This is a genomic window from Maribacter sp. IgM3_T14_3 (genome assembly GCF_049603095.1).
In the GTDB taxonomy this organism is placed as follows: Bacteria; Bacteroidota; Bacteroidia; order Flavobacteriales; family Flavobacteriaceae; genus Maribacter.
The window spans coordinates 1,295,344-1,756,716 of sequence record NZ_CP187138.1; the positions used below are offsets into that span (position 1 = coordinate 1,295,344).

At 35.4% G+C, this 461,373-nt stretch carries 389 protein-coding genes, 2 tRNA genes and 1 pseudogene (2 of these 392 cut by a window edge); 204 read left to right on the plus strand and 188 right to left on the minus strand.

Annotation, left to right across the window (positions count from 1 at the left end; genetic code table 11):
* The 7 genes from ACPF9A_RS05945 to ACPF9A_RS05975 all read right to left on the minus strand — a co-directional run.
* Positions 1-901, minus strand: partial view of a sensor histidine kinase gene (locus ACPF9A_RS05945; RefSeq protein ID WP_424002546.1) — the 5' portion only. Its footprint begins 281 nt before the window's first position; 901 of the gene's 1,182 nt are visible here — the first part of the coding sequence; it begins with the start codon at positions 899-901; its stop codon lies beyond the left edge, outside the window.
* 10 nt (positions 902-911) lie between these two features.
* Positions 912-1,712, minus strand: a complete 801-nt coding sequence (locus tag ACPF9A_RS05950) for an alpha/beta fold hydrolase (protein WP_424002548.1) — start codon at positions 1,710-1,712, stop codon at positions 912-914.
* A gap of 345 nt (positions 1,713-2,057) precedes the next feature.
* Positions 2,058-2,579, minus strand: a complete 522-nt coding sequence (locus tag ACPF9A_RS05955; protein ID WP_424002550.1) for a hypothetical protein — start codon at positions 2,577-2,579, stop codon at positions 2,058-2,060.
* 36 nt (positions 2,580-2,615) lie between these two features.
* On the minus strand, positions 2,616-3,857 hold the full coding sequence (locus ACPF9A_RS05960; protein ID WP_424002552.1) for an FAD/NAD(P)-binding protein: 1,242 nt from the start codon (positions 3,855-3,857) through the stop codon (positions 2,616-2,618).
* A 177-nt stretch (positions 3,858-4,034) separates the two neighbouring features.
* The gene (locus tag ACPF9A_RS05965) at positions 4,035-6,344 is read right to left on the minus strand and encodes a DNA topoisomerase 3 (RefSeq protein ID WP_424002554.1); all 2,310 of its coding nucleotides are present in this window, start codon (positions 6,342-6,344) and stop codon (positions 4,035-4,037) included.
* 293 nt (positions 6,345-6,637) lie between these two features.
* Positions 6,638-7,078: a DsrE family protein gene (locus tag ACPF9A_RS05970; protein ID WP_424002556.1), complete on the minus strand. Its 441-nt coding sequence runs from the start codon at positions 7,076-7,078 to the stop codon at positions 6,638-6,640.
* Between the two features lie 148 nt (positions 7,079-7,226).
* Complete coding sequence (locus tag ACPF9A_RS05975; protein WP_424002558.1) at positions 7,227-7,664, minus strand: response regulator; 438 nt, start codon at positions 7,662-7,664, stop codon at positions 7,227-7,229.
* 199 nt (positions 7,665-7,863) lie between these two features.
* On the opposite strand from ACPF9A_RS05975, the gene ACPF9A_RS05980 reads away from it, so the two are divergent.
* Positions 7,864-8,151 (plus strand): hypothetical protein, encoded by a 288-nt coding sequence (locus ACPF9A_RS05980; protein WP_424002560.1) that lies wholly within the window; start codon positions 7,864-7,866, stop codon positions 8,149-8,151.
* A 116-nt stretch (positions 8,152-8,267) separates the two neighbouring features.
* Here the strand turns inward: ACPF9A_RS05980 and ACPF9A_RS05985 are convergent, their stop codons facing one another.
* Complete coding sequence (locus tag ACPF9A_RS05985) at positions 8,268-8,717, minus strand: BLUF domain-containing protein (RefSeq protein WP_424002562.1); 450 nt, start codon at positions 8,715-8,717, stop codon at positions 8,268-8,270.
* A gap of 231 nt (positions 8,718-8,948) precedes the next feature.
* Here ACPF9A_RS05985 and ACPF9A_RS05990 point away from each other — a divergent pair, with 231 nt between their 5' ends.
* Both ACPF9A_RS05990 and ACPF9A_RS05995 read left to right on the plus strand, forming a co-directional pair.
* On the plus strand, positions 8,949-9,371 hold the full coding sequence (locus ACPF9A_RS05990; RefSeq protein ID WP_424002564.1) for a hypothetical protein: 423 nt from the start codon (positions 8,949-8,951) through the stop codon (positions 9,369-9,371).
* 110 nt (positions 9,372-9,481) lie between these two features.
* Positions 9,482-9,991, plus strand: coding sequence for a peroxiredoxin-like family protein (locus ACPF9A_RS05995; RefSeq protein WP_424002566.1), 510 nt, complete (start codon positions 9,482-9,484; stop codon positions 9,989-9,991).
* A 92-nt stretch (positions 9,992-10,083) separates the two neighbouring features.
* Here ACPF9A_RS05995 and ACPF9A_RS06000 read toward each other — a convergent pair whose 3' ends face one another.
* Both ACPF9A_RS06000 and ACPF9A_RS06005 read right to left on the minus strand, forming a co-directional pair.
* A complete protein-coding gene (locus tag ACPF9A_RS06000; protein ID WP_424002568.1) occupies positions 10,084-10,800 on the minus strand; it encodes a ribonuclease activity regulator RraA in 717 nt (238 codons plus the stop codon).
* A gap of 22 nt (positions 10,801-10,822) precedes the next feature.
* Positions 10,823-11,791, minus strand: a complete 969-nt coding sequence (locus ACPF9A_RS06005) for a sugar phosphate isomerase/epimerase family protein (RefSeq protein WP_424002570.1) — start codon at positions 11,789-11,791, stop codon at positions 10,823-10,825.
* Between the two features lie 170 nt (positions 11,792-11,961).
* Here ACPF9A_RS06005 and ACPF9A_RS06010 point away from each other — a divergent pair, with 170 nt between their 5' ends.
* The 10 genes from ACPF9A_RS06010 (at position 11,962) to ACPF9A_RS06055 (ending at position 26,991) form a co-directional block, all read left to right on the plus strand.
* Entirely contained in the window at positions 11,962-14,271 is a 2,310-nt protein-coding gene (locus ACPF9A_RS06010) for a chondroitinase-B domain-containing protein (protein ID WP_424002572.1), read from the plus strand.
* Between the two features lie 26 nt (positions 14,272-14,297).
* Positions 14,298-15,350, plus strand: coding sequence for a polysaccharide lyase family 7 protein (locus ACPF9A_RS06015; protein WP_424002574.1), 1,053 nt, complete (start codon positions 14,298-14,300; stop codon positions 15,348-15,350).
* Between the two features lie 76 nt (positions 15,351-15,426).
* Positions 15,427-16,644: a D-mannonate dehydratase ManD gene (gene manD, locus ACPF9A_RS06020; protein ID WP_424002576.1), complete on the plus strand. Its 1,218-nt coding sequence runs from the start codon at positions 15,427-15,429 to the stop codon at positions 16,642-16,644.
* A gap of 41 nt (positions 16,645-16,685) precedes the next feature.
* Entirely contained in the window at positions 16,686-17,825 is a 1,140-nt protein-coding gene (locus ACPF9A_RS06025) for a Gfo/Idh/MocA family protein (RefSeq protein WP_424002578.1), read from the plus strand.
* Between the two features lie 128 nt (positions 17,826-17,953).
* Positions 17,954-19,708 carry a sodium:solute symporter family transporter gene (locus tag ACPF9A_RS06030; protein WP_424002580.1) on the plus strand — a complete coding sequence of 585 codons (1,755 nt, stop codon included), beginning with the start codon at positions 17,954-17,956 and terminating at the stop codon, positions 19,706-19,708.
* A gap of 13 nt (positions 19,709-19,721) precedes the next feature.
* Positions 19,722-20,543: a hypothetical protein gene (locus tag ACPF9A_RS06035; RefSeq protein WP_424002582.1), complete on the plus strand. Its 822-nt coding sequence runs from the start codon at positions 19,722-19,724 to the stop codon at positions 20,541-20,543.
* Between the two features lie 150 nt (positions 20,544-20,693).
* Entirely contained in the window at positions 20,694-23,030 is a 2,337-nt protein-coding gene (locus ACPF9A_RS06040; protein ID WP_424002584.1) for a chondroitinase-B domain-containing protein, read from the plus strand.
* A 5-nt stretch (positions 23,031-23,035) separates the two neighbouring features.
* Positions 23,036-25,264 (plus strand): alginate lyase family protein, encoded by a 2,229-nt coding sequence (locus ACPF9A_RS06045; protein WP_424002586.1) that lies wholly within the window; start codon positions 23,036-23,038, stop codon positions 25,262-25,264.
* A 20-nt stretch (positions 25,265-25,284) separates the two neighbouring features.
* Positions 25,285-25,659, plus strand: coding sequence for a cupin domain-containing protein (locus ACPF9A_RS06050; RefSeq protein WP_424002588.1), 375 nt, complete (start codon positions 25,285-25,287; stop codon positions 25,657-25,659).
* An 81-nt stretch (positions 25,660-25,740) separates the two neighbouring features.
* Entirely contained in the window at positions 25,741-26,991 is a 1,251-nt protein-coding gene (locus tag ACPF9A_RS06055; RefSeq protein ID WP_424002590.1) for an Nramp family divalent metal transporter, read from the plus strand.
* A gap of 105 nt (positions 26,992-27,096) precedes the next feature.
* Here ACPF9A_RS06055 and ACPF9A_RS06060 read toward each other — a convergent pair whose 3' ends face one another.
* Positions 27,097-28,191 carry a type I phosphomannose isomerase catalytic subunit gene (locus ACPF9A_RS06060; protein WP_424002592.1) on the minus strand — a complete coding sequence of 365 codons (1,095 nt, stop codon included), beginning with the start codon at positions 28,189-28,191 and terminating at the stop codon, positions 27,097-27,099.
* 632 nt (positions 28,192-28,823) lie between these two features.
* Here ACPF9A_RS06060 and ACPF9A_RS06065 point away from each other — a divergent pair.
* The 5 genes from ACPF9A_RS06065 to ACPF9A_RS06085 all read left to right on the plus strand — a co-directional run bounded on the left by ACPF9A_RS06065 (position 28,824) and on the right by ACPF9A_RS06085 (position 36,454).
* Positions 28,824-32,027 carry a SusC/RagA family TonB-linked outer membrane protein gene (locus ACPF9A_RS06065; protein WP_424002594.1) on the plus strand — a complete coding sequence of 1,068 codons (3,204 nt, stop codon included), beginning with the start codon at positions 28,824-28,826 and terminating at the stop codon, positions 32,025-32,027.
* A 7-nt stretch (positions 32,028-32,034) separates the two neighbouring features.
* Positions 32,035-33,372 (plus strand): RagB/SusD family nutrient uptake outer membrane protein, encoded by a 1,338-nt coding sequence (locus ACPF9A_RS06070; protein ID WP_424002596.1) that lies wholly within the window; start codon positions 32,035-32,037, stop codon positions 33,370-33,372.
* Positions 33,373-33,643: 271 nt separating this feature from the next.
* Positions 33,644-34,345: a FadR/GntR family transcriptional regulator gene (locus ACPF9A_RS06075; RefSeq protein ID WP_424002598.1), complete on the plus strand. Its 702-nt coding sequence runs from the start codon at positions 33,644-33,646 to the stop codon at positions 34,343-34,345.
* A 56-nt stretch (positions 34,346-34,401) separates the two neighbouring features.
* Positions 34,402-35,679 carry an MFS transporter gene (locus tag ACPF9A_RS06080; protein ID WP_424002600.1) on the plus strand — a complete coding sequence of 426 codons (1,278 nt, stop codon included), beginning with the start codon at positions 34,402-34,404 and terminating at the stop codon, positions 35,677-35,679.
* Positions 35,680-35,692: 13 nt separating this feature from the next.
* Positions 35,693-36,454 (plus strand): SDR family NAD(P)-dependent oxidoreductase, encoded by a 762-nt coding sequence (locus tag ACPF9A_RS06085; RefSeq protein WP_424002602.1) that lies wholly within the window; start codon positions 35,693-35,695, stop codon positions 36,452-36,454.
* 62 nt (positions 36,455-36,516) lie between these two features.
* On the opposite strand, the gene ACPF9A_RS06090 is transcribed toward ACPF9A_RS06085, so the two are convergent.
* Positions 36,517-37,533 (minus strand): LacI family DNA-binding transcriptional regulator, encoded by a 1,017-nt coding sequence (locus ACPF9A_RS06090; RefSeq protein WP_424002604.1) that lies wholly within the window; start codon positions 37,531-37,533, stop codon positions 36,517-36,519.
* A gap of 149 nt (positions 37,534-37,682) precedes the next feature.
* Here ACPF9A_RS06090 and ACPF9A_RS06095 point away from each other — a divergent pair, with 149 nt between their 5' ends.
* The 5 genes from ACPF9A_RS06095 to ACPF9A_RS06115 all read left to right on the plus strand — a co-directional run bounded on the left by ACPF9A_RS06095 (position 37,683) and on the right by ACPF9A_RS06115 (position 43,245).
* On the plus strand, positions 37,683-38,729 hold the full coding sequence (locus ACPF9A_RS06095) for a PfkB family carbohydrate kinase (RefSeq protein ID WP_424002606.1): 1,047 nt from the start codon (positions 37,683-37,685) through the stop codon (positions 38,727-38,729).
* A gap of 35 nt (positions 38,730-38,764) precedes the next feature.
* Positions 38,765-39,985: a 6-phosphofructokinase gene (locus ACPF9A_RS06100; RefSeq protein WP_424002608.1), complete on the plus strand. Its 1,221-nt coding sequence runs from the start codon at positions 38,765-38,767 to the stop codon at positions 39,983-39,985.
* Positions 39,986-39,990: 5 nt separating this feature from the next.
* Positions 39,991-40,659, plus strand: coding sequence for a bifunctional 4-hydroxy-2-oxoglutarate aldolase/2-dehydro-3-deoxy-phosphogluconate aldolase (locus tag ACPF9A_RS06105; RefSeq protein WP_324025321.1), 669 nt, complete (start codon positions 39,991-39,993; stop codon positions 40,657-40,659).
* 255 nt (positions 40,660-40,914) lie between these two features.
* Entirely contained in the window at positions 40,915-42,576 is a 1,662-nt protein-coding gene (locus ACPF9A_RS06110) for a tetratricopeptide repeat-containing sensor histidine kinase (protein WP_424002611.1), read from the plus strand.
* Between the two features lie 3 nt (positions 42,577-42,579).
* Positions 42,580-43,245 carry a response regulator gene (locus ACPF9A_RS06115; protein WP_424002613.1) on the plus strand — a complete coding sequence of 222 codons (666 nt, stop codon included), beginning with the start codon at positions 42,580-42,582 and terminating at the stop codon, positions 43,243-43,245.
* A gap of 197 nt (positions 43,246-43,442) precedes the next feature.
* On the opposite strand, the gene ACPF9A_RS06120 is transcribed toward ACPF9A_RS06115, so the two are convergent.
* Genes ACPF9A_RS06120 through ACPF9A_RS06130 form a run of 3 tightly spaced genes read right to left on the minus strand, consistent with a single transcriptional unit; the run spans position 43,443 to position 50,220 of the window.
* Positions 43,443-44,333 carry a transglutaminase family protein gene (locus ACPF9A_RS06120; RefSeq protein ID WP_424002615.1) on the minus strand — a complete coding sequence of 297 codons (891 nt, stop codon included), beginning with the start codon at positions 44,331-44,333 and terminating at the stop codon, positions 43,443-43,445.
* A 2-nt stretch (positions 44,334-44,335) separates the two neighbouring features.
* Positions 44,336-46,897: a circularly permuted type 2 ATP-grasp protein gene (locus ACPF9A_RS06125; RefSeq protein ID WP_424002617.1), complete on the minus strand. Its 2,562-nt coding sequence runs from the start codon at positions 46,895-46,897 to the stop codon at positions 44,336-44,338.
* Positions 46,897-50,220 carry a DUF2126 domain-containing protein gene (locus ACPF9A_RS06130; RefSeq protein ID WP_424002619.1) on the minus strand — a complete coding sequence of 1,108 codons (3,324 nt, stop codon included), beginning with the start codon at positions 50,218-50,220 and terminating at the stop codon, positions 46,897-46,899. Before ACPF9A_RS06130 ends, ACPF9A_RS06125 begins: the two co-directional genes overlap by 1 nt.
* Before the next feature lie 251 nt (positions 50,221-50,471).
* On the opposite strand from ACPF9A_RS06130, the gene ACPF9A_RS06135 reads away from it, so the two are divergent.
* Genes ACPF9A_RS06135 through ACPF9A_RS06145 form a run of 3 tightly spaced genes read left to right on the plus strand, consistent with a single transcriptional unit; the run spans position 50,472 to position 54,401 of the window.
* A complete protein-coding gene (locus ACPF9A_RS06135) occupies positions 50,472-51,014 on the plus strand; it encodes a DUF4287 domain-containing protein (RefSeq protein WP_424002621.1) in 543 nt (180 codons plus the stop codon).
* Between the two features lie 26 nt (positions 51,015-51,040).
* Entirely contained in the window at positions 51,041-53,476 is a 2,436-nt protein-coding gene (locus tag ACPF9A_RS06140) for a carboxypeptidase-like regulatory domain-containing protein (RefSeq protein WP_424002623.1), read from the plus strand.
* A gap of 52 nt (positions 53,477-53,528) precedes the next feature.
* On the plus strand, positions 53,529-54,401 hold the full coding sequence (locus tag ACPF9A_RS06145; protein WP_424002625.1) for a cation diffusion facilitator family transporter: 873 nt from the start codon (positions 53,529-53,531) through the stop codon (positions 54,399-54,401).
* A 30-nt stretch (positions 54,402-54,431) separates the two neighbouring features.
* Here ACPF9A_RS06145 and ACPF9A_RS06150 read toward each other — a convergent pair whose 3' ends face one another.
* The 5 genes from ACPF9A_RS06150 to ACPF9A_RS06170 all read right to left on the minus strand — a co-directional run bounded on the left by ACPF9A_RS06150 (position 54,432) and on the right by ACPF9A_RS06170 (position 60,212).
* Positions 54,432-55,322, minus strand: coding sequence for a flavin reductase family protein (locus ACPF9A_RS06150; protein ID WP_424002627.1), 891 nt, complete (start codon positions 55,320-55,322; stop codon positions 54,432-54,434).
* Between the two features lie 30 nt (positions 55,323-55,352).
* Positions 55,353-56,588: a fumarylacetoacetase gene (gene fahA, locus ACPF9A_RS06155; protein ID WP_424002629.1), complete on the minus strand. Its 1,236-nt coding sequence runs from the start codon at positions 56,586-56,588 to the stop codon at positions 55,353-55,355.
* A gap of 12 nt (positions 56,589-56,600) precedes the next feature.
* Positions 56,601-57,761 (minus strand): homogentisate 1,2-dioxygenase, encoded by a 1,161-nt coding sequence (locus tag ACPF9A_RS06160; RefSeq protein WP_424002631.1) that lies wholly within the window; start codon positions 57,759-57,761, stop codon positions 56,601-56,603.
* Positions 57,762-57,913: 152 nt separating this feature from the next.
* A complete protein-coding gene (hppD, locus tag ACPF9A_RS06165) occupies positions 57,914-59,044 on the minus strand; it encodes a 4-hydroxyphenylpyruvate dioxygenase (protein ID WP_424002633.1) in 1,131 nt (376 codons plus the stop codon).
* A gap of 61 nt (positions 59,045-59,105) precedes the next feature.
* On the minus strand, positions 59,106-60,212 hold the full coding sequence (locus ACPF9A_RS06170; protein ID WP_424002635.1) for a pyridoxal phosphate-dependent aminotransferase: 1,107 nt from the start codon (positions 60,210-60,212) through the stop codon (positions 59,106-59,108).
* 120 nt (positions 60,213-60,332) lie between these two features.
* Between ACPF9A_RS06170 and ACPF9A_RS06175 the strand changes: the two genes are divergently transcribed.
* The 3 genes from ACPF9A_RS06175 (at position 60,333) to ACPF9A_RS06185 (ending at position 66,098) form a co-directional block, all read left to right on the plus strand.
* Positions 60,333-60,779 (plus strand): MarR family winged helix-turn-helix transcriptional regulator, encoded by a 447-nt coding sequence (locus tag ACPF9A_RS06175; RefSeq protein ID WP_133688103.1) that lies wholly within the window; start codon positions 60,333-60,335, stop codon positions 60,777-60,779.
* 104 nt (positions 60,780-60,883) lie between these two features.
* A tRNA-Arg gene (locus tag ACPF9A_RS06180) sits at positions 60,884-60,957 on the plus strand.
* 212 nt (positions 60,958-61,169) lie between these two features.
* Entirely contained in the window at positions 61,170-66,098 is a 4,929-nt protein-coding gene (locus ACPF9A_RS06185) for a hypothetical protein (protein WP_424002637.1), read from the plus strand.
* A 24-nt stretch (positions 66,099-66,122) separates the two neighbouring features.
* Here the strand turns inward: ACPF9A_RS06185 and ACPF9A_RS06190 are convergent, their stop codons facing one another.
* From ACPF9A_RS06190 to ACPF9A_RS06200, 3 genes are all read right to left on the minus strand, one after another.
* Positions 66,123-67,319 (minus strand): IS256 family transposase, encoded by a 1,197-nt coding sequence (locus ACPF9A_RS06190; protein WP_423997793.1) that lies wholly within the window; start codon positions 67,317-67,319, stop codon positions 66,123-66,125.
* Positions 67,320-67,702: 383 nt separating this feature from the next.
* On the minus strand, positions 67,703-67,849 hold the full coding sequence (locus tag ACPF9A_RS06195) for a hypothetical protein (RefSeq protein ID WP_424002639.1): 147 nt from the start codon (positions 67,847-67,849) through the stop codon (positions 67,703-67,705).
* A gap of 4 nt (positions 67,850-67,853) precedes the next feature.
* A complete protein-coding gene (locus ACPF9A_RS06200; RefSeq protein WP_424002641.1) occupies positions 67,854-68,039 on the minus strand; it encodes a hypothetical protein in 186 nt (61 codons plus the stop codon).
* 297 nt (positions 68,040-68,336) lie between these two features.
* Between ACPF9A_RS06200 and ACPF9A_RS06205 the strand changes: the two genes are divergently transcribed.
* From ACPF9A_RS06205 to ACPF9A_RS06215, 3 genes are all read left to right on the plus strand, one after another.
* Positions 68,337-69,983: a hypothetical protein gene (locus ACPF9A_RS06205; protein ID WP_424002643.1), complete on the plus strand. Its 1,647-nt coding sequence runs from the start codon at positions 68,337-68,339 to the stop codon at positions 69,981-69,983.
* A 61-nt stretch (positions 69,984-70,044) separates the two neighbouring features.
* Positions 70,045-71,496, plus strand: a complete 1,452-nt coding sequence (locus ACPF9A_RS06210) for an APC family permease (RefSeq protein ID WP_424002645.1) — start codon at positions 70,045-70,047, stop codon at positions 71,494-71,496.
* Between the two features lie 3 nt (positions 71,497-71,499).
* A complete protein-coding gene (locus ACPF9A_RS06215) occupies positions 71,500-72,948 on the plus strand; it encodes an aldo/keto reductase (protein WP_424002647.1) in 1,449 nt (482 codons plus the stop codon).
* 19 nt (positions 72,949-72,967) lie between these two features.
* On the opposite strand, the gene ACPF9A_RS06220 is transcribed toward ACPF9A_RS06215, so the two are convergent.
* Positions 72,968-76,087, minus strand: a complete 3,120-nt coding sequence (locus ACPF9A_RS06220; protein WP_424002649.1) for a WD40/YVTN/BNR-like repeat-containing protein — start codon at positions 76,085-76,087, stop codon at positions 72,968-72,970.
* A gap of 340 nt (positions 76,088-76,427) precedes the next feature.
* Between ACPF9A_RS06220 and ACPF9A_RS06225 the strand changes: the two genes are divergently transcribed.
* From ACPF9A_RS06225 to ACPF9A_RS06280, 12 genes are all read left to right on the plus strand, one after another.
* Entirely contained in the window at positions 76,428-77,288 is an 861-nt protein-coding gene (locus ACPF9A_RS06225) for a sigma-70 family RNA polymerase sigma factor (protein WP_424002651.1), read from the plus strand.
* Between the two features lie 144 nt (positions 77,289-77,432).
* Entirely contained in the window at positions 77,433-77,624 is a 192-nt protein-coding gene (locus ACPF9A_RS06230; protein ID WP_424002653.1) for a hypothetical protein, read from the plus strand.
* Between the two features lie 44 nt (positions 77,625-77,668).
* Entirely contained in the window at positions 77,669-78,484 is an 816-nt protein-coding gene (gene proC / locus ACPF9A_RS06235) for a pyrroline-5-carboxylate reductase (RefSeq protein WP_424002655.1), read from the plus strand.
* Between the two features lie 212 nt (positions 78,485-78,696).
* The gene (locus tag ACPF9A_RS06240; RefSeq protein WP_424002657.1) at positions 78,697-79,395 is read left to right on the plus strand and encodes an NUDIX hydrolase; all 699 of its coding nucleotides are present in this window, start codon (positions 78,697-78,699) and stop codon (positions 79,393-79,395) included.
* Positions 79,396-79,423: 28 nt separating this feature from the next.
* Positions 79,424-80,302, plus strand: coding sequence for a sugar phosphate isomerase/epimerase family protein (locus tag ACPF9A_RS06245; RefSeq protein WP_424002659.1), 879 nt, complete (start codon positions 79,424-79,426; stop codon positions 80,300-80,302).
* Positions 80,303-80,467: 165 nt separating this feature from the next.
* The gene (locus ACPF9A_RS06250; protein ID WP_424002661.1) at positions 80,468-80,980 is read left to right on the plus strand and encodes a hypothetical protein; all 513 of its coding nucleotides are present in this window, start codon (positions 80,468-80,470) and stop codon (positions 80,978-80,980) included.
* 342 nt (positions 80,981-81,322) lie between these two features.
* On the plus strand, positions 81,323-81,547 hold the full coding sequence (locus ACPF9A_RS06255; RefSeq protein ID WP_424002663.1) for a hypothetical protein: 225 nt from the start codon (positions 81,323-81,325) through the stop codon (positions 81,545-81,547).
* Positions 81,548-82,293: 746 nt separating this feature from the next.
* Positions 82,294-83,025 (plus strand): phospholipase D family protein, encoded by a 732-nt coding sequence (locus ACPF9A_RS06260; protein ID WP_424002665.1) that lies wholly within the window; start codon positions 82,294-82,296, stop codon positions 83,023-83,025.
* A 319-nt stretch (positions 83,026-83,344) separates the two neighbouring features.
* The gene (locus ACPF9A_RS06265) at positions 83,345-84,109 is read left to right on the plus strand and encodes a hypothetical protein (protein ID WP_424002667.1); all 765 of its coding nucleotides are present in this window, start codon (positions 83,345-83,347) and stop codon (positions 84,107-84,109) included.
* 2 nt (positions 84,110-84,111) lie between these two features.
* Positions 84,112-86,547, plus strand: coding sequence for a DEAD/DEAH box helicase (locus ACPF9A_RS06270; RefSeq protein WP_424002669.1), 2,436 nt, complete (start codon positions 84,112-84,114; stop codon positions 86,545-86,547).
* Positions 86,548-86,617: 70 nt separating this feature from the next.
* Positions 86,618-87,112 (plus strand): hypothetical protein, encoded by a 495-nt coding sequence (locus tag ACPF9A_RS06275; protein ID WP_424002671.1) that lies wholly within the window; start codon positions 86,618-86,620, stop codon positions 87,110-87,112.
* 45 nt (positions 87,113-87,157) lie between these two features.
* Positions 87,158-87,694 (plus strand): DinB family protein, encoded by a 537-nt coding sequence (locus tag ACPF9A_RS06280; protein WP_424002673.1) that lies wholly within the window; start codon positions 87,158-87,160, stop codon positions 87,692-87,694.
* A gap of 5 nt (positions 87,695-87,699) precedes the next feature.
* On the opposite strand, the gene ACPF9A_RS06285 is transcribed toward ACPF9A_RS06280, so the two are convergent.
* Entirely contained in the window at positions 87,700-87,834 is a 135-nt protein-coding gene (locus ACPF9A_RS06285) for a hypothetical protein (RefSeq protein WP_299800670.1), read from the minus strand.
* A gap of 176 nt (positions 87,835-88,010) precedes the next feature.
* Here ACPF9A_RS06285 and ACPF9A_RS06290 point away from each other — a divergent pair, with 176 nt between their 5' ends.
* From ACPF9A_RS06290 to ACPF9A_RS06305, 4 genes are all read left to right on the plus strand, one after another.
* A complete protein-coding gene (locus tag ACPF9A_RS06290) occupies positions 88,011-89,252 on the plus strand; it encodes a DUF2130 domain-containing protein (protein ID WP_424002675.1) in 1,242 nt (413 codons plus the stop codon).
* A 151-nt stretch (positions 89,253-89,403) separates the two neighbouring features.
* Positions 89,404-89,709, plus strand: a complete 306-nt coding sequence (locus ACPF9A_RS06295; protein ID WP_424002677.1) for an immunity 53 family protein — start codon at positions 89,404-89,406, stop codon at positions 89,707-89,709.
* A 279-nt stretch (positions 89,710-89,988) separates the two neighbouring features.
* Positions 89,989-91,836: a cation:proton antiporter gene (locus tag ACPF9A_RS06300; RefSeq protein WP_424002679.1), complete on the plus strand. Its 1,848-nt coding sequence runs from the start codon at positions 89,989-89,991 to the stop codon at positions 91,834-91,836.
* A gap of 30 nt (positions 91,837-91,866) precedes the next feature.
* Positions 91,867-92,148, plus strand: a complete 282-nt coding sequence (locus tag ACPF9A_RS06305) for a hypothetical protein (RefSeq protein WP_424002681.1) — start codon at positions 91,867-91,869, stop codon at positions 92,146-92,148.
* Between the two features lie 7 nt (positions 92,149-92,155).
* Here ACPF9A_RS06305 and ACPF9A_RS06310 read toward each other — a convergent pair whose 3' ends face one another.
* The 3 genes from ACPF9A_RS06310 to ACPF9A_RS06320 all read right to left on the minus strand — a co-directional run bounded on the left by ACPF9A_RS06310 (position 92,156) and on the right by ACPF9A_RS06320 (position 94,452).
* Complete coding sequence (locus tag ACPF9A_RS06310; RefSeq protein ID WP_424002683.1) at positions 92,156-92,917, minus strand: LytR/AlgR family response regulator transcription factor; 762 nt, start codon at positions 92,915-92,917, stop codon at positions 92,156-92,158.
* Positions 92,914-93,948: a sensor histidine kinase gene (locus tag ACPF9A_RS06315; protein ID WP_424002685.1), complete on the minus strand. Its 1,035-nt coding sequence runs from the start codon at positions 93,946-93,948 to the stop codon at positions 92,914-92,916. Before ACPF9A_RS06315 ends, ACPF9A_RS06310 begins: the two co-directional genes overlap by 4 nt.
* Before the next feature lie 120 nt (positions 93,949-94,068).
* On the minus strand, positions 94,069-94,452 hold the full coding sequence (locus ACPF9A_RS06320) for a hypothetical protein (protein WP_424002687.1): 384 nt from the start codon (positions 94,450-94,452) through the stop codon (positions 94,069-94,071).
* A 215-nt stretch (positions 94,453-94,667) separates the two neighbouring features.
* Between ACPF9A_RS06320 and ACPF9A_RS06325 the strand changes: the two genes are divergently transcribed.
* Positions 94,668-95,162: a heme-binding domain-containing protein gene (locus tag ACPF9A_RS06325; protein WP_424002689.1), complete on the plus strand. Its 495-nt coding sequence runs from the start codon at positions 94,668-94,670 to the stop codon at positions 95,160-95,162.
* Between the two features lie 43 nt (positions 95,163-95,205).
* Here the strand turns inward: ACPF9A_RS06325 and ACPF9A_RS06330 are convergent, their stop codons facing one another.
* Complete coding sequence (locus tag ACPF9A_RS06330) at positions 95,206-97,521, minus strand: glycoside hydrolase family 113 (RefSeq protein WP_424002691.1); 2,316 nt, start codon at positions 97,519-97,521, stop codon at positions 95,206-95,208.
* Positions 97,522-97,958: 437 nt separating this feature from the next.
* Between ACPF9A_RS06330 and ACPF9A_RS06335 the strand changes: the two genes are divergently transcribed.
* Positions 97,959-98,639, plus strand: coding sequence for a head GIN domain-containing protein (locus ACPF9A_RS06335; protein WP_424002693.1), 681 nt, complete (start codon positions 97,959-97,961; stop codon positions 98,637-98,639).
* Here the strand turns inward: ACPF9A_RS06335 and ACPF9A_RS06340 are convergent, their stop codons facing one another.
* The 8 genes from ACPF9A_RS06340 to ACPF9A_RS06375 all read right to left on the minus strand — a co-directional run bounded on the left by ACPF9A_RS06340 (position 98,640) and on the right by ACPF9A_RS06375 (position 109,811).
* Positions 98,640-98,822 carry a CPXCG motif-containing cysteine-rich protein gene (locus tag ACPF9A_RS06340; RefSeq protein ID WP_036156737.1) on the minus strand — a complete coding sequence of 61 codons (183 nt, stop codon included), beginning with the start codon at positions 98,820-98,822 and terminating at the stop codon, positions 98,640-98,642.
* A gap of 6 nt (positions 98,823-98,828) precedes the next feature.
* Positions 98,829-99,497, minus strand: a complete 669-nt coding sequence (locus tag ACPF9A_RS06345; RefSeq protein ID WP_424002695.1) for a hypothetical protein — start codon at positions 99,495-99,497, stop codon at positions 98,829-98,831.
* A 57-nt stretch (positions 99,498-99,554) separates the two neighbouring features.
* Complete coding sequence (locus ACPF9A_RS06350) at positions 99,555-100,919, minus strand: TolC family protein (protein ID WP_424002697.1); 1,365 nt, start codon at positions 100,917-100,919, stop codon at positions 99,555-99,557.
* On the minus strand, positions 100,919-104,206 hold the full coding sequence (locus tag ACPF9A_RS06355) for an efflux RND transporter permease subunit (protein ID WP_424002699.1): 3,288 nt from the start codon (positions 104,204-104,206) through the stop codon (positions 100,919-100,921). Before ACPF9A_RS06355 ends, ACPF9A_RS06350 begins: the two co-directional genes overlap by 1 nt.
* Positions 104,206-105,336: an efflux RND transporter periplasmic adaptor subunit gene (locus tag ACPF9A_RS06360; RefSeq protein WP_424002701.1), complete on the minus strand. Its 1,131-nt coding sequence runs from the start codon at positions 105,334-105,336 to the stop codon at positions 104,206-104,208. The genes ACPF9A_RS06355 and ACPF9A_RS06360 overlap by 1 nt, the downstream gene beginning before the upstream one ends.
* 429 nt (positions 105,337-105,765) lie before the next feature.
* On the minus strand, positions 105,766-106,650 hold the full coding sequence (locus ACPF9A_RS06365) for a leucine-rich repeat domain-containing protein (RefSeq protein ID WP_424002703.1): 885 nt from the start codon (positions 106,648-106,650) through the stop codon (positions 105,766-105,768).
* A 212-nt stretch (positions 106,651-106,862) separates the two neighbouring features.
* Positions 106,863-107,738: a leucine-rich repeat domain-containing protein gene (locus tag ACPF9A_RS06370; RefSeq protein WP_424002705.1), complete on the minus strand. Its 876-nt coding sequence runs from the start codon at positions 107,736-107,738 to the stop codon at positions 106,863-106,865.
* A 162-nt stretch (positions 107,739-107,900) separates the two neighbouring features.
* The gene (locus ACPF9A_RS06375) at positions 107,901-109,811 is read right to left on the minus strand and encodes an ABC-F family ATP-binding cassette domain-containing protein (protein ID WP_424002707.1); all 1,911 of its coding nucleotides are present in this window, start codon (positions 109,809-109,811) and stop codon (positions 107,901-107,903) included.
* Positions 109,812-109,951: 140 nt separating this feature from the next.
* Here ACPF9A_RS06375 and ACPF9A_RS06380 point away from each other — a divergent pair, with 140 nt between their 5' ends.
* Positions 109,952-110,347, plus strand: a complete 396-nt coding sequence (locus ACPF9A_RS06380; RefSeq protein ID WP_424002709.1) for a DUF983 domain-containing protein — start codon at positions 109,952-109,954, stop codon at positions 110,345-110,347.
* Here ACPF9A_RS06380 and ACPF9A_RS06385 read toward each other — a convergent pair.
* The 9 genes from ACPF9A_RS06385 to ACPF9A_RS06425 all read right to left on the minus strand — a co-directional run bounded on the left by ACPF9A_RS06385 (position 110,337) and on the right by ACPF9A_RS06425 (position 122,265).
* Positions 110,337-111,380, minus strand: coding sequence for an NAD(P)/FAD-dependent oxidoreductase (locus ACPF9A_RS06385; RefSeq protein ID WP_424002711.1), 1,044 nt, complete (start codon positions 111,378-111,380; stop codon positions 110,337-110,339). The two genes, ACPF9A_RS06380 and ACPF9A_RS06385, sit on opposite strands and share 11 nt — an antisense overlap.
* A gap of 99 nt (positions 111,381-111,479) precedes the next feature.
* A complete protein-coding gene (gene gldN, locus ACPF9A_RS06390) occupies positions 111,480-112,367 on the minus strand; it encodes a gliding motility protein GldN (RefSeq protein ID WP_424002713.1) in 888 nt (295 codons plus the stop codon).
* A gap of 64 nt (positions 112,368-112,431) precedes the next feature.
* Entirely contained in the window at positions 112,432-113,991 is a 1,560-nt protein-coding gene (gene gldM, locus ACPF9A_RS06395; RefSeq protein ID WP_424002715.1) for a gliding motility protein GldM, read from the minus strand.
* Positions 113,992-114,048: 57 nt separating this feature from the next.
* On the minus strand, positions 114,049-114,708 hold the full coding sequence (gldL, locus tag ACPF9A_RS06400) for a gliding motility protein GldL (RefSeq protein WP_424002717.1): 660 nt from the start codon (positions 114,706-114,708) through the stop codon (positions 114,049-114,051).
* Positions 114,709-114,791: 83 nt separating this feature from the next.
* Positions 114,792-116,156 carry a gliding motility lipoprotein GldK gene (gldK, locus tag ACPF9A_RS06405; RefSeq protein WP_424002719.1) on the minus strand — a complete coding sequence of 455 codons (1,365 nt, stop codon included), beginning with the start codon at positions 116,154-116,156 and terminating at the stop codon, positions 114,792-114,794.
* 121 nt (positions 116,157-116,277) lie between these two features.
* A complete protein-coding gene (locus ACPF9A_RS06410) occupies positions 116,278-117,435 on the minus strand; it encodes a formimidoylglutamase (protein ID WP_424002721.1) in 1,158 nt (385 codons plus the stop codon).
* A gap of 59 nt (positions 117,436-117,494) precedes the next feature.
* Positions 117,495-119,999 carry a type I DNA topoisomerase gene (gene topA, locus ACPF9A_RS06415; RefSeq protein WP_424002723.1) on the minus strand — a complete coding sequence of 835 codons (2,505 nt, stop codon included), beginning with the start codon at positions 119,997-119,999 and terminating at the stop codon, positions 117,495-117,497.
* Positions 120,000-120,212: 213 nt separating this feature from the next.
* Positions 120,213-121,478, minus strand: a complete 1,266-nt coding sequence (locus tag ACPF9A_RS06420; protein WP_424002725.1) for an LVIVD repeat-containing protein — start codon at positions 121,476-121,478, stop codon at positions 120,213-120,215.
* A 58-nt stretch (positions 121,479-121,536) separates the two neighbouring features.
* Positions 121,537-122,265 (minus strand): hypothetical protein, encoded by a 729-nt coding sequence (locus ACPF9A_RS06425; protein WP_424002727.1) that lies wholly within the window; start codon positions 122,263-122,265, stop codon positions 121,537-121,539.
* A 150-nt stretch (positions 122,266-122,415) separates the two neighbouring features.
* Between ACPF9A_RS06425 and miaB the strand changes: the two genes are divergently transcribed.
* From miaB to groL, 7 genes are all read left to right on the plus strand, one after another.
* Positions 122,416-123,861, plus strand: a complete 1,446-nt coding sequence (gene miaB, locus ACPF9A_RS06430; RefSeq protein ID WP_424002729.1) for a tRNA (N6-isopentenyl adenosine(37)-C2)-methylthiotransferase MiaB — start codon at positions 122,416-122,418, stop codon at positions 123,859-123,861.
* An 18-nt stretch (positions 123,862-123,879) separates the two neighbouring features.
* Positions 123,880-125,166: a sigma-54 interaction domain-containing protein gene (locus tag ACPF9A_RS06435; RefSeq protein WP_424002731.1), complete on the plus strand. Its 1,287-nt coding sequence runs from the start codon at positions 123,880-123,882 to the stop codon at positions 125,164-125,166.
* A 20-nt stretch (positions 125,167-125,186) separates the two neighbouring features.
* A complete protein-coding gene (locus ACPF9A_RS06440) occupies positions 125,187-125,708 on the plus strand; it encodes an LptE family protein (RefSeq protein ID WP_424002733.1) in 522 nt (173 codons plus the stop codon).
* Between the two features lie 5 nt (positions 125,709-125,713).
* Positions 125,714-126,850, plus strand: a complete 1,137-nt coding sequence (locus ACPF9A_RS06445) for a hypothetical protein (protein WP_424002735.1) — start codon at positions 125,714-125,716, stop codon at positions 126,848-126,850.
* A 6-nt stretch (positions 126,851-126,856) separates the two neighbouring features.
* Complete coding sequence (gene secG / locus ACPF9A_RS06450; RefSeq protein WP_424002737.1) at positions 126,857-127,216, plus strand: preprotein translocase subunit SecG; 360 nt, start codon at positions 126,857-126,859, stop codon at positions 127,214-127,216.
* A 142-nt stretch (positions 127,217-127,358) separates the two neighbouring features.
* Positions 127,359-127,637, plus strand: coding sequence for a co-chaperone GroES (locus ACPF9A_RS06455; RefSeq protein WP_424002739.1), 279 nt, complete (start codon positions 127,359-127,361; stop codon positions 127,635-127,637).
* Positions 127,638-127,751: 114 nt separating this feature from the next.
* Positions 127,752-129,380: a chaperonin GroEL gene (groL, locus tag ACPF9A_RS06460; protein ID WP_424002741.1), complete on the plus strand. Its 1,629-nt coding sequence runs from the start codon at positions 127,752-127,754 to the stop codon at positions 129,378-129,380.
* Between the two features lie 99 nt (positions 129,381-129,479).
* On the opposite strand, the gene ACPF9A_RS06465 is transcribed toward groL, so the two are convergent.
* The 3 genes from ACPF9A_RS06465 to ACPF9A_RS06475 are packed head-to-tail and all read right to left on the minus strand — an operon-like array spanning position 129,480 to position 134,535.
* A complete protein-coding gene (locus tag ACPF9A_RS06465) occupies positions 129,480-131,075 on the minus strand; it encodes a vitamin K epoxide reductase family protein (RefSeq protein WP_424002743.1) in 1,596 nt (531 codons plus the stop codon).
* Between the two features lie 2 nt (positions 131,076-131,077).
* The gene (locus ACPF9A_RS06470; protein WP_424002745.1) at positions 131,078-133,234 is read right to left on the minus strand and encodes a peptidase domain-containing ABC transporter; all 2,157 of its coding nucleotides are present in this window, start codon (positions 133,232-133,234) and stop codon (positions 131,078-131,080) included.
* A gap of 14 nt (positions 133,235-133,248) precedes the next feature.
* The gene (locus ACPF9A_RS06475) at positions 133,249-134,535 is read right to left on the minus strand and encodes an HlyD family secretion protein (protein ID WP_424002747.1); all 1,287 of its coding nucleotides are present in this window, start codon (positions 134,533-134,535) and stop codon (positions 133,249-133,251) included.
* A gap of 80 nt (positions 134,536-134,615) precedes the next feature.
* Between ACPF9A_RS06475 and ACPF9A_RS06480 the strand changes: the two genes are divergently transcribed.
* Positions 134,616-135,038, plus strand: a complete 423-nt coding sequence (locus tag ACPF9A_RS06480) for a hypothetical protein (protein WP_424002749.1) — start codon at positions 134,616-134,618, stop codon at positions 135,036-135,038.
* A 31-nt stretch (positions 135,039-135,069) separates the two neighbouring features.
* Positions 135,070-135,771, plus strand: a complete 702-nt coding sequence (locus tag ACPF9A_RS06485; RefSeq protein WP_424002751.1) for a CPBP family intramembrane glutamic endopeptidase — start codon at positions 135,070-135,072, stop codon at positions 135,769-135,771.
* A gap of 426 nt (positions 135,772-136,197) precedes the next feature.
* Here ACPF9A_RS06485 and ACPF9A_RS06490 read toward each other — a convergent pair whose 3' ends face one another.
* The 7 genes from ACPF9A_RS06490 to ACPF9A_RS06520 all read right to left on the minus strand — a co-directional run bounded on the left by ACPF9A_RS06490 (position 136,198) and on the right by ACPF9A_RS06520 (position 144,189).
* A complete protein-coding gene (locus ACPF9A_RS06490; RefSeq protein ID WP_424002753.1) occupies positions 136,198-136,566 on the minus strand; it encodes a heavy-metal-associated domain-containing protein in 369 nt (122 codons plus the stop codon).
* A 20-nt stretch (positions 136,567-136,586) separates the two neighbouring features.
* Positions 136,587-138,872, minus strand: a complete 2,286-nt coding sequence (locus ACPF9A_RS06495) for a TonB-dependent receptor (RefSeq protein WP_424002755.1) — start codon at positions 138,870-138,872, stop codon at positions 136,587-136,589.
* Between the two features lie 20 nt (positions 138,873-138,892).
* Positions 138,893-141,385 carry a heavy metal translocating P-type ATPase gene (locus ACPF9A_RS06500; protein ID WP_424002757.1) on the minus strand — a complete coding sequence of 831 codons (2,493 nt, stop codon included), beginning with the start codon at positions 141,383-141,385 and terminating at the stop codon, positions 138,893-138,895.
* Between the two features lie 72 nt (positions 141,386-141,457).
* Positions 141,458-142,291 carry an NHL repeat-containing protein gene (locus ACPF9A_RS06505; RefSeq protein ID WP_424002759.1) on the minus strand — a complete coding sequence of 278 codons (834 nt, stop codon included), beginning with the start codon at positions 142,289-142,291 and terminating at the stop codon, positions 141,458-141,460.
* Positions 142,292-142,293: 2 nt separating this feature from the next.
* Entirely contained in the window at positions 142,294-142,920 is a 627-nt protein-coding gene (locus tag ACPF9A_RS06510; RefSeq protein ID WP_424002761.1) for a heavy-metal-associated domain-containing protein, read from the minus strand.
* Positions 142,921-142,937: 17 nt separating this feature from the next.
* Entirely contained in the window at positions 142,938-143,708 is a 771-nt protein-coding gene (locus tag ACPF9A_RS06515) for a hypothetical protein (protein WP_424002763.1), read from the minus strand.
* A gap of 64 nt (positions 143,709-143,772) precedes the next feature.
* Positions 143,773-144,189, minus strand: coding sequence for an HYC_CC_PP family protein (locus ACPF9A_RS06520; RefSeq protein ID WP_424002765.1), 417 nt, complete (start codon positions 144,187-144,189; stop codon positions 143,773-143,775).
* A gap of 205 nt (positions 144,190-144,394) precedes the next feature.
* Between ACPF9A_RS06520 and ACPF9A_RS06525 the strand changes: the two genes are divergently transcribed.
* From ACPF9A_RS06525 to rodA, 8 genes are all read left to right on the plus strand, one after another.
* Positions 144,395-145,492 (plus strand): hypothetical protein, encoded by a 1,098-nt coding sequence (locus ACPF9A_RS06525; protein ID WP_424002767.1) that lies wholly within the window; start codon positions 144,395-144,397, stop codon positions 145,490-145,492.
* A 121-nt stretch (positions 145,493-145,613) separates the two neighbouring features.
* On the plus strand, positions 145,614-146,063 hold the full coding sequence (locus ACPF9A_RS06530) for a GAF domain-containing protein (protein WP_424002769.1): 450 nt from the start codon (positions 145,614-145,616) through the stop codon (positions 146,061-146,063).
* Between the two features lie 92 nt (positions 146,064-146,155).
* Complete coding sequence (gene purH / locus ACPF9A_RS06535) at positions 146,156-147,688, plus strand: bifunctional phosphoribosylaminoimidazolecarboxamide formyltransferase/IMP cyclohydrolase (protein WP_424002771.1); 1,533 nt, start codon at positions 146,156-146,158, stop codon at positions 147,686-147,688.
* A 56-nt stretch (positions 147,689-147,744) separates the two neighbouring features.
* Positions 147,745-148,773 carry a rod shape-determining protein gene (locus tag ACPF9A_RS06540; RefSeq protein ID WP_133688172.1) on the plus strand — a complete coding sequence of 343 codons (1,029 nt, stop codon included), beginning with the start codon at positions 147,745-147,747 and terminating at the stop codon, positions 148,771-148,773.
* Between the two features lie 167 nt (positions 148,774-148,940).
* The gene (mreC, locus tag ACPF9A_RS06545; RefSeq protein ID WP_424002773.1) at positions 148,941-149,765 is read left to right on the plus strand and encodes a rod shape-determining protein MreC; all 825 of its coding nucleotides are present in this window, start codon (positions 148,941-148,943) and stop codon (positions 149,763-149,765) included.
* On the plus strand, positions 149,755-150,264 hold the full coding sequence (mreD, locus tag ACPF9A_RS06550; RefSeq protein WP_424002775.1) for a rod shape-determining protein MreD: 510 nt from the start codon (positions 149,755-149,757) through the stop codon (positions 150,262-150,264). Before mreC ends, mreD begins: the two co-directional genes overlap by 11 nt.
* On the plus strand, positions 150,261-152,129 hold the full coding sequence (mrdA, locus tag ACPF9A_RS06555) for a penicillin-binding protein 2 (protein ID WP_424002777.1): 1,869 nt from the start codon (positions 150,261-150,263) through the stop codon (positions 152,127-152,129). The genes mreD and mrdA overlap by 4 nt, the downstream gene beginning before the upstream one ends.
* On the plus strand, positions 152,119-153,402 hold the full coding sequence (rodA, locus tag ACPF9A_RS06560) for a rod shape-determining protein RodA (protein ID WP_424002779.1): 1,284 nt from the start codon (positions 152,119-152,121) through the stop codon (positions 153,400-153,402). The genes mrdA and rodA overlap by 11 nt, the downstream gene beginning before the upstream one ends.
* Here rodA and ACPF9A_RS06565 read toward each other — a convergent pair.
* Entirely contained in the window at positions 153,399-154,211 is an 813-nt protein-coding gene (locus tag ACPF9A_RS06565) for a DNA/RNA non-specific endonuclease (RefSeq protein ID WP_424002781.1), read from the minus strand. The genes rodA and ACPF9A_RS06565 overlap by 4 nt on opposite strands.
* 89 nt (positions 154,212-154,300) lie before the next feature.
* Between ACPF9A_RS06565 and msrB the strand changes: the two genes are divergently transcribed.
* From msrB to ACPF9A_RS06580, 3 genes are all read left to right on the plus strand, one after another.
* The gene (gene msrB / locus ACPF9A_RS06570; RefSeq protein ID WP_424004435.1) at positions 154,301-154,759 is read left to right on the plus strand and encodes a peptide-methionine (R)-S-oxide reductase MsrB; all 459 of its coding nucleotides are present in this window, start codon (positions 154,301-154,303) and stop codon (positions 154,757-154,759) included.
* Positions 154,752-155,294: a peptide-methionine (S)-S-oxide reductase MsrA gene (msrA, locus tag ACPF9A_RS06575; protein ID WP_424002783.1), complete on the plus strand. Its 543-nt coding sequence runs from the start codon at positions 154,752-154,754 to the stop codon at positions 155,292-155,294. The genes msrB and msrA overlap by 8 nt, the downstream gene beginning before the upstream one ends.
* 129 nt (positions 155,295-155,423) lie before the next feature.
* Complete coding sequence (locus ACPF9A_RS06580; protein ID WP_424002785.1) at positions 155,424-155,828, plus strand: DoxX family protein; 405 nt, start codon at positions 155,424-155,426, stop codon at positions 155,826-155,828.
* A 70-nt stretch (positions 155,829-155,898) separates the two neighbouring features.
* Here the strand turns inward: ACPF9A_RS06580 and ACPF9A_RS06585 are convergent, their stop codons facing one another.
* Positions 155,899-158,088 (minus strand): carboxy terminal-processing peptidase, encoded by a 2,190-nt coding sequence (locus ACPF9A_RS06585; protein WP_424002787.1) that lies wholly within the window; start codon positions 158,086-158,088, stop codon positions 155,899-155,901.
* A gap of 191 nt (positions 158,089-158,279) precedes the next feature.
* Between ACPF9A_RS06585 and surE the strand changes: the two genes are divergently transcribed.
* The 5 genes from surE (at position 158,280) to ACPF9A_RS06610 (ending at position 163,155) form a co-directional block, all read left to right on the plus strand.
* Positions 158,280-159,053: a 5'/3'-nucleotidase SurE gene (gene surE / locus ACPF9A_RS06590; RefSeq protein WP_424002789.1), complete on the plus strand. Its 774-nt coding sequence runs from the start codon at positions 158,280-158,282 to the stop codon at positions 159,051-159,053.
* A 45-nt stretch (positions 159,054-159,098) separates the two neighbouring features.
* On the plus strand, positions 159,099-159,383 hold the full coding sequence (locus ACPF9A_RS06595; protein ID WP_424002791.1) for a hypothetical protein: 285 nt from the start codon (positions 159,099-159,101) through the stop codon (positions 159,381-159,383).
* A gap of 1 nt (position 159,384) precedes the next feature.
* Positions 159,385-160,506, plus strand: coding sequence for a lipid-A-disaccharide synthase (lpxB, locus tag ACPF9A_RS06600; RefSeq protein ID WP_424002793.1), 1,122 nt, complete (start codon positions 159,385-159,387; stop codon positions 160,504-160,506).
* 68 nt (positions 160,507-160,574) lie between these two features.
* Positions 160,575-161,141, plus strand: a complete 567-nt coding sequence (locus ACPF9A_RS06605) for a C40 family peptidase (RefSeq protein ID WP_424002795.1) — start codon at positions 160,575-160,577, stop codon at positions 161,139-161,141.
* A gap of 1 nt (position 161,142) precedes the next feature.
* Entirely contained in the window at positions 161,143-163,155 is a 2,013-nt protein-coding gene (locus ACPF9A_RS06610; RefSeq protein WP_424002797.1) for a ComEC/Rec2 family competence protein, read from the plus strand.
* A gap of 6 nt (positions 163,156-163,161) precedes the next feature.
* On the opposite strand, the gene ACPF9A_RS06615 is transcribed toward ACPF9A_RS06610, so the two are convergent.
* Positions 163,162-164,553 carry a peptide MFS transporter gene (locus tag ACPF9A_RS06615; RefSeq protein WP_424002799.1) on the minus strand — a complete coding sequence of 464 codons (1,392 nt, stop codon included), beginning with the start codon at positions 164,551-164,553 and terminating at the stop codon, positions 163,162-163,164.
* Between the two features lie 13 nt (positions 164,554-164,566).
* A complete protein-coding gene (locus ACPF9A_RS06620) occupies positions 164,567-166,732 on the minus strand; it encodes a S9 family peptidase (RefSeq protein WP_424002801.1) in 2,166 nt (721 codons plus the stop codon).
* Between the two features lie 210 nt (positions 166,733-166,942).
* On the opposite strand from ACPF9A_RS06620, the gene ACPF9A_RS06625 reads away from it, so the two are divergent.
* Positions 166,943-168,259, plus strand: a complete 1,317-nt coding sequence (locus ACPF9A_RS06625) for a hydroxymethylglutaryl-CoA reductase, degradative (RefSeq protein ID WP_424002803.1) — start codon at positions 166,943-166,945, stop codon at positions 168,257-168,259.
* 11 nt (positions 168,260-168,270) lie between these two features.
* Positions 168,271-169,182 carry a GYDIA family GHMP kinase gene (locus ACPF9A_RS06630; protein WP_424002805.1) on the plus strand — a complete coding sequence of 304 codons (912 nt, stop codon included), beginning with the start codon at positions 168,271-168,273 and terminating at the stop codon, positions 169,180-169,182.
* 54 nt (positions 169,183-169,236) lie between these two features.
* Here ACPF9A_RS06630 and ACPF9A_RS06635 read toward each other — a convergent pair whose 3' ends face one another.
* The 7 genes from ACPF9A_RS06635 to ACPF9A_RS06665 form a co-directional block, all read right to left on the minus strand.
* A complete protein-coding gene (locus tag ACPF9A_RS06635) occupies positions 169,237-171,354 on the minus strand; it encodes a peptidylprolyl isomerase (RefSeq protein ID WP_424002807.1) in 2,118 nt (705 codons plus the stop codon).
* 110 nt (positions 171,355-171,464) lie between these two features.
* A complete protein-coding gene (locus ACPF9A_RS06640) occupies positions 171,465-172,751 on the minus strand; it encodes a hemolysin family protein (RefSeq protein ID WP_424002809.1) in 1,287 nt (428 codons plus the stop codon).
* A complete protein-coding gene (locus ACPF9A_RS06645) occupies positions 172,751-172,957 on the minus strand; it encodes a hypothetical protein (RefSeq protein WP_424002811.1) in 207 nt (68 codons plus the stop codon). Before ACPF9A_RS06645 ends, ACPF9A_RS06640 begins: the two co-directional genes overlap by 1 nt.
* A complete protein-coding gene (gene lptC / locus ACPF9A_RS06650) occupies positions 172,950-173,561 on the minus strand; it encodes an LPS export ABC transporter periplasmic protein LptC (RefSeq protein ID WP_424002812.1) in 612 nt (203 codons plus the stop codon). Before lptC ends, ACPF9A_RS06645 begins: the two co-directional genes overlap by 8 nt.
* 5 nt (positions 173,562-173,566) lie before the next feature.
* The gene (locus ACPF9A_RS06655) at positions 173,567-174,940 is read right to left on the minus strand and encodes a tetratricopeptide repeat protein (RefSeq protein ID WP_424002814.1); all 1,374 of its coding nucleotides are present in this window, start codon (positions 174,938-174,940) and stop codon (positions 173,567-173,569) included.
* Positions 174,941-174,979: 39 nt separating this feature from the next.
* Complete coding sequence (locus ACPF9A_RS06660; RefSeq protein ID WP_424002816.1) at positions 174,980-176,266, minus strand: hypothetical protein; 1,287 nt, start codon at positions 176,264-176,266, stop codon at positions 174,980-174,982.
* Positions 176,267-176,995 (minus strand): type III pantothenate kinase, encoded by a 729-nt coding sequence (locus ACPF9A_RS06665; RefSeq protein WP_424002818.1) that lies wholly within the window; start codon positions 176,993-176,995, stop codon positions 176,267-176,269.
* A gap of 100 nt (positions 176,996-177,095) precedes the next feature.
* Here ACPF9A_RS06665 and ACPF9A_RS06670 point away from each other — a divergent pair.
* The 3 genes from ACPF9A_RS06670 to ACPF9A_RS06680 all read left to right on the plus strand — a co-directional run bounded on the left by ACPF9A_RS06670 (position 177,096) and on the right by ACPF9A_RS06680 (position 179,482).
* Positions 177,096-177,168: transfer RNA gene (locus tag ACPF9A_RS06670), tRNA-Phe, on the plus strand.
* A gap of 74 nt (positions 177,169-177,242) precedes the next feature.
* Positions 177,243-178,214, plus strand: coding sequence for a phosphotransferase (locus tag ACPF9A_RS06675; protein WP_424002820.1), 972 nt, complete (start codon positions 177,243-177,245; stop codon positions 178,212-178,214).
* Entirely contained in the window at positions 178,211-179,482 is a 1,272-nt protein-coding gene (locus tag ACPF9A_RS06680; protein ID WP_424002822.1) for an ADP-ribosylglycohydrolase family protein, read from the plus strand. Before ACPF9A_RS06675 ends, ACPF9A_RS06680 begins: the two co-directional genes overlap by 4 nt.
* Before the next feature lie 4 nt (positions 179,483-179,486).
* On the opposite strand, the gene ACPF9A_RS06685 is transcribed toward ACPF9A_RS06680, so the two are convergent.
* The gene (locus ACPF9A_RS06685) at positions 179,487-181,082 is read right to left on the minus strand and encodes a glycoside hydrolase family 32 protein (RefSeq protein WP_424002824.1); all 1,596 of its coding nucleotides are present in this window, start codon (positions 181,080-181,082) and stop codon (positions 179,487-179,489) included.
* A gap of 55 nt (positions 181,083-181,137) precedes the next feature.
* On the opposite strand from ACPF9A_RS06685, the gene ACPF9A_RS06690 reads away from it, so the two are divergent.
* The 5 genes from ACPF9A_RS06690 (at position 181,138) to ACPF9A_RS06710 (ending at position 185,707) form a co-directional block, all read left to right on the plus strand.
* Positions 181,138-181,644 (plus strand): rhodanese-like domain-containing protein, encoded by a 507-nt coding sequence (locus tag ACPF9A_RS06690; protein WP_424002826.1) that lies wholly within the window; start codon positions 181,138-181,140, stop codon positions 181,642-181,644.
* A gap of 71 nt (positions 181,645-181,715) precedes the next feature.
* On the plus strand, positions 181,716-182,387 hold the full coding sequence (locus tag ACPF9A_RS06695; protein ID WP_424004437.1) for a TIGR04282 family arsenosugar biosynthesis glycosyltransferase: 672 nt from the start codon (positions 181,716-181,718) through the stop codon (positions 182,385-182,387).
* Positions 182,384-183,199 (plus strand): purine-nucleoside phosphorylase, encoded by an 816-nt coding sequence (locus ACPF9A_RS06700; protein WP_324025224.1) that lies wholly within the window; start codon positions 182,384-182,386, stop codon positions 183,197-183,199. The genes ACPF9A_RS06695 and ACPF9A_RS06700 overlap by 4 nt, the downstream gene beginning before the upstream one ends.
* A gap of 44 nt (positions 183,200-183,243) precedes the next feature.
* Complete coding sequence (locus ACPF9A_RS06705) at positions 183,244-183,948, plus strand: TIGR04283 family arsenosugar biosynthesis glycosyltransferase (RefSeq protein WP_424002828.1); 705 nt, start codon at positions 183,244-183,246, stop codon at positions 183,946-183,948.
* A gap of 196 nt (positions 183,949-184,144) precedes the next feature.
* Positions 184,145-185,707 carry a Kelch repeat-containing protein gene (locus tag ACPF9A_RS06710; RefSeq protein ID WP_424002830.1) on the plus strand — a complete coding sequence of 521 codons (1,563 nt, stop codon included), beginning with the start codon at positions 184,145-184,147 and terminating at the stop codon, positions 185,705-185,707.
* 87 nt (positions 185,708-185,794) lie between these two features.
* Here ACPF9A_RS06710 and ACPF9A_RS06715 read toward each other — a convergent pair whose 3' ends face one another.
* The 4 genes from ACPF9A_RS06715 to ACPF9A_RS06730 all read right to left on the minus strand — a co-directional run bounded on the left by ACPF9A_RS06715 (position 185,795) and on the right by ACPF9A_RS06730 (position 189,948).
* Positions 185,795-186,829 carry an N-acetylmuramoyl-L-alanine amidase family protein gene (locus tag ACPF9A_RS06715; protein ID WP_424002832.1) on the minus strand — a complete coding sequence of 345 codons (1,035 nt, stop codon included), beginning with the start codon at positions 186,827-186,829 and terminating at the stop codon, positions 185,795-185,797.
* A 66-nt stretch (positions 186,830-186,895) separates the two neighbouring features.
* A complete protein-coding gene (locus ACPF9A_RS06720; protein WP_424002834.1) occupies positions 186,896-188,161 on the minus strand; it encodes an outer membrane protein assembly factor in 1,266 nt (421 codons plus the stop codon).
* Positions 188,162-188,331: 170 nt separating this feature from the next.
* Positions 188,332-189,207 (minus strand): hypothetical protein, encoded by an 876-nt coding sequence (locus ACPF9A_RS06725; protein WP_424002836.1) that lies wholly within the window; start codon positions 189,205-189,207, stop codon positions 188,332-188,334.
* 24 nt (positions 189,208-189,231) lie between these two features.
* Positions 189,232-189,948 carry a DUF547 domain-containing protein gene (locus ACPF9A_RS06730; RefSeq protein ID WP_424002838.1) on the minus strand — a complete coding sequence of 239 codons (717 nt, stop codon included), beginning with the start codon at positions 189,946-189,948 and terminating at the stop codon, positions 189,232-189,234.
* A 275-nt stretch (positions 189,949-190,223) separates the two neighbouring features.
* On the opposite strand from ACPF9A_RS06730, the gene ACPF9A_RS06735 reads away from it, so the two are divergent.
* From ACPF9A_RS06735 to ACPF9A_RS06780, 10 genes are all read left to right on the plus strand, one after another.
* A complete protein-coding gene (locus tag ACPF9A_RS06735; RefSeq protein ID WP_424002840.1) occupies positions 190,224-191,570 on the plus strand; it encodes an NAD(P)/FAD-dependent oxidoreductase in 1,347 nt (448 codons plus the stop codon).
* Positions 191,571-191,599: 29 nt separating this feature from the next.
* Positions 191,600-193,183, plus strand: coding sequence for a 4Fe-4S binding protein (locus ACPF9A_RS06740; RefSeq protein WP_424002842.1), 1,584 nt, complete (start codon positions 191,600-191,602; stop codon positions 193,181-193,183).
* 157 nt (positions 193,184-193,340) lie between these two features.
* Positions 193,341-195,746 carry a hypothetical protein gene (locus ACPF9A_RS06745; RefSeq protein WP_424002844.1) on the plus strand — a complete coding sequence of 802 codons (2,406 nt, stop codon included), beginning with the start codon at positions 193,341-193,343 and terminating at the stop codon, positions 195,744-195,746.
* Positions 195,747-195,801: 55 nt separating this feature from the next.
* Positions 195,802-196,293 carry a toxin-antitoxin system YwqK family antitoxin gene (locus ACPF9A_RS06750; RefSeq protein WP_424002846.1) on the plus strand — a complete coding sequence of 164 codons (492 nt, stop codon included), beginning with the start codon at positions 195,802-195,804 and terminating at the stop codon, positions 196,291-196,293.
* The gene (locus ACPF9A_RS06755) at positions 196,293-196,982 is read left to right on the plus strand and encodes a glycosyltransferase family 2 protein (RefSeq protein WP_424002848.1); all 690 of its coding nucleotides are present in this window, start codon (positions 196,293-196,295) and stop codon (positions 196,980-196,982) included. The genes ACPF9A_RS06750 and ACPF9A_RS06755 overlap by 1 nt, the downstream gene beginning before the upstream one ends.
* A gap of 1 nt (position 196,983) precedes the next feature.
* Positions 196,984-198,468 (plus strand): cellulose synthase family protein, encoded by a 1,485-nt coding sequence (locus ACPF9A_RS06760; protein WP_424002850.1) that lies wholly within the window; start codon positions 196,984-196,986, stop codon positions 198,466-198,468.
* Positions 198,469-198,662: 194 nt separating this feature from the next.
* Complete coding sequence (locus tag ACPF9A_RS06765) at positions 198,663-199,370, plus strand: aspartate/glutamate racemase family protein (protein WP_424002852.1); 708 nt, start codon at positions 198,663-198,665, stop codon at positions 199,368-199,370.
* 272 nt (positions 199,371-199,642) lie between these two features.
* Entirely contained in the window at positions 199,643-201,160 is a 1,518-nt protein-coding gene (locus tag ACPF9A_RS06770; protein ID WP_423997090.1) for an IS1182 family transposase, read from the plus strand.
* Positions 201,161-201,280: 120 nt separating this feature from the next.
* A complete protein-coding gene (locus ACPF9A_RS06775; protein ID WP_424002854.1) occupies positions 201,281-201,757 on the plus strand; it encodes a cupin domain-containing protein in 477 nt (158 codons plus the stop codon).
* A gap of 198 nt (positions 201,758-201,955) precedes the next feature.
* Positions 201,956-202,855 (plus strand): hypothetical protein, encoded by a 900-nt coding sequence (locus ACPF9A_RS06780; RefSeq protein WP_424002856.1) that lies wholly within the window; start codon positions 201,956-201,958, stop codon positions 202,853-202,855.
* A 285-nt stretch (positions 202,856-203,140) separates the two neighbouring features.
* Here the strand turns inward: ACPF9A_RS06780 and ACPF9A_RS06785 are convergent.
* Both ACPF9A_RS06785 and ACPF9A_RS06790 read right to left on the minus strand, forming a co-directional pair.
* Positions 203,141-204,289: pseudogene (locus ACPF9A_RS06785) on the minus strand (IS91 family transposase).
* Positions 204,289-204,894 carry a tyrosine-type recombinase/integrase gene (locus tag ACPF9A_RS06790; RefSeq protein ID WP_423997595.1) on the minus strand — a complete coding sequence of 202 codons (606 nt, stop codon included), beginning with the start codon at positions 204,892-204,894 and terminating at the stop codon, positions 204,289-204,291. Before ACPF9A_RS06790 ends, ACPF9A_RS06785 begins: the two are co-directional and overlap by 1 nt.
* A 599-nt stretch (positions 204,895-205,493) precedes the next feature.
* Here ACPF9A_RS06790 and ACPF9A_RS06795 point away from each other — a divergent pair.
* From ACPF9A_RS06795 to ACPF9A_RS06825, 7 genes are all read left to right on the plus strand, one after another.
* Positions 205,494-206,540 (plus strand): DUF4365 domain-containing protein, encoded by a 1,047-nt coding sequence (locus ACPF9A_RS06795; RefSeq protein WP_424002858.1) that lies wholly within the window; start codon positions 205,494-205,496, stop codon positions 206,538-206,540.
* A 166-nt stretch (positions 206,541-206,706) separates the two neighbouring features.
* Positions 206,707-207,039 (plus strand): hypothetical protein, encoded by a 333-nt coding sequence (locus ACPF9A_RS06800; RefSeq protein WP_424002860.1) that lies wholly within the window; start codon positions 206,707-206,709, stop codon positions 207,037-207,039.
* 248 nt (positions 207,040-207,287) lie between these two features.
* Positions 207,288-207,683, plus strand: coding sequence for an RDD family protein (locus ACPF9A_RS06805; RefSeq protein WP_424002862.1), 396 nt, complete (start codon positions 207,288-207,290; stop codon positions 207,681-207,683).
* Positions 207,684-207,693: 10 nt separating this feature from the next.
* Complete coding sequence (locus ACPF9A_RS06810) at positions 207,694-207,942, plus strand: hypothetical protein (RefSeq protein ID WP_424002864.1); 249 nt, start codon at positions 207,694-207,696, stop codon at positions 207,940-207,942.
* 161 nt (positions 207,943-208,103) lie between these two features.
* Complete coding sequence (locus tag ACPF9A_RS06815; protein WP_424002866.1) at positions 208,104-209,162, plus strand: YHYH protein; 1,059 nt, start codon at positions 208,104-208,106, stop codon at positions 209,160-209,162.
* On the plus strand, positions 209,152-209,781 hold the full coding sequence (locus ACPF9A_RS06820) for a hypothetical protein (protein WP_424002868.1): 630 nt from the start codon (positions 209,152-209,154) through the stop codon (positions 209,779-209,781). Before ACPF9A_RS06815 ends, ACPF9A_RS06820 begins: the two co-directional genes overlap by 11 nt.
* Positions 209,778-209,993 carry a hypothetical protein gene (locus tag ACPF9A_RS06825; RefSeq protein WP_424002870.1) on the plus strand — a complete coding sequence of 72 codons (216 nt, stop codon included), beginning with the start codon at positions 209,778-209,780 and terminating at the stop codon, positions 209,991-209,993. Before ACPF9A_RS06820 ends, ACPF9A_RS06825 begins: the two co-directional genes overlap by 4 nt.
* Before the next feature lie 94 nt (positions 209,994-210,087).
* Here ACPF9A_RS06825 and ACPF9A_RS06830 read toward each other — a convergent pair whose 3' ends face one another.
* The 3 genes from ACPF9A_RS06830 to ACPF9A_RS06840 all read right to left on the minus strand — a co-directional run bounded on the left by ACPF9A_RS06830 (position 210,088) and on the right by ACPF9A_RS06840 (position 213,156).
* Positions 210,088-210,504, minus strand: a complete 417-nt coding sequence (locus ACPF9A_RS06830; RefSeq protein WP_424002872.1) for a hypothetical protein — start codon at positions 210,502-210,504, stop codon at positions 210,088-210,090.
* 99 nt (positions 210,505-210,603) lie between these two features.
* Positions 210,604-211,275 carry a class I SAM-dependent methyltransferase gene (locus ACPF9A_RS06835; RefSeq protein WP_424002874.1) on the minus strand — a complete coding sequence of 224 codons (672 nt, stop codon included), beginning with the start codon at positions 211,273-211,275 and terminating at the stop codon, positions 210,604-210,606.
* Between the two features lie 78 nt (positions 211,276-211,353).
* Positions 211,354-213,156, minus strand: a complete 1,803-nt coding sequence (locus ACPF9A_RS06840) for a DUF885 domain-containing protein (RefSeq protein WP_424002876.1) — start codon at positions 213,154-213,156, stop codon at positions 211,354-211,356.
* 272 nt (positions 213,157-213,428) lie between these two features.
* Between ACPF9A_RS06840 and ACPF9A_RS06845 the strand changes: the two genes are divergently transcribed.
* From ACPF9A_RS06845 to argH, 16 genes are all read left to right on the plus strand, one after another.
* Positions 213,429-213,875 carry a hypothetical protein gene (locus tag ACPF9A_RS06845; RefSeq protein WP_424002878.1) on the plus strand — a complete coding sequence of 149 codons (447 nt, stop codon included), beginning with the start codon at positions 213,429-213,431 and terminating at the stop codon, positions 213,873-213,875.
* A 110-nt stretch (positions 213,876-213,985) separates the two neighbouring features.
* Positions 213,986-214,363: a nuclear transport factor 2 family protein gene (locus tag ACPF9A_RS06850; protein WP_424002879.1), complete on the plus strand. Its 378-nt coding sequence runs from the start codon at positions 213,986-213,988 to the stop codon at positions 214,361-214,363.
* A gap of 29 nt (positions 214,364-214,392) precedes the next feature.
* Positions 214,393-215,175, plus strand: a complete 783-nt coding sequence (gene speB, locus ACPF9A_RS06855; RefSeq protein WP_424002881.1) for an agmatinase — start codon at positions 214,393-214,395, stop codon at positions 215,173-215,175.
* Positions 215,176-215,228: 53 nt separating this feature from the next.
* On the plus strand, positions 215,229-216,572 hold the full coding sequence (locus ACPF9A_RS06860; RefSeq protein WP_424002883.1) for a mannosyltransferase: 1,344 nt from the start codon (positions 215,229-215,231) through the stop codon (positions 216,570-216,572).
* Positions 216,573-216,808: 236 nt separating this feature from the next.
* A complete protein-coding gene (locus tag ACPF9A_RS06865; RefSeq protein ID WP_424002885.1) occupies positions 216,809-217,438 on the plus strand; it encodes a GNAT family N-acetyltransferase in 630 nt (209 codons plus the stop codon).
* Positions 217,439-217,603: 165 nt separating this feature from the next.
* Positions 217,604-218,791, plus strand: coding sequence for an argininosuccinate synthase (argG, locus tag ACPF9A_RS06870; protein WP_424002887.1), 1,188 nt, complete (start codon positions 217,604-217,606; stop codon positions 218,789-218,791).
* Between the two features lie 131 nt (positions 218,792-218,922).
* On the plus strand, positions 218,923-219,897 hold the full coding sequence (argC, locus tag ACPF9A_RS06875; protein ID WP_424002889.1) for an N-acetyl-gamma-glutamyl-phosphate reductase: 975 nt from the start codon (positions 218,923-218,925) through the stop codon (positions 219,895-219,897).
* A gap of 48 nt (positions 219,898-219,945) precedes the next feature.
* Entirely contained in the window at positions 219,946-220,740 is a 795-nt protein-coding gene (gene proC, locus ACPF9A_RS06880) for a pyrroline-5-carboxylate reductase (RefSeq protein WP_424002891.1), read from the plus strand.
* Between the two features lie 46 nt (positions 220,741-220,786).
* Positions 220,787-221,911 carry an aspartate aminotransferase family protein gene (locus ACPF9A_RS06885; RefSeq protein WP_424002893.1) on the plus strand — a complete coding sequence of 375 codons (1,125 nt, stop codon included), beginning with the start codon at positions 220,787-220,789 and terminating at the stop codon, positions 221,909-221,911.
* The gene (locus tag ACPF9A_RS06890) at positions 221,908-223,104 is read left to right on the plus strand and encodes a glutamate-5-semialdehyde dehydrogenase (RefSeq protein ID WP_424002895.1); all 1,197 of its coding nucleotides are present in this window, start codon (positions 221,908-221,910) and stop codon (positions 223,102-223,104) included. Before ACPF9A_RS06885 ends, ACPF9A_RS06890 begins: the two co-directional genes overlap by 4 nt.
* 175 nt (positions 223,105-223,279) lie before the next feature.
* Complete coding sequence (gene proB, locus ACPF9A_RS06895; protein ID WP_424002897.1) at positions 223,280-224,047, plus strand: glutamate 5-kinase; 768 nt, start codon at positions 223,280-223,282, stop codon at positions 224,045-224,047.
* Positions 224,044-224,985, plus strand: coding sequence for an acetylornithine carbamoyltransferase (locus ACPF9A_RS06900; RefSeq protein WP_424002899.1), 942 nt, complete (start codon positions 224,044-224,046; stop codon positions 224,983-224,985). Before proB ends, ACPF9A_RS06900 begins: the two co-directional genes overlap by 4 nt.
* Complete coding sequence (locus ACPF9A_RS06905; RefSeq protein ID WP_424002901.1) at positions 224,975-225,157, plus strand: hypothetical protein; 183 nt, start codon at positions 224,975-224,977, stop codon at positions 225,155-225,157. Before ACPF9A_RS06900 ends, ACPF9A_RS06905 begins: the two co-directional genes overlap by 11 nt.
* Entirely contained in the window at positions 225,147-225,926 is a 780-nt protein-coding gene (argB, locus tag ACPF9A_RS06910) for an acetylglutamate kinase (protein ID WP_424002903.1), read from the plus strand. The genes ACPF9A_RS06905 and argB overlap by 11 nt, the downstream gene beginning before the upstream one ends.
* Before the next feature lies 1 nt (position 225,927).
* Positions 225,928-226,992 carry a M20 family metallo-hydrolase gene (locus ACPF9A_RS06915; protein WP_424002905.1) on the plus strand — a complete coding sequence of 355 codons (1,065 nt, stop codon included), beginning with the start codon at positions 225,928-225,930 and terminating at the stop codon, positions 226,990-226,992.
* A gap of 63 nt (positions 226,993-227,055) precedes the next feature.
* The gene (gene argH, locus ACPF9A_RS06920) at positions 227,056-228,333 is read left to right on the plus strand and encodes an argininosuccinate lyase (protein ID WP_424002907.1); all 1,278 of its coding nucleotides are present in this window, start codon (positions 227,056-227,058) and stop codon (positions 228,331-228,333) included.
* Here argH and ACPF9A_RS06925 read toward each other — a convergent pair.
* On the minus strand, positions 228,330-229,211 hold the full coding sequence (locus ACPF9A_RS06925; RefSeq protein WP_424002909.1) for a YihY/virulence factor BrkB family protein: 882 nt from the start codon (positions 229,209-229,211) through the stop codon (positions 228,330-228,332). The two genes, argH and ACPF9A_RS06925, sit on opposite strands and share 4 nt — an antisense overlap.
* A gap of 236 nt (positions 229,212-229,447) precedes the next feature.
* Between ACPF9A_RS06925 and ACPF9A_RS06930 the strand changes: the two genes are divergently transcribed.
* Both ACPF9A_RS06930 and ACPF9A_RS06935 read left to right on the plus strand, forming a co-directional pair.
* Positions 229,448-237,022, plus strand: a complete 7,575-nt coding sequence (locus ACPF9A_RS06930) for a BspA family leucine-rich repeat surface protein (RefSeq protein ID WP_424002911.1) — start codon at positions 229,448-229,450, stop codon at positions 237,020-237,022.
* Between the two features lie 4 nt (positions 237,023-237,026).
* Positions 237,027-237,956: a PorP/SprF family type IX secretion system membrane protein gene (locus ACPF9A_RS06935; RefSeq protein WP_424002913.1), complete on the plus strand. Its 930-nt coding sequence runs from the start codon at positions 237,027-237,029 to the stop codon at positions 237,954-237,956.
* Here the strand turns inward: ACPF9A_RS06935 and ACPF9A_RS06940 are convergent.
* From ACPF9A_RS06940 to ACPF9A_RS06960, 5 genes are all read right to left on the minus strand, one after another.
* Positions 237,953-239,014, minus strand: a complete 1,062-nt coding sequence (locus ACPF9A_RS06940; protein WP_424002915.1) for a zinc-binding metallopeptidase family protein — start codon at positions 239,012-239,014, stop codon at positions 237,953-237,955. The genes ACPF9A_RS06935 and ACPF9A_RS06940 overlap by 4 nt on opposite strands.
* Positions 239,015-239,049: 35 nt before the next feature.
* A complete protein-coding gene (locus tag ACPF9A_RS06945; protein WP_424002917.1) occupies positions 239,050-239,892 on the minus strand; it encodes a pseudouridine synthase in 843 nt (280 codons plus the stop codon).
* 75 nt (positions 239,893-239,967) lie between these two features.
* Positions 239,968-240,873: a geranylgeranylglycerol-phosphate geranylgeranyltransferase gene (locus ACPF9A_RS06950; protein ID WP_424002918.1), complete on the minus strand. Its 906-nt coding sequence runs from the start codon at positions 240,871-240,873 to the stop codon at positions 239,968-239,970.
* A gap of 13 nt (positions 240,874-240,886) precedes the next feature.
* On the minus strand, positions 240,887-241,825 hold the full coding sequence (locus ACPF9A_RS06955) for a mevalonate kinase family protein (RefSeq protein ID WP_424002920.1): 939 nt from the start codon (positions 241,823-241,825) through the stop codon (positions 240,887-240,889).
* A gap of 146 nt (positions 241,826-241,971) precedes the next feature.
* The gene (locus ACPF9A_RS06960) at positions 241,972-243,054 is read right to left on the minus strand and encodes a diphosphomevalonate/mevalonate 3,5-bisphosphate decarboxylase family protein (protein WP_424002922.1); all 1,083 of its coding nucleotides are present in this window, start codon (positions 243,052-243,054) and stop codon (positions 241,972-241,974) included.
* An 81-nt stretch (positions 243,055-243,135) separates the two neighbouring features.
* Between ACPF9A_RS06960 and ACPF9A_RS06965 the strand changes: the two genes are divergently transcribed.
* Positions 243,136-243,609, plus strand: a complete 474-nt coding sequence (locus ACPF9A_RS06965; RefSeq protein ID WP_424002924.1) for a TspO/MBR family protein — start codon at positions 243,136-243,138, stop codon at positions 243,607-243,609.
* A 1-nt stretch (position 243,610) separates the two neighbouring features.
* On the opposite strand, the gene ACPF9A_RS06970 is transcribed toward ACPF9A_RS06965, so the two are convergent.
* From ACPF9A_RS06970 to ACPF9A_RS07000, 7 genes are read right to left on the minus strand one after another with little or no spacing between them, the layout of a single operon-like run.
* Positions 243,611-244,150: a DUF1697 domain-containing protein gene (locus tag ACPF9A_RS06970; protein WP_424002926.1), complete on the minus strand. Its 540-nt coding sequence runs from the start codon at positions 244,148-244,150 to the stop codon at positions 243,611-243,613.
* A 1-nt stretch (position 244,151) separates the two neighbouring features.
* Complete coding sequence (locus ACPF9A_RS06975; RefSeq protein ID WP_424002928.1) at positions 244,152-245,432, minus strand: NAD(P)/FAD-dependent oxidoreductase; 1,281 nt, start codon at positions 245,430-245,432, stop codon at positions 244,152-244,154.
* A complete protein-coding gene (locus tag ACPF9A_RS06980) occupies positions 245,432-246,121 on the minus strand; it encodes a glycerophosphodiester phosphodiesterase (protein ID WP_424002930.1) in 690 nt (229 codons plus the stop codon). The genes ACPF9A_RS06975 and ACPF9A_RS06980 overlap by 1 nt, the downstream gene beginning before the upstream one ends.
* Before the next feature lie 57 nt (positions 246,122-246,178).
* A complete protein-coding gene (locus tag ACPF9A_RS06985) occupies positions 246,179-247,954 on the minus strand; it encodes an alpha-amylase family glycosyl hydrolase (protein WP_424002932.1) in 1,776 nt (591 codons plus the stop codon).
* Positions 247,955-247,999: 45 nt separating this feature from the next.
* Positions 248,000-250,303, minus strand: coding sequence for a glycoside hydrolase family 65 protein (locus ACPF9A_RS06990; RefSeq protein WP_424002934.1), 2,304 nt, complete (start codon positions 250,301-250,303; stop codon positions 248,000-248,002).
* Between the two features lie 36 nt (positions 250,304-250,339).
* Positions 250,340-251,008, minus strand: coding sequence for a beta-phosphoglucomutase (gene pgmB / locus ACPF9A_RS06995; RefSeq protein WP_424002936.1), 669 nt, complete (start codon positions 251,006-251,008; stop codon positions 250,340-250,342).
* Positions 251,009-251,021: 13 nt separating this feature from the next.
* Complete coding sequence (locus ACPF9A_RS07000) at positions 251,022-252,044, minus strand: LacI family DNA-binding transcriptional regulator (RefSeq protein WP_424002938.1); 1,023 nt, start codon at positions 252,042-252,044, stop codon at positions 251,022-251,024.
* A 322-nt stretch (positions 252,045-252,366) separates the two neighbouring features.
* Here ACPF9A_RS07000 and ACPF9A_RS07005 point away from each other — a divergent pair, with 322 nt between their 5' ends.
* Together ACPF9A_RS07005 and ACPF9A_RS07010 are read left to right on the plus strand one after the other, a co-directional pair.
* Positions 252,367-255,432 carry a SusC/RagA family TonB-linked outer membrane protein gene (locus ACPF9A_RS07005; RefSeq protein WP_424002940.1) on the plus strand — a complete coding sequence of 1,022 codons (3,066 nt, stop codon included), beginning with the start codon at positions 252,367-252,369 and terminating at the stop codon, positions 255,430-255,432.
* A gap of 18 nt (positions 255,433-255,450) precedes the next feature.
* Positions 255,451-257,043, plus strand: coding sequence for a RagB/SusD family nutrient uptake outer membrane protein (locus ACPF9A_RS07010; RefSeq protein WP_424002942.1), 1,593 nt, complete (start codon positions 255,451-255,453; stop codon positions 257,041-257,043).
* 742 nt (positions 257,044-257,785) lie between these two features.
* Here ACPF9A_RS07010 and ACPF9A_RS07015 read toward each other — a convergent pair.
* Positions 257,786-259,372: a solute:sodium symporter family transporter gene (locus tag ACPF9A_RS07015; RefSeq protein ID WP_424002944.1), complete on the minus strand. Its 1,587-nt coding sequence runs from the start codon at positions 259,370-259,372 to the stop codon at positions 257,786-257,788.
* Positions 259,373-259,647: 275 nt separating this feature from the next.
* On the opposite strand from ACPF9A_RS07015, the gene ACPF9A_RS07020 reads away from it, so the two are divergent.
* From ACPF9A_RS07020 to ACPF9A_RS07040, 5 genes are read left to right on the plus strand one after another with little or no spacing between them, the layout of a single operon-like run.
* Positions 259,648-263,004 carry a VCBS repeat-containing protein gene (locus ACPF9A_RS07020; protein WP_424002946.1) on the plus strand — a complete coding sequence of 1,119 codons (3,357 nt, stop codon included), beginning with the start codon at positions 259,648-259,650 and terminating at the stop codon, positions 263,002-263,004.
* On the plus strand, positions 262,994-266,245 hold the full coding sequence (locus ACPF9A_RS07025) for a VCBS repeat-containing protein (protein ID WP_424002948.1): 3,252 nt from the start codon (positions 262,994-262,996) through the stop codon (positions 266,243-266,245). The genes ACPF9A_RS07020 and ACPF9A_RS07025 overlap by 11 nt, the downstream gene beginning before the upstream one ends.
* 4 nt (positions 266,246-266,249) lie before the next feature.
* Positions 266,250-267,581 carry a vanadium-dependent haloperoxidase gene (locus ACPF9A_RS07030; protein ID WP_424002950.1) on the plus strand — a complete coding sequence of 444 codons (1,332 nt, stop codon included), beginning with the start codon at positions 266,250-266,252 and terminating at the stop codon, positions 267,579-267,581.
* A 23-nt stretch (positions 267,582-267,604) separates the two neighbouring features.
* Positions 267,605-268,495: an AraC family transcriptional regulator gene (locus tag ACPF9A_RS07035; protein WP_424002952.1), complete on the plus strand. Its 891-nt coding sequence runs from the start codon at positions 267,605-267,607 to the stop codon at positions 268,493-268,495.
* A 1-nt stretch (position 268,496) separates the two neighbouring features.
* The gene (locus tag ACPF9A_RS07040; RefSeq protein WP_424002954.1) at positions 268,497-269,354 is read left to right on the plus strand and encodes a hypothetical protein; all 858 of its coding nucleotides are present in this window, start codon (positions 268,497-268,499) and stop codon (positions 269,352-269,354) included.
* A 9-nt stretch (positions 269,355-269,363) separates the two neighbouring features.
* On the opposite strand, the gene ACPF9A_RS07045 is transcribed toward ACPF9A_RS07040, so the two are convergent.
* A complete protein-coding gene (locus ACPF9A_RS07045; protein WP_424002956.1) occupies positions 269,364-273,086 on the minus strand; it encodes a metallophosphoesterase in 3,723 nt (1,240 codons plus the stop codon).
* A gap of 57 nt (positions 273,087-273,143) precedes the next feature.
* Between ACPF9A_RS07045 and ACPF9A_RS07050 the strand changes: the two genes are divergently transcribed.
* A complete protein-coding gene (locus tag ACPF9A_RS07050; protein ID WP_424002958.1) occupies positions 273,144-274,361 on the plus strand; it encodes a Pycsar system effector family protein in 1,218 nt (405 codons plus the stop codon).
* Here ACPF9A_RS07050 and ACPF9A_RS07055 read toward each other — a convergent pair.
* Complete coding sequence (locus ACPF9A_RS07055) at positions 274,350-276,722, minus strand: GAF domain-containing protein (RefSeq protein ID WP_424002960.1); 2,373 nt, start codon at positions 276,720-276,722, stop codon at positions 274,350-274,352. The genes ACPF9A_RS07050 and ACPF9A_RS07055 overlap by 12 nt on opposite strands.
* A 110-nt stretch (positions 276,723-276,832) precedes the next feature.
* Here ACPF9A_RS07055 and ACPF9A_RS07060 point away from each other — a divergent pair, with 110 nt between their 5' ends.
* The gene (locus tag ACPF9A_RS07060) at positions 276,833-277,729 is read left to right on the plus strand and encodes a serine/threonine protein phosphatase (protein ID WP_424002962.1); all 897 of its coding nucleotides are present in this window, start codon (positions 276,833-276,835) and stop codon (positions 277,727-277,729) included.
* A gap of 1 nt (position 277,730) precedes the next feature.
* Here ACPF9A_RS07060 and ACPF9A_RS07065 read toward each other — a convergent pair whose 3' ends face one another.
* Entirely contained in the window at positions 277,731-278,996 is a 1,266-nt protein-coding gene (locus tag ACPF9A_RS07065; protein ID WP_424002964.1) for an aminotransferase class V-fold PLP-dependent enzyme, read from the minus strand.
* Positions 278,997-279,360: 364 nt separating this feature from the next.
* Here ACPF9A_RS07065 and aqpZ point away from each other — a divergent pair, with 364 nt between their 5' ends.
* From aqpZ to ACPF9A_RS07105, 8 genes are all read left to right on the plus strand, one after another.
* Positions 279,361-280,053 carry an aquaporin Z gene (aqpZ, locus tag ACPF9A_RS07070; protein ID WP_424002966.1) on the plus strand — a complete coding sequence of 231 codons (693 nt, stop codon included), beginning with the start codon at positions 279,361-279,363 and terminating at the stop codon, positions 280,051-280,053.
* 98 nt (positions 280,054-280,151) lie between these two features.
* Positions 280,152-281,468 (plus strand): gluconate:H+ symporter, encoded by a 1,317-nt coding sequence (locus ACPF9A_RS07075; RefSeq protein WP_424002968.1) that lies wholly within the window; start codon positions 280,152-280,154, stop codon positions 281,466-281,468.
* An 11-nt stretch (positions 281,469-281,479) separates the two neighbouring features.
* A complete protein-coding gene (locus tag ACPF9A_RS07080) occupies positions 281,480-281,947 on the plus strand; it encodes a RidA family protein (protein WP_424002970.1) in 468 nt (155 codons plus the stop codon).
* 5 nt (positions 281,948-281,952) lie between these two features.
* Positions 281,953-283,065: a D-TA family PLP-dependent enzyme gene (locus ACPF9A_RS07085; RefSeq protein WP_424002972.1), complete on the plus strand. Its 1,113-nt coding sequence runs from the start codon at positions 281,953-281,955 to the stop codon at positions 283,063-283,065.
* Positions 283,066-283,067: 2 nt separating this feature from the next.
* Positions 283,068-284,135 (plus strand): dipeptidase, encoded by a 1,068-nt coding sequence (locus ACPF9A_RS07090; RefSeq protein WP_424002974.1) that lies wholly within the window; start codon positions 283,068-283,070, stop codon positions 284,133-284,135.
* Between the two features lie 104 nt (positions 284,136-284,239).
* Positions 284,240-284,887 carry a hypothetical protein gene (locus ACPF9A_RS07095; RefSeq protein ID WP_424002976.1) on the plus strand — a complete coding sequence of 216 codons (648 nt, stop codon included), beginning with the start codon at positions 284,240-284,242 and terminating at the stop codon, positions 284,885-284,887.
* A gap of 81 nt (positions 284,888-284,968) precedes the next feature.
* Positions 284,969-285,853 (plus strand): carbon-nitrogen hydrolase, encoded by an 885-nt coding sequence (locus ACPF9A_RS07100; protein ID WP_424002978.1) that lies wholly within the window; start codon positions 284,969-284,971, stop codon positions 285,851-285,853.
* A gap of 5 nt (positions 285,854-285,858) precedes the next feature.
* Positions 285,859-286,893: an agmatine deiminase family protein gene (locus ACPF9A_RS07105; RefSeq protein WP_424002980.1), complete on the plus strand. Its 1,035-nt coding sequence runs from the start codon at positions 285,859-285,861 to the stop codon at positions 286,891-286,893.
* A gap of 16 nt (positions 286,894-286,909) precedes the next feature.
* Here ACPF9A_RS07105 and ACPF9A_RS07110 read toward each other — a convergent pair whose 3' ends face one another.
* On the minus strand, positions 286,910-289,090 hold the full coding sequence (locus ACPF9A_RS07110; protein ID WP_424002982.1) for an acylase: 2,181 nt from the start codon (positions 289,088-289,090) through the stop codon (positions 286,910-286,912).
* Between the two features lie 47 nt (positions 289,091-289,137).
* Entirely contained in the window at positions 289,138-290,184 is a 1,047-nt protein-coding gene (locus tag ACPF9A_RS07115) for a TPM domain-containing protein (RefSeq protein WP_424002984.1), read from the minus strand.
* A 154-nt stretch (positions 290,185-290,338) separates the two neighbouring features.
* On the opposite strand from ACPF9A_RS07115, the gene ACPF9A_RS07120 reads away from it, so the two are divergent.
* A complete protein-coding gene (locus ACPF9A_RS07120; protein ID WP_424002986.1) occupies positions 290,339-290,656 on the plus strand; it encodes a GIY-YIG nuclease family protein in 318 nt (105 codons plus the stop codon).
* Positions 290,657-290,725: 69 nt separating this feature from the next.
* Positions 290,726-292,462: an ABC transporter ATP-binding protein gene (locus ACPF9A_RS07125; RefSeq protein ID WP_424002988.1), complete on the plus strand. Its 1,737-nt coding sequence runs from the start codon at positions 290,726-290,728 to the stop codon at positions 292,460-292,462.
* 215 nt (positions 292,463-292,677) lie between these two features.
* On the opposite strand, the gene ACPF9A_RS07130 is transcribed toward ACPF9A_RS07125, so the two are convergent.
* The 5 genes from ACPF9A_RS07130 to ACPF9A_RS07150 all read right to left on the minus strand — a co-directional run bounded on the left by ACPF9A_RS07130 (position 292,678) and on the right by ACPF9A_RS07150 (position 295,954).
* Positions 292,678-293,010 (minus strand): ferredoxin, encoded by a 333-nt coding sequence (locus ACPF9A_RS07130; RefSeq protein ID WP_424002990.1) that lies wholly within the window; start codon positions 293,008-293,010, stop codon positions 292,678-292,680.
* A 36-nt stretch (positions 293,011-293,046) separates the two neighbouring features.
* Positions 293,047-293,394, minus strand: coding sequence for a four helix bundle protein (locus tag ACPF9A_RS07135; protein WP_027065920.1), 348 nt, complete (start codon positions 293,392-293,394; stop codon positions 293,047-293,049).
* A 41-nt stretch (positions 293,395-293,435) separates the two neighbouring features.
* Positions 293,436-294,494: an NAD(P)/FAD-dependent oxidoreductase gene (locus ACPF9A_RS07140; protein ID WP_424002992.1), complete on the minus strand. Its 1,059-nt coding sequence runs from the start codon at positions 294,492-294,494 to the stop codon at positions 293,436-293,438.
* A gap of 72 nt (positions 294,495-294,566) precedes the next feature.
* Positions 294,567-294,809, minus strand: coding sequence for a NifU family protein (locus ACPF9A_RS07145; RefSeq protein WP_424002994.1), 243 nt, complete (start codon positions 294,807-294,809; stop codon positions 294,567-294,569).
* Between the two features lie 2 nt (positions 294,810-294,811).
* On the minus strand, positions 294,812-295,954 hold the full coding sequence (locus ACPF9A_RS07150; RefSeq protein WP_424002996.1) for a P-loop NTPase: 1,143 nt from the start codon (positions 295,952-295,954) through the stop codon (positions 294,812-294,814).
* A 213-nt stretch (positions 295,955-296,167) separates the two neighbouring features.
* Between ACPF9A_RS07150 and ACPF9A_RS07155 the strand changes: the two genes are divergently transcribed.
* On the plus strand, positions 296,168-297,844 hold the full coding sequence (locus tag ACPF9A_RS07155) for an amidase (RefSeq protein ID WP_424002998.1): 1,677 nt from the start codon (positions 296,168-296,170) through the stop codon (positions 297,842-297,844).
* Positions 297,845-297,986: 142 nt separating this feature from the next.
* Here ACPF9A_RS07155 and ACPF9A_RS07160 read toward each other — a convergent pair whose 3' ends face one another.
* From ACPF9A_RS07160 to ACPF9A_RS07210, 11 genes are all read right to left on the minus strand, one after another.
* Positions 297,987-298,652, minus strand: a complete 666-nt coding sequence (locus ACPF9A_RS07160) for an ABC transporter ATP-binding protein (protein WP_424003000.1) — start codon at positions 298,650-298,652, stop codon at positions 297,987-297,989.
* Positions 298,653-298,751: 99 nt separating this feature from the next.
* Positions 298,752-301,178: an ABC transporter permease gene (locus tag ACPF9A_RS07165; RefSeq protein WP_424003002.1), complete on the minus strand. Its 2,427-nt coding sequence runs from the start codon at positions 301,176-301,178 to the stop codon at positions 298,752-298,754.
* A gap of 13 nt (positions 301,179-301,191) precedes the next feature.
* A complete protein-coding gene (locus tag ACPF9A_RS07170) occupies positions 301,192-303,600 on the minus strand; it encodes an FtsX-like permease family protein (protein WP_424003004.1) in 2,409 nt (802 codons plus the stop codon).
* A 36-nt stretch (positions 303,601-303,636) separates the two neighbouring features.
* The gene (locus ACPF9A_RS07175) at positions 303,637-306,018 is read right to left on the minus strand and encodes an ABC transporter permease (RefSeq protein ID WP_424003006.1); all 2,382 of its coding nucleotides are present in this window, start codon (positions 306,016-306,018) and stop codon (positions 303,637-303,639) included.
* A 31-nt stretch (positions 306,019-306,049) separates the two neighbouring features.
* Entirely contained in the window at positions 306,050-308,503 is a 2,454-nt protein-coding gene (locus tag ACPF9A_RS07180; RefSeq protein ID WP_424003008.1) for an ABC transporter permease, read from the minus strand.
* Between the two features lie 12 nt (positions 308,504-308,515).
* On the minus strand, positions 308,516-310,915 hold the full coding sequence (locus tag ACPF9A_RS07185) for an ABC transporter permease (RefSeq protein ID WP_424003010.1): 2,400 nt from the start codon (positions 310,913-310,915) through the stop codon (positions 308,516-308,518).
* Positions 310,916-311,170: 255 nt separating this feature from the next.
* Positions 311,171-313,603 (minus strand): ABC transporter permease, encoded by a 2,433-nt coding sequence (locus ACPF9A_RS07190; protein WP_424003012.1) that lies wholly within the window; start codon positions 313,601-313,603, stop codon positions 311,171-311,173.
* 222 nt (positions 313,604-313,825) lie between these two features.
* Positions 313,826-316,174, minus strand: a complete 2,349-nt coding sequence (locus tag ACPF9A_RS07195) for an ABC transporter permease (RefSeq protein ID WP_424003014.1) — start codon at positions 316,172-316,174, stop codon at positions 313,826-313,828.
* A 217-nt stretch (positions 316,175-316,391) separates the two neighbouring features.
* A complete protein-coding gene (locus ACPF9A_RS07200; RefSeq protein ID WP_424003016.1) occupies positions 316,392-317,087 on the minus strand; it encodes an ABC transporter ATP-binding protein in 696 nt (231 codons plus the stop codon).
* A gap of 64 nt (positions 317,088-317,151) precedes the next feature.
* A complete protein-coding gene (locus ACPF9A_RS07205; RefSeq protein WP_424003018.1) occupies positions 317,152-318,402 on the minus strand; it encodes an efflux RND transporter periplasmic adaptor subunit in 1,251 nt (416 codons plus the stop codon).
* 56 nt (positions 318,403-318,458) lie between these two features.
* Positions 318,459-319,805, minus strand: coding sequence for a TolC family protein (locus tag ACPF9A_RS07210; RefSeq protein ID WP_424003020.1), 1,347 nt, complete (start codon positions 319,803-319,805; stop codon positions 318,459-318,461).
* A gap of 200 nt (positions 319,806-320,005) precedes the next feature.
* Here ACPF9A_RS07210 and ACPF9A_RS07215 point away from each other — a divergent pair, with 200 nt between their 5' ends.
* Together ACPF9A_RS07215 and ACPF9A_RS07220 are read left to right on the plus strand one after the other, a co-directional pair.
* A complete protein-coding gene (locus tag ACPF9A_RS07215; protein ID WP_424003022.1) occupies positions 320,006-321,370 on the plus strand; it encodes a sigma-54-dependent transcriptional regulator in 1,365 nt (454 codons plus the stop codon).
* The gene (locus tag ACPF9A_RS07220; protein ID WP_424003024.1) at positions 321,370-322,716 is read left to right on the plus strand and encodes a sensor histidine kinase; all 1,347 of its coding nucleotides are present in this window, start codon (positions 321,370-321,372) and stop codon (positions 322,714-322,716) included. The genes ACPF9A_RS07215 and ACPF9A_RS07220 overlap by 1 nt, the downstream gene beginning before the upstream one ends.
* A 2-nt stretch (positions 322,717-322,718) precedes the next feature.
* On the opposite strand, the gene ACPF9A_RS07225 is transcribed toward ACPF9A_RS07220, so the two are convergent.
* Genes ACPF9A_RS07225 through ACPF9A_RS07245 form a run of 5 tightly spaced genes read right to left on the minus strand, consistent with a single transcriptional unit; the run spans position 322,719 to position 326,186 of the window.
* Entirely contained in the window at positions 322,719-323,063 is a 345-nt protein-coding gene (locus ACPF9A_RS07225) for an MGMT family protein (protein WP_027065899.1), read from the minus strand.
* A 13-nt stretch (positions 323,064-323,076) separates the two neighbouring features.
* Positions 323,077-323,703 carry a LysE family transporter gene (locus ACPF9A_RS07230; RefSeq protein WP_424003026.1) on the minus strand — a complete coding sequence of 209 codons (627 nt, stop codon included), beginning with the start codon at positions 323,701-323,703 and terminating at the stop codon, positions 323,077-323,079.
* Positions 323,704-323,707: 4 nt separating this feature from the next.
* Entirely contained in the window at positions 323,708-324,376 is a 669-nt protein-coding gene (trmB, locus tag ACPF9A_RS07235) for a tRNA (guanosine(46)-N7)-methyltransferase TrmB (RefSeq protein WP_424003028.1), read from the minus strand.
* 52 nt (positions 324,377-324,428) lie between these two features.
* A complete protein-coding gene (locus ACPF9A_RS07240) occupies positions 324,429-325,499 on the minus strand; it encodes a sensor histidine kinase (RefSeq protein ID WP_424003030.1) in 1,071 nt (356 codons plus the stop codon).
* Complete coding sequence (locus tag ACPF9A_RS07245; protein ID WP_424003032.1) at positions 325,500-326,186, minus strand: response regulator transcription factor; 687 nt, start codon at positions 326,184-326,186, stop codon at positions 325,500-325,502.
* A 232-nt stretch (positions 326,187-326,418) separates the two neighbouring features.
* Here ACPF9A_RS07245 and ACPF9A_RS07250 point away from each other — a divergent pair, with 232 nt between their 5' ends.
* From ACPF9A_RS07250 to ACPF9A_RS07275, 6 genes are all read left to right on the plus strand, one after another.
* Complete coding sequence (locus ACPF9A_RS07250) at positions 326,419-327,708, plus strand: hypothetical protein (protein WP_424003034.1); 1,290 nt, start codon at positions 326,419-326,421, stop codon at positions 327,706-327,708.
* 100 nt (positions 327,709-327,808) lie between these two features.
* Positions 327,809-330,646: a TonB-dependent receptor domain-containing protein gene (locus ACPF9A_RS07255; protein ID WP_424003036.1), complete on the plus strand. Its 2,838-nt coding sequence runs from the start codon at positions 327,809-327,811 to the stop codon at positions 330,644-330,646.
* Between the two features lie 243 nt (positions 330,647-330,889).
* Positions 330,890-331,198, plus strand: coding sequence for a T9SS type A sorting domain-containing protein (locus ACPF9A_RS07260; protein WP_424003038.1), 309 nt, complete (start codon positions 330,890-330,892; stop codon positions 331,196-331,198).
* A 175-nt stretch (positions 331,199-331,373) separates the two neighbouring features.
* Positions 331,374-331,697 (plus strand): T9SS type A sorting domain-containing protein, encoded by a 324-nt coding sequence (locus tag ACPF9A_RS07265; RefSeq protein WP_424003040.1) that lies wholly within the window; start codon positions 331,374-331,376, stop codon positions 331,695-331,697.
* 74 nt (positions 331,698-331,771) lie between these two features.
* On the plus strand, positions 331,772-332,749 hold the full coding sequence (locus ACPF9A_RS07270) for an acyl transferase (RefSeq protein ID WP_424003042.1): 978 nt from the start codon (positions 331,772-331,774) through the stop codon (positions 332,747-332,749).
* A 131-nt stretch (positions 332,750-332,880) separates the two neighbouring features.
* Positions 332,881-335,370, plus strand: a complete 2,490-nt coding sequence (locus ACPF9A_RS07275; RefSeq protein WP_424003044.1) for a DUF3857 domain-containing protein — start codon at positions 332,881-332,883, stop codon at positions 335,368-335,370.
* A gap of 8 nt (positions 335,371-335,378) precedes the next feature.
* Here ACPF9A_RS07275 and ACPF9A_RS07280 read toward each other — a convergent pair whose 3' ends face one another.
* The 4 genes from ACPF9A_RS07280 to tyrS all read right to left on the minus strand — a co-directional run bounded on the left by ACPF9A_RS07280 (position 335,379) and on the right by tyrS (position 338,215).
* Entirely contained in the window at positions 335,379-335,825 is a 447-nt protein-coding gene (locus ACPF9A_RS07280; protein ID WP_424003046.1) for a hypothetical protein, read from the minus strand.
* 69 nt (positions 335,826-335,894) lie between these two features.
* A complete protein-coding gene (locus ACPF9A_RS07285; protein WP_424003048.1) occupies positions 335,895-336,428 on the minus strand; it encodes a hypothetical protein in 534 nt (177 codons plus the stop codon).
* A 78-nt stretch (positions 336,429-336,506) separates the two neighbouring features.
* Positions 336,507-336,890, minus strand: a complete 384-nt coding sequence (locus ACPF9A_RS07290) for a hypothetical protein (protein WP_424003050.1) — start codon at positions 336,888-336,890, stop codon at positions 336,507-336,509.
* Positions 336,891-336,922: 32 nt separating this feature from the next.
* The gene (tyrS, locus tag ACPF9A_RS07295) at positions 336,923-338,215 is read right to left on the minus strand and encodes a tyrosine--tRNA ligase (protein ID WP_424003052.1); all 1,293 of its coding nucleotides are present in this window, start codon (positions 338,213-338,215) and stop codon (positions 336,923-336,925) included.
* A 104-nt stretch (positions 338,216-338,319) separates the two neighbouring features.
* On the opposite strand from tyrS, the gene ACPF9A_RS07300 reads away from it, so the two are divergent.
* Complete coding sequence (locus ACPF9A_RS07300) at positions 338,320-339,327, plus strand: SDR family oxidoreductase (protein ID WP_424003054.1); 1,008 nt, start codon at positions 338,320-338,322, stop codon at positions 339,325-339,327.
* Here ACPF9A_RS07300 and ACPF9A_RS07305 read toward each other — a convergent pair.
* Genes ACPF9A_RS07305 through ACPF9A_RS07315 form a run of 3 tightly spaced genes read right to left on the minus strand, consistent with a single transcriptional unit; the run spans position 339,308 to position 341,807 of the window.
* The gene (locus ACPF9A_RS07305; RefSeq protein WP_424003056.1) at positions 339,308-339,742 is read right to left on the minus strand and encodes a DUF4296 domain-containing protein; all 435 of its coding nucleotides are present in this window, start codon (positions 339,740-339,742) and stop codon (positions 339,308-339,310) included. The genes ACPF9A_RS07300 and ACPF9A_RS07305 overlap by 20 nt on opposite strands.
* Positions 339,739-341,076: a dihydroorotase gene (locus ACPF9A_RS07310; protein ID WP_424003058.1), complete on the minus strand. Its 1,338-nt coding sequence runs from the start codon at positions 341,074-341,076 to the stop codon at positions 339,739-339,741. Before ACPF9A_RS07310 ends, ACPF9A_RS07305 begins: the two co-directional genes overlap by 4 nt.
* A 2-nt stretch (positions 341,077-341,078) precedes the next feature.
* Complete coding sequence (locus ACPF9A_RS07315; protein WP_424003060.1) at positions 341,079-341,807, minus strand: polyprenol monophosphomannose synthase; 729 nt, start codon at positions 341,805-341,807, stop codon at positions 341,079-341,081.
* 135 nt (positions 341,808-341,942) lie between these two features.
* On the opposite strand from ACPF9A_RS07315, the gene ACPF9A_RS07320 reads away from it, so the two are divergent.
* The 3 genes from ACPF9A_RS07320 to ACPF9A_RS07330 are packed head-to-tail and all read left to right on the plus strand — an operon-like array spanning position 341,943 to position 345,021.
* Entirely contained in the window at positions 341,943-343,616 is a 1,674-nt protein-coding gene (locus tag ACPF9A_RS07320; protein ID WP_424003062.1) for an ArnT family glycosyltransferase, read from the plus strand.
* Positions 343,616-344,269 carry a DUF4271 domain-containing protein gene (locus tag ACPF9A_RS07325; protein WP_424003064.1) on the plus strand — a complete coding sequence of 218 codons (654 nt, stop codon included), beginning with the start codon at positions 343,616-343,618 and terminating at the stop codon, positions 344,267-344,269. Before ACPF9A_RS07320 ends, ACPF9A_RS07325 begins: the two co-directional genes overlap by 1 nt.
* Before the next feature lie 8 nt (positions 344,270-344,277).
* On the plus strand, positions 344,278-345,021 hold the full coding sequence (locus ACPF9A_RS07330; protein ID WP_424003066.1) for a uroporphyrinogen-III synthase: 744 nt from the start codon (positions 344,278-344,280) through the stop codon (positions 345,019-345,021).
* A 56-nt stretch (positions 345,022-345,077) separates the two neighbouring features.
* Here the strand turns inward: ACPF9A_RS07330 and pckA are convergent, their stop codons facing one another.
* From pckA to ACPF9A_RS07350, 4 genes are all read right to left on the minus strand, one after another.
* Positions 345,078-346,694, minus strand: a complete 1,617-nt coding sequence (gene pckA / locus ACPF9A_RS07335; RefSeq protein WP_424003068.1) for a phosphoenolpyruvate carboxykinase (ATP) — start codon at positions 346,692-346,694, stop codon at positions 345,078-345,080.
* 257 nt (positions 346,695-346,951) lie between these two features.
* Entirely contained in the window at positions 346,952-348,079 is a 1,128-nt protein-coding gene (locus tag ACPF9A_RS07340; protein WP_424003070.1) for a glycerate kinase, read from the minus strand.
* On the minus strand, positions 348,080-349,546 hold the full coding sequence (locus ACPF9A_RS07345; RefSeq protein WP_424003072.1) for an SLC13 family permease: 1,467 nt from the start codon (positions 349,544-349,546) through the stop codon (positions 348,080-348,082).
* A 61-nt stretch (positions 349,547-349,607) separates the two neighbouring features.
* Positions 349,608-350,000: a DUF423 domain-containing protein gene (locus tag ACPF9A_RS07350; protein WP_424003074.1), complete on the minus strand. Its 393-nt coding sequence runs from the start codon at positions 349,998-350,000 to the stop codon at positions 349,608-349,610.
* Positions 350,001-350,081: 81 nt separating this feature from the next.
* Between ACPF9A_RS07350 and ACPF9A_RS07355 the strand changes: the two genes are divergently transcribed.
* Together ACPF9A_RS07355 and ACPF9A_RS07360 are read left to right on the plus strand one after the other, a co-directional pair.
* Complete coding sequence (locus ACPF9A_RS07355) at positions 350,082-351,455, plus strand: saccharopine dehydrogenase family protein (RefSeq protein ID WP_424003076.1); 1,374 nt, start codon at positions 350,082-350,084, stop codon at positions 351,453-351,455.
* Positions 351,456-351,605: 150 nt separating this feature from the next.
* Positions 351,606-352,076, plus strand: coding sequence for an Lrp/AsnC ligand binding domain-containing protein (locus tag ACPF9A_RS07360; protein ID WP_027065872.1), 471 nt, complete (start codon positions 351,606-351,608; stop codon positions 352,074-352,076).
* Here ACPF9A_RS07360 and ACPF9A_RS07365 read toward each other — a convergent pair.
* From ACPF9A_RS07365 to ACPF9A_RS07385, 5 genes are all read right to left on the minus strand, one after another.
* Complete coding sequence (locus ACPF9A_RS07365) at positions 352,073-352,573, minus strand: GNAT family N-acetyltransferase (protein WP_424003078.1); 501 nt, start codon at positions 352,571-352,573, stop codon at positions 352,073-352,075. The two genes, ACPF9A_RS07360 and ACPF9A_RS07365, sit on opposite strands and share 4 nt — an antisense overlap.
* Positions 352,574-352,645: 72 nt before the next feature.
* Positions 352,646-353,341: a zinc metallopeptidase gene (locus ACPF9A_RS07370; RefSeq protein WP_424003080.1), complete on the minus strand. Its 696-nt coding sequence runs from the start codon at positions 353,339-353,341 to the stop codon at positions 352,646-352,648.
* 135 nt (positions 353,342-353,476) lie between these two features.
* Entirely contained in the window at positions 353,477-354,577 is a 1,101-nt protein-coding gene (gene ald, locus ACPF9A_RS07375; protein WP_424003082.1) for an alanine dehydrogenase, read from the minus strand.
* A gap of 140 nt (positions 354,578-354,717) precedes the next feature.
* Complete coding sequence (locus ACPF9A_RS07380; RefSeq protein WP_073240765.1) at positions 354,718-354,972, minus strand: SemiSWEET family sugar transporter; 255 nt, start codon at positions 354,970-354,972, stop codon at positions 354,718-354,720.
* 88 nt (positions 354,973-355,060) lie between these two features.
* The gene (locus ACPF9A_RS07385; protein ID WP_424003084.1) at positions 355,061-358,126 is read right to left on the minus strand and encodes a leucine--tRNA ligase; all 3,066 of its coding nucleotides are present in this window, start codon (positions 358,124-358,126) and stop codon (positions 355,061-355,063) included.
* Between the two features lie 200 nt (positions 358,127-358,326).
* Here ACPF9A_RS07385 and ACPF9A_RS07390 point away from each other — a divergent pair, with 200 nt between their 5' ends.
* From ACPF9A_RS07390 to ACPF9A_RS07415, 6 genes are all read left to right on the plus strand, one after another.
* Positions 358,327-360,141: a T9SS type B sorting domain-containing protein gene (locus tag ACPF9A_RS07390; RefSeq protein WP_424003086.1), complete on the plus strand. Its 1,815-nt coding sequence runs from the start codon at positions 358,327-358,329 to the stop codon at positions 360,139-360,141.
* A gap of 63 nt (positions 360,142-360,204) precedes the next feature.
* On the plus strand, positions 360,205-361,083 hold the full coding sequence (locus ACPF9A_RS07395) for a cell division protein FtsX (protein WP_324025091.1): 879 nt from the start codon (positions 360,205-360,207) through the stop codon (positions 361,081-361,083).
* A 9-nt stretch (positions 361,084-361,092) separates the two neighbouring features.
* A complete protein-coding gene (locus tag ACPF9A_RS07400; RefSeq protein ID WP_424003088.1) occupies positions 361,093-361,356 on the plus strand; it encodes a DUF3098 domain-containing protein in 264 nt (87 codons plus the stop codon).
* Positions 361,357-362,154, plus strand: a complete 798-nt coding sequence (locus ACPF9A_RS07405) for an undecaprenyl-diphosphate phosphatase (RefSeq protein ID WP_424003090.1) — start codon at positions 361,357-361,359, stop codon at positions 362,152-362,154.
* 23 nt (positions 362,155-362,177) lie between these two features.
* Positions 362,178-362,891: a tRNA pseudouridine(55) synthase TruB gene (gene truB, locus ACPF9A_RS07410; protein ID WP_424003092.1), complete on the plus strand. Its 714-nt coding sequence runs from the start codon at positions 362,178-362,180 to the stop codon at positions 362,889-362,891.
* 64 nt (positions 362,892-362,955) lie between these two features.
* Entirely contained in the window at positions 362,956-363,684 is a 729-nt protein-coding gene (locus tag ACPF9A_RS07415; protein ID WP_424003094.1) for a hypothetical protein, read from the plus strand.
* 60 nt (positions 363,685-363,744) lie between these two features.
* Here ACPF9A_RS07415 and ACPF9A_RS07420 read toward each other — a convergent pair whose 3' ends face one another.
* The 5 genes from ACPF9A_RS07420 to ACPF9A_RS07440 all read right to left on the minus strand — a co-directional run bounded on the left by ACPF9A_RS07420 (position 363,745) and on the right by ACPF9A_RS07440 (position 369,543).
* The gene (locus ACPF9A_RS07420) at positions 363,745-364,368 is read right to left on the minus strand and encodes a thioredoxin family protein (RefSeq protein ID WP_424003096.1); all 624 of its coding nucleotides are present in this window, start codon (positions 364,366-364,368) and stop codon (positions 363,745-363,747) included.
* A gap of 62 nt (positions 364,369-364,430) precedes the next feature.
* The gene (locus ACPF9A_RS07425) at positions 364,431-365,834 is read right to left on the minus strand and encodes a TolC family protein (RefSeq protein ID WP_424003097.1); all 1,404 of its coding nucleotides are present in this window, start codon (positions 365,832-365,834) and stop codon (positions 364,431-364,433) included.
* Between the two features lie 2 nt (positions 365,835-365,836).
* Positions 365,837-367,189: an HlyD family secretion protein gene (locus ACPF9A_RS07430; RefSeq protein WP_424003099.1), complete on the minus strand. Its 1,353-nt coding sequence runs from the start codon at positions 367,187-367,189 to the stop codon at positions 365,837-365,839.
* Positions 367,182-368,864, minus strand: coding sequence for a peptidase domain-containing ABC transporter (locus ACPF9A_RS07435; protein WP_424003101.1), 1,683 nt, complete (start codon positions 368,862-368,864; stop codon positions 367,182-367,184). The genes ACPF9A_RS07430 and ACPF9A_RS07435 overlap by 8 nt, the downstream gene beginning before the upstream one ends.
* Positions 368,857-369,543 (minus strand): TetR/AcrR family transcriptional regulator, encoded by a 687-nt coding sequence (locus ACPF9A_RS07440; protein WP_424003103.1) that lies wholly within the window; start codon positions 369,541-369,543, stop codon positions 368,857-368,859. Before ACPF9A_RS07440 ends, ACPF9A_RS07435 begins: the two co-directional genes overlap by 8 nt.
* Positions 369,544-369,730: 187 nt before the next feature.
* Here ACPF9A_RS07440 and cutA point away from each other — a divergent pair, with 187 nt between their 5' ends.
* Positions 369,731-370,048 (plus strand): divalent cation tolerance protein CutA, encoded by a 318-nt coding sequence (gene cutA / locus ACPF9A_RS07445; protein WP_424003105.1) that lies wholly within the window; start codon positions 369,731-369,733, stop codon positions 370,046-370,048.
* Here cutA and ACPF9A_RS07450 read toward each other — a convergent pair.
* Positions 370,045-370,968, minus strand: coding sequence for a LysR family transcriptional regulator (locus tag ACPF9A_RS07450; RefSeq protein ID WP_424003107.1), 924 nt, complete (start codon positions 370,966-370,968; stop codon positions 370,045-370,047). The two genes, cutA and ACPF9A_RS07450, sit on opposite strands and share 4 nt — an antisense overlap.
* Positions 370,969-371,064: 96 nt before the next feature.
* Between ACPF9A_RS07450 and ACPF9A_RS07455 the strand changes: the two genes are divergently transcribed.
* The 5 genes from ACPF9A_RS07455 (at position 371,065) to ACPF9A_RS07475 (ending at position 374,521) form a co-directional block, all read left to right on the plus strand.
* Positions 371,065-371,379 carry a hypothetical protein gene (locus ACPF9A_RS07455; protein ID WP_424003109.1) on the plus strand — a complete coding sequence of 105 codons (315 nt, stop codon included), beginning with the start codon at positions 371,065-371,067 and terminating at the stop codon, positions 371,377-371,379.
* 297 nt (positions 371,380-371,676) lie between these two features.
* Positions 371,677-372,639 carry a sodium-dependent bicarbonate transport family permease gene (locus tag ACPF9A_RS07460; RefSeq protein WP_424003111.1) on the plus strand — a complete coding sequence of 321 codons (963 nt, stop codon included), beginning with the start codon at positions 371,677-371,679 and terminating at the stop codon, positions 372,637-372,639.
* 35 nt (positions 372,640-372,674) lie between these two features.
* Complete coding sequence (locus tag ACPF9A_RS07465) at positions 372,675-373,238, plus strand: DNA-3-methyladenine glycosylase I (RefSeq protein ID WP_424003113.1); 564 nt, start codon at positions 372,675-372,677, stop codon at positions 373,236-373,238.
* 115 nt (positions 373,239-373,353) lie between these two features.
* Positions 373,354-373,845, plus strand: a complete 492-nt coding sequence (locus ACPF9A_RS07470) for a hypothetical protein (RefSeq protein WP_424003115.1) — start codon at positions 373,354-373,356, stop codon at positions 373,843-373,845.
* Positions 373,826-374,521 (plus strand): DUF2490 domain-containing protein, encoded by a 696-nt coding sequence (locus ACPF9A_RS07475; protein ID WP_424003117.1) that lies wholly within the window; start codon positions 373,826-373,828, stop codon positions 374,519-374,521. Before ACPF9A_RS07470 ends, ACPF9A_RS07475 begins: the two co-directional genes overlap by 20 nt.
* On the opposite strand, the gene aat is transcribed toward ACPF9A_RS07475, so the two are convergent.
* Positions 374,513-375,145: a leucyl/phenylalanyl-tRNA--protein transferase gene (gene aat / locus ACPF9A_RS07480; RefSeq protein WP_424003119.1), complete on the minus strand. Its 633-nt coding sequence runs from the start codon at positions 375,143-375,145 to the stop codon at positions 374,513-374,515. The genes ACPF9A_RS07475 and aat overlap by 9 nt on opposite strands.
* Positions 375,146-375,277: 132 nt before the next feature.
* Complete coding sequence (locus ACPF9A_RS07485; protein ID WP_424003121.1) at positions 375,278-375,655, minus strand: DUF3127 domain-containing protein; 378 nt, start codon at positions 375,653-375,655, stop codon at positions 375,278-375,280.
* A gap of 126 nt (positions 375,656-375,781) precedes the next feature.
* Here ACPF9A_RS07485 and ACPF9A_RS07490 point away from each other — a divergent pair, with 126 nt between their 5' ends.
* The gene (locus ACPF9A_RS07490; RefSeq protein ID WP_424003123.1) at positions 375,782-376,930 is read left to right on the plus strand and encodes a sensor histidine kinase; all 1,149 of its coding nucleotides are present in this window, start codon (positions 375,782-375,784) and stop codon (positions 376,928-376,930) included.
* A gap of 2 nt (positions 376,931-376,932) precedes the next feature.
* Positions 376,933-377,289, plus strand: a complete 357-nt coding sequence (locus ACPF9A_RS07495; protein WP_424003125.1) for a hypothetical protein — start codon at positions 376,933-376,935, stop codon at positions 377,287-377,289.
* On the opposite strand, the gene ACPF9A_RS07500 is transcribed toward ACPF9A_RS07495, so the two are convergent.
* Positions 377,276-377,668 (minus strand): HIT family protein, encoded by a 393-nt coding sequence (locus tag ACPF9A_RS07500; RefSeq protein ID WP_424003126.1) that lies wholly within the window; start codon positions 377,666-377,668, stop codon positions 377,276-377,278. The two genes, ACPF9A_RS07495 and ACPF9A_RS07500, sit on opposite strands and share 14 nt — an antisense overlap.
* Positions 377,669-377,744: 76 nt before the next feature.
* Positions 377,745-378,221 carry a transcription elongation factor GreA gene (greA, locus tag ACPF9A_RS07505; protein ID WP_424003128.1) on the minus strand — a complete coding sequence of 159 codons (477 nt, stop codon included), beginning with the start codon at positions 378,219-378,221 and terminating at the stop codon, positions 377,745-377,747.
* Positions 378,222-378,356: 135 nt separating this feature from the next.
* Here greA and ACPF9A_RS07510 point away from each other — a divergent pair, with 135 nt between their 5' ends.
* Positions 378,357-378,791, plus strand: a complete 435-nt coding sequence (locus tag ACPF9A_RS07510; protein ID WP_424003130.1) for a Rieske (2Fe-2S) protein — start codon at positions 378,357-378,359, stop codon at positions 378,789-378,791.
* A 3-nt stretch (positions 378,792-378,794) separates the two neighbouring features.
* Here the strand turns inward: ACPF9A_RS07510 and ACPF9A_RS07515 are convergent, their stop codons facing one another.
* Positions 378,795-379,460: a hydrolase gene (locus tag ACPF9A_RS07515; RefSeq protein ID WP_424003132.1), complete on the minus strand. Its 666-nt coding sequence runs from the start codon at positions 379,458-379,460 to the stop codon at positions 378,795-378,797.
* A 105-nt stretch (positions 379,461-379,565) separates the two neighbouring features.
* Positions 379,566-381,740 carry a TonB-dependent receptor gene (locus ACPF9A_RS07520; protein ID WP_424003134.1) on the minus strand — a complete coding sequence of 725 codons (2,175 nt, stop codon included), beginning with the start codon at positions 381,738-381,740 and terminating at the stop codon, positions 379,566-379,568.
* 362 nt (positions 381,741-382,102) lie between these two features.
* On the opposite strand from ACPF9A_RS07520, the gene ACPF9A_RS07525 reads away from it, so the two are divergent.
* Positions 382,103-384,541 carry an ATP-binding protein gene (locus tag ACPF9A_RS07525; RefSeq protein WP_424003136.1) on the plus strand — a complete coding sequence of 813 codons (2,439 nt, stop codon included), beginning with the start codon at positions 382,103-382,105 and terminating at the stop codon, positions 384,539-384,541.
* Here ACPF9A_RS07525 and ACPF9A_RS07530 read toward each other — a convergent pair.
* The 9 genes from ACPF9A_RS07530 to ACPF9A_RS07570 form a co-directional block, all read right to left on the minus strand.
* Positions 384,516-385,874, minus strand: coding sequence for a sigma-54-dependent transcriptional regulator (locus tag ACPF9A_RS07530; protein WP_424003138.1), 1,359 nt, complete (start codon positions 385,872-385,874; stop codon positions 384,516-384,518). The genes ACPF9A_RS07525 and ACPF9A_RS07530 overlap by 26 nt on opposite strands.
* Before the next feature lie 177 nt (positions 385,875-386,051).
* On the minus strand, positions 386,052-386,369 hold the full coding sequence (locus ACPF9A_RS07535; RefSeq protein ID WP_424003140.1) for a hypothetical protein: 318 nt from the start codon (positions 386,367-386,369) through the stop codon (positions 386,052-386,054).
* A gap of 617 nt (positions 386,370-386,986) precedes the next feature.
* The gene (locus ACPF9A_RS07540) at positions 386,987-387,292 is read right to left on the minus strand and encodes a hypothetical protein (protein ID WP_424003142.1); all 306 of its coding nucleotides are present in this window, start codon (positions 387,290-387,292) and stop codon (positions 386,987-386,989) included.
* 152 nt (positions 387,293-387,444) lie between these two features.
* Positions 387,445-387,747 (minus strand): hypothetical protein, encoded by a 303-nt coding sequence (locus ACPF9A_RS07545; RefSeq protein ID WP_424003144.1) that lies wholly within the window; start codon positions 387,745-387,747, stop codon positions 387,445-387,447.
* Between the two features lie 206 nt (positions 387,748-387,953).
* Positions 387,954-389,492, minus strand: coding sequence for a DUF4301 family protein (locus ACPF9A_RS07550; RefSeq protein ID WP_424003146.1), 1,539 nt, complete (start codon positions 389,490-389,492; stop codon positions 387,954-387,956).
* Positions 389,489-390,052, minus strand: a complete 564-nt coding sequence (locus ACPF9A_RS07555; protein ID WP_424003148.1) for an AAA family ATPase — start codon at positions 390,050-390,052, stop codon at positions 389,489-389,491. Before ACPF9A_RS07555 ends, ACPF9A_RS07550 begins: the two co-directional genes overlap by 4 nt.
* Complete coding sequence (gene pnuC / locus ACPF9A_RS07560; RefSeq protein WP_424003150.1) at positions 390,013-390,645, minus strand: nicotinamide riboside transporter PnuC; 633 nt, start codon at positions 390,643-390,645, stop codon at positions 390,013-390,015. The genes ACPF9A_RS07555 and pnuC overlap by 40 nt, the downstream gene beginning before the upstream one ends.
* Positions 390,629-390,889, minus strand: coding sequence for a thiamine-binding protein (locus ACPF9A_RS07565; RefSeq protein WP_424003152.1), 261 nt, complete (start codon positions 390,887-390,889; stop codon positions 390,629-390,631). The genes pnuC and ACPF9A_RS07565 overlap by 17 nt, the downstream gene beginning before the upstream one ends.
* A 26-nt stretch (positions 390,890-390,915) precedes the next feature.
* Positions 390,916-391,554 carry a 4'-phosphopantetheinyl transferase family protein gene (locus ACPF9A_RS07570; RefSeq protein WP_424003154.1) on the minus strand — a complete coding sequence of 213 codons (639 nt, stop codon included), beginning with the start codon at positions 391,552-391,554 and terminating at the stop codon, positions 390,916-390,918.
* An 82-nt stretch (positions 391,555-391,636) separates the two neighbouring features.
* On the opposite strand from ACPF9A_RS07570, the gene ahcY reads away from it, so the two are divergent.
* Complete coding sequence (gene ahcY / locus ACPF9A_RS07575; RefSeq protein WP_424003156.1) at positions 391,637-392,953, plus strand: adenosylhomocysteinase; 1,317 nt, start codon at positions 391,637-391,639, stop codon at positions 392,951-392,953.
* A gap of 72 nt (positions 392,954-393,025) precedes the next feature.
* Here the strand turns inward: ahcY and ACPF9A_RS07580 are convergent, their stop codons facing one another.
* Positions 393,026-393,610, minus strand: a complete 585-nt coding sequence (locus ACPF9A_RS07580) for a DUF3332 domain-containing protein (RefSeq protein ID WP_424003158.1) — start codon at positions 393,608-393,610, stop codon at positions 393,026-393,028.
* 219 nt (positions 393,611-393,829) lie between these two features.
* Here ACPF9A_RS07580 and ACPF9A_RS07585 point away from each other — a divergent pair, with 219 nt between their 5' ends.
* Positions 393,830-394,351, plus strand: coding sequence for a 5' nucleotidase, NT5C type (locus ACPF9A_RS07585; protein WP_424003160.1), 522 nt, complete (start codon positions 393,830-393,832; stop codon positions 394,349-394,351).
* Here ACPF9A_RS07585 and ACPF9A_RS07590 read toward each other — a convergent pair.
* The 5 genes from ACPF9A_RS07590 to ACPF9A_RS07610 all read right to left on the minus strand — a co-directional run bounded on the left by ACPF9A_RS07590 (position 394,343) and on the right by ACPF9A_RS07610 (position 399,967).
* Entirely contained in the window at positions 394,343-395,356 is a 1,014-nt protein-coding gene (locus tag ACPF9A_RS07590; protein ID WP_424003162.1) for a phytase, read from the minus strand. The genes ACPF9A_RS07585 and ACPF9A_RS07590 overlap by 9 nt on opposite strands.
* Positions 395,357-395,382: 26 nt before the next feature.
* Complete coding sequence (locus tag ACPF9A_RS07595; protein WP_424003164.1) at positions 395,383-398,265, minus strand: TonB-dependent receptor; 2,883 nt, start codon at positions 398,263-398,265, stop codon at positions 395,383-395,385.
* Positions 398,266-398,448: 183 nt separating this feature from the next.
* A complete protein-coding gene (gene rpmA / locus ACPF9A_RS07600) occupies positions 398,449-398,709 on the minus strand; it encodes a 50S ribosomal protein L27 (RefSeq protein ID WP_339836436.1) in 261 nt (86 codons plus the stop codon).
* Between the two features lie 40 nt (positions 398,710-398,749).
* The gene (gene rplU, locus ACPF9A_RS07605; protein WP_424003166.1) at positions 398,750-399,415 is read right to left on the minus strand and encodes a 50S ribosomal protein L21; all 666 of its coding nucleotides are present in this window, start codon (positions 399,413-399,415) and stop codon (positions 398,750-398,752) included.
* 96 nt (positions 399,416-399,511) lie between these two features.
* Entirely contained in the window at positions 399,512-399,967 is a 456-nt protein-coding gene (locus ACPF9A_RS07610; protein WP_424003168.1) for a DUF4199 domain-containing protein, read from the minus strand.
* Between the two features lie 189 nt (positions 399,968-400,156).
* Between ACPF9A_RS07610 and ACPF9A_RS07615 the strand changes: the two genes are divergently transcribed.
* On the plus strand, positions 400,157-401,479 hold the full coding sequence (locus ACPF9A_RS07615) for a M16 family metallopeptidase (protein ID WP_424003170.1): 1,323 nt from the start codon (positions 400,157-400,159) through the stop codon (positions 401,477-401,479).
* An 8-nt stretch (positions 401,480-401,487) separates the two neighbouring features.
* Positions 401,488-403,560, plus strand: coding sequence for an insulinase family protein (locus ACPF9A_RS07620; RefSeq protein WP_424003172.1), 2,073 nt, complete (start codon positions 401,488-401,490; stop codon positions 403,558-403,560).
* A gap of 72 nt (positions 403,561-403,632) precedes the next feature.
* Here the strand turns inward: ACPF9A_RS07620 and ACPF9A_RS07625 are convergent, their stop codons facing one another.
* Positions 403,633-404,376 (minus strand): head GIN domain-containing protein, encoded by a 744-nt coding sequence (locus tag ACPF9A_RS07625; RefSeq protein ID WP_424003174.1) that lies wholly within the window; start codon positions 404,374-404,376, stop codon positions 403,633-403,635.
* A 68-nt stretch (positions 404,377-404,444) separates the two neighbouring features.
* Positions 404,445-405,335: a DMT family transporter gene (locus ACPF9A_RS07630; RefSeq protein WP_424003176.1), complete on the minus strand. Its 891-nt coding sequence runs from the start codon at positions 405,333-405,335 to the stop codon at positions 404,445-404,447.
* Between the two features lie 155 nt (positions 405,336-405,490).
* Here ACPF9A_RS07630 and ACPF9A_RS07635 point away from each other — a divergent pair, with 155 nt between their 5' ends.
* The gene (locus tag ACPF9A_RS07635) at positions 405,491-405,862 is read left to right on the plus strand and encodes a heavy-metal-associated domain-containing protein (protein WP_424003178.1); all 372 of its coding nucleotides are present in this window, start codon (positions 405,491-405,493) and stop codon (positions 405,860-405,862) included.
* A 1-nt stretch (position 405,863) separates the two neighbouring features.
* Positions 405,864-406,286, plus strand: a complete 423-nt coding sequence (locus ACPF9A_RS07640) for a hypothetical protein (RefSeq protein ID WP_424003180.1) — start codon at positions 405,864-405,866, stop codon at positions 406,284-406,286.
* Positions 406,287-406,298: 12 nt separating this feature from the next.
* Here the strand turns inward: ACPF9A_RS07640 and ACPF9A_RS07645 are convergent, their stop codons facing one another.
* The 5 genes from ACPF9A_RS07645 to mutY are packed head-to-tail and all read right to left on the minus strand — an operon-like array spanning position 406,299 to position 410,695.
* On the minus strand, positions 406,299-407,246 hold the full coding sequence (locus ACPF9A_RS07645; protein ID WP_424004439.1) for a pyridoxal-phosphate dependent enzyme: 948 nt from the start codon (positions 407,244-407,246) through the stop codon (positions 406,299-406,301).
* Between the two features lie 9 nt (positions 407,247-407,255).
* Entirely contained in the window at positions 407,256-407,816 is a 561-nt protein-coding gene (gene gldD / locus ACPF9A_RS07650) for a gliding motility lipoprotein GldD (protein WP_424003182.1), read from the minus strand.
* On the minus strand, positions 407,806-409,134 hold the full coding sequence (locus ACPF9A_RS07655) for a gliding motility-associated protein GldE (protein WP_424003184.1): 1,329 nt from the start codon (positions 409,132-409,134) through the stop codon (positions 407,806-407,808). Before ACPF9A_RS07655 ends, gldD begins: the two co-directional genes overlap by 11 nt.
* A gap of 19 nt (positions 409,135-409,153) precedes the next feature.
* Entirely contained in the window at positions 409,154-409,618 is a 465-nt protein-coding gene (gene ssb / locus ACPF9A_RS07660; RefSeq protein ID WP_424003186.1) for a single-stranded DNA-binding protein, read from the minus strand.
* 27 nt (positions 409,619-409,645) lie between these two features.
* Complete coding sequence (gene mutY / locus ACPF9A_RS07665) at positions 409,646-410,695, minus strand: A/G-specific adenine glycosylase (RefSeq protein WP_424003188.1); 1,050 nt, start codon at positions 410,693-410,695, stop codon at positions 409,646-409,648.
* Positions 410,696-410,822: 127 nt separating this feature from the next.
* On the opposite strand from mutY, the gene ACPF9A_RS07670 reads away from it, so the two are divergent.
* Positions 410,823-411,113, plus strand: a complete 291-nt coding sequence (locus ACPF9A_RS07670; protein ID WP_027065813.1) for an HU family DNA-binding protein — start codon at positions 410,823-410,825, stop codon at positions 411,111-411,113.
* Between the two features lie 262 nt (positions 411,114-411,375).
* A complete protein-coding gene (locus ACPF9A_RS07675) occupies positions 411,376-412,926 on the plus strand; it encodes an Rne/Rng family ribonuclease (RefSeq protein WP_424003190.1) in 1,551 nt (516 codons plus the stop codon).
* 47 nt (positions 412,927-412,973) lie between these two features.
* Here ACPF9A_RS07675 and ACPF9A_RS07680 read toward each other — a convergent pair whose 3' ends face one another.
* Positions 412,974-414,458: a PLP-dependent aminotransferase family protein gene (locus tag ACPF9A_RS07680; RefSeq protein ID WP_424003192.1), complete on the minus strand. Its 1,485-nt coding sequence runs from the start codon at positions 414,456-414,458 to the stop codon at positions 412,974-412,976.
* 86 nt (positions 414,459-414,544) lie between these two features.
* Between ACPF9A_RS07680 and ACPF9A_RS07685 the strand changes: the two genes are divergently transcribed.
* From ACPF9A_RS07685 to ACPF9A_RS07695, 3 genes are read left to right on the plus strand one after another with little or no spacing between them, the layout of a single operon-like run.
* Positions 414,545-415,207, plus strand: coding sequence for a pyridoxamine 5'-phosphate oxidase family protein (locus ACPF9A_RS07685; protein ID WP_424003194.1), 663 nt, complete (start codon positions 414,545-414,547; stop codon positions 415,205-415,207).
* Positions 415,208-415,243: 36 nt separating this feature from the next.
* Positions 415,244-415,525, plus strand: a complete 282-nt coding sequence (locus ACPF9A_RS07690; RefSeq protein ID WP_424003196.1) for a DUF1272 domain-containing protein — start codon at positions 415,244-415,246, stop codon at positions 415,523-415,525.
* Between the two features lie 34 nt (positions 415,526-415,559).
* Complete coding sequence (locus tag ACPF9A_RS07695) at positions 415,560-416,033, plus strand: regulatory protein RecX (RefSeq protein ID WP_424003198.1); 474 nt, start codon at positions 415,560-415,562, stop codon at positions 416,031-416,033.
* An 18-nt stretch (positions 416,034-416,051) separates the two neighbouring features.
* Here ACPF9A_RS07695 and ACPF9A_RS07700 read toward each other — a convergent pair whose 3' ends face one another.
* From ACPF9A_RS07700 to bioA, 4 genes are all read right to left on the minus strand, one after another.
* Complete coding sequence (locus tag ACPF9A_RS07700; RefSeq protein WP_424003200.1) at positions 416,052-416,912, minus strand: cupin-like domain-containing protein; 861 nt, start codon at positions 416,910-416,912, stop codon at positions 416,052-416,054.
* Positions 416,913-416,988: 76 nt separating this feature from the next.
* Positions 416,989-418,083: a biotin synthase BioB gene (gene bioB, locus ACPF9A_RS07705; RefSeq protein ID WP_424003202.1), complete on the minus strand. Its 1,095-nt coding sequence runs from the start codon at positions 418,081-418,083 to the stop codon at positions 416,989-416,991.
* 113 nt (positions 418,084-418,196) lie between these two features.
* On the minus strand, positions 418,197-419,408 hold the full coding sequence (locus tag ACPF9A_RS07710; protein WP_424003204.1) for a beta-ketoacyl synthase N-terminal-like domain-containing protein: 1,212 nt from the start codon (positions 419,406-419,408) through the stop codon (positions 418,197-418,199).
* 8 nt (positions 419,409-419,416) lie between these two features.
* A complete protein-coding gene (gene bioA / locus ACPF9A_RS07715) occupies positions 419,417-420,691 on the minus strand; it encodes an adenosylmethionine--8-amino-7-oxononanoate transaminase (RefSeq protein ID WP_424003206.1) in 1,275 nt (424 codons plus the stop codon).
* A gap of 108 nt (positions 420,692-420,799) precedes the next feature.
* Between bioA and ACPF9A_RS07720 the strand changes: the two genes are divergently transcribed.
* Entirely contained in the window at positions 420,800-422,236 is a 1,437-nt protein-coding gene (locus tag ACPF9A_RS07720; protein WP_424003208.1) for an ArnT family glycosyltransferase, read from the plus strand.
* On the opposite strand, the gene bioD is transcribed toward ACPF9A_RS07720, so the two are convergent.
* The 3 genes from bioD to ACPF9A_RS07735 are packed head-to-tail and all read right to left on the minus strand — an operon-like array spanning position 422,231 to position 424,399.
* The gene (gene bioD / locus ACPF9A_RS07725) at positions 422,231-422,848 is read right to left on the minus strand and encodes a dethiobiotin synthase (protein ID WP_424003210.1); all 618 of its coding nucleotides are present in this window, start codon (positions 422,846-422,848) and stop codon (positions 422,231-422,233) included. The two genes, ACPF9A_RS07720 and bioD, sit on opposite strands and share 6 nt — an antisense overlap.
* 6 nt (positions 422,849-422,854) lie before the next feature.
* Positions 422,855-423,238, minus strand: a complete 384-nt coding sequence (locus ACPF9A_RS07730) for a DUF2007 domain-containing protein (RefSeq protein WP_133688402.1) — start codon at positions 423,236-423,238, stop codon at positions 422,855-422,857.
* Between the two features lie 3 nt (positions 423,239-423,241).
* Positions 423,242-424,399 (minus strand): aminotransferase class I/II-fold pyridoxal phosphate-dependent enzyme, encoded by a 1,158-nt coding sequence (locus tag ACPF9A_RS07735; RefSeq protein WP_424003212.1) that lies wholly within the window; start codon positions 424,397-424,399, stop codon positions 423,242-423,244.
* 304 nt (positions 424,400-424,703) lie between these two features.
* Between ACPF9A_RS07735 and ACPF9A_RS07740 the strand changes: the two genes are divergently transcribed.
* The 9 genes from ACPF9A_RS07740 to ACPF9A_RS07780 all read left to right on the plus strand — a co-directional run bounded on the left by ACPF9A_RS07740 (position 424,704) and on the right by ACPF9A_RS07780 (position 433,528).
* Entirely contained in the window at positions 424,704-427,349 is a 2,646-nt protein-coding gene (locus ACPF9A_RS07740; protein ID WP_424003214.1) for a PAS domain S-box protein, read from the plus strand.
* A complete protein-coding gene (locus tag ACPF9A_RS07745; RefSeq protein WP_424003216.1) occupies positions 427,350-427,760 on the plus strand; it encodes a response regulator in 411 nt (136 codons plus the stop codon).
* Between the two features lie 74 nt (positions 427,761-427,834).
* Entirely contained in the window at positions 427,835-429,634 is a 1,800-nt protein-coding gene (locus ACPF9A_RS07750) for a M61 family metallopeptidase (RefSeq protein ID WP_424003218.1), read from the plus strand.
* 1 nt (position 429,635) lies between these two features.
* Complete coding sequence (locus ACPF9A_RS07755) at positions 429,636-430,169, plus strand: GNAT family N-acetyltransferase (protein ID WP_424003220.1); 534 nt, start codon at positions 429,636-429,638, stop codon at positions 430,167-430,169.
* 166 nt (positions 430,170-430,335) lie between these two features.
* Positions 430,336-431,049 (plus strand): hypothetical protein, encoded by a 714-nt coding sequence (locus ACPF9A_RS07760; protein WP_424003222.1) that lies wholly within the window; start codon positions 430,336-430,338, stop codon positions 431,047-431,049.
* Between the two features lie 349 nt (positions 431,050-431,398).
* Positions 431,399-432,088, plus strand: coding sequence for a hypothetical protein (locus ACPF9A_RS07765; protein WP_424003224.1), 690 nt, complete (start codon positions 431,399-431,401; stop codon positions 432,086-432,088).
* Between the two features lie 208 nt (positions 432,089-432,296).
* Positions 432,297-432,797 carry a hypothetical protein gene (locus ACPF9A_RS07770; RefSeq protein ID WP_424003226.1) on the plus strand — a complete coding sequence of 167 codons (501 nt, stop codon included), beginning with the start codon at positions 432,297-432,299 and terminating at the stop codon, positions 432,795-432,797.
* A 9-nt stretch (positions 432,798-432,806) separates the two neighbouring features.
* Positions 432,807-433,319 carry a DUF2975 domain-containing protein gene (locus ACPF9A_RS07775; RefSeq protein ID WP_424003228.1) on the plus strand — a complete coding sequence of 171 codons (513 nt, stop codon included), beginning with the start codon at positions 432,807-432,809 and terminating at the stop codon, positions 433,317-433,319.
* A 2-nt stretch (positions 433,320-433,321) separates the two neighbouring features.
* On the plus strand, positions 433,322-433,528 hold the full coding sequence (locus ACPF9A_RS07780; RefSeq protein WP_299321623.1) for a helix-turn-helix domain-containing protein: 207 nt from the start codon (positions 433,322-433,324) through the stop codon (positions 433,526-433,528).
* Positions 433,529-433,582: 54 nt separating this feature from the next.
* On the opposite strand, the gene ACPF9A_RS07785 is transcribed toward ACPF9A_RS07780, so the two are convergent.
* The 7 genes from ACPF9A_RS07785 to ACPF9A_RS07815 form a co-directional block, all read right to left on the minus strand.
* Positions 433,583-433,861: a F0F1 ATP synthase subunit epsilon gene (locus ACPF9A_RS07785; RefSeq protein ID WP_424003230.1), complete on the minus strand. Its 279-nt coding sequence runs from the start codon at positions 433,859-433,861 to the stop codon at positions 433,583-433,585.
* 78 nt (positions 433,862-433,939) lie between these two features.
* On the minus strand, positions 433,940-435,448 hold the full coding sequence (gene atpD / locus ACPF9A_RS07790) for a F0F1 ATP synthase subunit beta (RefSeq protein WP_424003232.1): 1,509 nt from the start codon (positions 435,446-435,448) through the stop codon (positions 433,940-433,942).
* 167 nt (positions 435,449-435,615) lie between these two features.
* Complete coding sequence (locus ACPF9A_RS07795) at positions 435,616-437,250, minus strand: G-D-S-L family lipolytic protein (protein ID WP_424003234.1); 1,635 nt, start codon at positions 437,248-437,250, stop codon at positions 435,616-435,618.
* An 18-nt stretch (positions 437,251-437,268) separates the two neighbouring features.
* Positions 437,269-440,073, minus strand: coding sequence for a TonB-dependent receptor (locus ACPF9A_RS07800; protein ID WP_424003236.1), 2,805 nt, complete (start codon positions 440,071-440,073; stop codon positions 437,269-437,271).
* 266 nt (positions 440,074-440,339) lie between these two features.
* Complete coding sequence (glmS, locus tag ACPF9A_RS07805; RefSeq protein ID WP_424003238.1) at positions 440,340-442,184, minus strand: glutamine--fructose-6-phosphate transaminase (isomerizing); 1,845 nt, start codon at positions 442,182-442,184, stop codon at positions 440,340-440,342.
* Positions 442,185-442,334: 150 nt separating this feature from the next.
* Positions 442,335-444,245, minus strand: a complete 1,911-nt coding sequence (locus ACPF9A_RS07810; protein ID WP_424003240.1) for a DUF4270 domain-containing protein — start codon at positions 444,243-444,245, stop codon at positions 442,335-442,337.
* A gap of 5 nt (positions 444,246-444,250) precedes the next feature.
* Positions 444,251-445,060, minus strand: a complete 810-nt coding sequence (locus ACPF9A_RS07815) for a glycogen/starch synthase (protein ID WP_424003242.1) — start codon at positions 445,058-445,060, stop codon at positions 444,251-444,253.
* A 102-nt stretch (positions 445,061-445,162) separates the two neighbouring features.
* Here ACPF9A_RS07815 and panC point away from each other — a divergent pair, with 102 nt between their 5' ends.
* The 6 genes from panC (at position 445,163) to radA (ending at position 450,159) form a co-directional block, all read left to right on the plus strand.
* Complete coding sequence (panC, locus tag ACPF9A_RS07820; protein WP_424003244.1) at positions 445,163-446,008, plus strand: pantoate--beta-alanine ligase; 846 nt, start codon at positions 445,163-445,165, stop codon at positions 446,006-446,008.
* 8 nt (positions 446,009-446,016) lie between these two features.
* Positions 446,017-446,367 (plus strand): aspartate 1-decarboxylase, encoded by a 351-nt coding sequence (gene panD / locus ACPF9A_RS07825; protein ID WP_424003246.1) that lies wholly within the window; start codon positions 446,017-446,019, stop codon positions 446,365-446,367.
* 3 nt (positions 446,368-446,370) lie between these two features.
* Complete coding sequence (locus ACPF9A_RS07830; protein WP_424003248.1) at positions 446,371-447,336, plus strand: lysylphosphatidylglycerol synthase transmembrane domain-containing protein; 966 nt, start codon at positions 446,371-446,373, stop codon at positions 447,334-447,336.
* A 26-nt stretch (positions 447,337-447,362) separates the two neighbouring features.
* Positions 447,363-448,505 carry an alpha/beta hydrolase gene (locus ACPF9A_RS07835; protein WP_424003250.1) on the plus strand — a complete coding sequence of 381 codons (1,143 nt, stop codon included), beginning with the start codon at positions 447,363-447,365 and terminating at the stop codon, positions 448,503-448,505.
* Positions 448,506-448,553: 48 nt separating this feature from the next.
* Complete coding sequence (locus ACPF9A_RS07840; RefSeq protein ID WP_424003252.1) at positions 448,554-448,724, plus strand: hypothetical protein; 171 nt, start codon at positions 448,554-448,556, stop codon at positions 448,722-448,724.
* Positions 448,725-448,797: 73 nt separating this feature from the next.
* On the plus strand, positions 448,798-450,159 hold the full coding sequence (gene radA / locus ACPF9A_RS07845; protein ID WP_424003254.1) for a DNA repair protein RadA: 1,362 nt from the start codon (positions 448,798-448,800) through the stop codon (positions 450,157-450,159).
* A 105-nt stretch (positions 450,160-450,264) separates the two neighbouring features.
* Here the strand turns inward: radA and ACPF9A_RS07850 are convergent, their stop codons facing one another.
* Together ACPF9A_RS07850 and ACPF9A_RS07855 are read right to left on the minus strand one after the other, a co-directional pair.
* Positions 450,265-451,305 carry an aldo/keto reductase gene (locus ACPF9A_RS07850; RefSeq protein ID WP_424003256.1) on the minus strand — a complete coding sequence of 347 codons (1,041 nt, stop codon included), beginning with the start codon at positions 451,303-451,305 and terminating at the stop codon, positions 450,265-450,267.
* A 70-nt stretch (positions 451,306-451,375) separates the two neighbouring features.
* Positions 451,376-452,140, minus strand: coding sequence for an exodeoxyribonuclease III (locus ACPF9A_RS07855; RefSeq protein ID WP_424003258.1), 765 nt, complete (start codon positions 452,138-452,140; stop codon positions 451,376-451,378).
* 115 nt (positions 452,141-452,255) lie between these two features.
* On the opposite strand from ACPF9A_RS07855, the gene ACPF9A_RS07860 reads away from it, so the two are divergent.
* Both ACPF9A_RS07860 and ACPF9A_RS07865 read left to right on the plus strand, forming a co-directional pair.
* A complete protein-coding gene (locus tag ACPF9A_RS07860) occupies positions 452,256-452,777 on the plus strand; it encodes a hypothetical protein (protein ID WP_424003260.1) in 522 nt (173 codons plus the stop codon).
* Between the two features lie 26 nt (positions 452,778-452,803).
* Positions 452,804-454,891 carry a TonB-dependent receptor domain-containing protein gene (locus ACPF9A_RS07865; RefSeq protein ID WP_424003262.1) on the plus strand — a complete coding sequence of 696 codons (2,088 nt, stop codon included), beginning with the start codon at positions 452,804-452,806 and terminating at the stop codon, positions 454,889-454,891.
* Between the two features lies 1 nt (position 454,892).
* Here the strand turns inward: ACPF9A_RS07865 and ACPF9A_RS07870 are convergent, their stop codons facing one another.
* Both ACPF9A_RS07870 and ACPF9A_RS07875 read right to left on the minus strand, forming a co-directional pair.
* The gene (locus ACPF9A_RS07870) at positions 454,893-456,437 is read right to left on the minus strand and encodes a glycine--tRNA ligase (protein ID WP_424003264.1); all 1,545 of its coding nucleotides are present in this window, start codon (positions 456,435-456,437) and stop codon (positions 454,893-454,895) included.
* Between the two features lie 37 nt (positions 456,438-456,474).
* The gene (locus tag ACPF9A_RS07875; protein WP_424003266.1) at positions 456,475-457,374 is read right to left on the minus strand and encodes a hypothetical protein; all 900 of its coding nucleotides are present in this window, start codon (positions 457,372-457,374) and stop codon (positions 456,475-456,477) included.
* Between the two features lie 40 nt (positions 457,375-457,414).
* On the opposite strand from ACPF9A_RS07875, the gene ACPF9A_RS07880 reads away from it, so the two are divergent.
* Positions 457,415-458,122 carry a ComF family protein gene (locus ACPF9A_RS07880; protein ID WP_424003268.1) on the plus strand — a complete coding sequence of 236 codons (708 nt, stop codon included), beginning with the start codon at positions 457,415-457,417 and terminating at the stop codon, positions 458,120-458,122.
* A gap of 45 nt (positions 458,123-458,167) precedes the next feature.
* Entirely contained in the window at positions 458,168-459,784 is a 1,617-nt protein-coding gene (locus ACPF9A_RS07885; RefSeq protein WP_424003270.1) for an Ig-like domain-containing protein, read from the plus strand.
* Here ACPF9A_RS07885 and ACPF9A_RS07890 read toward each other — a convergent pair.
* A complete protein-coding gene (locus ACPF9A_RS07890) occupies positions 459,768-460,553 on the minus strand; it encodes a nitrilase family protein (protein ID WP_424003272.1) in 786 nt (261 codons plus the stop codon). The two genes, ACPF9A_RS07885 and ACPF9A_RS07890, sit on opposite strands and share 17 nt — an antisense overlap.
* A 5-nt stretch (positions 460,554-460,558) precedes the next feature.
* Entirely contained in the window at positions 460,559-461,023 is a 465-nt protein-coding gene (locus ACPF9A_RS07895; RefSeq protein ID WP_424003274.1) for an ankyrin repeat domain-containing protein, read from the minus strand.
* A 132-nt stretch (positions 461,024-461,155) separates the two neighbouring features.
* On the opposite strand from ACPF9A_RS07895, the gene ACPF9A_RS07900 reads away from it, so the two are divergent.
* Positions 461,156-461,373 carry the beginning of a PAS domain-containing sensor histidine kinase gene (locus ACPF9A_RS07900; RefSeq protein WP_424003276.1) on the plus strand. It continues 1,978 nt past the right edge of the window, so 218 of the gene's 2,196 nt are visible here — the first part of the coding sequence; the start codon lies at positions 461,156-461,158; its stop codon lies off the right edge, out of view.

Sequence of the window (461,373 nt, forward strand, 5' to 3'; positions counted from 1 at the left end):
CCGAAATCTTCAATGGCACATCGGGTCTTTGAAATTTCAAAGAATTGTCGACCAATTCAATGAACAAGCTTTCTAGATAGATAGCATCTGCAGGAAAATTAAAAAATTCTCCTTCCATGGTAATCATTTCATTATTCGATATCGAAAACCTTTTTCTAACGTTTTCAATAACAAGATTCAAATCAACATTCGAGATTTTGAAATTTTCGCTATCGATGGCATGTAACCGTTGAATACTAATTAAAAGATTTCGGAGCCGTTCTGAAGATTTTAAAATTTTAGAGAGGTTTAATTTAACTTCTGCATCTAAATTTTGCATTAAGCTACCAAATAGTCCGATTTTTCTAAGAGGTTCTTGTAAATCATGCGAAAGAACCTTGGCCATTTGCTTATGCTGCTCATTGAATTCTACAATTTGCTGAAGCTGACGTTCAATCAATTCATCGCTCGCATTAAGTGCCTTTTTTAACTTTACATTTTCAGTATTTTCTAATAGCTCTTTTAGTGCCTTATCTCTTGATTTTATAATTTCTGATTCATATTCATTTCTATTCGGTATGCTTACTCCTGTAAAATGAATTTTGACAATATCGTTTTCACAAACCCGAACTGCATCTAAAACTACAGGCAATGATTTGCCCTCTTTTGTTTTAAATGACAAAAATACCTCACTTGCTTTTTCTTGTAATTCTATTAAAGGTTTTAGATGTACGCGAAAATAAATCATACTCCCAGAATCAAGAATATCATTGATTTTTGCATGCTGCGAATTATTAAACCCTAAAGAATCTTTGAAATGATTATTCGATAAAAGTAGTTCTCCACTATCTGATAATGTAAAATTAAAGCCTGGAGAGTTGCTGTACATACTCTTCCATTCATTTTCAGAAGTTTCGTTCATGCTTTTAATTTTATCCGGCTTTGGTTAAATATTTTTTAATGGCAGCAACAGTTTCCTTGGGATGGCTCATATGCGGACAATGTCCGGTTGCATTCATCCTAACAATTGTACTTCCACTAATTTTCTTATGAATAAATTCGCCAACAGTATCTGGTGCAATATCATCTTCTGCACATTGCAGAATTAAGGTCGGCAACTTTACTCTTACGATATCATCACGATTATCAGAAAAAAATGTCACCCTCGCGAAATTTCTATTTATTGCAGGATCAGCTGCGCAAAAACTATTTTCTAACTCTTCGGTTAGTTCAGGTCTCTCAGCATTCTTCATAACCATTGGTGCTAGAAATTTTGCCCATCCGGTGTAATTATTGTCCATCACATCTAGTAAACCTTCTAAATCTTCTTTCGAGAAGCCGCCAACATAATCTGTATCATTAATATATTTCGAGGAAGGAGATACCAGTATTAAGTTCTTAAATACTTTAGGAGCCTGTAAACTTGCCAATACCCCGATCATAGAGCTTACAGAGTGACCAATAAAAATAACATTCTGCAGATTTAATGCATCACAGATATCTAAAACATCTTGAGCATACCCATATAAAGAACCATATTTACCTTCGTTATATGCGCTGGGGTCAGACTTACCACAACCCACATAATCAAATTGGACTATTTTATAATCATCCACGAAGGCCGGTGAGATAAAACGCCACATATTCTGATCACAGCCAAAACCATGAGCAAACATGATCACTTGGGTACCATTGCCAAAAACCTTTACGTTATTTCTTTTTAAAATATCCATCCGTGAGATTAACATGCAAAAATAATAAAATATGAAATAATAGACCACAGTGAATTATAGACCTAATTAGGGACTTTTATTGTCGATATTAACAGACATTACTAACAAATTGTTCCACATTTTAAGAACAATACACACAAAAAGACTTCTAAAATATATTCATACCAGAATTGATATTTTTAAGTGGTACCCTTTTATAAAATGATAATTAGAACACTGTGATGAATAAAACGCACTTTGGTTTTAATCTAGTAACAGGTATGTATAGTAACAAAAAATGTTACCATTACTTAATAACGATAACTCGGTTAATTAAGGGTGTAATTATATCTAGAAAAAGCCTGATTAAAGGTGTGTATTTTCACTATACACTTTAGAAACTTGTTCAATAGAACCTTGATTAAGACCTTCTCGATTACTGAAATTAACCCAATTTGTCACCATTATTTCGGTTGTGGCACTGCAAGCCTGTAACCCGTATGAATACGGTCTTAAACCAGAGGCATGAGTAAAAGAAACATCATAAATAGTATCGTTAGGTATACCATCTGTATTTCGAATTCGGTAAGATGCATCTATAGCTATACCCCCAATTTCTATAAATGATTTAGAACCTTCGGTGATGATATTATAGTTGTCTTTATCTAATTTATCTGGCTCTGCTAAAATAGCTTTTGCCGAACTTATATAGTTTTCGCTGACTAATGTTTTAAATGGATAATCGCTAAGTTCTAAATCTTTTTGACCACCACAACTAATGAACATTTTGTATTCAAATTGCTCGTAAGAATCGTTCTGTGAAAGCTTAATTTTTGTAACCTCATCGGTAGGCAATGGTTCTTCAATTTCTACTAGCCCGCTTTGCAATGTTAATTTACCAGCCTCATAAAGGGCAAGTAGAATTTAGCCAGATTGAAGTGGCAAGGCGGCAATAACATTCATTAAAAACGGCTTCACTTCTTTGCGAAAAAATACATGGTCTTCTGCCGGCATAAGCTCTGCATGATAGTTTAAAGTATACATTAAATCATCTATAACCTCTTTCCAATGAATAGGTTTGTCGTTTAGTACAGAATTTTTAGCCTCTACCATCTCTTTTTTCATGCCTTCAAAAGCATTTTCATACTCATGCCTTTCAGACATACGGGTAACGAACTCTTTAAATCCGAAATTGGGATCTTTTAATTTAATAGCGAGCGCAGAAAGATTGTCTTTTAAAAACGCCTTTTGAAGCGCAGGTTTGCAAATTTCATCAAAATACGTATGTATTCTTAAATGTTTTTGGTCATCTAAAATCTGAAAGATATCTTCTCTTGAAGCATGCCGATAAATTTCGCGCATGGGCTCATCTTGTTCGTATTGCAAATTTGGCAACCAACCATTCGCATCATGCAACACCAGTTTAAACTCAGTGGTGTTTTCAGAAGGATGATATACCAATTTTTGTCCGTTTTTAGAGAAAGTACCATGGCGATTTGCAATAGAGGCAACAACATCAAAAGCGCTTAAAGAGGCACCCAGAATACCAATTGGAAAATTATAGATTTCACCATCGGAAGGGAGAATTTTTGATATAGGCCAAGGTGAACTATAAAAATTGGTTTTTAAATTATCTTGCTCTGACCAAGAATGACCGGTAGCTATGATCACCTTATCAGTTATAAAAGATGACATGTTTTTAGTGATAAGCTCATACGTGTCATTTTTAGGATTGATATCAATTATTTCTACCGACGGATGTTCTACTATACGAATACCACTATTTTGTAAACTCGCAATACAACGCTCATATTGAGACCGAAAATACAAGCCTAAAGCTAAACGGCTATACACCTTAGCATCGCTTATTTCTGATTTCTGAATATGAAATCGTTGCAATATATCTTCTGGCTGCTCTCTTAACCAATCAGCAAAACTTATAAATAGCTCTGGTATTTCTTCTGAAGAAATGTTGGCCATGTTATAAATATCTGTGGTATTGGGGCTATATGGCATTCCCATACCTGTAATATCCGCCTTTTCAAAAATGGAAATCTGCGTAATTTCTGATTTTAAAACAGCTATGTTTTTAAAAATATGTCTAAGCAAATATATAGTCGTTGCACCACTACCTATTATAGCCACTTTTGCAGGTTTGAATGTCATACAGATTTAAATTACAATACGTAAAATTAGCTGCAGTACCATTCAAAATTTAATTCAATCAAGTGAAATTTTAACCATAATTACCATGAAGTTATACTCAATTTTCAATGTGTAAGAAACAGTGCGATGAGAGAACAATTGAAATTAGAATTGACCGTAATTAACTAATGAAGCATTTTAGACCTCCCCAAATATTTTAAAAACCAACTCTTTGGTCAATGGTCGACCTTTTGCTTTTTCACGAATGGTATCGAAACTACACCTAAAGTCGCAACCAGCTTTGTATTCGCTACAACCATAAGCCGATTTTCCTTTTAAAATAATTCCCTTGTTGCATTTCGGGCAACTATTTTCTTCGGATGTTGGCTTTGCTTGAACTTTACCCTTTTTAGGTTCTAACTTCAACTTAAAGCCATCATCAAATCTAACCAAACCTTCAACCGAAGTATTATTGACTTTAAAGCCTTTTAAGTTTACTGTTGACCCTTTTTGAAACAACCTGATAAATTGCTTTTCTGAAATAGTTTTCCCTTCAAATTTAAAAGGAATAACAAAATCGCAAGTCTTATTAAACTCAGAGCAACCGTAAGCTGATTTCCCTTTTCGAATGGTTCCTTTTTTACATTTAGGGCAAAACTCTGATGTAATTCCTTTAGCCTTTTCAACTGCTTTTTTCTTAGCCGCTGTTGCTGGCTTATTATTTACAGCCGAGATATTTGCCTTTCTAGTTTCACTACGCACATCATAAACCAATCGGTCTACCATTTGCTTCATCTGTTTAATAAAACTACCAGCGCTAAATGTACCTTTTTCAATATCCTTTAATTGCTTTTCCCATTTACCGGTAAGCTCGGCAGATTTCAGCATTTCATTTTGAATGGTATCTATTAACTGAATACCAGTGACGGTAGGTAATACCAGTTTTTTATCTCTCTTTATATATTTTCTACGAAACAAGGTCTCAATTATATTAGCACGCGTAGAAGGTCGACCAATACCATTTTCTTTCATTAGCTCACGAAGTTCATCGTCATCTACTTTTTTACCAGCGGTTTCCATGGCACGTAAGAGCGAAGCTTCGGTATATTGCTTTGGTGGCTTGGTTTGTTTCTCAAGAAAAGATGGTTCATGCGGTCCTTTTTCGCCTTTCTTAAACGTTGGTAATAGTCCCGATTCTTTACTTTTTTGGTTACTGAGCGTAGTCGAAGTATCGAAAACAACTCGCCATCCTTTTTCTAAAATCTCTTTTCCGGTGGTTTTAAAATTTACTGTGTCCGCCTTTCCTATTACCGTTGTATTCGAGACTTTACAATCTGGATAAAATACGGCTATAAAACGACGTACAATAATATCATAAACTTGCTGCTGATTATATTGCAAGTTCATTTGCTGACCTGTGGGAATAATGGCATGGTGATCTGTCACCTTACTATCATCAAAAACCTTTTTGGTTTTCTTTATTTTTTTGCCGTCAAGAGGTTTGGTTAGCGTATCGTACTTGGTAAGATTCTTAAGTATACCTGGTACTTTAGGGTATACATCATTTGGCAAAAATGTAGTATCTACTCTAGGGTAGGTTACTACTTTTTGCTCATATAATTTCTGAACGATTTTTAACGTTTCGTCTGCACTGAATCCGAATTTGGTGTTACAATACACTTGCAAACCTGTTAGATCGAAAAGCTTTGGTGCATATTCATTGCCCGCTTTTTTTGTCGTGGAAACAATTTCGAAATCGTGTTCTTTAACAATATTAGCAAGTTTCTCACCATCTTCTACTTTTAAAAAACGACCTTCTTCATAGCTGAACAAGGTATCGCGATATAATGTTTGTAGCTCCCAATAGGGTTGCGGCTTAAAATTCTCTATCTCTTTAAACCGATCTACTAACATTGCCAAGGTTGGGGTTTGCACACGCCCCACAGATAACACTTGTTTGTAGCCACCATGTTTTAAGGTATACAAACGGGTTGCGTTCATACCCAAAAGCCAATCGCCTATAGCACGAGAAAAACCTGCATAATATAAATTATCGTAGTCTGTAGATGGTTTTAAGTTATTAAAACCTTCTTTTATAGCTTCGGTGGTCAATGACGAAATCCAAAGTCGCTCAACCTTACCTTTATAGTTCGCTTGGTTCAATACCCAGCGTTGAATTAATTCTCCTTCTTGCCCAGCATCACCACAGTTTATGACGACTTCTGCTTTATCGAATAATTGTTTTATGATTTTAAACTGTTTTTGAATACCAGCATCTTTAGTCACTTTGGTTTCAAAATGTTCGGGTAACATTGGTAGGTTATTTAAATCCCAACTTTTCCAATGAGGTTTGTAATCGTTTGGCTCTTTAAGTGTACATAGATGCCCAAATGTATACGTTACCGCATAGCCGTTGCCTTCATAATAGCCATCATGTTTGGAATTTGCCCCAAGAACGGAAGCAATTTCTCGAGCTACAGATGGTTTTTCGGCAATACAGACTTTCATTTTATGTGTTGTAAATTAAAGATTTAGGCATGGTTTTCGCCGAAATGAATACTATATAATAATATAAACCGTAGTGGTAATTATGAATTAAAAATACACCTTCGGTCTAACACTATAATTAGACAAATATAGAAATTGTTTATAGAAGCGAATATGATATAAAAAGCCGCTAAAACTCTGTTTTAGCGGCTTTTTCTTTTCAATTATTTAGCTATAGGTATAATAAGAGCTAACACCTTAGCTTATAAACCGATAACAAATCTAGAAACTAGCTATCGATTCGTATTTATTTCTTAGTAGGTCAACGTATTGTAACCATTCGCTTGTAATTGTAACATTCGTACAGAAGCAGTCGGGGTAACATCCAGACCATCAAAAAGAGTTTCTTCTGCTACGCCAAGTTTTTCCATGGCAACACTGCACACACTTACTTTTACCTTACCCTTATATTTTTGAAAAAACTCTTCAAGTTCAGAGTCTTTGGTCAATAACGTTACCACTTTGCCTTTTACAACAATTTCGTATTCCTCTATTTCTACTCCGTTTTCAACCAGAAGGTCATACATACTTAACACGCCCCTAAAATGCCTTTCTGAGGTAAGTATAAAACCATATTTAGGTGTTTTCTGTAAATCGGTAACAGCTTGTTGGTCTAATTTTTTTTGACCATACATTTCTGTAACACTTGTAGTCATGAACATAATGACTAAAGCAATTTGAAAAAAAGTTTTCATAATGGTTATTTTGATAGCTATTTTGGTGAATTAAAAATACAGATTATAATTTCCAATAGCGATTTAAAGAGCTAAAAAATGATTCTTTAATTCCCCCTAAAATCTCATTATCAATCAATTGATTTGCAATAAGCGAAGTACACCTCAATTAGATCAGCACTACAAATTCATCTTTTAACACCACCTGTTCATTTTCTATCGGTACCTGTTTTAAAGATTTATACAATAATTGTTTTAGCTCTTTTAAAGAAGATGATTTTTTTAAGAATTGATTAGCGCCATCTTCTTTTAGCTGATTTACTTCCCTATCCCTATATATTGAAGAATAGGCGATAATGTAAATGTTATTGAACTTCTTGAAGTTTCTAATATCGATAAGGCATTCAAAACCATCCATAATAGGCATATATAAATCTAAAAATATTACTTGTGGTAATTTATCATCAGAGAATAATCTATCCATTAAATCGACTCCATTATTAAATTGAGATACTTCTGTTTCTATAGGAATATCATTCAACGCCTCCATAAAAAAATCACGATCATCGAAATCGTCATCCGCAATATATATATTTAATTTTTCCATTATTTCTATATAAGAACAGTATGTCCTCCAAAATTAAGAGGAAATCGCATTTAAAATTCTACCAATAAAATCGAAAAATAACTCAATAGCATAATAATTGTAATTACCATCTAAAAAAAATAATATATGTAGTAAAATACTTACATTTATTTTGCGTTAGTAAACAAATGCTCCCCCATTTAATTTATAAAAATAAATTATGGCATTTAAAACCAGTAATGAACTCTCATTGCATCTGCAACAGTATCAGCTCGACTATTACACCAAGGGTAATGCCTTAAAAGTGCACACAGTACTAACAGAAGCAATGCCCATAATCGAATTTGAAAATGAGAAATGTGCTTTAGATTTTAGCAAGAGATGCGAAGATTTAAAAAGTGTCGAGAGTCTAACTGACATACATGACTATTCTGAGAAATTTGCTGAAAATCTACTTAAAATAATCCTATTGTTAAATAGCTCTACATTGTCAACAAACCCCGGCTAATTCAGCTTATATAACATGCCAGAAAACCAATATAATTTTGAAATTCGGTTATCTTGAATCTTAGTATGAAATGAATTATTAATTACACTAGATAGCGCGATTACGTAATAGGTATATCACCGGTCTTTATTGAAATTCTCATGCCCTATTTTATTCAATAACAGCTTGGCCGCCAACCAAAATCGTTTTGAAGTCGGATTTGGTACAACGGACATATTAGGAATATAGAATTCGGGATTAACCATTAGTTTTATATACTGAAAAGCTTCATTCGGAAGATTATTTGATAGATATGCCATGCTCCAAGTATCAAACTCTCTAGTATAAATACTGCCTTTAGAAAGCAGGATAACTTCATAGTGACGAGCATCTACCCTAATTTTTTCAAAGAGCTCCGAAACAATATCCACATTGCCTTCTAAGTATTGGATAAAAAATCCATCATGATAGATAAGACATCCGGTAATATCAAGCTTATCATTGAAGTTTCTAGACTCAACCAGAATTTCATCAATTTGTGCCGGTGAAAGGGAATTTGCTACAGATTTATATACAAGATTGAACATATATCGCTTTGAAGAATGAACTGCCAAATAAAATATAAGATACCAACTTTCACCGAATAATAAGAATTAAAAGGTATTCTTTTTCTTACAAAAAATACTCAATAATCACATCTATTAATTTGAATATTAATCTAGTACTGCTATTAGTTGCGTCAATTATTAATTTGATTGCGACTAATGGCCCGTGTTTTAAGATATAATTTCACCAAAGAATCTTTAAATAAATACGTTATGAAAATTAAAATGATATCGATGTTAGCATTAACCATAGTATTAACATCATGCTATAGCACTAAGAAAACAAGTACAAAAAACTCGAAAGATAGTATGGCTGCTCAAGAAACTTCTAATACCACTTCAAACACTGCGGTTATAACTAATAATAGCACTACGCTAAATAATGAAACATCGACAGCGATAAAATCATCAAATTCTTCAAAAGAATACGCACCAATGTATTCATCTTTAGAAATGACCGACGAGCAAATACGCAAATTTAGTACTGCAATGGACCAATTTAAAAGCAAACAAGCTAATATGGCAAGTGGCGAAATGTTAGGAACGATTGAAAGTGAGCGTACTCGTCAATTAGAAACTATATTATCTAGCTCGCAATTGGCTAAGTACGAGAAATGGTTAATAGATAATCAATAAATAGCTGTTTACATATTTATGTATTGCATCAATTCTAAAAGGTATGCAACTAAGCTTTTGTAAAAGTCTACTATACCTTTATTATATACTAATAAAAAGATAATATTATCATGATAAAACCCACAGCTCAAGTACCTGAACTAAAACTACCTTTAATTAATGATACGCAATGGAATTTATATGATCAGACTAGTAAATCGTTTACTATGCTGGTCTTTTACCGAGGTCTTCATTGCCCCGTTTGTAAGAGTTACCTAGAAGCTTTGACCAAAAGACTAAAAGATTTTAGTGACCGAGGAGTGCACTTAATTGCCATTAGTAGCGATAGTGAAGAACGTGCAAAAAAAGCTGGAAAGGAATGGAAAATTGCAGAACTGCCGGTAGGGTATAATTTACCTATTGAAACTGCTCGTGAATGGGGATTATTTATTTCTAAAAAAACTTCTGAAAAAGAACCCGATGCATTTTCTGAACCTGGTCTATTTTTAATCAGACCTGATAATACCCTCTATGCAAGTGCCGTACAAACGATGCCTTTTGCTAGACCAAATTGGGACGATATATTAAATGCCATCGATTATGTCAACAAGAACGATTATCCTGCTAGAGGGGGTGAATAGAATAAACTTCTAAAATTTTTTACATAAAAAAAAAGTGATAAGTTCTATTATAGCGCTAATCACCTTTTTTATTTTTTACTTAAATAAGTGAATTACATCTTACCTAACTTCCATTTCTCGAACTTTACTTTTGCATCTTCACTTACCATGGGGTAGAGTCCTATCACAGGTTCCCCTCCTTGTACCATTTCCAATACGAAATCTTCATACAAGGTCATCTGAATACATTCATCGGCAACCTCATCGGCAAGATGTGCCGGTATCACCATTACTCCGTCATCATCTCCTAATATAATATCCCCAGGAAAAACGGCTACATCACCACAACCAATAGGATCATTTATAGCAATAGCTTGGTGTAAAGTTAGATTTGTAGGTGCTGTTGGTCTATTGTGATATGATGAAAAATCTAAATCTGCGATCTCGGCAGAATCTCGAAAACCACCATCGGTAATGATACCCGCAGCTTTTCTTACCATTAATCTTGTCACCAAAATAGAACCTGCAGAGGCCGCTCTTGCATTTTGCCTACTATCTATAACCATTACACTACCTTCTGGACATTCTTCAACGGCTACTCTCTGTAAATGCTTAGGATCCCTAAAAATAGTGATAGGATTTAAATCTTCTCGTGCTGGTATATACCGCAATGTATATGCCTCGCCCACCATGGTTGGTCTACCTAATTTTAATGGTCTTACACTTTGTATAAACTGATTTTTAAGTCCTTTTTTAAAGAGGCAAGTGGCAACGGTTGCCGTGCTTACCTTTCTTAATTTCTCTCTTGTTGCGGTTGATAGTTTGGTCATTATAAGTGTGTATACGTTTTTATTATTCAGCGCTTTGCCAAGCATTCTTGATGAAAAGCAAATCTCTTTTCATGTTTGCAAAGACTACTTTTTTATCTATTGTAATATGGGAAGCTCCATGTTCGGCTCCTCCTAAATCATATTCTAAATGTAGCGATATTGGCACATTGATCTTATACTTTTTAAGTAATGAAAAATAACTTTTAAAATCTACCATACCCTCCCCTAACGGAGTATTGATCGGTTGCCATTTTCCGTCTTTGTATCCCCATTTAAAATCTTTTATAACTATTGATTTTATTAAAGATTCTATACGACGTAGGTCTAATTGCCAACTGGTACCGCCTTCGACTACCGCGTGTCTAATATCATATTGACATCCTAAATAATCAGTATTAGATTTTGATAAAATGGGTGGTAGATCCCAAATTGGTGCCCCTACATGATTGCCTGCATGATTTTGATAACATCCTATCAAGCCCAAATTTTTATTAACCTCTGACAGATTAATTGCCTCGCCTGCATATTTCGCCTGACTTTCTTCTATTGATATATCTTCGGGATACATCAGCCACCCGGTTCGGTAATGACTAAAACCAGTTGAGCTCGCTGTTGATAACACCTTCATTTCTGTATCATCGACTAATCCCCAAACATTTGTGGTCAGCATTTGCGGATTCAAACCATACTTTTTCATTGCTTCTACCGCTTTAGGTAAATCATCGACAACTCTCTCTGGTAATACATGCCCTTTTGGGCGTACGGTCAAATCTAGTCCGTTAAAACCGATTTCTGCCGCAGCAGCCGACATTTCATTATAATCTAAAAATTGTAAATGCTTAGAGAATACATTCACCTGAATATCTTCATTAAAGGTCTTTTTCGGATTAAAAAGCTCATTAGGTAGCCCTATAAATGGTACACTTGCAAGAGCTGCAGTAGATAACTTCGTAAAATTTCTTCTTGATAATACTTTTTTATCTTCTATCATTTTTAATTACCTTTTTATAATCGGATAATTGGTTTTATGTTAAATAGTTGCGATTCTTACAAATATATGTATTTTTGGTAAACCAAACTGGTTTACCAGTTTATTGCTATTACACTTAAAAACCCCTCTTTTTAAGCCTTTTAAAGTTCAACCAATCTAACAATTCTATAATGAAAAAGTGCTTCATACTATTAGCTACCCTTCTTTTACTGGTCTCATGCGGTGAAAATTCTAATGACCGTGCGATAACCGTAAAAGATATTAATGCGTTGAACACTGCCATATCTAAAGCAGAACCCGGCGATGAAATTATTATGGCGAATGGGGATTGGAAAGATGTTACGATAAAATTTATTGCCTATGGTAATGAGCAAAAACCAATTACACTGCGAGCTGAAACACCTGGAAAAGTTTTAATAACGGGCACCTCTAATTTAAAACTTGCGGGTGAGTATTTAGTAGTTGACGGACTCCAATTTACCAATGGATCATCGCCTTCTGAAGCGGTTATCGATTTTGGAATTAGTGAAGATTCGGTCGCTAATCATTCTAAGGTTATCAATAGTACAATTATAGATTTCAATAAATCTCAACGAAATGATACCGATTTATGGGTGCTTTTTAAAGGACGACACAATGAGCTAGACCATTGCTACATTGCCGGAAAATCTAATAGAGGACCAACAGTAAGAGTTGACCTTGCAGGAAATAACAGTATAAAGAACTATCATAAAATTACCAATAACTATTTCGGACCTCGACCACCAAAAGGGGGCCCAAGTGCAGAGACCATACAAATCGGCAATAGTTTTACCTCAATGGCACCAAGCTACACTCTTGTTGCCAATAATTATTTTGACCACTGTAATGGTGAAGTAGAAGTCATCTCTAGTAAGACAAATTTCAATGAATTTAGAAACAATGTATTTTTCAAAAGCGAAGGTTCTTTAGTTACCAGGCATGGTAATTACTGCATTATCGATGGTAATATGTTTATTGGGGATGAAAATTCTGAACAAATTGGTGGTGTACGTTTAATTGGAACGGGACACTGGGTCACTAATAACTATTTCTACAATTTAAACGGGAAAACTTTTAGGAGTCCGCTTGCAGTAATGAACGGTATTCCGAAATCGCCATTGAATAGATATTTACAGGTTACCGATGTTGTTATCGCTAACAATTCATGGGTGAATTGTGTATCGCCATGGCAATTTGGCGTAGGATCCAATACTGACCAAATAGATATTCTGCCTAAATCTGAGATTCGATCTGCCACACCAATACGAACTATTGTAGCAAATAATCTTATTTACAATGATAACGGTGACAAACAACCTATCGTTGCACACGACTCTATAAATGGTATTGATTTTAAAAGCAATGTTATCAATAATCAAGGTCTAATGTTTGATGTTGTTGACGGACTCACACAACAAGATTTTGGGACTACCGTAGTTGATGAATCTATTTTAATGCCTGATAATTCACTAGATGATTTCAAACTTTATAACGGATTTGAATTTGACCAAATCACCGATGATTTATTCGGTAACTCTAGAGCTGACAGTAATAAGGTCGGTGCTGTGGTCGGCAAGCCTTTAAATAAAAAGAATATGATGGATGTATCTCAATACGGTCCTGACTGGTATGCTAACACAACTTCAAAGAACACTGAAAACAAAACTCATTCAGCAAGTACCGTTGCCGAACTTACCAGTGCTCTTACCAATGCAAGTAGTGGAGATACTATTCTTTTATCATCTGCTCGCTATGATGTAGGTTCACCTATAAAAATTGATAAAATAGTTACCATTCAAGCTGCGCAAAAAACTACTATCCAATACAACGGAGCTGCTGAAACCGCAGCATTTGAAATGAACCCAAAAGGTCAACTTACCCTTAAAAATGTTCATCTAATTGGCAACAATGAACAATATGCTTTTGCCAGTTTAAAGAACAATATGTCTAGCCTTTACAACCTTACCGTAATTGATTGTGAAATATCGAATTTCGATTATGTTTTAAAAGCCTACAAATTGTCATTCTCTGAATATATTACTTTTAAATCTACACAAATTAAAGATTGTGCGAATGGTTTAGAACTATCTGAAGAAACTGATGACAAAGGTGAATACAATGCCGAGAACATTACCATTGAGGATTGCCTATTCGATGGCGTTGCAAGTAATGTGATCGATTATTACAGAGGTGGCTACGACGAATCTACCGTTGGTGGTAATTTGATAGTGAACAATAGCACATTTACTAATTGTGGATCGAAAGCAGAAGAAGGTCTACTTCTTAACACCTATGGTATTATCAATGTAAATCTTGCCAACAATAAATTCATTGACAACCCTGTACAAATAGTAGCTCGCCTTTGGGGCGCTAAAAACAACAGGTATTCAGATAACGAAATAAAAAACTCTGGTAAAATTCTAGTTGAAGAAAATTTGCCTCTTAAACTGATGTATTAAACTCACTCTCGTAAGAACATTATAAAATGAAAAAATCACTATTTACCATCATTGTAGTATTTGTATTATTCGCCTGCAAAGACAATTCAAAGAAAGCTTCAGATACTAACGAAGAAGCAACAACCGAAATTGAAACGGCTGTAAAATATCCTAGCGATATTATTCCGTTTATGAACGAATGGAAAATTCTATTAGGTGATGGCACCTATGAAGATAATCTTAAAGATTACGCCAAAGATGATTTCTTTTATGTTGCCAATGATGGAAAAACGGATTGGGTAGTTTACAAAACACCTAACAGTGGTATTACTTCAAAAACATCTAGTAATACCAGAACAGAGTTAGGTCAAAAAGCACATTGGATCCCTGAGACTGGGGGGAAATTAACCGGGACTTTAAAAGTGCAACATGTATCTACTTCTGGCGATGCAAGAGTTGCCGCTTCTTATGCTGTTGTGGTAGGACAAATACATAGTGATGAAGGACATGAGAATGAACCGATAAAAATATTCTACAAGAAATTTCCGGGGCATACAAAAGGTTCTGTTTTCTGGAATTATGAGATTAATACAGAAGGTGATAATTCAAAAAGATGGGATTACTCTTCGGCTGTTTGGGGCAATGATATGTCCGTTGTTGGGGCTGATGCTACAACACCTCCTGCAGAACCCGAAAATGGTATCGAATTAGGTGAAGAGTTTAGCTATGAAATCAATGTCTATAAAGGCATCATGTACCTGACTTTTAAGAGTGACGGACATGAAACAGTAAAATTCACTAAGAACCTATTAGCGTCTGAATTTACTAAAGTAATTCCAGAACAAATCAAAACCTTATATGCTTCAATTGGTCGAGATGGTCTAGAACGTGAAAATGCATACGCAGGCGAAATTCAGTATTTCAAACAAGGTGCATACAATCAAACCAATGGCAAATCTCCTGAAGATAATATTGTTTGGAGCACAGGTGCCGATGTATATGACGGTGATATTGATCAGCAATATGCAAACGGTAGCTATACCGAAGTTTGGTTTAGAGAAGCAACAGTTGGCCCTGGTACTTTACCTACCCAAGAGTAATATTTAACTGTTACTAATCTCTTGAATAGCTATGTTTTAAATTGAAATCCAAATAGCAATCAAATTAGATTCTCGTATGAAAATAACCGACATAAAAGTTTTTGTTTGCTGTCCTGGTCGCAATTTTGTTACTGTTAAGATCATAACAGAAGATGGCACTTACGGACTAGGTGATGCTACACTTAACGGCAGGGAAATGGCCGTTGTAACCTATATAGAAGAACATATTACACCATGCCTTTTAGGTAAGGATGCCCATCAAATTGAAGATATTTGGAATTATTTATATAAAGGCGCCTACTGGCAAAATGGGGCTGTAAGTATTGCTGCTATTGCTGCAATAGATATGGCTCTTTGGGACATTAAAGGAAAACTTGCTAATATGCCAGTTTACCAATTACTTGGAGGAAAAAGTAGAAAAGGTGTTACCATTTACGGTCATGCTAATGGCGAAAGCATTGAAGAGGTTCTTCAAAACCTAGGGGCCATGATAAAAGATGGCTACAAAGCGGTTCGTTTGCAATGCACCATACCTAAAACAAAAGGTACTTACGGCACTATGGAAGGCAAAAAAAACTATTACGAATTGCAAGGTAATAGACCCTTACCGCCAGAACAAGAATGGTCTACTAGTAAGTACATGAACTTTATTCCTGAACTTTTTAAACAGGCTAGAGATAAATTTGGTTTTGACATAGCACTTTGCCATGATGTACACAGTAGACTTACGCCAATTGAAGCTGCAAGACTATGTAAACTCTTAGAACCGTATAATCTTCTTTTTATTGAAGATGCAGTGACCACAGAAAATGCCGAAGGTTATAAAGTTATAAGAGAACATACTAATACTCCTCTGGCTACGGGCGAAAAATTTAACACCATTTGGGATGCTAAAGAGATGATACAAAATCAGTGGATTGATTATGTACGAACTGCAGTAACTCATGGTGGCGGATTGACCCCGTTAAAAAAATTGGCCGACTTCGCTTCACTATATCATGTTCGTATGGCTCCTCATGGAGCTCCTGATCTATCCCCTATTTGTTTAATGGCTCATATGCATTTTAATCTATGGGCACCTAATTTTGGTATTCAAGAATTTATTGGTTTTGGCACTCCAGAACTTAATGAAGTTTTTAAATATGAAATTGAGTTGAAGCAAGGCTTACTTTACATGGATGACAAACCTGGCTGGGGAGTTGATTTTGATGAAGAAGCTGCTAAAAAATATCCTTACAAACGCTCTTATCTCCCCGTTAGTCGTTTGGAAGATGGAACTTTATGGAACTGGTAAAATACATCTTACAGAACTAATATTTATTGAAAGAGCTACACATGGATAGAAAATTAAAAGTCCTGATTTCAGGAACCGGATTTGCTGGACAAGGACATGCCGATACATTTAGGGCAGTAGGTGCAGAGGTTGTAGGTATAGTTGGTAGAACACCAAATGTGGTTAAAGAGGTCGCTAAAAAAATGGCTATTTCATATTACGGTACCGATTGGCAAAAAGCATTGGTAGATTGTAAGCCCGATATCGTATCTATAGCCACCCCAGGTGGTGCACATTTCGAAACCATAAAGCAAGCCATTGAGTTTGGTTGTCATGTATACAGCGACAAGCCATTGACCGATACTGGAGAATCTGCATTAGAGTTATTTGACCTTGCAAAAAAGAAAAATGTAAAAACTGCATTTGCATCTAGCTTTCGTTATATGCCCTGTGTTATACATGCAAAACAATTAGTAGCAGAGGGCGTAATTGGGGAACCAGTAGAGGCAGAGTTTATATCTCACTTTAATCTAGAGCGTGATATTCCTTTTGGTTGGTCTCATCGCAAAGAAGATGGTGGTGGTCGTTTAAACAACAACTTTACCCATATGATGTCTATTGCAACATCGGTTATTGGTGAAAATATTTTATCGATACTTGGAGAAGTTCGTGATGATTTAGGAAGGGCTCCTATTGTTAAAGGTGTTCATAATTTTAAAAATAGACGAGATCATATCCCAGAAGACCTTAATGACCCTTCGCTTAAATGGGGAGAAAGTAATGTAGAATGGTCATATACCGTAATGGCTCAACTAGAAAGTAAAATTGCGAACAAACCTGTTTCTATCCTATTTAAACATGGCGGTCTTAACCCACGGTTCAACGAAGACCATATCGTATTCTATGGCACAAAAGGAGCTATTTATATTAAAGGGCATTACGGCATGGGTCCTTTATACATTTGGGATGAAAATAAAACATGGAGAGAGCTGCCATTACCTAAAGAAATAGTTGACAACCAGCCAAAAGTTAAAGGCGATACCGAAAGAAATTGGCAGTTTTTGGCTCGAGAATTTGTTAAAGATATTAACGGTGAATCGTTTACTTATTACCAATCATTTAAGGAAGGAAGTCTATACCAACAACTTATTGATTTAATTAGAACGAATAGTAACTGGACCGATGTTCGGCATTTGCAGTAAATTATCTTAGGGGAAATTTCGAGGAATTTAAAAGAACCTAATACTTGTTATTTTGAGGCAAACCTACTTGTTCTGCAGGCAGCCTTATAAAATTTTTAATCCCGATTATCGAGTAAAAACAAAAAACTATGTTTTACGACTATCTAGTAATAGCACTCTACTTTGTTCTAATACTCGCTATCGGCGTAGTATTTTCACGAATGGCAAGTAACTCCACCAGCGATTATTTTCGAGGAGGAGGTAAAATGTTATGGTGGATGGTCGGCTCTAGCGCATTTATGGCGCAATTTTCGGCAGTAACTTTTACAGGCGCAGCAGGTAAGGCATTCGCTGATGGTTTTGCAATTTGCGCAGTGTATCTAGGCAATACATTCGCCTACTTTTGCGGATGGGCGTACTTCACCTATCGTTTCAGACAAATGAGGGTAGATACGCCCACTCAAGCAATAGGGAGACGATTTGGACCTGACAATGAACTATTTTTTTCTTTTTCATTAATAGTATTCTCCTTTCTCAACGCTGGTGTTTGGTTAAACGCTTTAGGGGTTTTTAGTAGCGCTGTTTTTGGAACAGACATTAGCATAACGATTGTTGTGATAGGGCTTACGGTACTTTTTGTATCGGTGCTTTCAGGTGCATGGGGTGTTGTGGCATCGGACTTTGTTCAAACCTTGGTAGTGGCAGTTGTTTCTGTAGCATGTGCGGTAGTGGCATTGGTTAAGGTTGGTGGTCCCGTTAAAATGATAGAGAATTTTCCAGGCGGTTTTCTTATTGGCCCAGATATGAACTACCCCCTAATATTGTTCGGTACTTTTGTATTCTTTTTACCAAAGCAGATTATAACCATGATGAATCTTCACGATTCGTTTCGATGGCTTAATGCAAAAGACTCATTCAATGCCAAGAAAGCGGCCTTATTGGCTATGACTTTAATGGGTTTTGGAACAATTATCTGGTTTATTCCGCCATGGGCAGCTGCCAGCTTAATACCAGATGCTGTCGAAGGCTATACGCAACTTGGCAGTAAAGCGGGAGATGCCATATACTACGAGTTTGCCCGAAATATGATGCCTATGGGTACTGCAGGATTGCTCATGGCAGGTCTTTTTGCTGCGACAATGTCTTCAATGGACTCGGCCTTGAATAAAAATGCTGGAATCTTTGTAAGAAGCATGTATCAACCCTTTCTTGCTAAAAGAAACAAAGAGGCCACGGACAAGAAATTGCTGAAAATTAGTAGAATTGTCAGTACTATAACCGGTATCGGGGTAATTATTACCGCATGGTATTTTGCATCGCTAAAGGAGCTAAGTCTGTTTGAACTTATGATTTCAGTTTCAACTATGGTGCAAGTACCTATGATGGTGCCTCTTTTGTTCGGAATTTTCATTAAGAAAACGCCCCAATGGGCTCCTTGGGTCACCATTGTCTTAGGGTTGTTCGTTTCATGGTTGGTAGTAAATGTGTTTACAGCAGATGTTGCTGCCGGTATGTTCGGTATCGAATCGCTAACTAATCGTGAAAGCGTTGACATGAACATTATTCTAACAATTGCCGGTCATGTGTTCATAACTGGAGGATTTTTCTGTTTGACTTCATTTTTCTACAACGAAGCTAAAGACAAAAACAAAGCCGAGACTAATCGCTTTTTCGAGGATTTTGAAAGACCTGTTATTACAGATGGCGAACAAGACGATATTGACCGCCAGCAAAGAAATAAATTGGGCAGTATGGTATTCGTCATGAGCGGAGGTATTTTGCTGATGGCCCTTATTCCCAACCCCCTATGGGGACGTATACTCTTTGTAATCTGTGCGCTGATTATTGCCGGTATAGGCTATTTGTTGAGACGTAGCGCTAAGATTAAAGTTATATCGACCTAACTCAACCCTTATCATGTATAGAAATTTATTATTACTTCTCTTACTATTAGTATTAGGTTCCTGTACCGAAATCAAAGTTCAATTGGCACATGGTATAGATGAATCAGCAGGAGGAGGTTCTGCGTATATTGTCACTACACCATCGGCAACCTACTATCTCGAAAAGGAAGGTGGAGGCTTATCGAGTATGATTGATAAAGATGGTGCAGATTGGATTGGATTTCACAATAAGAAAGGTTCAGCTCATAAAGGGGAATATCGAGGCTTCCCCAATGCTATTCATCGACAAGATGGTAACTACTTTCACCCTATGAATGCCGGTACAGAACTATCAACCTCTGAGGTGGAAATTAAGCTTAAAAACCATGTTCGCATCACTTATTTTTCAGAGAACAAACAGTGGCAAGGTCAATGGGATTTTTACCCAGATCGTTGCGACTTTACAATGACTCAAATTAGCCCTGGTTATAAATATTGGGTGCAGTATGAAGGAGTACCGGGCGGAGAAATGAATACGACAGATTTTTGGTATGCCTCTATTGACAATGTAAAACACCAAATTACGGAACCTTTCACTGGAGATTTACCATCACCTGAATGGATGGCTTTTGGAGATAAAAATTCTCCTCGAGTATTGTATATGTTGCATCATGAGGATGACGAATATCCGGACAATTATGTCAGTAGGTCAGATATGACAGTATTTGGTTTTGGTCGACAAAACGGAGAGAAAACAACCAAGCATCTTACAAATGTTCAATCCTTTTCAATTGGTTTTATAAATTCTACATCGTATTTAGCCATAGATGAAGCTATCAGAGAATCACTCAATTGACTAATTTCTATATAATTTTTCAAATCCTTAATTTTAGCTTTATTGAATCAACAATAATGGAATAAACAGACCTATTAACTGTTAATTATTTGGTAGTCTTGCAAATATCTGTATTTTTGGTAAACCAAACTGGTTTACCAATTTTAACATATGAAACATTTACAACGCCTCTTTTTATTCTCTTTTTTATCACTTACTTGCTCATTTGCCATAGCACAAAAAACAGAACGGGTAAAAAACATAGCTGAATTTGAAGAGATGCTGACCAAGGTTCAACCAGGTGATAGCATTGTTCTTGCCAATGGTGTTTGGATGGATTCTGAACTTCTGTTTGAAGCAAACGGTACCGCAGAAAAACCAATTACACTTATCGCAGAAGAAAAAGGAAAAGTGATTTTATCTGGCTCATCTAATTTACAAATCGCTGGCAATCATTTAATCGTTAAAGGTCTCGTATTCAAAAATGGCTATACGCCTACCAACGCTGTTATATCTTTCAGAAAAAGTAGAGAGCAAATGGCTAATAATTCTCGCCTTACCGAATGTGTAATCGATAACTTTAATAACCCTGAGCGCCAAGTACAAGATTATTGGATAACCATCTACGGAAAAAATAATCGTATTGATCACAATCATATTGCAGGTAAAAAGAATTTAGGAGTTACAATGATCGTTGGTTTAGATACTGAAGATAGTAGAGCGAACAACCACCAAATAGACCACAATTATTTTGGACCACGACCTACCTACGGAAACAACGGAGGTGAAACTTTAAGAATAGGCACGAGCCACAATGCTTTAGAAAAATCGAACACCTTGGTTGAATCTAACTATTTTGATAGAACTAATGGTGAGCATGAAATTATCTCTAACAAGGCATGCAATAACACTTTTAAATACAATACATTTTTTGAATGCACCGGAACCTTGACTATGCGCCATGGCAACGAAACATTGGTAGATGGTAATGTGTTTATTGGCAATAATAAACCTAGTACTGGCGGGGTTCGGGTCATTAATGAAACACAAACAGTTATTAACAACTATCATGTTGGCTTGACAGGATATCGTTTTAGAGGTGCCTTCGTGATGATGAACGGCGTGCCAGATTCACCACCAAATAGGTATGTACCCGTTATCGATTCTAAAGTAAACAACAACACTTTTGTAAACTGCGAAAACATACTTTTTGGTGCAGGTAGCGATGCCGAAAGAAGTCAGGCACCACGTACTTCTGAGTTTTCTGAGAATATCATTTACAACGATACCAAAAAAGATGTTTTTACTATTGATGATGATATTAGCGGTATCACTTTCAAAAACAATATTCTTGGTGAAAATTTAGAAACTACTATTGCAGAAGGATTTAAGAATGCCAAAATTAAACTGGTAAAAGACAAAAACGGATTCCCGATTCCTACTTCAAATAAGATTAAAACAAAAGTTGTTATTAGTCCGAATATTGCAACTAAAGAAAATACTGGAGCATCGTGGTATTCAAAAGCAGATAATACTGTCGCGTTAAACTCTGGTAATACTATCAATGTAGCCGCAGGTATTAATACGCTGTACGATAAAGTAAAGGAAACGAAAGCAGGTGATATTATCATTCTTGAAGATGGCGGCACCTACCTATTGACTAAAGCCGTTCAAATTAACCATCCACTTACCTTTAAAACAATCGGTAAAGAAAAAGCTACGATCTTATTTGAAAGAATGATGGCTTTTGAAATTGAAAATGGCGGTAGTCTATCTCTAGAAAACATCACTTTTGATGGTACCAAATCACCAGATTACGCAGGTAACTCTGTTATCAGTACCAGCAAAAAATCTATGATCGATAATTATAAGTTATTCATTGATAGATGTGAGTTTAAAGATATGGTCGTAAACCACTCTTTTGATGTATTACGTGTTGCTAAAGGAACTTTTGCCGACACTATTAGCATTCAAAACTCTACCTTCAAAAATATCTCTGGTAGCATTGCAGCTTTAGATAAGGAAAGTGATGACATCGGTGCTTACAACGTAGAGTATTTCTTAATGAAGAATAATGCAATTACCGACTTACAAGGTGCAGCTTTACGTTTGTATAGAGGTGGCAAAGACGAAAGTACTTTTGGGCCGTTTTTAGAAATGGAGCATAATGTATTTGACCATGTCGGTTATGGTTCTAAAAATAAATATGATGCTACCGTTTCTTTATACGGCGTTCAAGAAACAGCCATTAAAAACAACATTTTTAAAGATAGTAAGGCCATAAACATGCACCTGGTAGTCGGTGAACCAATGGTCAAAGTTCTTAATAATGCTTTGAGCAATTCAGAAAAACTTATGGTTACCGGCGATCAAAAATACCAAGTAGAAAACCAATGGGAACTTGCCCCCGAATTTTCTGAGGACAGCAATTACTCATTACCTTCAAATTCTCCATTAAAAGGTAAAGGTACTGATGGCAAAGACTTAGGGCTACTAAAAATCGAATAACAAGCATGATTAAATACTTAACAACAATATCCATTTTTATTTGCGCTATTTTAATAACGTTCAGCGTAACTGCACAAGAACACCCTAGCCTTATTCTTACCAAAGAGGGAGTTGAAAAAATAAGAGCAGAATTAGGTTCTGTACCTCTATTTGATGCCTCGTTACAACAGTTAATAGAAGAAATCGATGCCGAAATCGCTTTAGGTATCGATACACCTATACCAAAAGATTATTCTGGCGGCTATACTCATGTTCGTCATAAACGAAACATGATCGTAATGCAACAGGCTGGTGTTTTATATCAAATATTAGACGATGAAAAATATGCGAAGTATGTAAAAGACATGCTTATGCAATATGAAGTCATGTATAAAACATTACCACTACACCCAAAAACAAGATCTTATGCTCGAGGTAAATTATTTTGGCAATGTTTAAATGATTCTAACTGGTTAGTTTACGTTAGCCAGGCATATGATTGTGTATATAATTACTTAAGTGCAGCTGAAAGAAAAAAGCTAGAAAAAAACCTTTTTAGACCATTCGCAGATCACATTTCAGTTGATAGTCCGCAATTCTACCAAAGAGTACACAACCACAGTACGTGGGGTAATGCAGCTGTTGGTATGATTGGTTTAGTAATGAACGATAAAGAATTAATTGATCGCGCTTTATACGGCATTCCTGATTTAGAGATGGACAAAACTGCTAAAGACGATGATGGCGGATTTATTAATAAGGAAGGTAAAGCCGGATTTCTAGCAAACATAGAGGAACCTTTTTCACCTGATGGGTATTATAACGAAGGTCCATATTATCAACGTTATGCAATGTATCCGTTTTTGATTTTTGCGGAAGGATTACATAATGTAAAACCAGAATTAAAAATTTTTGAATACAAGGACGGAGTACTTTTAAAATCAATCAACGCCCTTTTAAATTTATCTGATGCAGATGGAGATTTCTTTCCCCTAAACGATGGTCAAAAAGGAATGTCTTATTACAATGACGCCTTAGTTACTGCTGTAGATATTTCTTATTATTTCGGAAACCAAGACCTCGGATTATTAAGCATCGCCGAAAAGCAAAATAAAGTATTGTTAGACGACTCTGGATTGGCAGTTGCACTGGGAGTAAAAAATGGAAAAGCAAAACCTTTCGATAAAAAATCAATTAATTTATCTGATGGACCTAACGGAAAACAAGGTGGTGTAGCTATTTTGCGAAGTGATGACTTAGAACTTGTTTTTAAATATGCCGCTCAAGGCTCAAGCCATGGGCACTATGATAAATTATCATACTCCTTCTACGAAAATGGCAATGAAGTACTGCAAGATTACGGATTAGCTCGTTTTGTAAATATTGAACAGAAAGGTGGCGGTAATTATCTGAAAGAAAATAAAACTTGGGCGAAGCAAACCATTGCCCATAACACCCTTGTGCAGAATGAAAAATCTCACTACCAAGGTAAATATGATATTGGCAGCAAGCACAACCCTACTTTGTATGTTTTTGATGATTCTAATGCCGACATACAAATTGTTAGTGCTATAGAAACTAATGCGTATCCTGGTACAGAGATGCACAGAACAATGGCTATTATTAAAGACGACGAATTCGAAAAACCATTCATGCTTGATATTCTTCGAGTTAAATCTGATAGTACCAACCAATATGATCTGCCATTTTATTTTATGGGTCAAGTATTGAAAACAAATTTTGAATACGAAGTTCCGAAAACTCTTGAACCTTTAGGTTCTGATAACGGGTATCAACATTTATGGTCAGAAGGCTGTGGAAGTACAACAGAAGAAAACACTAAATTAAGTTGGCTAGAAAAAGGGAAGTTCTATACTCTAACATCTACAACTTCAAATGATGACGAGTTAAGATTTGTACGAATAGGCGCCAATGACCCTGAATTTAATTTGAGGAGAGAGGCTGGTTTTATTATCCGCAGAAAAGATACTCAAAACACACTTTTTGTTTCAGCGATCGAAGCACATGGTAGCTATAGTCCGGTTTCAGAATCTGCCGTTAATTCTAATAGTTCTATTTCGGCTTTAAAAGTGGTTTTAGATACTATAGATTACACCGCCATTTCAATTACTACCGTAAAAGATAAAACCAAACTATTTATTTTAGCAAACACAAACGCTTCTAAAGAAGCAAAACATACTGTAAGAATTGACGATAAGAATTATGAGTGGTCTGGTTCTTATTATTTTAAATAGAATATAGAAAAATTAATATTATGAAAAGATTTAGCGAAAAATATGTTATCACTAAAGACATGGAATGGGAAGTACTTGGTGGCGGAGTATCAAGAAAATTTTTAGGGTATGACAACCAAATCATGATGGTACGGGTAAAATTCGACAAGGGTGCTTTAGGTGCACCTCACCAACATTTTCATACACAAGCTACCTATTGTGTTTCAGGTAAATTTGAATTTGTAATCGATGGCGAAAAGCAAATTGTAGAAGCAGGTGATGGCGTTTATATTGAACCAAATTTATTACATAGTGCAGTTTGCTTAGAAGAAGGCGAACTTATTGACACTTTTAGCCCTGTAAGAGAAGATTTCTTAAGTGGTGTGGGTCCATCTTATTTTAGCGATAAAGAGTAAGATATAAGCTATTTACAGTGACTTTAAATAGATTTTTTGAAGTACTATTTTTATAACATATGAAATGCTGAACCAATAATCATGACAACTGAAAATAATTCCCTGACAGGAAAATTTAAGAAACGTCTCAAAGATTTTGGTCCAGCATTTTTTATTATCGGTTATGTTGTAGGTACTGGTAGCGTTACCTCAATGGTTGTCTCAGGTGCTAAATATGGTCTTAGTCTTTCATGGGCCCTATTACTCTCTTGTTTTTTCACCTACTTCTTATTGGTGTCTATTAGTAAATTGACCATCGTTTCTGGAAATACTCTAATGTTCAATTTCAAAAAGGCATTCGGTAAACCACTCACAATTTTTATTATTACTGCATTACTTGTCTCTATAGTTTCATCTTGTATTGGTGTTATGGGCGTAGTTGCAGAAGTAACCATGGAGTGGATTTCAGTAAAAACTTCCATTTCATTTCTTAACAAACCTGTAGTTTCCATCTTTTTTATCTCATTGCTTATTGGGCTTTTTTGGACCGGTAAACATGAAAATTTTATAAAAGCCATGAGTATTATGGTTGGCTTTATGGCTCTGGCTTTTATTATTACCAGCTTTATGGTGGTCAAAGAAGCAGGTACTTCAATTACTGAATTTTTTCCAGAATTACCTAAAGGCGATAATAACGGATTGGTAATTGCCGGTATAGTTGGTACTACAATGGCAGGTGTTTGTTTAGCGTCGAGAAGTATTCTCGTTCAAGAACAAAATTGGGGCTTAAAAGATTTAAAAACTGAAAACAAAGATGCAATGTCTTCAATGGTAATGACCTTTTTTATAAGTCTTGCCATAATGGTCAGCGCAACGGGAACCCTATACTTTAAAGGTGTTCCTGTAGATGATGCTACAGACATGATGAACGCGTTAGGACCTTGGGCCGGAGATTTCGCCCTTACCCTATTTACCCTAGGGATTATTGGAGCAGGTCTGTCATCCATTTTTCCAAACCTACTACTCTTCCCCTGGTTAATTGCAGACTATTCTGGTACAGAACGCGACATGAAAAAACCGCTGTACAAACTAATTGTTGTATTGGTGGCGCTGTCTGGTTTAATTGTTCCAATACTAGGAGGAAAACCAGTTTGGATATTAATTGCATCTCAAGCTTTGAGTCCGTTTGTAATGCCATTGATTACTCTCTTTCTTATTATCCTCTTAAACAAAGAGAGTATCATGAAAGAGTACAAAGTAGGTATAGGGATGAATTTAGCCTTAGGCGCCACTTTTATTTTCAATTGTTATATGCTTTACGTTGCATTAATCGGATTTATTGATTTCCTTTAGGATCACATATAAAGAAATAAATTAGATTGCAATAAAAAAGGGCAAACAAATAACTTAATATTTGTTTGCCCTTTTTTTATCATGTTTGGATTGAAAATTAATCTCTTAACTTGGAGGATAACATAACAAAATCTTGGATGCTACGGTAGATGTAAATTTCACTTCGTCTATGGCTGCAGAAAAGAATATTTCATCACCTTGGGTAAAGCTGTATTCTTTACCACCACATAAAATAGTTCCTTCACCAAAATAAATAACAGCTACAAAAAAGCTTCCGTTTGCTTTAATGGTATATGATCCATTTAAATCTAACTCGCTTAAACCAAAGCAATCTGTGTGAGTTTTATTAAATATGGAATTTAATGTATAAGAATCAGATGAACCTATAGTTTTAGGTGAAACCTTCCATCTTTTTACTGCCTCTTCATAAGAACACCCATCATAATGAAAACAATCTAGCATATTTTGCTCCCCTACCCCTTGGTGTATCAATTCATCAGAAATTGTTAACCCTGCAGGAGTAACTTTTTCTACACGCATAGTATAATCCGTAGGTTCTTGAACTTCCATTAAAAAGCACCCACTACCAATTGCATGTGGTACACCGCCATATATCATATATGCATCACCAGGGTTCACTTCTATCTTGTGAAGACTGTTCAACATACCTTCTATATCTTGAGCGACAAATAATGTTTCCCATTGTGCTCTAGTAACCCCTTCTTTGAAGCCCATATAAATGACACTTTTCTCGCCATTTATTTCACGCTTATTTAAAACGTACCATGATTCAGTTTTCCCGAAAGCGGAATTCAACATGGTCTTGGCATACTCTTTATCTGGGTGAACTTGTATGGTTAACCTTTCTTTAGAATCGAGCATTTTAATCAAGACCCCAGTAGTTCCAAATTTATCAGCTAACGCTTTACCTAAATACAGCTCTTTGTTCGAGGCCACTAATTCTTTTAGGGAATATGTACCTGACGGAATTTCTACAAGTGAGAGTCCTTCGTTTTCTGGTCTGCCATTACCCCTTGCAGTTACGGTAGACATAATCCACTCTTCTGGCATGCTACCATCTACTTCTGGCGTGTCTTTTTTCCATCTATCGATTAGTGCCCCACCTTCATAAGTTCGCCAAACTCTGTTCGAAAATTGTTTAAGAGGCATATAAGCGTAGTGTTCAAAATCTTTATTCATAAATGCTGTGTGTATTGTTTTATTAAAATCGACAGAAAACAATGAAAATCAAAATATTATAATCATTTAATGTGATAAAAAAGCAAATAAATAATTGATTATAGCGCGAAAAACACGTCAAACCTAACGAATAAACAGCAAAATCTTACTGAAAAATCAGCTTGAAATTGTATAAGATGAAATAAAACAAATAACAATTAAAATGTTAACCAAATACCATATCCTCAATATAATGGGGTTTTAAAGAGATTTTCAAAAATTAAAACCAACCAAATCTTGTTAAAATGTAAAATTCTATTTTTTTAACGAATAAATAACATATATTTGGTAAACCAATTTGGAAAACCAATTTGGAAAACCAAAATTAAATGAATATTACTCAAATTGAATTCGAACTTAAAAAACTTTAAAATAGCTATGATAAAAAACTAAGAAATACACCTTCAACACATCACAGCTTATTTAAGTGATAGAATTTATTACAACATGTACTATTTAACAGAATATGTTTCTCAAAAAAATTTGAAAAAAACATAACAGTAGTAAAAAATGAATCTAAACTCAATATTCATTTTAAATGCTTTAATCAGACTTTATCAAGTCGAACTTAAATTAACATAACAAGACAACAAATGAATTTAAAAACGAAATTAGTATTAATGATGATTATGTTATTCAACATATCATTATTCGCACAAGACGGGTACAACGTGACCGGTACTGTTAATGACAACACCGGCATACCGGTACCAGGTGCCAATGTTGTTATTAAAAATACAACGACTGGTACTTCTACCGATTTTGATGGTAATTTTTCTATTACTGTTAAAAATGGTGATGTACTAGAATTTTCTTCTATTGGTTATGCCAAAAAAGAAGTTGCAATAACTGGTCAACAAACCTTAGATGTTGTGCTTGTAGAAGACGCTAGCCAACTTGAAGAGGTTGTTGTTGTTGGTTACGGTACTATTAAAAAATCTCATCTTACAGGTGCAGTGGCAAAAATTGGTGGAGCTGAGGTTGCTGCCGTTCAAGTTGCGCGTGTTGATGATGCATTAGCAGGTAAGTTACCTGGGGTACGTATTCAAAACCAAAGTGGTGAACCAGGTTCTGCTCCAAAAATTCAAATTAGAGCTGCTTCATCTGTTTCTGGAGATTCTGACCCACTTATTGTGGTTGATGGTTTTCCTATTTCAGGTAATTTGGCTACCGTTAACCCAAATGACATTGAGAGTTTAGAGGTGCTAAAAGATGCTGCCTCTGCTGCTATTTATGGTTCTTTAGGTGCTAATGGGGTTATTTTAGTAACTACTAAAAAAGGGAAAAAAGGAAAAGTTAATTTTAGCTATAACACCTATACCAGCACTTCTAGCAAATATGTTAAAGACATTGAAATGCTTAAAACTGCAGGTGAATGGGCACAAGATCTACAATCGGGTGACTATGATTTATCTAATACTGACCCAGCTTTATTACAATATAGATTAGATGCATATACTAATGCACCTGATGTAATTAGCATGGAAGATTGGCTTTTTAGAAATGGTAGTTCAACTAGCCATGACGTTAGCGTAAGCGGTGGTTCTGAAAATTTAAAAGCATTTGCCTCTTTGGGTTATCTAAATACCGATGGTATCGTAAGAGGTCAAGGTTATGAAAGATATAATGGTCGTGTAAACATTGATGCTAATTTAAGTGAAAAGTTAAAAGCTGGTATCAGCATGAACGGATTTGTTGGTGATCAAGAAATTGTACCATGGGAAATGAGAGATCTTTTAAGAGCCTATAGTATTAGCCCTATTTACCATACGCAAGAGTCTATTGACTTCATTCAACAATTAGATCAAACTAGACAATCGGTTTACGATGCTAGTGTTGCACGTGGAGAGCCGATATCGCAGCTTAGTAGTTCATTTGACAGTAACTATAGAGGTATAGGTTTAGACCCTACAAGTATTTATGATTTGCAACCTGGTGATGTTGTTCACGATTGGCAATATGGTAGAAACCAAAATGGTATCGGTGGTACTGGTGATGCTGGTGTAGGTGCTAAATTTAACGAATCAAGAAGATTTCAAAAGACATACTTCGCCAACGCAAGCTCTTACTTACAATATGAACTTCTAGACGGTTTAAATTTAAAAACGATTTTTGGTGCTGATATTCAAGACACACAAAATTATGAGTACCATGGTCAAGTAACTGATGGTCAACAACGGTCTGATCGTTCTCAATTGTCTAATTCTAGTATCAAAAAATCTACGGTTTTAAGCACAACTACTTTAAGTTATGCGAAAACATTTGCTGAGAAGCATGATTTATCTGCAGTAGTAGGTATGGAATTTGTAAATACGTATTTTAAGGGTACTTCATCAGATGGAACTAATTTACCATTTGGCCTACCTCTTAATTACTCTTTTATAAATCCTGAAGATGTAAATACAACTACTATAGATGAGAAGCAGTCTAGAAGAGGTTATTTTGGTAGAGTTGCCTACGCATACGACGATCGTTATTTAGTATCTGCTTCGATTAGAACAGATGGTGATTCGCGTTTTGGTGCAAATGAAAAGTACGCTGTTTTTCCAGCGCTTTCTTTAGGGTGGAATGTAAGTAATGAGTCTTTTTTAGAAAACAATGAAAACTTAAGTCTTTTAAAGTTACGTTTTAGTACTGGTTCTTTAGGTACTGCCGCTTTCTTAGGTTCTTATCAATCACTAAGTATTTTAGGTACTTCACCAACTGCTTTCGGTACAGGTTTCCTTATTCCAACAGATGTAGCCAATCCTAACTTAACATGGCAGACTAATACAGAAACCAACTATGGTGTTGATTTAGGTTTCATAAACAACCGTTTCAGATTTAGCGCAGATTATTATACTTCTGATGTTAACGATATGTTAATCAACCAAAGTATTTCTGAAGTTAACGGTACACCTTCTATTGCACTTAACCGTGGCGATGTTACAAGTTCTGGTTTAGAACTTGAATTAACTACGAAACTTGTATCAAATGAAAATTTCTCTTGGAATGTTAGTGCTAATTACTCAACAGTTAATTCTGAAATTACAAGCTTAGGTGATTTAGATGAATTACCTAGACAAGTATATGGTGGTCCAAGTGGTAGAGGTGCTGAGTTCAGAAACTATGTAGGTGGTGAAGTTGGTGAAATGTGGGGCTACGCTGTAACTAGCGAGGTTGAAACACAATTCATTAACGATCCTTCTAGAAATATCGGTTTTGGTAGCTCAGAATGGTACGTTGTTGATCAAAACGGAGATGGTGAAATTACGTATGAAGGTGACTATGTGAAACTAGGATCTGCAACTCCTGATTTTTTCTGGGGACTTTCAAGTGATATGACCTATAAGAATTTTGATCTTGCATTTCAATTTCAAGGTTCTCAAGGAGCAGAAGTTTATAACATAGACCCAATCTACTGGAAATCTCAATTTGGTGGTAGATTAACAGATGCTTTTGATCCTGAAGGAGATGGTATTGCTAACATAGGGCCTAATGCAGGTAAGCATTATGTAGAAACTAGAGATGCACATGGTGCCATGGTTCAAGATGCCTCTTTTATCGCATTAAGAAACCTAACCTTAGGTTATTCTCTTAATTCAGATTTAACAGATAGAATAGGTCTTAGTTCTTTAAGAGTATATGCTGCAGCAACTAACTTGTTGTACATCTTTGCAGATGATTACACTTCTTTTAACCCAGAAGGTGTAGAAATCGAAAATTCAGGATATGCAGGACCAACAACTTACGGTTACCAAGAAGGTGCAAGCCCAATTGTAAGAAGCTTCACGATTGGTCTAAATGTTAATTTTTAATAAAGAAATGATGATAAAAATAAAAACTATATCTATAGTAGCAATTTCTATGTTGTTGATAACAGCATGCGAAAATGAACTAGATCAAACACCCCCTGTAGAACTTGAATCTAGTGCTTTAACCAATTTTGATGGTGTTTTAAATGCCGCTTACTATTACCATACAGGTGTTGTTACACCGCAAGCGGTAATGGGTGAATTTAGAGCAGACAACATAACATTTGATGATGAACCACCTTACCCAGATTTTCATAAATATAATTCAGATTTAGGTGGGTTAGCGATATCAGAAATATTCTTTCGTCCGTTTTACAGTAATTTATACAAGTCGATTCTAAGTGCGAACAATGTAATTGACAATTCTGATGATGCAACTCAAGTAGCAGAAGCTCAGTTTTTAAGAGCCTTATCTTATTTTAAGTTAGTTCTAGCATTTGGTGATGTAACTTTAAACTTATCCCCTTCACCAGATTCATCTGATTTGACTCTTTTAACGAGACAGCCAGCAGCTGACATTTATACAGATGTTATCATTCCAGATTTAACGAATGCAATTGCAGGTTTAGACAATTCTGGTTTAGGTAGTGGTCGTGCTTCTAAAATTGCAGCACAAAGTTTATTAGGTAAAGTGTATATGTTCGTTAATGATTATCCTAATGCAAAAATAGCACTTGAAAATGCTGTAAATGCAGCATCCGGTGCTGGGGTATCTTTAGAACCTGACTTCGCTAATGTTGTTATCGATGAAAGTTCAGAAATTATTTTTGCAACTCAGATATCTAGCTCTATTACTAATTCGGCCGGTGGTACTATTTTTTCTGGTTGGTTTCAAGGTGGAGATACTAAAGCAGATGAGCAAAATATTACTTTAAGCTTAATAGAAGCTTTTGATGCAAGTAGCACCGCTGGTGGTGGTACAGATTTAAGAGAAGCTTTAACCATTGATGTAGAAGCTAGAAAAGGCGTGAAATATTTAGGAGGACTTGATCAAGATTTTATAGAATTAAGGTTATCTGATGTGATTTTAATGTACGCAGAAGCCCTAAACGAAACGAGCTCACCTGCTTCAACTGTTTTACCATTATTAGACCCTATTAGAACAAGAGCTGGTTTAACTAGTTTAACTGGTACTGCAACTTCACAAGCTGAAGTAAGAGCAGCAATCGCACAAGAAAGAAGATTAGAATTAGCCTTAGAAGGCCATAGATGGTTCGATTTGGTTAGAACGGGTACTGTTGATGCTACCATGGGACAAACCATTGATAGCAACTATTATGTATTTCCAATTCCACCTTCAGAAGTACTTGCTAGTGGTGGTGTTATTACACAAAACCCAGGGTATTAAATTATAAGCTTTAATTTTTACTATTTGTAAATGCATGAATTAGCTAATCGAATTTATCAATATTAAAAATTAAAGCATTGTTTAAAGAAAGTTGTTTGAGTTAGTTTTTTAAGATTGCTGGCTTGTTAAGCGGGCCAGCAAATCTTTAATTAGTAGTTATTTTAAGGGAATTCGCAAGATTAAGGTCTTGAAAAATTTGTTTGCACAGTTAATTTCTTAAATTTGAAAAACCAATCTGGTTAACCAATTATTTTTAGATAAAATGTGATATATGAAGTTAGAAATCCTCACTAAAAATGACAACCAAGAACTGCAACACGAGATTATATCAAAAATACGTGATCTAATAAATCACAAAAACCTGGAACCAGGTGACAAGTTACCTTCAGAACGAATGTTATCAGAACGTTTTGAAGTTAGTAGAAGTAATGTTCGCGAAGCAATTCAAAAACTTGAATTCTACGGCATATTAAAATCAAAACCACAAAGTGGAACTTTCGTAGCAGATATTGGGCAAGTAGCTATGAACGGTATGATGGATGACATTCTTGGCTTAGAAGACCCCGATTTTAAATCTTTGGTCGAGACAAGAATTCTTCTTGAACTTAAAACCGTAAGATTAGCGGCTCAAAGAAGAACTGACGACGATTTAGAAAAAATGCAAGCCGCCTTAGAGGCTTATAAAGAAAAAGTATCGAACAACGAAGACGCTGTTCAAGAAGATTTACTTTTCCATTTGGCAATCGCCCAGGCATGTAGAAATAGTACCATCAATAGAATGATGCTAATTATTACACCAGAAATTATTAACAACTTTGAAAAATATCATGTTTGTGATAAGGATCAAGGAGCAATTAGAGTAATAGAGCATCAAAATATATTTGAAGCTATAAAAGAACAAGATACGCAGAAAGCGAAAGATATGATGAAGGTTCATTTCAAAGAGCTTTACAGATATTGCTATAATATATAAGAAGCTTTCTTTCTAAAAATTTATAACCAAGCACTAACCAAAAAGAATAAAGTATTATGAAAGTTAAAGGTTTAAGATGGTGGATTATTACATTGATTTGCTTGGCTACGGTAATCAATTATATCGATAGAACAGCTTTCGGTGTCATGTGGCCAGAAATGGGCAAAGATCTGGGCATGGACGAATCTGACTATGGAATAATGCTTAGCATTTTTATGGGCACCTATGCCATTGGTAAGTTCCTTTCAGGTAAACTTTACGACATTATCGGTACAAGAATGGGTTTCGTAGTATCAATTGTAGTTTGGTCGATAGCATCTGTATTCCATGCTTTTGCAAGAGGGCTTATTTCACTTACGCTCTTTAGAGCACTTTTAGGTTTAGGTGAGGCAGGTAACTGGCCTGGAGCAGTAAAAAGTAACGGCGAATGGTTTCCTGTAAAACAACGTGCAATAGCACAAGGAATATTTAATGCCGGAGCATCTCTGGGTAGTGTAATAGCTCCATTATTAATTGCCTTTCTTTATGGACATTTTGGATGGCGAATGACCTTTATCATCATAGGACTAGTTGGTTTAGTATGGGTAATTCCATGGTTGTTCATCAATAAGTCTAAACCAGGTAAACATCCTTGGATTACAGAGGAAGAGCTAAAATTTATAAATAGTGACAGAATCGTTGATTTAGATAAAGAAGACAGCGAAAAGGGACTTTCCGTCGGTCAAATATTAAGTTATAAAGAATCGTGGGGCGTATTGGCAGCTAGATTTTTTATCGAACCTATATGGTGGTTATTTGTAGGTTGGATGCCACTCTACCTAAATTCCGAATTCGGGTTTAGTGTAGAAGATATAGGATCGACTATTTGGATTTCCTATTTAGGTGGTATGGCGGGTAGTATTACCGGTGGTTGGTACAGTGGTAAGTTAATGGAAACAAGATCAGTAGATGCTGCTAGAAAAATTACCATAAGCATTGGCGGTGCCTTAATTTTCTTAGGCTTAATTGGTATCATCTTCCTAGTAAACGAAAATAATCCAATGACATTTATTTATATAGTTGGTATTGTTCTTTTTGGCTTTCAATTCGCCATTGGTAACATACAAACTATATCAAGTGACCTATTTAGAGGTCCATCTGTTGGAACCCTGGCAGGTTTAGCAGGTACGGTTGCCGCTGTATCGGTAATTATAATGAATTCTTTAATTCCAATGATTGCGCAGGTATCTTACACTCCGGCATTTATTGTAATAGCAGTATTAGCTCCAATGGCTGTACTGTCCATTTATATATTGATTAAAAAAATTAGACCAGTAGAAGTTGAATCAGAATAACAATTAAATAATTATGAGTACAGAAGGAAAAGTAGCAGTAATTACAGGAGCAACTGGAGGAATCGGATTTGAAGTTGCTAAAAGATTAGGACAAGACGGTTTTACCGTTATATTAAACGGTATAGACGACGCAGCAGGTGCTGAAAGAATTAAAGAACTTGCCGCAGAAGGTATTACTGCCGAGTACGTAGGGTTTGATGTTACCAATGAAGAAGCGGTAATTAAAAACATAAAAGCTATTGGTGATAAATACGGTAAAATAGATACGCTTGTAAATAATGCAGGTGGTTTAGGCGGTAGATCTCGTTTCGAAGAAATGACTACTGAATTTTACAGATCGGTAATGGCATTGAATCTTGATTCAACTTTCTTCGCTTCAAGAGCAGCTATACCTTACCTTAAAAAAGGTGTTCACCCATCAATCATTAACTATACGTCTAACGCAGCTTGGACAGCTGGTGGACCAGGTGCTGGTATCTACGGTACTTCTAAAGCTGGTGTTAATGCAATAACTAGAGCTTTAGCTAAAGATCTTGCTGAATACGGTATTAGAGTAAATGCAGTATCTCCTGGTACTATCGATACTCCTTTCCACGCACAGATCAAAGCTACTAAACCAGAAGTTTTTGCTTCATGGGCAAATAACATTATGTTAGGTAGATTAGGTCAACCTAGTGATGTTGCTGGTGTAGTTTCTTTCCTTGCTGGTAAAGATGCAGCTTTCATTACTGCAGAAACTATCCAAATTGGTGGTGGTCAAGCTTTAGGTATCTAATAAGTAGAAATTATTTTTACTTTATAAAAAAGCGTTATTGTAATCTTACAATAACGCTTTTTCTATTTCGAAGAATCACGTATGATCAGTTCTGAATCTAAAATGATTTTATTCAAAGATTGTTTCACTACATCTTTATCGACATAGCTTAAAAAAGTCTCTGCAGCAAGTTTACCTATTTGTTTGCTATGCTGACTTACACTTGTAATCGAAGGGGTTACCAAAGAAGTAAAAGGTTCATTTCCAAAACCTACTAGTTTAATTTCTTCCGGTACTTTAATATTTTTCTCCTTTAATACTTGTAGCGCACCTAAAGCTGCATAATCACTGGCTACGTAAATTGCATCAGGCCTGTTCTTCAATAACAATAACTTTTCTATTTGTTGCCTTCCATCTTCCAATGTTAAGCTGCTTTCTATCAATAATTCATCATCATGTGGTAAATCGTGCTTTTTTATCGCGTCTATATATCCTCTAATTCTGTTATTGAAAATTCGAGTTCTGCGATATCCGCCAATATGTGCAATTCTCTTACACCCTTGGGCTATTAAATGCTCAACGATCATATGACTGCTATCATAATCATTAATACCTACATAGTCAACATTCAAATCATTCTCTCCCCTATCGAAAAGAATTAATGGAATTCCGTTAGATTTTATTTTTTCGTAATATGATAGATCAACCGTTTCATTTGCCATCGATGCAATGATACCATCTACCTGTAAATAAAGTAACGTATCTATGTTGTTGCACTCTTTTTGAAAAGACTCGTTAGACTGTGTTATTATAATATTGTAACCGGCTTTATTAAGAACCCCCTCCATGCTCTCGACCACCGAAGAAAAGAAATGACTATTAGTTCTAGGTACTATAACGCCAACCAATTTGCTTTTCCCTTTTCGAAGTGCACTTGCTAAATGGTTAGGTTGATAGTTTAACTCTTTCGCAACTTGCTTTACAGCTTTTTTTGTTTTTACGCTTATACGCGCATCATCATTTAAAGCTTTGGAAACAGCTGCAGCTGAAATACCTAAAACATTTGCAATGTCTTTTAAAGTTGTTCTTTTTTTATTCAATTACTTTGTATATATTTGTTTAATCGATTAACCAAAAGTAAGACTTTAATTAACTTAAACAAAGAATGTCTGTTTTGGTTATTTTTTACCCAAATTGGTTAATCGATTAAACAGACGATAAATCAGTATATATTAAACTTAATATTCACATGAAAAAAGTAGTAACATTCGGCGAAATAATGCTTCGCTTAGCTCCTGAAGGATTTTTGAGATTTTCACAAGCAAATAGATTTGATGCTATTTACGGTGGTGGCGAATCTAACGTAGCGGTTTCTTTAGCTAATTATGGCGTTCCTGTAGATTTCGTAACACGTTTACCAAAGAATGATATTGGTGAATGTGCCATGATGGAAATGCGTAAAAGAGGTGTTGGCGTAGATAAAATTGTTTACGGTGGTGATCGTTTAGGTATCTATTTCTTAGAAACTGGTGCAGTATCGAGAGGTAGCAAAGTAGTTTACGATAGAGCACATTCTTCTATTGCAGAAATTAAATCTGGAATGATAGATTGGGATGCTGTTTTTGAAGGTGTAGAATGGTTTCATTGGACGGGTATTACACCTGCTATTTCTCAAGGAGCTGCAGATGTTTGTCTAGAAGCTGTAAAAGCAGCTAGTGCAAAAGGTATTACTATTTCTACCGATTTAAATTATAGAGCTAAACTTTGGACATTCTGTGACGATGCTCATAGAGAAAAAATCATGTCTGGTTTAACTGAATACTGTGATGTTATTTTAGGTAACGAAGAAGATGCTGAAAAGCATTTCAATATTAAACCAGAAGGTTTAGATATTACTACCCAAGGTCATGATGTTAAAGCGGAAGCATTCTTATCTGTATGTAAGCAGATGATGAAAAAATTCCCGAAAGCTAAAAAGGTAATTACAACCTTAAGAGGTTCTATTTCGGCATCTCACAACACATGGGCCGGTGTTTTATGGGATGGTACCAAAATGTACGAAACTCGTCAATACCAAATTACAGATATCGTTGACCGTGTTGGTGGTGGAGATTCTTTCATGGGTGGTTTGATCTACGGATTATTAAAATACCCAGAAGATGATCAAAATGCACTTGACTTTGCAGTAGCTGCATCATGTTTAAAGCATACAATTAAGGGTGATGCCAACCTTGTAACAGTTTCTGAAGTAGAGAAACTAATGGGTGGTGATGCTTCTGGTAGAGTTGCTAGATAATTAGAAAATAGCTTTAGAACTTCTAAAAACCAACAATGTCGAAAAAATCTGTTTTAATTCTTTGTGGTGGTGGACCTGCACCTGGTATAAATACCGTAATCAGTACCGTGGCAAAGGCTTTCTTAAAAGATAATTATCGCGTTCTAGGTTTACATGAAGGATTCAAAGGAATATTTGATGAAAATCCTAAAATCAAGGAGTTTGATTTTTTCCATGCCGATAGGATTTTCAGTAGAGGTGGCTCCACACTAATAATGAGCCGTTTTAAACCTAAAAACGAAAAACTAAACACTAGCCTGTTTATTGATAATAATGTAAAGCTGTTGGTAAGTATTGGTGGTGATGACACTGCTTCTACTGCCAACAGAATTACAGGATTTTTAAAGAAAGAAGGTATTTCAATTGCTAACATTCACGTACCAAAAACCATTGATAACGATTTACCGTTACCAGATAGAAACCCAACATTTGGTTTTCATTCTGCGAAAGATGAAGGTGTACGTATTGGTACTACTACCTATGAAGATGCGAGAACCAGCCAAAATTGGTTTGTAATGTCTACCATGGGTCGTTCTGCAGGGCATTTGGCGTTCGGTATTGCAGCGAGCTGCCACTACCCTATGATGATTATACCTGAAATGTTTGATCGTACTGCTATCACTTTTGATAAAGTGGTAAGAATGGTCATCTCTTCAATGATCAAACGTAAAATTGAAGATATTCATTATGGTGTCGCATTAATTAGTGAAGGGGTTTTTCATAATATGCCAGACTCTGAATTAAATAAGTGTGATATTAAATTCACCTATGACGATCATGGGCACCCAGAATTAGGTAATGTTAGTAAAGCGCATATTTTTAATATGCTCGTTCAAAAAAAATTAAAAGAGTTAGGTATTGATATTAAAAGTAGACCTGTTGAACTAGGCTACGAATTACGCTGTTGTAGACCTATTGGGTTTGACCTTACCTTATGTACGGTTCTAGGTCTTGGCGTAAAAAAATTATTTGACGAAGGTAAAAGTGGCTGTATGGTTACTGCGAATTCTAGAGGTGAAATTACTCCGCTATTCTTATCAGAAATTCAAGATGAGAACGGTAAAATTGCACCTCGATTGGTAGATATCAATTCAGAATTGGCAGAATTATGCTTTCAAAACTTATTCTATATAAGTGAAGAAGATTATGAGGATGCAAAAAAATATGTGGACAATCCTTCGGAGTACGATTTCAACAAAATTTTAACTGAGAAATAAAAAAAATGGCACAATATTCAAGAATTGAAGTAGCAAACGTAATGAAGGAATCTGGTATGGTTCCATTATTTTATCACCCAGACATCGAGTTAGGTAAAAAGGTTTTACAAGCTTGTTACGACGGTGGCGCACGTTTAATGGAATTTACGGCTCGTGGCGATTTCGCTTTCGAAGTATTTTCAGAATTGAACAAATACGCTATCAAAAACTTACCAGGTATGATTATGGGTGTAGGGTCTATTACAGATGCTGCAGCTGCTTCATACTACATGCAAATTGGTGCAAATTTTATTGTAACACCTTCTTTAAGAGAAGATATTGCAATTGTTTGTAATCGTAGAAAAGTATTATGGTCTCCTGGTTGTGGTTCTTTGACCGAAATCAACAAAGCCGAAGAAATGGGCTGTGAGATTGTAAAATTATTCCCTGGTGACCTTTACGGACCTGGTTTCGTTAAAGGAATCAAAGGACCTCAACCTTGGACAAGCATTATGCCGACAGGTGGTGTTAGTACCGATGAAGCTAACCTTAAAGGTTGGTTCGATGCAGGTGTTACTTGTGTTGGTATGGGATCAAAACTTATTAGTAAAGAAATTTTAGCAAATAAAGATTATGCTGGTTTAGAAGCTTTGGTAAAAAACACCTTGGCTACCATCAAAAAGCTGCGTTCATAAAGTATAGAGGCAACACCACGTGAATTCGACATTCACAAAGTGCGCCTTTTAAAAGTGCATATTTAAGTTGTTAGTTGGAAAAGGGCATTTAAACTTTGGCATTACGCTGAAGTTTGGTGCTCTTTTTGTTTGTCCTAATATCAAGACCCTTACCTTATTAATTAACTCATTCATATTCAGAGCTATAATTTTATAGGAGTAATAACTACGCCCTAATTCAAAAAATAATACCTAAAAAGTTTCTACATTAGAGGAATGAAATACAACAAAGTTTCATTTATTCTACCTACTCTAATTCTTTATGTTTTTGCATTTTGCTTTTCTTTAAGCTCTGCTGCACAAATGCCATCTGATAGTTCACTTTTTTTTCGAAATGCGATTGTAAATCCGGTTGAACCTCAAGACCTTCAATCAGGTATTAACTTTTTTACAAAGCAAAAAGAGAATCATTTAGAATTGCAAGACACTCTAAAAGTTATTTACGATTTAAGGCTTTTATCTATTGCTGAATTTAAAATAGGAAACAATTTCAATAGCGAAAACCATGTTGTAGAAGCCTTGAACCTCATTAATTCAATGGCTACCAAAGACACGTTGATTAATGCCAGAGTAGGCTTATACAATCAATTAGGTAGAATTTATAGAACCTCGAATAATTTTAATGAAGCTATTAATTCATTTGATAAGGCTTTACAAATAGCCACAAAATTAAAGGACAGTGTCATTATACTGAATAATAAAGGCAATATATACACCGACGAATTATCCTATTCCAAAGCCCTCGAAATATACAGATTACTTCACCAAAAACAATCGCAATTAAACAATTACGAACTAGGTTTAGTAGTCGATAACTTAGGGCACGTGCAGGCCAAACTAAACCAACCAGATGCTTTAAAGAATTTAAAAAGGGCTTTTGATATTCGTGAAAAAAACAATGATATTATTGGGTTACACTCTAGCACTACACATTTATCTCAATATTATTTAGACAGAAAAGACACGACCAATGCATTAGTATTTGCTGAAAAAACATTGGCACTATCAAATAAAATAAATAGTAGCTCATTTAAGATCGAAGCTATTAATTTACTTATGAATTTAAATAGGAATCCGCTTGTTCATGAATATATAAGATTAAACGATAGTATTACCAATGCCAAACAAATAGCAGAAAACAAAAATGCTTTTCTAAAATATAATGTTGCCGAAGAACAAAAGAAAACCCAAGCCAGTATATTACTTCAAGAAATTGAATCTCGCAAGCGATTGGCTTACCAAGCTCTGGCATTTATCATTTTTTTAATCTTAGTTGGTTCTTACTTTATCTATCGTAACAGATACCGCAAAGCTAAAATTGAAGAAATCTATAAAACAGAAACCAGAATTGCCAAAAAAGTACATGACGAGGTAGCTAATGATATGTATAAAGTTATGACCTCACTTGAAAATAATTCGGGTATTGACAGCAAGGTTATTGATGAAATGGAGAAGATTTATACCAAAACAAGAGATATTTCAAGAGAAAATAGTGCAATTGACTTAAGAAATGATTTTGATCTTCAATTAAATGATTTATTGCTTGGCTACAAAAACAACAAGGTAAATGTGATTACCCGTAACCTGTCTAAAATACCATGGAATACTGTATCAGAACATAAGAAAACCGCTATTTATAGGGTGTTACAAGAACTTATGACCAATATGCGCAAGCATAGCCAGGCATCATTTGTTACCCTAATTTTCAAAAAAGAAGGGTCTAAAATTCAAATAATTTACCGCGATAATGGGGTGGGTTGTGATCTTTTTAAAAAAAATGGGCTACAACATACGGAATCCCGTATCGCTTCTTTAAATGGAACTATTAATTTTGAATCTAAGCAAGGTGATGGCTTTAAGGCATCAATAATAATTTAATGCATGTTCAAAAAAGTTTTAATCGCGGAAGATATGGAAGACATCAACAAAGGTGTATTTTCATTACTGACCGAATTAGGGGTTTCTCAAATAGACCAAGTACAGTATTGCGATGATGCGTACTTAAAAGTTAAAAGAGCCAATTTAGATGGCGAGTCTTTTGATTTAGTGATATCTGACCTCTCTTTTAAAGTAGATCATAGATCACAAACCTACACTTCTGGGCACTCGTTGGTCGAAAAACTGAAAACGGAATTTCCTGAACTAAAAGTAATTGTGTATTCCGTTGAAGACAGACTACAAGCCGTACGAACGCTATTTAATCAACATCATGTTGATGCTTATGTATGTAAAAGCAGAAACGGTCTCAAAAACCTCACCGTTGCCATTAATGAAATAGCTGAAGGAAACACCTATCTATCTCCTGAAGTGGCAAATGCCTTTAGCAGTGAAAATGAACTAGAAATAGATGATTACGATATTTCTTTGCTAGATCATCTAAGCAAAGGATTATCGCAAGATGAAATCAGTGCTTTATATAGAAAAGAAAATATAGCACCTGCCAGTCTTAGCTCTATTGAAAAGCGGTTAAATAAACTCCGTATTCAATTTAATGCCAACAATGCCATACACCTAGTGGCTATTGTAAAAGATTTAGGGCTGATTTAAAAACTGGAATTTCATCACATTACGGAAAACCGTAAAGCTATTTTGTAGAATGTTAGTAGGTTTGCCGTACTTAAAAACAAGAATAAACACTAATCAATATCTATAACATTAATGCTATGGCCATCCTACCGAAAAGGTATTTCGGGGGAACTAACCGATTTGGTGGGTATGGCCTATTTATAAACCAATACCCCAAACTACACTACCGCAGCAATATCTACTGCTACATCTAATTTACTTTGACCACTACCATATACCACCCCTTTTAAAGGAGGTACATCATAGTAATCTCTACCCCAACCTACTACAATATGTTGGTCTTTTGGTATTTGATTGTTCGTCGGGTCAAAATCTACCCAACCAAAACCTGGTATAAAAATAGCGAACCACGCATGTGATGCATCGGCACCTACCAACTTCTTTTTCCCCGGGGCAGGCAATGTTTCTATATAACCGCTTATATATCTTGCAGGCAAACCAACAGAACGAATACAGGCTATTGCAATTTGTGCAAAATCTTGACAAACACCTTTCTTCTCTTTCATAACCTCTTCTATCGGGGTAGATATGGTAGAAAATTCAGAATCAAAGTCAAAATCGGTATAAATACGCTGCATCAATTCGAATGCTGCATCAAAAACAGAACGGTTGCCTTTAAAAGAAAGCTCGGCATATTCACGAATAGCCTTATCAGTTCTTCTTATAAAAATAGATTCTAATATATATTGTTTGGCCTCTAGAACTTCTGGTTCCATACCTTGTAATGCCGCTAGTGCATCATTCATTGTAATACTTTTGCAAGCTTCGCTATTGAACGATTCATGAAACTTGGCATATTCGCGCTTAATTTTACTCTTAGTAGTCACCTTTAAGGTTCTATGCTCTGTCTGTATTGAAAAACGTGTAATATAATTACCAAAAAAATCTACTCGCTCACTTATTTCTGCAGGCTCTGGCGTAATTTCGATTTTATATAATAATAGCTCTTGACCTTTAGATTCTCTTGGTCTAAGGGTTGCTATATTATGACAATAGCTAACAGGAGCATTATAATCGTACTTGGTAATATGTGTTACGTTGAATATCATAATCAAATAGGAAAAGACTGTGTAAACAATTGGGTCTGCTTGGCTGTATGATTGAAATAGGTATTTGTTATAGCTTGCGAAGCTTTATACAATAAATCTGAAAGCTCTTTTAATAGTACCTCTAAATCTTCTCGCGTAAAATCTTTTTCTGATTTGGTCATTGCCAATTTCGAAGACTCTGCCAATCGTAACTTCGAAAATGCCTCGAATACATATTTCTGATAATTACTTAATTGATGATCATGTTTAGAATGTGGCAGCCGCGCTATATCTTTTTGAATACGGTTGATCATAAAAGTCAATGATCGTGCATAATCTAAATCTAGCACTAACAAATCTAACACATGCGCCAACTCTATATGAGAACGGTAACTGTATCTATAAATATTTAAACTTTCGTGACTGGTCAATAAATATTCTAACACATCATATTCTACCTGTTCTTCATATTTTATAGTCAACAGAGCTCTACATTTGGTGATAGTTAAAGTACTCTGCTCTAATTGCAGACCGATAAAGTATAACAACAAACCTTGTTGCACCATAATGCTTTCTTCAATTAACCCCATAAATGCTATTAAGCGGGTAATTAACTGATTTAGTACTTTTAATATTTTATTGATGGAATGATCATCCCCATCTACTAAAGAATTCCACAATTTTTGAATATTTTCAAATACTCGCCACATATCTGAAGACCAAAGATTACGAATGGAATAATAGGAATTACTGAACATGCCTATGGTATGTGCCAAACTACCTATTCTATTTTTATCAAGAATTACAGATAGCATTTCTTCATACGGATTGTCCATTGCCAATTTTCCGTTTTTGTCCTTTTCTATAAACCCGGGGTAGGTACCTGTTAATTGTGTTACAGCTTTAAACAATACTTTAAGCTTTTCAGAATCTGGCTTTTCATCCCTATTCTGAACTATGGCCATTTGGCGCATTACGGTTCTTAAAAATCGCGCATTGACTAATGTGCGGCCTACATAGCGACCCGCCCAATATAAATTCTCGGCCGTTAAACTTGGTAGGTCATTTAGTCCAGAGATAGCTACTGAGGATTTCTGTTGCCAATGTCTATTTTTTTCTTCTTTGACTTGGTTTTCATCTAAAATCCAGAAATCTTTGCTGGTACCGCCTCTTTGGTTTGAAACACGTACAGTTTCGCCATCGGGCGCCACTCGTACTAAACCACCAGGCATTACAGAATACTGGTCTTTTGATGCAATACAAAAAGCTCTAGCAACCACATTTCTAGGTTCTAATTTTTCACCTGAAAGATTGGGTGCCGTAGAAAAATTAATGCGCTCTTGGGCGACAAAACGGTATGGGCGTTCTAAAATAACTTTTTTGAGTTCTTCTAGTTCTTTAGTGCTCATCTGCTCGCCAAAATAAATACTTTCTCTATTGGTACGGTCTATTCTTTTGATCACTAATTCAGAAATATGCTCAAGCACATAGTTTCTTTCTTTCTCTTGCCCACACCACCATGACGCTATTTGCGGCAATTCTAATTCTTCATCTAAGAAGAATTTTGCAATGGCAGGCATAAACGGAATCAAACCCGGATTTTCAATTACTCCGCTTCCAATTGGATTAATAACCGATACATTTTTTCTTCTTATGACATCTAATAATCCGGCAACGCCTAAATGTGAATCTTCCCGCAATTCTAAGGGGTCGGTAAAAGCATCGTCTACTCGACGCAAAACGACATCTATCTGTTTTAATCCTTGTAATGATTTCATCCAAAGAAAACCATCTCGAACTACCAGATCATTACCTTGTACCAACGGATATCCTAAGAAAGAAGCCATGTAGGCATGTTCAAAATAGGTTTCGTTATGTGAACCGGGAGTAAGTATTACTATATTCGGATTCTCTTTTTTACCCGGTGCGGCATCAACGAGCATTTGGTTGAATTCTTGAAAGAACCCAGACAAACGCTTTACTTTCATTTGCGCATACATATCGGGTAATATTCTACTGGTCGTAGATCTATTTTCTAATGCATAGCCCATACCTGAAGGTGCTTCTGTACGATCATTTACGACCCACAAACGCCCATCTGTACCACGGCAAAGATCCGCTGCATATATAGAAAGAAACTTTTCTAACTTTAGCTCCATACCAGAGCATTGCCTTAGAAAACCACGGTGACCATAGATAACCTCAAAAGGCACAATGCCATTTTTTATCAGTTTTCGCTCGCCATAGACATCTTTTAAAACCAAATTGAGCAATTCTGCCCTTTGCTTTAAACCTGCTTCTACCTTTGTCCACTCCTCTTGGTGCAACATAAACGGAACCACATTCAGGTTCCATGGTCTGTGCATACCCTTGGGGTCATTATAAACATTATAGGTGACACCGTTTTCTGATAATAACCAGTCAATATCTCTTTGACGTGCGGTCAAACCGTTTATTCCTATTTTATCAAATCTGGTCAATAATTTATTCCAATAGGGCTTCATACCATTGTTCAATGAATACATTTCATCATTGCCCTGTTGGGTATCATAATTATTAAACCAGGTAGTCTTTGTTGTTGGCATTACTTCTTACGTAAATCTGTTACATGCGGATACTCGGGGTTAACCGGCATCTTCTTATATACAAATGTATTTGAACCTGACTTAGGTTCTACCATTCTACCCGTAAAATTTGTTGAAGCGACCAATTCTGTAGGTGTTACCTCTTCTTGCGTTACCCCAATATCCCAAAAACGATTAATTCTTCTCGATTCTGCCTCTAAACTATTTACTGGGTACGTATCGTAAGAACGCCCGCCTGGGTGTGCTACAAAATAGGTGCAACCTCCAATAGACTTTTGATTCCAATCATCTACAATATCAAATACTAACGGGGTATCTACACCTATGGTCGGGTGCAATGCCGACCATGGCTCCCATGCTTTAAAACGTACGCCCGCTACATACTCGCCTTTTGTACCTGTTGAACTCAATTCTATTTTTACCCCGTTACAGGTCAATGAATAGCGCTTACTATTAAAATTATTCACTTTTACCTGTACACGCTCTAATGACGAATCTACATAACGCGATGTGCCGCCACCGGTCATTTCTTCACCAAGAACATTCCACGGTTCTATGGCCATTCGCAATTCCATTTGAATCGAATTTATTTCTACCATACCATATAGCGGAAAGCGGAATTCGAAAAATGGATCGAACCAATCTAACTTGAACGGATAGCCCGCCTCGTTCAATTGTTCGACAATATCTTTGATATCTTCTTTTACATAATGCTCTAACAAAAACTTATCATGCAACTCGGTACCCCAACGCACCAAATCATGCTTATACGGCTTTTTCCAAAACCATGACACCAATGTACGTACCAGTAACATTTGCATTAAACTCATTTGTGCATGCGGCGGCATATCAAAAGCTCGTAACTCTAAAATACCTAAACGACCCGAAGACGAATCGGGCGAATATAATTTATCGATACAGAATTCTGCCCTGTGGGTGTTACCCGTGATATCTGTTAATAGGTGACGGAATAATCGATCTGTTAACCAAAACGGCACTTCTTTATCTTCTGGAATTTGAGAAAAGGCGATTTCAAGTTCATACAAATTCTCTAATCTTGCTTCGTCTACTCTTGGCGCCTGACTGGTAGGTCCTATAAATGCACCAGAAAACAAATAAGACAACCCTGGGTGATGCTGCCAAAAGGTCAATAGACTTCGTAGCAATTGCGGATTTCGTAATAGCGGACTATCGGCCGGCGTTACACCGCCCAAGGTTACATGATTACCACCACCTGTACCGGTGTGCTTGCCATCTAACATAAATTTTTCTGTACCTAAACGGGCTTGTTTGGCTTCGGCATAAAGTGTCAACGTATTATCGGTTAATTCTTGCCAGTTTTTTGCCGGATGCACATTTACCTCGATCACCCCTGGATCAGGTGTCACCTTTAATACCTCTAACCTATTATCTCTTGGTGGCTCGTAGCCTTCTAAAATTACTGGTACATTTAGTTCTTTTGCAGTAGCTTCAATACATGCTACCAAATCTAAAAAGTCTTCGGCGCTGTCTAATGGCGGCAGATATAAGAACAATTTATTCTCACGAACTTCGGCACAAATTGCCGTACGTACATATGGGTGCTTTCTTGGGTGCGAAGTTGATTTTAACTTCATTCGCTTTTGTAAAGCGTCGCCAGGCATTGGCAAATCTGGTGTTTTTTCAAACAACTCTACCTCTGCTGTTGGTTCTGAAGGTATTGGCGGATCCTTTGGTAATGCCGCTAAAGGCAAACGTAACCCAATTGCCGAATTACCGGGAGTAAGTAATAAATTCTTATTTCTAAATTCCCATTTATTGGTAATCCATTTATTCTCTTTTTTAATCAACGGATACACATGACCTACCGTTTTACCTAAACCTTGTTCTAAAATCTCGCCAAGTTTTCTACGTAGGTGGGTATCGTCTTTATTATATTTTTTCGGGTTTACATCTACAGGTAATTTTCCCTCTTCCCACAAGAAGTAAAAAGCATCTTCAAAGGCAGGCACTATACTATTGGTCTTACAACCTAAGTAACCACCTAATGTCTTTAAAAATCGTTTGGTGATATTTCTTGGCATCTTATATTCCTCAGAAAATGATGCCAATAGGCTCGGGTCTTTCCAAATTGGTTTACCGTCTTTTCTCCAATGTATGCCGATCAACCAACGAGGCAATGCTTCACCTGGGTACCACTTACCTTGTGCGTGATGCAACAAGCCGCCTTTACCAAAAACCTCTAATAAACGAATAGATAATTTACTTGCCAATTCTCGTTTATGCTTACCGTCGGCTGCGGTATTCCACTCTTCAGACTCCATATCATCTATAGAAACAAACGTAGGTTCACCACCCATTGTCAAACGAACATCGTTTGCCTGTAATTCTTCTTCTACCTTAAAACCAAGATTATAAATAGCATTCCACTGCTCTTCTGTGTATGGTTTTGTTACCCTGGGAGACTCGAATATTCTAGTAACCGAGTTTTCAAATTCAAACGTGGTTTCTGCAAAATCGCTAAATCCGCTAACCGGCGCTGCACTTTCATAAGATGGCGTGCAAGCCAACGGTATATGACCTTCACCGGTAAAAAGTCCTGATGTGGCATCTAAACCTATCCACCCGGCACCCGGTAAATATACTTCTGCCCACGCATGTAAATCTGTAAAATCTTCTTCAGGACCTGACGGACCGTCTAATGATTCTTCATCTGATTTTAATTGTACCAAATATCCAGATACAAATCGTGCCGCCAAACCTAAATGACGAAGTACCTGTACCAATAACCATGCAAAATCTCTACATGAACCCAATTTGCCTTCTAAGGTTTCTTCGCATGTCTGCACACCTGGTTCCATACGTAAGGTATAGTTCAGATAATTATACAAGTTGCTATTAAGGTTAATTAAGAAATCGATACTTCGAAGCGGAGTCATATCAATTTTTGACAGATATTCTTTTAGTAAAGGACCACTTTCCACTTTTTCTAAATAAGGCAAAAGCTCCTTTTTAGCTTCTTCAGAATACTTAAAAGGAAATTCTTCACACGCTTCTTCTACGAAAAAATCGAACGGATTAATGGTTTTTAAATCTGCTATAATTTCTACATCTACAGAAAGTTCGGTCGTTTTATCTGGAAAAACAATACGCGCCAAATAATTACCAAATGGATCTTGTTGCCAATTAAAAAAATGGTTTTCTGGTTTTATCTTTATAGAGTACGCCTCTATAGGTGTTCTACTATGCGGCGCAGGTCGTAACCTGAATATATGAGGCGATAGATTTATACTTCTATCATAGATATATTTCGTTTTGTGTTTAATTGCAACTTTTAATGCCATAATGCGATGAGATTTCAGTACTACCTAATATAAGCACTATTATTAGCAATTGATAAACACATTGGCTTAATCGGTAAATTTTTATTCATAATAGCTTCGCAGCGCTATTTATTGATAGATTCTTAATGTGAAGACAGTATTGTTATTTTTTCTTTGGATGAGATAATGGAGCTAGGGTGATGATTTAAGAGAAGTACATATAAAAACTTTTAATTTTTGTACTTTGATATCTTCAACCAAACTTTGAGAAAATGGATAAGGCACTGCAGACCATGATTGATAATATGCCCGAGAAAACAGGCAAATCTTTAAACGAATGGAAATCTGTTTTAAAAACGAAATCGTTTACCAAACATTCTGAAGGCGTCAATTTTCTAAAAAAGGAACATGGTGTTACACACGGATTTGCAAATACCATAGTAACATTATCAAAAGAAGAAGACAACGACCCAGCTGAATTAGTTGCGCAACAGTATAAAGGAAAAGAAAGTTTAATACCTATTTACGTAGCCCTTCTAAAAGTGGTAAAAACTTTTGGTGATGATATTACAATCACCCCTAAAAAAACCACCGTAAGTATTATTCGAAAAACGCAATTTGCACTAATAAAACCGGCAACCAAAACAAGAGTAGATTTGGGACTCAAAATAAAAGACAAACCTACCACTGATCGACTTGAATCTTCAGGACCATTTGGTTCGATGTGTACCCATAGAGTTCAACTTACCGAAGCTAACCAAGTGGATGATGAATTAATTGATTGGTTGAAGGAGGCTTATGAAAAAGCGGAGTAAGTTTGTTTAGTTCTTGAAAATATACCATGAAAAGCATATCCATAGTAATTTCGATTCTGTTTCTAAGTCTCATATCTACAAGTACTCTTTTTAGTCAAGATTCACTTTTTAAAGGAATATCACCTGCCGAATTTGAAATAATTTTACTAGGAGAGCAAACTCATGGAGATGGTGCCGTTTTTGACAAAAAGCTAGAAATGATAAAAGACCTGCATGAGAACTATGGGTATAATCTATTAGTTTTTGAGAGCGGTATGTATGATAATTTTAAAGCAAATGAGCTTTACAAAAATCAAAAAGAGGAGATCGATATTTTCAAGCAAAGTGTTGGTTGGCTGTATACTACCACCGAAGTTTTTCAACAACTTTTAAATTATTTAGAAACACACCCTGAATTAAAAATTCTCGGATTCGATTCTCAAGAATCAACTCTTTTTGAAGAATACTTTCTCAACGACTTTAAATCACTTTGCTCTAAAAACAACATTGTAATTTCTGATGAAGTCTATATAGAAATTGAAAAGACAATGATTGTTAGAGACTTCGAAAATTATGCTTTTAACAAAAAAGACGCTACCAACCTTTACAACACTATTAATGCTGTCATTGAAAAAATTGACCAAATCCCTAAAAATGATATTGAAACAGCAGTGATAGTTCAAACATTTAAGAGTGTATTTTCTGACTTGGATTTCGGATTAAAAAGTTTACAAAAAGAAAAAATAGCCATTCAAAACCCTAGGGATAAACAAATGGCTGAAAACCTTATTTTCATTAAAGACCTTTACCCTAATGAAAAAATAATTGGATGGGGCGCTAGTTATCATTTTGCGAATAAATTGAATGAATTCGAGTACACCTTAGAAACTGAAAATTACATTAAAAAACAAATTGCAATCACAGACAGTATTCACGGTGATAGCCATACCACCACTAAAGAAGAAATTTCGCAAATAAAAGATTTGAAATATGCCGTACCAATGGGTCAAATTCTTAAAGAAAAATACGGCTCAAAGTTGTTTAGTTTAGCTTTCACCTCTTATGAAGGTTTCTATTTTGATTTTTCAGTTGAACAGATTTCTCCAATTTTACAACCGCCAGCTAATAGTATTGAATCCGATTTTAAAAATCAGAACATTAAAACAGCGCTATATGTTTTAAATGATATTCCGCATCAATTTTATTCTTCTGCTCTAGGCTACATTCCACTATCCGCCAATTGGAAGAATATTTTTGATGGTATTTATTACATTGAAAAAATGTACCCTCCAAAGTATGTAATATATGGTAATGAAAAAACTAAGACAGTTACATTTAAAGGCACTAGCATAACGGGCTCCATTATTGACGACGATACTTCTGAACCCATTAATTATGCCGATGTATATTATTCTGATTTGAATTCAAGTACAGTTTCAAACGCAAAAGGACAGTTTAACATCCCGAATAAAAAAAGTGCAAATAGCTATTTAATATTTTCTTCAATTGGTTATGAAAGCGATTCTATTTCTACCAATTCACTTACAAAACCAATTAACATCCGTCTTAAAAAATCTAAAGATGATATTGTTTTAAATGAGGTCGTTGTTTCGGCTGCCAGGGTAGAATTAAGCGCTGAAGAAATCATTAAAAAAGCTCGGGAAAATATTGAAATTAATTATGTGCAAACTCCCTACAACCAAAGCTTCTTATTTAAAATTAGTCAACTCAACAGCACAGATTCGTTAGCCATTGGTGAAGAAGCTATTATTAAAACCTATAACAAAAAAGGAATTAACGGAAGTAATAAACCTGAGAATAACTTTTTTGCGGAAATTGTTCATTTAAGAGCTAATACAGATGCTTATGAGAAAAGTAAATGGAATAATGGAATAGGCGCATTATGGGCAGTTTTAAATAGGGATATCATTTTAAGCAAGACCAATGTTTTATACAGAAACAGTTCTTATGACCTAAAAAAGGAAAAATCATTAAACTATGAAGGACAGAAAGTATATCAGATAAATTTCACTAATAATTCTCCTGGCTCCTATTCTACTGGGTATGGTTACCCTGCGCCAATAGCATCATCTGGCAGTATTTATATTGGTACAGAAAACTATGCTATTTTAAAATATGAGCATAATATAGAGCGTGCAGAATACCAAAGTAAAAAATCTAAAAAATGGATAAAACAAGTGCACAACATTGTACAGACCTACAAAAACGTACAAGGAAAATACTTTTTTAATCTATTAGAAGTCTCAACAAACACTGATATATTCTCAAGTGACCATCAATTTTTACAAAGCACATATGCTATGAACAAACTTGTCTCTAATGATATTGAGACCTCATCGGTAGAAATTTTAAAAAGACCACTTACAGAATTAAAACAAGGGTATAAAAAACAATTAAATGATCCCTATTGGGAAGACAAACCAATGGATTTTATGATTGAAATACCGACAAGAACTTTTTAATATTAACTACTAAAAGATATCCTTTCATATTCAAGACTACTACCTTTGCATTATGAGCATTGAACAGACGGCAATCAAGACCACATATTTCAGCATCATAGGTAACATATGCCTGGCTTTGATTAAAGGTCTTGCAGGTTTTTTCGGTAATTCTTATGCCCTAATTGCCGATGCTATTGAATCTACCACAGATATTTTTTCTTCTATTCTGGTTCTTTTAGGTTTTAAATATGCAGAAAGACCGGCAGATGAAAACCACCCTTACGGACACGGAAAAATAGAACCTATAATTACATTCTTAGTTGTAGCTTTTTTGGTGATTTCTGCTACCGTTATCGCTTATGAAAGTATTGAGAACATACAGACTCCGCATAAAGTCCCAAAAGCATGGACATTAATTGTTCTAGGGTTAATAATTGTATGGAAAGAAATATCGTACCGCATTGTTATTAAAAAGAGTGAAGAGACCCAAAGCACCTCTTTAAAAGCAGATGCTTGGCACCACAGAAGTGATGCTATTACTTCTATAATGGCATTTATTGGTATTTCTATTGCCGTAATAATGGGCAAAGGTTATGAAACGGCAGATGATTGGGCAGCACTTATGGCATCGGGCTTTATTCTTTATAACAGCTACTTAATTCTAAGACCTGCTTTAGGAGAAATAATGGACGAGCAACGTTATGACGACCTCTTAGAAGACATACGGATTAAGTCATTAGAAGTGCCAGGTATTACTGGTACCGAAAAATGTTTTATTCGTAAAGCGGGAATGAAGTTTCATGTGGACTTACATGCCATGGTCGATGGTAATATTTCTGTCACTGAAGGGCATGATATTGCCCACCTATTACAAGATCATCTTAACAAGGAAATTCCGAATCTAGAACATGTGCTGATTCATATTGAACCTGATCATCTTTAATTTGGAATAAATTTATGCTCTGGTTAGTTATTACAAATGTAACAATGCCAATGCATCTTCAGTTCTACCATCTACTAACCATTGTTGAGCTAGTTTGTGCAATTCTGTATTATCCTCATTTCCATTAATAATAGATTTCACCTCAGCGTGTTCTGCAATCTTTTCGATAGCTTCTTTAGTTGGCAATTCTTCTAAATTACCTAGTCTCCCTAAATTATTACCTGTTAAAACCGAGCTATTTCGAACAGCTTCGGGTAGCATATCTACTCCTATGCCTTGGGTGCGTATTGGTTTCGGTATTTCGAATAAAGCATCGCCGTTGGCTCTGCAATACCAATTACCACCCATACGGGCGACTAAATCTAACTTCGGTGTATCGAGATTTCCATCGGCATCCAAAAACGCTTTCTTTACATGTATCTGCACCACTTTTGCTAGCACCAAGTTTCCTGCTCCCGGTCCGTCACCCAATGCTATTACTTGATCTACCACACACTCAAATGCTACAGGCGCCTCTCCAACTCTTGGCGGTTTTACCTTATCACTTGGCACTTCAGTCAATCCGGCTTTTACAAATTCGTTTACACCATCGCCATATTCGGTACTTGACAATGACATTTGCTCTACCATATCATAATTCACGATATTGATAACCGTTTCTTTTACCTCCAACACATTCTCTAATGTATGCTTCGTAGTATTGTCACGACCTCGTCTAGAAGGTGAAAAAATCATGATTGGCGGATTTATACTGAATAGATTAAAGTAACTGAACGGGCTCAAATTTACATTCCCATCCTTATCAATTGTACTTGCAAAACAGATAGGTCTTGGTGCTACGGCAGATAATAAATACCCATGCAGTTCTTGTTGAGAAATACTGTTTGGATCTATAGAATTGATTTCTTCGTTCTTTGACATTGTGCTACTATTAAGCTATTTAAAATATTTTTATTTACTTGGTAAAATGGTTCCGGTTACTTCACCGAATCCTACTCTCTTACCTTCTTTTTCTGCAAAACCTCTTATGGTTACCGTATCGTTATCTTCTATAAAAGTACGTTTGCTACCATCATTTAATTCAAATGGTTTTTTACCGCCCCAAGAAATTTCTAACAATGATCCATATGAACTTTCGTCTTTGCCAGATATCGTTCCAGATGCCATTACATCACCTACATTAATATTACATCCGTTTACGGTATGGTGCGCCAATTGCTGCATCATATTCCAATACATGTATTTGAAGTTGGATTTACTAATAGTTGTTTCTTCAGATGTTGGCGAAGACATGCCGACCTCTAACTGAATATCATAATTTCTTTCTCCCTCGTACGCTAAATACGACAGGACTTCTGGTTTCTGTTCAGGACCTTGAACTTTGAATGGTTCTAAGGCTTCTAAAGTTACGATCCATGGTGACATGGATGATGCAAAGCTTTTTCCTAAAAACGGACCTAAAGGCACATACTCCCATTTCTGAATATCGCGGGCAGACCAGTCATTGAACAGCACTAATCCGAAAATATGCTCAGTAGCTTGTTTTGTAGAAACGCGTTCGCCTAGTTCGGTACTTTTACCCACTACAAAACCCATTTCCAATTCAAAATCTAAATTGCCTGATGCTTTAAAAACCGGCACTTCCATATTATTGGTTTTCACTTGACCCATGGGTCTGTGAATATTAGTACCACTCACTACTATTGATGATGCACGACCATGATACCCAACCGGAATATGCTTCCAATTTGGCAACAAGGCGTTTTCTGGATCACGAAACATTTTACCCACATTGGTAGCATGCTCTATACTTGAATAGAAATCGGTATAATCACCAACGTGCACAGGCAAATGCATTTTAGCATCTTGCTGCGAGACAAAAACTTCTTGATGATTTTTCAGCGGAGAATTCTCAGATATCAATAGATTTTGAATATCTAAACGGACTTTATTAGTGATTTTCTTTCCTAATGCGATAAATTCATTTAAGGTTTTCTTCCGAAAATAAGAAGCACTGACTTCTAATAAGCCTAATTCTGAAACAGCTGCCAAATCAACTATCTGCTCCCCAATAGCTATTCCTGTTTTTGGTGCTTCATCATTTACAGAGAAGATGCCGAAAGGAAGATTATAGATTGAAAAATCAGATTTTTCGGGCACAGAGACCCATGTATGTAGTGTTGTCAAGTTTGTATTTCTTTATTTATCCAACCAAGATTTGTAATAATCGCCATCATCTAATTTCATGGCATTTTCGGTGACCATTAAAGGTTTAAAGGTATCTATCATAACCGCTAGTTCTTCTGAACCTTTTTGACCTATACTTCGTTCTGCTGCACCTGGGTGCGGACCATGTGGTATACCTGCAGGATGCAGAGAAATATTACCTGGCTTCACGCCGTTTCTACTCATAAAATCTCCATCAACATAATACAGCATTTCATCAGAATCTATATTCGAATGATTGTATGGTGCTGGTATCGACAGTGGATGATAGTCGTACAACCTTGGTACAAAAGAGCAAATTACAAAGGCATTTGTCTCAAATGTTTGGTGTACTGGTGGCGGTTGATGAACTCTACCTGTAATAGGTTCAAAATTATGAATAGAGAATCCGTAAGGGAAATTATAGCCATCCCAACCTACAACATCAAAAGGATGCCCTATGTAGACCATTTCATGCATTACCCCTTGCTTCTTCACTTTTATCAAGTGCTCATCGGTATCGGTAAACGTTTCTAAATTCTGTGGTAATTTATAATCGCGCTCACAAAACGGAGAATGCTCTAATAATTGTCCGAACCAATTACGGTATCTCTTAGGAGTATAAATAGGAGAAAATGATTCTGCATACAGAATGCGATTGTCTTCTGTATCAAAATCTATCTGATAAATAGTACCTCTCGGAATTATTAAATAGTCTCCGTATTCAAAGGGAATTTGTCCGAAAATAGTTCTTAATACACCAGTACCTTTATGAATGAACAACATTTCATCGGCATCGGTATTCTTATAGAAATACTCGCGTAACGATTTTCTAGGTGCAGCTACGCCAATAATGATATCGCTATTCACCAAAAGTGGTTCTCTAGCTTCTAAAAAATCATCTTTTGCCGGAGCATTAAAACTGACCAACTTCAATGATCGTATATTTTTCTCTAAAGCAATTTTCGGAGAAACATCGGTACTCTTTAATATCTCTTTGACCATTGTTGGTCTATTGTGATGATATAATAAAGAGGACATACCGTCAAACCCAATAGTACCGAACAATTGTTCTGAATACAATTCACCATTTGGTTTTCTAAACTGCGTGTGCCTTTTAGGTGGCATCGCTCCTTGTTTATGATATATAGGCATATGAGTTCGTTTTAGTTGATGATCAAGATTATATACTTCGAGGTTTGCATCGAAATATTAGAAATAAATACCTCAAGAACTAGCCTCGAGGTATTTATAGTTACTTCCTTTAAAAATAATCTATTTTAAGATTGTCAAGAAATTTGTTGAACCTATAAAGTTCCTCTTAATTCTTGCTCACGCTCAATTGCCTCAAATAATGCCTTGAAATTTCCTTTTCCGAAAGAAGTAGCTCCTTTACGTTGAATAATTTCAAAAAACATTGTTGGTCTTGCTTGAACAGTTTTAGTAAAAATTTGCAATAAATACCCTTCATCATCACGATCTACCAAAATACCTAGTTTTCTAAGTGATTCGATATCTTCATCAATTTCACCAACTCTTTCCGTCAATACATCATAATACGTAGTTGGTATGTTTAGGAACTCTACTCCTCTACTTTTAAGATCTGAAACCGTCTTTACAATATCGTCTGTTGCAACGGCAATATGCTGAACACCTTCACCTTCGTAGAATTCTAAATACTCATCTACTTGAGATTTTTTCATACCTGGTGCCGGTTCATTGATCGGGAACTTAATACGACCGTTACCATTACTCATTACCTTACTCATTAATGCCGTGAAATCTGTAGAGATATCTTTATCATCGAACGACATAATTTGCTTAAAGCCCATAACATTAGCATAGAAATCTACCCAATAGTTCATTTGACCTTCATGTACATTACCTACCATATGATCTACAAATTTTAAACCTGTAGATGTTGGCTGGTACTCGCATTCCCATTTTTGGTAGCCTGGTAAAAATGTACCATTGTAATCTTTACGTTCTACAAAAACGTGAACGACCTCACCGTAAGAATAGATACCAGAAGTAACTACTTTACCGTGTTCATCTTTTTCAGTTTTAGGCTCCATATAACTTTTGGCTCCTCTTTTCATCGCTTCATTGTAAGCATAAGTAGCATCATCTACCCATAGCGCAGTAACTTTTACTCCGTCACCATGTTTATCAATATGTCTACCCACATCAGTACCACTCTTTAGAGGAGATGTCAATACCAATCTTATCTTATCTTGCTCTAATACATAAGATTCAAATTCTCTACTACCAGTCTCTAAACCTTTATAGGCTAAAGATTTGAAGCCAAATGCAGTTTTGTAATAATGTGCTGCTTGTTTAGAATTACTTACGTACAGCTCTAAATAATCTGTACCGTTAATAGGCATAAAATCTTGTGCCTCTTTGTGTTTGTTTTCTGCTTTTGTTGCTGTTGACATATTGTTGAGTTTTATTTTTGTTTTATTAATCGTTGCTTCTGCAACATATAGTATAAAAAAATTATGCTGTGGTCGTTTGTGTTTTCATGAGTACTTCTAAAGCTGACAAGAGGGCTTTGTTCGCCTCTCTTACTCCGAACGAAATTCTCACTTTTCCTGGAGCCCCAAAAACACCTACGGATCTCACCATAATACCACGTTGTTCTAAAAACGTAGTAAATTCCATATCATTAATTGGCGGGTCTATTAATACAAAATTACCTTGTGTTGGCCAGTACTTTATGTGTAAAGCATCAAGTCCGTTCAAAACAAACCTTCTTTCCTCTTTCACCAATGCCACAGTTTTATGAACAAAATCTACATCTTCAAGTGCTGCAATTGCACCTTCTAATGCTAAAGAGGATAATAAGAATGGCTTACATATTTTACGCATGTAATTACTGATTTCTACAGGTGCATAGCAATACCCTACGCGCAGACCTGCCAAACCATACGTCTTAGAAAAACTATTAATGGCAATTACATTTTTACCTTCTATTACAAATGGAACTCCTGATGTATAATCTTCAGCTTCCGCAAAATGCCTGTAAACTTCATCTAATACCAAAACTACATGCCCTGGCAACTTATCTATGAAATTTCTCAAGTCTGCCATAGGAATATAATTTCCTGACGGATTGTTTGGCGATGCTAGAAACACCAACTTCGTTCTATCGGTAATTGCTTCTAAAATGCCTTCTAAATTGTAATCGTAATTCTCGGTCATGGGTACATTGATCGCCTTTGCTCCCATCCAACGTGTAAATGCCGTGTACGGAAGAAAACATGGCTGACTCACAATTACCTCATCGTTTTCGCTTAAAAATGCCTTAGAAATCATATCTATAATTTCAGAACCACTATTTGCAGTAATAAAATTATCTGCAGTTAAGACTCCGTCAAAATCCTTCACCAAGGCATCACGTAATCTACTATCTGTATTATCTGGATAGTAACTTAAATCATCAAGAGTTTTTACTAAAGCTTCTTTCACTTTTGGTGAATACCCTAACGGATTTTCGTTCGACGAAAGCTTGTGCACCGTTACACCATCGGGCATAACAATTTTCTTACCTCCACCTTTATAGGTGCTATCTTCTAAAATATAGTTCTTGAAACCTAGTTGCATATATCTTCTTCTTTAGAGCATTTTGTCAGTAGTAAAAATACACTTTTTTTTGAATATTGTTGCACTAACAACAATATTAACGATAAACTCCGTTACTTTTGGAGGAATAACATTTGGATTATGGACAGGACGGAAGGATTCGGAGTATATATTGATCGCACCCTTAAAAAGGTTCAAAGTACTTTTTTACAGGTATTTGCAGAGAATAATATTGATTTGACGATTGAGCAATGGGTAATATTACAACGCGTACATTTAGAAGGTAAAGATGCTTCTCAAGCAGATATTGCCAAATCTAACTTCAGAAATAGGGCGACAACTTCTCGAGTTATTAGCGGACTTTGTAAAAAAGGGCTGTTAAGAAAGTCTAGATTCAGAGATGATCAAAAAAGATACAAATTGGTGATTACAGATGAAGGATCAGCATTGATCACCCAGGTAATGCCATTTATAAAAGATTTGCGAAAAGTTAGTACACTGGGTATCACCGAAGAAGAGTTCGAAATTTTCTATAAAGTTCTTGATCAACTATGGGAAAATTTCGATCAATATGAGGGTCGTTCATAGCGGGATTATAATGCAAAAAAGAAATAATGAAAATTTTGTTGATTTTGGTTTTACCAGTCTATAAAAATCACTAAGTTTGCACCCACATTTGAAAAAATGGTGTCGGTCGCATAGCTCAGCTGGATAGAGCATCTGCCTTCTAAGCAGACGGTCGGAGGTTCGAATCCTCCTGCGATCACTTAAAAAAGACTTAATTAGCTGAAATAGTGCTTTTTAAGTCTTTTTTGTTTTTTCATCTGTACTGTATTTGTACGGTCATTCTTTTTTTCTATAATTCTATAAATATTTTGCATCATTTCTCTTTTTATATGTAGATTTAGAACTCCCCCTTTTGTTAACAATGAGAATTGGTGTTCTCAATTTTTATTACCACTAAAAACCACAAAATAAATGGCTGACATAATTGATATTAATTATCTGTCAACAGGTTTTCCAGTAAAACAGTGGAAAGATTTGATTGAAAGAGAAAATTTTATTGATTCGATTTCCTCAAAATTCGAGAATGACAATAGAATTGTTTATTTATCAGGTGAAGAAGGTACAGGAAAGACTACATTATTGGGGCAGTTTTGTAAAAAGTATTTTAAGAACTCCTTTTCACTTTTTTTCAATCCATATCATAGTATTGATTTAGATATAAATTTTTTAAGGTCAAACCTACATGACCAGATTCAATGTTATCTTGGAAAACCTGAATTGATTAATGAAGATGAGTCTTTTGTCACTAAGGAAAAATATAGATTAGCCTGGTTTAATCTCAAAAAAAAGCAAAAAAATTCGAGACAAAAGATTTACCTAATTATAGATGGGCTGGAATCAAGGGGGGCAAGTAATGAAAAAACCATTAAAGAGCTTTTAAAGGTAATACCATTTGGGGAGGACTATTTAAATGTAATTATCAGCGGGTCCCCAGATTACTTTAAGGGTGTTCACTCGGATTTATTAAGTGTAAAAGCAGAGGAAATCAGTATGATTGGATTCACCAATCATCAAAGCAGGGAGTTTTTGGGTTCTGAAACATTATCTGTTATTGGCGATAGGGATGATTTGATAAAGGCGACCAAAGGTTACCCAAATAGATTGGAAGTATTGAAACGCTTAATTAGTGATGGAACAGAAATAGAAGAAATTTCAAATACTAATAATTTTCAAAGTTGGATTGATTTAGATACAAATAAAATAGATTTAGAGGAACCTATTGTGAGCCTTTTACTGTCATTGCTGGCATTAAGCGATAAAAGGTTGTCAATACTAGAATTATCGAAAATTAGCGAAACTTCTGAAGAAGAAATATCCATAAAAATTAATGGTACTCATGTCCTAGAAAAGGTTGGGGAAACTATTCAATTTATATCACTTGCTCACGCAAAATATTTCAAATCATTACTAAGAGGTAAGCAACGACAAGTGGATAATTTGTTTATAAGATATTATGGATCTTCAGATGCCTTGAGGGACAAGTTTGAATTAACAAAAATATATGCCTCCCAAAAAAATTGGTCAAAAATTCCAAGTATTATTAATGAAAAATTCCTTGAAGAAACTATAAAGGATAGCGGATCAATTGAAAAGGTTAATGAATCAATTGATTTAGGATTTCAGTCTTCTCAAGAAATGAAAAAGTATTCCCAGGTATATAAGTATTGTGTTCAGGGTAGCATAGTAAATGAATTGGATAATTACCTTTTTTGGGAATCCGAAATCCAAGCAAGAATAGCTCTAAATGATTTTGTAGGTGCAATTAATTTGGCAGAAAGAGCCGTATTGAAGTCGGACAGATTAAGACTATTGTCACTTGTAGCACGTAAGCAAAAGGAGCTAAATAGTAAAGTTGATGATGAACTGATTACATTAATAAAAGATCTTTATAACACGACAAATCTTGCTGGAATCGGAAATTCCATATATGACATAGTAGCAAACTTGATTTATTCTATTCCAAATTTAGCAATTGAAATTTTGGATAAAACCACAGGTAGTTCCTCAGAATCCAATATTAATGATTGGGTTGTTGCAAAACTATCATTGGCCGCTATTAATTCTGAAGAAAAGGAAGAAAGTGAAAAGGAGGTTAAACTAAAGGCATTAGAGAAATTAAATAATCCATCGGTTAAAAAGATACATAGAGCTATTTCTATGATGGTCGGAGATTATAGCTCTAAAAGAGTGTTAGAGGAAGTTAGCAAGTTAAATGATTCAGGAGAAAGATTGAAGCTTTTGAGGTTGTGGCTAAAAAATAATAGAAGTCACAATATGAATATCAAAAAAGTTATGCTTGTCACCTTAGACGAATTAGTTTCATCAAGTGGTCAATCGGATTCAATTTTAGATACTCTAATTGACCTTTCATCTCAGATGTATAGATTAAAAAATTATTCTGATAAGTCCCAGTTATTGGAAAGATTTAAAGATTTTGAAAAAAATATCAAGCAAGTAGGCTTGAAGAAAGACTTGTACAATTATAGACTAAATGTTTTTCAAGCTCAGTATTCATTACGAAAAGATAAGGCGGAAAAATCTCTTTTAGATATCATTAATGATGTTGAAAAAATCCAAGATAAATTAATACAAATAGAATGTTTTTGTGAGGTATTTTATAGACTTTCTTTAGTAAAGGATTTTAATCTAACCAATTATTATAATAAAGTATACGGGCGGATAAAAACAGGCGTTACAAAACTCCTGCAAGAGTCAGCCAATCATGTAAAGATTACGGAAAATATCTTAGAAATTATTGGGAAAGTCAACCCTAAATTTGCCATTGAGATTTGTGAAAAAATAAATACTCAATATGCAAGAGATACAGGTCGTTTAAAAATGATTGATTCATATCTTGACAATAGTTTGAAAAAAATTAAGGCTAATGATTTAAAGGCAATTGTCACCTCTTTTGAAACAGAAATTTGTAAAGAAATTTCAATTCAGGCTATTTTGGAAAGGTTTTCGAATAGTAAAAGTTTGCCTGAAGGAGTCTTAAGGAGTATTCTTCCTTATGTAATGCAGGTAAAATCTATTAAAAGAAATTCAATTAGATTAAGTTGTGCTATTCTTTCTTTTAAAGTTATTTCTAAAAATTCTAATTGGAAAAATAAGCTATTCGATGGTCAAAAACGGAACTTATTAAGTATTTGGAATGATGTAGAAGCGGAGTGGGACAAAATCAATGCGGGATATAAAATAGCTTCAGAAATAAGTGCAATAGATTCAATCTTTGCAAAAGAGATATTTGATAAAACTACTGAAATTAAGAATCAGAGTTGGCTTGATTCAAAATCAGTTGCAAATACATACCTGCAATGTCTGCGTTTAATTATTAAGGCATATAGTGCATTATTGAAGAATAAGTTGGATAAGACTAAGGATTTTGAAGGCATAAAAGGTCTCATTGACAGAGTTCCTTCAGAAAATGAAAAACTGCTTCTTTGGTCTGAAATAGCCATATCTTCCATTATTTGCGATAACTACAATATTTCCAAAAGAATTTACGAAAATCACATTATGCCTTTGGTTACAGAGGTCATCAGAAATAACACAGGAATTTATAGAGTATTAGAGTGTTTTGTAGTTATACACAATTTCAATTCTGACTTAGCTTTTGAATACTTGAATAAATTATCAGAGGATTACAAAGAAAAGGCATGTGTTATAATATCGGATTTTTACATCACTAGAAAAAGCCCTTTCGAGGTTTACGATGGAGAAATTTATAACTTCAAAACATCATACGATAATATTTTAAAAGCTGTGCGTATTCTAAGTGAAATGAATACCGACCAAGGTATTTATTATCAGATTATGGATATTGCTAAGGCAATAAAGGAAAATGCTGATATTACAAATGTTCAGAAGACCGAAATACGAGGTAAAATAGAAAAAATTATATATAATAAGTTACCTGATCAAAACAATATTAAGCATGAAGGTTATAAAATACTCTCAATTGTGCAGCTGGAGATTATTTCTAAATCCAATCTAGATTATGAAGCCATCGTTAAAGACTCTCAAAAAATTCCAAATTTATCTGATAGAATCTTTGTGAAAGGTGTTTTGTTGTCAGAAATTTTCTTTGACAAGTTTCCTGATTTAAAAAAGCAATTGGTTGATGAGGTATATGATGAATTATCAAAATTATCTAGCCATTATGAATTTATGGAGCGTGTGACTGAGCTTTCCAAGACAATGTATAGTTTGTCAAGATCTAGATGGCAAGAAATAGTTAACCAAGCGTTTGACAACTCAAGAAATTTTGACGAAGGACACGAAATGTATTCTTATCAAAAGAATATTTTAGACTCAATATACCGTATTGATGAAAAATTTGCTAAAACTCTGGTTAATCGGTCGAAGAAAAATATGGCTGAAATAAATAAAGAATTGCTTCAAAACTATTATGAAACGTTGGAGTTAAGTAAAAAGATAAGAAACAATCAATCACTTGAAGAAAATCAAAAATTAAATTACCGTAAAATTATATCAGCGGTTATGAGAGCTCAAGGTTCACTAAATTCAGGGAAAATAACTACAAAAAAAATATCGGATGTCGCACAATATTTAAAAATTGGTAAAACGATTGGTTTGAGTGAATCTTTCCCTGTCTTCATTTATTATTTGTCAAACTCGGCAAATCTTAGGTTAGGTGGTGCAGGAAATACACAAATACATGAATCTCAAAGAGAGGTTTTTGAAACAATGTTCAACTCTATAAAATTAGTAGAGTTGTTGTCTCAAAATAGAAAAATTGAACATTCTATTAACACAAAGGTTTTTATTGATAGTGATTTTCAGGAAAATCTTTTGGTTAGACCAAATAGTAGGGAAGAAGCATTAAATTATATTCGAAAATGGATTGTTGAAGAGGCAGAAAGTTTTTTAATAGTTACTGACCCCTATTTCAGAAAAGAAGATGTTGATATTTTAAAATTTGTTAAAGAAATGGACTCTGAAATTGAAACTATATTTATTGGTTGTAATGATGGGTCTGCTTCAAATTTAGAAGTGGAATTTGAAAGTGAATGGAAGAGGATTTCTGATCAAGAGCCTCCAGAAGCCAAAGTGATATTTTGTTGGGTTCCTGAGACTCCTGATTTTAAACTAATTCATGACAGATGGATTATTTCAAAAAATGGTGGTTTACGCTTAGGGACATCGTATAGAAGTTTAGGCAAAGGAAAGGATTCTGAAATATCAATTATAAAACCAAACGCAGCATTTAACATTCTTGAAGGTACTTTAAGAAACTACATGGAAAATAAAACAAGATATTCTGAAGGTAAGCGAATTAAATATAAGAGACACTATCCCATTAACTGTGTAAGTTAAAAATAACAGGGGTTGGACTTTTATCTAAAGTCTGACCCTTTTTTCATAGATCGTCAGGAACTGATTTAGGATTATGCCCCAGTTCCTTACAGGCATCGACCACTTTTTGGTGGCCTCCCTTACCGCCAAATATACGGATTTCATCACGGCATCGTCCGTCGGGAAGGACAGCTTGTTCTTGGTGTACTTCCTGATCTTGCCGTTCAGGTTCTCGATAAGGTTGGTGGTATAGATTATTTTCCTGATCTCGATGGGGAACTCGAAGAACACGGTAAGCTCGTCCCAGTTGTCCCTCCAGCTTTTGACGGCATAGGAGTACTTCCCTTCCCATTTGTCCGCAAAGTCCTTTAGGGCGGCCTTCGCCGCAGCTTGTGTAGGTGCGTTGTAGATAAGTTTCATATCTGTTGTAAAGGCTTTTTTGTCCTTCCAGACAACGTACCTACAGGCATTCCTTATTTGATGCACCACACATATCTGGGTCTTGGATTCGGGGAACACGTTCTTGATGGTCTGGGTGAACCCGTTCAGATTATCGGTTGCGGTTATCAGGATGTCCTCGGTGCCACGGGCGCGTATATCGGTCAGTACGCTCATCCAAAAAGCGGCGGACTCGTTCTTGCCCAACCAAAGCCCAAGGACCTCTTTCTTACCGTCCCTGCGCAATCCTACCGCGATATAGACCGTTTTGTTGATGACCTTCGAGTTCTCGCGTACCTTGAACACGATCCCGTCCATCCAGACGATAAGGTATATCGGTTCCAATGGCCTGTTCTGCCAAGCGACGATGTCCCCGGAGATCTTGTCGGTTATCCTCGATATGGTGGATGTGGAGATATCGAAGTTGTAGACCTCCCGTATCTGCTCTTCGATATCGCTGTTGCTCATTCCCTTGGCATAGAGCGATACGATCACGTTCTCGATACCGTCGACCATATTACCGCGCTTGGGCACGATCATGGGGTTGAAACTGGCATCCCTGTCCCTTGGCACCGCGATCCTTGATTCCCCGAAGGAGGTACGGACTTTTTTGGTCGAATGGCCGTTACGTGTGTTCCCGTTCCTGGCCTTTCCATGTTTGTCATAATCGAGGTGGCCGTCAAGCTCGCCTTCCAGCATCTTCTCGATACCACGTTTTTGGAGTTCTTTCAGAAAACCGTTCAGCTCGTCACCGGTCTTGAACTGTTTTAAGAACTCATCGTTGAATAATTCCTCTTTCTTCATAATGGTGTGAAAATTTAAAGTTAAAAAAATAGCGGGGGCATGCCCCCGCTATTTTTTTATTTACACACTTTATGAGATAGTCCTATATAAGAGTTTTACATTGTAATACTGCCTTAAAATATTAAGTTACTTTCCCAATATACTTTTATTACCGCAGAATGTTGTGAACTGCGATTTAAACTCATTCCACATGGATTTCGTCCTTGTTACGCTTGTCGTTATGCAACTTTAATGTTATGCCGTAACAAATACATCATCTAACTGAAAAATTCAATGGAGACGGCTCCTTTTGACTTGTAGAAAGATTCCGAAACACGTATTTAAAAAAGAAAAGGTGGTACAATGACTAAAGACCACCCTTTCTCAGCACAAAAAATAATTATTTATTTGGTTTCCATCATTACCACCAAGCAATTTACCCCTTTGATAATGCTCCCCCTAAGCTTCCAACCTTCTTTTAATAGCTTATTGATTGTTTCCTCAAGTTGTGGGGTATAATCGCTTTCTATGATTTTTATTTTTTTACTCATCTTATTAGAATGTTAGGATTTTGCAATAATCGAAGTTCACTTCATTTAAATCTTGGCTTAGACCCAATCTATTGACTCCAGCCCATGTATTCATTTTATGGTCCAAGAACTTTTCAATAGGTTTTAAAACATCATTATACTCGATGTTCAATTCCTTTGACAGCTGCACATAGGACTTTACCTTTTCCATTATGTTCAATTGGGCATCATTTGTTGAATAGAGACTAAAAAGCTCCTTAGGCACGCTTATTTGACACCTATCACCCTTAATAGTTAAGAAGTCGAAAACCTTATAAGATTTTTTCTTAGGGGCGTCATTCAAAAAAGTTTTTAGGTTGCTATGATACCCCTGCAAGGTTTCGCAGTGGTAATAAAACTCATGATTGAAAGTGTAGAAAGAATATTCGGCATTAACTATTTTGAATAAACATATGGCGCATTGCTACACTATTCTTATTTTGCATACACATACCAATCACCACTAATAATGACCAAAACTGCAAATTCAAGATTACTAACCAACATTTTTATTCTACTTTTTGTCAGCACACCTTTAATAGCATTAGCGCAAGACACAAGTTCCAATCAAAATTTAGTTGAGCTTTTTAAAAAATGGCGCTCCTTTGAAAACCCACCATTATTAGATGGTGCCCCTGATTACACTTCAGAAACTTTCAAAAAGAGGACTCCTGAATTCAAATCTTTGCAGCAACAACTATATGCTATAGATACTACTGGGTGGTCAATACCTGATAAGGTTGATTGGCATATTGTAAATGCCGAGATGAACGGCTACGATTTTAACCAACGGATTTTGAAACCTTGGGTTAGAGACCCTGCTTTCTACAAGACAATTTGGACAGACCGTAGCGATGTACCTGCGCATGAAGGTCCGGCGCACCATGCCATAATAGATGTATGGAAATACAATTTTCCACTAGACAAAACAGCCCAAAGCAAATTCATTGCCGCCTTAAAAGTGATACCTGTTCTTAACAATCAAGCAAAAAAGAATTTAACAGGTAACGCTAAAGATTTATGGATAGCAGGTATTCGCGATATCGAAACTCAAAGCCAAGACTTAGCGCAGCTAAAAAATCGTGAAGGAGTTCAAAAAAATAAAAAATTAGTTACGGCTATTGATGCTGCAATAACCTCAACAAATAATTTAGCTGATTGGTTAAAAACCGAAGCACTAACCAAAACGGGACCTTCAGGTATTGGTAAAGAAAATTATACGTGGTATTTACAAAATGTTCATTTGGTGCCTTTAACTTGGGAAGATGAAGTAATGCTCTTAAAACGAGAGCTTACACGAGCATGGTCAGCACTGAAATTAGAGGAGCATAGAAATCGGAATTTAACTGAATTAGATGATGCCAGTAGTGTTGAAGAATATGATACCATGGCAAAAGCTTCTGCCAAAAGCCTTCTAGAATTTTTAGACAAAAATGAAATTGTTACTGTAAAAGATTATTTTGAGACTGCACTAAATGACCATTTAGGCGCATATGTACCAAAAGAGAAAAGAAACTTCTTTTGGATTACCGCACATTTAGATCAGCGCCCGCTATACTCTCATTTTTACCATTGGTTCGAATTGGCTAGAATGGACAATGAACCTAATCCACGTGAGATTAGAAAAGAGGCCTTGCTTTACAATATATTCGATTCAAGAAACGAGGGTACGGCTACAGCTGTTGAAGAAATGTTTATGGATGCAGGTTTATATGATGATCAGACTCGCTCTAGAGAAATCGTTTATATTATGATTGCCCAACGTGCCGCTAGAGGTTTAGGCTCGTTATACGCTCATGCAAACCTTATGACTTCTGAAGAAGCTGGTAGTATTCACTCTAACTACACCCCAAGAGGATGGATGAAGACAGAAAAAGATCTATTGCTTTTTGAACAACATCTTTACCTTAGACAACCAGGTTATGGCACCAGCTATATAACAGGAAAATATCTTTTAGAGAATACCATGGCCGAATATGCCAGAATGAAAGAGTCTAAAAACGAACCTTTTGAAATGAAAGCCTTTTTTGACGAATTAAATGTAATTGGTAGCATTCCGATTACTTTGGGTAGATGGCAAATGACAGGTGTACAATCTTTTCTAGGTCAAGAATAGCCTAAGCAGCTGCAACTCTTTTTAAATGTCAAAAACTACCTCAAAAAAACTAACTCGGCAAATGGGGCTATTAGCCCTTACCGCTACCGGCGTGTGCTCTATGTTAGGGGCTTCTATAAATGTTGTTCCTTTCATGATACAGCGCAATGTACCCGGTATAGGTCCGTACGTATTACCTGCGTTTGCTTTTGCCGCTATACCTGCATTATTTGCCGCTTTGGCATATGGTATTTTGGCATCGGCTATGCCACGTGCGGGCGGTAGTTATATTTATGCTAGTAGAGGATTAAATCCGTATTTGGGATTTGTCGCGAGCTTCTCCCAATGGTTCGGACTCTCCATTGTTATCGGAGTTATTGCTTACGTAACTGTACCTTTTATTCGTGATGTTACATTGAGCTTAGGATGGGAAAATATCTCGAACGGATTAGAAATAGGATGGATACGCGTAACCATAGCCCTGGTCTTAATTTGGTCTTTTATAGTTATTAATATTCGTGGGATAAAAAGTTATGAACGCATTTTATTACCGATGATGTTTTTAATGTTTGCCCTCGGCGGAATTGTAATCGTATCGGCGCTTATTTACGACTCAACAGATTTCTTAATAGGGTTACAAGAAAAGACCGGACGCACTTTTGAGCCCATTAAAAATATAGATTTCGACTGGCGCATATTTTTATCGGCAGCCGCACTTTTATTTTCAAGTTTTATCGGTTTTGATTCTATAGCACAAGCAGGTGGCGAAGCTAAAAATCCGACTAAATCATTACCACGAGCAATTCTACTAGCCATATTAGGGGTAGGTTTATTCTACTTTCTCTTTGCTTCGGCGGTATATCATATTGTTCCATGGAGTTTTGTTGCCGAAGAAGCAATGACTAAAGATATATCTGCCCCCGGTTTGTTAAGCTACGTGCTACCCTCTGGTTTAGGCATCGCAATATTGGCAGGTGCTGCAATTGCCCTGATCAATGACCTGCCAGCCATGCTATTATCGGTTTCACGGTTAATGTTCGCATGGGCTAAAGATGGTATTTTTCCTAAGTCTATCTCTAAAATCCATCCAAAAAATCATACACCGCATATAGCATTAGTAGTAGCTGGTGTAATGGCAAGTATTGGTGTTTTAGGTTCTCATTTTGCGGGCGACTTCTTTTTAGGTATCGATATTATGGTTACTTCAATGATGGTCAATTTTCTTTTAATGTGTATTACCCTAGTCACTATTACCAAAGTAAATCCAGCTTTGGCGAAACAAATTTCAGTACTTAAGAATAGAACATTGCAATTATGGATTGCCTGGTCAGGGATTATCACCCTTTCTGCCTTTTTAGGTATTCACACCTATAAAGATTTAACCTCAGACACTGCTGCGTGGTATTTTCACTCCACACCTATATGGCTAATTGTTATGGGCTTGGCAAGTTTGTTATTTACCTACTATTGGAAAAAATTAAAAAAACAACACAACAACATAAACGAACTATTTTTAGAACTCCCTGAAGAATAAAAGATGCAGACAACAATTAAATTAGCAAAAGATTTAGAGATTTCTAGAGTGGTTACCGGCTTATGGCAAATTGCTGACATGGAACGTAACGGCAACACACTAGACCCTGTTGAAACCGCCAAGTTTATGAAACCATATCTTGATGCAGGACTCACATCTTTTGACATGGCAGATCACTATGGATCTAGTGAAATCATAACCGGTACTTTTAAGAATAGTCTTGTCGATAAAGATAGCGTGCAACTATTTACAAAATGGGTTCCAAAACCAGGTAAAATTACTCGCGAAGATGTTAGAGCTGCCATACAAACAGCTTTAGACAGAATGCAACAATCTAGCATTGACCTCTTACAGTTTCATGCGTGGTACTACCCCGATGCTAGTTGGCTAGACAGACTTTTCTATTTAAAAGAATTACAAGAAGAAGGATTAATAAAACACATTGGGGTAACTAATTTTGACGCCGCGCATTTACGAATTGCTTTGGCAAGTGGTATACCTATTGTCAGTAATCAAATTTGCCATTCATTGATCGACCAGCGTGCGAATGGAAACATGGCTGCAGTTTGCCGCGAGTACGATGTAAAACTATTGGCATTCGGGACACTAGCTGGCGGATTCTTAACCGATAAATGGCTAAACAAAACCGAACCTACGTATGAGGAATTGACCACGTGGTCACAAATGAAATACAAACGTTTTATTGACGCCGCTGGCGGATGGATACCCTACCAGAACCTATTACAAACAGTAAAAAAAATAGCCGATAAACATAATGCTTCGATTGCAAATATTGCAAGTAGATTTATTCTAGAAGGTGATGCGGTGGCTTCTGTTATCGTTGGCGCTAGACTGGGAGAAAGTGAGCATATCGAGGACAATAGAAAAATGCTGGATATTACGCTAGATTCAGATGATATCAACGCCATTAAAAAAGCACAACTTCAACTAATATTAATACCTGGCGATTGTGGTGACGAATATAGAAAACCTCCTTTTTTAACAGCATCTGGTGATCTTAGTGATCACTTAGAAACGATACCAAAAGCATTCACCCCATTACCAACCGGAGAAAACAGAGAACAGATTTTTAGCGGTACCGAATGGGAAGATTATGCGGGGTACTCTAGAGCAGTAAAAATTGGCAATACCATTCATGTTTCAGGCACCACGGCAACTCACGGAAGTGACATGATCGGTGGCACCGACCCAGCTGCCCAAGCCCATTTTATCATTGATAAAATCGAAGGCGTTATCACTTCATTTGGCGGCACTTTAGCCGATGTGGTGAGAACACGAATTTTCGTCAACGAACTAAAAGACTGGGAACCTGTAGCACGCGCACATGGCGAACGTTTTAAAGGCATTAACCCTGCAAATACATTGGTAGAAGCTAAATTGGTAGGTGATGGTTATATGGTAGAAATTGAAGCAGAGGCAATTCTATCTTAATTACCTCAGCTTCATTATATTACTCATCCCAAGTGATGTTGCTATTTTTGACCATAGTTTCAAAGGGCGCCCATTCATTTTTCATAAAATTGGTTACTATTTCTGAAAAGTCAGTAACCAATGTTTTTCCTTGCTCAAGAATTTCTTGATGCTGGGCTGAAGGCTCATTAGTTTGTGCAGCAGCTATACTTAAAGCTTCTCGCATTTTAGAATACGGCGATGTCTCAAAAGACTGCCACGCCCCTACTTGTCTTTCTGGCTTAGGGGTTTGACCTTTTGCCTTCAGAACCTTTAGCGCCTGTTTCATATCTTCAAGTTTGGATACTAAAATTTGATCAGTCATATTCTCAGACTTACTTATTTTGCTTAACAACCCATCTATTTTTTTGCTTTTAGCATCAATATCCGTTAAGTATTTCAACAAGATTTCGACTTGACTATCTACTGCTTTTTTATAATCATAAAGTGCTTTATCTACATTTGATTTTAATTCAAATCTAGGATCTGCAATTACTGTTACTTTAGTACTATCGGTTTGTACACCATACTTTAAAACAATAGTATACTCTCCAGGCAAAACAGGAATATCTCTTGAAAAATCATCAGTCCATGAACCAGGTAAAGATGCTGCTGACTCATCTAATTTCCAAATCATGTAATTCAACCCTTTAGTGAGTTCTTTAGTTTCAACCGTATTTACCAATCTATTTTTTTGATCATAAATCATTGCTGAAACATTGAATTCAGCAGTTGGCTCCTCCGATAAATAAAACGGAATTTGAGTTTTCTGAAATACTTTATTTTCACCCTCGAAAGTGGTATGAAAACCTGTCCAGATATTACCTGGCGGATTTATAAATAAGCCTTTCACCTGAACAGCATCGTTCATTGGTAATGCAGTTATACCCGTTTTTATTCGGTTTGATGCAATTTCTCTTAAGGTCAATAAGTCATCTAACACCCAAATTGCCCGACCAAAAGTACCGACAATCAATGCCGATTCTCTTTCTTGAATTTTCAAATCCATTGTTGATACTGATGGGAATCCGTTTTTAAATTGAGACCATGTTTCACCTTCATCAATACTTATCCACAAACCATTCTCAGTGCCTAAAAACACTAAATTTGGTGCTACTGGGTCTTGAATAATACTTAAAGCATATCCGTTTACCATATTTTTATCCGCAACTTGCTTCCATGTTTTTCCTAGGTCATCGGTTTTAAAAACATACGGATCATAATCGCCTTTTCTATAATTATTTACCACCATCCATGCAGATTTAGCATCGTAGCGAGAAGCTTCTATTTGGGCAACCCAACTTTCGTTAGGCATGCCTTTTATCCTACTGGTAAGATTTTTCCAATTTTGACCACCGTCTGTTGTTAGCTGTACTTGACCGTCATCGGTGCCTACCCATATAATTTCATTATTTAATGAGCTCGGCGCTATAGTCAAAATAGCGTTGTAACGTTCCGCACCAGAAACATCCAATGTTAATCCGCCATAATCAGGTTTTTGATGCTCAGGATTGTTAGTGGTTAAATCAGGAGAAATTATATTCCACGTTGCTCCCTTATCCTTCGTCACATGTACAAATTGTGATCCGTAATACGCTGCATTATCATCCGTAGGATTTCTAGCAAAAGCTGCATTCCAGTTAAAACGCAAAGACGTTTTCAAATCTGGTGCAGGTGGTTTTATACTTACATAATATCCGGTTAATTTATCATATCTATATAAATCTCCATTTTGAGATGATCCATATCCAAATCTAGAATTATCTAAATCAGGAGAGATATCGAAACCATCGCCCCCAACTAAATACTGCCAATACAACGTTCGAATTCCGCCTCTTTTCCAAGTATACGCAGGTCCTGACCAATTACCGTTATCTTGCATACCGCCATAAACACTATATGGTGTATCATTATCTACACCGACATGGTAAAATTGTGCAACAGGTATGGTTTCCGGAAAATACCAACTTTTACCATGATCCTGAGTAATTCCCAATCCGCCATCGCCACCAATAATAAAGTGTTTTGCATCTTTCGGATTTACCCAAAAGGCATGAAAATCGGCATGAATACCTTTCGTCTCATCGGCAGGTATCATAGGTATGGTATCAAAAGTGGTAGCACCATCATAGCTTACCGACAAAGGCTGATAAATATTATAAACTCTATCTGGGTCTTCTGAATCTACAGCAAGGTCTTGAAAATAAAAGGGTCTATTATTTGCGAACTTGGGATTGTCATTGATCATTTTCCAACTTTCACCACCATCGTCACTTCGATAAATCGCATTCTTCTTCGCTTCTATTTTAGCATAGATTCTGTTTGGTTCAGACGGTGCAATAGCAAAACCTATTCTACCCAAATCGCCAGATGGCAATCCGTTTTTCTCTCCTAGTTTATTCCAGTTTTCACCTGCATCATTAGAAACATAAAATCCGGATCCTTCACCGCCTGAGGTAAAGTAATACGGAGTTCGTTTATGTTCGTATAGCGCTGCAAATAGTTTTTTAGGATTTGTCGGATGCATTACCAAATCTGCAATACCAGATTTCTTATTAGCGTATAAAATCTTTGTCCAATGTAAACCACCGTCAATCGTTTTATATAACCCTCTATGCTCATTTTCGGTAAACGGATCTCCCATCGCACCCACATAAACCACGTTTGGATCATTTGGGTCAATACTGATTCTATGTATGGTTTTGGTAGCCTCCAATCCCAAATGTTTCCATGTTTCCCCTCCATCGGTACTTTTAAAAATACCCATTCCTAAATTCATAGAATTACGAGGATTACCTTCGCCTGTACCTACCCAAATAACATCTGGATTGTCCTGTTGAATAGCAAGTGCGCCAATATTTTGTGTGGGTTGGTCGTCAAAAACGGGTCGCCATGCAGAACCACCATTGTCAGACCGCCAAACTCCGCCAGAAGCCGCACCAACAAACATTATTTTAGGATTCTCGGTAACCACATCTATTGCCGTTATACGCCCGCTCATATTTGCAGGACCCACATTACGTATGTTGAGATTTTCGAGAGTAGAGAAGTCAATTTTTTGTCCGATTGCAAACTGAGTAACAATAGCAAAGACGAAGAAGATACTAAAGCGAATTTTCATGGTATGAGTGGTAGTTTACTCAAAAATAAAAATCGACGCGTAAACAATGGCATTTTAGCTAATGAAATTCTTTATTTTAAATAATAATTAATTAAAAAATAAAGGCGGAAGATTGCCTTGACCAGACCTTAGCTATCATATTACTTTCAAAACGTCATGTAACTCATTTATATTCAAAATTTGAGAAAATTACCAGAATTCAAATATTTCAAAAACAAGCCTTTTTTACTCAAAATCAAGCAAAAAACCCTTTAAATTAACCAAACATATCATAAAATATGTCTTTTTCTTGCATTTTAACGAAATTATAGTATGTTACATACGAACTTAAAAATAATCTATGCGACAATTAAAGATCACCAAACAAATTACGAACAGAGATGCCAAATCATTAGAAAAATATTTTCAAGAAATCAGTAAAATAGATTTAATTACTGCAAACGAAGAAGTAGAACTGGCTCAGAAAATTCGTGACGGTGATCAAAAAGCGCTAGACAAATTGGTAAGTGCCAATTTAAGGTTCGTAGTATCTGCGGCTAAACAGTACCAAGGTAGAGGTCTGCGCCTAACCGACCTTATCAACGAAGGTAATTTAGGATTGGTAAAGGCTGCAAAGCGATTTGATGAAACCAGAGGTTTTAAGTTTATTTCTTATGCCGTTTGGTGGATCCGCCAGTCTATTCTTCAAGCGCTATCCAATAAATCACGAATAATTCGTCTACCACATAATAAAATAGCGGTAAGCAGTAAAATTTACCAAGTATATTCCACTTTAGAGCAAACAAACGAAAGACCGCCAAGTGCCGCTGAAATTGCTACAGAATTAGACCTAAGCGTATCTAAGGTCAAAAGCTCTATGAAAAATTCTGGTAAATCAATTTCATTAGATGCCCCTTTTAAAGAAGGGGAATCTTCTTCTTTATATAATGTGCTGGAGTCTACAAACAAGAACAGTCCAGATAAAAAGGTAATGGCCGAATCATTAGAAATCGATATCGATCAAGTACTCCATAAAATTCCGGAAAGAAAGGGAGATGTACTTCGTTTGTACTTTGGTCTGGGTAATCAACCAGCAATGAGCTTGGTTGAAATTGGTGAAATCTTTGATGTTACCAGAGAACGTGTACGCCAAATTAAAGATAAAGGGCTTAGATCCTTACGCCGCACCTCTAATACCGAAATTTTACGCGCCTATTTATAAACATCACATCAGCATATACCATTATTCGGAAAAGCCTTTTCCAACCTTTATTCTATTCACTTTAAAATAGTATAACATAAGCTTAACAACTCTAATTAGGAGTTGGTAATGCATTTGTTATGTTACTATTTGAAATACCATTACATGAAATTTATTTATATCAAAAGAGAAAGCAATACCCAAGAATTATACAGAACACGCAACGGACTCAAAAAGTCGAAGGTGACCTCCATTACAAAATACTTTATGGGCATCCCCGTAAAAACCCTGCACACTTACATACAAATTTATTACAAGCGTAAAAACAACGCTATCGAGAAAATGTTATTTATCTAAGTACACAATCACATATAAATTATCCAATAAATTAAATTGAATTTATGAAAATACTAGTAATAGGAGCAGGAAACATGGGATTGACGTATGCAGAAGGCATGTCCAAATCAAAATTACTGAAGAAAAGAAATATAATGGTACTCGATACTTCTGAAGATAAACTGGAAGAATTAAGAAAGAACCCACAATTCGATGCTTTTGATGATCTTAAAAATTGTGCACCACAGGCAGATATCATTTTTATAGCCGTAAAACCCTATCATGCAGAGGGTGTTTTTAAAAAATTAAATCCGTTAGTAAAACCGGGTCAAATCATTATTTCGATTATGGCGGGTGTTACCATCGATACTATAAAAAACTTAACCGGACTCACAAAAATAGTGCGTGCCATGCCTAATCTACCCGCTTCGATTGGTAGAGGACTTACATCATTCGTTGCTTCTGAAGAGGTTACTAGAATTGAACTGCTGACCATTGAAAGTTTACTGGACACAACAGGTAAGTCCATTCAAGTAAGTAACGAAAATTTCATTGATGCCTCTACTGGTATATCAGGTAGTGGTCCGGCTTATGTATTCTATTTTATGCAAAGCATGATGGAAGCTGCATTAAAAATGGGCTTTACACCAAATGTTTCTAAAGTACTGGTAGCGCAAACATTTACCGGGGCAATTGAGCTTTTCAACCAAAATGAACTTTCACCAAATTCTTGGATGGATAAGGTTGCCAGCAAAGGTGGTACCACACGTGCAGCCCTCGATTCTATGGAGAACAATAACGTAGGTGGTTTAATTAAAGAAGCCGCATTCGCCGCTTTTGAACGCGCCGTTGAACTTGGAAAAGAAAAGGTGCATGCATAAACAAAAATAAGTATAGATGCCGTAATGACCAATAAAATTTCTAACGGCTATTTTATGTAAACCCATAAAATTCATCTGTTAAACATATGCTGATTTCAAGTACCAAAATTCTATAAAACACCTATTGTCTCATTTTACAACAATAATCCTTTGATGTCATTTAATTTTGTGGTTTATTTGATAAACACAAGCAAATTTTATCAAATTCACGCATGAAAGGTTCAGAAAATACGAAATTCATTCCCAACCTTTCTTATGATTGTGTAATCTTTGGGTTCAACGGTGTAAAATTAAAAATTCTCATTTTAGAATATCATAATACTGGTTTATTTGCCCTTCCCGGAGGATATATAAAACAAAACCAAAGTCTGCAAGATGCAGTAAATAAAGGAGTAGAAGAACGTACAGGAATAAAAAATGTATTCTTAGATCAGTTTCAAGTTTTCGGAGACCCAAATAGAGCAGATCCTGCAGCCACGCGTCGCATTTTAGAAGCAAACAATAAAAATTTAACCGATAATGAATGGATGACGGAGCGTTTTGTAACCGTAGGTCATTATGCGCTTATTAATTACGAAAATGTAAATCCGAAACCGGATCACTTATCAGATAGTATTGAATGGTACGACATCGATAATGTTCCTAAATTAATGATGGATCATAATGAAATCGTAAACAAAGCTCTTGAAGTACTTCGTAATAATATAAGTGAGAAGATAATAGGAATGAACCTGTTGCCTCCGAAATTTACCATGAAACTCTTACAACAAGTTTTTGAAGCAATCTTAGACCAAACACTTAGACGCACCAGTTTTCAGCGTAAAATGTTGTCTCTAGACATACTGCAACGGCACGAAAAGCTTTTTGAAGGCAAAGCTCACAAAGCTCCATACCTATACAGTTTTAAATAAAAATTAGATACTTAAAATAACAACAACAATGAACAAATTAACACTCAACAACTTTTTTAAATGTACCGTTCTCGCTGCTTTTATGTTCGGATCATTAACGACCTACGCCCAAAAGAAATTTGGCGGTCTTGCTCTTTATACGGTAAGGGATGATATGGGTACAAACGCGAAGGCAACTTTGCAAGCAGTATCTGATGCAGGTTATAAAAATATAGAAGCTGCCGGTTATGAAGACGGCAAGTATTATGGTATGACCCCGGCAGATTTTAAAAGTTTATTAAAATCTTTGAAATTAAAGCCAATTAGTACACACCAAAGTGCCGTAACTCTTGACAATGCCGACCAAATGATGGCAGATGCCAAGGCTGCAGGTTTCAAGTATTTTGTCGTTCCGATTCCACCAATGGGTATGTTTACCTACGACCAAGAGACCAGTACTATGGGTATGACCGGTACAGTTGAAGACTTAGCTAAAATATTAACTACACTTGGCGAAAAGGCTAATAAAGCAGGCTTGAAATTACTATATCATAATCACGATTTTGAATTCAAGAAAAATGCTGACGGCATTACACCAATTGTTTACTTGTTAGAGAATGTAGACTCTAAATTATTAAATTTTCAGATGGATTTATATTGGGTAACTAAAGCAGGTGCCAACCCTATCGCCTATTTCAATAAATACCCAGGTCGTTTTAAAATCTGGCATGTTAAAGATATGGACGAGCAAGGTAGATTTGCGCCAGTAGGTAAAGGATCCATCGGATTTAAAAATATATTGGACAACAAAGCATTGTCGGGCATGAAATATTACATGGTTGAACAGGATATGACTTTCGACGGATTAAAGCCGTTAGATGCTATTAAAATCAGTCATGAAGGCATTGAGGAAATAGGATTCAAATAATTACAATTACCAAACAACGGAGATAGCCCCGAAGAGATTTTTCTCTTTGGGGTTTTCTTTTTAAATACTATTTCATTAAACCTTTCATCTTTAACACTGTCTTAATGACTTATAAGAATATGTGCTTATTTTTGCACTCTTAACCCAACTATTAAAAATGACCATATGAAAATGACTACAAGTTTGCGCATGAGAATTATTCACCGTTATTTAGGCTTCTTTTTAGCCGGTATTATGGCGATGTATTCTATAAGCGGAATCATTATGATCTATAGAAATACCGATTTTCTTAAAAGTGAAAAAATCACTGAACAACAATTAAAACCTAACTTAAAAGTCGGTGAACTTAGCGATGCACTACGAATAAAAGGCGGAATAAAACCTGAAAAGACCGAAGGCGATGTTGTTTACTTTAAGCAAGGTGAATATAATGCCGCAACAGGTATGGCTACCATAAAGAAAATGGAGCTTCCCTTTATTCTAGATAAGATGGAACATCTGCATAAGGCAACCACAAACAGCCCCGTGTATTTTCTGAACATCTTTTTCGGACTCTCACTACTATTTTTCGTGGTGTCTTCTTTTTGGATGTTTATGCCAAAAACTACTGTATTTAAAAAAGGACTGTACTTTTCACTTGGTGGTATCGTATTGACTATTATTTTGCTGTTCGTGTAAAAAGGTAGAATGAATTGATATCAAATCCGTTTTAAAGACATTTCTTTAAAACGGATTTTTGTTTTTGATAAACACCGTTACCATTAAAAACCCACCCCTAGCCCCTCCCAAGAGGGGAACAGTTTCTGACTTATTATTCATCTTTTTAGATTATTACCATACTTCATCACCAAACTACGCGTGGACACCCTTTAAGGTTGGGGCGAGCGCTGGCATTATAACACCGACACTCCACAACACCCCACAAACCCGCAATAAAAAACGCAACTCTCCCCCTCTTGGGAGGGGAATAAATACAGGCTTTAATTAAACTCTAGTATCTTGCAGTAATAAACTATAACTATGAAACTAAACTTATTGTCTTGTGATGCTCAAAGACCCGACAGAAGAGCAATAGCCCAATGCATTGCAGAGTTATCATCTAATGTTAGCGATTCGCTTGCCAATGAACTTACAGATATTCTTTTAGAAGGTGATGCAGTAGATATTGAAGTAAGCGATAAAAATTCTGGTTCAGCTTTAAGAGCTTTGCGAAAGTTGAATATCGACTATGAAATTATAGAATAAGGCGTTCTACATTCAGCTCTTGTTAGCTTGTTCGTTATAAGTACTCTTGTCACTTCGAGTGAACTACGAGGTACGAGGAGTTTGTATCGAGAAACATTCGTGTACCAAAGGGTTCTCGATACAATTTTAAGTTTCCATTGCATTACAACTTAAAACCACTCGAACTGACAATGCGTATTCAATTCAATAAATGTTAGCCCTTTCGTTCTAAGTAACATTGTCACTTCGAGAAAATTTTCGAAGAATGAGAAAATTTGTATCGAGAACTCGCTTGTCACCATCTCCCAACTTGCCAAAACGCGAAATACCCACCCTAGCCCCTCCAAGGAGGGGAACAGTTTCTGACTTGAAACATACTTTTTAAATAAAACAGACGAAGTAACCCTCATAAAAACGCAATTCACCGACAACCAAAAAACCCGCAACCAAAAACGAAAACCTCCCCTCTCGGGAGGGGATTAAGGGGTGGGTGCTACGGTGCACTAATTTCAATTACAAACGCAGCTCACTATATTCTCTTTACACCCCTTTTATTTTTTTCTGACAGTTTTACGGAAACCCGTAAGAAAATATACCGTAAACTTCTTTATATTGCAGTAGCAAGCAAAGTACATTCCCCCTACCACTTTCTCAGAAATTTTTATAAATCAGCTATAAGCATTAGTAATTTTACACACTGAAATAACAGGACCAACTCACTTATTAATTCATATAATTGTTATAAATAATTATATAAAAACAAACAAATGGCAAAATTTTTAGACACTACGGGTGTTTCATATCATTTAGAACAATTAATAAAAAACACACAAGAGCAACTGATTTTAATTAGTCCTTATCTTCAGTTTCATAAAAGAATAAAAGACAATTTAGAACACCTACATATTCAAAAAAAAGACATTAGAATTATCTATCGCGAAAATAAACTTCAAGTTGAAGAAAGTAATTGGTTGGAAAGCCAAATAGGAATTAGAACAAGTCTTTGTAATTCACTCCACGCAAAATGTTATTTAAACAAAAAAGAAGCCATTGTTACTTCTATGAATTTATATTCTTTTTCCCAACAAAATAATGACGAGATGGGAATTTATGTAACCAAAGAAGAAGACGAGGAATTGTATAATGAAATCAGCAAGGAAGTTCAAAGACTTTTAACTATAAGTGAGGAAATACGAGTTTCTGTAAAAAAAGTAGATAAAGACATTGAAAAACAATCCGAAAAAACAATTTCAGAGATTGTTCAAACTAAAGATAATTCAAAATCAAAACTTTTAACAACAAAGGAATTATCCCAATTAACTGGTTTAAGTAGTCGAAAAGTAAATAGTTGGTTTTCCGATAAAAAACTGATGTACAAAAAAGAAGACGATTGGATTACAACTAAACAGGGAAAAGAAGTAGGCGGTATTGAAAAAAGTGGGCAATATGGAAAATTCGTTGTTTGGCCAGAAGATATTGCAAAACACATTGTGGAATAAAACCCACAACCAAAAAACGCAACTCTCCCCTCTTGGGAGGGGATTAAGGGGTGGGTGCTACGGTGTACTAACTTCAACTACAAAAGCAGCTCTTTATATTCTCTTTACTCCCCTCTAATTTTTCTTACAGTTTTACGGAAACCCGTAAGAAAATATACCGCGAAATTTTTATATTGCAGTACCAAGCAAAGTACTCTCCCCCACTCACTTTTGCAGCAAAATTTTACAAAATAGCTAAAATTACTAATGTCTATATTACTTAATATAAATACTAGTTTCTTTATACAATTGTTAGAAACAAACTAAGTACAATATATAATTGACTAAAATATTTAAAATACCACCAATCAGTTTAGGGAATAATAATTTCATTCATATAATTGAAATTGAAACTATTGATCAGGACTTTGGCAACTTTATAAATGAAAAAATAGGACTAATTACTGAAGGATCTACAGATACCGAAATCCCAAAGATTAAAACAAGGTTATATGAATTTCTTCAACGTAAAAAGGGCACTACTATTGAAATGGGTGCAGTAGCTGAATTCATGGTTCACTTGTATATGAATGAAAATGGTTTCAAGCAGGAATTCGTTTTTTTTAATTTGGAAGAAAGATCAATCAAGAAAGGATTTGATGGTTATTACACAATTAATAATGAAGAATGGATTCTTGAAAGTAAGTCCGGCAGTATTTCCACATCAGGTATAAGCCATAAATCTAAATTCCTTGAAGCCTATTCAGATTTAGAAAAGAAAGTGAAAGATTCTGAAGGAAATAATCCATGGAGAAACGCATACAATCATGCTTGCCATCGACCGGTTGAAAGTGCCGAAGATATTATCAAGAATTTAAAAACGCTTGCAGAAGATTTTGATAGTGGTGTTTATAAAAAAATTGAAAATTTAAACTTGTTGCCTGCAACAACAATATTTCTTGAGGGGAATTGGAATTATATAGACCAAATAACTTTGATAACTGATATTAAAACAGCACTCACCAAAAAAAAATTTAAGGGTATAAATATTTTATGTATTCATAATAAGTCTCTCGAACTTTTAGAAAATTTTTTGACCACTTAATCATGAATAAGCAAGTAAAAGCAAAACTGACAAGAATCGGGAAAACAGAGAAATTTCAATCAGTTTTTCAAAAACTTACAACTAATAATGAGCTTACCTATGATGAGAAATCTTATGCCTTAGCTACCGCAATATTGTTTATTCGTCATTACGAAAAAAACAGGAGCTATAAAACCTATGCAGATATTGCATACTATATTATTCTCAAATATTCTCATAAATATAAAGACTACGAGCCACTCTACGATTTTTCCATAAACTTTGGATTCTTCCCTATTGTTCAAGCTCTTTTAAATGAAGAGTTGCATGAAGAAAGTAAATTGCTAGAACTTATTGTTAATTATAGATTAAGTGAATTCAAAAATTCCAATAATTATATAGAAACTCTCGAGCAAAATATACAGAGTAACAACTTTTTAGAGGATAATGCAAATGAAAAAGCATACTTGGCACCTACCTCTTTTGGTAAAAGTTCAATAATAATTGATTATATAAAGAATAATCTCAGTAAGGATTCCAACGTGGTCATTGTTGTCCCTACAAAGTCACTCTTAATGCAGACTTATCAAATGATAAGAAATGCAAATTTGAATAGAAGAATTATCATACATGATGAAATGTATAATTCAGAAAAAAACTTTGTAGCAATTTTCACACAAGAAAGAGCTTTAAGACTTTCGAATAGAAGGAATGTAATTTTCGATACTTTAATAATAGATGAAGCTCATAATATTTTGAAAGGTGGTAATGATAATAGACAAATTTTACTTTCAAGACTTATTGCTCGCAACTTAAATAATAATCCAACTCAAAAAGTCGCATACCTGTCTCCATTAATTAATGACATTTCAAACCTTCGTATATCCAAAAATCAAAACATAACTCCGCATCAAATACATTTCAATATAAAAGAACCAGAGATTTTTGAGCTAACAGTAAACTTTGACAAATTTCAATATAATCGCTTTGTAAATCAATTTTATCACTTAGAGTCTAATGTTCCGAACAAGTACAATTATATCTTGAGTAATTCTTTATTTAAGAACTTCATTTATGAAAATTCCCCTAGGAATATTGAATCAGAAGCTAAATCACTTGCTGAACACCTGCCGATTATAGAAAATGACAATGCAATAAACAATTTATTAGATGTACTAAAACAAGAAGTTCATAAAGATTTTTTCGGAATCAAATATTTGAAAAACGGTATTATTTATTTGCATGGAAAACTTCCTGATATAATTAAGGAATATTTAGAAAGTAAGTTCAAGGAAATATCTTCTATCAAATTTTTGGTTGCTAATTCTGTAATTCTTGAAGGGATTAACTTACCAATTGACTCCCTATTTATATTAAATACTTACCGTCTTTCAGGTAAAGAACTAATTAATCTAATTGGCAGAATAAACAGGCTTAACGAAATTTTTAATTCTGAATATTTAGAACTGAGCAAATTACTGCCTAAAGTACATTTTATAAACAAGAAAGAATATGCTGATGGTCACAACAGTAAAATACAATTATTAAGAAGTAGAATTTTTGAAGACAAAGTTGATAATCCAACACTTGAAGCATTTGATGATTCTAATTTAAGCCCTTCAGAAAAGGAGAAAATAGATAGTCTTTTAGAAAATGAATCTATGCTATTAGAAATACAATCTACAACTCAGGAGAAACTAAGGCAATACCTAATTGAATCTGGAATCATTAATTATTATATAGATATAGATTCGTTTATAAATACTTTTTTAACCATTTCTGGGACAATTAAGAATGGAGAGAATACAGCATGGGACTCTTTAAACACAATTGAAAAAGTCAGTATGGTTTTCATAGAACCCCATGAGGTTTCTGATTATGAATTTAATAGATTAAGAAATCAAGCAGCTAGGAATTATTACCATAACTACATTACGTATTCTAGAAAAGAAGCTTTCAATCAACGTGTGATATCTCATATTAAGTATTTTAAGGAGCTAGCAAATTATGAAAATGCTCAGCAAAGACTACTTTATGTAGGGAAATCCTATGGAGAAACTTCTTATGAAAATGACGTTAATAGTCCTTACAAAAATTATATAGATCTAACTTCCAAATCACATGAAGAAGTAGTTAATCTGGCTATTGTTAAATTAAAGATGGAAGATGATTTTCTAAGTTTTAAATTTAATCGATTTGTTGTAATGCTTTTTGATTATGAGCTAATATCTTCAGATGAGTATCATAGTTTCATTTACGGAACAACAGATCAAAAGAAAATTGCATTAACGCGAAGTGGTTTAACGATGAGTCTAATTGGTAAATTAGAAGGTGATAATCAAATGTCTAATATTGAGTTTGATTCATATAACAACCTTACAGCTAATGATGCTTTCCGAGAATACCTTACAACTTTAAATGATTTGAATAGATATGAAATGGAAAAATACATATTATAATACTGCAAGCAAATTGCATAGCACCCTTAGTGATGCTAAGACACCACACAAAAAATATTTAAAAATCTAAATGAAAACGACCCTCACAACACTACTTTTCATCCTTCTCCACTTCAACAGCTTCTCCCAAGATAGGTTCATCAAATTACCACAGGCAGCAAAAATCAATTGCCCAATGCTATTGGTAGATGATACTATTATTGCCAATAATCATATCATAGCTTCAAAAGAAGATATTACCGAGGTACGTGTGCTAAAAGGGAAACCCACACGAGCAACACATGACTTTTACAATCTGAGTGAAAACGGTATTGCATTAGTGACTTTAAAGAAAAAAACAGCCTCTAAAACTCAAGCTGAGCTCAATACCTTTTTTAATTTAAATGCGAACAATAGCGTTTATGTAAATGGGTATTTAATAGAATCCCCTATATACAAATTCGCAACCGAAAGTATGGTTGAGGTAGAGTTGGTAACACCTACTACCGAAAATAGACTAGAACAAAAAGTCATCAATATTTGGACATTAACACAAGATGAAAGGGTTAATGGATGTAAACAGTAATAAAAGAATTAAATTTAATTGCTAATCATCTCATCATCAATCATCATGAAAAAAACAATCACAGTTATTACCTTCATCCTATTTACAACAACTTGTCTTTTTGCCCAACAAGACAAATTCATTGACGACTCAATAGAGCGAATAGAAAACTCCCGCAAATACTTATTACTGGTAGCCGATATGATGCCAGAGGAAAAGTATGGGTTTAAAGCAACAGATGAATCCTTAAGTTTTTCAGAGAATTTAATGCATATTGGGTATGCCTTAGATTGGCACAGCCAGTCGCTCATAGGCGATAGAGAAGCACGCGTGTACCAAACGGACACCATTTTTAAACCTGCCAACAAAACTAAGGCTGAAATGATGGCACGTATAGACCAAACGTTTAACGAAGCCATTGCGCTTTTACAAGATGTTGAAGCCGCAGAATTAGATATTGAACTAGACTATTTTGGATCTACCAGAAGTAAGCGACAAATTTATATGCTATTGGCAGACCATATTACACACCACAGAGCACAAATGCTGGTATCTATGCGATTAAATGGGCTGGTGCCGCCTAGGTATGTGTTGTATCAATAAGAAACTTACTCTTGCTTTTTCTTATCGTTCTTCATTAAATTTAGAACAATAAGTACAAGGCCTAAACATACGGCTGCAAAAATGGCGATTAGAATTACGCCATAGCTCCAATTAACAAGAGGTATCATCTGTGATATCATAGGTCGGGTATTTTAGAGCAACAAAAATAGAATGAAGTTGCAAGGCATCATATGACAATTGTCAGGAAATCAAAATACTACACAACTATTCAATTTTCATTTCATTTGAGTATGCCTAAACGTTGTAGGCTTGGTACGGGTTATGTATTTTTATAGTTGAATTTGGTATGTTATAAATGATGGTAGATAAAATTAAGTGTCCCAATTGCGCACATGAGTTTGATGTTGAAGAGGCGTTGTCCGGTAAAATGCAGGCGCATTTTAAGGCTGAATATGAGCGTAAAGTAGCAGAGCAGGCAGAAATATTCAATAAAGAGCGTGATAAGCTCGCTATTGAAGTAGAAGAATTCGAAAAGAAAAAAGAGAAAGAAAACGAGCTTTTTAAAGAGAAGCTTGCACAACGACTTGCCAAAGAGTCAGAAAAAATACAACAGCAGACTAACGAATCTTTTGAGCAAAAGTTAAAAGCGCTACAAGAAGAGAACGAGAAAAAGAAAGAGGAAAATAGGGCTTTACGTTCGCAAGAAATAGATTTACTGAAACGGGAGAATGAGCTTAAAGAAAAAGCGGAGGACCTAAAGCTGAACGTGCAAAAAGAATTGCTAGAAAAGCAGACCGAAATCGAAGAGAAAGCCAAGGCCAAAGAGCGCGAGTCTATGGCGATGAAAGAAAAAGAATACCAAAAGCAGCTTGACGACCAAAGAAAGCTTATTGATGAAATGAAGCGCAAAGCCGAACAAGGTTCTATGCAAATGCAGGGCGAGGTGCAAGAATTGGCTTTAGAAGAGCTGTTACGTGCCACCTACCCTTTTGATGATATAGATGAAATAGGCAAGGGCGTACGTGGTGCAGATTGTGTGCAAACGGTTATTAACTCATTACAGCAGACCTGTGGTTCTATAGTTTATGAGAGTAAGCGTACCAAGAACTTTAGTAACGACTGGATCAATAAATTAAAGCAGGATCAGATTAATTGTAAGGCTGATATTGCGGTGATCGTAACCGAAACTTTTCCGCCAGATATGGATCGCTTTGGAGAGAAAAACGGAGTTTGGATCTGCGGATTTAACGAGGTAAAAAGTGTATCGCTTGTACTACGTGAATTGCTGCTTAAAACACAATCTATTAAATCTTCGGATGAAAATAAAGGTGATAAGATGGAGCTGCTATATTCTTACCTTACCAGTAATGAGTTTGTACAGAATATTAATAGAATTATAGAGAACTACGATTCTATGATCAAGCAACTGAACTACGAGAAGAAAGCAGCATTCAAGAATTTTGCAGTTCGTGAGAAACAAATTTGGGGCGTTCAAGAAAATATCAACGTGCTATTCGGTTCTATTAAAGGGATTGCGGGTAATGCGTTATCTACTTCTACCATTTTAGAATTACCGGATGCGGAGATAGACGATTAGTGTTTAGTTGTTGGTTGTTGGTTGTTGGTTGTTGGAAATTAGAATTTCCATGTACACAGCCAAATTTCAGCTGGAAATCATTTATAAAGTTCCTGAAGACCTATATTAGCACATTACAAAAACACGACCTAGGTACACTTACGCATACACTATGGATATTTTAGATTGGATACAAGATTGGTTTACAGATAATTGCGATGGCGATTGGGAAAGTAGTGATGCTATTCAAATAAACACATTGGATAGACCGGGATGGGAAGTTGAGATTAATATTTCGAACACATCTATAGCCACTATGAACCTCGAATGGATCTTGAACGAAACGAGTAAAGAGGATTGGTACGGAGTTAAAATAGCAGATCAAAAATTTACTGCTGCAGGTGACCCTCACAAACTAAAATTTTTGCTAGGTCTTTTTAAAGAGATGATCGATAAGATAGAAAATCAACAAGAGTAACCCTTCGATTTTACCTTTCCTCATATACCAGTAAAAAAAAATTCCGTTGAATCCCACTGTCCTTTTTACAGTGCCGCTACACTTCATCAACAGGTAACCTAAGTGAGAAATATATTTCATCTTGGCGTATATATTACAGTAGATTTATAGTTGCTTATTCACTAAGTTTAATACATGGTTTTGACATCTTTTTAGACCGCAAAACCGTATATAACAATCAACTAAGGGTGAACGGCAAATCGGTTGCATTTTACCAGAGCGTTGCAAAATGCACACGATATGATTTCATTGCTTACCATTGAAACCAGCTTGCCCTTTACCAATCCGGTATTGAAATTTCTATTGATACTATTTATTATTCTGTTCACTCCCATTCTATTAAATAAAATAAAAATACCTGCCTTGCTAGGGCTTATCATTGCTGGTGCAGTTATTGGTCCGAACGGATTTAATTTAATGGAGCGCGATAGTGGAATTATACTTTCGGGTACTGCAGGGCTACTCTATATTATGTTCCTTGCCGGATTGGAAATAGACCTGGCAGATTTTAAAAAAAACAGTAAAAAAAGTATCGTTTTTGGTCTTTATACCTTCATTATCCCCATGGTATTGGGCATCTTCGCAGGACTATATCTGTTAGAGTTTTCTATGGCGACTTCGGTACTTTTGGCGAGTATGTTCGCTTCGCATACCTTAATCGCATATCCGCTCATTAGTAAATTGGGGGTAGCTAAAAATAGGGCGGTGAATATTACTGTCGGTGGCACCTTAATAACCGATACGCTAGCGCTTTTGGTACTTGCCGTTATCGTAGGTATGAATACGGGCGAAGTAAACTTAGCTTTCTGGCTGAAATTATCGATATCTATTCTAATTTTTGGTGCCACGGTTATGCTGATTTTTCCCATTATTGGTCGATGGTTTTTTAAAAGATTCGATGATAATATCTCGCATTACATTTTTGTACTGATGATGGTATTCTTAGGTGCCTTCTTAGCAGAAATTGCAGGTATAGAAGCTATAATAGGGGCATTTTTAACGGGTTTGGCACTCAACAGACTTATACCGCATACTTCGCCCCTTATGAATAGAATTGAGTTTGTGGGCAATGCTATTTTTATTCCCTTCTTTTTAATCGGTGTAGGTATGTTGGTCGATTACAGGGCGTTCTTTAAAGATTTTGAAACTATCAAAGTCGCTATCATTATGATTATTATTGCCACGACAGCAAAATTTTTAGCGGCATGGCTTACCCAAAAAACATTTCACTTTTCGGCCGATGAGCGTAGATTGATCTTTGGTCTAAGTAACGCCCAAGCCGCTGCTACACTTGCTGCAGTTTTAATCGGTTATAATTTAATCATTGGCACAACAGCTGCCGGCGAACCTATTCGATTGCTGAACGAGAGTATTTTGAACGGCACTATTTTAATGATTCTATTTACCTGTACCATCGCTTCTTTCGTAGCACAAAAAGGTGCTAAGAACATTGCCTTATTAGAGCATTCTGATACCACTACCGACGAGGAAGACTACTTAGAGAAAATATTGATTCCCATAAATAATAGCGACACCATTGATGACCTATTGAATTTAGGCATTACCGCAAAATCGAAACAGAACAAAGAAGGTCTTTTTGCCCTTAGTATCGTTGATGATTATGAAACGGGGAGCTCTGCCGAAAAGCATGCGCGTAAAATTCTTGGGCATGCCGCTGTTACCGCTTCTGCAACCGATAACACCTTGCACCAATTACTGCGCTACGATATTAATATTGTCAACGGCATTTCGAATGTTACCAAAGAACATAAAATTACCGACCTTATATTGGGGCTGCATGTAAAGAGAAATCTGTCCGATTCTTTTCTGGGGAATTTGACCGAAGGTATTCTGTCGAGATGTAACCCCACTACCCTAATCTACAAACCTACACAGCCTTTTAGCACCCTAAAAAGACACGTAATTATTGTACCTGAGCATGCCGAAAAAGAAATCGGATTCTCATTATGGCTGAAAAAACTGTGGAACATTGCCCAAAATTCAAGTGCTAAACTGGTCTTTTTTGCCTCGGATGAAACTAAAATTGCCATCGATACCTTGCAGTTAAAACATCCGGTAGTTTATTAATACCACCATTTTAAAAACTGGAACGATTTTTTGGTACTTAAAAATGAAATTCTAAAAGATGACAACCTGGTAATTGTGCTCAGCCGTAAAAATATGCCTTCGTACGACCCCAATATGAGTAAAATACCAACCTACCTAAATACGTATTTCAACAAGAAGAGCTACCTTTTAATTTATCCTAAGCAAGCGGGCGTTAAAGATACATCACCCATTAATTTGACTAACCCAACATTATTAGAGCCTTTCGATAAAATGGATGAAATAGGGCAAACGATATCAAATATCTTTAGAAAAAAGAAACCGAAAAAATAAGAAAACCCTAAGAGTTCATCCAATTTTTAAACTCCGTCGCTTTTGCCTTGCTCACCACAATTCGCTCGCTACAAACCGGGTGTACGTCGACCAATAACTTGCTATTGAAATGTAATTTTATGGTAACAATAGCTTCCCGGCGGACTATAAACTGTCGGTTTGCCCTGAAGAACACCGAAGGATCTAAAGCTTCTTCGATATCTTCTAACTTCACATCTAGTACAAACGAACGCTCTTGCACGGTTACCGCTTTTACAACACCGGTATCAATAAAGAAATATGCGATATCGGCAGTTTTAACCGGCACTAATTGGTCGCCCACACTTACTAAAAAAGTCTTTTTAAAATTCTCTGCCTTGGTCTGTATGAGTTGTAAAAGGCTGTTCATTTGTACCTCATCGAAACCCTTTTTAAGGTTCAATGCATCAAAACGATCTAAAGCATCTGATAATTCTTCTTTATCGATTGGTTTTAATAAATAGTCTATGCTGTTCACCTTAAATGCTTTTAAGGCATATTGGTCATAAGCGGTAGTGAATATAATAGGAATATCGATTTCGACTTGTTCAAAAATTTCGAACGAGATGCCATCTGCCAAATGAATATCCATAAACACCAAAACACCCTCATGCGGATTAGCGAAATAATCTACTGTAGCTTTTACGGTATCTAAAACCTGAATAACCTCAATATCTGCATTGATCCTCGTTAGTAAATACGAAAGGTTATCGCTTGCAGCTAGCTCGTCTTCAACAATAATTACTTTCATGCCAAGGGTTTTAAAGGTAATTCTACTTTAAAAACATCATTATCGGTACTGACCAACACTTCTTTCTTCAATAAAAGCAAATACCGCTTTTTAAGATTATAGAGTCCCGTGCCCATGCCTTCTGCCATCGTACTTCGCGTACGAATTGGGTTTTCTACGAACAACGAACCTCCGCTAGAATACACCTTGACCGTTAATGGGTTGGTCGATGATATTTCGTTATGCTTTACCGAGTTTTCTACTAATGACTGCAAAGCCAATGGCGGCACTTCACAATCCATTAAATTGGCATCGATATTCACCTCTATTTGTATACGATCACGATATCGGGTCTGCATTAAAAAAGAATAGCTATCTAAAAATTTCAATTCGTCTTTTATCGGTACCAAATTAGTCTCCCCACTCTGTAAAATATAGCGATACATATATGACAGTTTGTTTACAAACTGGGTCGCCTGGTCATTTTCACGTACTAGCGACGATAACGAATTTAGCGAATTGAACAAAAAGTGCGGATCGATCTGGTTTTTTAAAGCCGATAGTTCGTTCTCTAAATTTTGCTGCTTTAATTGCTCGTTCTCTATTCTACTTTCTTGCTTATCGGTACTTACACGAAGTAACCTGGCAATAAAATAAAGAACGATAGAAAGATTAATAATCGTAAATCTGACAAAACCAGTCTCTCGAGGATCTAATGGTCTCCCGTTAAAAATAGGATATAGGGCATGTATTAAGTAGATCCCTATTAAAAGTACCACAACATTCATGATAAAAATAACACCCAACTTCACAAAAGTGGGCCATTTGTAGGCATCAAAATCTATATTGGCATTTAATTGTAAAACGGAATAAGAGAAACAAATGAAGAAGATATAACGATATAGAAAATCTGTAACCCAAGTAAAGGAAAAATCTAAATTGCCCTCCATAATACCATTATATAAATAAATGGTTTTTGGCAATGATACCAGTATACCTAATAATAGGGCAGTTTTAATAACTTCCCCTTGTTTCACCTTTGTTATGGCCATGTAACTACTTTGTAATGGTACTTCTCAAATGTACCTAATAAAATTTTTATATCTAAAACACGTAAAAAGCCGGTCTTCACCGAAGCGAGGACCAACTTTAATTTAAACTACACAAACTTTTTAAAGTGCATATACATCAAAATCTGATGGCAAATATGCCGCTGTATCAAACCCTAAATCCACTTCTTCTTCGCTCTCGAATACTTTAAAATCTTGCTCGGTCAATTCTGCACTTGCATACGCATCGAATACTATTGGTAAATATTCAAAGGCATCAAAACCTAAGTTTACTTCCTCATCAATTTCTACTACCCTAATATCGTTTGGGTTTAATTTATCGTTCTCTAAAGACGTTTGTAATTGCGCTTCTAAATCGATTATACAATCATCAAAAAAAGCGGTGATTTCAGCTTTCTCAGCTGTTTTATTTTTTTGTACTCCTTTAAACGAAATAAATGTAACGGCTAAAATTGCTACTGCAGTTACTACTCTAATATTCTTCATTATATATGTTTTTAAGTTTCTAGAATTGTTTTCTATACCCCAAAGATATTCTAGAATATAGCTGACGGATGGTATTAGTGACCCAAACGACTATTTTGACATCTAAAACAGCCTTAGACTATTATGAATTTTTAATAGATTGAAAATGAAGCTTATATACCCATTAAATTGTTTAATTTTAATTGTAATAAATGGAACCTTAAATCAATATCATCATGTTAAAAAAAATAGGAATTGCCGTCGTCATTATTCTAATTGTTATTCAATTTATACGACCGGATAAAAATATTTCTGGTGATGATACTTTTGCCATTGCAACAAAATACAGCATACCAAATGATGTAGAGAATATTTTACAGGTATCTTGTTATGACTGTCATAGCAACACTACAACATACCCTTGGTATTCTAATGTACAGCCTATTGCTTGGTTTTTAGCAGAACATGTAACGGATGGTAAAAAGCACTTGAATTTTTCTGAATTTACCAACAAACCACTATTTGTTCAAAACCATAAACTAGAGGAAACCATAGAAATGGTAGAAGAAAAAGAAATGCCGTTACCATCCTATACTTATTTTGGGCTTCACCAAGATGCTAACCTGACCGATTTACAACGCGATAAAATTATGGTTTGGGCAAATGCACAAATGGACTACTTAAAACAAACGTACCCTGCAGATAGTTTGGCATTCCCGAAAAGAAATTAATGAGCTTTACTTTTAGACGAATGTGAATTGAAAAAGTACTTAATTATTTTGTAAACCATTCGCGAACAGTTTCTTCCGCTAATTTATTATTAGGTGTAAAGGCACTGTTGTGCTCGCCACGGTATTCGATGAAGCTTGGGAATTTCCACCACAGTATACCTTGGCACCAAGGTTCGTTTTGTATGCCCTCAAAGATAATTTCGTAAGCTCTGCGTTGTGCTTCTTCATTTATGGTATCGTCTGCCTCTGCATGCGGATTCTTCCATGGGGTGTCTACACTTCTAAATCCGATTTCTGTAAATACGATAGGCTTTTGAAAACGGTCGTATACTTTTTTAATCTTAGTCTTTATAGTATCAAACTGCAGACGCATCTCTTCATTGGTTGGATTGTCTTTTTTACTTAACGGATAATAGGAATTTAATCCGATAAAATCTAAATCGTTCCAGAACTCTATTTCCTCAAATTCAGCTCCCCAATTGGCAGCATAGGTCAGTTGACCAGAATACAGAGCCCTTGTTTTTTTTATCATTGCTCGCCAGGCATCGGGCTGCGATAAGGTTGCTTTGGTGAATTCGACACCAATACACAAAGCATCCATTTCATGAATTTCAGCCAAAAAGGCGTAGTGGCGTATCCATCGGTAATAGTAATCATGAAACTTGTTCCATTGCGCATCTGTGGGCATATCTATACCACCTGGCCAGCTGCCACCTACATATATTTGAGGTTTTAATAGCGTATACATACCCATGTCGCTTGCCGTAGCAACTGCATGAACTATGGCGTCATCATTTTCACTACCGGCATTATCGCTAAAATGTAGCGGTGTTGGGGTATTTATATCGTTAATACCTGTATAGGGTACAATCGCCATGGCATTACTGCCCATATTCTTTTGCTTTAACAGCGATTCTGTAGCCTTTTTAGAACCATAACCGTTATATATACTGTAGCCTTCATGTGCAAAATTGAAACCTTTGAGATAGGGTAATTTTTTAGATTCTGTTTTTTTCTTCGGATGTTCTTTTGGCAATCCCCTTAAATAATTCTGCCACTTTATCTCTAAACTTTTAATTTCTCGCTCAGAGAGTGATGCATTTTTGTAGCGTTTTAGGTAGTTATCTTTTCCCCAAGTTTTTATTAGAAAATCTGTAAAAGCACCCGCCATACAATCTCTAATAAGTGATGATTCCATCTCCATAAAAGAATTGTCTAACAGTTCTGCAACGGTATACATATTTTCCGATTCTACCAACCTTGCCGACCAATATTTATAACCCTTCATTTGCCAGGTATCGGTGAAATAAATTGGCAATCCTGATGTGATTATATTCTTATAACTCTCACCAATAAGGTTGTGCAGCAACAAAGCATTATCTCTACCGATATTATTATTTTCATAAATTTTATTGACGATAGTATGCACAGCGTTTGTAACCGTATCGAAAGTGGAATGATCGGTATTGCCTGTCATTAAGCCTTTTTCTTCTGTACAGGTATAAAAATTATATGTGATTTTAGGCACATTGTCTTTGCCTACAAAATCAAAAACCCTAATTCTAGAAGCATTTACCTCAATCTGTTTTTCTGATACCTCTGATGTTCGAATTGCATTTTGATGGTCTATAAACTGGTACTCATCGGTATCTAAAACTACTTTAGTACCTGTTGAAAAATTGAAGTATGTAGACCCCTCAATACCCCAATTGGCATTGAAATCGCCCATAACCATTCGCTCTTTATCTTCGTATATTTCGTACTCTAGATTCTGGCGGTAAAAAGATTGCCCCTGTTCTAAAACTTTTTCTGCAAAAAAACTAAACACCTGTTCTGCATCGGTACCTGTTAAAAAGCTGAGCGGTATTTTTGAATCTGCGGGACTTGGATAAAAACTTACCCCTAATACCGAATTGTTATTTTGAACTTCTTTAGTCCCGATTCTAATAGCAGTTTTTGAGACCTGAAAAGGGGTATCGGTTATGTACTTTTTAATCAACCTGTTTTCATCAACAGCGCCCACCAAATACACAATGTTTTTTTTCAATGATTCTTCGCTGACCTCATCTACATTTTGATAGTTCACCTTTACACTTCGCCACGATTTGCTTACTTCTAATACCGATAGATCATGAAGAATATCTTTATACTGCTGTTGTAAGACGGTATCTTTTGCACCGTAAACAACTAGAATCTCTCGTTTATCAAAGAAGCTTCTTCGTAAATCTCTACGGGTAGCAACGGAATCTAAAGTTTCAGAAATTATCTCATTTTCTGCCGTAGGTAAGTATTGCACACCCGCAAAACCGACGATACCTACTACAACAAATAAGGCAACTAACAGATATTTCTTTTTCATAGACCCAATTATCTTCAAAGACTTGTTTAAGATAACAAAACTGCAAACCCTAAATCTACTTATGGCGTTATTTAACTTTTAAAAAGAGGTTTGTGTGGTAGCGTGCTCCAAAATTGTTCTCGATACCTGCCCAACGGCAGGCAGGCATTTTTTTTTGAAAATACCCTATGCTCCTTTCAAAAAACACTTGAACTGAGATTGCGCTTCCGATTCATATATTCTTCTTTGTCTATCTCAAATGTCACTTCGAGTGAGTTTTATGGCACGAAGTAATTTGCCTACCCGCCGTAGAGGAAGGTAACGAGAAGCTAGCGTGTTCAAAGGGTTTTCGACTGCGCTCAAACTGACATTTTAAGCAAAAAGAGTTTCAAATAATAGCTGTTGTGGTACATACCCATTTGTACCTTAACTTTGTATTACCTAATAGCCAACACTACATGAAATCTATTCTTTTATTTGTTTTAATTTTCTGTTCTACCTTGAGCAGTTTTGCTCAAAACAACGCGACTATTCCGTTAGCTAAATTTTCTGAACTTAGAGTCTACGATAGGATCAGTGTTACCCTGGTTAAAGGTGATGAGAACAAAATTGAAATTCTGGCGGTTGATAAGAAAGATTTAAGTATCACTGAAAATGATGGGCGATTGCGTCTAAAAATGTGCTCGGGAGAGTCTGTTTTGAACACTATTTTACATCTAAAATTATACTACACCGAAGCTCTGACCGTTATCGACGCCAATAAAAACTCTAGAATCATCTCAACAAATTTGGTTAAAGGCAACACCTTAACTATTGATGCTCAAGATGCAAGTACCATTACCCTAAATATTGCTTACAACGACATTACCGCTAAATGCTTGAGTGGTAGTGAAATTAAACTTTCTGGTACGACTACCGATCAAGATGTAACCATTAACACGGGTGGTAAATTATTGAATAAAGGATTGAAATCTAAAAACAGTACCGTAATTGTATTATCTGGCGGTAGTGCCGAGGTATATGCGAGCGAGTCGGTCGTGGCAAAGGTAAAAGCTGGCGGATTTATTACGGTATACGGTAATCCGAAATCGGTAGATAAAGATGATACTTTTGGTGGTAAAATTGCAATACCGGAGTAACTACTGCTCTATACTCTGAACATCAAAACCGATCAGTTCATTATCTTGAAACTGCGGAGTAACCTCTATAGGGTTACAACACACTTCGCAATCTTCTACATAGGTCTGTTGTGAAATCGATGGGTCGAGAAGCATAGATACTTCTTCCCAGCAATACGGACATTGAAAATAATGCTCGAACATATTAATTTATGCTTTCAATTCTTTTGCAAGCTCTTGTAATGTAAGAGACTGTATTAAATTACCTCCATTAGACGTAAAAATGGTTTCATGACCCAATTTTAAGGAAAGAATATCTTCATCTGTATCTAAATGGATATCATCGGCATTGACATTAATTTCTTCAAGCTTTACATCGAAACGCTTCTTTAATGTAATTAAATTGCTGTGTTTGCTTAATTCGAATCCGTAGAAATCGAATAGTCGTTTTAATCCGCTGAAAAAACTGATTCCTATAAAAACTAAGCCTGCCAATGCAAATTTATATGCCAAAGTGAATACATCTAACTCATCACCATTTATAAAAGTATATACCAAGTTTATGCAGCCATAAATACCCAAAAAGAATACCAATAGACCCACTAGAACAGCAAGAACATCAGTAAGCAATGCTTTTGTAGTTCTGGTTATCGTTAGCCCATCTGCAGTTGTATTTGCTTGAAACCCGAAGTCTTTTAAATATACTAGATTATTTATTTGAGCTAATTTATTGGCAATTGTAGTTTCTAAACCGCTTAGATCTACAACAACAGCACGTTTCTGCAACTCGTCTTGTAAACTTAACTGCGCTTCGAAAGTGAGTAATGAATGTTGATCCAGAATCTCTATAAGCTCGCTATTTGTTTTATCGCTATACATGTTATTCTCTAATTAATTTAATCGATTATCGAGATTAAAAACTACAAGACTTATTTCTTACAATTCTATATTCAATAACTGCCCCGTAAGCTGCAATAATTGAAGTTCTGCCAACTTTGCATCGTACTTCGCCAAATTCTTATTGGTCTGTGCATTCAACAGATTTATTTGTGCCTGCCTAAATTCTATCGATGTTATACTACCTATTTGAAATTGCTCTTTTGAACGTTCAAAATTGTTTTGGTTCGTAAATACATTCTGCTCTTGAATCTGATAAATCTTTAAAAGATTTTCATATAATGCCATAGCATTCTGCATATCTCTATTTACTTCTAACTCAATCTGCTTACGCAATAATTCTTGGTTGGCATACGTAATTTTTGCATTCTTGACACCCACTGTGGTACTACCACCATCAAAAAGATTCCATGTAAGACTTGCTCCCAACGAAACACTATTTGCAATTGAATTGGTACCCGGAAACACAGCACCAGTTAAAAAAGCCGATGGTGCATTTTGGTTTCTATTCCACCCATAAGAACCAGTTAGATTCATAGTTGGCAGATACCCCGATTTGCTCACTTTAATATCATAATCATTAATACTCAAGTTCGATTCTGTCTGTAGCACGGCAACGTTATTGGTTATTGCCTGATCCATATACTCTACAATTTGAAACTTAGGTAAAAAGACTATAGTGGTATCTACAGCATATTGCGAATTCAAATCTTGGTTCAACACCACGTTTAAATCGCGTTTTGCATTTGCCAATTGTTGCTCTGTATTCAACAAATTAATGCTATCATTGGTCATGTCTACCTGAGCATTCAATATATCTAATTTGGTATTTTGGCCATACTCAAAAGCATATTCTGAACGCTGAATTCTATCTGTAGATATTTCTAATGCCTGTTTTTGTACATTTTTATTTTCGGTCAATCTAGCGATTTCAAAATACACACTAAACATTTGAATCATGGTATTCTCTATAGTTTCACGCGCCTGCAACGTACTTAAATTGTATTGCTCTTTTAACCTTTTATAATTATAGAACCTACCCATACCATCGAACAATGTATAGTTAAGATTTAAGGCCGCATTATATCGTTGACTTTCGGCATTATCTATTTCAATATTTGATCGACTACTACCATCATCATTAAATTGACCTGGAAATTCGGTTGTTGTATTATTGGTATTATACGTTGCACCAGCGGTACCGTTCAATGTCGGCAAATACCCTGAATTTAAAATACTGGCATTATTCTCGGCGATATCTACTTGACCTTTTGCAATCTCAATGCCGTAATTATTCTCTAAGGCTTTTATAACCGCCTCTTCTTTTGACAATGTTCTCTCTTGTGCAAAAATTACACAAACAGGTAGAAATACTAATAATATGATGAATCTAACTTTACTCATTATAACTTATCTATATTCTTATTTGGGTGTGAACCACCTTCAATTTTCCCTTGATGACTATTATCATCAATTGCATGCTGCGAGTGACCTTCTAAATGGGCTGCTTCTTTTCTTTCTTTAATCGCTCTTTCTACTTCTTCTTTCGTAATCTTATGACCCGAAGCAAAAGAAAGATTCTGTGCTTTTAAGTTGTTACTGAACGACAAGAACAATGGCAACATCAATAAAGTTAGCACCGTAGCGATCCCAATACCATAGGCTATAGAAATTGCCATCGGTTTTAAGAACTGTGCTTGTCTACTGGTCTCTAACATTAATGGTGCTAAACCTGCAATAGTTGTTATCGATGTTAAGAAAATAGCTCTAAATCTTGATTTACCTGCTTCAAAAATGGCATTATCAAAGGTCATACCTTCTCGTAAATTCGAATTGAATTTACCAATGAGCACCAGACCATCATTCACCATAATACCAATCAATGCGATAATACCTAATATGGAAAGTACGTTTATTGGGAAATCGTGGATCCAGTGGCCCCATGCTACCGCCGTAAAGCTAAATGGTACTAACAATAATAACATTAATGGCTGACTGAAACTTCTAAACGTAAATGCAATAGTAATGTAGATTAACAATATTACCGTGAAACCTACCAATTTCAAAGAGCCTACCAATTTCTCCAACTCCCTATTCTGACCTTCATAAGATGCACTTACTGTCGGATATTTAGACTGTATCTCTGGCATGTGTACATTCTGAATTTCGGTCATGATTTCCGTCGGACTATCCTTAACATCTTTCATATCGGCAGAAATTTGAATTTCACGCCTACCCTCTAAACGGTTGATTGCTACATCGCCACGTACAATGGTATAATCTGCAATTTCACTTAAAGGAACACGATCACCTGTCGGAGTTACAATACGCATATCATCTAAATTAGATATCGACGAACGCTCATCTCTGTCGTAACGTACCCAAACCCTGATCTCATCTTGAGAGCGCTGAAAACGTTGTGCCTGTACCCCGAAGAAACCTGCACGAACCTGAGTCATTATTGCTTGTAGATCTAAGCCCAATAAATAGGCATTCTCTTTTAATGTAAGACGAATTTCCTTTATACCCGCTGGATCATTATCTGAAATATCTTTTAACCTCGGATTCTTGGTCAATATTCCCTTTAATTCTGCCTTTGCAGCTTTTAACTGTTCTATGTTATTACCCAGTAAAGAAACCGAAACCGGCGACCCACCAAAGTTACCACCAGAACCATAGATCAAACTTTCTACACCCAACACCGGACCAACCAATTTTTCTAATCTACTGGTTACCATTTCTGATGAGATTTCGTTTGGCCTTTCTTCACCTGGCAACAAGTTAATAACCAATTCTGCCGACGATGAACCCGGACCTAATCTTCGAATCATATTCTCGAAAACATCTTTATCTGACCCCACCATATATTCCTCTGTCAATTCTTTATTGACAATCATGGCTTTTTGTTCTATTAAAGAGATAATAGAATCTGTAATTTTTTCATTGGTACCATTTGGCATCTCTAATACGATACCTACCCTATCACTAGCAATTCTTGGAAAGAAGGCGGTTCTAATTATACCACCACCGACTGAACCTAAAGTTAAAATGAAAGCAGCGGCAAATACCGAGAACATAAATATTTTGTGGTTCATCGAGAAGCGCAGTACTGGCGTATACAATTTATCACGCATCCATACCATTAATCTATCGCCAAATTCATTGACAACCCTAAGTTTGGCAAACGCATTTGCGAATCCGCTTTTCGGCTTATTATCAATTGGCTGTAATGCTTTTGAATGCGCCAAGTGAGCTGGTAATATGACCAAAGCCTCAACCAACGATACTACCAGTGTTAGAATAACAATTACTGATACTTCGCCAAAGAACTCACCAATTCTACTATCTAAGAACAAGAATATTGAGAACGCCAATATGGTTGTTATAATTGCTGATATAATTGGCGGCAGAACCTCCATAGTACCATCCACAGCTGCTTGTACAGGAGATTTTCCTTTTTCGTAATGCTGATAGATGTTTTCTGCGATAACGATACCATCATCTACCAAAATACCGATAACGATAATCATACCGAACAACGAAAGTACATTGATGGTAACATCGAAGAAACCTGCGAAAACGAACATCCCTAAAAATGCTACAGGTAAACCAAAAGCAACCCAAAATGCTAATCTTGTATTTAAGAACAATGACAAGAAAATCAACACCAACACCATACCCATTATGGCATTTTCAGTTAATAACTGTGTTCTTTGATTTAATGTTATAGACTGGTCAGATACCACATCTAACTTAATATTATTATACTTTTGGTTGAATTCAACCACGTATTCATTTACTTGATCAGCAGCAGCGATTAAATCTTCATTATTGGTACTGGTTATCGTTGTACTTACCGATAAATTACCATTGAAATATGTTGCGTTTGGCGATTCGGCAAAACGATCTCTAACATTAGCTACATCTTTTAACCGAATTACATTACCCGACTGATCTGCACGAACAACAAGGTTGCTCAACTCACTACCATAATAAGAACGATTATTGGCACGTATTAAATACTCTTCTGCATCAGTTTTTATATTACCACCGGTTACCAATATATTGGCTTTACCTACAGCATTTGCCACTTCTGAAAATGATAGACCGTAGGTTAATAGGTCATTCTCATTTACTGCAATTTCTATTTCTTCATTCGGGAAACCAGAAATCTGTATTTGAGAAATACCTTCCATTGCCCTTAGGTCATTTTCAATATCTCTACCTACACTTTTCAATGTTGCTAACGGAATGTTTTCACCGCTAATAGCAAAAGAAATTGTTTGACGAACAGTTTCTAGAACAGAAACAATTAAAGGCTCCATACCTGTTGGAAAAGTAGGTACTCTATCGACCGCATTCTTAACTTCTAAAAGCATGAAATCGATATTCTCGCCTTTTTCGATCTCTACGTTAATAGTACCACTATTCTCCCTAGAAGTAGATGTAACACGATCAACACCTTCAAGACCTTTTAAGTTATCTTCTATCTTTAGAACAATACCTTCTTCTACCTCTTGTGGCGAAGCACCAGGATAAGTAATCGTAATTGCAATGTTCTTAGAATCCGTCAACGGAAAGTAAGAAGACTTCAATGCTTTAGCTCCTACAATACCAAACAAGGCAAAAGAGATAACTACAACATTAACGGCAACATGATACCGAATAAAATATTCTATCAGTTTACGCATTATTCTTTTATGTTTTCTGGTTGTTCAGAGTAGATTTTTACTGCCATACCTGTAAAAGCACCACTAATTGGCTTAGATACAATGCTAAGTCCGTCTGGCACATTTCTTAGTACTACACGCTTATCTGAGAAATAAATAGGATCAACATCTATCATATCCAATACAGAATCTCTGACAACGAAAATTTTATTTCCTTCTAAAAGTAATCCTCTATCAACTTCAATAGCGTTCTCCTCTTTTTTAGCATCTAAATCTGCCTCTAGGTACATACCCTCACGCAAATTTTTACCATCGACCTCTATGTAAGCATTTACAGTTTGTGTTAACTGATCGATACTACCACTAATTCTGGTCACTTTACCTTTATACTTACTATTGTCATCTAGATTGGTCAATTCTACAGACTCGCCTACTTTAAGTAAATCAGTATAGCGTTTGCTAATAGCAACTTCAAGTTCGTAAACTTCTGTATTAATGAATTCTCCTAGTTTTTGCCCTGATCGCACCAAAGTACCTTCGGTAACCAAAGTCTCAGTCAATACACCCGAAAATGGTGCAGCTATTCGGTATTTAGATAAACGTTGCTCTAAATTTTTAACATTGTAAAAACTGGTTATGATACCTCTACCCGATATAAAAAACTTCTCTTTCTCTGTAGCCATTTCTGGAAGTGGCGGAGTAGTTTTCGACATATCGAAGTTTGAAAGATAATTTTGCCACTTAGAATAGATATCTGGATAGTCTAATCGTAAATCGGGCATTACAGCCGTTAATTGATTGAAAAGATTACTCTTTGCAGATTGTACGCTCGCCGCGTACTCATTTGCATCGATGCTTATAATAGTTTCGCCTTTACGAAAAGCCTGCCCTTCTTTAAATAGCTTACTTCCTTTTTTAAATACACCCTGCACCTCAGCATATAACTCTACACGTTGCTTCGCGGTCAGATTACCATTTGCAGATACTACAATTGGTACCGTACCGTTTTTTACTACCTCTGTAAAAACAGTTTTCACTACTTTCTCAGATTTGGGTTTAAAAGTTTTTTTACTATCAATAATATACCCTGCTAAAAAAAAGGATACTACAATTAGTAAAATACCTAGAACGGTAAAAATAATTTTTCGCATTTTATTATAATTTATAAGCGTATTTCGAAAACACAGGATCAAAAATACTTTTTAATGTCCTTTAAACTTTGCCCTAATTAAATGAAACGTCCAAATTCAATAGTGAAACGACTTTGATCCTATTTCAGTTTAATAGACCTCCATTTAAAGGGACTACATTCAACTAATACATTGCTCCAAAACCGAAAAAAAATACATCAGTATAACACGTAACATTTATTGAATTGTTAAATGAGCCTGTGTATTTTAAATAGACTTTAACTAGAAAATTTTGGAAATCTGTAATTCAATCGCGAAACTACAAAAAAACATATCTGGCATTGAAGATAGCAATGGTTAAAGTAATCATAAAAAATGCCATGTTAGCTATTTTTACCCCATAAAAAAAGGGATGCTTTCGCATCCCTTTTTTTTATAATAGCTTACTACTTAATTTCGTTTTACATCTTCGTATTTGTTATCTACTAAACGTGTTCTACTCGCCTCATTCGTACCAAATTTCATATTCAAAAATTCATCGTCACTATCAAAAACCGCTAATTTTGAACTCTGTAATCTTAACAGGGAGTTCAACGACCTAAAGTCATTACCCTGTAATTGTACAAATTCAAGATTACTTAAAGTTGCCATACCGCTCGGCAAGTCACCTTGAAACTGATTATACGAAAGAATCAATTCTTTTAAATTTACTAAACGACCAAGGTCAACTTCTATGACCCCAGCCAATTTATTACCGAACAACTCTAATCGCTCTAATTTATGCAGCTTTTCAATAGACTTCGGTAAGCTACCTTCTAAATAGTTACTTGATAGGTTTAAGGACTTTAGATTAGAAATATCGCCTATACCATTAGGTATTTCGCCCTGCAACAGATTATTGAACATGGACAGCTCTTCTAAACTTGTCATTTTAGAATAATCTTGAGGCAAAGACCCTTTTAGCTTATTCATTTCTAACTTTAATGATGTTAATGCTGCTAATTGAAATATATCTTCTGGCAATTCGCCCTCTATAGTATTAAAAGCTAGATTTAAAGTTTTTAATTCTGAAAGGATAGAAATTCCGTCAGGTATAGAACCCTTCAGATTATTACGGTACAATTTTAAAGCGGTTACATGACCGTCTTTTATTTCTACACCGTACCATGTTGATGGGTCTTCTTGAAGATTCCATTTATTTTGCCATTGTTCACCAAGTGTACTTTTATTGAAATCTAATAGGTATTGTTTCTCTGTTGAAGGTATTTGAGCATTGACCATAAAACTACTGGTCAACATGAGAATCATGCAAGCATAGGTTAAAACATTTTTCATACTGAAAAAATTTAATTGTTTGGGGGAACTATATTCATACCATTTACACTACTTTCCTGATATTCAAATGTAGTAGAGTAAAAAGTACTTTTATTATAACGTGCAAAAAATACATTTATGATACATTACTAGTGAAAATGCGTAAAAACAAGAAAGAGATGCTGTTCAACATCTCTTTCTTTCACCAAACTAACTAAAAGTGTAAACTACTCTTACTCTTCTATATCTTCGAACTTCGTGTCGGCCATTCTGGTCTTACTGAAGTTAAGGTCTTTAAATTCTAATTTTCTATCTTCTTTATCATAATCAAAAACTAAATACTCTTTCGTTTCTAAAAACTCTAAAGCTTTAAAAGAACTGAAATTGTTATTCTGAATTTGAAATACTTCTAAACTTGCTAAATCGGCAAACTCATTTGGTATTTCACCGATAAGTCTGTTGTTCGCCAAAACCAATTCTTTCAACTTACTTAGTTTACCCATATCTCTTGGTATAGCACCTTCTAATCTATTTTCGAATAGACCTAAAGTTTCTAATTGAGATAAAGCACCTAATGAACTTGGTATATCACCATAAAACTCATTACTAGAAAGGTTTAATACTTTTAAACCTGTTAGGTTACCTACCGTTGCAGGAATTTCACCAGTGAAAAAATTATTAAAAGCCGAAAGTTCTTCTAATTGTAACAAGCTGCCAATGCCTTCTGGAAGCTGACCATTAAGTCTGTTCATTTCTAGCTTCAATACTTTCAAATTAGAAAGCGTAGTTATTTCTATAGGTAAAGCTCCTGTTAGTGAATTGAACGCAAGGTTCAACACTTTGAGGTTTTGTAAATTTCCTATTTGCGAAGAAATAGATCCCATTAAATTATTATGGAACAAATTAATTTCTACAACCTGATCATTTTCAACAGTAACACCGTGCCATTGAGAAACCGGAGCATTTAAATCCCATTTCTTTACCCAATGATTACCGTTGGTGGTTTCGTAGAAATCAATTAAGGCTTTTTTCTCCTTCTTTGATACTTCTGCAAAACAAATTGTTGTCAGAAATAATAGACTGAAACTTAAATAGTATAGTTTTTTCATAATGATGGTGGTTTGAGCAACTCTTTAAACTAAGAATTATCCTACAAATTTGAACTAATAACGGTAAAAACTAAAATTTTATCGTTGACTGACCGCTCTATGTTGTAAAAGTTACAGATTATGTTGTGAAACCTCAAAAAACGTATGTGAAGCAATTACTTATTACCCCAGCGATTCAATATCTATCGTAAGAATTTCCCAGTTCTGCATCAATGTTTCCAGCTTTTTCTTTTTAGCTTGATAGCCATCGAAAAAATTAGGCTTTGCAATAGTAGCGTCATAGTCTACCAATAACTTGTGATCTATTTCTTTAATTTCTTTTTCAAGACTACCGATTTTACTTTCCACAGAACTCAATTGGTTTTTTAAGCTCTTCATCTTTTTCTGGTCTTGAAAAGAATTCGTTGATTTTGGTTTTGCCTTTTCGACCACGACCGCTTGCTTCTTTTCTATAGCCCTAAAGTTTTCGACCTTACGTTGCTCTAAATAGAAATCGACATCGCCTAAATACTCCCTAATCTTTTGATCTTTGAACTCGTATACTTTGTTGGTTAACCCTTGTAAAAAGTCTCTATCGTGAGATACCAAAATTAAAGTTCCCTCGAAATTTAAACAGGCTTGCTTAAGTACATTTTTCGATTTAATATCTAAGTGGTTGGTAGGTTCATCCATCACCAATACATTAAAAGGCTGCAATAACATTTTAGCCAAAGCCAAACGGTTACGCTCACCACCTGACAGTACTTTTACGTACTTATCTACTTCATCGCCTCTGAACAAAAATGAACCTAAAATATCTCTTACCTTGCTTCTATTCTTTTCATTTGCTGCATCGATCATGGTATCTAAAATGGTTTTATTACCATCTAAATACTCCGCCTGGTTTTGAGCAAAATATCCTATTTGTACATTATGCCCCAATTTTAAATGACCTTCATGCTTTAATTCACCGACAATTATTTTTGCCAATGTAGACTTACCTTGACCGTTCTGCCCCACAAAAGCAGTTTTAGTATCACGCTCAATAAGAAGGTTAATATCGTTTAAGACTAAATTATTACCATATGCTTTTGATAGATCTTCTATTTCTACCACCACTTTACCAGGAACAACAGAAATTGGAAAACGCAGACTCATAACACTATTATCATCTTCATCGACCTCTATACGCTCAATCTTATCTAATTTCTTTATTAAAGATTGCGCCATTGATGCTTTGGTCGATTTTGCCCTAAACTTCTCAATTAGCCTTTCTGCCTGCTGTATCTCTTTCTCTTGGTTCTTTTGAGCGTTTACCTGCTGTTGTTTTATCTCATTTCTTAAAACAAGATATTCGGTATATGGCTTATTATAATCGTATATACGACCTAATGAGATTTCAATCGTTCTGTTAGTAACATTATCCAAAAACATTTTATCGTGAGATACGATTACCACTGCACCTGTATAATTGTTCAAGAATTGTTCGAACCAAATGATAGATTCAATATCTAAGTGGTTGGTAGGCTCATCGAGTAGTAAAACGTCATTAGTCTGCAATAATAATTTGGCAAGCTCTATACGCATACGCCACCCACCTGAAAAGGTTTCGGTCTTTTTATCGAAATCTTCTCTTCTAAAACCTAACCCTTGTAGAATTTTTTCTGTCTCACCTTGGTAATTATATCCCCCTAATATTTCATAATGATGAGAAACATCATTAAGGTCTATAATTAGCTGACTGTATGATTCTGATTCGTAATCGGTTCGCTCTGCCAATTGATGGTTGATTTCATCTAATTTTAGCTCTAAGGCTTTTATCTCTTCAAAAGCTTGGTATGCTTCATCTAAAACTGACCGACCTTCAACGAAATCAATATCTTGTCTTAAAAAGCCAATTTTAATATCTTTTTCTATGGCAATAACACCGGTATCTAATGGCATATCTTTGTTGAGCAATTTCAACAATGTCGATTTACCTGCACCGTTTTTACCTACTAGCCCTGCTCTATTTCCTCCATTTAATCGAAAAGATATTTCTTCAAATAAATATTCTCCTCCAAAAGAGACTGATAGGTTGTGAACGTTTAACATAAATTCTAATTATTCTAGTGTTTTCTTAAAAGCAAGGCATACTTTACCTAGGTAACTTTTAAGTTAAATTTATCTTTATAACTGCAGATTTCTAAGTTTAAAAATGTCTCAAAATCGTACCTTGGTATAAAGTTTTGCAAATGTTAAAAAAAGGAAACAAACTCTACAGCATTTTAACAGGAAGTTGCCCAAGATGTCATGAAGAAAGCATGTATTTGGACGAAAACCCGTACCATATGGGTAAAATCTTTAAAATGCATGAAAGATGTAGCCATTGTGACCTTAAATATAAAATAGAACCATCTTTCTTTTATGGTGCTATGTATGTCAGTTACGGAGTCGGAATTGCATTTGCCGTTGCAGCATTTGTTATCGCCTATCTTTTTCTAGGCGCTGGCTTGATAGAAGCGTTTATTGCTATAATTATTACTCTTATTGTATTTATGCCGGTAATTATGAGGGTATCTCGTAACATATGGATCAATATGTTTATAAAATACGATGCTAAGGCTACCTCAAAAAGTCTTAATTCGTAGCAAATCGCCCTATATTCATTTCCTCTAATAACGGAATTTGATGTTCTATATGCTCGTAAAGCGATTTTGCCGCCCAAGGTGCTATGGTAATACCATGAGATCCAAAACCATTCAATACCCATAAATTGGCATACTTGGGATGTTTACCCACTAAAGGTCTTCTATCTTTTACGGTAGGACGCATACCTGCCTCGTGATCAACTATTTCATACGGACAATCTAAAAGGCTACCTAGTTTATCTGCGAGCTCAATTTTAGCCCTTTCGGTAGTAGTATTATCTTTTTGATCTCTATTATACGTTGCGCCTATCTTATACAAATCATCGCCTAAAGGAATTAAGAAAATGGAAGATTTGATTATTCTAGTTTCCTTAAGCTCTCTAGCCTTAATAACGATGTATTCCCCTTTTGAACCTTGCATAGGCAAATGGTTGAAATACGGATTTTGCATCATACCAAAACCCTCGGTAAACACGATGTGTCTAGCTTTTATATTTTGATAACTTACAAACTCTTGTTCAACTATAAGTTGACTATAATCGAATGTAGCAGTATACAACTTGTTTTCTTTTTCGAGCCACTTCGTGTAGCTATTAAAAAATAACTTGGTATCTAACTTACCCGTTTCTAATACTTTACCAAATTGGTGCGCTGCTTTGAGCGAGGTATTCTCATTATTCACCAATTTTGTATCTAAATATGGCCTCAGCTTTTCTTTATCAGCTGCTTCAAACCATAAATTTTGCTCTTCTATAGAGGCAAATTTTCGAAGCACATTCAACTTTTCATCAAACGTTACCTTCAAAAAATGCTCTAATTGGGTATAAAATTCGGTGGCTATCGGTAGTTGCTCGTCTGCTCGCCAAGAAAGTGTAAATCGTTTTAAAATAATAGGATTATACAAACCGCCTGCCACACGAGACGATGTTTGCGATTGGTCATTAAAAACAACAAATGTCTTATTATTTCTACGCAAGTTTTCGCAAAATGCGGTACCCGCCAACCCTAGCCCTACTACCATATAATCTACCATGGCGCAAAGGTAATGACAATTGTAGAAAACATAATATAAAAACAAAAGACCCAATCTTTCGACCGGGTCTTTATGATATGAATTGGATTTTCAGTAAGCTTAGTAAGCCCACATGTCTTGTTCCTTATCTCTAATTGTCTCTTTAATTCGTTTTGCTTCCAATAATTGGAACAAAGCATTATCAGAAATGTAATCGTCAACTTTTCTGTCGCCTTGTACGTTATCTTCTTTATAAATAACGGCATCGAATCTTCTTGCATTCAACAACATGTCGAAAGAAATAGGCTGAGCTGAATTCTGTTGGTTAAAAACTTTTGCTTCGTGTAACATTTCACGAGCATCTGGGTACCATACCCAAAAAAGCTCTACCATATCTGGATTGTCATCATCCATAAAGTTTACATCTGGTGCAACTGGAGCAATACCTAAAAGACGGTATTTTAATTCTCCTTGTCTCTTATCGAAATACCAAATTCCTTTCACGTGATATTCTTCAATATCAGCTGCAGAAATATTTCTACGAGTAATGTACTCTTCAGAAACAGTTTCACCTGCATTCATTTGCTCATACCCGTAATCAAGAGTATCAACCATTTGCAAGGCGTCTTTTAAATCGTTAAAAGACCTTTTTTTAGTGAAATAAGAATCTGTATAAGTTTCTAATTTTCCACTTTTTAAATTTTTAATTAGAACGTGGTATAAAGACCTTCTATCTGGGCCAATATCCATAGTATCTGTTGGATAATATAATGGGAAGTTAACTCTCTCATCTAAATCTATGGTTTCCCATAATGTTTTAGACCAAAGGATATCCCTATCATCTACATAACCATATTCTAACGGAGCATCGTTATCGACAGCTTTCTGAGCTTCTGTACGAACACCAACCTCATCGGGTTTCTTTGCATTCAATACATTTGCTTGGGCCATCATTGATAAAGGTAACATCGTTACCGCTCCCATTACTAAAACATTTTTCCAATTCATGTTTGCTTCACTTTAAAATTAACCGGGCAAGACCAAATGGCTTACCCGGTATCATTCTATTTATTTAGTTTGTAATCTCCACAACTACTGGAGATACTTTTTTCAACTTGTAACTTTTATTGTTTGTGATAAACGCTTCGATATCAAATATTTGAACGATATCTCCTCTTTTAGCACGTGATAAAGCTTGTTTTGCTTTAGCATCCATCTTATTTCCTCTTACAGAAACAGTTGGTTGACCTGGCACTTTAAATTTAAAGCCGCTTACTGCAAGGTTTAAATCAAAATCAAAGTCTTCTAAGCCAGCACCGATCGTAGCGATCTCAACATTACTTTTTGGAAGTTTAATACTACCGGTTTGCTTACTTACACTACCTTCTGGTCTTGGAATATCTTTAATTCTGAATTCAGAGTTAGATGATACTGACTGACCGTCAGGTAAAGTACCTGAAGCTGTAATAGTAACGTTTCTACCAGTACCTGGTGTCATTACATAACTACTACCACTAACAGCCTTAAGACCTGGAGCAGATGCTCTTACTTTATTATTTGGTATACCTGGTATAGATATAGACATTGGGTTAGCAACACCTCTATATACAACATTCATTTTATCAGCAGCAATTAAAGCAGCATTTGGCTTTGATATAGTTGCGAATGAATTTTTAACCTCAACAGGAATTTCTTCACCATCTTGCTTGAAGTAGATAGTACCTTTTACTTCATGGTCACCAGCAGAACCAGAACCAATCAACATTTTAACACCACCAGCTTCTAATTTATAATCAGTACCTTCAGTTAATTTTCTACCATCTAAAGTTAACTCAGCTTTTACCGGAGTAGAAGAGTTATCAGTTTTGCTGATAATAATCTTACCATCATACTTCTCACCTGCATAGTATGCAGATTTAGTAGAAGAAAGTGAAGTTGCGAAGTTCTTTAAAGAAACTTGGTTAGTCAACTCACCTGCTAACATAGATTTCAAAGCTGCTTCTTCAGTCATTTTAACGTCAGCTTGTAACTGAGTTAATTTTGCTAAAGATGCTACTAAAGGATATCCTTCATAGTGATAGTTGATCCAATCTTGTTTGGTACCGTCTCTTTTTTCAACTTTACCATTTTCATCTCCTGTTTGGAAACGATCGATAACAGATTGCTTTAAAGCTTTAGGCACTATTGCCGCAACTTGATCTCTATAACCAGTTAGGTTACTCATGAATTTTTTACCGTCTTCTGATAAAGTTTCCCCTTGGAATAATTTCTGATCTAAATAATCAGCCATATCCATACGAGCATAATCTTTAGGATCTTCGATCCCTTCCATCATACCTGTCTTAAGTCCTTCTAAGTAATCATAATACTCTTGAGACATTGCTTTAATCTGTTGAGCATTCTTGTACAGCTTATCATACTTAGCTGCATCTTCAGATGCTTTAGTTTCCAGACTACCTAAGAACGCTTCGTTACTTGCCGTTGTCATTGCGTTTGAAGTCTCTAGCTTTTCATTCATTATACCGAATGCGGCTAATACCTCTTTACTCATGTTTAATGCCAGCATTGCGATGAAGATCAAATACATTAAGTTGACCATCTTCTGACGTGGTGAATTTTTTCCTCCTGCCATGGATTTGTTTTTTTAGATTTTAATTAATAATTGACTTGGGTTTTATTAAAATCCAATTTAGTTTTTACTACTCATTGCAGATAACATTCCACCATATACACCATTCAAAGAAGAAAGGTTTGTAGACAAAGATGCCATTTGATCTTTAAGTGCACTTGCATTTTGAACAACTTCTTCATTAACTGAAGCTTGTTTGCTAGCACTTTCTAATTGTACTTTATAAAGACTGTTCAAAGACTCCATTTGAGCTGCAGCATGAACCATTTCACTAGAATATTTCTTAGTAGATTCCATTGCATCAACTGTTGGAGCGATACCTTTAGCGGCACCTTCAAAGTTTTTAATGCTTGAACCTAAGCTTTCCATAAGACTTGCGTCTACACCAGCTTCTTTTAATAAATCATCTAATTTCTTAGATAAAGATGCTTCAGCTTCTTTAATTTCAGTTGCAGCTTGTGCTTTCTTAGGTGCTTTACCTTCACCACCAGCTAATTCTGGGTATACTAATGCCCAGTCTAGATCTTCATCTACTGGTTCGAACGCACTGATCGCGAAAATTAATGCTTCTGTAATAAGACCTATCGCTAAAAGAATACCACCATTTAATGGTCCTAACTCCCAGTGAAGAATTTTGAATAATGCACCGATAATTACAACTGATGCTCCTAGCCCGTAGGCCATGTTAAATAATTTTTTTGTGGATTTTGACTGTGCCATGTTTAATTTAATTTAAGGTTTAATAAAAAAGATTTGGTTAAAAAATGAATTTGAATTTATTATAAAACTGTTAATATTATTATTTATTGTGTGGAATCTTCCTCACCCATATAATCTTGTACTGTTCTGAAACCTATGTAACTACGCGCCGAATCAGCGTATTCGTAATCTCTTGTACTTACTTGTAAGAAGTAAGCTACATCTTTCCAGGATCCACCTCTAATAACTTTTCTAGTATTAGATTGATCACCACCGTTAGGGTTCATTGTTGATACGTAATCGTATGAACTTGGATCGTAACTTGAATTTGTCCACTCAGATACGTTACCGGCCATGTTGTACATATTAAAGTCATTAGGCTCGTAAGATTTCGCTTCTACTGTATATAAAGCAGCATCTGCGGCATAATCTCCACGTTGTGGTTTAAAGTTTGCCATAAAACAACCAGTATCACTGATTACATAAGGGCCACCCCATGGGTACGTACCACCTTCGATACCACCTCTTGCAGCATATTCCCATTCAGCTTCTGTTGGAAGTCTAAATTGATTAACGAATTGTCTATTACGACTCTTGTTATCATCATTTTTGAACTTCGTTCTCCAGTTACAGAATGCTTTTGCTTGTTGCCAGCTGATACCAACTACAGGATATTCGCTGTAGGCATCGTGCCAGAAATAATCATTGTGCATTGGTTCGTTATATGAATAAGAGAAATCTCTGATCCATACAGTAGTATCTGGGTATATCTCTACTTCTTCGGTACGAATAAAGTCTTTACGACTCTTATTCCCTTTTAAAGAAGCACGGGCAGCTGCCTCGATATCCATCCAACTATACTTATACTTTAAATTCTTAACGTTAATAGTACGTTGACCATTATATGACTCTTCTTCAGATAAGTAGATAGAATCCATAATTTCGGTATAATACTCATCTGGGTAGTCTGATGTGTCCCAAACTAGGTCTTCATCTTTGCTTAACGCTCTACCTTCGTAGCCCGTTTCACCCATACCTGAGTAATTATCTAACATATACTTATCGTATACAGATGCTCTTGTAGTATCTGCATCTTTAAATGCATAGTCACCAATACCGCCTTCTTCTGGGCCGATACCTAACTCATCAGCTAAAATGGCTAATTTGGTTCTAACGATAGAATCCTTTACCCATTCTACAAACTGACGATACTCACTGTTTGTGATTTCTGTATCATCCATGTAAAAAGAACGTACCGTAACTGTCTTAGTCGGCGCATTCAATAATTTTCCTTGATCTTCTTCACTCTTACCCATTATGAAAGAACCCCTTGGGATAAGTTCCATTCCATATGGTTTTTCTGGATACCACTTTTTTCCCTGGACTCCAGTTAGCTCACCTTTTTGCTTAGACCCACAACTTGTGAGTAAAAAAACAAACGCTATAGAGGATAACAATAGCTTCTTCATACTTTAGGTTAAATTTCGATTATGGTTTAAACTGAGAATACAATAATTTATTCTATCAACTAAAACTAGGTTTTATATAAAATATTGTATTAAAGTCTTTTTATGCTTTAAAAAAATAATGTTAATTAAAGCCTTTCTTATAGGCCTTGTACCACCTTTCTGGAATCTGCTGATTACATGCATCAATATAATCCTTCTCGGTGCAAGGTAATAACGCTGGTGTATGGCCTTTAGTATGTGAAGTGAAAATAGATGGGACTTCTGTCCACCATCTTTCTGTTAATAAACTTTTGTAGAATACCAATTCTTCGTCTTCGCTAGGTACATTATACTTAACAAAGTCATCGGTTTTGGTATATGGACTTTCTTTTATTCTAAAATTGATACCTTCTATGAAGTACCATATAATCTGTGCTATCAGCTGTTGCGACTGTACAGTATTCTCCATTTCGTACAAACCGAATACAGATACTTTATCGCTGATACCTGCATATCTAGAAATGGCACAGATTTCTCTGCCATTAAACCCGTTCGGAGAAAAATTGCCAGACATAGAAATTTCACTGGCCTTTACAGATCGTAAGTCTAAACTTACCATATGTGCATTTCTTAGTACTGGTTCTGCTAACGAAATATCATTTGCAACTTCACCAAGTCGATAAGCGTCAAAAAATAAACGCTCCATTAAATCTATTTCTTCTTGGGCGTTAAAATAACTTTGATAGCCAATATTCGAAAAATTAAAAAGGTTATTAGGCTTATCGGTTATGATCTTACTCATATAAGAATGCGAAGAAATAAGCTCATCTTCGATCCCGAAATCGAACCTACTATCTACTGCAACCAGGTTGATCATATCTCTAATACCATCAAAAGCTCTGTATGCAGGGTAGGTAATATCTTGTGTCGCCCCTAAAATGATAGGAATAATATCTTCTTCTAAAAGACCGGCTACTACTTCTTTGACCACAAAATAGGTGTCATTTACCGTAGCGCCCTCTTCAATATCACCTAAATCTACAATGGTGGCATTCCAGTTTCCTATTAAAAGCTTGTAGAATTGTAATCTTATAGCAGAGACATCTAACTTCTCATGCTTCTTTTCATAGGCATTTCGAGATTCTCTAACCCCTACTATGGCAACGGTAGCATTTGCCAATACAGGCAAACCATCCTTTTCTGTATGTATATAGGTGTTTTTACCGATAGATTGACTTGGCAATAACTCATTATGAGCTAGAACTTTATCCGATACCGGAACTAAAAAATCAAAGGCCATTTATTAAAGGTTTTTAGAAATCATAAGAATACTGTACTGATCTTTGACCTAAAATTAAATTACTTTTTTGACTTAGGTTTAGCTTTTGCCTTTTTCTTTACAGTTTTTTTCTTCGGAGTCTTTGCCTCGATCAACTTCTGAGCTTCTTCTAAAGTCATTTTAGTAACATCGACAGTTTTTGCCAATTCTACCTTTATTTTACCTTTTAAGACATTATGACGACCCCATCTCGCTTTTTCGATACGGATGCCTTCTTCTTCCCAGTTTTGTATAACCTTAACTATTTCTTTTTGCTTTTTGACCTCGATAAGTTCTATAACGTCGTCATTTGATAACGTATCAAAATCGTACTTTTTGTTCACATTAATAAACATACCGTTCCACTTAATGAACGGTCCAAATCTACCGGTACCTTTAGTAACCTCCATGTCTTCATACATGGCAATTGGCGCATCGGCTTTCTGTTTTGCTACAATAAGTTCTATTGCCCTATCCATTTCAATTTCAAAAGCACTTTCGCCTTTATCCATAGAAATAAATTTCTCTCCGAATTTTACATATGGTCCAAATCGACCTACATTGGCCAATACTTCCTCACCTTCATAAACTCCTAATTTTCTTGGTAGTTTAAAAAGATCCATTGCCTCTTCGTACGAAATGGTATTCAGTGATTGCTCTGGTAATAAACTTGCGAATGTTGGTTTCTCTTCATCATCAACAGTACCTATTTGAACCATTGGGCCGAATCTACCTAAACGCACAGAAACTTGTTTTCCGCTTTTAGGATCTTTACCTAATATTCTTTCTCCGCTTGCACGTTCGGCATTTTCTTCTACATCTACCACATTCGGATGAAAATCTTTGTAGAAATTCTTCATCATCTTCTTCCAGTCTTCATCACCAGAAGCTATTTCATCAAAATCTTCTTCGACCTGTGCAGTAAAATTATAATCTAAAATATTGGCGAAATTTGTGACTAAGAAATCGGTAACGATTATACCTATATCTGTTGGCACCATTTTACCTTTATCTGAACCTACATTTTCTGTCAGGTTCTTTTCTTCTATTTTATCTGCCGCCAATACCAATTGCTGATATTTACGCTCAGTACCTTCTATAGTACCTTTTTCAACATAACCTCTGTTAAGAATGGTAGATATTGTTGGTGCATAAGTAGATGGTCTACCAATACCAAGCTCTTCTAATTTCTTAACCAAAGATGCTTCTGTAAATCTATATGGTGCTCTTGTAAAACGTTCTGTCGCTGAAATATAATTATTCAACAAACGCTCACCTTCTTTCATGGCAGGTAACATGCCTTCTTGTTCTTCGGCAATATCTTCATCATCTACACCTTCCATGTACACTTTCAAGAAACCATCGAACTTTATAACCTCACCATTTGCAGTAAATTCTTCTGAATGTTTACTCGCCTTAATTTTTACGTTGGTACGCTCTAACTGAGCATCGCTCATTTGAGAGGCAACCGTACGTTTCCATATTAAGTCGTACAATTTAGATTGATCACGTTCTAATGATGGAGATTGATTATCCATCTCAGTTGGTCTAATTGCTTCGTGTGCTTCTTGAGCGCCTTTAGACTTACCTGTAAAATTTCTTGTTTCGCTATATTCTTTACCGTAGTTCTTTTCTATGGCTTCTTTTGCAGATGTCAACGCTTCGTTAGAAAGGTTAACACTATCTGTTCTCATGTACGTAATTAAACCCGCTTCGTATAAACGTTGGGCGACTTGCATGGTTCTACCTACAGAGAAATATAATTTTCTTGATGCCTCTTGTTGTAAAGTAGAGGTTGTAAACGGTGCAGATGGTGATTTCTTGGCAGGTTTTCTATCTAACTTACTTACCGAAAAATTAGCAGCTTTATTCTTTTCTAAAAATGCTTTTGCTTCTTTTTCTGTGTCGAAAGTTTTATTCAGCTTAGCCGAAAAAACACTGCCTTCTTCTGTTTGAAACTCTGCCGCAATCTTAAATGACGCTTGTGGCTCAAAACCCTCTATATCTCTTTCTCGCTCAACAATTAACCTTACGGCTACAGATTGAACACGACCGGCAGAAAGACCCGGTTTAATTTTTTTCCAAAGCACTGGCGATAATTGATACCCAACCAAACGGTCTAATACCCTTCTTGCCTGTTGTGCATTTACAAGGTTGTAATTTATTTCCCTCGGATTTTCAATTGCTTTTTGAATAGCAGCCTTTGTAACCGAGTTGAAAACGATACGTTTTGTCTTCTTCTTGTCTAAACCTAGCTCTTCGGCCAAGTGCCAAGAAATAGCCTCACCCTCTCGATCCTCATCACTCGCGAGCCATATCGTTTCTGCTTTATCTGCAAGACTTTTAAGCTTTTTCACTAAAGCTTGCTTATCTTTATCTACGATATATTTCGGTGTGAAATCGTTCTCGACATCTACTCCCAGCTCACTTGAAGGTAAATCGGCAATGTGACCAAAGCTCGATTCAACCTTAAAATCTTTTCCCAAAAACTTCTCTATAGTTTTTGCCTTTGCAGGAGACTCAACAATTACTAAATTTTTCGCCATCAACCTTGTTTATACTTACAAATGTATACTAAAAATTAAACTTTGGAATTTCAGGAATTTATTTTTTCCCATATTTCAATAGAGTTTAGCCAATAAATTGAAATAATTCATGATTATTATATAAGCTATATCACAAGCCACAAACCAATTAGGACACTGAAATAAAAAAAGGGAAGCTAAACTAGCTTCCCTTTTTTTAACCTATTATTATTCTTACAATTGAAAGGTACTTAGCAACCTAATGTCATTATCAACATATTCATATTGATACAATGTGCGATCACCGATCATTAATAATGATGATGCCAACGGTATTACATCATAAGCAATGATATCTTCGAAAGTATTGACCAATGTTATATTTGGCGCAGCTGTTTTATCATACACCTTTAAGCCCGAATCTCCATCACATATAAATAAGGTATTGTTTTTAATCCCTAATCCGTTTGGGCCATCCATCGGGTAAATTACTTTTAATTCCGGATTCTCAAGATTAGAGATATCGATCACATACAATCCACTTTCGGTATTTCCACAGAAACCTCCTCCTTTTAGAGTTACGTAAGCATAATCGCCATCGACAACGACTGGGTCACAAGCGGTACCATGTCTAAACTCTGAAATAAATTCGGGATTTTCAGGATCTTCTATTCCATAAATATACATTCCCTGGGCACCACCAATAAATAAAATATCTCCCTGACTATAAATCGTTTCAATATCCCAAGCTACTTGAACATCATCTAAAACTTTTACATCTTCGGCATCGGCAATATTAAAAATATTGATATTACTATAATCTACTACATATAAATAATCGCCTATGATTTTAAAACGTGCCAAAGACCCGCCTTGACCTGTGCTTGGCTGCGGACTATCATTAAAACTTTCAGCAGAATCTACAAGACAACTATCACAATTGTACCTAGACTCATACTCTTCTACCGATCTTCTTTCGGTGTTTACCTCCCAGCCTATAACAATATCTCTACTATAATCGATATCGCCATATTCATAAAAATCTGCCTGAGGATATTCTATATTCGAAAGCCATACATCATTATTATATATGGCATTCACGATCCTGCTTTGAATGGTAATATTTGTAATATCTGATATGTCAAAAATTACCAAATCGCCATAACTATCGGCATACAGCTTATCGTCTTTTATAGAAATATCGAAGTTGCCTTCTAACTTTATAAAAGCAATACTTTCTGGTGCTGACGGATTCTTATTATCCAAAACATGAAGACCTAGATTTATATCATTTACAAAAATATAGTCTTGGTAAGCATATATTTTACCTGACGAAACAATTGGTATAGGATCAACTACATCGACAGCTTCTGACTTAAACGATATTGCATCTTGCACGATTGGTCTTGCCACTAAGTAATCTTCATACGGACCATCATCATTACACGAAACAAATGCAGATAATGCAATATCACAAAAAAGAAAAACAAAATTCTTCATGGTATATAATTTTACTGGTTGCAATTATAAGATGAAGAAACACGTAATAGTTGCGTTATCAATAGTTTGAAATTTGTTCTACAGCGTTAAAACCAACTCCGTCTTTATACATATAATAGGTAGGCACTTTACCAAGCATTGCTGTAAACAATACTCCTACACAACATAAAAAAATGCCTAGTTGTGCTACAAATGCCGAAATGATCACTAAACCAAATATGACCAACCAGTTTTTATTACCCAAGGTAAAACTAGCCTTCACCATTTCTAACGGAGAAAGATCATTCGAAAATGCCAAAAATGCCGGAATCAATGAAACCGGAACCATAACATAGAACATACCAACACCACAGGCAAGTGCCCCTAGAATCGAGAGTCCGATTGTATACAAAGCAAGAATAAAGACCTTACCTAAACGCCCTTCTTTGAAGAAGTAGAAGTAATCATCGCCAGATTCTTTTCCCAAATCTTTTTCTCTACACATCTTTAAAAATGCTGCATTTAATGCCAAAGCAAAAGTGGCGATCCCAATCGCAAAAACAGGAAAAAGAATAGCCATTGGTGGCAACTCATTATGCTGAAGTGCCTCTGGATCAGTTAAACCCAAAGCGATCATAGGTATGTACAAAACAATATAAAATGGGAGTATTACAACGAATGTCAAGAGCAAAATAATAAAGCCCTGCAACCATACCTTTTTAAAAAGGTCTATAGACCTACTGAATATGGTACCAAATTCTAAATCTGGTTTCGTCTTAATGTGCTGCGTCAAGTTTTCTAAATTCATAAGTATCGGTGGTTATAATTGGTGATAAAACTAAATAATTTTGGTGTAGAAAGCATAAACAAACCCTAAATAATCATGTCATCTTGTCATATTTTTGATTATAATAGTATCTTTGCCATCCAAAATATTTTATTGCAACGTATTTTAAAAATGGAGAAAACCATAGACGAAAATGTGCAGGGCACAACTTTGGTAGTTGAAGGAAAAGAAGTGAACAAGCGTAATCTCTACATTGAGAGTTACGGTTGCGCCATGAACTTTGCCGACAGTGAAATTGTAGCATCTATATTAGCGACCGAAGGTTTTAACACCACCCAAACGTTAGAAGATGCCGATTTAGTACTTGTAAACACGTGTTCTATTCGAGATAAAGCAGAACAGACGATACGCAAAAGATTAACAGAGTATAATAAGGTAAAAAAAACGAGGCCACATTTAAAAGTCGGTGTTCTTGGTTGTATGGCCGAACGTCTAAAAGACAAGCTTTTAGATGAAGAAAAAATAGTAGACATGGTCGTTGGGCCAGATGCCTATAAAGATTTACCCAACTTGATAAAAGAAGTTGATTCTGGTAGAGATGCGGTAAATGTTATTCTTTCTAAGGATGAAACTTACGGCGATATTGCACCTGTAAGATTAAATACAAACGGAGTGACAGCTTTTGTTTCTATTACCAGAGGATGTGATAATATGTGTACATTTTGTGTTGTACCATTTACCAGAGGTCGTGAGCGTAGCAGAGACCCACAATCTATTTTAGTAGAAGTAAAAGAGCTTTCTGAAAACGGATTCAAAGAAATTACGCTGCTGGGACAGAATGTAGATAGTTACTTATGGTATGGTGGCGGACTCAAGAAAAATTTTGAGAATGCTTCTGATATGCAAAAAGCAACGGCAATCGGCTTTTCTAAACTTTTAGAAATGGTCGCATTGGCAAATCCAAAAATGCGTATTCGTTTTTCGACATCGAATCCGCAAGACATGACTTTGGAGGTGATTAGAACCATGGCCAAGCATAAAAATATTTGTAACCACGTTCATTTACCTGTACAAAGCGGTAGTAACCGTATTTTAAAGGCAATGAATCGCTTACACACCATCGAAGAGTATTTTGAACTGACAGATGAAATTAGAAAAATTCTACCTGGCTGCTCTATTTCTCAAGATATTATTACCGGATTCCCTACAGAAACAGAGGAAGACCATGCGGCTACTTTAAAAGCCCTAGAGCATGTTAAGTATGATTTCGGATTTATGTATTCATATTCTGAAAGACCTGGCACCATGGCCGGTAGAAAAATGGAAGATGATGTACCTGAAGCTACAAAGAAGAGACGCCTTTCTGAAATCATTGCTTTACAGAGAAGTCACTGTCAGTTTAGAACAGAAAAGCATGTCGGTCAAATTCAAGAGGTTTTAATAGAAGGAACTTCTAAAAAATCGGAACACGAATGGAAGGGAAGAAACACGCAAAGCACCGTAGTAGTGTTTCCGAAAGAAAATTACAAGGTTGGTGACTTTGTAAACGTACAAATTAACGACTGCACTTCTGCAACCTTAAAAGGTGTTGCTGTTGGGTATTCTGACAATAACTAAATTTAGCAGCCATTTTATATGGAAAGCATACAAAGTATAAAACAACGTTTTGAAATTATTGGGCAAAATCCAAAATTGAACCGAGCTATAGAAAAAGCAATGCAAGTTGCGGCTACAGATATTTCGGTCTTAGTTACTGGTGAAAGTGGTGTTGGTAAAGAATCTATTCCGAAAATTGTTCATTCACTTTCTCATAGAAAACATGCCAAATATATCGCCGTAAACTGTGGCGCAATACCCGAAGGCACTATTGACAGTGAGCTTTTCGGACACGAAAAAGGTGCTTTTACAGGTGCTACGCAAACTAGAAGCGGCTATTTTGAAGTTGCCGATGGTGGTACCATATTTTTAGATGAAGTTGGTGAATTACCGTTAACTACCCAAGTACGACTTTTACGTGTACTAGAAAACGGTGAGTTTTTAAAAGTCGGATCATCGCAAGTACAGAAAACCGATGTTCGTATTGTAGCAGCAACGAACGTTAATATGTTCGAGGCAATCAAAAAAGAGCGTTTTCGCGAAGATCTATACTATCGATTAAGTACGGTAGAAATTAACATTCCGCCATTGCGTGAACGCCAAGATGATATTCATTTATTGTTCCGAAAATTTGCGTCAGATTTCAGTCAGAAATATAAAATGCCGACGATAAGATTAGATGATAATGCAGTATCGTTATTAATTAAATATAGATGGCCAGGCAACATTCGTCAGTTAAGAAATATTGCAGAACAAATTTCTGTTCTAGAAGAAAACAGAGCGATTTCGGCTTCGACTTTACATGGATATTTACCAAATAATACTTCGAGTAACTTACCTGCCGTAGTCTCTAATTCAAAATCTGACAGCGATTTTAGCAACGAAAGAGAAATACTCTATAAGGTTTTGTTCGATATGAAAGGTGACCTCAACGACCTTAAAAAACTAACGATGGAGTTATTGAAAAATAATGACTCTGAGAAGGTTCAAAAAGATAATGAAAACTTGATTCGTAAAATCTACGGTAACGAAGATGACGAAGATGCCGATATCGACCATGATTCTCAAGAAGAAAAGCCAAGGAATCTTTTACATTTACCAGAACCTAAAAAAGAGGAAGCTTCTATAATTCAAGATTCTTACGAAGATAAATATCATTTTGCCGAAGAAATTCAAGAAGAAGAAACCCTATCTTTACAAGAGAAGGAAGTAGAATTGATCAAAAAATCTCTTGAACGGAATAGAGGAAAAAGAAAGGCTGCAGCCACAGAATTAGGTATTTCTGAGCGCACACTTTATCGCAAAATAAAACAGTACGACCTTTAATTTAAATGAATCCTATTTCAATGAGATACCTAAAAAAATCTATTCTATTTATATTACCCATCATCTTATTTTTAAGCTGCGGTGTTTATAATTTTACCGGTGGCAATGTTGGCGAAGCCAAAACATTTCAAGTCACCTATTTTCAAAATTATGCCACTCAGAGTCCGGGTTCTACATTTGAACCGGGTGTAGATAGAGATTTTACTTTAGCACTACAAGATCGAATTTTAAATCAGACCAGCTTAGATCTTATTTCTTCTGGCAATCCACATTTATTATACGAGGGCGAAATAACAGAATATAAAATTTCACCAATGTCTGCTACAGCTGCTCAAACAGCTGCTCAAAACAGACTTTCGATTCGAGTAAAAGTCCGTTTTTACAATCAACTAAAAGAAGATGCCGCATTTGATCAAAGTTTTTCTTTCTTTTATGATTATCCGGCAGACACACAATTGGCGAGCATTAAGAGTGAAGCCCATGAAATAATTTTCGAGAGGCTAACACAAGATATTTTCAACGCCTCATTGGCAGATTGGTAAATTACATGAACGTTAAGGACTTTACATATTTTCTAGAACACCCTACCAAAGTGGTAGAACCTATACATACAAAACACCTAGAAGATATTATTGCCGAATATCCTTATTTTCAAGCTGCACGAGCACTGCATTTAAAAGGTCTTAAAAATCTAAATAGCTACAAATACAACAAAGCTCTTAAAACAACGGCTGCATTTACAACCGATAGAGATGTACTTTTTGATTTTATAACCTCTAAAGATTTTTTACAGTATGATGCCGATATTTCAACAAAAAAGGTTACTGAAATAGAAAAAATCGAAGTTGTCGTGCCAGCTCAAGAACCTGAGGAAATAAAAGAAACGGCACCTGTCGAAATTAAAGATACTGTAGTCGAGATTGAAGCTATCGAAGTGCCAGCAGAAGAAATCTTAACAGATATTGAAGTCACCAGCGCTGAAATTGAAACCTCAGAAATAGAAGAGAATACTATTGCAATCAAAGAAGAAGCTGCAATTATACCGTTAATTACGCCTTCTGAAGATAGACCGTTGCCACAAGATGAACATGATGCCGATCAAATACTTGATCCAGAATTATTTCAATCTAAAAACCCAACCAATACCGAAGAAGAAAATGCTCTTGATATTGGTAAGCCTTTAACTTTCGATGCCAAAGAGAAATATTCTTTTTCAGAATGGTTAAGTCTAGCCTCTAAAAAACCTTTGGAAAAATCTGAAGATGATACCATTAACTCAATTAAAGAGAAAATAATTCAGCCACCAACTCAGGCAAAAGAAAGTAAAGTAGAAAAGACCTTACAAAAGGCAAAAGAACCAATAGTTGCTGTAAAACCTGTCAAGAAAACCAAGGTTAAAAGTGAAGCAATTAAGAAAAAATACGACCGAATAGACAAGTTTATAGCCTCGAACCCTAAAATCGTACCTACAGAGGTGAACACAGTTATTGACCTTTCCAAGTCTTCAAGAATTGATCATAATGAGCTGATGACAGAGACTTTAGCAAGGGTTTATCTAGAGCAAAAAAAGTATAAAAATGCAATTCAGGCTTACAAAATTTTAAGTTTGAAATATCCAGAAAAAAGTAGTTTCTTTGCAGACCGAATTAAGGCGGTAGAGAAATTACGAAAAGATAATAAATAATTTAGAATGAGTACATTTTCAATTTTCCTGATACTTATCATTGTCGTTTGCCTATTATTAGTGTTGGTGATCATGGTACAAAATCCAAAAGGTGGCGGACTTTCTTCTTCTTTTGGTGGGGGAGGCAACCAAGTTGTTGGTGGAGTTAAAAAAACAGGTGACTTTTTAGACAAGAGCACATGGACACTAGCAGGTTTGTTAATAGTTTTAATCTTAGCATCTAACATTGCCCTTAAAGGTAATTACGGTGATGCAGATTCTAAATTATTACAAGGTGATGACATAGAAACTGTGGTTCCAGAAACCTTACCAGAGGCTGTAACACCACCCGTAACTAATGATGCTACACCTTCAGATAGCTTATAAAATTATTACCACATTATATTAAAAATGCCAGCTTATGACAAGCTGGCATTTTTTGTTTACAATTTGTCAGTAAATAGGCAATGGCATAATTTCTGCCCTTATATTTCCACGAAACTAAAAATCAATTTAAAATATAATAATTATGGCTAAAATTAATATCAAACCATTGGCAGACCGAGTTCTTATCGAGCCGATGGCAGCTGAAACGAAGACTGCGTCTGGACTTTATATTCCTGATACTGCAAAAGAGAAACCACAGAAAGGTAAAGTTGTAGCAGTAGGTCCTGGAACAAAAGATGACAGTGTTACCGTTAAAGTTGGTGATACCGTTCTTTACGGAAAATATGCCGGAACCGAATTAAAATTAGAAGGTACCGATTACTTGATGATGAGAGAGAGTGATATTCTTGCTATAATATAAATAGCAATTGGCTTATGGCTTTTAGCCGTTAGCCTTTAAATTTTCATTTAATAATTAATAATTTCCTTGACTTTATGCCCTGTGCAAAAGTCAAAAATCAAAATAAAATTAGAAATGGCAAAAGATATTAAGTTTGATATAGATGCAAGAGACGGTCTTAAAAGAGGTGTTGATGCATTGGCAAATGCTGTAAAAGTAACGTTAGGCCCAAAAGGTAGAAACGTTATTATCAGTAAATCATTTGGTGCACCACAAGTAACTAAAGATGGTGTTACCGTAGCAAAAGAAATTGAATTAGCTGACCCATTAGAAAACATGGGTGCTCAAATGGTAAAAGAAGTTGCTTCTAAAACCAATGACCTAGCTGGTGATGGTACAACTACTGCAACTGTTTTAGCTCAAGCTATCGTTAAAGAAGGTTTGAAAAACGTTGCTGCAGGTGCAAACCCAATGGATTTAAAAAGAGGTATCGATAAAGCTGTTGAAGCTATCGTTGCCGATTTAGCTAAACAAGCTAAAAAAGTTGGTGATTCTTCTGAAAAAATTAAGCAAGTTGCTTCAATTTCTGCTAACAATGACGAAACTATTGGCGAATTAATCGCTCAGGCTTTCGGTAAGGTTGGTAAAGAAGGTGTTATTACTGTTGAAGAGGCTAAAGGAACAGATACGTATGTTGATGTTGTTGAAGGTATGCAGTTTGATAGAGGTTACCTTTCTCCTTATTTCGTTACCGATTCTGAAAAGATGGTAGCTCAATTAGAGAATCCGTATATTTTATTGTTCGACAAGAAGATTTCTTCAATGAAAGATTTACTTCCTGTACTAGAACCAGTTGCTCAATCTGGTAAGCCTTTATTGATTATCGCTGAAGATGTTGATGGTGAAGCATTGGCTACCTTAGTAGTGAACAAATTAAGAGGTTCTTTAAAAATTGCTGCTGTTAAAGCTCCAGGTTTTGGTGACCGTAGAAAAGCAATGTTAGAAGATATCGCCATATTAACTGGTGGTACTGTTATTTCTGAAGAAAGAGGTTTCTCTTTAGACAATACTACGCTTGATATGTTAGGTACTTGTGAAAAAGTACAAATCGATAAAGACAATACAACTATCGTTAATGGTGGTGGTGTTGCAAAAGATATCAAAACAAGAGTTAATCAGATTAAATCTCAAATCGAGACGACTACATCTGACTACGACAAAGAAAAACTTCAAGAACGTTTGGCTAAATTAGCTGGTGGTGTTGCCGTACTTTATGTTGGTGCTGCTTCTGAAGTTGAAATGAAAGAGAAAAAAGACCGTGTTGATGATGCATTACACGCTACAAGAGCGGCTGTTGAAGAAGGTATCGTAGCTGGTGGTGGTGTTGCATTAGTAAGAGCAAAATCTGTTCTATCTAAAGTAGCGACCGAAAATGAAGATGAAGCAACTGGTTTACAGATTGTAGCACGCGCCGTTGAAGCCCCTTTAAGAACAATCGTTTCTAACGCAGGTGGTGAAGGCTCTGTAGTAATCGCAAAAATCTTAGAAGGAAAAGGAGATTTCGGTTACGATGCAAAATCAGAAAAATATGTTGATATGATGAAAGCTGGTATTATTGATCCTGCTAAAGTAACTAGAGTAGCATTAGAAAATGCAGCTTCTGTTGCTGGTATGATCCTTACTACTGAATGTGCTTTAACTGACATCAAAGAAGATTCTCCCGCAGGTCCACCAATGGGTGGCGGTATGCCAGGAATGATGTAAAAGCCCCCAAATCCTAAAAGGGGACTTTAAAATTAAAACCGCTCTTGAAATATCAAGAGCGGTTTTTTTTGTGGCAAATATGAGTAACAAAAAAACCTTTTAATAATTCATACTCAAAATAGAGTTTAAATCATCAACAGTATATTTTTCAGGTAGTTTCTTGCCATTCAAATAAGCTGTAGGGGTAATAGAAATACGTAATTTATCTGACCAAACATAATGATGCTCTAAAGTTCTAATAACCTCTTCTGATAACTGTAATTCATATTTTTTAGCAAAATAATTTCGATTATCCGTATTGAACCATTCGCTCAATAAAGCGTTAAAATCATGCTCTCCTAACTTATACTGAGCTATTAATATACTGGCTATATAATTTTTTGAATCTTCCCTACTATTTATGCTCCCTACGAAACGAATAACAACTTTTGCGAAAGTTGGCTGTTTTAGAAGTAGTTCCTGCACCGCGTTATATTCCCTGCCGCACGCAGGGCAAAACGGGTTCAATGCCAAAACAATTGTATTAGGAGTATTTATATTACCTATTACAACTTCAAATGGTTTTAACTCCATATCCACTTCCTTTTCTTGCTGTTGTAAAAATTGAAATACCTGAATATTATTTGTAATACGTAAAAATGAAAAACGCAAGTCATCAAAACGGTTTGCCTTTATTAAAACATTCTTTAAATACATCCATATTATGGTTGGAATCAAAAGGGAAATAATCAGCATCAAAACGCCTTTTATTTGAAAACTTATATCAGGATAAAAACTAGTAATGTAAAAATATCCAACTATTGCTTCTGTCCATAAAACGGTAATAATGCCGAGACAAAGGATACACCATTTTTTTATTTTAAATGCTTGATACACTAACGAATAAATAGTATAAGGAATTGATAAATAAGCTAATAAAATAATTTCAAGTAATAACGAATCCGATATATCTGTATCAACCAAAGAAGAATTAATAAGTGCCAATAATGTGCCAGAGAAATATAAAAATCCTAGATCTGTCATGGAAAGCCAACTAAATATTTGAGCAGCAGGAGAATTCAAGACCTCATTACAGTCTATTTTTTTTCCAGCTTTACAAAAGCTATATTCCTTGCTTGTTAGTATTTCTTTTGAAACTAAAAGCAACGATACCGTAAGACCTCCAAGTTTAAGTAAAAGAAACAATAGTTGATATCCCAAACCAAATGAGAAAGAGATAGCAAGGAACAAACCAAACATGGCACTTACAGCCACTAGCGGTCGCAACTGCACTAGTTTATCATAATTTTTTTTCTGGCTATAGTCCTTCTCTACAACTTTCGATTCATTATCCATCAAAACGACCATGTTGTTCCAAAGTTCCAAAAAGGCCGTTATACTCGAATTTTCATCTCCGCCATTATGGGTATAATAGCTTATTGTGGATGTCTCAACAGATTTTACTAAAATGGTTTCATCAAATTTTGTGGTAGCCAAAAAAGGAGTTTCAACTTGTTCCAACTGTTCCGAAGTAATTCTAACCGCTTTATTTTCGATTCCAAAATTGCTTATGGTGTTCGATATTGAAAAAAGAGAAGGATAGTGGGGATGTTGCAACAGTTTGCCCTGAATAGACTTTGCGGTTATTTGTATATCTAAACTTTTGAAAAGTTCGAATAAGACACCAGCAATAGAATCCGATTTTTTTTGAAACATAATCAAGATAATTGTGTGTTAATTAGATGGTAGTATTGAGCTTTATTACTAAGAAGTTCTTCATGTGTACCCTCCTCTTGTATTATTCCATTCTCCAGCACAACTATTTTATCTGCATTTTTAACGGTGCTTAAACGGTGAGCTATAACTACAACTGTTTTATTCTCAGTGGCAGCACCCAAATTCTCAATAATCGCTTTTTCATTTTTTGAATCTAATGAATTAGTAGCCTCATCTAAGAAAACAAATTCTGGGTTTTTATAAAGTGCGCGAGCAATTAATAAGCGTTGTTTTTGACCTTGACTCAAGCCCACCCCTTCTGCTCCAATCTTAGTTTGATATTGTAAGGGAAGTGTTACGATCCAATCTCCAATATTAGCAAGTTCGGTTACTTTTAAAACACGCTCTAACGATATAGACTCATAGGTCTTTAGCGTAATGTTATTGATAATTGAATCTGCAAAAATATAGTTGTCCTGCATTACCACGCCAATATTTTCACGCCAATGGTAATCCTCTAAAAATTTAAGATTTACATTCCCAATCATTATAGCACCATCTGTAGGTTGGTATAGTTTAAGCAACAGTTTTAACAAAGTGGTCTTTCCACTACCACTTTCACCAACAATAGCAGTTGTTTTATTATACGGAATTTCTAACCTTATGTTATTTAGCACCTTTGGGGAGTGTGGTCCTTCATATTGAAAGGAAACATTGTCCAAAATAATACCGCTGTTCTTCGGCAGGGCTTTATAGGTTGCTGAAGTATCCTTCTCCATATTTATGACTTCGCTCAATCGCTCTAAACTGATTTTTGCATCTTGATAGGAGTGCGCCAGCCCCAGAAACGAACTTAACGGTGCCTGTATCTGTCCCATAATGAACTGTACAGACATCATCATACCCAATGTCATAGCTCCCTCTATAACAGATGTGGCAACAGTAATACTTATAATTACACCTACAATTGAATTTATAATCAATGCACCCGAAGATTGGAACTGCCCCCAAAGGAGTACCTTTTTCTGCAGTTCGTAGCTATTTGCCTGCACTCTCTCCCATTCCCAACGCTTTTCCTTTTCAATATTATTTAGTATAATTTCTCGTGCACCATAAAATAGTTGTAAAATTTTGTTCTCGCTATCTGCTGCAATTTTAAAGCCTTCATGGTCAAATTCCCTTCTTTTTTTCAAAAACAGCACTATCCATCCAATATACAATGCATTTCCCACTAAAAAAATCAGTAAAATTTGATAATTATAATAGGCTAAAATACAGGTGTATATAATAAAATTAAAAATGGAAACAATTACAGAAAACATAGATTGACTAAGAAAATTCTCAATTCTAGAATTATCCCCAATACGTTGCATAATATCACCAACGGTCTTTAACTCAAAAAAAGTAAAGGGCATAGTCATTAACTTTGCCACGTAACCAATCACGAAAGCAAGGCTTATCCTAATGCTCAAATGAAGCGAGATCCAGGACTGGATAAATGATATTATAGTGCTACCAATGGTAAGCATCAATTGAGCTATAAGTACTAGATAGATAAAATTAATATTTCTTCCTAAAATTCCTATATCTACGACGGACTGGGTTATAAACGGAGTAAGAAGACTTACTAGACTTGAAAATATAATCGCAAAGAGAACTTGAATCAACAAATTCTTATGGGGAATGAAATATTTTAAAAAATGAGAGAACGTAGCTTTTTGCTCGTTTTCCAAATCGTAAAATTTTGGCGTAGGCTCCAATAAAAGTGCTATACCATCCTCTTGATCCTTGCACCATTCCTTCTTAAGTGTAACGTGAGAAATTTTAATAATACCCATGCCAGGATCTGCTATATAGGCATACTTTTTATCTGTTTTGTATAACACTACAAAGTGCATACTACCCCATGGTATTATGCAGGGTAATGGCACTTTTTTTACTATAGTAGACAGGTCAACGCGAGTACCTATAGATTTTAAGCCTATACTTTCCGCAGCATGGCAAATGCCCATTAAAGAAACCCCTTCACGCGTTATAAAACTTAACTCCCTCAGTTTATCCAAGGCTACATCTTTACCATAATGCTTGGCTACCATGCGAAGGCATGTTGGACCACAGTCCATCTTATCAAATTGTTTATATATTTTAAATTTTGACATATAAGACTAAAGATTCAGTTTTTAAAAATGTTTTCAAATTGATAGAATATTCGCTGTAACACGCTTTGCTCCTTGGTTACTATATCGGCAGTTGCACTTAATCGTTGTTTAAAAAGTATCTTTTTTTCGTAGTTAGTTTGTAATCCATTTGGTAAATTAATAACAATACTGTAAGCGTTTTCTACAGGTATTTCAGAAATTCGCTTAATGTTGCCCTCTATAGTACCGTACTCGTGATAGGGGTAGGCATCCAACTTTAAAACAACCTTATTGCCCACTTTTACCTTACCTGAATTTTCAACAGGAAACATACCTAGGGCATAAATCTCTTGTTTTTGAAAAGGGATAATAGTAAGTATACGTTCACCAGCGGTAACGAAATCTCCCTCGTTCATTTCGTTAAAAAAGGAAAGGCGGCCATTTATTGGAGACCTAATTATATATTGATACTCCCATTGCTCTAATTGCGTTTTAATTTCATTTTTAGCTCTAATATAAGTAGCTTGTAGCTGTTGTTCATATTCCGTTTTCTGCAATTCTAGCTCCATAATTTCACGTTGTATGTTTGCAATGGACATTCGTGCCATATTCAGGTTCTTATTATCATTGGCAAAGCCCATTTCTTTCTGCAATAATGTTTGCGTGGTTTGTTCAAATTCAGAAGCACTAATAACGCCCTTTTTATAAAGCGCTTCGTAACGTTTAAATTCTATCTTTTTAGAATCGTAATCTTTTTGACTGCTTTTTAGATAGTTGTTCGAAAATTTTAATCCTTTAGTATTACCTGATAAAATATTATTAAGTGCTAGTATTCTTTGTTCGTGCGGTTTGTCCAGTTCATAGTTTTCAAGATTAAGCATTGCAAGAGCAAAAGCATTATAAAAAGGCTGTAAACTACCTAAACTATCCAACCATATTTCTGCATTTTTGGTTAGTCTAGATCCCAAATCTGTATCAATATGTTTATACAACAGTAGCACTTGGTTGTTAGACACCGTACTTTCCAATAAAAGAATGGCGTCACCTTTTAAAACCGTATCATTTTCTGAGAAAGCATATTTTTTAGCAATAGGCGCATTTACCCTCGCAGCAAGGTCAATCGGTGGTTTGGGCGTTGTTATATTTACCTTACCAATAATAACATCTGGGTATCTAACCATCCAAGCCGCAATAAGGAACAGAACCAAGAAAAAAAGCATGGCACCTATGCCATAACGAATTAACCAATTAGGTTTTTTCTCAATAACTTCATTTATATGGGGGCTGTAGGTATTTTTTATCGAAATTTCCTCTATTTTCATGTTGTAAAATATATTATTTGTAAGTTTAGTATTATTAACTAATATAAAATGTTAAAATTATGAAAACAAAAAAATTAAGCTTGAACGACTTTGAAGAGGTTGGCACAGCAGAGTTGTTAAAAGTTAAAGGCGGCGTACCTCATGGATGGCGAGGCCCTACATCTATACCTTACAACCTCCAAGAAGGTGATGGTGGTAGCGGTGGTGGCGGTGGTTGTGGTGGCTATTATATTCCAATAAACGGAGATGGCATCGCATCTTCAATGGAAAGTTCGATAAACAATGTTATGAATTCCCCAGCAGTAAGCGCAATATCAAATGGGATTGGCGCTGTTGGTGACGCTATCGGGAAACAAGCAGAATTAGCTTGGTTGGGCATAAAAATAGGTGTAAGTCGTATGCTTCCAGTTAATACTGGGCCAATAAACCCTAATATTATGAATCCTCAATTTGATCCTAATTTGCCGAATAATCAGATGGTTAATAACAACGGTTGTAACTAATTTCTAAATTGTAATTTCTTTAGATAATAAAATGATAGAAGTTTCAAAAAGAAAGAAAATATTAATTGATATTTTCTTTCTTTTATTAATTATTGCTATTGTGTATTTAAGTAATTTTTTTTTTATTGAAATTTTGATCAAATTATCAATAGAATCTGATTTACTTATACTTGCTCCAACCATAATTTTTATTTTTTTGACATCTCTTACAATATTTATATTGTACAGGTATGAACGAGTTAAAGTTGCGCTGGATTTTTCAACTAGGCTTAGATTAAAAAAATTAAAATTTAAGGAGATAATAATTTCTTTATTAACTTATCTAATACTTCTTTCTTTACAAGGATTATTGGCTATGCACAGTCCAGATTTTTTTGTTTTTGACTCCTACCTAACTTCACCTGTTCCAATTGACCCAAATATTAAAATAGGTGTTTTTATTAGTATATGTTTACCAATAGTTATGACTCTGGGGGCGGTCATTGAAGAACTATATTGGAGAGGATTTATATTACCTTTACAGGAAAAAAGGTGGGGAAAATTTGGATGGGTATTAAATGGCTTATTTTGGTCTACATCACACTTTTTAGTGCTAAATCCATTATCTATATTAATTGTAAGTTTAGGAATTTCCTTTATTGGACATAAATACCAAAACACATCATTAACTATCGTAATTCATATTTTAAACAATCTAATTTTCTCATACATTTTACTTAGTCAACTCCAATAAATCAATTACAATTGTAATTTTCTTTGATAAGTTTTAATTTAAAAGAATCGGTGGAATACTAATTTTAAAGCTAAAATTACCATTAATTGACATTTGTGTTTTTTAATTTCACCAACAAAAAAACCACCTTCTTTATTTACAGAAGGTGGTTTTGTCGTCCAAACGGTATCGCCTTCTAAAGGCAATAACTTGACTACTTCTTTTTAGGAGCAGCTTTTGGAGCAGCCTTTTTTCCAGCTTTTGCTGGAGAAGGTTTTGCAGCTGGTTTCCCTGCTGATTTTGCTTGTGCCATGGTTATAGAATTTAAGATAAATCTATAGCTAATGTATTTCAGATTTTGATTCGTGATAATCACGTTGGCAAAAAATTAACTAAAATTTATTAACCGATTTTCAACTCGAAATTACACCCAAATAAAAGCAATTACTATTGCTTATTTTCATGGTGTTGTCCATCATCAGAATTATCTTCTCTATACAAACAACATGGGTGAACACTGTTATACGCTTCATCTGTCGCTTTTAATTCTTTGGTATCATGACCAACTGCAACGATAGCTGTTTTAATCTTCATGGCATCGGTTTTACGCTCATCCATGATAATAGCCAATTGATGTGTTGGTATATCCCAATTGGCATATTTTACACCTTTTACATTTAATGCAGCTTCTTCTATACGCTCTTTACACATGGCACATTTACCATTAACGTCAAAAGTCATTTTTTTGTTCTTGTCTTGCGCATAAGTTACTACCGCAATTAGCATCATTGCGATTGATAAAATCGTTGCTTTCATAGTTTTATATTAATCGTTAATTACTGAATTTTAAATCTGAATCCGCCATAGAACATTCTTCCCATAATTGGCGCATATACTATGGTGGTATCAAAATTGGGTCCAAAAGGATCATTTGCCCCTAATACCGGATTATTTTGTTGTACTCCTGTTAAATTCTCACCACCTATATATACCTCTATAGTATTAGAAAATACCTTGGTTATTTGGGCATTCATCAAGTTATAGGGTGATGAATATTCGCCTAATTGATACGCCGGCTCATTAACACTGGTATCAGGTAATCTCATTTTACCTAAAGCATGTAAGGTATAATCGAACTTCCATTGTGCACCGTTCTCCTTTGCTTCGGTTTCATACCCTAAGTTAGCAAAAAAGCGGTTTTGAGCCAATAAGGGTTTTTGTAAATTTTCAGAATTATAATCTGTTGACACATCATAAAACTTATATGATGTTCTGAAATTTAAACGGGTTAATAGCTCGTAATTCACCTCAACTTGAAAACTCTTGGCACTACTATTTCCATCTAAATTATAAAAAGAAACTTCTTGCGGATTTTCCCAATCCACCACTACCTGATTCTTGAAATCGGTGATGTAATAATCCAACGAAATATCTCCTTTTTTATTTAAAAAATTGAATCCCTGTAAAAAGCTTACTCCGTAATTCCAAGCGTCCTCTGGATCTAACCCATATACTTTACCACCTGCATCATCAATATTAATTTGCCTTGCAGATGCAAACAACTGCTGATTCTCAGCAAAAATATTTGCAGCTCTTTTACCTCTACCAAATGATCCACGAAGACTACCTTTTTCCCATGGGGTATATCTTATATGAAATCTAGGTGTCACAAAAGTTCCCAATCTATTATGGTTATCTACTCGTAAACCGGCTGTAAGACTTACTTTTTCTAGATTCTCATAGCTATATTCAAAAAATGCCCCTACCGATGTATCGTCTCTAGAATAATCTGTTGACGTAACCAGTTCATCATAACCATCATAAGCAAAGGTAATTCCGGTTTTAAACTTATTTCTAGTATCGCCGATTATAGAATTGAAAAGCAAATTACTATACAAACTTTCATGGTTGATATCATAGGTTCTAAAGCCGAAATAGGAATCTTGCTTATGCAAACTGTACAATGTTTGAAAGCCTAAACTCTGAAAGGGCAATTCTGGAAAAACATAACCCAGTTTTAATGAAGTATCGAACCTACGTGTATTAATTTCACTACCCCACACTTCGGCTCCGCTCAGTGCAGGAACTTCGGCTGCGTTCAATGATCTATTACTACCGTCTACTCTATCTGTATTAGGATTAAAATCTACTTGCCCTACTTGCTTTTCATCATTTAAAAAACGAACATTAAAAAAACTGACCCAACCCTTTTCTGCATCTTGATATTGCCAACGGTTCATTACATTAATTTGCTCTCCTAATGGCGCATCTAAAAATCCGTCTTCATTATTATCTTCTTTTTGCGTCCTCTTGTTTCCATGAATATATAACCCTGTACTCCACTTGTCAGTCAATTTTCTATTGAAATGAGTATTCAGCTCATAACGCCCGTTTTGATTGGCATATCCGTTTACAAAAACAGCATTATCAGTTAATGGTTTTACCAGTTCTGTGTTTATTTGTCCCGATATACTTTCATAACCATTAACAACACTACCTGCACCCTTTGTAATTTGAATACTCTCGATCCAAGTACCAGGTGTAAACGTTAATCCGTATGCTTGTGATGCTCCACGAACCATAGGAATATTTTCTTGTGTGATTAATAAATACGGACTAGTTAAACCCAACATCTGTATTTGTTTGGTGCCCGATAACCCATCAGACAAATTCACATCAATAGACGGATTCGTTTCAAAGCTCTCCGCCAAATTACAACAAGCAGCCTTTAACAATTCTGCACTATTAACGGTAATAACGTTCTGCGGACTGAAATACGTCTTCTGTATTGCATCTCGCTCTTGTTGTACCACAACCTCATCTAATTCATTAGATGGTTTTAAACTTACGCGAATTGTCTTTGGTTCATTTATAGTTAATGTATCAGTTTCAAAACCGACATAACTAATTATTAATTTATTAAATTCCTTTTTAAACGGAATTGAAAATTTACCGTCAAAATCTGTCACCACTCCCGTTTGGGAATCTTGCCAATAGACATTTGCACCCGAAAGTATCAATGCATTAGATCCTTCAGAATCTAATACCACACCTTCTACCTTTTCCTGTGAAAAAGCAAACCAAGGCAACATGGCTATTATTACTATTATAAATTTATTCATTAAATTTTTTATTCCATTTATTAATCAATTTTTGCTGCTCGTAATCGCAATGCATTTGCAATTACCGAAACAGAACTAAAACTCATTGCTAGAGCAGCGATCATAGGCGAAAGCAACAATCCGAAAAACGGATATAAAACTCCTGCCGCAATAGGGATACCAACGGTATTATAAATCAAAGCGAAAAATAAATTCTGTTTGATATTCTTCATCACTGCCTTACTAAGGTTGTGCGCTTTTACGATACCATGTAAATCACCTTTAACAAGCGTAATAGTTGCACTTTCAATGGCTACATCTGTACCTGTGCCCATAGCAATACCTACATCACTTTTTGCCAATGCCGGTGCGTCATTTATACCGTCGCCGGCAACTGCAACTATCTTACCTTCTAATTGTAATCGTTCAACTTCAGCTAATTTATCTTGAGGAAGCATTCCTGCTTTAAAATCTGCCAAATTCAATTGCTCTGCAACAGCCTTTGCCGTATTATAATTATCACCTGTTAGCATGATTACCGAAATACCAGATTTCTGAAGCGCTTCAATTGCCTTTTTACTAGTCTCTTTGATTTGATCACCAATAGCCACAAAACCAACTGCCTTAGCATTAATCGCTAAATACGAAACAGTTTTACCTTGTTTTTGATGCGCTGTAACAACTACTTGTAAATTTTCAGGAATAGTCACGTTAGCATTACCCATCATTTTATCATTTCCTAAAACAACAGTTTCCCCATTAATTTTACCAGCAACACCCATACCTGTGATAGAATTGAAATCATCAACTTTTAATAGTTCTACATTTTTAGATTTTCCGTAATTAACGGTGGCATCTGCCAATGGGTGCTCACTTAACTGATTTAATGAAACGATATACTGCAGCACTTTTTCAGAATCCATTTCTGCAATACTCCCTACTTTTTCTACCGATGGTTTCCCCTCGGTTATAGTTCCTGTTTTATCTATAATTAGTGTATCAATTTTATCCATACGCTCAAGTGCTTCTGCATTTTTAATCAACACACCAGATTGCGCTCCTTTACCTACACCCACCATAACAGACATTGGTGTCGCCAAACCTAAAGCACAGGGGCAAGCAATAATTAATACCGCAATGGCATTTACCAACGCAAATACATAAGCGGGATCAGGACCGAAAATGACCCAGACTACAAAAGTGACAATTGAAATAAAAACAACAGCAGGTACAAAATAACCAGATATTTTATCTGCCAGTTTTTGAATTGGTGCCTGACTACGACTAGCCTTGTTCACCATATCGATGATTTGAGACAACAATGTATCTGCCCCTACTTTCTCAGCGGTCATTATAAAAGAACCCTTACCATTTATAGTACCTGAACTTATTATATCGCCAACTACTTTCTGAACTGGAACAGGCTCGCCCGTAATCATAGATTCATCGACCGTACTTTCCCCTTCATGAATACTACCATCTACAGGTATTTTATCGCCTGGTTTTACGCGAAGCAAATCTCCTTTTGAAATCTGATCAATAGAAATACTCTCTTCTTTGCCGTCTACAATTTTAATAGCTTTATTAGGCGCTAATTTCAACAATTCTTTTACCGCAGAATTCGTTTTACTATGTGCACGAGCTTCTAATAACTGACCAAAAAGCACTAAGGTCAAAATCACCGTAGCTGCTTCGAAATAAACATGAACCGTACATTGATCTGTTTTAAATTGTGGCGGAAAAAAATCGGGCACCAAAATAGCGAATACACTAAACAACCACGCCACACCTGCACCAATACCAATTAATGTAAACATGTTCAAATTCCATGTTTTAACAGAACGATAGGCACGTTCAAAAAACATCCACGTTGCATAAAACACCACAGGTATCGATAACGCAAATTGTACCCAATTCCAATATTTTAAGCTCAATATATTTTGAAGCGGATTATTAGGTATCATTTCTGACATTGCAATAAGAAAGATCGGCAACGTAAACCCAACTGCTATTTTAAACTTATTCAGTAATTTCTTATAGCTCTTTTCCTCTGCTGAAATATCTGCTTGCTTCGGCACCAGATCCATTCCACAAATAGGGCAATCGCCAGGTTCATCTCTAATTACCTCAGGATGCATGGGGCAAGTATACTCTTGACCTTTATTAGTTGTAATACTCGCCTCTTCAACCAGATCCATACCACAAACCGGGCAGTCGCCAGGTGCTGTATATGTTTTTTCTCCTTCGCAGTGCATTGGGCAGTAAAAAACACCATTACCATTCTCGACCGCTTTGGGTTTTGCAACCTCATGTACATGAGCACCAAGTTCATGTATGGAATAATGCCCCCCATCAGCTTCCATAGCAGCCTGTAGCGTTTTTAATGGAATATGACCTTCCATCTCTAGAACTGCTTCAGCCTTTTCTAAATTCACCGCGGCATTCGATACTCCGCTAATTTTAGCCAAAATTTGCTCAACATGACCTCGGCAGCCATTGCAGGTCATACCAACTATAGTATATGTATGTTTCATTCGTTGTATTAAAAATATTATGTAAACCCAGATATCTAATCAATCAGATAGATAGATAGATAGATAGAAGAATTATTTCTTTATAACGATGGGCTGTTTCTCAAAGAGATTAAGCCTCCCATTTCGATAATTTATAACGTAAAGCACTTCATCTTTAATCATCATATCAGTAGGCTTTTCAATCTGGTCTTTTAACACCTGCAATAACTTGCCGGTCTTATCAAAAATGAGAACACGGTTGTTTTCAAAGTCAGTTACAAAGACTTCATTTTCTGAAACAAATATTCCTGTTGCTGCATTCATCTTCTGATTTTGACCCATCATTTGAAGAAAACCGCCTTTTTTATCAAACACTTGAATTCTATTATTATAGGCATCTGCAACCCAAATTTTATCTTTGGTAATTTGCACATCTGTTGGATAATAAAATTCTCCCTCAGCTTTTCCTTCCTTTCCAAAAGAAATCCAGTTTGCACCATCAAAGTAAAGAATACGATTATTGTAAAAATCTGCAATAGCTCTTTCATTTTCAAAAACAGACACTCCCGCAGGGGCATCTAAAGAATCAGAAACCTGCATTACAAACCTCCCTTTTTCATCAACCGTTTCAATTACATCTTTTCCATATTGAGGAATAAAAATCGTTTCCTTCACAGCATCAATATGCATTGGTCGGTCTAACGAATCTATTGTTTGGGTAATTTTACCTTCTTCATTAATCTTTACTAATCGATTATGGTCACCATCAGATAGCCAAATATTTCCATTTACCTGTGTTAAACCAATAGGATTTACCCCGTCTAATTGAATAGTTTTAGACAACATCCATTCTTTTGGAATTTCCTCTTTTTCTTTACAAGCCGTTACAAGTAGTAAGACAGCTATGACGTATATAAAATGTTTCATTATTAGTAACTTAAACGTTCGTATTTACAGCATGCAGGCAAATTGCCATAATCATCGGTATGCGCCTGATGCTTCTTTGTATCATGACCTGCTAATGCTACTTCTTTTTCAATCTCTTGTATAGAAGTTAAACCAGCATCAAAAGATACTTTCATAATTTTAGTGTCCTTATCCCAAGAAACATCAGAAACTCCGTTTACAGCCCCAGCCGCTTTCGTTATTCTAGCTTCGCACATAGCACAGTTACCTGCTACCATTACATTTTTACTTACGGTACCCTCAGTTTTTTTAGTCAACTCATTTGCTGAAGATTCTTCAACTTTACCATCGGCACGCTCCACTTTTGCCGTTATTGGCGTATAACCTGCATTTTCTACTTGTTTTTCAACATCTATTAACGAAAGTGCTTTTTCGACCGGATAACTAAAACTAAAATCGCCTGTTTCAATATCGATTTTTACATTTTTTATACCTTTAAATTCCTTGAATTTTTTCTCTAATCCATAGGCACAAAATGGACATCCAAGACCATCTACTTGCACCATAAACTTATCCATTTCTTTTTGTGCGTTTGCACTAAACATTGTCATTATTCCAATAATCAATGTCGCTATAATTTTATTTTTCATTGTTTTTATTTTATTTGTTAAAATGTGAATCTACTTCCTAAAAATATACTGTGCTTAAATTTTCTGCCTTCATCTACATCATTGACTAAAGGCACTTGAACTGCTAGCTCAAATGTTGTATTTTTTCGAGCGTACTGCACACCTTGTGCATATAGTAATTGATACCAATTACGCTCTACTAGCCATAAGTTAGTATACTCGAAAAAAAGATTAATTTGCTTATTAGGGTATTGTGGTATTAACAGGGGAAGTCCAAAACCTAGTTTATAACGAAAGTCATCCATGGTGCCATCTGGCATCCAATTATAGCCAATTTCATTAGAAATTCCGTATTTGAGAGTTTCATAACCAGCAACTACGCCATAATAACCAGCATAGTTACCGGTACTTAAATCCATCGCGTCTAAATCTTCACCAGTAGGTAGGGTTTGTATGGTTTTACCAACTACTCTAAAGGTTTTACCTGTGGCATCTTTTCTAAAGAACTGGTATTTCCCCATTAATTTTATATCGGCCAAAGCACTATTACTCGCACCTTCTGTAATAGTGTTAACTAAGTATGGAATTTCTACAGCAAGCTCTATATTTGAAGTGGGCAAATAACTAAAGTTAATCGGAATATAAGTAAACGTTGCACGCTCAGTCGTTCTAATTTCCGCTAGGGTTCTTAAGGTAAAACTACCTTGCCCCAACATAATTGGTTTATCTGCAGTTATTGGAGGACCTTGGGCCTGAATACTGTGTATCCCAAATAGGATAATGGCTAAAAGCCAAATATTATTTTTCATTGAATTATTAGATTTGATTAAAAAATGTATAAACGCTATAACGCGCTGTTGTACAGGTTTTAAATCAAATCAAGTAAACTTGGTGTAGAATATTTAAATCTTCTGCCAGTATAGGCGGCGGATATGATTCAAAATCGATATTCTCATCTGTAGTTTCTTCAAACAAGCCTAAATAAGAACTTGTAAAGGATACTAAGAATACCTGTTGTGAAAAATTAAAATTAGAAAAATCATGCGTCAAGTCGTCTTGACCTTGAATGGTAAAGGCTTCATCATCGCAACAGTGCTTTTTTATTATAGAGGTATCATCTAGCAAAGCCAAACCGGTCTCCATACCACAATCATTTGCATGATCAAACAAAGCAACATCCATAACTCGCCCCATGCACAGATGTTTCTCTACCGTCCAAGAAATAGTGGACAGTAACAATAGCAAAGCCATTGAAACAGAAAACAGTTTATGAAGCAAATTTTTCATCATGTAAAGTTACTGAATAAAGAATTCTTAAAATTTTATAGTTCAATTCTTTAACGAAAATTTGACGGACTGAGTATCTAATCAATCAAATTCTGTAAATAAATAGGATAAAAAGTATACGATTACCTCTATTTTTAAGTTTATGGAGTTGAATACTTTGATAAACAATCATTAACAGCTTTAACACTAACTATTTAAATTAAAAATCATGAAAAAACATTTAAAATACACATTTCTAATCTGTACAATTGCCCTTTTTATAGGTAGCTGCAGTTCTGACGACGGTTCAGTTTTTGACACTCCTATACCAGACAATACAGGCGGTGACGATGGCGATGAATCCGAAGAGCCAGAAGTGGCAACAATAGTTTTTAACGAAGCTGTTCCTTCCTCAAATATTACAACTGCTTCTGCAAGCGGAGAAGCAGGTACAAGTGTTACCGGTAGGGTAATTTTTACCTCAGATGCAACTACACAACGTAGAATGTATATTACTCAAAATTATTTAGGACAAGGAGAAATGCCTTTTAGCTCTTTTGATTTGGTAAGTGATGATTTAACTAAAGCTTTAAAAGCTGATGGTTCTATTGACTTAGACGGTGCTACAAAAAAAGAAATCGATTTTTCTTTTCCTCTACCAGTTCCAGATATTGACAATGGAGAAATTGTTTACTCATTTTGGACAACTACAGGTAAAGGGGATTTTAGGGACAGTGATAAAAGATTGGCATTAGGTGTAGGTCAAATTACGGTAACAGTAGGTACAGGTACAAACCCAGTTGCTGCTGTTAGAGAATTTACAGGCATTAAACTATTTGCTCCGGCTCAAGATGGATCAACAGAATCTTTCTTTTCCCTATTGAACGAAACCGTTTATAGAATTGATGCTGGACCTGAATTTAGAGCTTTCTGGGATTTTGGATACTACTACGGTGCTTCTGGTCCTTCCGCCGGTGACAATGCTTCTTTTGCTTCTACAGAACAATATGATGCTTCTTTTGGATTTGATGTAGACGGCCTAGAGCCAGGTGCAGACGAAGAGAATGCAGCAACGGAAACATTGAATCAAATGTTCTTCTCAACTTCTACTAATATAGATGCTATGGCATTTGACGCAATCGCATTAAACAGTGAATTAGACTTTATTGCAAGTTCAAGTTCTCAAAACATAACCAACTTAAGCGTAGGTGACGTTATAGAGTTCGTTGACAACTATGGTAAGAAAGGTTTAATAAAAATTACGGATATTGAAGCTGGTTTTAACAATAATGATTTTATTGAATTCGATGTAAAGATTCAACCATAATCTCTGCACATAATATTTAGTATTAAAAAGAGGATGTTTCAAAAAACATCCTCTTTTTAATTTTTTATAGTTAACATAACATCACACCATATGAACAATTCTTACTTTTGTAAAAAAAGTTATGTTCGAAGCGTTACGCCCACAAGTAAGTTCCATTATAGACTCAAATAAAACTCCCGATGCTAAAATGCAAGACATCTGCGAGCTTTTAAAAGCTAACGTACCGCATTACGATTGGGTTGGATTTTATTTTAAGAATGGTGATAAGCGTGAATTAAAACTAGGTTCTTATGCTGGCGCCCCTACTGATCATACTATTATACCCTACGGAAAAGGCATTTGTGGCCAAGTAGCCGAAAGCAATCAAAATTTTGTTGTACCCGATGTACAGTCACAAGACAATTATATCGCTTGCAGTATTACCGTTAAAGCAGAAATAGTAGTACCGTTATTCGTTAATGGCGAAAACATTGGTCAAATTGATATCGATTCTAACACTCCGGACCCATTTACAAAGGCAGATGAGACCTTTTTAGAATTCGTAAATTTTGAAGTAGCCAAAATTCTTTAAAACTTTAGGCTTTTTGTTGATAAACTTGCTCGTTTCATAGCTGCAAAAAAATTACTTTTGCTTGCTTATTAAAAACATTTAAGCATCATACAATGAGCAGTGTAAAAAAAGCGTCTTCAGCCTTAATTTCAGTTTTCCATAAAGATGGGTTAGAGCCGATTGTAAAGAAATTTCAAGAATTAGGAATCACTATTTATTCTACAGGAGGAACCGAAAAATTCATTACCGATTTAGGTATTGATGTCGTTCCTGTAGAAGATGTAACTAGCTACCCCTCAATTCTTGGCGGCAGAGTCAAGACCTTACACCCAAAAGTTTTTGGTGGTATTTTGAATAGACAGGATAATGAAAGTGATGTTGCTCAATTAGCAGAATTCGAAATTCCACAAATAGATATCGTTATTGTTGATCTTTATCCGTTTGAAAAAACGGTTGCAAGTGGCGCATCTGAGCAAGATATTATCGAAAAAATCGATATCGGAGGAATTTCTCTTATTCGTGCCGCAGCTAAAAATTTTAAAGATGTAACCTGTGTTTCTTCAATGGAAGATTATGCTGACTTTCTTGAAGTTGTTTCTGCAGATAATGGAAACATAAGTTTAGAAGACAGAAAGCGTTTTGCTGCCAAGTCTTTTAATGTTTCTTCTCATTACGATACGGCAATTTTCAACTATTTCAACAAAAACCATGATATCGCTGCCCTAAAAGTTAGCGAGACCAACGGAAAGGTTTTACGCTACGGAGAAAACCCACACCAAAAAGGATTCTTCTTTGGAGATTTCGATGCTATGTTCTCTAAATTGCATGGTAAAGAATTATCATACAACAACCTTTTAGATGTTGATGCTGCAGTTAATTTGATGTTGGAATTTAAAAATGACGCTCCTACTTTCGCTATATTAAAACATAACAACGCATGCGGACTTGCACAAAGAGAAACCTTGCACCAAGCTTATGTTGATGCTTTAGCTGGTGATCCTGTTTCTGCTTTTGGCGGTGTTCTTATCAGTAATAAAGAAATTGATAAAGCTACGGCCGAGGAAATTCATAATTTATTCTGCGAAGTAGTTATAGCACCAAGTTATAATGCCGAAGCTCTTGAGATTTTAAAAGGAAAGAAAAATAGAATCATCCTTATCCAAAATGAAGTTGAAATGCCAGAAATGCTTGTAAGAACTTGCTTGAATGGTATGCTGCTTCAAGAAAAAGATCACAAAACAGACACGGTTGCCGAACTTACATATGCAACAAATACAAAGCCAACAAATCAAGAATTAGAAGATTTAATATTTGCATCTAAACTTTGTAAGCATACCAAGTCTAATACCATTGTAATTGCGAAAAATAAACAACTTTGCGCAAGTGGTACAGGGCAGACTAGTAGAGTTGATGCTTTAAACCAAGCAATACATAAAGCACAAACCTTTAATTTCGACCTAAAAGGATCGGTAATGGCGAGCGATGCTTTCTTCCCTTTCCCTGATTGTGTGGAGATTGCAGACAATGCCGGCATCACCAGTGTTATTCAACCAGGTGGATCAATTAAAGACCAATTAAGTGTAGATTATTGTAATGATCACAAAATTTCAATGGTCATGACAGGTACACGTCATTTCAAGCATTAATTTCATTACTTTTGTCGATGAAATACACCCTTTTATCTAAAATTTAAACACCACATATGGGATTTTTTGATTTCTTGACCGAGGAAATAGCTATAGATTTAGGTACAGCGAACACCCTTATTATACATAATGACAAGGTAGTTGTCGATAGCCCATCCATCGTTGCCAGAGATAGAATTAGCGGAAAAATTATTGCAGTTGGTAAAGAAGCCAGCATGATGCAAGGTAAAACCCATGAGAACATTAAAACAATTAGACCATTGAAAGATGGTGTAATTGCAGATTTTGATGCGTCTGAAAAGATGTTGATGATGTTCATCAAAAATATTCCTGCTTTAAAGAAAAAGTGGTTTCCACCTGCGTTGCGTTTAGTAATCTGTATACCTTCTGGTATTACCGAGGTTGAAATGCGCGCGGTAAAAGAATCCGCAGAACGTGTAAACGGTAAAGAGGTATATCTAATTCATGAACCAATGGCAGCAGCTATAGGTATCGGTTTAGATATTATGCAACCAAAAGGTAACATGATCGTTGATATAGGTGGTGGTACTACCGAAATTGCAGTTATTGCATTAGGTGGTATCGTTTGCGATAAATCGGTAAAAATTGCGGGTGATGTATTTACAAATGACATCATTTATTACATGCGTACACAGCACAACTTATATGTCGGCGAAAGTACTGCAGAAGCTATTAAAATTGAAATAGGATCAGCTACCGAAGATTTGCAATCTCCACCAGATGAAAAATCTGTTCAAGGTCGCGATTTGTTGACAGGGAAACCTAAACAAGTTCAAATATCATATAGAGAAATTGCTAAAGCTTTAGATAAATCTATTCTGCGTGTTGAAGATGCTGTAATGGAAACGTTATCTCAAACTCCCCCAGAATTAGCTGCAGATATTTATAATACTGGTATTTATCTTGCTGGTGGTGGTTCAATGTTACGTGGTTTAGATAGAAGACTGTCTCAAAAAACAGACTTACCTGTATACATCGCTGAAGATCCATTACGTGCGGTTGTACGTGGCACAGGTATTGCGCTAAAGAATTTAGAACGCTACAAGAGTATCTTAATTAAGTAAGAAGGCGTTTTTAAAACAATTTCATACGTATTGACATATAAGCTTGAAGAAAGTTCAAGAGCCATTAATAAATGATAATAGATAGAAGTTCGAAATTAAACTCGAAGCAACTTACCTGACGACAGCCAGGTTTAAATCTAAATTATCGAGTAAAAATTCAGGGGTGAATGCAACAGATTATAAATTTTCTAATTAGGTATAAGATATTCTTGCTTTACCTTTTTCTGTTATTAATTTCCTTCATTTTTACTTTTCAGTCGCACTCGTATCATCAATCTAAATTTTTAAATTCTTCGAATTATGTCTCTGGCAGTATTTATACTTTCTCAGACAACATTACTTCTTACTTTGGTTTAAGAGAAGAAAACAATAGGCTCGTCGAAGAAAATAAAAGACTTAGAGACAAGCTATTTAATAATATACTTTTAGAAAAATCAAACATCGATTCAACAACGGTTGATTACGAGATTTTAAGAGGTCGTGTTATCAATAATAGCTACGCAGATCAACGAAACTACATCACCATTAATAAAGGTGAAAATGATAGTATCTTTCAAGATATGGGCGTAATTACCGACAAAGGTATTCTAGGTATTGTAGAAAATACTTCAGATAATTTTTCAACGGTGCAAAGTATTTTAAGCGATAAATCGAACATTAACGCTAAAATTAAAAACTCGAACCACTTCGGCTCTTTAGTTTGGGAAAATACAACTGATTATAATGTTGTACAGCTAATTGATATTCCGAGATTGGTACCACTTACTATTGGCGACACCATTGTAACTGGTGCAATGAGTAGTATTTTTCCTGAAGACATACCTATCGGCACCATTAAAAGATTCGATTTAGATAATTCAAAGAGTTTTTATTTTATTGATGTTGAACTCTTCAATGACATGACCAATATTGGAAATGTTTACATCATTAAAAATTTAAATCGAAAAGAAGTTTTAGAATTAGAAGCAGAAACAGAAGCCAATGATCAATAGTACCTCATTTTTAATTGTACTCCGATTTATATTATTGGTACTACTGCAGGTGATAGTATTTAATAAGCTGAATTTCTTTGGCTATATAAATCCGTTAATATATATTCTATTCTTATATTGGTATCCTATCAAACAAAATAGAACTACCTTTATAATTCTATGCTTTTTCCTGGGACTTTTTGTAGATATATTCTCTGACACACTTGCCATAAATGCAGCAGCTACAGTTACCATAGCTTATCTTCGACCAACCATTATGCGTTTTGTCTTTGGTGTCAATTATGAATTTCAAAGTTTTAAGTTAAACAACAGTACAAAGGCACAACAATTCACGTTTTTAGCGTTATTGATTATAATACATCACTTGGTTTACTTCACGTTAGAAATTTTCAGCTTTTCTAATAGCCTGTTAATTTTACAGAAAACGGTTATCGTTGGTATTTCCACATTGATTTTAGGCATGTTATTCAGTACATTATTCAGCAGTAAAAAAGAATGAGAAAAATTCTTTTATCATTAATTATAGTTGTCATAGCAGTTACCTTTTTGGGAAGGCTATCCTATTTGCAAATTTTTAGTTTTTCTGCAGAGCAAGTTTTAGAGGATCCAGCGATTAAAGCAATATATGATTATCCTGAACGAGGCTATATTTATGATCGTAACGGTCATCTTTTGGTAGGTAACGACCCTGCTTATGATGTCATGGTTATCCCTAGAGAAGTGCAACCTTTAGACACTTTAGAGTTTTGCGGACTATTAGGTATCGACAAAGAAAAATTCGTTGAAAAACTTAGAAGAGCTAGAGTATATTCACCAAGACTACCTTCTGTATTGGTGCCGCAACTTTCTAAACAAGATTATGCGAAGCTGCAAGAGAAAATGCGTAAATATAAAGGCTTCTATATTCAAAAGAGATCTTTACGCTATTACGACACACCTAGTGCCGCAAATGTTTTAGGATATATTAGTGAAGTTAACGAGGGTGACTTGGCGGTCAACAAATATTATGTTCAAGGGGAACTGAAAGGTAGAACCGGAGTCGAACGTTTCTATGAAGATTTATTAAGAGGTCGAAAGGGAGTTCAGTATATTCAAAAAGATAGATTCAATAGAGATATCGGTCCATATAAAAACGGAACAATTAATACCCTACCCGAACAAGGCAAACAAATTAGTATTACCATCGACAAAACGCTACAAGAATATGGCGAGTTATTGATGAATGGTAAAAGAGGTGGTATTGTTGCTTTAGAGCCTTCTACAGGCGAAATTCTAGCTATGATTTCTGGACCTACATATGACCCTGCGCTTTTGGTAGGGAGAGAACGATCTAAAAATTACACAAAACTTTATAACGATACTATTGCGAACCCTACCTGGGATCGTTCTATACACGCGCAACAACCTCCTGGATCACCGTTTAAAACCTTAAATGCATTAATTGCATTGCAAGAAGGTGCTCTAGATGAATCTACGACCATACAATGTTACCACGGATTTTATGTGGGCAAAAAGAAAAGAGGATGTCACTGTGGTGGTGGTCAACGAGATATGAACAAGGGTATCTACCTTTCTTGTAATGCATATTTTGCCGGTACATTCAGAAAAATATTCGAAAAATTTGAGACGACCGATGAAGCTATGGATGTTTGGGAAAAACACATGAAAAGCTTTGGTCTAGGTGATTATTTAGGTTATGATCTTCCATTTGGACAAAAAGGTAGAATACCTAATAAAGAGTATTACGACAAATGGTATGGTGATAATAGATGGAGCTCCTCTTACATTATTTCTAACGCTATTGGGCAAGGTGAAATTTTAGCTACTCCTGTTCAATTAGCAAATATGACCGCAGCTATAGCTAATAGAGGTCATTACTTTACGCCACATATTTTAAAGAAAATAGAAGGTAAAGATATTACCGAACCAAAATTTACCGAAGCTAAACATACTACTATAGACCCAAAATATTTTGAGCCAGTAGTAAGAGGTATGGCAGATGTATACACGAAAGGTACGGCAGCCAGATTGCAAGTGCCAGGAATTGAAATTGCTGGCAAAACAGGTACAGCTGAAAACTTTACCAAAATAGATGGGGTACGTACGCAATTAACCGACCACTCCGTTTTTGTTGCATTTGCACCAGTTGACAACCCAAAAATTGCTATTGCAGTATATATAGAAAATGGATATTATGGAGCAAGATACGCAGGACATATCGCTTCACTTATGATAGAAAAATATCTAAAAGGTGACATTTCAAGAACAGATCTTGAAAAAAGAATGTTAGAGAAAACATTAGAAGCTGAATACGCGAAACCCTACAGTGGGGAGGAGTTTAAAATAAACGAGCGTGTCTGGTAGAAGCATCTTAAAAAGAATAGACTGGCTAAGTGTTTTTATCTATTTTGCACTTGTTCTTATTGGCTGGATCAATATATATTCTAGTACATTCATTGACGAGCAAAGTTCAATCTTCGATATTGGTACACGTTACGGCAAGCAATTATTTTTTATCGGAGTAAGTTTAGCTGCCATAGTCATTATCCTGTCTTTAGAGGTTAATTTTTATGAACGATTTTCGAGTTTATTCTACTTAATTTCAATGGTCTCGTTGTTAGGTCTATTTGTGTTCGGTAAAACCATTGCCGGAGCCACATCTTGGTACGACCTTGGTTTTTTCAACCTCCAACCTTCAGAATTAGCTAAAGTCGCTACCGCATTAGCATTAGCCAAATACCTGAGTGATATTCAAACAGATATTAAACGTAGGAAGGACCAAATGTATGCCTTGCTTATTATATTAATACCTGCTATACTTATTATTCCGCAACCTGATCCTGGTAGTGCCCTGGTATTTTTTGCGCTAATTTTTGTGATCTTTAGAGAAGGTCTTCCTTTATTCTACTTAGCAATTATTTTTAGTCTTATTCTCATATTCGTTATCACATTAAAATTTGGACCTATTTGGCTTATCATAGGTTTGGTATTGTTCATTATTTTGTTATTCGGTTTAAAAAGGAAAACCCTTAAAATTCCGGTTATACCATTGGCACTCGTAAGCGTTGCCGTAATTCTATTTTCTTTATCTGTAAACTTCGTATTCAATAACGTTTTTGAACAACGTCATAGAGATCGCTTTAGTTTGTGGCTACGACTTGAAAAGGATCCGAATAAATTAGAACAAATTCGCAAAACAATTGGCTATAACACCTACCAGTCAGAAAAGGCAATTGAATCTGGCGGTTTTTTTGGAAAAGGATTTCTAGAAGGTACTAGAACAAAAGGTGATTTCGTACCCGAGCAAGATACCGACTACATTTTTAGCACTGTGGGTGAAGAATGGGGATTCATAGGCACTGGTACCGTAATAATTTTATTTACAATCTTGTTTCTACGGTTAATCTCTTTGGCAGAACGACAGAAAAATGCCTTCGCTAGAATGTATGGCTACGGCGTTATATCTATCTTGTTAATACACTACTTTATTAATATTGGTATGGTAATCGGCATTTTACCTACTATTGGTATTCCACTACCCTTCTTTAGTTATGGTGGATCAGGACTCCTATTCTTTACTATTCTACTCTTTATTTTCTTGAAATTAGATACCAACAGATTAAAGGAGAGTTTCTAAAATTTCCACCCAGTTGTATTCTTGCTACCTTCAAAAGCGCTTTGTTGTTTTTCTGGTAGTTCGGTAAAAAAGTCTATTCCTGTATCGTTTTCTATTTCATCAATAGATACTACAAAATTGCGTAATGATGTAAATTGAGGTTTATTAGGAATCAAAAAAGACAAGGTATATATTTTATCTCCCTTTTTACGGGCTATAATTTTATAGAATGTATCGGGCACATCAACATCTTCTTGCCCTATCTCTTCTAAACCACTTTCTAACACGCCGCCTGTAAATACATACAATGTACCATATTGTTTCGCCCAGCGTCTTGTTTGCTGCTCTAAATCGTTCCAAATACCCGCATTGAACTCTCTGTCTTGCGGACTTATATTACTCGTATAAAAAGTTTCATTGTATGCTTGTAACGAAAATCTACAATCACCAGCTGGTACCAAATGCCCACGATCATACCCTGAGCCTTTATAATTTCGCCAGTCGGCAGATTTAGAAGAAACAAACGGATCTTCAATAAAATAGGGTCGCTTTCTATCGTCATTTGTTAAATGACTTTTATCGAGCGTATATGCCACCCACTCTGCTTGCTCATATGGCTCGTTGTAAGACAAGGTGAAATATTCATGGTTTACGATTTCACCAGTTGTTGATAATGGTAGTAATTCTTTCGGAAACTCATTAGAAGTATTTCTCTCATTACTTTTTGAATATGTTGCGGGAGTGTAAAAGTTCTCGAACAACCAAAAACCAACAATACAGACAAGAATTAAAATACTATACAGAGATCCATTTTTTTTGCGGTATGCCATACGTCAAAATTACCTAATTTTGTAAGATACAAGGTAATTTACCGACCAATATATCTAGTAATTAAAGTCTAAACGAAAGGAAAATTATGATGTTAACTTGGAAAGATGTAATTCGTTTTTCAGTGAATGGCAACCCTGAACCTGACAGAAGAGTTGAAAAAACAGAACAGGAATGGAAAGAGATTTTGACACCTGAACAGTTTAGAGTTACTCGAAAAAAAGGTACTGAAGCTCCGCATTCTGGTGCTCTATGTACTGCACATGACGCCGGAAAATATGAATGTATTTGTTGTGGCACCCCATTATTCGATTCTACAATAAAGTTTGAATCTGGCACTGGTTGGCCAAGTTTTACTCAACCTATTAAAGAGAATGCTATTAAATATCATAAAGACTCATCATTCGGTATGATACGGGTAGAAGTAATGTGTAATACGTGTGATGCGCATTTGGGACATATATTCCCTGACGGACCAGAACCTAGTGGATTACGCTACTGCATTAATTCTGAATCTATGCAATTAGAAAAGGAGGCGTCTAATGGCTAATACAAATTTAGAAATCGCCACTGTTGGCGGCGGATGCTTTTGGTGTACCGAAGCTGTATTTCAAGAAGTAAAAGGCATACGCAAAGTAGTTTCTGGCTACACGGGCGGAAAAGCACCAGGTAGACCGACGTACAGAGAAATCTGTTCGGGGTTAACTGGTCATGCAGAAGTAGTTCAAGTTACTTTTAATCCTGCCATTATTTCTTATGAAGATATATTAATAATTTTCATGACAACACACGACCCTACATCTTTAAACAGACAGGGTGCTGATGCCGGTACCCAATATCGTTCTGTTATTTATTATCATAATGACGAACAAGAGAAAAAAGCAAAAGTAGTGTTGAACGAAATGCAGGCAGTATATGAAAAGCCTATTGTTACTGAATTGAGTCCGCTAGGTATTTTTTACGATGCCGAAGAGTATCACCAAGATTATTACAAGAACAACTCTGAGCAAGGGTATTGCCAAGTAGTAATTAATCCGAAGTTGGCAAAACTTAGAAAGTTACATGCCGACAAGCTTTCATCTTAGTTTACATTTCGGTTTATCTTAAAAGATATTCAATTCAACTACAGCAATTTACTACTCACCTATGAAAACGTAAAACTTTTCATAGGTGAACTTATTTTTGAAACATAATAACATTAAAACCTACTTATTATGAATTCTCAGAAATCTTTTTATTATATCGCATTAGGGCTTTTCGCCATCGCCGTTGCAGGCTCAATCATTAACTCTATTATCAATTTTGATACAGTTGTTACTACCTTTACGAAGCTTGGTTACCCTACTTACCTAATATATCTTCTTGGTGTATTTCAATCTATAGGTCTGTTAATGATTGTATTCAATAAATCGCACTGGTCTTTAGAATGGGTGTACGCCGGGTTCTTTATGAACTACACATTGGGCGCAATAGCTCATTTAGCTGTAAAAGATGGTAACGGAGCATCTGCGGTAATATGCATCGTACTTCTATTCGTAACCTATATTCAAAGTAAAAAAATACGTGACACTAACAATGACAATGAATTGGCTAAATTCGGAAAACTAGAGCACTCATAAATTTTTAAAATAAATACGAAAAAAACCGCTACAATTATGTAGCGGTTTTACTTTTTATAGAACTGGTATTCTAGTTCTTTACACTAGCAAGTTTACCTTGCTTAATGTTATTTACTTTTAAATCTTCTAAAACATTCACTGCTTCTTCTACATAAACATCTTTGGCTAAATTTTTATGCCATCTGTTACGCTTTTCACGTAGCACAGAATCTTTAGTAAACAAAGCTTCTTCATAACCTAAAGACTTGAAAGTAAGTTTAGAATCATATTCTGTCAAACTTTTAAAGTAATCTGACTGTTCTTTATCCTTTTCTTTTTCTTCTTTGTACGTATCAAAATTTAAAGAGATTTCAGTTTCATCTTGCTCGGCTTTTAACCACTTTGCATTTTCTTCTATTAACTTAATTTGCTCACTAGACGCCATTCTCTTTTTACTATCGGCAATTGTTTTCTCGTAATCGATATAACCATCCCAAGCTTTATAATCGGCAGGTGTAATTTTATCCCATCCTAATGGGTTGGATTGATCTCTTTCACCTAAATCAATATAACTATACCTGTCTGGTACAACAATGTCACTCTTTACGCCTTCTAACTGTGTAGAACCTCCGTTAATTCTATAGAATTTCTGAGTAGTAATTTTTATAGCACCTAAATCGCCATGATCGTTACTACGCAACATATTGTTCAATGGTATAACATTCTGTACTGTTCCTTTACCAAAAGTTTGCTTACTACCAATAACAACAGCTCTTTTATAATCTTGCATTGCAGCAGCTAAAATTTCAGATGCAGATGCTGATAATTCGTTTACAAGAATTACCAACGGACCATCCCATTGTATTCTTTCATCTTTATCATCATAAACATCTTTGGTTTTATCTTTTGATTGTACCTGAACAATCGGGCCATCTTTAATAAACAGACCTGCCATTTCAACCACTGTCTTTAAAGATCCACCACCATTATCACGTAGATCTAGCACTAAACCTTCCATGCCTTCATCTTTCAAACGCTCTACTTCTTTCGCAACATCGGTTGCTGCATTTCTTTCACTGTAATCATTGAAATCAACATAGAACTTAGGCAGATTAATAATTCCGAATTTCTCTTCTCCTTTAATGATGTTCGCAGATTTCGCATACGACTCTTCTAACTCAACAACATCTCTTGTCAAAGAAACCACATCTAAAGAACCATCGACTTTTTTAACAGTTAAATCTACAATAGTACCTTGTGCACCTTTTATTAATTTGATGGCATCGTCTAAACGCATACCTACAATATTAATAGGTTCTTCACCATTCTGACCAACTTTTATAATTTCATCGCCAACTTCTAATCGTGCATCCCTCCATACTGGTCCGCCAGAAATAATTTCAACGATTTTTGCACCTTCAGCTTTTTTCTGAAGTCTTGCTCCAATACCTTCGAACTTACCCGACATACTCGTATCAAATTTCTCTTTTTCTTCTGGAGCGAAATAAAATGTATGTGGATCAAATTCATCAACAATAGTATTGATGTATTGTACGAACCAATCTTTACGTTCTAAATCATTAACAAAATCAAAAAACTCATCTAAGGTAGTTTCTGTAGATTTTCTTGATTCTTCCTCAGCTTCTTTTGGAGTATGAGCGCTATGGTCATGGTCATCATTTAATTTAACATTATCCAACACCTCTACCGTTTCTCCATTTTCATGCTTTTTAGTTGAAACAACTTCTTTCTCCATATGAGAGATTTTAGAATCATAAGTACCTAAAGTTGCATATTTCAATTGCTTTCTCCAACGTTCTTTAAGCTCTTTTCTATCTGCAGCAAATGGCTCTTCATCATATTTAATACTGATGCTTTCTTTCTCAGAATAATCGAAAGGAGTTTCCAAAACTTCTTTGTAAATACCCTTGGCATCGCCCATACGTTGCATCAATCTTTCATATACTACATTAAAAAATGTAATGTCTGTATTTTTGATTTCATCATCTATCTGATATTTGTACTTTTCGAATTCAGCGATATCAGATGCCATAAAATACCTTTTAGTAGGATCGATTACATCAATAAAATCTTCGAATACGTGTACCGAAAAGTCATCATTAAGCGCTTTTGGCTCATAATGTCCCTTTTCTAAAACATAGGTAATCAAATCTAATAACAACTTGTCTTTGTCGTCATTTTCAAAAGTCTTATTTGTAAAACTGCATGATGCTACAGCTGCGAGCATCAACAATAGTACGTAGGCTAAATTTCTTTTCATAAAATTATCTTTTACTTTCCTTTTCAATATATCCGAATTTGAGGGTTATAAGCAACATTAAATGCCACTTAAACCCCTAAGGTAAAGAAAAAACCATGCCAATTAAATGTGCTAAGAACTAATTTTTTGTTAAACGGCATTTCGGGCTTATCATATTTAAAAACGTATTTTTACTACAGAAAGTATACGCTATGGAAAAACCATTGATCTTAGTTACAAATGATGACGGCATTACCGCACCCGGTTTACGCATGTTGGTCTCAATAATGAAGAAAATAGGCGATGTAGTTGTGGTTGCACCCGATAGCCCGCAATCTGGTATGGGGCATGCTATAACGTTAGATACAGCACTATTTTCTAAAAAAATGAAAATTGATCTCGACCAAGATGGCATTGATGAATATAGCTGCAGTGGCACACCCGCAGATTGCGTAAAATTGGCGCTTCAAGAAATTTTACCTAAAAGACCAGACATTTGTGTTAGCGGTATAAATCACGGTTCTAATTCATCTATCAACGTTATTTACTCTGGTACGATGAGTGCTGCAATCGAAGCTGGTATAGAAGGCATACCTGCCATAGGTTTTTCATTATGTGATTATAGCTGGAATGCTGATTTTGAGCAAGCAAAAGATTTTATACACACAATAGTTACTCAAGCTTTAGAAAACGGTATACCGAAAGGCACCGTATTGAACGTGAATATACCTAAGCTAACCAAAAAAGAGATTAAGGGCATTAAAATTTGCAGACAGGCGAAAGCAAATTGGAAAGAGAAATTCGATAAGCGCACCAACCCAATGGGTAAGGATTATTACTGGCTTACCGGTGAATTTGAATTACTTGATAAAGGCGAAGATACCGACGAATGGGCATTGGCCAATGGTTATATTTCTGTTGTACCAACCCATTTCGATTTAACTGCTCATCATGTAATTCAAGAATTAAACAGCTGGGAATTCTAATAAACCACTGTTCAGAGATTTAATGATATCGCACAATTATTTTAAATGAATACCAAAAAAGAAATTCTAATAGGTTTTATAGTAGGCATTATAGCAAACGCTATTGGCACATTATTGTATATTCTTATATTTTCAGATTTAAGCATTACCGAAACGTATGAAGCTGCTGTTCGACAAGAACATGTTGGCAGTCTTTTAGCATTAGGGGCGATTCTTAATCTTGTTGCTTTCTTCGGATTTTTAAAAATTAAGAGGGACACGAGAGCAAAAGGTGTTTTAATCGCTACCATTTTAACCGCATTTGTGATTCTTTACTACAAAGTTTTTTAACATGAAGTACTACATTATTGCAGGCGAAGCTTCTGGTGATCTTCATGGCTCTAATTTAATTAAGGCACTGAAGAGACAAGATTCGAATGCTGACATTAGATGTTGGGGCGGCGACTTAATGCAGCAAGCAGGCGGTACGCTCGCCAAGCATTATAAAGAATTGGCTTTTATGGGATTTCTTGAAGTTCTTTTAAATTTGAACGCCATTTTTAAGAACATAAAATTCTGTAAGCAAGACATTGCGGCCTTCAACCCAGATGCTATTATTTTTATTGATTATTCGGGATTTAATTTGCGTATTGCAAAATGGGCAAAAGAGCATAATTTCTTGACTAATTATTATATTTCTCCGCAGATATGGGCTTCGAGAGAAGGTAGAATAGAGAAGATAAAGGCTACGGTGGATCACATGTACGTAATTCTCCCTTTTGAGAAAGAATTTTACGAAAAGAAACACAATTACCCAGTCAATTTCGTAGGTCACCCTCTGCTTGATGCAATTGCGAATAGACCAGATTTAAACGAACAAACATTTAGGAGCACAAATGGCATAGACCCCAATAAGCCCATTATTGCACTATTACCAGGTAGCCGTAAGCAAGAAGTCCAAAAGATGCTAACGTTAATGCTTTCGCTAGCAGATGATTTCGCTGATCATGAATTTGTTATTGCTGGGGCACCTAGTCTTGATAAGGAATTTTACATGCCTTTTCTTACCAATGCGAACGTAAAGTTCATTCAAAATAAAACATACGACTTACTTTCTATAGCTACTGCTGCCCTAGTTACTAGCGGCACTGCAACCTTAGAAACTGCATTATTCAAAGTACCGCAAGTAGTATGTTACAAAGCAAATTGGATCTCGTACCAAATTGCGAAACGCATTATCACCTTAGAATATATCTCTTTAGTCAATCTTATTATGCAAAAAGAGGTAGTGAAAGAATTAATACAAGACGATTTCACGAAACTAAATCTAAAAAAAGAACTGACCTTAATTTTAAATGGTGAAGCAAGAGCAAAACAATTAGTCGCTTATAATGAGCTTATTACCAAATTAGGTGGTTCGGGAGCGAGTGACCTGGCCGCTTCATTGATTATAGAAAATGCCAAAAATTCTTAGTATTAGCAATTTTAAATAATAATTCTATAATTTTATAGTTACACGTACTAAAGGGTACACTCTGTTTTATGCGCATACTACCATGTTTTCTTATCATTTGCTTTTTAACCAGTTGTGGCGTAAGCAAAACAAGCAGTTCTGACAAGGAACGCAAAATATCTGTTGCGGCAGCTAATAATGCAAGAACTGGTAATGATCCTGAGCCTACTAAAACCGAAGAACGTAGAATTATAACTTCTTCTACAAATAATACCAAAGCCGACGAAATTATCAATACAGCGCTTTCATTTTCTGGCACACGCTACAAGTTCGGTGGTACTACAAAAAAGGGAATGGATTGCTCCGGACTTTTATATGTTTCATTTGGCGAACATGATGTACAATTGCCTAGAACGTCTTTTCATATGGCGGAAGAAGGGCACCGTGTTACCGTTAAAAATGTTGAAAAGGGAGATTTGTTGTTTTTTAAAACGAGTCGAGGTTCTAAACGCATCAACCATGTTGGTATGGTCGTAGGTACCGCTAACGACGAAATTACTTTTATACACGCATCGACATCGCGTGGTGTTACCGTCTCATCTTTACGTGACGGATTCTGGAACCAAGCATTCGTAAAGGCTACAAGAATATTATAGCATGAAGCTCTTAGCGTTTATTCCGATCAGACTAACGCTTTTACTCATACTTGGAATTTTAATAGGTTACTTTTTTTCCTTTAACCTATTATATATACTTCTGTTCACCACTTTTCTTTTTCTGCTACTTGCAGGTATTTTCTTCTTTGAAAAGAATACAAAATCGATTTTATTTGGCACCATTGCCGCGCTAACATTCGTATCATTAGGGATCTATAGTTACACTGCTGCACGACCTATAAATTATAGCAGTCACTACAGTAATCGCCAAAATACCAAGAACGAACTATGGACGCTAAAGATCAAAGAGGTTCTAAAACCTAATCAGTTTTCGACCCGCTATTTTGCCTCAGTAAAAAGAATTGGTAATAAGCAGGTATCTGGCACTATTCTTCTTACTATACCTATTGATTCAGCAAAACAAAACTTAGCTATTGATGATGAATTTGTGACCTTCGCCGAAGCCAAAGCTATTTCCCCGCCCTTAAATCCGCATCAATTTAATTATAAAAAATATCTAGAGAATTTAGGTGTTCACCATAGCATGCGAATAGCGCATGAAGAACTGGTAAAAATTAAAAGTTCTCAAACTACCCTTCTAGGTATCGCTGCCAGAACTCGAAATCATATTATCGAAAAGCTTGATCAAGAAAATTTCGGAGCAGACGAATTAAGTGTAATCCAAGCTTTATTATTAGGTCAGCGTTCAGATATTTCTGAAGAAACGTATACCAATTACCAGAAAGCAGGTGCCGTGCATATTTTAGCAGTATCTGGATTACACATTGGTATTTTATTATTAGTTATTCAGTTTTTATTGAGTCCGCTGAAAAATGTACCTCATGGTCGTACCCTTATTTTAATTTTATCGGTTCTCTTTTTATGGATTTTTGCATTTATTGCCGGGTTGTCTGCTAGTATTATTCGTGCAACCACCATGTTCACTTTTGTGGCTTATGCACTGTATTTAAATAGACCTAGTAACACCTTCAATATACTTGCGCTTTCCATATTATTTATCCTACTATTCATCAATCCGAATTTATTGTTTCAAGTCGGATTTCAAATGAGCTACGCTGCTGTTTTTGCCATACTTTGGATTTTCCCCTTACTTAAAGAACTATGGTTTCCGAAGAATAAAGTGGTTCGCTACTTTTGGCAACTGCTTTGTGTTAGCATCGCCGCGCAATTAGGTGTTTTACCTATTAGCTTATTTTATTTTCATCAGTTTCCAGGATTGTTCTTTATTTCGAATTTAGTAATCGTACCTGCGTTAGGATTGATTCTTGGAATGGGAATTTTAGTGATAGCATTATCACTATTAAATTGGCTTCCCAATTCATTAGTATGGTTTTACAATGAAATTATTGGTTTAATGAATAGCTTAATAGCGTGGGTGGCAAAACAAGAGAATTTTATTTTCAGCGCTATATCTTTCGATTTTATTCAGTTATTATTAAGTATTTTGGTTCTAGTAATGGGCATAGAACTTTGCACAAAATTCAACTACAAAAGAATCCTTTTCTTTTTATTAAGTATTCTATGTCTTCAAGGTTGGACCATCTATCAAGAATATGAGGCTCATAATAAGTCGGAAATATTAGTGATGCATCAAACGAGAAAGAGTCTCATTTTTAATAGAAACGGAGGTGATTTATCCATCCTAACAAATCCAAATAACACTCCGGATTATCTAATTTCAGATTATAAAACTGCTGAACGTATAGATTTCGTTCAATATGATTCTTTAAAAAACAGCTATGCTTTAAAAGATGAATTACTCTTGATTATTGATAGTACAGGAATATATCCGAAGTCGGCATCCCATAAAATTCTATTAACACAATCACCAAAAATTAATCTAGACAGATTGCTAGACAGCATCAACCCGAAGGTAATCATAGCCGATGGTAGTAACTACAAAAGCTATGTTGAACGCTGGAAAGCTACTTGTATAAAAAATAAAATCCCTTTTCACTATACTGGTGAAAAGGGAGCTTATTATTTTGAGTAGTATAAATTAATGTCCTGCTAATTCGAAATCTTCAGCTTCATCATCGGAGATTTTACTCTCCCCATCTTCTGCTCCATGTGCTAAACGTTTTAAAGGTTTTAACATCACAATAACCAAAACACCTATTACAGACCATACTACGGCAATTCCAGTAAATATTTCAAACTCTCCCAATTCTTGAGAAGCTTGACCTATTAAACCTGCAACTTTATTACCTAGACCAGTAGCCGCCCAATAAAGACCCATAATAATCGAGGCATATTTTAACGGTGCTAATTTTGTTATATAAGATAAAGAAACTGGCGAGGCACATAATTCCCCAATAGTGTGTAACAAGTACGCTAAAATTAACCAATACATTGCCGAAGAACCATTTGCTTCATACTGCATTGATGCAGCACTCATAAACCCAAATCCTAATGCCATTATAATCATTCCCACTGCAATTTTAAATATTGAAGAAGATTCTCTCCCTTTCTTACGCCATTTCAACCAAAAACCACCAACGGCTGTTGCTAGTGTTATGATGAAAAATGAATTAACAGATTGAAAAACCGAAGCAGGAATTTCAAAAAGTCCGAAAAAATTACGATCAGTTTTTTGAGATGCATACAAGTTCATTAACCCGCCAGCTTGTTCAAAAGCAGCCCAAAAAAGAATTATTAATAAAAATGAAATTAATAAGACCTTAATTCTGTCCTTTTCAATATTAGTCAAAGGACGGTCTAAAATTTCGCGATCCTTTTCATTTTTTCTACTTATCAGATTCCCTACATGGGTTAAATATTTCTGACCCCATATGTAGACCCCTTGACCTAAAAACATACCTATTGCAGCAAGCCCGAAGCCGTAATGCCAGCTAATATTTTCACCTACATAACCGCAAAGTATAGGTGCTAAAAAACCACCGATGTTAATACCCATGTAAAAAATATAAAAACCTAAATCCCTACGTTCATCTTTAGGCTTATAAAGACCACCTACCATAGATGAAATATTAGGTTTTAAACATCCGACACCAAGAATTATAAATAAACAACCAACATAAAACGAAGTCTCAGAATTTAAAGCAAGAACTGCATGCCCAATACACAAAAGTGCACCTCCTAGCATTACTGTCTTCTTCTGACCCAGTAGTTTATCGGCTATCCATCCTCCAGGAATAGACGATACATAAACCAACATTGTATACCAACCATAAAGTGCTAAAGCCTCATCGTTTGTCCACCCAAAACCAGCATTGCTAGAGGTGGTCTCTGCAACTAAAAATAAGGTAAATAAAGCTCGCATTCCATAATACGAAAATCGTTCCCACATTTCTGTAAAAAAAAGTATATAAAGTCCGACTGGATGTCCGAACAATTGTTTTTCATGTGCAGGTGTAATAGATGTATTCATAAAATTGGTTTGATTAAAGTTTTTCTTTTATAAAATTGGTCATTTTGTTATAAAGGTGAATTCTTGTGTTACCACCATAAATTCCATGATTTTTGTCGGGATAGATTCCCCAATCGAATTGCTTATCTGCCTGTATTAAAGCTTCGATCATTCGCATAGAATTTTGCACGTGTACATTATCATCTCCTGTACCATGTATCAACAAATAATCACCTTCTAATAGCTGCGGGTAATTAAATGGTGAGTTGTCATCATAACCACTTGGGTTTTCTTGCGGAGTTTGCATGTAGCGCTCCGTATAGATAGTATCATAAAAAGCCCATGATGTAACAGGTGCAACGGCAATTGCCATTTCAAAAGTATCGTTACCTTTTAAAATACAATTGGTTGACATAAAGCCACCATAGCTCCAACCCCATATACCCGTTCTTTCTTCATCGATATACGGTAATTCACTTAATTTTTTAGCTGCAGCAATTTGATCTTCTACCTCGTATTTTCCTAATTCTTTTTGAGTTACCTTTTTGAAATCTCTACCTTTAAATCCGGTTCCACGACCATCAACACAAGCTACAATATACCCTTCTGCTACTAACATTTGGTGCCAGTAATCATTAGCACCCATCCAACTATTGCTTACATTTTGCGAACCAGGACCACTATATTGATACATAAACAACGGATACTTTTTTGCAGCATCAAAATCTTTAGGCTTAATCATGTACATATTAAGATCATTGCCATTTATAGAAATTGTGGAGAACTCTTTCGGACTCACAGCATACCCTTCTAATCTCTTCAATAATTGACTATTGTCTTTAATATCTTTAACCTTCTTACCACTAATAGCTTGGTGTAAGGTATATACCTGAGGCATTTCTGCACTAGAGAATGTATTAATGAAATATGTAAAATCAGCACTAAAAGATGCATTATTCGTTCCTTTAGAAACTGACAAGCCATTTTTATCATCACCACCGCTACTAATATTATATACCCCACGGTTTATAGAACCGTTTTCAGTAGATTGATAGTAAATTTTGTCTTCATTTTGGTCGTAACCGTAGTATTTGGTTACTTCCCAATCGCCTTTTGTAATCTGGTTCATTAACTTACCGTCTTCCCCGTAAAGGTAAATATGGTTCCATCCATCTTTTTCGCTAGTCCAGATAAAGCTATCATCTTCTAAAAATGTAAGGTTATCGGTGATATCAACATAGGCATCATCTTTTTCTTCTAACAGAACAGATACATTACCCTTCTTTGCATTTACCGCATACATGGTCAAATGATCTTGATGTCTGTTCAAGGTTTGAACACTCAACATATCTTTATTATTCATCCATTTAATACGTGGAATGTAATATGCATTATTGGTACTTACAGCAGAAATCGCTCCACTTGCAACATCTAAAAGGTGTAACGTAACTATAGAGTTGTTCTCGCCAGCTTTTGGATATTTAAATACATGTGGTTGTTGGTATAAACCGGTCCCGTAAACATCCATAGAAAATTCTGGAACATTGCTTTCATCGAAACGAAGAAAAGCTATTTTTGAACCATCGGCGTTCCATTCAAAGGCACGAACAAAAGCAAATTCCTCTTCGTAAACCCAATCAGTTACTCCATTAATAATTTTATTTGTCACTCCGTCAGTAGTAACCTGGTTGGTTTCACCTGAAACCATATTAAAAATGTAAATGTTATTATTCTTTACATAAGCAACCTGACTACCATTTGGAGACAATAATGGTTCTTGAATTTTGTCTGCACTTATTTGAACTACTTTTTTAGAAATTACATCATACACATAATAAATGCCAAGTTTTGATCTTCTGAATATTGGTTCTACTTCTGTTGAAAGCAGAATCTTTTTTTCGTCTGAACTGAAGTCATACGATGAGAAAGAAGAAATATCTACTAAATCTGCAGAAGAAACTACGGTACCTACTTTTTCTAATGTTTTATAATCGTATTTATCAACCGTAGTAATTTGACTGATTCTATTAGTATTAAGAACTGTGTATTGGGTGCCATTCTTCATGGATCTCAGAGCATCCATCCCTTCAGTTCTAAAAGCGCCTTGATAAATTTCAGCTACTTCAATTTGTTTTTCCTGTGCCCAAGTAATTGCGGAGAGTGAAAGTAAAATCAACGCAAATAAGTGTGTTTTTCGCATAAATAATTGAATTTTGTTAAATCTCTCAAGTTTACCACAATTTCCCCAAAAAAACACACTTTACGGTGAAAAAGAAAGCGCTTTTAACTCTTTGCCTATCGAAACTAGATTATTGCCAATATGCTTATCTTTACCACCGTAAAATTATGCACTGTTTTCTAAATCGCGACTTTTACCCAACATCGAATATTAGTAGAAAGTTATACCTAAATGACCAAGCCAATAAGTGGTTTCTCCAAACTTACGAAAGAAGAAAAAATAGATTGGGTCACCACAAATTACACCCAAAATGCAACGCAATCAAAGAAGATATTGCAAACCTACTGGAATGAAAATTCTAGTATTCAGCAATTACACGATGAGTTTATTGAAAATACACTCACCAATCTTTATATGCCATTAGGCATTGCTCCTAATTTTTTAATTAACGAGACACTTTATGCCATACCCATGGCTATCGAAGAAAGCTCAGTTATAGCCGCGGCTAGCAAAGCGGCAAAATTTTGGTTGAAAAAAGGCGGATTCAAAGCTGAAATCATAGGTACAGAAAAAGTAGGTCAAGTACATTTCATTTTTAAAGGTGAAGCAACAAAACTGAACTCCTTTTTTACATACTTAAAACCCATTTTACTTGCCGAAAGTGCTTCTTTAACCACTAGTATGGAAAAAAGAGGTGGTGGTATTTCTGATATTATTTTAAGAGACAAAACCAGCGAATTAGAACATTACTTTCAGCTACATGCTACTTTTCAAACGAAAGATGCTATGGGCGCTAATTTCATAAATAGCTGCTTAGAGCAATTTGCAACTACCTTAAAAAAGGAAGCTGCAAATTATAATGAATTCTCAGCTATAGAGAAAGAGGTAGAAGTAGTAATGAGCATACTTTCTAACTATGTACCCAATTGTACCGTTCGTGCCGAAGTTAGCTGCCCTGTTGAAGATTTAAAACTATCAGCAGAATTGACACCGCAACATACAGCAGAAAAAATAATACAAGCTATTAAAATCGCAAAAGTAGAACCGTACCGTGCAGTTACGCACAATAAAGGGATAATGAACGGTATAGATGCCGTCGTTCTAGCTACTGGTAACGACTTTAGAGCCGTAGAAGCTGGCGTACATGCATATGCCTGTAGAAATGGTCAATACAGTAGTCTGACACATGCCGAAATTGAAAACGGAATTTTTAAATTCTGGATTGAACTGCCTTTGGCGCTAGGTACCGTTGGCGGACTCACAAACTTACACCCATTGGTGAAACTGAATTTAGAGATACTTCAGCGACCGTCGGCAGAAGAGCTGATGCAAATTGTCGCTGTTGCGGGACTTGCACAAAATTTTGCCGCCGTAAGCTCTTTGGTTACTACCGGTATTCAAAAAGGACATATGAAAATGCACCTTCTAAATATATTAAATCAACTAGGTGCGAACGAGAATGAAAAAACTACTTTGGTTGAACATTTTAAAACTAACCCAGTAACACATTATGGGGTGGAACTTCAATTGAATACTATAAGAAAATAAACCGTTCACGCATGACCAAGGAATTTTACAGTAACGGAAAATTATTGATTACCGGAGAATATGCTATTCTCGACGGCGCAAAAGGTTTGGCATTACCCACAAAATTCGGACAATCTTTAAGCCTACTTAGTTCAGATTCAGAAAATTTTGTCTGGAATAGTTTAGATGCGGATGAAAATATTTGGTTTAGCGCCGAATTTTCTAAGAAAGATTCTAAGACCGTTTATACTTCTGATCGGGATGTGGCTCATCGCCTATCTCACATTCTTTTGGAAGCAAAAAAATTAAATCCTGATTTTTCACCTAGTACAACCGACATCAATTCGGCAGAAGCTCAAGTTACTTTCCCTATAGATTGGGGCTTGGGCACTTCATCTACGTTAATTGCGAATGTTGCCGCCTGGGCAGGCGTAAATCCATATCAATTACTAGAAGCTACTTTTGGGGGTAGTGGTTACGATATTGCATGCGCCACCCATAATACAGCAATTACGTACCAAAGAAATGGTTTTGAACCCCATATAACCGAGGTAACGTTTAACCCTGACTTTACAGATCAGTTATTTTTTGTGTATCTCAATCAGAAGAAAAACAGCAGAGAGGCTATTAATAGCTACAGGAATTTAGATTTTAATAAAGAGGAGCTGATCTTAAAAATCGATAGCATAACAGAGCGCATTTTAGCTTCTACTCACCTTAAGGATTTTGAACTTCTATTAAACGAACACGAGAGCGTTTTATCTAAGACACTTCAAATAGACTCTATAAAAAATATACTTTTCCCTGATTATAGCGGTACTGTTAAAAGCTTAGGTGCTTGGGGAGGAGATTTTGTTTTAGTAACCGGCACGGAAGCCGATATGGCTTACTTCAAGAACAAAGGATATTCAACTATAGTACCTTACTCAGAAATGATACTATAAAAAAAGAGCAACCAATTGGTTGCTCTTTTTTTATATAAACTTACAAAGTAACTACTAGTAGAACGTAGCTCTTTTATCTTCAATTTTAGAACCGTCTTTCAATGCGTTATAAACTGCAGTGTTCACACGGCTAGCAGCACCGGTTTTTATCGCATTTGAATAAACGCTATAGTTGTCTAATTTTGGAGCTTCTGTTTTCTTAACGATTTCAATTTTGAAAACACCAGTATTCCCTTTAATTAAACCTGAAGTTTGACCAGCAGCCATACCATATGCAGTACCTACTACAACAGGCTCACTACCAGCACCAGGTATAGTCGGTGACTTAACAGTAAGTGCAGACGCAGTTGAAACACTTACAGCGTTATCAGATGCAATAGCACTCATTTCCTTACCCTTATTAGCTGAGATAATTTGAGCTGCCTTACGTTCTTTTCTAATGATTGGCAATACAAGTACAGAAGCATCTTCAGCACTCATTACACCTTCTGCATAAGTACCAGTTAATTGAACTACAGCATAACCGTTGTTAATGTTGAATCTCTTTACATCACCTACCTCAGTATCACCATTAAAAGCCCACTGTACAATATTTCTTTGATTTGTTAACCCGGGTAGGTTCTCATCTAAAGCTTTGATCTTATTTACAGGACGCACTACGTATTCAGCTTTCTTAGCCAATGTTGAAAATGCACTTTCATCATCTGTAGTTTCCATTTCAAATTTCGTAGCATTCGTAAACAATGTATTTATTGTTTCTTCTGATGCAACGATTTCTCTAGATATAGTAGCAACCTGAACTACATCTTCTTTATCGTCAATTTTAATAACGTGGAATCCGAAATCAGTTTCTACCAACCCGATGCTGCCTTCGTTATTATTGAATGCGAAATCATTAAATTTAGGTACCATTACGCCTTTTTGGAAATACCCTAAGTCTCCTCCATTTGGTGCAGATGGTCCGTCAGAGTTATCTCTTGCCAATTCTGAAAATACAACTCCAGATTTTTTAGCTTCTTTTAATAATTCTTTCGCTTTAGCTTCAGCCTCTTCCTTTGTTCTTGTTACTTCAGGATTTGCTCTTGTAGCACCTATATAAGCCAATAGAATATGACTTGCTTTTACTGAACCATTAGGTTTTCTAGCAATCATCTTAGAAATCTTATAAGAATCTCCATCCTTATAAGGACCGTATATTTGACCAACACTTAAATTCATTATTGTATCTGCAACGCTAGAAGGTAAATTTTTCTTCGCCTTGAAAATAGTATCGAACTTAGTATCAGAATATCTATCTAAAAATGCAGTAACATCGTTTGTATTTCTAAAACCCCTAATAGTATCGTTACGATCGGTTTGAGTATTATATTCTATAGTATCATCTAACAACTTAGAAACTTCAGCTTGAATAGCTGCTTGATCAGCATCAGATGGCTTTTCTTGAAAATATACATATTGCAAATCTCTTGCAGGATCTTGCTTGTATTCTTCTTTGTGCATATTAACGTAATCAGCTATTTCGCTTTTAGTAACGTTTATTGTGCTATCTGCAATAGAAGTATAAGGTACTCTTACGTACTTTATGTCCATTTTTTCATTAGCTAATTTATAGTCTAGCTCTCCTTCTTTCAAAGTTGCACCAACACCGGCCTTTACCATATTAAAGTAAGTCTGCTCTTTTGCCAATTGAACTATTTCGTCTTCTGTCTGTAACCAAGCATCATATTGTGCAGGGTTGTTTACCTTCCAATCAGCAACAGTTTGCTTAAACAAATTTGCATCGAACTGACCATTTTGATCTTGAAATTGAGGATTCTGTGCGTAACCGGTAGTTCTTAAAAAATCAACAATTTGATCTTGCTCGATACCGATACCTAAATCTTCGAATTGCTCACCTAAGATTGTCTTTCTTACTTTGTTCTCCCAAACCTGGTTTACAACTTGCATAGATGATGCCGTAGGACCAACTCTGTTAGAAGCAACTTCTACTTCTTGTCTAAATTCATCAATAGAAATTTCTTCTCCATTAATTTCGGCCACAGACGAACCTACTTTTTCTCCTCCTAAATTACTACTGGTAAAAACTCCAGAAATAACAAATGCAAAAAGCGCCAAACCTATAATCAAGATCAACACTGTTGTACGTTTCCTAATATTTTCTAATACTGCCATTCTAATTAACGTTTAAAATAATCGTTTGTGGTTATTGGGAGGCAAAACTACCATTTTTAATTGAAATAATAAAAACTAAAAAGACTCCTAATTTATTGATTGTTGCACTGTTATTCTTCTTTTAACAGTTCTATAGAAACTAGATCAATTTTTGTGTTCGAAACCTCTAACACCGTAAACTTGTAATCTTCTATAGTAAGCTCTACTTCTTTATCTGGAATTTCACCTAAGGTATGTACCAAAAGCCCTCCTAAGGTTTCAAATTCATCTGACACAGGAAGATCTAACTTATAATTTTCGTTGATATAATCTACCTCTAGACGAGCCGAAAAAAGAAAATGACGGTCATCAACTCGCTCTTCTCGTAAATCTGTAGTATCGTGTTCATCTTCAATTTCACCGAACAGCTCTTCTACAATATCTTCTACCGTTACAAGACCAGATGTACCACCGTATTCATCTAGAACCACGGCAATACTTTTTCGTTTTTTCATTAAGGTGTTCAGAATATCTTGAATAAGCATGGTTTCGGGTACGAACTCAACCGGTAGTAAAATACTTTTTAATGTTTTTGGCTTCTTGAACAACTCGTAAGAATGTATATAACCTATTACATTATCTACGGTATCATTGAAAACCAAAATTTTTGAATACCCTGTTTCAGTAAATAATTTAGCCAGATTTTTTGGTGTTTCGTGCATTTCAACAGCAACCACCTCTGTTCTTGGCACCATAACTTCTCTTGCTTTTACCGCGGCAAATTCTAATGCATTTTGAAAAATCTGTATTTCTGTATCTACATCATCTTCTTCCTTAATGGTTTCCATCTGTTCGGTAATATAATCACCCAGTTCTAATTTACTAAATGCCAATTGCACTTCATCACCAGAGGTACCGAATACATGTTTTAGGATCAAGTCAGATATCCAAATAATGAAATCTGATATGAAAGAAAATAAAATATAGAATAAAAAGGCTGGTATAGCTAATAACTTCAAAAGGTTATTCGCATAAATTTGAAAGAGAACCTTTGGCAAAAACTCTGCCGTTATTAATATTATAAAAGTAGAAATCAACGTCTGGGTAAACAAACTGAAATCGGTTATAAATAACTTTAAAATGGCGTTATCTGGCACGATACCGGTAAACCAATTCATAAGCACATCGCCCATGAAAAGACCATAAATAACCAGTGCAATATTGTTACCAATAAGCATGGTCGCAATAAACTTAGATGGTTTTTTGGTTAATCTGGTAAGTACAGTTGCCAAAAATCCTTCTTGTTTTTTTTCAATTTCTATATGAATCTTGTTCGCAGAAATAAAGGCAATTTCCATTCCTGAGAAAAATGCTGAAAAAATTAAGGAAAGTATAATGATAATACCGGCTGTACCCACTACTTATTTAGATTATCCTGTTTACGCTGTTCGAATTTTTTCCTATAATTTCTTCTAAACAAGAACATACCAATAGAAACTATAGCAAAAAATATGAAAAAATACGCCATAGTTCTATCGGTGTTCCAATCTGAAAAAATTCTGTAAATTGAAAAACCGGCCACAATAACATATAAGTACTCTGTATACCTTAAAATACTAATCATTCTTTTGTTCTTTATCTTCTTTGATCAACATAAGACCATAGGTTTTATGTGCATTTAAAAATTTGAGGTCTTTTTGAATATCCATTCCTTCCCCATCCATCACCGTACCGTCATCAGGGTTGGTGAACGTAAACTTTTCTTGTGTAAATGCCCATTCGTTTCCACGATCATAATATAATTGTGATGTTGCCAATTTTTTGCCGTCATCACTTTTTATAAGCACATTACCCCGCAAATCTACGATAGAAGTCTTAGAATACAACACTCCAAAATCTGCCTCTATGGTAGTTTTTTCATTTTTCTCATTAAAAATTTCCACTAACAAGCCTTCAGGAAAGGTTTGATACGGAAAAGACAACTGATCAAAATCATTTCTTATCGGACCTGAAATTACAGCTAAAACCTTTGTAGACCCTAATTCTTCTGACCCCAACTTTTCAGGAGACTCGGTGTAAGTGCCCGAAAAATTTTCAGCCACGCTTCTCGGGTATACTTTTTTCGCAGCTTCATCACCTACTCTCTTATAGTCGTCTTGACAAGATAAAAAAAGCATTGCCATGGTACATACCACGGCAATGCTTTTAAAATTATGAGTCTGTTTCATTTTTTCTATAAAGAAGGTACTGTAATGCTACCACCAACCCAACAGTTGAATGAAATAGTTTTACCAGCCATACCCGAACTAAAGATCATTTCTTTAGTTGGTGCTTTTGCACTATAGCTGTTTGCCGCCTGACTTGAAGAACCACTTAATGATGGATCGACTCTACCAGCTCTTCTTGCCATATCTGCAGCTTTCCAATACATTGCTCTTTTTTCGAAAGCCGATGTACCACAATCATTTGCACTAGTTGCATACAAGTTAGCAATTAATAAATATGCACGACCGTTAGATGGGTTAGCATCAATCGCTTTTTGTGCGTAGCTACGTGCAGAAGACTTGCTACCTTTTCTTTTATTAATAACTGCTACTTTATAAGCAATCTTAGATTTTTTATCGTTATCAGTTTCTAAAGATAATGCCTTATCGAAATCTGCAAGAGCACCTTTGCTATCGCCATTTTTCATTTTCAACGTACCACCGTAAACATAAGCATCAGCAGATGGATCTAATCTTAATTGCGCTTCGAATAATTTTTGGAACATTGCATCATCTGTACATTCTTTGTTGAACATAAGACCAACAGCTCTTTTTACCCAAACAACATCATTCTTTTTCTCTTCAAAACTCTTTTCGTAAAGTGGAATAAGGTTACCACAATCTGCTAAAGGTCCTAATTTAGAATCGATACTTCCTGCAATTTTACCATAATTCTCAGAATATGAATTGTAAGAATTTAAACGAGATTTTTCTTTAGAAGTCAACGTACCCGCTTCTTCTTTTGGCAATAGCTTAGAGATTTTACCAGTAATTTTTTCGTTTTCTACTTCAATTTTCTCTGTTACTGCATCGTATACATCAAAAACCTCTTGCAAATCTTTTCTACCAGCCTTATGCTCATCAACTAAACTAGAGAAGTAGATGTACAATGCTTTAGGGCTTGTAAAGTTTTCTTGATCTTTAGTAAATGCCTCACCTAACATGCTGTACATTTTAGCATCATCTGCCATTTTATTTTCGTACATCACCATAGCTTTATCAACCATAGTCTCACCAGCGCTAGTTTTAGATGCAAAATGCTTCATCTTATTGTCGTAAAGCCCCATAAGATCATTTGCAAATTTTTCTTTATCAGCACCAGTTGCTTTTTCTAATTTGTCTTTAAGTATACGCTCACCATATACATAGATAGCGTTGTTTAATTGCGGACAAGTTTCATAAACCATTTTCCATGGCTCATAAGCTGCGTCATAATTTTTAACTTTTGCATGTTCAGAAAATATGGACAAGTTTGTCATACATTCAGGGTTTTGCGCCTGTGCATTGCTCACTCCCATCATCCCAAGAAACATAATTGCCGTGAAGTAAAGTTTCGATTTCATTTTTTCTATTTTTAAAATGGTTAATGTACTAAATTTTTATTAATTGATTTTTCTTTTCTGGAACCAACGATCGTTTAATGAAATCCCTACATTAAATTTGAAATAACTCTCTTCGATCAAATTAGCACGAGTAGTTCCTTTTTTACCAAATTCAAAACCTAAGTTAAGATTCGAGAAACTTCTACCCAGTGGTAAGCCTAATCCAAAAGTTATGCCAAAGTTATTTATATCAACATCGTTTACCAACATACCGGTCTTATCTAGGCGTAAACCTGCACGGTAAGTAACTCGTTTTAAGTAACTTGAGAAAGAATCGTAATCTGGAGTAATAAATGCACCAAATGCCATAGAACTTGCATCTTCATAGGTAACACTTTCTGCACCTAAGAACGAATTCTCGAAAGAACTCATTTGCTGAAAACTATATTCAGCACCTACAAACCATTTATAATCTTCACCATAACCCAAACCTAATGTCGTCGTAGTAGGTATTTTCAGTTCTGTGTTGCTTAAATTCTGAGCAGCTAAATTAACTTCTACTTCTTCTATTGTTACCCCGCTGGCTACTGAGAAAGAACCTATCTGTCTATCATTTTCAGAAACAAGATTACCTTGTGTATTTACGCGAACTGAAGAATAAAGTCTTTGATTGCCTTTAATTAGCGGACTGTAGTTCAACGCATAATTGAAGTCAAAACCATTAACCCTCGAACTTCTTCTATCGAAAGTACCAAATTGAATATCCTCAACTTGCTGTAACCTTTCACTTTCTAAAGTACCGAAGTTGAAATTTACCGTTGCACCAATGCTTAAATCTTGAATAATTTCATACCCTATTGAATAGAATGCTCTATTTAAACCGCCAGTACCATTATAAACATTGGTTAATGAACCACTTGTATTGGTTCTTTCTTCAACGAAGTTATAACCGACAGAAGAATATGGCATTATACCAAACCCCATACCTAACCCATTACCAACACTAAAACCAAGTGCCAAATAATCTAAAGTCGTTACAGAGCTTTGTTGTTCTTCGGTAAAACTTTTAAGGGTAAACTGCTTATTAGAAACACCGGCCGTATAGGTTACAAGTCCTTCTTTATCCATTACCTCTAACCCAAGCTTGCCGTAAGCGGCAGGGTTTTTTAAATTTATATGTATACTATCGGCATAAACGCCAATACCACCCATCATTTGATTTTCTACAGTACTAGTGCTTTTTATATCTCCAATTCCGAAGAAAGAATAAGGCGAAACGGTACCATCTTGAGCGTACATACCAACAGTGGTAATGTATACAATTGCAATTACAATTTTTCTGATCATTTAGTGCTTGTTGTATTCCAGCAAATAATTAAGCCCTTTCAGGAGAAATTTGGAATCCGCAAATATGGTATTTTTTAATCGTTTAGACAAAAATAGTGTATCACCGCCTGTTAAAATAATTGTTAAATCTTTAAATCTAGCTTTGTAGAGATCAATGACACCGTCTATTTCAAGAGTAATACCATTTATTACACCGCTATGAAGACAGTTTTCTGTTGTATTACCAATATAGTCTAATAGTTCTTTTTTCTCGAGTAAAGGCAATTTTGCGGTCTGTTGATGCATGGCATTATAGCGCATTTGCACACCTGGAGATATCGCTCCGCCCAAATATTCATCGAAATCATTCAACATATCATAAGTAACACATGTACCTGCATCTATTATCAAATTATTCTTATGCGGATTAAAATAATACGCAGCAGTTGCAAGTGCAATACGATCCACCCCTAAAGTTTGAGGAGAGGCATATGAGTTCTTAAATGGCACTTTTGAGGCGTTAGTTAACTCATGTAAATCGCAAAAAACGGCTACAACCTTTATTTGATCCTTAGAAAGTGACCCTACACTAGAAACTATTGCAGATTGTATATTCGGGTATTCTTTAAAGATTTTCTTAACGGCTTCAACAAACAAATCAGCAACAACATTCTCTAAATGAATTATTTCCGTCTTTTTAAAGATCGCTAACTTAACGTTTGTATTACCTGCATCAATTATTAAATTCATGTTGCAAAGATTAAAAATTAAAAAAACATTTCTCTTTTTTCATGATTTAGTTTGTAAATCATAAAATTGAAATTATATTTGCAGCCGCTTACAGCAACATGGTGCCTTAGCTCAGTTGGTAGAGCAATGGACTGAAAATCCATGTGTCCCTGGTTCGATTCCTGGAGGCACCACAATTAATCCTTACTTAACGGTAAGGATTTTTTTGTTTTAATACCTATCTTTCAAATTACGAAAAAAATAGGTTGTGTTACAAATTAGCGAAGACAGTACATTAAAATTTCTTCAAGAATATCTATCCTCTAAAGGTTGGCTTAAGAAAAGCGAAAAAATTACTCATGTCTCTAAGGCTGGTGAGGGTAATATGAATGTGGTTATTCGCGTAACTAGCAATTTACGTTCTATTATTGTTAAGCAATCAAGACCTTTTGTTCAGAAATACCAACATATACTCGCACCTATAGAACGTATTGAAGTCGAGCACACGTTCTACAAAGCTGTTAAAAACAGTCATATAAATTCTCACATACCTAGAATTATTGGCTTTGACGCTGATACACATATTCTAGCAATGGAAGATTTAGGCGATTGTGACGATATGAGCTTTATATACCATCAGCGAAGTATTACAGACAACCAATTTCACACCCTGATTACTATAATCCACCAGATTCATGGTGCAAAAGTGCCAAATAACTTTCCTGAGAATATAAAAATGCGAGAGCTTAATCATCAGCATATTTTTATATTACCTTTTATGAGCGATAATGGATTTTCGTTGGATGATATTCAACCTGGATTGCAAAAATTATCGCTTGAATACAAGGAAAATGAACAGTTGAAACAAATCATCAATTCAATTGGCGATAAATACCTATCTAAAGGAGATACGCTTTTACATGGCGATTATTATCCTGGTAGCTGGATGTCTACTGACCAGGAACTATATATAATTGATCCTGAATTCGGATTCGTCGGGTTTAAAGAATTTGACCTTGGCGTAATGGCTGCACATCTCATTATTGCTACCCACGATATTTCTTATATTGAAAAAATTGAAATTTCTTATCCTGCATATATTGAAAAGGTGCTTCTTAAAAAAGTTGCTGGGATCGAAATAATGCGAAGACTTATTGGCTTGGCACAATTACCCATTAGTAGAACTCTTGAAGAAAAAGGGGAATTATTAACCATGGCCAAAAACTTAATTTTATCATGAGATATGTAGCAATCCTTCTTTTTATTTGTTTGGTAGGATGTAAAAATGACTCCAATAAATTTGATATTCCATCGCCTACTTCTGGTAATTATTTGGAAAATGAAATACAATTAGCAGATTCAGTTTACTATGACAAGGTTTTGGGTGCTTTAGTTGGCTCGGCAATTGGTGATGCTATGGGCGCTTCTACAGAAATGTGGCACAGAAAAGATATTCAATTGTCGTATGGTTATATAAATGGATTAACGCCTGCACTTCGCGAACAATCGCCCGAAGGCACTTGGGACCACAACTTACTTGATGGTGCCACTACCGATGACACCCGTTGGAAAAGTTTAATGACACATTACTTCAAAGTCAATAAAAATGACATAAACCCTGAAAATTTCGCCGATTTTATTATTGAATATTATAACACCTTAACCAACGCTCTCGCCAATAAAGACATACAAATTAGTACAGATGCACTAGACACACAGATCGAAAAAATTGACTGGATTAAAGAATGGGCACGAGTTGCATTGGCTTACAAGAAAGACAATAGCACCTACCTACAAGCTCAAAACCGTTTTTATGGCGGAGAAATGTCTTGTGCCGGGCAATTGTACTCGCCCATGGTCGGCCTTATCTCTAAATCGCCCGCTGAAGCTTATCAAAAAGCTTATGATTTGAGTTTATTCGATATTGGCTACGCCAAAGATATTACCGCATTGGTCTCTGCCATGACCTTTATGGCTACCAGAACCCAAGACCTTGATTCTATATTAAATATAGGCAATTTTGTAGACCCCATTGGCTATGCCGATAGTAGATTAGTTGGTCGTATACCTACTACAATTCTAATTAGTTCTCGTAAAAATGTAAGGCGTAATAATGAATTGGGATTAGATTCTGTACTACTCAATGATACATTGACCTTTAAAGTACCAAAGGGATTTAAGGGTTCTAAACCTGACTGGATTCGCCAGGAGATGGTGTATCGACTACTAGAAAAAGACGAGCATAGTATTGCGTTTCATTCTGCAGAAATTTGGCAAATACTTGTTACCGCTCTAGAATATGGTCGTGGAGATTTCGAAAAAACAATGCAATTTATTGTTAACTACGGTCGAGATAATGATACAGTTGCCGCCATAGCCGGCATGATACTCGGAGCTAAACTGGGCTACAAAGCACTACCACCTCAGCTTAGTGAAACAATTATAAAAGTAAATAGAGAAAATATGGGTATAGACCTTGAGGTTTTAGCCCGTGAAATGTCTCAATAAAAAATTAGTCCCAAACACGCTCTACTTTATGCTCTGTAAAGTCTTCTATAACCAACTCTTCTTCTGAATTATTTACAATATTTATCGCCCTAAAAAATTCATTTGGGAAAATTTGATTGGTCATTACATACTGACCACCATTTATAAAAAGTTCTATTGAAGAATGATCTAAAAGCAATACAATTTCAATTGGACCATCTGGTAAATTCGGAATTTTCATTTGTTGAACTCCCGGTGAAAATTTATCGCTAAAATCAACATTGCCAGATTTTCTTCTATCTAGGGTAACCAATTTTTTGTCTCTATCAATATCGATACTTAAACTATCTCCGTTTTTATTCCTAAAATACATTTGAGCATTCGGAACAGACAACGTGAATTTTGTTTTGCTTTGATTACTGTATTTAAGCGGAACAATTCTTTTTCTAGTAGGTAATATTTTTATAATACTTTCTGGGTACGCCAAAGCAACATGTTTTTCAAAACCTACTACCGGATAATTAAATAACGATACTTGGTCACCAACCTTACGTAAAGTCAACTCTCTTGGCACTGTCATCGCGCTACGCCATTTTTCCGTTGGTGTGTCACGTGCATAATCCCAATTACTCATCCAACCTATAAAAATACGTTCATCGTTTGGTGCGTCATTGTAAGTTACACCAGCATAATTATCCCTACCTAAATCAATCCATTTATGCTCTACTTGGTCTGTTGTAAATGTTGTACCATCAAAATCTCCTATAAAATATTGAGTTCCACTACCGCCATTTGGCGCACCAGGGTTTATACTGATCAAAAGCACCCATTTCACCTCATCGGTACCTTCTATTTTTAATGGAAACAAATCAGGGCATTCCCATACGCCTCCATGCGCACCTGTTTCTTTACCAAACTCACTTACTTTTTCCCACTCTTTTAAATTGGGTGAATTCCATATTTGTAGGTGATCACCAGCGACTAAAAGCATAGTCCAAACCTCAGCTTTATCATTCCAAAAAACTTTCGGATCTCTAAAATCTTTAATTCCCGTATTGTCAATTACAGGGTTGTTCCTATACTTTACCCAACTATCACCATTATCTAAACTATAGGCAATACCTTGAGTTTGAAAATCCTTTTTCCCTGCCTGCTCGCCTTCCATATCATGATAGGTGAAAATTGCTACCATTGCCGGATTGTTCTCTGTTCCAAAGCCAGAAGTATTATTATAATCAATAACCGCACTCCCAGAAAAAATTAATCCGTTTTCATCAGGAAATAACGCAACTGGCTTATGCTTCCAAACCATCATATCTTTACTAACCGCATGCCCCCAATGCATCGGTCCCCAAACCGTACTATCTGGATAATATTGATAGAACAAATGATACAAACTATCTTTATAAACCAACCCGTTAGGATCATTCATCCATTTCTCTTCTGGAGTAAAATGATATTGCGGTCTATATTTTTCAATATAATACCCTGTTGGAATCTCTTCTTCTTCAACCAACTCTTGTTTTACCTCTTGTTTTACCTCTTGTTTACAACTGAAATTGAAAATAACACACAGCAATACACATACTGCCAAACCTTTATTTTGTAAAGTTTTAACCATAAATTCACTTTTATACCAGTACTTCTTACATGCTAATTATAGTACCTTTGTAGTAATGAAAATACTAAATTATAAGTTATTACTCTGTGTTCTTGCCTTCCTTTCTTTTTCAAAATATAGTTTAGGACAAGACAAAATTTCAAAAGCGCTAGACTCTTGGAACCAGGGAACAATACCTTATGCTTATTTCGATCATTTACCAGAGACAGATTCTATCGTATATTTAGACGCAAGAGAAAAAGAAGAATTTAAAGTAAGCCACCTTAAAAATGCTATTTGGGTCGGATATAAAAAGTTTGACAAGCAAAAGGTGCTGGAAACGATTACTGACAAATCGCAACCCATAATCGTATACTGCTCTATAGGTGTAAGATCAGAAGATATTGGCGAGAAGCTAAAAGAATTGGGGTATACCAAAATTCTCAATTTGCATGGTGGTATTTTTGAATGGAAAAATAAAGGTGGAACCGTATTTAACGACAAAGAAATTGCAACCGATAGCGTTCATGCTTTTAGCAAACACTGGGGCAAACTATTACAAAAAGGAATTAAGGTGTATTAGTTAGGAGTTAGGAGTTAGGAGTTAGGAGTTAGGAGTTAGGAGTTAGGAAAAATTAAAAAATTACATTGGCAATACTACAGAACAACAAAGCAGAGAAAGACGAAAAGGTCATAGATTTTACCCTCGCAAACTCAAACAATCTTTTACTTATTTTCACCAGAAACCCTGAAATAGGTAAAGGAAAAAGACGCTTAGCAGCTACTGTTGGCGACCAAGCTGCATATGATATTTATAAATTTTTATTAGACCATACCGTAGCGATCACCAAAAATTTATATGCCGAAAAAGAGGTGTATTATTCTGAAGAAATTTGGGAAAACGATATTTGGGACAATCAAAAATTCGGAAAGAAACTACAAGTCGGCGAAGAATTAGGTGTTCGTATGGCAAATGCCTTTCAAGAAGGGTTTCAGAACGAATATCAAAAAATCATTATCATTGGTAGTGACATGCTTGATCTTTCTCAAGAAGATTTAGAAAATGCATTTAAATCATTAGAAAAAAACGATTTTGTGGTGGGCCCGGCTGAAGATGGCGGATACTATTTACTGGGTATGAAGAAATTTTTACCTGCACTTTTTAAAAATAAAACATGGGGAACAGAAACCGTTTTAAAGGACACTTTAGCTGACCTTAAAAATGAAACTACTGCCCTTTTAGAAACAAGAAACGACGTAGATTATTACGAGGATATAAAAAATATCGATGCCTTTGCACCCTTTTTAAAACATATAAAATTATGATGAAAGATGAACTTTTAGAATCTGTAGCATACCTTAAAAATAAAGGTTTTGATAAACCTGAAATAGGTATTGTTTTAGGTACGGGATTAGGTAAATTGGTCAATAGCGTTGAAGACCCTATTGAAGCCCACTACAATCACATTCCATTTTTTCCATTGGCAACTGTAGAATTTCATACTGGTAAATTGGTATATGGCACTATTTCCGGCAAGAAAGTAGTGGTAATGCAAGGTCGTTTTCACTTATACGAAGGCTACGACTTTTTAGATATCACCTACCCTATTCGCGTAATGCACATGTTGGGTATTTCTAAATTATTTATTTCTAATGCAGCCGGTGCAGTAAACCTTGATTATAAAAAGGGTGATATGATGCTGATTGAAGATCACATTAACCTACAGGGTGGTTCTCCATTAGCATTTAAAGGTGTTAGTGATTTTGGCGAGCGTTTTGCCGATATGTCTGAGCCTTATGATTTAGATATGCGCACCAAACTAATGGCTATTGCTAAAGAGCATAATATTACATTAAAAAGCGGAGTGTATGCTTCTGTAGTCGGACCTCAACTAGAAACGAAGGCAGAATATAGAATGATCAAATTAATTGGTGCAGATGCTGTTGGTATGAGTACCGTACCAGAGGTTATCGTTGCCAATCATTTGTCATTACCTATCGTTGCCGTTTCTGTTTTGACAGATGAATGTGACCCAGACAATTTAAAGCCTGTAGATATCAGCGAAATCATCGCTATTGCTGAAAAAACAGAGCCAAAAATGGTGAAGTTATTTCAAGAATTAATCAAGCAATTGTAAGGTTTAGCAGTATTCGGCTACCATAAGTAAGCAAACAGTATTGTATGAGTGCCCAACAGCCAACCATTAGTATTATTATACCGGTATTGAATGAAGAACAGAACATTGAAGATGTACTTTTCGCTATTTCAACCAATGCAGGCTCTGACCGCATTAAAGAAATACTAGTGGTTGATGGCGGTAGCACAGATCACACTGTTGCAAATACTATAAAACATGGCGCTTCTGTTGTTAAAAGTAAAAAAGGACGTGCCGCACAAATGAACCTCGGGGCGACAAAAGCTACTGGAGATATCCTTTATTTCTTACATGTAGATTCTTTACCTCCGAAAGATTTTGACAGTGCTATTTTAAATGAAATTGACCAAGGTTTTGAGGTGGGTTGTTTTCAAATGCGATTTAATAGCAACAGCCGCTTTTTGAAATTTTTCGCATGGTGTACACGCATAAATCATCAAATTTGTCGTGGCGGAGATCAGTCATTGTTTATCACCAACAAACTTTTTCACCAACTTAATGGCTTCAATGAAAAATTTGTGATCTACGAAGACAATGAATTCATTCGACGGGTTTACAAAATAAAAACTTTTAAGATTATTTCTTCTACCGTGACTACATCTGCCAGGCGATATGAAGAACGAGGTATGGTTAAATTACAGTATCATTTCGGAATGATTCATTTAAAATACCATTTAGGTGCAAAACCAACTGAATTACACCAGTATTATTTAAAGTATATAGCGGCTTAATCTTTATTCCCCTTCAAAATCTAATAACACGCCTTCATTGATTTATTCTGCCAATACCTTGGCAGATATCTTTTTACGTAAACTTTAATTTTCACTGATTAGACGAATGGAGTTTTAAAATTACCCATTAACGGGTATTGTGGTACGGCATTCGCCAATTTACATTTAGCACTGTTAATTTTAAAACCATACCAAAATGAAAACTAAAGTATTACACCTCTTTTTATTACTATCATTTACATTTTTTATTATCAGTTGCGACAAGGACGAAACTAAAGAAACCGAAACTGAACAACAAGAACAAGAAGAAATAGAAGAGCCCGAAGAGGAGGTAACGGAAGACCCTTCTGTTGTACTTGCGCAAGAACGCGAGTCTGTTTTAAATTCATTAACAAATAATGACCAAAAAGTATGGAAAATCAGTGAAGCAGTTTTAACCAATAATTCCGGCACTTTTGATATTTCGAATAATTTTAACGTTACCGATGATGAACTTGTGTTCACCAACGAAGTTTTTGTCAGTTCAAAAACAGACTTTAACGGTACATTAGAATGGAGACCGGGAAACTTTATAGAAACAGAAGCCACAACACTAGAAGAAACCATGGTCGATTATTATGAATCTCCTTTTAAATCTGCTTTTGATTTTGTTGAAGAAAGCAGTTCAGATTTAGAAAGCCCAGGTTTTACATTTACCTACATAGATGAAAGTAATATAACGGGAACTGTTTTAGGCGAAGGAACATCAACCATCGCAATTACACTTACCCCTAAAACAGCTAATGATTATGCGCAAGTACCGACAGAGGCACTTTCATTTTCCCCTGCTTTTTCATACCCTTCTAATGCCGTTAGTGGCTTCTCCCCGGGGATGATAGGCTCTAACAGTAGTAAGAGTATTTTTATCGTGACTAGAGATGGTCAAATGATAGGTACGGAATTTGTTAATCCAGAGCGAATTACCAGATTTGATAACGAAACTGGCGAACTAACGGATAAATTATTTTTTCAGTTTGATTTCGTATCAAAACAACTTCATATCATAGACAATAAACTAAAGGTAGTCGGTGGTCAATATATAAACACCTATGACCTAGATTTACAGTCAGACCCTACCAGTGCTTCATATGATGGACAAATTATATTATCTAGACATGGTTCTGCCGTAATTGACGATGAAATTTTTATTGTTGGTGGATCCCTTGGCGATACACAAAATATTGGTGATGAAATTTATAAATGGGATGATTTAAATTCATCACTTACAACTGAAACCATAATGCCAGAAGCTAGAAGTGGAGCCCGTGCAGAAACCGTACAAAACAAACTATATGTTTTTGGTGGTACAGAAGAGGCCTTTGGTCAAAATGCCAAAAACTCCATTTATATCTATGATTTTGAATCAGGGGAAATTACCACTGAAACCATGCCTTCAGCATTACACTTTACTTATACCGGAAAATATGAAAACCTAATTATCGTAAGTGGTCAAATAAAATCATTTACAGATGATGCTGATGGTGACGGTAACCCTGATGAATTTTTAACCCAAAATGACAACGACCCCTATATAGGCGTATATAACACTTTAACTAATGAGTTTACTGAATTGACTACCAATTTAACCAGCCCTGAAAATGAGACTATTCATTCTATGGCCGTAATCAATGGAAAAATATATATTCTTTACGGTCAACAAGAAGAAGTGGCTGAAGGAGAATTTCAAAATTGGGATGTTTTAGTAGCAGATTTAAATTAATCACCTTTTATTGCAATTGAAAGTTTAAACCATTATCGTTAATTATAACGGTAATGGTTTTCTTTATTCCGAAATTTAAAATCAAAATTATTCCCCTTCAAAATCTAACAGCACTCCTTCACTTATCCATTTGGCGAGTGCCTGTCGATTGTCTGGATCCAGAATTCTGACCTGATCTTTTTTATTCCTAATATTCCCAATCTCAATGTATGCCATTGCAGGGTGTGTTTTCTTTACTAAATACAGTGATGTTCTATCTTCAAAAGTACCCGAATACGTTCTATTAGGTTGGTATTTTTTATACTTATCCCCAAAGGTCTTATGAATACTTTCTGCTAGTTTTTCTCCATTTTTACTTTTCTCGTGGTGGTAAAAGAAAACATCTATATTTTGATTTTCGCTTCTACTATCTACATGGGTTACAATCAAGCGCTGGTATTTTCCTCTATTTTCTTTATACAAATCATTAACGATATCTACCCGCTGTTTTAATCTAGCAACTTGGTTTAGCGGTATTGTTTTATTCATATATGCCACCTCATCATGGTCAATTTCAAGAACGAAATCATCTCTAATTCCGTCATTTTCGTCTTGTATAATGATATACACTTCTGCACCATGAGCTAATAGCTCTTTCGCCAATCGTAATGTAATATCATAGGCATATTCGTCTTCGGCAATAGCCTTGCCTGCATACACACCCATAGCACCAGGATCGGGACCACCATGACCTGAAACTAAATAATATATATTGCCTTTTAACCGTTCACTTTTAGCAATGACCGTTTTATGTTTCTCCCCAAAAATGGCATAAGAAACACTTTCTATTTTTTTAATTTCTTTTGATTGTAGTTGTAGTGAATCGACAATGGCGACAGTATCTAATTTTATCCTCGGAAGCACATAAACTCTACCAGCAACGAGATGCACGCTATCGCGTAAATCATGATAGTTTAAGGCTACAAATTCATCATAAGCCTCATACGGATTTACACCTTGCTTTCTTAACAACGATAAAATTCCGTCGCCGGGCTCTGCCACAACCGTTTTCAACGAATCTTGCGCAACACAAAAGACGCTAAAAAACAATAAAAATAAAATTGTAAAACTCTTGTGCTTCATGCTATTATTGAACGCAAGGTCTATGCCATACTTTATTTATGGCTACCTATTAAAGCACAAAGATTGCTAAAAATATTGACCAATACCAAAGACAATTCCGTTGTCGCCGTCTTTTGTGATTCCGTAGCCGTAATCTATCCTAAAAATCGCATTGAAAATTCGTTTGTGCATAAATCGGAGTCCGACACCCGGATAAATTCTAAGATTCTCACTCTTTAGCAAATCATCAAATCCGCCTGCGGGGTTCCGCCATGTGCCTCCATCTATAAATACATTTCCTTGAAGTACAAACTTATTTTTATCAATTAAAGTCTGTCGGTATTCTGTATTTAAAACAACCATACCTGTACCTCTATCAATGGTATTACCCACCCCTCTAATATTTAAGTTATTATCTACGGTAAAGGGTGCGAACGGACTATCAACATTACTTGCCAAACCCAAACGGAGCCTACTTGCCCAATTACCCCTATCGCCTATTCTTTTGAAATAGGTAAAATCATTAAAACCAATTAAGAATTCAGGTAAGTTGGTATTGGTACTGCCCACATATTGAAAATTAAGTTGACTTCTAAAGCCTTCTAAATAATGGTAGAAATAATCTAAGCCGTTATAATCATAAATAAATTTGAACAGATGCTTATCTACATTTAAATTCAACGGTACACCGGCACTTGTGGCACCATCAATATATTCATAGTCTTCAGTAAAAAAACTAAAGCCCAATTCCATTCTATTTTTGAAATTGAGTTCATAAAGCCCTAAGAGTTCAAAGCCGGTATTGTTATATTTATAATCTGCTGTGTCATCTTGAAAAAATACAGGCTCTAATGTGGTAAAATTATTATAATTTACAGCTAAACCCAGCTTATTCGAGAATAGGTATGGTGCACGTACACTCAACCCAAACGAGCTATAATTATCATACTGATAAAAAGCACCCAGCGTAATGTTGCGACCAAAAGAATTGAACTCTTGTAGCCCTATTCTAAAAGCAAAATCATCATTAGACGAGCTAAATAGATTAGCAAACGGAATTAACGTAAAGTTTTCTTCAATAACATACGCTACCTTACAAGTTTCATTTGCTACATTTTTAACCTCGTAATACGCATGAGATATAGACGGCAATCTTTTTAAACGTAATATGTCTCGATCCATTAGAACAGAATCTAACAGCATACCTTCTTTTACGTCTACGAGATTTTCAATAAAAGAAATCTTAGTACGTTTTGCACCCTCAAACTTCAATTCTACCATCGTAATATCTTGCCCTTTCATGAAGAAGCCAGTAAATATTAGAATAAATAAAGGAAGGGTTTTTTTTTTCATTTTTTCAAATACTCATACTATTACCCATGTGAATCTTTCATCAAGATTTTCAATATAGAACAAAATAGTTATGTAATCAATTATAGTTCAAAAGCATACCAATTAACATCAAAAAAGAGCCTATTTGTTTCTGACAACAAAAGGCTCTTTTAAGAACACTCAAACTATTACTAAAATATACCTCGTAATCCTAAATTGAAGGTTTGCCCTAGACCTGTATTATTACCGCGAACAAAATTGGTATACAGCACTTCTAAGTTCAGCGCATTTGTTAATTGATATTTGGCACCGCCACCTAAGGCTGTAAAATCTTGTGTAAAATTGTTACCTAAGTCTAAACGCTGAGAGTGTTGCGCCAAAACCAAAACGGTGAATTTACTGGATGGAAAATAGCTAAGAAATAAACCTGGTGTAAGGTTTAAACTATTATTTGCGAAACTCTCTTCTTTGTCGCCAAAACTTAGCTCAGAGTTGATTTCACTAAAAAGCTGCCATTTATCACCCGGGAAGGTATAATCGTAAAAGAATCTATTTTGCCAGATGTATCCTTTTTGATCCAGAAATACTCCATTTTCAGTTTCGTTATCCACCAACGGCAGAAAGAATGAACTTTGAATAGAAAAATTACTGACAGAAGCAATCGGCACAAACTTTACCGATGGCGCAATTGAGGTAAGTCCTGATCTGGCGGTATTGTTCTCTCCATCGAATTTAAATACATCTAAGGCACTTCTATCACCAATTACGTTTGACCTGAATTCTAGAATTGCACCTACATTCCATCTTTTGTTAGTACCTACGCCCGTATACCCTTCAATGGTAGACGTAAAAAATGTTTGCCTAGGTATTTTCCCGGACGCAAATGTACTCTTGGTTTCGGTATATAAATTATTGAACCATTTGACATCGTACTGCCCTTTGCCCACTAATTTCGACGGTGTGTACTGCTGTATATTACTTTTCTGTTGCAAACTATCTTGACTATACCCTTTAAAAAAGGCACAAAAAGCCACTGCAAGAAATAAATTTCTAGTTATAATACTCATAATAAAGTTTTTAGGTTTTGTTAATTATTTGGCTTCGTTCAAAGACCAGTCATAAGGGTAATAAGAAACCTTTGTATTTTCTGGTAATTGCTCTTTTCTATAGGTATTGATAAAATCAACTGTACTTCCATTTTGCTCAAAGTCTCCTTTGTACCACTCGAACAGTTGTGATATCTGAGCTTTATTCTTATTTACTTTAATAAAATTAGGATTGTTCAACGCCATAACGGTTTGTTTCTGTAACTGACTTTCTAATGCAGCTGGCTTATACGCTGTGTTTATAATTGGAGGACACCCTAAACCTGCACATACCAATACAAAATGAAATCTTGCTTCTGTTGGAAATTGTGCTCTTAGCAAATCATTCTCTATTCCGTTTAAGGTTGTTGACTTACCTCCAACCTCATGTTTTGTTTTATCGAAAAAACCAGCAACATCTAAAGGTGATTTTAATGGATAATTCTTAACAATACCGTCTATAACAAGTAGATTATAAGCATTTATCCAAAAAGATTGATAAATGGCAGCGTCAGATTTTGATACTGAAATACCTTTCGCAGTTTCCAATAAATCATTCAAAGCTTCAGGATTGTTTTTTATCGCCGCATATTTCACTTTACCATCAACTACATTAGTTTTAAAATAGCTATCGCTCTTACTAAAAAAGGTAGCTACATCTTGTGCAGATATATTGGTTACTATTAAAAGGAAAAACAATGTCTGTAATAAAGTTCTTTTCATAATATTCGAAATTTAAATTCGCATTTGAGTTTGTTTAGGTCGTAGCTTTTTTCAAAAACATACACTTCCTAAAAAAATAATTTATTTTATTTAAAATTTTCAAGCCAATTAAACACTGATTTACTGCATGTTACAAATCCGTTTTAATTCTATTAAAACGCAAACTACGTTTAAAAGTATCACAGAAGTATAACAAGTTTATAATCTTTCTAAATAAAAAGAAGGCTGTTAAGTTCTTACCTTTAATACCGACACACCCATCAATAAAAGCATTTATGGATCATATAGTAATTATTGGTAATGGCATATCCGGAGTCACTTTAGCTAGGCATATAAGAAAGCTATCAGACAAACGAATCACCATTATTTCTGCAGAAAGTGACTACTTCTTCTCTCGTACGGCATTAATGTATGTCTACATGGGGCACATGAAATTTGAACATACACAACCTTACGAAAATTGGTTTTGGAAGAAAAACAGAATTGACCTCGTGAACGGATTTGTAGAAAAAGTGGAAACCGATTCAAAAAAGCTGCTCTTAAAAGACGGCTCGTCTATATCATATGATAAACTAGTTATCGCTACAGGTTCTAAACCGAACAAGTTTGGCTGGCCTGGTCAAGATTTAAAAGGTGTACAAGGGCTGTACTCTAAACAAGATTTAGAGATGCTTGAGAAAAATGCCCCTAATAAAAAAGTTTGTAACAGAGCTGTTATTGTAGGTGGCGGACTCATAGGTATTGAAATGGCAGAAATGCTGCGCTCTCGCGAAATACCGGTTACTTTTCTGGTTCGTGAAAAGAGCTTTTGGAACGGAGTATTACCTGCCGGGGAATCTGCAATGATTAACGAACATATTCTAGAACACCATATTGATTTACAATTAGATACCAATCTTGAAAAGATAATTTCTGATGAAAATGGACGCGCAAAAGCAGTAGTCACAGATAAAGGCGAAACCATTGAATGTAATGTGGTGGGTTTAACTGCTGGCGTAACACCAAATATAGATTTTCTAAAAGATTCTGGTATCGAATTGGGCAGAGGTGTTAAGGTTAATCGATTCTTGGAGACCAACGTAAAAGATGTATTCGCCATTGGCGATTGTGCAGAACAGCATGAGGGTATTGGTAGCAGAAGACCTATTGAAGCAGTTTGGTATACAGGTCGAATGATGGGCGAAGCACTTGCGCAAACCATTTGTGGCAACCCAAGAGAATACAACCCTGGTCACTGGTTCAATTCGGCTAAATTTTTAGATGTAGAGTACCAAACCTACGGTTGGGTATTTAGTGAACGTAGTAAAAAAGATAATGAACACCACTTTCATTGGCGCCATGCTTATGAAAAAATATGCATTACCGTTGCGTTTGATAAAGACAGCCATCAATTCTTAGGCATAAACACTTTTGGAATTAGAATGCGACACGAAATTTTTGACCAATGGTTGACAGAGAACAAAGATATCGACCATGTAATGACCTATTTAAAAGATGCCAATTTCGACCCTGAGTTCTACAAACTTTATGAGGATGAAATTGTTGCCAAATACAATACCGATTTCAATAAGAATATCAGTGCAAAGAAAAAAAGCTGGAAACGTATTTTCAGTATCGCCTAACTCAATAACAAATACAAAAAACACCTACTATGGGTAATTTTGACAGAAGTATGTCACTTGCGGGCGAACCGCCTAAAGCATTAAACACAGGCCAAAAATTGGCAGTATTAGTAGGTATGACCGGTATGGGCATACTTATATTACAATTGTTCAACTTAAACTTGGGAAATAGTGCCTTGTGGCTAACGATTTCTATCGTGGCCATTTTTACTGGTATTATTTGGTTTTCACAAGCTGCCTATGCTCATAAACATAAGGGAATAAAAAATGACGGCGTTTGGTTCAAATCTATTTCTAGTCGTGGTGTACTTGCCTGGATGGGAGGTATTGCCTTAACAGGGTTTTATATTGTGCTCTATTTTTATCCGCAGTATTTAGGTCTGGTAAAAGATGGCGACAACACGGGTTTAATTGCATTATTTGATCCGTTAAGTAAAGGCCTTAGCGGTAACCCTGCTAGCCAATGGTTTGTTTACGGTACTATGTATACCGTTGCTATTTTGGCATTTGGCGCTAAATTCATTTGGAAATACCGTCATAATAAATACGAGCAGTTGAGAACGGTTAGTGTTATGTTTTTTCAGACTGCATTTGCCTTTTTCATTCCAGAGATCATGGCTCGTTTAAATGGTGATTTACCATATTACGATCTTAAGAATATGTGGCCCTTAAACTATTACAATTTTGAACGTTACCGTATTAATGGTTTCATAGATTCTGGTAGTGTTGGTATGACGATGTTGTTCTTCGGTATTATATCAATCTTTGTAATCTCTCCTTTTTTGACCTATAAATATGGCAAACGCTGGTATTGCTCTTGGGTTTGTGGTTGCGGCGGATTGGCTGAAACTGCTGGAGATTCTTTTCGTCAGCTAAGTGATAAATCTAAATTCGCTTGGAAGGTTGAGCGATGGGTTGTACACAGTGTTGTTGTATTCGTTACCCTAATGACTACAGCAGTTATTTACTCGTATTTAGGTAATGATACTAGTAAATACTGGCTTACCAAAACAGTATTTATCTCTGGTGTAGCAGTTATCTTGACTGCAGTTTTTGCATGGGTAATGATCTACAAAAGAGAAGAATTGGCAAAAGATGCCAAGTATGGCGCTATCGGATATTTCACCATTATCGCTGTATTAATAGGAATGCACTTTTTTAGTGACTCAGCAAACATATTCATTTTCAAAGCAGAAACATTAAGAACCACTTATAGCTTTTTAATCGGTAGTATTTTCTCTGGAGTTATAGGAACAGGATTCTACCCTATTTTAGGTAACCGTGTTTGGTGCAGATTTGGGTGCCCAATGGCAGCCATGTTAGGTTTTCAACAACGTATGTTCTCTAAATTTAGAATTACAACCAATGGTGGGCAATGTATTTCTTGTGGTAACTGTTCTACCTATTGTGAAATGGGTATCGATGTTCGTGCCTATGCTCAAAAAGGTGAAAACATTGTACGTTCTAGTTGTGTAGGCTGTGGTATTTGTTCTGCGGTTTGCCCAAGGGGAGTTTTAAAATTAGAAAACGGACCTGAAAAAGGGCGTATCAATTCTCAAGATGTTTTATTGGGTAACGATGTTGATTTAATGGATCTAGTGAACAAGAAATAGATGTCATTTCTAAAATGGGATATGCTATTTTTTTTTGCATTGTGACTTATAAACTCAAGTGCACTTAAATTAGATAACAGGAAAAAGTTCATGAAAGACTGGTTTTTACTATTCTTTCATGATCTTTACAACCAAATTACATCAAGATATATAGTACATGAATCGCTTGTTTTACTTCTTACTATTAGTGTCGCTCTCTGTTCAATCGCAAACGGAAGTCAATTACCCTGAAGTTATTTATGGTAAGGAGAATATTAGTGCCAGCTGGGTAAGTCACCCAGATGTTAAAGGTGGCGAAGACACAGCCGTGTTGTTTCGTAACAACTTTGAAATAGCAGATCCCAAAGTTGATTTTATTATCAATATTTCTGCAGACAACCATTATTACCTTTATGTAAACGGTCAGTTTATTACTCACGGACCTCAATTGAGCGATATTCAACATTACAAATATGAAACCCTAAACCTCAAAGATTACCTGAAGCAGGGGAAGAATATTATCGCCATTAAGGTGATCAATTTCGGAAAAAGAAGATTTTTAGGCATGCAATCTATATTCACCAGCGTAATGGTGAACGGCGTTACAGACAATGCTAAAATCATTAATACAACCGGTTTTAAAGATACTTGGGTAAGCACCATTGATAAGTCGTATACAGCAAATGAAGTAGTTTGGCGAGGCGATAAAGAAAAGGCAATCGTTGGCGGATTTTACGCTAATAACCCTACCGATATCGTTGACATGAATTACCACCCCACTGATTGGGAAACATTAGATTTTGATGACACTGGTTGGAAAAAAGTAGAATTTTTCGAGAATGCCAGTAGCATGGGCGGATCTATTGCCTATTTATTAGAACCTCGTAATCTACCATTGCTTTCATGGGATGAGGAAAGAATAGCAAGTATTGTTCGTTCTTCGAAACCCCTTGAAACTGAATTCCCGGTGTTGGGCAGTTTAACACTAGCACCGAATACAACCACCACTTTTTTATTAGATCAACAATACGTTACTAACGGATTCCCAGAATTGGTGTTCAGCAAAGGAAAATCATCAATAATTACTATTAAGTATGCTGAGAACCTTTTCGGTGACAACAATGTAAAAGGGGATCGAAACGACTTGGAGAATAAAAAGCTGTTAGGCTACTACGATGAGATAATTTCTAACGGAAAAGACGTACAGAAATTCCTTCCGAATTGGATGCGTACGTTTCGGTTTATTGAGTTTGAAATTGAAACTAAAGACCAAGAACTTGTTCTTGAACATTTCGTAAATCATAGATCAAGAACTACCATACCTTCTATTGCAAAATTCACTTCAGACGATGCCATGTATAATGACATTTTTGACATCTGTAAGCGCACCATTGATATCTGTACACAAGACTACTTTTTAAGTGATGCCTATTATGAAACCATGCAGTATGTGGGCGATACAAAAATACAAGGCTTAGTTTGGGAAACTTTAAGCGGTAATGCCGAACATACCAAAAATGCAATTCGCCAGTTTGATCATTCTAGAGATTCTGACGGAAACATCTTAGGTGCTTATCCGCTTCGTTCTACATTTATTTACCCTACATATTCTTTGGTCTGGGTAGATATGATTGCCGATCAGTACAATACTTCTGGCAACAAAAAATTTATTCATACCTATAAAGATGGCATTATTAATACCCTTGCGGGATTTGAAAAGAATATGAACGACCTTAATTTGGTCAACAAAACAACATACCGCTATTTTGTAGATTGGTATACCGGACCAAATAATGGTAGTGGTACCGCTACTAAAAATGACGGACTCAACTCTGCGGTAGTTAGCTTACATTATGTGCATGCGTTAAAAAACGCTTCTCGCCTATTCAATGAAATTGGTGATGAGCAGACCGCTAACAATTATAAAAATCGTGCTGACGAAATTATTACATCGGTATACGAATTGTGTTATGATGCCGATAGAAGTCTTTTTGCTGAAAGACCAGATAAAACCATTTACGATCAGCATACCAATATTATGGCGATATTAACCGATGCTATACCGGCAAATGAGCAGCGGGCACTTTTAGATAAAATTCTAAACGAAGAAGATTTATTACAAGCAACGTACTACTATCGTTTTTATCTTTTTGAAGCGATTAAAAAAGTAGGCGCTCCAGAATTATTCGACGTCGCCCAAAAACCTTGGGAACAAATGATCAATGACCATATGACCACTACTTTAGAGCGTTTTGAAAGTGTAGAGAAACCAACAAGATCAGAAGTACACCCATGGAGTGCGTCGCCCGCATATTTTTATTTTAATTATTTGGCAGGCATCCGGTCTGTACAAAATGATTTTGAAGAGGTAGAAATTGCTCCGGCATTCGGCAAACTAAATGAAATAGTAGGTTTGCTTCCTACATCAAAAGGTAATATTGAATTTGAATTAAAGAGAACAAAGAATAAATTATCCGCAGAAATAACAATTCCTGAAACCATGAAAGGCAACTTAAATTGGCAAGGAACCGAAATTCCGCTTAAAAAAGGAAAGAATACCTATACCATTAAGAGCTCTAAATAAGCGTGCAATCTTTGGTATAGATAAAATTTAGATGTTAACCTGATATTATAAAAAAATGAAGCTATTTAAACTCTTTTACGTCGCTCTTATTTGCTTAGGATTGTTAGCTTTTATCAACCCTGAAGACAAACGTTATGAACGTACCTATTACGATGACGGAACCTTAGAAAGTGAGGGTTGGATTCGCTATAGCACAAAAACCGATTATTGGACCTTCTATCACCCAAACGGGCATAAATCTGAACAAGGGTTTTACGCTTATGGCAAAAGAGAGAAATATTGGTTCTTCTTTAGCGAAGATCGAATTAGAACCAAAGAGGGAAAATTCGTTGACAATAAAGAAATCGGTTGGTGGTTGTTTTACGACAATAAAGGACGTGTAAACCACAAATGCCAGTTAACTAAAGGAATTAAAGACGGATATTGCCTAAAATACAAGGATACAAAATTAATATCTGCAGAGAAATATAGCAAGGGTGAAAAAGTAAAAGAATGGACTTCTTTTCGTGCATTTACCAATGAAAATAGTTTATCAGATTTAAAATAATGACAAATATTAAAGTAATTATACCAGCTTTTAACGAAGCAGATTCTATTGCCCATGTCATCAATGAGCTACCAAAATCGGTATCTGAGGTAATCGTTGTGAACAATAATTCGACCGACGATACCGTAAAAAATGCAAAAGCCGCTGGAGCTACAGTACTTACAGAGACCAGAAAAGGTTATGGTTATGCCTGCCTTAAAGGGTTAGATTATGTAGCATCGACAGCTAAACAACCCGACATTATCGTATTTATTGATGGAGACTATTCTGATTACCCAGAGGAGCTGGATAAGGTAATTGCTCCTATTTTAGAAAATGACATCGATTTTGTGGTCGGTGCCAGAACAAAAAGGTTGCGTGAAGAAGGTTCAATGACTCCGCAACAGATTTTTGGCAACTGGTTGGCGACTTTTTTAATGCGTTTACTTTTTGGCGCAAAATTTACAGATTTAGGTCCTTTCAGAGCAATTAAGTACGAAAAGCTCAAAGAATTGAACATGGAAGACAAAACTTATGGATGGACGGTTGAAATGCAACTAAAAGTTCTTAAGAAAAAAATGACATATACCGAAGTACCAGTGCGTTACAAACGAAGAATTGGCATCTCAAAAGTATCAGGAACCGTAAAAGGTAGTATATTTGCAGGCATAAAAATTTTGGGGTGGATCTTCAAATACAGCATTAAATAATATGGAACTAGCTTTAGCTTATTTTATCATCGTAATTTATAGTATTTCATTACTATTGATTTTCTTTTATAGCTTGGCACAGTTAAACCTGTTAATCAACTACCTATCTAATAAACGACAAGATCAGACAGCTCAGAAATTTAATTTATTAGACCCAAAAGAAATTCCGTTCGTAACCATTCAACTACCTGTATTCAACGAGGAGTATGTAATGGACCGTTTATTGGAAAACATTGCAAAAATAGAATACCCTAAAAGTAAATTAGAAATTCAGGTATTAGACGATTCTACCGATGAAACTGTTATTACCACTGCAGCCACTGTTGCAAAATTACAAGAGACCGGTTTAGATATTCAACATATTACAAGAACAGATCGCTCTGGCTTTAAAGCGGGTGCTTTAAAAGAAGGACTTAAAGTAGCCAAAGGTGAGTTCATCGCTATTTTCGACGCCGATTTTTTACCGGCTTCAGATTGGTTGAAGAAAACAGTCATCTACTTTAAAGATGAAGAAATTGGTGTGGTACAAACCCGTTGGGGACACTTGAACCGCGATTACTCTACCCTAACAAAAATACAGGCTTTTGCCTTAGACGCTCACTTTACTTTAGAACAAGTGGGGCGAAACAGCAAAGGTCATTTTATCAACTTTAACGGTACCGCAGGTATTTGGCGTAAAGAGTGTATTATCGACGCTGGTAACTGGGAAGGCGATACGCTTACCGAAGATTTAGATTTGAGCTACCGAGCGCAGTTAAAAAATTGGAAATTCAAGTATTTAGAAAACGTAGAGACTCCTGCAGAATTACCTGTAGTTATCAGTGCAGCACGTTCACAACAATTTCGTTGGAACAAAGGTGGTGCAGAAAACTTTAGAAAAACGGTATGGAGCGTTATAACTGCAAAAAATATTTCTTTTAAAACAAAGTTTCACGGGGTAATGCACTTATTGAACAGCTCTATGTTCTTGTGCGTTTTCTTGGTAGCCATATTAAGTATACCATCGCTATATATTAAAAATACCTACGGTCATTTAGACTGGGTTTTCTCTCTATTAAGTCTGTTTACCGTAAGTACGATCATCTTATTCGTTTGCTATTGGTTTACTTACAAGAGCATACAGGGTAGCGGCTTTAACAACTTTGTAGATTACATACGTATCTTCTTTACCTTTTTCTCGGTTGCCTTGGGTTTCTCTTTACACAATACCATTGCTGTAATTGAAGGTCATATGGGTAAAAGAAGTGAATTTGTACGTACACCAAAATTCAATATTAGCACTATAAAGCAAAGCTGGAAAGGCAATAAATATTTAGCTAAGAAATTATCGCCAAATATGATATTAGAATTTGCCTTAATGGTCTATTTCATGTTCGGTATGTACAGCGCTATACCATTAAATGATTTCGGACTGTTTCCGTTTCACTTTATGTTATTCTTAGGCTTTGGGTTTGTATTCTTTAAATCTTTGACCTCAAGAGCATAAAATAGCTTTAAACAAGATATTAAAAAGGGATAGCCATTGGCTGTCCCTTTTTTTGTTTCAATTCTTTTAGTTTGTTTAACTTACATCTAAAATGAGAATATGATTGCTATTAATCATATTCGTGTTAAAATAGATATAAAGTAACTTGTTACTTTATACAATTGTTGGCAACAAGCTAAAAAAAAAGATAGAGGATGAAAAAAATAGGATTTGTAGGAGGAATTAGTTGGACTTCAACGTTGGATTATTATAAATACATCAATCAAGGAATCAATGAAAAACTAGGCGGTTTAAACTCTGCCGAATGTATAATATATTCATTGAATTTTTCGGATATTCAAAACAAAGGGTGGACTAATTCTTTTGACTTAATTTTCGATGCTTGCAAAAATCTGGTCTCTAGCAATGTAGATGCTATAGTTTTGTGTGCTAACACAGCACATTTATTCGCTGACGAAATTCAATCAAAAATTGACATTCCAATTATTCATATCGCAGAGGCTACTGCAAAAGAAATCAAAAAGGAAAAGTTGAGCAAGGTAGGACTGTTAGGTACAAAATTTACAATGGAAATGGATTTTTACCGAAATAAACTGAAAGAATATAACATCGAGACTATTATACCATCAGAAAATAAAGATATAGAAGAAATACAAAATATCGTAAAAAATGAACTTGGGAAAGGATTTGTAAGTATAGAATCCAAGAAAAAATTTATCCAATATGCGAATGGATTAATTGAGAGAGGAGCCGAAGGAATTATTTTAGGCTGTACAGAAATACCTATATTAATTGGACAAAAAGATTTTAAATTACCTGTGTTCGATACAACCAAAATCCACGTTGAAAGTATCATCAATTTCGCATTGGACGTTGAAAAGCCAGTTGCCAACAATGTATAAAAAAAATAGGGCATAATGGTTCTTAAACAAAGGCTTGGGCGTATTTATGAAGTCGCCAAATCTTTTGATTTGGCTTTTAGAAAAATAAGGTAAAAACAAAACACAAAAGATTTGGCTTGTGGCTAAACGGAAAGATTATCGCTTAGTACCAGCCCTACTTTTCTTATACTAGACGTCAGACTGCGCAAAAACCTACCCTTTCTTAATAACTTTGTTGATTTCCTTTAGCACGGCCAATACCATAACGTATTGATATTGATTATCTTAATGGTATGGATTTTATAACAGGTTTTGACAGGGACCAACTCGTAATGATGGATTTCGAATCCTGCCTGGGTCCCGATTCGTGGGCAAGGATCGTCGATATGTTCGTGGATATCCTCCCAATGGGCGACCTGGGGTTCAGGGACGTGCTGAACAACGAGGGCAGGCCACCATATCGTTCCTCGGACATGCTCAAACTCTATCTCTACGGCTACAAGAACAAACTGCGCTCCTCCCGCCAATTGGAACATGCCTGCAAGGTAAACCTCGAGGTCATATGGCTCCTGAAGGGACTAAGGCCGTCCGCAAGGAAAATAGCCTATTTCAGAAAGCGTAACCCAAAAGCCTTCAAAGGGGCATTCAGGTATTTTGTGGTGCTGCTCAAGGATTGGGAACTAATCGAAGGCGAGACCATTGCCATCGACTCCTTCAAGATAAGGGCCCAGAACGCCCTGAAGAACAACTTCAACCAGAACAAGATCGACCGCCATATCGAGTACATAGACAACAAGATACTGGAATACCAACAACAACTTGATGCCGAGGACGGAGATTCGGATACCGAAAAAATACAGGACAAAATTGCCTACCAGGAATCGAAGAAGGAAAGATACCGCAACATCGGGGAAGAGCTGCGCACCAGTGGGGAACGACAGATCAGCCTTACCGATCCCGATGCCAGATCGGTAGTACTGCACCGCAACATAATCAATGTGGGCTATAACGTGCAGGCAGGGTGTGATGCAAAATACAAACTCTTCGTCAACAACGACACGGGCACCGTAAACGATACACACGCACTTTCGCCCATGGCACTCGATGCAAAGCAACTTTTGGGCGTGGAAAAAATGAGGACACTTACCGATAAAGGGTACACCACGGGCAAACACCTGGACATCTGCACCAAGAACGGGATAACAACTTACTCATCCCCAAAGGAGCATTCTTCCCAACACAACGGCCTTTATCCCATGGTCGATTTTAAATACGACAGGGAAATGGATACCTATACCTGTCCCGACGGACAGATATTGGTGACCAATGGAACCGTTTACAATAAGGCGGGCCACAAGGTCAAGCATTACAAGAACCGACAGGCCTGCAAGGTCTGCCCCGTAAGGCACCTTTGTACCACGAACAAGAACGGACGCTTCATAGAGCGCTCCATTTATCAGGAGGCCTTGGAGGAAAACCAGAAAAGAGTGGAGGAAAATCCGGAATATTATAGGCTCAGGCAACAGATCACCGAGCACCAGTTCGGGACCATCAAAAGACAATGGGGCTTCACCCATACATTGATGAAAGGAAAACAGAACGTGCTCTCCGAGGTAAACCTGATCATGATATGCTACAACCTTAGCAGACTTGTGTCCATTCTTGACCCAAAAGTGTTGAAGGACAGGCTCAAAAGGCTTGTCGACATATTTTTTGCCCTATTCGGAGCCATTTCAGCCATTTTGGGCGACTTTCCTTTTCTTGGAAATTTAGTTTACCACAAAAGAACCGGCTATAAAACCTTCGCTTAGGGTCCTATAAATCAAAACAAATCATTTATTTTTATTCGAAATGGAGTTGCTGCGCAAACTCCCGTTGTACGCAAGCAGAGAAAACCAAACGTAAAATATAAACATTCAAATAAAAATATAATGAAAAAATCAATTTTAGTCCTGTTTATTTTAGCCTCATTATCTGGATTTTCCCAAGATTCTGAATATAAGGTTTCATCATATTTTACAGAGGGTACAAAAGCACCAAACACACATTACATTGGAGAAGCCTGGTTGAATGGTATTATTCACGATGACGCTGAATTGGGTTATAATATCACAAAAGCAACTTTTAAAGCCAATTCCACCTTGGATTGGCACAAACACGGTTCTGCCCAAGTTTTAATCATTGTGGATGGAGAAGCATACTATCAAGAAAGAGGAAAAGAGCCTGTAATTCTAAAAACAGGAGAGGTGATTAAATGTGAAAAGGATATCGAACACTGGCATTCATCGACTAAAGATAGTGATGTAACGTATTTGGCTTTATATGGTGGCGGACAACCGACAACTTGGACGGAAGTTCTAACGCAGGAATATTATGACGAAATCGCCAAAAAGTTAAAAAGCAACTGATTATATTGATAGAACGACAGTCAAAATAAATGGAATTAAAATGCCAGCGTACAACATTGGCTATAAGTAATTGCTTGTCCTCGCCTACTTCTGAAAATCCTTGCGGATTTTCAGTTTGGTGTGTACTTGCTAAGTTAAGTGCTAAACCACGCAACTACTCATAGCCGAGACCGTTGTGTGTAATTATGAACAAACTTAATGCTTAAATTAAACCACAAGCTAAACCAAGGGAAAAATCAGTTAATAGGGCAATTCAAACTTCCTTATTCTTTGAATGGACCAGCGCATAACAGAACAAAATGGTTTGAGGAAAAGAATACAAAACAAGTTGAATACATAATAGGACATCTATTCATTAATTATTTAAGACAAGTTGAAAAGAAGAAAGTAATGTACTTTTCTCAAAACGAGAATGATGGACATATGAATCCAGATTTATTTGTAAATACTGATGGAAGATTAATTGGTGTTCAAGTAACTCAATTTGTAATTCGAGATTATATATCAAGGTATAATCAAGCTAAAAATATCTGTGAAAAAATATCTAATTTCATAAGTCAAGTTTATAAACCACCAATTAAAATTAATATTCAAATTTGTACACCTTGGGATAGTGATGAAATTCCAAAAGGAAGAGAAAAATTGTACAAAAGAATGTCTAAAGAAATAGCCAATAGTATCGAAAAAAATATTGAGCAATTAACAACTAAAAACGAATTTCTAAATTTTAACCTGAACCGAACGGACTTTAAAGAAATCGCTGAGAGTTATAATCTTTTACCCGTTCCAGTTAATTATCAATCCAATTATTTTGGAAACAATAACATTTATATAGATTACGGCTTCGATTATGTTGTGATTTTCGAAGAGGATATTGAAGAAAGTGCAAAAAAAATATATGATGACAAGAATAATGGAAATTCCGAAATACTAATTATTTGGGGCGACCAAAATCAGTTTTTGAACACAGATGAATATATAATAAAAGCCCTAGAGAAGAAATTTACTAATACAAGTTTTGCCTCTGTTTATTATTTAGGATTTCAGAATTTGATGGAAATTAAAGAAAGAAACATTAATTATAGAAAAATAAAATAACTACACACAATAACTAAGCATATGGCGCGCCGATAGGCTAGCGCTATATGACTTGTTGACTGATCCGGGGTTTGTAAATAAGGGGTAATTCGTGAAGTTTGTCTAGACCTTGGCAAGGAAGCAGGTCATTGTTATATGGTGCTACAGTTTTCTTTTTTGCAGAAAACCACATAATGAAGAAATTTTTGCTGTAAAACCCATACTCCTTTTGAGTATTTGCGTGGTTTTACCTGTTTTTCCTTCGTTTTGGGCAGTAGTATGCTAGGGCACTTTTCAGCACCATTCTTACACATTGAATTTCAATAGTTTACGTTTTATGGTCTTTTGGTAATCCTGTGGTGGGCCACGGCTATCAAAGGTTAAAAGGGTGATTAATTCCCCTTTTTTACAGCTAGGGCAAATCCTGTGCAGCGATTTCTCTGGTCTTACAAGTGTTTCAATATGTAATAAATCCTTATCCGCTACTTGCAGTTGTAAGAGCGTTAGTTTCTCCTTTTTCCAACTACTACTCAAAAACCCATAATGGCGTATTCGGGTAAATCCTTTAGGGAGTATATGGAGTTGAAAACGCCGTATAAATTCCTTGTTCGTGAGGGTCATTGTTGTTTTTTGGCCACCTTTACGATAGTCTTTTAAGCTAAAAGTTACTTCGCTTTTTTCATTATTGATATTCAATATTCGGTGGTTGCTAATCGCTATTTTATGCGTGTACCTACCCAAATATTCAATGACATGTTCCGGCCTTCAAAAAGGAGGCTTGGCATAGACCACCCACTCGTTTTTGAATAGTGTATCATATAAGGATTGCGGTAATTCTGGTAATGCCTTGCGTAATTTTGCCACAAAAAGTCCTCGGTATTTTTTGCTTATTGCTTTTACCGAAAACAGAAAATTATCCTTCCCTTTTCCCTTTTTCCAAAACCCAGCTTTTGAGACCCCTCCCTTGGGTACTATGCAATGTAAATGTGGGTGCAATTGTAAATTCTGTCCCCAGGTGTGCAAGACAGCTATCATACCCAATTTTGCGCCCAGATGCTTGGGATTGTTCCCAAAGGCAGTGAGTGTTTCCCAAACGGTATCAAACAAAATCTTATACAATACCTGAGGGTTGCGCAGTGCCACAGGATTAAGACTGTCTGGTAATGTGAAGACTACATGAAAATAGGGCACAGCAAGAAGCTCTTGCGATCTGGCTGCTATCCACTCTTGCTGCTTATGACCTTGGCAGGTAGGACAATGCCTGTTGCGACAAGAATTAAATTGTAAATGCAGCTTGTTACACTCCATACACCAGTCTAAATGTCCGCCAAGGGCTTTAGTACGACATTTACGTATGGCGTGCAGCCCTCGCGCGTTCCAACTATTATGAGTAATATCCTGCAGATGGTCTACTTCTAAATTCAGCACATCTGCCACCTTATATGTAGGATGCACTAGGGTGTAAATAAAGTATCTAGTGGACTAAACTTCATAGAGCTACCCATATTGGACACCTGTAAATACACAATGGTAGTTTCAATATGAGCGTGGCCTAGCAGTTCCTTTAGACTCATGATATTCATCCCATCTTCCAGTAAGTGGGTCGCATAGGAATGGCGAAGGGTATGTGCGGTAAATTTCTTTTGGGTGTTTACTTTAGAGCGGCATTCCTTGATAACCCATTGGATGCCCCTTGTGGTAAGAGGGCCTGCCTCCCCGTCTTTGGTAACCTGACTATTGAAAACATATTTTACGGGGTTTTCTGTCCTGAAATACGTTTTCAGGCCACGGGCAAGGTGGGGACTCAAGGGAAGATAACGGTCTACCTTTCCTTTTTGTTTTTTCACAAACACAGTCTTTCTATCAAAATCTATATCTGCTTGTAAGAGATTACAGAGTTCATAGCTGCGCAGACCACAGCCGTAGAGCATCGCTAATATCAAACGATGTTTTAAGTATTTGGGAGCCTTTAATAATTCACGAACCTCTTTTTTGTTAAGTACCAAAGGAAGGTCTTTCTGTCTTTTTATCTGTGGAAGTCTGATGCGTTTTTTATCCATCCCCATAACCTTATAGGCAGCACGAAGCCCATAGATGGTATGTTTAAAAAAGCTCTCCGAAGGGGTCTTGTGCAGGTTCTGGCAATGGTAGAGATAGTCGTTTATTTGCTCCTCATTAAGGGCCTCTGGACTACATTTGTAATAAATGGCCAGGTGTGCAAGACAGCGCAGGTAGTTGCGCAGTGTACTGATAGCTTTACCATTAATGGCAAAACTCTTTTCTAAAGTAAGGGCTAGTTCTTTAAATCTGGGGACTTCTGATAAGGCGACCTCTAAAATCGTCTTTGACTTTTTTTAAATACATCATGCTAAGATTTTAATGAACTCATTAAGATAATGTATTTTTATAATCAAACTAAAAGCTTCCGAGGCACGAGGATTAGTTCAACAATGGCTATAGCAAATAGGGCAGAAAGTCCTATATTTAAGTGCTTGGGCGTAATTGTAGAGTCCGCAAAATCTTTGGGATTTTGCTTTGTCCAGAAAAAAAAAGAAAAAACAAAACCCAAAGGTTTTGCTAAGTGCTTGGTGGCAAGTAATCGCTTATCAGCCGCCCTACTTGCCATAGCCGGAACGTTAGCTGTTATTTAAATTAAACTATGAGATATAAGTCAACTGAAAGACTCGGAGTAAATGCAACAGAAGGCATTATTCTTCGTGAATTTGATTGGATTTTTAGAGAACAGCCAATTGTAGATGTTGGAATAGATGCTCTGATTGAAGAATCGGAAGATGGAAATCCAACTGGAAAATTCATTGCACTCCAAATAAAGTTAGGAATAGGAAATTTTTCAGTTTCAAGTGATAAACTGACTTACTATATCTCCAATATTCATTATAACTATTGGTTGAATTTTGATATTCCAATTTTATTAATTGCACATATACCTGAAACAAATCTAACTTACTGGATAGAAATTTCTGAGAGAAATATCAAAAAGACTAAAAAAAAGTGGAAAATTGATATTCCTAAAAGAAATCAGCTAAACATAAAAGCAAAGAAAAAGATAGCCGAATTGTTGACTGATAATAATTACGAATATCAATCTATTAAAATATTCAAAGGAGAAGATATTGACACACAAACCATATATGACATAGCCGAAAAATCAACTTGCATAGAGGATTCAAAAGATTCAACAATTAAAACAATTGAGTTACTTGAATCTTTGACTTTGAAGTCAAACGAAAGTACCGAGCAGTTTAAACATTTTAATGAAATTGGCTTAACATTCCAATCTCCCAGAGTAATCGCATCAGTTGGCACCTATGCTAAGAACATCAAAATAGCTTCTAAAAGAATGGAAAATGAATGCCAAATATTCTCCGAGACATTTGGGGCAGGGATTTTCGCCTTTGAACAAGCAATAATGATTCATTTCTTGATAACACAGGACATTGAAAATGTTCAGAAAAATGTAAAAAGTGTAGAAACATTACCATCAGCACTTGATAGTGCAATTGAAGGAGTGAAATTTATGCAAGAATCATTATCCAAACTCCCAGAAGACTACAGAACACTAACTATTGCAAAAAAGCAGATGATGTCCGTAGTTGATTTAATTATTGAGGAGTATATAGTAGCAAAAATAATTGTGGAAAATTTAATTGAATCATCAAATACGTTAGTAAAAAAAAACAGCTAACACAACCTATAAACAATACGGGCTTAGGGCTTAAAAGAAAGGGGTACATTAAAGGCACATCCTTTACAAAGTTAAAGTCACATAGTTTACATTTTTAAGGTTATAATTTGAGATTAAAATCAAATTGTTATGCCTTGGAAAGAAACAACGACTATGGAACAAAAGATTGAATTTATCTGTGAATGGCGTACAGGAAAATACACTATTACAGAATTATGACAGAATTCAAGAATACCTAATTAAGAACAATCTAAAACTTACAAAAACAATTAAACCTACTTCTAATGACTGGAAAAAATCACCTTTTAAAAAGCCACCTGCTGTAAAAATTAGTTTGATTCAAATTAGAGTTTTAGGAATGCCGATTGATGCTAGCGATGTAGAATTCAAAATTATTGAAGTCATAAACCCAGCAAATAAAACATTTCGGATATGGATGAAAATTGACACATCAATATTGACAAAGACTAAAATTCAATATCAGAAAGAAATCGATTAGTTAATGAAATATAAAAATCGAATTATTTTAATTTGGGTTTTGGTGAATATCCTGCTTTTAATCAGGTTTTTAATTGACCCCTATTTAATATTTTGCGAAGCCTGTATTTCAGGTCGTACGTGCCCACCTTGTCGTACAGAGTTTGCCAATAATATTTGGATCTATTTCTTCATCTGGAATCTACTTTTTGCAATAATTCTTTTATTAAAGAAGAAAATAACAACAGCTAATACCACTAAAGACAAATTATGACAAAAGAATATGCTTTATTACCCGACAGAATTAAAGCGGTAGTAATTGATGGAATTCTACTTATAGCTGCTATGTACGCAGTATCCGAAATTTTAAGTCTTTTTGAAAACGTACCGAACTACGTAAGAATTTCAATAGCGATTTTATTATTTCTTCTTTACGACCCAATTTTCACAAGCCAATTCGGTGGTACAATCGGACATTCATACAGTAAAATTATGGTTCAAAAAGATGCAATTACAGAACAAAATATTGGTCTAGCACCTGCCCTGTTCCGTTTCTTGATTAAATTTTCTTTAGGCTGGGTATCGTTACTTACCGTAACAGGTAATCAAAAGAAAAAAGCCTTACAAGACCTAGTGGTTAATTCAGTTGTGCTAAGAGAAAAATAAACCCCAAAAAATGAATTTACGTTTTCGAATTTTTGAAAAATACACGGCGGGTAACCAGAAGAGAGCCAATGAAAGTAAAGATCAGGTTTACCAAACCGCACTAGAGGTTGCCAATGTAGTTTTAGAGGTGGCACAAAACGACAACCCACCTTTACGTATAAGAACTTCTAAATGGGCTGAAGAATTTTGTAATCTAAAAACGCAGGCAGATCCAGATGGCACTAAACTAGTTCAACAATTAAAAGATAGTTTCTTATAACACAAATGTCCAAAACTGAACAACTGCTATTACTATTAATAATGGTCATTGAATTGCTTTAGAGTTAAGTTTAATTCTTGATATCATCATAAATAACGTGATGTAATGTAACATACACACTATAAATTTATTAACTTGAAAATCCTTACCAATACAAATTTATGATGTTGAAAGTTCAATTTAAAAGCATAGTTGTAGGTCTACTACTACTATTTTTTACAGCTTGTAAAAACGGAAAATCAGATACTAAAACAGACACTGATAATGAAGTAACCATTTCTGTAAAGAAAGAGAACTTTTTATCTGATGGTTTACTAGAACCCATTTCTATTGTTAGTAGAGAATTATCTGATGGTTCTACTTCAGATTGTTATAAAATAGTGGTCACCTCTACCCCAACTGATCATGAAATGGGACCATGGTGTCCTGATAATATTGCTGATGATGCATCTGCTGGTGGCATTTGGTTAGAAGATGGTAAAGTGTATGATGTAGATGGCGAATTCGTAAAAAACTTAGGTACGTTCTATGATGATGAAACTTGGATGATGTACAATAGTGAAACGGGCAAAATCACTAAAACAAGTACTAAAGATGAATGTAACGATGCCGCTAACCCAAATGTAGGCGAAGAATATCAAAATTTTTGTGTAGAATGTTTACCGTCTTACGTCACTGATATTACACATACATATTATATACCTGTTACTCCCAAAAAAGCTAAAACTCCATATTCGTTTTCTAACGGACCAGCTGGCGGACCACCTCCTGGCGGCAGACCAGATGATGGACATGAAAGACCAGGACCACCACCAAATAGAGGACCAGAAGGGAATTCTACGATGCCATCTAATAGAGGCTTGGCATTTAATGGGGTTATTTTTAACGCTCCCGCGCCTGTAGATGCTATTTTAGGTGCGTATACTTTAGCTCCATTTGACGATGCTGGCGGACATATAAATTTAAACGAAGGATATCACTACCATGCTGCTACTGGTGTTTCTAAAAAAATTGAACAGTCAGACAACCATGCTGCTATGATTGGTTATGCTTTTGATGGATATGGTATTTTCGGAAATACAGATGCTGAAGGTAAAGCCTATACAGACTTAGATGACTCTCGTGGTCATTACGATGAAACTAGAGGATACCATTATCACGTAGATTACGCCGGAAACAATAATTTTATTGATGGTTTACGTGGTGAATATGCTTTGTAAAACAGGAAGTTTTAAAGTATTATTTTTTAGTTTACTATGGATAGGAAATGTTGCTCTTGCCCATAATCCTGATTTTTCTAGTATTATTATTTCTAAAACGGAAAATGGGCAAATTGTTTTACAACTAACCAGTTCATTGACAGCTTTTCAACAAGAGGTAAATTATGTTAATGGGGAAGGTGCATATAAATCGCCGGAAGAATTTCAAGATTTAGTCCTTCAACTTTTTGAGTCTAAATTCTCTATTGTACTTAACGAAAATAACAGGCTTCATTTCAAAAACTCCAAAGTGTTTTTAGGTCACGAAACCAAGATAGTTACCGAAATAATTGGTCTACCTGAAGAAGTAAACCGCATCTATTTAAAGAATGCATTATTTGAAGATTTACACAATAGCCAATCTGTAGTTATTTTTTTATTGGATGGATTTCCAAAGGAAAAACTTACCATCCAGCGCGATAATAAACACGAACTAAACATCATTTTAGAAGATGATATATGGGTAGTGCCAACAGCTAAAAGTGATCAAACACCCTTGAATTATTTACCTTATCTGATTACTTTGATAATTGGTGGTCTGCTACTTTTAATTTCTAGAAAAAGAAAATATCAATTATGAAAAAACCAAACACAGTAATCTATATTGCTTTAGTCATCGTTGTAGTAGGGCTAGTCTTTCAATTTATGGAAATGGGAGTTTTTGGTGAAGATCCCATACCTGACATTACCCAATACAATCAGCTGTTTTTTTGGACAGGAATCGCTGTTTGGGCTCTTGGATATATGCAGCAAGAAGCTGTAAAAAAGAAGGATAGCGAAAATGACCTTTGAACTAAACAACAATCTAAATGGTCTGCTTGTTATGAACTACCACTGTAAAACAAACGAACCTTTCGCTATCCTCTTCTTAAAAATTTATTCTCGTTTACTTAAATAAACGAATAGAAGATTCTTTTAAATTTAATTTTGCCGGTTGTGGAAACTCAGCATGAACTATTAATACATTTTCATGATGCTGCTCTAGCTTGCTCAACACTTCTCTATTCAATAATAAAATGGTTGAATGACCATAATGGTCTAATTTATCTAGAATAGTTTTTCCGTTAAACTCACATACCCAATGGGTCTCAGACATATTTTCTTCGTAAAACAACTCTAAAGTTGGTACTTGGTAATAATCATGCTCACCAATACCTTCTAAATCAAAAACTAAACGAAGCAATCCACTTTCTAACTCTGCTGCTTCATTAGAAATTCCTAATTCTTCAAAAGATAATTTACCTGAAGTTGGCTCATTAAATTTCACCTTAATCTCTCCTTGATTTATTTCTACTTTGCTCATCTACGTTTGTTTTTATGATACCATCAAAGCTAGATGACAATGCTAATGTATACTATGATATTTATCAGGATTGAAAAATTTTATGCTTAAAAATGAGATTTATCTGCAACGATATAAAGTGGTTACAATTAAGCCGGGTACATCAGTAACCGACAATAACACGCTCTCTTCAATCACCTTAAAATTAAATGGTGCCAACAATAGATTGATACCACTCTGCTTTTTTAAACGAGTGCCTTGACCTGAGATAATATCTTTATTGGGTGTAAAATCCCCTTCTGGCAGATGTTCTGTAACGATTACGTATTCATAATTAGTTAACTTAGCCACAACTTGCTTCACCTCATCATTAGAGATGTGCTGTAATACTTGTCGAATAATAGCACAATCTGCGATGGGTAATTTGTCTTTGGCAATATCTAAACATTGAAATTCTAAATTCGTTGCTTTGAAATTATTCATATTGCGTTCCATTAGTTCTGGAACAATATCTACGGCTATATAGTTCTTGGTATACCGCACCAATTCTTTACCCACATTAAAATCTCCGCATCCTAAATCGCAAACTGAAATGGGGTTTTTAAATGCCGTTAAAAAAGTAATCACCGCTGCGATATAAGGCTGTACAATTTCTGAACGATGTGATCCATCACCAGAGTAAAAATCTGAAGCACTACTTCCCCACAAGTTCTTTTCATATACCTGCTGCATAGCTTCTTTTGTAGGCCATGGTTGTTTTTTACGTATCGATTTATTTTCTTTTTTATCCACCGGACTCCTATTAAAAAAAACACGCCATAAACTTTTGTTTATGGCGTGTTAATATACCTTAAAATAGATGAATTTTTATTATTTCTGGGATGCTATCCATGCTTTTACCCTACGCTCTAATAAATTTAATGGTAAAGCACCGCCACCAAGAATAGTATCGTGAAAGCCTTTAATATCAAATTTATCGCCTAATTCAGTCTCGGCCATTTTACGCAATTCTTGAATTTTAAGCATTCCTATTTTATAAGAAGTTGCTTGCCCTGGCATTACCATATACCGCTGAACTTCTGCAACAATAGCACCTTGAGAGATAGAAGAATTCTCGGTGAAATATTTGATTGCATCGGCTTCTGTCCACCCTTTTGCATGTATACCTGTGTCTACTACCAGTCGTATTGCTCTCCAAATTTCATTTACCAAACGACCAAAATCGTAATACGGATTCTGGTATCCGCCCATTTCTTTCGCCAAAGCTTCTGAGTATAAACCCCAACCTTCGCTGTAGACACTAAAACCAGCCTGAGTTCTAAACTTAGGTACCGCCTCTAACTCTTGTGCTATAGAAATTTGCATGTGGTGCCCCGGGTTACCTTCATGATACGCAACACCTTCCATCGTAGTTTTCGGCATCGCGCTCATATCTGATAAATGCGCATAATATGTACCTGCTCTAGATCCGTCGGGCGTACCAGCTGAGTAATGTTGTGGTGCTCCATCTTGTTCACGAAATGCTTCTACTCTTTTTACTTCTAATTTCGCTTTTGGCAAAATACCAAAGTAGTCTGGTAACTTCTTCGTTAAATCATCTAAGTACTTAGTCGACTCATCTAAATACCCCTGTCTACCTTCGTCTGTATTTGGAAAGAAAAACTGAGGGTCTGTATTTACAAATTTGAAAAAAGCATTTAAATCTCCATCAAAGCCAACCTCTTCTTTTATCGCCATCATCTCCCCCTTAATTCTAGCTACTTCTTGGAGTCCGATTTGATGGATCTCATCTGCAGTCATTCCGGTTGTCGTGAACACCTTTAATCGGTAATTATAAAAATCTTTCCCATTCTCATGACGGCTTACTCCCGTTGGGGCAACTTCAGCATTTTCTATTTCGCTTTCTAACCAAGCCAGTAATTTCTCATACGATGGTGAAAAATAATCATTAAGAACATTTACTGATTCCTCTTTAAGTGAAGTAGCCTCTTCTGTCGTTATTTTTTCGGATGCTACAAGCGCATCAATTTTACCATTCATATCATTTAATAATGGTGTACCATCTTTTAATGATTTTGTTTGAGCGATAACCGTGGTAAATGCAAATTTTGGAGGAAGATTACCTGCCGTAGCTTGTTCTTTTGCTCTCACCACCAATTGATCAATACCTCTAGATACCTCTTTTACTCTAGAGATATAAGCGTTCATATCTGCGATACTATCGACCTTATGAAAATTGATCAAATAACTTGGTAAACGTGTATGCATACCGCGCATTTGGTCAAAAACGTAATCTAAATTCTCAAACTTGGCACCCTCTTTTAATGTTTCGAATTGATAAACCCATAGATCATAAGACGTTTTATCGGCATCATTAAGCTTATCGTAATCGAATTTCTCTTTTAATTCGTTGGTAGTTTCTGTATACCACGCCAACTCTTTTTCTTCAGCTGCCTTACTTAAATCATCAATTTTATCATATTGGTCTTTTCGACCTTGAGCGGTCAATCCTAACGGACTCATTTGTAACTGCTCTTCGTACTTATCATCGAACCATTTGTTCAAGGCTACAGTTTGGTCTACTTCAACCTTTGGTTCTTCTTTACAAGAAGAGAGCAGCAGAAAAGCTATAGAAAAGCTTGTTGCAATACTCGTAGAAATAATTTTTTTCATGATAATTGATTTTGATTTTAGCTTGTTATAATTCTGCTTCTCGTTATTATTCTGAACAGCAGCTGGGGAAGATTTAAAGATACTGATTTTGATTATATACACTCCTCTTATTACATTCAACACTTAAGGCTTTTTCACATCAAAGAATTAAACTATTTTTCAAGACTTACTTAAACTAATCACAAGAATAACCGCATTAAACCATAAAAATATATATTCACTAACTTAAGATAATTATAAAGCGTGAAATTCTTAACCCTATAGTCTTATCAATGGAACAAATTAAAATTATTTTCTTTCTCTTAGCTTCATTTTTTGGTATTGAAGAGAGCAAAATTGCGGCCGACAAAAACACCGTAACCGTTTATCCAGAAGACCATAAAATTGAGATTGTACAAGAACATCTTTTTACCATTATACAAACAGAAAAAGATACCGCACTGACCCTGGCACAATGGGGGCAATTAGTAAAATGGAAAGAAAACAAACTGCCATGGGCTAAAGAGTTAGAAAATTTCACCAACAAAGAGGTGACTATTGTAAATAAGGAAGGTACTATAGCACCACGCATTTCTTTTAATTACACTGACGAAAATGATTTGCGCGCCTTGGGTATTTGGTATAACAAAGAGAAAAATCAATATTCAATTAATAATGTTACAAGAGAAAATACCTCTAGCGAAAACGGTAAATTAGAAGGTAATTATTGGATTTTTTGACGGAGGTAGTACATTTAGCTTTACTAATGAAGCTTTTGTTGACCTGCCTAATGAATATAAAAAATTAAAACTTCCGATAACTGAAATACTTAAGGACTAAATTTTAAATTATGGACTTACAGAAAAATAAAGAAAATGCCATCGCATTCTACAGAACAGCTTATTTAGGGCAACCAAAAGTGGCTATAGAAAAATATGTAGGTGACGAATATATTCAACATAACCCAGATGTAGCCAACGGCACACAGGGTTTCATTGATTATTTTGAACGTATGGAGAGAGAATACCCAGAAAAGTCTATTGAATTTGTACGTTGTATTGCCGAATGTGATTTAGTGGCATTACATACGCACCAAATATGGCCAGGAAATGACAAATACATTACCATGGATTTTTTTAGATTTGACGACCATGGTAAAATTTGCGAACATTGGGATTCTATTCAACAAATACCCGAAAAATCTAAGAACCCAAATACAATGTACTAATACAGCAACGGACAAAAGAACTCAACTTTATGAAAAATATTAATATTCAAGGTCTAAACTGGGACGCTAAGTCCTCTTTTCAACAGGGACCGGCGAAAGCTCCTAACCTAATTAGAAAAGCACTGTACAGCGACTCGATGAATCTATATACCGAACTAGGGGCATCGATTGAAAGTGATACCATAACCGATAAAGGTGATTTTACCATAAATGAGTATTTTGATATTACAGACATTACCAGAAAGAATATTGAATCTGGCGCTAAACTACTTTCATTAGGCGGTGATCATTCGGTTACATTTCCTATTATAAAAGCATTTCATGACCATTACCCAAAACTAGATATTTTACATATCGATGCCCATGCTGATCTGTACCATGACTATGAAGGCGATCCGTATTCTCACGCATGTCCTTTTGCACGTATTATGGAAAATGGATTTGCCGTAAAATTGATTCAAGTTGGTATAAGAACTTTGAATCCGCATCAGGCTGCACAAGCAAAAAAGTACCATGTAGAGGTTCATGAAATGCGGAACCTTGACCTAAACAACATTCCGAAATTTAAAAATCCACTGTATATTTCTTTAGATATGGATGGTTTTGACCCTGCCTTTGCTCCTGGGGTTTCTCATCATGAGCCAGGCGGACTCTCATCGCGGCAAGTGTTAGATTTGATTCATAGTATTGATACCGAAGTAGTAGGTGCTGATATTGTAGAATATAACCCTGATCGTGATTTCCACGATATGACCGCTTATTTGGCGGCAAAAATGATGAAAGAACTTATTGGCAAAATGATGGAACGCTAAAACATATTTAAATAAAAACCAGTAAATTGACTTGTTTATAAACCAAACCCCCAATGCCAATTCACCTAAGAACTTTTTTGAAGCTCCACAAGGTTTCCTTGATATTGGCATTATTAAGCTTAGTATTTTACTACACATTTGCCTATCACCTGCAGAGAACAGATTTCATAAAGCTTCTTACCCTATTAGTTGCGCTTTTCTTTTTCTGTTTTAAACTTATACAGTTCGAAAAACTCAACTTTAGGTTTCTATTGGGTATCGGCATCATTTTTAGACTCATTTTTCTATGTGCCGAACCTAATCTTTCTCAAGATTTTTATCGTTTTATTTGGGATGGTCACTTGGTATCTAGTGGTGCCAACCCCTATTTACACACTCCCGACGAACTTATGCAAAATATGGTGTCTATGATACCGAATGCCAATGCACTTTATGAGGGCATGGGTAGTTTAAGCGCACGGCATTACAGTAATTACCCCCCATTAAACCAGCTTTTATTTGCTTTGGCAGCTCTTATTGGCGGCAAAAGTATGTTCGGCTCGTTAGTGGTTATGAGGTCTATTATTATATTGGCTGATATTGGTGTTTTCTTTTTCGGGAGAAAGCTGCTGAAAAATTTGAACAGATCTCCCCATTTAATATTCTGGTACTTTTTAAATCCGCTTGTAATTGTAGAGCTTACCGGCAACCTTCATTTCGAAGGGGTTATGCTATTTTTCTTCATCTTATCCATGTTTCTATTATCTATTGATAAATGGAAAACTGCAGGTGTAGTTATGGCATGCTCGATTTCAATAAAACTTGTTCCACTCTTATTTTTGCCTTTATTCTTTAAGTACTTAGGATGGAAAAAAAGTATCATTTTCTATACCATCATCGGTATAACCTCTATTGTACTTTTTCTACCATTTAATACTCCCGAGTTTATTGATAACTATTCGAAAACCATAAAACTATGGTTCTCAAATTTTGAATTCAATGCTAGCATCTATAATATCGCTAAAAAAACTGCCATGCATTTTGATGCTAAACCGTGGGAGTTCATTAAAGAATATGGTAAAATTACACCGCTACTTACCATAGCCACCGTAGGTCTATTTACATTTTTACCAAAAAGATATGACTTAAACCGAGTGCTTTGGTCTATGATGTGGGTTTTGACAATTTATTACTTTATGTCTACTACCGTGCACCCTTGGTATGGCATATTTCTGGTTCTGCTTTCTGTTTTTACTACATACAGATATGCTATAATATGGTCTGCTGCCATTGTTTTGAGCTACTTCGCTTATTCTCAGGCAGATTTCAAAGAAAACCTATGGCTTATCGCCATTGAATATATTGCAGTGTACGGTTTCATTATTTATGAAATTGTTGCACATAATAACAAAAAGTGAGGTTTTTGTAAAAATTATACTCTTGGGGATGTCAAATAAATATAATTTGTACATTTACCCTATAATGAACGAAGAAATCTACTTTTTATATAGTACCGTGAGCCCAGTTGCTCTTGCGCGTCCGTTCACATCTCGCCGTCGTCGCCCGTAAGGGTAAGATATAATTATGGAATTAGGTGAGTCCATTTCCGCACAGCAAATCAAAACTTTTTTTACACTTTTAAATCTATCTGGCAATGAACTTAATTGTTGCTAACGAATCACATTTTAAATACGCTCAGGATATCTGCGATACCATAGCTGAATCTGCTAAAGTTCGTGGAACCGGTATTGCAAAACGTACCCCTGAATATATTCAAAGAAAACTATCTAATGGCAATGCTATTTTAGCTTTGGACGGAGATAAATTTGCAGGCTTCTGCTACATCGAAGTTTGGGGGCATGAGAAATTTGTTGCCAATTCAGGACTCATAGTTCACCCAGACTACAGAGGTCAGGGACTTGCGAAAAGCATAAAAGCCAAGATTTTTGAACTTAGTAGACAGAAATTTCCAGATGCTAAAATATTTGGTATTACCACAGGCTTAGCTGTTATGAAAATTAACTACGAGCTTGGCTACAAACCTGTTACGTTTTCAGAACTAACCGATGATCCAGAATTTTGGAAAGGTTGTCAAACTTGCAAGAACTTCGATATTCTTACCAGAACAGAGCAAAAAATGTGCTTATGTACAGGCATGCTCTACGATGGTAACATTAAGAAAAAATCTGAGGAAATGAAACCAGTAAATAGCAAAGCTTTTACAAGATTAAAAAGTATTAAAGAGAGTTTGTTTCTTAAAAAGAAGGAAGAAAATAAAAGTTAGCGTATAGAAAATAGAAAATTAAAAAAATGAGCTGGCTGATGAAGGTTTTTCAACCTTTTTTTTCTAACATCTCTTCTCTATTTTATTTTTTCTAACCTCTCTTTTCTAAACACTATCAAACCAAAACAATAATTACCTGGCATCACGGGATTTGAACATATTATAATGAAAAAATTAGTACTAGCATACAGTGGCGGATTAGATACATCTTACTGCGCAAAACATTTATCAAAAGACAAAGGATTTGAAGTACATGCCGTTAGTGTAAATACTGGCGGATTCTCATCCGATGAAATAAAAGAAATCGAGAAAAAAGCGATCGAATTAGGCGCAACTTCATACACTTCTATTGATGCCGTACAGACATTTTATGACAAAGTAGTAAAATACCTAATATTTGGCAACGTACTAAAAAACAACACCTACCCGCTTTCGGTGAGTGCAGAACGTATTGTACAGGCAATCGAGATTGTAAACTACGCCAAAAAAGTAGGGGCTGGTTACATCGCACACGGCAGCACAGGTGCCGGTAATGACCAAGTCCGTTTCGATATGATATTTCAGATTATTGCACCCGAAATTGAAATCATTACCCCTATTAGAGATAATAAACTAGCAAGGGAGGAAGAGATTGCATACCTGAAAGAAAACGGGGTAGATTACCCTTGGGAGAAAGCAAAATACTCTGTAAACAGAGGTTTATGGGGAACATCGGTTGGTGGTGAAGAAACTTTAACTTCTGATAAAGCATTACCAGATAGTGCTTACCCAAGCCAGTTACAAGAAAAGAACCCTACCGATGTAAAGCTGACTTTCGAAAAAGGTGAGTTGGTTGCTATCGACGGTAAAAAAGATAACCCAGTTGCAAATATTGAAAAGCTTGAGGCTCTAGCTTCAAAGTATGCCATTGGCAGAGATATTCATGTTGGTGATACTATAATTGGTACTAAGGGTAGAGTTGGTTTTGAAGCTCCGGCTTCCTTGATTATTATAAAAGCGCACCACTTATTAGAGAAGCATACGCTTACTAAGTGGCAACAATATCAAAAAGAACAACAAGGCAATTTCTACGGCATGTTATTGCACGAAGGCAACTACCTAGATCCTGTTATGAGAAACATAGAGACTTTCTTGACAGACACACAAAAAATGGTCTCTGGCGATGTATTTGTCGGCTTGTATCCTTTTCAGTTCAGGTTGCATGGCATTTCCTCTAAACATGATTTAATGACCGATGCTTTCGGTAAATATGGTGAAGTAAATAAAGGTTGGACGGCAGATGATGCGAAAGGCTTTATTAAAATTCTATCAAATCCTGGAAAAATTTATAACCATGTGAATGGCGATAAATAGGTCGTTAGGAGTTAGGAAAATGTAGTATTAAGTAATGAGTACAAAGTATTAAGTAAAAAGATTAAAAGTGTTATTCAAGTACTTCGTACTTAATACTTAATACTTCGTACTAATTACGAAAAAATAAAATTATGATTAAAGCAGGTATTATTGGTGGTTCTGGTTATACGGGTGGTGAGCTTATTCGAATTCTATTGAATCATCCGGCAACAGAAATTGATTTTGTTTTCAGTACTACTAGAGCTGGCAAAAAAGTAACTACGGCGCATCCAGATTTATTAGGCACTACAGACCTTGAATTTACAGGTAATGTAAATCTAGATGTGAATGTGGTTTTTCTATGCTTGGGCCATGGTAATTCTACAGCATTTTTAAAAGAACATCATTTTTCTGAAGATACTGTTATCATTGATTTAAGCAATGACTTTAGATTACATGCCGATGCTAATTTTGACGGAAAGCAGTTTGTATACGGATTACCAGAATTGAACAAAAGTGACATAGAAAATGCCCAATATATTGCCAATCCAGGTTGTTTTGCAACGACTATTCAATTGGCATTGTTGCCGCTGGCTAAGGCAAATCTATTAAAGAACGAAGTACATATAAATGCCGTAACCGGCAGTACTGGGGCAGGCGTTAGTCCGTCGGCTACTTCGCATTTTTCATGGAGAAATAATAATGTAAGCTGGTACAAGCCTTTTACCCATCAGCATTTAGGGGAAATTAATGAGAGCCTACATTCGCTTCAAGAGAATACGGGCAACCTATTTTTTATTCCGAATAGAGGGAATTTCACCCGTGGAATATTAGCAACTTCTTACACGAAATTTGATGGTAGTTTAGAAGATGCGGAAAAGATCTATAAAGAGTTCTATAAGAATGCAGTGTTTACGCAAATATCAGATGAACCCATTAATCTAAAGCAGGTTGTGAATACCAATCAATGTCATATTCATTTACATAAACATGATGATATTCTATTGATTACCTCAGTAATTGACAACCTTTTAAAAGGAGCTTCGGGACAAGCGGTGCAGAATATGAACCTCATTTTTGGATTAGAAGAAAGTCTGGGTTTGAACCTAAAGGCCGGTGTCTTTTAGAAACAATTTAAAAAGTACTATGTAATTGGTACAAGAAAAATATAAAACATGAAAATAGCAATCATAGGAGCAGGTAATTTAGGACTTTCCATTGCAAACGGAATTCTGAACAGTAACGGTGCTACCACCATGTACCTTACCAAAAGAGACACAAAATCTATTATGGATTTTGAGAAACACAATAAGGTGACTGTAACCAATGATAATCGTTTGGCCATACAAAATTCAGACATTCTAATATTCGCCGTTCAACCAGTTCATTTTGCTGCAATTCTAGAAGATGTAAAAGATTTACTTACTGAAAACCATGTTATTATTTCAACAATAACCGGTTTCGGTATTGACAAAATAGAGGCGGTTATCGGCAAAGACAATTATATTGTTAGAAGTATGCCCAATACCGCTATCTCTGTTGGTAAATCTATGACGTGTATCTGCAGTAATGAAAAAGGTAAAAAACGTATCGACCTAACAAAGGCTATCTTCAACAGAATGGGTCATTGTATGGAGATACCTGAGACTCAAATGCAAGCAGCCACCGTTATTTGCGCCAGTGGCATTGCCTTTTGGATGCGTCTTATTCGCGCCACAACACAAGGTGCCATTCAGTTAGGTTTTGATGCTCAAGAGGCTCAAGAATTAGCTATGCACACGTGCAACGGTGCCGCAAGCTTACTTATTGAATCGGGCAATCATCCAGAACAAGAGATTGATCGGGTAACGACACCAATGGGATGCACTATTACGGGTCTAAACGAAATGGAACATCAAGGTTTAAGCTCATCATTAATACGTGGTATTATTGCCTCATACGATAAGATTACCGAATTTAAAACGAAATAAAATACCAGTATACATTAGTTCTTATGGAACTTGAATCTTTTGAATTATGAAATTATTCGACGTTTACCCACTATATAATGTTACACCTGTTTCTGCAAAAGGTATTGTGGTTACCGATGACAAAGGTCAAGATTATTTGGATTTCTACGGCGGTCATGCCGTAATATCAATTGGTCATGCGCACCCACATTATGTAAAGCGCTTGAAAGATCAATTAGATAAAATCGGATTTTATAGTAATGCAGTTCAAAATCCGCTTCAAGAAGAACTTGCTGAAAAATTAGGCGTTGTTTCTGGTTGCGAGGCGTATAATCTGTTTATGTGTAACTCTGGCGCCGAAGCCAATGAAAACGCACTTAAGATGGCATCTTTTGCTACCGGAAAATCTAAAATAATTGCCTTCAATAACGGATTTCATGGGCGTACTTCTGCTGCTGTAGCGGCAACCGATAATCCGTCTATAAATGCTGAAATAAATCAACAACATGAGGTCGTTTTTCTTGATCTAAACGATGCAAAGGGTTTTGAAAGGGAAATTTCTAAGAATGTATGTGCCGTAATCATAGAATCTATTCAAGGTGTTGGCGGGTTAGATGAACCCAACACAGAATTTTTACAAATGGTAGCAGCATTATGTAAAGAAAATGATGCTTTGTTGATTGCCGATGAAGTACAATGCGGATTTGGTAGAAGTGGCAAATTCTTCGGATTTCAACATCACAACATACAACCTGATATTATCAGTATTGCGAAAGGTATGGGTAATGGTTTCCCCGTTGGTGGTGTTCTTATTCATGCAGACATTAAAGCAAAATACGGAATGCTAGGTACTACTTTTGGCGGTAACCATTTAGCTTGCGTAGCCACATTGGCTGTTTTAGAAGTCATTGAAAAAGAGAACCTAATGGCAAATGCCGAAGAACTGGGTGTGTATTTCAATGAAAAGGCAAAAGAAATTCCGCAAGTAAAACGAGTAAAAGGTAGGGGATTGATGTTGGGGCTAGAGTTCGATTTTCAGGTAGCTGATTTACGCAAAAAACTTATTTATGACCACCACCTTTTTACCGGCGGTGCAAAAGACAAAACGGTACTTAGAATTCTACCTGCATTGAATATTACCAAACAAGATTTAGATGTGTTTTTCACCGCTCTTAAGACTGCTTTATCATGATAAAAACGCTCAGTTTAGCAAAAAGAAATGCCGTATTAAAACGGATGGCAGAATTGGTTCTACAAGAAGAATCAATTTTAATGTCTGCCAATGAGAAAGATTTAAACTCTTTCGAATCTGATGATATTGCAATGATCGACCGCCTAAAGGTGGATAAAGATAAGGTTAGAGAAATGGTTTCTTCCTTAAAAAAATTAGCTGCATTAGCCGATCCGTTACATGTAGAACGTTTTCAATTTACCCATGATAACGGGTTAGAAATCAGTAATAAAACGGCTCCCTTCGGTACTATTATGATTATCTATGAATCTAGACCAGATGTCACTATCGAAGCTGCCGGAATCGCTTTTAAATCGGGAAACAAAATATTACTAAAAGGGGGAAAAGAATCATTGAACTCCAATTTGGTTTTAGTCAATTTGTGGCATAAAGCTTTAGAGTCTTGCGAGTGTTCTGAAGATTGGATTACCTATCTCAATTATTCGCGAGAAGAAACCCAACAGTTTCTTGAAAAACCAACTCAAAAACTCGATTTGATTGTTCCGCGTGGTGGCGAAAAATTGATTGCCTTCGTCAAACAGCATGCGCAATGTCCTGTAATTGTTAGTGGTCGTGGAAATAACTTTGTATATGTTTCTCATGAAGCAGATTTACAAATGGCTTTAGATGTTATCATCAATGCCAAGACCACAAAAATATCAGCATGTAATGCGGTAGACAAAGTGATTATCTCAAGAGATTTACCTCGTAAAATGGAATTTTTAAATCACTTGGTTCAAACATTGAAAAAACATAATGTAAACATTTTAACCGATGCAAAATTAGCAGGATTAGAAGGTACTTCACAAATGGAAGATGAATCTGTTTGGTATGAAGAATTTCTAGATTACAAGATTGTCATCGGGCAAGTACCAGATGTTGAAGAGGCCATACAGCACATTAACACCTATGGTGGCGGGCATTCAGCTGCCATCATTACTAAAGACGAAGAAGAAGCAGAAATTTTCATGCAGTCCGTTGATACTGCGGCCGTGTATCATAACGCATCTACACGCTTTACTGATGGTGGGCAATTCGGACTTGGTGGTGAATTAGCTATCAGTACCGATAAATTACACCAGCGAGGGCCTATTGGGTTGCAACACCTCGTAACCAATAAGTGGTATGTAAAAGGGAATGGGCAGGTGAGATAGGTGATTGGTTGTTCGGTGTTCGGTGTTCGGTGTTCGGTGTTCGTAAAACAAATGATAAACGTGTCCGGTTGAGCGCAGTCGAAACCCAAAAAAAGGAGTTAGGAGTTAGGAGTTAGGAGTTAGGAGTTAGGAGTTAGGAGAAATTAAAACTCATCCTGACAAAAACGAAACAAGCATGTTGAAAAAGAGAATTTTATTGAAATTAGGATCTAATACTTTAACGAAGGACACTGACCATATCTCTCGTGGTAAAATTGAAGATATTGGTAGGCAAATAGCTGCACTTAAAGATGAATACGAATTCATAATCGTAAGTTCTGGTGCTATTGCCGCAGCTAGGCAGTTTGTAAAATTGGAGCATAACGGGGAAGAAATCACTATAAAACAGGCACTAGCATCTATTGGTCAGCCACATTTAATGCGTATTTTTCAAGAGAATTTTAGAGAGCTAGGTCTTTTTACATCACAGTGTTTACTATCCTATTCCGACTTTGAAAAGGAACAAACTAGAGTAAATATTAAAAATACTATAAATGTTCTTGTTGCTAATAATTTCATTCCTATTATCAATGAAAATGATACTGTGGCAACAGATGAAATTAAGTTTGGTGATAATGATAAGTTAGCAGGTTTAACGGCATCTCTTTTATCCGCAGATATACTAATAATCGCAACAAATACAGACGGCATCTATACCAAAGCATCGCTATCGTCGGCAAAACCTACCACCATAGAACTGGTGACCGACCTTAGTGAATTACAGAAAGAAATTGGGGAATCTAAATCGACCCATGGCACCGGCGGAATGCAGTCTAAAATAGAGGCTGCAACTATCGCACAAAAAGCAGGTATTGAAACTTGGATTACCAATGGCTTAACCGATAATTTCATTACCGATGCCATGAATAACAGAAGTACTTTTACAAAAATTAAAGCATCATGAATTACCTTTCCATAAACGATATCGACTCTTTATCTACCTGGGTAAAAGAAGCTATCGCATTAAAAAAACAACCTAAAAAATTTAAGACTTTAGGTAACGATAAAACCATCGGACTCCTATTTTTCAACAATTCGCTTCGTACGCGTTTAAGCACTCAAAAAGCGGCCATGAATTTAGGTATGGAAGTTATTGTCATGAACTTTGGTAGCGAAGGTTGGGCTTTAGAATATGCCGATGGCACTATTATGGATCAAGGTACCTCTGAGCATATAAAAGAAGCTGCACAGGTAATTTCTCAGTATTGCGACATCATAGCCATACGTGCATTTGCAGGCTTGGTTGACAAAGAATTAGATGAAGCAGAAGAAGTTTTAAACGGATTTAAAACCTACGCATCTGTACCTATAGTAAATATGGAGAGCTCAGTTGGGCACCCGTTACAGGCACTAACCGATGCCATTACTTTAGAAGAACATAATTTTAAGAATAACCCAAAAATTGTATTGTCATGGGCGCCACACCCAAGGGCTTTACCACACGCGGTTGCCAATTCATTTATACAGATGATGCAAAAGCAAAATGCTGAATTTGTAATTACGCATCCTGAGGGTTATGAGCTAGACCCCAACATTACTAAAGATTCTAAAATTGAATATAATCAAGAAAAGGCTTTAGAAAATGCCGATTTTGTGTATGTAAAAAACTGGAGTAGCTATACCGATTATGGTCAAATAAAATCGCAAGATCCTGATTGGCAAATGACCCTTAAGAAATTAGGAAAAGCTAAGTTTATGCACTGCCTTCCGGTACGAAGAAATGTTGTAGTTGCCGATGAAGTTTTAGATAGTGAGCAATCTTTGGTTATTGAACAAGCAAATAACAGAACGTATGCTGCTCAGTTAGTTCTAAAGAAAATACTGGAAAGCAATGAAAATTAGTAAATGGATTTATATTGGTATCGCACTATTCGCACTCATTTTATTTGTAGCAAATATGGTCGATATCGACCATAACACCGCACATTGGAAAACCTATATGGGACCCGTTAGTAACATAATTCTTATTGTTGCCATGGTACTCATGTTTAAATTTTCGGATAATGAAAAATAAATTAAGCGTAGTAAAAATTGGTGGTAATGTCATTGAAGATGAAAAAGCTTTAGCTATTTTTCTTACTGCATTTGCAAAATTAGATGGATTGAAAATACTAGTTCATGGTGGTGGTAAATTAGCTACTCAACTCGCAACTAAATTAGGTATTGAATCTAAAATGATAGACGGTAGGCGTATTACCGATGCTGAAACTGTCGATATCATTACCATGGTTTATGGCGGCTTGGCAAACAAGAAAATCGTTGCCGAGCTTCAAGCAAAAAATATAAATGCAATTGGTTTAAGTGGTGCTGATGGTAATAGCATACATGCACACAAACGACCAATTAAAGAAATTGATTACGGATTCGTAGGAGATATTGAGGGTGTAAACTCCGAATTAATCAGTAACCTATTATCTATAAATCTTACGCCTGTTTTTTGCGCATTATCGCATGATGGCGCAGGGCAATTACTGAATACCAATGCAGATACTATTGCTTCTGAAATTGCAATCGGCATGGCATCAACCTATGAAACTACTCTTTATTATTGCTTCGAGAAAAAAGGTGTTTTATTAGATATTACAAATGATAATAGCGTGGTAAAATATATCAATACAACCACATATAAAGAGTTATTATCTGAAGGGGTAATTGCTGACGGTATGTTGCCTAAACTCCACAATTGCTTTCATGCCTTGAACAATACTGTTGAAAAAGTATGTTTGGGCGATGTAACTATGTTAGATAAAAACACCGAACTGTTCACTACGTTAACCCTATAGAATGAATCAAACAGAACTTACAGAAAATGCCATCGATCTATTAAAAGAACTGATTTCAATAGAATCATTTTCTAAGGAAGAAGACAAAACTGCAGATGCAATACAAGCGTGGTTGGCAAAATATGATATACCAACAGAACGTGATCTGAACAATATTATAGCGAAAAATAAATATTGGGACGATAGCAAACCAACCTTACTATTAAATTCGCATCACGATACTGTAAGGCCAAATACTGCCTATACAAAAGACCCTTTTTTGCCACACATTGAAGATGGTAAATTATTCGGTTTGGGGAGTAATGACGCAGGCGGACCTTTAGTTTCCCTTCTTGCAACTTTCGTGAATTATTACAATGATGAAAACCTAAACCATAATGTTTTAATGGTCGCTTCTGCAGAAGAAGAAAACGCAGGTGAAAATAGCTTGCGCGGATTGCTTCCTAAATTACCACATATTGATGTAGCTATAGTTGGCGAACCTACATTAATGCAACTTGCTATTGCAGAAAAAGGATTAGTTGTTTTTGATGCTGTAGTTAAGGGTACTCCCTCGCACGCAGCGCATCCAAATGAAGACAATTCCATTTACAATTCTATTAAAGTTTTAGAATGGTTTAAGAACTACAAATTCAAAAAGTCATCTGAAGCCTTGGGAGATGTAAAAATGACCGTTACCCAAATTAGTGCAGGGTCGCAACATAATGTAGTACCGGCACAGGTTGATATGGTTGTTGATGTTCGGGTGAACGATGCCTATACTAATAAAGAAATTGCAGATTTGCTAAAGAACGATGCGCCATGCGAATTAAAGGAGCGATCTTTACGCCTCAATTCATCGAAAATAGACAAAGATCATCCGTTAGTGAAATCTGGGATAGCATTAGGCAGAACTACTTACGGCTCGCCTACCCTTTCGGATCAAGCAGCGTTAAGTTGTCAATCACTGAAAATGGGACCTGGTGACAGCACCCGTTCTCATTCAGCAAATGAATTTATCTATGTTCATGAAATTGAAGAAGGTATAGATTTGTATATTAAATTACTAAAAGGCTACTTGCAATAAACAATAATCATTTAGCAATGTACAATTGATTATTGTTCATTGATAATTGTAAACTGACTTAAAATGAAACTCTGGGATAAAGGATTTAGCACTGATAAAAAAATTGATCATTTCACCGTTGGTAACGACAGGGAATTAGATTTGGTTTTAGCCAAGTACGACGTAATCGCATCTAAAGCTCATGCTAAAATGTTGGGTGAAATTGGTTTGCTAACACCCAAAGAAACTCAAGAACTTGTTAATGAGTTAAACCATATTGCCGCGCGAATAGAGAAAGGGACATTTTCTATAGAAAAATCTTTTGAAGACATGCATTCTAAAATAGAATACATGCTTACCCTTAGTTTAGGTGATACTGGTAAAAAAATACATACGGCTAGATCAAGAAACGATCAAGTTTTAGTGGCTATGCACCTGTATTTAAAAGATGAATTGTCAGAAATTAAGTCAATGACAAAGTCGCTTTTTAACCTTCTTCTGGTAAAAGCTCAAGAACATAAAGATGTACTGTTACCTGGGTATACGCACTTACAAATTGCTATGCCCTCTTCATTCGGATTATGGTTTTCTGCTTATGCAGAAAGTTTAATTGATGACCTTTATTTTATTGATGCAGCTTATAAAGTAGCAGATCAAAACCCTTTAGGCAGTGCTGCAGGTTATGGAAGTTCTTTCGCCATTGACCGTAGATTCACCACCAAAGAAATGGGTTTCAGCACATTAAAATACAATGTCGTCGCTGCCCAAATGAGTAGAGGAAAAGCTGAAAAAGCTACCGCTTTCGGTATTGCTAATATTGCCGCTACCTTATCTAAAATGGCTATGGATATTTGTTTGTATATGAGCCAAAACTTCAATTTCATCTCTTTCCCAGATGAACTGACTACAGGTTCTAGCATCATGCCACACAAAAAGAATCCCGATGTTTTTGAATTGGTTCGTGGTAAATGTAATAAACTACAATCTATACCAAATCAACTGACATTGATTATCAATAATCTGCCTAGTGGTTATCATAGAGATTTACAGTTGGTAAAAGAAATCATCATTCCTGCTATACAAGATATGAAGGCTTGTCTAGAAATTTTGACATTCAGCCTTAAAGAAATTAGGGTTAATGAAAATATTTTAGACGACCCAAAATATGACTATTTATTTAGTGTAGATACGTTGAATGAATTGGTACAAAACGGAATGCCTTTTAGAGATGCCTATAAGAAAATGGGGCAAGAAATTAATGATGGCACTTTTACTCCAAAAAGAGATATTCATCATACCCATGAAGGTAGTTTAGGTAATTTATGCTTGAAGGAAATTCATGATAAAATGAAAAATAGTTAATTCAACTTAACATACTTATCAGAATAAATCTTGGTAAACTGTGCTCCGAAAGTGACAATTAAGCTAGAATAAGATACCCATAACATCACTAAAATGATGCTGCCGGCCGCACCGTAAGTAGAGCCTGGTTCTGCCTTACTAAAGTAAAAAGCAAGCGCGTATTTACCTATTAAAAACAAAAAGGCTGTAAGTGCAGCACCTACTTTAACCACTTTCCAACGTACATGTGTACTGGGCAAGTATTTAAACATGGCACCGAATAATAGGTAGATAAAAGTCAAGGAAATAACAATATCCAATACGAAGCCTAGCTCCAACATTCCCTCTGGCAAAAGCCTAGATAGTTGATTTGAAAATGCCGATAAAAATGAAGTCAACACAAAACTGATCAGTAATAAAAATCCGAAAATTAAAATAAACCCGAATCCTTTTAACCGCATGAAAAGGGTAGATAATATTTCATTGGTATATTTTGGTTTCGCTTTCCAAATATCGTTTAACGCATTTTGTAGTTGATAAAAAACTCCGGTAGCACCATAAATTAATACTCCTACTCCTAATATTGTAGCAACGATAGATGTATTTTCACTACCTCTATCCGCTATCATTTCTTGTATAGATTGCGCTGTTTCAGGACCCATTGCAGATGAAATTTCAGCAAATAATTCTCCACGTACAATTTCTTTGCCCCAAATACCACCAACCAATTCTAGAATTAAAATAAGAAGACCTGGTAATGATAAAATTGCATAATAAGCTATAACCGCACTAATTTGAAACGGTTCTTTTTCTATCCATGTATTATAAGTGTTAACCAATAATTTGGGTAGATGTTTTATTCTGAATTTGGATTGTCGGGTATCTTTTTGCTCTGACATCTATTGATGTATTAATTCTAACAGTAAATTTAAGCGGTACTTCAAAATCTCGGTAACCCAATAAGATTAAATACTATCTCTCATCATGAGCTCAATATTGCTAAAACATTGATTTATATGTAATTCAACAGAAATAGTGAACTTTATACCCATAAAACACACATTCACAACAAAAAATTTTAACATTTAGTTTTCATAGGCATATTTGAGGTAAACCCTCGATTAAACCAACCGGCATGCCAATTTTTAAAAAGTGTATTACCATTTTTCTTTTATTCTTGAGTTTTAATCTTTTCTCACAAACTTTTACTTCTATTTGGAATACAAATAATATTGAAACCGGCTCATCTACAGCTAATCAAATTACCATTCCTACCAACCCTTCATATACAACATATAATTATGATATAGATTGGGGAGATGCAAATACAGATACTGGGGTATCGGGAGATATAACGCATACCTATGCATCTCCTGGAATATACACCATTAGTATTAGCGGCACATTCCCTTCTATTTACTTTAACGATGAAAATGCTAGTGACAAACTAAAAATCATTGAAATTCTAAGTTGGGGAGCTATAGAATGGGAAACCATGGAAAATGCTTTCTATGGTTGTGAAAACTTGAATTTTGATTTAATTGACGATCCTAACCTTGCTCAAGTCACCTCTTTGAAACAGATGTTTAGAGGTTGTACTTCGTTTAATGGAATTGTAAATAACTGGGACACCAGTACTATTAATGATATCTCAGGCTTATTTTATGAAGCAGAAACATTTAATAGACCCTTAGCAAATTGGAATACCAGGACAGTAACAGATATGTCTTATACTTTTTACGAAGCAGAACTATTTAATGAGCCATTGGATAGTTGGAATACAGCTGCAGTAACTACAATGTCTAACATGTTTTATCATGCTGAAGATTTTAATCAAAACATCAACAATTGGAACGTTAGCAATGTAACGGACATGTCCAATCTGTTTTATTATGCCAGAGTTTTTAATCAGCCATTGAACTTATGGGATGTAAGTAATGTAACTACCATGGCAAGGATGTTTTACCTAACATCCTTTAACCAACAAATAAACAATTGGAATATTAGCAATGTTACGGACATTTCTGGAATGTTTCAAAATTGCCCGTTCAATCAACCCTTAAATTTATGGGATGTTAGCAATGTGACCACCTTATCGGGCACGTTTGCCCAAAACAACAATTTTAATCAACCTTTAAATGATTGGGACGTAAGCAGTGTAACCGACATGAGCCGAACATTTGGTAGTGCCGGTAGCTTAAAAGATTTTAACCAACCTTTAGATCAATGGGATGTTAGTAATGTAACTAATATGTCAGGTATGTTTGAAAGCTCTTCTTTTAACCAACCATTAAATGGGTGGGATGTTAGCAACGTAACCAATATGAGCTATATGTTTGCTGGTTGGGCATCTTCCTACATAACTGCTTATAACCAACCTTTAGACCTTTGGGACGTAAATAGCGTTACGAACATGAGTTATATGTTTCAAGACTCAAGTTTTAACCAAGATATTGAAGGCTGGGACGTTTCCAACGTTACGAACATGAGTAATATGTTTGATAACGCAACGCTATTTAATCAGCCACTAAACAATTGGACAATTACTTCACTTACAAATTTAGACGGTATTTTCACAAATACACCGCTGTTCAACCAACCTGTAGACAATTGGAATACTTCGGCTGTAACAAGAATGAGAAATACATTTCTGAATGCTGATTCTTTTGATCAGGACCTATCATCTTGGGACATTTCCTCCGTTACATCTATGACATCTCTTTTATCCAATTCTGGATTATCTGAGGAAAATTATGATGCTACTTTAATCGGTTGGGCTACCCAAACCGTTGAAGATGATGTTGACTTAGGAGCAACAGGCTTAAAATATTGTGATGGTAGACTTGCAAGACTAGAACTTATTGATAACTATAATTGGACTATAACCGGAGACATTGTTAACTGTTCAAATGTGTTCTGCACAACAATTACAAACCCAGCCGAAGGAGATACAAATGTTCCTGCAAATTCTAACATACATTGGGCTGCCGCACCAAATGCAACTGGTTACTATATTGACTTAGAAGTTGAAAGAGGAGGAGTACGTAGCTTTGTAAATATCAATGGAAGCCCTGCAAATAATTATGATGTTGGTAACGTACAAATTTTAACTTTTACCAACGAATTTACTCTAGGCGATACTATTTTCATTACTGTTACACCTTATAATGGTGAAGGTCCGGCAGTTGGCTGTGAAGAATTTAGCTTTACCGTAGTACCTTCATGGGTCAATAGTCCAGCAGCCTATAAATTTACGATTGACACTAGCCTCGGATCTACTTATGGTACTGATCAATTTGATTTTAGAATTCAAAGAAACTCTAGCTACAGCTACAATTATTCCGTTGATTGGGGAGATAGCGAATACAACAATAATGTTACAAGTGATCTTAGACACATATACAACACCCCTGGCATATATACGATATCCATAATTGGTGATTTCCCTGCTCCTTATCATTACTATGGAGATGCCGATGAAGTCATATCTATTGACCAATGGGGTACACATGAGTATCAATCCATGCAAAGAGCTTGCTTTGGATGTGAAAACATGGAGTATAATGCTACAGATATTCCTGACCTAACCCTTGTAACCGATATGTCCGAAATGTTTGAAGGCGCCCATTTATTTAATGGAAATTTAAATAATTGGAATGTTAGCAATATAACGAACATGGAATCTACCTTTAAAGGAACCTATGTTTTTAACGAACCTTTAAACACCTGGGATGTCAGCAATGTTACTAACATGACCAGTATGTTCTATAGCGCTAGAGAATTTGACCAACCCATAAATTCATGGAATACAGGCAATGTTACCAATATGGGTTCTATGTTCTATGATGCAGAAGTATTTAATCAGCCATTAGATTGGGACGTATCTAAAGTTACCTCTATGTATGGCATGTTTGGATCTACAGAGCTATTTAACCAAAACATAAACGACTGGGACACCTCTTCAGTTACCAATATGAGCTCTATGTTCAGAAGTGCTGAAGCATTTAATCAACCTCTAAATAATTGGAACGTATCATCGGTTACTACCATGAATTATATGTTTAATAACGCTGAAATATTTAATCAACCTCTAAACAATTGGAATGTAAACTCGGTAACCAATATGGGTTCTATGTTCTATAACGCTCAAAATTTCAACCAAGACATAGACAGCTGGTCCGTAACGAACGTAACAGATATGTCTTCCATGTTTAGTTCAGCTCTCAGCTTTAACGAACCATTAAATAGTTGGGACGTAAACTCTGTAGTAAACATGTCTGAAATGTTCAATGGGGCAGAAGTTTTTAATCAACCTCTAATAGATTGGGATGTAAGTGCCGTTGCCAACATGACATCTATGTTTAAAAACGCTTTACTGTTTGATCAACCGCTAAATAATTGGAACGTATCATCGGTTACGCTAATGACGTCTATGTTCGAAAGCGCTGAAGCTTTTAATCGACCTTTAAACAATTGGAATACTGCTGTGGTAACCAACTTTGCAGCGATGTTTAAAAACGCATCAGCTTTCAATGAACCACTTACAAATTGGAATACTGGAGAAGCATTGACCATGCAAGAAATGTTTAGCGGTGCAACGCTATTTAATCAAAACATTGATGCTTGGAACGTCTCATTTGTAACCACAATGGAAGCTATGTTTAACGAAGCTACCAGTTACAACCAAAGCATGAATTCTTGGAACGTAGCCTCTGTAACTACCATGGAAGAAATGTTTAAAGGCGCCATTGCATTTAATGAAACTATTGGGGATTGGAATGTAAGAGGTGTCACCACCATGGAAGAAATGTTCAGCGATGCAACTGCTTTCAACCAAAATATAAACAATTGGCGTATATCTGGGGTAAGCAACATGGATTATATGTTCAACAACGCATTGGCTTACAACCAACCTATGGATTTATGGAATCCGGGAAATGTTAGCATGCGATCCACTTTTTACAATGCCTCTTCACTAGACCAAAGCTTGGCAGAATGGGATGTTAGCGGAGTAACTAACATGAGCGATATGTTAGACAACACTGCTTTGGTAAGAGAAAATTATGACAATACGTTAATTGCTTGGTCCGAACAGAATTTAACATCAGGTATAACCCTAGGTGCACAAGGTCTGCCCTATTGTGATGCACAAGAAGAAAGACAATCTATGATTGACAACTATGGTTGGACCTTTGACCAAGATGTTCGTGATTGCCCAATCCCAAATTGCACACAATTGGCATCACCTTTAAATGGTGATACCGATGTACCTGTCAATACTAACCTTACTTGGGACGCTGCACAATTTGCACAAAGTTATTACCTAACAGTAGGAACCTCTGCAGGTGGAAATGACATAGTAAACAATGAAACTATCACTAATGAAACATCTTATGAATTTGCATCTGATTTTAATACTGGTGATACGGTTTATGTAACAATTATTCCTTTTAATGATGAAGGTGATCCTGGAACTTGTATTGAAGAGAGTTTTACTATTTCAAATTCTGCCGCAACCATACCTGAATGTACTTCTTTGACGGCTCCTTTAAATACAGCAACAGAAGTGTCAATAACTACTGATTTAAGCTGGAGCCCTATTTCAAATGCCGATGGTTATAAGCTTACCGTAGGAACTTCCTCTGGTGCTAGTGACATATTAAATTCTGAAGATGTAGGTAATGTTAATACCTATGAATTTATTACCGACTTACCTGAAGACAATGATATTTTTGTTACTATAATACCTTATAATGGTGAAGGTGAACCTGGTTCTTGTACCGAAGAACGTTTCCATACTGAATTAATTCCTGTTGCACCTACATGCACTAATTTAATAAGTCCTGCTCATTTAGATACAGGCGTTGCTATTGACACTAATTTAAGTTGGACAGCAGTTCCCGAAGCTACCGGTTACTTAGTAATTGTTGGTACTACCGAAGGTGGTAATGAAATAGTAAATAATGTAGATGTAAATAATGCTACAACATATGATATACCAGAAGACCTACTTGAGAGTAGAACATATTACGTCACCATAATACCCTACAACGATGTTGACGATGCGACCGGATGCATAGAAGAAAGCTTTACAACTGGAAATTCAACTAGTCCTCCTTCATGCCCAATTCTAAGCTCACCAGCCAACGGTGCTACTCAAGTTGCATTAGATACTAATTTAAGTTGGAACGGATCTGGGTCTGTAGACGGATACAATCTTAAAGTAGGTACAACTTCTGGAGGAACAGAAATTTTTACAGGCGATATTGGGAATATAACCACATATACATTCACGAGCGACCTACCAGAAAATAAAACAATTTATGTTTCTATAATTGCGTCAAACATAAATGGTCCTTCCGCAGATTGTATAGAATATACTTTTGAAACGATAGGTCCACCAGCATGTACTTCATTAACAAGCCCGACAAATAACGCCACTAATGTTGCTGTAGATACTTCTATTGAATGGAATGCAGTTTCTGACGCCGAAGGTTATAGAGTAACCGTTATTGGCAGTAATAGTACTGCTAACAATATGACCAATTTTGATGTAACCACAAATACAACCTTTGATTTTGCAAACAATTTCATACAAGGTGAGACTGTTACTGTAAGTATTAAGCCTTACAATACAAATGGAGAGGCTACAGGGTGTACATCTGAAAGCTTTACAATTCTTCCTCCGCCGGTTCCATCATGTACTTCATTAATTACTCCTGTAAACAATACAGCAAATGCAGATATCGATACAGATATTAGCTGGAATGCAGTAGACGGTGCAACTGGTTATACCATAACAGTAACAGCTAGTGAAAGCACTGTCAATAATTTAACCGACGTTGACGTTATAGCAACTTCTTACGATTTTACAAATGACTTTATACAAGGTGAAACTGTTACGGTTACCATAAAACCTTTCAATAGCTCTGGTGAAGCTGTAGGTTGCACTTCTGAAACTTTTGCTATTAAGCCTGTACCAGGTTGTACTAACTTAAACCTGCCGATAGATGGTGACACTCAAGTTGACACTAGCACGTCGATTTCATGGAATGCCGTTGTAGATGCTATTGGATATTTTGTATCTGTATCTGCGAGTACAAGTACGATTAACAATTTTACTGACCGAAAAACCACATTTACAACTATAGATTTTGATTCCGGCTTTACTCAAGGTGAGACTGTTTCGGTTACTATAATACCTTATAATGAATCTGGTAACGCTATTGGTTGCTCAACAGAAACGTTTACTATTCAAGCTATCCCTTTATGTACAATATTAACTTCGCCTGCTAACGGTGATGTTGATGTAGCCTTAAATTCTAACTTAGAATGGATGGCAGTACCTGAAGCTGTTGGATACTTACTTTCTGTATCGGGAAGTAATAGTACCGCAAACAACGTATCAGAATTAGATATTACCTCTGGAAACACATATGATTTTACCGGTGATTTTGAACAAGGAGAAATAGTATCGGTAAATATAACACCTTACAACAATGCAGGTGAAGCTATAGATTGTTCTATTGAAACATTTACAATTAAATCAATCCCTAATTGTACGACTTTAATTTCACCTCTTAATAATGATGTACGAGCAGAAGTAAGTGAAATTACATGGAATACTGTAGCAGATGCAAATGGCTATAAATTGACTATTACTGGTGATAATAGCACTATAAATAACGTAACCGACTTGGAAGTTTTAGATACCACCTACTCTTTCCCAAATGAATTTAACATAGGTGAAATTGTAACGGTTACCATCATCCCCTTCAACGAGGTTGGTGATGCTAATGGTTGTACTTCTGAAAGCTTTACTATAAGACCTTTACCTTCTTGTACTTCTCTTATCTCTTCATTACAGAACGGGAATGATATTTCTGTTAGAACAGATATCGAATGGAACGTTGCCGATCAAGCAGATGGCTATTACATTTCAATTGGCACAACTAATGGCGGAAATGATATTGTTACTGATGAAGATGTTGCTTCATTGACTAGTTATATTCTCAATGAAAATTTGCCTTCTGAGACATTAATTTATGTAACTGTTACACCTTATAATTCTTCTGGTGAAGCAGAAGGCTGTATTTCAGAAAGCTTTACAACAGAAGTTGTAGCTCCTGATTGTGCACTATTATTGAGTCCAGCTAAAGGAGAAAACAATGTTTCTTTAGAAAGTACCATTTCTTGGGAAGAAGTTGAAAAAACAGATGGGTACAGAATCTCTATTGGAACATCTACTGAAGCAAATGATATTTTAGATACTATAGATATGGGTACGGCTACTAGCTATACACATGAACAAGAATTTCCTTTTGATACCGAAATCTTTGTTACTATTACATCTTATAACAGTGCCGGTGATGCTATAGGTTGTGAACAACAATCGTTTACAACAATGATTCCTGAAGATGAAACAAAATACGGCTTCTCACCAGACGGAGACGGAATAAACGAATATTGGCACATTGAAAACATAAACTATTACCCCGAAAATATTGTCAGCATTTATAATAGGTGGGGCGATATGGTCTTTCAGGTTGAGAATTATGACAATGCATCTAACGTATTTTCAGGTACTGCAAATATGAAGACCAAAATAGGCGCAGACCAATTGCCAACGGGTACTTATTTCTTCAATATTGAAATAGAAGGTGAAACCATTTTAAGAAAAACGCAAGGTTTCCTTGTTTTAAAGCGATAATAGCATGCAGAATTTTTACAAAAACATCGCTTTGATAGCAATCGTCTTAGGGGCATTGACCAATAATACGTCAATAGCGCAGCAAACCCCTACTTTCTCTGAGTATAATTACAATCCGTACTTGGTAAATTCTGCCTTTGCGGGACTTGCACCAAGTGCTGAAATAGGTATTAGTAATACTGGTACTTTTAATCAATTTGAAGGTAGTCCTAAAAGTTTTGCCTTAAGTTTCCATACTCCATTAAACCGAGGTAAAGTTGGGTTAGGAGCAGGATTAATACGTGATGAAGTCGGTGTAACCACCTCAACAAGTGCTTTTGCTACTTACTCTTATAAGATATTCTTCGACACTAAAAATAATAGACCTTATTGGCAAATATACACCCCAAATTCATTGTCTTTCTCTATATCACCTGGTGTACAGCAGTATCAAGAAAACTTACTTGAATTGGGTATAATGAATGACCCTAATTTTGCTATGAATATTAATGCCACTATTCCAACCATTGGATTAGGATTTCTTCTAAATCTTGCTAATGTATATGTGGGAGTTTCTACACCAAATGTAATTGGTGACATGCTTGTTTCCGATGATAATGTTGAAATCAACGTTCCGTATTATGGCTATTTAGGATATCGCTTCTTTTCAAACAAATTTGAAGAATTAATGGTTAAGCCAAACTTATTATTGAAATATGAAAATGGCGCTCCATTTCAAGTAGACATGAATATCGCTGTCAGTTACAGAAACAGATTTGAACTAGGAACAGGTTATAGAACTAATTCGTCGATTAATCTTTTAGCAGGTGTCTATCTTTTCAAAAATATTAGAGCCATATATAGTTACAATGTAGCCATGAACGATTCTCCATTGGGTAACACCCATGGCATTATTGCCACCTACCGTTTTGGTAAGGGCTTTAGTAGAGACTAAACACTCTTTAATAATTTATGAATGAACTCTAATTTATTCTTTACAGGCTCTGATATAATAAACGGATAAGGATCGTCTTCTCCCATAGAACGGCTCATACTGTTCAATGCGAACAGTAAAGGCATACCGGTATTCAATACCTTTTTAAAACTGGTTTCTTTATAAGGATCGAAACTAGCATTCATCTTTAAATTTTTCTTGGCGGTAATCTTAGGATCTGTTTTGAGTCCGAAATTATAGGCAGTTTCCAACACATCGGTAAGGTGTAAATAATGCGACCAGGTTTCGGCCCAATCTTCCCATGGGTGAGATGATGCATACTTGCTTATAAAACGTTGTTGCCAATTTGCCTGTGGACCATTATTGTAATAATTGGTCAAGGCATCAACGTACGACATAGATTCATCGCCAAATATATTTCTAAATCCAGTTAATACAGCTGGATTATCACGAACTAGTCTGTCCCAGAAATAATGCCCTACTTCATGTCTAAAATGACCGAGTAAGGTTCTATAACGCTCAGACATTTGCTGCTTTATCTGTTCTCGAACAACAGGATCTGCTTCAGAAATTAAAAGGGTAATTACACCATTTGCATGTCCTGTTTTTAAATCTTTAGCCTCTTCTGGCAAATCATCTTGCGCCAAAAAATCAAAGCAAAGACCTTTAGAATCATCAATGGTTTTACTCACCACCGATAATCTAAAACGTAATAATTGATATACCAATCTATGCTTGGCTATTTCAATTTGCTTCCACTTGGCTAAATTATCATCATCTAGAATATCAGGTATAGTTCGATTTAAGCTGCAAGCTAAGCAGAACTCATCTCCCCTTTCTATATCTACAAGCCAATTACAAACATGATGCTTTTGATTTTTACAGTATACATAAGTTTTATCTTCCAATTCTGGAAGTTTCCATTGCGTAGCATTTGCATCTAAAGAAACTATCTTATTGTAATAAGAAGAGTACCCTAATAGGTAGCCGCAATTTACACATACGTTATTCTCGAAAACAACTGTATTCTTACAATTTGTGCACTGAAATAATTTCATATCCTATAGCCTTTTAAACAGACAAGGACAGCGTTTTATTTGATCATCTTAAGGTTTATCACCTCTTGATCTGTCAAATACCTCCAGTGTCCTCTTGGTAAATCTTTTTTAGTAAGACCACCATAAACAACCCTATCTAATTTCTGAACTTTATATCCTAAAGTTTCAAATAAACGTTCTACAATTTTATTTCTAGAACTATAAATTTCAATGCCTACTTCTCTTTTAGGAGCATCGGCAATAAAACTAACATCTTGTACTCTTACTACCTTTTCGTCAACTGTAACACCTTCTTGTATCTTCTTTAAATCGGCACTTCTTAATTCTTGCTCAAGCACCAAATGAAAAATCTTACGCATACCATTTATAGGACTTTTTAAGACCTTGGTCATATTGCCATCATTGGTGAACAAAAGTAAACCTGTATGGTCTTTTTCCAATTTATCTACCGGCAATAATTTTGACTTAGAAGCACTAGATATTAACCCTGATACGTGTCTTTTGCCTTTTTCATCACGAATAGTAGTTACAAAGTCTTTTGGCTTATTTAGAAGTACATATTCTTTCTTTACAGGATTTAATAATTGACCATCGAATTTTACCTCATCGGTCAATTTTACCTTATACCCCATTTCTGTAATTGGTTTGCCATTTACAGTTACATTACCTGCAGCAATATAGATATCAGCATCTCTACGAGAACATACCCCAGAGTTAGCTACATATTTATTTAGTCTAATAGCATTTGGATCTTGTGGCTTAGCTGGCGTCACATTTTTTTTAATTGGCGCATTACCACGAGCATAGCTCTTCTTTTTAAAATTACCCCCTTGCCTACCTGAAGCATTTTTATCCCTACTAGAATCATCCCTACTCATAACTGTACCAATTTTGCACAAAGGTAGCAAATTGCATTGCCGTTCAAATAGTTATATGAAACATATTACCAACAACTATAGTATTCTGTTTAAAACAAGATTAACATCTATGAGCAGAATACCAAAAACACCCATTACTATGATTAGTTTAAGAATATTATGCAGCCAAACATAGTCTTTACGGGTCTTTGCTTTGAATAAGAGGAATATGAAAGACACCAATAATACCACACAAAGCATAAAATAAAAGTTCATATACCCCACATCGAACTTAAAAATGAGCAGTAATGACGGTACAAGGGTCAATAAAATTAATAAGGATATCAATAATTTAGATATTCTTGTCCCATATATGATCGGAATAGTTCTATAATTCTGGGCAAGATCACCCGATATATTCTCCAAATCTTTAATCATTTCACGAGCAAGTATTAATAGAAATAAAAATACTGCATGTACAAAAATGACAGGTTGAATGTTTTTATAGTATACAAATATGATGAAAAATGGGGTTATCGCCAGGGTTGCAGAAATAAAGTTGCCTAAAAACGGAATTTTTTTCAACTTATGAGAATAGATCCAGATACCAAAAATGTACGAAGAGAAGAAGAAAACCGCCCTAAAAGAAACATAACTTGCAGCTATTACCGCGAAAAAATTTAACACAAAATAAGTCGTTAGCTTAAACCGCTGGCTTACCAAACGATCTAACATGCTCTTTCGTGGTTTATTAATAAGGTCTTTTTCTGCGTCGTAGAAATTATTGATAATGTAACCGCCAGCAATGACCATAGCAGATGCAATTACAATAACAAAAAGCTTAATATCAAATACTACTTCTCTTACCGGTAATTCTGGTGCCAGTATGTAAATTGATGCCAAATACTGGGCTAGTGCTATAACTAAAATGTTATACCCCCTAACCACTGAAAACAGACTCAGTACTTTTAAAAGTAAGAGTTTATTTCTTCTATTAAGCATGTTTGGAAATTACCTAAAAATTATAGACTACTTCTAATTTGTAATCTTTTAACGCAGTTTTAGCTTTCTCAAAGTCTTCTGTAAACCCAAGAATATAACCGCCACCACCTGATCCACATAGCTTTAAATAGTAATCATTGGTGTCGATTCCGTTTTTCCACAAGGCATGAAATTTTGCCGGAATCATAGGTTTAAAGTTATCTAAAACAACATGAGATAATTGCTTTAAGTTACCGAACAAAGACTGAATATTGCCGTTTACAAAATCTTCTACACAAGCATCTGTATGCTTTATGAATTGATTTTTTAGCATTTTACGGAAACCATCATTTTTCATCTGTTCCATAAAAATTTGAACCATGGGTGCAGTTTCACCAATAATACCACTATCTAATAAAAACACGGCACCTTTACCATCTGCATTTTGAGAAGGTATACTGGTAGACTCAATATTATCTTTGGAATTTATAAGTATAGGCAGACTTAAATAGCTATTTAAAGGATCTAGCCCCGATGACTTACCGTGAAAAAACGATTCCATTTTACCGAATATCGTTTTAAGCTTCAATAATTTTTCTCTTGTTAAATTCTCTAGAACGGTTATTTTATCTTGTGCATATTTATCGTAGATAGCTGCTACTAAAGCACCACTACTACCTACACCATAACCTTGAGGTATAGAACTATCAAAATACATACCTTCTGCAACATCTGTTTTTAAAAGCTCTAAATCGAAAGTAACCAACTTCGGATTCTTAACGGTTAAATTTTCTAAATAATGAGTAAATGCTTCTAAACTTTTATTTGATTTTGTGGCCTCAACAGATGAGTTGGAATCAGATTTCAAAGCACCTTTATAAAAATTATAAGGTATAGATAATCCTTTAGAATCTTTTATGATACCATACTCCCCGAAGAGAAGAATTTTCGAATAAAAAAGAGGTCCTTTCATTTTTAAAAACTAAACAAATATTGAAACTTATATAAAGATAATCAAAGATTCACACAAAGTTGAACGTTATACCATAAATGGTTAAACAAAATAGATGAATCTTCTCTTTACAAACGCTTATAATAAAAAAAACGTACATAATTCACCTACAACTTCTTAGCACCCAGACCAATTCTATCGCAAATATACTGTCCATTTTGACAAAAAGGTACTAACTTCTCTTTTATAAATGGAAAAACGATATCCTTTTCATTTTCCGGATATAATACATGCACATTGGCACCTGCATCTAAAGTAAAGCAAACATGTGTATTAGATTCTTGCCTAAATTTCCAAATTTCATTGATTAGAGAAAGGGTATTAGGCTTCATTAATATAAAATACGGATTACTCGTCATCATCATTGCATGCAATGTAAGCGCTTCGCTTTCTACAATATTTATGAAACTATCTAAATTACCATCTGCTAAAACCGATTTTAGCTTTTCTAAATTGGTATGTGCCTGATCAAATCGTTGAGGCGCGAACGGGTGCCCATGCATTAACTCATGACCTACCGTACTGCTTACCTGTTTCTCTACTTTATCAACCAATAAAATAGTATCATGAAAATTATTGAATACCTCATGTACTGCATATGGATATTTTATACCGAATAAATTTGAGCTTCCCTCAATCGAGGCTGTTTCGCCCCATTGCACCAATGGTCCTTCAATACTACGACAAGCACTACCTGAACCTAAACGAGATAAGAACGAAACTTTTCTATTGAAATCTTCTTCAGAAATTGATGATGAGAATGACCTTTCCATCTCCATAAAACATAATGCCAATGCAGACATACCACTTGCTGATGACGCTATACCACTACTATGCGGAAAAGAATTTGATGTATTTATAACAAAGTGATACTCTTTTAAAAACGGTAGATAGACTTCTATTCTTTTAAAAAATGTATTGATTTTCGGCTTGAATTCTTCTTTTGCCTCGCCCTCAAACAAAAGGTCAAATGAGAACTCATCACTTTTTTGAACCTTCTTTTTATACTTCACACTAGTTTTAGTAACACATGCAGCTAAGGTAAAACTGATTGATGGGTTGGCGGGAATCTGATTCGCTCTCTTTCCCCAATACTTTACCAAAGCAATATTGCTGGGCGAAGAATACGATACCGCACCTTCTTCTTTCAATGTAATATATGATGCTGGAATAAAATCTTTTTCTGACATTGAATTTTCAATTTGTGCAAATATAGTTTTTAGGGCTATCAATTAAAATAAATCCTTATTTTAGACCTAAACACTGACCAGTTGAAAAGAAAGTTTAAGTATATTCTTATTGGTATTATCATATGCTCGGCCATTGGTTTTTTGAGTAGCGTTGTTACGCAAAGCTCTGTTACCGGATGGTATTTAACATTGAACAAGCCTAGTTTTAACCCACCAAATTGGGTATTTGCTCCCGTATGGAGTGCTCTTTATATTATGATGGGTATCTCTGCCGGCTGGGTATGGGCAAAAGGTTTTCATCATAAATGGGTAAAAACCGGATTATATCATTTTGGTTTTCAACTACTTTTAAACGGATTGTGGAGTATTGTATTCTTCGGACTAAAACAACCATTTTATGGGCTGCTCGTAATTATGGCACTTCTAGTAGTATTATCTCTTACTATTAAATGGTTCAATGTCGTTAGTAAATTTGCAGCGATATTGCTAATTCCGTACCTACTTTGGGTTTGTTTCGCTACAGCTTTGAATTATAAAATTTGGGAATTGAATTAATCTAATAACTCAACTCTAATAATTTGTGCATGGTTCTATAGTTTCTAGTAGTTGCCAGTACCTTCAACTTTCGCTCTATCAAATTATTATTCAATTTTGCTTTACCATATCCCACTTTGCACTTTAAATATATGCAAGAATCAGAAATTGAAAATTCTTCGTTCTCGTACGATTCTACTTTAAACTTAGTAAGCTCGCTAATTTTCGGAAGATCATTTAATAATACAAAATAGACTTGCTTTCTTATAATTTCATCTTCTGACTCGAACGGATTATCATTAAGAATATCCCGTAATTGTGAAGTAGTCTTCACTATTACAGGTACTTCGAAACCAAAACTTTTTAAAATAGCCTTAGAAATGAGTGATTCTAATTCTGATGTATTCTGGAGTTCACTTTTAAAAACTATATTACCACTTTGAATGTATGTTTTAACTTCTTTCAAGCTTATACTATCGCATAATTCTCGAAGTTCAGCCATCGGAATTTTATGTTTTCCGCTGACATTTATCCCTCTTAAAAATGCAATATATGTCTTCATTTTATGATTGGTTTACATTCAAACTTTCTACCACTCCATTGGCTGCAATATAACCTCCTGTCCAGGCATTCTGAAAATTGAATCCACCGGTAATGGCATCTACATTTATGATTTCCCCAGCAAAATAGAGACTTGGAAGAATTTTACTTTCGTAGGTTTTAAAATTGATTTCCTTTAAATCTAAACCACCGGCCGTCACAAACTCTTCTTTAAAAGTACTTTTACCGTTAACCTGAAAAACACCCATGGTTAATTGCTCTGCAAGTGATTGCAACTGTTGTTTAGATACTTCTGGCCAGGTTGTAGTATCGGCTATACCAGATGCTTTTACCAAGTTCGCCCATAAACGCTTCGGAATATCTAAGACCTTGGTTCTTAGAATAGTTTTCTTTTCTACCTGTTTTACTTTCAAGAACAATTCTAACAATCCGTTTTGGTGATACTCTGGCACCCAATTTACTTGAATTTTGAATTGATAATTATACTGTTCTAAAATTCTTGCTCCCCATGCAGACAGTTTTAAAATAGCCGGTCCGCTCATTCCCCAATGGGTAACCAACAAAGGTCCGTCTGAACTTAAACCAGATGCATCTAATTTTGTTCTTGCTGTCTTTTTACCGAAGTTCTTTTTGGGTATAACGTTTACCTCGGCAAGCGTTACAACACCCGGTATATCCGTTATACGCTCATCTTTTATATTAAAAGTAAACAACGATGGCACAGGCGGAACAATAGTATGCCCTAAAGCTTCAAGATACTTCCACATTTTAGGATTACTTCCTGTTGCCAAAATGAGTTTTTTGCAGTACATAAAACCCTCCCCTACGGCAACCTTCCACTTTTTAATTCCTTCTTCCTCGATTTGCTCAATTCCGCTTACCGAACAAAGTGTTTTCACCTGAACCCCTAATCTATCTGCCTCAGAAATAAAGCAGTCTATAATTGTTTGTGACGAATTACTGACCGGAAACATTCTGCCATCTTCCTCAATTTTTAAAGATACACCGCGTTCTTCAAAAAAACCGACGGTATCACTACTGGCATAGGTATGAAAAGGACCTAAAAGTTCTTTTTCTCCTCTAGGATAGTTTTTGCTTAAATCTGACGGATTAAATTCTGCATGAGTAACATTACAACGACCACCACCAGAAATTTTAACCTTGGTCAGCACATCCTTTCCCCGTTCTAAAATAGCTATTTTAGTATTTGGTCTTTTTTCTGCGATATGTATTGCCGCATAAAAGCCTGCAGCACCACCACCAATTACTAAAACGTCGTACATTATTTTACCCGTTCTGGAAAGTTTGTAATAATACCATCTACCGAAATACGTTTCATGGCATCAATATCAGCTGGCTCATTGACCGTCCAAGTATATATTTTAAATCCGGCTTCTCTTATTTCATTTGCCTTTTCTACATCTAGATTCTTGAAATATGGATTAATAGCTACGGCATTCAATTCTTTGGCTACAGGTATGGCATCTACTGGGTTTTCTTCGGTCAAAACGGCTATAGCCACATTCGGGTTATGTCTACGCATCTCCTTCAGTTCGTCCCAATTAAAACTTGAGATAATGAAGTTTTCAGGCGACCAGTTTCTTTTTTTAATATAATAATTCATAATATGGTTAACCTTATCTGCAGTACCGGCGCCCTTCAACTCAATATTTAAGGCTACTTTATTATCTATTAGTTTTAAGACATCTTGTAGCATTGGTATTGCATGCCCGCCTTCAACGATGACCTTCTTTAAGTCAACTATATAATAATCTTCAATATTACCAGGGGCATTTGTTAATCGATCTAAAGTTTCGTCATGAAAAACAACAATCTCTCCACTTTTAATTTTAAAGACATCGATTTCTATCATATCAACACCTAAGTCCATTGCTTTTTGAATAGATGCCAAGGTGTTTTCAGTTTCGTGACCCATAGCACCTCTATGACCAATTACTAACGGTTCTTTCATATTACAAGATGCTAAAGTGAAACAAATAATAGCTAGAGAAATTCTATTGAGCATGTTTTAAGATTTTAATTCAAAAATAAAGGATTCTAAAGGATTTAAGTTGATTGCGACATGACCTTCTCCATTTTCTACTCTTAAAGAATTCTCATGACCATAAAGCGCATCTTGTAAAGGATAATTACCTTCTTTTAATTGCCAAGTATTTATTAAATCAACCGGTAATTTTAAATCGAACGAAAAGTGATTATTGACATCAAAATTTGAAACCACAATCAGTTTTTGATTCTCAGACCAACGAACATAAGACAACACGCGATGATTGTAATTTTCAGTAATTTCTTTATTATAGAAATGAATTTCGCGGTACGCACCCATAAGTGCTTCACTACTTATGGTGAAATTCAATAATCGCTTGTAAAAATCTCTTAACGAAGCTTCTTCTAGCGTTGATTGACCACCATCGAACTTTTTATTATTCACCCATCTTTGATGATGGGGAACACCTATGTAATCAAAAATCGATGTTCTTGACGGACTCCCAAAGCCTGCATGTTCAACAGCTGGCTCACCTACTTCTTGACCGAAATAAATCATGGTCGGCGATGTGCTTATCGTCGCAGAAACTACCATTGCCGGTCTACCAATTTCAGCATTACCTACAAACTCTGTACTAGCGATACGTTGCTCGTCATGATTCTCTAAAAAGTGAAGCATGTTATGTTCTATATCTTGTAGACCGTTCTGAACAACCGGCAAATGATCAGACCAACCATACCCTTTCATGATATGTTTTAGTCCGTCATAAAAATCGACCTTATCATATAAGTAATCCATCTTACCCTTATGGATATATGTTCTATATAAATCTGGATTATACACCTCTGCCATTATAAATGCATCGGGATTTTTCATTTTTATGGATGAATTCATAAAGCTCCAAAATTCTACCGGAACCATTTCTGCCATATCATATCTAAAGCCGTCAACGCCCATTGCTAACCAATACAAGGCAACATTCCTAAATTTTCGCCATGAGCTTGGCACAACCCTTTTTTTCCAATAGTTAAAATGCTCTTCATTATCTTTCTCACCGAAATCATTTGGCAGCATGTCAAAATCTAGTCCGCCATCTGGTCTTACTCCGTAATTAATACGAACTGTCTCATACCAATCGTTCATATCTGGTTGTACACTTCGAGAGCCATTACCTGTCCATTTCGCGGGGATTTCAACTAGCTTGTTATTTGTATAATTCGGAATATCACCACCTAAAGGCACATAACCATCTCGCCATTGGGGAGTTTTAAATTCCGTTCCCGGGATATAATAAAAGTTATTATCTTTTTGATATTCAACGGATGTATCATCGCCAAATCCGAAATCAGAAACACCTTTAGGGTTCGTCTTTCCCTCATACTTTCTGGCGACATGATTGGGTACAATATCAATAATCACCTTCATGCCCGCCTTATGTGTACGATCAATTAAAGATTTGAACTCCTTTAACCTTTTTGAGGGATCCTTAGCTAAATCGGGGTTAACATTGTAATAATCTTTAACCGCGTAAGGCGATCCCGCTCTGCCCTTAACTACGTCTGGATCATCATTTGAAATACCGATTTCAGTATAGTCATTTATTACAGCGTGATGCGGTATACCTGTATACCAAATATGGGTTATACCTAAATCTTTAATCTCCGCAAGCGCTTTTTTATTAAAATCAGCAAACTTCCCTACTCCGTTTTCTTCAATGGTACCCCATGGCTTATTGTTGGTATTTGTATTACCAAAAAGCCTGGTAAACACATGATAAATTACAATCTTACTATTCATGGGGTAATATAATTTTAAACTTTAAAGTACTAAACTAAAGCCTTTTTACACAGTAGTCAATTCATCTGGAAACAATGTTACTTTCTTTCCATTAACGCGAATGGTCACCTCTTCGGTACCAATTAGCTGAAAAGTTGTGTTTTTAGCAGTAACATTTACCTTGATAATTCTATTTCTAAAATTAACCTTAAAAGAATATGCACTCCACTGATTCGGTATTTGTGGCTTAAATGACAACTTATCGTTTATAACACGCATGCCGCCAAAACCTTCAACTATGCTCATCCAAGTACCAGCCATAGATGTAATATGCAAACCTTCTTCGACCTCTTTATTATAATCATCTAAATCTAGCCTCGATGTTCTTAAATAGAAATTATACGCCTGTTCCATTCTGCCCAATTTCGCTGCTTGAATACTATGCACACATGGCGACAAAGAAGATTCATGAACGGTAAAAGGCTCATAGAAATCGAAATGTTTTTCTAAATCTTCTACTGAGAAATCTTCTTCAAAAAAGTAGAACCCCTGTAAAACATCTGCTTGTTTAATATACGGAGACCTTAAAATTCTGTCCCAACTCCATTTTTGATTAATTGGTCTTTCTGTTTTTGGCAAATCATCTACCCTAACCAAATCTTTATCTAAAAAGCCATCTTGCTGTAAAAATACCCCATGCTCTTTCGAATATGGAAAATACATTTTATTGGCTACTTTTCTCCATTTATCACACTCTCTATCGGTAAGCTGAGTTTTACCTATTATTCTATGATAATCATCTGAATAACCGCTTTTAACCTTCTCTAATTGCGTAAGTGTATAATTAATACACCATTTCGCCAAATAGTTAGTATACCAGTTATTATTGACATTATTTTCATATTCATTAGGTCCTGTAACCCCAAGCATTACATATTTATTTTTATCCTTAGATAAGTTTACACGTTGATGCCAAAATCTAGAAATACCTATTAATACTTCTAAACCCATTTCTGGGATGTAACTGTAATCGCCGGTATATCTATAATAGTTATGGATTGCAAAAGCAATAGCTCCGTTTCTATGAATTTCCTCAAAAGTAATCTCCCATTCATTATGGCACTCTTCGCCATTCATGGTTACCATAGGGTATAATGCCGCTCCATTAGAGAAACCTAATTTCTTGGCATTTTCAATAGCCTTTTCTAAATGGTTGTAACGATATTTCAATAGCTTTCTGGCTACCTTATCATCTTTGGTTGCCATATAGAAAGGAATACAATATGCCTCGGTATCCCAATAGGTACTACCGCCGTATTTCTCACCTGTAAATCCTTTCGGACCAATATTCAGCCTAGAATCTGTACCTAAGTAGGTTTGGTTTAATTGAAATATATTAAAACGAATACCTTGTTGCGCCTTTACATCGCCTTCAATAACAATATCGCTCATGTTCCAAATAGCAGCCCAAGCTTCCTTTTGTTTTTGTAATAGCTGATCAAAGCCTAAAGCACTTACTTCATCTAAACTATTATTGGCTACTTGTACTAATTCTTGATTAGGGTGATTTCTTGCAACAGTGTAACCACCAAATTTCGTCAACGTAACAGATTCGTCTGCCTTTAAATTCTGCTCAAACTTTAAAGACACAAATGAATCTGTCTTTTCAGATGGCACACCCGAAATCTGATTCCCATTATATTCTAATGAGGCCTGCATAAACGTACAGGTCTTAAATTCAGTTTTCATAGTATGCGCCTCGATAAAGGCACGGTTATCTGTTGTGCTTACATTCGTAGTATTCCAGAATTTGTCATCCCAGTTGCTATCTTCATTTGTAATACCACTATCTAAATACGGCTCAAATACTATGTTAGCATCTGTTTTTAATGCCTTAATATTATATGAAATGGCACCTACCGTATCTATATCTATACTTAAAAATCGTTTTACAACAACTTCTATCTCAACGTTATTAGTAGTTACTGCTTGAAAAGTACGAGTGTACACACCCTCTTTCATGTTCAATTCTCGTCTAAAATTTGACACTTTTTTACTCGTTGCCAAATCGAACTCTACTCCATCAATATAAATTTTGATTCCGATCCAATTAGGAGCGTTCAAAACCTTGGCAAAGTATTCTGGATAGCCATTTTTCCACCATCCTACACGAGTTTTATCAGGATAATAAACACCTGCAATATAACTACCTTGAAAAGTTTCGCCAGTATAGGTTTCTTCAAAATTGGCACGTTGTCCCATGGCACCGTTACCTATACTAAATATACTTTCAGAAGACTTTACGTTTTCTTGATCGAAACCTTCTTCTATTATGCACCACTTATCTGGTTTAATATAATCTTGATTCATGAAATTTATATTGAATTGAAATATAGCTACCTTAATTTATTCTTTATGTTGTTTGTTGATCAATGAATCTAAAAAATCATCGCTCATTTCGGTAAAGTCGTTAAAATTGTAATCTGCCTCGTTTAGTATTTCAGCATCTCCTATTCCTATGCTAACCATATTCGCTGCATTAGCTGCTTGAATACCAGCAACAGCATCTTCAAAGACCACACATGAATTTGCTGAAACACCTAAATTATCAGCTGCAATCAAAAACACTTCTGGGTCTGGCTTAGCCTTGGTTACGCTATTACCATCGACAATGCTATCGAAATACGGTAATAAATCAACCTTTTCTAAAATAGGCCTGGCATTTTTACTTGCAGAGCCCAATGCTATGGGGATATTTTTATTCTTTAAATATTGTAAAACTCTGGTCACATCTGGCAAAATCTCACTTGAATCCATCTTTTCGATGTAAGCTAGATAATCAACATTTTTCTCTACCATCCAAGTATCGAACTGATCCTGTGTAGCCGTTATATTCCCAATATCTAAAAGAATCTCTAAGCATCGTTTTCGACTGACCCCTTTAAAGAGTTCGTTCTGCTCTTTGGTAAATTCAAACCCTAATTCATTGGCCAGTTTACGCCAAGCTAAATAATGATATTTAGCCGTATCAACTATAACACCATCTAAGTCAAATATAAAACCTACTTTCTCCATTATCACAAAAATATTAATTGATTGTAGAACCTCTTTTAATTAATGTTGCATTAATTACCTCTGTTCTAAAAGGCTCTTCTACTACTTCAGTTGACTCCATTCTTTTTATCAGCATTTTAGCTGCTAGTTCGCCCATTTTCTCACCATGCTGGGCTACAGTACTAAGTTTAGGCGAAGAATATTTTGATAAGATTCCGTCTGTAAATCCGATAATTGAAATTTCTGCTGGTATCTTAAAACCTAATTGCTGAATAACACTCATACATTGAACTGCAAAAATCTCATTAACACATAATACCGCTTCTATTTCATTTTTCTGAAAAAACTCTGTTATTAGCTTTGTATTGTCTAAATCATGAGGTAACGTCAAAATTAAATTCTCATCGAACGGAATATTATTATCCTTTAAAGCTTTTAGATAACCTTCTTTTCTATTTTCACTTACATTAAAATAATTCTCGGTCGTAATCAATGCTATTTTTTTAGACCCTGTCTTTATAAAATGTGTTACCGATTCGCGCGATATTTCAATATCATTCAATATTACCTTATCACATGCAACTTCTTGGGTAACTCTATCAAAAAGTACTATGGGTATACCCTGATCTAATAATTCTTTTAAATGTGTAAAATCATTTCTTCGCTGTGTTTCTGCACTTAACGATAATATGAAACCGTCTATACTGCCATTCGCTAACATTTCCATATTAATAACCTCTTTATCAAACGATTCATCAGAAATGCAAACAATTACATTATAACCCATTTGATTGGCATACATTTCTATACCCCTAAAGACTGTAGTAAAAAAATGATGAACAATATCAGGAATTATTACCCCTATATTTTTTGTTCTTTTATTTTTTAAGCTAAGGGCTATATTATTAGGACGGTAATTATAGAATTTTGCAAAAGCTTTAATTCTATCTTTTGTGTCCTTGCCAATTTCTTTACTATTTTTCAATGCCTTCGACACCGTTGAAATAGAAACGTCAAGTTCTTTAGCAATATCTTTTAAAGTGATTTTTGGTTTCAAAAAAAAGGATTTTAAATTTTAAGATAATAACTTAAATTAATCTAAAAGTTAAAGTTAGGCAATCAATGGTATTTCGTAAATATATACAAAAAAGGATTTTTCTTATATTTGCATTATTATCAAATATTCACATTTAACCGCTATGTTAATTAAGAATATCATAATATTGCCTATTCGCATTCATTATACTCGCAAAAAAGAAAAGTTATCAACACGAAACCGTTTTCGTAATATTTTAACTTAAACAATACCATTGTCAACACCGCTTTTTACATATTTTTAACAATTGAAATTAAATTAACTCAACTTAAATTAACAATTTATGAAGATTACATTCCTAAAAAGTCTGTTAGTTCTCGGTGCATTTTTGTGCTTTGGATCGATGCAGGCACAAGAAGTATCTGGAACTGTTTCAGATGCAAGTGGACCTTTACCAGGAGCTAGTGTTCTTGAAAAAGGAACAACGAATGGTACACAAACTGATTTTGACGGTAATTACACATTGACCGCTGAAGAAGGTGCTGTACTTATTGTTAGTTATATCGGCTACAAAACTCAAGAAGTAGCAATTAACGGTAGAACTTCAATCAACTTCACTTTAGACGAAGATGCTGAAGCATTAGAAGAAGTTGTAATTATCGGTTACGGTACTACAACTGTTAAAGATGCTACGGGATCTGTTTCTTCTGTTTCTTCAGAAGATTTTAATGGAGGTATTATTTCATCTCCAGAACAATTAATACAAGGTAAAACTGCAGGTGTACAAATTTCGCAAGCTAGTGGAGAGCCAGGTGCTGGTATTACTTTGAGAATTAGAGGTGCTGGTTCTGTACGTGGAAACAACAGTCCATTATTTGTTATTGATGGTGTACCTGTATCAAATGAAAGTGTTTCTGCTTCAGGTGGAGATTTAGGTGCTGGTAGTAGTGGGGCTAAAAACCCGTTGAACTTTTTAAACCCTAACGATATCGAAAGCATGAGTGTTCTTAAAGATGCTTCTGCAACGGCTATCTACGGTTCTAGAGGTGCAAATGGTGTAGTTGTAATTACAACTAAATCTGGAAAAGGTGGAGGAACTTCAGGTCAATGGGGCTTCTCTAGTAATTTGAATATTGCAACGGTAGCAAACACTTATGACCTTTTATCTTCTGAAGAGTTTGTAGAAAGAGGTGGCGCTGACCTTGGCGGCTCAACAGACTGGCAAGAATATCTTTTTAGAACTACAGCTTCTACTGACAATAATCTTTCTTATTCACAAAATTACGGGTCAGGTAACATTAGAGCTACTTTTGGTTACTCAAAACAATTTGGTATAATTGAAAATACTGATTTTGAACGTATTTCTGGTAGAATAAACTTAACTCAACGTTTTTTTGACAACAAACTAACATTGAATGCTCAAGGAACTGTTTCTAGAATTAATGATAGAGCACCTTTTATTAGTAGAACATCAGGAAGTACTGGAGATTTATTAGCAGCTACTTATTATTCTAATCCTACTTTAAATGCCAATCCAAACATTGGTGCTGATCCAGATAGAAATCCTGCAAATCTATTAACGTATTATGACGATAACTCAGGTACTGACAGGTTTCTTGGAAATGTATCTTTAAACTATGCATTTACCGACGAACTTTCTGCTAAAATTAATTTTGGTCTTGATACTTCTGAATCTACTAGAGGACAAGTTGTAAGCCCTGATATTCTTGGTTTTACTAACGGTGTAATTGGAAATGGTCGTGCAGTAGTAAGCAACTTAGACACTGAAAGTAAATTAATGGAACTTACCATTAATTATAACAAAGAATTTGAAAATTCTAAATTAGATGCACTTGTAGGTTATTCATTTCAAGATTTTAATAGAAGCGGCCAAAATTTACTAGGGCAAGGCTATGCTACTTCAGATATGAATCAAATAATTTCAAGTACCCAACAAGCTTATGAAGATACTCGCAACCTTGCAAGTAATTATCAAGGTTATGGTATTGGTACTTTTAACGATTTACCTGGCAACGGTGATCAATTTAGAATTCTAGGATTAACACCAAATATAAATTCAACAACAAGTAGTAGTTTACCTAACATTCCAATTAATGCATTCTCTGTAGATACTTTTGACTTTACAGATGAGTTACAATCATTCTTTGGTAGGCTAAACTATACTCTTAATGATAAATACTTATTTACAGGTACGGTAAGAGCTGATGGTTCTTCTAAATTTGGTGATAATAACAAATATGGTATTTTCCCTTCTGCAGCTTTTGCTTGGAAATTAAATCAAGAAGATTTCGTAAATGAAGATACTTTTTCTACGCTTAAATTACGAGCTAGCTGGGGTATTACGGGTAATCAAGATGGATTAGGTTATGGTGCGTACTTAAACAGAACCAGATGGGATGGTTTAGGCATAGGAAGTAACTCTCAATTATCAGCACCTGCTACAAGAGAAGTAGCCTTTGCAAACCCAGACCTTAAATGGGAATCCACAACACAATATGGCTTAGGTTTTGATTTCGGTTTTAACAACGACCGTTTTACCGCTACTATTGATCTTTATAGAAAAGAAACAAATGATATACTTTTGAATTTACCAGCAGTACAGCCGGCAACTTCTCCTTTTGTTTTCCAAAATATAGATGGAACAATTGTTAACCAAGGTGCAGAATTAGGACTTGATTATGACTTAATTGCTACAGACGACTTTAACTGGAACGCCAATTTCAATATTTCTTATAACCAAAATGAGTTGACTAACTATGACGGTCCAAATATACAAGCTGGTAATTTGTATGGTCAAGGTCTTACAGGTACTACATCTCAGGTTTTAACCGACGGTCAGCCTTTATATACTTATGAATTACGTTTAGTTGATGAGAATTTTCAAGTTGATACAGATCCAACTATTCTTGACAAGTCGGCATTGCCAAAAATCGTTTCTGGTTTATCGACTAGTATGAGCTATAAAAATTGGGATGCTTCTTTATTCTTTTCCGGGCAATTTGGTTTTTATGTGTATAACAATACCGCAAATGCATTATTTGCAGCACCGCAAATTGGAAGTAGAAATAATTTACGTAGTGTTTTGGATAATAATATTGCATTGTCAGCAACAAACCCAAGTACGTTCTTTTTAGAAAAAGGAGATTTCGTAAGACTTCAAACAGCATCTATAGGGTATAATGTACCATTAAGCGGAGAAGGTACTTTTAAAACCATGCGCTTAAGTGCAGTTGGTCAAAATCTATTTTTACTAACAGGGTATAGCGGATTAGATCCTGAAGTTAGCACTTCAGATATACCATCTAATGGATTCCCATCTGCTTCGATAGACTACCTATCATATCCAAGACCAGTTACTTTTAGTGTTGGATTTAACGTTACATTTTAAAAACAAAAAAATAGGATTATGAAAAAAATAGTAAATTATTTATGTTTCGCACTCCCAATAGCACTGGCATTTTCTTGCACAGACTTAGAGATAGAGCCTACAGATTCATTGATATCTGAAGGTTTTGCAGGAGTAGCAAACGTACAAGGAGAAGTAGCGAATATTTCCAATATAATCGCTGGAGGTAATTTAGGTAACCAAGATGGTCTATATGCTTTGAACGAAGTAACTACAGATGAATATGTAGTAGCTACAAGAGGTACAGATTGGGGTGATAATGGTAGATGGCTAGCCATGCACCAACATTCATGGAACGCAGATTTACAAGATATACGGTTATCTTGGCAAGCTTTGAATAGTATTACAATTAATGCTACACGTGTAATCGACCCAGGTAGTGTATCTACTGCCGGTGGTGATGTTACTGAATTAAAGGCTGAAGCTAGATTCTATAGAGCTTGGGCGATGAGCTGGATTTTAGATATGTGGAGACAAGTACCTTACAGAAATGTTAATGCTCCAAATAGTGAAATACCTTCTGTACTTACGGGTCAGGTTGCGATTGATAGTATAGTTGCAGATCTTAACATTGCGATTAGAGATTTACCTCAAGTAACTGCTGGCGATGGTATTGATTTAAAACAAACGCCAACCAAAGCAGCTGCTAACCATTTGATGGCAAAACTACATCTAAACAAGCATATTTATCTTGAAACTTCTCCGGATAATGCAGATATGCAAGTTGTAATTGATGCTGTTGACGCAATTGAAGCTGATGGATATACCTTAGCAGCAGCTGGAGATTTCTTTGATATTTTTAGACCTAGTAATGATGTTGAAACTATTTGGTGGTCACCAGCGGCTACTGGCCCTAGAATTTGGAATACGCTACATTACAACTTAAACTTCCCAGGATCCAACGATGGTGGTGGATGGAACGGTTTTGCTACCCTTTCTGAATTCTATCAATTATTTGAAGGTGATCCCGATACGAATTATGTTGGTGATGGTCAAGAAGAGCGTAGAGGATGGGTTCCTGATGCAGAAACGGCAAATGCTGATAACTTAGGTATAGGATATGGTTTTCTTATTGGTCAACAATACGAACAAGATGGTACCCCGCTAACTGCAAGAGACAATGTCGGCAGTGTTCCTTTGGTATTCACAAAAGAAGTTTCAAAAGCTGAATATACTGCACCGGCAGATAATGCAGTATTAGAAACTGATGGAACAAGAATGCTAAAATATCACCCTAATGAAGAAGGTGGAGATCAAAGAGCACATACTGTACGTTATAGATTTGCTGATGATTACTTAATGAGAGCTGAAGCAATGTTTAGAATGGGTCAAGATGTTACTGGCATGATCAATACATTAAGAGTTATAAGAGGTGCAACTGCACTAGGTTCTGTAGTGGAATCTGATCTTTTAGCAGAACGTGGAAGAGAAATGTATGCCGAATTAACTAGAAGACAAGATTTAGTACGATTTGATGAGTATTTAAGAGCATGGAATCTTAAAGATGCAACAGATGCAAGGTCGATAATTTTCCCTATTCCTTTTGCAGATATATTAGCTAATCCTAATTTGGTTCAAAACCCAGGATACTAATCATATATAAATTTAAGTTTAAGTCGAAAAGGCCTCCAATTCATTTTGGAGGCTTTTTTATTTCCACCAGTTAATAAAAAAATAAGTAAGTACTCATTATAAATCCATTGAATTATCTAATATTAATATCAGCGATTAGACACAAAAAATCAATGACTCTGCAACCTAAAAAAATACCTACCAAACACAAATATGATTATTATAACTTGTTTTAGTTGTGTGAAGAAATTATAATTTCACCATTCCGATATAAAAGAATAAAAAAGAACTTACCCAATCTATCATTGTTATCTCATAAAATTACTCTTGATGATAGAAAAATAAAGCCCCTACATCTTACAAGTATGACTTTAATGTTACCTTATGAATAGTTCTTAAAGCCGTATAATATAGTTTTACAGGGCAACGAAATTATCGAATCATTAATAGGCTAATGATATTTTAAACACATTCATCTTTTTCAAATATCCATATCACTATAAACTCATTAAAGCAATATGCTTTGAAGCCAATAGAAATAATGCTATTAATCAATTACTCCATGTTTAAAACGGAGTTTTTCGTTAAGTTTTAAAAATCAAGCCAGAGTTTGTTATTTGAACATAAAAAACGCAACATTCCTTTATCGCTTTTGTATGAGGAATGTTGCGTTTTAAATACCATAAAGCACTAATACAGATCAAAATAATTTAGAATAAATTTCTAAAAATAACAGCTGCAATCTTTAATGGATTATGATATGCTATCTAAAAATAATATAAGTGCTAATAACAATAAGTGTAATGATTAATCCTACCGGCTTCACATACTTCCAACCTGTTATATCGACCTCATTAGTATACTCTTGCACATAATCAGTTTCTCTTGGCTTTAATTTACCAATTACCAACATTAAAATTATTGTCAAGACAAAAGTAATAGCCTGCACATGCAACATATGTGGCAACCATTCTACACCAAGCCCTCTTTGCATGAATATGTATATTACATAAACAACAACAGCAAATATTATCCCAGCTTTGGCAGCTATAGCAGGTACTCGCTTTGTTAGGAAACCAATAACGATTGCTGATAAAATAGGAATACTATAAGCACCATTTACTTGTTGTAAATAACCAAAAAGTCCATCAGAAGCATAATACAGAAAAGGAGCTAAAATCATTGAAAACAATGCAAGTAAAACACCAAAGCGTTTTCCAACTGAAACAACTTTACTCTCCGAAGCTTCTTTATTAACATACTCCTTATAGATATCTAAACCGAATAAAGTAACACAACTATTTAATGCACTATTAAAAGAACTTAGAATAGCCCCAAAGAGCACCGCAGCAAAAAAACCAACCAAAGTAACAGGTAATACAGCGGCCACTAATTTTGGATAGGCCTGATCTGCTTTTTCTAATTGACCATCGAACATATGAAAAGCTATAATACCTGGTAAAACAACAATTAACGGCCCTAATATTTTAAAGCAAGCTGCAAGTAATACTCCTTTTTGACCTTCTTTTAAGTTTTTTGCCCCTAAAGCCCTTTGAATTATTTGCTGATTGGTACCCCAATAAAACAACTGTACTAGAACCATACCTGTAAATATGGTTGCAAAAGGTATACTCGAAGATTCAGAACCTATAGCATCAAACTTTTCTGGGTGCTCAGTTGTAAGTTTTGAAATCCCTCCTAAAAGACTATTGTCATCACTAATTGCATAAAGTCCAAATATAGGTATTAACAAACCACCTATCAGCAATCCAATTGCATTTATAGTATCTGATACCGCAACAGCTTTTAAACCTCCGAATATGGCATAAATACTACCAATTATTCCTATACTCCAAACACATACCCATATCGATGCCCATTCAGAAACACCCAATTTCGCGGGCAAATCGAACATTCCACTAATTGCTAAAGAACCAGAATACAAAACAATTGGTAATAATACAATGGCATATCCACTTAAAAATAAGCCCGATGTCATTGCTTTTGTTGTCTTATCAAACCTTCTTTCTAAATACGTTGGTATAGTACTAATACCTCCTTTTAAATATCTAGGCAACAAATATATAGCACATATCACCATTGCAATAGCGGCTAAAGTTTCCCAAGCCATTACTAAAATTCCATCACTATATGCATTACCATTAAGCCCAACAATTTGCTCAGTAGACAAATTGGTAAGTAGTAATGACCCAGCAATTACCCCAGCCGTTAAACTTCGTCCTCCTAAAAAGTAACCGTCAGAAGTTTGTTCGTTTGTACTTTTGGTTGCGAAATATGCAATTACCGCCACTAAAATGGTAAAGCCTAAAAAAGATAAAATTCCTATCATTGGTTGAGTTGTTTGTTATTAAGTCAAGGTTAAATATATTGGATTATTTCCATTACTTCTAAAAACTTAGAGCAAAATCTCATTATTCATATTATTACACCGACTCTATAACGTTTTCTTTAAATTTTAACGCCGACTTTTACTAAATAAGCCTTACAAATAGTAGGTATTTGCTATCTTGCAAATTAATTTTGAAAGAACTATTACACAGGTTACTATCTCAACTTTAATAGCCTACAAAACAACTCAAAGTGCTATTTCAAACATACTCAAAAATGAACTCTAATTTGCTTAAGCTAAGCTACCTTGGTTTATTTTTCTCCCTTTTATATTCTTGCGAATCTAAAGAAGATGTTAATACATCAGAAGAAAAATCAGAACCAACATTGTTTACTTTACTACAACCTGAAGAATCAGGTATTTCATTTGTAAATAAGGTGGCCAACTCAAAAGAATTCAACATATTTAAATATCGTAACTTTTATAATGGTGGCGGCGTTGCCATTGGAGATATTAATAATGACGGATTATCGGATGTTTTTTTGACCGGAAACATGGAACCCAACAAGTTATTTCTCAATAAAGGCAACATGAAATTTGAAGATATCTCAGAAACTGCCGGCATATCAGGAAATAAACCTTGGTCTACAGGTGTTGTGATGGCAGACATCAATAATGACGGGTTTTTAGATATTTATGTTAGTAATGCCGGTAATATGGAAGGTAACAACCATGATAACGATCTTTACATTAACAATGGCGATGGCACTTTTACCGAAAAAGCTCATGAGTATAATTTAGCAGAAACAGGATTCTCTACTCACGCATCTTTCTTTGATTACGATAAAGATGGCGATTTAGATGCCTACATTCTTAACAATAGCAATATTCCTGTAAGTAGCCTTGGTTATGCAGAACAGCGCGAAGTAAGAGCGCAAGATTGGGAAGGTGTACCAAAAATTTTTAGAGGTGTAGGCGATATGCTTTTAAGAAATGACAACGGTAAATTCGTTGATGTTAGTGAAAAAGCAGGCATTTACGGTAGCCTTATAGGTTTTGGCCTTGGAGTAATGGTTGTAGATATCAACAATGACTTATATCCTGACATCTATGTTTCTAATGACTTTTATGAAAGAGATTATTTATATATCAATAATCAAGATGGTACTTTTAGAGAGGAGATTCAAACATGGACGAATCACTTAAGTTTATCTGCAATGGGTGTTGATATGGCCGATATCAATAATGACGGACTTACAGATATCTTCATAACCGATATGCTACCTGAACCGGATCAGCGTGTAAAATCTGTAATGGAATTTGAAGGGTATAACATTTTCAAACTAAAGCAGAGTAAAGATTTTCATCAGCAGTATATTCAAAACACATTACAACTGAACAACGGTAATGGATCTTTTTCTGAAATTGCATACTACAGTGGTGTTGAAGCTACTGATTGGAGCTGGTCTGGACTATTATTCGATATGGACAATGATGGTTTAAAAGATATATACATTACCAATGGTATCAATCATGACCTTACCGATTTAGATTTTATAGATTTCTTCGCCAATGATATTATTCAAAAAATGGCCTTGACAGGCAGAAAAGAATCCATTGATTCTATCATTAATAAAATGCCAGTTACTCCTCTACCCAACTACGCCTATCGTAACAATGGCGACATTACCTTTAGTAATTACAATAAACAATGGGGTTTTGAAATACCTAGTCGCTCAAATGGTTCTGCTTATGGCGACCTAGATAATGATGGTGATTTAGATCTTGTGGTCAATAACGTAAACATGGAGACTTTTGTGTACCGCAACAACTCTCAATCGCAATCCAAAAACAACTATATAAAATTAAAATTTGAAGGAAGCAATGGTAACAAATTTGGCATAGGCACCGTTGCGCGCCTATACTACCCAGATAATATTATAGATCAGACCTTGATGCCTTCAAGAGGTTTTCAATCATCAGTAGAATACCCAATGACTATTGGTTTGGGAGAAACAGAAATGTTAGACTCTATTCGTATTATTTGGCCTAATGACGCCACCACTAAATTGAAAAATGTAAAAGCGAACCAAACTATTACATTTAAGCAAGACGAGGCCAAAGAGATATTTAAAATTAAAAAAACAGAAACTCCAACTCTTTTTAAAGCTATTGAGAATAACACCTTTTTAACCCATAAAGAAAATAGCTATATGGATTTTGACAATGAGGGATTGATTTCTAAATCATTAGCAGAAGAAGGACCTGGTTTAGCCGTTGGTGACGTAAATGGCGATGGTAACGATGATATTTTTATAGGCGGAGCAAAAAATCAAGTTGGCGCGTTATATCTACACAATGGTAATGGATCACTTTCTAAACCTATTATAAAGTATTTTGAATCAGAAGCTGTACTAGAAGATACCTCTGCATCCTTTTTTGATTCAGATAATGATGGCGATTTAGATCTTATGGTAGGTAACGGTGGCAACGAATTAGGTTTGCAGGGCACTTACGGAATTCGACTTTACCTAAACGATGGCAAGGGCAATTTCTCGTTGAGTACAAACAAACTACCGAGCATAAATAAGAATGTTGCGGTTATAGCTCCGTCAGATTTTGACGCAGATGGTGATATTGATGTTTTCGTTGGCTCAAGGAGCGTGGTTGGTACTTACGGTGTAAATCCTGACCACCTATTTCTATCGAATAATGGAGACGGAACTTTTACCGATATTACCGAACGTACTGCATATGACCTAAAAGATGCTGGTATGGTTACCGATGCCAAATGGATTGACATTGATGGTGATGGTAAAGATGATCTAGTAACCGTATCTGACTGGGGTAGTCCAAAAATCTACAAGAACTCTGGTAGAAGACTTAGCGACTCAAAAAGTTCTCTAGACAGCATTAGTGGTTGGTGGGGTGCTGTTGAAGGGTATGACCTAGACAACGATGGTGATCAAGATCTAATTTTAGGTAATATGGGTAGTAATTTACATTACAAACCAAAACCTGGGCAACCTATGAAAATGTGGGTGAACGATTTTGACAATGATGGTACTATTGAGCAAATTACAACTCAAAATTATGATGGTGGCGATTATCCTCTTCATCAAAAAAAGGAATTGACGACCCAAATTTTAGCTTTAAAGAAAAAGAATATAAAAGCTTCTGAATACGCATCAAAAACAATCCAAGAGTTATTTCCGAAGAACATTATCGACAATACCATATTAAAGCAGTCAAACATCTCTGAGTCTATAATTGCCATAAACGATGGTAATGGCAACTTTACTATTAAAATACTACCACCTCAAGTTCAATTTTCATGTATTTGTGGTATTCAATGTCTTGATGTTAATAAAGATGGAAACTTAGACTTGATCATGGCAGGTAATAATTTTGAGTTCAAACCTCAATATTCGAGACTAGATGCTAATTACGGTAACGTATTACTTGGCGATGGCAAGTTGAACTTTGAATGGCAAAATTATTCAGATAGTGGTTTCTTTATTCGAAATGAGGTAAAGCAATTAAAAATAGTAAAAGACAAGAAAGGCAATCAATTCATTATCGTAGCAATTAATAACGACACTCCAAAAATGTATCGACTACATGAAAAATAACATACTATACCTATGTTTATTGATATTACTCATTGGTTGTACTGAAAATTCTGGTGAGTTGTTCGTAAAACATTCTACAGAAGAGACAGGTATAACTTTTGAAAATACACTTACAGAATCTAAAGACCTTAGCATTCTAGACTATCTCTATTTTTATAATGGAGGAGGTGTTGCTATTGGTGATATTAATAATGACAGCCTACCTGATATTTATTTTTCGGGTAATCAAGTAAAGAACAAATTATACCTAAACAAAGGTAATTTACAGTTTGAAGATATTACCGAAACAGCTGGTGTCGCCGGGAATAGTTCTTGGAATACAGGCACCATAATGGGCGATGTTAATGGTGACGGACTTCTAGATATTTACGTGTGTGCTGTTGTGGGTCTAAACGGATTCAATGGTTATAACGAGCTTTTTATAAACCAAGGTGATGCCACTTTTAAAGAGAGTGCCGCTGAGTATGGATTGGATTTTGAATCGTACAGTTCTTCGGCTGCTTTTTTAGATTACGACCTAGATGGCGATTTAGATATGTATCTTCTAAATCATGCCATACACACTCAAGACTCTTATGGTAATGCACAAATTCGTTACAAAAGAGTATATGAAACAGGCGATAAACTACTACGCAACGACAATGGCAAATTTGTAGATGTCAGCAATGAAGCTGGTATTTATGGTGGTGTAAATGGATACGGATTAGGTATCGCAGTATCTGATTTTAACCAAGACGGATATCCTGATTTGTACATTGGCAACGACTTTCATGAAGATGATTATTACTATTCAAATAATGGTAATGGTACTTTTAAAGAAAGCCTTAAAGAAGCATTTGGGCATACCACTAGATTTTCGATGGGTAGCGATGTAGCAGACATAAACCATGACGGGCTACCAGACCTGATTTCTTTAGACATGTTGGGTAAAGATGAAATTGTTTTAAAATCATCGGAAGGTGATGATGATATTCAAATTCAAAAAATGAAAACCGAAACCTTTGGCTATCACAACCAGTATACTAGAAATATGCTATCTGTGAACCAACCAAACGGTAAATTCTTAGAAACAGCATTACAGAGCGGAGTAGCCGCAACAGACTGGAGTTGGAGTGCACTGTTTGGTGATTTTAATCAAGATGGCGAACAAGATTTATACATTAGTAACGGTATACCTAAACGACCGAACGATCTTGACTATATCAACTACATATCTAACGAAAACATCCGGTCAAAAATTAACAATACCAATCTAGTAGATCAAAAGGCTCTTAAAATGATGCCTTCTGGATTTATTGGAAATATGATTTTTAAAGGAGCGGCAAATCTTCAATTTATTGATGAATCTAAATCTTGGATCGCTCAAGACACTATTATATCAGGGGCTACAGCCTATAGTGATTTAGATAACGATGGCGATTTAGATTTGGTAACCAACAATCTATTCAGTCCTGGAATTATTCAAGAGAACACCACAAACAGCCAACGTAACTGGCTAAAAATTAAACTGAACTTTTCTGATAAAAACAAATTAGGCATTGGCACCAAGGTATTTTCATATGCTAACGGAATTCAACAGTTTAAAGAAATGTATACCGTTCGCGGGTTTCAAGCTTCTTCTGAACCAATTATACACTTTGGGTACGGAGAACTTAATACTATTGATTCGTTGAAAATTATATGGCCAGATAAAAGTTATCAATTGGTGAAAAATATCGCCGTCAACCAAACACTTCATCTTAGCCCTGAAAAAGTGCAACCTTTTGACTATACTTCTTTACACCCTAAAAAGCAGAATCTATTTCAAAAAACATCAAATAATCTAGGTATAAACTACACACATATTGAAGATGCCTACAGCGATTATTTACGCCAAAAGCTAATTCCTTATCAAATGTCCGATAGAGGACCCGCAGTTAGTGTTGGTGATTTAAATGCTGATGGAAAAGACGATATTTTCTTTGGAGGAGCTAAATTTATTCCTTCACAAATTTATATTCAAGGGGATTCCACTTTTCAGTTAAAAATTTACCCGGAGATTGAAAGAGATAGCATCAAAGAAGACATCGCTTCTATAATAGGTGATTTCAATGGTGACAGAAAAAATGATATTATAGTGGGTACTGGCGGGGCAGACTTCTTTAATGAAATGAAGCCATTAACTGACTCATACTATGTGGCAAGCGATAGTACTTTTATTCAAAAAGAATTTCCAGAGATGTTCGAAAATGCATCTGTTCTTTTAAAGCTAGACTACGATCACGATGATGATTTAGATATTATCATTTGCAACCAATCTATCAGTGCCGATTATGGAAACAAACCCAATAGCTATATTCTAGAAAATGAGAATGGAAATTTCAAAGTAATCAATAATCCTTTTGAAAAATTAGGCATGATAACCGATGCCATTGTTACCGATTTCAATAATGATGGCTGGGAAGATATATTATTTGTTGGGGAATGGATGTCTCCACGGTTTTTTCAAAACAATCAAGGTGAATTTGAAGAAATACATCCATTAGATAATAAAGATATGAACGGCTTGTGGCAAGCTGTTACTAGTTTTGATATTGACGGTGATGGAGACCAAGACTACCTTTTAGGTAATTGGGGAATGAATACTAAGTTTACTGCATCGCAAAAGCATCCGATGAAAATGTATTACGGTGATCTTGATAAGAACGGTGCAACAGAAACTATTGTCAGCACCTATAAAGACGGTAAAGACTACCCAGTAGATGGGTTAAAAGAATTGTCGAGCCAATTGGTATCCCTTCGTAAAAAATTTAATACCTACAGTTCTTTTGCAGGAAAATCGATGGAAGAAATTCTTGGCGAGGATATGTTACCTCTTGCAGAAATTCAAGAAGTACATACCTTGAGCTCTGGCTATCTACAAAACAACGATGACAAGTTCACTTTTGTGCCTTTTAGTTATCAATTACAATTGGCACCCATTATGTCATTTTTAGAATATGACTTTAATGGCGATAACAAAACCGAAGTACTAGCTGCCGGAAATTATTTTGGCGTAAAACCATATCATGGTCGTTTTGATTCTTTTCCAGGAGCATTGATTAGTACTGCTAACAATGTTACCTTAGCGAATGAAATAGGACTCGATTTAACAGGGAAATCGATTCGAAGCATGAACATTATAAACTCAAACAACAACACTTACATTTTGCTCACTTTTAATAACGAGGCAGCAGAGGTGTATAGCATTCTCAAACCATAGTACAATGAAAAGGTATTTAATCATCTTAATCGCAGGGCTTTTATTTGCTAACTGCACAGAAAAAAAGCAAGAACCTATAGTCGTAACTGCTGATCAAATGCATAATTCTATTGATAAAATAATAGATATTATGATCCATGATATTTTCTCGCCACCGGTAGCAAGTAGAATATTTGCTTATCCGAATATTGCCGCATATGAAATTGTCGCCCAAGTAAACCCTGACTATCAATCATTAGCTGGTCAACTAAAAGATTTAAAACCTATACCTACGATAGATACCATTTCGGGTATTAACCCTCAATTATCTGCCTTAATTGCGCACATGAATATTAGCAGACAATTAATATTCTCTGAAGATAAGTTTGATGTTTTACAGGATAGTTTATTCACACAATGGAAGTCAATGAACGAGCCTGAATTCGAAGCTTCTAAAGCATACGGATTAAAAGTTGCAGACCATATTAAAGAATGGATGGGCAAAGACAATTATAGTCAAACGCGTACCATGCCAAAATTTACGGTAAATACAGACGACCCTACCAGATGGCAACCAACACCGCCAGCTTACATGGATGGCATAGAACCACATTGGAGCAAAATTCGTCCTTTTATTATAGACTCCGCATCACAATTTAAACCAGTTCCACCACCACCGTTTTCATTAGAAAAAGACTCAGATTTCTACAAAGAACTTATGGAAGTATATAATATTAGCAATGACATCACAAAAAACGGTGACGAATCTGACGAAGTTGCCATTGCTAAATTCTGGGATTGCAATCCGTATGTATCCGTTACAAGAGGACATTTAATGTTCGCTACCAAAAAGATTACCCCAGGTGCCCATTGGATAGGCATTACGAAAATTGCCAGTAAAAAAACCAATAGTAACTTCGACGACACCGTTTTTGCCTATACGAAAACATCAATGGCAATTGCTGACGGATTTATTAGCTGCTGGGATGAAAAATATCGCAGTAATTTAATTAGACCAGAAACGCTCATTAACCAGCACATCGACGAAAATTGGAAGCCTATTCTACAAACGCCTCCTTTCCCAGAATACACAAGTGGACATAGTGTTGTTTCAGGTGCTGCGGGAGTTGCTCTTACTAGCATTTTTGGTGAAGATTTTAGCTTTGAAGATGATACCGAAACGCCGTATGGTCTACCTATTCGAAAATTCAATTCATTCAACCAAGCGGCAGACGAAGCAGCTATTAGCAGAATGTATGGTGGTATCCATTACAGGTCAGCTGTTGAGGTCGGTGTGGGTCAAGGCAGAAAAATTGGTGCACTACTGAATTCTAAAATTAAGATGAAGAAAAATTAATTTTTAGCACATTTTATATCATCATGAAAAAAGCGCTTTCAATTACAATTGCCATTATTTGCATTGGTTTACTTTGGTATTTTTTCATTAAGCCACAAGACTACCAAATAAGGGTTAAAGCAAAATCATTTCCAGGAACAATAAATCAATCGCTAAAGGCTTGGAATACCTCATTGAGTAACTCTACCGTTGTTCAACTTGAAGACTTAAAACACTTAAAACAAACTATAGTTTCTGGAGACTCTACACATACATATTTCTGGAATATTACTTCAATTAACGATTCTACATCTCAATTAAAAGTTGATGTTATGGATATCGACAATAGTTTTAAAAATAAATTATCAATACCATTTGCCGATACTGATTTTGAAAAAGGTTCAAGAAAACTAGTCACTGATTTTATGTCTTATTTAAATAAACATAGAAAAGAATTTAAGGTGACCATTTTGAATGAAGAAGAATTACCATCAACATACTGTGCTTGTGTTCAACACCGTACTATTCAGACAAAAAAAGCTACTGCAATGAAAGATAGTTATCCTTTTTTGAACTCAGTACTTGTAGGTAATGGTTTGAAATTAAATGGCGTTCCTTTAATTGAAATTACAGATTGGAACATGAATAAAGATAGCGTTGCATTTAACTTTTGCTATCCCATAATAAAAATTGATTCGCTACCCGTTATAAATGATATTATCTACAAAGAATTTAAAGGTTCTAAAGCACTAAAAGCGATTTATAACGGAAATTACATAACCTCAGACAGAGCATGGTATGCGCTTTTAGATTACGCGGAAAAGAACAATATAAAAGTAGAGGCAAAACCTATTGAATTCTTTTATAACAATCCGAACATGGGTGGAGATGCGTTATATTGGAAGACCGAAGTATTTATGCCAATAGCAGAATAATATGAATAAACTAATTTTAACGACCCTTGTAATTTTCACCACACTTATCTCGTGTAATAATTACGGCCAACTTAAGGTAATTGCTGATTTGCCCGATAGTTTGTCTGAAAACTCAGGCTTAGCTACCTACGGCGATTCTACTGTTTGGGTCATTGAAGATGGCGGTAATAAAGATGAAATATACCAAGTAAACCTAAACGGAGAAATACTTAAAAGTTTAAAAGTTAAAAACGGAAAGAACCATGATTGGGAGGATCTTACAAAAGATGTTGCCGGCAACTTATATATAGGTGATATTGGCAACAATGCTAATAACCGTAAAGATTTGGTCATTTACAAAGTACCAAACCCCAGCATTGAATCTGGCGATAAAATTGATGCTGAAAAGATTGAAATCCATTACCCTGACCAAAAAGACTTTCCTCCAAAAAAGGACGCCCTTTTTTATGATTCAGAAGCTATATTTCACCACGGTAACAAATTATATATTGTAACTAAAAACAGGTCAAAATCGTTTACTGGTGAAGCTCATATTTATTCGGTACCTGACACACAAGGTAACTATGAAGCTACTTTCGTTGGTTCATTTGTACCATGCACAGATTGGAAAATTTGCCAAATAACCTCTATTGATATATCGCCAAAAGGTGATAAAATTATAGCACTTAGTTACGGCAAGCTTTTCATATTTACAGATTTCACTTGGGATAATTTCACTAAAGGAAACATACAAGAAATTGACCTAGGCGCCCGCTCTCAATTAGAATCCGTTTGTTTTCTAAATGATGATACCTTACTAATTTCTGATGAACAAGCTCACGGTGAAGGTGGCAACCTTTATACTTATTCTTTGAAGTAAGTATATTACCTAAAATCCAAATCCTAGTCCGAAAGTAAATCTTGGTCCATCTTCACTAGCAAAAATAGCAGTATTTATAGAGATGATATCAGAGGCATTTAAAAAGAACCCTCCGCCATATGAAGTGTGCCAGCGACCAGAACTCATTTCAGGCATCCAGACCCTTCCATAATCGAATCCACCAAAAAGGCCCATTGCCGTTGGTAACAATCTGGTACGTTTCTTTTTTAAACTGAATCTTATATCTGTATTCTGATAGTACGATGTTTTACCCGTGAAACGCTGATTCCTAAATCCGCGAAGACCATCTAAACCTCCAATATTTGCAGCTTGGTAAAATTCGTAATCATCACCAATATTAAAATGAGCCTTCCATTTGGTTGCCAATACCAATCTACCATTTGGCATCAATTTATAGTCAAAACCTAGGCTAGGTATTATATACCCAAAACTACCGCTCTCTTTTGACAGATTCTCTTTAAAACCTACCATTAACGAAGAAGACATACCTAAAGTTGGGAACGCCTCGTTATCTTTATTCTCATACGTGTAAGCTGCATGCGCACCGACAAAATCGCTATTAGTTTCTTCTCCGTTTTCCTGATAAAAGGTGTTTATGAATCTATCGTTGGTTTCTTCAACACTAATATTTTCATAAGACACACCTAATTTCACCTTCGCTCCTAACTGTCCTCGCCAAACTAATGAAGGAGAAAAATCTATCTGTCGTAGTTTCACCCTATTATAATCTAGCTCTAAATCATCATCAAAATTTTCGGTATTATTACCAAATCCGAAGAAATTAATGGCAAAATTCGGACTCGTAAATCGTGCTTTCAGCTCGGCATTCCAATTTTCGAATACATGGGCAAATTCACCTTGATATTTAAAATCAAATCCGCTTGTCGCAAAATAATAAGATGCTGCAAATGTGTGTTGTTGGGTAAACGGATTTTGCCTAAAACCGTTATATGTATAGGTATTGACAAAACCTATTCGCATGCCATCGTCTGGATTAAATCCAATTGTAGGGATAATCTGGTTGAAACTATTTCTCAACTTTAACGGCTGATAGGTGTTTAGCTCATAATCATCTGACAGTTTTACTTTTGCACCACCAGTTTCTTCAAATGTGTTATTCTTACTCTTAAAGTCATATAGCGCCACTTTTCTTCCATTTTCAACTCTATAAACATCATTGTTATGACCACCAATAATTCTAACTTTCACCCCAGAGAAATTAGACGGATTTTTAACCTCGAAAATATCATCGTCATCTAAACCAAAAACCCAAAGTTCTTTTGTATCCTCTTTAGTAAATATCTTATTATAGAATAAACGTTTTTTCTTATCACCTATATTTCTAAATACTTTTACTTCGGTTTCTTCATCGTTAAGTCTATTGATCTCAAACCAATCGTCTTTATCTGTACCAGCAACTACAGCATATTTATTCAATATTTGATAATACTCTGTAGCAGTTTCTTGAATGTGGCTCAATCGCGCTAATAAAGTTTCTTTAATCTCATCTACCGTCTTATCACGCACCTCAACAGGAAAAGATTTAAAAGCCTCATCAATATCGCTAGATTTTAAATTTTCTTGTAAATATTTTGCCTGAGCAAGCCACTGACTCTTTTCGGTCTCACCCAATAAGGTTAGATCCAAAACATAGGTCATAGGCGAAGAATTAAAGCCTTTTACGCTTCTAATCTCTTCATTAAAACCTTCCATTAGTCGTAAACCAGGTATTATGCGCGTTGCAATATTCATTAAAGCGCCATCTCCCATTTTTGAAAATACCTGATCACGGTCTCTAGGTACTGGCCTGTAAACAATCTTATTTTTACTTTCATCTTTAAACTCTGCCCATCGCCATTGATCTACATGTCGATCCCAGTCACCTAAAACCATATCAAAAAGTCGGGCTCTCAAATAAAGGTCTTTATCAACCTCATATTTTTCATCATCACGAAGGTCTTCAAGCATACCATCGGTACTTTTTAAATTATTAGAATACCCAAAGCTCGCCAAATCGCCATGACCATCACCTGTATGTTCTTCAATCATATACAATTCATCTCCAAAAGTGTCATTGTACTCTTTCAGTGCAGGTTGTTTAGGCACATAGTATAAAACAGGATTTGTATGATAAATGCCTACCGCATCTGATAACTTCGCTGTTGTAAACGGACCATAAGGATGTGATCCCGTATAAAAATCTTGTAACAACTCTTGAGTATAGGTCTCCTTTAAATCGTCAAGTACATATTGATCTTGAAATGCCATGGACTGTAGATAAAGTTCTGCGCTCTTTTTTAAAGCTCGCATTACATATTCCCTACCATCTTTTGCACGCAAACGCAATGATTTAGATTGGTGTCCGCCGCCTCTCTTTACAGGCTCCAAACCACCCATTAAAGAATCTAAGTTTACGGTCGGCACTTTTACCTCGGTGCCATAATACTTACGATAGCGATCTCCCCAAATGCTTTTAAAGAAGTTGCTTTTGTCTATTTCATTATTTGAATATACTGATGCAGATACGCTGTCAGGAAAATTAGTTGTAAGCTCCCCAACATATGCTACCTGAGTTGGCGGCAATACTTCGTTCGTAAATAAAAACTCTTCACTATCATCATCACCCACGCCATAAAAACGCACTCTAGAAGAGCCATCTTTGTAGACTTCTAAAGTGGCATAACCCATTTTACCTGTGTTAAACTGAGAACCATTTAATAAACGTGTAAAACCTTTTTTTGCACCAGAACCGCTTACTATCTGTGGTGTATTATTCTCAACAAAATATTGCAAAGTATGCTCATGCCCAGATGCGAATATTACGCGATCAGAGTACTGCGCCAATGTAGTTACCCTGTTCATCAATTCTCTATAACGTTTGTTATTTACGTCTTCTATAGATGCACCCGAAGTACTTCTGAGCACATTTATAAAGCTTCCTAAAACTGGTAATGGCACTGCCATTTTCTTAGGATAAAAGTGTTTTCTTACCGAATATTGCCCACCATGCTCACCATAACTATTTGTGGGGTGGTGCATTGAAATAACTGTCGTACGATCACGGTAATCTTTTATCATATCTTCAAGTTCTAAGAAAAACTTTTCCCTACTCTTTATATCGCATTTATCATTAATATCTGGGCGTTTATCCCAATTGGTCAAATACCACTCTGAATCTATAGTTATAATAGCCACGTCATCGCCTATTTCTACAACATCTATTGGGCATCCGTTTTCTGGTAAAAAAGGGTCTTTTTCTTTCTCCTTTAAAACACTCTTAATATAATCTTCTTCTCGCTCAAGCCCAATCAATCCCTCGGTATACCAATCATGATTACCTGGTATAAAAAGTGGTCTTCCCTTAAAATCATTCAATGTATTCAACTGCGCGTCTAAATGATTTTTTGCAATTCTGTACGCATTTGTAGAATCTTTAGGATCTGGCAAACCAGCCGGATAAATATTATCTCCTAGAAAAATTGCTGTACTATTCTTACCCGCCTTATCTAATCTATTTTTGAATATTTTAAGAGCAGGATTCATATCACCCATAGGCGAAAGACCTGCATCACCTATTAAATAAAAAGTGTGCGATATTTCTTTTGAGTCGTTAATGTCTATGGCATATTTTTCATCTACATATTTTGTACTATACGTAGCACAACTTGTAATGAATATAAAAACTAATAGATAAGCATAATATTTTTTCATAGTGACGGTGGCCTGTTTAAATTTTTGTAATTTGGATAATTCTAACCAATTTTTTCTATGTCAGATATTTTAGAAAGTACACAACAATTTGTAGTTGAACTACTTACCACTCAACTGGACAAGAAGTTTCTGTACCATAATCTAAGACATACCCAAAGAGTCGTTAAAAGTACTAAACAATTACTTGATTCATGTTCTCTATCAGATAAGGATAAAGCGCTTCTAGAAATTGTTGCTTGGTTTCACGATACCGGTTACACCAAAGGCATTGACGAACACGAAGAAAGTAGCTGCGAAATTGCAGAGAAATTTTTAACTGAAAAAAGCTACAATCAGGAAGATATTGAGAAAGTTAAAAGCTGTATACGCGCCACAAAATGGAACGCAAAGCCACAAAATTTAATGGAGGAAATTATACGCGATGCAGACTGTTCTCATTTTGCTCAGAGCAGCTACCTTGAAACCACAGATCTTTTACGTGAAGAACTAAAACTTTTCGGTATAAAAAATTATAGTCAAAAAGAGTGGCTAGAACTTAACATACAGATGTTTAGAACCGATCACCAATATTACACAGATTACGCTAAAGAAAATTGGATCGGGAAAAAAGATAAAAACTTAAGAAAGCTTATTAAAGATAAAAAGTCTGAGAAGAAACTTGCCAAGAAAGAGAAACTAAAAGCGCAATTTAAAAGCGAAAGTCCTGATCGAGGTATTCAGACGCTATATCGTGTAACGCTTAAAAACCATATTACCCTTAGTGATATTGCTGACACAAAGGCGAACATACTTTTATCGGTAAATGCCATTATTATTTCTTTAGCGCTGTCAAACCTTATTCCGAAATTAGACAACCCATCTAATGATTATCTTATTTACCCGACCGTAATCTTCGTATTATTTAGTGTAATTTCTATGGTTTTGGCAGTTCTAGCTACAAGACCTAATGTTACGAGCGGTGAATTTACCAAAGAAGATGTGGCGAACAAAAATGTTAACCTATTGTTCTTCGGCAATTTTCATAAAATGGCACTAAGTGAGTACGAGTGGGCTATACAAGAAATGCTAAAGGATAAAGATTACATATACACTTCGTTAACTAAAGATCTTTATTTTCTAGGAATTGTTTTAAATAGAAAGTATTCACTACTACGTTGGACGTACACTATCTTCATGATCGGTATGATTCTATCGGTTATAGCTTTCGCAGTCTCCTTTAAATACTTTGGTCCGGATCGTAAAATACAGTTGCTAAGTGAAGTTTTATTCTTTTAAAGCATCCATTAAATCTTGGTAGGTATACGTTTTTTCTGGCTCTTGTTCTCTTTTGTAAAGAATCTCTGCACGTATAGCTTTTAGACCAGATACACCTTGTAAACCTTCTAGCTCTACTATTTCTATCTTATTGGTAAAGCAACCTTTAGACTTTAAGAATTTGATATATCTTAAATATTCTAATTCATCTTTCTTTTGAGAATACACAATAGAAAGTACACCTGTTTGAGTTAACCTTTGATCTGTACCTTTAATGTACGATTTATCGATTCTCTTTTTAATTACCTCATAACGTGCATTATACGTTCCGTCAACATCAAATTGTTTTTCATCCATTCTAAAACGAATAGATAATGATGTGTTATAAACTAAGATTAATGATGCAGCATCTAAGGGTACCGGTAATTTTGGTTTTAGGGTATAATGAGCATTCTCCATTTCGCACATTACCTGTAATTGCCACAATCTTAAGTTGTTAAGATATAACGAATTATACTCTTGGTTTTCAGATATCGATGCACCAATGTACATATTGTGTTCTACACCGTCTGTTTTGTAACGCTCATAATAATGAGGAAACATCGCTTGGGCACTTTCTTGCCTTTTATCAATAACCGATGATAGTTTTTTATTGATCAAGGTTACACTTTCATCATAATTCTTTCTATGGTCATAGTAAGAACCCGTACCCATATCAATTTTAGACTCATATTTTAGAATATGCTTCTCAATATCTTTGTCGAACTTTTTAAGGTGTTCAAAAACTGGCGAAATCTCTTCGTGTACGAAATCAAAAATAGCTTGTTCGCTATTAGTATAAAGCATCTCTTTTATGCTCTCAAGGTGATTATTCACCCTAAAGATCAACTCTTCATAAATAGGCAACTCCCACTTTTTCAAAGCAATATTCAAAACATTGTCAATTTCTGAAAGCTGAATCATTAAATCGCGCTGAATTGCTAAATTTCTAGCTTGCGAAGAATCTTTGATATCTATTTGTCCGAATAACGGATAGACATCTTTAAAAACTATTTCTTTAAATGAAGGTGACCTACCTTCAGTTTCATCTATGATAAACTTTTTAGCCTCTTCTTGAAACCTCCAATAAACCGAAGAATGCACCGATGTACACTCGTTCTGTATAATAGCGTCTATTCTATTATTTTCTTCATTTTTGGTACGTACAACCGCAGATATTATAAACGGCATAACATCATCTAGCTTTTGCGCATTTACACCATTAAGCACCCCTTTCTTTTCAGAAACGATTTCTAAAACCCCTAAAAGATTATTTTCATAGGCTATTGGAGCGAAAATAGCACTTTGTATGCCTTGTTCTTTTAGCCCTACATATGGCTGCAAGTTACCAGACTGCTCCACTTTACGATCCATATCGGCAATAGTAAAGTAAGCATTGTGATCTATGAGTTTATCATAAGAATCTTCACACAATGCACTTTTGCAGTTCATATGGTGCTGACCTCTTAAAAGAAAACTTTCAAACCCCATACCTGAAACTTCTTCAAACTCATTTTTTTTAGCATCGAATGAAGTAAAACCGACTTTAATATTCGGCAATCTAAAAAACGACTTAAAAGTTTCTTGCAAATCATGCATGAAATTCGTCGGTTGTATAGTCTCCTTTGAAATCAGCTTTGATTTAATATTCGAAATTGCCTGCTCCATAGTTACATCGAACAAATTGGCAATTACAAAACCTTTGGATATAAAACTTTCTGGCGGAATCTTCTCCATCCAAAGTTTAATATCATATGGGCTAGCCAATAACTCATCTACGTCTTCTTGTGTAATTACTTTCGCCTTCTCTGTAGGTATAACATCAATAAAATCTGCATTGTATAAAATTCGGTAATGGCGCATTACCCCATTTGCATCTGGAATATCATAAAAATAAGGTCGACTAAAGTCTAAATGATAACCATAGTAATAGTTTAAAACCACAACGCAACTCATGATATAGTCCATATCATCGCCAACGTTTCTTAACTCTGGCACATAATCATCACCTGCCTCTTCAATTATTTTTTGAAAACGCGCAGACGACTTTATAATCATATCTTGATAAGGTAACGTAGCCACCTTTATCTCGTTACCACTCAAAGCTTCTGTGAATGTATCTTGCAAAATTCGATTAATAAGATCTTGGTTCTTTTCTAATAAAGTAAAATCTGAAAAACCATCTCGCAGTTCAGGAAAACCTTTTTCAATAGACAGAATTCGTTCAGCGGTAGCCGCCAAAAAAGGATCATCGCCCTTTAAATGTTCATCGTACTTCTCTAGAAGTTTTTCAAAACTTATGAGGTGCTTTACCGGCATTATCTTTCTATCGTGCTTTCCCATGGTTCAGTTAGTCTACTAATTGGATGTAAAGTTACAAAACATACCAAGTTTTTTAAAGTCCTAAGCGCTATGGTTGACTGGATTTTCGGATATTTAACGAAAAATAGCCCATGTCATCGGATAGCAGACTTACAAGAGCTTATAACAATGCTAAAGTTATTCCATTTGACGATGCCTCAAAATTCATACTTTTTAGCGATTGCCATAGGGGCGATAACAGTTTTTCTGATGAATTTGCCAACAATAGAAACATCTATTATCATGCGCTAAAATTTTACTATACAGAAGGGTTCGATTATTGTGAATTAGGTGACGGTGATGAACTCTGGGAGAATATTAATTTTGAGTCTATTTTTGAAGCTCATAAAAATGTATTCAAGCTTTTAAAGCAATTTCATCTAGAGCACAGATTGCATATGATTTGGGGCAATCATGATATGGTCTATAAAGATGAAGACTATGTAAAAAAACACCTGTCGAGTTATTTCGAACCTATTGACGATAAGGACAAATCGCTTTTCGAGGGAATAAAATATCATGAAGCCATTGTATTAAAACATAAAGATACCGACCAAGAAGTTTTTCTTACCCATGGTCACCAAGCAGATTGGTGGAACTATACTTTTTGGCGCTGGGGTAGATTTTTGGTAAGAGTGTTATGGAAACCGTTACAAGTTTGGGGTATTGCAGACCCTACTTCACCTGCTAAAAATTATACTGAACTCATAAAAGTAGAGCGACGTATAAAAAAATGGATTTTAAAGAATAATCTTAAAGTAACTGTCGTTGGTCATACCCACAGACCTCGTTTTCCAGAGCCTGAAGATATACCTCTCTTTAACGATGGTAGCTGCGTTCACCCAAGAAGTATTACCGGAATAGAAATTGAAAATGGTTGTATTTCTTTGATAAAATGGCAAATAAATACCACTGATGACGGTACGTTACGCGTAGTTCGCATTTTATTGGAAGGACCACAGAAGTTGGCGGATTACATAACTCGTTAATTTAACTTCTTTTTGCCATTGTTTTCATAGCGGTAACAAAACTATCCAACTCATCTGTGGTAGTGTAAACATTGGGGGTAATTCTACATCCTTTTACATTTGCATAATCAACACCTACTGTAAATATTTTAAACTCACTTAATAATTGAGCTGCTAGTTCCTTTGCATCCATAGATGATATTCCCACATTTGCGATACCACAACTACGCTGCATCTCTACTGGAGTGTTTACGGTAATATTGGGCTCATTTCTTAATTTATCGCTCCAATATTTTTGTAAAAACTGAAGCCTTTCTTGTTTGCGTTCTATACCAATCATCTCAATATAATCTAAAGCATCATTAACAGCTAAATCTGTATGTACTGGTAATGTTCCGGTATGATTTAATCGTTGAATAAGGTCAGAGTCATTTTCCCAATCTGTAAAAAGTGGCCATATTTTTGTGATTTTATCTTTCGCGACATGCAACATGCCCGATCCAAGAGGAACACTCAACCATTTGTGTAAACTAGTTCCATAATAGTCGCAATTCAATGCTTTTATATCTACCTTAAAATGACCAATACAATGAGCTCCATCTACTAAAACCTCAACTCCATACTTATGCGCCATGTCACAAATTTTACGAATTGGCAATATATGTCCGGTAATATTAATCATATGGCTCACCATCATTAACCTGGTTTTAGGTGTAATCGCTTTTTCATATAAAGCCACTAATTCTTCATCAGATTCTGGATAATTTGGAACATCTACAACTGCTGTTTTAATACCATATTTTTTAACCATCAACTCAAAATGGTCTTTCATTGAACCATAATCTTGTAAGGCATAAATGGCTTCGTCGCCCTTTTTCCACGGATAACCACCAATTATTAAATCTAATGACTCCGTTGCATTTCTAGTTATCACCAACTCTTCAGGAGTGCTGCCAACGAACTTCGCCAATCGATCACGCACGCTTGCTTTATTATCCCATTGTACGGTACGCATGTAGTATGAAGCCTCATAGTTGACCATTTTTAAGTGGTCTATATACTTCATCATAATTGGTGTCGGGATAAAATTATAATAACCATTTTCCAGATTAATATAATCCGGTTTTAAAAGATAATCTTCCCGTATTCTTAACCAAAAATCATCTTCAGTTTTCGTTACATATGATTTTGTTGGCGCTGCTCCTTTCACCACAGAACTGTATGGTAAAAAAGGCAAGGTAAAAGCCGCTTTACCAATGTTGGTCAAAAACTGTCTTTTATTCATCATGGCTTTATTTTTAAGTTATTAATCAAACACTCTTCTAAAAATATTAAAACTAAACCAATGAATACCAATGCAGTAAGCTGCCATTTGATGAATTTATCCAATTATTATTTTAAGGCAATAAGAATTATAAATGTGAATAAAAATTTAGGCAATTCATGCTAACTCTTTAATCCGCGATAATACAAAACACCTAAAAATTATTTATTTTGAACATATTATATTTATAATAATTAATACAATTCTTTTGTTTATTCAAAACTTAATAAGTTAAAATTGAATAAACACTCAAAAAATTGAATAAATAATTGTGACTTTAACAATGTTTTGGTTTCTAAATAAATACAAACAATTAAACCTTATTAAAATGAAAAAATTTATTGCAGAGTTTATCGGCACGTTATGGCTGGTATTAGGTGGTTGCGGTAGTGCCGTACTTGCCGCAGGTTTTCCAGAATTAGGTATTGGCTTTGTTGGGGTCTCTTTAGCCTTCGGTTTAACCGTCATAACAATGGCTTATGCCATTGGTCATATTTCTGGTTGTCATTTAAACCCGGCAGTTTCTATCGGTGTATGGGTAGGTGGGCGCTTTGATGGTAAAGACGTTTTCCCTTATATCGTTGCTCAGGTAATGGGCGGTATTGCAGGTGCAGCTATTCTTTATCTTATTGCTTCTGGTAAATCTGATTTCGTTTTAGGCGGATTTGCATCTAACGGATTCGGAGAACATTCACCTGGCGGATACAGTATGACTTCTGCCTTGGTCATAGAAGTAGCCATGACGTTTATCTTTTTATTTGTCATATTAGGTTCTACCTATACAAAAGCACCAAGAGGTTTTGCAGGTTTGGCAATCGGACTTTGTCTTACCCTTATTCACTTAATTAGTATACCTGTTACCAATACTTCTGTAAACCCGGCACGTAGCACAAGTCAGGCTCTTTTTGCTGGCGATTGGGCTATAGATCAACTTTGGTTATTTTGGTTAGCACCTATCGTAGGAGCCATTTTAGCAGGCATCGTTTACAAAGCTATATCTCCTGAAGTTACAGATAAATAATAGCATTATATTTTCAAGCTCATCATATTTAAATTAAATATGATGAGCTTTTTTTATGGTATATTTAGAGAATCAACCAAACTAACTCTATTCTAAATATGCCTTTAATTATAGTTATTCTAGGAATTCTTCTCCTATTCATTCTCATTGCTAAATTCAAACTAAACGCTTTTATCACCTTTATCATCGTCTCTTTATTCGTTGGTATCGCTGAGGGCATGGAACCTATTAGTGTCGTCGATTCCATTCAAAAAGGTATCGGTAATATTTTAGGTTTTCTTGTTATAATTTTAGGGCTCGGTGCTATGCTTGGCAAGTTGGTTGCCGATAGTGGTGCCGCACAACGAATTACTACAAAACTGGTGGAGAAATTCGGAAAAAAAAATATTCAATGGGCGGTCGTATTAACCGGATTCATAGTTGGTATACCCATGTTTTATTCTGTAGGTTTTGTAATTCTAGTTCCTCTAGTTTTCACTACTGCAGCAGCTACAGGTTTACCTCTTTTATATGTCGGTCTACCTATGTTAGCTTCACTTTCGGTTACACACGGCTATTTACCTCCACACCCAGCACCAACAGCTCTTGCCTCCATGTTTAATGCTGATATTGGTAAAACTTTACTATACGGAATCATAGTTGCCATACCTGCCATTATTGTTGCCGGTCCATTACTTTCAAGAACCTTAAAAGGAATCAACGCCACGCCTTTGAAAGAATTTCTTAACCCTGTTATATTAAAAGAACATGAAATGCCTAGTATGGCAAATAGTATTATAAGTGCACTATTACCTGTTATATTAATTGCCATTGCCGCCTTAGCCCCTCTTTTACTACCTGCCGATTTCTTTCTTACCAAGATTCTGGTTTTCATGGGTAACCCTGCAATTGCAATGCTTATTGCTGTTTTAGTGGCTATTTATACTTTAGGTCTTGGTCGTGGAAAAAGTATGAAAGAAGTCATGGACTCTGTTGGTAGTGCTATTACAGGCATAACAATGGTTCTACTAATTATCGCTGGCTCTGGCGCATTAAAACAAGTATTAATAGATAGCGGTGTAAGCGAATATATCGGAGCGATATTACAAGAATCTTCCATCTCTCCTTTAATTTTAGCTTGGTTAATTGCTACCGTAATACGTGTTTGTGTTGGGTCTGCAACCGTAGCTGGTTTAACCGCTGCAGGTATTGTGCTGCCTCTTGTTCAAGGCACAGGGGCTAGTCCAGAATTAATGGTTTTGGCCATAGGATCGGGTAGTTTAATGTTATCCCATGTTAACGATAGCGGTTTTTGGTTATTTAAAGAGTACTTTAATCTATCTGTAAACGATACGCTAAAAAGCTGGACTGTCATGGAAACCACCGTAGGTATCATGGGCCTACTTGGCGTTTTAACAATTAATGCCTTTATTTAAATTAAATACATATGCAAAAGAAACCTTCTGAAAGAATAAAAGAATTAGGTTTGGTTTTACCTCCTGCTCCACCGCCTGCAGGTTTGTACAAACCTGTTTTAGTCGTTGACCATTTTTTATATATTTCTGGTCAGGGCCCTATGCAAAATGATGGCTCGTTAATTGTCGGCAGAGCTGGTCACGATTTGACGATGGAAGAGGCTAAAGTTGCCGCAAGGCAAGTTGCCCTTACCATGCTTTCTACGATACAAACACATTTTGGTGATATTGATAGAATTAAAAGAATTGTAAAAACCTTAGGGATGGTAAATTCCACTCCCGATTTTGGTCAACAACCTTTAGTCATTAACGGTTTTAGCGAACTCATGGCAGATATTTTCGGACCCGATAACGGAGTAGGTGTTCGTAGCGCCGTTGGGATGATTTTACCCGGCGGTATTCCTGTTGAAATTGAAGCACATTTCGAACTACATCATTAATTCATATGCAAAAAGATAATTGGTATTCTTTAGACCATCCCGAGGGAGTGATATCTCCTTCTTTATTGGTGTATCCAGATAGAATTCAGCATAACATAGACTTGATGATTTCTATGACAGGTGATGCAAATCGACTACGTCCACATGTAAAAACCTATAAAAACGCTAATATCATCAACATGCTTATGGAACGCGGAATTCAAAAATTCAAATGCGCCACTATTGCTGAAGCTGAACTACTTGGTGACTGCGATGCTGATGATGTATTATTGGCTATGCAACCCGTTGGTGCGAATGCACAGCGTTTTGTTGAATTGATTAAAAAATACCCGAATACCAAGTTCTCGACCATTGTTGATAACTCTAAAACCCTTACTATTCTTAATGAAATAGCTGCATCCAACGCTATTAAAATTCCGCTTTGGGTAGATATTAATAATGGCATGAACAGAACAGGAATAATACCCGACAAAGATGCTCTAGAATTGTATACCCAATTACATGAAAATGAAAATTTAATTGCTGAGGGTCTACATGTATACGACGGTCATTTACGTAATTCAGATCCCGCAATACGAGAGCAAGAATGTAATACAGCTTTCGAAGCGGTTATCGATTTAAAGAAAAGTATTGAAGATAAAAATATACCCAGCCCAAAAATAGTGGTTGGCGGTTCGCCAACGTTTCCTTTTCACTGCAAACGCAAAGATGTAGATGCCAGCCCTGGCACTACCCTTCTTTGGGATTCTGGTTATGGAAACCAATTTCCAGAAATGAACTTCTTACCAGCTGCAGTATTATTCATCAGAATTGTAAGCAAACCAACAACCGGTATTCTATGTTTTGATCTAGGTCATAAATCGGTTGCACCTGAAATGCCTTTTCCGCGAATTGAATTTTTAGACTTAAAACATAGTAAACAAATAAGTCAGTCAGAAGAACATTTGGTAGTAGAGTATGATGACTTAACTATACCGGAGGTTGGTGATGTTCATTATGCAATACCAAAGCACATATGCCCAACTGTGGCGAAGTACGATACCCTAACTGTTATAAAAGATAATACCGTTATAGATTACTGGCCAGTAACTGCCAGAACTCAAAAATCTACTATTTAAGTATGTTTATATTTGATGCCCACTTAGACCTTTCTATGAATGCCATGGACTGGAATCGCGACCTTACTTGGTCTATTGAAGAAATTAGAAAAAGTGAACAAGGTTTAACCGACAAGCCTGGTCGTGGTAACAATACCGTTTCTTTAGAAGCTATGAGAAAAGGGAATATCGGTCTCTGTATGGCGACGCAAATTGCTCGTTATGTACATAAAGACAATACACTGCCAGGATGGAAATCGCCCCAACAAGCTTGGGCACATACTCAAGGCCAACTAGCATGGTACAAAAGCATGGAAGAGGCTGGTGAAATGGTTCAGGTCACCAACAAAACCGAACTCGATGCCCATTTAGCCCTTTGGAAAACGGACGAAGAAAAAAAGCCTATTGGCTACTTACTTAGTCTTGAAGGTGCAGATTCTATCGTAGACATCTCATACCTTCAGAAAGCTTATGATTCTGGCTTAAGAGCTGTTGGTCCGGCGCATTATGGTCCAGGTACTTATGCGCACGGAACAAATTCAGTAGGCGGAATCGGAACCAAAGGAAGAGAACTATTAAAAGAAATTCAACGACTGGGAATTATTCTAGATGTTACTCATTTATGCGACCTAAGTTTTTGGGAAACTATGGTAAATTATGACGGACCACTTTGGGCTAGTCACAATAACTGTAGGTCTTTAGTAAATCATCACAGGCAATTTACCGATGAGCAATTGAAAGAAATCATAGGTAGAAAAGGGGTTATCGGTGTTGTCTTAGATGCTTGGATGATGACACCAACGTGGGAAAGAGGTATTTCTACTCCGCAATCTGCAAACGTAAGTCTACAGCAGATACTAGATAATATCGACCATATTTGTCAATTAGCTGGTAATGCTGATCATGTTGGTATTGGCTCTGACCTTGATGGCGGATTCGGAACAGAACAAGGTCCCGCTGACGTCGATACTATTGAAGATTTACAGAAAATAACGGGCATGCTCAAAGACAGAGGATATGCCGAAACGGATATTGAAAAAATAATGAATGGAAATTTCATTCACTTTTTAAGACAAAATTTACAATCTTAAACCATCGTTCATCGAATACTTAAGGCATCGACCTTTTTTTAACGAAGCCTTAAGTACCCATGGCAGGGTATTTGTTATCTTTATTTCATCATATTTAAGATTCGATGAGAAAGCTTTATTTTCTTTTTATTGCATTGTTCTCCTTTTCTGCGGCTCAGGTTTCTGCTCAAACAGATTTACCTACTTCAAAACCGTTGAAAATTGATAAGGTAAACCCTATTAATTCTAGTGGCACTCCAAATAAAGGTTCTGTTTTGAACATGCCCAATTTAATTAAAGAACAGCCAAGTGTTGATATGCGAGAACCTAATCCTGTAAAAATGTTACGCGATGAAGAATTGGTACAAGCGGGTACGGGTATGAAAATAGATCCACGAATTGGACCCGGTGAGCGATTAGGTGGTTCCGGGCAGTATTTTGCTGATCAATATTTAGGTGATGTAAAAAGTAGCGGAAAGTTTATTGGCATTGTTTGCAGAGACCATGAATATGTTGATGGGGATCGTGTAAAAATTTATATGAATGATATGGTTGTTGAACAAAACCTTCTGTTAACAGGAGCATTCAAAGGTATAAATGTTGACTTGCAAGATGGTTTTAATCGTTTAGATTTCGAAGCACTTAACCATGGATCTTCGGCACCAAATACCGCACAGTTCGATGTTTACAATGACAAAGGCGAATTAATCTACTCTAACAAATGGCTTTTATCTGCAGGTTCTAAAGCAACGTTAATCGTTACGAAAGAGTAAGAATTCACATTTCTAAAATTTAATCCACTGCCGACAAGATATTTAATTTAATATCTTTGTTTTTAATTATATCATTTTTTAATGGGTCAGAAATATAAAGTTGCCGTTATTCAGTTAAACCTGAATAATACCGCAGACGAGAATAGAAAAAAATGCTTGGAATGGATTAGAAAAGCTGCTAACCAAGGTGCAGAAGTTATCAGTCTTCCAGAGCTTTATAGCAGCCATTACTTTTGTCAAAGTGAAGATGTAGCGAATTTTTCTATGGCCGAACCGTTAGGCGATATTTCTTTTACGGCTTTCAGCGAATTAGCAAAAGAATTAGGCGTAGCCCTTATAATTCCTTTCTTTGAAAAAAGAATGTCCGGTATTTATCATAATAGTGCTTACATTATAGATACAGATGGTACAAAAGCAGGTCTATACCGTAAAATGCACATACCCGATGACCCACATTTTTATGAAAAATTCTATTTTACTCCCGGTGATTTAGGTTTTCAATCTATAAAAACTAAAAAAGGCAATATAGGTACCCTAATTTGTTGGGATCAATGGTATCCTGAAGCTGCAAGACTTACAGCTATGAAAGGCGCAGAAATTTTATTCTACCCAACAGCTATTGGATGGCATCCGGCAGAAAAAGAGCAATATGGCGATAACCAATATGGCGCATGGATGAATGTAATGAAAGGTCATGCCGTTGCCAACGGAATTTATGTTGCTGCCGCGAACAGAATTGGATTAGAAAAATATCTACCAGGAACCGATGGATTAGAGTTCTGGGGAAAATCTTTTATCTGCGGACCTCAAGGTGAAATACTTGCATTAGCCTCTCATGATAAAGAAGAAATTTTAATCGCAGAAGTTGATTTAGACTTACAGGAAAATGTACGTCAAAATTGGCCTTTTTTCAGAGATAGACGTATTGATGCTTTTGGCGATATAACAAAACGTGCATTAGATTAAAGTTTATGAATAATAGAAGATTTCCGGCAGAATGGGAAAAGCAAAAAGGTATACTATTATGTTTTCCCCACAATGGAAATGATTGGCCTGGAAAATACGAAGCTATTCGCTGGGCTTTTGTAGAGTTCATTAAAAAAGTTTCGCTTTACGAGACCGTTTACTTGGTTGTTGCCAATGAGAAACTTAAAACTTCGGTTACAGAGCTTTTAGAAATGGCCACTGTAGACATAAATAAAATCTCTTTTATCATTCATAAAACCAACAGAAGTTGGATGCGAGATTCCGGACCTATCATTGTAAAAAATAACGGGAAATCTGAGGCTTTAAATTTTAATTTTAATGGTTGGGCCAAATACAATAACTGGCAGTTAGACAAGCACGTGCCAAATAAGGTCGCAAATCATTTAGATATACCAGTAAGTCAAGCAACCTTCAATGGTAAGAAAATAATTTTAGAAGGTGGCGCACTTGAAGTAAATGGCAAAGGCACTTTGATTACCACAGAAGAATGTCTTTTACACCCGTCTATTCAGGTTCGTAATTCAGCATTTAAACGGGAAGATTACGAAGCGGTTTTCAAAGAATATTTTGGGGTAACCAATACCATTTGGTTAGGTAACGGTATAACTGGCGATGACACACACGGGCATATAGATGACCTTTGTAGATTTGTAAATGAACATACCGTAGTTACCGTTGTTGAAGAAGACAAAAAACATAGAAATTACCAACCGTTACAAGATAATTTGAAACGCTTAAAAGCCGCAACCTTAGAAAATGGTAAACCATTAAAAGTTGTTGAGTTACCAATGCCAAAACCAATTATATTTGAAGAGCTAGAACTGCCTGCCAGTTATGCTAACTTTTTAATTATAAATAAAGCGGTCTTAGTACCTACTTTTAATGATGCCAATGATAGAATTGCATTAAATATATTAGCAGATTGTTTTACTGACCGAGAAGTAATCGGGATTAACTGTATAGACTTAATTTGGGGCTTTGGAACACTTCATTGTTTAAGTCAGCAGATTCCATCTTAAATGCTACAATAAATACCTATTTTCTTTTCCCAGGTCTATAGGTCTCTTGTGCTCTTTTTAAAACATCTTCGCGATAAAAAGGAACTTCTTTCCAATTTACATTTTTATAGCGAACAATTTGATCGTCGAAATGGTGTGAAGAAGGATCACCGCTTTGCCCACCAGCCAATATACTTTTAGCTTTCACCTTTTCACCAAATTCTACAACAGCTACAAAACTATTACCCCTTGTACCATATAATTTTTTCGCACCGTCTGTTGTATAACGCGCACCATAGGCAGCCAAAGCTCCCCACCTTCCTGAAGCAAAACCAATAGGGATACTAGGTTTTGTATCATCGAATTGTTGAACGATATCTCCTGTAATTCTTTGATATCTATTAACCTCTCCCCACGGTATTTTCCATGTTACAAAATCAGCCGTTAGCTGGTCAATTACTTCTTCGAATATTTTTAAAGATTCTTCTGTATGGGTACCAAAATAGGTCATGCGCTCCATATCACTCATATTATCAGGATGCTTGGCGCTACTACCCATTGCTGTTCCATAAAAATGTGCCAATGTCATGGCAACTTGGTTTTCACCCGTAGTGTAATCCCAATTTTCAAGAATCTCAATAGGCTCCCTTAATTTCGGATTCTTATCATCATGAGAATTATACTCTTTCACCAAGCCAGGAATCAATGCTTTAAATGCTGGCAAATATGGGTCGTGGGCTAATTGAATTAAACTATCTACAGTATATCCTTTTCTATCCGTTAATAATTCAATTGCATGTACACCCCTGAAATTTTCTTGGTCTTTTGACATGTAATATGGGTAGTCTTCTTTCTTAGGACTGAATTCTAAAGCTGATGTATACGGAGTAGAATTACAGTTTTGGATCCACCCATTTTCTGGATTTAGCACTAAAATATTCTCATCGACTGAATGTAAGCCTTGCCAGTCTGTTTTAGGGTTACTACCATCTACCGGTAGTTCATAATTAAATTGAACATCTCTTTTAGGAACAAAATTTCCGTGGAAATAAGCAATATTGCCCTCTGCATCTGCATACACCGTATTGTTGCTGGAATTTGTTCGGATATCCATCATATCACGAAAACCTTTATAGCCACTTTGTTTGGAGCGAACAAATGATTGTTCTAATGCTTTTACCGGTTCCCACAACATGGCAGATGCTGTCCATTGTCCATCGACAACGTGGGTAATTGGTCCGTGGTGCGTTCTATATGCCGGATATTTTTTCTCTTTCAACTTTTTACCATCAAGGTATTTCAACACTATTTCAGATGATTGTACCGGTCGCAATTCTTCTCCGTATTGATAGAATAAATTATCATCGTTCTTAACAATGGTTTCTTTAAATTCATCCATTACATCGGTATAGGTAGATGTATGCATCCATCCGGTTTTTTCATTGAATCCTTGGTAAACAAAAAACTGACCCCATGTTACCGCACCATAGGCATTTAATCCTTCCTCTGAAACCACATGAACTTCTCCCCTAAAATAAAATGAGGTATGCGGATTTATCAATAACAACGGATTGCCAGATTGAGTCAATTTCCCAGAAATAGCTATACCATTTGAGCCTTGTGGTTCTTCTACTTCTTTTTCTTTTTTCAACTTTATCGCCTCCATTTCTGGTAAAGCCATATTGCTATCATAAAAAGCAGCTATCTTTTTTGTAGAAATACGCTCAATATCTCCGCCAATAGACCCTTCGCTGAAGTACATTGGCATCCACGGTTCAAAATGGGTCAATAATCTTGGTTTTACTTTTGGGTGCGTGTATAAATAGTAATTAACCCCATCGGCAAAGGCATCACATAATTCTTTTAACCAAGCGGGACTTTTTTCATAATTAGCTTTCGCCTCTTCTTCGCTCATAAACAATTTTGCACGCAAATCGCTATATAAAGCTTCTTCGCCATCTACTTCTGCCAACCTACCTGTTGCCCATATATAGTTCTGCTCAACGCGATTGAAATCATCCTCGCATTGTGCATATAATAAGCCAAAAACCGCATCGGCATCTGTTTTACCATAAATATGAGGCACCCCAAAATCATCTCTTATTATTTCTACATTAGCAGCCTGCGCTTCCCATTTTTGTATTTCACCTGTCTCTTGCTTTTCTGTCTTACACGATAAAACCAAGATAAATGCCAACAAATAAATAATTCTGTTCATAGCTACTATTTTAATCAATTCTTGAGATGTATAAATGTACTTGATTTTTACCAACTACCGCTCGATCCTCCACCGCCAGAACTTCCTCCGCCACCGGAAAATGAACTTGAACTACCACCTGAAGAGCTACTGCCCGAACTAAAAGAATGTGTACCTGAAGAGGAGAATGTTTTTCTATAGTAGGACTTGTCATTTTTGATCCAAGAAATGCTCAAATCTTCTTTACCTGCTAGTTTTAATTTTATAAAAGCAATGATTGCAGCAATACCAAAAAATGGAAGCAATAACCATAACAACAATTTTGGATTGTCTACAATTTCCACCATCATAGTTTGACTGGACGTAAGTATACTAAAAGCAACAGCTATTGGTACAAGCATAAAAACCAAACCGAATAACGATGATAATGAACCTTCAATCAACATAAACAACCCTGGTAATACCCCTAGCTTACCTATTAACATTCCACGAAAAACCTCAATGATATTTTTGTAACTTCTATAAAAGAAAAACCCGCCTACCGTTAAAAATATAAGTAGAAAGAAGCCAATAAAAATGTACATTATTAGCTGATCGTTACTTTCTTCGTCTTCAATCTCTTTTTTAAACTCATCTAATGCCTCTGGGTTTTTTAGAAATTCTATGAGCTGATTACTAGCCTCGTTAATGCCCGTAAAATACGCCTCCTCTTTAAAATTAGGAATCATCGTATTGTGAATAATTCTTGATGCAACGGCATCTGTTATGTACGGTTCTAAACCAGAACCTACCTCTATTCTTACTTCCCTATCTAATTTTGAAAATAAAATCAATAGCCCATTATCTTTACCCTCTTGACCGATTCCGTTTTGGTTGAACAGACCATTGGCATAAGTTTCAATGGTATCATACCCTAATTCTTCTATCGTTACTACCACTAACTGATTTGTAGTATTCTTTTCAAACTCAACTAATCGCTGGTTTAGTTCTAACACTTCACTAGAAGTAAAAATACCAGCACTATCGGTTACGTAGTCTCGCAAAGTATAGTATTGTTCTTGCGCATTGGCATAAACTGTAACTAAGAGAAAAAGGAAAATGGTTTTTTTGAGCATTGGTTGGTAATCTTAATACTCAAATATAAAAACCTTTATTGATTCAACTAGCCATTATCAAAACCTATTCTAGATTCGGTAAAACTTTAGAATTGAAGTACCTTGCAGATTATTGTCTGGTCGAGCGCAGTCGAGACCTCGTTTTGTGATATTGATGAAATTTTATTATGTATATATCTTGAAATGTTCTGATGGGTTAACCTATACAGCTATAACAAATGATATTTCAAGACGATTAGAAGAACACCAAAAAGGTTTGAATAAAAGTAGTTTCACATTTAAGCGTAGACCCGTTGAACTAATTTTTTACCAAGAATTTAATGATGTTAAACAGACAATATATTTTGAAAAGAAAATCAAAAAATGGAGTGCAAAAAAGAAATATGCTTTTGCTAATGTTAATGTTGATTTGATTCAAATATTAGCTGAATGCAGAAATGCATCACATTCAGATTTTAAACCAGAGAAATAATAGGTCTCGACTGCGCTCGACCAGACAGCATACGTTAAAATCATCGTCAGAAACAAACAAAAAATACCTATGGCAGAAAAAAAAGTAACAGTACTTTCCGCATTTAAAACAATTATTTGGCCAAGGCGAAAGCTTGTAGTTATTGGCTTGCTTTTAATTGTCATCAGTAAAGCGGCAAGTTTTGTAGCACCATTATCCCTTAAATATTTAATGGATGATATAATACCGAACAAAAACGTTGAACTTTTAAAAATTCTTGTACTTGCTGTTGGTTCGGCAATTTTAGTACAATCGGTCACCTCATTTTTACTAACTAAAATTTTGAGTGTTCAGGCGCAATATTTAATCTCTGAACTTAGGGCACAGGTACAGAAAAAAGTTCTTTCATTACCTATCAGTTTCTTTGACAACACAAAATCGGGCGCATTGGTATCTCGAATTATGAGTGATGTTGAAGGGGTTCGTAATTTAATCGGCACAGGTTTGGTGCAATTGGTAGGTGGTACTATTACTGCCGTTGTATCTTTAATTTTACTTCTTCGTATAAGCTGGACAATGACCATTTTCACACTAGTTCCTTTAGCTATTTTTGCTTTAATCGCCTTGAAAGCTTTTAAGGTAATACGACCTATATTTAGAAATAGAGGTAAAATTAATGCCGAAGTTACCGGTAGACTAACCGAAACCTTAGGTGGTGTTCGTGTAATAAAAGGATTTAATGCCGAAGCGCAGGAAAACAAAATCTTCGAAGAAGGGGTTGATCGTTTATTTCAAAATGTGAAGAAAAGTTTAACTGCCACCGCATTTATGACCAGCTCATCTACTTTTTTGTTGGGATTGGCAACTACAGGTATTATGGGAATTGGCGGTTATAAAATTATGATGGACGAATTGACCATTGGTGATTTCTTGACCTTTACTTTTTTATTAGGATTGATGGTTGCCCCTATCGTTCAGATGAGCAATATTGGAAGCCAATTAACCGAAGCTTTGGCAGGTTTAGACCGTACCGAAGAATTGATGAACATGGTGCCTGAATCTGACGAGGAAAACCGCACAGAGGTTCTCAAAAATTTTGAAGGTAATATCATTTTTAATGATGTATCATTTGCTTACGAAGAGGACAAAGAAGTGCTTCATAATATAAGTTTTGAAGCAAAATCTGGTGAGGTTATCGCTTTAGTCGGTAGTTCTGGATCTGGTAAGAGTACTATTGCCGGGTTGGCGGCTACATTTTTGAATCCGCAATCGGGAAATATTACCGTTGATGGTGAAGATATTGCCAAAGTAAACTTAAGTAGTTTTAGAAAGCACTTGGGCGTTGTTCTACAGGATGAATTTCTTTTTGAAGGTACCATTCGCCAAAACATTCTTTTCCCTAGACCTAATGCGACCGAAGAAGAATTAACGGCAGCTGTTAATGCCGCTTATGTTAATGAATTTACAGACCGTTTTGAAGTTGGTTTAGAAACTTTAATCGGGGAACGCGGAGTAAAATTATCTGGTGGTCAACGTCAACGTATTGCTATCGCACGTGCGGTTTTAGCAAACCCTAGAATTTTAATTTTAGATGAAGCTACCTCTAATCTTGATACTGAAAGCGAAGCCCTAATTCAAAAGAGTTTGGCTGAATTGACCAAAGGAAGAACCACTTTCGTTATCGCACACCGCTTAAGCACCATTAGAAAAGCGAATCAGATTTTAGTTATCGAAAACGGACGTATTGCCGAACAAGGTACTCATGAAGAACTAATTCTTAAAGAAGGTAGATACCATAACTTGTTTACGTATCAGGCTAGGATATAACTTTAGGAGTTAGGAGTTAGGAGTTAGGAGTTAGGAGTTAGGAGTTAGGCAAAATAAAATTCAAGTTCAAGTTCAAAAATGGCTGTTGGCTGTTGGCTGTTGGAAAATAAAAATTTATTTTCCAACTACAAGGCTATCACGAGCTTTTAAAATCAATTCAACAGATTGCTTCGTCAAGCTCGATTGCATCTCGTTTTCTCGCAATATCGAAAGTTTTATAATTCTTCGGGAGCAAGCTCTACTTCTAGTCCGTCCATATCTTCGGTGATATGTAATTGGCATCCTAAACGTGAATTATCTTTTACATTAAATGCCTCTGATAACATGGCTTCTTCATCATCACCCATTTCTGGAAGTTCTGTATCTGACAACACATAACATTGACAGGAAGCACACATAGCCATTCCACCACAAATACCTATAGTACCTTCTGGTGCTAATTCGTAAGAACGAACCACTTCCATAAGATTCATATTCATATCGGTCGGAGCGACTATTTCGTGTAACACTCCTTCGCGGTCTGTTATTTTTATTTTGATATCGGTCATTTATAGGATTTAGTAGTTAGGGTTTAGTGAACTAGTTTATTTCATAGATTGAATTAGTCCGTAAAGCATTCTAGAAATTTCATTAGACTTATCAATTAATTCAACTGTTCTCTCTTTTGGTAAATATTTTAATCTTTCAGACAAATACAACATAGACCTTACCTCGCTATTTGAACTTGTTGCAAAGTATAAAAACCTGATAAAATCAGGATTAGTTTTTCGGTCAAAACCTTCAGCAATATTATTGGATATTGAAACTGAGGCTCTAGAGATTTGGTCCTTAAAAGAATAATCTTTCAAGTTTATAAAATCTTTATAAACTAAAACAGCTAAATCTTGTGATTTTTGCCAAACTAATAAATCTTCAAATCTTTTTACAGCCATATTTACTAGCTCCTAAATCCTTTGCCCTAAAACCTTATAATTTATTCAATCGCTTTCACTACGGCTTTCGGCGCTTCCTTTTTAGTACCGTCAAAACCACTTACACCACCTACGGTAGTATATTTCATGACGTACTTTTTATCTGGATGAATTTTTTGAAAGGCACTTTGACACATTAATGTTGCTTCATGAAAACCACAAAGAATTAATTTCAATTTGCCAGGGTATGTATTTACATCTCCAATCGCGTATATTCCAGGTATGTTTGTTTGATAATCGAAGGTATCAACCTTAATAGCATTCTTTTCTATATCCAACCCCCAGTCTCCAATCGGACCGAGTTTTGGTGAGAGTCCGAATAAAGGGATAAAATCATCTACCTCTAAAACTAGTTCTTCGTTATCATCAGAAATTTTTCTGATTAAAACAGATTCTAATTTATCACTACCATTAAGACCAATAATCTCTGCAGGGGTAATTAAATTAATTTTGCCTTGGTTCTTTAATTCTTGAACCTTCTCTACAGAATCTAAAGCTCCTCTAAATTCATTTCTTCTATGTACCAAGGTTACTTGCGATGCTACATCTGCCAAGAAAATACTCCAGTCTAGGGCAGAATCACCGCCACCAGCTATAATTACTTTTTTATCACGATATACTTCAGGATCTTTAATCATGAAAGCAACACCGTTGTCTTCGAATTTCGACAAATTATCTAACAAAGGTTTTCTAGGCTCAAAGCTTCCTAAACCACCAGCAATAGCGACTATCGGCGCATGATGCTCAGTACCTTTATTTGTGGTTACTACAAAAGTACCATCGTCTAATTTTTTGATTGTCTCTGCTCGCTCGCCTAAAGTGAAACCAGGTTGAAAAGATTTTATTTGTTCCATTAAATTATCGACCAAATCACCTGCCAATACTTCTGGAAAACCAGGAATATCATAAATAGGTTTTTTAGGATAAATTTCAGAACATTGTCCGCCTGCCTGTGGCAAGGCATCTATTAAATGGCATTTTAGTTTTAGGAGTCCTGCTTCAAAAACGGCAAAAAGACCCGTAGGTCCCGCGCCAATTATCAATATATCGGTCTTAATCATTACTTCAATTCTATGTAATATCCTTCAAAATTATCAATCTATCCTATTATAAATTATGATAATTATCAGGCATTAAACTGCTACATTTATTACTTCTTGAATTTGCGGGGCGTACTTTTTAATGGTCATTTCAACGCCACTTTTTAGTGTCATTTGATTCACACTACAACCAACACAAGCACCTTCTAATCTTACTTTAACAGAAGATTCATCATCAATAGAAATCAATGTTATATCACCACCATCACTTTGTAAAAAAGGTCTGATTTCTTCTAATGCTTTTTCAACATTTAATTTTAGTTCTGCTGATGTCATACTTATTTTTTATTAACAGGCGAGCAACCCGCCATTGTTGTAATCTTTATGGCTTCTGTAGGTGGCAGAGTTTTATTTCTAGCAACAACCTCACTCACTATTTTTTTCGTCAATTCTTCAAACGCTTTTTCTACAGGCGTTGATGTCTGTAATGCTGCAGGTCTACCTGCATCACCAGCTTCACGTATACTTTGTACCAAAGGCATTTCACCAAGGAAAGGTACATTTAAATCTTCTGCTAGATGTTTAGCACCTTCTTTACCAAAAATATAATACTTATTGTCTGGCAACTCTGCAGGCGTAAAGTAGGCCATATTTTCTACAATTCCCAAAACAGGTACGTTTATAGAATCTTGTTGAAACATTGCCACACCTTTTCTTGCATCGGCAAGTGCAACTTCTTGTGGTGTACTTACAACAACTGCACCTGTTATTGGTAAGGCTTGCATAATACTTAAGTGTATATCGCCCGTACCTGGTGGTAAATCGATCAACATAAAGTCTAAATCGCCCCAATGAGCATCAAAAATCATTTGGTTCAATGCTTTAGAAGCCATTGGTCCTCTCCATATTACCGCTTGGTCTCTTTGCGTAAAAAAACCAATCGATAATAGTTTAACTCCATAACTTTCTACCGGCTTCATTTTAGATTTGCCATCTATAGTTACCGCAAGTGGTTTATCGTTCGCAACATCGAACATTATAGGCATTGATGGCCCGTAGATATCGGCATCTAATAAACCTACTTTAAAGCCCATTTTCGCTAAAGTAACTGCTAAGTTGGCCGTTACGGTAGATTTACCTACCCCACCTTTACCGGAAGCTACTGCTATAATATTAGAAATGCCCGGTATCGCTTTACCTTTTATTTCGTTCACTTTCGGTTTTGCTGCAGGAGCGTTGACCTTAATGTTTATTTTAATTTTGGCTTTTTCGTAAACTTCCCTGTGTATGATCTTTAAAATCTCTACCTCGGTCTTTTTACGTGCTTGTAAGCTTGGGTTTGCAATAGTAATATCAACTTCTACCTCATCGCCAAAAATCTGAATATTGGTGACAGCACCACTTTCTACCATGTTTTGACCTTCACCCGGAACGGTAATATGTTCCAACGCCTTTAAAACATCCTTCTTATCTATCTTCATTCTATAAATTCATTCTAAACCTGCTTGTTGGCAAGCTGGTTACAAAGATAATCCTTAGATGTTAGATTATGAAGTTAGCGTATTGAAAATGAAGATGCCATTATAATCAAAACCTCTTATTAACAGATGTTCAATTCTTGATTATTTATGATTTACAGGTAGAAATAAACTATCTAAAAACCGTAATTTAGAATCTTCTTTAAAACTTAAGTCATGCACCAACCTACCAAAAGATTAGCTCTATTTTTATTTCTTTGTCTCTTTACTTTCTTACTCATTACATCTTGCTCTAGTTCTAAAAATGAATTCTCTAAAAAAGATGTAAAAAGAGCGCAAAAGCTAGTGGGATTAGATTTCGATAAAAAATATATTGACACCCTATACCCTTATCTAAAACGAAATAAAGAAGGTTTTGACACCCTACGTAAATACACTTTAGATAACGATGTCGTACCTGCAATACAGTTTAACCCTTTACCTTTAAACTTCACCCCAAAAGCACAAGCGGGATTCCCTGAATGGGAAATTCCGGATAATATAGAACTACCAAACAAAGAAGCTGACCTTGCTTTTTTCTCCATACCTCAGCTTGCCTCACTCATTAAAAGCAAAAAAATAAGTTCGCTAGAATTGACCCAGTTCTTTATAGCCCGATTAAAAAAATACAATCCTGTTTTACAATGTACAATTACCATAACCGAAGAAATGGCTTTGTTACAAGCTAAACTTTTAGATGCCGAGCTTGCTGCCGGAAACTACCGCGGAATTTTACATGGCATACCATACGGCGTAAAAGACCTTATGGCTGTCGAAGGTTATAAAACCACATGGGGTGCAGAACCTTATCGTGATCAACAAATTGAAATGACAGCTACGGTGGTTGAAAAATTACAGGCTGCTGGCGGAGTCTTAGTTGCTAAATTGGTTTCTGGTTCATTGGCACGTGGCGATGTTTGGTTCGATGGAAAAACAAAAAATCCGTGGGATACCGAACAGGGTGCTACAGGGTCGTCTGCAGGTTCGGGATCTGCAACCTCAGCAGGATTAGTTCCTTTTGCCTTGGGAACAGAAACTTTAGGTTCAATTACATCGCCAAGTAATAGAAACGGAATTACGGGTTTACGCCCAACATATGGTAGAGTTAGCAGACACGGAGTGATGAGTTTAAGTTGGTCTATGGACAAGGTCGGACCTATGGCAAGAAGTGCAGAAGATTGTGCTATTGTATATAGTGTAATTACCGGTAAAGATCCAAAAGACGGAATGACCACAAATTACCCTGACGGATTCGAACCTACAAAAGATTACAAATCGTTGCGTATCGGATACTTGAAAAAGGATATTGAAAAGGACACTTCTCTAAGTAAGGATAATCTAGAAAAAGCTTTGAAGACTTTTAAAGAAATGGGACTAACCCTTAACGAAGTGGAACTACCAGAAGATGTGCCTTATAAAAGTTTTGATGTTATATTAAGGGCAGAAGCGGGAGCATTTTTTGATGATATGGTTCGTGCAAAAGAAGTAGATAAAATGGTAGAACAAGATGAACGTTCACGTGCAAATTCTTTACGACAAGCTCGTTTTATACCTGCTGTAGAATACCTACAAGCGAATAGACACCGACAAGTGCTTATTGAGAAAATGCAGGCTATCATGAAAGATTATGATGTGCTGATATCCCCAACGTTCGGAAATAGACAATTAATTATTACCAACCTTACAGGGCACCCGGTTATTGCCATACCTACAGGATTAGATAAAGAGAAACACCCCACGAGTATAACCCTAGTTGGCAATCTCTACGACGAAGCGAGCATTCTTTTGTTAGCAAAAGCTTTTCAAGATCAAACGGAATTTGACGAAATGCATCCTGAAGGGTATGTTGATTAAAGTAGTTAGTATCTAGGGATTAGGAGTTAGGGATTAGCGTTCGAGCTTCTAACTAAATCGAGAATCATTCGATTTCAAAAGGTTCTCGACTGCGCTCGAAGTGACAATTTGTAGAAATCTAAATTTATAATGATTTAGATAACTAAATCTTTCTACCGTCTAAAAGGTTGATAATTCTTGAACCGTATTCCGCATTTTTTTCGGAGTGTGTTACTTGAATAATAGTGACTCCTTCTTCCTCATTCAACTTCTTAAAAAGCTCCATGATTTCTTCACTTTGCTGCGAATTTAAGTTTCCTGTTGGTTCATCTGCTAGAATCAATTTGGGCTTACCTATTAATGCACGGGCTACACCTACTAACTGCTGCTGACCACCACTTAATTGTGTCGGGAATAAATCTTTTTTACCGACAATATTAAATCTATCCAACATATCTGCAACCAGAGCTTTGCGCTCAGATCCTTTTATCTTTTTGTACAACAATGGCATTTCTAAATTTTCTTCAACCGTTAAATCATCTAACAGGTGATATGATTGAAATACAAAGCCGATATACTCCTTATACAAATTAGAGCGATATTTCTCTTTTAACGTATGAACCGATTCACTTAGAAAATCATACTCGCCTTCATCAAAAGTATCGAGCATACCAATAACATTCAGCAATGTAGATTTCCCTGATCCCGACGGACCCATGATTGAAATAAACTCCCCTTCGGCTACTTCTAAATTAATATCTTTCAGCAAAAAAATACGTTGACCGCCTTGCTGAACCCATTTAAAAACATTTCTTAATTGTAATAACATCTTATTTAGTGAATTAGTGTGTTAGTGTGTTAGTAAAATAGTTTATTGGTGATTTGTTGGTGCTTTTAAACTAAACGTTTTTATACTTTTTAATAATTATTATTCATCCCTTAAAGATTCTACTGGGTTAGCGACTGCGGCATTAAAGCTTTGCCAGCTTACTGTTAATAATGCAATTAAAAGTGCTGAAATTCCTGCAAGCGCGAACACCCACCAACTAAATGTTGTTCTATAAGCAAACCCTTCAAGCCATTGACTCATAACATACCAAGAAATAGGTACTGCAATAACAAATGCCACACCAATCCATTTTACAAAGTCTTTATTTAAAAGTGTAAGAACTTGAGGTATTGTGGCTCCATTTACTTTACGGATACCAATTTCTTTTTTTCGTTGTACAACAGTGTATGAAGTTAGACCAAAAAGACCCATTGCTGCAATCAATATAGCTAGTAAAGTAAATACCTGAAAAGCAGCCCCAAAAGATTTATCTTCTTGATATTGTGCCTCAAACTTTTGATCTAAAAATGTATAGTTAAAGGTGCTTTTTGGAAATATTTTAGTCCATTCGGATTTTATCTGTGCGATGGAAGATTCAAAACCTGTAACCGACGCAGCAGAAGCATCTAATTTTATTAAAATATTATTTACATCACGCTCATATCTAATAACCATGGGCAATAAAGGACTTTTCAACCCAAAATGGTAATAATCCTTAATAACACCTGTTACCCTCCATTCATTTTCTCCCCAGAAACCTACCGTTTTATTTAGTATTTCATCACAGGAAGAAATGCCCATATTCTTTAGAAAAGTTTCATTAACCACTACCTGTTTTCCATCGAAATTTGATGAAGGTAGAAAAGTACCACCAGCTAAAAATTCGATATCCACCAAATCAAAATAATCTGGTTGTACATGATATGTGTAGAATAATTTATCATCTTCTTTAATACCATTTGGCAATAATATGCCTCGGGTAGATGATAGATTATCAAAACTATCACCAGGGTAACTTTGCGCAATCGCAATTTTTTCTACAAATGGTAATTTCTTTAACTCTTCTTCTAAAACCTTATACTCATTTATAAGTAAAGAATCTGGCTTAGTCGTTACCACTTCGCCCTTTAATGCTATAACTTGATTAATGTCAGTACCTATGGGCTGGCTTTCTAAGAAACTAATTTGTTTGGTTACCACAATAGTGCCGATTAACAAAACAATCGTCGCTAAAAACTGAGCTACAATAAGTCCTTTTCGAATTACCAAGCCTTGTGATGAAGTCTGTATTTTACCTTTTAGTGCTTTTATTGGAGAATAACTACTTAACAAAAGAGCTGGGTAAAGACCCGCAGCAACCATACCGAATAGAATAAAAAGAAAATAAGGTAAGAAAGCCGACAAACTCCCTAACTGTAAATTAAGCCCCTTTCCTGTGATACCATTGTACAACGGCAAAACTATAACCACTAATAATAACGATAATATAATAGCAATTAGGTTCAACAATATTGATTCAAATAAAGATTGAATAATCAATTGCGATTTTTGGGCGCCAGACACCTTACGAATACCTGTTTCCTTTGCCCGCTCCATCGATTTAGTTACAGAAAGGTTTACATAGTTTAACCAAGAAAGAATAAGAATAATAAAGGCGATCGCCATAAGAAACTTTACACGGGTAATACTACCATTTGCAGAAACTTCATAAGGCTTATTTGAATATAGATGTATGTCTTCAATAGGCTCTATATTATGTTGTTCTTCCGTATCTTCTTCAATATCGCTTTCAATTATCTTTTGCCGCAACACATCTGCATTCGTATTTGGGTCTAATTTTATAAAAGTATAATAATTGTTAGCATTCCAATTAAGTTCATGCGCTTTCGGACCCCAGTCTGTACATGTTTTTTCAGTTTCGTAAGAGATTAAAAAAGTATTTCTGTAATGAGCATTTTTAGGAATATCATCCATTACCCCCGTTACGGTAAGCACAGCTTCTTTACCATCTCTAAATGCTGAAATGGTTTTCTGTAGAGGATTTTCATTCCCAAACAACTTCTGAGCAAATGATTTTGAAAGGACTATTGAATAAGGTTGAGAAAGTACCTTTTCCTTCTCTCCTTTTAATAATGGATAGTTAAAAATATCAAAGTAAGAAGGATCTGCCAAAGAACCCAAGGGCTGCTCAAATATTCGTTCGCCCAATTGGAACGTCATTTTTTCAAAATAAAAGAATCGAACATAATCCAACACTTCTGGGAACTCACTTTTTAAAGTTGGACCAGAAAGATTATAAGTTTGTGCATCACCAGGTACAAAGGTTTCGCCCTCCAAATAATCCATATACACGCGATATATATTTTCGGATCCTTCAAATTTATCATAGCTCTGCTCATAATTGATATAGAGCATAATAAGCACAAAAGAAGCTATACCTATAGCCAAGCCAAAAATATTAATGAAAGAATAAAGCTTATTCTTAGACAAATACCTTAGTGCGATTTTCAAATAACTACGTAGCATATCTGTTTAGTTTTTACTCTGTTTTTAGACTTTTTACAGGGTTGGCTCTTGCTGCTCTTATGGTTCGCGACCCAATAGTAAGCATTGCAATTATTACGGCAATTGCACCTGCGCCAATAAAAAACCAAATACTCAAATCTATTCTATACGTATAGTTTTGCAACCACTCTTGCATTACCCACCATGAAATTGGAGAAGCTATGATAAATGCAACAAAAACCAATTTCAAAAAATCTTTAGTAAGAATATAGGTGATAGAACCAACGCTCGCCCCAACCACTTTTCTAATACCGATTTCTTTTGTGCGTTGCGAGACAATTAATAAAGACATGGCAAAAAGCCCCATGCAACTTAAGATAATAGCTAATATAGAACCACTTGAAATCATTTTTGCCGTGGTCTTCTCCCTATTAAAAGTTCTATCAACGTTCTCATCTAAAAAAGATCCTAAAAATTCGGCATTAGGCTCTAATTTTTTCCAGGTACTTTCTAAAATATCAAAAGATGCCGCCATATGGTTAGGCCCTACTTTTGCATATGCATAAGTAACACCCCAATCTCTGGTCATGTAAAATGTAATCGGTTCTATTGCCCTATCCAAATCATTGAAATTATAATCTTTTACTACTCCCAAAACAGGATAATATTTTCCATCGTCTAATTCTAACTGAGCCAATAAAGGATCTTCTACCCCAAGCTCTTTAGCCATAGCCTCGTTTATGATCACGCCTAAACTATCTGAAGCACTTTCGAAATTTCGCCCTCGAACCAAATCAATACCCAAGGTTTGAACAAATTCATGGTCTACGACCAAAAAATTAGTAATCACAGCCCTACCTTCAAATTCAAATCCTATTTTACTGGTAGACCTGCTGCCATCTCTACCTAATCCTAAATTATTATCGGCACCACTAATGGAAATAATATTGGGATTACCCTTTAATTCATCTCTCAATAAATCGACAACATCGTTACTATTTCGTTTTCCGTTTAACGGAAATGAAATTACCTGTTCTTTATCGTAACCTAAATCTATGTTTCGCATATAGTCAATTTGACCCCATAATACCAACGTACCCGTTATCAATAAAATGGCGATTCCGAATTGAAATACCATAAGTATATCTCTTACCCTATTACTACCTGTTGATTCTAGTATTCCTTTTAAAGATTGAATTGTACCTAAACGACTCATTAATAATGCTGGGTAGCCGCCAACAAAAATTGTTATTAGAATTACCACACCTAACAACACAAGTAAAAATGTTGGTTTCAAAAGCATATCTACATTTACATTGGTATTAAAGGTTGTTTTAAACTCATTTACAAAAGCAAAACTCAACACTACACCAATACAAATGGATACTAGAAAAACGAATAGACTTTCGCTCCAAAATTGAAAAAACAATTGTTTTTTTTGAGCACCCAATGTTTTTCGCATGCCAATTTCTTTTAATCTTTTAGCAGATTTGGCAATACTCATGTTTACATAATTGACACATGCGATGAATAATATCAAAAAGGCAACACCAAGTATTAAATAGGGCAAGCTTCTACTTACTTCTACAAATCCGTTTTTAAGACTCAAAAAATGTACGTCAGTCAACGGAATCATATCTAAATTCATATATCTGCCATTTACATCGGCAGAGGCACCATCTCTTTTCAACTCACTTATAGCCTTCTCATAATGTGAATCTATATACGACTGGCTGCTTTTTTTAAAACTTGATGCAGTAACACCATCTTCTAACTCTATATATACATCATGATAATTCGCATCCCAATTATCTTTATTATTCAAATACTCATGGTGACCTTCGAATTGCGCTGCCATTTGAAATTCTAGATTACTTTCTGGCACATTGTCTTTAGCTACGGCACTTACGGTAAATGGTTTTTCTTTTCCCTCAACCAATAAATTAAAACTTTCACCTACTATCGCTGTAGTACCAAATAAACTAACTGCTGCTTTTTCGGTTAATACTATAGAAGACACATCGCCTAAAGGTTCATTTTGGTCTCCGTTTATTATTGGTAAACTGAACATGGAAAAGAAATCTTTATCTACCCAAATTATGTTCATATCCATTTCCTTATCGCCCAGAATCGCCAGTGTACCATCTTGTAAATACCTTGTTATACGTTTTACGCCTGGCACCTCTGTTTTTAATTTTGTCGCAAATGGAGCTGGATGAACAGTGCCTGCCTGCGGTCCTTTTGGAGTTTGTTGGGTTTTTACAATCTTATAGATTGAATCTCCGTTTTCATGAAAACCGTCATATGATAGTTGATACATTGCAGCCATACCTAACAATATTGCAACTGCAAATGCAACCGATAAACCTATTACATTTAACCCTGTATTAAGCTTGTCTTTAATTAAGTTTCGCCAAGCGATTTTTATATAATTCTTAAACATGATTTGATTTTATAAAGATTGATTGATGATTATTAACTACTCGGCTCTTAGACTCTTAATAGGGTTACTTAATGCTGCCTTGACCGATTGAAAACTGATTGTAAAAAGGGCTATAACCAAGGCTGAAATGCCTGCGATGATAAATACCGAATAACTCATATCTACATGAAATGCAAAATTGGATAACCATTTATCCATTAACCAATACGCTACTGGAAAAGCAATGAGCATGGCAATAAAAACCAGTTTTACAAAATCTTTGGACAGCATTTGTGTAATACCCATGATACTAGCCCCTAATACCTTTCGAATACCTATTTCCTTTTTACGCTGCTCGCCCACAAAAGCCGCTAAACCGAAAAGCCCCAAACAAGCAATAAAAATGGCTAACATTGAAAAAATAAAACCAACTTTAGCAGCACGTCTTTCACGTACATATAGTTTTTCAAGATTATTATCCAAGAAACTATACTCAAAAGCAGTGTTGGGTGCTACATTTTTAAATACTGTCTCTAACTGATCGATGGTAGTACTATTTGCTACAATCTTATATCTAACCAATGCAAACGATTTACGCTCACCTGTATTATTATGAAAGGCATAAGCTCCTATAGGCTCATGCAATGAGGCAAAGTTGAAATCATCGACCACACCTACAATAGTATTTGGTACTGATATAAATATCGTTTTACCTATAGCTTCTTCGGGAGTATAGCCAAGATAATCGACTGCTTTTTTGTTCAACACCACTTCTACAAGAGGGTCTTCTTCTTTTTTAAATATTGGCAGTGAACGCCCGGCTAGTAGCTTTAATTGCAGTACATCAATAACAGAAGCATCGGTAACATTGGTCTGTATGTTCAAACTTTCTTTATCATCTTCATTTTTACTCAAAGATCTACCACTAACCTCCATTCCCGGAAAGCCCTGTGCTAAGGAGACCGAAGAAACATTGCCTAAACCTTTCAATTCTGATACCAAGGCATCCTTTTTCTCAGTTCCTTTTATTCCATTTATGGAAATAGCGACTACATTTTCGGCATCAAAACCTAATTTTTGGTTTCGTATAAAATCCATTTGCTCAGAAATCATCAATACACCAACTATCAATACTACCGAAGCAGCAAATTGAAATACCACCAAACCTTTTCGTATAAAAATATTTCCTTTGCTTTGAACAATAGAGGATTTTAATACTATTACCGGCTTAAACTGAGATAAGTATAGTGCTGGATATAATCCTGATATCAATGTTACCACCAACCATATTGCTAACAAGCTTATCAAAAATTCAAAATTCAATAACAAATCCGTGCTTAAATCCTGACCAGTTATAGCATTAAAAATAGGCATTGCGGCAGAAGTCAATAATGCCCCAATTACGAGAGAAATTAGCGTCACCAAGCCTGTTTCCATATAAAACCGAAGTACAAGACTACTTGACGACGAACCCAAAGTCTTACTGATGCCTACTTCTTTCGCTCGTTTTTGAGAACGAGCTGTTGTCAGGTTCATATAATTGATACAGGCAATTAAGAGAATTAAAAGTGCCAAGTATATGAGGTTACGTACTTCTTTTATATCACCTATTCTACTTGCATATGCATTATCATAGCCAGAAGAATATAAGTGGACATCTTTCATAGGTTGCAGAGAAAAGGTGTACCACTGATTTTCCTTTTCCATATTCTTATTCAACATTTCCTGCAACTGTAATTCTGTAGATGCCAAATCGGTATTGGGCTTTAGTAAACAATAAGTTTCAAAACTGGCATTATTCCAAGAAGGGTTCTTAAAAAAACCTGTAGTTATTCCCGAGGCCATTATATTACAATCTAGTGTGCTGTTTTTAGCAAAGTCTTTATAAACACCTGTCACCTCTAGTTCATACCTACCATCTACAGTAAAGGTTTTGCCAATTGGGTCTGTTGTGCCAAAATACTTTTTAGCTGTTGTTTCTGATAAAACTGCCGTATTAGGGCGGTCTAACGCACCTTTTGCCTTGCCTTTTACAAATGGAACATCGAAAATATGTAAAAGCTCAGCATCTACCCAAAAGAGGTTATTTTCTGTGAAATTTTGCTGCAATACCCTTAATGACGCAGTACCCCCAAAATCATTTTTCAAAGTTCTAGCAGCATATTCAACATTGGCAACGTCGGTCATCATAGTAGGACCCAATGACGGCGGCACCGTAGCCCAAATTTCTTGACCGTTGTCACCATCAGTATGTAATAGCACACGTTGAATATTGTCTGCATTAATGTACATCATATCAAAACTCTGCTCATGTCGTATAAAGATGAACAAGGTCAAAGTTACTGCCAACCCTATGGAAAGACCCAAAATATTGATTACCGAAAACAAGCGGTTCTTTTTTAGGTTACGCCAAGCAATTTTTAAATGGTTTTTAAACATGATTTGATTTTATATGATTGATGATTTTAAACTACTCGGATCTTAGACTTTTTACAGGGTTGGCCTTTGCTGAATTTAAGGTTTTAATAGTCATAATTAATAATGAGATGACGACCATTGCTATTCCACTCAGAGCGAAAATCCACCAACTTAAATCTGTTTTAGTTGCAAATTCTTCTAACCAATTATGTAGTCCGTACCATGCAATCGGTGCTGCAATTACAAAAGCGATGAAAACCAGTTTTAAAAAATCTTTTGACAATAAATAATTTAATTGGAATAGATTAGCCCCGAGTATTTTTCGGATTCCTATTTCTTTTCTTCTGCGTTCGGTTGTGTGTATAACCAAACCTAATAAACCTAAACAACTAATAAGAATTGCTAACCCAGTCGCCCATTGTAAGAGTATCGATGTTTTTTGCTCACTTTCATAAAACTGCTTAACAGTATCATCCATAAAAGCATATTCAAAATCAGATTCTGGGTATATATCCTTCCAAATATTTTCTATTCCATAAATAGTTTTAGACCAATCAGCTGTTTCATTACTATTTAATTTAAAATGAATGGTTTTGTATTGTGTCCATTTACCACTGTAAGAACTGCCTGTTAATGCCATCGGTGCTACACCGTATTTTAAAGAGTGTTGATTAAAATCTTCCATGACTCCAACTATAGGCAAATTATCACCATCAACTATTAAATTTTTGCCGACTATATCTACAGCATTTTCTACACCTACAGCTTTCAAATATGATTTATTCACCACGTACTCACTTATAGAATCATTCAAAGGCATTCTACCGGCTAGTAGCTTTAAATTATATAAATCAAAATAGTTGGCAGTACCATACATTAGGTGTAGATATGAATTTACTTCTGTACTATCTTTTATGTATTTCACATCCATGGTCATAGTAGAAAATGAAGCGGGAGGATTACCTGCGAGTACCACATTTGATATGCCTGCCAAATCTTGTATTCTATTTACAAATCTTGTTCGTTTTACAGCCGATGTATCTTGCCATGGAGTTTTAAAATATGCAATTGCCTCTGTCTTAAAGCCCATGTCCTTTTTCATAATATAGTTCAACTGCTTACCTACCATCAGCGTAGCTATAATAAACACTTGCGCAATTACAAATTGAAATACCGTCAAATACTTTCTTAAAGAGCCTTTATCAGAATTAGGTATGATTTGCTGTTTAAATACTGAAACAGGTTTGTATTTAGACATAACTAAAGCAGGATAAAAACCAGATAAAACCGTTACTAAAAAAAGTAACAGAAAAACACCTGACAATAACCATGGGTTTAAAAAAATATCGAAACTTAATCCGGCAGGAATAAAATCTAAAAATAAAATTAATAGCCATTTTGAGATAAATATTGAAAGTACTGCTGCCGACAATGTCAATAAAAATGTTTCTCCTAAATATTGAACTATCAATTGTGATCTCGAACTACCTAAAGTTTTTCTAATACCTATTTCTTTTGCTCTTTTTATTGCTTGAGCCGTATTTAAATTAATGAAGTTAATACATCCTAATATCAACAAAATAAATGCTAATAATAGAAGACTTTTTAACGCCGCCTTTGTTGTTCTACTTTCATTAAAATCGAAGGTTCCATAATTAGGGTTTAGATGAATATCGCCTAAAGGCTGTAACATGAACCTACTTTTACTAGCACCCGAATGCGAATTTTCTGGTTCATCATGTTCTTTTGCAATTCGTGTTAGTGTTTTTTGAACATTATTTGTAATAGCATTTTCTGAAAGTTTAAGAAATAATTGAGATGCTGAATTTGTATTGTCCCATCCTGCTTCATTAACTGCATTGGTCATATCTTGATTAACGGAAGTTTTTAAGGAAATGAATTCTTCAAAAACAATATCTGTACGTCGATCAAAACCTGCAATAATACCAGAAATAGTTACAGCTATGGTATCATTGTACACCAATGATTTGCCCACAATCTCGTCTAACTCTTGATTAGGAAAATATTTTCTAGCTCTTTTTTCTGACAAAACCACCATATTAGGTTCAGTTAAGGAACTATTTAAATCGCCTACCAACCAATCATACTCAAAAGTTTTAAAATAAGATGGTTCGGTATAGATTACAAAAGCAGGGTTTTTAAATTTATTCCCCGTTTCCTTATTTTCAACATGTAAAGGATATGTGGTGAAAAATGGAGTCACTGTTTCAAGTTCTTCCATCTTCAAATTTTTAAGTTCTTGAGCTAATGGGACTGTTACACCTGCATTATGAAATACGCCAGAAGTACCTTCGAACGAAGTAGTGACCCTATAAATTCTATCTCCATCTTTATGAAATTTATCAAAAGTCAAATCATAAAAAACCATTGCTCCGATTACGAAAGAAGCACTCAAACCAATTGAGAGACCAAATATATTAATCAGGGAAAATGTCTTATTTTTCCAAATATTACGAAAAGCTATTTTTAAATAATTACGTAACATATCAGTATAGTTTTACTCGGTTCTCAAACTTTTTACAGGATTCGCTTTTGCTGCTTTTATAGCTTGAAAGCTAACGGTTAGAAGGGTCACAAACATAGCACCTACTATGGCTATTGCGAAAATCCACCATTTTAGAATTACTCTATATGGGTACTCTTGTAGCCAACCGTTCATTACAAAATAAGCTATGGGCACCGCTATAAGACAAGAGATAATCACCAATTTTAAAAAGTCTTTAGACAACATATTCCATACATTAAAAATAGAGGCTCCCAAAACTTTTCTTACCCCTATTTCTTTCTTTCGCTGCTCTGCCACAAATGACGTTAAGCCAAATAAGCCCAAACAACTTATTAATATTGCAAGTGCTGTAAATACTCCAGAGAGTGTTCCTATCCGTTCTTCAGATGCAAATTTTTCTCCATATTCCCCATCAACAAAATCATACTCAAATGGGATATCTGGAAAGTGTTCTTTAAATACATTTTGTATGGTAGCTATGTTCTGGGTAGCACTTTGGTTAGGGTTCAACCTCATGTTATAATAACTAGCATTGTCATTTCTATCATACACATATACCCCTTGTTTTACTGGTTCATAGGGTGATTGGGTAATCATATCTTGAACAACACCTATTATTTTTAATGGTGGATTAGGGTCTTCTTCATCATCATCTCTTAACAACTGACCTACCGGATTCTCCATTCCCAAATATTTCTTAGCAGTTTCATTAATTAACACCCCCAAAGAATCTGTAGCAAAATCTCTAGAGAAATCTCTTCCTTCTACTATTTTCATATTTAGCGATTTTGCGTATTCTGGAGACACTTCTGTCCAAGCTAGATCTTCTTGAAAACCTTCTGGCTTTCCTTCCCAAGTAAAACCACCTCTATTGGACCATATTTGCGTTGTTGGACTACTAGATGTTGACATTTCTATCACTGCACCTGACCCCAAAAATTCAGTTCGCATTAAATCATACTTACCAACAAAATCTTGACTGAATGTCGGCACCTGAATTAAACCTTCTTTATCGTACCCTACAGGTCTATTTTTAGCAAAGTTGATTTGTTGCATAACTATTACAGTACCAATAATAAATGCCACGGAAACCGTAAACTGAACCACAACCAATATTTTTCTTGGCAAACCTGCATATTTTCCTGTTTTAAAGGTGCCTTTTAAAACATCTACTGGCTTAAAGGATGAAAGATATAATGCCGGATAACTACCTGCCAACAATGATGTAAACAAAATGAACAGCAATGAAACTCCCCAAAAAACTCCATTACCCCAAGGAAATACAATCTCTTTTTTAGAAAGTTCATTGAAGCCGTTTAATGAGAGTAGCACTAGTAAAATAGCAACTACGAAAGCAAATAATACAACTATAAAAGATTCACTTAAAAACTGATAAATTAACTGTCCTCTTTGTGACCCTATTGATTTTCTTATACCTACTTCTTTACCTCTTTTCTCTGACCTTGCGGTACTTAAATTCATGAAATTTATACATGCCAAAAGCAGTACAAAAGCCCCAATAATACCAAAAAGCCAAACATACTTAATTCGACCTCCTACTTGTTTTCCATTTTCAAAATTGCCACGTAAATACCATTCTTCCATCGGGAAAAGAAATATCTGAGGGTTGAATTGCGCTGTATCTTCATTTAGGTCTTTCTTTACATTCTTGATCGTACTATTTACTTTATCAAAAGTTACATTATCTGCCAATTGTACAAACATCTGAAATGAATTGTTACCCCATTGATCTTCTGCATTTCGTATCCATTCATTATTGGCTAAATACTTTTCCCACGGAATTACAAAATCGGTATCATTAAAAGAATTGTTTACCGGTATATCGCTATACACAGCACTTACATTCATCTTATGTTCATTACTTACCGTAATTATTTTGCCGATAGGGTCTTCATTACCAAACAGAGCATCTGCCGTAGATTTAGAAAGCATGATAGAATTAATTTCTCTTAACCCGTCTTTTTCTCCTTTTATAATGTTTAAACCAAACATTTCTATACCAGCTTTTTGCATATAATTGCCTGGTCTAGATATATTTTTATCACCATATTTTAGATAGTGATCATTAGTCCAAGAGCACATAATCAAATGCTTAAAATTATCGCCATAACCGTCTCGCAAGCCTTTTTCTAATGGTCTAGGTATTGCAGGTCCTGTACCTGTTTCTCCATTAAAAGTTTGTGATTGAAAGACCTGGGCAAGGCTATCTTTATTTTTAAAATAGCGATTGTACGAAAGCTCATCTTGTATCCATAACCCTATGATTAAGGTTACTGCCATACCTAAGGCTAGTCCGCCAACATTGATAAACGTATATCCCTTGTTCTTTAAGAGATTTCGCCAAGCTATTTTGAGATAGTTTTTAAACATGATTGTTCGTTTTTTGATTGATGATTAGCTTATGCTAAAAATTGATTGTTGATTGATGACGTAAAACTTAAGTCTAAATTCGTGCCACACTATCAAAATACTGATTATCAAATGTTTAAAATAAAAACCGATATGCCGAGTGTAAAATATTTTGACAAAAGATGTACAATATATTTACAAAGACCGATTAAAAATCAGAATGTTACACTACCCCTAGTATCAACTTATTACGACTAATTGCCACCTATAAAATGGCTATTCTGAACGTAAACTCTTTACCGGATTTACAACTGCCGCTTTTACACTTTGATAACTAACCGTGACAATAGCTACAACTATTGCTAATACTGCTGCCAAAGCGAAAATGCCGACACCGATTTCAATGCGGTACGAGAAATCTTCTAACCACTTATTCATAACAAACCAACCTATTGGCAATGAAACCAATATTGCTATACCTACCAATTTTAGAAAGTCTACCGTAAGTCGGTATGAGATTTGACTTACAGTAGCCCCCAATACTTTTCTAACGCCAATTTCTTTTGTACGCTTTTCAGCATTAAAGGCAGCTAATCCAAATAATCCTAAACAAGCAATGAAAATGGATAGTAAAGTAAAAATGAAAAATATCTGACTTAGTTTTTGCTCAGCTTCGTAAGTCGTATTATAAGCTTCGTCCATAAAGCGATAATCGAAAGGTTGACCTGGCGCCATGGCCTTCCATATACTTTCAATGGCCGCAATATTATTTGTATAATTTCCACTATTCATTCTAACTGCCATATTTTCGGCATCAGTATTCAAATGCATTCCTAGTGCACTAATATTGGTACGTAACGACGTATAATGAAAGTCTTTGACCACTCCGATTATAGTATAGTACGTAGGATTTTCTAGTTCTATTTCTTCTGATATTCGCATACCTAAAGCTTGTTCTGCCGTTACATTCATAATAGGCAACGTAGCTTCATTTATAATCATAGCCGTAGAATCGGATGCATATTGCGGATTAAAATCGCGCCCAGCAACTATTTCCATTTCCATAGTTTTTAAATAATCGGAATCTACGTTCCATTCTTGCATTTGAATGGCACTTTCTTGATCTCTTGCTCCCTCTTCAAAAAACGAACTATTTGATCGCCAAGAAGGTGTTGGGTAGTAATCGCTTAACGTGGCACTCTCTACATAACCCATCTTAGCAACTTGCTCTTTAAAAGCTTTGGTCTTGGATCCTAGTGCTCCTATTTCATTAATTAACAACACTTGATCTTTGGTAAAGCCCAAATCTTTGCTCTGTATATAGTTTAATTGTTGAAATACGACCAAGGTACTTATGATTAGAAATACCGATATTGAAAACTGAAAGATGACCAATGCATTACGTACTCTGCCATTTCCTACACTTTCAGTTGCACCACCTTTTAAGCTTTTAACTGGTGTAAATCTTGACATGAAAAATGCCGGGTAACTACCCGAGAAAACACCCAGTAAAACGGTAGCTACCAACAACACCAACCAAAATAAAGGCTGAGTAAACGGAATTACGATTGATTTACCCGTGAAGCTATTGAAAAGAGGTAATGCTATTAATGTAATTAATAGTGCCGCTATTAGGGACAAAAATGCTATTAAACCTGATTCGGTTAAAAATTGAAATATTAAGTTCGTTCTGTTAGAGCCCAGGGTCTTTCTTACCCCGACCTCTTTAGCTCTCTTTAAGGAGTGTGCCGTAGATAAATTCATGAAATTTACACTTGCCAAGATGATTAAGAACAGCCCAATAAAAGAAAGAATGTAAATATTTTGGATACTGCTTGTCGCACTCATTTCCGAACTTTTGTCGGAATGTAAATGAATGTCGGTCAATGCCATTGTGTGGTACCGAATATAATTACCCGATGCCGCAAACGACTCGGCCGTCATACCCGGAAAATATTTTTGTGCCCATGGTAACATGTACCGCTCTAACATGCCTTGCAAGGGTTCTTGAAAATCTTCTGCCGTCACGCCCGGTATTAGTTTTATAAACGTAAAATAATTATTTCCGCCCCAATTATCTTCTCTCGAAGCCACGTTGCCCGCCATGGCCAAAAACACACTATAGTCTTTGAAATATGAATTCTTGGGCATGTCATCTATTACACCGGTTACCGTGTATGTATCGGTATTATCTAAAAGTAAATTCTGACCAATAACATCTGTTGAACCAAAATGTTTCTCTGCGGCAGTTTTGGTAAGTACTAAAGAATTAGTGCCCGTCAACGCTGTTTTAGCATTACCAGCAATTAAATCGATACCAAAGAACTCGAAAACAGTAGAATCGGCATACGTTATTTGGTTTTCTTTAGCACTTCTGTCTCCTCCAACTTTCTTCACATACATACTACCTACCGTTCTAAAACGAACTGAAGATTCTACCTGTGGATAATCTCTTTTTAATGTTTCTGCCATTGGTGCTGCAGATTCACCTGCTTTGATTTCTGCTCCGCCAAATTTTATATCTGAATCTATGCGATAAATTCTATCTGCATCGGCAAACATTTTATCATAACTAAGCTCGTCGTAGATGTATAGCGAAATAATCAATGCACCAGCCATACCAATGGCTAGTCCGAATGTATTTAGAAAAGTAAAAAAGGCTTGCTTTTTTAAGCTCCTCCAGGCGATTTTTAGATAGTTTTTAAACATGATTTTTACTTTTTGATGCTTAGACTTTGCTTAGCGTGATTTGATGATGATGATTGACAACAATAATGAGAAGTCTAATTTCATGCCAATTAACTAAACTTCTGATTTGCAATTATTTAAATAAAAATCTAATATCTTAACTGTCAAATATTTAGACAAAATGTGTAAAATATATTTACAGATAAATTCTGAATTTGGGTCTTGTTATCATGATAAATGCCCTTATTCTGTACGCAAACTTTTTACAGGATTCGCCCTAGCCGCTTTTAAAGCTTGAAAACTTATCGTTACTAATGCTATAACAATGGCGACAACGCCTGCAATTACAAAAGCCCATATATCTATAGAAATACGGTAAGAATACCCTTCTAACCAGTTCTGCATTAATAGCCATGCAAGAGGACAAGCTATTAAAATTGCGATAACGACCAACTGCATAAAATCTTTTGACAACAAGCCTACTATACTCGATATACTTGACCCTAAAACTTTACGAACCCCAATTTCTTTTCTACGCTGATCTGCGGTAAAGGCCGATAATCCGAAGAGTCCTAAACAAGAAATCAATATAGCTAGTAGCGCAAAAATTTGAGATAGGTTGCCGATTAATTTTTCACTCTTAAACTTGGCATTATAGGTATCATCTACAAATTCATATTCAAAAGGAAATGCAGGATTAAACTTTTTCAACGATGTCTCCATAGCTGATAAGGCCGATGCTGTTGCCATACCAGACTTCGCTTTTACATACATAAAACGTGCTTCACTTGGGTCATTAAAAAATATAACCGGATCACTAGACCCGTACATATCACCATATAAATAATCTTTTACTACACCAATTACAGGGTAGTCTTCAGCTACTGTTTTTCCAATAGCACTACCGCTACCCATTAATTTTGCGAAAGATTCACTGATAATAATGTTGGTACTATCTTGAGCGGGATTATTGCTAAATCCTCTACCCTCAATAATCTCCATACCTGCAGTAGTAAAGAAATTTGAAGTAATATTTCTAACGGATACCAATACATTTTCGGTATCAACACCCCCTTGCCATTCTAAGCCAGATGTATTATTTCCGCCAGATAATATATCTGAATTATTGAGTCCGATACTTTCAATCATTCCGGAGGCAACCATATCTTCCTCAATAGGAATGAAGTTTTTAATCATATCTCCCGTCACAGGTATTTTTACAAGATTTTCTTTATTATACCCTAAATCTCGCCCTTTTACATGTTGTACCTGTTGGTATACAATTATGGTACTTATGATAAATACTATGGATACTACAAACTGAGTAGCTACTAATCCTTTTCTGATAAATGTTGCGCTACCTTTTGTTTTTCGTGCTCCCTTCAATACATCAACAGGTTTAAAAGAAGACAAATAGAATGCCGGATACCAACCCGCAACAATACCACAAAAAAGGGTAATGCCTATCAATGTTAAAATATGCGTGGCATTGAACAAACTTAACTCTAGTTGTTTATCTATAATCATATTAAATTGTGGTACCAATAATTTCAATAACAGCACACTTAGTACTGCAGATAACGCGGCAGTGATAATAGCCTCTGCCATAAATTGAGATATCAGTCCTTTTCTACCAGAACCCAATACTTTACGGACTCCGACTTCATTTGCTCTTTTTTCACTTCTGGCAGTCGCCAAATTCATGAAATTAATACAGGCTATTAATAAAATGATTATTGCAATAAGACTGAATAGCCTTACATAAGTAATTTGACCTCCAATTTGTTTTCCACCCTCAAAAGATGACCTTAAATGCCAATCTTTCATCGAAAATAAAAATGCGAAAGTTTCATCATCTTCGGTTTTCATAGGCAGTATTGCTTTCACTTTCTGATTGACAATATCAAAATTTGCTTCTGGAGACAATTCTACAAAAGTATCAGCGAAATTTGCACCATAGCCATTTACCCACTCTTTACCTTCAGCAAAACGCTCAAAAGGTGCCAACCAATCAAAAGTATAGGTAACGTTGTTTGGTAAATCTTCATAGACACCAGAAACGGTATAATTATTTTCATTATTTATTTTCACCACCTTATTAATGGCCGAAATGTTTTCACCGAATAATTGGGTAGCCGTTTCTTGCGAAATTACAATGGCATCAACATCATTAAAAGCCGTTTCTAGATTGCCTTCTACAAAAGTTAGACTAAATATGCTTAAAAAATCAGGGTCGGCATATCGTCCGTTTTTATTAATAGCGGTATCATCTACCTGAAACAAAAAATCTTCACTTTTTGTTCTTGCAGCTCCTACTATTCCAGGAACTTCTTGCTTTAATATTTCTGCTAACGGACCCGGAGTAGCTTCAAAAAATGTTCTCCATTCTCCATCGTATTGTTGGTTGGTGGGTATGTAATAAACCACATCTTGTTTTGCAAAATCTTTATCATAGCCAACCTCATCTTCTACCCAAAGTAAAATCATAGCGGCACAGGTAATACCTATTGCCAGACCAAAAATATTCAACAAGCTATAGCCTTTATTCTTCCAAAGGTTTCGCCATGCGATTTTTATATAGTTCTTAAACATAGTTCTCGTTTTTTTCTCCCCCTAGCCCCCTCCAAAGAAAGGGGATTGAGTTCGGTGATTGATTGATACTATTAGTATCCGTGATGAAGGAATACCTTTGATTGGTTTGGTTTTTGGCTGATTAGTTGATTTCTCTTCGACTCCGCTCCGTGAACGAAATTGATAATTGATTGATAAATAAACTCTTTTTTTTAAACCCCCTTCGGGGGAATGGGGATTACATCATGGCTCCGATTGCTCGGTTTTGACTTTCAGTTACAATTTGACCATCGAATAGATTTACTACTCGGTGAGCATAATGCGAATCTCTGTCTGAGTGCGTTACCATAACTATAGTGGTTCCCTCTTGATTTAGTTCTGTTAATAGGTTCATTACCTCAATTCCATTTTTACTGTCCAAGTTTCCTGTTGGCTCATCAGCTAATATTAATTTCGGATTAGTTACTACTGCTCTCGATATTGCTACACGTTGTTGCTGACCACCTGATAATTGCTGCGGAAAATGATTTTCTCTATGTGCAATTTTCATTCGCTCCAGCACTTTCATTACCTTTTCTTTTCGTTCTGCCTTACCCATTTTTAAATATATCAATGGAAGCTCTACATTTTCGTAAACAGTAAGTTCATCGATAAGATTAAAGCTTTGAAAAACGAAGCCTAAATTCCCTTTACGTAATTGTGTACGCTGACTCTCTTTTAGTCCGCCTACTTCGTTTCCCGCAAAATTGTAGCTGCCATCTGTTGGGTTATCTAACATGCCAATAATATTCAATAGAGTAGATTTACCACAACCAGACGGACCCATAATAGCCACAAACTCGCCATCTTCTACTTTTAGGTTGACATTATTCAATGCCAAGGTTTCTACTTCTTCTGTTCTAAAACTTTTTTTAAGGTTCGTAATGGTTATCATTTCGATTGATTTTAATTGTTAGTATAAAGACATCTTTACGATGCTTAATGTGACAGTTCGTTTTTTATTTTAATACAATTCTTTCAGCCTCGCCGAAATTATCATAGCTACTTGTAATTACTTTTTCTCCAGGTTCTAAACCTTCTAAAACTTCATAGAACCTAGAATTCTGTTTTCCTATTCTTATGTTTCTTTTAACGGCTTCCCCTCCATCAGTGTTCACTACAAAAATCCATTGTCCACCAGTGCTTTGAAAGAAGCTCCCTTTTGGTAATAAAAGTGCATCGTTAGATTCACCCAATTGTAATTTAATATTGTAGCTCTGACCTGAACGAATAGTTTCTGGCTTGCTATCGGTAAAGACTAAATCAACCTTAAATCTACCGTTTCTTACCTCAGGGTATACTTTTCGTAGTCGCAATGGAAATTCTGTTCCGTTACGCTCCAAAACAGCCACTAAATCTCTTTTAACACGGTCAATATAATGCTCATCGATTTCAGCTTCTATCTTATAATCTGTAAGTACGTTAATCTGACCTATACGCTGACCTTGTGCTATACTCTGCCCTATTTCGGCATCTAAAAATCCTAATTGCCCATCTGCAGGGGCACGAACATTTAAGTGATCTAGTCTTTGGTACACCATACCTAATGTTCTTTGCATACGTTCTAAATCGGTATCCAACCCTTTTAATGATGTTTCACGCAACTCATCATCTTGTACGGTTTGTACTTTAATAATCTCATGTTGTTTTTGAGATAATTCATAGTTTTCTTTAGATAGTTGAAATGCTTCTCTTGAAATCAGTTCATCATCGAACAAGGCTTTATTTTGCTCATAATTTCTTTTCAAGCGTTGCAAATCTGTACTTGTTGTTGCCAATGATCTTCTACCTTCAACCTGTCTTGAATCAAAACTCATTTTGGTCGATCTTAGGTCATTTTGTTTCAGTGCCAAATTACTCTCGCTCGCCAAAATCTGCTCGTATAAATTCATGTTCTCTAGCTTCAAGATAATATCACCTTTCTTCACCATTGCGCCTTCTTCAATAAGTTTTTCACTTACACGACCACCTTCATAAGCATCCATATAAATGGTGGCAATTGGTGCTACGCTACCGTTAATAGTAATATAGTCATCGAACTTACCTGCTGATACCTCGGCAATCGAAAGTTTATCTTTTTCTGTTCTAAAAGTTGAAACAGAACTAGAAAACAATAGCTGATATCCAACAAATAATAGCAACACACCTAATGCAATGTAGCCGAAGTGTTTTGGCTTGAGTCCTTTTTTCTTTTCTAATTTTATATCCATCTTATTCTTAATTCGTTGTTTGTATTTGGTTACTGATTAATCTCAAGGCTTGATTTCTAATTAATATCGAAAACTGGCAAGCCTCTGTAAAAATCTAATGTACTCTTATTGATTTCTGAACGAAGTTTTACCTGTAAATTTTCGTTTTGCGCACTGGCATATAAATTCTTAGCTGTAAAAAGTTCTAATGCATTGATCAATCCTTTTTCATAGCGTTTTTGAGCAATGGTAAAGGCTAAGTTTTGCGCATCCATTTTCTGATTGCTCTGTACTAGCTCTACCTGCAAAGAATTATAATCTTGTACTAATTTTTGTATCGCCTGAAATAGCTCTTGCTCTTGTGTTTTTAAATTATTCTCTTCTCGTAGCTTTTCTATTTTAGATTGCTTTACCCTAGACCTTGCAGACCAACCATTACTAATCGGCACATTTAAATTGACACCAATATATTGGGAAGTATTATCTCTAAACTGCTCTCTAAATGGTAAGGTGTTGCCCATTGTATCTCTAAAAGTTTCAAAATACCCTGTACCAATACCTGCAAATAATGAAAGGGAAGGATACAATCTACCTCTTGAAACTGCTACTTGCTTTTTAGCTGCTTCTGCTCTAAACTCTTGTGCTTTTATCATTGGTATAAACTCTCTTGCCTCATTATAAACAGCATCAGATTTCATATCTTGGCTATTAATTTCTGATACTATTTCTTCCAAATCTTTTTGAATTACTATATCTGAAGTATTTTCTAAATTCATTTCTTGAATCAAAGTCAACTTTGCTGACGCCAATTGATTGTTACTTTGAGTTACATTTAGCTTATCGGTTAACAATAAAGATTCTGCTTCATACAAATCTGCTCCTGCTTTTAAACCTAATTCTACCTGCTTTTCTACTAGATTATAATTTGATTGCGATACCGTTAATTGTTCTTTTGATATCTCTACTAATCCTTCAAAAAATTGAATATCATAAAAAGCTTGCATCACTCTAAATGCCAACAAATATTTTTGCTGTAATACCTCCTCTTGTGTTGCCTTAAATAACAACTTAGATGCTTTTATGGCATTGATTTTCTGAAATCCTTGAAACAAATCAATTGAAGATTCTAAAGAATAGTTGTTCGAGTAAAAATCTTGATTTACGAACGTACCTGTATTTGGATCTTCTGCTCTACCATAACTAATTAAATAACTAGAAGATGCATTTACCGATGGCAACAGATTACGAACCGATTGTCTGTACGTTTCTCTGTTAGATTGGTTGGTATACTTAAAGTCATTCAACTGCAAGTTATGCTCCATTGCAAAAGAAACACATTTATCTAATGTCCAGCTTTCTTGAGCAAATAGAGACCCCCAAATGGAGAGTAGCAAAAGTGTCGTTATTTTAAATTTTTGATTCATTTCTTTATTGGTATGCCATTCTTATTACTATATGCGTGCCATAATTATATAATATTGATTTACAGTTGTTTACATTATAATGAAAATAGCCCTTAATTTATTAGTGTAAAATTGTTGTACAGATAATGTCAAATATTTTTACAGTAGCATGAAAATACAAACTTGTATGTGTAATTTTAAAAGAGTTAATAGAATTTACCATGATCGATGCTAAAATACTTGTTGTAGATGATACCAAAAGTGTATTGAGCGCTTTAGAGATATTATTACAGTTTGAATATAAAAGTGTACAGACTATTTCTAACCCCAACTTACTAACCTCTTTCCCCAACTTGAAGGAAATTGATATCATACTATTAGATATGAATTTTTCTGCGGGAGTGAACACTGGTAACGAGGGATTATACTGGCTTCGAGAAATAAAAAAGAAGGCATCGCACATCTCTGTAATAATGATGACCGCATATGGTGCCGTTGAACTTGCAGTTGAAGCAATTAAAGAAGGAGCTAGCGATTTTGTTCTTAAACCTTGGAACAATGAGCGACTATTAACTACCGTAAAATCTGCTTACGAGCTCAGAAAATCGCAGAAAGAGGTGCAGCACTTAAAACAAAAAGAGAGTAATCTGAAGCAGGTTATCAACCAGAATTCAAATTACATTATTGGCAATTCTAAAGCATTGAACAGTGTCTTAAACCTCGTGCAAAAAGTTGCCAAAACAGATGTAAATATTTTAGTAACCGGTGAAAACGGAACGGGTAAAGAACTTATCGCTCGCGAGCTTCATAAATCTTCAGCTAGAAATAATGAGGTTTTTATTTCAGTGGATATGGGGTCTATCTCTGAAAATTTATTCGAAAGTGAACTTTTTGGACATGTAAAAGGGTCTTTTACAGATGCTAAAGATGACCGCGCAGGTAAATTTGAAGCTGCCAATGGCGGAACACTCTTTTTAGATGAAATCGGTAACCTTTCTTTACAGATGCAAGCAAAGCTACTATCGGTTATTCAGAATAGGGTTGTCGTTCGTGTAGGATCAAACAAACCTATTGCTGTTGACATTCGATTAATATGTGCTACTAATGGTAATTTAGAACAAATGGTTACTGACGGATTGTTTCGTGAAGATCTTTTATACCGTATAAATACCATTCAAGTACAGGTACCTGCATTACGAGATCGTGACAATGATGTTTTAGTATTATCAGATTTCTTTTTGAAAAAATTCGCTAATAAATACGGCAAGCCTAGTTTAAAAATAAATCAATCTGCACAAGAGAAATTAATGACCTACCCTTGGCCTGGTAATATTAGAGAACTTTTGCATACCATGGAGCGTGCCGTAATACTTTCTGAAGGAAATGTATTAAAACCAACCGATTTTCTATTGGATACCAAAACTACCGTAGCCATTGAAGGCGGACCGAAAACACTCGAAGAAATGGAATTGGTGATGATCAATAAGGCACTGAACGACCATGAAGGTAATTATAGTGCCGCTGCAGATCAATTGGGTATTTCAAGACAGACCCTTTATAATAAACTTAAAAAATCGGGTAAATAATGGTCAGCAAAAGCATATACTACCAACTTATTTTTAGGATTATTCTGATAGCCGTTTGTGCACTACTCACAGCATTTCTAATTTTCAAAGAACATTACCTGATTAGCGGTATTTTGAGTCTGGTTTTTATAGGACAGACATACGGACTCATACATTACGTGAACCAAACCAATAGAAAAATCGCTTATTTCTTCGATGCCATAAAGAATGAAGATTTCACCTTGCGTTTTCCTGAAAAACTGAGTGTAAAATCTATCGAAGAACTGAACCATAGCTTGAATATGTTAAACGGAATGATTCAAGATATTCATGTAAAAAAACAAGCACAGGAGCAGTATTATCAAGAAATTTTAAGGCAAGCAGACATTGGTATTTTCACCGTTAATGACAAAGGGCATATTTTATACGCGAACCCAACGGTACAAGATTTGCTTAACTACCGACCCCTTAACCACGTTAAGCAATTAAAGCAAATAGACCCGAATCTATACAGTCTATTTGAATCTTTAGAACCTTTTGAAAGCACCTTATATTCTTTAGGCAATGAACGTGGCAAAAAAGAATTGACATTAAAATGTACGCCAATCGCCATCGAAGGTAAGCAGTTATTATTGGTCATTGTTCACGATATTCAAAAGGAATTGGATGATAAAGAAACTGATTCTTGGGTGAAACTAATTCGTGTATTAACCCATGAAATCATGAATACTATTACTCCGATTACTTCTATTTCTGAATCTATATTAAAATACTTTAAAAAAGGAGATGTGCTTTCCACGCCTAAAGAATTTGGAGAACTTCAAATAAAAAATTCAGCAAAAGGTCTAGAGGTTATCAAAGAACAGGGTAATGATTTAATGAGTTTTGTTCAGTCGTACCGTACATTTTTAAGTGTACCCGAACCTGATCGAGAATTAATACCCGCTAGTAAGATTTTAGAAAAAGTGCGGTTATTATTACAGGAGTATACGAACGGACATAATATTACTTTAGAAGTATTATCTGAACCTGAAGACCTAGAACTTTACATCGACGAAAAACAGATTACTCAAATACTTTTAAACCTTGGTAAAAATGCCCAGCAGGCTTTACAAGAACAAGATGAAGGTAGCATCATTATTAAAGCAGAAGAAGATGCGCAGGGTAAAAAATATATTACGGTTACCGATAACGGACCTGGAGTTTCTGCGGAGTTATTAGATGAAATATTTGTTCCATTTTTTACTACTAAAAATACTGGAACAGGTATCGGTTTAAGCTTAAGCAAACAAATTATGCGTTTGCATGGTGGTTCAATTCGAGTAGTATCTAATGAAAAGACAACATTTACCCTAACCTTTCAATAGCGCTATAATTCTGCTTTGAGCTCTGTAAATGGATCCCAGAAGTAGTTTTCTAGTTGTACTATTTGCAGGTCTTTTATGACCACTCCCTCACCTTCTAACAGTTGTTGCATGAGGTTAGTGCCGTCAAAATGATGCTTCCCAGTTAATAGTCCGGCTTTGTTAACTACTCTATGCGCAGGAATATCATCCATATTGTGCGATGCGTTCATTGCCCAGCCTACCATTCTTGCACTACGTGCCGCACCTAAATATTTGGCAATTGCACCATAGGAAGTTACACGACCTTCCGGTATTAACCGCGCTACCTGATATACTCTTTCAAAGAAATTCTCATTTTCAGGTTTCATCGGCTAAATCCGTTTAATTAAACAATCTAAAAGCGGTTATCACAAATAACAACACCATTAATCCGCTTAAAATAAAATTACTGTTCTTAGAAAATGACTTTGTTTTATGCTCCCACTTATTAAAATAAATCACATATAAATACATGGCAAGAAAAGTACCACTACCGGCAGCTAGAATGAACAAAACCTCATCTACGATTTTAAAGGTCATAAAACCTTGAGAGTGAAAAACCGTATTTAATCCGCTATAATAAGGTATCGCCAAAAGATTAATAAGTGCCAAGAACACTCCTTTAGAAAAACTATTTCGTTTTTTGGTTTCGGTAAGTATCAACGGCTTATTCTCTTGCTTTCTACCTTTTATAAAAAATACAATTGCCAACACAAAGAATATACCCAAAGCCAATTGCAGAAGCACCTCTATTACATGTTGATTTCTAGAAATTAATTTTCCGATACGTACCGATACATACGTTTGTAACATTACGGCAAGAGCAACACCCAAACCAAAAATTATTCCATTTGTTTTTCCCTTTTCTACACTTGTCTTTGCTGCATTTAAATTCAGCAAACCGGGTGGTAGTGACGCGAAGAAAGCCGCACCAAAAGTGAATACAAATAAAATAGGTAATTGTTGCATCGAATCAGTTTACCTTAAACCTAATAAAGGTAATAGGTTTTCCCTTTTCAAGATACTGATTTTCATAGAAAGTCTGTATTTCTAAGACTTCTTTAGGGCTACCTTCATTTTTATACACATCGTGGTTGGCATAAAGAACCTCTAACCCTAAACCGTGAAGTAGACCTAAGGTATACCCATGCATAAACTCGCTATCCGTTTTAAGATTTACGGTTCCGTCAGGTTTTAGAACTTGCTTATAGCGCTCTAAAAAAGCCGTGTTGGTCATGCGATGTTTGGTGCGTTTATATTTTATTTGAGGATCAGGGAAAGTAATCCAAATTTCAGACACCTCTTCTTTACCAAAAAGATGATCAACCAGTTCGATTTGAGTCCGAATAAAACAAACATTTGGTAAATCTCCCTCTACAGCTTCCTTGGCTCCTTTCCAGAAACGGGCCCCTTTTATATCGATACCGATAAAATTCTTTTTCGGAAATTTCTTCGCCAAGCCAACGGTATACTCTCCTTTACCACAACCCAATTCTAATACAATAGGGTTATCGTTTTTGAAATGGGTGTTCCATTTTCCTTTCAAAGGAAAACCACCTACCACTTCGTCTCTTGTTGGTTGAATTACGTTTGAAAACGTCTCGTTTTCTTGAAATCGCTTTAATTTATTTTTACTTCCCACAATTTTTACATCTAAACTGCGGCAAATCTAAGAAAAAAGAGAGGGTTAGCGATTATTGTACTTCTTCTATTTGAACGATACTTTTCTCTAGCGTAAAAGAAAACTCTGAACCGACCTCAACAGCACTTTCTACAAAGATTTTTTCTCCGTGTGCTTCTATGACATGTTTTACAATGGCGAGACCCAACCCAGAGCCACCTTCGCGACGGCTACCACTTTGATCTACCCTATAAAAACGTTCAAAAAGACGAGGAATATGCACTGCAGGTATACCTTCGCCATTATCGGTTACTCTTACAATTACCTTGTTTTTAACCAAATTTTCTACACTTACTTCTGTTGTACCATTGTCATTACCATACTTTATAGAGTTGACCAGCAAATTGGTAAGCACCTGTTGAATTTTTTCTTTATCGGCAAATACGAATATGGGTTGCACATATTCCATATCAAAAGTTAGGGTAATATTTTTCTTGGCCGCTTTCATCTCTAAAAGATCGAACACACTTTGTATTAAATCAATAATATCGAACGAGCGCTTTTCAAGAGTAAGATGCCCTACTTCAAACTTCGTAATCAGGTCCAAGTCTTTTACAATATAAATCAGACGATCTACCGCTTTATTGGCACGTATTAAATACTTCTTACGTACATTTTTATCATCAATAGCACCATCTAACAAGGTTTCTATATAACCCTGCACAGTAAATAGAGGCGTTTTGAGCTCATGCGATACGTTACCCAAGAAATCTTTACGGTATTCTTCTCTAATCTTCAACGTATCGATTTCTATCCTTTTATCTTTTGCAAATTTTTCAATTTCAGCCGTTAAGGTTCTCATATCTGTAGTAACAGGGTATGAGGGTATCGTACTAGATTCTAGCAACTCAACATCGTCATAGATTTTTTTTATCCGCTTGTAAATAAATTTTTCTATTCTTAACTGTAGCGTGATAAAAGATATTATAAAAAAGAATAGTGCTCCAAAGATTAAAATACCCCAGTTTATAGTACTAAATCGCCATTGTAATAAAGCGAGCACCGATATGCTATTTATTACAATATAAAACGATGAGCGAAACGCAAAACGATATGACTTTCTTGAACGAACTTTAGCAGTCATTTAGAGTACAAACTTATAACCTACTCCCTTAACAGTTTTAAAATGGTCTTCCCCAATTTTTTCGCGAAGCTTTCTAATATGTACATCTATTGTACGACCACCAACAACCACTTCATTACCCCAAACTCTATCAAGAATTACTTCTCTTTTAAATACTTTACTAGGTTTTGAAGTTAATAGAGCAAGAAGTTCAAACTCTTTTCTAGGCAAAATGATTTCTTTACCTTTCTTGATAATCTTATATTCTTCTCTATTAATTACGATATCACCAACTTTGGTAATATCTTCTTGAGCGTTTTCTTCGTTCTTCATACGTCTAAGTAGCGCATTTACCTTGCTTACCAAAACCTTAGGTTTAATAGGTTTGGTAATATAATCATCTGCACCTGCATCAAAACCTGCTACTTGAGAATAATCTTCTCCTCTAGCTGTTAAGAAGGTAATAATGGTATTTTCCATACCAGGAGTTTTTCTTAGAATCTCGCAAGCTTCAATACCATCCATCTCGGGCATCATTAGATCTAGAATAATAAGATGTGGCATTTTCTTCTTTGCTTTAGCAACACCATCAGCACCATTTTTTGCGGTATACACATCGTACCCTTCGGCAGATAAATTATAGGCCACTATCTCTAGGATGTCTGGTTCATCATCAACTAAAAGTATCCTAATGTCCTTCTTTTTCATGGTTTTCAAATTAGATTGATTCGCTCAAAAGTAAAGATAATACTATTACTGCAACGTCAGTTAACATTGATTTAATGTAGTAACGTTTACATAACATTAACAAAATAAATGTTTAACATGGATCTAACCCGAACATTACAACCTGTAGTTTTCTTTGCAGTGCAATAAAATAATAACTGATAAGAACATTATTGCCAACCAAAATTTAGATTAATAAATTTAAAAAGAAAAGATGAAAAAAATTATTTGGTCACTTGCTACAGTAACAGCTATTATCGCTGCAGCGTCTTGTGAAAAAGAAACAGTAGTAGAAATTGAAAAAGAAGTAATCGTAACCGACACCGTTACTGTTGACGCTGTAGAAACTTCAATAACAGTTTCAGGAGACATTAATGCAGATGCTACCTGGACCACTGACAAAATCGTTGTTTTAGATGGTAGAGTATTCGTTACTGATGGAGCAACACTTACTATTGAGCCAGGTACAATTATAAAAGCAAATGCTGGATCAGGTGTTAATGCTTCTGTATTAATAGTAACAAGAGGTAGTAAGATTGAAGCTGCAGGTACAGCTACAGCTCCAATTATCTTTACTTCTTTTGCGGATAATATTGAATTAGGACAAACTGCCGGTACCAATCTTGACCAAAATGATCGTGGTCTTTGGGGTGGTTTAATCGTATTGGGTAATGCACCTGCATCTTTTGATGGTGATGCGGAATCTGCTCAAATAGAAGGCGTACCTACTGATACTGATGGAGACAAAGGTTTATATGGTGGATCTGACTCTGCTGATGATTCAGGTACTTTACAGTATATCTCTATTCGTCATGGTGGTGCTTTAATTGGTGAAGGAAACGAAATTAACGGTCTTACTTTAGGTGCTGTTGGTACTGGAACAACTATTGACAATATTGAAGTTGTTGGTAATGTTGATGATGGTGTTGAATTCTTTGGTGGAAGCGTAAACGCTACTAACCTATTTGTATGGGCACAAGGTGATGACGGTCTTGATATTGACCAGGCTTACTCTGGTACAATTGACAATGCAGTAGTTGTACAAGGTGGTATTTCTGATCACGCTTTAGAAATTGACGGACCAGAAGGTTCTTTACAAGGTGGCTTTACTTTAACAAACGCTACTTTAATAGGTTTAGCTGACAATGTTGAAAATGGTGAAATCGCAGATTACCGCTCAAACGCACAAGGTACTAGCAACAATATATTAGTAACTAATTTTACAGGAGTAGGTACTGACTTACAACTTTCTGATGTTGAATTAGACAACGAAGGTGTTGCCGCTAATTATACTGCAGGTTCATTAGTATTTACCAACTGGGAAATAGTATTACCAACTGGTGTTACTGCTTCTTCTGAAGTATTTAATGATACTACAGACAGTACAACTTTTGAAGCTGATGCAGCAACTTTCTCATCTGCAGTAACAGAAGGAACTGTTGGTGCTGACACTTCTGCTTTTTCTTGGACTTACGCTAACACTAAAGCTAGCTTAGGTTTCTAATTATAAATACAAATAATAGTTACACATAAAAATTGCTCGTCTTAGACTAATCTATAGGCGGGCAATTTATTTCTTTTTTAATAATTTCAATTAATTTATTATGAAACTTAAGTTATTATTCATTTTACTCATCACCTTTTCTTCTCAAGCTATCTTTGCACAAGAAGGTATTATTTCAGGAACGGTAAACGATGGTGAATTTAATGACGTTCTTCCTTTTGCAAATATTCTTATCAAAGGCACTACAAAAGGAACCACATCAGATTTTGATGGAAAATATGTTCTAGACGTTGAGCCTGGCACTTACACCGTTACTTTTTCGTACTTAGGATACGAAACAAAAGAAGTAGCAGAAGTAATCGTTGCGCCTGGTGCAGAGCAAATAATAGATATTACTTTAAATCCGCTTGCAAATGCTCTAGATGAAGTAGTGGTGACAACAACTGTTAGTAAAAACACAGAAGCTTCTGTATTAAATCTACAAAAGAATTCGGTAGCCTTATTAGATGGTTTATCTATACAAAGCATAAAAAAATCTGGCGCTAGCGATATTGCCAGTGCTATTAAATCAGTACCTGGTGTATCTGTACAAGGAGGTAAATTTGTTTATGTTCGTGGTTTAGGTGACCGTTACACTAAATCTATTTTAAATGGTGTAGATGTACCTGGTCTTGATCCAGACAGAAACACTTTACAATTAGATATTTTCCCTACAAATATTCTTGATAATATTATTGTTATTAAATCTGCAACAGCAGATCAACCTGCAGATTTTACAGGTGGTGTTGTTGATATTGTTACTAAAGATTTCCCATCAAGAGCAGAATACAGTTTCTCTGCTGGCCTAGGTTACAATTCTAGTATGCATTTTAAGGACAATTACCTTAAATATGATGGTAGTCCAACAGATGCATTAGGTTTTGATAATGGTCAAAGGGATTTAGCAATACCACAAAATATAGAAACTCCTTTACCTGTTGTAGACGGCAATAGATCCGCTGCCTTAACAAGATTATTGGAACCAAATCTGAAAGCACTAGAAAATCAAAGTGGTGCAGATTTTAATATTGGTTTTACAGCTGGTAACCAATATGACCTTAATGAAGATGGAACTAAAAAAATAGGTTACTTAGCCTCTCTTACATATAAAAACAGTACTGATTTCTACGAAGATGCTGTTAGCGGACAAGTATTTAGAAAACAAGACCAAGACAAATCTGTTCTTGAGCTAACCGATGATAGAACACAATCTGGTAACATTGGTGTTAACAATGTACTTATTAGTGGTCTTGCAGGTATTTCATTAAAAAGCCTTCAGTCTAAATACAAGTTAAATGTATTACATATACAAAACGGTGAGTCTGGTACTTCATATATTAGACAAGATAATTTCAATGTAAACTCTAATACTATTTTCAAAGATGTTTTAACCTATACACAAAGATCTATTACAAACATCTTGTTAAATGGTGAGCATAGTAATGAGGATGGCTCTTGGAAAATTTCTTGGAAAGTTTCGCCAACATTTTCTAAAATCTACGATAAAGATTTAAGAACAACTCCCTTTAGATTTGAGCCAGAAACTGGAAATTTTACTATATCGCCTAGTGAATCTGGAGACCCAAGTAGAATTTGGAGAGACTTAGAAGAATACAATGTAGCTAGTAAATTAGACCTTACAAGAAAGCATCAATTATTTGGTAGAGATGCAAAACTTAAATTTGGTGGTGCTTATACTATTAAAGAAAGAGACTTTGTTGTAAATCAATTCTCAACACCGATACAATCACAAACAGGAAATTACAGTTTAAATTTTGAAGGTAATGCGGATTTAATTTTAGCTCCTGAAAACATATATAGTCCAGAAACAAGAGAAGGAACTTATGTTAGACGTGATTCTAACATATCCGACTCTTTCAACTCTCAAATTACTGTTGGCGCTGGTTACGTTGGAGATGAATTTAAACTATCTGATAGGTTTAATGCCATTGTTGGTGTAAGATTTGAAAAGTTTGACCTTCGTTACTCAGGTGAAAACCAAGATGGTGAAGTTTTTGACAATCAAACAATTTTAGATAAAGCAGATTTCTTCCCTTCTGCTAACTTTATATATGACTTAAACGAAGAAGCTAATAAGAAAATAAGAGCTTCATTTTCTAGTACTACAGCAAGACCTTCTTTTAAAGAAGCTTCTAACGCGCAAATTTTTGACCCTGTATCAAGCACCTTCTTTATTGGTAATATTAATATTCAACCTACGTACATCAATAACTACGATATTAGATTCGAGGCTTATGGTGAAGGAACCAATTTCTTTGCGATTAGTGGTTTTGCTAAAACGTTTGATGATCCTATTGAATTGACATTCATTAGAGAAGCTAGAGGGCAATTTATTCCTTTAAACCTAGGTGATGCTAAAGTTTTTGGTGCTGAATTAGAGTACAGAAGAAATATGGGCTTTATACCAGGATGGGAAAATTTCAATTTCAATGCTAACATTTCTGTTATTGAATCTCAGCAAACATACAGTGAAGATGAAGAAGCTGCAAGAATCGATAACTTAAGAACAGGTGAAACATTAGATGATACAAGACAATTACAAGGTCAGTCTCCTTTACTTTTAAACGTTGGTTTTGACTACTCAAATAATGATAATGGCTGGCAAGGTGGTATCGTTTACAATGTTCAAGGTAAAACTTTAGAGATTGTAGGTAATGGTGATATTCCTGATGTTTATACGCTACCGTTCCATAATTTAAAGTTCAATTTAAGTAAAGAATTCGGTAGAGAAAATTCTAGTAAAATAACCTTGAAGTTTGAAAACATTATCAATGATGATATCGAAAGTGTTTATCAATCTTTTGGAGCTCAAGACCAAGTTTATTCTTCTAGATATCCAGGACAAGCTATTTCTTTAGGATATAGCTACCAGTTCTAAAATCTTTAAAATTCAATATCTAAAAGCCCGCAATTTGCGGGCTTTTTTATTTAAAATAATTCTTACAATCAAAGACTACACGCTACTTAAAACAACAATAAAATAGGTAGTTAAGGTTATAAAAAGTGCATTTCATCGATTATATTGCATTTCATCGATCTTTTCACAATATCTACTCTTACAAAAATAAAAAGGAGTGTTAAATTCTTATATTTGTGGCATAGCATTTGTAACCAGCTATATATGAAGAAACTTTACACAATCATCTTCTTTTTCTTTATTTCCTTCAGCTATGGGCAAAGTACCCAGAGCAATGGAGACATTGATGGTTTTAGTATGTATCCAAATCCGGTTACTACAGGTAAAGTTTATATTTCTACCAATCTTAACGCTCCTAAAGAAATTTTCATCTATGATGTATTCGGTACATTGTTATTAAAGACTACTATTTTAGGTAAAGAATTGAATCTTTCTGATTTAGATTCTGGTGTGTACGTATTACGTGTTCTTGAAAAAAACAAGATGTGTACACGTAAGTTGATTGTTAAGTAACAACTCCCCTTTTTTCTCGCTATTTTCAAAATCCATTATCGGTTAACTACACGTTTTTACGACGAATTACTTCGACTTTCTCATAGACCTACAAAAAATTTGGTTTCACAACATTTTCAGTGTTCAAGCTACACTTAACCATACCTTTGAAGTGTTGATCCCAAATCAATATCAAATGAAGAAAATCTACTTTATGCTATTTATGATAGTATCCGTTGGGTTATATGCCCAAGATACCATAGATATCAACAACCTACGCAACGATGAAATTGTCGGTTTCAAATTATACCCCAACCCTGCAATAGCAGATGTTGTTTATGTAACAACACAATACAACAACCTTAAAGAGGTTAGAATTTACGATGTATTCGGTGAGCTAGTCTTAACCGAAAAATTATCTACAAAGGCAATAAACATTTCTAGATTATCACCTGGTGTTTATGTTGTTCAAGTAACCGAAAACGATAAATCTATTACCCGTAAACTGGTTGTAAAATAAATAACCTACATATTTTCAGCTTAAAACAATTAAAATAATTTGGTTCAGTACCTTTGCCAGAATTGGCAAGGAACATGAAGCATAATGCTATTTTTGATATACAAACAGAAGGGGATTTTCTAACCCAAGCATTGCGTATATTCAAGTTTCAATACGACAACAACGTAGTGTACCACGATTTCTGCACCTATTTAAATGTAGACCCAAATACAGTTCACACCTTAGAACAGATTCCTTTTTTACCTATTGAATTCTTTAAATCTAAAGATGTTCTTAGTACAACCAATACCCCAGAAATAACCTTTACCAGTAGTGGCACTACAGGCAGTGAAACCAGCAAGCACTTTGTTACTGATTTAAATCTATACGAACAGAGCTACCTAAAGGCTTTTAACCACTTTTACGGCGATATTACTGACTATTGTGTTCTTGCTCTTTTACCATCCTATTTAGAACGTACAGGCTCTTCTTTGATTTATATGGCCGATGATCTGATTAAAAAATCGTATCACCCAGAAAGCGGTTTCTTTTTAAATGAATACGCGCAACTGCACCAACTACTGCTAGAGCTTCAAAAAACAAACACCAAAATATTGATTATAGGCGTTTCTTTCGCATTGCTAGAGTTTACCGAGCAATACCAGATGTCTTTGCAAAATACCATTATCATGGAAACTGGCGGAATGAAAGGTCGTAGAAAAGAAATTGTACGTCAAGAATTACATCAGTTATTATCAAACGGATTTGGAGTACCACATATACATTCTGAATACGGAATGACAGAACTTTTGTCGCAAGCATACTCGAAAGGAAATGGCGTTTTCGATTGCCCCGCTTGGATGAGAATTTTAGTTCGCGATACCGAAGACCCTCTCACCTATTTAACCAATGGCAAGTCTGGCGGAATTAATGTAATCGATTTGGCAAATATCAATTCTTGCTCCTTTATCGCTACTCAAGATTTAGGCAAAATAAACCAAGACAGCACTTTTGAAATTATCGGTAGATTCGATAATTCTGATATTAGAGGATGTAATTTAATGGTGCTTTAATTCGCTTCCTACAAGCAAAATATACGTTTTACAAAAGCTATACGTTGTTTACTAAGGTATTTCTTACTTTTCAATTTTAACGTAAACGAATATTAATGCGGTTTTATATTTATCTCTTTCTTTACTTATTAATGAGCTTCTCATTAAATGCGCAACAAGCAGAAAAAACTTCAACTCCCAACTGGGTTACACCTATTTCTTTTACTGAAAAAAAGGACTCTGAAGATGAAGGTGCATACAAATACCTTCTTCTTGACTATCAAGATAACTTAATAAAAAAGGAGCAGTTTGTTCACTATGTGTTTAAAATTTTGAACAGTGATGGTATTCAAGAAATGTCAGACATTAGCGCATCTTTCGATCCAGAATACCAAAAAATAGAATTTCATAAAGCACAGGTTGTTCGCGATGGTGAAATCATTGATAAATTAAAAAAATCATTCATAAACACCTTCCAAAGAGAAACCAATTTAGAGCGTTCATTATATGATGGTTCATTAACATCTGTTATTAATCTTTCAGATATTCGGGTTGGTGACATTATCGAATACTCTTACTCCATCAAAGGTTTTAACCCCATAAATGAAGGTAATTATTCTAACCTTGTTTATGAAGAATATACCGTACCGGTCAATAGAATATACAATCGAATTCTAACCAATTCAGATAACGCTATCACCTTTAAAACATTAAATGATGCCAACGAACCTAAAGTGATTACTACAACTTTGGGTAAAGAATATACTTGGGATAATATCAGTGGTGACTATGTTACTTATGATAGTAACACCCCTTATTGGTATAATTCACAAAAACGTATTTCTGTTTCTACCTTTAATAATTGGGAAAGTGTTGTTGAGCTTATGACGCCCTATTACAAGTTTCCGAAAGAACACTTGAAGAACCCTATAACTATCGATGACGAGCTAGATTCTAAACAAGATGTTATTATAAAGCTTATTAGATTTGTACAAGATGATATTCGCTATTTAGGTTTTGAATCTGGTATAGGGGCATTTAAACCTACTCAACCAGAGTTGGTATTAGATCGTAGATATGGAGATTGTAAAGACAAATCTTTACTATTAGCTACCCTATTACAAAACCAAGGTGTTAGTTCATTTCCTATTTTGGTGAATACAAAATCAAACGAAAATTTAGAAAAATTTTTACCTAGCCATTTATTGTTTGACCACTGCATCGTGTATTTTGAACATGGTGGTCAAGAGTATTTCGTAGACCCTACGATATCTAACCAAGGTGGCAATCTTTCTAACCTTTACACGCCCGATTATAAAAATGGTTTACTACTCAAAGAAGGGAGTACAGAATTAAAAAAAATACCTACTTCATCTAATGCTCGCGTTAGAATTGTAGAAGACATTATTGTAGACAAAATTGGTGGTGATGCAAAATTTGAAGTAAAAACCGAATACTATGGTAGCAGAGCAGATAATACCAGAGCCTATTTTAAAAACAACAAAGAAGAGAGTATCAACAAAGAATATCTAAATTTTTATAGTAGCCTATACCCTTCAATTCTATCAAGTGACAAAGTAACTTATGTAGATGACTCGAGACCTTGGGAAAATATTTTCACTACCAACGAGTACTATAAAATTGAAAATCTTTGGAGTACTATTGAAAACGACGAAACTTTATACTTCGACACTAATTCGTTGGTTTTAGACGGATTTATAAGTTACACCAATACTTTAGACAGAGAAATGCCGTACAGTGCCGGAGTACCTTTTAGTTTTACACAAATAACCCGAATATTATTACCAGAACCTTGGTCGTTAAATATAGAAGACATCAATATTGATAATGATTACTATAGGTTTAGTAAGAGCATTAATCAAACGGGTAACATGATTACTTTGAATTACGAATACGAACTAAAGGAAGCTGTTATACCTGCCGAGGATGCAAAATCTTTCATTAAAGAACATGACGACCTTAGAGATAACATTGGCTTACAACTAACCTATGGCGCTAACGAATCGGAATCGGGACTTAGTTGGTTGTCTATTTTGATTATGTTGGTATCAATATCGTTAGGTATCTTTTTCGCTATTAAAATCTATAAAAATTATAACCCAAAAAAGAACATTGAAGCATCTTTATCAGGACAAGAATTTGGAGGCTGGTTAATTTTTCCTTTGATTGGGCTAGTGCTTACACCTATTGTACTGATTTTTACTATTTTTCAAAATGGGTATTTTGATAAAAGTATTTGGGACGGTTTCGAATATGCCGGTTATGAAAATGCAAAAATGCTGGAAGTTTATTTAGGTTTTGAATTGTTCTATAATTTTGCCTTTCTAACTTTTGCAGTCTTAACTATTATATTATTTGTACAAAAACGTACATCAGCGCCCAAAATGATGATTATATTTTATGCCTGTAATCTATCAATTACCTTAATTGAAAGCTTTATCATGAATCAATTTGCGATACCAGATTCTACTGCAACTACAGATATTTTTAAAGCAATTATATCTACCGCAATCTGGATTCCCTATTTTCTAAATTCTGAAAGGGTTAAAAATACGTTTGTAAACACTTATAAAAGTACAGCATCAGAAACCGAAGAATTACAATTGACCAATACTATTTAAGAGGCTTTTTATTTTGACAGTGAGTAATCTAAACCTGGGCCATCGCATGCCATCCATAGGCTTGAGATTATGGTAGAGCTTCTGTATATTAATAGTTCTTTACTATCACCCGTACAATTACCGACTAATTCGTTTCCGGTTTCAAAAGTGAGCTCTAAGTAATGATTGAGATCATTATCGTATTCAACGACCTCAAAACTACCGGTAGCTTCAAGAACTTTGTTATCAAGAGTCCTAGATTTTATAAAAGTGCCTTCTGGTGAGAATATATAATACTCTTGCCATTCCATCTCTTCACCTGTAGTTTCTGAATTTTGAAAACTACCCGACATTTGGGTTAATTCCCATTTTTGTTCTGAGAACACAAACTGTGTTGACTCTAAACCAAAATCATCGTCATTAGCGCAAGAAGCAAGAAAAACTAGGAATAAGAACAAAAGGGCATATCTTTTCATAGAACAAAGATGTTTAACTAATTACAAGATACCCAACTTAGTAAATAGTTGCGTTAAGGCATTATTAAATTAAAGTCCTAATATTTTGGCATCTACGAAGAAGGTAGAATTTACTTCCAACTCATGGTCCGTACTCATTAATTCATCGGTAACAGTATTCAATCGTAAACTGAATTCATCACTCTTTATATACTCTTTTAAATCTGTATCTGAGGTATCTAAAGCGATTACGCTACCTGCATCTTCAGGAACTTCATCTAAACTCGCAATTCTAATCTCTTCAAATCCATCAGCAGAAATATACACTTCTATGGAATTTAAAAAACTAAAATCAGCACCGTCAGGCGAAATCATGACCAATTCTAATTTGGTCAACCTAATTTCTTCAATAAGGTCTTTTCTGGTATCGTTAACGGCAAATGTAGATTCTGAATTTGTCTCCATTTCTGGAGTAAAAACATCAAAAGGCAAATTTATACCTGTAGTTGAAGGTATGGTAGCACGTTGGCTATACTCCATATCAAATTTTGTCAACTCATCGAGCTTATCGCACGCAGAAAATATAACAAACAAACAGATAATAGAAATGTACTTCTTTAGCATAACTAGGGGGTTTATGCATACAAACGCTATAACTTGAGAATTATTCTAAAATATGAGACAATACAAGCCTAAATAATTTTAGCGCGTAAAAATATACGTTACCTCATCATCTGCAATATCAACGTTATCTTCAAAAGTAAGCGTAAGTTGCTCGCCATTCGTCTCGAAAAAAAACACAGATCCGTCAGAAAAATTGATTCGGTTCGCTTGACCACCGTAAATATGTTCGCCGTTATCCCTAAAGAAAACATACTCACTTTCATTGGTAACGATTACCTTATTTTTACTCGGAAGAAAACTTATTTTGGTCAACGAAAAATCAATGTCAGGTTCAAATCCGCAATAACAGACAACATCAGAAAGTATCCATTCTCCTTCTAATTCAGCATCTGCAATTAATGGGTCATCATTAGAACAAGAAATAAATAACAAGGTTAATACTGCTAAAATTTTCAACTTCATAAAATTCATTTACTAAAAAGAAATTAATTTAACTAGTTAAAAACCAACACGTAATAGTTCTTTTTTCCTCTCTGTAACAACACAAACTTATCGTTGATCAAATCATCGGCAGTAATCAAAAACTCTTCTTTAACCTTCTCTTTATTTACCGAAATTGAATTTTGCTTCAATTCTCTTCTCGCCTCACCGTTAGAGCCTAAAAAGTTAGTTTTAGCCGCTAATGCCCCGATCATATCAAGACCATCGGTTAATTCTTCTTTTGAAAGTTCTGCTTGTGGTACACCTTCAAAAATTTCTAAGAATGTTTTTTCATTCAACCCCTTTAAATCGGACGCTGTTGATTTACCGAACAAAATTTCACTTGCACGTACTGCATTGTCCAAATCGTCTTGCGAGTGAACCATAACGGTAATCTCGTCGGCCAACCTCTTTTGCAACAATCTTAAATGCGGTGCCTCGGTATGTTGTTTTATCAAGTCTTCAATTTCTTGCTGACCTAAAAATGTAAAAATCTTTATGTATTTATCGGCATCTTCATCTGATGTGTTCAACCAATATTGGTAGAATTTATAGGGCGATGTTCTTTCGGCATCTAACCAAACATTACCACCTTCGGTTTTACCGAATTTAGTGCCATCTGCCTTTGTAATTAACGGGCAAGTAAGTGCATACCCTTTACCACCTGCTATTCTTCTAATTAATTCTGTACCTGTAGTTATATTACCCCACTGATCACTACCACCCATTTGAAGGCTACAGTTATGCTCTCTGTATAAGTGCAAGAAATCGTACCCTTGTACTAATTGGTAGGTAAATTCGGTAAAAGACATACCCTCTTTTGCTTCTGAAGAAAGGCGTTTTTTTACAGAGTCTTTCGACATCATGTAATTCACCGTAATATGCTTACCTACATCTCTAATAAATTCTAAGAACGAGAAATTCTTCATCCAGTCATAATTATTGACCAGTACGGCTGCATTTTCACCCTCACTTGTAAAATCTAAAAAACGAGACAATTGCTCTTTTAATGCATTTTGATTGTGACGAAGTGTTTTCTCATCAAGTAAATTACGTTCTGCAGATTTACCAGAAGGATCACCTATCATACCCGTTGCACCACCAATTAAAGCATAAGGCTTATGACCCGCTACTTGAAAATGGCGAAGCATCATTACCCCTACCAAGTGACCTATGTGTAAAGAATCGGCCGTTGGATCTATACCCATATATGCCGATTGCATTTCTTCTAATAAATGTTCCTCTGTTCCTGGCATTGCATCATGCAACATTCCGCGCCATTGTAACTCCTTGACAAAATTTGTCATCTCTTCCTTAATTTTAATTGAAATGCAAATATAAATGGAATTCTCGCCAGTACACAGTAGATTAAAGCATGAATTTATTCACCTGTATTCGCTAAATTTGATTTATGGTATTAGTTACAGGAGGCACGGGGTTGGTGGGGTCGCATTTGCTGCTGAAATTAACATTGAATAATAAGAATGTTAGAGCTCTTTATAGATCTGCGGATAAACTGACTCAAGTCAAAAAAATCTTTTCTTACTACTCGAATGATTCCGATGTTTTATTCGATAAAATCGATTGGGTACAGGGTGATATTTTAGACATACCGTCTTTAGAAAATGCCATTGAAAATGTTACCCTGGTGTACCATTGTGCCGCTTATATTTCTTTCAACCCTTTAGATTTTAAAAAGCTAGAACGCATCAATAGAGAGGGTACCGCTAATATTGTAAATTTATGTATTGCTAGTGGTGTAAAAAAGTTATGCCATGTCAGTACCATTGGTACTATCGGAAGACCAATTACCACAGAACGAGTTGATGAAGAAACGGAGTGGACCAGACAACATGCCAACCCATATGCGATTACCAAACACCTTGCAGAGATGGAAGTTTGGCGTGGGGCGCAAGAAAATCTTAAGGTCGTAATAGTAAACCCGGGAGTGATTTTGGGTCCTGGTTTTTGGAACAGTGGCAGTGGTTCTTTCTTTAAAACAGCTTCTAAAGGATATAACTATTACCCACCCGGCGGATCAGGCTTTGTAACCGTAAACGATGTCACCAACATTATGATCGCACTAATGAATTCTGAAATTTGTAGCGAGCGTTTTATATTGGTGTCAGAAAATTTATCGTACCAAGAAGTTTTACGAAGAATTGCTACACATATGGAAAAAAAGCCGCCGACAAAATCATTAAAATTTTGGCAACTACATATTGGAAGAATCGTAGACGGACTAAGAAATCTACTAACCGGCAGCCAAAGAACCATTACTAAGAGTACTATTTATGGCTTACAACACCCAACTACATTCAAAAACGAAAAAATTAAAGAAGCGTTAAATCTAGAATTTGAACCTATTGATGAACAACTGAAATTTTGTTCGAAACTATTTATTTCTGAACATCGTTAGAGGGTATAGAATCTTTCGCCAATTTGTCAATTTTACTTTTAGACTTTTCAACTAAACTTAGACTATCTCTAATTTTTTTCTCAGCTTCTAGTTTTAAACGTTGCTCTTCAAGATCAGATTCTACCTTCTTATACATATTCTCATAACGCAAAGGCTTCGAGGCATAATACCTATCGCTATCTACAAACTGCGCACTATCTATTTCATACTTGGCAAACACATAATCTGTAGGTTCTATTCCATTTTCTCTCAACTTGCCAAGATTTGTTGCTTTTGAAGCGTTGACCACGGCCATTTCTTTGATAATCGTCACCATTTTATCTTCTGGTATCAAATTATCGGGCTTTTCAATTAATTCTTCGGCGCAAGAAGACAAAAAAAGTAGCCCCAATAGTAAAAAAATTAGTGGTCTCATGGTCTATTGTATGTTAGTCTTTTTGCATTTCGTTTTTCAGAAAACTGACCATTGCTATAGCCTAAATGTCCATTAATAAAAGTATGTACCACCTTTGAAGAAAACGTAGTATTTTCAAAAGGAGACCATTTACATTTATAGGCAATATTCTCTTTCGTAACCGTCCAAGGGCTATTTAAATCTGCTACTACCAAATCAGCATAATAGCCTTCTCTAATATACCCACGCTTTTCTATCTGAAATAAGATTGCCGGGTTATGGCACATTTTCTGCACCATTTTCTCTAACGTAATTTTACCCTCTTTTACCTTTTCTAACATGGCGTTCAATGCATGCTGAACTAGTGGACCGCCAGATGGTGCTTTCGTATACACATTATCCTTTTCACCTAATAGATGAGGCGCATGGTCTGTAGCGATAACATCTATTCTGTCATCTAAAAGAGCGTCCCAAAGCATATCTCTATCCTTCGCTGTTTTTACCGCAGGATTCCATTTAATCAACGTTCCTTTTTCTGCATAATCGGCATCAGAAAACCAAAGGTGATGTATACATACCTCAGCAGTTATTTTCTTTTGCTCTAACGGAATATCATTTCGAAATAAATCGGTTTCCTTTCCGGTGGATAAATGAAAAACATGTAACCTAGCACCTGTTTTCTTAGCCAAAGCAATTGCCCTTGAAGAAGAAAGATAACAAGCTTCTTCACTTCTAATAATAGGATGCATGGCAATAGGTATATCATCACCATACTGTGCCTTATACTTTGCCATATTTTTACGAATGGTCGTTTCATCTTCGCAATGCGCAGAGATGACCATTTCGGTATTACGGAATATACTTTCAATTACCTTTTCGTCATCGACCAACATATTACCAGTCGATGATCCTAAAAATAATTTAATACCCGAACAGGCATTTTTGTCAAGCCTTTTTAGTTCTTCTAAATTATCATTGGTACCACCGAACAAAAAAGAATAATTAGCATAGGCAGCGTTGGCCGCCATCGCAAACTTTTCTTCTAGTTTCTCAATTGTAGTGGTTTGTGGTGTGGTATTGGGTTGCTCCATAAAACTAGTAATACCACCGGCAAGAGCGGCTCTACTTTCTGTTGCTATAGTACCTTTATGTGTAAGACCGGGTTCTCTAAAGTGTACTTGATCATCAATAACGCCTGGCAATATATGCTTACCAGTAACATCGATAACCTCAGCATCTGCATCAGATATATCTCTCGCTATTTTTACGATGATATCATCAACAATTAAAATATCACTTTGTTGTATGATTCCCTCATTAACAATTGTTCCGTTCTTCAATAAAATCTTACCCATAATTAAAACTTATTTTTTAAGAATAGACTTCTCATTTTCATAATAAATACACCCCAAATTGCTTCACTTATTATCGATGAACTCATTTTTGATTTCCCTAAAACACGATCTCTAAAAATAATGGAAACTTCCTCTATTTTAAAATGTTTTAGGTAGGCCCTAAATTTCATTTCGATCTGAAAAGCATAACCTACAAACCGAACTGAATCTAAATCTATAGCTTCTAACACTTCGCGCTTATAACAAACAAAACCTGCTGTTGGATCATCTACTCGCATACCCGTAATCAATTTTACATAAATAGATGCACCGTAAGACAACAACACTCGGTATAATGGCCAGTTGACAACATTTACGCCCTTTTTATATCTAGAACCTACAGAAAGATCCGCACCGTTTTCGCACGCTTTTAGCAACCTCAACAAATCTGAGGGTGTATGCGAAAAATCGGCATCCATTTCAAATATGTAATCGTAGCCTTTGGCAATTGCCCATTTAAAACCATGAATGTACGCGGTACCTAACCCCGATTTTTCTAATCTAGTTTCTAAAAAAAGTTTTCCTTGAAACTCTTGCTGTAGTCCGCGAACGCAATCACCTGTTTTATCTGGCGAATTATCATCGACAATAAGCACATGAAACTCTTTCTGTAAATCGAATACCGCTCTAATTATAGCCTCTACATTCTCAATTTCATTATACGTAGGTATGATTACAATGCTACTGGACATAAGTTATTTATAGGTGTTTTGACAAAAGTAAGGTTTTAATAGTCGTCTTAAAATGGGCATCAATACCTTTATGAAATATTTAAACTAGGTAGGTTGCCTTAAATTTGTAATTTTGCCACTTAGTAACCTATGCAAATGTTGACTAAAATTCCGAAGCAGTTTTACTTTTTTTTAGCTGTACTATTCATTCTAAACCTTATTCAATCTAGTTTTACGCAACTCATTTTTGATGAAGCTTATTACTGGTATTACAGTCAGAACATGGCTTGGGGTTACTTTGATCACCCGCCAATGGTCGCGTTATTGGTGAAAATCAGCAGCTTCTTTTTTAATGGCGAACTCGGTGTTCGTTTTATGAGTTGCGTGTTATCTGCAGTGAATATTATTCTGCTTTGGCTCATGATTGACAACCCGAAAAAGAACGATTACATTAAGCAATTTTTTGTTCTGGTTTTTTCGATGACGCTTTTAAATGCCTATGGTTTTTTCACTTTACCAGATACTCCCCTATTATTTTTTACAAGTTGTTTTTTATTGACCTACAAGCATTTTTTAAAAAAGCCAAACTTTGGTATCTCCATTGTTATGGGCATCTTTATGGCTGCTTTAATGTACAGTAAGTATCATGCAGTTTTGGTCATATTTTTTGTTCTGCTATCCAATATAAAATTAGTCACCAATAAATATGCATGGCTTGCAGTAGCAGTTGCGCTATTTTGTTATTTACCACACTTTTACTGGTTGTATGAAAATGACTTTGTTTCTATAAAATATCACTTGTACGAAAGACCAAATGGAGCATATAGTTTTGAAAAATATACGGTCGGTTTCTTGGTTAATTTAGTAGCTATTTTTGGTCTAACTTTTCCGTTTATTTATAAAGCGCTGTTTAAGACTAAAGGCAATGACTTATTCAACAAAGCCCTTATATACCTTACATACGGAGTATTAATTTTCTTTTTTGTTTCTAGTTTTAACAGAAGGGTACAAACACAATGGATCATTATAGTCTGTATTCCTCTAGTAGTTATCGCCTTTAACTACATGCTACAAAATAAACAGGCACTAACCTGGATTTTCAGATTAGGTCTCATCAATACCGTTCTAATTATCTACCTAAGAATGGGACTTGCCTATCAACCCTTGCTATTTAATTTCTATTATGAAAGTCATGGTAATAAAGAATGGGCAGAGGCTATTGAAGAGGAAGTAGGCAATATACCTGTGGTATTTGAAAACTCGTATAGAAATGCACCAATGTATTCTTTCTATACTAATGCAACACCTACCTTTTCGTTGAACAATTTTATGTATCGTAAAAATCAATATTCTATAGACGACTCTGAAGAAAAAGTTCGAGGTAAAGATGTTGCTTACGTTTCAAAATATGCGAATACTCCAACTTTTACATATACCAGAGAAGATGGCGGACTCTATAAAGGCAGGTATATCTCTAACTTTCAATCGTTTCGTAAATTAGATGCTATTGTCGACGATAGTGCCGTTTCATTAAATTCTGATGCAGCTATAGAGGTAAAAATCTTCAACCCTTACAATGAAGATATCGATCTTAAAAAATTGAAATTCGGCATTACCTACATGGACGATTACAAAACACCTGTACAGACGCTACAAATTACACCAAGAGCAACCCAAACGGCGACTACAGTCTTAAAACAATTAGACACAACTAATTTTATATTTGAACTACCTAAAACAAAAAAGGAAAACATTGGTTACTTTAGAGTAGTCATTTCTGAGAACGATCTTTTGTACGGTCTAAACGGAAAAGCAATTCCTGTTAATTAATGGAACCTTTAGCAAGAACATTGGGGCAAACCGATTGGATCACCATAACTCTTATGGTGAGTCTTATATTTCCATTAATTGCCAAAAGCATCTATTATCCGCGTTTTTTCAATTTCATGATTCTTCCGTTTAATAACAAGTACATTACGATGTACACGAAGAAAGAAAAACTGTTCAATTGGTTTCATTTTCTAATGAGTGTGTTTCAAATTATAAACACCACTTTATTTATATTTTTTATTTGGCGTAGTTACTTCAACCCTACCGAGGCAAAAAACCCTTACATTTTTCCATTATTGCTTGCAGGTGTTTTCTTATTTATTACTGCGAAAACCATGTCGCAGCTTTTTAACGGATTCATATTTAACTCTTACAACACCTTTAATGAGTTGATTTTTAAGAAGCTAACCTACCTTAATTATGCAGGCATTGTTCTTTTTATTGCCAATGTATTTTTAGCTTATGTCTTTATTGACTCGAAAATCTTAATCATTATTGCATTAATTCTATTTTTCGTTATCAATATAATTGGTTGGGTAACAGTATTAAGGAATTATCAAAAATTCATTAGCTCTTATTTTTTCTATTTTATTTTGTACCTTTGCGCACTCGAAATTGCACCCTTACTTATTATGGGAAGCTTTCTAAAATAGTGCAGCGTATGAAAGTAAAAACGATTTTAGTCTCTCAACCTGAGCCAAAAATGGAAAATTCTCCCTATTCCAAGCTTATCGACAAAGAGAAAGTAAAGGTTGATTTCAGACCTTTTATTCATGTAGAAGGAGTTGATGCAAAAACAGTGCGCCAACAAAAGATAGATTTGAATGATTTTACTGCAATTATCTTAACCAGCAGAAACGCAGTAGACCATTTCTTTAGAATCGCAGACGAAATGCGTTTTAAAGTACCAGATTCTATGAAATACTTCTGCCAGTCTGAAGCGGTTGCCTATTACCTTCAAAAATATGTAGTTTACAGAAAACGTAAGATCTACGTAGGAAAAAGATTATTCACAGATTTAGTGCCGTTGATCAAGAAATATAAGGATGAAAAATTCTTACTTCCTTCTTCAGATGTACTTAAGCCAGATGTACCTGATACTTTAGATTCTTTAAGTATCAATTGGAAAAGAGCTATTTTTTACAAAACTGTAATTAGCGATCTTTCAGATTTAAGAAATGTGTATTATGACATTTTGGTATTTTTTAGTCCGTCTGGTATCGAATCTTTATTACAGAATTTTCCAGATTTTGATCAAAAGGAAACTAGAATAGCTGTTTTCGGAAACTCTACCGTAGACGCGGCAACAGATGCTGGCTTGCGCATAGATATTAAAGCACCGACACCCGAGACACCTTCTATGACGATGGCCTTAGAGAAATATATTATGAGCGTAAATAAATAATACACTCCAAAATAACTTAATTAAAAAGCCTTGCAATGCAAGGCTTTTTAATTGTCTTAAAATGCGTACCGTTGTGGTCCGCCTCTTCTAATTTCTTCACTGGCGTAACTTTCATACTTCTTGAAGTTTTCCCTAAAGGCATTTGTTAATTTAAATGCAGTGGTATAATATTTCTCATCATCGTTCCAAGTTGACCTCGGACTCAATACCGATGTTGGTACACCCGGGCACTCTCTAGGTTGTGCTACGCCGAATACGGAGTGAATATGATACTTATCGTACGAATACAAGCCTAAATCTCCGTTTAAGGCAGCTGTAATCATTGCTCTAGTATACTTTAATTTCATTCGAGTTCCGATTCCGTATGGGCCGCCTGTCCAACCTGTATTTACAAGCCATACATCTACACCCGATTCTTTCATCTTCTTACTCAACATTTCAGCATACTTTGCCGGGTGTAGTGGCATAAATGGCGCACCAAAACATGCAGAGAATGATGGTACCGGTTCTACAACACCAGCTTCAGTACCAGCAACCTTAGCAGTATAACCAGAGATAAAGTGATATGCAGCCTGACTAGGAGTAAGCTTAGATATCGGAGGCAGTACACCAAAGGCATCGGCAGTTAAAAAGAATATATTTTTTACGTTTTTACCAATAGATGGCTGTTGAATATTATCGATATGATGAATTGGGTAACTAACTCTTGTATTTTGTGTTATTGACGTATCGGCAAAATCAACATTACCTTGGTCATCTAATACAACATTTTCTAAAATAGCACCTGGCTTAATAGCACCGTAAATTTCAGGTTCTTGCTCTTCAGATAAATTAATAACCTTTGCATAGCAACCACCTTCAAAATTAAAAACGGTGTTTCTGCTCGTCCAACCGTGTTCATCATCACCTATTAGTTTTCTATTGGGATCTGTTGATAAGGTTGTTTTTCCTGTTCCAGACAATCCGAAAAAGATTGCGGTATCGCCATCTTTACCAATATTAGAAGAACAGTGCATTGGCAAAGTCTCTTTGTAAACTGGTAAAATAAAGTTCAAGGCAGAGAAAATTCCTTTTTTGATTTCCCCAGTATATCCGGTTCCACCAATCAAAGCTATTTTATCGGTAAAATTTAAGATTGCAAAATTATGTTGTCTTGTACCGTCCACTTCTGCATCGGCCATAAAACCTGGCGCATTAATTACTGTCCATTCGGGAGTGAAATCTTTTAATTCTTCCGCTGTAGGGCGTAAAAACATATTATAAGCGAACATATTAGACCAAGGATATTCATTGATGACCCTAATATTCAGTTTATAATCTTCGTCTGCACATGCATAGCTATCTCTAACAAAAAGTTCCTTTTCGTTTAAATAGGAAATCACCTTTGTGTATAACGCATCGAATTTATCCTTTTCAAATGGAATATTAATATTTCCCCACCAGACCTTATCTTTTGTAATATCATCTTTCACGATAAATCGATCCATAGGTGATCTACCAGTAAATTCGCCTGTATTAACAGCAAGTGTTCCATTGCTTGTTTCAACCCCCATATCCATTTCTAGAGTGGCTTTCTGAAGTTGTTCAGGTGTTTCTTGATAATGAAAATTGGCGTGTGTAATCCCATAATTTTTCAGGGATATGGTATTCGCATTTGTCATTGAGCTTTTCATGCTTTAGAAAATTTGTTCGTGTAAAACTAAAAAATTAAATGCTGAACCACTGATTTTCAGAGCTCAATTAGTGCCATTTCTCGTCGAAATACGAATTCAATCAAAGAATCATGCAAAATGAAATGTTTTCGCAGGCACTTTATTCCTTTTAATATACATTATAAAGAAATAACGCATTTTAAATACATTGTTGTTATTTTGTGCGTAAAATTTTAAGAAATAATTAAAAATACAGGTCATTTTTTAAAGCCAAATTTTCACTTTACACTAAAATAATCAGCTGTCTTTGTAGCTAAAAGCAGTGCTGCGTGCCTCATATTATATTCAAGATCTTTACTGTTATCTTGAATTTCAAATACATCAAAAATACCTCTCTCTAGTAAGGCCTCTTTAGAAATCTCTAATGTTCCACAAATAGCAATTACAGGCAACTGGTATTTTTTACCCAAATTGAGTATGCCTTGTAATAATTTACCGTTCAATGTTTGCGCATCAATTTTTCCTTCACCGGTAATGATATAGTCAAACTTTTCTCTGGCCAACAATTTATGAACTCCCGATAATTCTAAAATAAAATCTATTCCGCTTAACATTTCTGCGTCAAAAAAAGATTTTAATCCAAATGCTGTTCCTCCTGCAGCACCAGCACATGGTAATTCACCATTGTTAATATGATACTTTTTAGAAACTACCGTATCTAAATTCCTAAGTCCTTTGTCCAGGTCTTCAATAATAAAATCTGTTGCACCCTTTTGTTTGGCATACACATAAGATGCTCCATTTACGCCGAATAACGGGTTGGTAACATCACTAACCGCATAGAATTTTACCTTCTTAACAGCATCGGTTACACCGGTGTCATCGATTTTTTTAATTAATTGCAAGCTAGCACCTATAGGAGCCAACTCTTCATTATTTTCATTTAAAAAAACATAGCCTAAAGCTTGTGCAATGCCAATACCACCATCATTTGTGGCACTACCGCCAAGACCTATAAAAACATGTTCAACATCTTTATCGATGGCATCTTTAATTTGTAAACCTGTACCATATGTAGAGGTCAACATAGGGTTTCGCTCTTCGGGCTTCAACAGTTCCATACCCGAAGTATTTGCCAATTCTACGTAAGCAGACTTTGCTTTTTGGTTATACAGATAGTACGATTGAATTAACTTACCTAACGGATTTTCACTAATTACCTGCATAGCAATGCACGGTCTATAACTTGCAACGGCACTCATAAAACCATCACCACCGTCTGATGCTTTTATGAAATGAGACGTAAAAGAAATACCTGATTTCTCCACTCCCGAAATAAAAGCTTTTGTAAAAGCTTCACTAGTTAGAGACCCTTTAAATTTATCTGGAATGAGTAATAGTTTCATTTATTTAAATTTATCGGGGAAACTATTTATGGTTACACCCCATAATTCTGGGAGAACAAAATATACGAAAAAGGTTAATATAATAATAGAAATTATATTCATAAAAAAACCTTTACTTACCATATCTGGTATTCTTAAATATCCAGAACCAAATACTACCGCATTTGGCGGCGTGGCTACCGGTAGCATAAAAGCACATGACGCAGCTACTGCAGCACCGACCATTAATACAAAAGGGTGTACATCTATAGTTAGTGCCATTGGGGCTAAAACAGGCAATAACATTGCTGTAGTTGCTAGATTGGAAGTTATTTCTGTTAAAAAATTTACCGCCGTAATCAGTACCAATATTAAAACAATTATGGGCAAACCTGATAAAGTGGTCATTTGACCACCGATCCATACCGCTAACCCACTGTCTTCAAAACCTTTAGCGAGAGCCATACCCCCGCCAAATAAAAGTATTATACCCCACGGCATTTTCACGGCTTCTTCCCAATTAATAAGTTGTACCCCTTTTTTCTTCGACGGAATCAAAAACAATACAATTGAGAAAAATATGGCTATAATAGTATCATCTAAATTTGGCAATATTCTTTCTAGTAAAAATGAACGTGTGATCCAGCAGAATGCCGTTAATGCAAATACGAACGCCACTACTTTCTCTTCATATGATATTTTACCAAGGTTAGACAACAACCGTTTTATTTCTTGCTTACCACCCGGGAAGGATTTTTGCTTAAACTGAAAGGCATATTTGGTCAAGTATAACCAACATATAAATATTAAAATAATAGATATGGGTAAGCCGAATGCAAACCATTGCATAAAAGTAATTTCATAACCATAAGTATCATATACTACGCCTGCAAGCACCAAATTTGGCGGCGTACCAATTAAAGTTGCCACACCGCCAATAGAAGCGCTATAGGCTATTGCTAACATTAGCGCTTTACCAAAAGTCTGGTTTTCATCTTCTACCGTATCTGGGTTATCTTGTAGCTGCTTGATAATTGCCAAACCGATCGGCAACATCATTACAGCGGTTGCCGTATTAGAAATCCACATTGATAAAAATGCGGTCGCCATCATAAAACCTAAAATGATCTTTCGAACATCTGAGCCTATAAAATTAATAATATTCAAGGCTATTCTTTTATGTAGATTCCATTTTTCTATGGCAATGGCAATAATGAACCCACCCATATACAAAAAGACATATTTATGACCGAAAGATGCTGAGGTCGAAGACAAGTCTAACCCACCAGAGAGCGGAAATAGCACTAACGGCAGCAAAGCGGTTACCGCGATAGGTATTGCTTCGGTAATCCACCAAATAGCAATCCATAAGGTAGAAGCTAATACCGCATTGGCTTGATCAGAGAGTCCGACCGGATGAAAAAAGAAATGAATTAGTATAAATGAAAGCGGACCTAAAACAAGGCCTAATACTTTAGTTTTACTCATAGAAGTGCCATTACAGAATGAAAATACGTTTTTTAAGAACTAAAATGATCACTTTCGGCTTCTATTTCACATTTTTAGATTTCATGATTCCGTATCCCATCATCGCCCAAGCGGCAATTAAAAATAGTCCACCAATTGGGGTTATGACTCCGAACATTTTAAAATCGAATGCTACCAAACTATTCAATGCCAATAGATAAATGGAAAATGAAAAAAGTACCACGCCCACTACCGTACAGATATAAATAGCTTTTTTTGATTTTAATACTTCACTTGGTAATAACCCAAGGGCCAGCAGAAAAAAAGCATGGTACATTTGGTATCGAACTCCTGTCTCAAAAGTCGCTACCGCCTCTAGTTCTACTAGATTTTTCAAGCCGTGTGCACCAAATGCACCGAGAACAACTGCCAACATACCAAACAGGCACGCAGTACCTAAAATTGTTTTTTTCATAACTTTTGTTATAACATTCTTTATAAATGTAACAATTTGATACCTTAGTAAATCGTTACCACTCAAAAATACTGAAATCGTATGATGCGAAAAATTCTTGTTATAGGTGCAGGTAAATCTACCTCATATTTATTAGATTATCTTTTAGGAAAATCAGATACTGAAAAATTAGAAATCACCATTGGTGATATCAACCCTGCCGCAATACCGTCGTCGATTGCAAACCATAAAAACTGCAATGTTATCTCTTTAGATATCTTTGAAAAGACTGTTCGGCAAAAAGCTATTGAAAATTCAGACATCGTCATTTCAATGCTTCCTGCCCATATGCATATAAAGGTCGCCCAAGATTGTGTTCGCCTTAAAAAACACTTGGTAACCGCATCATATGTTAGTCCAGAATTAATGGCTCTTGATAAAGAGGTAAAGGAAGCGGGACTCGTATTCATGAACGAAATTGGCTTAGATCCTGGTGTCGATCACATGAGCGCCATGCAGGTAATTGATCGTATTCGCGAAAAAGGTGGTAAAATAATTTTGTTCGAATCTTTCTGTGGCGGATTAGTTGCCCCTGAGTACGATAACAATCTTTGGAATTATAAATTTACTTGGAACCCAAGAAATGTAGTGCTTGCCGGTCAAGGTGGTACTGCTAAATTCATACAAGAAGGCACCTATAAGTACATACCTTATCATCGTTTGTTTAGACGTACCGAATTCTTTGAAATAGAAGGATATGGTCGTTTTGAAGGATATGCCAATCGTGATTCTCTCAACTACAGAGAAGCTTATAAATTACAAGATGCCTTAACCATTTACAGAGGCACCATGCGTCGCGTTGGTTTTTCGAAGGCATGGAATATGTTCATTCAATTAGGAGCTACCGACGATACATACACGATTGAAAACTCTGATAAAATGAGTTACAGAGAATTCATCAATCTATTTTTACCTTATTCACCTACAGATTCTGTTGAATTAAAACTTAGACATTACCTGAAATTAGATCAAGATGATATCCGCTGGGATAAATTACAGGAACTGAATATTTTTGATAACTCCAAACTGATAGGTATACCAAATGCCACACCGGCACAGGCGCTTCAAAAAATTTTAGAAGACAGCTGGACGCTTAAAGCGGAAGAGAAAGATATGATCGTTATGTATCATAAATTCGGTTATGAGTTAAATGGCGAAAAGAAACAAATAGATTCTAAACTTGTAGTTACAGGCGAAAACCAAACGTTTACTGCCATGGCTAAAACCGTAGGGTTGCCAGTAGCAATGGCTACATTGAAAATATTGAATGGTAAAATTACCACACCTGGGGTACAAATACCTATCACCAAAGAAGTATACGAGCCTATATTAAAGGAATTAGAGAGTTATGGAGTAAATTTTAGAGAATATGACATACCATATTTAGGGTACAATCCAAATTCTGTAATTAGCTAACCCTTTTTAACTATCATATTGAAACCAAATAAGTACATTTATGTTCTAATCCCTCATTCAGGGTTTAATTCTCTGAGGCTTGCCTCGAAATAATATAAATTTAGAAACAGACCTCATACACTTGGGTCGAGGTTATTGATTTGATAGAACATGAAAACACCTACTTCATTGGCTAAAATTGATGGTATAGATAAAAAAATCTTACGTTTTTTAATGGAAGATGCCCGAAAACCGGTACTTGAAATTGCGAGAAGTATCGGTATATCTGGCGCAGCTATACATCAACGATTAAGAAAACTAGAAGCATCGGGACTTTTATCTGGCTCTAAATTCATTGTAAATCCTAAATCATTAGGCTATACCACTATGGCTTATATTGGTATTTACCTAGACAAAGCGATGAGCAACCCAATGGCGGTAAAACAACTAGAGAAAATACCGGAAGTATTAGAATGCCATTACACTACCGGAAATTGGTCTATCTTAATTAAAGTATTGTGTAGAGATAATGAGCATTTAATGCAGGTATTGAATAAAGAAATACAAGCCATTGAAGGGGTTTCAAGAACTGAAACCTTTATATCATTGGCACAACAGATAGATAGACAAATATCTATTTAAGTAGAAAGCAAGAGCAATTCTTCTGAATCTTCACTAAGTTTAATAGTATCTATTTTGTTGAACCCCAATTTACTTAATAGAGCAAGTGACTTTTCATTCGTTTTCATACATATAGCTAGCACGCGATTTAGCTTTAATTCTAATTTTCCAAATTGCATGGTAGCACTTGCTGCTTCGAATGCATAACCATAACCTTCGTATTTCGGTAATAAAGCGAAACCCAAATCTATAGTGTCTAAATAACCTCTTTTTAAAAAACCACATACCCCTATCGGAGTGCCATCTTTTAGAGTAACCAACATAAGTCCAAATCCGTTTTTAGCATACCCATCAATTAATGTATTTTGAATGTACTCTTTTGCATTGTTCAGATTTGAAATTTTTTTATCTCCGATGTATTTTAACCAGCTATCACTATTCAGTAAAACAAAAATAAAATGTGCATCTTTCAAGTTTGCAGATTTTAGATACAATCTTTCGGTTTCCAGCTGTTTCATATGTTCTTAGTTAAGACAAAAAAAACCTGCCTTAAAAGGCAGGTTTTTATTTATTATTGAATACACTTAAAATTAATCTCTACCACCAAAAACTTGAAGTCCCCAGTATACTAAAGTTGCCAATGAACCAATTGCCGCTACCAAATACGTACGAGCAGCCCATTTTAAGGCATCTTCAGATCCTTTATATTCTTCTGGTGTAACTATATTTTTATTTTTTAACCATGCCAACGCTCTATTACTTGCATCATATTCTACAGGTAAAGTCACAAAACTAAATAATGTAGCAAAACCCATCATCACCAGACCAGCTACGGCAACCCAATACCCAAATCCTACTCCAGCAGCTGCACCTAAAGCCAAACCACCGAAAACAACCCACATAGACATGCTTGATGTTACACTTACTATTGGTACCAACTTAGAGCGCATTCCTAACCACTCATACGCCTGTGCATGTTGTACCGCGTGACCACATTCGTGAGCCGCAACGGCAGCTGCAGATGCATTTCTTTGATTATATACACCCTCACTTAAGTTTACTGTTTTATTAGCAGGATTGTAATGATCGGTAAGCATACCAGATGTAGAAACAACTTTTACATCTCTAATACCATGATCCGCCAACATTTTTTCGGCAATCTCAGCACCGCTCATTCCATTTCGTAAATGAACCTTAGAATAAAACTTAAACTTACTCTTTAACTTACTACTCACTAACCAGCTGACCAAAGCAATTGCTCCTATCAATATATAATATCCCATCATAACATTTCAAATTTTAAATCGATTAAATATACTAAAGATTCCTATTTTTTTAAGAATCTAATTATTTAAAAGCAAAAACCCCGCCAAATTCCTTTCGAAACTGGCGAGGTCTATTTTACTGACAAAATGTATGGATTAGGCAACTATTTCTTCCCAACCAAAGGCTTCAATAATTTCTTGAAGCACTATATTGCCTTCTACTATATTTAATCCTTTCTTTAAAGAGGCATCTTTTTCACAAGCTTCTTTCCAACCTAAATTTGCTAATTTCAAAGCATATGGCAAGGTTACATTGGTCAACGCCATTGTCGATGTATAAGGTACTGCACCCGGCATATTTGCAACGGAATAATGAACAACATCATCAATAATATAAATAGGATCTTCGTGTGTGGTAGGTCTGGTTGTTTCTACACATCCGCCTTGATCCACCGCAACATCAACGATTACGGTACCTGGTCTCATTTCTTTCAACATGTCTCTCGTAATCAAATTCGGAGCCTTGGCTCCTTTCAATAAAACACCACCAATAATAAGATCATGTGTCTTAATAAGTCTTCGAATATTAAATTCATTGGAAAACTCTGTAACCACATGCGGCGGCATTACATCATTTACATATCTTAAGCGTTTCATATTAATATCAAGTATAGTAACGTGAGCTCCTAAACCTGCTGCCATTTTAGCAGCTTGTATACCCACTACACCCGCACCTAATACCAAAACCTTACCGGGAGCAACACCAGGAACACCACCCAAGAGTACTCCACGACCTTTAACAGGTTTCTCTAAATATTTCGCTCCTTGTTGTATTGCCATTCTACCGGCAACCTCAGACATTGGCGTTAATAGTGGTAATGTACCTTCTTCATCTTCTACCGTTTCATAAGCGATACAGATTGCTTTCTGCTTGATCATTGCCTTCGTTAAGGCTTCGCTTGATGCAAAATGAAAGTACGTGAACAATATTTGACCTTCTTGAATTAGAATATATTCTTCTTCAATAGGCTCTTTTACCTTTACTATCATTTCGCTCATTGCGTATACCTGACCAATAGTATCTAGTATGACAGCACCTGCCTGTTGATAATCTTGATTGAAAAAACCACTGCCTTCACCAGCATCTGACTGAACATATACTTTGTGGTTGTTCTTTACCAATTCGAAAACTCCGGCTGGCGTCATACCTACCCTGCTTTCATTGTTTTTAATTTCTTTTGGAATACCAACAATCATGATTTATCATTTTATGTTACACTGCAAAATTGAAGCTAATTATGCAGATAACAAACAATAATTCGATAAAACGTAGGGGTTGATTGGTAAAAATATATAATTATGAGTTTACACCCCTATAAAATTAGGGGGTATACTGTTTATTTATACTTTAATTTCATTAATACCATTAAAATTAGAAGGGCAGATGTAATTCCATTTGCTAAAATAACAGGTAGGCTATTTATATTCACTCCATAAACCAACCAAAGCAAAACCCCTATTAATAAAACAGTATACATAGTAAGGGAAATATCTTCAACAGATTTATTTTTCCACGTTTTATATACTTGTGGCACAAATGCCGCTGTGGTTAAAGTAGCTGCGATCAAACCTAAGATTTCAACACTATCCATATTTTCATATTTTACAACTGCATAAACAAAACTAACAAACAAGAAGAGGCGATAAATATCGCCTCTTCATTTGAATATATTCTCTTAACTACCCAACAATATTGACAATTTTACCTGGCACTACAATCACCTTTTTAGGCTCGCGACCTTGTAATTGTTGTTGGGTTTTTTCATTGGCCATTACCGCAGCTTCTATCTCTTCTTTAGATAAGTCTAACGAAAGCTCTAAGGTAAATTTCATTTTACCATTAAAAGAAATAGGATACTCCTTACTGCTCTCTACCAAATACTTTCCTTCGAATTTTGGGAAAGGCGCTGTAGCTATAGATTCTGTATGACCCAATTTACTCCAAAGTTCTTCTGCAATATGTGGTGCGTAAGGCGATACCAAAATAGCCAACGGCTCTAGTACTTTTCTACTGTAACATTTTTGCGAAGAAAGCTCATTAACACAGATCATAAATGTAGATACCGATGTATTGAAACTGAAGTTCTCTATATCTTCTTCTACCTTTTTAATAGTCTTGTGTAATGTTTTCCAAGATTCTTTTGAAGGCTCTTCTTCACTTCGGCTACGCTCAGCGACCGCATTTTCATCAATAAATGGAACATACAAACGCCATAATTTCTTTAAGAAAGAATGTGTACCTGAAATACCAGCCGTGTTCCAAGGTTTAGATTGCTCTAACGGACCTAAGAACATTTCATACAAACGCAAACTATCTGCACCATACTCCTCACAAATAGCATCAGGATTAACAACGTTGTATTTAGATTTGGACATTTTTTCGACTTCGCGACCAACAATGTATTTGTCATTCTTTTCTTGAATAATTCTACCCGCCTCACCAATCAAAATAGCATCCTTATATTCACTTCGCCATTTTTTAAAAGATTCGACGTCTAATTCATCAGAACCATTAACCATCGATACATCAACATGAATAGGAATTGCGAAATTTTTACCCAAATCCAATTCGACACGTATTATTTCAGTTTTTGGAAACCTCTTTCGTGCAACCTCTTCTAACTTATTCAGTATTCCTTTTACCTCATCAATTAATTCCTTAAAATCATCAGGATTCTCAGAATGAACAAGTTTATTCCAAACACTTTTAGAAATAAAAATTTGATTATTATTTATCAACTCAGAATGAAACTTTACAACTTCATCCTTACTATAATATTCATCAGCTTGAGTTATTTCCCATAGCACCTTGTAAACAAAAGCACTAGTCCCAGTAATCATACCTTGATTAATTAGTTTTTTAGCAAACTCATCTTTAGGTACCAATCCTTTATCGAACATAAATTTCTGCCAGAAGCGAGAGTACAATAAGTGACCTGTTGCGTGCTCACTACCGCCAATATATAAATCTACATCTTGCCAGTAATCAATAGCATCTTTAGAAAATATCTCTTCATTATTATGCGGATCCATGTACCTATTAAAGTATTGCGAACTACCTGCCCAACCCGGCATAGTATTCAACTCTAACGGAAACACCGTTTCATTATCAATCTTATCGTTAGAAACTACCTTATTTTCATAGGTACACCATGCCCAAACCTCAGCATTACCTAATGGCGGCTCTCCTGTCTCGGTAGGCAAATATTTTTCAACTTCTGGCAAAGCAATCGGTAAGTACTCTTTTGCAATCATTTGAGGCATACCGTCTACATAATACACCGGAAAAGGTTCTCCCCAATATCTTTGACGACTGAATACAGCATCACGCAATCTATAATTTATTTTTCCTTCACCATGTCCTATTTTCTCTAACTCATAGATTGCTAATTTCATAGCTTTCTTATACGGTAATCCGTTTAAGAAGTCAGAATTTGCAATAACCGTTTTATCCTTATCTGCGAATGCTTCTTCAGAAATATCAACACCTTCAAATATGTTAGGGATAGGAATATTGAAATGCTTTGCAAAATCGTAATCTCGTTGATCACCACATGGCACAGACATTACCGCACCTGTACCATAACCTGCCAATACATAATCACCAATCCAGATTGGAATAGGTTCTTTTGTAAATGGATGTTCTGCATACGCACCCGTAAAAGCACCTGAAATGGTTTTAACATCTGCCATACGATCACGCTCCGAACGTTTTGCAGTTGCTTCTATATAAGCTTCTACTTCAGTTTTTTGTTCGGCAGTGGTTATTTTAGAAACCAACTCATGCTCTGGCGCCAAAGTCATAAATGACACTCCGAAAATAGTATCGGGTCTAGTTGTAAAAACAGAAATTTTTTCATCATGCCCTTTCACATTGAATACGGCCGATGCTCCTTGACTTCTCCCTATCCAATTGGTTTGGGAATCTTTCAACGGCTGTGGCCAATCAATTTTATTTAATCCGTCTAACAAACGCTGTGCGTATGCAGAAATACGCATACTCCACTGGGTCATTTTTTTACGAACAACCGGGTGACCACCACGTTCTGAAACTCCGTTTACAATTTCATCATTTGCCAATACCGTACCTAGTGCCGGGCACCAGTTTACCTCGGTATCCGCCAAATACGTTAATCTATATTGTAATAGTATTTCTTGTTTTTTAACATCAGAAAAAGAATTCCAATCCTCCTCAGAAAATGATACTATATCATCATCACATACGGCATTTACCTTGGCGTTTCCATCCGAAGAAAATTTAGAAATCAAGGTTTCTATATCTTCCGCCTTATCGGTTACTTTATTGTACCAAGAATTGAAAATTTGAATGAATATCCACTGTGTCCACTTGTAATAATCGGGACTAGATGTTCTAACCTCTCTACTCCAATCGAAAGAAAAGCCTAATTGATCTAGCTGCCTTCTATAGGTTTTAATATTTGCCTCTGTAGTAACTGCCGGGTGCTGACCTGTTTGAATCGCATATTGCTCTGCAGGTAAACCAAAAGAATCGTACCCTTGCGGATGCAATACATTAAACCCTTTATGCCTTTTATAACGCGCATATATATCACTTGCAATATAGCCTAACGGATGCCCAACATGTAGCCCCGCACCAGACGGATAAGGAAACATATCTAACACATAGAATTTTTCTTTATCAGAATCGTTCTCTGCTTTAAATGTTTGGTTTTCTGCCCAGTATTTTTGCCATTTGGCTTCAATTTCGTTGAAATTGTATTGCATGATCTTTACTTCTTTTCTGTAAGTCGCAAAAATAGGTTGAATCAATGAGAGTTAAAAAGATATTGGTAATTAACAGTTTTACTTCACCAAACTAAATGAATATTGCCTATTTCTAAATTTGGTATCTTAGAACCGTGAAATTATCGTGTCCCAAAAAAATAATCTGTTTTTTAACCATTTTTGGCTTTGTTTCTATAGAAATGCATGCACAACTTGGTTTTTGTGGTGGTAATTCAGGCGACCCTATTTTTACCGAAAATTTTGGTTCTGGAACCACCGACGGACCAGAATTACCTGCCGGTACTACCACTTATAATTTTACCACTGGTACGCCCAATGATGGTGATTATACAATCTCTAGCACTACCAACTATTTTGACTGGTTATCTCTTCAAGACCATACACCGGGTGACAGTAACGGGAAAGCTTTTATTGTCAATGCAAGTTTTACGGCCGGCGAGTTTTACCAACGTCAAGTAACTGGCTTGTGCGAGAATACCACCTATGAGTTTTCATCATGGCTTATTAATTTACAACGAGCAGGTAGTTGCGACGGCAATAGCATACCCGTCAATGTTCGTTTTCAGATATGGGACGAAACAGATAGCAATATGCTTGCACAAGGTGATACAGGGAGCATAACAGGTATCGGCACTACCGAATGGAAGCAATACGCTTTAGTCTTTAAAACAGAACCAGGGCAGACATCCGTAATTCTAAAGATGAGAAATAACAGTAATGGCGGCTGCGGAAATGACCTTGCCATAGATGATATTTTATTTAAATCTTGCGGAGATAATATCAACGTTTCTTCTGGTGCCAACGAACAAAGCTTGGTGGTTTGCGAAAATCAAGGCGGTGTATCAAGAACATTGACCGCAACACCAGATTCTTCTGTTTTTAGCACCCATGCCTACCAATGGCAGCAAAGTACAGACCAACAAAGTTGGACAGATATCCCAGGTGAGAATAGTGCTACTTTAAATACATCGGCAGTTACTACCACCACTTATTTTAGAACAAAAATTGCAGAAGATATCGTCAATGTCAATAACGATTTATGTAATGTGGTATCTGATGTTTTCGACATAACTGTTTTACCCATACCGCCCGCACCTACAAGCAACGGAGACGTAATTATCTGCGAAGGTGAATTAGGCACCTTATCTGTCAATACACAAAATTCATATTCCATTAATTGGTATGATGCCGCCACTGGTGGAAATTTAATTTTGGCTGATAACCAGAATTTAGAAATTGGTATTGCCGGCACCTATTATGCAGAAGCAAATGCCACTGAAATTGAATGCGCATCTACTACAAGAACTGCAGTTGCTTTAACTGTGAACCCTTTACCCATAGTACCAGATGATAGCAATACTTTTTTATGCGAAGATTCTTCTACCACTCTAGATGCAGAAGTTATAAATGTCACGTATCTATGGTCTACTGGTGAGACCACCCAACTAATTGACGTTACCGAACCTGGCGATTACGATGTCATTATTACCAATACAAATGGATGCTCAGCCACACGTAAATTTACAGTTGAACAAATAGATTTACCTCGAATTGATAAAATAGTATCTGACGGTCCCACAATAGTAGTCTCTACTGCCAACGGTGGAAATTTCGAATATTCTTTAGATGGTAGGTCATTTCAACCTAGTCCTTTTTTTGATGCCGTAGCAGGCGGTTTTTATACTATTTACGTTCAAGACAATACAGATTGCGGTGTAGTTACCCAAGATTTTTATCACCTGGTCATTCAAAAATTCTTTACTCCGAACGGAGATACTGTCAACGATACATTCGAACCTGACGGATTAGAGGTTTTTAATTCTGTTACGATTTCAATTTTTGACCGATACGGGAGGCTCATTAAATTTGGCAATACAAATTCCACTTCTTGGGACGGTACTTTTAAAGGTGAGCGATTACCAGAAGATGATTATTGGTATCTAATTGAGGCTGATTCCACTCAATTTAAGGGACACTTCAGTTTAAAACGTTAAGGCTTGATTATTTTAAGTCCCATTTAACAATACTTTGCTATTTTTACTGCACTTTTAAGTACTATGGCGAACTCCTTCGAAAATTATCAAAGACGCAAACTTATCTCCTCCTATTTTTCTGTGGTGCTAAGTATTGCATTAGTCTTATTCCTATTAGGTATTTTAGGATTACTGGTTTTAAACACTAAAAAAATGGCAGATCGTTCAAAAGAACAAATCACCATTTCTGTATTCTTAAAAGAAAACACTAAAGAAATCGAGATTGAACAGCTTCAAAAGACATTGGCAATGTCTGAATACACGAAATCTTCTACGTACGTATCTAAAGAAGAAGCTGCAGAACAACATAGCGAAGAAATCGGCGAGGACTTTGTTGACTACTTAGGTTACAACCCGCTAAAGAACTCTATCGACGTAAAGTTAAATGCAGATTTTGTTACAGCAGAGAAAGTACAAGAAATTGCAGACACCCTATCAGAAAAGAGTTTTGTCGATGAAGTTAGTTATGACAAGGTATTAGTAAGTATGGTCGCCAAAAGTGTTGAACAAATAGGTTTCTGGATCTTAGTAGCCAGCGCTATTTTCACTTTTATCGCTGTATTATTGATTAACAGTTCTATCAGATTATCTATCTATTCGAAAAGATTTATCATCAAAACCATGCAAATGGTCGGGGCAACAAAGACCTTTATTAGAAGACCATTTATATGGCAAAATATTAAACTAGGCATGATTGGTGCTGCAATTGCTTTATTGGCCATTGGTGGTGTCGTATATTATGTAAATACTAATTTTCAAGATTTAGGGTTATTCGATGAACCATATATTTTAGTCATTTTATTTGTTAGTGTTTTTCTATTGGGCATACTTATTTCGTTCATTAGCACCTATTTCGCGACCCAACGCTTCTTAAATCTTAGAACGGACGAATTATATTATTAAATTTGCGGCATGAGTAAAAACAACAAAGTGGATCAGCACACTAAACAAGAATTTATTTTTCAGAAGAAAAATTACATGTTCATGTTCATTGGTCTTGCCTGTATTGCAATAGGTTTTATTTTAATGAGCGGTGGCGGTAGCGATGACCCCAACGTATTTAACCCTGAAATTTATAATTTCAGAAGAATAAGACTTGCACCAACTTTAGTGCTTATTGGCTTAGGTATAGAAATTTATGCCATTTTATTGAACCCTCACAAAAAGAAAGATTAATTGGATACTTTAGACGCTATTATACTCGGCATTATTCAAGGATTAACCGAGTTTCTACCCGTTTCTTCAAGTGGTCATTTAGAATTGGGCAAAGCAATTTTAGGAGACAACTCTGTACAAGAAGAAAGTTTGTTATTTACCGTAGTACTTCATTTTGCTACCGCTCTTAGTACCATCGTTGTTTTTAGAAAAGATATTTGGGAAATTTTAAGCGGCTTGTTTCAATTTAAATGGAACGAAGAAAGTCAGTTTTCTGCCAAAATTATTATCTCTATGCTACCTGCTGTATTTGTAGGTTTATTTTTTGAAGAACAACTTGAATCGTTTTTTGGTGGTAATATTCGTTTTGTCGGATTTATGCTTATCATAACGGCAGTACTTTTATATTTTGCAGATAAAGCCAAGGACACCGATAAAAAAGTAAGCTTTAAGAATGCTTTTATAGTTGGTATCTCTCAAGCAATTGCAATGCTACCTGGCATTTCTCGTAGTGGAGCTACCATTTCTACTTCTGTTCTTTTAGGTGTAGACAAATCGAAAGCTGCCAGATTTTCTTTCTTAATGGTCGTACCATTAATTTTTGGTAAAATTGCCAAGGATCTGATGAGTGGCGATTTAACTTTTGACGGTGAAAATAATGTAGCTATGGGCGCAGGTTTTATCGCAGCCTTTCTTGCTGGTCTTGCCGCATGTACTTGGATGATTAAATTGGTACGAAAAAGTAAGCTTTCGTATTTCGCTATCTACTGTCTTGTTGTTGGATTGATTGCCGTTATATACGGATTCACTAATCCGTAGAACTCCTTTAAACACCCAAATTCATGAAAGATTTGACCAAAGAAGACTATTTAAACGGTCAAGTATTATTGATCGATAAACCACTAGAATGGTCGTCTTTTCAGGCAGTCAATAAATTGAAATGGGCTATCAGAAAAAAATTCAGTTTAAAAAAATTTAAAATTGGGCACGCAGGTACATTAGATCCTTTAGCAACAGGACTACTTATTATTTGCACCGGAAAATTCACTAAGAAAATTACCGAATACCAAGGGCAAGAAAAAGAATATACAGGTGTTTTTACCTTAGGTGGTACCACTGCTTCTTACGATCTTGAAACTGAAATTAACGAAACATTTGCTACGGATCATATTACACCTGATCTTATAAATACCACTACCCAACAATTTATAGGTGACATTGAACAGGCACCACCTGTTTTCTCTGCATTAAAGCAAGATGGTAAGCGACTTTATGAACTGGCCCGTGAAGGAAAAACAGTTGTTATACCAAAGCGAAAAGTAAATGTAAGTGCATTTGATATTACCGCTATCGATGGTTTGAACGTTCACTTTAGAATCACTTGTAGTAAAGGAACCTATATAAGATCTATTGCACATGATTTTGGTAAAGCACTAAATTCTGGCGCACATTTAACAGCACTAAGAAGAACCAAAATAGGTGATTTTAACGTAGATAATGCTCAAGACCCTTTGGTCTTTGCCGATATATTACTGGGACCCGAAAATAACAGGTAACAAACAATTGATTGCCTTTTGTCGATTACTTAAAATATTTTGGTATTATTAAGGTTATATAACCATGAATCTAAACCGAAAACAATTATCATTACTTGCCACTATCTTTAGCTTGTCTATTGTAGTGTTGGTACTATATGGTATTCAGTTTGGAGGTCAAGAAGAATCTCAGGAAGATTATGTTGTTGAAATGGTTTTGGATCCCGAAGTTTTAGAAGAAATTTTAAAAGAAGAGGAATTACAAGAAGACCAAGCGAACGCAGATCCAATAAAAAGTCATTTAGCCTTTAACGAAACAGCAAAGCCTAGTTATGGCAACCCAGAGCCGTTACAAACTTTAGAAGAGTTGATGGAGGAGCGCAGTGAAATGAGCGATGGCGACCCTAACGAAGATGTTATTTCTGACACAGGTTATTCTGAAAGAGTAAAAGCCCTAGCAAAAAAGAGAGAAGAGAAAAAACAACTTCTAGGCGAAAAGGAAGCTCAAAAGAAAGAGTTTACCAATAACTTAGCTGCAAGAAAAACTTCAGTATCATATTCTTTAGTAGACAGAAATAATTACAAATTACCCCCACCAATATACACTTGTATAGAAGGTGGCAAAGTCGTTATTAATATTGAGGTAGATGCATTAGGCTATGTTACCGAAGCAGATTATAACGAAAAAAGTTCTGGCACCTCTAACGGTTGTCTTGTTGACAATGCGATAAATTACGCTCTAAAAGCAAGATTTAATTCATCTGATAAAGAGTCTCAAAAAGGCACTATTACCTATTTATTTCAAGGGAAGTAAACAAGCGCAAGAAATACGCTAGTTATTCTTAAAATACCTACTGTAGTTCTAAGTATAGTTTTAAACCTTTTTTACTCTAATGGCTAGCAATAGTAGTAAATCTTCTAAAATACTTTGACCCTTATCTTTATTATAAAATACTTGTAAATCTTGTTTAAACTCTGGTGTTAACGAACCATGTGCTGACTTATAATCTTCTACGAGCTTTGTCGCCTTTATTGATCTAGGGCCCCAAGTGGCTACTACAGAATCATCCTTCTTATCAATCGCAATTAATTTAGGTATCGACATGCCACCGTTTGTTAAAAACTGATTCATAATATCTAAATTCTCATCACGAAGGATAATAGATAGTGATATATTCGAATTTATTTCAGCGATTTTGTTCATTACAGGTAATGCAGGTGAAGCATCGCCACACCAACTTTCTGAAATAACTAACCATGAGATTTTCTGATCGACAGATTTTATCTTAGCTACAACATCGTCGCTAAACTTCAAGGTTTTATCCCAACGGCGCATACGGCTATTATTAAGCTGAGTATACTGCGACAAAGCTTCTGATTGTTCAGGACCGGTAGATTCATTTTTTTCTGCAAGTTCAGAAACCAACGCCCTATATTCTGCATAGCTATAACTCTTCTCTAATCCTTTTTTAATCAAATCTTCAACAACTAATTCCATCAAGCTTACTTTTTAATTATACACCCTAATCGACCCCATTAGTAGTACTAAATTTAAATTGCTTACAAATTCTCTGGGTTTACTGCTAAACTGTTGAACAACTTCGCTTTGGCCGTAAAGAATTTATTCTCAACCTGATTTTGTTTTAAAACGGCATCGATCAACTTGGTTTCTCTAGAATTAATTAAGAAAAGTGAACTTTCGCCAAAGCTGAACTTTCGTTCTTCGGCCGCCAAAAGCGCTTCATAACTTGTTACAATATCAGCTATTAATACATTCTGATTTTCAAAAGAATCTAACTCGTTATAGATGGCGGTTATTTTGTTCAGAATCTGAACCTCAGCGTTATCAAACTCGAATTGGGCATCTCTTAATTTCAATTTTGCCAATTTCAAATCTCCTCTTTCTTTTCTAAGAAATAGCGGCAGTTCAAAATTCAATCCGCCTTTATAATTTTGAGTTTCAAATGAGTTCAAGTACTCTGGCTGATCGGTTATAAACTTATATTCCACATCTATTCTAGGCAATAGCTTATTCGTTTTTAAACGTTTATCTACCACTAAACCATCAATTTTATAGCCTAATGATTTTAACTTCGGATGATTCTCTAACACAAAACTATCCAAAGGTTTACCTAAAATTTCAAGAGCTTGGTCTATTTCTGTATCTAACGAAGTTTCTGGTACAACGTTCGGCTGTAATTCCATCGGTATATTTTCACCCATCCACAAGTAATTAGAAAGTTCTAATCTTGCATTTCGTAAAACAACACTCGCCTGCTCCATTTCTAAAGCTCTATTCTGCACCGAAATTTTCGCCTCAACAGTATCAATAGCAGCAATTTCACCCGATTGTGCACTTCGGTTAACACCTTTCAACCTTACTTTGGCGTTCAATAAAAAATCATTGAATACCAAACTATTTCGGTATGCCTGCAGCCAATCGAAATATGCCAAAGAGGCATCGAACAAAATCTGATTGACCAATAAATCTCTATCTGCCTTTGACTGCTCTCTAAAAAACTTTGCCTTTTTTACGGTAGCCATTCGCTCGTTGATCCAAGAACCACGACCCAGAGAAAGCGCTACTCCGGCACTATAGAGTCCGTCATCGGGTACATTTCTTTCGGCATTTAAATATTCTCCCGAATACTGCTCAAACTCCCCTTTTAATTCTATACCATACCAAGTAGGTACTTTAAAGGTAGAATTCAATAAATCGTAATACTCGGTGCCCTTAAACTCTTTGGTTGAATAATCGACAGATATCTTAGGATCGAAACCACCACGTGCTTTCATTAGATTTGCCTGACCTACGCTCATAACCATCTCTGCCTGCTTCGCTATTGGATGATATTTTTTTACATAACCCAAGTACTCTCTAAAATTTAGCTGTACAGAATCTGCAGTCTGAGCATTCAAGAATAACCCAGCAATTAGATATAAAAAGACAACAATTCTCTTCATCGTTATTTTTTTACAGGTTTATCTTGAGCCCCATCTGGTTGATAATAATTGGCAGGGAAGCCGTTTAATTGTCGCCATAGTTCGTACCAAATAGGAACATCTTCTAACAACGCAATGGTATTTGCACCAGAACCTACACGCAAGGCATTTGGCCATGGTTGATCTTCTTTATCTGGCGACAACAACACCCTATATTTTCCATTAGGGTTTATAAAAGTTTCAATAGCCACTACCCTACCTGCATACGTACCGTAAGATGCATTTGGCCAACCACTAAATACAATTGCTGGCCAACCGTCGAACTGAATTCGTACCGATTCATCTAAATGAATTAACGGCAAATCTATAGGGTCCACGAACGTTTCTACAGCCATATCATAATCTGCCGGCATAATACCCACTAACGGCGTACCTTCTTTAAAAGTCTCACCGATACCTGCGGTAAGTACTTTATTAATATACCCATTTTGGGGTGCTCGAATATAGCGTAATGCATTTCGCATTTGATAATTGGTATAATCGTTCTCTAATTTACTTACCTGCGCCTCAGAATCGAATTGGTTCGACATCGCCGTGAATTTATCGCTCTGTGCCTTTGAAATTTTATCGGTATACGAAGCTTGCACACTATTGATCTCTACTTCGGCATTGATTATTTCATTTTTAGCAGCCAACAGCTTATTCTCTTGAGAAAGTAATTTTGCTTGTGTTTCTTGCAGCTTTAGTCGCTTTTCTTCAACATCGGTTACCGCCTTTAAACCTTCACTTTCTAATTGAGCTGTACGCTCATATTGGCGCTCTGCAATTTGAATATTGGTTTTAGCAGCCTCAAAGTCTATACTGTCACTTTGTGCTTTTAATTTCGATTGCAATAATTTATTCTTGGCCTGCTCTAATTTTAATCTTCTTTCATTAATAAGTGCGCCAACTTGATTATCTAATGACTTTACTTTATCGCCATACGAGGTAACCGATGAACTTTTAGACTTTAATTGTTCTCCTGTTCTTTCTACTAAATCTGGATCGAAATATTCTGATTTCACTTCTGATATAAAAAGAATAGTATCTCCCTTTTTTACATAATCGCCTTCTTGTACATACCATTCTTCTATTCTACCCGGAATTTGAGATTGAATAGTTTGCGGTCTTTGACCAGGAGTCAATGTTGTTAAAAACCCTCTGGCATTTATAGTTTGTGTCCATGGTAAAAACAATACAATTACACCTACTACCGCAAAAGCGAATAGAAATCTATTGAAGTGCTTATAATATTTTTTATGGTCTACTTTTTGAACGGATTTAAAACGCTCAATTGAAACTCTCTCGTTTAGTTTATTATGAGATATGTTAAGCATTTTTTCCTGAGATTTCGTTAATAATCTGTCCTTTATCCATAGTAATTATACGCGAACATTTTTTGATCCACTTATCATTTTCACTTACAACAAGCAATGCCCAACCATTTGCCGGGTCGCTTAGAAAGCTTAAAATTCGATCAGCTTCTTCACTATTGAACTGATCTAATGGATCTTTTAGAATAAGTAATTTTGGTTTACGAACGATACTTCTTGCCAATACAATCTTTTTGGACACCGTATGCGGAATCTGTTTACCTTCTGGGTAGAGTACTGTGTTAAGACCATCTGGTTGCTTCTTTACAAAATCTGTCAAACCTACTTTATCAAGCGCCCAATAGACCTGCTCACTTGTGGTCTCTTTATCACCAAATGTGATGTTATTTAGAATAGTACCCTCAAAAGGTGATTCTTCTGGTAATGACTGACCAAGATGAGAGCGGTAGTAATTTAAATTCATCCCCTTTAAAGAAACTCCGTTTACATATACCCCACCACTATCTGGCTCTAGAATACCAGCTATAATGCGCAACAACGTATTTTTACCAGAACCACTGTTGCCTCGCAATAAAATAGTACAGGTAGGCGAAATGGTTAAACTTAGGTTTTTAATTATATCTCGCTTTTGCTGCGGTACACTATAAGAAATATCGCTCAGCTCAATGGTAAAGGATTGGTTCTCTAAAAATGGCTTTTCTCCTTCTTGCGGTTCTAATTCTTTATCTACCACCTGCCCCATTTTTTCTAAAGATGTCAATAGATCATAGAAAGTTTCTAAACCAAGAATCAACTTCTCTACAGAACTGATTACCAAAAGAATAATAATCTCTGCTGCAACAAATTGACCAATATTCATTTCTTGATTCAATACCAATAAACCACCGATCAACAAAAGACCACCGGTTACCAGAACCTTAAAACCGATCATTTGTATAAATTGTATCACTATCACCTTAAAATGACTTTCTCTTGCATTTAAATACTCTACTACCAGCGTATCATTTTTATCTAATGCATGAGAAGTTTTACCCGAAAGTTTGAAACTAACTATTGAACGGGCAATTTCTTGTAACCAGTGCGCCACTTTATATTTACTCTTTGACTCATCTAAACTAGTATCGAAACCTCTTTGTGCCGTAAACTTGAATACGATATAGATCAAAAGCATTAGCAACAGACCATACACGATAAAAAACGGATGATAAAATGATAACAATAATAAACCGAAAATGATTTGTAATAACGCCGCAGGAAAATCTATCAACACCTTTGATAATGACTTTTGAATGGTCAACGTATCAAAAAACCGATTCGCTAATTCTGGCGGATAGTAGTTATGTAATTCACTCATTTTTATCTTAGGAAATCGATATGCAAACTCGAACGATGCTCTCGTGAATATCTTTTGCTGTACGTTTTCGATAATTCGTATTTGCATTAATTGCAAAATACCCACAAAGGCCACACCTAAGGTTACCCCTATTACCAAAACAATCCATGAGGTGCTTATCTGTGCCCCCTGCATCAGGTTAATAATAGCCTGTATACCTAACGGCAAAGACAAGTTTACAACACCAGCGAATATGGCATAATAAAACACCTGAAACACATCTTTCTTATCAAGCTTTAATAGACCTAGAAAGCGTTGCCAAGCAGTTAGTATATTTTTATTCATCTATTTTCTGATTTAATGTATTAAAAACAAGATGCGTCAAAAACTGTGTTGGCGTCACCTGGTTATTACAATCTGTAAGTGATGGAAAATGTTCTTTTAAAAAATGCTGATGTAAACCGTTTTCAAGAATGGTACTTGCTAAACTAGTAGGGTATTGATAGTCTGCATCTACTAGTGAAACCATCTCACCTAATCGACCTACCAATCTTTTATAAATACTATAAAAGCCTTCTTTATTCTCGGTATCTACCTCTTTTGTCGTGTACGATTTTGAATATTCGTTAATGACAATCTTATTCAATAACACTTCGTTAATATGCGAAAATGATGAATCTTCTTTTATCTCTCTAGTGATGATAAGTATAGACTTTAATAACTTCTCTTTAGGGTTACTAATGCTGTTGGTCGCGAATACTAGTTGATACTCCATCCACCCCCAATACCATGATGTGAGATATAACAACAACTTGTGCTTATTTTCAAAATAACGATAAATAGAACTTTCGTTCGATTTTATTTGTGCTCCTAATTTTTTAAAAGTAAAGTTTTCAAAACCGATTTCATTAATCATCTGAATACTTATTTCAATGATTTTCTTGCCTAAATCTGATGACTCAGGATTCTTTAAATACAACTTATCGTTGATCCTTATTTGCACACTCTGCAGTAACCTATCCATAATCTGCTGAATTTAATTTAATTGCAAATATAATAGTATTACTATTAATTACTAATAGTTTAACATATTTTTTTAATGGTAATACTTATATTTGGACGGTTATGTGTTTTCAACAAACCTTAATAAAGAAATTATTAGCTGAAATTAACGCTTTAACTATTGCTTCTAACCCTTAAAACATATCATTATGATCTTAGGCTATATCATTGTTAACAAAAAGAAGCAGGCAAAAGAAATAGCTCAATTGCTTTTAGCACAAAACCTAATCTACAGCGCCAGTATATCAACCAAAAAAGTATTTAGTAAGAATTTAAAAACTGGCGAAATTGATTATGAAAAACAAACGATAATTGAAGGCAAAACAAAGGCATTACTTTTTAGTACTATAAATGAAATTTTAAGAGTAACCTACAGGACAAATATGCCCTTATTTTATGCTGTACCAATTATTTATATGGATGAGGAACAAACACAGAGCCTCAGAAACCAAAACGCTAAGGTTTAATAACTTTCTATCCAATCAAAAGTTTCTTTTATGACCTGGTCTTTCTCAGCGTTTAAATATTCTAAAAATGCCAATGCGGTAGGTGATAGCTTTTTAGATTTAAGCCAAATGATATTCCACCTTGTAAGTATTGGCAAGCCTTTGATCGGAACTATTTGAACTTCATTATTTTTAAGCTCATTTTTTAACCCTATAATCGGCATAATAGAAAAACCTAAACCGGCAATTACCGCTTGTTTAACAGCTTCATTAGAGGTAAGCTCAATTTTTTTACGAACCTCAAATTTATTTTCTATTATAAAATTCTCCATGGCAGCTCTTGTGGCAGAACCCGTCTCTCTATAGAGCAATGCCGACTCTTCAAAAATCTTCTTCTTAGATAGTTTTTTATTCGCTAATCCGTTTTTACCGGCAATTAAATATAATTTGTTCTGCATGAGTTCTACCCTGTCTACATTTAATTTCTTTGGCAAAACAGATACCATTGCAAAATCTACAGTATTTAATTCTAAACTTTCAATTACCTGAGCTTTATTAGTTACATCTATAATAAGATCAACTCCTTTATTCTGGTGCGAGAAATTAGAAAGTAAATAAGGCATTACATACTTACCCGTAGAGACTACAGAAAATTTCAATTTACCTACCAACTCACCCTTATAAGAAAGCGTTTTGTAATTGATTGCATCTACTTCGTTAAGTATCTTTTTGGCAGCGACGGCTATTTCTTTTCCGAAATCAGTGACATATAACTTTCTACCTACGACCTCAGTCAGCGGAATTGAAAATTGATCTTGAAAATTTTTTAACTGAATAGATACTGCAGGTTGCGTAAGATGCAACTCTTCAGATGCCTTTGTAATACTCTGATTTTCAGTTATTTTTAAGAATATCTTCAACTGATGTAATGTGTAATTCATAAATTATTTTTATGTATAACATAATAAATATAAATAAAATTTTATGAATTAAAAATATAAGATTTGCAACCGTAATAAAAGATATAAACTAAAATTATGAAAGTAGAAGCTAAAAATGCGGTAAGTACAACAAGTACTAAACAGAAAATTCAACTTGTAGATGGTGTCTTTACAGTTTCTGAAGCAAATGACATTATACAAAACCTAATCAATGAAAAAATAAATTTTCACAAATTACAGCGCCTTACGCTTTGCGAAGGATATTCTGGATCGAATACGAAATACCCAGATGGTAGAATTAATCAACTAGAAAAAGATAAACTAATTTCAAAAGAATTTTTTAAAGATAAATACAATAAAAAAGTAACAATCAAAATTAACGGGGTCTTAGAAATCTCTATAAACGAATAGACAAATCGTTTCTTTAAAAAAAATGATATGTACAAAAAAGCAAACCTCTCTAGATTAGTCACATTTTTAATGATGGCTGTGTTAATTCTTGCATCTTACACAAACAATGGTCTCTTTTTAAATCAACTATTAATTTCAAGTGGCATTATATCTTTAATCATGTTTATTAATACTAGAGCTAACGACAAATAAATAGTAGTTAATTTAACTTTTATATTACTTAGAAAAAAGGGAGTTTTCAGTTCTCGAAACTCTTACACCAAACTCCCTTAAACCTGCCTTACTAAACAAATATTTATGGATTTACATTTACTGTTAGATAACCTGACCAACCCCGCTCTGCTCTTTTTCTTTTTAGGTGTTATTGCAGTTCAATTAAAAAGTGATTTAGAAATTCCGCCAAATTCATCAAAGTTTATTTCCCTTTATTTAATGTTCTCCATTGGTTTTAAAGGCGGTCTAGAACTTTCTCATAGCGCTTTAGATATAGAAATTTTATGGTCTTTGTTATTCGGTGTTTTTTTAGCCCTTTCCGTACCTATATACACCTATTTTATCTTAAGAAGAAAATTTAGTGTAGCCAACTCAGGTGCGATAGCGGCATCATACGGTTCTGTAAGCGCAGTAACCTTTGTCACAGCAGTTTCATTTCTTGAGATGGAACAAATAGAATTTGGTGGCCATATGGTCGCTGTTATGGCACTAATGGAAGCTCCGTCAATTATTATCGGGGTGCTACTAATGTCTTATTTTCAAAAAAATAAAGAAAACAAAATCTCTCTGCCCAATGTAGTAAGACACTCTCTAACCAACGGAAGCGTAATATTAATTATTGGAAGTTTAATTATTGGTTTTTTGGCCAGTGACCAACATGCCAGAGGTATAGAACCTTTTACTACAGACATTTTCAAAGGCTTTTTAGCTGTTTTCCTTTTAGATATGGGTATAACCAGTGGTAAAAAATTAGCTGATTTTATTAAAAAGGGATGGTTCGCATTTCTTTTCGCGATAATTATACCGCTCATAAATGGTAGCATTGTGGCAGTTGTTAGCTCAACCTTTACCGTAAGTATCGGAAATCGTTTTTTGTTTGCCATTTTAGCGGCAAGTGCTTCTTATATAGCAGTACCTGCAGCAATGCGCTTAGCGGCGCCTAAGGCAAACCCAAGCTTATACCTACCCATGGCGCTGGCAATTACTTTTCCATTTAACATAACTATAGGCATGCCCTTATATTTAGCTATTGTTAATTGGTTTTAATTTGACCACAAGCCATTATATAGTACTTTTAATCTATGGATAAAAATAGGTGTGGATGGTGCAAAGGCGATACGCTCTACGAAGCTTATCATGACCATGAATGGGGAGTGCCCGTAAAAGATGACGATCTTTTGTTTGAGTTTCTTGTTTTAGAAACATTTCAAGCTGGTTTAAGCTGGATTACCATTTTAAAAGGAAGAGAGAATTTTCGAGTTGCTTTTGACCATTTTGACTATCAAAAAATTGCAATTTATCCTGAATCTAAAATTCTTGCCTTACTTCAAGATGAAGGTATCATTAGAAACAAATTAAAAGTTCGTGCAACGGTAACCAATGCCCAGGCATACCTAAATATTCAAAAAGAGTTTGGATCTTTTAGCAACTATATTTGGGCATTTGTTCATAATGAACCTATTATAAACGAGGTAATACATTATAAAGAAGCCCCTGCAAATACCCCAATCTCTGATGCGATTAGCAAAGACTTAAAAAAACGCGGATTCAAATTTGTTGGCAGTACCATCATATATGCATTTATGCAAGCTACCGGCATGGTGAACGATCATCAATTAGACTGTTTTAGATACCACCAAGTATAAACCTATAGAGATACCTACTATGAATGCTATTCCATCAAAAATATTCGCTATTATTTTTCTTTTTTGTTTTCAAATTTGTCAAGCTCAATATAAATATGAAAGGGAGTTTCGAATTTTGAAATCTCAATTTCCGGCAAAGGCCATCGTAACCATCGATGAGAATTTGACAGATTTTAAACGGATTAAATTCTACAAAGAAACCGATAGCACCAAAATTAGTTTTGAAGCGAAATTGAAAAAAGATAAGCTTTGGTATAGTATAGAATTTGATGAAAACGGGGTATTAGAAGATATTGAAATTCTAATAAAAATAACCGATATACCTAATGACACTTATGCCAGAATAGAAGACTATTTGAACAAAAATTTCACAAAATACCGTATTAAAAGACTTCAACAGCAATATCCTTCAAAAAATGAGTCGTTAGAAGCAACTTTCAAAAGCGCCTTTCAAAATCTTATTTTACCTACTAACAACTACGAAATAGTTATAGTCGGTAAAAAAGACAAGGGGTATTTAGATTATGAAATTCAGTTCGATGCTGAAGGAAATTTTAGGAAAATAAGAACTTCTCTTCCTCCAAATTATGATCACGTACTTTACTAGAGGTCATTTCATTTTAATACTATGCCTATTTTTAGGTTCGTTCTACGCCTTATCGCAAGGTAATACCACGGGGTATTGGGAGCCTGATGTTGCCATAAATTACAAAGTAACACCACTACTTAAACAGAACTTTTCTTTATCGAATAGAAATTACATTTATCGTAATCAAAAATCTGAATTAACGATTAGGCAAATAGAAATTGCCCATTTTTCTTCATTAACAATTGACCCCTATAAAAGTATCGGACTAGGTGTTCAATACCGCTTTAGAGAAGCCTTTGAAGAGGACAAGGAAAATGAACTTAGACTAACCCAACAGTTTAATACCATTAAGAAAACGAACATTGCCCGATTTGGTAATCGGTTTAGAGTAGAACAGCGTATTCAACCCTCTTCTCTTGTACATCGTTTTAGATATCGTTTTGCGGTAGATATTCCTCTAAAAGGTTTGAAAATGGATATTGGCGAACCTTATTTAGTCGCTACAACAGAATCTTTATTAAGTATAGGCAAAAGTATAAAACCCATGTACGACCAAAGAATCACATCTCAAATAGGCTGGTCAATTTCAGAACATTTAAAAGCCCAATTAGGCGTGCAGTTTAGAATGGAGAATTATACCGAAAACACCGAACATGTTTTCTTTTTGCTAAATAGCTTCGTTATATCACTGTAAAAATTTCACAAACTCTTGTCTAGAAATTTCTTGTGCCCCCATACTTTCTAGATGATCGGTATGTAATTGACAGTCTATTATGCGATATTCTTTGACCTTTAATTCTTCAGCCAATTTAATGAAAGCAAATTTTGAAGCATTAGCCGTTAAACTGAACATACTTTCTCCGCAAAAAATATATCCTAAATCTACACCGTATAAACCACCTACTAAGGTATCGCCTTCCCAAACTTCGTACGATTTTGCAATTCCCCTTTCATGAAGTTTTATATAGGCATTTTTCATGTCATCAGTAATCCAAGTACCATCTTGCCCTTCTCTTGGTACAGCCGAACAATACTCTAACACTTCTTTGAAACACGTATTTTTAGTTAATCGAAATTGATTGCTTCGAATAACTTTTTTCATGCTTTTTGAAATTTTGATATGATCTGGGTAGAGTATCATTCTAGGATCGGGACTCCACCATAACATAATAGAATCGTTATCGAACCAAGGAAAAATTCCGCTTTGGTACGCTAAAAGCAAACGTTCTGGAGATAAGTCTCCACCCACTGCTAACAAGCCTTCTTCATTGGCTTCATCTATTGGAGGAAACACAAGCTCATCTGTTAAAAAATACATGACTATTTGTTGCTTTTAATTTTTTTCAAAGTAAATAAAAGGTCTTAAAACAAAAAACTTGTTTAACCATTTAAGTTAAACAAGTTTTATATTATACGGGGCATTACGCCTTACTAAAAAGTAATATAATTCTTAGAAAGGAAGATCATCATGATCTTCTTCATTTAAATCATCTGCAGGCTCAAAAGCCTCCATAGGTGCTACCGGTGGCATACCACCTGCAGGTGCTGCTTTCGAAGCACCTTCTATACGCCAACCTTGTATTGAGTTAAAGTATTTTACTTCACCTTGAGGGTTCGCCCATTCTCTACCTCTAAGGTTAATACTCACTTTTACATCTTGACCTACACCGTAACTATTTAATAAATCACATTTATCTTGTACAAACTCTACCATGATATGCTGTGGATATTGTTCGTCTGTAGTAACAACTAATTCTCTTTTTCTAAACCCATTAGACCCGAAGGTTTGGGTTTCTCCTATCAATTTTACTTTACCTTCTATTTCCATCTTGAACTCTTTTTACAATAGAGGTCAAAAATACATAAAATGATGCGTTAATAAAACAGCCCACCACAATAACAACACAACAATTATTCACAATTAGGGTTATCTTTAGTATTAGATAACTATTGGATGAACTTTATTCCTAAAAACAAAATTTCCAACATTTTTCTACTGATAGGCTCTTTCGTAGTTGTGAGTCTTATCTTATGGAATACCAATAGCTTTTTTAAACAATTTAAAGAGGAAGAACGTCTAAAAATGGAGATTTGGGCTACCGCACAGTCAGAATTTCTACAATCATCTGAAACCGTAGATTTAGGAAGCCTTCATTTAAAAGTCTTTCAAAATAACACCTCTACCCCAATGATACTTATCAACAAAGATAAATCTATACGGGTAAACAACTTTCCGCCGAACAAATCAAAAGACTCGGTATATATTCAAAGCCAACTCAGAAAATTTAAAAACGAAAATATCCCTATTTCAATTGATCAACAAGGTGAACATTTGGCAACCTTATATTATGGTAATTCTGATGTTTTGAACAAATTAAAGTTTTATCCTATTGCTTTACTGCTGATCATATTTCTATTCGCGGCAGTAATTTATTTTCTATTCAAAACGAATAAAGCAGCCGAGCAAAATAAATTATGGGCTGGTATGGCTAAAGAAACTGCACACCAAATCGGCACACCGTTATCTTCTCTTTTAGGATGGAACGAGTTATTAAAATCTGAAGATATAAACCCTAGCATTACCAAAGAGATAGAAAAAGATATTGACCGTTTACAAACTATAACCGAACGTTTCTCAAAAATTGGGTCTTTACCTAAATTGGTAGAAAGTGATATTGTAAAAGAAACCCAAGATGCTTTCGATTACCTGAAACGAAGAAGCTCTAAACTTATTCATTTTTCATTTAGTACAAAGGTGGATCACTTACCCGTTATGCTCAATAGTTCTTTATATAATTGGACCATAGAAAATCTGGTTAAAAACGGAATTGATGCCATGCGCGGCAAGGGTAGTATTGCCATAGAAATTGTACAAGACAACAAATTTGTAAATATTTTAATCGCTGATACAGGGCATGGTATTTCTAAAAGCAACTATAATAGTATCTTTACACCAGGCTTTACCTCTAAAAAACGAGGTTGGGGCTTAGGACTTTCTTTGGTTAAGCGAATTGTGGAAGAATATCACGATGGAAAAATAAAGGTGTTATCATCTGGCAAAGAAGGAACTATAATGCAAATTTCTCTAAAAGTGTCTCACTAATTATGGCCAAGGAAAAACTAGAAGTTATTAAAGAAGCCAATCTAAATAACAACTGTCCTGAATGTTTTAATCAAGATCTGAATCTTACTTTTTACCAAAAACATACATACGGTAGCTTTTTTCATAAAGTTACAGGTGAACTAAGTAATAAATTAGTTTGTAATACCTGCCACTCAAATATTTACCCTGTTACCTGGACAGATGATATTGAACGCATGTTCAACTACTATCAAAAAACAGCTATACCCGCTAAAAAATCATCTAAACCAACGCTGCTTTTTTACAGCCTTATTTTGGTGCTTATTGCATTAGTTGCAGCAGTAATCTATGTATTTATTTCTGGTACTATTCAACTTTAGCCCCAATTGCTTCGGCAAGTTCGGCAAGTTCTTCGTTACTTAATTTTACCTTGTGCTGAAAAGTTGCCTCTTTCATTTCATTTAAAGGAATAAGATGTACATGTACATGTGGTACCTCTAAACCAATAACCGACATACCTACACGCTTACAATCGACAGTTTTCTCTATAGCTTTACCCACTTTTCTAGAAAATAACATTAACTGCACATAGGTTTCTTCGTCAAGATTCAAAATCTTGTTTACCTCTTTTTTAGGTATGCATAATGTATGCCCTTTTGCATTTGGATTAATATCTAGAAAAGCTAAGAAATTTTCATCTTCAGCTACTTTAAAACATGGAATTTCACCATTAATTATCTTCGTAAAAATCGTTGGCATACTCTTGTTTATTTAGTGGGAATAAAAAATCCTACCCCGTTAAAGGATAGGATTAAATATAGTAATTTAATAAAATCTAATCTCTTGTAATCTCAAGAATTTCAAACTTAATAGCTCCGCTAGGCACTACAATTTCTGCAGTGTCGCCTACTTTTTTACCAAGTAGCCCTTTACCTATAGGTGAATTCACAGAAATTTTACCGGTTTTAGTATCCGCTTCGCTTTCAGCAACCAATTTATAAGACATTTCCATGCCGTTAACTTGATTTTTTAATTTTACGGTCGATAGCACCAAAACTTTAGACGTATCTAATTGAGACTCGTCAATTAAACGTGCATTGGCCACCGTATTCTCCATTTTAGCAATTTTCATTTCTAAGAGACCTTGTGCTTCTTTTGCAGCATCATATTCTGCATTTTCTGACAAATCACCTTTATCTCTTGCTTCGCCAATTGCTTGAGACGCCTTTGGTCGCTCAATATCTCGTAAATGATTTAGTTCTGCCTTTAGTTTTTTTAACCCTTCGACAGTATAGTATGATATATTACTCATTACTTCCTCGTTTTATAAATAGACAAATCCTCTGCAATTGCCTGTTAATTCGGCTTTTTAAGCGAGGATTTAACACAAATATACATAATTTTTACGCACATTTGCTGAAGTTTTTCAAAACAAAATTAAAGTAAGATGAACAGATTAAGTATCCTCATTCTATTGATTATCACGGCATGTAGCAATGATGGTACAAACAGAAACCCTTATTTACAAGAAATAAGTTTTCGTTTTGAAGCTAATTTAAATCTTCCTTCCTACAGTCCTCTTACAAATACTGGAAGTGCAGTGTACATTAATAGTGATCTTGCCGGTACTAGAGGTGTTTTTGTTATCAACTCTGGTTTCGATCAGTTTAGAGCTTTTGAAGGCAGTTGCCCAAACCATGCACCAAATGACTGCTCTACCATGGTGTTAGACGGTCAGATTGCAATATGCTCATGTGACAATTATGAATACAGTTTATTTACCGGTCAATTACTAAATAGACCCGATGATGAAAATCGTTATTATGACATGCTAGAATACCGTGCAAGTTTTAGTGGCGGTAGTGTGGTCATTTCTAACTAAACGCTATTCTTCAGCTCGGTACCTATCCATAATTTCTTTGAACAATTCGCCCGTACTTGGCGGAGTGTACGATATTGCATTTGCGCCAGCATCGATGGCGGCAACTATTGTTTCATCTGTTTTGCCCCCTGTAGCAATAATGGCAACATCAGCATCTAAATCTCTTATTCTTTTAATAATGTCGGCTGTTTTACCAGCGCCAGAAACATTAAATATATCAACACCTGCAGCTAGTCTTCCTTTAAAATCATCTTTTTCAGACACTACGGTAATGGTAACTGGTATATCTATTTTTTCTTTCAATAAAGTTATAAGACTATTGGGTGTAGGTTTATTTAAAACTACACCCAATGCGCCTTGAAACTCGGCATGTATTGCCAACTCTAATGATCGTACCCCTGTTGTTAACCCAACACCTACTCCGCAAAAAATAGGTTTATCAGCAGCTAAAATCAATGCATTTGAAATTACAGGTTGCGGGGTAAACGGGTACACCGCAATAATTGCATTGGCATTCGTGTTTCTAATAATTGCCACATCTGTACTAAACAGAAACGACTTTATCGATTGACCAAAAACTCGAATGCCCGAGCATTGAGATATTACTTCTGGTACCGTTACTATATTGTTTCTTAACCTACTACCAAAAATCGGAATATTGCGATCCATAACCCTGAATATTAAAAATCTAATTTAAAATATTCTGGTACACTCCGAACTTTTTAAGCAAACATTTAAGACAAATTTGTAACGGACATAATCCATCGAAAATCCTTAAAAATTTACTGTAGCACCTAACAAAAAATTGGTGCCCGCCTGCGGATAATAACCAGCTCCTTCAATAGTTGTAATAGTGTCTGGCACCGAAAAATCATCATCATAGGTAAAGAAATATCCATTAGAAACATATTTCTCATTGAATACATTGTTTATCAAGCCCGAGAATACAATACTTTTCAAAAACCCATTACAGTTAATAGCATATTGAATATTTAAATCGCTCTGCGAATAGGCATCTAAAACAGAATTTTCAGAATCTATATTCCCCATATACTGCTTGCCAACATATTTAGACAAAAAGGATACTTGAAAATTTTCGGTAGCACTATACGTAAATATATTGCCTATAATCAGATTTGGTGAGAATGCAATATTTGTACTGCCTAGCTCTTGTAATTCGCCATCTCGCTCAAATACAAAATCTTCATTTTTATTAGTGCTTAACGCAATATTTGGTCTTAAAGAGAATTTTTTACTTAATGTAATATTAGCATCTACCTCTAAACCTAAACGGTAACTTTCACCTACATTTTCACGTAATGGTGCACCAACATCGTTCAAAGCACCTGTAAGTACCAATTGATCTTTGTAGTTCATATAATACACGTTGGTGTTTAATTGAACTGCCGAAGAAATATAACGCCATCCTAATTCAAAATCATTTAGTTTTTCTGGCTTAGGGTTTCCACTTTCGTAATCATTTCTATTTGGTTCTCTATTGGCTACCGCATACGACAAGTAGAAATTATTATTCGTATTTAAATCGAATGTTACACCAGCCTTCGGGTTGAAAAAATTAAAGGTATCATCGACCAAACCGGTTTCATCACCATTAGCTTTATACCCAACTGTTCTATATTGCAAGTCTCCGTATAACGACCATTGATCTGTTATTTGATAATTTGCTTTGGTATATATATTAAAATCTGTTTTTGACGAACTGTCATCATAATAACGGTCTCTGTAACTACTATTACTGGCATATCTAGCCCAAATAACCTCGCCAAAGTGATCACCTTCATATTTATTAAAACCCCCACCCATTATTAAATCTAGCCTGTCTTTCTTATAATTTGCAGAAAATACGGTACCATAAAAATCATTGTCTAACCAACGTCTTCTAATAACATCGGTCGTATTCACTTCTTCACCATCTACAATAATTGGCTCAAAACCATAGGTAGAAAAATCATCGTCTTCTTTATACTGCTCAAAGAAACCTCTACCTTTTGTGTAATGAAGGGCGATATTCGTGCTCCAGAAATCTGATATTTTTTCATTCCATAAAAGCTGTGCATGATTTTGCTTATAATCATCAACTTCATTATCATGAAATTGAGTATTGCCATCTAAGTCTGTATAAATACCCGACGGATTAAAAGTTCTATCATCTTTTAAAGTTTGGGCATCTATACCGTACCATGCTTGATAAGTAACCTCATGACCTCCAAAAATCAATGCTTTTATCAAGGTATTATCGTCTTTATAAGCGCCTTGTAAAAAATAAGAATCGAGGTCAGACTTGGCTCTGTCTATGTAACCATCAGAATTGATTTTAGATAATCTACCCGAGATTTCTACATGATCATTTAAATGTCCTGTGCTAAATTTCAGATTATTTCTTAAGGTATTGAAACTACCAACAGAAGTAGATATTTGTCCGTATGCATCTTGCGAGAATCCGTCGGTCAAAATATTTAAACTTGCCCCGAAAGCACCTGCACCGTTGGTAGATGTACCTACGCCACGCTGTAATTGCAAGCTTTCTGTTGAAGAAGCAAAATCTGGCATGTTTACCCAAAAAGTACCTTGCGATTCGGCATCGTTATATGGTATGCCGTTGATTGTTACGTTTACACGTGTAGCATCGCTACCTCTAACTCTAATACCTGTATAACCTACACCAGCACCTGCATCTGTTGTGGTTACTACAGACGGTAAAAAATTCATTAAAACAGGAATATCTTGACCTAAATTTCTAGGCTTAATATCCTCTTTTGTAAGATTTGAAAATGTAACCGGAGATTGCTTGGTTACCCTAATTGCTGAAACGAACACTTCGTCTAACACCACTTTTTGACCTTCTATAGAGTCGGTTTCCTGTTCTTGGGCACAGACACCCATACTTAGCGCCAAACACGCTGCAATTGTGAAAATAGATAGTTTCATTCGTAAAATAATTACGAATAAAAGGGGCTATTATTCTAAAGTTAAAATTGATTTTTGAGCAACTACGCTCGATTTCCAAAAGACTTCACATGAAAAAAAAACATTCACACTACATCTTACTCCAAAAATTTTAAAAATTTTCGAATTGTCCCTTGGCAGCATTACCTGCCCAGGTTCTTTGGGTATAATCTCAGCTTCGTTCCAATACAAGAACTAGGCACCCCTTTGAGATGCCGCAAATGTAATACACATAATTCATCTCTCATAAAGAAATTTAAAAAAATAACAACTCGCTTAATTAACAACATTTTAGAACTTATTTACAAGGTTTTACCGTACTTATACTATGTATTAATAGCCACATGAATTCAACGAAAAATAAGTTCACACTTAAAATTACCATAAGCTACCTACTGCTAATTATTTTGGGGGTTATAGCATCTTATTACGTCTACACAGAAGTTCAAGATTATATCGCTACAGAGACAACTACCGATAAAGACAATAAGCTTCTTAGAACCAACTCTTTTCTTGCCCAACTGTATGAGGCAGAGAGTCTTTCTAAACTTGCATTACAAACAAAGAGCAAAGTTAATTTTACGGCTTACGAGCTTAAAATCGACTCACTTTATATAAATATCGAAGAATTAAAAACCTTAACCGAAAGTGATTACCAACATGGTCTTTTAGATAGTCTTCGCTCTCTTTTAAAGAGAAAAGTTGCCAATATCAATGCCTTGCGCTCTATTAGACTTAAAGACCAAACGGGCACTGCTATAAATTCTGCCTTGAAAGAATTTGATAAACTTGAAGAATCTTTGGGCATTATAAAACCCGAAGGATTGGCTCCAAATCTTGATGAACTATCTCCAAAAGCACAAAGTACCATTAAAAAAGTGGCAGACTACTTAAATGCCAATGTGCCCGAAGAAGGTAATGCACAACAAAAAGCACAAAAAATGGATAGTGTTGTTCAGGTTTCTAAAAATCTTTTAAAAGATGTACAGCAAGAAAATAACCAGAACGAAAATTCTTTAGCCGTTAGAGAAACCAATATTAATAGAACCGACATTGAACTCTCTCAACAATTGAGAACCATACTTTCTTCTTTTGAACAGGAAATTATTATGAACAGCTTAGCAAATTCAATAAAAAAAGAAAGCTTACTAAAAAGAAGTATTCGACTAGCTGTTATTGCTGCAATTCTCGGCTTTTTGGTGGTTGGCGTTTTTACATTTATACTTAATCGAGATTTTTGGAAAGCCAACCTATACCGCGAAAAACTAGAGAAAGAAAAAGCGTATTCAGAATCTCTTTTAAAAAGTAGAGAACAACTGATTGCTACTGTAAGTCACGATTTAAGAACCCCGCTGAATACCATAAGTGGTTATGCGACCATTATTGAAGAATCTAACGATACAAAAAAGAACAAAGAACATATTACACACATAAAATCTGCCACAACATATGTAAATAATTTAGTGAACGACTTGCTTGATTTCTCGCAGTTGGAGGCCGGTAAGATGGTTGCCAAGAATTCTACTTTTAGGTTGGATAAGTTGATACAGGAAAGTTCTAGAAATATAGCCTCTCAGTATGTAAGCAAAGACATTGAACTAATTTTAAAGTTAGACGATTCTTTAAAACAACCGATACATTCGGATGCTTTTCGTTTACGTCAAATCATCTCTAACTTATTAGGTAATGCCTATAAATTTACAGAAAAAGGATGCATCAACTTAACCGGAAGCGTTACCGAATCTAAAGTACTTTTTCTTAAAATTACCGATACAGGTATCGGTATTTCTAAAGAAAAACAAGAGCTTATTTTTAAGGAATTCACTCAAGCAGAAAGCGATACCGATAAGAAATATGGTGGTTACGGACTGGGACTTACCATAACCAAAAAACTTACAGAACTGTTAGAAGGTATTATTTTATTGGAAAGTGAGATTAATAAAGGAAGCACCTTTACATTACAAATACCCATCAAATTTAGTAAACAACCTGAGCAGGTAATACAAGAAAATATTGATTTAAGTGATTTAAAAATGATTGTTTTTGATGACGATGTCTCCTTTTTAAAACTCATTGGCGAGATGCTTAAATCTGCAGGAATTGAAGCAAAGCTATTTTCAGACTTCAATGAATTTAAACCTAATGATAACTTCAATTTTGATATGGTTTTGACCGATATAGAAATGCCTACGGTTACTGGTTATGATATAGTCACTCAGCTGAAATCTGGTGAATTTAAAAAATTTAATCATCAACCGATTTTAGCAATGACCGGTCGACGCGATTTAACTTTAGAACATTTTACTGAAAAAGGTTTCTCTAATCTTATTCGTAAGCCTTTTTCTAAAACAGAATTATTGCAAAAGCTTCATGTCCTTTTCAATAATGCAGATGAAATCATACCTACAGAAGAGTCTGCTGCCACCACAAATTCTCAGCAACTATACAGCATAAATACCTTGAAAATGTTTTTAGGCGATGACCAAAACGCTATCGATGAAGTATTGTTTATTTTCAAAAAGGATACAGAAGAAAATGCACTTTTACTGAGTACTGCATTTGATAACAATGATATTAAACAAATAAATTCAGTAGCACATAAAATGCTACCTATGTTCCGCCAGTTAGAAGTTCTAACTGCTATTCCTATTTTAGAGACTTTTGAAGTTTTGAATAGAGGTGATTTCTCTCATCAACAACTCAAGGCGAAAAATATAGAATTACGAAGGGAGATTAAAAACTTAATAGAAGCACTTTCTACAAATCCAAATCATAATAGTTGATTCTATTATACAGTGTTTTTCTTGTAACCTGTAGTATTTTTGCTGCTTTCGATTTATTATAATTAGTGCGCTTTAAAGCATTTACAATTTGTTCTTTTTCGAATTCCGCCTTTGAAAGACTCCCTAATTCGGCTGTTTCTAAAACCGGACTCATCAACTCCGACGGTAGAACCTTTGCTTCTACTTTATCTGAAGTAGATAGTAAAACTGCGCGCTGAATTACATTCTGTAATTCTCGAATGTTACCTGGCCAATGATAGGCATTAAAAATATCCCACACCTCATCAGAAAAATCAACAATTTGTTTATTCAACTTTTCATTGAATTTCCTTAGAAAGTGAGAAGCCAAAACCGGTAAATCGCCGTGTCTATTTTTCAAAGCAGGTATTTGCAATGAAAACTCATTCAATCGATGATACAGATCTTCACGAAAAGTGCCTTTTTCAACTGCAGCTTTTAAATCTTCATTTGTGGCAGATAGTATTCGAACATCAACTTCTATTTCGGTATTACTACCTATTCTTTTTATTTTGCGCTCTTGTAAGGCTCTTAATAACTGTATTTGATTCTCGTAAGAAAGATTACCTACCTCATCTAAAAACAAAGTACCACCGTTGGCAGCTTCAAAACTCCCGACTTTATCGTTCACAGCACCTGTGAAACTTCCTTTTATATGACCAAAGAACTCACTTGCGGCCAATTCTTTAGGTATTGCCCCACAATCTAATGCTATAAAAGGCTTTTCGTTTCTCGTACTTTTTTGATGAATGGCATTTGCAGTAACCTCTTTACCTGTGCCACTTTCCCCTATAATCAAAACCGACATATCTGTAGGTGCTACCAACACAATATACTCTTCCAATTTCTCGGTTGCATCGCTGGTTAAAATAAATTCTTGAGATGTAGATGATTTTGATTCACCCAAAGCAGTCGCTTTTGAATTTTCGGTCACGGTATGTACTGGTTTTTTAAAAGTAATTGGCTTAGCACTTAATGCACCATCAATTACCAATAACATCTGATCAGGGGTAAAAGGTTTAGAGATATAATCGTAAGCTCCCATTTTCATTGCTTTTACCGCAGTAGCAACTTCTGCATACCCAGTCATTACAATTACCGGAATTTTATCTTTCAAATCAGACACCAATTTAATTCCGTCATAATCTGGTAATCGTAAATCTGTAATTACTAATTGAAAATCGTGTTCTTTTAATTGCTTTTCACCATCTAACCCGGTGTGACTTAGCATAACTTCATAATTATTTCTTGCCAAAAACTTTTGAAGCATTTGTGCGAATGAAGTATCGTCTTCAATTATTAAAATTTTGGGCATAGTCGTTTGGGTATTCAAAGTATCTACGTAAAAATACCATTCGCCGACTATTAGTATTTTAAAATTATCATAAAGCTTTTATGCATTCATTTAAAAAACTTCATAAAAAAAGGAAAGAATAGCCTTTAGCTATCCTTTCCTGACCAAACCAACTTGAACAAACAAGTTTCTCTATAATTACATATCTATCCAATTACCTTCTTCATCTGCATACACCGTACCTTGTGTACCATCTTCAAGAGATAATACTAGCTTATATTGTTTCTTTTCATTTGTATATGCCTTATCTAAATTTGCCGTTGGAAAATTCTTTGATACTGCATTTGTTACCGCTTGTGGTACTTCTGCAACCGAAATCTCTTCGAAATCTTCTGTTGCTATTGAAATCTCATTTACTTGGTTATGCTGAATTCCATTTTCTGAAACCAATACATCTTGCGCATTCATTGCAAAACCGCCTATTGTCATCGCTCCTAATAAAAATAAAGTTTTCATCTTTTTTATATTTAAGTTAATAATACATATCAATACTATTAACTAAGAAAAAAGAATGCCAGAAAACCTCAGAACAACATAAGTATTGATTTTCAATACTTTACAGGAATTTCAACCTTTTTGCACTTGAGTAAAATTGTAACATTAGAGTATAACTGTATAATTTTTACCCAGTAAAATCATCACCTATTCGGCGATTTTAGAACTTAAATAAAGACAAAAAAAAGGAGCTGCAAATTGCAGCCCCCCTCAAACCACCTATCAAACTCTTGTCTTAAAATTCTAAATCAACACCTCAATCAATTCAACAACAACTAAAATTGGCAATGCTAATCCGGGGGATTATTTCAAATACAATTATCTGGTGGCACCTTCATAGTTAACGGTTAGTGTTTACGCGAAAGTGATATTTTACTTATTTATTTCTCCCATACTAATTTTGATATTACAATTAATGCTAAAATCAAAACTGTGCTTATGACCGAAATAAATACTAATGTGACCATGTTTCATAACTTGCTTCACTTATTAAGACACAACATTTTCTGGTAGGTCACATTTTAAATAAAAAAAAACTGCATTTTGCAGTTTTTTTTTATTCCTGTATATTAAACAGCTTACTTTTTAATGATCCAATTACCATACTGGTCTATATATACCGTCTTTCTTGTACCACTTTTAAGAACCATTATTAATTTAAATTCTCCTTTATCGTTTTTAAAAGCTCCCCCAAGTTTAGAGGTTGGGTATTGCTTTAATATCTCTTCAATAACCGGTGGTGTTAATTCACTCGATTTTATTTTTATGAATTCATCGGCCGTAACAGCTACAATTTCGGTTTTAATTACATCTGAACTAGTTTTAGCTGTTGCCGTAAACATAATTCCAAAAGTTAAGAATACAAGTAGTGCGTAATTTTTCATGCTTAATATTTTAATCGTTAATAACTCTCGCTCTTTCATTATTTACGGACCAATCTTCCATATGGATTATTACTTAACGAAATTTTAAATTTTTAAATGAAAAAAGCTGCCTAGGCAGCTTTTTATAAACAACTAACTCAAACTTATAATAGTTACATTTCTAACCAGTTACCGTCTGCATCTGCATAAAGTATTGTCGAAGCTCCATCTTGTGAAGTAATTTCTAATTTATAGTTATTTTCATCATCTACATATGCTTTGTTCAGCATTGCACCTTCATAATCGGTTGCCAATGCATTAACTATCGGCTCTGGTAAATCAGATGCTGCTACCTCTGTATAATCTTGTAAAAAGATTTCCTCCATAATACCATCGTGAAATATAATCGGGCTAGCTGCGGTACCTATTGTTAAACTACCTATTGCTAAAGCTGTGGCGAAAACTAATTTTTTCATCTTTATAAATTTTAGATTAAATATTCTTGATAGGTATATTAGAAAAATTATGCCAATACGAAGATCACCTATAAACAATACTTAAAATACTGTATTACAGCTTTTTATAATACATGATGCTAAATATGAAGTTGGGTAAAACTGTGTGTAAATAAAAAAAGTGTGTAGAAACTACACACTTTTTATACTATAATATAGGCTGCAACTTAAGCCTGATGCGAATCTTTTAAAAGATCCACCACACTTTTTACAGGATTAAAGGTTACCAATGGTACTTCTACAAAAATGGTATTCCAAAATGCCATAGCTCCATTCCATAATCCCGGAAGCTCTAATGCTTTTAGTTCTTTACCATCTTTTGTTTTACCTGTTATAAAACCTTGTTTTTCATCTACGAACTTTAATAGGTCATATTTCTCACCCCTATAATTACGAACAGCACAAACCAAATCTACCGGATTAAAGTGGGTAGAATTCTTAAGAAGATCTGCTTGTTGCGCGTCATCCATATCTATTTGAGCAGATTCTATAATCTGTAAAGAAACTTCACCTTTACCATTGGTTACCCAAAACGGACCACCACCTGGCTCACCTTCATTCTTAACCATACCGCAGATCCGTATTGGTCTATTAACCTTATCTTTTAGTATAGCGATTTTATCGGTATTCGATTTTGAATCGAAGTCTTTTGAAAAACGAACATTTAAGTTGGTACCCAAGAAATTTCTAATTTCCTCTATTTCTACATCCTCTACATCGACCTTATCAAGTAAAGCGGCATATTCAAATGCTTTTTCTTGCTCTTTTAACAGAACACCCGCCAAAACTTTTTTGCTGTCGGCAACTGCCTTGGCATCTTTCATTACGGCAACGTTATCAATATTCTTTATAAAAATTATGTCAGCATCTTGTTCGTTTAAATTTTGAATTAATGCACCATGCCCACCTGGTCTAAATAACACAGAGCCGTCTTCATTTCTAAAAGGATTATTATTCATATCTACCGCTAAAGTATCGGTAGACGATTTTTGAAACGAATAATCTACGTCATAAGTAACACCGGTATCAGCAGAAACTTTTGGTCCTGATTCACTAAATTCTTTATCGAACATTTCTTCATGCTGCTCAGAAATCGTAAAATGAAGTTTTGCCTTCCCATTAGAACCTGCATATAACGCACCTTCTTTTAAATGCTCTTCAAATGGTGTAGCTACAGACGATTTATAATTATGAAATGGTAATAACCCCTTAGGATAAAAACCATAATTAAGTGCATTCTCGCCTAGTAGCTCAGTCACAAAACTAAACACCTTTTGACCTTGAGCATTAGATTTCAAACTTAATCTATCCATTACCTTTTGGTAAAATGGAAACCGTTCTAATCCTTCAGAGAACTTCTTAATATCGGTATCATTGGTTCTTGATAAATAAGCATCCAATGTTTCTTCAGCAGGGTTATATGCATCTAAAAAACTAAATAACGCTTTAAACATTCTAGAAGCTGCACCAGAAGCCGGTACAAATTTTAAAATATCCAGTCCCTTGAGTTTAGAATCATAAAATGAAATAAGTTCTTTCTCTTCGGCATCAGAGAATTTTAGAATACCATTACCGATTACGGCTGCGTTCTCTAGTTTCACGAAAGGGATGCCTTCTTTAAATGTGTTGATATGACTCAACATATTTTCTTTTGAAATTCCCTTTTTCTCCAGTTGCTTTAGGTCTTTATCTGTAAGTTCAATCATTTATTTAATAAGGTATCTATATGGTTAATGGCTTTTTCTAAACGTTGTTTTTTGTTCCCCTTCAAGGTAATAAAATTTTTGCCGTATTTTTCTAAAGTATCTTTAAAATAATTGAACATTTCTTCCCTTTCATTTGGCTTATCCCTTAAGTCATCTGCCTCCCACGGTATGTCAATATAAGTTAATAGATAAAGATCATAGGTATTCTCCAAGGCATACTTTTCTAGCACAGGATCGCAATCACCTATATAATATGCTTCTGAATACACTTTAGTTTCCAACAGGTCGGTATCGCAAATAAGAATATCGGTCGCCTTTTTTGTTAGCTTGTTTTCTAATTTCATTTGCCCTTCGGCAATAGGTAACAAGTCATGCGGTTCGCAGGTTTTACGTTCGTTATTCCATTTGTCTTGTAGATAGTCTCTGGCATATTCTGGCACCCAAACGGTATGGTAATGCCTAGCCAATTGTTCTGACAACGTTGTTTTGCCCGTAGATTCTGGACCGAAAAGAACCACTTTTATGACATCTGAAGGTTCTTGCTTGTATTTTTCTTCCATGCATTATAACCGTAAACGGCCAATATTGTAAAAATGAGATATTGAATACTAGTAAACGTAAATCCTTTATAAAAGTATAAGGGGATAGATATTAGATCTCCAATGATCCAATATATCCAATTTTCTACTTTCCTCTTGGCCATCAGCCACATACCCACAAAAAATATAGCTGTTGTTATGGTATCAACATAAGCCGTCCAACTATTCCATTTATCAAAAACTTGATATACGATAAAAACAAAAATGATAGTACCTATAAAAATGAAAATTGAGGTGATATTTTCTTTTTTGGTTACTCTTGTTATCGGTGTGTAATGATCTGCATCTACTTTTCTTGTCCATATATACCAACCATATAAACTCATTATAAAGTAGTAGGCATTGATCATCATATCGCCCAATAGACCCCACTTTAATAAAAGATAGACAAATATCGAAGTACTTACCAACCCTGTAGGGTATACTAAAATTTTATTCTGTTTGGAAAACCATACCGACAACAGTCCGAAAATGACTGCTATAATCTCAAGCATAATATCTAAAGCGTCATAATCGGCATATTGACCAAAGAGATAATCAAAAATGGGGCTCATAGTCGCTTCGATCAGATTTAACTATTTTCATGAATAAAAGTCCGCGGTCCATCAGCTCGAATGCCGTTTTAATTTCGGTATTCAACACTTTCATTACTTCATCATAAGTACCATAAACCTGCGTGCTCAACGGATTCTCAAACACGGTCAAACCGCATTCGCGCAGTTTTTTTATGAAATTTATAATGTGTTGCTCAAAATCATCTTGCAATGGTGAAAAGGTCAATTCTACTGATATATCCATATAAAATACGCTATCTATTATTTATTCTATTCTTTATCTCTGGTGGCATAAACGCAGGTGAATTCTTCAAATTCTAAAAATCTAATCTTATAGTTAGATAAATTTCCTTCGAAAATAATTTGTGCCGTTGTTTCATTGTCATCGAATCTAAAATCTTGAACGTCGATGTGATGCAGAAAACTAACGCCCCTATGACCATAAATCTTATAAAGTGATTCTTTAGCCCCCCATACAATGGTTAATTTTCTAACCACTGCCGCAGTATTTGCCAGTGTTCTATACTCTTCAAAAGGGGTAAATTTATGTGCTATTCGTAAAATTTTATCGCGTTGCATTTCGATATCAATGCCCACATGTTCAGCTGAACTGACAATAATAGCCGTAAAATTATGCGAATGGGTAATCGATATTAACTTACCATCTTTTAAATGGGGTTTTCCGTTTTCATCATACATCAAATCGGCATCGGTATAATTATACTCCCGCAATAAATGTCTTATACTTAAGAAAGCCTTGCGGTGGAGTTCAGATTTCATTCCGTTAAACCTATTTTGGCAATAAGGCGTAAGAACGATCTCTTTCCACAGGTTTTCTTCTGTCTCTACAACCTTCCAAATAGCTAGAGAGGTTTCTTCATTTACTGTTATAGTTTTGTAAAGCGGCATGAGATTCTTAGTGTTATTCGTACCTTTGCACGAATTAAAAATTGCTGTACACAGATTAACGAAAGTATAAAATAATAAAGATATGAGCACGAAAACTATTCCGTATGTGCCTTATAAGGTTAAGGATATATCCCTTGCTGGTTGGGGGAGAAAAGAAATCGAACTAGCAGAAGCTGAAATGCCAGGTTTAATGGCACTAAGAGATGAGTATAAAAATGAGCAACCGTTAAAAGGTGCTCGTATTGCAGGTTGTCTTCATATGACCATACAAACCGCTGTACTTATTGAAACATTGACCGCTCTTGGCGCAGATGTTACTTGGAGCTCATGTAACATATTTTCTACCCAAGATCAAGCAGCAGCAGCTATTGCAGCAGCAGGTGTACCTGTTTATGCTTGGAAAGGTATGAACGAAGAAGAATTCGACTGGTGTATCGAGCAAACCTTATTCTTTGGTGAAGACAGAAAACCATTGAACATGATTTTAGATGATGGTGGTGATCTTACCAATATGGTTTTAGACAAATACCCAGAAATGGCTGCAGGTATTAAAGGTCTTTCTGAAGAAACTACAACGGGGGTTCACCGTTTATACGAGCGTGTAAAGAAAGGAACTTTACCGATGCCCGCTATTAACGTAAATGACTCGGTTACTAAATCGAAATTCGATAATAAATATGGTTGTCGCGAGAGTGCTGTAGATGCTATTCGTAGGGCTACAGATACTATGCTTGCAGGTAAAAAAGTTGTTGTTGCTGGTTACGGCGATGTGGGTAAAGGTACCGCAGCTTCTTTTAAAGGTGCTGGTTCTATTGTTACCGTTACTGAAATTGACCCTATTTGTGCATTACAAGCTTGTATGGACGGATTTGAGGTTAAAAAACTAGAAACGGTTATTGGTAATGCTGATATTGTAATTACTACAACCGGAAATAAAGATATTATTAGAGCTGAGCATTTTGAAGCCCTAAAGGATAAAGCTATCGTTTGTAACATTGGTCATTTTGACAATGAGATTGACATGGCATGGTTGAACAAGAACCACGGAAATACAAAAGATGAAATAAAGCCACAGGTTGATAAGTACACTATTAACGGTAAGGACTTAATTATTTTGGCAGAAGGTAGATTGGTAAACTTAGGTTGTGCAACTGGGCACCCTAGTTTTGTTATGAGTAACTCATTTACCAACCAAACACTAGCTCAAATAGAGCTTTGGAAAAACAGTGCCAATTACGAAAATGATGTTTATATGTTACCTAAGCATTTAGATGAGAAGGTTGCAAAACTTCACTTATCTCGTTTAGGAGCCGAACTTACGGAATTGAAAAAAGACCAAGCAGATTATATCGGTGTTACCGTTGATGGTCCTTTCAAGCCTGAGTACTACAGATACTAGAACATTGGTTTTAGAAACTAAAAAGGTCCTGATGAATATCAGGACCTTTTTTAATTTTATATGTTCTTCAGATTAGTTGTTTTCTGCCAACATACCTTCTAGATAATAACAATCTGTTTGCTCTTTAATTTGAGCCAAACCTTCTTCTTTAGAGCTTAACGGATTAATTTTAACCTCTTCTCCGTTTGGCATGTATACGATATAAAATCCTTCTTCAAAAGAAGATAATTTTATTATCTCACCATTTGGTCTTACAGCATTCCAAGATTTTTCACTTGGCTTATAAACTAAATCAATTTTCTTTCCTTTTTTAGGTCCATCAACTACGGTTACTTGCATTCTGTTCTTAGTAGCGGTCATCTCAAAGGTATTACCATCTCTTTCTACCATCTGGGTTTCTGATTCCCCTTCTTCCATCGCAATTGGGTTAGAACCTCCCCAAAATTCTATTACGTTGAAGATAATGGTGTCTCCTAAAAAGAATAAACCATATACCGGAATTATATTTAAGCCCCAAAACACCAAATTATTTACAAACTTACTGTCAGACAACCCTTGATTCCAGTCTTTTAAATTATTGAACGCACTAAAAGACCCTAAGCAACTAGAGAATAATAACGTACTTGCCATTGCAACACAGATAATTGATTTTTTCATGATATGATTTGTTTAGAATTAGTTCAGCAAAATACAACTCAAAACTTCTTATATTTTCTCTTTTACATTTTATTGTTAACTCTATAGATGATTTTAGCTGCTCATTGTTCTAAATGATTGTTAAGCAGTCCGTCATTTTGCTTCAAAATTCTTAGTTTTAATTTTCCACTGAAAACTTGGTTTTAGAACCATCATTTTATACTATTTAAATTAAAATATATGATACTTTTCGTTGACATGGACGAGGTTATTGCTGATACCTATGGCGCCCATATAGAACTTTACAACACTGAATTTAACGGAGAACTAACAAAAGATTTATGCTCGGGTACCGAGGTATGGCGCATGGTTCCAGAAGCGTACCAAGAAAGTGTTCGTAAGCACGCTACAAGAAGAGGGTTCTTCAGAAATCTAAAACCTATTGCAGGTAGTCAAGAAATATTATCTAAGCTTGCGGACAAACATGAAGTCTATATCGCATCGGCCGCCATGCAATTCCCTAACTCTTTAGAAGAAAAAAGCGAATGGTTAGATGAGCACTTTCCTTTTTTACCTTGGCAAAATAGAATTCTTTGCGGTCACAAACACATTCTCAAAGGAGATATACTTATAGACGACAGAAGTTTTAATCTAGAAAATTTTGATGGCAGAAGCCTACAATTTACCTCGCCACACAATGTAAACACTGAAGGGTTTGAACGTGTAAATACTTGGTTTGAGATTGGGGAGAAATTATTGTAACCCCAACCTCTTCAAGTCATAAAAGTAAAAGTTCTTTTCGTCGTTCATAGCGACGAAAAGTCCATTTTTGAATGTATCATTTAACGGCACAGTTACCGCCTCACAACCATCAGTTGCGGTGGTAGAAAGATTCACAGTAGTAATATAGGCATTGGTTTCCCTATCAAAAATGTTGAACTCGCCCTTCTGTTGGTTAGATACAATTAAATAACCATGTCCATCTGTGTAAGATGCAATAGCAATACCTTCTATATCTTCATCAAAATATTCACCCCCAAAACAAGAAATCTCTTCATTTCCCATACTTGGTTCTGCATGGTATTTTTTAATGCACACACCTTCATCAGAGAAATAAACAAAACCATTTTCATCATCTACAGCAATTGCCTCAATTTCTTTGACTCCGCTAAACTTGCCGAATTTTCGAACATAATTGGAGGTTACACCAAGACTATCAGCAATAAGAGTATACTGATACAGATAACCATCTGCAGGACCAGTTTTTCTACCTACAATAGCATATACAGTTGCATCCTTGGGTGACTTAAATAAGCTTACCCCCATTGGCAATCTATTCTCTTCTAATTCCTCATCTTCAAATACCTTAAAACCACCACCGTCTAAAGGCTTCATATCAGGTACAGAAAACATTCTTATTTGCTGTTTCTCACGCTCTGTAAAAACCAAAATATCGGTTACCGTAGAATCGTTCAACTGAAAGCCATATTCAATATCGACATTGTTTGGGCGTTGAATATCTCTAATAGTTTTATCCTGAATAATTTTTCCGTTCAAATCAAAAGCATAGATAGCACCATTAGTTTTTTTATCGGTTCCAAAAACAATACTCTCAGCAGGATTTTTAGGGTTAACCCAAATAGCAGGGTCATCGGTATCGTTCAACGTAAATTCTGTGATAACATCAGGTATAATTTTTGGTAACCTACTTTGTCTGCAAGAAACCATAACAATTGTAAGCACTAGTAAATATGATATATTTTTCATTTTTAATATTTAACGTGGGTACTGAATTATTTTTTAAACAGGTCGTATTTTAATCCTAAGCTAAAACGTTGTCCATAAAATTCGATTTGCTGTGTACGCTCTTTAACTCCTTGAAAATACCGCAATGGCTGATTGGTAATATTATTTAAATCTGCATACACACTAAGATTTTTGCTTACCTGAAACGTAGCATTAAAATCTAAAAACATTTGGGTATCGTAATACCTATCTTCAAAATCGTTGCCGCCGATTTCATCAATATAACTATCAGAAAAATTTGCAGATAATCTTGCACTGAATTTTTTATCTGCATAACCTAAAGACCCGTTAAACATATTGGGAGCCGTATTTGGCAAATCTAAATCGCTACGCTCATCACCATCTTCATTTCGTATACCATCGGCAGAAGATGACAAGTAAGTGTAATTCAAATAAAGACTAAAGTTTCTAGCAAAACCTGGTAGAAAATCTAACTGACGCTGAAATGCAAATTCCATCCCAAAAATTGTAGCGCTATCGCCATTCAAAGGTTGAAAAACATCATAACCTTCTGTTCCTGCACCTAAATTATCATCTGGTGCTTCATATATAAATGTATAAATGAACTCATCTATATTCTTATAGAACAAACCTCCAGAAATTAAACCTACACTTTCAAAATAATGCTCTGCCATAAGGTCAAAATTCATAGATGTAGTTGGGTTCAAATCTGCATTACCTATAACCAATTCTTTGTCTTCATTAATTACTTCAGCCCTTGGAATTAAATCTTGGTAATTTGGTCTCGCCAAAGTATTTGTCCATGCAAACCTTAATATGGTATTTGTAGATACATCATATTTTAAATGCACACCAGGTAACACATTTGTATATGAATTTTCGCCAATTACTTCTTCTACCAGTACAGCCTCATCTATACCAGCATCTTCATCTTCCTCTATATAAATAACTCTATTACCCTTAGATTCCAGCTTCGTATTCTCTAATCTCACCCCAACCAATACACTAAATTTTTCAGATAGTTTCTGATTTAGCATAACATAACCAGCAAGCACATCTTCATTTACGTTAAAGTTGCTTGGCGCAAACTCATCTACAATTAACTCGCCATCTGCAATGTTTAAATCTAAAGCACCTAGCCAAGCCTCACTCGCAAATGAACCTATTTGATACTGACTCCCTGCCAGATAATCTGTGTCACTATAATCTTTTACTGGTACTGCTGCCAAGGTTGGATAATCATCTTCTAAATCAAATTCATAAAAATTATTATCCCTTAATTTGGATTTAAATCTACCTCTTGCACCAAATTTTACGCTGCCTTCACCTTGACTAAAAATATCTGTTGGAATTTCAAAATTTACAAATACGTTTAAATCTTCTTCTTCTGTATACTGATTCTCTTCAGTAACCTCACTATACTCGAAATTTTCTAAAGCAGCATCTGCCGTATTTACTACCGAATATCTTGGATACCTAGAATTTAATACATCATTATTAATACTATATTCAGATTCAAACTCTGCATAACGCTCATTTAAGCGCTCTTCAGATGCCTTAGCAAAAGAAGTCATCCAATCTACTTTTAAACTGCCCCAAAGATGATTTCCCCCTAAGCTGTAATTTTGCATTCGTTGATCTTCTAAGCGGCGATTTTTATTTCTACCGCTATCAATACCACCTTTAGATTGTCTTTTGACTTCTACAGGGAATCTTGTAGGTACACCGTCGGTTATAATAAAGTCGCTTTCTTCAATATCTTCTGCATCTAAAATCTCATGCTCTAAACGAAATCTGTTTTCACGATCATCTCTCCAATTATACATTGTTTTTAAAAACACAGTATTATTAGCGTCGAATTTATAATCTAAATTTGCCGAAAAACTCCGTCTTATCCGCTGTACCAAATATTCTCGTTGCTCATAGACATTTACATAGGGATCAACATCTACTTCTTCTAAAATTGGTTCTCCATCGCCATCTTCAATTCCAGTATTATATTCGAACTCATCTGTCCACTCTGCTTCTACATTATCAGAGCCAAAATCGTTATCATTACCAGAGACAGAAATCATCCAACCAAACTTATCATTTTTACCACGATCACCTAAAAGAACCGAGCCATTTAAAATGGGTTTATCTGTAATGAAATTAATACCCGACCCCAATGTAGCAGAAAGTCTAAAACCTTGCGGAGATGTTCTTGTTATCAAGTTTACAGAACCACCCAATGCATCTGCATCCATATCTGGTGTAACCGCTTTACTTACTTCTATAGATTGAATCATATCAGCAGGTATCAAATCCATCTGAACATTTCTGTTATCGCCTTCAGCGGATGGTATTCTGCTACCATTTAATGTCACAGAATTTAATTGAGGTGATAAACCTCTAACTATAACATTTCTTGCCTCACCTTGATCCATTTGCATGGTTATACCAGGAATCCTTTTTACCGCATCACCTATATTGGCATCAGGAAATTTACCTATTTGATCAGTAGAAACTACATTGGTTATATTCAAATTGGTCTTTTGGGTATTCAAAGCTTTTGATTGACCATTTAACCCGTAAGCAGATACCTCAACACCTTCAAGTTCCACACTTTTCTGTTCTACAGATAACCTAATACTAACGGTTTGGTGAGCAACTACGGTAACTTCTTGTGATAAATCTGCATATCCTAGATAAGATACTTTTATAGAATAAGTGCCTTCAGGTACATCTACTATTGTGAATTTTCCATCAAAGTCTGTAATTGAACCTTTTGACAATGAAGGGATAATGGCATTTGCCCCGGGTAAATACAATCCGTTTTCATCGGTAACGACGCCCTGAATGTTACCAGATTGGGCAACTAAAATAAAAGGTAAGAGTAAGAGCAAGAAGAATAATACTGGTTTTTTCATTTTCTATGTGGTTGTTATTGGACCACAAAGAAATTAGAAACGAGTTGAAATAGTGTTGCCTTAATTTTAAGGCTATTTTAAGATTTCTTGAATTTTAATAGATATTTACATTAAGTTAACCCATTGCTAACAAAAAAACCCTCTTCATTGCTGAAGAGGGTTTTTTAAAAATTTATATAAAGCTTATGCTTCAAAAGGCTCAATGGAAACAAATGATTTTCCACCAGCTTTTTTAGTAAACTTTACCATACCATCAACACGTGCGTGTAACGTATGATCTTTTCCTGCGTAAACATTTTCACCAGGATTGTGTCTTGTTCCTCTCTGTCTAACTAAAATGTTACCAGCGATTGCAGCTTGACCACCAAAAATCTTAACTCCTAATCGTTTTGATTCTGATTCTCTACCGTTTTTCGAACTACCTACACCTTTCTTATGTGCCATTGTCTAAGGTTTTAAATATTATTATACTTAATGATTTAGCTTATTTAGCTACACCACCATCTAATTCGTCTTGCCATTTTTGTAACTCGTCCCATTTACCATCAGCAGCTAATTGTGCTTGCTTTGGCCAAGTGTCAGTTACGTGATTTCCACGAACGTCAGCAATAATTTCAGAAATTTTAGCTGCGTCTGTTTTTGCTAATTCAGCAAAAGTAGAAATACCTGCATTGTTTAAAGTCTCAGCGATTTTTGGTCCGATACCTTCAACTTTCTTTAAATCATCAGCTTTACCTGTAGCTTTTTTAGCTTTTGGCTTAGCTTCAACTGGTGCTGCTTTAACTTCTTCTTTTTTTGCCTTTGGTTCAGCTTTCTTAGTTTCTGCTTTTTTAGCTCCTTTAGAAATAATCGACTCGATTACAATCTCTGTAAGAGACTGACGATGTCCATTTTTCTTTCTGTAACCCTTACGTCTTTTCTTGTGAAAAACGATTACTTTGTCACCTCTAAGGTGCTTAACGACTTTAGCCTCTACTGCGGCTCCGTCTATAGCCGGGGCGCCGATAGTAACGTTCGATCCATCAGACAAAAGAAGTACATTGTCAAAAGTGACTTTTTTACCTTCTTCTACCTGTAAACGGTGAACGTACACTTTCTGGTCTTTTGCAACTTTAAATTGCTGCCCTGCCATCTCTACAATTGCGTACATATTGTTAAATGTAATGATTAAACCTGATGGATTTTTTCCATAGGCGGGTGCAAATATAATTCTTAATCGTGAATTTACAAGTGTTTTTTATGATTTTTATACTCTCTTAATGCTTCTAGTGTTCGAAGTCTTAAATAGTTGCATAAATGAGAGCGTTAATACCAAACTTGTCGTAAAACCCATTATGGCTACCACTAAAAAAACAATCGCTTCAAAACTACGATAAGTGCTGGCCCATTTAGTCGATAATTCCTCTAAAAAGCCTGGCTGAAGCTCTGTTGAATATAACGCAAAAAAGAAAGTAAAAATTAAAGTTGCAACGCCACCGGTTATTAGACCGGCCATAAACCCGCCAGCATAGGTAAAGGTAGACCCCTTTTCTAACTTGTAATATTTAATGGATTCATAAATGGCAAAACCGGTAATTACAGCATTAAAAAGACTGTAGAATACATTTACATGTAGCTGAAGTAATGACAATATTAAAAAATAGGCGATTAAAGAGCCACTGGCCGCGACACCAAATCTAATAGGTAGGGCATAGTTATTCATAATTGAGATATTTTTTTTGTTTAGAGTTTTAAGATAAAAAATAAACAACTATTAATTCAATTTAATCTGTTAAAGAATACTTATATTGAAGATTGCTCCTACAAATAATTATTTTTTTATGTAACATTTTTGTAAAATTATACACTAACAAAACAGAACATTAAAATTCACTAACCTAAAACAGTTTAAATGAAAATGAAATTACTACTGGTTTCGGCTATTTGCCTTTATGGTTTTGCCGGACTTTCTCAAGAGGTCGCTTTTGAAGAGTACAACTTAGACAACGACCTTCATGTTATTCTACACCAAGACAACTCTGCCCCCATAATTTCCATTTCAGTGCTCTATCACGTTGGTTCTAAAGATGAAGACCCAAACCGTACTGGATTTGCCCACTTTTTTGAACACCTTCTTTTTGAAGGTACTGAGAATATTGAAAAAGGCCAGTGGGACAATATCGTATCATCTAACGGTGGTTCTGGTAATGCTACCACAGATGAAGACAGAACGTATTATTACGAAGTTTTCCCTTCTAATAACTTAGAATTAGGACTTTGGTTAGAATCTGAGAGAATGTTACATCCTGTTATTAATCAAAAGGGAGTTGATACTCAAAATGAAGTGGTAAAGGAAGAAAAAAGGCTTCGTGTAGATAATTCACCTTATGGTAAGTTTATCGAAAACATCAAGAAGAATCTTTTTAAAAATCATCCGTATAAAGAAACCGTAATTGGAAAGATGGCAGATTTAGATGCTGCTACTTTAGATGAATTTATTGCTTTTCAGAAGAAATACTATGTACCAAACAATGCAGTATTAGTTATTGCCGGCGATTTCGAAAAAGAGAATGCAAAAAAACTGATTTCAGATTACTTTAAGGATATTCCTAAAGGGACTAAGACTTCTAGAAATTTTCCTTCAGAAACGCCTATTGAAACTGAAATTAATGCGAAAGCATACGATTCAAATATTCAAATTCCGGCTTCTATGATCGCTTATAGAACTCCTGGACTTAAGAATAGAGAAAGTCAAGTATTAGAAATGATTTCTACATATTTGACCGACGGACCATCTTCTAAGCTTTATAAGAGAATGGTAGACGATGAAAAACAGGCTTTACAGATTGGGGCTATACCCGTTACTTTAGAAGATTATGGTATGTATATCATTTTTGCACTTCCGGTTGGTGAAACTGGCCTACCTACCTTAAATAATTCTATAGAAGATGAAGTTGCGAAATTAAGAACTGATCTTATTTCTGAGAATGACTACCAAAAACTACAGAATAAATTTGAAAACCAATTCGTAAACAGTAACTCAAGCGTTGAGGGTATTGCAAATTCACTTGCAGAATATTACATGCTCTACGGCGACACTTCTTTAATAAATAAAGAGATAGAAGTTTACAGATCTATCACCAGAGAAGAAATCAAAGAAGTTGCCAACAAGTATTTAAAACCAAATCAAAGATTGGTTTTAGAATATTTACCTGAACAAAATACCGCAAACTAATTACGACTATGAAAAATACATATATATTATTCTTAACATTATTCTCTTGTATTGCTTTACAAGCGCAGGTAGACAGAACGGTTATGCCTACACCTGGTCCTGCACCAGAAATTAACCTTGGTGTACCGCAAACTTTTAACCTTAACAACGGTTTAAAAGTTTTAGTAGTTGAAAATCATAAATTACCAAGAGTTTCTGTTCAATTATCTATTGACAACCCGCCCGTTTTAGAAGGTGATAAAGCTGGCACGGCTAGTTTAACCGGTAGTCTTTTAGGGCTAGGTTCTAAAAACATATCGAAAGAGGCCTTTAATGAAGAAATCGATTTTTTAGGAGCTAGACTTTATTTTACGTCTAGTCGCGCCTATGCGCAATCTCTTTCTAAATATTTTCCGAGAATGATCGAGCTTATGGCCGATGCTGCTATAAATCCGAATTTTACCCAAGAGGAATTTGACAAGGAAAAGGATAAACTTATAACCGGACTAAAATCTGAAGAGAAAGTAGTTTCTTCAATTTCTAGCAGAGTTCAAAGAGCCTTGGCATACGGTAAAAAACATCCATACGGAGAATTTACTACTGAAGAAACCGTAAACAACGTAACCCTTAGTGATGTTGAAGAATATTATCGCGAATACTTTGTGCCTGCAAATGCATATTTAATCGTTATTGGTGATGTAAATTTTGAGGAGGTAAAGACTTTAACAGAAACTTATTTTACTTCTTGGACCAAGGCCGTACCACCAAGTTTGTCATATTCTCAACCTAAAAATGTACCGAATACGCAAATCAACTTTGTAGATATGCCAAATGCCGTACAGTCAGAAATTACCGTGCAGAATATTGTTAACCTAAAAATGAGTGATACCGATTTCATTGCGGCATTATTAGCGAACCAAATATTAGGTGGCGGCTCTGATAGTAGAATAAACCTGAACCTTAGAGAAGATAAAGGATATACTTATGGCGCATATTCATCTCTTGGAAATGATAAATACGGTCCTTCTAGATTTGCCGCTTCTGCTGAAGTAAGAAATACGGTTACAGATAGCTCGGTCGTACAATTATTAAAAGAGATCGACTTAATAAATACACAACCAGTAAAAGATGAAGAGTTAAAAACTACCAAGGCATTATATGCCGGTAGCTTTATAATGGCTTTAGAAGATCCAGAAACAATTGCTAGGTATGCCTTAAACGTTGAGAAAGAAAGTTTACCTAAAGATTTCTACAAAACGTTTTTAGAGAAACTAGACAAGGTTAGCAAAGAGGAAGTAGAAACAGCTGCTAAAAAGTATTTCAATGTTGACAATGCTCGAGTAATTGTCGTTGGTAAAGGAAGTGATATTTTGGCCAACCTAGAAAATGTGGAGTTTAAAGGAAAGAAAGTTCCTGTTCTTGCCTATTCTAAAACTGCCGACAGAGTTGAAACGCCCGATTACAATGCCGCATTACCAACCGACGTATCTGCACAATCAATACTTGAAAAATATATTGAGGCTATTGGCGGAAAATCGAAACTAGAAGGCGTCAATACCCTGGCAATGATGGCATCAGCAGAAATGCAAGGTATGAAGCTTGATCTGAACATCAAAAAAACGTCTAGCGATCAACTAATGCAAGACGTACAAATGATGGGTAATTCTGTTAGCAAACAAGTTTTAAACGGAGATTCTGGCTACATGGTTATGCAGGGTCAACGCAAGAATCTTGAAGAAAAGGAATTTGAAGCCATTAAAAAAGAATCTGCCCCTTTCTCTGAACTACAATTATTGACCGACGACACCATTTCTTTAGAAGGCATGGAAATGGTTGGTGATAAAAATACCTACAAACTTAAGGTAGGTGAAAACAAATCTGCTTTCTACGATGTTGAAACCGGACTTAAATTACAAGAGGTAACCGTAACTGAAATGCAAGGTCAGCAAATGGAAAGCACTTCTAATTTTGAAGATTACAAAGAGGTAGCTGGTATATTGTTCCCTTATAAAATAATGCAGACTGTTGGTCCACAATCTTTTGAATTCATAGTTTCTGAAATCAAAGTTAATGATGGTGTATCGCCTGCTGATTTTGAATAATAACCATATATTACAAATAGAAAAACCCGCTAATTAGCGGGTTTTTTGTTTTTCAGTTTCTAGGTTAAGTTTTTATCCTATTTTTCTAATGGTTGCTTCTCCGAAAATTAATCCTTTATCCACTTCTGGGTTACCAGTGTAATTAATATTTGTTTCGCCATAGCAGGTAACTTTTAATCGCTCTTTTACATTCACTCTAAAATTACTTTCGCCATAGGCAGTAATTTTAGTTTCTTCTGCTACCATACCTTCTGTATTTACTTCGCTTTCGCCATAGGCTCTAAATACCTGGCGTGCCACAGTACCTTCACTAATTTCTAAATAGCTACTGCCATAAATTGCCACCGTTAATTCGTCTATAGAAACCGAATCAAAGTATACTTTAGCCGCACCATATAAAGACATTTTAAAATCATCAGCATTAAAGAGATTTTCACATCTAACAATTTCTTCCCCCCGTATCGATAAATTTTCGAGTTTTCTATACGTTACGGTAATAGAAGCCATTGTGCCATTATAAAGTGATTTACTACCGCGCCATTGATCATTTGAAACACGCTCAGACTTAGTTACAACCTTAGCACCATCTAAATACAACCGTAGCGTTCTACCTTCTACTTCTACATTTATTTTATCTAACGATATTTTTGCATTATCAACAACAACACTTTCTTCTTCGCCTTCTATAAGATTTAATTCTATATGCGGACTAACAATTAGTTTATCGAAAGATTTTACGTTGAATGTTTTTTCTTGAGCCTGTAAACTACCTACGACAAAGGTTACTGTGAGTAGCGTAAATATGATTTTTTTCATGATTTTCGTTTTTTCGATTAGTTCTATACAAAGACAACCGTAAGTCAAGTTTGTTACAGTACGCCGAATTATTTTTGCAGAACAATCACTTTTTTCCTATTTACGAGCCATACCCCAAATAAGATAATGAGTCCGCCCAATAGCTGTAGAATACTGATATTCTCGCCATCTAAAAAACCCCATAACACTGCAACAAGAGGAATCAAATATGTTACCGATGCTGCAAATACAGGACTCGATAATTTTATTAATTTATTAAATAGGATGTTCGCCAAAGCCGTACCTAAAAACGCCAATGCCATAATATACCACACAGCTTCGTGCATTGCACTATTACCAGAAAACTGCTGAAATACTCCCGTATAAATCAATATGATAAATGCCGGTAAAAAAGCGATCCCGAAACTAGCGGTCGTTACTGCTAACGGCGTTAAATGAGATAAATATTTCTTAATGATATTGATATTAAAGGCATACCCTAACGCAGCAATAATTATAAATAAAGAATACCAATAGTTCTGGTTCACATTATTCTCCATACCTGCAGCAATAAGTACTATAGTACCAAAAAGACCTATTAACACCCCTAAAACTTGCCTTCCCTTTAGTGAAAGTCCGAAAAGCGCTATACCAACCAATGTGGTAAATAATGGTGCTACGGAGTTTAAAATAGAGGTTATACCACTACTAATTTCCATTTGTGCCAAGGCAAAGAAAAAAGGAGGAAAGAATGAACTACATAAGCCCGCTATAGCAACCCATTTCCAATCGGTTTTTGAAAGTGTCTTTAAAGATCTAAAGCCGAGAATGAATAATAATACCGATGCAAAAAAAATTCTTAACCCACCAACTTGCAATGGCGTATACCCAACTAGAGATCTTTTTATTAATATAAAAGACGAACCCCATATAAATGATAGAATTACTAGGTAAAGCCACTTCTGGTCTATATGCTTCAACTCTTAAAATTTTGAACAAAAATGATGTTTTTTCTAAATAAACCAATCCCTATTCCGATATTTTTACAATTGATATCTAAAACCATTTTACATAATTGGTATCTTTACACTATAACCAAATACATTTATTAATTGTATTTGTTAAATCTATCATTATGAAATCAAAAACAGTAGTCCTTTTTATAGCTATGTTTACTTTAGTAATAAATAATTGTTTAGCACAGGAAGGTGAGGCTTTACCTGCTGAAATTTTAACTAATGACAGTAGTACCATACTAGTTACTATAGAAGGTATGGCTTGCCAAGAAGGTTGTGCCGATCAGATTTCTTCAAATTTAATGGATAGCGAAGGAGTCGTTTCTTCAGAAATCAGTTTTGAAAATAAAAGCGGCCTTATCTCTTTTGACCCAACAATTATAACTATTGAAGAGGTAAAGGCCATAATTACCGATACTAAAGTCAAAGATTACAATTACACCATTACATCTGTCAAAACTATTACAGCTATTACTCCTAAGAACGACTAATATGAAAAATATACTTTATACACTTGCCATAGCTACATTAATTACGTTCACTTCTTGCAAAGAAACCAAGAAAGCTGAAGAGCCTTCTAAAATGGAGAACGTAATGAGCATTCATGATGAGGTAATGCCAAAAATGGGAACTATAGGAAAACTAGTTGGGCACTTAAAACCAATGGCAGATTCTCTTGGGGTTGAATCGGTTGAAGCAAAAGCAATGAAAGATTTACAAGAAGCCAATAAATCTATGATGGACTGGATGCAAGGTTTTGGTGATCGTTTCGATTCTGAAGAAATTATGAACGGCAAAGAACTTTCTGATGAAAAGAAAGCATGGTTAAAAGAAGAAGAAGAGAAAGTTCAACAAGTAAAAGAAAACATCAATTCTAGTATTCAGCGTGCTGAAGAGATTTTAAGTAAGCAGTAAAGATTACATATTCTAAAAAGGTAAATTAGATAAGTCTACATTACCACCAGATATTATAATACCAATTTTTTTATTCTGAAAAACTTCTGGCTGCTCTTTTGATTGTTTCAAAACTGCAGCCACAGTTACCGCACTAGAAGGTTCTATGATAATTTTCATACGCTCCCAAACTAATTTCATCGCGGCTATAATCTCATCTTCAGTTACCCTGACAATACCGCTAACAAGCTCTTTAATAATAGGAAAGTTCTTGTCACCTAAAACTGTTTTTAATCCGTCGGCAATAGTGTTTACGGTTTCGTTAGTTTCTATTTTGCCACTTTGTAACGAACGGTAAGCATCATCAGCCTCAAAAGGCTCAGCACCATAAACCTTGCAGTTTTTTCCAAAATATGTAGCTGCCAAACCTGAACCGGCAATGAGTCCCCCGCCACCTACGGGACAAAATATAAAATCTAAATCGGGTTGTTTATATAACAGCTCTAAAGCAGCAGTGCCTTGACCCAAAATAACATTGTTATCGTTGGATGGGTGCACGAAAGTAGCTCCTGTTTTCATGGCAATTTCATCTGCTAATGCCTGCCTCGCCTCTACTGTAGGTTCACATTCGTAAATTTTACCACGATATTCTTTCACACCAACTTTCTTAACTTCTGGGGCTGTATTTGGCATCACAATATGTGCAATAACACCAACACTTTGTGCCGCTAATGATAATGCTTGTGCAAAATTACCAGACGAATGTGTTACTACGCCGTTTTTCTTCTGCTCTTCAGTTAATTGCAAAATCGCATTGGTAGCACCGCGCATTTTATACGCTCCTGCTCTTTGAAAATTCTCGCACTTAAAAAATACATGAGCACCAACCTCTTTATCAATTAGTCTAGAAGTTAAAACAGCTGTGTTATGAATAAATGGAGTTATTCGTTTATGACAATCTAAAAGGTCTTGTTTTGTCATCATACGACTTTATTTTTTCCACCGAAGTGTTTCTATGATTCCCCTGATATCATTTTGAAGATATGACGCTGCAGGTAAAATAGAATCATAATTGGGTTTCGTATAAAAATAAACCGAACCGGTTAGAAAATGTTCTGTACTATCGGTAACATAAAATTGCGATTGTGAAGCCGCATTACCTTGTACTTCAAATAAAGCACCATAAATTTTCTCATCAGGATTTACATATGGTTGCTCTACAATATTGTCGGCCTTTGTCGCATGTTCATAACTAAGCCTTTTAGAATCAATTATTAGCTTAGATAAGTTACCATCGATTTTCTTATAACTTAGAAAAATTGCACCCTTCATTTCTGGATATGAAATAGTATAAGCTTTATCGCCATTTAACTCAGCCTTTGCCAATTGATTGTATTTGAAACTGAAATTCTCGGTTTCTAAGTCCGCCAATTTACCTTGAGGATATTCTAAACGCATTTTAGCTTTTGGTTTAGGAATAACAGGCTCTTCTTTACAACTTACCATAAAAGCAAAACCTATTAAAATTATAATCAATGCATTAAACTTCATGTGGCAAGGTTACTTTTATTTGTTTCAATCTTTTCTTGTCCATCGCTTCAACCACAAAGGTATAGGACTCGAACATTATTTTTTCTCCACGTCTTGGAAAACTACCTGCCTTTTCCAAAACAAAGCCAGCTAGTGTTTCTGACTCTCCTTTATTACTTTCAAAAATTTCGTTGTCATCTAATTTTATCACACGGTAAAAATCTTTAAGAGGAGTTTTTCCTTCGAAAACATAATTATACTCGTCGAGTTTAGAGAAAATTAAATCTTCATCATCAAACTCATCGCTGATATCGCCAACAATTTCTTCAATAATATCTTCTAAGGTTACCAACCCAGAAGTGCCACCATACTCATCAACAACAATAGCCAAGTGATTTTTCTTCTCTTGAAATTCACCCAATAAATCATCTAACTTTTTATTCTCAGGAACAAAATAGGGCTCTCTAATAAGTGTCATCCAATTAAAGGTTTTTCTATCTAAATATGGCAATAGATCCTTTACATACAACACCCCTTTAACGGTATCGATATTCTCGCCAAATACCGGAATTCTAGAATACCCGTTCTTCTTTATCTCACCTAAAACTTCGGGGAATTTCATTTGCTCGTTCAGCGCAAAAATATCGATACGAGGTCTCATTACCTGTTTGGTATCTGTATTACCAAAGGTTACAATACCTTCTAAAATCTTTTTTTCTTCTTTAGTAGTATCGCCATGAGAGGTTAAATCTAGCGCCTGTGACAATTGATCGATACTTAAGCTCGATTTTTGTTTGCCTAGTTTGTTATACAAAAACAAAGTACCCGAACGCATTGGTAAACTCAATGGCGAAAAAATAAAATCTAACACTCTTAACGGATACACCATTAAATGCGCAAAGCTCATTCTATTTCTGTTTGCATATACCTTTGGTAGAATTTCACCGAACATTAAAATTAGAAACGTTGCGACCACGACTTCTAACAAAAAACGAACTGATAATACACCGAACAATACGGTATTTATATTTTCAAAAAGTGTGTTACCAATGATACTGAACAGCAGAACTACACCAATATTTATAGCATTGTTTGCTATAAGTATGGTTGCCAATAATTTTTTAGGTCGTTCTAGAAGCTTAAGTAATATGGTACTTTTGGCAGATTTTTCGTCTTGAAGCTCTTTAACCTCGGTTGGCGAAAGACCGAACATTGCCACTTCGGCACCAGAAATAAGTGCAGAGCAAAGAAGTAGTACAAAAAGTACAACTATATTAATTGCAAAAACACCGTTTACAACTAATGTTGTCATTAAAAACGGTAAGGGGTCTGGGTCCAATAGCTGCTATTTAAATTTATTAGAATGGTAAATCATCGTCATCTTCTTGACTTGTAGGTGCAGGAGCTTTAGCTGGTGCTTTATTCTCAGTACTAGGCGCCTTTTGAGCTACCGGAGCCGAACCACCATTGTTCTGCATTCCTTCTTTTTTGGTGGTCAAAAAAGTGAATTCTTGAACATGTACTTCGGTCGAATATCTAGTTACCCCATCTTCACCTTGCCACTGACGGTTTTTTAACCTACCCTCTACATATACCTTGTCGCCTTTACTAAGATATTTTTCGCAAACTTCAGCAGCTTTGTTTCGTACCACTATATTATGCCAATCAGTGTTGGTAACACGTTCACCGGTAGATTTGTTGGTATATGTCTCATTTGTAGCTAACGGAAACCTGCCAATACTACCGCCACCTTCAAAATAATGCATTTTAACTTCATCGCCTAAATGCCCAATTAACATTACCTTATTTAATGTACCGCTCATAACTTAAAGATATAAAAATCAAAAGTACTAAAATTTAAATGCTTTGATAAAATCTGCGATTAAAACAGGTACAGGAAATTCGGTTATTTTTTCAACCGATATTTGACCTTCAAACTTATTATCGGTGTAAATAATCCAGAATCTGGTATGTAAATGTTGATGCGATAATTTATGAACAATAGCATTTTCGTTGTATTCTAGTATTTCAACTGACGGCAAAGTGTCCAATACCTCTTTATACCTTATAGTAACATCATCTATTTCAAGGGCATCTTTTGATTCTATTAGCGGAAACTCCCATAGATTCTGCCAAATACCTTTTCCTATTCTTTGATTTAAACGCGTAAATTGATTTCCACTTGCATCTTTATATATAGGTATAAGATAATTGAAGTATCTATTGCGCACTTTTGTCTTCTTCAATTTTACGGGCAATTGATCCACCAGACCCTTTTGCAATGCCACGCAACTATCGCTTAACGGGCAATGTAAACACAATGGCTTTTTTGGTGAACATTGTATAGCACCAAACTCCATAATACCTTGGTTGTAATCTCTAATATGATCTGTGTCCATGACTTTTTCAGCCAGAGCTTTAAAGTATTTTATACCCTCTGTGCTATTAATTGGGGTGTCTATACCATAATACCTTGCAAGCACTCGGTATACATTTCCATCAACAACAGCCTGTGGTTCATTAAAACATATAGAAGAAATAGCACTCGCCGTATAGTCACCTACGCCTTTTAATGTTAAAAGTTGCTTATAACTATCAGGAAATTTGCCACCGTGCCCATCGACCACCATTTTTGCTGCTGAATGTAAATTTCGAGCTCTTGAATAATACCCGAGCCCTTGCCAAAGTTTTAAAACCTGCTCTTCATTTGCGTTGGCTAAGTCATCAACAGTAGGGAAAGTCTCTATAAACCTCAAGTAATACGGGGTTCCTTGAGCAACCCGAGTCTGTTGAAGAATAATTTCTGAGAGCCAAATTTTGTATGGATCAGTATTCTCGCGCCATGGTAAACTGCGCTTATTTATATGATACCAATCTAAAATTTTACCCGAAAATGACATGCTCTTCTATGCTAAGTGATAAAAGTAGCAGTTTATACACTTAAAATTAACCCATTAGAAAGAAAGATTGAATTTAATTTATATATTTGCAACCCGAAAAAACATACAGAAAATCTAATATTGAAAGATGACGAAAGCGGAAATTGTATCGAAAATCTCAGATAAGCTGGGAATTGAAAAAGGAGATGTACAGGCAACTGTTGAATCTTTTATGGAAGAGGTAAAAACATCATTAGAAAGTGGTGATAATGTTTACCTAAGAGGTTTTGGTAGTTTTATCATTAAAACAAGAGCCGAAAAAACCGGTAGAAATATTTCCAAAAACACAACTATTAAAATACCCGCTCACAACATTCCAGCATTTAAGCCTGCAAAGGTTTTTGTAGAAGGAGTTAAGAGCAACGTACACGTAAAATAATTAATCTTAAAAAAAGAACTTTATGCCAAGCGGTAAAAAAAGAAAGAGACATAAGGTAGCAACTCACAAGCGTAAAAAGCGTAGAAGAGCTAACCGACACAAGAAAAAGTAGTTTTAATAACTACTTTTTCTTTTTAAAATACGTTCATTGACATAGAAATCCAGAATTCGGATTTCGGCAGATACTTTTGTATTTGTCTATGGTATTGTTTAATCAGTTCGTTCCCTATTTTAATAGCCGAACGACTAAAAATATATTCAGGTGAATAGAGAATTAATCGTAAGATCTAGTTCCCAATCTGTTGACTTTGCCTTGTTAAAGGATGGAAAACTCACTGAACTGCATAAAGAAGAAAACAGTAACGATTTTTCTGTAGGCGATATTTTTCTCGCCAAAATCAGAAAGCCGGTTACCGGGCTTAACGCGGCGTTTGTAAACGTTGGTTATGAAAAAGATGCATTCTTGCATTACCATGACCTTGGTCCGCAATTATCTTCTATGCTTAAGTTCATAAAACAAGTGAGCTCAGGAAAACTAAATGATTACACTTTAGGAAATTTCCCGATCGAGACCGATATTGACAAAAACGGTGTTATTACCGATGTCATAAAAGCAAACCAATCTCTATTGGTGCAAATTGTAAAAGAACCTATATCTACTAAAGGACCAAGAATTAGTTCTGAGCTATCAATTGCCGGACGCTACTTGGTTATGGTTCCTTTTTCTGACCGTGTATCCGTATCTCAAAAGATTGCGAGCAAGGAAGAAAAAGACAGGTTAAAAAGACTCGTTAGAAGCATTAAACCTAAAGGTTTTGGTGTTATCATTAGAACAGTCGCAGAAGGACAAAAAGTTGCAGAACTGGACAAAGATCTAGAAAACTTGCTGAACAAATGGACAGCAATGTGTAAAAAATTACAACGTGCTCAAACACCATCAAAAGTATTCGTAGAACTCAATAGAGCATCTTCTATTTTAAGAGATGTATTCAATGATAGTTTTACCGGAATACATGTAGATGACGACACCTTATACAATGAAATTAAGGATTATGTGTCGGAAATTGCTCCTGAAAAAGAGAGCATCGTTAAGCACTACAATAACACCAACGTACCTATTTTTGAAAAATTTGGTATTGAAAGACAAATAAAAACGTCTTTTGGCCGTACTGCCGCAATGAGCAAAGGCGCCTATTTAATTATAGAGCATACAGAAGCACTTCATGTAATAGACGTAAACAGTGGTAACAGATCTAACAAAGCCAAAAACCAAGAAGACACTGCCCTTGAGGTAAACCTTCTTTCCGCATCAGAAATTGCAAGGCAATTACGCCTTCGTGATATGGGCGGTATTATAGTTGTAGATTTTATCGATATGGTAAAACCACAACATAGAAAAAGGCTTTTTGAACATCTTAGAGATGAGATGAAAGATGATCGTGCCAAACACAAAATACTACCTCCTAGTAAATTTGGTTTAATTCAGATTACCCGACAAAGGGTTCGACCTGAAATGAATATTAAAACAACTGAAGAGGACCCTAATAATTCTGGGAAACAGGTGGAAGCACCTATTGTTTTAATAGATAAAATTATAGCGGATCTGCAAAAACTCTTAAAAGGACCTGCAAAGGACAATAGTATAACTTTAAATATACACCCTTTTATTGCAGCATATATTACTAAGGGATTTCCTTCAATAAGAATGAAATGGTACTTGGAATATAAAAGATGGATTAAAGTTCAACCGCGTGATGCGTATACGTATCTAGAATACCGTTTTAAGAATAAAGACGGCAAAACAATATATTAACAAAAAAGTGACTCCCTAAAAGAGTCGCTTTTTTTTGTGCCCTATAATTAAATATCCAATGCCTTCATGGTACTCTTTAAACGATGAACAAAAGTTTTAGCCTCTTCTCTATTATAGGCTGCAAAACCAATACGAATAGCCTTATGGTTAATTTTAGCCATGTCATATCTTTGTAATTCGGAAAATATCAGGTTTTCTTTTTTCGCGATATCCGCAACACTTTCCCAAGAAAATCGCTTATCCAAGGTTACCCAAATAGCCATGCCTCCTTTTGGTATTTTAAAGGACAAATAATCTCCTAACTCTTCTCTTAACAATGCACAAAACTCATCTCTCCGTGATTTATAGATTTTAAGTGTTTTTTTAATGTGCCTATCCAAACTTCCATCTTTTATGAATTCCGCAAACGTTAATTCTAGCAATGCATCACCTTGACGATCAATAAACCTTCTCAGTTTTGCACATTCATCTACAAATGTTTTAGAAGCAATTAAATATCCCACACGGTATACTGGTGCAATAGTTTTACATACAGAACCTACGTAAATAACATTATTATGAATATCATGACTGGCCAAGGGCAATATGGGCGAATGATTATAATGAAAATCATAGTCGTAGTCATCTTCTATAATGGCAAAGCTATATGTCTTTGCCAAATTCAACAATTGTATCCTCCGCTCTGCAGAAAGAGTGACCGTGGTAGGATGATGATGATGTGGCGTCGTGTATACTGCCTTTACTTTGTATTTCTCACAAAGTTTTTTGATTTCAATAGTTTGTAGACCTTCGCCATCTATTTTAACCCGCAACAATTTAGCACCACCATATTCAAAAGTAGTATCAGAAGAACTATAATTGGTCTCTCCTACAATAACATACTCGTCTTTATCAAAAAGTAATTGACCTGCCAAAAACATACTCATTTGACTACCCCTTGTAATCATAATATTATCTATACTTATACGAAGCCCTCTTGTTTCGTTTAGATAATTTACTAACGTTTTTCTAAGTTCTAAATTTCCATACGTTGTGCCATAGTCCATATATAAAGGTGTACTTTTCTTTGCGCTAATACTACGGTACAATGTGGCAATGGCATTTCTGGGCGCTAATCTTACATCTCCGATCCCATCATTTACATAGAGATTTTCTTTATTCAAGCTTTGCGGGAAACTTCTATCTAAATAGGATTGTTTTTTGAATGAAAATCCCACTTCATCTTTACCTTTTAAATCTATTGGATCAGCTCCTAACTTTTGCTGTTTCAACATAGGAATCTTCGAATGAACATAGGTTCCTTTTTGCGGTATACTTTCTAGCCAACCCTGTAAAATAAGTTCTTCATAGCACGCAATGACAGTTTTTCTATGCACACTAATCAATAAAGCAAGCGCTCGACTACTTGGTAATTTAGCTCCTTTGACCAGTATTCCTTTTTTAATCAAAGTGATAAACTGATTGGTAAGTTGCAGATAAACGGCTTGTTTAGAAGTTCTGTCTATACGAATACTTGTTTTATATGGAATCATAAACTGGACTATTCAAAAATATATTTCTGGATGATTTACACCATCCACAAATCTATTAATTTTGAACTGTCTTAAAAATATTTTACATGAAAAACTATGATATCAGCGCTGTCAACAAAGTAAAAAGAGGTGCCAATAGAGCTACCTACGATGTAGAAAAAATCAATACTATTCTTGATGCAGGCTTCGTTGGCTATGTAAGTTATATTTATGAAAATAAAGCAATATGCCTGCCCATGGCCTACGGTAGGGATGGCAATAAAATTTACCTGCATGGTTCTCATAAAAACAGAATGCTACTGGCCTTGTTGGAAAATAAAGAAATAAGTATGACCGTAATGCATTTAGATGCACTGGTCTTGGCACGCTCTGGATTACATCACTCCGTAAATTATAGATCGGCAACATTGTTCGGAACCGTACAAAAAACAACGGATCCTATTTCGAAAGAAAAAGCCTTAAAATGTGTTGTTGACCATATGATGCCCGGTAGATGGGATGGAATAAGACCCATGCACAAAAAAGAGCTCGATGGCACGCTAGTGGTCGAAATGACCATAACCACAGCCTCAGCAAAAATAAGGGATGTAGGGGTTAAAGACGAAAATGCAGATTTAGAGCTACCTATTTGGGCCGGTTTGCTTCCCCTAAAACAAGTTGCAGAGTTTCCTATCAGTGACGATTTATTACCAAAGGATATTGCTGTTCCAGAACACGTAATGGCGTATTATGAAAAAAATAGACCTTAATTTATTGACTAAAGCCAACTAAAAATTAAAAGTAAAATGTTAGAAATAAGATTGAACTGTGAAAACTGCGATACCGAATTACAGAACGACAGCGATAAAGCAATGATCTGTTCTTACGAATGTACTTTTTGTAAAGATTGTGTTACTGAAGTTTTAATGAACGTATGCCCCAATTGTGGTGGTGGTTTTGAAAAAAGGCCTACCAGACCAAAAGAACAGTTAAAAAAGCATCCTGCAAGAAAGAATAAAATACTTAACCCAGTCATCGACAATAGTTACCTAAAAAAGTATTTCACTATTGACCCGAGAAAAAGATAGGCTATATACTTTGAGAATAATAACTTTGGCATTGATGAACCATGCAAAGTCATATACCGTTCAAGAAGCGACCAAAAAAATTGAAGGCTACTGCGCTTACCAGGATCGCTGCCACAAGGAAGTGGTTGCGAAATTGAAAGAAATGGGTATGATTCCATTAACAGTAGATACTATTATAGCCCAGCTTATTGAAGACCGATTTTTAAATGAAGAGCGCTTTGCAAAAAGCTTTGCCCGTGGGAAATTCAACATTAAAAAATGGGGTAAAAATAGAATTGTAAGGGAATTAAAATTTAGAAACATCTCTAAATACAATATCACCACTGCCTTAAAAGAAATTGAGCCTGAAGCTTACTTGACTGCTTTAGATGATTTAGCTCACAAAAGATTACTGCAGATTACCGAAACTAATATTCAAAAGCGAAGAAAAAAATTAGCAGATTACCTTTTATACCGTGGTTGGGAAAGTCATTTGGTGTATGAGAAAACATTTGAGCTTATAAAATAATACTCAACTCTTTTCGGTTTACACTTTCTGATTTTTATTGGTTCTAGAAATTGCTTCTTTATTTTTCCAATCTATCCAATCTTGCCCTTTTAACTTACGCATTAGCACGTCGTAGTAGCGCATTATTACAATATTATACGATGCCTTAGCCAAATTCTTAGGATTGCGCGCCAATGCTCGCAAACTCATTGAAAACCCCGGAGTATTATATTTCATATAATGCCAATATCCTTCTGGCATATATAAAACTTCGCCATGAGAAAGGGTAGTTTTAAATCCGCTTGCTTTTTTTAAAGCAGGCCACTTATCATAATCCGGATTTGAGAAATCTATACTCTCATGGGTAATTAAAGAATGTGGAACCTTATATAGATTCTCCGTTTCTGACTGAGGAAAAAGTACTACTTCCTTTTCTCCATCGAAATGAAAATGAAATATATTTGCCAAATCAATATCGTAATGCATAAAAGTGTACGAGTCTCGTCCGCCGAAAAACATCATTGGCACACCTTTTAAAAGCCTTAATCCGAAGTCTGGAAACCTATAATCTTTCTGTAGTGCAGGTACTTCCTTCAATATATTCCAAAGAAAAATTCTATACTTGGTAGGCTCCTTCTTCAATAGATCCACATACTCTGCCATTTTCATTTTGGCATGTGGTTCATTGAAACCATCTTTATGCTGAACTGGTCTATCATCATACAAAGGCACGGTAACATCACCCGCTACATCCTTAATATAGTCTAGATTCCACTTGTTAAAAGCAGGCCAATCTGCAATAGCCTGTTCTAATACAACAGGTTTTTGAGGCTTAAGGTACTCTTTAATAAAGTTGTCCTTGGTAATATGATTTACCCTCGGAATTTCTGCTAACTTCAATTACACATGGTTTTTAGGGAAGCCAAAGGTAATTAACGATAGCAAAATAATTTCTTAAAAAAGTAATAATGTGGTCTTAGTCAACAAATTTAGCTTTTTGCTTCGCAGTTTCATTACGTTCAATGGAGTGACCAGGTCTAGACCATTTTGGTTTTTCACCTAAAGATTGAATTTGAGAATCTTCTGCTTCGACCGTTTTAGGCTGTGATACTTTGGTAAATGGTTTTTGCGGATTCAAACCTAACATCTTGAACATCGCCATATCTTCATTTACATCAGGATTCGGAGTAGTCAATAATTTATCGCCTGCAAAAATTGAATTCGCACCAGCAAAGAAACACATCGCCTGCCCTTCTCTACTCATTTCAGTTCTACCTGCAGATAAACGTACTTGAGTTTCTGGCATTACAATTCTGGTAGTTGCTACCATACGAATCATATCCCATATAGAAACCGGCTCAATATCTTCCATCGGCGTACCTTCTACAGCGACTAATGCATTGATCGGCACTGATTCTGGTTGCGGATTCAATGAAGTTAAAGCAACTAACATACCTGCTCTATCTTCTAACTCTTCACCCATACCAATAATACCACCGCTACAAACGGTAACATTACTTTTACGAACATTTTCAATCGTATCTAAACGATCTTCAAAGGCACGAGTAGAAATTACATCTTTATAATAATCTTCTGAAGTATCTAAATTGTGATTGTAAGCATATAAGCCTGCTTCTGCCAAACGTTTTGCCTGATTCTCGGTTATCATACCCAACGTACAACAAACCTCCATATCAAGCTTATTAATGGTGCGTACCATTTCTAATACTTGATTAAACTCAGGACCGTCTTTTACATTTCGCCATGCAGCACCCATACATACACGAGAACTACCTGATGCTTTTGCTCTAAGCGCTTGAGCTTTAACCTGAGAAACAGCCATAAGGTCATTACCTTTAATGTCGGTGTGGTAACGAGCAGCTTGCGGACAATAGCCGCAATCTTCTGGGCAACCACCTGTTTTTATAGAAAGTAAGGTAGAAACTTGAACCGTATTTGGATCATGGTTTTTTCTATGCACAGTTGCAGCTTCATAAAGTAGCTCCATTAAAGGCATATTATATATTTCTAAAATTTCTTCTTTTGACCAATTGTGTCTTGCTTCGCTCATATAATCTTAGGTTGTTACCAGGGTTCAAAAATAACGGAATTTAAATTGAAAAAATAATTGGTAGGTTTTAAAAAAATTACCACACCGCTACATCTGTTCTCTTTTAACTACGTTTATTCGTTTTTACTTACTAAAATACTCACTGCATTTCCACCAAAACCAACCGCGTTTACCAGTACATTTTTAATTTTTCTACTATTTAGTTTTGCCTCAATAAAAGGCACCGAGATCATCTTATTATGTTGCAAAATTAAAACTGCCAACTCTAGATTTAGCATCCCCGAGGTTGCGAAAGTGTGACCAATTTTCCATTTATTAGTAGTTAATTGAGGCATGTAATCCCCAAAAACTTCTTGAATTGCATTGTATTCTGATGAATCTCCTTTTATTGTGCCGGGTGCATGCATTACAATGGCATCTACCTCAGCAACATCTAAATCGCCCAAAGCCATTTTCATAGATTTCTGAAAACATACGGCGTTTGCTGAAATGGAAGTATTATGTTTTAAAATTTCTGTTGCATACCCTACTCCATCTATTATTGCCAAAGCATTTTTTACCAATCCCGTTTCTAGACAAGCTACCGAAGCAGCTTCGCCTAAAATCATGGTATTGTATTCTTTTTTCAAGTTTAGTGCCTGGCAAGGGTAGTTTCGGCTACGCTCAACTACCGTTGACATATCGACTACTGAACCAGTGTTTGACTCAGGTGCTTTTGCGTAAATTTTCAATGCCTTCATTTGGGCAATGGTGAAATTGGTCAGCGGAGCTTCACTGGCACCTACTAAAAACTTAGTTGCCATTCCGCTATTTAGCCAAGCCACTCCGTTCAGCACTGAATGCAAACCTGTTGAGCAGGTGATGGAATGTGATATTTCTGGTCCTGTCGCCCCCAAATCATGAGATACCCATGAAGAGATATTACCCAATGTGGTGGTTGGCGAGCTTAAAGTTGATGAAACACCAGTATCTAAATACTCTTTATGATACTGTTCAAACAACTTGGTCGCCCCACGAGACGAGCCCATGTTAATTCCGAATTCAGCCATGTTTCCCCAACCCGATTGCTTTACTGCCAATCTTGAAGCTACCATTGCGAATAGTACACTATCATCTAATTTTTTGTATTTACTATCAGACAATCTAAGTTCGTCTACTTTTAATCGTGCAGATGATGATAATGGCGCTACCCAAGATTTACCTTCATTCGCTTCAACCAATGAAAAGTAATGTTCGTTGTTCTGATATGCCTGCCAAGTTTCTTCTAATGTACTACCTAAAGGCGACACTGAAGCTATGGCTGTTATGGATATTTTTTCTTTCAAATTCTAATCTAAAATGTATCTAAAGCCTCAGTGATGGTATCGTAAATTTTCTGGAGCTGGTTGTCTGTAATTACATAAGGCGGTAATGTATAAATAGTATTACCTAATGGTCGTAACAACACCCCTCTTTCTAAAAAGAAATTATAAAGTTGATCACGCAAATTACCATAACGTTCCATTTTTATTTCAAGGTCTATGGCAAGAATAGCACCCATAACCCTTACATCTTTTACTTTTTTATGATTCTGAATTTTGCTAGCATATGCGTTATGGGCATTTTCAATGTAGCTTCTTCTTTCTATAATTTCTGGCGAATTCAAAAGTTCAATTCCCGCCAAAGCAGCGGCACAACCTAATGGATGCGCGCTAAATGTATGCGCATGAAAGAAACCTTTATGTACCTCATCGCTAAGAAAACGATCATAAATTTTCTGTGTACAACTAGTAATACTCAACGGAAAAATACCTGCCGTTAAAGCCTTACTTAGACAAATGATATCTGGCTTATTCGTTAAATTATCTGATGCAAAATTCTTACCCGTTTTACCAAAACCGGTCATTATTTCATCTGCTATACACAGAACTTCATGCTCTTGACAAAGACCGATCAAAGCATCTAACCCTTCGGCGGAATGAAATTTCATACCTGCCGCACCTTGCACCAGTGGTTCAAATACAAATGCTGCACAACTATTTTCTTTCAAAATTTCAGACAGCTTACCTTTTACTTCTTCTATATTATCTTCTTGGGGAGTAGGTATTCGCACTACTTTTAATAGAAAATCTTCAAACGGACCATTGTAAGACGACAGACCAGATGCACTCATTGCTCCAAATGTATCGCCATGAAAACCATCTTCAAAAGCGATTAACGTATCTCTTTTTTCTCCATTATTATGAAAATACTGAAGCGCCATTTTTATCGCCGCCTCAATAGCTGTAGAACCATTATCGTTGAAGAATAATTTCGCCTGATTATCAGGCAAAATGGCCATCAATTTTTCAGACAATTCTATTGCCGGTTCGTGAGTTAGACCACTGAACATTACAAAATCTAACTTTTGCATTTGCTCGGTCATTGCAGAGATAATATGGTCATTTGAATGGCCGTACATTACGGTATACCAAGATGCAATACCGTCGATATATTCGTTTCCTTCCTCATCAAACAATACTACACCCTTTGCTTTAGTTATAGGTAATTGTGGTTTACCCAACTTATGTTGAGTTAAAGGATGCCATAAATATTTTTTATCGCGAGTAGATAGATTTTCCTTTTTCATAGAATTTATAATTCTTCATTTTATCTATCTTGCAAAGATCGGGAAATAAACCGCAACAAAGAGATGCCCTTAAAAAGAAACAAAAAAGCGTTTTTAAATTTTTCCGAATTGAAGAATACAGCTGTATTCTGCCTATTCTTTTTAATCACTTTTTTTATTCGTTTCCCTTTTTTCTTTAGAGACTACATTGATCGCGATGAAAGCACTTTTATTCTTTTAGGTCAATCTTGGGCCAATGGTTTTCTACCTTACACACAATTATGGGATCTAAAGCCACCGCTAACATTTGCTTTTTTCGCTGGCATTATATCCCTATTTGGCAAAAGCTTTATCGCTATTCGGCTCGCCGGTGTATTTTTAGTGGTCATTACCGCATTTTACACCTATAAGATTGCACGTACTATAATCCCTAAAAAAGCTTCTATTTTTGTTGGTGCATTTTGCATTGTTCTATTAAGCCTTTTTGGTAGTCTACAAGGTGTAATGTCTGAACATATTTGCATTGCATTATTTGTGCCCGGTCTCTATTTACTACTAACAAAAAAATCTGCATTATATCTATTCTTGTCCGGTCTATTGTTAGGTGCAACAGTTATGGTGAAATTGAATATGGCTTTCCCTATTCTATTTATTGGTCTATTCTTGGTTTACGAAGCTTTATTTACAGATAAGAAAATTACTTTCTTGTCTATTCTGTTATTTGGCACCGGAGTTGTAACTGTAATTTTCGCGACTATTATACCCTACTACTTAAGCAACCAAACTCATATTTGGTGGGAATCTGTAGTACTTGCACCACTAGAATATACAGAAGCGAGAAGATATTCCATTCTTAAACTTGCGCCCATTTTTCTAATTACGGGACTCTTCTTTTTATATGCCTATAAAAGTAAAAGCCTTGATTTTAAGAGTAGAACCGTTCAACTTTTAATAATTGCAATTTTAGGTGTGCTATTTTCTTTTGTGAAAGGTGGAAGAATCAATGGTCACTACCTTATACAAGTACACCCAATGTTACTTATTCTGGTTGGGATCGTTATCTATAACTTAATAATAAATTACAAGCCGAAATTACCAGTTTATGTTGCGTTTATTGCGTTATTGATTCCTGCTGAAAGTTATCTGGAATATGTAAATATTATAAAGAACAAATTCGAAAAAGGTACTTTCTTTAATGGGGAAGGTTTTTCTGCTACGCAATATATTTTAGAGCATAATTTAGATACGAAGAACATCCTATTTTTTGAATATCACATAGGATACTGGAATTTAGATACCTTACCACCTACCACAGCCTCTACACACCCAAGTAATATTTGTAGAGATGAGCTGTTTCCTTTTTTTGATAACCCCAGAAAGAATTCTATCGAAGAGCTTACATATATTATGGAAGAATTACAACCCAAAACTGTTGTAATACGAAAAGGTCGGCGAATTTTAGATAAAAAAGAAATTGAGGAAAATGAATATATAGATGCCTATTTAGCCCAACATTATAGGGTATATGCTACGGTTGATAATGCTGAAATTTTACAGCGATTATAACGTTCTCAAAATACCCTCGAACTTATCGGCATACTTTTTAATAACCTCTTTGGTGAATTCTTTTTCTTCATCTATTCTACCTATTGAAGAAACCCCTGTTTTACTCAAAATAATACTTTCGGTATGTAGATTTTCTTCTCCGCTAAATAACACAGAAACCTCATAGCCTTTGTGTAACAGCCATTTTATGGTCAATAGCGAATGATTGATACTACCTAAGTAATTTCTAGAAACCACTATAACCTTATAATCGGGCATGATGATGTCGAACATGGTATCTTCCTCATTTAAAGGAACCAATATACCGCCAGAACCTTCAATTATTAAGCTGTTATCTGTTTCTGGTTCGTTGATATGGAATCTATCGATTTCAATACCTTCAATTTCTGCCGCAGCATGCGGACTCATAGCTGCCTTTAAATTATAGCTGCTGGGGTGAAATTTCGATTTAGTATTAGATATCATACTCCTTACCTTATCTGTATCAGTATTATCTAAATCGCCGGCTTGTACAGGTTTCCAATAATCTGCTTGTAATGCTTCGGTAAAAATTGCCGATGCGATTGTTTTACCTACTTCCGTCGAAATTCCTGTTACAAATATCTTTTGCATGTATTCTTACTTTGAGTTAGTGATCATTCCACAATTTAGGCACTTATATTTTCTTTTTTCGAAAAATGGAAAAAGTTTATAAAATACTCCCTTGCTGTTATAATATGGTTCAGATTTTTGAGCCTTGCAATTGGGACAAACAACAGGCTCACCATCATTATCAACAGCATAGGCTCTTATCTCATCGTAGATAGCAATTGCCCGTTCTTTATCTTTAGAATACACTTGTAGTTTTACTCCGCCAATGGCATTGCTTATCAATGGATCTGAATTTAAGGTATTTTCATCCCTAAGAAAAACTGGTATCCCTTCAGACTCTAATTTACCTTTTACAATCTGTACATCGGCTACGTATTCAAAAGAGGCAAGCTGATAAAATTTATCTTCCATATATTATATAAAACTAGACAACAATTTTACCAATAACCCAATTTCTTCTTTAGAATTAAAACTATGCAAGCAAATTCTAAGTCTTTCTTGACCTTCTGGCACCGTTGGCGATAAAATTGCTTTGACATTAAAGCCTTTGTCCATTAATTTTTTAGATACTTGCTTTGCTTTCTTTGAACTTGGTATGATACAACCCTGTATTGCCGTAGAACTTGGTATAAAATGATGGTTTATTTTAAAGGCTAGTAGCTGCTTTTTAAAGAAATCGATATGATCTTTTAATAGTTCTCTCGGTTCTTTCCCCAATTCACTTAAATACTTATGTGCGGTAATAATTGTCGCCAAGGTATGTGGCGTTAATGCTGTGGTATATATTAATGGTTTGGCAAAATTTACCAAATAATCTTTTAAATTCTCGAAGCCAAGAATTGCTGCGCCATGGCAACCAAAGCCTTTGCCAAATGTTACTGTTCTCGCGAAAACATCTTTCTCAAGACCTAATTCTGGGATCAATCCTTCTCCATTTTTTCCTAAAACCCCAACCGCATGAGCTTCATCTACTATTAAACGATACTTATTAGCTGTTGTAAATTTTGTAAATGCTTTTAGGTCGGGCGTATCTCCATCCATAGAAAAAACACTTTCAGTTACTACATATACAGCATAATCTTCATGCTCATTTCTAGCAGTATTTAATTTCACCTTTTCTTGTAGGCTTGCCAAATCGTTATGCGAAAAACTATATGCTTTTGCATTGCTCATACGTATACCCTCGCGTATGCTTGCATGTACGAACTCATCGTAAAAAATTAAATCGCCACGTTGGGGTACGGCACTGAACAACCCCATATTGGCATCGTAACCAGAATTAAACACCAAGGCTGCTTCTGCTTTGTAGAACCCAGTTAATAGCGGCTCTAATCCCTTATATAATTTATGGTTGCCAGACAATAACCTAGACCCGCCAGACCCGTTTGATGCTACATTTTCTGTTAATAATAGTTGAAACGTTTTAGAAAATAAAGTTTCATTGGTAGCAAAACCTAAATAGTCATTAGAAAGAAAATCAATTAAGCCTTCGGTAGACTCTAGCGAACGAAAGGTTTCTTCCTTTTTACGTTCTGCCAAGATATTCTGTAATTTTATGGGTAGTTGGTTCATAGGGCAAAAATAGCTTTTCTATGAAATGATTGTAAGGTAATTAACGAATTCCTGTAATTTTTCTAAGCTATTTATCCGCATTGTTGAAAATAAATCAAACTTATTCTAAATCTACTGATAAAATCATTTTATGAATCTGACTAATAGTTACTTACAAATTCAAAAAAGCTATATATCTATGTAAAAAACTATGAAATTATAGGTGAAAGATAAACTTAAAGCATATTTTTGCATCTTTTTTTAAAGAAATTTCCTACTTTGAAGTTAAAGTATTAGATTAAGTATGTCTTTTGATAAGGATTAAATGAACGGGAGTAATATTTTAGATACGAACAGATTAAAAACATTGATGTCTTATGACATTATGGATACGCACCCAGAGGTTATCTATGATGAAATAACATCTCTTGCAGCCTCTATTTGCGATACCCCAACGAGCCTAATTTCTTTGGTAGATGATAGAAGGCAATTTTTTAAATCTCATTTTGGTTTAGATATCAACGGTACACCTTTAGAAGATTCTTTCTGTAAGCATGTTATTACAGATGATATTGATTTACTAGTAGTAGAAGACACCCATAAAGATATAAGGTTCAGTGATTATAATTTAGTAAAAAATGATCCGCATGTCGGTTTTTATGCGGGTGCATCATTAACCGCAGAAAATGGTCAGCGCCTTGGCACCCTTTGCGTTTTAGACTATAAACCAAAACAACTTAATGAAGCTCAAATTAATGGACTTCAGACACTTGCCAAACAGGTTGTTCATTTACTTGATCTTCGTAAATCTAAAAAGAAAGAAGAAGAACAGCAATTAGATTTAGAAAGAAAAGGAAAGCTTTTAGATAATATTGTTACTGCAACAGGAATAGGAATTTGGGAACGCAATCTTATGGATGACGTACTTACCTTAAACGAACAAGCCCTAGATATTTATGGTATAGAAAATACATCTTTATCAAATTTCAAAACCGATACATGGTTTAGTCTAATTCATGAAGATGATTTAGAAGAGGTGAAAATTAAAATGTCTGAATGTTTAAAATACCCATCTAATGGGTGTAGTGTTCAATATAGAATGCTTCAAAAAGATGGCACTTATAAATGGATACAAGACAAGGGTAAAGTACTTCAGTGGAGTGATGATAATAAACCACAATTAATGTACGGTACCGTTCAAGATATTACTGAAAAAAAGAATTTTACCAATGAGCTTCAAAGGGTTAAAAATAACCAAGAAGCCATGATCAATAGCACTAAAGACTTAATGTGGTCTATTGACTTAGAATTTAAACTTATTACTGCCAATACCGCATTTCATGAATTAGTTGAAAAAATTCAAGGTACACCTTTCAATGAAGGCGACTTAGTTTTCTCGAAACATGTAGCCAAGCAGATTACAAAAAAGTGGAAAGCATATTATAACAGAGCCCTTACCAGCGGTGCCTTTTCTGTGAAACAAAAAATTCAAGATCCTGAAAAATTTTGGACGACCTATGGCCTTACTTCATTTGATCTTCTTTATAATAAGGAAGGTGAAAAAATTGGTATTACCTGCTTCTCTAAAGATATTACTTCAGAAGTATTATCTCAGCAAGTACTTATAAATGCTAAAGAAGAACTACAAAAAATAATGGACACTTCTTTAGACATTATTTGTACTATAGATGAAGAAGGCTATTTTTTAAGTGTTAATAGAGCATCTAAACAAATTTGGGGTTATGAGCCTAAAGATATTATAGGTACCCAATATCTTAAATTGGTTTATGATGAAGATATTAAATTGACCGAAGATTCTGCCGAATCGGTATTATCTGGAAAAAAAGTCGTCAATTTTGAAAACAGGTACAAACACAAAAACGGAACGATAGTACCCATGCTTTGGTCTTCTAATTGGGATAAAAAAGACCGCATTTACTATTGTATTGCTAAAGATAATACTGAAAAGAAGAAATCTGAGCTGCAATTAGAAAATAGCGAACGCCGTTTTAAAACATTAGTTCAAGAGAGTAGCGATATCATTTCAATTATTGATCTTGAAGGGAATTTTACGTATGTAAGCCCTAGCTCAAAAAAGGTACTTAGTGCTGACCCTGAACATTATGTTGGCACTAATGCATTTGACTATATACACGCTAATGATGTAGAAAGGGTTAAAGAAAAATTTAATGCTATAATAGATAGTGACTCCGTAGAAATAGAACCTTTTAGGTTTAAAGATATTAATGGTGAATGGAAATGGTTCGAGAATATCATAACCAATCAAATAAATGAACCATCTATTAACGGACTCGTAGTTACCACGAGAGATATTACTGAAAAGAGAAAAGCTGAAGAGAAATTAGAAAATAGCGAACGTCGTTACAAAACATTGGTTCAAGAAGGAAGTGATATGATCTGCATAGTTGATGAACAGGCAATTTTCTCATATGCTAGTCCGACTTCAACTAAAGTTTTAAATATTACACCCGAAGAATTTGTAGGTACAAGTGCTTTCAAACATGTTCACCCAGAAGATTTTGACAATGTCTATAATGAATTTATTAAAGTTTTAGATACCCCACAAATCGCCATAAAGCCATTTAGGTTTAGGCATGGTGATGGTCATTGGGTCTGGTTAGAAACTATCGTAACTAATAAATTAAATGAACCTACAATTAATGGTATTGTTGTAAATTCGAAAGATGTCACTACTAAAGTTCAGCACTTAAAAGCAATAGAAGAACAGAATGCCCAGCTTAAAAAAATTGCTTGGACACAATCTCATATAGTTAGAGCCCCGGTTGCAAGATTAATGGGCTTGGTAGAACTATTGAGAGATGATAAAGAAAAATTGAGTTATGAAGAAAAAGAGCGTATTCTCAACTATATTATAATATCTGCTGATGAAATTGACCATGTCATAAAAGATATCGTTGAAAATACTATAAATGCAATTGACATAGACTAAATGAATTACCAAATACTGCTTATTGAAGATGATCCTATATTCACTTTTTTATTAGAAAAAGGTATTGAACATGCCAAACTAAAGGGTGATTTACATAATTTTTCGAACGGCAAGCCTGCTATAGATTATCTAGTAAAAGAGTATTCAGATACAAGTAATTATATCATCTTTTTAGATCTAAACATGCCCGTAATGAATGGCTGGGAATTTATGGATCAATTAGAAACATTTGCAAAAACCGATAATTGTATGGTTTTTGTCTTAACCTCTTCTGCTTATCGCAATGATATTGAGCGCTTAAAGAAAAAACCGTTGGTTGCAGATTTCGTTACCAAACCTATTACCGAATATATATTAAATGGTATTAAAGAAACTATTGAAGATAGATTCGAAAAAAATCAGCCCATTTAATTTAACTTCTATTTTCTAAAACTAAACTGCTTACCACATGAATTAGCTTCTGTATCTTAGCTAAAAATCATCGTATGCGCTACCTTATTTTAGTATTACTCTTTTGTTTTAAATCAGTACAACTAGTTGCACAAACCAACACCTATTCAATCTCATTCGAAAATGCCGAACATCACGAGGCAACTATTTCGGCTACATTTGAAAATATAAAACCTGATACTCTATCGCTTAGAATGAGCAGAACTTCGCCAGGTAGATATGCGCTACATGAATTTGCGAAAAACGTTTATAGCTTTAAGGCTACAGACAGCAAAGGAAATGACCTAATTGTTTCAAGAACAAATCCGTATTCATGGAACATTTCCGGGCATGATGGCACCGTTAAAATCTCTTATACTCTTTTTGCCAATAGAGGTGATGGTACCTATTCTCAAATAGATGAGTCTCATGCACATTTAAACATACCGGCTACATTTATGTATGCCCCTACACTTAGTGAAAGAAAGATAGAAGTAGATTTTAACACAAGAGAAGATTTAAATTGGAAGATAGCTACGCAATTACCACAAGTAAAGGACCATACCTATAGCGCTCCTAATCTGTATTATTTTATGGATAGTCCGACGGAGTTAAGCAATCATATGCTGCGAGAATTTAATGTTGACGGGCAAACGATAAAATTAGCGTTGCATGACCCTGGTACCGAAGAAGAAGCTGATACCTATTTTGAGAAAGTAAAAAAAGTTGTTCTAGCTGAAAAAGAGGTTTTTGGCGAACTACCTACGTTCGACTACGGATCTTATACCTTTTTAGCCTGTTATGTACCAAATGCCTCCGGTGATGGTATGGAGCATAGAAACTCTACTATTTTAACCAGTACGCGGACATTAGCTAACGGAGGAATGGATGGTAATATTGGTACAGTTTCTCATGAGTTTTTTCATAGTTGGAACGTTGAACGTATACGACCAAAATCTTTAGAACCCTTTAATTTTGAAGAAGCTAACATGAGTGGCGAACTTTGGTTTGCAGAAGGTTTTACCAGCTACTATACAAATTTGATACTTTGCCGAGCAGGATTGATTACAACAGAAAAATATGTGGAGGGATTAACCGGTACTTTCAATTATGTATGGAATTCACCTGCAAGACAATTTTTTAACCCCATAGAAATGAGTTACCAAGCTCCTTTCGTAGATGCATCAACCTCTGTAGATCCTGTAAACAGGGAGAATACATTTATCTCCTATTATTCTTACGGTAGCGTTCTTGGTTTGGCTCTTGACCTTTCTTTAAGAGAGAAAGACTTGAATTTAGATGACTTCATGAAACTGGTTTGGAATACCTACGGAAAAACTGAAAACCCGTATACCATAGAAAACTTGAACCAAGCTTTGAATATGTACGCAGGCGAAGATTTCGGAAATTATTTCTTTAGCAATTTTATTTACAAAAGCGAAATGCCTCTATATAACGAACTATTTAAAACCGTAGGTGTTAGTTTGTCTCAAGACACTGAAGCGGCTTATTTTGGCGCCGCTGTATCTATAACAGACGATTTAAATGGTAAAATTAGAAGCAATACCAAAATGGGGAGCCCCGCTTATATTGCTGGTCTCGATAAGAATGATATTATTACCACAATTAATGGCGATAAATTCCCGGACGGAATTCAATTCGATACGTTTATCAAAGATGGGTTTAAGCCAAATGATGTCCTTTCGATAACATTTTTAAGAGATGGTTTAGAAAGAAAAACGGAAGTCACCTTATCATCTAACCCTAACTATGCAATTAGTTTGGTGGAGAAAAATGAAAAGGCTCCTTCAAAAAAAGTATTAAAAGCTCGCAAAGCTTGGTTAAAAGTTGACTAAAATGAATTTGATATATACCACCGCAACAACAAATGATGAATTAATACAAATTCTCTCTTTACAAGAAATGAATTTAAAATCTTCTGTTTCTGATTTAGAAATGGAACAAGAAGGTTTTCTTACAGTTCATCATTCGTTAAATGTTCTCACCAGAATGAATAACGCCTCCCCACATATTATTGCGAAAGATAAAGATAAAGTTGTTGGTTACGCGCTATCAATGACCGATGACTTTAAAGATGAGATTTCGGTTCTAAGACCGATGTTTACCGAATTAGAAAATATAAACATTCAAAATTTTATTACCATGGGTCAGATCTGTGTTGCTAAGACCCATAGAAAAATGGGGATTTTCCGCGGACTTTACAACGCTATGAAAATTGCTTCTTACCCAAAATATGATGCCATTATCACTGAAGTTGACGCAACCAACTCCCGTTCCCTAGGCGCACATTACGCCGTCGGATTCGAAAAAATATGCACCTATAATTCATTAGGGCAAGACTGGGAATTGATTTCTTTGAAAACCGGTTGATCAAAACATGTTAAGTCTATGACTTAAAAGTTATAACTTAAAGTATTGTTAGATTAATCTGTAAAAGGAACTACGAATGTAAATAATTTGTTTGGCGTGACGGCAGCTGATGATACGCCTATTAAAATTACCGCAGTTCAAGATATTTTAAATAGATATAATTAAAATGAAATATTATCAATTAGGTGGCTATGGCAGAGAATGGAACTTGTATTGCAGCCAAGAAGAAACTGCTCGTTTACAATTAGATGTCCATTTATTAAGAAATAGAGAAAGATGGGAAAACCCTAAACTTATTCAATTGTATGTAGACACTAACGTTCCAGATCATGAACAGTTAGACTTTAATGAACCCATATTACGTAATACCATGTTATGGTCTAGCGGTGGTGGAAGTCGAAAATGGCATAAAGCTGCTTTTACACCTTTTACAAGAGGAATTTGCCTAAGTGACGCATTGTTTAAAATTTTAAATGATTTTACTTTAACGGAAGATCAATTCTTAGAACTAAATGTTGACAAATATCAAAAAAAGACCAAATATAAATATTGGTTATTTTATCCAATAAAACAATGGAACTTTCCACATTTAAGTATTGAAAACTCAGTATTTAAAAAAGTAAATAAAAATAACAAAAACGATATAACAATCTTAAAAACGTCATCATATGATGAGTTGCTTGAGATAAAAAAAGCCAACTATAAAAATTATGAATTTATCCCTTCAACTTTAAGTTTAAAAAAGGAATATGATTTCTTATTTGATGGTTACACGTTTATTGTATCCGAACGATTAAGAAACGCCATAGAAGAAGCCGGCATGACAGATGTTTTCTTTTATGATCTAGATTATGAGGTTATCGTTAAAAAAGAAAATTGAAGTTTGAAATCCCTGCCTAATCAAACCGAAAAATATTAACTTAATAACTCAGTTTATTACAGTCATCATCGTAATCGAGAACAAACTAAGCCCCTGTACACGTTTTACCCCCGCACAAACTGCCAAGTTTAAACAGGTAAAAGAAGCCTCCGGCTATGCGGTGGAGTTCAAAGTGAAGTTTGATAAAGAAATAATAATTGATGGTAGACTAATTAGTTTAAATTCAAATACAAGTTTTAATGTAGAACAATCCAAAGTAATAAAATTCAATGATCATGGCATTAATGATGTGGGTACTGTTGGGTTATCAGATGTTGAATTTATAAAAGATTCAAGTAAGTTATAAACTATGGAAATAAAACTAACGGAGGGAAAAAAGGAATTATTTGCTGTAACTCATCCTTACTTTAAGGACAAGGGTTATAAATTCAATGCTACCAAAAAAACAGGAGTTGGATACTCGCTAAACCTAAAGCATGTAAAAATTTTATTAGTATTTGAATTTAAAACAAAATCGTCATTACATGAGTTATTGCCCTTTTCAATTTTTCATGAACAGGTGGAAAATTTAATTAATGAAATAGGTAAACCGAATTTTTCTGATACAGGAAATGTTTCTTGGCGCACAGTTAAAGATAGTCTACCAAACAACTATAAATCAGCACTGAGTGACATTAATTTTAACACTCTTTTATCATTCCGCCAATGGGGCCATTTAATTGTCGATTATGCCCAAGGTCCTGGTAAGGCTTTTATAGATACCTACTCCTACCTGCCAAACGTACTAAAAGAAATGGACCGCTTAGAGACCGAAGGAAAATATTGGAATGAAATTTTGGTTGGTTTAGCTGACTATGATTTTAGAGGTTTGATTATCTCCAAACTTTGTTCTGACCCTAATTTTGAAGAAAAGGTAGCTTCTCGCGATGAGGTGTTTTATAAGGTACCCCAACTAAAAGATTGGATACCATATTACAATAAGCTAAAAGAGCGCCTTAAAACAGTAGAGCCCGTTTACCCGTATTACAAAAATGTGTAAAATATAAGATTTTGTTGCTAACCGATAGCGCAAGCGTCACGCTTACATCTATAACAGTAAGAATGTGAATACGTAATAAGGATTCAAATTTAATCGATACCTCTCTATAGTTTTACTAATAAAAAGAAAATACAAATCATTTTTTTTAATTTTATTATTGTTTTTCGATAATTTTTATATATTTGTTATCGTTAAACAATAATAAAATATGAACAATTCAAAAAAATTTAAATTAATTATAGATGTTTTATTTATTTTCCTCTGTGTTGGATTTTCTGGTCTATTTCTAAATTTGCCTACTGGATTAAGATCCATTGGTCAAGACAATAAAGATGTTTTTGATTGGAGCTTCTTCAGCTGGTCACTTTTTATTCTATCCCTTTTGTCTTACTTGTTATTAATAATAGCAATCAAAAACCTAAAAGATGCTGCAAAAATTATGGTGTCAAAAAATCATTTTGATATTTCCCTCCCGCAGAAATTAAGCACAACCGGCAACTTTCTAATCAGTAGCTCTATCGCGAGTTATTTAGTTTTTATATTAATATTCATCGAAGAGTTTATTCTCGGTAACAGACTCAACGTTTATTTTGACAACAATATTTTTTCACAAATAATGATAACCATTATGGGTTTATTTTTCATCATTCAGAGTAATGTACTCAAATTAGCCTCAAATTTTAAAAACGAAAATGACTTAACCATATAAATATTTACAATGAAGATATTCGGTCCAAAATCACTTTCAACTATATTCTATTACATTTTTAAAAGTATTTCAATTATACTCTTAGCTTTTCTAACCTATATGGAATTTGCTTTTTTTACCAATAGATTCACTGTAAACGATGGTAGATTCAATATGAAAATCCCTTTGACAGGAAACTCTATTGATGGTAATTATCAATCTAGCGATATACTAACTATATCTCTAATTCTAATATTTGGAATTCTACTTTTCTATTTGCTTTCTAATATCTTTAAAGCATTAAAAGAGACTATAATATTTAATAAAGGTATTGTCAAAAATTTAAAACTTTTAACCATTCTTAATTTAGTAATTGGTCCTATTTTATACTTTCTTATCCATTACCCGATAATGCATAAGACTGAATTTAGAAATATACACAATCTTATTCTGCTAATTATATTTGGTATGATTTCCTTGTTTCTTACTTATGTATTTAAAAAAGGATATACCGTACAATCTGAAAACGACTTAACCATATAATTATGAGTATAGTCGTAAACTTAAACACCGTATTAGCAGAGCGAAATTTGAAAAGCAAAGAGCTAGCCGAAATGATTGGTATAACGGAAGCTAACCTTTCTATTCTAAAATCAGGTAAAGCTAAAGCAATTCGTTTTTCTACACTTGAGGCCATTTGTAAAGCTTTAGATTGTCAACCTGCAGATATTCTAGCATATAAAAAGGAATAAAAAAAGGCTACACTTTTCAGTGTAGCCTTTAAAATTTATTACTTAATGTACTAACTAATCTGCAAGTACAATCACTCTATTATTCTTAAGCTCAATAGTACCGCTAGAAATTTGTAATACTGTACTACCGCTAGCATCTTTAGTAAACTTAGAGGCATATTCTACTTCTAAAGAAATATTACCTGTAATTTTAACCTTACCTTCTTGTAACAATGATACAATTGGGGCGTGGTCTTTTAACATTTGAAACTCACCATTTATACCTGGTACCGTTACCGAAGTTACTTCGCCAGCAAATAATGTTGCTTCTGGTGATACAATTTCTAAATACATATCTCTTTTAGTTATGAGTTATGAGTCATGAGTTATAAGTTACAATGCTGAACTCTAAACTCTGAACTCTGAACTTAATTACGCTTCAGTCAACATTTTTTCACCAGCTTCAATAGCCTCTTCGATAGTACCTTTAAGGTTAAAAGCAGATTCTGGTAAGTGATCTAATTCACCATCCATAATCATGTTAAATCCTTTTATAGTCTCTTTAATATCAACTAAAACACCTTTAAGACCTGTAAATTGTTCTGCTACGTGGAAAGGTTGCGATAAGAAACGTTGTACACGTCTTGCTCTACCTACGGCAGATTTATCTTCTTCAGACAATTCTTCCATACCTAAAATGGCAATAATATCTTGAAGTTCTTTATAACGTTGTAAAAGCTCTTTTACTCTTTGTGCACAATTATAATGCTCTTTACCTAAAATAGCAGCTGTTAAAATTCTTGAAGTAGAATCTAATGGATCAACCGCTGGGTAAATACCTAGCTCAGCAATTTTACGAGATAATACCGTAGTTGCATCTAAGTGAGCAAACGTTGTTGCCGGTGCTGGATCTGTTAAATCATCTGCAGGTACGTAAACCGCCTGTACAGAAGTAATAGAACCTCTTTTTGTTGATGTAATACGCTCTTGCATAGCACCCATCTCTGTTGCCAAAGTTGGTTGGTAACCTACCGCAGATGGCATACGACCTAATAATGCCGATACCTCTGAACCTGCTTGTGTAAAACGGAAAATGTTATCTACAAAGAAAAGTACATCTTTACCTTGACCCTCACCTGCTCCATCACGGAAATACTCCGCTATTGTCAAACCTGAAAGTGCAACTCTAGCACGTGCTCCTGGTGGTTCGTTCATTTGACCAAAAACGAATGTCGCTTTTGAACCTTTCATTACCTCTTTATCTACTTTTGACAAATCCCATCCGCCTTCTTCCATAGAATGCATGAAATCGTCACCGTATTTTATAATACCTGATTCTAACATCTCACGAAGTAAATCATTTCCTTCACGAGTTCTTTCACCTACTCCAGCAAATACAGAAAGACCACCATGACCTTTTGCAATGTTGTTGATCAATTCTTGAATCAATACCGTTTTACCTACACCAGCACCACCAAATAATCCAATTTTACCACCTTTTGCATAAGGCTCGATCAAATCGATTACTTTAATACCTGTAAATAAAACTTCAGTAGAAGTTGAAAGATCTTCGAATTTTGGCGCTTCTCTGTGTATTGGAAGACCAGCTTTACCTGCTTTAGGCAAATTACCTAAACCATCGATAGCATCACCAATAACATTGAATAAACGACCGTATACGTCATCACCTACCGGCATTTGAATCGCACTACCAGTAGCAACTACATCTACTCCTCTGCTTAAACCATCGGTAGAATCCATTGAAATAGTTCTTACCGTGTTTTCACCTACATGAGATTGTACTTCTAATACTAAAATCGAGTTATCCTTTTTTACAATTTCTAAGGAATCATAGATTCTAGGAAGATCAGCACCTGACTGAAATTCTACATCAACCACGGGTCCAATGATTTGCGAAACTTTACCTGTAACTTTTGACATTACTTATTTGTTTATGTATTACGTTTAATATATCCTGAAAAATGCTCTCATTTTCAGGCTGCAAAGATATAGTTTTCAATTTTAAATAAAAATTGTTTTTTCCCTTTTTTACAAAAGTAAAAAGGTGCCTATAAAGCACCTTTTAAATCCTACTATTTTATTTACTTTTATTGTAATGCTGGAGAGTAATTTGTTGGATAATCCCCTACATTTAATAAATTACCCGATGCTTCAAAATTTGAACCATAAGTTGCATCAATTGATTTCATAAATTCATTTGCCAACAATGCATACCCTCTAGCCGTTGGATGAATACCGTCTAAAGAGAAGGCGCTACCAGTAACCAAACTTGCTGTTAATGTAAATTGTCCGCTGGTAATACCACCATTTGCCAATTGATTCAATAATGTGTTTGCATCTACCAAAGCTAAACCTGCTTGGCTAGCAGTAGCTGCAATAATTTGATTGAATGCCACTGTAGCAACCGCAATTTCTTCTTGCTCGCTAGGTATAAGCACCCATTTATCTTCCAAAGGAAGTGATATACCCTCAACAGAAAACTGACCTGCCAATGCTTGTGGTAAACCAGCCGCCATTAAAGCACCTACTGATTCTAAGTTTACAGTTCCTATTACCGAAGAACTTGGTAACACAAATAAATCGGCAGCTGTAGCTTCTCTTGTTTGACCGTAAGTGCTACCTAATAAACCAGCAACTAACGGTGCTGCTTGTGCTGGTAAGCCAAAAGACTCTACAAATGCAGGGAACGTTGGACTAGCACCTAATACGCCAGCAATTTGAGCTGATAAGTCTGTTAATGTTTCATCTCTGATAACAACTTCACTTGCTTGAGTTTCCGAAAATTTAATTGAACGTTCTGGTACCCCTAAAAATTCATAAACTTGATTTAACTGTCCGAAGATTCCATTCAACGTCGCTATTTGACCTCCAAAATCTGGATTCGTTGGATCTAAAGGATTATGTGGAACTGTTGTAAAATGCGGAACATCTGTAACATTCGGAATATTTGCAACAACCCCTTGTGCACCCCCTGCAGTTAAGGTAGCAATTAAAGCTCCGTAACTACCGTCAAAACCTTGACCTGGTGCTCCTGAAACAGGAGTTATAGGGTTAGTACCGTCACCACCTGTAGTAGCATATCCTAATACATCATTATTACCGATCCAAAGAGAGAAAAAGCTAGGTGTTTGACTTACTGCCATTTGTAATACACTAATATCTGGTGTTGCACCTGTCATTCTTACGAAATAAGGATTAGCAAGACCCAGTTGCACGTTAGCTATGTTACCATAACCAGGCGCCAATAAATGAAAACTTTTTGCACCAGGCACTCCTAAATTATTAAAAGGACCTGTCGGATTGTTCAATGCAATATCGGTTGTAACCGTTACATCTCCTATTATCGATTCTAAAGGCACTGGACCAGCACCCCCAAAAACCAATCTAGGGTTTTGAATTCGAGTACCAGCAAGTGCCAAACCACCTATGTTATCATTGGTTAATGGCTGTATAAAACTACCACCACCAGCAAGACTGAATTTTTGAGAAAGTAAATTAGGAAGAGAAAGGTTCTGACTTGCTTGAAACAATGCACCATCGGTAAAACCTGCCGTCAACGAGTTTCCTAAAGAAACATAATTAGAAAAATCTGCCGACCCCGCTGTTAACACAGGCAGCTCTTCAGCCATTTCTACTGGATTAATATCAACGTCTTCAGGGTCATTACAAGCCGTAAAAGCTAATATGCCTAAAGAAATATATAAATATTTTAAGTTTTTCATTTCAACTTTTGATTTTAATTAGTTGTTAATTGTCCAAGATAGGTAGTACATAGAGCCTATAAAACCAGTACCTACAGCTGTATAATACTCATCGCCTAATATGTTGGTACCCCCCGCCTTAAACGTAGATTTTATGCTTGGAACAGAATAATTTATTTGTGCATCGATATTGTGGAATTCAGGTACTACACCCTGAGCAAATGTTGCTTCCCAAAAATAATCATCACTAAATCTATAAGCAACATTGAATCCGAAATTTTCAAATAATGCCGTATTTCCGAAAGAAGCCTTGAATTTATGTTCTGGCGTGTTGAAATTTAGTTGCAAATCAGGATTAGCATCACGATCAAAATCTAATTTGGTATACGTGTAACTTCCTTCTAAATCATAATTACCTAAAACCTTCATACTTAAAGCTAAAGATGCTCCATATGAATTTACATCAGCATCAGAATTAGTGTAAGTACTATACGCTTGAAAATCACCATTTGCTACAGCAGCAACCGATAATCCCCCATCTCCAACTTCACCATATAATGGTGCTATTACTACTTCTTGTGATATAAAGTCTTTATACTTGTTAAAATAGGTGCTAAAATCAATAATTAGTTTATCTATTTTACCTCTATAACCAATCTCCACTGAAGCTACTTGTTCTGGTGTTATAATATCTGGATTAGCAATTTCTAAGACCGCAGGGTTACCTGTTCGACTAAGTTCATTCACCGAACTTAAGGAATACGAGTTTTCGTATGCTGCTCTACCAGTTTGAGTAATGCTAGCTTGTTGTCCAAAATTATCTTGACCTGCTTGGCTAATGATAAAATCACGTGTGTAACGATCAAGGTTATCTGGAGCAGAACCTACCAAAATAGCCCTACCAGCATCCAATCCTATAAAAAGATCTTGTGTTGTAGGGTTTCTAAATCCTGTTTGTGCAGATGCCCTTATGTTATGATTTCGATTAATAGTTAAACCCGCAGATATTCTTGGAGAAAAGAAACCGTCAAAAAATTCAGACTTATCATAACGTACAGACCCAGTCAATTTCAAATTTTTCTCGCCAGACAAAGGTAAATTCTTTTGAACTTGGGTGTAAACGCCAAATTCTGAATAGTTAATCGGTCCGTCAGAATCAGTGTAGATAGTACCTGAAGAATTTAAACTATATTCCCTAAAAGAACCACCAAGTTGTATATCTGCAAAATCAATTAAATGGCTGAAATTATAATTTGCATCTGCATGGTAATATTTTGATGCATCTTGAAACTTTGAACCAGTACTAAGATCTGGATCATTTACACTTCTATCAAAAGCCGCTTGAAATTCTGGTGTACCTGGCAGAAATCTACCTGTTTCAGCAGTTGCACGACCAGCTGCATGTGCTGCTTCGTCAGTTGCCCCAGCTAAAGTAGCTTGTAAATAAGCCCCTGTATATTCACCGAACCAAGTATTATCATCTTTCCAAGCCCTATTGATATTAATTCCGGTAAAAACCATATCGTAAGAATCTCCAGATTTATCGCCTACTAAATAACCACGAACAAAAAAATTATCGTTTTTTATTTCTAGTTTATGTTGTTCTTGAAAGAAACCATTAATATTATACCTGTTAGTACCTTGATAAATAGTATTACCTGTACCTACTTTACCCACATAAGAAAGCTCTAAGCTATTATCTTCAATTGGTCTATAATATAATCCCCAATCTGCTTTAATACTTTTTGCGCTATAATTTGTAAGATCACTTTCGTTGTAACCTGTTCTACTTACTTGCACTGAAGGAATTAATGCATTTGCACCTGCTGGAATACGCCCAAGACTTTCTAATGTAAGCGCAACATCTTTTATATCGGTAGCTACTTCATCACCATATACATTTACCCCATTATAATTTAAATCGTTTGCGCGGGTTAAACCTGTTGCAATAAAGTTATTTTCATCTTTTCCTTCAATATTGTTCGCTGCCCAGTCTGTACCTTCTAAATAACCGAAATTGACCTTGGCCGCAAACTTATCACTAAATTTATGGGCTGCTCTTATACTAACATCTGTATATGCATTGTCACCAGCGGCCTCTTGCGAAGTTATACCTCTTTTAATAGCTACACTTAACCCTTCGTAATCGAACGGACTTTTACTTCGCATAAATAATATACCATTAAAAGCATTTGCACCGTATAATGCAGAAGAAGCGCCGGGCAGTAATTCTACGCTTAATACATCTGTTTCTGTTAACCCAACTAAGTTACCTATTGGAAAATTTAACGCAGGTGCAGAATTATCCATACCGTCTACCAACTGCATAAAACGAGTATTTGCAAAAGAAGCAAAACCTCTAGTATTTACAGATTTAAAAGTTAAACTGTTCGTGTTTACATCAACACCCTTTAAATTCTCTATTCCACCATAGAAATCGGCGGCAGCAGTGTTTTTTATTTCAGAAACACCCATTCTCTCTACCGTAACCGGCGATTCGAAAATACGCTCTGGAGTTCTAGATGCTGAAATAACAACCTCATCTAAAAAGGTTTGTGATTCGTTTAAAATGATTGTAATTGTTTGACTTGCACTAGTAATATTTTCTTTAACACTAGTATACCCGATGCTAGACACCTCTATTTTAAAAGGTGGTACTTCGGATGTTGCCAAATTGAAATTACCATCAAAATCTGTTACTGTACCAATGGTTGTGCCAACAATAACAATATTGGCCCCGGGGATAGGCTCGTTGTTTTGGTCAACAACATTACCATTGATATTGGTCTGGGAATACCCAAAAGTACCAATAACCATCAATGCTAAAAGTAGTATTGTTCTCATTCTTAATTAAAGTTTAAAATTAGTTGAGGGTTAAGATACAGATTATTTCATACGGAGAATAGTAATTTGAAAAAAATTATGCATGCATAGTAAAATTTCCACAATCAAATGGGTAGAATTTTATGATATACGCAATTAACTTAACAATAACAGTCCCCGAAAAATCGCGCCAAAATTGATTTATCTACATAGAAAAGAACAACATACAAATAAAAAAGGGGCGTGAAATGAATCACGCCCCTTTATAATGTATTAGATTACTTATTTTATTCTACTGTAACCGATTTTGCTAAATTTCTAGGTTGATCAACATTACAACCTCTCATTACTGCAATATGATAAGACAGTAATTGTAAAGGAATTGTGGTTAATAACGGAGTTAAGCTTTCTAAAGTTTCAGGCACTTCAATTACATGATCTGCCAAATCTCTTACTTGCTCATCCCCTTCGGTAACGATTGCTATAATTTTACCTTTTCTAGATTTAATTTCTTGAATGTTACTTACTACCTTTTCATAATGCCCCTTTTTTGTTGCAATTACGAATACTGGCATATGCTCATCGATCAATGCTATAGGACCATGCTTCATTTCTGCAGCTGGGTAACCTTCAGCATGAATATAACTAATCTCTTTCAATTTTAGAGCTCCTTCTAATGCTACCGGAAAATTATATCCTCTACCTAAATATAGACAATTGGTTGAATCTTTATAAACATCGGCAATTATTTCTATAAGTGCGTTCGACTGTAAAGCTTTTTCAACTTTATTCGGAATATTCTCTAATTCAGTTAAATACTCATGGTATCTAGATTCAGAAAAAACACCTTTCGCCTTCGCTAGTTTTAAAGCAATTAGCGTAAGTACTGTAATTTGTGTAGTAAATGCTTTTGTAGAAGCAACTCCAATTTCAGGTCCGGCATGGGTATAAGCACCTGCATCAGTTTCTCTAGCTATAGAAGAACCTACCACGTTACATACACCAAAAACAAAAGCACCTCTTTCTTTAGCAAGCTTTATAGCAGCTAAAGTATCTGCCGTTTCACCAGATTGTGAAATTGCAATTAAAATATCTTTATCTGTTATTACAGGATTTCTATATCTAAATTCAGAAGCGTACTCCACTTCTACCGGAATTCTTGCCAAATCTTCAAATATATACTCAGCAACTAAACCAGCATGCCATGAAGTACCACACGCTACTATAATAATTCTGTTGGCGTTTAAGAATTTTTCCATATTAAGGTCAATTCCCGCCATTCTTATCAAACCTTGGTCCGCCAACAAACGACCTCTATACGTATCTTTGATAGCTCTTGGTTGCTCATATATCTCTTTCAACATAAAGTGATCAAAACCACCTTTTTCAATCTCCTCAAGATTCATCTGAAGCTCCAAAATTCTTGGATAAGCAACTGCATCATCTTTAATTTTTCTAAGCTTAATTTCTTTTCCTAATCGAATAATCGCCATCTCCTCATCTTCAAGATAAACAGCATTATTAGTAAACTCGATGAAAGGAGATGCATCTGAAGCGATGAAAAATTCCCCTTCACCAATTCCAATAGCCAAAGGACTACCTAATTTAGCAACTACAATTTCATCTGGTTTTTTCTTATCAAAAACTGCAATAGCATAAGCACCTACCACCTGATTAAGTGCAATCTGCACAGCCTTCCCTAATTTAACATCTTCAGTCTTTTGAACTTCTTCTATTAAATTAATTAAAACTTCTGTATCTGTGTCAGAGTGAAATATATAACCACGCTTAGTCAACTCTTGTTTTATAGCATCATAGTTTTCAATAATACCATTGTGAATTATTACTAATTCGCCTGAATTAGAATAATGAGGGTGTGAGTTGACATCGTTTGGAACACCATGGGTCGCCCAACGTGTATGCCCAATACCAATGCTACCTGCCTGAGAAATATTCTTAGCTTTATTCTTTAGGTCTTCAACTTTACCTTTTGTTTTACAAAGATTGATTTGATTACCGTCATACAACGCAATACCTGCACTGTCATATCCTCGGTATTCTAATCTCTGAAGTCCTTTTATTATTATAGGATATGCTTCCCTATGCCCTATGTAACCTACAATTCCGCACATAATACTATCAATTTGAAAATTTTAATTAGATATTAAAGTCATAGAATCTCATGACCATAAAATATATATCATTTAGGTTATACAACGCTAATACCTAAGAAGTGGTATTTAAGTATTGAATTTAATTATAAAATTGTGCTACTATAATTATTAATCTGTTTTAGTATAAGAAATCTCAAGCTTTAGCCTTTTGTCAAAATTAGGGTCTGTTGCCTGAATATTACCGCCATACAATATAGTGCCTAAAGGGGTTACTGTAGATGTCGTTGCTAATCTCTCTTCACCACCAACAACCTTTGCATCAGCAATGCTCCAGTTTTGTATATTAGTAGTTAAAGTTAATGCCAATTTAGCATTTGTAGAATCTCTTACCACCATATTATTAATGTGATCGGTAATTTTCACCGAATATTTAACTCCCTTTTCGTTAGATTTTTCAATAATTCCATCATAATTCAGATACGCGCCAAACAATGTAGGCGAACTTGAGTCGGTTTGTTCTGTTATTGTATTTATCAAAGGAAATTTATTCTCTGCATTGTACAAGTAAAGCCTTGGCGGCTCTAAAGCACTACCTGCAGCGTCTAACTGATCTCTATCTATGTAAAAAACAAGATTAGCTTCATTTATAACCCAATTCTCACTTTTAATCTGCTCTAAAATACTTTCACCACCATCTTCTTCGAATAAATTGATTTCGGCAAAGGTACCTGCCCCTCCTTTTAAATATATTCTTGAGGCATTTTCACCGTTATCAAGTGCCTGTAATATTTGAGGACCGTAATTTTCGGTAACTAAAGTATTTACAGCATTACCTGAAACTGCACCCGTTGTACTACCTGTCAAGAAAGAAAATGTAAAGTCTTTTTCTAAAATGTTATTCGGGTTATCATCACTTGTATCATCTGTTGTACCATTGGTGTCATAGTTTGTGTAACTATAGGTCATTGTCACGTTAGAACCTTTTAGATCGAACATAAACATAACATCGTTGCCAGATTGGTTTACAATAGAAAAATGAAGTCCACGTATAAATTCAGTGAAATTCGACTGACTTATTAACTGAGAATCACCTTCTTTATCTAAAATATTGGTCTGAAAAAATTCATTATTCAATGCAACTCTAATACCTGGTTGAATTTTCGAAAATGTTAGCGATTCATCTACATCTTCGGTATCTTCATCATCTTCGTTTTGTATCAAAATCTCTTCATCATTAATTTCTACATTACCATCGAACAATTCATCCGAAACAAAATCTGGTGAAAAAACTTCATTTGAATAATACTCTTGTGCCTCTTGAAAACTTGCATTTGGATCTAAATCACGTAAAAAAAACGTTGATCGTTCTACCTTCAAATTAAAGGAAGGTAATGGAGATTTGACTACATCATCATAATTTGTTCCATTAATATAAATACTATCTAACTCAACTTTTTCAGCGAAGTTGTTTGTGAAGATTGTTGCCCCAGTAAAATCATTAAAACCATCTAAATCTTCATCTACACTAGTGTCGTCTAACGGATCAGTATTAGATGCAGTTTCAACTGAATTTAGAACGCCGTCACCATCGTAATCATCATCACTATCCGGAACCTTGTCAAACTCATCAGCTACGCCATCGCCATCTGTATCCAAGGCATTTGTATTTGTCAAAAAAGGAATATATAGATAAACCTCTTTAACAGTTTCATTTTCTTGAACTACAGTTATAGAAACATCTTCATCACCTTCCGTGTCTTCTACTGCTTGAGAAAAACTACCAAAAGATGGATTAGTAGCACTTAAGAAAATCTGCGAAGTTACAGAAGCCTCTGTTTTACCGTAAATAGGATCGATATAAGTACCTAATTGATAAATTGGTAATTTATTGGTCTGTACAGCTTCAATATTTTTGTTATAAGCAAAAACATCATAGACTTCTGTGCCTGTAGTAAATGGCTCATTGCCAACTACACCAGAACCTATGGTGGTTAAATCTTGCTCACAAGAAACCAAAAGACCCAATATCAATAACAATCCCGAAAATTTGGGAATAGCGGACTTAACGATAAAATTCATTCAGATTATTTTAAAACTTCGGTGTTATAAAAATTAGCATACGCCTCTTCAAACTCTTGAACAGGTACATATTGCAACACTGGTTTTTCTTGGTTGGAAATGTGGTTTTCTAATTCTTCAGGAATATCTTCCGAAGCTAAAATAATAGCATCAGAATAATCAACAGCTACCTTTAACAAATTATTATAGGTAGGATCCCCTAAAGATGCAATAGCTTCTTCTGGAATGCCATCAAAAGCAATCTTCTTAACCATATCTTTATCTAAAGAACCCTCAAATGTTCTACCATATACCGATAAAACTATTTTACTATCCGCAAAAAGTGGTTCATCAGCATAGTATTTTTTAAGATATAACGGCAATAAACTTGCCATCCAGCCATGAACATGAATGATATCCGGAGACCAATTTAATTTTTTTACCGTTTCCATAACTCCCTTTGCAAAGAAAATTGCACGTTGGTCATTATCTGGAAAAAGGTTTCCTTGCTTGTCTGTAAAAGTAGCTTTACGCTTAAAGTACTCTTCGTTATCGATAAAATAAACTTGAATTCTTTCTTTTGGGATAGATGCCACCTTAATGATCAATGGCATATCCATATCATTAATGACCAAGTTCATACCCGAAAGCCTAATTACTTCATGTAATTGATGCCTTCTTTCATTAATGTTCCCATATCTAGGCATGAAAATCCTAATTTGACCACCATTGCTGTTGACCATTCTAGGTGCTTCATAAGACATTAGGGAAACTTCGTTTTCGGGTAAGTAAGGAACTAATTCAGAAGATACAAATAATATCTTTTTACCATTCATAAAGGTTATATTTTATTTTTCACTGAAACGTAACTGCAAAATTACAAAAAATATAGAGATTAGCAGTAATTATAGTAAGTTTGCTCGCTAATGCACTTTTCAATGCTGGTAATAAAGTCTAAAAACAAGCTTACAGAAGAACTTAACAAACTGGGTGAAGACCATAAACTAGGTCTTGTACCTACAATGGGAGCCCTACATCAAGGGCATGCTTCTTTAATACAGAAAGCTGTTGATGAAAATGAGAAAGTCGTCATCAGTATTTTTGTGAACCCTACACAGTTCAATAATAAAGAAGACTTAGACAAATACCCGAAGACTTTAGAGGCAGATATTCAACTTATTTCCACTATTTCAGAAGACGTTATCATATTTACACCCGACGTTGCTGAAATATATCCAGATTCAATTGAGGCTAAAATTTATGATTTTGAAGGGCTTGACAAGGTAATGGAGGGTGAATTTAGAGATGATCATTTTAATGGCGTCGGCACTATAGTTGAACAATTACTCAAGGTTGTTCAACCAACTAAAGCTTATTTTGGAGAAAAAGATTTTCAACAATTACGTATCATTCAAAAACTAACCAAAATACAGCATATACCTGTCGAAATTATAGGTTGCGAAATTATTAGAGAAGATCATGGCTTGGCAATGAGTTCTAGAAATGAAAGGTTGAGTAAACCTATGCGACAAAAAGCTGCATTTATATATGAAACCTTGAAAGCTGCCAAAATTAAATTTGGCATGGAAAATGCTCTTAACGTTAAAGAATGGGTCATAAACGAGTTTCAAAAAACGGATGATTTTCAACTAGAGTATTTTGATATTACCGATGTAGAAACATTAACACCCATAAAGAATAAAATTAATAATATAAAATACCGGGCGTTTATTGCCGTTTACGTTGAAGACGTAAGGCTTATCGATAACATAGCCCTAAATTAATTTAAGATATGCAAGTAGAAGTAGTTAAATCAAAAATACATCGAGTAAAAGTTACCGGAGCTGATCTTAATTATGTTGGTAGCATTACAATTGACGAAGATTTAATGGATGCCGCTAATTTTATTCGTGGCGAAAAAGTACAGATCGTTAACAATAACAACGGTGAACGATTAGAGACCTATATTATTCCTGGTCCAAGAAAAAGTGGAGAAATAACATTAAATGGTGCCGCTGCAAGAAAAGTATCGGTTGGCGATATTTTAATTTTAATTTCTTATACTTGGATGGATATCGAGGATGCAAAAAAATTTAATCCTTCTTTAGTTTTTCCTAACGAAGCAAATAATCTTTTAAAGTAAAAGTTGACGAATACGCTAAAAAAAAATCTTAAGATTATACTCCCAATTGCATTGGGAGTTTTTTTAGTTTGGTACTCTTACAATTCAACAACCCCAGAAAATAGAAAGGAAATTATCTTTTACGTTAAAGAAGCAAATCCGCTGTATGTATTTCTTTCTGTTTTATTAGGCATTCTTGGGCATATTTCTAGAGCTGTTCGTTGGAACTATCTTTTAGAACCATTAGGATACAAGCCTAAACTCATAAACAATATATTAATAATCTTAACTTCTTATTTTGCCAACTTAGGCATCCCTAGAACTGGAGAAATATTAAGGGCTACAGCGCTGACAACTTATGAAAATATTCCTTTTGAGAAAGGCTTTGGCACTATTGTTACCGAAAGGGTGATAGACGTAATTATGTTACTTTTAATAGTAGCTATCGCATTTTTGCTACAGACCGATATTATTATGGGCATTTTACAAGACCGTGGTTTCAATGCTACCGGACTCATACTTTTAGCATTAGCGGGAATAGTTATGTTCTTTGTGTTCATTTTTATTATTAAAAAATCAAAAAACGCGTTTGCCCAAAAAATCAAAACATTTGTAAAGGGACTTCTTGACGGAGTGTTCAGTATTTTTAAAATGAAAAATAAATGGCTATTTATTTTTCATACTTTTTTCATTTGGGGATGCTATATAGGAATGCTATGGATCATTAAATTTACAGTACCAGAAACCATATCGCTTTCATTAAGTCAACTCTTGGTAGCCTTTGTAGCAGGGGCGTTCGCCATGGCAACAACCAATGGTGGAATTGGTCTTTACCCTATCGCGGTAAGCAGTGCTTTGGCTATTTTCGGAATCAGTTCTGTATCTGGTGATGCCTTCGGATGGATAATTTGGATTGCACAGACACTAATGATAGTTGTTTTTGGTGCAATATCTTTTCTTTTATTACCGTTATTGAACAGAAGTAAATAGTAACCTTCAACTAATAATTACTTTTTATGCGTTATGTATCTTTAATGTTCGCGCTTTTATTTGGGATGACTTCCTATTCTCAAGTGACACAAGAAATTTTCGAATCTTTTAAACTTCAAGAAAGAAGAGATGTGCATTACTTTTTTCCTGAAAATATGGACGAAACTAAAAAGTATCCTTTAATTATAGTACTTGACGGAGAATATCTTTTTGAACAGGTAGTAGCAACATCAAAATTTTATAGTAGATTTCATGGTATGCCACAAAGTATTGTTGTCGGTGTCAACCAAAGCGAAAATGATCTTAGATATGAAGATTGTGCCTTTGATCCAGAAAGTGGTCTACCGTCTGAGAAAGGCAAACGCTTTTTTGAATTTATTGGTATGGAACTTATACCTTACCTAGACCTCAACTACAGTACAGCGCCATTTAAAATGATTGTCGGCTATGATATTACCGCCAACTTTATGAACTACTGGCTTTTTAAAGATAATTCTGTCTTTGATGGCTATGTTAGCATATCACCAACGCTTGCACCTGAAATGGAAAGCAGAGTACCAATGCGGTTAGGCACTTTTGAAAATCAAATTTTTTATCAATTGATTGTTGAGGGCGAAGACAGTAAAGACAAGCAAAGAATTATGTCTCTCGATAAGGGCATTAAAGGGATAGAAAAAGAATCTTTACATTACTTCTTTGATGAATACACCAATGCCGACCATATTTCTGTTGCCACCTACGGTATCGGAAAATCGTTCGATAATATATTTGGTATGTTCAAGCCTATTAGTCCGAAAGAATACAAAACTCAAATTCTTACTAGCGAAGAGCCGGTTTATAACTATTTAGAAAACAAATACCAGGGCATCGTAGATATGTTCGGTTTTAGCAAGCCAGTTGAACTAAATGATATTATGGCAATATATGCGGCATCTAGAAAGAAAGAAGATTTTGAGTCACTAAAACCCTTATCTGACCTTTGTAAAAAAGAATACCCAGAAACAATGCTTGGCTTTTATTTTGAAGCGGAGTACTATGAGCAACTTGGCGAACCAAAGAAAGCATTAAGAACATTTGAAAAAGCTTTTCAAATGAAAGAAATAGATTTTTTAACTAAAGAAATGGCCCTTGAGAAAATGGATGCTTTAAAAGCCGATTTCGGTTTTTAAAGAATATTATTAAACGGCTAGTCCCAAATTAGCCCAACCTACTTAAATATGATTAAAATTGACGCAATGTACTTCGTGTTCTCCGGAGTGCTCTTTACCTATTTTGGATTAAAAGGAGAATTTATTTTAACCTATAACGGCATTGCCCTATTTATGGCGTGGGCATCTTTTTTCCTCGCTTTTAGTGCTTTTAAAAAAGAAAGATCTAGTGATAGTTAGATCATAATTTCATTCTTAGATGCACTCATTCTAAACTTCTTGCTACCTTTAGCCTTTTCGATAAAAGCTAAAGATGGCCAAGACAAAAACTGCATTTTTTTGCCAAAATTGTGGAACCCAATATGCTAAATGGGTAGGACAGTGTTCTGCCTGTAAACAATGGAATACCGTTGTTGAAGAGGTAGTGCAAAAAGAAGAGAAGGCAAGCTGGAAAACTCCTTCTCAGACATCAAAAAGAGTTTCTAAACCTCTTTTGGTCAATGAAATCAGTATTGAAAAAGAAGTGCGCCTAAACACTTTTGACCTTGAGTTCAATAGAGTTCTTGGTGGCGGCTTAGTACCTGGCGCCCTAGTTTTACTTGGCGGCGAACCTGGCGTTGGAAAAAGCACGCTCCTTCTTCAAATCGCTTTAAAACTACCCTATAAGACACTATATGTTTCTGGTGAAGAAAGCCAAAAACAGATTAAAATGCGGGCCGATAGAATTCACCCAAACAGCCAAACCTGTTTTATTCTAACAGAAACAAAAACTCAAAACATATTTAAACAGATTGAAGCAACAGAACCAGATATTGTTGTTATCGATTCTATACAAACACTTCATTCAGATTATATTGAATCTGCTGCAGGTAGCATTTCTCAAATTCGAGAATGTACGGCAGAGCTTATAAAATTTGCTAAAGAGACGAACACACCCGTAATACTTATCGGTCATATTACTAAAGATGGTTCTATTGCCGGGCCTAAAATTTTAGAACACATGGTCGATACCGTTCTTCAATTCGAGGGTGATCGAAACTATGTATATCGTATTCTAAGGTCGCTAAAAAACAGATTCGGATCAACCGCAGAGCTTGGTATTTATGAAATGCAAGGCAGCGGATTGCGCGAAGTCAATAATCCTTCAGAAGTATTGATTTCTAAAAATGATGATGGATTAAGTGGTACCGCTATTGCCTCGACCGTTGAAGGTATGCGCCCATTACTCATCGAAATTCAAGCTTTAGTGAGTACAGCTGTTTACGGCACACCTCAACGCTCTACAACTGGCTACAATGCCAAAAGACTAAACATGCTATTGGCCGTACTAGAAAAACGGGCAGGATTTAAACTTGGAGCAAAAGATGTTTTCTTGAATATAACCGGTGGTATTTCAGTAGACGATCCTGCAATCGATTTAGCCGTTGTTGCAGCAATTCTATCAAGCAATGAAGACATCCCTATTGACAAGGGTATTTGCTTTGCTGCCGAAGTTGGGCTAGCTGGCGAAATTAGACCTGTACAAAGAGTAGAGCAACGAATTCTTGAAGCCGAAAAGCTCGGTTACACTACTATTATCATTTCAAAGAATAATAAAATAGGACTTAAATCGACCAAAATAAAAATTCTATTAGCTTCTAAAATCGAAGAAGTGGCAGCTAATTTATTCGGCTAGCGCTTATCTCTCATAATTCTAGCCAAAACCATAATAACGACAATTACCACTATAGTAAGAACTACCTGTCCGAATCCGACTTGTAACAGTACAAGGTTTTGCATATTATGGTGCCGGGTTAGGTATGGAATTGTGGATACTTTCAATTTGCTGAAGAATATCTTCAGATAGATCTACATCTATGCTTCCAATATTTTCTTCTAATTGCCTTATACTTGTAGCGCCTATGATCGTACTGGTAACAAAAGGTCTAGAATTTACAAATGCCAATACCATTTGTGCTAATGAAAGACCATTAGCTTGTGCCAAGTCATAATATCTTTTTGTTGCCTCAACAGCTGTATCGCCAATATATCTATTATACTGCGGAAATAGACTTAATCTTGAACCTTCTGGCATTCTATCACCTAAATACTTTCCACTTAACGCACCAAAGCCCATAGGGGAATATGCCAGTAAACCTACTTGCTCTCTCATAGCTATCTCTGCCATACCAACTTCGAACAATCTATTCAATAAACTATAAGGGTTTTGAACCGTTATTGTTCTTGGTAATGTACCATGTACTTTACTTTCTTCTAAAAAACGCATGGTACCCCAAGGTGTTTCGTTCGATATACCTACATGTTTAATTTTACCTTCACGTATTAGATCGCCCATGGTTTCTAAAACCTGATGAATATTATCTTCCCAATGGTCAGATATATCATGCTTATAGCCTCTTTGACCGAAATAATTAGTGCTTCTGTCTGGCCAATGAAGTTGATATAAATCGATATAATCTGTCTGCAAACGTTCTAAACTACCTTCAACTGCATCAATTATCGATTCTCTAGTAAATCCGGTAGTTCGAATAAACTTCGTCATTTCGGCTTTTCCGGCAATCTTAGTAGCTAGTACTATATCTTCCCTATTGCCATTCTTCTTAAACCAATTACCTATAACTTTCTCGGTAGCGGCATATCTATCTTTATGCGCAGGAACCGGATATAATTCTGCCGTATCTATAAAGTTAACACCCTTATCAATGGCATAATTTATTTGCTCATGCCCCTCTTCCTCGGTATTTTGATTACCCCAGGTCATTGTGCCTAAACAAATTTTACTTACTTCAATATCTGTATGTGGTAAATTGGTATAGATCATTCAACTATTCTATTTGCTAACATTAAACGCAAAACTACTAAATATTTTGAGGGTAGTTGTACCCATATAGTTAACTCTCTACCTCTATCAATATTGGGCAGTGATCACTATGTTTTGCTTCAGACAATATTACCGATCTAGACAGCCTATCTTTCAATGTAGCGGCTACCATGGCATAGTCTAAACGCCAACCCTTATTGTTATTTCTAGCATTCGCCCTATAACTCCACCAGGTATAATTATCTGGCTCAGTATTAAACTCCCTAAAGCTATCTATGAATCCGCTTTTCATGAAATCTCCTATCCACTCTCTTTCCACCGGTAAAAATCCTGATACGTTTTTTAAACCCACAGGATTGTGAATATCTATAGCTTCATGGCAAATGTTGTAATCGCCCAAAACAATTAAATTAGGTTTTGTTAACCTCAATGTATTGGCATATTCTTGAAAATCTGCCATGTATGTAAGCTTAAAATCTAAACGCTGCATATTTGTTCCTGAAGGCAAGTACATGCTCATGATAGAAATATCTCCGAAATCGGCACGAATATTTCTTCCCTCAAAATCCATATACTCTATGCCCGTGCCAAAAACCACATCATCTGGTTTTGTTTTTGAAAGTATGGCCACACCACTGTAACCTTTCTTTTGTGCACTGTACCAATAATTATATTTATAACCTGCCTCTTCAAATAATGAAAGATCCAGCTGATCCACATTTGCCTTAATTTCTTGCAAACAAACTACATCTGGTGAAACTGCCACCAACCAATCTAAAAATCCTTTTTTTAATGCCGCCCTAATTCCATTTACATTGTAAGAAACAATCTTCATGTGTCTTCATTTTGGCTTAAAAATAAAAAAGAGTTGAAGATTATAGGTGCTTACTTTCTATTAAAATCATAATTTCACAGCTTTTAAATCTTATTTGCATTTTAAAACGCATCTTATGAACAAATTTATTTTTTCTATTCTTGTATTATGTATAACAACTTCATCATTTGCACAGGCATATCGTGATAGTGATAATAGCCATGAAGTAAAATTAAATATTGGTCAATTTTTGGTTACTACCACCATTGAATTCGGTTATGAATATTATCTTAATGAAGATACTAGTATTGGCGGAACGATGTATTTTGATGGTAAAGCAACAGATTACAATGGTAATTTCGGTATCGGACCAAATTTAAGAGCTTATTTTGGCTACGGACCTAAAAGTGGTCTTTTCGCAGAAGTCTTCGGACTGTATTATACCGGTGAAGATGATGTAGATTCTGAAGTTCTAGGCAATAGAAATTACGACTACTCTACTGTAGCACTGGGTCTTGGTGGCGGTTATAAATGGGCTACAAGAAGCCAAAAATTTACCATCGAATTAAATGGAGGGCTAGGTAGAAATATTAATCCTGAAGATTTTCAAGATGACTTTATGTTCAAAGCCGGTTTATCTTTAGGTTACCGCTTTTAATAGGTATTTTTGGGGTTTATCATCCTATGAAAAAACTAGTATTCTTAGTATTATTTATTAAAATCTCTTCAAGCCTTTTTGCACAGAATACTGTCGAAAAAGATAGTATTACCCAATTAAACGAAGTTATTGTAATAGACACGCTTACGGCAGAAAATGCTATTGGCATTATCCCTTCACAGACCATTGGCGCATCTACATTTGCAAATTATAGTCCCGTTGATTTTACTAGTTCTATTAATCAAGTTTCTGGTGTCTATGCGTTATCGGGTGCTTTGAACACCAATAGAATAACAATTAGAGGTGTGGGCGCACGAACACTTTATGGCACCGATAAATTAAGACTTTACTACAACAATATTCCTATTACAAACGGAACAGGATCTTCAACTATTGAAGCGTTTGACCTAGAAAACCTAACCTCTGTTGAAATCATTAAAGGACCAAAAGGAACTGGATTTGGAACTAATTTAGGCGGAGCAATTATCTTGAATACCAAACAACTGAGCGACCAACCTACTAAGCTCACCAATAATACTACCATTGGTTCTTACGGATTATTTAAAAATAGTTTAGGATTTACTCATTCACAGGAGGATTTTTACATGACGCTTCAATACGGTCATATGGAAATTGACGGATATCGTGATAACAATAGATTTGAACGTGACGGATTTCTACTGAATACCATTTTTAAACTTTCAGCTAAAAGTGAAATCGGACTTCTGATAAATCATATTGACTACTCGGCTCAAATCGCTAGCTCAATAAGTCAAGAAGATTTCGATGAAGACCCTACCCAAGCTGCATTTACTTGGCAATCGGCCAAAGGATATGAAGACAACAATTACAGCCTAATAGGTCTTTCTCATACCTATTACGCAAATTCTAATATTAAAAATACGACCAGTTTATTTTACACTTATTTAGACCATTATGAACCTGCGCCGTTCAATATTTTAGATGAATACACTAACGGCTATGGTTTTAGAACCTTATTCTCTGGTAAAATAAATATTTCTGAAAATGCCCTATTGTACACCTTCGGTGCTGAACTTTATAAAGATGAATACTCATGGGGAACTTTTGAAAACCTTTATAGAGATAACAATGGTAACGGAAGCTTACAAGGAGACAGATTATCTCAAAACAAAGAATTTCGAAGCCAAATTAATGCTTTCGCAACAGCTTCTTATTCATTTACGAATAAATTGACCGCACAATTGGGCTTAAATAGTAACAAAACTCAATATAATTTTAGAGATCTGTTTAATACTGGTGAAACAAATACAAGTGCCAATAGGGATTTTAAAACCTTATTCTTACCTAGTTTAGATGTCAACTATGCTATTACCGCATTCAACCAATTATATGCGAACATTAGCCGCGGATTTTCTAACCCGAGTTTAGAAGAAACATTAACCCCTGACGGAATTATAAATACCGATATTGTTCAAGAAACGGGCACAAACTACGAAATTGGCATTGAACATAAAAGCAAAGATGATAGGCTAAAATTGGATGTCGCTTTTTACCTAATGCCCATTAATAATTTACTTGTCGCCAAACGCGTTGGCGACAACCAGTATATTGGGCGTAATGCGGGTAAAACCAAACATCAAGGTGTTGATCTAGACTGGAGTTATCGCATTAACTTAACCAATAAAATAATGATATCACCATTTATAAGTTACACCTATAGTAATCATAAATTCGTTGATTTCATAGATGAAGAGGCTGATGCAGATTACTCTGAAAATGCACTAACAGGTGTGCCAAAAAACAAAATAAATTCTGGAATACAGACGAATTTCGGAAACGGATTGTTTGCAAATATTACCCATCAATTTATTGATGAAATACCGTTAACAGATGCGAATTCACTTTATAGTGACTCCTTTAATTTATTGAACATTAAAGTGGGCTACAAAAATCAAATAACAGATAAATTACGTGTAGGCATAGATTTTGGCATCAATAATTTAACAGACACAAAGTATGCCCAATCAGTATTAATAAATGCCTCCGGATTTGGAGGAAATGCCCCAAGGTATTTCTACCCTGGGAACACTATTAATTATTATGGTGGTGTAAAACTGAATTACACCCTATAAATTATTCCATTTTTTTTAACCAAGTACTCATATCGACCGCATTATGAATAATACCTTTCAATGCCGATATAGCAACACGTTCTTGTTCCATTGAATCTCTATGTCTAATAGTAACAGTCTGGTCTTCTAAAGACTGGTGGTCAACAGTAATACAAAACGGAGTACCATTGGCATCTTGTCTTCTGTATCGTCTACCTACAGCATCTTTTTCATCATAAGTAACATTAAAATCCCACTTAAGATCATCAATGATTTCTTGTGCAATTTCTGGTAAACCATCTTTTTTAAGTAATGGTAATATAGCAGCTTTTACAGGTGCCAAAACAGCTGGTAACTTAAGTACTGTTCTAGTTGTATTGTTTTCTAATTCTTCTTCTTTAAGAGAGTTAGAGAATACTGCTAAGAACATTCTATCTAAACCAATAGATGTTTCCAATACATAAGGAACGTAGTTTTTATTTACCTCATGATCGAAGTATTGTAGTTTCTTTCCAGAAAACTTCTCATGACTACTTAAATCAAAATCGGTACGAGAATGTATACCCTCTAATTCTTTAAATCCGAATGGAAAACGAAATTCTATATCAGATGCTGCATCTGCATAATGTGCTAGTTTCTCATGGTCATGAAAACGATAATTATCTTGACCTAAACCAAGTGACAAGTGCCACTTCATTCTTTTTTCTTTCCAGATTTCATACCACTCTTTCTGGGTTCCTGGTTGTATAAAAAATTGCATTTCCATTTGTTCGAACTCACGCATTCTAAAAATGAACTGTCTAGCAACAATTTCATTTCTAAAAGCCTTACCGGTTTGTGCAATTCCGAAAGGAATTTTCATACGACCAGATTTCTGAACATTTAAAAAATTTACAAAAATACCTTGTGCAGTTTCTGGTCTAAGAAATAGATCCATTGCTGTTTCTGCATTGGCACCTAATTTTGTGCCGAACATTAAATTGAACTGCTTTACCTCTGTCCAGTTTTTAGAACCTGACATAGGGCAAGCGATATCTAATTCTTCTATTAACGCTTTTACATCGGCTAAATCTTCTTCTTGTAAAGATTTTGCCAATCTACTTAAAATGGTTTTTCCTTGCTCTTGATACTCAACTACACGTTGGTTTGTTTGCAAAAACTGCTCTTTATCAAAAGCTTCGCCAAAACGTTTTTCAGCTTTACCGACTTCTTTTTCAATTTTCGCATCGATTTTGGCTACATAATCTTCTACCAAAACATCTGCACGATATCTTTTTTTAGAATCTTTATTATCTATTAAAGGATCATTGAAAGCATCAATATGCCCAGAAGCCTTCCAGGTTAATGGATGCATGAAAATTGCAGCATCTAAGCCAACAATATTGTCATTGAGCTGAACCATGGCTTTCCACCAATAGTCGCGTATATTCTTTTTAAGTTCAACACCATTTTGACCGTAATCATAAATAGCACTTAACCCATCATAAATTTCACTAGATTGAAATACATATCCGTATTCCTTTGCGTGAGAAATTACACGCTTAAAATCATCTTCTTGCTTTGCCATGTGGCAAAAATAGAATAATAGCCCAAAAAAAAAATAATTATTTCAATTCAAATTCAGAAGAAGTAATTAAACGTTCGTCTTCAAATACATTTAAAGTGTAATTACCTTCCATTAATGAACCTTCTGGTATGGTAATCGACTCGCATAAAGACTGGTCTAATCCTGTAAAAATAAATTCAACTCTTTTGCTATAAACATTTCCATTTACAGTAATGGTATTAGCATTATCTTCAACAATCTGTTTGTTGGGATCTAAAAACTGTAGATAAATAACTTTTTCATTATTAGCTTCACTCTCATCTGCCAAAACTGTAACGCAACCTCTTAATTTTTCAATTATAGATGCCTTGTTCGTTTTAGTCGGTTTTGTACCACGAATTAATCTAAAACCGCTTCCTTCAGAATTTGCCATTTTTAAATAGCTTTTCGTCTTTAATTTCTGATTCAGTTCTAGTATTTTTCTTCTTTGTAAAGCCTCGGCTTCTGCTAAAGAATTACTGTTTGTTCTAAGATTTTCAATTTGCTTACGAGACTCATCGTATTTATCGGTAAGTAACATGTTATTATATCGTAAGAAATTGTTCTTTAAAATTAAACTGTCGTTCTTAGATTCTAACCTACGTAATTCTGTTTTGAATTCCCTTAGCTTTTGAACCGTAAAGTTTAAACGCCCAACCGAATCTAAAAGTTCTTGTACTTTATATTTAGAATCTTGCAATTCTATTTCATTCATTTCACTTTTAGCAGATAAACGTGCTACATCTGCCTTCATGATAGTAAGGTCTTTTACTAAAATCTCTTTTTCTTGTTCTAAGAAACCGATTTGGGCATTTGACTGGGCATAACTATAATAGAATGCAATTAGTAACGCTATAATAACAGCAACAAATGCTGCAAGTATTATTTTATAATTGAATTTGTTATCTTGACTGTCCATTTAATAAGCGGGCTGTAGGTTGTTTAATCTGTAAAATTTGATGAAAAACATAATTTCAAATATACTAAAGGATGTTACCAACATACTACTACCCATATCATGTTTTGGATGTAATGCTCGATTATATAGAGGAGAGGCTCTTCTCTGCACATCTTGCCGACATCAATTACCCCTTACCGAGTATACATTTAACGATGAAAATGCCGTTGACCGTATTTTTTATGGTCGAATTAACATAAAAAAAGCAAATTCATTCTTATTCTTTACCGAAATTGGAATCGTAAAGAACCTTATCCATTTTTTAAAATATAAGAATCAAGAAGGTATTGGTCACTTTTTAGGCGACTGGCACGGACAAGTATTAAAAAAGCAAGGTCATTTGCCACAAATAGATTTTGTTATACCCGTACCATTGCACCGAAAGAAATTAAAAAAAAGAGGTTATAACCAAGTCGCACTTTTTGCCAAACAAATTGCCCACCACCTTAATGCAAGGTATGCAGATGATTTACTTATAAAAACAGCAAATACTAAAACCCAGACCAAGAAAACAAGATTAAACAGATGGTATGATAATAGGTCTTTGTACGAAATAATAGATAAAGAACTACTTGTAGATAAAACTATTTTATTGGTTGATGATGTAATTACAACTGGGGCTACTATAGAAATCTGCGCAAATACCTTTAAAGATATTAAAGGCGCTGTCATTTATATTTCTAGTATGGCCGTTGTACCAAAGAATTAGAATTCTATAAAATAAGTTGTTTCTTTGCGGTCGATAATCACACTAATGAGCAGAAAAATTTTAGGTTTTATATTTGTTTTTATCATCGTATTGGTTTCGTACCAATGTGCACAACGCGGTACACCGACAGGCGGACCAAAAGATATTACACCACCAGAATTAACGAGGGCCGAGCCACCCAATTTAACTACTAATTTTACGGGACAGAAAATTAGATTGTATTTTGATGAATTAGTGAAGCTAAAAGATATTCAAAAGCAACTTATAATTTCACCCCCTTTAAAAAATGCTCCGGTGCTTTCACCTATTGGCAATGCCAATAAATATGTTGAAATAACGATTAAAGATACCCTTGAGCCGAATACTACATATACATTTAACTTCGGTCAAGGTATTGTTGATAATAACGAAGAAAATCCGAAATCTTTTTTCACCTATGTTTTCTCTACTGGCGACTATATTGATTCATTATCGCTAACAGGTGTAATTAAAGATGCGTTCAATAAAAAAGCCGATGAATTTGTTAGTGTAATGCTCTATAAAATTGATAGTAGTTACACCGACTCTACAGTTTACAAGAGACCCCCGAATTACATTACAAATACTCTAGATAGTGCAGTTATATTTAAACTTAATAATTTAAAAGAAGGCAAATACGCTTTGTTCGGTATTAAAGATGCCGCAGGTAATAATTTATTTGATCAAAAAACCGATAAAATAGGATTTGTAAGAGATACCATCAACTTACCTACAGATTCTATTTATTTATTGAATCTATTTAAGGAAGTACCCGATTACAGCGTTGCCGTACCTAGTATGGAAGCTAGTAATAGAATTAGTTTTGGCTATTATGGTGATGGTACCGACATCTTCATTGAAACCATTACCGAAATACCCGATACCGTTAGAACAATAATTACCAAAGAAAGAGAAAAAGATACACTTAATTTCTGGTTTACACCTTATGAAATGGACTCTCTACTTTTCGTTGTTACCAATGAAGCCCTATCAGTAAAAGATACTTTCAAAGTTAAAAATAGAAAAGTAGCATTTGACTCTTTGAAAATTGCAATGAGCCAAAAGGGTAATATAGAGATGGATAAACCTTTAAACCTTTTAAGCAATACGCCAATAATTAGGTTCGATAGTACCAAGATTAAATTTATGGATAAAGATTCTGTCGAAATTGCCTATAAATTAAAACTTGACACCCTACAAAATTTATTGAATTTTGATTTTAAGGTTAATCCAGATCAAAGTTATAGAATGGAATTAGTGCCCGGTGCAGTAACTGATTTTTTCGAAACATCGAACGATTCGGTAGCATACTCATTTCGAACAAAGAGTATTGCCGATTATGGCAACCTAACCCTAAATTTAAATGGTAACACTATTGTTTACCCCATAATTGTTCAGCTAACCAATGAAAAGGGAGATTTACAGCGAGAAATTTTTGCTAGCGGACCACAAGAATATGTTTTCAACAATCTGAACCCAGGTAAATACCAAGCTAGAGTCATATTCGATATGAACGGTAACGGAAAATGGGATACTGGTAGTTTCTTAGAACATAGACAACCTGAAAAAATAAGCTATTACCCCACATTAATAGAATTACGTGCCAATTGGGAAAAAATAGAGACATTTAATTTAATAGATTAAAATCATCCCTGTCATTTAGAAAACGAAGCTTTTTGCGAACGAGGTCAATTTCTTCTTTTACTAATTCTACAATTATTGTTTCTTCTTTTTCGGTGAGCGAAATCAACCCGCCTAGTGGGTCGTATGCGCTAGAATGCCCTGGGTATTGATGACCTACCTCATCTACACCAACACGATTTACACCAATACAATAAACCATATTCTCAATGGCTCTTGCTTTTAACAGTGCATCCCAAGCATTAATTCTTGGTGTAGGCCAATTTGCCGTATACAATAACACATCAAAATTTTCTGTATTTCTACTCCAAACCGGAAAACGAAGATCATAACATACTAAAGGGCAAATAGCAAACCCCCTAAAATGCATTATTAATCTTTCGGTACCTGCCGTATATTTTTCATGTTCACCTGCCAATGTAAATGTATGCCGTTTGTCATAGTGGTCATATTCTCCATTAGGTTTTACAAAAAAGAGTCTATTGTAATAATTTCCATTATCATAAAATACCGTACTGCCAATAACAGCGCTATTTTTAGAGCCTGCCATCTTCTTCATCCAATCTAAGGTTATTAAACCCTCTTGGTTATCAATATTAGCAGGTGATATAGTAAAACCCGTAGTAAACATTTCTGGTAGTACTATAAGATCAATATCTTGTTCGATTTGTTTAATTTTATCACCGAACATGTCTCTATTTGCACTAGGGTTTTCCCAATGTAAAGAAGATTGTATTAAGGCTATTTTTAAACGGCTGGTATTCTGTTGCATAATACTTATTCCAATAAATCTACAAAAGCACTTACCCCTTGAGTTTTAGCAATATCTAAAGCATTGTTTCCCCTATTATCTTTAATCGACTTATCTGCGCCATTGGCAATTAATAACTTCGCAATATCTAGGCGATTAAATTGGGTGGCATATATAAGGCACGTAGCCCCCATTGCATTGCGCTCATTTAGCTGCGCCTTCTTTTCTATCAATAATTTAGCGATATCGGTAAAACCTTTAAAACAAACACCCATTAAGGCCGTATTACCAGAGGCATCTACAGCATCGATTTTTGCACCTTTGTCCAATAACAGCGATGCAATCTCCATTTCATCATAATACGTTGCTAAAATTAATGGGGTCGACCCTCTAGCATCTTTACTATTAACAAGTACAGGATTCTTTTCTAACATAGATTTAACCTCGTTATAACTACCTTCTCTTATTCCTTTAAAAAAAAACTCGTTCATAAGATTGTATTATAAATTATTCTCATTATTCAGAAAACAGAAGCAATTGAACTAAGAAGTATTTTCTTACCGTTCGACAAACTTTTCCTACCTAAAAGATAATATGTACCTTTAATTAAAATTCTAGAACTTTTGAAAACATTAGCCGTTGACTTTCTTTTAAAGGAGTCCCCCAATGCAATTGCTATCGTCGATACTAAGTTAAACTTTATTAGCTACTCTAACCAGTGGCATCAAAAATTTAGTCGCAACGAAACTGATAATGATAACAAACCGCTGTTTGACAACATTATCGAAATGCCCGATTCATTCAAAATTGCTTTAAACAAAGCCTTAAATGGGGAAGAGGA

What these genes read in the sequence shown, in the direction of transcription:
- ACPF9A_RS05950 (WP_424002548.1), bottom strand. Translation starts at nt 1,712, where the DNA reads ATGGATATTTTAAAAAGAAATAACGTAAAGGTTTTTGGCAATGGTACC.
- ACPF9A_RS05960 (WP_424002552.1), bottom strand. Translation starts at nt 3,857, where the DNA reads ATGACATTCAAACCTGCAAAAGTGGCTATAATAGGTAGTGGTGCAACG.
- ACPF9A_RS05965 (WP_424002554.1), bottom strand. Translation starts at nt 6,344, where the DNA reads ATGAAAGTCTGTATTGCCGAAAAACCATCTGTAGCTCGAGAAATTGCT.
- ACPF9A_RS05970 (WP_424002556.1), bottom strand. Translation starts at nt 7,078, where the DNA reads ATGAAAACTTTTTTTCAAATTGCTTTAGTCATTATGTTCATGACTACA.
- ACPF9A_RS05975 (WP_424002558.1), bottom strand. Translation starts at nt 7,664, where the DNA reads ATGGAAAAATTAAATATATATATTGCGGATGACGATTTCGATGATCGT.
- ACPF9A_RS05980 (WP_424002560.1), top strand. Translation starts at nt 7,864, where the DNA reads ATGGCATTTAAAACCAGTAATGAACTCTCATTGCATCTGCAACAGTAT.
- ACPF9A_RS05985 (WP_424002562.1), bottom strand. Translation starts at nt 8,717, where the DNA reads ATGTTCAATCTTGTATATAAATCTGTAGCAAATTCCCTTTCACCGGCA.
- ACPF9A_RS05990 (WP_424002564.1), top strand. Translation starts at nt 8,949, where the DNA reads ATGAAAATTAAAATGATATCGATGTTAGCATTAACCATAGTATTAACA.
- ACPF9A_RS05995 (WP_424002566.1), top strand. Translation starts at nt 9,482, where the DNA reads ATGATAAAACCCACAGCTCAAGTACCTGAACTAAAACTACCTTTAATT.
- ACPF9A_RS06000 (WP_424002568.1), bottom strand. Translation starts at nt 10,800, where the DNA reads ATGACCAAACTATCAACCGCAACAAGAGAGAAATTAAGAAAGGTAAGC.
- ACPF9A_RS06005 (WP_424002570.1), bottom strand. Translation starts at nt 11,791, where the DNA reads ATGATAGAAGATAAAAAAGTATTATCAAGAAGAAATTTTACGAAGTTA.
- ACPF9A_RS06010 (WP_424002572.1), top strand. Translation starts at nt 11,962, where the DNA reads ATGAAAAAGTGCTTCATACTATTAGCTACCCTTCTTTTACTGGTCTCA.
- ACPF9A_RS06015 (WP_424002574.1), top strand. Translation starts at nt 14,298, where the DNA reads ATGAAAAAATCACTATTTACCATCATTGTAGTATTTGTATTATTCGCC.
- manD (WP_424002576.1), top strand. Translation starts at nt 15,427, where the DNA reads ATGAAAATAACCGACATAAAAGTTTTTGTTTGCTGTCCTGGTCGCAAT.
- ACPF9A_RS06025 (WP_424002578.1), top strand. Translation starts at nt 16,686, where the DNA reads ATGGATAGAAAATTAAAAGTCCTGATTTCAGGAACCGGATTTGCTGGA.
- ACPF9A_RS06030 (WP_424002580.1), top strand. Translation starts at nt 17,954, where the DNA reads ATGTTTTACGACTATCTAGTAATAGCACTCTACTTTGTTCTAATACTC.
- ACPF9A_RS06035 (WP_424002582.1), top strand. Translation starts at nt 19,722, where the DNA reads ATGTATAGAAATTTATTATTACTTCTCTTACTATTAGTATTAGGTTCC.
- ACPF9A_RS06040 (WP_424002584.1), top strand. Translation starts at nt 20,694, where the DNA reads ATGAAACATTTACAACGCCTCTTTTTATTCTCTTTTTTATCACTTACT.
- ACPF9A_RS06045 (WP_424002586.1), top strand. Translation starts at nt 23,036, where the DNA reads ATGATTAAATACTTAACAACAATATCCATTTTTATTTGCGCTATTTTA.
- ACPF9A_RS06050 (WP_424002588.1), top strand. Translation starts at nt 25,285, where the DNA reads ATGAAAAGATTTAGCGAAAAATATGTTATCACTAAAGACATGGAATGG.
- ACPF9A_RS06055 (WP_424002590.1), top strand. Translation starts at nt 25,741, where the DNA reads ATGACAACTGAAAATAATTCCCTGACAGGAAAATTTAAGAAACGTCTC.
- ACPF9A_RS06060 (WP_424002592.1), bottom strand. Translation starts at nt 28,191, where the DNA reads ATGAATAAAGATTTTGAACACTACGCTTATATGCCTCTTAAACAATTT.
- ACPF9A_RS06065 (WP_424002594.1), top strand. Translation starts at nt 28,824, where the DNA reads ATGAATTTAAAAACGAAATTAGTATTAATGATGATTATGTTATTCAAC.
- ACPF9A_RS06070 (WP_424002596.1), top strand. Translation starts at nt 32,035, where the DNA reads ATGATGATAAAAATAAAAACTATATCTATAGTAGCAATTTCTATGTTG.
- ACPF9A_RS06075 (WP_424002598.1), top strand. Translation starts at nt 33,644, where the DNA reads ATGAAGTTAGAAATCCTCACTAAAAATGACAACCAAGAACTGCAACAC.
- ACPF9A_RS06080 (WP_424002600.1), top strand. Translation starts at nt 34,402, where the DNA reads ATGAAAGTTAAAGGTTTAAGATGGTGGATTATTACATTGATTTGCTTG.
- ACPF9A_RS06085 (WP_424002602.1), top strand. Translation starts at nt 35,693, where the DNA reads ATGAGTACAGAAGGAAAAGTAGCAGTAATTACAGGAGCAACTGGAGGA.
- ACPF9A_RS06095 (WP_424002606.1), top strand. Translation starts at nt 37,683, where the DNA reads ATGAAAAAAGTAGTAACATTCGGCGAAATAATGCTTCGCTTAGCTCCT.
- ACPF9A_RS06100 (WP_424002608.1), top strand. Translation starts at nt 38,765, where the DNA reads ATGTCGAAAAAATCTGTTTTAATTCTTTGTGGTGGTGGACCTGCACCT.
- ACPF9A_RS06105 (WP_324025321.1), top strand. Translation starts at nt 39,991, where the DNA reads ATGGCACAATATTCAAGAATTGAAGTAGCAAACGTAATGAAGGAATCT.
- ACPF9A_RS06110 (WP_424002611.1), top strand. Translation starts at nt 40,915, where the DNA reads ATGAAATACAACAAAGTTTCATTTATTCTACCTACTCTAATTCTTTAT.
- ACPF9A_RS06115 (WP_424002613.1), top strand. Translation starts at nt 42,580, where the DNA reads ATGTTCAAAAAAGTTTTAATCGCGGAAGATATGGAAGACATCAACAAA.
- ACPF9A_RS06120 (WP_424002615.1), bottom strand. Translation starts at nt 44,333, where the DNA reads ATGATATTCAACGTAACACATATTACCAAGTACGATTATAATGCTCCT.
- ACPF9A_RS06125 (WP_424002617.1), bottom strand. Translation starts at nt 46,897, where the DNA reads ATGCCAACAACAAAGACTACCTGGTTTAATAATTATGATACCCAACAG.
- ACPF9A_RS06130 (WP_424002619.1), bottom strand. Translation starts at nt 50,220, where the DNA reads ATGGCATTAAAAGTTGCAATTAAACACAAAACGAAATATATCTATGAT.
- ACPF9A_RS06135 (WP_424002621.1), top strand. Translation starts at nt 50,472, where the DNA reads ATGGATAAGGCACTGCAGACCATGATTGATAATATGCCCGAGAAAACA.
- ACPF9A_RS06140 (WP_424002623.1), top strand. Translation starts at nt 51,041, where the DNA reads ATGAAAAGCATATCCATAGTAATTTCGATTCTGTTTCTAAGTCTCATA.
- ACPF9A_RS06145 (WP_424002625.1), top strand. Translation starts at nt 53,529, where the DNA reads ATGAGCATTGAACAGACGGCAATCAAGACCACATATTTCAGCATCATA.
- ACPF9A_RS06150 (WP_424002627.1), bottom strand. Translation starts at nt 55,322, where the DNA reads ATGTCAAAGAACGAAGAAATCAATTCTATAGATCCAAACAGTATTTCT.
- ACPF9A_RS06160 (WP_424002631.1), bottom strand. Translation starts at nt 57,761, where the DNA reads ATGCCTATATATCATAAACAAGGAGCGATGCCACCTAAAAGGCACACG.
- hppD (WP_424002633.1), bottom strand. Translation starts at nt 59,044, where the DNA reads ATGTCAACAGCAACAAAAGCAGAAAACAAACACAAAGAGGCACAAGAT.
- ACPF9A_RS06170 (WP_424002635.1), bottom strand. Translation starts at nt 60,212, where the DNA reads ATGCAACTAGGTTTCAAGAACTATATTTTAGAAGATAGCACCTATAAA.
- ACPF9A_RS06175 (WP_133688103.1), top strand. Translation starts at nt 60,333, where the DNA reads ATGGACAGGACGGAAGGATTCGGAGTATATATTGATCGCACCCTTAAA.
- ACPF9A_RS06185 (WP_424002637.1), top strand. Translation starts at nt 61,170, where the DNA reads ATGGCTGACATAATTGATATTAATTATCTGTCAACAGGTTTTCCAGTA.
- ACPF9A_RS06190 (WP_423997793.1), bottom strand. Translation starts at nt 67,319, where the DNA reads ATGAAGAAAGAGGAATTATTCAACGATGAGTTCTTAAAACAGTTCAAG.
- ACPF9A_RS06195 (WP_424002639.1), bottom strand. Translation starts at nt 67,849, where the DNA reads ATGAGTAAAAAAATAAAAATCATAGAAAGCGATTATACCCCACAACTT.
- ACPF9A_RS06200 (WP_424002641.1), bottom strand. Translation starts at nt 68,039, where the DNA reads ATGGAAAAGGTAAAGTCCTATGTGCAGCTGTCAAAGGAATTGAACATC.
- ACPF9A_RS06205 (WP_424002643.1), top strand. Translation starts at nt 68,337, where the DNA reads ATGACCAAAACTGCAAATTCAAGATTACTAACCAACATTTTTATTCTA.
- ACPF9A_RS06210 (WP_424002645.1), top strand. Translation starts at nt 70,045, where the DNA reads ATGGGGCTATTAGCCCTTACCGCTACCGGCGTGTGCTCTATGTTAGGG.
- ACPF9A_RS06215 (WP_424002647.1), top strand. Translation starts at nt 71,500, where the DNA reads ATGCAGACAACAATTAAATTAGCAAAAGATTTAGAGATTTCTAGAGTG.
- ACPF9A_RS06220 (WP_424002649.1), bottom strand. Translation starts at nt 76,087, where the DNA reads ATGAAAATTCGCTTTAGTATCTTCTTCGTCTTTGCTATTGTTACTCAG.
- ACPF9A_RS06225 (WP_424002651.1), top strand. Translation starts at nt 76,428, where the DNA reads ATGCGACAATTAAAGATCACCAAACAAATTACGAACAGAGATGCCAAA.
- ACPF9A_RS06230 (WP_424002653.1), top strand. Translation starts at nt 77,433, where the DNA reads ATGAAATTTATTTATATCAAAAGAGAAAGCAATACCCAAGAATTATAC.
- proC (WP_424002655.1), top strand. Translation starts at nt 77,669, where the DNA reads ATGAAAATACTAGTAATAGGAGCAGGAAACATGGGATTGACGTATGCA.
- ACPF9A_RS06240 (WP_424002657.1), top strand. Translation starts at nt 78,697, where the DNA reads ATGAAAGGTTCAGAAAATACGAAATTCATTCCCAACCTTTCTTATGAT.
- ACPF9A_RS06245 (WP_424002659.1), top strand. Translation starts at nt 79,424, where the DNA reads ATGAACAAATTAACACTCAACAACTTTTTTAAATGTACCGTTCTCGCT.
- ACPF9A_RS06250 (WP_424002661.1), top strand. Translation starts at nt 80,468, where the DNA reads ATGAAAATGACTACAAGTTTGCGCATGAGAATTATTCACCGTTATTTA.
- ACPF9A_RS06255 (WP_424002663.1), top strand. Translation starts at nt 81,323, where the DNA reads ATGAAACTAAACTTATTGTCTTGTGATGCTCAAAGACCCGACAGAAGA.
- ACPF9A_RS06260 (WP_424002665.1), top strand. Translation starts at nt 82,294, where the DNA reads ATGGCAAAATTTTTAGACACTACGGGTGTTTCATATCATTTAGAACAA.
- ACPF9A_RS06270 (WP_424002669.1), top strand. Translation starts at nt 84,112, where the DNA reads ATGAATAAGCAAGTAAAAGCAAAACTGACAAGAATCGGGAAAACAGAG.
- ACPF9A_RS06275 (WP_424002671.1), top strand. Translation starts at nt 86,618, where the DNA reads ATGAAAACGACCCTCACAACACTACTTTTCATCCTTCTCCACTTCAAC.
- ACPF9A_RS06280 (WP_424002673.1), top strand. Translation starts at nt 87,158, where the DNA reads ATGAAAAAAACAATCACAGTTATTACCTTCATCCTATTTACAACAACT.
- ACPF9A_RS06285 (WP_299800670.1), bottom strand. Translation starts at nt 87,834, where the DNA reads ATGATATCACAGATGATACCTCTTGTTAATTGGAGCTATGGCGTAATT.
- ACPF9A_RS06290 (WP_424002675.1), top strand. Translation starts at nt 88,011, where the DNA reads ATGATGGTAGATAAAATTAAGTGTCCCAATTGCGCACATGAGTTTGAT.
- ACPF9A_RS06295 (WP_424002677.1), top strand. Translation starts at nt 89,404, where the DNA reads ATGGATATTTTAGATTGGATACAAGATTGGTTTACAGATAATTGCGAT.
- ACPF9A_RS06300 (WP_424002679.1), top strand. Translation starts at nt 89,989, where the DNA reads ATGATTTCATTGCTTACCATTGAAACCAGCTTGCCCTTTACCAATCCG.
- ACPF9A_RS06310 (WP_424002683.1), bottom strand. Translation starts at nt 92,917, where the DNA reads ATGAAAGTAATTATTGTTGAAGACGAGCTAGCTGCAAGCGATAACCTT.
- ACPF9A_RS06315 (WP_424002685.1), bottom strand. Translation starts at nt 93,948, where the DNA reads ATGGCCATAACAAAGGTGAAACAAGGGGAAGTTATTAAAACTGCCCTA.
- ACPF9A_RS06320 (WP_424002687.1), bottom strand. Translation starts at nt 94,452, where the DNA reads ATGAAGAATATTAGAGTAGTAACTGCAGTAGCAATTTTAGCCGTTACA.
- ACPF9A_RS06325 (WP_424002689.1), top strand. Translation starts at nt 94,668, where the DNA reads ATGTTAAAAAAAATAGGAATTGCCGTCGTCATTATTCTAATTGTTATT.
- ACPF9A_RS06330 (WP_424002691.1), bottom strand. Translation starts at nt 97,521, where the DNA reads ATGAAAAAGAAATATCTGTTAGTTGCCTTATTTGTTGTAGTAGGTATC.
- ACPF9A_RS06335 (WP_424002693.1), top strand. Translation starts at nt 97,959, where the DNA reads ATGAAATCTATTCTTTTATTTGTTTTAATTTTCTGTTCTACCTTGAGC.
- ACPF9A_RS06340 (WP_036156737.1), bottom strand. Translation starts at nt 98,822, where the DNA reads ATGTTCGAGCATTATTTTCAATGTCCGTATTGCTGGGAAGAAGTATCT.
- ACPF9A_RS06345 (WP_424002695.1), bottom strand. Translation starts at nt 99,497, where the DNA reads ATGTATAGCGATAAAACAAATAGCGAGCTTATAGAGATTCTGGATCAA.
- ACPF9A_RS06350 (WP_424002697.1), bottom strand. Translation starts at nt 100,919, where the DNA reads ATGAGTAAAGTTAGATTCATCATATTATTAGTATTTCTACCTGTTTGT.
- ACPF9A_RS06355 (WP_424002699.1), bottom strand. Translation starts at nt 104,206, where the DNA reads ATGCGTAAACTGATAGAATATTTTATTCGGTATCATGTTGCCGTTAAT.
- ACPF9A_RS06360 (WP_424002701.1), bottom strand. Translation starts at nt 105,336, where the DNA reads ATGCGAAAAATTATTTTTACCGTTCTAGGTATTTTACTAATTGTAGTA.
- ACPF9A_RS06365 (WP_424002703.1), bottom strand. Translation starts at nt 106,650, where the DNA reads ATGAAAAATGTTTTAACCTATGCTTGCATGATTCTCATGTTGACCAGT.
- ACPF9A_RS06370 (WP_424002705.1), bottom strand. Translation starts at nt 107,738, where the DNA reads ATGAAAAAACTATACTATTTAAGTTTCAGTCTATTATTTCTGACAACA.
- ACPF9A_RS06375 (WP_424002707.1), bottom strand. Translation starts at nt 109,811, where the DNA reads ATGTTAAACGTTCACAACCTATCAGTCTCTTTTGGAGGAGAATATTTA.
- ACPF9A_RS06380 (WP_424002709.1), top strand. Translation starts at nt 109,952, where the DNA reads ATGTTAAAAAAAGGAAACAAACTCTACAGCATTTTAACAGGAAGTTGC.
- ACPF9A_RS06385 (WP_424002711.1), bottom strand. Translation starts at nt 111,380, where the DNA reads ATGGTAGATTATATGGTAGTAGGGCTAGGGTTGGCGGGTACCGCATTT.
- gldN (WP_424002713.1), bottom strand. Translation starts at nt 112,367, where the DNA reads ATGAATTGGAAAAATGTTTTAGTAATGGGAGCGGTAACGATGTTACCT.
- gldM (WP_424002715.1), bottom strand. Translation starts at nt 113,991, where the DNA reads ATGGCAGGAGGAAAAAATTCACCACGTCAGAAGATGGTCAACTTAATG.
- gldL (WP_424002717.1), bottom strand. Translation starts at nt 114,708, where the DNA reads ATGGCACAGTCAAAATCCACAAAAAAATTATTTAACATGGCCTACGGG.
- gldK (WP_424002719.1), bottom strand. Translation starts at nt 116,156, where the DNA reads ATGAAGAAGCTATTGTTATCCTCTATAGCGTTTGTTTTTTTACTCACA.
- ACPF9A_RS06410 (WP_424002721.1), bottom strand. Translation starts at nt 117,435, where the DNA reads ATGGCCTTTGATTTTTTAGTTCCGGTATCGGATAAAGTTCTAGCTCAT.
- topA (WP_424002723.1), bottom strand. Translation starts at nt 119,999, where the DNA reads ATGGCGAAAAATTTAGTAATTGTTGAGTCTCCTGCAAAGGCAAAAACT.
- ACPF9A_RS06420 (WP_424002725.1), bottom strand. Translation starts at nt 121,478, where the DNA reads ATGAAGAATTTTGTTTTTCTTTTTTGTGATATTGCATTATCTGCATTT.
- ACPF9A_RS06425 (WP_424002727.1), bottom strand. Translation starts at nt 122,265, where the DNA reads ATGAATTTAGAAAACTTGACGCAGCACATTAAGACGAAACCAGATTTA.
- miaB (WP_424002729.1), top strand. Translation starts at nt 122,416, where the DNA reads ATGGAGAAAACCATAGACGAAAATGTGCAGGGCACAACTTTGGTAGTT.
- ACPF9A_RS06435 (WP_424002731.1), top strand. Translation starts at nt 123,880, where the DNA reads ATGGAAAGCATACAAAGTATAAAACAACGTTTTGAAATTATTGGGCAA.
- ACPF9A_RS06440 (WP_424002733.1), top strand. Translation starts at nt 125,187, where the DNA reads ATGAGATACCTAAAAAAATCTATTCTATTTATATTACCCATCATCTTA.
- ACPF9A_RS06445 (WP_424002735.1), top strand. Translation starts at nt 125,714, where the DNA reads ATGAACGTTAAGGACTTTACATATTTTCTAGAACACCCTACCAAAGTG.
- secG (WP_424002737.1), top strand. Translation starts at nt 126,857, where the DNA reads ATGAGTACATTTTCAATTTTCCTGATACTTATCATTGTCGTTTGCCTA.
- ACPF9A_RS06455 (WP_424002739.1), top strand. Translation starts at nt 127,359, where the DNA reads ATGGCTAAAATTAATATCAAACCATTGGCAGACCGAGTTCTTATCGAG.
- groL (WP_424002741.1), top strand. Translation starts at nt 127,752, where the DNA reads ATGGCAAAAGATATTAAGTTTGATATAGATGCAAGAGACGGTCTTAAA.
- ACPF9A_RS06465 (WP_424002743.1), bottom strand. Translation starts at nt 131,075, where the DNA reads ATGTTTCAAAAAAAATCGGATTCTATTGCTGGTGTCTTATTCGAACTT.
- ACPF9A_RS06470 (WP_424002745.1), bottom strand. Translation starts at nt 133,234, where the DNA reads ATGTCAAAATTTAAAATATATAAACAATTTGATAAGATGGACTGTGGT.
- ACPF9A_RS06475 (WP_424002747.1), bottom strand. Translation starts at nt 134,535, where the DNA reads ATGAAAATAGAGGAAATTTCGATAAAAAATACCTACAGCCCCCATATA.
- ACPF9A_RS06485 (WP_424002751.1), top strand. Translation starts at nt 135,070, where the DNA reads ATGATAGAAGTTTCAAAAAGAAAGAAAATATTAATTGATATTTTCTTT.
- ACPF9A_RS06490 (WP_424002753.1), bottom strand. Translation starts at nt 136,566, where the DNA reads ATGAAAGCAACGATTTTATCAATCGCAATGATGCTAATTGCGGTAGTA.
- ACPF9A_RS06495 (WP_424002755.1), bottom strand. Translation starts at nt 138,872, where the DNA reads ATGAATAAATTTATAATAGTAATAATAGCCATGTTGCCTTGGTTTGCT.
- ACPF9A_RS06500 (WP_424002757.1), bottom strand. Translation starts at nt 141,385, where the DNA reads ATGAAACATACATATACTATAGTTGGTATGACCTGCAATGGCTGCCGA.
- ACPF9A_RS06505 (WP_424002759.1), bottom strand. Translation starts at nt 142,291, where the DNA reads ATGAAACATTTTATATACGTCATAGCTGTCTTACTACTTGTAACGGCT.
- ACPF9A_RS06510 (WP_424002761.1), bottom strand. Translation starts at nt 142,920, where the DNA reads ATGAAAAATAAAATTATAGCGACATTGATTATTGGAATAATGACAATG.
- ACPF9A_RS06515 (WP_424002763.1), bottom strand. Translation starts at nt 143,708, where the DNA reads ATGAAAAATAATATTTGGCTTTTAGCCATTATCCTATTTGGGATACAC.
- ACPF9A_RS06520 (WP_424002765.1), bottom strand. Translation starts at nt 144,189, where the DNA reads ATGATGAAAAATTTGCTTCATAAACTGTTTTCTGTTTCAATGGCTTTG.
- ACPF9A_RS06525 (WP_424002767.1), top strand. Translation starts at nt 144,395, where the DNA reads ATGAAAAAACATTTAAAATACACATTTCTAATCTGTACAATTGCCCTT.
- ACPF9A_RS06530 (WP_424002769.1), top strand. Translation starts at nt 145,614, where the DNA reads ATGTTCGAAGCGTTACGCCCACAAGTAAGTTCCATTATAGACTCAAAT.
- purH (WP_424002771.1), top strand. Translation starts at nt 146,156, where the DNA reads ATGAGCAGTGTAAAAAAAGCGTCTTCAGCCTTAATTTCAGTTTTCCAT.
- ACPF9A_RS06540 (WP_133688172.1), top strand. Translation starts at nt 147,745, where the DNA reads ATGGGATTTTTTGATTTCTTGACCGAGGAAATAGCTATAGATTTAGGT.
- mreC (WP_424002773.1), top strand. Translation starts at nt 148,941, where the DNA reads ATGCAACAGATTATAAATTTTCTAATTAGGTATAAGATATTCTTGCTT.
- mreD (WP_424002775.1), top strand. Translation starts at nt 149,755, where the DNA reads ATGATCAATAGTACCTCATTTTTAATTGTACTCCGATTTATATTATTG.
- mrdA (WP_424002777.1), top strand. Translation starts at nt 150,261, where the DNA reads ATGAGAAAAATTCTTTTATCATTAATTATAGTTGTCATAGCAGTTACC.
- ACPF9A_RS06565 (WP_424002781.1), bottom strand. Translation starts at nt 154,211, where the DNA reads ATGGCATACCGCAAAAAAAATGGATCTCTGTATAGTATTTTAATTCTT.
- msrB (WP_424004435.1), top strand. Translation starts at nt 154,301, where the DNA reads ATGTTAACTTGGAAAGATGTAATTCGTTTTTCAGTGAATGGCAACCCT.
- msrA (WP_424002783.1), top strand. Translation starts at nt 154,752, where the DNA reads ATGGCTAATACAAATTTAGAAATCGCCACTGTTGGCGGCGGATGCTTT.
- ACPF9A_RS06580 (WP_424002785.1), top strand. Translation starts at nt 155,424, where the DNA reads ATGAATTCTCAGAAATCTTTTTATTATATCGCATTAGGGCTTTTCGCC.
- ACPF9A_RS06585 (WP_424002787.1), bottom strand. Translation starts at nt 158,088, where the DNA reads ATGAAAAGAAATTTAGCCTACGTACTATTGTTGATGCTCGCAGCTGTA.
- surE (WP_424002789.1), top strand. Translation starts at nt 158,280, where the DNA reads ATGGAAAAACCATTGATCTTAGTTACAAATGATGACGGCATTACCGCA.
- ACPF9A_RS06595 (WP_424002791.1), top strand. Translation starts at nt 159,099, where the DNA reads ATGAATACCAAAAAAGAAATTCTAATAGGTTTTATAGTAGGCATTATA.
- lpxB (WP_424002793.1), top strand. Translation starts at nt 159,385, where the DNA reads ATGAAGTACTACATTATTGCAGGCGAAGCTTCTGGTGATCTTCATGGC.
- ACPF9A_RS06605 (WP_424002795.1), top strand. Translation starts at nt 160,575, where the DNA reads ATGCGCATACTACCATGTTTTCTTATCATTTGCTTTTTAACCAGTTGT.
- ACPF9A_RS06610 (WP_424002797.1), top strand. Translation starts at nt 161,143, where the DNA reads ATGAAGCTCTTAGCGTTTATTCCGATCAGACTAACGCTTTTACTCATA.
- ACPF9A_RS06615 (WP_424002799.1), bottom strand. Translation starts at nt 164,553, where the DNA reads ATGAATACATCTATTACACCTGCACATGAAAAACAATTGTTCGGACAT.
- ACPF9A_RS06620 (WP_424002801.1), bottom strand. Translation starts at nt 166,732, where the DNA reads ATGCGAAAAACACACTTATTTGCGTTGATTTTACTTTCACTCTCCGCA.
- ACPF9A_RS06625 (WP_424002803.1), top strand. Translation starts at nt 166,943, where the DNA reads ATGACCAAGCCAATAAGTGGTTTCTCCAAACTTACGAAAGAAGAAAAA.
- ACPF9A_RS06630 (WP_424002805.1), top strand. Translation starts at nt 168,271, where the DNA reads ATGACCAAGGAATTTTACAGTAACGGAAAATTATTGATTACCGGAGAA.
- ACPF9A_RS06635 (WP_424002807.1), bottom strand. Translation starts at nt 171,354, where the DNA reads ATGGCAGTATTAGAAAATATTAGGAAACGTACAACAGTGTTGATCTTG.
- ACPF9A_RS06645 (WP_424002811.1), bottom strand. Translation starts at nt 172,957, where the DNA reads ATGATTAGTATTTTAAGGTATACAGAGTACTTATATGTTATTGTGGCC.
- lptC (WP_424002812.1), bottom strand. Translation starts at nt 173,561, where the DNA reads ATGAAACAGACTCATAATTTTAAAAGCATTGCCGTGGTATGTACCATG.
- ACPF9A_RS06655 (WP_424002814.1), bottom strand. Translation starts at nt 174,940, where the DNA reads ATGAAATCGAAACTTTACTTCACGGCAATTATGTTTCTTGGGATGATG.
- ACPF9A_RS06660 (WP_424002816.1), bottom strand. Translation starts at nt 176,266, where the DNA reads ATGATCAGAAAAATTGTAATTGCAATTGTATACATTACCACTGTTGGT.
- ACPF9A_RS06665 (WP_424002818.1), bottom strand. Translation starts at nt 176,995, where the DNA reads ATGAATTTAATAATTGATGCAGGTAATACAAACGTTAAGTTAGCGATC.
- ACPF9A_RS06680 (WP_424002822.1), top strand. Translation starts at nt 178,211, where the DNA reads ATGAGATATGTAGCAATCCTTCTTTTTATTTGTTTGGTAGGATGTAAA.
- ACPF9A_RS06685 (WP_424002824.1), bottom strand. Translation starts at nt 181,082, where the DNA reads ATGGTTAAAACTTTACAAAATAAAGGTTTGGCAGTATGTGTATTGCTG.
- ACPF9A_RS06690 (WP_424002826.1), top strand. Translation starts at nt 181,138, where the DNA reads ATGAAAATACTAAATTATAAGTTATTACTCTGTGTTCTTGCCTTCCTT.
- ACPF9A_RS06700 (WP_324025224.1), top strand. Translation starts at nt 182,384, where the DNA reads ATGATGAAAGATGAACTTTTAGAATCTGTAGCATACCTTAAAAATAAA.
- ACPF9A_RS06705 (WP_424002828.1), top strand. Translation starts at nt 183,244, where the DNA reads ATGAGTGCCCAACAGCCAACCATTAGTATTATTATACCGGTATTGAAT.
- ACPF9A_RS06710 (WP_424002830.1), top strand. Translation starts at nt 184,145, where the DNA reads ATGAAAACTAAAGTATTACACCTCTTTTTATTACTATCATTTACATTT.
- ACPF9A_RS06715 (WP_424002832.1), bottom strand. Translation starts at nt 186,829, where the DNA reads ATGAAGCACAAGAGTTTTACAATTTTATTTTTATTGTTTTTTAGCGTC.
- ACPF9A_RS06720 (WP_424002834.1), bottom strand. Translation starts at nt 188,161, where the DNA reads ATGAAAAAAAAAACCCTTCCTTTATTTATTCTAATATTTACTGGCTTC.
- ACPF9A_RS06725 (WP_424002836.1), bottom strand. Translation starts at nt 189,207, where the DNA reads ATGAGTATTATAACTAGAAATTTATTTCTTGCAGTGGCTTTTTGTGCC.
- ACPF9A_RS06730 (WP_424002838.1), bottom strand. Translation starts at nt 189,948, where the DNA reads ATGAAAAGAACTTTATTACAGACATTGTTTTTCCTTTTAATAGTAACC.
- ACPF9A_RS06735 (WP_424002840.1), top strand. Translation starts at nt 190,224, where the DNA reads ATGGATCATATAGTAATTATTGGTAATGGCATATCCGGAGTCACTTTA.
- ACPF9A_RS06740 (WP_424002842.1), top strand. Translation starts at nt 191,600, where the DNA reads ATGGGTAATTTTGACAGAAGTATGTCACTTGCGGGCGAACCGCCTAAA.
- ACPF9A_RS06745 (WP_424002844.1), top strand. Translation starts at nt 193,341, where the DNA reads ATGAATCGCTTGTTTTACTTCTTACTATTAGTGTCGCTCTCTGTTCAA.
- ACPF9A_RS06750 (WP_424002846.1), top strand. Translation starts at nt 195,802, where the DNA reads ATGAAGCTATTTAAACTCTTTTACGTCGCTCTTATTTGCTTAGGATTG.
- ACPF9A_RS06755 (WP_424002848.1), top strand. Translation starts at nt 196,293, where the DNA reads ATGACAAATATTAAAGTAATTATACCAGCTTTTAACGAAGCAGATTCT.
- ACPF9A_RS06760 (WP_424002850.1), top strand. Translation starts at nt 196,984, where the DNA reads ATGGAACTAGCTTTAGCTTATTTTATCATCGTAATTTATAGTATTTCA.
- ACPF9A_RS06765 (WP_424002852.1), top strand. Translation starts at nt 198,663, where the DNA reads ATGAAAAAAATAGGATTTGTAGGAGGAATTAGTTGGACTTCAACGTTG.
- ACPF9A_RS06770 (WP_423997090.1), top strand. Translation starts at nt 199,643, where the DNA reads ATGGATTTTATAACAGGTTTTGACAGGGACCAACTCGTAATGATGGAT.
- ACPF9A_RS06775 (WP_424002854.1), top strand. Translation starts at nt 201,281, where the DNA reads ATGAAAAAATCAATTTTAGTCCTGTTTATTTTAGCCTCATTATCTGGA.
- ACPF9A_RS06780 (WP_424002856.1), top strand. Translation starts at nt 201,956, where the DNA reads ATGCTTAAATTAAACCACAAGCTAAACCAAGGGAAAAATCAGTTAATA.
- ACPF9A_RS06790 (WP_423997595.1), bottom strand. Translation starts at nt 204,894, where the DNA reads ATGGATAAAAAACGCATCAGACTTCCACAGATAAAAAGACAGAAAGAC.
- ACPF9A_RS06795 (WP_424002858.1), top strand. Translation starts at nt 205,494, where the DNA reads ATGAGATATAAGTCAACTGAAAGACTCGGAGTAAATGCAACAGAAGGC.
- ACPF9A_RS06805 (WP_424002862.1), top strand. Translation starts at nt 207,288, where the DNA reads ATGACAAAAGAATATGCTTTATTACCCGACAGAATTAAAGCGGTAGTA.
- ACPF9A_RS06810 (WP_424002864.1), top strand. Translation starts at nt 207,694, where the DNA reads ATGAATTTACGTTTTCGAATTTTTGAAAAATACACGGCGGGTAACCAG.
- ACPF9A_RS06815 (WP_424002866.1), top strand. Translation starts at nt 208,104, where the DNA reads ATGATGTTGAAAGTTCAATTTAAAAGCATAGTTGTAGGTCTACTACTA.
- ACPF9A_RS06820 (WP_424002868.1), top strand. Translation starts at nt 209,152, where the DNA reads ATGCTTTGTAAAACAGGAAGTTTTAAAGTATTATTTTTTAGTTTACTA.
- ACPF9A_RS06825 (WP_424002870.1), top strand. Translation starts at nt 209,778, where the DNA reads ATGAAAAAACCAAACACAGTAATCTATATTGCTTTAGTCATCGTTGTA.
- ACPF9A_RS06830 (WP_424002872.1), bottom strand. Translation starts at nt 210,504, where the DNA reads ATGAGCAAAGTAGAAATAAATCAAGGAGAGATTAAGGTGAAATTTAAT.
- ACPF9A_RS06840 (WP_424002876.1), bottom strand. Translation starts at nt 213,156, where the DNA reads ATGAAAAAAATTATTTCTACGAGTATTGCAACAAGCTTTTCTATAGCT.
- ACPF9A_RS06845 (WP_424002878.1), top strand. Translation starts at nt 213,429, where the DNA reads ATGGAACAAATTAAAATTATTTTCTTTCTCTTAGCTTCATTTTTTGGT.
- ACPF9A_RS06850 (WP_424002879.1), top strand. Translation starts at nt 213,986, where the DNA reads ATGGACTTACAGAAAAATAAAGAAAATGCCATCGCATTCTACAGAACA.
- speB (WP_424002881.1), top strand. Translation starts at nt 214,393, where the DNA reads ATGAAAAATATTAATATTCAAGGTCTAAACTGGGACGCTAAGTCCTCT.
- ACPF9A_RS06860 (WP_424002883.1), top strand. Translation starts at nt 215,229, where the DNA reads ATGCCAATTCACCTAAGAACTTTTTTGAAGCTCCACAAGGTTTCCTTG.
- ACPF9A_RS06865 (WP_424002885.1), top strand. Translation starts at nt 216,809, where the DNA reads ATGAACTTAATTGTTGCTAACGAATCACATTTTAAATACGCTCAGGAT.
- argG (WP_424002887.1), top strand. Translation starts at nt 217,604, where the DNA reads ATGAAAAAATTAGTACTAGCATACAGTGGCGGATTAGATACATCTTAC.
- argC (WP_424002889.1), top strand. Translation starts at nt 218,923, where the DNA reads ATGATTAAAGCAGGTATTATTGGTGGTTCTGGTTATACGGGTGGTGAG.
- proC (WP_424002891.1), top strand. Translation starts at nt 219,946, where the DNA reads ATGAAAATAGCAATCATAGGAGCAGGTAATTTAGGACTTTCCATTGCA.
- ACPF9A_RS06885 (WP_424002893.1), top strand. Translation starts at nt 220,787, where the DNA reads ATGAAATTATTCGACGTTTACCCACTATATAATGTTACACCTGTTTCT.
- ACPF9A_RS06890 (WP_424002895.1), top strand. Translation starts at nt 221,908, where the DNA reads ATGATAAAAACGCTCAGTTTAGCAAAAAGAAATGCCGTATTAAAACGG.
- proB (WP_424002897.1), top strand. Translation starts at nt 223,280, where the DNA reads ATGTTGAAAAAGAGAATTTTATTGAAATTAGGATCTAATACTTTAACG.
- ACPF9A_RS06900 (WP_424002899.1), top strand. Translation starts at nt 224,044, where the DNA reads ATGAATTACCTTTCCATAAACGATATCGACTCTTTATCTACCTGGGTA.
- ACPF9A_RS06905 (WP_424002901.1), top strand. Translation starts at nt 224,975, where the DNA reads ATGAAAATTAGTAAATGGATTTATATTGGTATCGCACTATTCGCACTC.
- argB (WP_424002903.1), top strand. Translation starts at nt 225,147, where the DNA reads ATGAAAAATAAATTAAGCGTAGTAAAAATTGGTGGTAATGTCATTGAA.
- ACPF9A_RS06915 (WP_424002905.1), top strand. Translation starts at nt 225,928, where the DNA reads ATGAATCAAACAGAACTTACAGAAAATGCCATCGATCTATTAAAAGAA.
- argH (WP_424002907.1), top strand. Translation starts at nt 227,056, where the DNA reads ATGAAACTCTGGGATAAAGGATTTAGCACTGATAAAAAAATTGATCAT.
- ACPF9A_RS06925 (WP_424002909.1), bottom strand. Translation starts at nt 229,211, where the DNA reads ATGTCAGAGCAAAAAGATACCCGACAATCCAAATTCAGAATAAAACAT.
- ACPF9A_RS06930 (WP_424002911.1), top strand. Translation starts at nt 229,448, where the DNA reads ATGCCAATTTTTAAAAAGTGTATTACCATTTTTCTTTTATTCTTGAGT.
- ACPF9A_RS06935 (WP_424002913.1), top strand. Translation starts at nt 237,027, where the DNA reads ATGCAGAATTTTTACAAAAACATCGCTTTGATAGCAATCGTCTTAGGG.
- ACPF9A_RS06940 (WP_424002915.1), bottom strand. Translation starts at nt 239,014, where the DNA reads ATGAAATTATTTCAGTGCACAAATTGTAAGAATACAGTTGTTTTCGAG.
- ACPF9A_RS06945 (WP_424002917.1), bottom strand. Translation starts at nt 239,892, where the DNA reads ATGAGTAGGGATGATTCTAGTAGGGATAAAAATGCTTCAGGTAGGCAA.
- ACPF9A_RS06950 (WP_424002918.1), bottom strand. Translation starts at nt 240,873, where the DNA reads ATGCTTAATAGAAGAAATAAACTCTTACTTTTAAAAGTACTGAGTCTG.
- ACPF9A_RS06955 (WP_424002920.1), bottom strand. Translation starts at nt 241,825, where the DNA reads ATGAAAGGACCTCTTTTTTATTCGAAAATTCTTCTCTTCGGGGAGTAT.
- ACPF9A_RS06960 (WP_424002922.1), bottom strand. Translation starts at nt 243,054, where the DNA reads ATGTCAGAAAAAGATTTTATTCCAGCATCATATATTACATTGAAAGAA.
- ACPF9A_RS06970 (WP_424002926.1), bottom strand. Translation starts at nt 244,150, where the DNA reads ATGAAGACATATATTGCATTTTTAAGAGGGATAAATGTCAGCGGAAAA.
- ACPF9A_RS06975 (WP_424002928.1), bottom strand. Translation starts at nt 245,432, where the DNA reads ATGTACGACGTTTTAGTAATTGGTGGTGGTGCTGCAGGCTTTTATGCG.
- ACPF9A_RS06980 (WP_424002930.1), bottom strand. Translation starts at nt 246,121, where the DNA reads ATGAAAGAACCGTTAGTAATTGGTCATAGAGGTGCTATGGGTCACGAA.
- ACPF9A_RS06985 (WP_424002932.1), bottom strand. Translation starts at nt 247,954, where the DNA reads ATGAATAGTAAGATTGTAATTTATCATGTGTTTACCAGGCTTTTTGGT.
- ACPF9A_RS06990 (WP_424002934.1), bottom strand. Translation starts at nt 250,303, where the DNA reads ATGAATCAAGATTATATTAAACCAGATAAGTGGTGCATAATAGAAGAA.
- pgmB (WP_424002936.1), bottom strand. Translation starts at nt 251,008, where the DNA reads ATGGAGAAAGTAGGTTTTATATTTGACTTAGATGGTGTTATAGTTGAT.
- ACPF9A_RS07005 (WP_424002940.1), top strand. Translation starts at nt 252,367, where the DNA reads ATGAAGATTACATTCCTAAAAAGTCTGTTAGTTCTCGGTGCATTTTTG.
- ACPF9A_RS07010 (WP_424002942.1), top strand. Translation starts at nt 255,451, where the DNA reads ATGAAAAAAATAGTAAATTATTTATGTTTCGCACTCCCAATAGCACTG.
- ACPF9A_RS07015 (WP_424002944.1), bottom strand. Translation starts at nt 259,372, where the DNA reads ATGATAGGAATTTTATCTTTTTTAGGCTTTACCATTTTAGTGGCGGTA.
- ACPF9A_RS07020 (WP_424002946.1), top strand. Translation starts at nt 259,648, where the DNA reads ATGAACTCTAATTTGCTTAAGCTAAGCTACCTTGGTTTATTTTTCTCC.
- ACPF9A_RS07025 (WP_424002948.1), top strand. Translation starts at nt 262,994, where the DNA reads ATGAAAAATAACATACTATACCTATGTTTATTGATATTACTCATTGGT.
- ACPF9A_RS07030 (WP_424002950.1), top strand. Translation starts at nt 266,250, where the DNA reads ATGAAAAGGTATTTAATCATCTTAATCGCAGGGCTTTTATTTGCTAAC.
- ACPF9A_RS07035 (WP_424002952.1), top strand. Translation starts at nt 267,605, where the DNA reads ATGAAAAAAGCGCTTTCAATTACAATTGCCATTATTTGCATTGGTTTA.
- ACPF9A_RS07040 (WP_424002954.1), top strand. Translation starts at nt 268,497, where the DNA reads ATGAATAAACTAATTTTAACGACCCTTGTAATTTTCACCACACTTATC.
- ACPF9A_RS07045 (WP_424002956.1), bottom strand. Translation starts at nt 273,086, where the DNA reads ATGAAAAAATATTATGCTTATCTATTAGTTTTTATATTCATTACAAGT.
- ACPF9A_RS07050 (WP_424002958.1), top strand. Translation starts at nt 273,144, where the DNA reads ATGTCAGATATTTTAGAAAGTACACAACAATTTGTAGTTGAACTACTT.
- ACPF9A_RS07055 (WP_424002960.1), bottom strand. Translation starts at nt 276,722, where the DNA reads ATGGGAAAGCACGATAGAAAGATAATGCCGGTAAAGCACCTCATAAGT.
- ACPF9A_RS07060 (WP_424002962.1), top strand. Translation starts at nt 276,833, where the DNA reads ATGTCATCGGATAGCAGACTTACAAGAGCTTATAACAATGCTAAAGTT.
- ACPF9A_RS07065 (WP_424002964.1), bottom strand. Translation starts at nt 278,996, where the DNA reads ATGATGAATAAAAGACAGTTTTTGACCAACATTGGTAAAGCGGCTTTT.
- aqpZ (WP_424002966.1), top strand. Translation starts at nt 279,361, where the DNA reads ATGAAAAAATTTATTGCAGAGTTTATCGGCACGTTATGGCTGGTATTA.
- ACPF9A_RS07075 (WP_424002968.1), top strand. Translation starts at nt 280,152, where the DNA reads ATGCCTTTAATTATAGTTATTCTAGGAATTCTTCTCCTATTCATTCTC.
- ACPF9A_RS07080 (WP_424002970.1), top strand. Translation starts at nt 281,480, where the DNA reads ATGCAAAAGAAACCTTCTGAAAGAATAAAAGAATTAGGTTTGGTTTTA.
- ACPF9A_RS07085 (WP_424002972.1), top strand. Translation starts at nt 281,953, where the DNA reads ATGCAAAAAGATAATTGGTATTCTTTAGACCATCCCGAGGGAGTGATA.
- ACPF9A_RS07090 (WP_424002974.1), top strand. Translation starts at nt 283,068, where the DNA reads ATGTTTATATTTGATGCCCACTTAGACCTTTCTATGAATGCCATGGAC.
- ACPF9A_RS07095 (WP_424002976.1), top strand. Translation starts at nt 284,240, where the DNA reads ATGAGAAAGCTTTATTTTCTTTTTATTGCATTGTTCTCCTTTTCTGCG.
- ACPF9A_RS07100 (WP_424002978.1), top strand. Translation starts at nt 284,969, where the DNA reads ATGGGTCAGAAATATAAAGTTGCCGTTATTCAGTTAAACCTGAATAAT.
- ACPF9A_RS07105 (WP_424002980.1), top strand. Translation starts at nt 285,859, where the DNA reads ATGAATAATAGAAGATTTCCGGCAGAATGGGAAAAGCAAAAAGGTATA.
- ACPF9A_RS07110 (WP_424002982.1), bottom strand. Translation starts at nt 289,090, where the DNA reads ATGAACAGAATTATTTATTTGTTGGCATTTATCTTGGTTTTATCGTGT.
- ACPF9A_RS07115 (WP_424002984.1), bottom strand. Translation starts at nt 290,184, where the DNA reads ATGCTCAAAAAAACCATTTTCCTTTTTCTCTTAGTTACAGTTTATGCC.
- ACPF9A_RS07120 (WP_424002986.1), top strand. Translation starts at nt 290,339, where the DNA reads ATGAAATTTTATTATGTATATATCTTGAAATGTTCTGATGGGTTAACC.
- ACPF9A_RS07125 (WP_424002988.1), top strand. Translation starts at nt 290,726, where the DNA reads ATGGCAGAAAAAAAAGTAACAGTACTTTCCGCATTTAAAACAATTATT.
- ACPF9A_RS07130 (WP_424002990.1), bottom strand. Translation starts at nt 293,010, where the DNA reads ATGACCGATATCAAAATAAAAATAACAGACCGCGAAGGAGTGTTACAC.
- ACPF9A_RS07135 (WP_027065920.1), bottom strand. Translation starts at nt 293,394, where the DNA reads ATGGCTGTAAAAAGATTTGAAGATTTATTAGTTTGGCAAAAATCACAA.
- ACPF9A_RS07140 (WP_424002992.1), bottom strand. Translation starts at nt 294,494, where the DNA reads ATGATTAAGACCGATATATTGATAATTGGCGCGGGACCTACGGGTCTT.
- ACPF9A_RS07145 (WP_424002994.1), bottom strand. Translation starts at nt 294,809, where the DNA reads ATGACATCAGCAGAACTAAAATTAAATGTTGAAAAAGCATTAGAAGAA.
- ACPF9A_RS07150 (WP_424002996.1), bottom strand. Translation starts at nt 295,954, where the DNA reads ATGAAGATAGATAAGAAGGATGTTTTAAAGGCGTTGGAACATATTACC.
- ACPF9A_RS07155 (WP_424002998.1), top strand. Translation starts at nt 296,168, where the DNA reads ATGCACCAACCTACCAAAAGATTAGCTCTATTTTTATTTCTTTGTCTC.
- ACPF9A_RS07160 (WP_424003000.1), bottom strand. Translation starts at nt 298,652, where the DNA reads ATGTTATTACAATTAAGAAATGTTTTTAAATGGGTTCAGCAAGGCGGT.
- ACPF9A_RS07165 (WP_424003002.1), bottom strand. Translation starts at nt 301,178, where the DNA reads ATGCTACGTAGTTATTTGAAAATCGCACTAAGGTATTTGTCTAAGAAT.
- ACPF9A_RS07170 (WP_424003004.1), bottom strand. Translation starts at nt 303,600, where the DNA reads ATGTTTAAGAATTATATAAAAATCGCTTGGCGAAACTTAATTAAAGAC.
- ACPF9A_RS07175 (WP_424003006.1), bottom strand. Translation starts at nt 306,018, where the DNA reads ATGTTTAAAAACCATTTAAAAATTGCTTGGCGTAACCTAAAAAAGAAC.
- ACPF9A_RS07180 (WP_424003008.1), bottom strand. Translation starts at nt 308,503, where the DNA reads ATGTTACGTAATTATTTAAAAATAGCTTTTCGTAATATTTGGAAAAAT.
- ACPF9A_RS07185 (WP_424003010.1), bottom strand. Translation starts at nt 310,915, where the DNA reads ATGTTTAAAAACTATCTCAAAATAGCTTGGCGAAATCTCTTAAAGAAC.
- ACPF9A_RS07190 (WP_424003012.1), bottom strand. Translation starts at nt 313,603, where the DNA reads ATGTTTAAAAACTATCTAAAAATCGCCTGGAGGAGCTTAAAAAAGCAA.
- ACPF9A_RS07195 (WP_424003014.1), bottom strand. Translation starts at nt 316,174, where the DNA reads ATGTTTAAGAACTATATAAAAATCGCATGGCGAAACCTTTGGAAGAAT.
- ACPF9A_RS07200 (WP_424003016.1), bottom strand. Translation starts at nt 317,087, where the DNA reads ATGATAACCATTACGAACCTTAAAAAAAGTTTTAGAACAGAAGAAGTA.
- ACPF9A_RS07205 (WP_424003018.1), bottom strand. Translation starts at nt 318,402, where the DNA reads ATGGATATAAAATTAGAAAAGAAAAAAGGACTCAAGCCAAAACACTTC.
- ACPF9A_RS07210 (WP_424003020.1), bottom strand. Translation starts at nt 319,805, where the DNA reads ATGAATCAAAAATTTAAAATAACGACACTTTTGCTACTCTCCATTTGG.
- ACPF9A_RS07215 (WP_424003022.1), top strand. Translation starts at nt 320,006, where the DNA reads ATGATCGATGCTAAAATACTTGTTGTAGATGATACCAAAAGTGTATTG.
- ACPF9A_RS07220 (WP_424003024.1), top strand. Translation starts at nt 321,370, where the DNA reads ATGGTCAGCAAAAGCATATACTACCAACTTATTTTTAGGATTATTCTG.
- ACPF9A_RS07225 (WP_027065899.1), bottom strand. Translation starts at nt 323,063, where the DNA reads ATGAAACCTGAAAATGAGAATTTCTTTGAAAGAGTATATCAGGTAGCG.
- ACPF9A_RS07230 (WP_424003026.1), bottom strand. Translation starts at nt 323,703, where the DNA reads ATGCAACAATTACCTATTTTATTTGTATTCACTTTTGGTGCGGCTTTC.
- ACPF9A_RS07240 (WP_424003030.1), bottom strand. Translation starts at nt 325,499, where the DNA reads ATGACTGCTAAAGTTCGTTCAAGAAAGTCATATCGTTTTGCGTTTCGC.
- ACPF9A_RS07245 (WP_424003032.1), bottom strand. Translation starts at nt 326,186, where the DNA reads ATGAAAAAGAAGGACATTAGGATACTTTTAGTTGATGATGAACCAGAC.
- ACPF9A_RS07250 (WP_424003034.1), top strand. Translation starts at nt 326,419, where the DNA reads ATGAAAAAAATTATTTGGTCACTTGCTACAGTAACAGCTATTATCGCT.
- ACPF9A_RS07255 (WP_424003036.1), top strand. Translation starts at nt 327,809, where the DNA reads ATGAAACTTAAGTTATTATTCATTTTACTCATCACCTTTTCTTCTCAA.
- ACPF9A_RS07260 (WP_424003038.1), top strand. Translation starts at nt 330,890, where the DNA reads ATGAAGAAACTTTACACAATCATCTTCTTTTTCTTTATTTCCTTCAGC.
- ACPF9A_RS07265 (WP_424003040.1), top strand. Translation starts at nt 331,374, where the DNA reads ATGAAGAAAATCTACTTTATGCTATTTATGATAGTATCCGTTGGGTTA.
- ACPF9A_RS07270 (WP_424003042.1), top strand. Translation starts at nt 331,772, where the DNA reads ATGAAGCATAATGCTATTTTTGATATACAAACAGAAGGGGATTTTCTA.
- ACPF9A_RS07275 (WP_424003044.1), top strand. Translation starts at nt 332,881, where the DNA reads ATGAGCTTCTCATTAAATGCGCAACAAGCAGAAAAAACTTCAACTCCC.
- ACPF9A_RS07280 (WP_424003046.1), bottom strand. Translation starts at nt 335,825, where the DNA reads ATGAAAAGATATGCCCTTTTGTTCTTATTCCTAGTTTTTCTTGCTTCT.
- ACPF9A_RS07285 (WP_424003048.1), bottom strand. Translation starts at nt 336,428, where the DNA reads ATGCTAAAGAAGTACATTTCTATTATCTGTTTGTTTGTTATATTTTCT.
- ACPF9A_RS07290 (WP_424003050.1), bottom strand. Translation starts at nt 336,890, where the DNA reads ATGAAGTTGAAAATTTTAGCAGTATTAACCTTGTTATTTATTTCTTGT.
- tyrS (WP_424003052.1), bottom strand. Translation starts at nt 338,215, where the DNA reads ATGACAAATTTTGTCAAGGAGTTACAATGGCGCGGAATGTTGCATGAT.
- ACPF9A_RS07300 (WP_424003054.1), top strand. Translation starts at nt 338,320, where the DNA reads ATGGTATTAGTTACAGGAGGCACGGGGTTGGTGGGGTCGCATTTGCTG.
- ACPF9A_RS07305 (WP_424003056.1), bottom strand. Translation starts at nt 339,742, where the DNA reads ATGAGACCACTAATTTTTTTACTATTGGGGCTACTTTTTTTGTCTTCT.
- ACPF9A_RS07310 (WP_424003058.1), bottom strand. Translation starts at nt 341,076, where the DNA reads ATGGGTAAGATTTTATTGAAGAACGGAACAATTGTTAATGAGGGAATC.
- ACPF9A_RS07315 (WP_424003060.1), bottom strand. Translation starts at nt 341,807, where the DNA reads ATGTCCAGTAGCATTGTAATCATACCTACGTATAATGAAATTGAGAAT.
- ACPF9A_RS07320 (WP_424003062.1), top strand. Translation starts at nt 341,943, where the DNA reads ATGTTGACTAAAATTCCGAAGCAGTTTTACTTTTTTTTAGCTGTACTA.
- ACPF9A_RS07325 (WP_424003064.1), top strand. Translation starts at nt 343,616, where the DNA reads ATGGAACCTTTAGCAAGAACATTGGGGCAAACCGATTGGATCACCATA.
- ACPF9A_RS07330 (WP_424003066.1), top strand. Translation starts at nt 344,278, where the DNA reads ATGAAAGTAAAAACGATTTTAGTCTCTCAACCTGAGCCAAAAATGGAA.
- pckA (WP_424003068.1), bottom strand. Translation starts at nt 346,694, where the DNA reads ATGAAAAGCTCAATGACAAATGCGAATACCATATCCCTGAAAAATTAT.
- ACPF9A_RS07340 (WP_424003070.1), bottom strand. Translation starts at nt 348,079, where the DNA reads ATGAAACTATTACTCATTCCAGATAAATTTAAAGGGTCTCTAACTAGT.
- ACPF9A_RS07345 (WP_424003072.1), bottom strand. Translation starts at nt 349,546, where the DNA reads ATGAGTAAAACTAAAGTATTAGGCCTTGTTTTAGGTCCGCTTTCATTT.
- ACPF9A_RS07350 (WP_424003074.1), bottom strand. Translation starts at nt 350,000, where the DNA reads ATGAAAAAAACAATTTTAGGTACTGCGTGCCTGTTTGGTATGTTGGCA.
- ACPF9A_RS07355 (WP_424003076.1), top strand. Translation starts at nt 350,082, where the DNA reads ATGATGCGAAAAATTCTTGTTATAGGTGCAGGTAAATCTACCTCATAT.
- ACPF9A_RS07360 (WP_027065872.1), top strand. Translation starts at nt 351,606, where the DNA reads ATGAAAACACCTACTTCATTGGCTAAAATTGATGGTATAGATAAAAAA.
- ACPF9A_RS07365 (WP_424003078.1), bottom strand. Translation starts at nt 352,573, where the DNA reads ATGAAACAGCTGGAAACCGAAAGATTGTATCTAAAATCTGCAAACTTG.
- ACPF9A_RS07370 (WP_424003080.1), bottom strand. Translation starts at nt 353,341, where the DNA reads ATGATGGGATATTATATATTGATAGGAGCAATTGCTTTGGTCAGCTGG.
- ald (WP_424003082.1), bottom strand. Translation starts at nt 354,577, where the DNA reads ATGATTGTTGGTATTCCAAAAGAAATTAAAAACAATGAAAGCAGGGTA.
- ACPF9A_RS07380 (WP_073240765.1), bottom strand. Translation starts at nt 354,972, where the DNA reads ATGGATAGTGTTGAAATCTTAGGTTTGATCGCAGCTACTTTAACCACA.
- ACPF9A_RS07385 (WP_424003084.1), bottom strand. Translation starts at nt 358,126, where the DNA reads ATGCAATACAATTTCAACGAAATTGAAGCCAAATGGCAAAAATACTGG.
- ACPF9A_RS07390 (WP_424003086.1), top strand. Translation starts at nt 358,327, where the DNA reads ATGCATGCACAACTTGGTTTTTGTGGTGGTAATTCAGGCGACCCTATT.
- ACPF9A_RS07395 (WP_324025091.1), top strand. Translation starts at nt 360,205, where the DNA reads ATGGCGAACTCCTTCGAAAATTATCAAAGACGCAAACTTATCTCCTCC.
- ACPF9A_RS07400 (WP_424003088.1), top strand. Translation starts at nt 361,093, where the DNA reads ATGAGTAAAAACAACAAAGTGGATCAGCACACTAAACAAGAATTTATT.
- truB (WP_424003092.1), top strand. Translation starts at nt 362,178, where the DNA reads ATGAAAGATTTGACCAAAGAAGACTATTTAAACGGTCAAGTATTATTG.
- ACPF9A_RS07415 (WP_424003094.1), top strand. Translation starts at nt 362,956, where the DNA reads ATGAATCTAAACCGAAAACAATTATCATTACTTGCCACTATCTTTAGC.
- ACPF9A_RS07420 (WP_424003096.1), bottom strand. Translation starts at nt 364,368, where the DNA reads ATGGAATTAGTTGTTGAAGATTTGATTAAAAAAGGATTAGAGAAGAGT.
- ACPF9A_RS07425 (WP_424003097.1), bottom strand. Translation starts at nt 365,834, where the DNA reads ATGAAGAGAATTGTTGTCTTTTTATATCTAATTGCTGGGTTATTCTTG.
- ACPF9A_RS07430 (WP_424003099.1), bottom strand. Translation starts at nt 367,189, where the DNA reads ATGCTTAACATATCTCATAATAAACTAAACGAGAGAGTTTCAATTGAG.
- ACPF9A_RS07435 (WP_424003101.1), bottom strand. Translation starts at nt 368,864, where the DNA reads ATGAATAAAAATATACTAACTGCTTGGCAACGCTTTCTAGGTCTATTA.
- ACPF9A_RS07440 (WP_424003103.1), bottom strand. Translation starts at nt 369,543, where the DNA reads ATGGATAGGTTACTGCAGAGTGTGCAAATAAGGATCAACGATAAGTTG.
- cutA (WP_424003105.1), top strand. Translation starts at nt 369,731, where the DNA reads ATGATCTTAGGCTATATCATTGTTAACAAAAAGAAGCAGGCAAAAGAA.
- ACPF9A_RS07450 (WP_424003107.1), bottom strand. Translation starts at nt 370,968, where the DNA reads ATGAATTACACATTACATCAGTTGAAGATATTCTTAAAAATAACTGAA.
- ACPF9A_RS07455 (WP_424003109.1), top strand. Translation starts at nt 371,065, where the DNA reads ATGAAAGTAGAAGCTAAAAATGCGGTAAGTACAACAAGTACTAAACAG.
- ACPF9A_RS07460 (WP_424003111.1), top strand. Translation starts at nt 371,677, where the DNA reads ATGGATTTACATTTACTGTTAGATAACCTGACCAACCCCGCTCTGCTC.
- ACPF9A_RS07465 (WP_424003113.1), top strand. Translation starts at nt 372,675, where the DNA reads ATGGATAAAAATAGGTGTGGATGGTGCAAAGGCGATACGCTCTACGAA.
- ACPF9A_RS07475 (WP_424003117.1), top strand. Translation starts at nt 373,826, where the DNA reads ATGATCACGTACTTTACTAGAGGTCATTTCATTTTAATACTATGCCTA.
- aat (WP_424003119.1), bottom strand. Translation starts at nt 375,145, where the DNA reads ATGTATTTTTTAACAGATGAGCTTGTGTTTCCTCCAATAGATGAAGCC.
- ACPF9A_RS07485 (WP_424003121.1), bottom strand. Translation starts at nt 375,655, where the DNA reads ATGGAAATAGAAGGTAAAGTAAAATTGATAGGAGAAACCCAAACCTTC.
- ACPF9A_RS07490 (WP_424003123.1), top strand. Translation starts at nt 375,782, where the DNA reads ATGAACTTTATTCCTAAAAACAAAATTTCCAACATTTTTCTACTGATA.
- ACPF9A_RS07495 (WP_424003125.1), top strand. Translation starts at nt 376,933, where the DNA reads ATGGCCAAGGAAAAACTAGAAGTTATTAAAGAAGCCAATCTAAATAAC.
- ACPF9A_RS07500 (WP_424003126.1), bottom strand. Translation starts at nt 377,668, where the DNA reads ATGCCAACGATTTTTACGAAGATAATTAATGGTGAAATTCCATGTTTT.
- greA (WP_424003128.1), bottom strand. Translation starts at nt 378,221, where the DNA reads ATGAGTAATATATCATACTATACTGTCGAAGGGTTAAAAAAACTAAAG.
- ACPF9A_RS07510 (WP_424003130.1), top strand. Translation starts at nt 378,357, where the DNA reads ATGAACAGATTAAGTATCCTCATTCTATTGATTATCACGGCATGTAGC.
- ACPF9A_RS07515 (WP_424003132.1), bottom strand. Translation starts at nt 379,460, where the DNA reads ATGGATCGCAATATTCCGATTTTTGGTAGTAGGTTAAGAAACAATATA.
- ACPF9A_RS07520 (WP_424003134.1), bottom strand. Translation starts at nt 381,740, where the DNA reads ATGAAACTATCTATTTTCACAATTGCAGCGTGTTTGGCGCTAAGTATG.
- ACPF9A_RS07525 (WP_424003136.1), top strand. Translation starts at nt 382,103, where the DNA reads ATGAATTCAACGAAAAATAAGTTCACACTTAAAATTACCATAAGCTAC.
- ACPF9A_RS07530 (WP_424003138.1), bottom strand. Translation starts at nt 385,874, where the DNA reads ATGCCCAAAATTTTAATAATTGAAGACGATACTTCATTCGCACAAATG.
- ACPF9A_RS07535 (WP_424003140.1), bottom strand. Translation starts at nt 386,369, where the DNA reads ATGAAAACTTTATTTTTATTAGGAGCGATGACAATAGGCGGTTTTGCA.
- ACPF9A_RS07540 (WP_424003142.1), bottom strand. Translation starts at nt 387,292, where the DNA reads ATGAAAAATTACGCACTACTTGTATTCTTAACTTTTGGAATTATGTTT.
- ACPF9A_RS07545 (WP_424003144.1), bottom strand. Translation starts at nt 387,747, where the DNA reads ATGAAAAAATTAGTTTTCGCCACAGCTTTAGCAATAGGTAGTTTAACA.
- ACPF9A_RS07550 (WP_424003146.1), bottom strand. Translation starts at nt 389,492, where the DNA reads ATGATTGAACTTACAGATAAAGACCTAAAGCAACTGGAGAAAAAGGGA.
- ACPF9A_RS07555 (WP_424003148.1), bottom strand. Translation starts at nt 390,052, where the DNA reads ATGGAAGAAAAATACAAGCAAGAACCTTCAGATGTCATAAAAGTGGTT.
- pnuC (WP_424003150.1), bottom strand. Translation starts at nt 390,645, where the DNA reads ATGAGCCCCATTTTTGATTATCTCTTTGGTCAATATGCCGATTATGAC.
- ACPF9A_RS07565 (WP_424003152.1), bottom strand. Translation starts at nt 390,889, where the DNA reads ATGGATATATCAGTAGAATTGACCTTTTCACCATTGCAAGATGATTTT.
- ACPF9A_RS07570 (WP_424003154.1), bottom strand. Translation starts at nt 391,554, where the DNA reads ATGCCGCTTTACAAAACTATAACAGTAAATGAAGAAACCTCTCTAGCT.
- ahcY (WP_424003156.1), top strand. Translation starts at nt 391,637, where the DNA reads ATGAGCACGAAAACTATTCCGTATGTGCCTTATAAGGTTAAGGATATA.
- ACPF9A_RS07580 (WP_424003158.1), bottom strand. Translation starts at nt 393,610, where the DNA reads ATGAAAAAATCAATTATCTGTGTTGCAATGGCAAGTACGTTATTATTC.
- ACPF9A_RS07585 (WP_424003160.1), top strand. Translation starts at nt 393,830, where the DNA reads ATGATACTTTTCGTTGACATGGACGAGGTTATTGCTGATACCTATGGC.
- ACPF9A_RS07590 (WP_424003162.1), bottom strand. Translation starts at nt 395,356, where the DNA reads ATGAAAAATATATCATATTTACTAGTGCTTACAATTGTTATGGTTTCT.
- ACPF9A_RS07595 (WP_424003164.1), bottom strand. Translation starts at nt 398,265, where the DNA reads ATGAAAAAACCAGTATTATTCTTCTTGCTCTTACTCTTACCTTTTATT.
- rpmA (WP_339836436.1), bottom strand. Translation starts at nt 398,709, where the DNA reads ATGGCACATAAGAAAGGTGTAGGTAGTTCGAAAAACGGTAGAGAATCA.
- rplU (WP_424003166.1), bottom strand. Translation starts at nt 399,415, where the DNA reads ATGTACGCAATTGTAGAGATGGCAGGGCAGCAATTTAAAGTTGCAAAA.
- ACPF9A_RS07610 (WP_424003168.1), bottom strand. Translation starts at nt 399,967, where the DNA reads ATGAATAACTATGCCCTACCTATTAGATTTGGTGTCGCGGCCAGTGGC.
- ACPF9A_RS07615 (WP_424003170.1), top strand. Translation starts at nt 400,157, where the DNA reads ATGAAAATGAAATTACTACTGGTTTCGGCTATTTGCCTTTATGGTTTT.
- ACPF9A_RS07620 (WP_424003172.1), top strand. Translation starts at nt 401,488, where the DNA reads ATGAAAAATACATATATATTATTCTTAACATTATTCTCTTGTATTGCT.
- ACPF9A_RS07625 (WP_424003174.1), bottom strand. Translation starts at nt 404,376, where the DNA reads ATGAAAAAAATCATATTTACGCTACTCACAGTAACCTTTGTCGTAGGT.
- ACPF9A_RS07635 (WP_424003178.1), top strand. Translation starts at nt 405,491, where the DNA reads ATGAAATCAAAAACAGTAGTCCTTTTTATAGCTATGTTTACTTTAGTA.
- ACPF9A_RS07640 (WP_424003180.1), top strand. Translation starts at nt 405,864, where the DNA reads ATGAAAAATATACTTTATACACTTGCCATAGCTACATTAATTACGTTC.
- ACPF9A_RS07645 (WP_424004439.1), bottom strand. Translation starts at nt 407,246, where the DNA reads ATGACAAAACAAGACCTTTTAGATTGTCATAAACGAATAACTCCATTT.
- gldD (WP_424003182.1), bottom strand. Translation starts at nt 407,816, where the DNA reads ATGAAGTTTAATGCATTGATTATAATTTTAATAGGTTTTGCTTTTATG.
- ssb (WP_424003186.1), bottom strand. Translation starts at nt 409,618, where the DNA reads ATGAGCGGTACATTAAATAAGGTAATGTTAATTGGGCATTTAGGCGAT.
- mutY (WP_424003188.1), bottom strand. Translation starts at nt 410,695, where the DNA reads ATGTCATTTTCGGGTAAAATTTTAGATTGGTATCATATAAATAAGCGC.
- ACPF9A_RS07670 (WP_027065813.1), top strand. Translation starts at nt 410,823, where the DNA reads ATGACGAAAGCGGAAATTGTATCGAAAATCTCAGATAAGCTGGGAATT.
- ACPF9A_RS07680 (WP_424003192.1), bottom strand. Translation starts at nt 414,458, where the DNA reads ATGATTCCATATAAAACAAGTATTCGTATAGACAGAACTTCTAAACAA.
- ACPF9A_RS07685 (WP_424003194.1), top strand. Translation starts at nt 414,545, where the DNA reads ATGAAAAACTATGATATCAGCGCTGTCAACAAAGTAAAAAGAGGTGCC.
- ACPF9A_RS07690 (WP_424003196.1), top strand. Translation starts at nt 415,244, where the DNA reads ATGTTAGAAATAAGATTGAACTGTGAAAACTGCGATACCGAATTACAG.
- ACPF9A_RS07695 (WP_424003198.1), top strand. Translation starts at nt 415,560, where the DNA reads ATGAACCATGCAAAGTCATATACCGTTCAAGAAGCGACCAAAAAAATT.
- bioB (WP_424003202.1), bottom strand. Translation starts at nt 418,083, where the DNA reads ATGAGCGAAGCAAGACACAATTGGTCAAAAGAAGAAATTTTAGAAATA.
- bioA (WP_424003206.1), bottom strand. Translation starts at nt 420,691, where the DNA reads ATGAAAAAGGAAAATCTATCTACTCGCGATAAAAAATATTTATGGCAT.
- bioD (WP_424003210.1), bottom strand. Translation starts at nt 422,848, where the DNA reads ATGCAAAAGATATTTGTAACAGGAATTTCGACGGAAGTAGGTAAAACA.
- ACPF9A_RS07730 (WP_133688402.1), bottom strand. Translation starts at nt 423,238, where the DNA reads ATGGAAGATAAATTTTATCAGCTTGCCTCTTTTGAATACGTAGCCGAT.
- ACPF9A_RS07735 (WP_424003212.1), bottom strand. Translation starts at nt 424,399, where the DNA reads ATGAACCAACTACCCATAAAATTACAGAATATCTTGGCAGAACGTAAA.
- ACPF9A_RS07740 (WP_424003214.1), top strand. Translation starts at nt 424,704, where the DNA reads ATGAACGGGAGTAATATTTTAGATACGAACAGATTAAAAACATTGATG.
- ACPF9A_RS07745 (WP_424003216.1), top strand. Translation starts at nt 427,350, where the DNA reads ATGAATTACCAAATACTGCTTATTGAAGATGATCCTATATTCACTTTT.
- ACPF9A_RS07750 (WP_424003218.1), top strand. Translation starts at nt 427,835, where the DNA reads ATGCGCTACCTTATTTTAGTATTACTCTTTTGTTTTAAATCAGTACAA.
- ACPF9A_RS07755 (WP_424003220.1), top strand. Translation starts at nt 429,636, where the DNA reads ATGAATTTGATATATACCACCGCAACAACAAATGATGAATTAATACAA.
- ACPF9A_RS07760 (WP_424003222.1), top strand. Translation starts at nt 430,336, where the DNA reads ATGAAATATTATCAATTAGGTGGCTATGGCAGAGAATGGAACTTGTAT.
- ACPF9A_RS07765 (WP_424003224.1), top strand. Translation starts at nt 431,399, where the DNA reads ATGGAAATAAAACTAACGGAGGGAAAAAAGGAATTATTTGCTGTAACT.
- ACPF9A_RS07770 (WP_424003226.1), top strand. Translation starts at nt 432,297, where the DNA reads ATGAACAATTCAAAAAAATTTAAATTAATTATAGATGTTTTATTTATT.
- ACPF9A_RS07775 (WP_424003228.1), top strand. Translation starts at nt 432,807, where the DNA reads ATGAAGATATTCGGTCCAAAATCACTTTCAACTATATTCTATTACATT.
- ACPF9A_RS07780 (WP_299321623.1), top strand. Translation starts at nt 433,322, where the DNA reads ATGAGTATAGTCGTAAACTTAAACACCGTATTAGCAGAGCGAAATTTG.
- ACPF9A_RS07785 (WP_424003230.1), bottom strand. Translation starts at nt 433,861, where the DNA reads ATGTATTTAGAAATTGTATCACCAGAAGCAACATTATTTGCTGGCGAA.
- atpD (WP_424003232.1), bottom strand. Translation starts at nt 435,448, where the DNA reads ATGTCAAAAGTTACAGGTAAAGTTTCGCAAATCATTGGACCCGTGGTT.
- ACPF9A_RS07795 (WP_424003234.1), bottom strand. Translation starts at nt 437,250, where the DNA reads ATGAAAAACTTAAAATATTTATATATTTCTTTAGGCATATTAGCTTTT.
- ACPF9A_RS07800 (WP_424003236.1), bottom strand. Translation starts at nt 440,073, where the DNA reads ATGAGAACAATACTACTTTTAGCATTGATGGTTATTGGTACTTTTGGG.
- glmS (WP_424003238.1), bottom strand. Translation starts at nt 442,184, where the DNA reads ATGTGCGGAATTGTAGGTTACATAGGGCATAGGGAAGCATATCCTATA.
- ACPF9A_RS07810 (WP_424003240.1), bottom strand. Translation starts at nt 444,245, where the DNA reads ATGAATTTTATCGTTAAGTCCGCTATTCCCAAATTTTCGGGATTGTTA.
- ACPF9A_RS07815 (WP_424003242.1), bottom strand. Translation starts at nt 445,060, where the DNA reads ATGAATGGTAAAAAGATATTATTTGTATCTTCTGAATTAGTTCCTTAC.
- panC (WP_424003244.1), top strand. Translation starts at nt 445,163, where the DNA reads ATGCTGGTAATAAAGTCTAAAAACAAGCTTACAGAAGAACTTAACAAA.
- panD (WP_424003246.1), top strand. Translation starts at nt 446,017, where the DNA reads ATGCAAGTAGAAGTAGTTAAATCAAAAATACATCGAGTAAAAGTTACC.
- ACPF9A_RS07835 (WP_424003250.1), top strand. Translation starts at nt 447,363, where the DNA reads ATGCGTTATGTATCTTTAATGTTCGCGCTTTTATTTGGGATGACTTCC.
- ACPF9A_RS07840 (WP_424003252.1), top strand. Translation starts at nt 448,554, where the DNA reads ATGATTAAAATTGACGCAATGTACTTCGTGTTCTCCGGAGTGCTCTTT.
- radA (WP_424003254.1), top strand. Translation starts at nt 448,798, where the DNA reads ATGGCCAAGACAAAAACTGCATTTTTTTGCCAAAATTGTGGAACCCAA.
- ACPF9A_RS07850 (WP_424003256.1), bottom strand. Translation starts at nt 451,305, where the DNA reads ATGATCTATACCAATTTACCACATACAGATATTGAAGTAAGTAAAATT.
- ACPF9A_RS07855 (WP_424003258.1), bottom strand. Translation starts at nt 452,140, where the DNA reads ATGAAGATTGTTTCTTACAATGTAAATGGAATTAGGGCGGCATTAAAA.
- ACPF9A_RS07860 (WP_424003260.1), top strand. Translation starts at nt 452,256, where the DNA reads ATGAACAAATTTATTTTTTCTATTCTTGTATTATGTATAACAACTTCA.
- ACPF9A_RS07865 (WP_424003262.1), top strand. Translation starts at nt 452,804, where the DNA reads ATGAAAAAACTAGTATTCTTAGTATTATTTATTAAAATCTCTTCAAGC.
- ACPF9A_RS07870 (WP_424003264.1), bottom strand. Translation starts at nt 456,437, where the DNA reads ATGGCAAAGCAAGAAGATGATTTTAAGCGTGTAATTTCTCACGCAAAG.
- ACPF9A_RS07875 (WP_424003266.1), bottom strand. Translation starts at nt 457,374, where the DNA reads ATGGACAGTCAAGATAACAAATTCAATTATAAAATAATACTTGCAGCA.
- ACPF9A_RS07880 (WP_424003268.1), top strand. Translation starts at nt 457,415, where the DNA reads ATGAAAAACATAATTTCAAATATACTAAAGGATGTTACCAACATACTA.
- ACPF9A_RS07885 (WP_424003270.1), top strand. Translation starts at nt 458,168, where the DNA reads ATGAGCAGAAAAATTTTAGGTTTTATATTTGTTTTTATCATCGTATTG.
- ACPF9A_RS07890 (WP_424003272.1), bottom strand. Translation starts at nt 460,553, where the DNA reads ATGCAACAGAATACCAGCCGTTTAAAAATAGCCTTAATACAATCTTCT.
- ACPF9A_RS07895 (WP_424003274.1), bottom strand. Translation starts at nt 461,023, where the DNA reads ATGAACGAGTTTTTTTTTAAAGGAATAAGAGAAGGTAGTTATAACGAG.